Source organism: Microbacterium flavescens, assembly GCF_018588945.1.
Taxonomy (GTDB): domain Bacteria; phylum Actinomycetota; class Actinomycetes; order Actinomycetales; family Microbacteriaceae; genus Microbacterium; species Microbacterium flavescens.
In genome coordinates this window covers 336,850-793,892 of the sequence record NZ_JAFIWA010000001.1, presented here as the reverse complement: position 1 = coordinate 793,892, position 457,043 = coordinate 336,850, and the positions used below count along the sequence as shown (strand labels likewise).

Here is a 457,043-nt window from a genome sequence, read left to right as displayed (position 1 = left end):
TCATCCTGAGCCAGGATCAAACTCTCCATAAAAAATGTTTGCCACCACAACCCGGGAAAACGAGCCACGGCAGCGAGTTTGAACTGACCAAACGGATGTCATTACTGACTTCCATACGCCAACCCCCCAAAAAAGGGAGTTGGACTTGATCCAAAGGAATCTCACCCAACCGAAGCTGGGACGAGGTTATTTGGCATTTGACAAGTGCACGCTGTTGAGTTCTCAAGGATCGGACGCTCCCACCCACCAACCCACAAGGGCCAGCACAGCAGGGCAACTTCACAATCTTATCTCCTGTCGGCCCGCTGGTCAAATCTGCGCGACCGGATCCGAAGACCCGAACCGCGACGACCAGACCGCGCTTCCGAGGAAGACGATCCCTCCCGATGATCCGAGGATCACACCACTCGAGGAGTGGATTCTGGAGGGGGTTGTCCGCCGCTTGAGGGGGGTAAGGCTCTCGGCCTCTCCGCTTCCCTGTGGGGCGAACAACAAGAACATTACCTCGCGTCCGGAGCTTGGTCGAATCGAGCCCGCAGCCCGGGCGTGTCGCACGCGAGAGGGCGTTTCGACGTGTCGGAAGAATCCCAGATCCGACGGTTCAATCGGGCCGGACGGCGTCGGACGCGAGTCGGAGGTCACCAGCGAGTCCGGCCACCGCCACCGCGCGCTCCTCCGCCTCACGCAGCCTCACCACCGCCGACGGATGCACGGTCACCACCACGAGTCGGCCGTCGTGATCGAGCACGCGTCCCCGCTCCTCCCCGATCTTCACCGGGCGCTCCAGCACGGCTCGCGCGGCCGTGGCGCCGAGGCAGACGATCACGTCGGCATCGACGGCGCGCAGCTCGGCCTCGAGCCACGGCCGGCAGGCGGTGACGTGACCCACGTCGGGCTTCTTGTGGATGCGCCGCTTACCTCGCTCTTCGAACCGGAAGTGCTTCACCGCGTTGGTGACGTAGACCTGATCGCGCTCGATCCCCGCGGTGCGCAGCGCTTCGTCGAGCACCCTGCCGGCCGGCCCCACGAACGGCTCGCCCGTGCGGTCCTCCCTGTCGCCCGGCTGCTCGCCGACCAGCATGATGCGGGCCCGCTCACCGCCGTCACCGAACACGGCCTGCGTCGCCCGCTCCCAGAGCTCGCAGCCGCGGCATCCCTGCACCGCCTCGCGAAGCACCGGGAGGCCGCCCTTCTCGGGAACCCACTCCTCCGTGCCCGGTCTCCGCGCATCGCCCATGCCGCGACCGTAGGACGACCGGACGGATCCGCAGAGGCCCTGGCTACCGGCGTCGAGCGGGCGTAGGGTCCACTCGACGAGCGCGCACCAGCTGGATGCCGACGCACAGCAGCAGGGTCGCCGCTCCCCACGCCGCACAGGCCGGCGGGAGCACCCGATACGCGAGGTGGGCCACCGTGAAATCGCCGTCGAGGGGCCCGAAGGCCGCGAGACCCGCCAGCCAGGCGATGACCAGGACCACCGGCAGCGACAGCCACCAGGCCCACCGCGCGCCGCCCGGCAGTACGCGGGTGACCGGGGTCGCCGCATCCCGCTTCCACAGCCAGACCAAGGCCCACACGCCGATGATGGCGAGACCGACCACGCTCGACCCGTGCTGCAACCACTTGAAGCCCGCCAGCGGACCCCACTGCTCGGCGAGCGCGGGGAACGCTGCCACGCCCCAGCGGCCCTCGTGGGTGAAGAGGTCCCACAGGATGTGGCTCACGACTCCGACGAGCAGCGAGACGACCACAAGCACGACCGCTCGCGCGTCCACCGTCCATCGGCGTTCGTCGATGGACGAGCTCGCGGGCGTCACGCGGAACGTCTCCCGCGCGGCATCGAGCGCGCTGCGGTCCCATGACCCGGGCAGACGCGAGGCGAGCCAGTCCGGCGACAGTTCGCGCGCCGCGGGGCGCAGCACCGATCGCCACACCAGCAGGAGCAGAAGCGCCAGAAGGACCGTGGCCGGCAGCCATACGAGGTCGTGCGTCACTCCGTAGTGCAGCGGCAGCCCTCGCACGAAGAGCGGCAGGTCGGGAGTCATCGCGCCGATCGCGATCGCCGCCGGGATCAGCGGCGTGCGGATGAACGGCAGCGCGATGACCGCGTGACTCGGCGTGAACGGCATCCCGCGCGGGCGCTCAGCCGCTCACGAACACGCCGGCGAGCGTCTTCTTGCCGCGTCGCAGCACCGACACGCCGCCCGGCAGGGCACCCGTCACCACCGCGGTCTCGTCGACCTTCTCGCCGTCGAGCGAGACACCGCCCTGGGAGATCGCGCGCCGTCCCTCGGAGAGACTGCTGACCAGCCCCGTGTCGACGAGCGCCTGCAGCACGCCGGTCCCCGAGGCGACCGTGGCGTTCGGCAGCTCTTCGAGCGCCTCGCGCAGCGTTGCCGCCTCGAGCACGGTCAGATCGCCCTGGCCGAACAGCGCATCGGATGCCGCGATCACGGCGGCCGTGGCATCCGCTCCGTGCACGAAGGCCGTGACCTCGCGCGCAAGCCGGCGCTGGGCCTCGCGCCGGAAGGGCTCGGCCGCCACCAGGCGCTCGTACTCCTCGATCTCGTCGCGGGTGAGGAACGTGAAGATCTTGAGCCGCGAGATGACGTCGGCGTCGTCGGTGTTGAGCCAGAACTGGTACATCCGGTACGGGCTGCACATCGCGGGGTCGAGCCAGATGGCGTTGCCCTCGCTCTTGCCGAACTTGGTGCCGTCGCTGTTGGTGATCAGCGGCGTGCCGATCGCGTGAACCGAGACGCCCTCCACGCGATGGATGAGATCCGTTCCGCTCGTCAGGTTGCCCCACTGGTCGCTGCCGCCGGTCTGCAGCACGCAGCCGTACTGGCGGTACAGCTCGAGGTAGTCCATGCCCTGCAGGATCTGGTAGCTGAACTCGGTGTAGCTGATGCCGGCCTCGGAATTGAGGCGCGCGGCGACCGCGTCCTTCTTGATCATCGTGCCGACGCGGTAGTGCTTGCCGATCTCGCGCAGGAAGTCCAGCGCCGAGAGCGGCGCGGTCCAGTCGAGGTTGTTCACGATCCGCGCCGCGTTCTCGCCGTCGAAGCTCAGGAAGCGCTCGACCTGCGCCCGCAGGTAGCCCACCCACTCCTCGACGGTCTCGCGCTCGTTGAGCGTGCGCTCCGCGGTCGGCCGCGGGTCGCCGATGAGCCCCGTCGATCCGCCCACCAGGCCGAGCGGCTTGTGGCCGGCGAGCTGCAGACGGCGCATCGTCAGCAGCTGCACGAGGTTGCCGAGATGCAGACTCGGCGCGGTCGGGTCGAAGCCGCAGTAATACGTGATCGGGTCGCCCGCGAGAAGGGCGCGCAGCGCCTCCTGATCGGTGGACACATGCACGAGCCCGCGCCACACCAGTTCGTCCCAGACGTTCTCGAACGACGGGTCGTTGGCGGGGGCGGTCGTGCTCACAGAGCTGTTCGACACGCGTGCCAGGCTATCAGCGGGATGCCGCCGCCCTGCGCGCTCAGGCAGGCTCGTCGAGGCGCGCGAGCTGCTCCGGCGAGAGGGCGAGCCGCACGGCGTCCATCGCCGCGTCGAGCTGTTCGGGCTTGCTGCCCCCGAGCATGGGACGGATGCCGCGAGCGACGTGCCAGGCCAGCACCGTCTGCCCGCGAGAGGCGCCGAGCTCGGCCGCGACGGCGTCGAGAACCTCGAGCCGCGCGCGCGTGCCCGGGTGGTCGTAGATGTCGGGGATCGGCTTGGCCGGGTTGTCGTAGGCCCCCGAGAGCAGCGGCGTGTAGGCCCACACCTCGAGCCCGTGCGTGTCGGCGAAGTCGCGCTGCTCATCGCTCAGCACTCCGAACGCGTGATTGGTCGGATTCGTGCCGGGCCTCGGACGCAGGTACGTGCTGTTGTGCTGCAGCGCATCGATGGGCATGGCACCCAGGTGGCGCGCATGGGAACGAGCTCGCTCGACCCGCCAGGCGGGGTGATTGGATGCTCCGACCCGCGCGACGCGGCCGGCCCCGGTCAGCTCGGCGAGCGCCTCGACGGTCTCCTCGATCGGCGTGGTCCGGTCCTCCATGTGCAGCCAGAGCAGATCGACCGACTCCAGCCCGAGCCGGTCGAGGCTGCCCGCGAACGCCTCGCGCACGGCGCGCTGCGAGAGTCCCTCGCGACGTCGGGGGAAGGCATCCGCCCACAGCGGCTCGGCGCCGAGCTTGGTCGCGATCTTGACGCGCTCGCGCACTCCGGGACGAGCGGCGAACCACCGGCCGAGCACGCGCTCGCTCGCGCCGCCCTTCCCATCGTCCGACGCCCAGAAGCTGTAGCAGTCGGCGGTGTCGATCCAGACGCCGCCCCGCTCGACGAAGCGGTCGAGCAGGCCGAAGGAGGTCTCCTCATCCACGGCGGTGCCGAACATCATGGCACCGAGGACGAGGGCTGAGGTGGGGGATGTCGAAGCGGTCATGGATCCAGCGTGCAACCTGGAGTCCGCTCCAGGTCAAGCCCTATCCTCGGATCCATGACGACCTACACTCCGGCCCAGGCAGCGGAGCTGTCGGGCTTCTCGCTCGACACGCTCCGCTACTACGAACGGGAGGGCATCCTTCCGCCCGTCGCACGCACGGCCGGCGGCCACCGGGCATTCACCGACGCCGATCTCGGCACTCTCGGTTTCCTGAGATGCCTGCGCGAGACCGGAATGCCGATCGAGAAGCTCCGCCGCTACGGCGAACTCTGCCGTGACGAGACGACCCTGCCCGACCGCGTCGCGCTCCTCGAGGAGCACGCCGCCGCGGTGGAGCGAGAGCTCGACGCCCTGCTCGAGCAGCAGGCGAAGCTCGCCGCGAAGCTGTCGTGGTACCGCGGCGAACTGGTCGCCCGTCAGGCCGCGGCGACCTCGTAGAGCCCGATCGCGGCGAGGGTACAAGCTGAACCTCGTGTCGTTAAGCCTCTGGGCTTACATTCTTCAAGCTCAGGGGCTAAACTGAGCCAACTTGAGGTCTGAGACAAAAGGAGCGCCGATGTTCGTGGTGACCGCCGACCAGCGCGACAGCCAGCGGACCGCCGATCTCGTCCCTGCCGGGCTGCACGCCATCAACGCCGCCGCAGGGCCGAGCCTCGCACTCGCCCCCGAGCGGACCGCCGGCGACGAGATCCAGACCGCGATCGGCGACGCATCCGGCGCCCTGGAGATCGTCCTGCAGCTGACGCGGCTCGGGACGTGGAGTGTGGGGATCGGCGTCGGCCGCGTGGAGGAGCCCCTCCCCGCGAACGTCCGGGCCGCGCGCGGTCCGGCCTTCGTTCGCGCGCGCGACGCGGTCGAGCGCGCGAAGCGCACCTCGACGCGCATGGCGCTCACCGCCGGCGACGAGGGAGCGGACGCGGAGGCGCTGCTCCGACTCCTCATCGAGCTGCGCGACCGCCGCACCGACGAGGGCTGGGAGATCCACGATCTGCTCGCCGAAGGGCTGACCCAGCGCGACGCGGCGGGACGGCTCGGCATCACCGAGGGCGCCGTCAGCCTTCGTGCGCGCAATGCCGGCCTCAGGACCGAGGAAGCCGCCGTCCCCGCGCTCCAGCGACTCCTGGCACGGCTCGACGACGAGGTCAGCCGCTCACCCGCCTGAGATCATCGAGCACTGCTGCGAGCTCCGCGTCGGTGGACCCGGCTGAGGAGACCACCGTCTCCGCGTCGGCCATCAGACCCAGGAACGACGTCTCGCCGCCGGACGAGAGGGTCACGGTGGCCGCCGGCGACACCGCCCCGGCGGCGAACACGAGCCAGGCGTGCAGCAGCCCGGCGCGTGCCTGCGCACGCGCGTCGCCGTCGCGTGCGGCAAGGACGTCCACCACCTCAGCCGGAGTGGTCACCGGCTCGAGCTCAGAGAACACCGTCGACACCGCCTGGACGATGTCGAGATAGGCGGCGCTCACCGCCGGCACCCGAACCGACGGATCCAGCCCGGCGTACTCGCGGATCCACCACGTGGTGGGCCTCGCCGTCGGCGCCGATCCGGTCACGACGACCGCGGTCGAGGCATCCGTGATCCTTCCGTCATCGTCTGTCACCGCCACACGCACCGTCTCGACTCCCGGTGCAGCGAACGTGTGGTCGGCAGTGTCCTCCGCCTCGACGGGAAACGTGCCGAGGGGACTCAGCGACGGGTCAGCGGCCCCTTCGGCGGCGTGGAACGTGGTGCTCCGCCCGTTCGACCAGGCGAACGACAGATCGTCGCTCCCGGGATCGATGGCTTCGGCCGTCACGGTGACGGCGACGCCGGGGGCCGACACGACGTACTCCCCGCCCGGGAAGGCGACCGTCCCGCTCACGTCGAGCGTCACGGCGGGAGCGAGTCCCACGATCTCGAGCAGAACGGCGTGCGCGCCCACCCGGCCTTCGGCGTCGGTCACCGTCACCGTGACCGGGAACGAGCCGTCGTCGCCGTAGCCGTGATCGACACCGGCGGCCAGTTCAGCAACGGTGACGTGCTGAGCCGGAGTGCCGTCACCCCAGTCGATCTGCGCGGCGCGCACGTCGTCCGGATCCGAGACGATCGCGCGGACCCGGGCGATGCCGCCCTCGTCGGCCCGAGTCGCGACGACGTCGACCGACGGCGGCTCGCTGCGCACGACCTCGAGGGATGCGGCATCCCATCGGTCCTCGGCGTAGGGCAGCAGATGCGCGCCGTCCGGCAGCAACAGCGGCGGCGACTCCGCCGAGACCGGCGCCGTGCGCGGTGCGACCTGTGCGGCCTCGGATGCCGAGGCCGACGTCGCGAGCACGACCCACCCTCCCGCCACCACCACAGCCCAGCCGACCGCTGCCGCCACGAGCGCGCTCGAGCGCGTCCCCAGAATGCGTGACACGTCTTCCCCCAGTCCCCTGCGGCCCACCGCATGGCGGCAGACCCTCAGAACGGCGCGAACACGTGCTGCTCAGCGTCCCCACGACGCACAGCACGGCTCATCCCCTCGCCGTTCTCCCCTGCCGACACGGTACGCTGACGGCGCGGATATCGCCAGGGGCGCGTCCGACCCGCGTGTCAGACTGAGCGGCATGGTCGTCCCCCACGATGCGCTCCTCCCCCTGACGCTGTCGCTCTTCCTCTTCATCACGCTCAGTGCCGCGCTCATCCTCGTCGTGCTCAGCACCCGCCGGCCGCGCGAGATCCCGCTCTTGATCGCCGGCGGCCTGGTCGTGCTCTCGCTGCTGATCGTCGCCGTCACGCCGGTGGATGTCCCGCCGATGATCGCCGTCGTCATCGCGCTGCTCGGCACCGCGCTCGCAGCCGCCGGCGGCAGCCCCGTGACGCGGCGCGTGCTGGAGGTCGCGACGCACGGGCGCGTGCCCGAGGGCATCAACGGCGGGATCATGCTGCGGCCCGCCGCCGTGCCGGGCATCGTCGCCGAAGACGCTCCGGCCCGCGAGGTGCTCCGCGGGGGAACGACGATCGGCTATCTCGAGCGGCTCGGCGTCGCGCTCGCCATCGTCGTCGGCTTCCCCGAGGCGATCGCCGTGGTCGTGGCCGTGAAGGGCATCGGGCGCTTCTCCGAACTCGCCGCCGCCGAGGCTCGGGAGCGGTTCATCATCGGCACCCTCGCGAGCCTGCTGTGGGCATGCGTCGTGGGCGGCCTCGTGCGCCTCGCCATCGCCTGATCCCGGTCGGGAGGCCCTGCGCGGGGCCGTCGCCCTCAGATGCCGAGGGCGTGGGCCGCGGACTGGATGCGCTCGACGAGCTCCACACGCTGCTCGGCGACCCGCACGGGCGCCGTCCCTCCCGCGCCGGTGCGGCTGGCGACCGACCCCTCGACGGTGAGCACCTCGCGGACCTCCGGGGTGAGCAGCGGCGACACCTCGGCCAGCTGAGCATCGGTCACCTCGTGCAGCTCGATCCCGTGCTCCTCGCAGACGCGCACCAGGTGACCGGAGAGCTCGTGGGCGTCGCGGAACGGCACGCCGCGCTTCACGAGCCACTCCGCCACATCGGTGGCGAGCGAGAAGCCCTGCGGGGCGAGCTCGGCCATGCGGTCGGTGTGGAACCGGAGCGTCGCGATCATGCCGGCGAAGGCCGGCAGCAGCGTCTCGAGGGTGCGGACGGAGTCGAACACCGGCTCCTTGTCCTCCTGGAGATCGCGGTTGTACGCGAGCGGGAGGGCCTTGAGGGTGGCGAGCAGACCGGTCAGGTTGCCGATCAGGCGACCTGACTTGCCGCGGGCGAGCTCGGCGATGTCGGGATTCTTCTTCTGCGGCATGATGCTCGAACCCGTCGAGTAGCCGTCGTCGAGCGTGACGAAGCGGAACTCGCGCGTGTTCCAGAGAATGATCTCCTCCGCGAGCCGCGACACGTCGATGCCGATCATCGCTGTGATGAAGGCGAACTCGGCGACCACGTCGCGCGCGGCGGTGCCGTCGAGCGAGTTCTCCGCCGGACGCGCGAGACCGAGCTCGCGGGCGACCAGCTGCGGGTCGAGGCCGAGCGTCGAGCCGGCGAGCGCTCCGCCGCCGTACGGCGAGACCGACGCGCGGACGGACCAGTCCCCCAGGCGCTCCAGGTCGCGGACGAGCGGCCACGCGTGGGCCTGCAGGTGGTGGGCGAGAAGGACGGGCTGCGCGTGCTGGAGATGCGTGCGACCCGGCATGACGGCACCCGGATGCGCCTCCGCCTGCGACACCAGGGCGTCGACCAGTCGAAGGATGTCGCGCGCGATCGTCCGCGAATGATCGAGCAGGTACATGCGCACGAGCGTCGCGATCTGGTCGTTGCGGCTTCGCCCGGCGCGGAGTTTGCCGCCGAGCTCTGCACCGACCTCGCGGATCAGCGCCTGTTCGAGCGCGCCGTGGACATCCTCGTCGCTGTCGGCGGGACGCAGCGTGCCGTCGGTCACCGCGCGGGCGAGCGCGTCGAGCCCGTCGTGCATGGCGCGCTCCTCGTCGGCGGTCAGGTAGCCGGCTGCGGCGAGCGCTTTGGCGTGGGCGTGCGAGCCGGCGATGTCGTAGAGCGCGAGGTCCCAGTCGAAGTGGGTCGATCGACTCAGCTCAGCCAGTTCGGGCGACGGCCCCGTCGCGAATCGCGCGCCCCACAGTGCGCCCTCGTTGGTCCCGTCGCCCTTGGTATCGCTCACCGCTCCAGCCTACCGACGGGACGAGGCGCGAACCTGCGGCGGGTCCGCAACGAGCTTGGCCGACCGGTCGACAGCCCACTCCAGCGGACCGCGTCCGATCAGCAGCGCCCAGGCGGTGCAGAGGACAACGGTCCAGAGTGCGAGCGGCCAGAACGGCTCGAGGTTTCGGAAGCCGGCGAGGTCGCCCGGCGCGTCGAGCACGGCCGAGGCGATGAGCCACCACACCACGAGCTGACCGACGTAGGCGGTGAGGGGCATGGCGCCGACTGCGCGAAGCGGCAGCACCGCCCACATCAGGACCGTGCGGCACAGCAGCAGGCACGCGGCGATCACGGCGAGCGCGAATCCGCCCGACCCGATCACCTCCAGCAGCCCCGTCGAGTGCGGGCGGGCCGTCCACAGCGCACCGGCGAAGGAAGACCGCTCGGCGCCGGAATCCGCGCCGGTGGCGGCATCCGCTCCGTAGCCGACGATCGCGAGGGCGGCTCCGGCTCCCAGCATCCACAGCTGGACGGAGGTGCGCAGGATGCCGGCACGGGCGACGCCCAGTCCGGCGAGGAGGAATGCGATCCAGGTCGTGAACGGGTAGTGCCAGCCGATCGCGAGCGAGAGCGCGGCCCCCGACATCGTCTGCCACAGCGGGAGGTCGTCGAGCGCGACCTGCACGATCGGCATGGTTATGGCGAGGACGGCCGCCAGCGGCAGGAGTACCCGCGCGGTCAGCGGCAGCAGCGGGACGGCGAGGAAGAACAGCAGCGCGTACGCAGGCAGGATCACGTACACCGGCACGCCGGTGAGGACGAGCAGGATGCCGATCACCCAGATGAGCACCGCGCGGACCATGAGCCGCCGACGTGCGGTCTTCAGCTGCTCGCCGACCGGCGGCGTGCGCCCGCCCGTCGCGAGGCCGATCGACACACCGGCGAGCGTTGCGAACAGGATCGAGGAGCGTCCGTCGACCACCGCGACCCAGGTGGAGGCATCCGCCCACTCGAACCGGTCGTCGATCCACAGCAGGTGCGCGGCGAACATGCCGAGCACCGCCAGGCCGCGTGCGAGATCGACCCCGGCGACGCGCTGCCGGCCGTTGAGCCGGTCCCAGCGCGACGCGAGCCAGCCCGTCCGCAGGGCGGAGGGGCGTTTCGACTCGCTGCGCTCGCTCAACGACCGGGAGGTTCTCGGGTACCGGTCAGTCCTGGCGCAGCAGCCAGACCAGCAGAGCCTTCTGCGCGTGGAGCCGGTTCTCGGCCTCATCCCACACGACGCTCTGGGGTCCGTCGATCACCTCGGCGTCGACCTCGTACCCGCGGTCGGCGGGCAGGCAGTGGATGAAGATCGCGTCGTCCTTGGCCAGGGCCATGAGGTCCTGTGTCACCTTGTAGGCGCCGAGGTCGCGCAGGCGCGCGAGCTTCTCCTCCTCCTTGCCCATCGACACCCAGGTGTCGGTCACGACCACATCGGCGCCCGCCGCCGCCTCGTTCGCGTCGGTGTAGAGCGTGACTGAACCTCCGGTCTCGGCGGCACGGCGATCGGCGTCGGCGATCACGTCGTCGCGCGGCGCGTAGGTCTCGGGCGAGGCGACCCGCACGTGCATGCCCGCGGTGACCCCGGCGAGCACGTAGGAGTGGGCCATGTTCGACATGCCGTCGCCGAAGAACGCGAGCGTGAGGCCCTTCAGCTCGCCCTTGTGCTCCTTGATCGTCAGGAGGTCGGCGAGCAGCTGGCACGGGTGGAAGTCATCGCTCAGGGCGTTGATGACGGGCACTCGCGTGCCCTCCGCCATCTGCTCGAGCCCTGCCTGCGCGTACGTGCGCCACACGATCGCGGCGACCTGCCGCTCGAGCACGCGCGCGGTGTCGGCGGGCGTCTCCTTGCCGCCGAGCTGGCTGTTGGCGGTCGAGATGATGAGCGGCGAGCCGCCCAGGTCGGCGATGCCGACCGCGAAAGACACGCGCGTGCGCGTGGACGACTTGTCGAAGATGACCGCGACGGTCTGCGGCCCCTCGAGCGTCTTGAGCTTCCAGCGATCCTTCTTCAGGGCGAGCGCGAGATCGAGGATCTCGTCCTGCTCGGCCTGGGTCAGATCGTCGTCGCGCAGCAGGTGACGGGTCACGCTGGCACCTCCGTAGGGGTTTCGAGCAGCAGGGCGTCCTCGACGGTGCGCACCGATGCCGTGAACAGCTCGACGAACTCGTCGAGCTCGACGTCGCCGATCGTCAGGGCCGGCACGAGGCGGATGGTCTCGTCGTTGGGAGCGTTGATCACGAGACCGTGCTCCTGGGCGGCGGCCACGACGGCCTTGGCCACCGGGTGGGTCAGGGCCACGCCGAGCAGAAGGCCGCGACCGCGCACCCCGCCGATGAGCGCGGAGTCGATCCCGAGGATCGCGGCGCGCAGCTGCTCGCCGCGCTCGGCCGCGTTGGTCACGAGACCGGCGCGCTCGATCTCGCCGAGCACCGCGCCGGCGACGGCCGTGCCCAGCGCATTGCCGCCGAACGTCGAGCCGTGCGTGCCCGGGTAGAACAGCTCGCTGGCCGCGCCGAACGTGATGAGCGCGCCGATGGGGAACCCGCCGCCGATGCCCTTCGCGACGGTGATCGCGTCGGGGGTGATGCCCGCGTGCTGGAACGCGAACCACTTTCCCGTGCGGCCGGCGCCGGTCTGGATCTCGTCGACGATGAGCAGCGCCCCGTGGCGCGCGGTGATCTCCCGTGCGGCTTCGAGGAAGCCGTCGGGAAGGTCGATCACGCCGGCCTCGCCCTTGACGGGCTCGACGAAGAGCGCCGCGACGCGGTCGTCCATCGCGGCCTCGAGCGCCTCGACCGTCGAGTCGATGAACTCGACGCCCGGCGTCATGGGCAGGAACGGCTCCTGCATGTACGGCTTGCCGGTGAGCGCCAGCGTGCCCATGGTGCGCCCGTGGAAGGCATCCTTCAGGGCGAGGATTCGCGGCCGGTCGGCGCCGCCGTGCAGGCGCGCGAGCTTGAACGCGGCCTCGTTGGCCTCGGCGCCGGAGTTGCCGAAGTACACTCGGCCGGAGTCGCCGGTGCCGGCCAGCCGCTTCAGCTGCGCGGCGAGCGCGAGCTGGGGCGGCGTGGCGAAGTAGTTCGACACGTGCGCCAGCGTCGCAGCCTGCTGCGTGATCGCCTCGACGAAGGCCGGGTGGGCGTGGCCGAGCGAGTCCACGGCGATGCCGGCGAGGAAGTCGAGGTAGCGCTTGTCGTCGGCATCCCACAGGTACGAGCCCTCGCCTCGGACGAACAGCGCCATCCGCTCGCCGAAGCTCCGAACGAGGTCGCGCCCCGCGTCATCCTGCCACGTCATCCGAGGACCACCTCTGTTCCGATTCCCTTGCTGGTGAAGATCTCCACGAGCACCGAGTGCGGCACCCGTCCGTCGATGATCGCCGCGGTCTCGACGCCGCCCTCGACGGCTTCGAGGCAGGCTCGCATCTTCGGGATCATGCCCGACTCGAGCGAGGGCAGCATCGCCGTCAGCTCGGTCGAGGTCAGGTGCGACACGAGGGAGTCGCGGTTCGGCCAGTCGGCGTAGAGCCCGGGGACGTCGGTGAGGACGACGAGTTTCGCCGCACCGAGTGCGACGGCGAGAGCGGATGCCGCGGCATCCGCGTTCACGTTCAGCGAGTGTCCCGGGTGGTCCAGGTCGGGGGCGATGCTCGAGACCACGGGGATCCTCCCCGCGGCGAGCTGGTCCAGGACGGGCTGCGGATCCACCTCGACGACGTCGCCGACGCGGCCGAGGTCGTGCTCCACGCCCTCGATCACGACGCCGCGCCGACGGCCGCCGAAGAGCCCGGCGTCCTCGCCGCTGAGCCCGGCGGCGTGCGGGCCGTGCGCGTTGATCTTCGCGACGAGCTGCGGGTTGATCTGCCCCGTGAGCACCATGCGCACGACCGAGATGGCCTCGGTCGAGGTGACGCGGTACCCGCCCTTGAACTCGCTCGGGATCGCGAGGCGGTCGAGCATCGACGAGATCTGCGGGCCACCGCCGTGCACGACGACCGGCTTCACGCCGACGTAGCGCAGGTACGCGATGTCGGCGGCGAAGGCGTCCTGCAGCTCCTCGGACACCATGGCGTTGCCGCCGTACTTGATCACGACGATCTGGTCGCTGAAGCGCTGCAGCCACGGCAGCGACTCGATGAGCGTCGCGGCCTTGACGCTGGCCTCGTCGGGATCGGTGTCCTGGATCTGGGTCATGAGGAGTACGCGCTGTTCTCGTGGACGTATTCGTGCGTGAGGTCGTTGGTCAGGATCGTCGCGGTCTGGTCGCCGACGTTGAGGTCGATGACCAGATCGGTGGCGCGCGGTGTGAGGTCGACGGCCTCGCGCGGAGCGTCAGGGCCGCCCTTCGTGCACACCCGGACGCCGTTCATCCACACGTCGACGTCATACGGGTCGAAGGCCGCGGCGGTCGTGCCGATCGCGGCGAGCACGCGGCCCCAGTTCGGGTCGTTGCCGAAGATCGCGGCCTTGAAGAGGTTGTTGCGGGCGACGGCCCGGCCGACCTCCACGGCATCCTCCTCGGAAGCAGCTCCTCGCACCTCGATCGTGATGTCGTGGCTCGCACCCTCGGCGTCGCCCTGCAGCTGCTTCGCGAGATCGGCGCTCACCTCGGCCAGCGCCGCGGCGAACTCGTCCGGGTCGGGCGCGATGCCCGAGGCGCCGCTCACGAGGAGCGTGACCTGGTCGTTCGTCGACATGCAGCCGTCGGAGTCCAGTCGGTCGAACGTGCGGCCGGTCGCCGACCGCAGCGCGGCGTCGGCCTGGGCCGCGTCGAGCACGGCGTCGGTCGTGATCACCACGAGCATCGTCGCGAGGCCGGGCGCCAGCATCCCGGCTCCCTTCGCCATTCCGCCGAGCGACCACCCGTCGCGCGCGACGACGGATCGCTTGGGGCGCGAGTCGGTGGTCATGATGGCGAGGGATGCCGCCTCCCCGCCGTCGGCCGACAGCTCGGCGATGCCCTGCTCGGTGCCGGCGAGCACCTTCGCACGGAAGGCATCGTCGCCGGTGCCGATGAGCCCGGTCGAGCAGATCAGCACGTCGCCGGCGCTCACGCCGAGCAGTTCGGCGGCCTTCTCTGCGGTCTGGTGCGTGGTCTGGAAGCCGAACGCGCCGGTGAAGCAGTTGGCGCCGCCCGAGTTGAGGACGATCGCCTCGACGACGCCGTCCGTGATCGCCTGCTCCGACCACAGGATCGGGTTCGCCTTCGCCCGGTTCGACGTGAAGACGGCGGCGCCGACCTTGAGCGGCCCGCGGTTGACGACCACGGCGACGTCCGGCTTGCCGGTCGACTTGAGGCCGACCGCGACGCCCGCGGCCTCGAAACCTGCGGGTGCGGTGACGCTCACGGCATGATTCCCTTCTCGCCCCGTACGCCGAACCGAGCCCGTCGGCTCGCGATGGTCACGGGGCGACTCCGTTGATCGACAGCGCCGTCGACTCCTCGAGCCCGAGCGCGATGTTCATGGACTGCACGGCGGCTCCGGCCGTGCCCTTGACGAGGTTGTCGACCGCCGCGACGACCACCACGCGGTTCGCGGAGCGGTCGATCGCGAGCCCCATCAGCGCGGTGTTCGCGCCCGCCACGTCTGCCGTGCGAGGGAACTCCCCCGCGGGGAGGAGCTGCACGAACGTCTCATCGCCGTACGCGGACTCCCACGCGGCGCGGATCTCGGCATCCGTCGCGTCATTTGCGATCGGCGCCGTCGAGGTGGCGAGGATGCCCCGCGCCATGGGCACGATGACGGGCGTGAACGAGATGCGGACATCGTCGGCCGATGCCCCCGCCGCGGCGAGCGCCTGGCGGATCTCGGGGATGTGGCGGTGGGAGCCGCCGACGGCGTAGGGGTTCGCGCTGCCGAGGACCTCGCTGGCGAGGAGGTGGGGCTTGAGCGCCTTGCCGGCGCCCGACGGCCCGACCGCGAGCACCGTCACGATGTCGCCGGGGTCGATCACGCCGGCGGCGACGCCGGGCGCGAGGCTCAGCGAGACCGTCGACGCATTGCAGCCGGGGGCGGCGATGCGGGATGCCCCGACCAGCCGCTCGCGCTGCTTTCCGCCGCCCACCGGCAGCTCGGGAACGCCGTACGCCCACGGGTCGTGGAAGTCGCCGCCGTAGAAGGTGTCCCAATCGGCGGCCGATTCGAGCCGGTGGTCGGCACCCGCGTCGATCACGAGCGCGGTGCCGTCGAGGGCGTCGGTGTACTGCCCCGACTGGCCGTGCGGGAGGGCGAGGAACACGATGTCGTGCCCCGCGAGGATCTCGGGGGTCGTCTCGGAGAGCGTGAGGTGCGCGAGCGAGCGCAGGTGCGGCTGATGCTGGATGAGCGGCTGTCCCGCGTTGGAGTGCGCGGTCACGGTGCGGATCTCGACGTCGGGATGCGCGGCGAGGATCCGCAGGATCTCGCCGCCCGCATAGCCGGATGCGCCGGAGACGGCGACCGAATATGTCATGGATTCCACCTTAGAGTCTGGGTGAGCGGGCCGGAGACGGCGACGCCCGCTCGCAGACGTCCATGACGAGGACGGCGTGCGGGGTCGCCTAGAGTCGGCGCTCGCCCAGACGGCGTCGGCGCGCGGGAGCGGCGCTCGGAACGAGCGTCGTGGATCCCTGGGTCGCCGAAGGCATGCCGCGACGATATCCGCCGGGGCGCGGCATCCGCAAATCCGCCCTCGCCGCGTGAGACGACGTGGTCGCGACGAGACGGCGTCGTGCGTGCGCCGTTTCGTCGCAGATGCGACGTCTCGCCCCGCTACCGGAGGTCCGCCAGCAGCTCGAGCTCGTCCGAGCGCGACAGGCCGGAGCGGCGGTCGCGGGACAGGCCGCGCTCGCGCTCGTCGTCCAGGGTGCGTCGCAGAGTCTCGGCGAGGGGGCGGAGCCGGCCGCCGAGCAGCCGGTACGCCGCGTTGGAGCGCGTCCAGAACCCCGGCAGGTCGGCGGGCAGCCACAGCGGGAGCGAGCGCGGGCCCATCCAGTAGGCGACGTCGTGCTCCTCGAGCCAGGCGTCCGATGCGACGACGAGTCTCCCGGAGTGCCCGGCGACGCCCCGCGCGTCCGACAGCAGCCGCTCGAGCGGGACCGGATCCCCCACGGCGTTCGCGACGCCGGTCCAGCGCTCGGCGCCCACAGACTGCACGAACCCGGCCAGGTCGTCGACGTCGATCACCTGCGCGCCGCGGTCCGCGGCATCCGGGACCAGTACGTCCTCGCCCGCCGCGAGCGCGAAGCGCCCGACCCAGTAGCCGAAGCGGTCGGTCGGATCACCCGGGCCGACGATGAGCCCGGGGCGCACGATCGCCGCCCGGAACCCGAGGGCGGCGCGGACGGATGCCTCGGCCCGAGCCTTGGCGCGGCCGTAGTCCTCCTCCTCATCGGGGCCGGCGGGGGCGAGCAACTCGGCGGACTCGTCCGCGCCGGGCTCGCCGTTCTCGGCGTACACCGACACCGTGGAGATGTAGGTCCAGTGCTTCGCCCGCTCGGCCAGGGCGTCGAGCGCGGCCGCGACGTGGATCGGCTGGGACGAGATGTCGACGACCTCGTCCCACTCCCGCGAGGCCACGTCGTCGTACGCCCCCGGCTGGTCGCGGTCGGCGGTGACGAGCGCAGTTCCGTACGGCGCGGGACGACCGCCTCGGGCAAGACAGGTGACGGATGCCCCGGCATCAGCCCACTTCTCCGCGATCCGTCCGCTCAGCCAGCCCGTGCCGCCCAGCACCAGTACGTCCGTCATGCACCCACCCAATCAGACGCCGGGGCGCCGTGGATTCCTGCTCCGCCGTGAGCGGCGCCGGCCGGCGTCGGGGGCGCCTGCCAGGATGGCGGGATGCTCACCACCGTCGCCGTCTCGGGCTACCGATCGCTTCGCGACGTCGTGCTGCCGCTCGCCGCGCTGACGGTCATCACCGGGGCCAACGGCTCGGGCAAGTCCAATCTCTATCGGGCGCTGCGTCTGCTCGCCGCGACGGCGACCGGATCCCTGGTGGCCTCCGTTGCCCGCGAAGGCGGACTGCCGTCGCTGCTGTGGGCCGGTCCCGAGCACGGCGGCACCCAGGGCACGGTGCGCACGGGGCCGATCGCGGTCCGGCTGGGGTTCGCCTCGGACGAGCTCGGCTACCTCGTCGATCTCGGCATCCCGCAGGTCGATCAGCGCAGTCTTTTCGCCCGCGACCCCGAGCTCAAGCGCGAGCAGGTCTTCGCCGGGCCGATCGCGAAGCCGGCCACGCTGCTCATCGATCGCCTTCGCACGTCGACGCGCGTGCGCGACGGCGCGTGGACCACGCTGCGCCAGCAGCTCGCGCCGTTCGAGAGCATCGTCACCGACCTCGCCGACGGCGATACGGCACCCGAGCTGCTCTCTCTGCGGCGAACTCTCGGTGGCTGGAGGTTCTACGACCACTTCCGCGTCGACGTCGACGCCCCGGCACGCCAGCCGCAGGTCGGCACTCGCTCCCCGACCCTGGCGCACGGCGGCGAGAACCTCGCGGCCGTGTGGGCGACGATCCACGACGCCGGGCACGGGCGTGCCCTGGAAGCCGCGGTCGCGCGGGCGTTCCCGGGCGCGCGGGTTGGCGTCGAGGCGACCGACGGGCGGTTCCGACTCGTCATGCGCCAGCCCGGTCTGCTGCGGCCGCTCGAGGCCGGCGAGCTGTCCGACGGCACGCTGCGCTACCTGCTGCTGTGCGCCGCGCTGCTGCCGGCCAGACCCGCGCCGCTCATCGTGCTGAACGAGCCCGAGGCGAGCCTCCACCCCGATCTGCTCGAGCCGCTCGCCGAGCTCGTGGCCGAGGCATCCGCTCGCTCGCAGGTGCTCGTGGTGACGCACGCCGAACGGCTGTCGGCGCCGTTGGAGCGCGCCGGGGCGCTGACGCACCGCCTCGAGGCCCACCCCGACGGCACGCGCATCGCCGGGCAGGGCCTCCTCGACCGCCCCGCCTGGAACTGGGGCAACCGCTGACGCCGGCCCGCTGACGCCGGCCCGCCGGAGCCCGCGCTACTCGCGCAGGGTCGCGCCGAACCGCTCGGCCGCCGCCGCCACGCCCGCCATCTTCGCCTCGGTCGCCTCGGCGGCCGTCAGCGTGCGGTCGGGCGCGCGGAACCGCAGCGCGAACGTGAGGCTCTTCGCGGCCTCGGCCACGCCCGGCCCGCGGTAGTCGTCGACGAGTCGCAGCGACTCGAGCAGCTCGCCCGCACCCTCGGCGAGCGTCGCGCGCACCTCCGCTGCCGGCACCTCTGCGCCGACGACGAGCGAGACGTCCTGCGTGGCCGCCGGGTATCCCGACAGCGACGCGGCGACGACCTTCTCGCCCGCGAGCGAGAGCACGAGGTCGAGATCCAGCTCGGCCACGATCACGCGACCGGGCAGATCGGATGCCTCGGCCACGGCCGGCAGCAGCTCGCCGACGTAGCCGACCTCGGTGCCCGAGACCGACAGCACGCCGGTGCGACCCGGGTGCAGGGCTGCCCGCTGCCCCTGCGCGACGTCGATCACGACGCCCGCAGCGGCGGCGATGGTGCGGACCGCGTCGACCGCGTGGGCCAGCTCGGCAGTGACAGGCGCTACGCCCGGCTGCTTGGCGACGGCGCTCCCGGCCAAGAGCACGGCCACGTGGCGGTGCTGCGGCGGGATCGAGGCGTCGAGCTCGGCCAGGGTCGCGGCATCCGGTCGCACGGCCAGCGGCGGCACGTGCGCGGTGCCGTAGGCGACCCCGGGCTGAGGGAGGAAGACGACGCCCGTCTCGAACAGCGCGAGGTCGGTGAGACCACGCGCGACGTTGCGGTGCGCGACCTGCAGCAGGCCCGGCACGAGCGAACGGCGGAGGAACGGCGACTGCCCGTCGAGCGGGTTCGCCAGCTTGACGCTGGGGAGCTTCTCGCCCGACGCCGATCCGTGGAGGTCGTTGAGCTCATCGGTCGTGAAGCCGAAGGACGGCGTCTCGACGAGGCCGGCCGCGGCGAGCGCATTGGCGACCCGCCGGCGTCCCTGCTGAGCCGGGGTCAGCCCGCGGCCCGAGGGAGGCGTGGGGAGCACCGACGGGATGCGGTGGTAGCCCTCGATGCGGGCGACCTCCTCGGCGAGGGTCCACTTGTCGGTGAGGTCAGGACGCCACGACGGCGGGAAGACCACGAAGTCGCCCTCCCGCTCGTGCACGGAGCAGCCGATCAGCTCGAGCGAGCCGACCACCTCGTCACGGGTGTAGTCGACGCCGATGAGCCCCTCGACGAAGCCGAAGGGCAGCTCGATGCCCGGGAACTCGTACTCGGTCATCAGCGCACCGCCTTCGCGCGCGTCGGTGCCGCCGGCGTACTCGACCATGAGCTCGACGGCGCGCTGGGCGGCGACGAAGGGGATCAGCGGGTCGACCCCGCGCTCGAAGCGACGGGAAGCCTCCGACGGCAGCTTGTGCCGGCGCGCCGTGCGCGCGATCGACACGGTGTCGAACGTGGCCGCCTCGATGAGCACGTTGCGGGTGGCGCCCGACATCTCGGTCGCGCCACCGCCCATCACGCCGGCCAGGCCGATGGGGCCGGATTCGTCGGTGATGAGGAGGTCCTCGGGGTTGAGGTCTCGGACCTTGCCGTCGAGGGTCTGGAGCTTCTCGCCGGGCATCGCGCGGCGGACGGTGATGCCGCCTTGCAGCTTGTCGAGGTCGTACCCGTGCAGCGGCTGGCCGAGCTCGACCATGACGTAGTTGGTGATGTCGATCAGGATCCCGAGCGAGCGGATGCCGGCGAGCGAGAGCCGCGCCACCATCCAGGCCGGCGTCGGCTTGGTCGGGTCGACGTCGCGGACGATGCGGGTCACGAACTCGCTCGCACCGACGCGCCCGCGGATGGGCGCCTCGTCGGCGACGACCGAGGTGAAGGCATCCGTCGCATGTCCGACCTCGCCCCACGGGCGGTCGCCCGGATCGCGGAACGCCGCGCCGGTCGCGTGCGAGTACTCGCGGGCGACCCCGCGCACCGACAGCGCGTAGCCGCGGTCGGGCGTGACGTTGATGTCGACGGCGACGTCGTCGAGACCGAGCAGCTCGATCGCGTCGGTGCCGACGGGTGCGTCGATGCCGAGCTCGACGAGCCGGAGGATGCCGCTGTGCTCGTCGCCGAGGCCCAGTTCCTTCGCGGAGGCGATCATGCCGTCCGACACGTGGCCGTAGGTCTTGCGCGCCGCGATCGGGAACGGGCCGGGCAGGACCGCGCCGGGAAGGGTCACCACGACCTTGTCGCCGGCGAAGAAGTTGCGGGCGCCGCACACGATCCCGTGGACGGCGTCGCCGCCGTCGGCTGCGGTCTCGCCGTCGGGCGCGACGCGCACCTGGCACCAGCGGATGGTCTTGCCGTTGGACTGCGGCTCCTCGACGAACTCGAGCACCTCGCCCACGACGATCGGACCCTGCAGCTCGAACCGGTGCACGTCCTCCTCTTCGAAGCCGACGCGCACGAGCGCCTCGAGGACATCTTCGGGGGTCGCGTCCGCGGGGACCTCGACGTACTCACGCAACCACGAAAGCGGGACGCGCATCAGACCACCATTCCGAACTGCTCACTGAAGCGGACATCGCCCTCGGCCATGTCGCGCATGTCCTGCACGTCGCTGCGGAACATGAGCGTGCGCTCGATCCCCATGCCGAAGGCGAAGCCGGAGTACTCCTCCGGGTCGATCCCCGCCGCGCGCAGCACGTTGGGGTTGATCATGCCGCAGCCGCCCCACTCGATCCATCGGGCGCCGCCCTTGAAGGTCGGGTGCCACAGGTCGAGCTCGGCGGACGGCTCGGTGAAGGGGAAGAAGTTCGCGCGGAACCGCGTCTTCGCCTCGGCGCCGAAGAGCACCTTGGCGGCGTGGTCGAGCGTGCCCTTGAGGTGCGCCATCGTGATGCCCTTGTCGACGACGATGCCCTCGAACTGGGTGAAGACGGGAAGATGCGTGGCGTCGAACTCGTCGGTGCGGTACACCCGGCCCGGGCACAGCAGGTACAGCGGAAGGTCGCGCTCGAGCATCGACCGCACCTGGACCGGGCTCGTGTGCGTGCGCATGACGAGGTGCCGCTCGACCGGGTCGACGAAGAAGGTGTCCTGCATCTGGCGCGCGGGGTGGTCCTCATCGAAGTTCAGCGCGTCGAAGTTGAACCACTCGTGCTCGAGCTCGGGGCCTTCGGCGATCTCCCAGCCCATGCCGACGAAGATGTCGGAGATCTGCTCCTGCAGGAGGGAGATCGGATGCCGCGCCCCCACCCGCGCGCGCTGCGCCAGCGCGGTGATGTCCACGCGCTCGGCCTCGAGCCGGGCGGCCGTCTCGGCCTCGGCCAGCTCCTCCTCGCGTGTGGCGAAGGCCTGGTTCACGCGGCCGCGCGCCTGGCCGACGAGCTTGCCGAACTCGGCCTTCCTGTCGTTCGGCACGTTGCGCAGCTGCGCGTTGAGCCGTGCGAGCGGCGAGCCCTCGGCGGAGTGCACGGAGCGGGCGGCCTTCAGGGCGGCCGTGTCAGCGGCCGCGGCGATGGCGTCGAGCGCCGCCTGCACGGCGGACTCCACCGCCTCGGGCGTGATCTCGTGAGCGTCAGACACGAGAACCGAGTCTACCGAGAGCGGATGCCTCGCCCTGCCGCTCCCCTCGGCTCAGTCGCCGCCGGCTCGTCCGCCTCCGCGCTGGGTGATGATGAGCTCGGTGTCGGTGATCTCCTGGGTCGGCTGCTCCGCCTGGGCGATGTTCACGCCCGCGGACGACCGGCGCAGCCGCTTCTCTACGGTGTTCGCGACGAACGAGAGGATGAGGCACAGACCGATGTAGATCGCGCCGACGATCATCGTCGCCGGGATGATCGGCGAGCCGAGCTCTGACTGAGAGCCGATGAAGCGCGCGTAGAACAGCAGCTCGGGGTAGGTGATGATGAAGCCGAGCGCGGTGTCCTTCAGCGTCACGACCAGCTGGGCGATGATGACGGGCATCATCGCCCGGATCGCCTGTGGCAGGAGCACGAGCTGCATGACGCCGGCCTTGCGGAGGCCGATGGCATAGCCCGCTTCCTGCTGGCCTCGCGGGAGCGACTCCACGCCCGCACGGATGACTTCGGCGAGCACCGAGCCGTTGTAGGCGATGAGCGCGATCACGACGGCCCAGTACGGCGGCATCCGAACGCCGATGACGGGGAGCCCGTAGTACAGCAGGAACATGAAGACGAGGACGGGCACGGCGCGCAGGAACTCGACGACGGCGCCGACGGGAACGCGGATCCAGGCGTGGTCGGACATCCGGCCGATCGCGAGCGTGAAGCCGAGGATCAGCGCACCGACCGCCGCGACGGCGAACGCGGCGAGGGTGCGCAGCGTCGCGAGGCCGATCTGCATCCACACGTTCGTGTAGGTGAAGGCCTGCCACTTCTCGGCGGAGAACTGGCCGGTCGCGAACAGGCGCCAGAGGAAGAAGCCCAGGATCGCGGCGACCACGACGACCGTGATGACACCCAGGATGCGGTTGCGGGCGATCGCGCGGGGACCGGGGACGTCGTACAGGACCGAAGTCATCGGGCGACCCTCCACTTGTTCTCGAGCGCTCGCTGGGCCCAGGAGAGCAGCAGGACGAGCACGACGAAGATGATCATGACCCAGATGATCACGAGCATCTGGTTGGCGCCGCGCTCGCTCAGATAGTTCCGTGCGGCACCGAGGTTCACCACGCCGAAGCCGGCTGCGACGGTGGTGTTCTTGAGGAGGGCGATGAAGACGCTCATCATCGGCGGGATCACCGACCGGAACGCCTGCGGCATGACGACGAGGGTCATCACCTGACCGAACGTGAGTCCGACCGCGCGTGCCGCCTCGGCCTGCCCGACGGGGACGGTGTTGATGCCGGAGCGGATGGTCTCGGCGACGTACGTCGCCGTGTAGATGCCGAGCGCGCACACCGCCAGGGTGAGGGACACATCAGCGGTGAGGCGGAGTCCGAGCAGTGGCGGCAGGGCGAACGCGAACGCGAAGAACACCAGTGTGAGCGGCGTATTGCGGATCGTGTTCACGTAGAGCGACCCCATGCTCCTCGCCACCGGGATCGGCGAGACGCGCATCGCGCCGACGATGATCCCGAGGATGAGAGCCAGGAGTCCGCCCCCGAAGAACAGGATCAGCGTCCCGATCAGACCCTCGGCCCAGACATCCCAGTTGTCGGTGATGACGTTCAGCGGCCCGCTCCTCTCGTATCAGTTCGCGAGGTGGTGGCGACGCCGTGAGGCGCCGCCACCACCGGGTGTCACGAAGTCGCGTCGACCTCGGGCTGCGTGCCCGTGATGCCCGCGGGTGCGAGGTGCTCCTCGAAGAGCGCGGTCCACACGTCGCCGCCGTCGGTCAGCAGCGTGTTGATGTGCTCCACCATGACGGTGTCGCCCTTGGCCACGCCGATGCCGTAGCGCTCTTCGCTGAAGGGCTCACCGGCGATCTTCAGCTCATCGGGACGCTGCGCGACGTAGCCGGCGAGGATCGCCTCGTCGGTCGTGATGGCGTCGACCGAGCCGGCGAGCAGCTGCTCGACGCACTGCGAGTACGTGTCGTACTCGACGGTGTCGCCGGGGTTGAACTCGTCACGGATGCGCTGAAGCGGCGTGGACCCCGTCACCGAGCAGACGATCTTGCCCTCGAGGTCGTCCGGGCCGTTGATGTCCTCGTTGTCGGCTGCGACGAGCAGGCCCTGACCCGTGAGGAAGTACGGACCGGCGAAGTCGATCAGCTCCTTGCGGGTGTCGGTGATCGAGTAGGTGCCGACGTAGTAGTCGATGTCGCCGTTCACGAGCGCCTGCTCGCGGTTGGCCGACGGAATGGTGACGTACTCGATCTGGTCCTCGTCGAATCCGAGGGATGCCGCGACCCAGCGCGCGATGTCGACGTCGAAGCCGGTGCGCTCACCGGTGGTGGCGTCCTCGTAGCCGAGGCCGGGCTGGTCGTTCTTGACGCCGACGACGACGCCGCCGCGCTCGGACATCGCGTCGAATGTCGGGCTGCCTTCGAGGCTGACGTCCGTCGCGACCTCCCACAGAGCGGTGGTCTCTTCACCGCCGTCTCCGGGCTCGCTCGGATCCGCTCCCGGCGTGCCGCTGTTGCAGGCGGTGAGGGCGAGCAGGGCGATGGCCGAGATGCCGATGCCCGTCATGATCCGTGTCTTACGCATGTTTCCTCCTGGTTGCTGTGTGCGTACTGGTTCCGTATGTCCGACGTTTCGGGTCCGTGCGGAGTCTTCGTGCGCTGGTGGTGCTTCGGTTCCCTCCCTGAGGTGACGCGACCTCTCCCCGGATCAATGGGTCAGGAGCTTCGAGAGGAAGTCCTTGGCGCGGTCACTCTTCGGGTTCGTGAAGAACTCCTCCGGCGTCGCCTCCTCGACGATCTGGCCGTCGGCCATGAACACGACGCGGTCGGCCGCCTTGCGGGCGAAGCCCATCTCGTGCGTCACGACGATCATCGTCATGCCGTCCTGCGCGAGCCCCACCATGACGTCGAGGACCTCGTTGATCATCTCGGGGTCGAGAGCGCTCGTAGGCTCGTCGAAGAGCATGACCTTCGGCTGCATCGCGAGCGCACGGGCGATGGCGACGCGCTGCTGCTGACCGCCCGACAGCTGTGCGGGCAGCTTCGCCGACTGCTGGCCCACGCCGACGCGGTCGAGGAGCTGCCTGCCGAGCTTCTCGGCCTCCGCCTTCTTCATGCCCTTGACCTTGATCGGTCCGAGCGTGACGTTGTCGAGGATCGTCAGATGGGCGAACAGGTTGAAGGACTGGAACACCATGCCGACGTCGGCGCGCAGCGCGGCGAGCTCCTTCCCCTCTTTGGGGAGCTCCTTGCCGTCGATGGCGATCGTGCCGCTCGTGATCGTCTCGAGCCGGTTGATCGTGCGGCACAGGGTCGACTTGCCGGATCCTGACGGACCGATGACCACGACGACCTCGCCGCGGTTGACGGTCAGATCGATGTCCTTCAGCGCCTGGAACTCGCCGTAGTGCTTCTGGACATCGGTGATCTCGACCAAAGGGTCGCCGCGCCGGACGTTGATGTTCGACGTCTTCGGCGCACTCTCATCGGCGGTCGTCATAGCGCCACCCTAGAACCGGCGAGGACCCATCTGCCACCAGCGCGCCGCGTCTTTACCGTGTTGTAACAGCGCCGGACGATGGCGGGTCACCCGGCGGCGCGCTGCGCGAACGCCGTCTCGTAGAGGCACACGCTGGCGGCGGTGGCGAGATTCAGCGATTCCGCCGCACCGAAGATCGGCAGGCGCAGCGAGATGTCGGCGAGCGCGAGTGCGGTCTCGTCCAGGCCGCGAGCCTCATTGCCGAACAACCACGCGGTCGGCTCGGAGAGCAGCTCCCGCGATGCCAGGAAGTCGCCCCCGCCGACATCGGCGGCGATCACGCGGACGCCCGCGGCATGCGCGTGCTCCACCGCGGTGGCGAGATCGACGCCGACCGCGACCGGCAGATGGAACAGCGACCCGGTCGTGGCGCGCACGACCTTGGGGTTGTACGGGTCGACGGTGCGGCCGGTGAGCACGACGGCATCAGCGCCGGCGGCATCCGCCGCCCGGATGATCGTGCCGAGGTTGCCGGGGTCGCGCACCTCCTCGCAGATCGCGACGAGGCGCGGCGAGCCGGCGAAGACGTCGCGCACCGACGTGGGCGACTGACGGGCGACGGCCACGATCCCCTGCGGGGTCACCGTGTCGGCCATCGCATCGAGCACGTTCTCGGTGGTGAACACGACCTCGATGCCCGCTTCGCCTGCGGCGTCGCGCACGTCGGTGTGCCGCTCCATCGCCGTCGGCGTCGCGAAGATCTCGACCAGCGTGTCGGGCCGGTATGCCAGCGCCTCGCGGGCCGCCTGAGGACCCTCCAGCAGGAACAGTCCGGTCTCCTGGCGCGCGCTGCGCTTCGTCAGCTTCGCGACGGCGCGGACGCGCGGAGAGCGAGGGTTCTCGAGCACGGGATCAGTCTATGGTCGCGGCATCCGCTCGCCCTTCTCCCACCCCCACACATCGCGATACCGCATCCGTGCACCGAGACAGCGTCCCGTGCCCGCAGTCTCGGTGCACCGATGCCGTTTCGCGCGAACGGGTGGGGCCGGGGAGCGACGGCGGGCGAGGGGACGCGAAAGGGGCGCCCTCCGTGAGGAGGACGCCCCTTTCGTGAAACCGGATGCCGAGGGTCAGGCGCTCTTCGGAGCGTTGACGTTCTCGGGCAGCGCCTTCTTGGCCGTCTCGACGAGCGAGGCGAACACGGCGGGCTCGTTCACCGCGAGCTCGGCGAGCATGCGGCGGTCGACCTGCACGCCCGCGAGGCCGAGGCCCTGGATGAAGCGGTTGTACGTGATGCCGTTCTGGCGGCTCGCAGCGTTGATGCGCTGGATCCACAGACGACGGAAGTCGCCCTTGCGCTTGCGACGGTCGCGGTACGCGTAGACGAGCGAGTGGGTGACCTGCTCCTTCGCCTTGCGGTACAGGCGCGAACGCTGTCCGCGGTAACCGGAGGCGCGCTCGAGGATGACGCGACGCTTCTTGTGGGCGTTGACTGCCCGCTTGACTCTAGCCATTTCTTCTGTTTCCTATCGTGCGTCGGCGCTCAGAGGCCGAGGAGCTTCTTTGCGACCTTGGCGTCGCCCGGGGCCAGGACCTGCTCCTGGTTGAGGCGGCGCGTGCGGCGCGACGACTTGCCCTCGAGGTTGTGGCGCATGTTGGCCTGCTGCTTCATCAGCTTGCCGCTACCGGTGACCTTGAAGCGCTTCTTGGCACCCGAGTGGGTCTTCTGCTTCGGCATCTCTTCTTCCTTCGTTTCCATCCCGCGCAGCGGGAGTCGGTGTCCCGCGGTGCGGGAGTCTGTGGGGTCCTATTCGGCGGGGGCCGGCTCGGACGGAGCCTCGGTCTCGCCGTCGGCGCCGGGAGCGCCGCCGCGGGCGGACCGCGCGGCTTCCTTGTTGGCAGCGCGCTGGGCGTTCTGCTCGGTCTTGACCTCGGACTTGTTCTTGTGCGGGGCGACGACCATGACCATGTTGCGACCGTCGATGGTGGGGTTCGACTCCACCGTGCCGAACTCGGCGACGTCCTCGGCGAACTTGCGGAGGAGGCGCACACCCTGCTCGGGACGCGACTGCTCGCGGCCTCGGAACAGGATCATGGCCTTCACCTTGTCGCCCGCCTGGAGGAAGCCCTCGGCGCGCTTGAGCTTGGTCGTGTAGTCGTGGGCCTCGATCTTCAGACGGAACCGGACCTCTTTGAGGACGGTGTTGGCCTGATTGCGACGCGCTTCCTTGGCCTTCTGCGCAGCCTCGTACTTGAACTTGCCGTAGTCCATGATCTTGACCACGGGGGGCTTCGAGTTCGGGGCCACCTCGACGAGATCGAGGTCGGCCTCTTGGGCCAGGCGCAGCGCCACCTCGATGCGGACGACGCCGACCTGTTCACCCGCGGGTCCGACGAGGCGGACCTCGGGGACGCGGATGCGGTCGTTGGTGCGGGGATCGCTGATGCGGAGCTCCTTCGTGCGGGTGATGGCCACCGCGACACGGGATGCATCGCGGGCGGAAGATGAACGCATTCCACCCGCACGACGCTCGAGCGCCGGCTTCTGCACCCTGTTCCCGCTTGAGCGGCTACCCCGGCCGCAGTGCGGTCGGGGCGGAGTGCGTGACCCGGTAGCCTGGAACGGCAAGCGCGGGTGGGATGTGATCCTCTTTCGTTCCGGTGCAGAACGCACCGGAGCCCGCACAAGTTTAGCAGAGAGAAGCGCGTGACCACGATTCCGGCCTCCGACGACGACCGCCACTCCCGCTGGGAGGAGCAGGAGCGCGCCGCTTCGGCCGCGACCCGCGACATCGCCGACGTGCCGGCGGTCGAGGTGATCACCACGGCGGCGGTGCACCTCATGAGCGCCGCGGCCGTCAAAGTCGGCCTCGCCGACGACCCCGCGACGCAGACCGACCTCGACGAGGCACGCAAGCTCATCAACGCCCTGGCAGGCCTGATCACCGCCGGTGCGCCGGAGATCAGCGACATGCACGCCCGCTCGCTCCGCGACGGCCTGCGCTCGCTTCAGCTCGCCTTCCGCGAGGCCTCGACGATCCCCGACCCGATCGGCAAGGGCCCCGGGGAGAAGTGGACCGGCCCGGTCACCTGACGCGCGTCGCCCCTCACCCGCTGATTTCGAGCTCGGCCGCGCCGCGCGCCACCGCGTCGACGGTGCGACGCACCGCTTCCGCGTCCGTGCCCCTATTGCTCACCGCGAAGCGGACGATGGTGCGGTCCTGCCACGTCGACGACGAGGCCCACACCGTCCCTTCCGCGCGCAGCCACTCCCCCAGCGCGGCGGTCGCCGCGTCGTCGCGCGCGGCGAGGCACACCTGCGTGAAGACGACGTCGTTGAGCACCTCGAGCCCGTCGATCGCACGGAATCCCTCGGCGAGGCCGGTCGCGGCATCCGCCAGTCCGTCCACCAGCTCCACGACGCCTCGACGGCCGAGCGAGCGCAGCGCCGCCCACACCGGCACCCCGCGGGCGCGGCGTGAGAGCTCGGGAACCCGGTCGTAAGGGTCGGACACGCTCGCGACGGCGGGCAGGTAGGCCGCGTGGGCGCCGAGGGATGCCGTCATCGCCGCCTCGTCGCGCACGATGGCGACTCCGCAGTCGTACGGCACGTTGAGCGTCTTGTGGGCATCCGTCGCCCACGAGTCGGCGTCGGCCAGCCCGGCCGTCAGGCGCGCGAATCTCGGACTGGCGGCTGCCCACAGTCCGAACGCCCCGTCGACATGGACCCACGCCCCGGCGTCGCGCGCGACGGCGATCGCCGCCGTGAAGTCGTCGAACGCGCCCGAGTGCACGTCCCCCGCCTGGAGGGCCACGACCGTCGGCACGTCGTCCTCGGCGAGGGCGCGACGCAGGCCGTCGACGTCGATGCGGCCCTGCGCGTCGGCGCCGACCGTGCGTGGCGCCCCCATGCCGGCGATGCGCCCACCCAGTACGACCGACGTGTGCACCGCGCCGCCCGCCAGAAATCGCACCCGGGGTGCGGTCTGCACATCCGAGACCGGATCGAACCCGCGTGCTCGGAGCAGCGCGTCGCGGCCGGTCACCAAACACGACAGGTTGGCGCTCGTCGCGCCGGTGGCGAACCCCACGCCGCTGCCGCTCGGCAACCCGAGCAGGTCGAGCAGCCAGTCCGCCGCGACCTCCTCGACCGCCGCGGTGGCGGGCGTCGGCTGACGCGAGCCGGTGTTCTGGTCCCACGCCGAGACGAGCCAGTCCGCCGCGAGCGCGGCCGGGTACGCCCCGCCGATCACGAATCCGTAGAAGCGAGGCGATCCCATGGCCATGAGACCCGGAGCGGATGCCTCGACCAGCTCCTCGACCACCGAGACGGGATCCATCCCGTCGTCGGGCAGGTCCCTCCGCAACGAGGCGAGCACGCCGTCGACGTCGGCATCCGGCCGTACCGGGCGCTCCGCCACCGTGTCCAGCCAGCTCAGCGCGTGCCGCTGCGCCGCCTCGAGCGCCGCGCGGTACTCGTTCGTCGAACCGTCGTCATCCATGTCAGCCTCCGCGGAGCCGATCCTCGCGCCGCACGGCGGGCGCCGCAAGACCGGATCTCCTCCGACGCACAGGAGTGCCGCAGTCGGCCGCCCGATACGTCGTCAGGCGCGGACGAGCTTGACCGCGAGCGAGTCCACGAGGACGGCGATGCGGTCGTCGGCGGCCCACCGGGAGGCGAGTCGCGACAGCACGGCGTCGAGCTCGGACTGCTCGAGGCCGTGGATCAGCTCGAGGCGCACCACCAGCTCCGCCCCGCGCAGGCGCGCATCGGGGTCGCCCGGCTCCACCGACAGATCGAGGATGGCCAGCTCACCGCCGATGCTCTGCTGCAGCCCCGAAAAGACCTCCGGAGAGGCGAAGCTCGGCTCCCACGGCAATGCCTGCGCGATGGCCCACACCGCGGGTCGCCGGATCACGAACTCGGTCGGCGAGCCGGGGTCGATCACGATGAGGTCGGTGTCGTCGGCGGATGCCGCGGCCGCGGTCCTCGGACCGTCGGCGGGGACCGGGCGGGCCGAGGCATCCCACCGTCCCATCGTCTCGACCGATGTGAAGACCGGCAGCACCCGGCGGCCGTCGGGCGCGGCGACGGTGACGATGGAGAGCTCCTGCGTCTTGTCGACCGCGAGGCCGTGGGCGCCGATGCCCTCGTCGCCCTTCTCGGCCAGCAGCGGTATCAGCAGGCGCGCCGACCGGTACGCGTCGACGACCGCGGGCTGGCTGCCCGTGCCGTCGCGGAAGGCGAGCAGCGCAGCGAGGAGCGCCGGGTCGGCCGAGCCGTCGTCGGCGGAGTGGGGATTGGCGTGAAAGCTGCGCCCCTCCCACGGCACGCCGGCGGAGTCGGCGTGGTGGGCGTCGTGCGGGTCAGTGTCCGGCGACATCCAGCGCCTCGGCCAGCGTGAACGCGCCGGCGTACAGGGCCTTGCCGATGATGGATCCCTCGACGCCCAGCGGCACCAGCTCGCGCAGTGCCGCGATGTCGTCGAGGCTCGAGACGCCGCCCGACGCGACGATCGGCTTCGGCGTGCGCGTGGTCATCTCGCGCAGGAGGTCGACGTTGGGGCCCTGCAGCGTGCCGTCCTTCGTCACGTCGGTGACGACGTAGCGGCTGCAGCCGGCGGCCTCGAGGCGGTCGAGGACGGTCCACAGGTCGCCGCCCTCGCGCGTCCAGCCGCGGGCGGCGAGCGTCGTGCCCCGCACATCGAGCCCGACCGCGATGACGTCGCCGTAGCGGCCGATGACGTCGGCGGCCCACTCGGGGTTCTCCAGAGCAGCGGTGCCGAGGTTGATGCGCGCCGCGCCGCTCTCGAGCGCGGCCTCCAGCGTGCGGTCGTCGCGGATGCCGCCGGAGAGCTCGACCTGCACGCCCTTGACCTGCCGGATCACCTTGCGCATGATGCCGGCGTTGCTGCCGCGGCCGAATGCGGCGTCGAGGTCGACGAGGTGGATCCACTGGGCGCCCTGCCGGGCGAAGTCCAGCGCCGCGTCGACCGGGTCGCCGTAATTGGTCTCGGTACCCGCCTCCCCCTGGGTGAGGCGCACGGCCTTGCCGTCTGCGACGTCGACGGCGGGAAGCAGGATCAGCTCGGGCATAGAGGCGAAATCGTTCATGGCTCCTCGTGCGGGAAGGTCTCGGAAGGAGTTCGCTCCCGCAGACGGCACGGTTTCAGAGGGTAGCCCCGCCGAGCCCGTCGATCCAATTCGCGAGAAGCCGGATGCCGGCATCCCCCGACTTCTCGGGGTGGAACTGCGTCGCCGACAGCGGACCGTTCTCGACGGCGGCGAGGAAGGGGCGGCCGTAGGTGCACCACGTCAGAGTCGGCTCGGGGAACGGCGGCTGCACGTCGAGCAGCCACTTCTGCGCTCCGAAGGAGTGGACGAAGTAGAACCGCTCGTCCTCGATGCCGCGGAACAGGCGCGTGCCCTGACCGGCGTCGACGGTGTTCCAGCCCATGTGCGGGAGCACCGGCGCGTCGAGCTCCGTCACGGCGCCCGGCCACTCGCCGAGACCCTCGGTGTCGACGCCTCGCTCCACGCCGTGCTCGAAGAGAACCTGCATGCCGACGCAGATGCCGAGCACCGGCCGGCCGCCGGCCAGGCGGCGGCCGATGAGCTCGTCTCCGCGACTGGCCTTCAGCGCCTCCATGACCGCGTGATAGGCGCCGACGCCGGGGACCACCAGACCGTCGGCCTCGAGGATGAGGTCGCGGTCGGACGTGAGACGCGCGTCGGCGCCGGCAGCCGCCAGCGCCTTGACGGCCGAGTGGATGTTGCCCGATCCGTAGTCGAGGACCGCGACGAGAGGCTGCGAGCTCACAGAGCGCCCTTGGTGCTGGGGATGCCCTCGACGAGCGGGTCGACAGCCTTCGCCTGGCGGAAGGCGCGCGCGAAGGCCTTGTACTCCGCTTCGGCGATGTGGTGCGGATCGCGGCCCGAGATCACGCGCACGTGCACAGTGAGGGCGGCGTTGAACGCGATCGCCTCGAACGTGTGGCGCACGAGCGACCCGGTGAAGTGACCGCCGATGAGGTGGTGCTCGAACCCGGCGGGCTCACCGTCGTGCACGAGGTAGGGCCGACCGCTGATGTCGACGACCGCCTGGGCGAGCGCCTCGTCGAGCGGCACGAGCGCGTCGCCGTACCGGGAGATGCCCGACTTGTCGCCGAGCGCCTCGCGGATCGCCTGACCCAGCACGATCGAGATGTCTTCGACGGTGTGGTGCGCATCGATGTCGGTGTCGCCCGACGCGCGCACGGTGAGATCGGTGAGCGAGTGCTTCGCGAACGCCGTCAGCAGGTGGTCGAAGAACGGGACGGTCGTATCGATCCGGCTGCGGCCGGTGCCGTCGAGGTCGAGCTCGAGTTCGACGGTGGATTCGCTGGTCGAGCGTCGGAGGGACGCGGTACGCGGTGCGGCGCTCATGAGTTCGATTCTACCGAGGCCAGTGCTTCGAGGAACGCGGTGGTCTCGTCCTCGGTGCCCGCCGTGACGCGCAGGTGGTGCGGGATCCCGACGTCGCGGATCAGCACCCCGCGGTCGTAGAGCGCCTGCCAGGTGGCAGCCGGGTCGGCCACGTCGCCGAAGAGCACGAAGTTCGTCCACGACTCGTGCGGCGTGTAGCCGAGCGCCTCCACGGTCGCTCCGATGCGGTCGCGCTGGGCGACGATCTCGTCGACCATGCGCAGCATCGTGGGGGCGTGACGAAGAGCAGCGGATGCCGCGGCCTGCGTCAGCGCGCTCAGGTGGTACGGCAGCCGCACCAGCCGCAGGGCGTCGATCACCGCGGGGTCGGCGGCGAGATAGCCGACGCGCGCCCCGGCGAAGGCGAACGCCTTGCTCATCGTGCGCGAGACGACCAGCCGCTCCCTGCCCGGAAGGAGGGTCAGCGCCGATCGCTCGTCGCGCGGCGCGAACTCGAAGTACGCCTCGTCGACCACGACCACGCCGTCGGTCGCGTCGTAGACCGACTCGATGACGTCGAGACCGAGCGGGGTGCCGGTCGGGTTGTTCGGCGAGCAGAGGAACACGACGTCGGGCGAGGCATCCGCCACCTGCGCTGCCGCGTCAGCGGCATCGACGGCGTAATCGGGCGCGCGCGTGCCGGCGACCCACGTCGCTCCGGTGGCTCGCGTGAGCAGCGGATACATGGAGTACGTGGGAGCGAATCCGAACGTCGTGCGGCCCGGGCCGGCGAAAGCCTGCAGCACGTGCTGCAGCACCTCGTTCGAGCCGTTCGCCGCCCAGATCTGCTCGCGCGTCAGGCCGTGGCCGAGATAGTCGGCGAAGCCCTCACGGAGCGCCGTGAACTCACGATCGGGATAGCGGTTGACGTCGCGAAGCGCCAGCGCGATCGAGTCCATGATGTCGTCGGCCACGTCCTGCGGCACGGGATGGGTGTTCTCGTTGACGTTCAGCGCGACCGGCAACGGTGCCTGCGGAGCGCCGTACGGCGTCATTCCGCGGAGGTCGTCGCGCAGGGGAAGGTCTTCGAGGCGTGCACTCACCCCTCCCATGGTACGGGCGCGTCGCCGGGACCCGCCGTTGTGTGTCGACGCGCGACGCTGCGTGCGCCTCAGCGAGTCGAGTCGTACTCGGCCGGGATCGCCAGGCTCTGCCCGGCTTCGAGCGAGACCCCGTCGAGCGCATTGAGCCGCACGATCGCGTCGACGACGTCGCGCGGGTCGGCGGTCGGTGCGACCGACTCGGCGATGGACCACAGCGTGTCGCCGACGGAGACCGTGACGGTGGAGAAGGACTCGACGGGTGCCCCGGCGTCGCGGTTGGCGAGGGCGGTGCCGCCGGAGATCATCGCGACGCTGATCGCAATGATCGCGGGAACCGCGGCAAGCGTGGCGAGGACCCGACGACCGCGGACGGTGAGGCGCAGGCGGGTCGGACGCTGGGCGCCCGTGAACGGGCCGCTCGCGAAAGCCGGCGACGTGATGCCGATGGTGCTCATGGTGTGCTCCTCCTGCTGGGGGGAGATTCGCACCCGCCGCTCGGCCGGGAGCGGAGGATGCGAATCTCTGTACCGAAGTTATCTTCGACCGTTTATGATGTCAAGGGGCCGATCCGGCTTCGATTCCTCGAACGCGACACGCGGTCGCGGTGTTCCCTTCGAGCCTCGGATCCGGATACGGTTTCGATACGAGAACCCCACCACGGGCCTCCGACATTCGAAGACCGCTGCACTCCCGGAGCCCTCCGAGACAGCGAGACAGGAGCCGGACATGAGCGACGCCACCGGGCGCGAGAGGCCGCAGACGCGACGGCGCAAGAGCCTCAGCGACAAGCAGCTCGCCATTCTCGAGGTCATCCAGCGCTCGATCGCGCGCCACGGCTATCCGCCGAGCATGCGCGAGATCGGCGACGCGGTCGGGCTCAAGTCCCTGTCGAGCGTCACCCACCAGCTCAACCAGCTCGAGCTGAGCGGCTATCTGCGGCGCGACGCAGGCAAGACCCGCGCGATGGAGGTCCTCATCGACCTCCCCGGCGCCTCCACCGAGAATCCGGCCGACTCCGCGCCGTCGGTCGGAGATGCCGCCCTCGTGCCGCTCGTCGGGCGCATCGCCGCCGGCGTCCCGATCACGGCGGAGCAGCAGGTGGAGGAGATCTTCCCGCTCCCCCGTCAACTGGTCGGCAAGGGCGACCTGTTCATGCTCAAGGTCTCGGGTGAGTCGATGATCGACGCCGCCATCTGCGACGGCGACTGGGTCGTCGTGCGCTCACAGGCGACTGCCGACAACGGCGAGATCGTCGCCGCGATGCTCGACGGCGAGGCGACGGTGAAGACGTTCCGCCAGCGCGACGGGCACACGTGGCTCCTCCCCCGCAACTCCGCCTTCGAGCCCATCCTCGGCGACGAAGCCGTCGTGCTCGGAAAAGTCGTGGCGGTCCTCCGCGCCGTCTGATCACCCCCGGCGGGTGAAACTTCCGGCGAGAGCAGCCGGTGTCCGCCACAATGGCGGCATGAGCGACATCGACACGGCGGACGCACAGGCGCTCGAGGCACGCATCCGCGAACTCGAGCTGGAGAACGCCCGGCTCGCGGCCGACACCGCGTCGCCGGCCCCCGCCCGGTCGAGTGGGCGCTGGCGGGCCTGGGTCTCCGGGCTGTGCATCGTGATCGCGGCGATCCTGGTCCCCATCTCGATCGTGACCGCCTGGGCGCGCATCCAGCTCGTCGAGGAGGACGCCTTCGTCGGCACTCTCGCTCCGCTGGTCGATGACAGCGCCGTTCAGGCCATGGTCATCGACGAGGCGATGGAGGCGATCAGCGCGGAGGTGGACTTCCAGACCCTCACGGCGAACGTGTTCGACGGCATCGCCGACCTGGGGCTCCCGCCGCGCGCCGCGCAGGCCCTCGGTCTGCTGCAGGCGCCGGCCGCGAGCGGGCTCGAGAACCTGGTGAACGAGGCGGTCACGCGAGTGGTCGAATCGGATGCCTTCGCCGATGTCTGGGCGACGGCGACGCGGGCCGCCCACCGCGCTCTCACCACGGCGGCGACGTCTGACGGCGGCGGCCTCGTGGTGCGCACCGACGAGGGCGTCGGCATCCAGCTCGGCGCCGTCGTCGACACCGTCAAGGAGCGCCTCGTCGATCGCGGCGTGAGCGCGGCGCAGCTGATCCCCGAGATCGACCGGGTGGTCATCGTCGGAAAGGGCGACAACCTCGCCGCGGTGCGCACGGGCTACGCGCTGGCCACCACGCTCGGCTGGTGGCTGCCGGTCCTGACGCTCGTGCTGTTCGGACTCGGCATCGCTCTGGCGCGCCGGCGCAGCGTGGCGGTGCTCGGCACCGGCATCGCTATCGCGATCGGCGCCGGATCGCTGGCGGTCGCTCTGGCGATCGGAGACACGGCGATGGGCACGGTGGCGTCCGACCTCGGACTCTCGCCGTCGGGGCTGGGCGTGATCTACGACCAGCTGATCGGCGCCATGACGCAGACCGCGCTCGTGCTGTCCGTCCTCGGCGTCTTCATCGCGATCCTCGGCTGGGCCATGGGCCGCTCCGCCGCAGCCCAGGGCACGCGCAGTGCCGTGCGCAGCCTCAACTCGTCCGCCCGCCGTCAACTGGCGGCCCGCGGGCTCGACACCCGGGGATTCGGCGCGTGGCTGGCGCGCTCGCGCGTGCTCGTGCGCACGACCATCGCGGTGCTCGCGGTCGTCTGGCTGTTCGCCCTGCGGCCGCTGTCCTTCGGCGATGTGGTCCTCGTCATCGTCGTGGCCTTCATCGTCGCGTGGGTCCTCGAGCTGCTGCAGCGCCGCGATGAGGAGCGCCCCGTGGACGAGTCCGACGTCGTCCTCGAGTCCGACATCGTCGCGGTCGAGACCGCGGAGACGCCGGATGCCGCGGCCGGTGTGGCCGCGGCATCCGAGCGCTCCATCTCGAGCCCGAAGCGCTAGACCGCGGCGCCCACCTTGTCGCGGATCGTGCGCGTGGCCTCGATGATGTTGCGCAGCGACTCCACCGTCTCGTCGTAGCCCCGGGTCTTCAGGCCGCAGTCGGGGTTCACCCAGACCTGGCGCAGCGGCAGCTCGGTGGCGGCGCGCTCGAGCAGTTCCGCCACCTCGTCGACCGACGGCACGCGAGGCGAGTGGATGTCGTAGACGCCCGGCCCCACGCCGTGCGTGAAGCCCGATTCGGCGATGTCGCCGATGACCTCCCCGCGGCTGCGGGCGGCTTCGATCGAGGTCACGTCGGCGTCCAGCGCCGCGATGGCGTCGATGACGACGTCGAACTCCGAGTAGCAGAGGTGCGTGTGCACCTGCGTGGCCTCGGCGGCACCCGCGGTCGACAGCCGGAAGGCACCCACCGACCAGTCGAGGTAGGACGACTGGTCGGCCTTCTTCAGCGGCAGCAGCTCGCGCAGCGCGGGCTCGTCCACCTGGATCACGCCGATGCCGGCGGCCTCGAGGTCGGCGATCTCGTCGCGCAGGGCCAGGGCCACCTGGTTGGCCGTGTCGCCCAGCGGCTGGTCGTCGCGCACGAACGACCACGCGAGGATGGTCACCGGACCGGTCAGCATGCCCTTCATTGGCTTGTCGGTGAGCGACTGGGCGAACGTCGACCAGGCCACCGTGATCGGAGCAGGCCGCGACACGTCGCCCCACAGGATCGAGGGGCGCGTCGCTCGCGAGCCGTACGACTGCACCCAGCCGTTCTGGGTCACGTCGAATCCGTCGAGGTTCTCGGCGAAGTACTGCACCATGTCGTTGCGCTCGGCCTCGCCGTGCACGAGCACGTCGAGCCCGAGGTCCTCCTGCAGCGTGACCACCCGCGCGATCTCGTCGCGGAGGAACTGCTCGTACTCCTCGGTCGTGATCTCGCCCTTGCCGTGACGGGCGCGCGCGCGGCGGATGTCGCCGGTCTGCGGGAACGAGCCGATCGTGGTCGTGGGCAGGACGGGCAGCCCGAGCGCCGTCTCCTGCGCCGCGACGCGCGCCGCGTAGTCGCCGCGGTCGAAGTCCGCCGTCGTGAGTGCGGAGGCACGCTCCCGCACGGCGCCGTCGCGCACCCCTGGCGCGCTCCGGCGGTCGGCGAGGGCAGCGGATGCCGCGGCCACGTCGTCCTCGATGGCCGACGCGCCGTCGGCCAGTCCGCGCGCCAGCGTGACGACCTGCCCGGTCTTCTGGTCGGCGAAGGCGAGCCACGACACCAGGCGCGGGTCGAGAGCGGTCTCGTCCTGCACGTCGTGCGGCACGTGCTGCAGCGACGTCGACGTGCCGGCGGACACCCGCGCGGCTCCGAGCCCCCGGAGCGCCTCGAGCTTCGCCCACGCGCCGGCGAGGTCGCCCCGCCAGATGTTGCGACCGTCGATGACGCCTCCCACGAGCGTCTTGTCGGCCAGTCCGTCGACCGCCGAGGGCAGCGCACCGCGGGTCAGGTCGATGGCCAGCGCCTCGACGGGTGCGGCGGCGAGCGCCGTCCACGCGTCGGGCGAGAGCTGGGCGTAGCCCGCGGTCACGAGGATCGACGGGCGGTTCGACGCAGCTCCCAGCACCGCGTAGGCGCGCGAAGCCGCCTCAGCCAGGGCGGCGGCGCCCGCGGGCAGGCTCTCGCTCACGAGGGCGGGCTCGTCGAGCTGGACCCACTCGGCGCCGGCGGCGCGCAGCGACGCGAGGAGCTCGGCGTAGACGGGCAGCAGGTCGTCGAGCCGGCTCAGCGGGTCGAAGCCCTCGGCTGTATCGGTGGCCTTCGCGAGTGCCAGGAGGGTCACCGGACCGACGACGACGGGCCGGACGGTGAACCCGTCGGCCTTCGCCTCCGCGACCTGGCGGGCGAACCGGTCGCTCGACAGCGCGAACGAGGTCTCGGGACCGATCTCCGGAACGAGGTAGTGGTAGTTCGTGTCGAACCACTTCGTCATCTCGAGCGGTGCGTTCTCGCCTGCACCGCGCGCCGCGGTGAAGTATGCGCCTAGGCCGACGGTGCCGTCGGCGTCGCGCAGGTCGGCGAAGCGCTCGGGCAGAGCGCCGACCGCGACAGCGACGTCGAGCACCTGGTCGTAGTACGAGAACGACTCGGGGATCGACGAGTCGTCGCGGCCGAGCCCGAGCTCGGCGAGGCGCTCGCGCGTGGCGCGACGGAGCTCGACGGCGGTCTGCTCGAGCGTCGCCTCGTCGGTCTTGCCGGCCCAGTGCGACTCGATGGCGCGCTTGAGTTCGCGACGGCGGCCGATGCGCGGGTACCCGAGGATCGTGCCGCGGGGGAAGTCTTGGGTGGTGTCGGTCATCGTGCGGCTTCCTTCTCGAGGGGGTGGGTGAGGATGCCGGCGTCGCGGAGCACCGCGAGCACCGTTTCATGGCTGTTGTACGCGTAGAGGTGCACGCCGGGCGCGCCCCCGGCGACGACGTCGCGCGCGAGGCCTGCGGCGTACTCGGTGCCGAGTGCCCGCTGGCCCTCGGCCGTCGGCTCGACCTCGAGCGCGATGGCGAGTTCGGCGGGCAGCTCCTCGCCGCTGAGCTCGAGCACCCGACGCAGTCGCGAGGGCGACGTGATGGGCATGATGCCGGGGAGAATCGGGATCGTCACGCCAGCGTCGCGCGAGCGCTGGACGAAGGCGAGGTAGTCGTCGGCGTGGAAGAAAAGCTGCGTGATCGCGAGGGTGGCGCCGGCGGCCTGCTTCGCGAGGAGCGCATCGATGTGCTCGCGCGGATGCCGCGACCGCGGGTGCCCGTTCGGGAACGCGGCGACCGCGATGTCGACCTTGACGCGCGGCTCGACCTGCACCGCGCCGGGAACTCCCGGGATCTCCCGCTCCGTATAGGGAGCCCGCTCGGCCTGCACGCGGTCGATGAGCTGCACGAGCTGCGCCGAGCTCTCGAGGTCGCCGAGGAACGGCTGGTCCGCGCCCAGGCCTGCGGGCGGGTCGCCTCGGAGGGCGAGGAAGCTGGTGACACCGGCATCCAGGAATTCGCGGATCAGCGCGTGGGCGCCCGCGTACGTGCTGCCCACGCACGTCAGGTGCGCGAGCGGCGCGGTGTCGGTCTCCCGCAGGATGAACCGGAGCAGGTCCAGTGAGCGCCCGCCGGTGGATCCGCCGGCCCCGTAGGTGACCGAGATGAAGCGCGGACGCGCCGCCGCGAGCTGCCGGATCGTCTCGTGCAGGGCGAGGAACCCCGCGGAGGATCTGGGCGGGTACACCTCGAACGAGAACGGCACCGGGGGTGTGCTGAGGTCGATCGACATATCGTGCTTCTCGGTTCGGACGGACGGAGTGGCCGGGCGGCCGCGGACGCGCGCACACCCGGGGTGACCGGCGGCGCGGTGTCATCGCGGGCGGGTGCCGGGCTCGGCTGTCGCTCCCTGCCCGGCCCCTCGATCTCTCGTGGGGACCGTCCGAGTGGGACGACCGGGCGACGATGGCTCCAAGCTAGCCGAGCGTCCGACGCAAGCCCCTCCCTATGACCTTCTGTTTCGCCGTAGCGTGGATGCCGTGACCACCGAGCTCCCCTACGGATCCTGGCCATCCCCCCTGTCGGCGGAGGCGGTGTCGGCAGCGTCGCCCCGCATCGAGGGCGCCCGGTACGTCGGTGACGAGGTCTGGTGGGGCGAGTCGGTGCCCGAGGAGGCGGGACGTACGACGGTGCGCACGATGACGGCATCCGGCGACGTCTCCGACCTGATCGAGGCGCCCTGGAGCGCGCGATCGCGCGTGCACGAGTACGGCGGAGGCGCGTGGACCACGGTCGCCGGCGACGCTCTGGTCTTCGTCGAGAAGGCCGATCAGCGGGTGTGGAGGGTCGTACCGGGTGAGCGTGCGAAGCCCCTCACGCCCCTGGCCGGCGACGTGCGCTTCGGGGGGCTCACCTGGCAGGGCGGGCGCCTCCTCGCCGTGCGCGAGACCCACCGCGACGAAGCTCCTCCGCACCGCGACATCGTCGAGGTCCCGGTCGACGGCAGCGGGGCCGCGGATATGGCGCGACTGCCGTCCCTCGTCGAGGACAGCGACTTCTTCGCCCACCCCGCGCTCTCGCCCGACGGCGCGCATCTCGCCTGGATCTCCTGGGACCACCCCCATATGCCGTGGGACAGCGCCGAGCTTCGGGTCGGAAGGCTCGAGGACGGCGTCGTCGCCGAATGGGCGACCGTCGCGGGCGGCTCCACCGCGCCGCTCCAGCCCGTGTGGCTGAGCGACGACGAGATCCTCTACAGCGACGACCGGTCGGGCCGCTGGAATCTGTCGTGCCTGCGCCTGACCGCCGACCTGCACTGCGAGGACATCGCCGAGGCCGACGCCGACACCGGCGGGCCGCTGTGGGCGCTCGGCCAGCGCTGGTTCGCGGTGCTCGACGACGGTCGCATCGTCGCCGTCCGCACCCAGGGCTCGGACGAGCTCGTCGTCATCGGCAGCGACGGGTCCGTGCAGCCGCTCCCCGTCGACGCGGTCGCGGGCATGTCGATCGAAGACGTCCGCGGCACCAGGCTGCTCCTCAGCGGCTCCGGCCCTGCGGGAGCCGCCCTCTGGGACATCGACGTCGACCAGCCTGCCGCCGCGCGTCTGATCGCGGGCGGTCGCACGGCGTGGGGTGACGAATGGATGCCGCGTGCCCGCGCCGTCTCCTTCGACGGTCCTCGCGGACCCGTCCATGCGTTCGACTTCCCGCCGACCAACCCCGACGCCTCCGGCCCCGAGGACGAGCGGCCGCCCTACGTGGTCTTCGTCCACGGCGGGCCGACCGCGCACGTCGGGGGCGCGGCATCCGGCAAGATCGCCTACTTCACCAGCCGCGGCATCGGCGTCCTCGATGTGAACTACGGCGGTTCGAGCGGCTACGGGCGCGCGTACCGGGAGCGCCTCCTCGGGCAGTGGGGCGTCGTCGACGTCGACGACGTGATCGCCGCCGCGCAGGGTCATGCGGGCAGCGGCGCGGCAGACCCCGAGCGGCTCGCGATCGCGGGCGGGTCCGCGGGCGGTTGGACCGTGCTGTGCGCCCTGACGCTGTCGGACGCCTTCGCCGCGGGGATCAGCCGCTACGGCGTCGCCGACCTGCGACGACTGGCCGAAGACACGCACGACTTCGAGTCGCGCTACCTCGACAGCATGGTGGGGCCGTTGCCCGAGGCCGAGGCGCTCTACGCGGCCCGATCGCCCCTGTCACGCCTCGAACGGCTGCGCACACCGCTGCTCATCGAGCAGGGGCTCGACGACCAGGTGGTGCCGCCCTCGCAGTCCGAGGCGGTGCGCGACGCCCTGCGGGCGAACGGCGTCCCGCACGCCTATCTCGCGTTCGAGGGCGAGGGCCACGGGTTCCGCCGTGCCGAGACGGTCGTGCGGCAGCTGGAGGCGGAGGTCGCCTTCCTCGGCCAGGTGCTGGGCTTCGACCCGCCGGGGATCCCGGCGCTCGAGCTCGACTGACGCCGGGTCTCGTCTCGCTCCGCTGCCCGGGTCGTTGAGCGAGGAGCGAAGCGACGAGACGAAACGCGTCAGCGCACGAATGGCGCGAGCCGGGCGGCGAGGTGCTCGCCGACGCGCGCACGCACCGCCGTGCCGCCTTCCTCGTGCTCCTGAGCCAGGATGATGCCCTGCTCGTGGATCGCCGACACGAGGTCGCCGCGGTCGTACGGGACGAGCACGTCGATCTCGACGGCCGGAAGCGGCAGCGCCGCCTCGACCGCGGCGCGAAGCTCGTCGATCCCCTCGCCGGTGCGCGACGACGCGAACAGCGCCTTCGGCTCCAGCCCGCGCAGCAGCAGCCGTGCGTCGTCGTCGATGAGGTCGGCCTTGTTGAAGACGACGATCTCGGGGATGTCGCGTCCGCCCACGTCGCCGATGACATCGCGCACCGTCGCCAGCTGCGCCGCCGGGTCGGGGTGCGAGCCGTCCACCACGTGCACGATGACGTCGGACTCGCCGACCTCCTCCAGCGTCGAGCGGAACGCCTCGACCAGCTGGTGGGGCAGGTTGCGCACGAAGCCGACCGTGTCGGTGAGCGTGTAGACGCGTCCGTCTGCCGTCTCGGACCGACGGACGGTCGCATCCAGCGTCGCGAACAGGGCGTTCTCGACCAGCACGCCCGCACTGGTGAGGCGATTGAGCAGGCTGGACTTGCCGGCGTTGGTGTAGCCGGCGATCGCGACCGACGGGATGGTGTGGCGCTTGCGCTCGGCGCGCTTTGCCTCGCGTGCGGGCGCGAAGTCGCGGATCTGCCGGCGCAGCAGCGCCATCTTGGTCCGGATGCGGCGTCGATCGAGCTCGATCTTCGTCTCACCCGGTCCGCGCGAGCCCATGCCCGCGCCGCCCGCGCCCACCTGGCCACCGGCCTGACGGCTCATCGAGTCACCCCAGCCGCGCAGTCGCGGCAGCAGGTACTCGAGCTGGGCGAGCTCGACCTGAGCCTTGCCCTCTCGGCTCTTGGCGTGCTGGCTGAAGATGTCGAGGATCACGGTGGTGCGGTCGATGACCTTCACCTTCACGACGTCCTCGAGTGCGCGGCGCTGGCTGGGGGCGAGCTCGGTGTCGGCGATCACGGTGTCGGCGCCGACCGCCGCGACGATGTCGCGGAGCTCCTGCGCCTTGCCACGGCCGACGTAGGTCGCGGCGTCCGGATGCGGGCGCCGCTGCAGCACACCGTCGAGCACGACGGCTCCGGCGGTCTCGGCGAGCGCGGCGAGCTCGCGCAGCGAGTTCTCGGCGTCCTCCTGATGACCCTGCGGGTGCACGCCGACCAGCACGACGTTCTCGAGCCGCAGCTGCCGGTACTCGACCTCGGTGACGTCCTCGAGCTCCGTCGAGAGTCCCGGCACACGCCGCAGGGCGGCCCGCTCCTCGCGGTCCCACTGCTCGCCATCGGTGTCGGCGGTGCCGATCGTGGCCTCGTCCTGCAGCGCCTGAGCGGCGCCGAACACGCGCACCCCCGAGCGCGCTTCAGCGCGCGCCAGCACGCGATCCACCGGGTCCACCGGCGTCTCGTCCGTGCTCTGAGGTGTTGTCGTATCCGTCATGTGTTCCTTTCGGGGATGCCTGTCCCGGCGGTATCGGCCAGTCCGAGGCGTCCGTGAATTCTAGTCTTGTCCTCCGCTAGGCTCATCAGCCATGGGGAGCGACCACTACTTCAGTGCATCGCCCGCCAGTCCCGAGAACCTCCGCCGCGTCCGCGTCACGCTCGCCGGCCGCGATGTCGAGGTGACGACCGCGGGCGGGGTGTTCAGCCCCGATCATGTCGACTCGGGCACCGGCGTGCTGCTGTCGAACACTCCCCCGCCGCCACCCGGCGGGAATCTCCTCGACCTCGGATGCGGTTGGGGACCGATCGCCTTGAGCCTCGCGATGGAGTCTCCGCACGCGACCGTCTGGGCGGTGGATGTGAATGAACGAGCGCTGGACCTCGTCCGCCGCAACGCCGAAGCGCTGGGCCTCTCAAATGTCAACGCTGCGCTGCCCGACGATGTTCCCGACGACGTCGTCTTCCGCACGATCCGCTCCAATCCGCCCATCCGGGTCGGCAAGAACGAGCTGCACGGTCTGCTCGAGCGCTGGATCCCGCGGCTCGACGAGCGCGCCGACGCGTGGCTGGTCGTGCAGCGCAACCTCGGTTCCGACTCGCTGCAGCGCTGGCTCGCGGCCACCTTCGAACGCGGCTATACGGTGCACCGGGCCGCGACCGGCCGGGGGTTCCGCGTGATCAAGGTCCGCCGCCACGGCTCGCCGCCGAGCGAGCCGATCGACCTCCCCTGACGACGAGCTGCCGGAGCGAGGGTCGGGGTCAGGCGAGAGTGACCTCGCCGGAGTAGACGAGAGTGGCCGGGCCGGAGAGCAGAACGTGACGCTCGCCGTCGACCTCCGGCATCCGAACCCCCAGCGTTCCTCCGGGAACCTCGACGCTCCAGCGATCAGGGGCCGCAGGCCCCGCCCAGTGCCGCACCGCGAGGGCTGCGGCGGCCACGCCCGTCCCGCAGCTGAGCGTCTCGCCCACGCCGCGCTCGAAGACCCGCATGCGGATGGAGCCCACGCCGTCGCGCACGAGCGGATCGCTGGGCACGACGAACTCGACGTTCGCGCCGTGCGGCGGCTCGGGATGCAGCTGCGGCAGGACGCCGAGGTCGAGGCCCTCGAGCTCGCGGTGATCGGGAAGCGCGACGACGATGTGAGGGTTGCCCACGTCGATGCCGAGGCCCGGACGCGGTGCGCCGATCCCCCTCGCGCGGACGAGCACGTCGTCCTGCTCGATGCGCCACGGCCCGAGGTCGACCTCGAATCCGAGATCGCTGCGCGTGATCGTCTTCACTCCGGCGCGCGTGGCGATGCTCAGCGGCGCACCATCGAGCGATGCCCAGCCGACTTCGGCGAGGTAGCGGGCGAAGACGCGGATGCCGTTGCCGCACATCTCGGCGCGAGAGCCGTCGGCGTTGCGGTAATCCATGAACCACTCGACATCGTCGGACGCGGCGGCCGCACCCTCGGCGATCGCGTCAGCGCGCACGACGCGGAGGATGCCGTCGCCGCCGATGCCGAAGCGCCGGTCGCACAGCACGGCGACCTGGTCGTCGGAGAGGTCGAGCTCGCCGTCGCGGTCGGGGACGATCACGAAGTCGTTGCCGGTGCCGTGACCCTTGGTGAACGCGATCGTCTGCGGCATCGTCCCAGTCTATGGGCGGGGCGGGGCCGGCCCCGCCGCCGATCAGTCGACGATCAGGCGCTTGCCGGTCGCCCATACGTCGAACGGCTCGTACTCGAGCGCAGCGTAGAACTCGCGGGTCACGCCGTTGTCGGGCCGCACCATGAGCTGCACCTTGGGGCAGCCCATCGCGAGCAGCCGCTCCTCGGCCTCGGTGACGAGGCTGCGGGCGATGCCCTCGCCGCGGCGCTCCGGCGTGCTCGCGAGGTAGTACAGCCAGCCGCGGTGTCCGTCGTAACCGGCCATGACCGACCCCACGATCACGGAATCGTCTTCGGCGACGAGGAAGAGCTCGGGCTGCACGGTGAGCTTGCGGCGGATGTCGGCGTATGGATCGTTCCACGGCCGGGTGAGCCCGGCCGTCTGCCACAGCGACACGATCGCTTCGGTGTCCGCCGGCGTGAACTGTCGGATGTCGATGCTCATGGCGTCGAGTCTGCCAGGGTCGCGGCATCCGCTCCCGGCGCCACCCAGGTGACGTCTTTGTAGCGCTTGAACCACGACACCTGCCGACGGGCGTAGCGGCGGGTGAGCGCCTGCGTCTCGGCGATCGCCTCGGCCTCGGTCATCGTGCCGTACAGCTGAGCCAGGGCCTGTGCGTAGCCGATCGCCCGCCGTGCCGTGACCCCGCGCTCGAGGCCGGCCGCGCGCAGCGTCTCGACCTCCCCGAGAAGACCCTCGCGCCACATCGCCTCGACCCGGGCGTCCAGTCGCGCGACGAGCTCGTCGCGCGGCAGCGCCACGCCCACGACCCGCGTCTCGTAGCGCCACAGCACGGGCTCGTCGGGAAGCACTGCCCCGTGCGTGCGCTCCCCCAGCTCCAGCACCTCCAGCGCGCGCACGACACGGCGGCCGTTGCGCGGGTCGACGCGCTCCGCGGTGGCCGGGTCGAGCGCGCGCAGGCGTGCGAACAGCGCGCCCGGTCCATCGGCATCGAGTTCGGCCTCGAGGCGTGCACGGACCGCCGCATCGCGGGGCGGGAAGCGGAAGTCGAACAGCACGCTCGAGACGTACAGCCCCGAACCGCCGACCAGGATCGCGTCGGCGCCGCGCGCGTGGATCTGGTCGATCGTCGCGCGGGCGGTGGCCTGGTACCAGGCGACCGCGGCGTCGGCGGTGACGTCCAGCACATCGAAGAGATGGTGAGGGATGCCGCGGCGATCGGCCTCCGGCAGCTTCGCGGTGCCGATGTCCATGCCGCGGTACAGCTGCATCGCGTCGGCATTGACGATCTCGGCCCGTCCGCCGCGCTCGGCGATCGTCTCGGCGAGGTCGAGCGAGAGGGCGGTCTTGCCCGTTCCCGTGGCGCCGACGACCGCCCACAGCCGGGGCGAGCCGGCGTCCGCGGGGGTGGTCACACCCCGATGCGCAACGTCGGGAGGCCCAGGGACACGGCGCGCGGCGCTCCCGCCTCGCCCGCGGGGGCCGGCACGCCGCAGGACTCGGCCTGCGAGCGGTCCCAGGCGTCGCCCGACCGGGTGCGCCGGATGCGCAGCGGCGCGCCGCCGGGGCTGTCAGCCAGCAGGTGGAACGGCGCGGCGTGCGTCACGGCCACGGAGACGACATCGCCCGGACGCGGCAGGTCGGAGCCCGCCGGCACCTCGAAGTGCACGAGCCGGTTGTCCTCCGCGCGACCGGTGAGGCGATGGGTCGCCGCATCCTTCTTGCCCTCTCCCGTCGAGACCAGGACCTGGAGCTCCCGCCCGACCTGCTTCTGGTTCTCTTCGAGCGAGATGCGCTCCTGCAGCGCGATGAGGCGCTCGTACCGCTCCTGCACGACCGCCTTGGGCACCTGGTCGGGCATGGTGGCCGCGGGGGTGCCCTCGCGGATGGAGTACTGGAAGGTGAAGGCACTGGCGAAGCGCGCCTGCTCGACGACCCGCATCGTGTCTTCGAAGTCCTCGTCGGTCTCGCCCGGGAAGCCGACGATGATGTCGGTCGAGATCGCAGCGTTCGGAATCCGCGCGCGAACGCGATCGAGGATTCCGAGGAACTTCTCACTGCGGTACGAGCGACGCATCGCCTTGAGGATGCGGTCGCTGCCCGACTGCAGGGGCATGTGCAGCTGCGGCATGACGGCCGGCGTCTCGGCCATCGCGTCGATCACGTCGTCGGTGAAGGCGGCGGGGTGAGGGCTCGTGAAGCGTATGCGCTCGAGACCGGCGATCTCGCCCGCGGCACGAAGGAGCTTGCCGAACGCCTGCCGGTCGCCGAACTCGACGCCGTAGGAGTTGACGTTCTGACCGAGGAGGGTGACCTCCATCGCGCCGTCCTCGACGAGGAGGCGGATCTCGTTGAGGATGTCGCCGGGACGGCGGTCTTTCTCTTTGCCGCGCAGGCTCGGGACGATGCAGAACGTGCAGGTGTTGTTGCACCCGACGGAGATCGACACCCAGCCGCTGTAGATGCTGTCGCGCTTGGTGGGAAGCGTGGAGGGGAAGATCTCCAGCGCCTCGAGTATCTCGAGCTCCGCCTCGCCGTTGTGGCGTGCGCGCTCGAGCAGGCTGGGCAGGGAACCCATGTTGTGTGTGCCGAAAACGACGTCGACCCACGGCGCCTTCTCCTGGACGGTGTCTTTGTCCATCTGGGCGAGGCACCCGCCGACGGCGATCTGCATTCCCTCGTGCGCGTCCTTGCGCGACTTCAGGTGACCGAGCGTGCCGTAGAGCTTGCCCGCCGCGTTGTCGCGCACGGCGCACGTGTTGATGACGACCACGTCGGCCTCGGTGCCCGCCTCGGCGCGCATGTAGCCGGCGCTCTCGAGCGAGCCGGAGAGACGCTCGGAGTCGTGCACGTTCATCTGGCAGCCGAAGGTGCGCACCTCGTAGGTGCGGACCCGGCCGTCGGCGCCGCGCGCCGCGTCGGAGGGCGCGATGAGAGTCGGGAGCTGGGACGGCATGGTCATGATGGGAGCCATTCTACGAGCCGCTCGTGTGAGCACGCCGCGCGGTCGGCGCGGGGTCAGACGAAACGGACGCCGCCGCCCGAGCCGCCTGAGCCCTCGTCGAGTGCGGTGCGCGCGGCCGTCATCGCGAGCGACCCGCCGTAGCCACGGCGCGCAAGCTGGCCCGTGAGTCTGCGGAGTGCTGTGTCGCGGTCGAGACTCCGGAGCGATCGCGCCTTGGTGCGGGCGAACTCGAGCGCCCGCTCGAAGTCGTCGTCGGGCAGGTTCGCCAGGGCCGCGTCGGCGATGTCGCGAGGGATGCCCCGTTTGGCCAGCGTCTGCGCGATGGCCTGACGCCCCTGGCCCTTGCGGTCGGTGCCGGCGTGGATGAGCTGATCGGCCAGGGCGGCGTCGTCGAGGTAGCCGTATTCGTCCATCGAGGCGATGAGGTGATCGACCGCGGCCGCGTCCAGGGCGAACTCCCGGAGGAACCCTCGGGCCTCGGAGACCGAGACCGAGCGGGTCCGCAGTTTCTTGAGCAGCGCCTTCTCAGCGAGCTCGATGTCGGCGGCACGATCGCTGTCGGAGTCTTCGTCGAGCTGCGGCCGGTCGACGGCCCACGTCGGGTGCCACGTCTCCGGCTCTTCACTCGCCGGCTCGGCCGGCTTCTCGGCGGCTGAGCCGATGACCGAATGCTCGGGGAACGCCTCCCGCGCTTCCTCGGCCACCGGTCGCTCGGGCCGTGCGGGAGTCGGCCCGCCGAAGAGCGGGATCACGGGGGCGAGCGTGTCGCGCTCGCCCCCGTCAGGGTGTCCCATGGTCACGCCGGGCGGCGCGCAGCCAGGTCGTCGGCCGGAGCCTCGACCGCCTTGGGCTGACCGATGCCGAGCTTCGCCTTGATCTTCGACTCGATCTCGGCCGCCGTGTCGGCGTTCTTGATCAGGAAGTTGCGCGCGTTCTCCTTGCCCTGCCCGAGCTGCTCGCCGTCGTACGTGTACCAGGCGCCCGACTTCTTGACGATGCCGTGCTCGACACCGAAGTCGATGAGGCTTCCCTCGCGCGAGATGCCGACGCCGTAGAGGATGTCGAACTCCGCCTGCTTGAACGGCGGGGCCATCTTGTTCTTGACGACCTTGACGCGCGTGCGGTTGCCGACTGCGTCGGTGCCGTCCTTCAGCGTCTCGATGCGGCGGATGTCGAGGCGCACGGAGGCGTAGAACTTCAGCGCCTTTCCACCGGCGGTGGTCTCGGGCGAGCCGAAGAAGACGCCGATCTTCTCGCGCAGCTGGTTGATGAAGATCATCGTGGTGTTCGTCTGGTTGAGGCCACCGGTGAGCTTGCGGAGCGCCTGCGACATGAGGCGCGCCTGCAGACCGACGTGGGAATCGCCCATCTCGCCCTCGATCTCGGCCTTCGGCACGAGAGCGGCCACGGAGTCGATCACGACGAGGTCGATCGCACCCGAGCGCACGAGCATGTCGGCGATCTCGAGCGCCTGCTCACCCGTGTCGGGCTGCGACACGAGCAGCGAGTCGATGTCGACGCCGAGCTTCTGCGCGTAGTCGGGATCGAGCGCGTGCTCTGCGTCGATGAACGCGGCGATGCCGCCGGCGCGCTGCACGTTGGCGATGGCGTGGAGCGTGAGCGTCGTCTTACCCGACGACTCGGGGCCGTAGATCTCGATGATGCGGCCGCGTGGAAGACCGCCGATGCCGAGGGCGACGTCGAGTGCGATCGACCCGGTGGGGACGACCTCGACGGGTGCGCGCTCGTCACTGCCCAGTCGCATGACCGAGCCCTTTCCGAACTGCCGGTCGATCTGGGCGAGAGCCGATTCGAGGGCTTTCTCGCGGTCAACTGCTGAGGGCATGACGTGCTCTTTCTGCTCGCGTTCCGTCGCCTGTAGGCTGTCGCGATCCGACCCCGGTGGGACGGATGCTGCGACAAGGCGTGAGGTGTCGTTCGACGTTGATCACGCTAGGGGTGGGCTCCGACATTCGTCTTCGCTCCTCCTCCGTCGTGGACAGACACGCTGTCGACACCTGCTGTGCAGGAGCCTACGCCGCTATCGAACACTTCTTCGATGACACGCCGCGACGACACGCCGCGGATCAGCGTCGGCGAAGGAGTTAGCGGCGCTTCGGCTCGAGGCGCCCGACGCCGTAGCGGCGCTCCTCGGGCACGTCGGTCTCCTCGCACAGCGCGAGCCAGATCTCCCGCGGCGGGACGCCGTCGGCGAGAGCCTGCGCCGCCGTGCGCGATCCGACGCCCGAGAGCACCAGGTCGACGATCAGCGAACTGCCCTGAGCGCCGAACTCATCGCGCACGGCGCGCTCGAACTCACTGCGCCTCATACCGTTGCGGAATTCTCGGCAGCGCGCTCAGCGGAGCGACAGTTCGGCGTCGACGGCGGCGACGAGGTCGTCGGGCACGACGTCGGGGAAGGTCTGCAGGCCCTCGAGGACCGAGATGCGGTCGCCGACCTCGCGCATGATCGTCGAGATGGGGACATCGAGCGCCTCGGCGACCGAGGCGAGGATCTCGCTGGACGCTTCCTTCTGGCCGCGCTCGACCTCGCTCAGATAGCCCAGCGCGACGCTGGCGCGGCTCGCGACCTGACGGAGGGTGCGACCCTTCTGCTGGCGGAAATCACGAAGCACTTCGCCGATTTCTTGACGTACCAGGATCATTGTGGGCCCCCTCCTCACTTCTGATTCCTCGTGTCCGGGGTGGACAACAGTACAGCACCGGATGATGCCAATCTAATCCCGCGAACTGGGGAATGGGTGGGAATCACCGAATGTAACCGAGAAGAAACACGGTCTATTTCCTCCGTCATCCTCCGGTCGCGCGCAGCTCGCCGAGGGCCAGCTCGAGCGCGCGGCGGACCGACTCGGCACGGATCTCGGCGCGCGACCCCTCGAGTCGCAGCGCCGACACGGCTCCGCCGTCGGGCGTCTCGACGGCCACGAACACGGTGCCCACCGGATGACCGCCCTGCGGATCCGGCCCGGCGACACCGGTCGTGGCGACGCCGACGTCGGCCCCGAGAACGCGACGAGCGCCGGCAGCGAGCTGCTGTGCGACGGCCGCGTCGACCGGTCCTGCCTCGGAGAGAAGACCTTCGTCGACCCCCAGCGCGCTCGCCTTCAGATCGGTCGCGTACGCGACCACGCCGCCGCGAACGCGCAGGGAGGCGCCCGGCACGTCGATCAAGGCGGCGACGACCAGTCCCCCGGTGAGGGACTCCGCCGTGCCGATCGTCCAGCCTCGCAGGGCGAGCGCGTCGAGGACGTCGGCGGCGATCACGCCGACCCTCTGGCCTTGCGGGTGCCGCGGGCCTCGGTGATCACGTAGTCGATGCCGCTGGCGACCGTGAGCACGACGGCGATGGTCATCGTGACGCCGTTGACCCAGAAGATCCAGTCGCCCACGACGGTCCACAGCGGCAGGAGCGCCAGCGACAGGGCGATGCCCTGGGCGAGCGTCTTGAGCTTGCCCATCCAGGCGGCCGCGACGACGTGGTCGCTCGCCACCAGGAGACGGTGCACGGTGATGCCGACCTCGCGGACGAGCACGAGGACCGTGATCCACCAGGGCAGCTCGGCGAGGATCGACAGGCCGATGAAGGCGAACCCGGTCAGGACCTTGTCGGCGATGGGGTCCAGCAGCTTGCCGAGGTCGGTGACGATCTCGTACCTCCGTGCGAGGTAGCCGTCGATGCCGTCCGTTGCGATCGCGACGATGAAGAGGGCGGCGGCCCACCACCGCAGCGGACCGTCGGCGCCGCCGTCGGCCAGCAGCATCCACAGGAACACCGGTGCGCAGAGGATGCGCACGATCGTGATCGCGTTGGGGAGCTGCCTGGGGATCGCCATGGCCCGAGCCTAGCGCCGCGGATCGGCGTGGCCGGGCCGCGCGACGTGCGCGGAGGCCCCGGTCATTCGCGGCCCGTCAGGCCCCACGCATCCTCGTCGCCTTCGCCCTCGACCACCGGATAGCCGTCGAACTGCGCGTCCACGGCATCGGCCCCGTACGAGTCCGCCGGGGCCGCCGGAGCGGCGGCGGGGACATCCTGTCCGCGGAGCCGGGCCAGGACGGCGGGAAGCTGATCGGGCGTCACGAGCACGTCACGCGCCTTCGAGCCCTCCGAGGGGCCGACGATCTCGCGCGACTCGAGGAGGTCCATGAGGCGTCCGGCCTTGGCGAACCCGACGCGGAGCTTGCGCTGGAGCATCGAGGTCGACCCGAACTGCGTCGACACGATCTGCTCGGCCGCCGCGAGGAGGAGCTCGAGATCGTCTCCGATATCGGCGTCGATCTCCTTCTTCTCTACCGACGCCTGCACGTCGTTGCGGTACTCGGGACGGGCCTGCGCGGTGACGTGCTTGACGACCTTCTCGATCTCCTGCTCGCTCACCCACGCGCCCTGCACGCGCAGCGCCTTGGACGCGCCCATCGGCAGGAAGAGAGCGTCGCCCTGGCCGATCAGGCGATCGGCGCCCGGCTGGTCGAGGATGACGCGCGAGTCGGTCACGCTCGTCACCGCGAACGCGAGGCGCGACGGCACGTTGGCCTTGATGAGCCCGGTGACGACGTCGACCGACGGCCGCTGTGTCGCGAGGACGAGGTGGATGCCGCTGGCCCGCGCGAGCTGGGTGATGCGGACGATCGAGTCCTCGACGTCGCGCGGCGCCACCATCATGAGGTCGGCGAGCTCGTCGACCACGACCAGGAGGTAGGGGTACGGCTTCAGAACGCGCTCGCTTCCGGCGGGCAGCCGCACCTCTCCCGCGACGACGGCGCGGTTGAAGTCGTCGATGTGGCGGAAGCCGAACGACGCGAGGTCGTCGTACCGCATGTCCATCTCCTTCACGACCCACTGCAGCGCCTCGGCCGCCTTCTTCGGGTTCGTGATGATGGGCGTGATGAGATGCGGGACGCCGGCGTACGAGGTGAGCTCGACGCGCTTGGGGTCGATCAGCACCATGCGCACGTCAGCGGGCTTGGCGCGCATCAGCAGGCTCGTGATCATGGAGTTCACGAAGCTCGACTTGCCCGAACCGGTGGAGCCGGCGACCAGGAGGTGCGGCATCTTGGCGAGGTTCGCCACGACGTACCCGCCGCCGACGTCCTTGCCGACGCCGATCGTCATCGGGTGCGTCGACTGCTGCGCGTTCTGCGACCGCAGCACGTCGCCGAGCGTCACGATCTCGCGGTCGACGTTGGGGATCTCGACGCCGATCGCGCTCTTCCCCGGGATGGGCGCGAGGATGCGCACCTCGTTGGACGCGACGGCGTAGGCGATGTTGTTCGTGAGCGCGGTGATGCGCTCGACCTTGACGCCGGGGCCGAGGGAGATCTCGTACTGCGTGACGGTCGGGCCGCGCGAGAAGCCGGTGACGCGCGCGTCGACCGAGAACTGGTCGAGGACGCTGGTGATGGCCTTGACGGTGTCGTCGTTGGCCTGCGAGCGCGTCACGTGGGGCGTGCCCTGGGCCAGGGACGTCACCGAGGGCAGCCGATACGGAGCGGTCGGAACGGCGGGCGAGGCATCCGTGCCGATTCCCGACAGACCCGGCAGCACGCCGTCTTCCAGCGGATCCTCGCTGTCGTCGCGCAGGGACGTGCTCGACGACTTCGCCGCCGCGACGACGGACGGGTCGATCACCTCGGTGAGCGCCTCGGCCGGCACCGGAGGCACGGGCGGGACCGGCGGCTCGAGCACCTGGTCGAAGCCGCCCTGCACCGCGCCGGGAGTCAGGAGCGCCGTGAGGTCGTCGGACCCCAGCACGCCGTCGGGATCCTTCTCGCGCCCGGTCTTGTTGCGACGCCACCACGGGAGGGCGGGGTCGTCGTTCTCGTCGTCGGCCACGCCGGCCGCGGCATCCGCAGCGCTCCGCTCGGCGGGCGGCTCGGCGCCGAACATCCAGGCGTACAGCTCGCCGAGGCGACGGCCGATGCGGTTCGGCGGCGTCTTGGTGATGATGAGGACGCTGAGCACCGCAAGCAGCGACAGGGCGATGTAGGCACCCACGTCGGTGAGGACGAAGGCGAGCGGCTCGCCCACCATCCACCCGAAGAGACCGCCGGCCTCGCTGAGGGCGGGCAGCCCCTCCTTCGGCTGAGGACGGCCGCCGGCCACGTGGCAGAAGCCCGCGATCGTGACGACCAGCATGCCGAACCCGATGCCGACGCGGCCGTTGTCGTGCACCGAGGACGGATGCCGGAACATCCATCCCGCGAGGAACAGCAGCAGCACCGGGAGGACGAACGCCTCGCGACCGATGAGCAGACCGACGGTGTAGGCGCTGATCGTCGCGGCCACGTCGCTGCCGATGAAGAACCACTCGTTGACGGCGCCCGCGATCGCGAGGAGCACAAGCAGGAACGGGAAACCGTCGCGACGCTGCTCCTTCTCGAGGGTCTCGGGCCCGAACGCCCGGAACAGCCCGCCGGTGACGTGCGCCAGCCCGAGCCACGCCCGCACGATGACGGGTGGCCTGTCGGCGTCGCCGACATAGCGCTTGGGCGCCGGCTCGGGCTTCTTGGCGCGCGACGAGGACGACGCACGCGCAGGCGTGCGACCGTTCTTGGTCGGGGTGGTGCTCCTGGCCATCCCCCCACGGTAAGCCGCGCCACCGACTTTTCCGCGGAACCACGCGGCGGATCGAGCCGGTCGATCAGCGCAGGCGCTTGACCATGGTGTCGCGCCCGTGACCCGCCTCGACCACGGCGAAGCCCTCACTGCGGTACAGCGTCACCGCGAAATTGCCGCGCTCCACGCTCAGACTGATCCGGCCGAAGCCCTGCGTCCGCGCGTGCTCGCACAGCCGCTGCAGCAGCGCACGGCCGACGCCGTGCGCGCGCCAGATCGGACGCACGCCGATGATCAGCTCAGGCACGCCGGTGCCCACGTAGCCGAAGCCGGGATCGGCCCGGGGCAGCATCCGGTACCAGGCGGCGCCGATCGGCTCTCCGTTGGGGTCCTCCGCCACGAACCCGGCGTCACCGGGCTGCTTCCACCCCGAGACGTAGCGGCTGTGGTCGGAGCCGGTGATCAGCTGATGCTTCGGACGGCCCGCTCCCGGCCGCCAGTTCGCCGCCTCGACGACCATGTCGCCGAGGAACGCTCCGTCCGCCTGCGTGGCGGCGCGGACGCGGAAGGAGGCGGGTGGCATGCCGCGAGTTTAGCGACGGCGAGCGGATGCCTCGTCCCGCGCGTTCTGCGCGGGGACGAGGCATCCGCTCATCCGTCACGCCTCGATGACGAGCGGCACGATCATCGGCCGGCGACGCAGCGACTGGTTCACCCAGCGCCCGATCGTGCGGCGGACGACCTGCGACAGCGCGTGCGAGTCGCGCACGCCCGACCTGGCCGCCTCGGTGAGGGCGGCGGCGATCTTCGGCTTGACCGCGTCGAACACGGCGTCGTCCTCGGCGAATCCGCGCGCGTGGATCTCCGGTCCGGAGATGATCTTGCCCGTCGACGCGTCGACGACCACGATGACCGAGATGAAGCCTTCTTCGCCGAGGACGCGGCGATCCTTCAGGTCGGCGTCGGTGAGCTCGCCCACCGTCGACCCGTCGACGTAGACGAAGCCCAGGTCGAGCTGCCCGACGACCGACGCGTCGCCGTCCTTGAGGTCGATCACGGTGCCGTTCTCGCCCAGGATCGTGCGCTCCGCCTCGATCCCGGTGTCCTGCGCGAGGCGCGCGTTGGCCATGAGGTGGCGGTACTCGCCGTGGATGGGAAGCACGTTCTTCGGCTTGAGGATGTTGTAGCAGTACAGCAGCTCGCCCGCGGCCGCGTGTCCGGAGACGTGCACCTTGGCGTTGCCCTTGTGCACGACGTTCGCACCGAGCTTCGTCAGCCCGTCGATCACGCGGTAGACGGCGTTCTCATTGCCGGGGATGAGGCTCGAAGCGAGGATCACGGTGTCGCCGGGTCCGGGCTCGATCGCGTGGTCGAGGTTCGCCATGCGGCTGAGCACGGCCATGGGCTCGCCCTGGGATCCGGTCGACATGTAGACGATGCGGTCGTCGGGCAGATCGCGCGCCTTCTTGTAGTCGATCAGCACGTTCTCGGGCACGTTGAGATAGCCGAGATCCTCGGCGATCGTCATGTTGCGCAGCATGCTCCGACCGAGCAGCGCGACGCGGCGGCCGTGGGCGGTCGCGGCATCCAGCACCTGCTGCACGCGGTGGACGTGGCTCGAGAAGCTCGCGACGATGACCCTGCGCGGCGCCTTGCCGATGACCTGGTCGAGCACCGGCCCGATCGAGCGCTCCAGCGGAGTGAACCCGGGCACGTCGGCGTTCGTCGAGTCGACGAGGAACATGTCGACCCCCTCTTCGCCGAGGCGCGCGAAGGCGCGCAGGTCGGTCAGGCGGCCGTCGAGCGGAAGCTGGTCCATCTTGAAGTCGCCGGTCGCCAGCACCAGGCCGGCGGGAGTGCGGATGGCGACGGCCAGCGCGTCGGGGATCGAGTGGTTCACCGCGATGAACTCGAGGTCGAACGGCCCGAGGCTCTCGCGCTGGCCTTCGGTCACGGTCAGGCTGTAGGGCTTGATCCGGTGCTCCTTGAGCTTCGCCTCGGTGAGGGCGAGCGTCAGCCCCGAGCCCACGATCGGGATGTCGGACTTGAGCTTGAGGAGGTACGGCACGGCGCCGATGTGGTCTTCGTGCCCGTGCGTGAGCACGACGCCCACGATGTCGTCGAGCCTGCTCTTGATCGGCTCGAAGTCGGGCAGGATCAGGTCGACGCCGGGCTGATGCTCCTCGGGGAACAACACGCCGCAGTCGACGACGAGCAGCTTGCCGCCGTACTCGAACACGGTCATGTTGCGACCGACTTCGCCCAGACCCCCGAGCGGGGTGATCCGGAGCGTGCCCTGCTCGAGGGCGGGCGGGTCGTACGGGGTGGTGGGCATGGTCAGCCTCCTCAGGACGCCGCGGCGTCCCATCGCTTCTGACGCCGACGCCCGGGTACAGGCGGATCGACGCGCATGGTCATCTCGTGGTGCCCGACACCTTCGGCAGCGCGCCACCCGCGGCGGCGTTGCGGTCGGGCCGGAAGTTGGAGAAGTCGGCGCCGGCGACGTCGACGACGAGTGCGAGCTCGTCCTCGATCTTCGCCGCCTCCCACTCCTCGGGACCAACCAGGGGCAGCCGAACGCGCGGGCTGCCGATGCGGCCGAGGCCGTGCAGGATGTACTTCGCCGAGACCGTGCCCGGCACGTGCGTCATCACCGCGCGAACGAGCGGCTCCAGCCGCCGGTGCTCCGCGGTCGCGGCCGTGAGGTCGCCGGCGTTGACGGCATCGATGATCGCCCGGTAGGGCGCGGGCGCGATGTTCGCGGTCACGCCGATGAGGCCGGTCGCCCCGATCGCCAGGTGCGGCAGGATGTTGGCGTCGTCGCCGGAGAAGTACATCAGGTCGGTCTGGTTCAGCACGCGGCTGACCTCGCTGAAGTCTCCCTTGGCGTCCTTGATCGCGAGGATGTTGGGGTGCTTCGCGAGGCGCAGGATCGTCTCGTAGTTGATCGGGACTCCGGTGCGCCCGGGGATGTCGTAGAGGATCACCGGGAGGTCGGTCGCATCGGCGACGAGCCGGAAGTGCGTCAGGATGCCGGCCTGCGTCGGCTTGTTGTAGTACGGCGTCACGATCATGAGGCCGTCGGCGCCGGCCTTCTCGCTGGCCTTGTACAGCTCGATGGCGTGGGCCGTCTCGTTGGAGCCGCCGCCCGTGATGATCTTCGCGCGGCCGGAGGCGACATCCTTGCCGATCTCGACCAGCCGGATCTTCTCGGCGTCGGTGAGAGTCGACGTCTCGCCGGTGGTGCCGGTGACGACGATGCCGTCGGCCCCTGCGGTGATGACGTCGTCGATGTGCTTCTCGACCGCGGGCCAATCGACTTCGCCGTCGGCCGTCATGGGGGTGACGAGCGCGACGAGAACCTGTCCGAAAGGGTTGCCCGTGTGCGTCATGGACCCAGGTTATCGGGATGCCGCGCGCCGCGCCGCGCCGTCAGCGCCCGGTTGCGGCGGCCCGCGCCACCAGGCCGGCCGGCGCGAGGCGGCTCGCGGCGATGAGCAGCTTGTATTTCGCGACGGGACCGAGACGGCCTTGCCCCGAGCGGCGTCGCGCACCGATGCGGCGACGACCGTGCGCGCATCGAGCCACATCCAGTCGGGAACGCCTTCCTTCCCCGGCGGAAGCCCGGCCCGCTCGTGGAAGCTCGTGTGGGTGAACCCCGGGCAGACGGCCGTCATGGTGGCTGGCGCGCGTGATCATCGCCGTCGTCGCCATGCGCGACAGCCTAGGACGCCCGCTCGAGACGGAGGAATCGATAGCGGATGCCGCTGCCCGACGTGTGCCAGCCCTGTTCCGGGTCGGTCGACACCGGCTGCCAGCCGGAGCGCTCGGGGGCGAACGTGTCGCCGTCGACCTTCGCGTCGAGCTCGGTGACCTCGAGCCGGTCGGCCCGTTCGATGCTCTCGCGGAAGAGCTCGCCGCCGCCGATGATCCAGATCCACGGGGACGAGGCGTCCGTCACCGAGGCGAGAGCGGCGTCGAGCGACCCCGCGCGCTCCGCACCCTCGGCCGCCCAGCCCCCGTTGCGGGTGACGACGATGTTGCGGCGCCCCGGCAGCGGCCGGAACCGCTCCGGCAGGGACTCCCAGGTGCGGCGGCCCATCACGACCGGCGAACCCGACGTCACCGCCTTGAAATGCGCGAGGTCTTCGGGGACATGCCAGGGCATTCCGCCGTCGGCGCCGATGACGCCGCCCTCCGCCTCGGCCCAGACCAGGCCGATGCGTGCCGTCATACCGCGACCGCCCCGCGGATGGCCGGGTGGTGCTGGTAGTCCTCGATGACGAAGTCGTCGTAGGCGTAGTCGAAGATCGACTCGGGCTTCCGCGCGAAGCGGAAGGCGGGGTACGGGTACGGCTCGCGCGTGAGCTGCTCGCGCACCTGGTCGACGTGGTTGTCGTAGATGTGGCAGTCGCCGCCGGTCCAGACGAAGTCGCCCGGCTCGAGACCCGTCTGCTGCGCCACCATCAGCGTCAGCAGCGCATACGACGCGATGTTGAACGGGACCCCGAGGAACAGGTCGGCGCTGCGCTGGTAGAGCTGGCACGACAGCCGCCCGTCGGCGACGTAGAACTGGAACATCGCGTGGCAGGGCGCGAGCGCCATGTCGGGAATGTCGGCGGGGTTCCATGCCGACACGAGCAGCCGGCGCGAGTCGGGGTTCGCCCGGATCTGCTCGATCACCTGGGAGATCTGGTCGATGTGCGCGCCGTCGGGGGTGGGCCACGACCGCCACTGGACGCCGTACACGGGGCCGAGCTCGCCGTCGGCGTCGGCCCATTCGTCCCAGATCGTCACGCCGTTGTCCTGCAGCCACTTGACGTTGGACTCGCCGCGCAGGAACCACAGCAGCTCGTACGCGATCGACTTGAAGTGGACGCGCTTGGTCGTGATGAGGGGGAATCCCTGCGCCAGGTCGAACCGGATCTGGCGACCGAACGCGCTGGTCGTCCCCGTCCCCGTGCGATCGTCCTTGTGGGTGCCGTGCTCGAGCACATCGCGCAGGAGGTCCTCGTAGGGGGTGGGGATCGCCGTGGTCACGGCTGCCACGATACCGGCGCCCTCCCCCGCGCGGCTCTGTTACGCCGGGAGCGTCACATTCGAGGCATCCGGTTTCCGTTCAGGTGAATGGGAATACCCTGATCAGTTGTGAACCTCGTCACCGCCTTCGTGATCATCGCCGCGCTGCTCGCGCTGACGGTGGCCATCGGCGTCTTCCTGCGCTGGCGCCAGGCGCGTCCGCAGCGTCACATCCTCCACGAGGTGGTCGAGCCGCAGCGGCTCGGCGCCGACGGCCTGGGCGACGTGGCGACCCTGCTGCAGTTCAGCACCGAGCTGTGCGCGCGGTGCCCGGGAGTGCACCGCACGCTGTCGGCGATCGCCGAGGACCACGACGGGGTCCGCCACCTCGACGTCGACCTCACGCACCGGCCCGACATCGCCAAGCACTTCCACATCCTGCAGACCCCGACGACACTCGTGCTCGACCGCGACGGCATCATCCAGACCCGGTTCGGCGGCACGCCGAGCCGGGATGTGCTCGAACTCGAGCTGAACCGCCTCGCCGCGGAGGAGGCACATGTCTAACCGAGCGGATGCCTCGACCCCGCGCGGCATCGATCCCCGCGGTCCGCGCTTCGCGGCGGGGATCACCTCGGTCCTGTTGCTGATCGCGCTGTTCCTGAGCCTCACGGGACTCTCGGCGGCGTACGGCACCGCGCACTTCGGGTGGTTCGCGTACCAGCCTCTCGCGGCCGAGAGCTTCATCCCGCTCGGCTGGGCGGTCCCGTCTGCGACGCTCGCCGAGCGCATCGTCGACGCCGGCTTCCTCCTGCTCCTCGCGATCGCGCTCCTCTTCCTGTGGGGTGTCCTGTCGCCGCGCACCGCGCCGTGGGGCGTGCTGTACCGCACCTCGGTCGCGCCGCGTGTGGGTCCCCCGACCGAGCTCGAAGACCCGCGTCCCCCGCGCTTCGCGCAGGGCGTCGGCCTGTTCGTCGTCGGCCTCGGGCTCGTCCTGCACCTCGTCGGGGTTCCGATGGCCCTCCCGATCGCCGCCGCTCTCGCGTTCGTGGCGTCATTTCTCAACGCCGTCTTCGGGGTCTGCCTGGGCTGCATGATGTACCTGCTGCTGCAGCGGCTCGGCATCGTCGGCCGAGCGCGCCCCGCGTCGGCCTGACCCCCTCCCCTCGGCGACGGACCATCGCGCGGCGGCATCGCTCGCGGTTAGGCTGACCGCGAGGCGCTCGGTCCGCGGGCGCGTTGAGAGGGAGGTCCCCATGACCGTCACGAGCGAAGCCACCACCGCCTGGAAGGGCGGGCTGTTCGACGGAGCCGGCGAGGTCACATTCGTCTCTTCGGGCCTCGGCACCTTCGACGTGAACTGGAAGGCGCGCAGCGAGGGCTCGACCTCGATGACGACACCCGAGGAGCTCATCGCCGCCGCCCACTCGTCGTGCTTCAGCATGGCCTTCTCCCTCGCTCTGGCGGAGAACGGCACCCCGCCCGAGTCCATCGACACGACCGCGTCGGTGACCTTCAAGCCCGGCACCGGAATCACCGGCAGCCACCTCAACGTGAACGCCGTCGTCCCCGGCCTCGACCCCGAGGACTTCGAGCGCCTCGCGCAGGAGGCCAAGGTCGGCTGCCCGGTGTCGCAGGCGCTCGCGGGCGTGGAGATCACCATCGAGGCGACGCTTGCCTGACCCCCAGACACCGCGTCCCGGCACCCGCCGGGTCGTGGTGGCGGGGTCCACCGGGCTCATCGGATCCGCCCTGGTCGACAGCCTCCGCGCCGACGGCGTCGAGGTCACGCGACTGGTGCGGCGTCCGGCCGAAACCCCCGACGAGGTCGAGTGGCTCACGGACGCGTCGCCGCTCGACCCGGCCGTCCTCGACGGCGCGGACGCTGTCGTGGGACTGAACGGCGCGACCATCGGGCGGTTCCCGTGGACGGCGCGTTACAAGAACACGCTCCTCTGGTCGCGGGTGACGCCGACGCAGGCGATCGCCCGCGCAGTGCGCGAACTGGGGACGGATGCCCCGGCCTTCGTCTCCGCGTCCGCCGTCGGCTACTACGGCACGGCGCCGGGTCGCCGGCTCGATGAGCGGTCGCCCCGGGGGGAGACGTTCCTCGCCGACCTGTGCGGCGAATGGGAGACCGCCGCCCGCGCGGCGGGCGATTCGACGCGGGTCGCGATGCTGCGCACCGCTCCGATCGTGCACGCGGACGGCGTGCTCAAGCCCCTCCTCCTGCTCACGAAGCTGGGCGTCAGCGGTCCGATCGGCCGCGGCACGCAGGTCTGGCCGTGGATCTCGCTCGACGACGAGGTGCGCGCCATCCGTCATGTCATCGACTCCGACCTCGAGGGTCCGGTGAATCTCGCGGGACCGACGCGCGCGACGGCGAACGACCTCGGCTTCGCGCTGGCGGTGCGCATGAACCGTCCGTTCCTCCTGCGGGCGCCGGAGTGGGCCGTGAGGCTGGTGCTCGGCGGGGATGCCACCGAGGCCGTGCTCACGGCCGATCTCGATGTCGAGCCGGCCGTGCTCGAGGCATCCGGATTCTCGTTCCTGCACGCCACGGCCGAGGAAGCCGTCGCAGCGGCTGTCCCCGCGGCGGACTGACCGTCAGGCCCGGCGCTCTGCGCCTTCGAGCCGGATCGCCCGGCGCACCGCCTCGCGTGCGCGGCGCCGGTCGCCCGACGCGTCGTACGCCAGGCCGAGCCGGTACCAGGCCCGCCAATCCTCGGGGCTCTCCTCGACGGCGGCGCGGTACACCGGGAAGACGGCGTCGGCCTCCTCGCGGATCACGCGGCCGCTCGGACGCACGGCCACCTCTTCGGCGGGCAGCCCGCCCTCGGCTGACAGCCGCCGGCCGAGCTGCTCCGCGCGCACGCCGAACCACAGCTCGCGCCCGACGCCCCAGACCGCCAGAAGCGGGAGGACGACGAGCACCACGCCCATGATGACCCCGACGGTCTCGCCGCTCGTCAGCAGCAGCCACGCCCGCTGACCCACGAGCACGACGTACAGGGCCAGCAGCACCGCCATGACGGCGACGCCGACGCGTGCGCTCATGCGCCGGTCGTCCGTGCGACCTGGCCCGGCACGCCGCCCTCGTCGACCGGCGACGTCGCGCCTGACGACCCACCGGTCCGGCGGAGGCCGAGGTCGAGGAAGCTGTCGAGCCCCACCGTGACCCCCCGGGCGTCGCGCGCCGCGGCGAGGGCGAGACGGATGCCGGGACCGTACGCGAGCGCGGGCTCGACGGTGTCGTGCGCGACCGTGAGCGACTCCCCCGCGCCGGCCAGAATGGTCTCCTGCCGCGCGATGACGCCGGGGCGGCGCAGCGAGTGGATCGGGACGCTGGCGACCTGCTGGCCGCGGGCGCGCTGGTCGACGTGCGGCGACTCGACCGGGCCGACGCCGGAGCGGGCGGCGGCGATGAGCTCGGCCGTGCGCACCGCCGTGCCGCTCGGCGAGTCGATCTTGGTCTCGCGGTGCGCTTCGACGATCTCGATCGAGGGGAAGAACGGCGCAGCCGCGGCGGCCAGAGCCGACGCGATCACCGAGCCGAGCGAGAAGTTCGGGATGAAGACGACGCCCACGTCGGCCGCGTCGACCAGGGGGCGCACGAGGGCGATGCGCTCGGCCGACCACCCGGACGTGCCGACGAGCACGTTGATGCCGCGGTCGACGGCGGCGCGCACGACGTCGATCGAGACGGCCGGCGTCGACGCGTCGACGACGAGATCGGCGCCGTCCAGCTCGTCGAGCTGCGAGCGCGACGAGAGGGTGGCGTGCACCTCGTAGCCGTCTTCCTGCTCGACCACGTCGCGGATGATCCCGCCGAGCTTGCCGGTGCCGCCCACGATGGCCACGCGCGTCGTCATGCGTTCCATCCTAGGCGGGACGGATGCCGCGGCCCGGCCGGGGCGACGCCCCGTCACCGCGCTGAGGACCTGTCCTCGCCGCCTACGCTGGAAGGGTGGTGACCCTTCGCGAATCCCCCGTCGACGCCCCCGACGCCCACGAGCTCCTGGCCGAGTACTTCCGCGCACGCACGGTCGGGTTCGCCGAGCAGGACGTGTCCTACACGACGACCTTCCCGCAGCCCGCGGCCTTCGTGCCACCCGCCGGCGTGTTCGTGGTGCTGGAGGACGACGAGGGCAGGCCGGTCGGGTGCGGCGGCATCCGCCTCATCGCCGACGGCCCGCACGGAACGCGGTACGAGGTCAAGCACCTCTACCTCCGCCCCGAGACGCGTGGGCGCGGGTGGGGTCGCCTGCTCATCGAGGCACTCGAGTCGCGCGCCCGCGAACTGGGCGCGCGCGAGCTGGTGCTCGACACGCACCACTCGCTGGAGGCCGCCGGGGCCCTCTACGCCCGGACGGGCTTCACCGCGATCGAGCCGTACAACGACAACCCCAATGCGAGCCGCTGGTACAGCAAGCCGCTCGAGGATCAGACCGGGTAGACCTCGGGAAGGCCGGTGCGCAGCTCGACCGGCAGGTGCGCCATGTCGTTGTGCGAGAGCAGGGTCCACGGGCGGCCCTGCTTCTGCGCGATCACGGTCAGGCCGCAGTGGGCCTGATTGAGCGTCATCCAGCGCCAGTCCGGCGCCTGGAGCACCTCGCGCACGAACCAGGCGATGACGAAGTTGTGGGTGATGAGCAGCTCGTGCACCTCACCGCGCCTGCGGACGAGGTACTCGCTCACCGCGTCGGCCATCTGGGCGTGACCGGCTTCGATCTCGGCCTCGGTGACCGATCCGAAGAAGGGCTCGAAGGCCGTCGGCGTCTCCTCGGTCATGCCGGTGGGAACGCAGTCGAAGAGCAGGGCAGACGGCTCGGGCTGGAGCGACGGCATGCGCTCCTTCACGGCCTGGGCGGTCTGGCTGGCGCGCTCCAGCGGCGAGTGCCACACGGCGTCGAACGGCACGCCCGACAGGCGGTCTGCAAGCAGAGCGGCCTGGCGTCGGCCGCGCGGTGACAGGCGTCCGTCGACGAGACCGTGCTCGGCGTCCTGGTGCTCACCATGCCGCACGAGGTAGATGTAGTGCGTCACGCAGCTCACTCCGTCGGGGGTCGCGTGCCCCGACGGGACACGCCTTCCACCCTACGACACCGACCGGGGACCCCCGGGACGCGTGTCGCCGTGCTACTCGGAGGCGCGCGCGATGTCGGACAGCTGCGCGCGGCTCAGGCGCACTCCCACGCCCTGAACGAGCTCGTCGACATGCGCCGGAGCGTATGCGTTGACGATCGGGGCGGTCACGAGCTTCTGCGCGAGCAGCCACGCGACGGCCACCGCTGCGTCGGGAACGCCGAGGTCGGTGCCGACGGCGTCGAGCGCGCGGAGTGTGCGGCTGCCGCGCCGATTCAGGTTCGCGGCCAGCTGGGCACCCCGCACCGACAGCGCCCCGCGGAGGCGGGTGCGCTGGCGACCGGCGAGGAAGCCGTGCTCGAGGGCGTGCGACGGCGTGACCGCCATCCCCTGGGCCCCGGCGACCAGCCGGAGGTCGGCGTCGAACTCGTGGCGGCGGAGCACGTTGAACGGCACGTCGAGCACGGTGATGCGCGGGAACCCCGCGGACGCGAAGATGCGAGCCTCGACCAGCTGTGCGGCCGTGTAGCCGATCGCGCCGAGCGCACGAACCTTGCCGCTGTCGACCAGCCACTCCGCGGTCGCCAGGGTGTCTTCGAGCGCCGTGGCGGAGTCGGTCGTCGCGTCGAGGTAGAGCACGTCGATGCGATCGGTGCGCAGACGGGTGAGGGATGCCTCGACCGACCGCACCAGGTTCACCGATCCGAGCCCGGGGTTGTCGGCATGACCGCCGACACGCACCATGAGCGCGATGTCGTCGCGGAGGCCGCGAGAGTGCAGCCACTGGCCGATGATGTGCTCACTCCGTCCGGCGGCGAAGCTGTCGGACGTGTGCACCGCGTTGCCGCCGAGCTCGACGTAGGAGTCGAGGATGTCGTGACTGGACTCGAGGTCGACGTTCCAGCCGAACTCGGCACCGCCGAGGATCAGGGGGAAGACGTCGATGCCGCTCTCGCCGAGCGGCGTCCGCACGTTCTGGCCGACCGGTGGTCCTTGGACGGGAATGGGTGCAGACGGGTGCACGGCCGGCGTGACGGAGCGGACCATCTCGGGGCTCGACGAGGAGAGCGTCGAGTCAACGCCGAAGAAAGCCATGTGTCACCCCCTCACGTCGACTCCCACCGGAGTCTTCGTGATCGCCTGTTCCGCACCCCCCGGCGCGTTAACTATGAGGGTATGGCAGTCCGGACAATCCCCTGGCCGCTGACGCGTACTGTCGGTAAACATTACATAACGCTTTGGTCACGCAGCGGGGTTCACGAGCCCACTTGTCCCCCATTCGGCGGACAAATCCACTGCGAACACACCTCGGACGACGGATGCCCGCCCCTTCCGCAGAGGAAGGGACGGGCATCCGGACAATGCCGTCAGGCTCAGCCTTCGGCGGGATCCTCCGGACCCTCGCTCGCGGCGGCGCGGCTCTCCTGGTCGGCCGGCTCCTCGAGCACGGGCTCGAGGGACAGCTTTCCGCGGTCGTCGATCTTGGTGATCTTGACGAGCAGCTTCTGGCCGACGCCGAGGACGTCCTCGACGTTCTCCACGCGCTTGCCACCGGCGAGCTTGCGGACCTCACTGACGTGCAGGAGTCCGTCCTTGCCGGGCAGGAGCGAGACGAACGCACCGAACGTGGCGATCTTGACGACGGTTCCGAGGAACTGCTCGCCGACCTCCGGGTTGGTGGGGTTCGCGATCGCGTTCACCTGGGCGCGGGCGGCCTCGGCCGAGGGGCCGTCGGTCGCGCCGATGTAGACGGTGCCGTCCTCCTCGATGGAGATCTGCGCGCCGGTCTCGTCCTGGATCGCGTTGATCGTCTTGCCCTTGGGGCCGATGAGCTCGCCGATCTTGTCGACCGGGATCTGCACGCTGATGACGCGCGGGGCGGTCGGAGCCATCTCGTCGGGGCCGTCGATCGCGGCGTTGAGCACGCCGAGGATCGTGAGGCGAGCCTCGTGGGCCTGCTGCAGCGCGGCGGTCAGCACCGACGACGGGATGCCGTCGAGCTTCGTGTCGAGCTGGATGGCGGTGACGAACTCGCTCGTGCCGGCGACCTTGAAGTCCATGTCGCCGAGGGCGTCCTCGGCGCCGAGGATGTCGGTCAGCGCGGCGTAGCGCGTCTGGCCGTCGACCTCGTCGGACACGAGGCCCATCGCGATGCCCGCGACGGGCGCGCGCAGCGGCACGCCGGCGTTGAGCAGCGACAGGGTCGAGGCGCACACCGAGCCCATCGACGTCGAGCCGTTGGAGCCGAGAGCCTCGGACACCTGGCGGATCGCGTAGGGGAACTCTTCGCGGCTGGGGAGCACCGGCACGAGGGCGCGCTCGGCGAGGAAGCCGTGCCCGATCTCGCGACGCTTCGGGCTGCCGACACGGCCGGTCTCACCGGTCGAGTACGGCGGGAAGTTGTAGTGGTGCATGTAGCGCTTGTGCGTGACGGGCGACAGCGAGTCGATCTGCTGCTCCATCTTGAGCATGTTCAGCGTGGTGACGCCGAGAATCTGCGTCTCGCCGCGCTGGAAGATCGCGGAGCCGTGGACGCGCGGGATGACCTGCACCTCGGCGTCGAGCGGTCGGATGTCGGCGAGGCCGCGGCCGTCCATGCGGACGCCCTCGGCAAGGATCCGACCGCGCACGATCGTCTTCGTGACGGACTTGTACGCGGCAGAGAACTCGAGCGTCGCGGCTGCGGGCAGCTCGCCCGACTCGACGGCGGCGATGAGCTCGGCCTTGACGGCGTCCTTCAGCTCGTCGTCGGCGCCCTGGCGCTCCTGCTTGTCGGCGATCTGGTAGATCGGGACGAGCTTGTCGTACGCGCGGCCGGCGACGAAGTCGTAGGTCTCCTGGCTGTACGGCAGGAAGACCGGGAACTCCTTGACCTCCTTTGCGGAGGTGCGTGCCACCTCGCTCTGCGCGGCGACGAGCTGCTTGATGAACGGCTTCGAGGCCTCGAGGCCCTCGGCGACGACCTGCTCGTTCGGCTTGGTCGCGCCGCCCTTGATGAGGTTCCACGACCCCTCGGTCGCCTCGGCCTCGACCATCATGATCGCGACATCCTCGTTGCCGTCGGCGTCGGTGATGACGCGGCCGGCGACGATCAGGTCGAAGACGGCGTCCTCGAGCTGCGTGACGGTGGGGAACGCGATCCACTGGTCGGCGTTCTCGCCCTGACCCGGAATGAGCGCGAGGCGCACACCGGCGATCGGACCCGAGAACGGCAGACCCGAGATCTGCGTCGACAGCGAAGCCGCGTTGATCGCCAGCGCGTCGTAGAACTCGCCGGGCGCGATCGAGAGGACCGTCACGACGATCTGCACCTCGTTGCGCAGGCCGTCGACGAACGACGGGCGCAGCGGGCGGTCGATGAGGCGGCAGACGAGGATCGCCTCGGTGGAGGGGCGGCCCTCACGGCGGAAGAACGAACCGGGGATCTTGCCCGCGGCGTACGAGCGCTCTTCGACGTCGACGGTGAGCGGGAAGAAGTCGAAGCCTTCGCGCGGGTGCTTGCCGGCGCTGGTGGCCGAGAGGAGCATCGTCTCCTCGTCGAGGTACGCGGCGACGGCACCCTGTGCCTGCTGCGCGAGTCGTCCGGTCTCGAACCGGACCGTGCGGGTGCCGAAGCGTCCGTTGTCGAGGACGGCTTCTGCGGCGGTGATTTCTGGACCTTCCAAGAGGTCTCTCCTTCTTTGTTTAGCCTCGCGCGGCCGTGTGCCGGGCGAGGGTCAATCGAAGGAGCAGGAACAGGCAGATCTCGGCGCGCGGCAATGGCCGCGGATGTCGCCAGCACTGGCCACCAGTAGAAATCCACCCGGCGCGCGAGGCGACGAGGAGACCACCACAGGGGACCAGCTAGCTGCCGGCCTGCTCCGTGAGCTCATGTTGAATTGAGCGGATGCCCGTGGGCAACCTTTCCGATCCTACCAGTCACCTCGCGCCGCGCCGATTCGCGGGCGCACCGGGACGAATCGGCGATGACATCGTCGCCGGGCGTGCGTAGGGTGGGGGTCATGAGCACCGACGAGAAGCCGGCGGGCGCGGCATCCGATGAGATGAAGCGCAAGTTCAAGGAAGCACTCGACAAGAAGAACTCCCAGCACCGGGAGGGCGAACAGCACCTCGACGGAGACTCCGCCGTGCACGGCACCCACGGCGCCGTGACCAAGCGGGAGTTCCGCCGCAAGAGCGGCTGACCGAGGCTGCTGCCATGAGCGACTTCCGCGAGCGCATCCCCGACGACGAGCGCGACGTGCCGATCGACGACGACACGGAGTTCGAGCTGCCGCCCGCGACGCTCGATCCGATGGAGTCGGTCGAGGAGCAGGTGGACGAACTCGACCTCCAGGAGCGCGAGTCGGCCATCGAATCGGGCGAGCTCGACCCGGAAGAGTGAGCGACGACGCCGCTGCGCCGCAGGACGGCCTTCGCGACAAGGCCGACCGGGTTCGTGCGCAACGCCCCGACCGCGTGACGCGCCTGCGGCGCGAGGCCTGGGGCTTCGCCGTCGGATCCCTGTGCTTCCTCGCTGGTTCGCTGCCGTCCTACGCCGACTGGGCGGGTGCGGTATGGACGAATGTCACGTTCTTCGTGGGCTCGATCTTCTTCACGCTGGCCGCGCTGATCCAGCTGATCCTGAGCGGGCGCCGCCCGCCGCGGGGCGACACCGGTCGCGCCGACCGCGCCGACTGGTGGTCGGCGGCGATCCAGTTCGCCGGAACGCTGCTGTTCAACGTGTCGACCGTCGGCGCCCTCCTCGCGGCGATTGCCCGCCCCGACGCCGTCGGGGTCGGATGGCGACCCGACGCGTGGGGATCCCTGGCCTTCCTGGTCTCGAGCGCGCTCGCCGTGGCGGCGACGCGAGATCGCGGACTCCTGTGGGATAGGGATGCCCGCACCTGGCACGGCACCGGGCTGAACATGATCGGCTCGATCGCATTCGGCGTCTCGGCGGTGGCGGCCTACGTCGTGCCTTCCACCGGCGACCTGGTCAGCGAGCAGTGGACGAACCTCGGCACGGCGATCGGCGCCGTCTGCTTCTTCACCGCCGCGGTGCTCTCCCGCCGCACGATCGACGACAGTGGCACCGCACCGGTGCCGGCCCGCCGGCGTTAGGTTGCCGGAAGGGAGCAGGCTCGAGGGGCGCGCGGCACTCGCGTCGGCGGGGCACGCCAGGATGGAGCCGTGGCAGACGCGACCCCGGCCGGATACGACGACGGCTTCCTCGGCATCCCGCTCCCGCTTCCCGTACCGCTCGGCGACGAGGCGCTGCGCGAGCTGGCCTACCCGAGGTTCACGGTGCTGCTCGCCCCGGGGCGCCGTCTCGCCGCGGTGACCGCCGTCAACATCGACGGAGCGACCCTGCGCGACGTGCCCCGCACCGGCGAATGGCACCTGGATGCGCGCATCCCGCCTTCCGAGCAGACCGGCCCGGCGGTCTACGCGGACAACGACCTCGACCGCGGCCATCTCGTCCGGCGGCGCGATCCGGGCTGGGGCACGGCCGCCGAGGCGCGTGCGGCCACCGAGGCGACGTTCGCCTACACCAACGCAGCTCCGCAGGCGGACGCCTTCAACCAGTCGAAGGAGCTGTGGCTGGGGCTCGAAGACCATGTGCTCGCGTATGCGGATGCCGCGGCTCGGCGCCTGAGCGTGTTCACAGCGCCGGTGCTGGCGGGCGACGACCCCGAGTACCGGGGCGTGCAGATCCCTCGCCGGTTCTTCAAGGTCGCGGCCTGGGCGTCGCGCGGGGACACCGATCTCGACGAGCCGCGCCTCGAGGCTGCGGGCTTCGTACTCGACCAGTCCGAGCTGATCGACACCTCGCAGGGCGCCCTCGCCGTGTCGCGATTGGGCGGCTTCCGCACCTTCCAGGTGCCGATCCGCGACATCGAGCACCTGGCCGGCGTCGAGTTCGGTCCCCTCGTCGAGGCGGACGTCCTTCAGCCGGTCGCGCTGCACGGAGAGGGCGCGTGGCGCCCGCTCCGTGCCGCTGACGACATCGTGCTCGACTGACGCCTACTCGCCGGCAAGGCCGCCGAGGAGGTGGCCGAACGAGCGGCCCTCGCCGAGGTAGTTCGCCGGATCGAACGGATCCTCATTCTTGGCCGGCTCGCGGCGGGCGATGGCGTCGGCGAGTTCCCGCGCCCCGCGGTCGACGCGCTCGCCGAGCGGCGCGACCTGGTCGCCGGCGGCTCCCCAGTCGCTCGACGCGGCGAAGACGCCCGTGGACACGGGCTCGGCGTGGAGGTACGTGAAGAGCGGACGGATGGCGTAGTCGATCGCGAGCGAGTGCCGCGCCGTGCCGGCATTCGCACCGATGAGCACCGGCTTGCCCGTGAGCGCATCGGGGTCGAGCACGTCGATGAACGACTTGAACAGCCCCGAGTAGCTCGTCGAGAAGATCGGCGTCACGGCGATCACCGCGTCCGAGGAGACGACGGCGTTCACCATCGACTCCAGGGCGGGCGGCGCGAAGCCGGTCAGCAGGTTGTTGGTGATGTCGTGCGCGTAGTCGCGCAGTTCGAACACGTCCACCTCGGCCGTGATGTCGCGAGCGGCGAGCTCCTTCACGGTCGCAGCGGCCAGGCGGTCGGCCAGCAGCCGCGTCGACGAAGGGTTGGACAGCCCCGCCGACACGACGGCGATACGGCGCGCCGCGCGCGACGCGCCTGCTCCGGAACCAGCGGTCATGTCACGCCTCCTTCCGGCCGAGGCCGAATGCGGCGCCCGCAGGCGCCGGCGTGTCCTGGTACGGGCTCTCGCCCACGAGGTTGTCGCCCCGGTTTGCACCGGGAACCGCCTGCCGCGGCGCCTCGTCGCCGTACGCCGCCTTCACGAGGCCGGCGTGGGTCGGGGCATCCGGCACGTCCGCCGGACGGTTCTCCGCGAGCTCCTTGCGCAGCACGGGAACCACCTCGCCGCCGAGGATGTCGAGCTGCTCGAGCACCGTCTTCAGGGGCAGTCCGGCGTGGTCGAGCAGGAACAGCTGGCGCTGGTAGTCGCCGTAATAGTCGCGCATGGCGGCGTAACGGTCGATGACCTGCTGGGGCGACCCGACGGTGAGCGGCGTCATCTCGCTGAAGTCCTCGAGGGACGGACCGTGGCCGTAGACCGGGGCATTGTCGAAGTACGGCCGGAACTGTGACACGGCGTCCTGCGACTTCGCGGCCATGAAGACCTGGCCGCCGAGGCCGACGATCGCCTGCTCGGGAGTGCCGTGACCGTAGTGGGCGTAGCGCTGGCGGTACAGGGCGATGAGGCGCTGGTAGTGCTCCTTCGGCCAGAAGATGTTGTTCGCGAAGAAGCCGTCACCGTAGTAGGCGGCCTGCTCGGCGATCTCGGGCGTGCGGATCGAGCCATGCCACACGAACGGCGCAACGCCGTCCAGGGGGCGCGGCGTGGAGGTGAAGCCCTGCAGCGGGGTGCGGAACTGGCCCTCCCAGTCCACGACGTCCTCGCGCCACAGCCGGTGGAGCAGGTTGTAGTTCTCGATCGCGAGCGGCAGACCCTGGCGGATGTCCTTGCCGAACCACGGGTACACCGGGCCGGTGTTGCCCCGGCCGAGCATGAGATCCACGCGTCCGTCCGAAACGTGCTGCAGCATCGCGTAGTCCTCGGCGATCTTCACCGGGTCGTTGGTCGTGATGAGCGTCGTCGCCGTCGACAGGATGAGTCTCTCGGTCTGCGCGGCGATGTACGCGAGGGTCGTCGTCGGCGACGAGGACCAGAACGGCGGGTTGTGGTGCTCCCCCAGCGCGAAGACGTCCAGGCCCACCTCTTCGGCGTGCTTGGCCACCGTGATGGTGTTGCGGATCTTCTCCGCCTCGCTGGGCGTGCTGCCGTTCGTCGGGTCCTGGGTGATGTCGCTCACCGTGAAGATGCCGAACTGCATCTGGGGTGTGATGTCGTTCACGTCGCTCCTCGCGCTTTTCTATGCATGTGAATGTATCTCATGCAACGCGGCTGGCGTCAGGATATTCCGATCCGATGGGGGAAGGTCGATTCCCGCCGCTGGAACTCCAGGATCGCAGGATTTCTGACGACGCCGTCCGCGATCTCCGTCGCCCGGTGGATCGTCTCGTCCTGCGCCCACGCGTCAGGCCCCGCCATCACGACGGGGATGAACCCGAGCAGCGCTTCGCTGATCTCCCAGCTTGCCGAGTTCCACAGGTACGACGGGCTGTGATCCACGCCGTAGTAGTTGATGGTGTCGCCGACCGTGAACATCGGGTCGCGGAACGAGGTGGGCCGTGCCCATTCGAAGCCCATACCCTCGTCGCACGAGACGTCGACGATCAGGCTGCCGGGCCGGAAGGCGCCGAGGTCGCTCTCGCGGAGGTAGAGAAGCGGACGGTTGGGATCCTGCAGGGTGCAGTTCACCACGATGTCGCTCTCGGCGAGGAACGGCGCCAGGGGCACGCGGCCGTCGTCGGTGATGACCTCGCTGAGGTAGGGCTCGTCGTCGTGGTCGAACTGGATGATGTGCGCGGCGTGGATCGGCGCCGCCACCGACGCCGTCCGCCGGTTGGTCAGCACGCGCACCTCGTGGACGCCGTGCGCCCGCAGCGCGGTGACGGCGCCGCGCGCGGTCGCTCCGAAGCCGATGACGACCGCCGTGAGCCGCCGGCCGTAGTCGCCGGTCGAACCGCACAGCTGGAGGGCGTGCAGCACCGAGCAGTAGCCGGCGATCTCGTTGTTGAGGTGGAAGACGTGCAGACCGAACGCGCCGTCGCTGCCCCAGTGGTTCATCGCCTCGAACGCGATGACCGTCAGCCGCTTGTCGATGGCGAGCTGGGCCATCGCCTGGTCCTGGACGAGATGCGGCCACCCCCACAGCACCTGGCCGTCGCGGAGACCCCGCAGGTCGTCGAGCTGCGGCTTGGGCAAGAGGACCACGTCGGAGGTCTCCACGACCTCCTCGCGGGACGCGAACCGGCCTACGAACGGGCGCAGCGCCTCGTCGGACACGCCGAATCGCTCGCCGTACCCCGCTTCGACGATGACGCGGTCGCGCAGCTCGCTGGGGAGCCGCTCGAAGTGTGCGGGATGTATCGGGACGCGCCGCTCATCGGGCTTGCGCGAAGTGCCGATCACGCCGAGCGTGAGTCCAGCAGGGGTCATCATGGGCCTCATTCCGTGCGGAGGGCAGGAGAGTCCCCGGGCTCCCGACGCTACACCCCGATCGACGAGGACGAATCCCGCCGAGGCGCCGGCAGCGGTCGTCTGCGGTTCAGGCTTCTTCGAAGAGGGCGAGCATGTCGCGCACGAGCTGGTGCGGCGCGGTCTCGCACGGCGCGTGACCGGTCGGATAGACCGCCAGTCTGGCGCCGATGCGCTCCGCGTACGCAGCGTGCTGCTCCGTCGGCCACAGGTCCTGCTCTCCGACCGCGATGAGCTTCGGGATGCCGATGCCGGCCACCTCGTCGGCGATGTCGGGCATCGCCATCATGAGGCCCACGACGTCGTCGATCACGGCGCGGCCGGTCACCGACATCCGCTCCCGCACGAAGGAGATGCGCAGCGGCGGCGTGCGATTGAGGTTGTAGCGGATGCCCCACAGGATGAGGCCCGCCGCGCGTTGCGGCGGCATGTCGGAGATCGGCCCGATGTGCTTGACGCCGCGGAAGACCTGCCCCGTCGCGGGCGGGGCGGCCATGAGCGTGAGACTGGCGAACAGGTCGGGACGCTCGACGAGCGCGAGTTCGGCGAGGAGGCCCGCGAAGCTGTAGCCGAGCACATGGACCGGACCGCTGCCGTCTTCGAGCACGGCGATGAAATCGTCGAGGAACAGGCGGTAGTCGTAGCGGTCGCGCGGCGGATCGAGGTGCTGGGGGCCGGCGCCGGCCGATCCGTAGTGCCCCGCGAGGTCGTACGACTCGACGCGGAAGCCCGCGCCGGCGAAGAGCGGGAACAGCCGGACGAAGTCCTCCTTCGATCCGGCGACGCCCGAGACCAGCAGCACGCGAGGGCCGGCGGGGTCGCCGAGGCGCACGCGTGCCAGACCGCCGCTCGGCGCGGCGAACGTGTCGCGCTCGGTCCCGGCGGGGAACACCCGCCAGTCGATGTCGGGGACGGCGCGATCCCTGGCACGCGCCTCGTCGATGGTTGTCATCGCGCGGCAGACTACCGCTCCGGCGAGGATAGGGTGGCAACGCGCCATGACCGATCCAGCGAAAGACCCCGACGCGACGTCGACTGCTCCCCCGCTGACCGGGAGCGGCACCGCCGTGCGCGGGAAGCGCCGGGTCCCGTTCTGGGACAACGCCCGCTTCGCCTGCATCGTCCTCGTCGTGCTGGGCCACGCCGTGCAGCGGCTGACCTACGACTCCGACATCGCGCTCGGACTGTACCTGCTCGTTTACGCCTTCCACATGCCGGCGTTCGCGATCATCTCGGGGTACTTCTCGAAGTCCGATCCGCCGAACCGTCGCCAGATGGCCCGCGTGGTCACCGACATCCTGCTGCCCTACGTCATCTTCGAAGGGCTGTGGACGCTCACGAAGTGGCTCGTCGAAGGGCAGGCCAACCCGAACCTCACCCAGCCCTCGTGGACCCTGTGGTTCCTGCTCGCGCTCGGCATCTTCCGCCTGGTGCTGCCCTACCTCGCCCTGCTGCGCTGGCCACTGCTGTGGACGGTCGCGATCTCGATCGGCGCGGGGTATCTGCCCAACATCGACTCCACCTTCTCGCTCTCGCGCACGCTCGGCCTGCTGCCCTTCTTCACCCTCGGCTGGTGGCTGCGAGAGCACGACATCGTCGAGCGCTTCGGCGTCCTCGCTCGGCGCCGATGGGGAGCGACGATCGCGGCGGTCGGCGTGTTCGCCGTCGCGGGATGGACGGCCTGGTACTTCGTCGACGCATGGCGGGCGATGAATCTGCGCGAGTGGCTGTTCTACGACGACAACTATGCGGCGCTCGGCGGCACGGAGTGGTGGGCGGGAGGCGTGCGCCTCGCACTCATGGTCGTGGCGCTCGTGCTCAGCGCCGCCTTCTTCACGCTGCTTCCGCTCGGGACCCACTGGTGGACGCACTTCGGGCAGTACACGATGTACGTCTACCTGCTCCACTCCTTCGTGCTCTACCCGTTCCGCGAGTCCGGTGTGCTGCGCGACCTCGAGCCGACGTGGCTGTGGCTGCCGATCGTCATCGTCGCCTCGGTGCTCATCGCGCTCGGGCTGGCGACCAGGCCCGTCCGGCGCGTGTTCCGGCCACTCGTGGAGCCCCGGCCGACCTGGCTGTTCGCCGACCGGACCCTCGCCGGCCGAGAGGGTCGCCGCAGCGACCCGACCGGGTCGCGCCGCCCCCGTGAGCAGCCGAAGCAGCCGCGGCCCCGGGCCGATCCGCGACAGAACGGCTGACCGGGCCGCGGATGCCGGATGCGCGCAACGTCGGCCGTGCCGGGTACGGTCACGGGGTGAGCGACGACACGAGGCAGGATCTGCACGCCGAGGCGCTGACGGCGCTGCGCCGTCTGGTCGACCGTGAAGACGCAGCGTTCCACGACGGCCAGTTCGAGGCGATCGAGACGCTCGTGACCGGCCGGTCGCGGGCACTGGTCGTGCAGCGGACGGGGTGGGGCAAGTCGGCCGTCTACTTCGTCGCGACCCTGCTGCTGCGCCGCCGCGGAGCCGGGCCCACGATCCTCGTCTCCCCACTCCTGGCCCTCATGCGCGACCAGGTGTCGGCAGCCGAGCGCGCCGGGGTCCGCGCAGCGAGCATCAACTCCGCCAACCCGCTGGAGTGGGGCGACGTGCTGACGCGGCTCCACGCCGACGAGCTCGATGTGCTGCTGGTCAGTCCGGAGCGCCTGAACAACCCCCGGTTCCGCGATGAGCAGCTGCCGGCGCTCATGGCGCGGGTGGGACTGCTGGTGGTCGACGAGGCGCACTGCATCTCGGACTGGGGACACGACTTCCGCCCCGACTATCGGCGGCTCCGCGACCTCATCGCGGGGATGCCCGCAGGAGTGCCGGTGCTGGCCACCACCGCCACGGCCAATGCGCGCGTCGTGCACGACGTCGAGGAGCAGCTCGGCGCAGGCGGCGTGGGCGTGCTCACCATCCGCGGTCCGCTCGCGCGCTCGTCGCTTCGCCTGGGTGTGCTGAGACTGCCGGATGCCGCGGCCCGCCTCGCCTGGCTGCTCAGCCACCTCGGCGATCTGCCCGGAAGCGGGATCATCTACACCCTCACGGTGTCGGCCGCCGAGGACACCGCCCGGCTTCTGCGCGAGGCCGGTCACGAGGTGCGCGCCTACACCGGGCAGACGGATCCCGCCGAGCGCGAGGAGTCGGAGCGGCTGCTGAAGGAGAACAGCCTGAAGGCCCTGGTCGCCACGAGTGCGCTCGGCATGGGGTTCGACAAGCCCGACCTCGCCTTCGTGATCCATGTCGGCGCGCCTTCGACGCCGGTGGCGTACTACCAGCAGGTGGGTCGCGCCGGGCGCGCGACCGAGCGCGCCGACGTCCTGCTCCTCCCGGGGCCGGAAGACGCCGCGATCTGGCAGTACTTCGCGACGTCGTCGATGCCGGATGAGGAGAAGGCGAACGCCGTGCTCGACGAGCTCGCCCACGAGGGCGGCCCCCTCTCGACCGTCGCACTCGAAGCGCGCGTCGACATCCGCCGCAGCCGTCTCGAGCTGCTGCTCAAGGTGCTCGACGTCGACGGCGCCGTCCACCGGGTGCAGGGAGGCTGGATCTCCTCCGGCGTGCCGTGGACCTACGACGCCGAGCGCTACCGGCGCATCGCCGAAGCGCGCACACGCGAGCAGCAGGCGATGATCGAGTACGAGACGACCTCGGCCTGCCGGATGGAGTTCCTGCAACGGGCGCTGGACGACCCCGCCGCCGCCCCGTGCGGACGCTGCGACAACTGCACCTCGCCCTGGTACCCCACCGATGTCGACGCGGCCACCACCGCGACCGCGGGCGCGGCCATGGACCGCGCCGGCGTGCTGGTCGAGCCGCGGGCCCAGTGGCCGAGCGGCATGAGCAGGCTCGGCCTCGATCTGCGCGGCAACATCGCCCGCGATGAACGACTCGAGCCCGGCAGGGCGCTCGCACGGCTCACCGATCTCGGCTGGGGCGGGCCGCTGCGCGACCTCTTCGCCCCCGGGGCTCCCGATGGCGAAGTCTCTCCGGCGATGGCCGCCGCGTGCGTCCGCGTGCTCGCCGAGTGGGATTGGGAGGCCCGGCCGGCGGCCGTCGTCGGCATGCCGTCCCGCTCGCACCCGCGCCTCGTGGGCTCGCTCGCGCGCACCATCGCCGAGGTCGGCCGGCTGCCGCTCCTCGGGTCGCTCGAGCTCACCGGCTCGGGCCCGGGAGGCAGCGGCGGCAACAGCGCCTACCGCCTCGCCGGGGTGGCCGACAGCTTCTCGGTCGGTTCCTCGCTGAGGGCGGCGATCGCCTCTCTCGCGGGCTCGCCCATCCTGCTCGTCGACGACCTCGTCGACAGTCGATGGTCGCTGACGGTGGCGGGCCGACTCCTGCGCCGCGCGGGCGCGGGTCCGGTGCTGCCGTTCGTCCTCGCCGCCCGCGCCTAGCGCCAGGCCCGGATGCCCGACGCACGACGGTATCGGTCGGCGACCGCGAGCAGGTGCGGCACGAGTTCCTCCGGCGAGTCGACCGTGAAATCCATGCCGAGCATGCCGATGTAGGCGGCGATCGTCTCGAGGCTGTCGGCGCCCGTCACCAGCACCGACGTGTCGGCGTCGATGGCCTCCACCACGCCCACCGTGGGATTGATCCGTGCCACGACGCGCTCGGCGGGAGCCGCGATCCGCAGCCGCGCGTGCACCTTCCATCCCGCGGCCGCGATCGAGCGGAGCGCGAAGGCGGTGTAGTCCCCACCCGGGAGCGGGACCGGCGCGAACGACCGACGCGTCGGCATGCGCGGCTCGACCCAGTCGAGCCGGAAGGTGCCCCACTCCCCCGAGTCCGGATCTCGCGCGACGAGGTACCACCGCCGCTGCCAGCTGAGGAGCCGGTACGGCTCGACCCGGCGCGGCTCGTCGCGGTAGTCGACCCGCAGCCATTCTCGGTCGCGGATCGCCTGGGCCACCGCGCCGAGCGTGCGTGGATCCACCTCGGGATCGGGGGCGTCCGTCCCGACGTTCTCCGGACCTCGGTCGACCGTCGCGGCGACCGCGTCGACGGTGGGGCGCAGTCGCGGCGGCAGCACCTGGAGCAGCTTGCCCAGCGCCCGGGCCCCGGCGTCCTGGATGCCGGCCACGCCCGTCGCCACGCGAAGCCCGATGGCGACGGCGACCGCCTCGTCGTCGTCGAGCAGCAGCGGCGGCAGCTTGCCGCCCGCGCCGAGCCGGTAGGAGCCTGCCCTTCCCCGGCTGGCGTCGACGGGATACCCCAGCGAGCGAAGCCGCTCCACGTCATTGCGGATGGTGCGGACCGACACGTCCAGGCGCTCCGCGAGCTCGGGACCCGTCCAGTCGCGGCGGGTCTGGAGCAGCCCGAGAAGCGCGAGCATCCGTGCCGAAGTGTCTGCCACGAGAGAAGTTCCGAGACGTCGATTAACAGGAAGTAAACGTGCCTATATCGACCGTATCGTCGGAGACATGAACACCGCAACCGCCTCCTCCGAGATCCGCCCCTTCCGCGTCGAGGTCGCCCAGACCGATGTCGACGACCTGCTCGCCCGCCTTGCGCGCACCCCGCTGCCGCAGGCCGCACCCGTCGACGACTGGGAGTCCGGCACGCCGAACTCGTACCTGCGCGACGCCGTCTCTCGCTGGCGCGACGGATTCGACTGGCGGGCAGCCGAGGCGCGCATGAACGAGCACCCCCAGTTCACGACGGAGATCGACGGCCAGACGATCCACTTCGTCCACGTCCGGTCGCCTCACGAGGGCGCGACGCCGCTGCTGCTCGCCCACACCTACCCGGGCTCGTTCGTCGACTACCTCGACATGATCGGCCCGCTCGTCGACCCGGTGGCCCACGGCGGCCGCGCTGAGGACGCCTTCGACGTGGTGATCCCCGACGCGCCGGGGTTCGGCTTCAGCCAGCCGGTGACCGAGGCGGGCTGGACCACCGCGCGCGTGGCCGCGGCATACGACACCCTCATGCGGCGGCTGGGGTACGACTCCTACGGCATCCACGGCAGCGACAACGGCGCCATGGTCGCTCGCGAGCTCGGCCTCCAGAACCCGGAGGGGTTCCTCGGTCTGCACGTCCTGCAGCTGTTCTCCTTCCCGTCGGGCGACCCGGCCGAGTTCGAGAAGCTGGAGCCCCAGGACTACGCCGGACTCGAGCACATGCAGTGGTTCCAGTCCGTCGGCGGGTACAACACGATGAACGCCTCGCGTCCGCAGACGATCGCCGCCGGGCTCTCCGACTCGCCGGTGGGACTGCTCGCCTACTCCGAGCTGTTCAACTCGTTCGGCAATGGCACGAGCCTCGTTCCGCTGGACGCCATCCTCACTGAGGTCAGCGTCGCGTGGTTCGCCAACGCATCGGCGGGGATGAGCCGCGCGTACCGCGAGAACGTCCTCGCGGAGGCCGAGCCGCAGGTGAGCGATGCCCGGACCGGCGTCGCGGTCTTCGCCGACGACTTCCAGACGATCCGCGTCTTCGCGGAGCGCGACAACGCCAACATCGTGCACTGGAGCCGCTTCGAGAAGGGCGGCCACTTCGCGGCGCTCGAGGTGCCCGCAGTGCTCGCCGGCGACATCCGCGCATTCTTCGCCAGCGCGTAGGCACGCGTTCCGCCTCGCCCCGCTCGCTCCGCGACCCCGATGGCCGGTCGCAGAGCGAGCGGGGTAACGGTGTGCAACAAAGAAGCGGATGCCGCGGCATCCGCTTACTGTCGGCACATGAGCGACCTCAACCTGCCGATCCTCGACCTCTCGCAGCTCGACGAGGGGCCGGACGCGGCCGCCCGTTTCCGCGACGACCTGCGGGCCGCAACGCACGATGTCGGGTTCTTCTACCTGACCGGCACCGGCGTCACGCCCGAGCTCGAAGAGCGGCTGCACCGTGCGGCGCGCGACTTCTTCGCCCTGCCGGTGGCCGACAAGCTCGCAATCGAGAACGTCAGGAGCCCGCACTTCCGCGGCTACACGCGCGTCGGCGGCGAGCGCACGCAGGGCAAAGTGGACTGGCGCGAGCAGATCGACATCGGCCCGGAGCGCGAGACGGTCGCCGACCCGAGCGCGGCCGACTTCTTCCGCCTGGTCGGACCCAATCTCTGGCCCGACGCCCAGCCCGAGCTGCGCGACGTCGTGTCCGAGTGGCACGACCACCTGTCCGGCGTCGCGCGCAAGCTGCTGCGCGCGTGGGCACTGTCACTCGGCGCCCCCGAGAACTACTTCGACGAGCACTTCGGCGAGCCGTCCACGCTCATCAAGATCGTGCGCTACCCGGGCAAGGAGGACCCCCAGCCCCAGCAAGGCGTCGGCGCGCACAAGGACTCGGGCGTCCTCACCCTGCTGTGGGTGGAGCCGGGCAAGGGTGGTCTGCAGGTGCAGCGCGACGGCGAGTGGGTGGATGCTCCGCCCGTTCCCGGCGCGTTCGTGGTCAACATCGGCGAACTGCTCGAGTACGCGACCCAGGGCTACCTGGTGGCCACGAACCACCGGGTCATCTCGCCCCGGTACCCCGACGACCGCATCTCGGTGCCGTTCTTCTTCAACCCCGCCCTCGACAAGCGCCTTCCGCTCATCGACCTTCCGGCGGAGCTGGCGGCGGAGGCTCGCGGCGTGACCCAGGACCCGTCGAACCCGATCCACGCCCTCTACGGCGAGAACGCGCTGAAGTCGCGCCTGCGCGCGCACCCCGATGTCGCCCAGATCCACCACGCCGACCTCCTGGCAGCGCGGGCCGGCGCCACGACCTAGCGGCTGCCGCCGACGCAAAGGAGAAGGCCGCCCCACACCTGGGACGGCCTTCTCAAGAAGTTCTCTGCGCGATTGAACGCTGGGTTCGCGGTGCCTTAGCGGCGAAGTCCGAGACGCTCGATCAGCGAGCGGTAGCGCGCGATGTCGATGTCCTGGAGGTAGCCGAGCAGACGACGGCGCTGACCCACCATCAAGAACAGACCACGACGTGAGTGGTGGTCGTGCTTGTGCTCCTTGAGGTGCTCGGTGAGGTCCTTGATGCGCTGCGTCAGCATCGCGACCTGCACCTCGGGGGATCCGGTGTCACCGGGGTGCGTCGCGTACTCTTCGATGATCGCCTTCTTGGCGTCTGATTCGAGTGGCATAGATGGGATCCCCTTTCTGGTCATTGCGCGGCGCTCGACGCCTGATGCGCGAGCTCTCTTTATCCGCGGCCGATCAAACGGCAACCTCAAGAGTCTACCAGCCCCGCGGACCCGGAAGCGAACCGGCGTGCGTCGCTGAGCGTCGGCCGGGTTAGCCTCGAAGGATGCCCCGCCTGCGCCGCGACCACTTCATCGATCTGCGGCCCTTCACGGCGAGTCCGGCGTTCGCGCGCATGTGGATCGGCTCGACGCTCGCCGGCCTCGGCGGCCAGCTGACCATCGTGGCGATCATGCTCCACATGTACGAGCTGACCGGGTCCACCTTCGCGGTCGCCATGATCGCGGTGGCGGGGCTCGTGCCGATGGTCTTCGCGGGTCTGTACGGCGGCATGCTCGCCGACGCCTTCGACCGCAGGAGGGTCGCGCTCATCGCCGCGACCGTGACGTTCGCATCGACGGTCCTGCTGGCGGTCCTCGCCTGGGAGCAGCTCGAGACCGTGTGGTGGCTGTACGTCCTCAGCATCGTCAACTCGTCAGCGAACTCCATCGTCATGGCGACGCGGCAGGCGATCGTCCCACGGCTCCTGCCCCGCGAGCTGCTGCCCGCGGCATCCGCTCTCGGGGGCATCACGGTCGGGATCATGGTGATGGCGGGGCCCGCCCTCGCGGGCGTCATGGTCGCCCTCGTCGGGTACGCATGGACCTACACGCTCGACGTGGTGCTCATGCTGTCGCTGTTCCTGGGACTGTGGACCCTCCCCCGGCTCCTGCCCGAGGGCGAGGTGGTGCGCCCCGGCCTCGAGTCGCTGAAGGACGGCGCCCGGTTCCTCAAGCGCGCCGCCAACATCCGGCTGCAGTTCCTGCTCGACATCGTCGCCATGACCTTCGGTCAGCCGCTCGCGCTCTTCCCTGCCATCGGGGCGGTGCTCCTCGGCGGCGGGCCGATCACGACCGGCATCCTGACCGCCTCGATCGCGGCCGGCGCGTTCCTCTCGAGCCTGTTCTCCGGACCCGTCGGCCGGGTGCGGCACCACGGACTGGGCATCGAGCGAGCGATCCTCGTGTACGGCGGTGCGATCGCCGCTCTCGGCATGGTGCTCGGCGCCGCGGCCCTCGGCTGGTTCGCGCCCGCGACGGTGGACGAGGCATCCCCCAATCTCGTCCTCATCGTCGCCGCCTGCGCGACGCTCGCCGTCGCCGGTGCCGCCGACAACGTCAGCTCGATCTTCCGCAACACCATGGTCCAGGCCGCCGTGCCCGACGCGATCCGCGGACGACTCCAGGGCATCTTCATCGTGGTCGTCGCCGGCGGACCGCGCCTCGGCGCCCTCTACGCCGGCACCCTGGCCACCGTGACCGCACTGTGGTTCCCCCCGCTCCTGGGCGGATTCGTCATCATCGGCCTCGTCGCCTTCTTCGTGCGGCTCAGCCCGAGGTTCCGCGCGTACGACGCCGAGCAGCCGCAACCGTAGCCGGACCGCCGCTCATCGGCGGATTTCGGACGTCGCGCTCCCGTCCCCTCTCCGGGGTCGGATGCCGGGCGTAGAGTCACGCCGTGCCCACCGCCTCCCTCTCCACCGCGACCGCTCCTGCGGACGCCCCTGCCGCCGGCACGTCACAGTTGTCGATCGCCGTCCAGTTCACGCTCGCCGGCGTCGTGTGGGGCTCGAGCTTCCTGTTCATGAAGATCGCCCTCGGCGGCATCTCGCCCGCGCAGGTCGCGTGGTCGCGCCTCGTCCTCGGCGCACTCGCGCTCGGCCTGTTCGTGCTGCTCCGCCGCGAGGCGCTCCCCCGGCAGCTGAAGATCTGGGGGCACATGACCGTTCTGGCGGTCTCGTTCTGCGTCGTCCCGTTCCTCCTGTTCTCGTGGGCACAGCAGCACGTCACGTCCGGCCTCGCGAGCATCTACAACGCGACGACGCCGATCATGACCGCGATCATGGCGGGCCTGCTCTTCCGCGTGGAGAAGCTGAAGCGACTCCAGATGGCGGGCATCGCCCTCGGCATCCTGGGCGTCGTCGTCATCATCGGCCCGTGGCAGGGCCTTGACCTGTCGCAGAGCCTCGTCGCCCAGCTCGCCATCCTCGGAGCCACCGCCTGCTACGGCTTCAGCCTGGCGTACATGCGCAGGTTCGTCTCGAGCACGGGCATGAGCGCCCTCATGTTCTCGTTCCTCAACATCGGCATCGCGGCGGCGATCATGCTGGTGCTGACTCCGGTCCTCGTGCTCACGCCCGTCCAGCTCGACCCGTGGATCGTCGTGAGCGTGATCCTGCTGGGCTGCCTCGGCACGGGCGTCGCCTACATCTGGAACCAGAACACGGTCCGCGCCTGGGGACCCACCCGCGCCTCGACCGTGACCTACATCACCCCGCTCGTGGGCGTCGTGCTCGGCGCGATCATCCTCGGTGAGCGTCTCAGCTGGAACGAGCCGGTCGGGGCGCTCGTCGTCTTCCTCGGCATCCTCCTCGCCCAGAATCGCCTACGGCTGCGACGCAGGCGCCGAAACGACGAAGGGGCGGATGCCGCAGCATCCGCCCCTCCTTCATCGCGCTGATCCGCCGGCTTCACCGCCGGCGCAGGGTCAGTCCTGCTGGAGCGCGCCCTGCAGGTCGAGGGTGATCGTGATGTCCTTGCCGACGAGCACGCCGCCGGTCTCGAGCGCGGCGTTCCAGGTGAGGCCGAACTCCTCGCGGTTGACGACGGCCTTCGCGGTGGCGCCGGCCTTGTAGTTGCCCCACGGATCGACGCCGAAGCCGCCGAACTCGAAGTCGAACGTCACCGGCTTGGTGATGCCGCGGATCGTCAGGTCGCCGTCGACGAGGAAGTCGCCGTTCTCGACGCGAGCCCCGGTCGACCGGAACTCCATGGTCGGGTGGTTCTCCACGTCGAAGAAGTCAGCCGAGCGCAGGTGGTTGTCGCGCCCCTCGTCCTTGGTGTCGACCGACGTCACGTCGACGCTCGCCTCGACCTTCGCGTCGAGCGGGTTCTCCGGCGCCACGAGCGTGGCGCTCTTCATGCCGAACGTGCCGCGCACCTTCGAGATCATCATGTGGCGCACGCTGAACGTGACCTCGCTGTGCGCGGGGTCCAGCACCCAGGTGCCGGTCTTGTAGCCGGGGATGTCGATGGTCGTGGCGGTGTCGGTCATGGTGATCCTTCGTCTCGATGGGTCGCGGTCTGCGACGGGCATACGAGATGTAACGCCACGGCGGGCAGGATATATTCCCATGAATGGAAACGAGAGGGGCGGATGCCGCAGCATCCGCCCCTCTCGTGTGTATTCGAGCGGCTCAGCCGACCGAGATGAGGTCGATGATGAACACGAGGGTCTTGCCGCCGAGGAAGTGGCCGCCGGCCGGACCGTAGGCCAGGTGCGGCGGGATCACGAGCTCGCGGCGTCCGCCGGCCTTCATGCCCGGGATGCCGTCCTGCCAGCCCTGGATGAGGCCGCGGAGCGGGAACTGGATGCTCTCGCCGCGGTTCCACGACGAGTCGAACTCCTCGCCGGTCTCGTACTCGACACCGGCGTAGTGGACGGTGACGGTGTCGCCGGGCTTGGCCTCGGCCCCGTCGCCCACGATGATGTCGCGGATGACCAGCTCGGTGGGGGCGGGGCCCTCGGGGGCGTCGAACTCGGGCTTGGTGCGGTCGTCAGTCATTGCTCCATCCAACCGGAGGCCGTCGCCCGGGTCAACGCGAGCGGCCGACGGCGGCACCCGGAACAAGACTCAGCGCTCGGTGCCGCGGCGATGCCTGCGTGACTACCGAGCGCTGAGTTGGTCTGTCCCCAGGATGCCGGGGGCGCCGTCGGCATGTCAAGACCCCGCGGGGCTCGCCCGCCCTACGGCGCGAACAGAGCCGCGCGAGCGGCCGTCGCCCGCTGCAGGAGCATCCGCTCGTCTTGGGCGGCCTGGGGGTCGCGACCGCTGATGGCGCGCTGGCGTGCCGCGGCGAGCGCCGTGGCCTCTCCGATGAATCCCTTCATGAGAGCCGTGCGATCGCCGCGCAGGCTCGCCGCCCATGCCAGGCCGGCTTTGCGCCCAGCGCGCGTCGCGAGCATGTCGGCCTCCTGGACGGTGAACCACCCCGCATCCGCGTACTCGCCCAGGCGTCGACGGGTCAGGCGCGACTCCTCGCGACGCAGGGCGATGATCCCCAGGATGAAGCCGACGAAGAGCGGCACCTGCACCGTGAGGTAGAGCGCCCAGAAGTCCCCGAGCACGGCCGACCCGTTCCACAGCGCGTGGAGGACGGTCGCGCCGATCATCCCCACGATCCAGGGCCCGACGGCCTGTCGCGCGTCGGCGCAGCGCCGGGCGGCGAGCCCCAGCGCGAACCCGGTGACGCTGGTGAACATCACGTGCGCGAAGGGCGAGAGGATTCCTCGCATGAAGAACGTCACGGTCGTGTCGGCGGCGCCGCCCTCGATGAAGCTCACCGCGAAGTACTGGATGTTCTCCGTGAAAGCGAACCCCGCCCCGATGAGCGCGCCGTAGACGATCCCGTCGACGGGGCCGTCGAACACGCGCCGTGCCGTCACGAAGATGAGGTACACGCCGAGGCCCTTGCCGAACTCCTCGACGATCGGCGCCTGCACGATGGCCGAGAGCGCCTGGCCCGCCGGCGTCGACGCGGGCCCGAGCACCATGGACAGCACCAGGTCGACGCCGAGGGCGATGCCCACCGCCGCGATCGCTCCCCACGCGACGGCGAAGACGACGAGGCCGGTCGGCTCGGGCTCCCACCGATCCACGATCCGCACGGCCACCAGAACACCGGCGAGGGGGATGAGGGCGAGGATCATTCCGATGAGGGATGCCGCAGGCCCCAGCGCGCTGAGGAAGTATCCCACCAGCGCGACGAGGACCAGGACCAGCACGCCGCCGATCCAGACGGGCGCCGAGCGGCCGCGCCGGGGAGCCACCGGCAGGGCGGCCGGCGAGCTCGTCGCCGCCGGGATCAGCGCGGGCGCCGCGTGGCGGGGCTGGGCGAGGGCCGACGGGAACTCGGGCGGGGTCAATCCAGGTCGGCGGCGCGCAGCTCCGTCGTCGTACGTCATGCGCACAGCCTAGAGGCGCAGACCGCTTCCGAGAGCCGCGCCGCCGGGGCCGGTAAGTTGGAGGAATGCGTTTCGCCCATGTGTTCCCGCCTGGGTCGGACGACCCCCGGCTCGTGCTCGTGGACGGTGAGGACGCCGTGCTCGTCGAGGAGCTCTTCCACGGCGCGCCGCGCTACCTCGAGGAGCTGATCGCCGGTGGCGACGCGATGCTCGAACAGGTGCGGGACGCGGCCGGCGGGGGCACGAGGCATCCGCTCGTCGATCAGCGCTACGCGTCGGCGCTGCTCACTCCCCCGGTGATCCTCGCCATCGGCCTCAATTACGCCGCGCATTCGAGCGAGCTGGGGCTCAAGACCGATTCCAATCCGACCGTGTTCGTGCTCTGGCCGAATTCCTTGACCGGTCACGACGCCACCACCACCTGGCCGAGATCGCTGAGCGAGTCGATCGACTACGAGGCCGAGCTGGGCGTCATCATCGGCACGCCGGCGAAGAACGTCTCCCCCGACGACGCGCTCGATCACGTGTGGGGCTACACCGTCGTCAACGACATCACCGCGCGCGACATCCAGTACTCCGAGGCGCAGTGGTCGCGGTGCAAGTCGTTCGACGGCTTCACGCCCACCGGCCCCTTCGTCGTGACGGCCGACGAGGTCCCCGACCCGCAGGACCTCCACATCTGGACGGTGCTCGACGGCCGGACGATGCAGGACGCCTCGACGGGCCAGATGGTGCGCACGGTCGCGACCCTCATCTCGCACCTGTCCTCGTCGGTCACGCTCCTGCCCGGCACCCTGATCTCCACCGGCTCGCCGGGCGGCGCGGGCTATTCGCGCGACCCGCAGGTGTTCCTCCGCGACCGGTCGACGGTCACGGTGGGCATCGACGGCATCGGCGAGCTCACGACGCACTGCCGCATCCTCGGCTGACCGCCGCTGCATGACGAAGCCCCCTCCCGCGAGCGAGAGGGGGATTCGTCGTGAGCCGGGCTTACCGGTTGATGTTGGAGCAGTCGACCGGGAGGCCGCGCACCTCCACGGTGCCCTCGAACCCGACCGCCTGGCATGCCTGCACCGCTTCCGACGTGAACGTCAGCAGCGGGATGATGACGGCGAAGAAGAGGATCACGCCGATCACCATCAGCACCGCGCTGATGATGATGGCGGCCAGCGCCCAGCCGTTCTTGTGACCCGCCTTCTTGCTCTGAACGAGAGCGACGATGCCGAGGATGAGGGCGATCAGCTGCACGAAGAACGACAGGATGAACGCGACGATCCCCATGGTGCGACCCGGGATCGCTGGGGAGGCGGGCGCACCGTACGGCGCCGACGGTGCGGGCGCGTACTGCGGCTGCTGTCCGTAGGACGGCGGCTGCTGACCGTACGACGGCGGCTGTCCGTACGACGGCGCAGCCGGAGGAGTGGTGGGGTAGCCCGGGGGCGGCGGGGGCACGCTGCCGTCGCCCGGTGCGGGGCTCTGCGGATCGGTCATGTCATTCCTCTCGTGGGGGCTCGGGATGACCGTACCGGGCGGCACCCCTCCGGGCAATCGGCCGCGCGGTCGGCCGATCGCACGGCCGCGCGCGGTTGCGCGTGGCGGGGTCAGATCTGCGGGTCGTCGACGATCATCTCGGTCTTGTCGACGATCGGGATCGCCGCAGTGATCGTCTCGAGGCCGGAGAGCCGCGCGGGCGACAGCTGCTTCGAGACCTCTTCCCTCGACATCAACCCGGCCTCGACGACCAGGTCGGCCACGTTGCGGCCCGTCAGGAGCGCCGTCTTGGCGAGCGCGGCGGCGGCCGCGTACCCGATGAAGGGCGTCAGCGCGGTGATGACGCCGACGGATGCTCCGACCATCGCCCCGAGACGCTCACGGTTGGCGGTGATGCCTTCGACGCAGTTCACGCGCAGCGTGTGCATGCCACGGCGCATCCAGGTGATCGACTGGAAGATCGAGTGGGCGATGACCGGCTCGAACGCGTTGAGCTGCAGCTGACCGCCCTCGACGGCCATCGTGACCGTGAGGTCGGCGCCGGCCACGGCGAAGGCGATCTGGTTGACGACCTCGGGAATGACCGGGTTGACCTTGCCCGGCATGATGCTCGAGCCCGCCTGGCGTGCCGGCAGGTTGATCTCGCCGAACCCGGCCTGCGGGCCCGACGAAAGCAGGCGCAGGTCGTTGCAGATCTTCGAGAGCTTGATCGCGTTTCGCTTCAGTGACGACGAGAACGACATGAACGCGCCGGTGTCGCTCGTGGACTCGACGAGGTCGGTCGCGAGGTCGAGGTCGAGCCCGCTGATGTCGCGCAGATGCGCCAGCACGGAGTTGCCGTAGTCGGGGTGCGTCGTGATGCCCGTGCCGATGGCCGTGGCGCCCATGTTGATCTCGTAGAGCAGGTACGCGTTCTCCTTGAGACGGCTGTAGTCCTCGCCGAGCGTGGTCGCGAACCCGTGGAACTCCTGGCCGAGGGTCATCGGCACGGCATCCTGCAGCTGGGTGCGCCCCACCTTGAGCACGTCGTGGAACTCGACGGCCTTGTCGAGGAACGCCCGGCGCAGCAGGTCGAGCTCTTCCAGCAGCGTCAGCAGGTCGAGGCCGAGACCGACCTTGATCGCCGTCGGGTAGACGTCGTTCGTGGACTGGCTGCGATTGGTGTCGTCGATCGGCGAGAGGAAGGCGTAGTCGCCCTTCTCACGGCCGGCGAGCTCGAGCGCGATGTTGGTGATGACCTCGTTCGCGTTCATGTTCGTCGAGGTGCCCGCGCCGCCCTGGATGACGCCGACCACGAACTGGTCGTGGTACTGACCGTCGATCACGAGCTGTGCCGCGCGGTCGATGAGGTCGGCCTTCTCGGGCGCGAGCACGCCGATGTCGCGGTTGGCCCGGGCGGACGCCTGCTTCACCATCGCGAGCGCCTTGACGAGGTCGCGGTAGACCGAGATCGGCCGCTTCGAGATCGGGAAGTTGTCCAGCGCGCGGGCCGTGTGGATTCCCCAGTAGGCGTCGGCGGGGATCTCGAGGGATCCGAGGGAGTCGGTCTCGGTGCGGGTGCGCGTCATTGCGTCCAATGCCATGGGTGTGAGTCCTTGTGGGTTGGTCACGGCTGTGAAAGGGATGCCTTCACCCTACGCTCGACGCATATGCGGCGTGCGTGTACCCGGGGTACATCGGACGCCGAGTGGTGTACATCGCGTCTATCGCGCCCGGCTCAGGAGGGCTTGCGCGAGAATCCCTCGAGCCGCTCCTCGGGGGTGAGTCGCGACATCCGCTCCACCCACTCCGCCGAGAAGTAGTCGCCGGTCGGCGCCTCGACCACGGGGACGACCGCGTGCGTGATCGTGTCGTCGTACACGTGGACGAGATGGAAGGACTGGCCCGCGTCCATGCCGTTCACGTCGACGGCGGGCCGCGCGAGGTTCATCGTGTAGCACGTGGCCGCGGCGACGCTCACGGGGACGCCGGCGAACGTGCCGCTGGTGGAATAGTGCAGGTGGCCCGCCAGGATCGCCCGCACGTCGGTGCCGGCGATCACCTCGGCGAGGCGCCCTTGGTCGCGCAGCTCGAGGATGTCGAACAGCGGCACGTGCGACGGAAGCGGCGGGTGGTGGAGCGCGAGGATCGTGCCGAGCGGCGCGGGCGTCGCGAGCATCTCGCGCAGCCAGGTGAGCTGGGCGTCGTCGAGGTCGCCGTGATGCCACCCGGGCACGGTCGAGTCCAGCGCGATGAGGCGCAATCCGTCGAGGTCCCACACGCCGGTCACCGGCTCTTCGGTGGGCTCGAGGTCGAGCAGCGTGCGTCGCAGCGCGGGCCGCTCGTCATGGTTGCCCGCCACCCACACCACCGGCGCGCCCAGGCGCTCGGCCCAGGGCTCGACGGCCGCCCTCAGCGCCGCGTACGCCTCGGACTCGCCCAGGTCGGTCAGGTCGCCGGTGAAGACGATGGCATCGGGCCGGATGCCGGTGGCCTCGGCCGCTTCGAGCGTGCGCGCGAGATTCAGCCCGGTGTCGAACTGATCGGAGAGCGGGCGGCCTCCGGCGAGCAGGTGCGTGTCGCTGATGTGCAGGAGCGTCCGCCGCGCGGGCGGATACTGGCCGAACTGGACGGGTGCGGCAGGCATGCGGCCAAGCCTAGGGCTCGCCGGCGACGTGACCTCAGTGGTTGAAGAGGATCAGCAGCAGACCGCCGAGCACGGCGGCACCGGCGACGGCGAACGACAGGTAGGCGCCGACGAGGGCGACGCGCTTCTGGCCGTCCGTGAGCGGGCTCTTCCTGGCCGCTTTCGCCGCCGCCTTCTCGGCGCGACGCGCTTCCTTCTCGGTGATGACCGTGATGGCGTCGGTGAACTCCGCCGGCGCCACGACCGGCGCACGGCCCGCGCGGACGAGCAGGCGCAGTCCGAGGGCGTAGGAGCTCACGACGATCGTCGCGGCGAGGAAGGCCGCGACGAACACCTCGACGAATGCGATCCAGTCGATGGTCATGCGGGGCCCCCTCCCTTCGGTCCGCGCTCGGATCGCTCGGCCGCCTTGGCCTTCCTCGCGGCCTTCTTGGCGGCTGCATCCCTGGCCGCGGCTACGCGCGCCTCTTCCCGCGCGATCCTCCGCTGACGGCGCGTGGGCGGCGGGTTGCGCTTCACCTTGACCGCCTTGCCGGAGTCGGCGACCTCGCTCATGGCGTTGCCGGCGTTGACCTCGTCGCGCCGCGAGCGGATGAAGATGAGCAGGATGATCGCGACCGCGACCACCGCGTCGATGACGACGCCCCACACCGGCAGCCACACGACGAGGAGCGCGGCCAGCGCGCCGACGGCGCCCGCCGCGGGGAGCGTGAGGACCCAGCCGACCATGATCCGGCCGGCGGTGCGCCAGCGCACCTGCGAGCCGCGCCGGCCGAGACCGGAGCCGATGACCGAGCCCGAGGCGACCTGCGTGGTCGACAGCGCGAAGCCCAGCGCGCTGGAGGCGAGGATCGTCGCGGCGGTGGAGCTCTCGGCAGCGAATCCCTGGGCCGGCTTGACCTCGGTCAGCCCCTTGCCGAGCGTCCGGATGATGCGCCAGCCGCCCATGTAGGTGCCGAGGGCGATCGTGATCGCACAGGCAAAGATGACCCATGTCTGCGGCTCCGGGTTCGACGCCGACTGCAGTCCGGAGGTGATGAGCAGAAGGGTGATGATGCCCATCGTCTTCTGGGCGTCGTTCGTGCCGTGCGCCAGCGCGACGAGCGAGGACGTGAAGATCTGGCCGACGCGGAAGCCGTCGCGGCCGTCGGGCTTGCTGTCGTAGCGCCGGGTGATCGCGTACGCGAGCTTGGTCGCGGTGAACGCGATGATGCCTGCGGTGAGCGGCGCGATGAACGCCGGCAGGATGACCTTCGACATCACGACGCCGAAGTTGATGGCCACGACGCCGACGCCGACGATGGTCGCTCCGATCAGACCGCCGAACAGGGCGTGCGACGACGACGAGGGAAGTCCCAGCAGCCAGGTCAGCATGTTCCATGTGATCGCGCCGATGAGTCCGGCGAAGATGATCTCGGGGAAGATCGTCGCCGAGATCTCGGCTTCGTTGATCATGCCGCCCGAGATGGTCTGCGCCACCTCGGTCGACAGGAAGGCGCCCACGAGGTTGAGCACAGCCGCGAGCAGCACGGCGGTCTTGGGCTTCAGCGCGCCCGTCGCGATCGGCGTGGCCATCGCGTTCGCGGTGTCGTGGAACCCGTTGGTGAAGTCGAAGAAGAGCGCCAGTGCGATGACCAGCACGATGATGAGGGTTGCGGCTTCCACCGTTCGCTTTCCGAAGAGGGGTGTGGAGAGGAGTGCCGACGAGATCGGCGTGACGAACGAACAGTTCACCGTGGGTTCAGGTACCGGCAACCGGCCAGAAGAATCCTTACACCGCCCTCGCCTCCGGTCAACTTGACGGCCGTTGCTTCTCGCCGATACGCGGCCCGCCGGCGGGGGTTAGCGTTGATCCCGTGACCGTCCACGACACCTCTGCCGCAGCATCCGCCCCCATCGCCGACCCTCGCCCCGTCGTACGCAGCCATCACGGCGACGACGTCGAAGACCGCTACGAGTGGTTCCGGGCCAAGGAGGATGCCGCCGTGGTGGCGCATCTCGAGGCCGAGAACGCCTATACCGAGGCCCGGACCGCGCACCTCGGCGGGTTGCGCGAGCGCATCTTCGACGAGATCAAGAGCCGCACCCTCGAGACCGACCTCTCCGTGCCGACGCGGCGCGGCCAGTGGTGGTACTACGGGCGCACCGTCGAGGGGAGCCAGTACGGCATCCAGTGCCGTGCACCGCTCGCCTCCCCCGACGACTGGACGCCCCCCGAGCTCTCCCCCGACACCGAGGTCCCCGGCGAGCAGGTGCTCCTCGACAGCAACGTCGAGGCCGAAGGACACGAGTTCTTCTCACTCGGGAGCTTCGAGATCTCCAACGACGGCAACCTCATGCTCTACGGCGTCGACGTCGCCGGCGACGAGCGCTACACGGTGCGCGTGCGCGACCTGACGACGGGCGAGCAGCTCGCCGACGAGATCCCCGGCACGTTCGCCGGTGCGACGTTCTCGCCCGACGGCCGTTTCATCGTGTACTCCACGGTCGACGACGCGTGGCGTCCCGACACGGTGTGGCTGCACGAGCTGGGCACGCCGGTCGACAGTGACGTGAAGCTCTTCCACGAGCCCGACGAGCGCTATTGGATCGGCGCCGGCTTCACCCGCAGCGAGCGCTACCTGATGATCGAGATCGGCTCGTCCATCACATCCGAGGAGTGGCTGATCGACGCCGACGACCTGCGCGGTGAGCCGCGTGTGGTGTGGCCGCGCACCGAGGGGGTCGAGTACGAGAGCGCGCACGCCGTGATCGGCGGCGAGGACGTGCTGTTCATCCTCCACAACGACGACGCCCTGGACTTCGAGCTGGTGCGGGTCGCGGCATCCGCTCCCACCGGTGAGCGCACGGTGGTGATCCCCCACCAGCCGGGCCACCGGCTGCTGGGCGTCTCGACGTTCCGCGACTGGGGCGTGGTCGGCTACCGCCGCGGTGGACTCCCCCGGCTGGGGATGCTCGACTACGCGAGCGGAGCCGTCAGCGAGATCGAGTTCGACGAGCCGCTCTACGCGGTCGGCACGGCCGGCAACCCGGAGTGGGCGCCGCCGCTGCTGCGGCTCGGCTACGGCTCGTTCGTCACGCCCGGCACGGTCTTCGACTACGACGTGGCGACGGGCGAGCGGCTGCTGCGCAAGCGTCAGCCCGTGCTCGGCGGCTACGACCCCGACCACTACGCCCAGGCCCGGGTGTGGGCGACGTCGCAGGACGGCACGCAGATCCCGGTGTCGCTCGTGTGGAAGCGCGCGTTCGGCGAGGCCGGTGCCGCGCCGCGACCGATGCACCTCTACGGCTACGGCTCGTACGAGCACTCGATCGAGCCCGGCCTGTCGGTGCCGCGGCTCTCCGAGCTCGACCGCGGCGTGATCTTCGCCGTCGCCCACGTGCGCGGCGGGGGCGAGATGGGACGCCAGTGGTACGAGGACGGCAAGCTCCTCAGCAAGCGCAACACGTTCACGGACTTCGTGGACTGCGCCCGCTACCTGATCGACAACGGCTACACCACGCCCACGCAGCTCGTCGCCGAGGGCGGCTCGGCGGGCGGTCTGCTGATGGGCGCGGTCGCCAACCTCGCGCCCGAGCTGTTCGCCGGGATCCTCGCCGACGTCCCCTTCGTCGACGCGCTCACCACGATCCTCGACCCGTCGCTGCCGCTGACGGTGATCGAATGGGATGAGTGGGGCGACCCGCTGCACAACCCCGACGTGTACGCCTACATGAAGTCGTACTCGCCGTACGAGAACGTGCGGACGGATGCCTCGTACCCGAAGATCCTCGCCGTCACATCGCTGAACGACACGCGCGTGCTGTACGTCGAGCCGGCGAAGTGGGTCGCGCGCCTGCGCGAGGTGGGTGCCGACGCGCTCCTCAAGTGCGAGATGGTCGCCGGCCACGGCGGCGTCTCCGGACGCTACAACGCCTGGCGCGAGCGCGCGTTCGAGCTCGCCTGGCTCCTGGATGTGCTCGGCGTCGCAGACGCCTGAGGTTTTTCGGGCGAGCGGATGCCGCGGCATCCGCTCGCCCTTCCCTCCGTCGCACTTCCTGTGGCCTCGTTCGCCGTTCGCCCCGCAGGTCATGCGACCCACCCGACCGACATGTCACAGAACGGGCGGGCTCTGGCACGTGAGGGCGCGAGTTCTGCGACACACTCGGCTCCTCCACCGTGAGCCGGCGAGCGCGGCAGCTCCCACAATTGGGGAGCGCGGGTGTGCAGGCGCCGGCCGTCGGACTCACTTGGGGGCATGGCGCGCGCACGACCGCTCCCCGAACCGTTGACCAACCGGCCCTTCAGCGTCGCCGAGGCCCGGAACCACGGCCTGTCCCCCTCGCGGCTGCGAGCGAGCGACCTCGAGAAGCCGACGCGCGGCGTCCGCACCACGCGGACTCCGGCTGTCGCGACCCCCGACGACGAGACGCACACGCAGCGACTCAACCGCATCCGCGACGATCTTCTCGCCAGGGCCCGGCGCTTCGCCCCGGCGCTGACGCCCGATCAGTTCTTCAGCCACGAGACGGGGCTCGCGCTTCTTGGTGCGCCCCTGCCCTTCACCACCGCGTCGGAGCGGGCGGTCCATGTGTCCGCGCGGCGTCCCGCAGCGCAGCCTCGTCGGGCGGGCACGGTCGGCCACCGGCTGCAGGCACGCGAGTCGAGTCTCAGACTCGCAGATCGGCTCCCCGTCGAGCATCCGGCCCGCTTGTGGCGGCAGGCGGCGACGCTGTGGGCCCACGATGACCTGGTCGCCGCCGGAGACTTCCTCGTACATCCGCGGAATCGCCTTCTCACCGTCGACGATCTGCGCCGCGAGGTCGCCGAAGCCGGGGACGTCTCCGGCGGGCGGCTCGCACGGGCGATCGAGGACATCAGACCCGGTGCGGAGACCGCCGAAGAGACGGCCCTTCGGCTTGCGATCATTCGCGCCGGGCTCCCCGAACCCTTGCTGAACTGGAGCCTGTGCACGGACAACGGCCGCTTCGTGGCGCGGCTTGACCTCTCCTACCCGCGCTACCGGGTCGGTGTCGAGCACGATGGGCGGACCCACGCGTTCGACGAGGCCCAATTCAGGCGGGACTCCGACCGGTGGGACGAAATCCGTGCACAGGGATGGGAACTCGTGCGCATCTTGAGCCACCACCTTCGCCCCGACTCGGCGGTCGCTGTACGCCGGGTAGCCGACGCCCTCGTCAGCGCGGGATGGCGGCCGGGTCAGCCCTGAGTGAGGCGGCGCGTATGTCACACAAACCGCGGCCTTCGGCGCACGAACCCGCACCTTCTGGGACACAGGCGGAAATGCTGTCACACGTACTGCAGCTGCGGCGCCGCGGAGCCCCATGTACTGAGACACGGGAGGTGGCGGATGCCTCGGACCTGAGATCCGTGCGGGAGCGAGCGGGCCCGAGGATCAGCCGAACAGCGCAGCGGCCTCTTCGTAGCGGTACAGCGGGACGGTGTTGAGCTCGCCGAGGGCCTCGGCGAACGGCACGCGCACGATGTCGGTGCCGCGCATCGCGACCATCTGGCCCCACGCCCCGTCGACGACGGCGTCGGCCGCGTGAAGGCCGAGCCGCGTGGCGAGGACACGGTCGAAGCCTGAGGGCGAGCCGCCGCGCTGGATGTGGCCGAGCACGGTCGAGCGGGTCTCGATGCCGGTGATGCGCTCGATCTCGGGCGCGATGACCTCGCTGATCCCGCCGAGCCGCGGACGATTGAAGGCGTCGAGGCCCTTGTCGCTGTAGGCCTCGTCCATGCCCTTGAGGGTGAAGCCCTCCGACACGACGATCAGCGGCGCGCGGCCGCGGTCGTGGGCGCGCGACACGAGGGCGGCGATCTCATCGATCGACATCGGCATCTCGGGGATGCAGATCGCGTGGGCTCCGGCGGCGATGCCCGCGTGCAGGGCGATCCAGCCGACGTGGCGGCCCATGACCTCGGCGACCATGCAGCGCTGGTGCGAGTCGCCGGTGGTGCGCAGACGGTCCATCGCCTCAGTCGCGATGTTGACGGCCGTGTCGAAGCCGAAGGAGTAGTCCGTCGCGCGCAGGTCGTTGTCGATGGTCTTCGGCACGCCGAGCACGTTGATGCCGTCGTTCGCGAGGCGGTTGGCTGCAGCCAGCGTTCCCTCGCCGCCGATCGCGATGATGCCGTCGATGCGGTGGCCGTACATCGTCTTGGCGATGGTCTCCGCCCCGCCGCGCGGCCCTTCGTACGGGTTCGTGCGCGAGGTGCCGAGGATCGTGCCGCCGACCTTCGACAGTCCCTTCACCTCGTGACGCGTCAGCGGGAAGAAGTCGCCGTCGACGACACCTCGCCAGCCGTCGCGGATGCCGACGAACTCGAGGTCGTACGTCGTCGTGCCCTTGAGCACGACGCCGCGGATGACCGCGTTGAGTCCGGGGCAGTCGCCTCCGCTGGTCAGGATGCCGATCTTCATAGCTGTGGTCCTCGCTGTCGGGTGAAGAGGGTCGGCGACGCTGCCTCCCCCGAGATTAGTGCCGGATGCCGCGGCCTGCCACACGGCGGGCTCAGACGGCCGCGGGATCCCACCCACCATTCACGGCCGCGAACGAAAGGCGCCCGCCCCGCGAAGCGGGACGGGCGCCGAATCCTTGACCGAACGTCAGTCCGCGCCGAGCGCCTGGCGCGTCAGGTGCATGAGCGCCGACAGCTGCACGGAGTCGCTCGACTGCGGGTCGACGGCCTCGCCGTCGAGCGCGCGGGCGGCGAGACCCTGCTTCGAGTCGATGAGCTCGGCGATCTTCGTGTCGATCGTGTGCGCGGCGATGATGCGCCACGCCGTCACCGGCTCGTCCTGCCCGATGCGGTGCACGCGGTCGATCGCCTGGGTCTGCTCGGCGGCGGTCCAGGACAGCTCGGCCAGCACGACGTTCGACGACGCCTGCATGTTGACGCCCACGCCGGCCGCGGTGAGGGAGCACACGGCGATGCCGACGGCGGGGTCGCTGTTGAAGGCGTCGATCGCCTGCTGACGAGCGGTCGTCGTCTGGTCGCCGCGCAGCGAGACCGTCTTGAGCCCGGCCGCGGCGAAGTGCGCCTCGGCGGCGTCCATGACGTCGATGTGCTTGGCGAAGAAGACGACCTTGCCCACCGACCGCTGCAGCTGGGCGGCGTAGTCGGCCGCGAGCAGGGCTTTGGCCTGGCCGATCCTGCGCACCATCGTGAACACGTTCTCAGACCCCGTGCCGGCGGCCTTCGACTCCTCGAGCTCGTTCGAGGCGACCAGGCGCACGATGTCGGCGTCGATCTCGCCGGCAGCGAGTCCGCGGTCGCCGCGCGCGTCGATGATGCGGCGGTACCGTGCGGCCAGCCGCTCGCCGAGCTCGCGCTCGGCCTGGCGGATCGACCGGCCGTACTCGTCGTCGAGCTCGACGGGGAGGTCGGCGATGAGCTTGTCGGGCAGGTCGGCCGCGACATCTTTCTTCTTGCGCCTCACGATGCCCATCGAGATCACCGCGTTGCGGGCCTCGGGGTAGAAGGCCTTGTCGGCCGGGGTCAGACCGGTCTCGTCGAGCTTCTCCATCAGCTCCGGACCGGGCTTCTCACCGGACGTCCAGCCGAGGAATCGCCAGATCGCGTCGAAGTCCTCGACGTCGTTGATGAGCGGGGTTCCGGTGAGCGCGAGCATCAGCGGGTTGCGGACCTGCTCGCGGATGCGCGACGCGAGTGCGAGCACGTTCTGCGACCGCTGCGAGCTGAGGTTCTTGATGAAGTGCGCTTCGTCGACGACCATGCCCTTGAGGCCGAGGTCGCCGAGCCACGACAGGTGCCGGTCGAGGATCTCGTAGTTCACGATGAAGATGTCGGCGAACGCGTCGATGTTCTCGCCGTCACCGTGGATGACGGTCGCGCGCCGCTGCGGGGTCCAGCGCTCGACCTCGCGGGCCCAGTTCATCTTGACGACGTTGGGCACGACGGCGAGAAGCGGGTAGGCGCCGGCGACGGATGCTGCGAGCACCGACTCCGCCGTCTTTCCCAGGCCCGGCTCGTCGGCGAGCAGGAAGCTGCGGTGTCCGTGGCGAACCGCCTCGAGGAACCGCGACTGGTGCGGCATGACCTCGAGGTTCTTCGGCGAGAGGCGGTCGAACTCGGGGACGGGAGGCAGCTCCATCGTGGCGCTTCCGCCGCCGGCGCCGGTCTCGAACGCCTTGTACAGCGGGCCCATGAGCTCCCAGCCGTCCAGACGGCGCCGCGGGGTCTCTTTCGGCGCGCGCGCGGTCAGGTCGGGCGGCAGGAACGGATTCGCCTCGCGGCGGGCCTCGACCTGCGGCGGCACGACCTGGCGCTCGGCGAGCGCGGCGGGGACGACCGTGGCGGAGGCGGGTGCCACATCGGTGATGATGAGCTCGTCGGGCGGCAGCTCGGCGCCCGACTCGAGCAGCCAGTCACGGCGCATGCGGCGCGCGACCGGGGACGTGGCCTGGTCGACCTCGAGCAGCTGGATGAGCGAGGTGTCGCGTGCCGCCGTCTTGGCGAGGATCGTGGCCACGCCGTCGAGCCGCTTGAGCAGCTCGGACCGGGCGGCGTCGGTGACCTCGGTGTCCGCCTTCACGCGGGCGCGCTCTTCACGCACCAGGAACGCGATGACCTGGAACTTGACGCGGTTGGTGGGCCCGAGCTTGCCTCGCTGGGCCTTGGCCTCGACCTCGCGCACCTTGCGGGCGAGGATCGGGATGATGGGCGCCTCATCGTCGCGGCGGGCGGAAGAGGACTTCCGGCGACGCTGAGCCGACGTCTGGGCGGGTGCCGTGGGCGGCATGCTCCTCCTGAGCGTGAGTGCCGGGGATGCCGGCGATGATCGGTACGAGACCGAAGTTCTGCGGTGCTCCCGCGGGCGGCGCTAGCGCCGTCGCGAACGCGGGACGGGATGTGCTCGCCGGCGGCCACGGGCACTCGCTTCTGCGAGCTGTGGCGTCCCCAGCGGAATCCCTGCTCGCCAGTCTAGCGGAATCGGGGCCGTCAGCCCCAGAGCGTGTCGACGATGTCTTCCGTGTAGCCGTCGGGGACGTAGTTGATCCACGCGGTGGACACCCAGCCGCCGCCTCCGACGTAGTGCGTCTCGCCGCTCGTGTACTCCTCGTCGTCGAGCGTGACGCCCTTCTGCTCGAAGGAGCAGATCGTCCCCTCGCCGAGGGTCTGGCAGTCGAACCCGCCGGCGAGGAGCTGCTCGTCGATGAAGGCCGCCTGATCGGCGTCGACGGCGCTCACGTTGGTGGCCAGCCCGAACTCGCTCGGCATGCCCCACGAGCAGCGCAGGGTGGGCAGCCCGCTGTCCAGGACCTCGAGCAGGTCGACGTCCTGGGTCGACAGCATCGTGACGCCCGGGTCGTTGAGGGGAGGGTTCTCCTCCTCGAGCTGAGCGAGCATGGCCGGCGAGTAGATCTCCTCGCACGTCGCCGGCACGGCGAAGGCGTCGGCGGTGGGAGTGGGCGTCGGCGTCGCAGAAGCGGTCGGGGTCGCCGTGGCGGTCGCGGTCGGAGAGGCGCTCGAGGTGGGCTCGGCCGACGGTTCGGGGTCCGGCTCGGGCCGGCATCCCGCGATCGATGCCGCCACGGTGATGAGCGCGACGGCTCCGATCAGCATTCGGCTCGCCCGTCGGCGACGGTCGTACGGCATGACATTCCCCCGGGTCCTGAGTGGTGCACCTACGACCCTACGCCGGGACAAGCCGCCGCGTGGCGGCACGCGCCGCGCCCTACTCGACCTCCGCCACATACGAACGCGCACCGCCGCGCCGGGTCGCCTCGGATCCGGTCAGCGCTCCTCTGCCGAGGCGCTCTGCCACTCCGACAGCGTGTGCGGCTTGTCCGTCACGATGCCGTCGACGCCGAGGGCCGTGACGGCATCCCACTGCGCGTCCTTGTTCAGCGTGTACACGACGACCCGCGTTCCCTCTGCGTGCAGGGCGTCGACCACCTCGGGGCGGGCGAGGACCGCCTTGCGGTCGACGATGATCCCGCGGACACCGGCCTGCTGGGTCGCCGTCACGACGTCCTTCGGCAGATGCTTGAGGATGAGCAGGCGCGGGACGACGTCCGATGCGGCGGCCGACAGAGCGAGGCTGCGGGCGTCGAAGCTGGCGATCGCCACCCGGGCGGCGAGGTCCCGGCGCGTGACCTCGGCGAGCGCCGCGTCCATGGCCGCGGCATCCCACTCGCCCTTCAGCTCGATGATCGCGCGACCGCCGGACTCGTCGAGGAGATCGAGGAACTCCACGAGCGTCGGCACCCGGGTGCCGGCGTACTGCGGATCGAACCACGACCCCGCGTCGAGCGCACGCACCTCGGCGAGCGTGAGCGAATCGAGCCGGCCGGTGCCGTCGGTCGTGCGGTCGACTCTCGCGTCGTGCAGCAGCACCGGGTGCCCGTCGGAGGTCAGCGCGACGTCGACCTCGACGTAGCCGAATCCGCCGGCGAGCGCGGCGGCGACCGCGGGGAGCGTGTTCTCGGGCGCTGTCGCTCCCCCGCCGCGATGGCTCGCGATGAACGCGGCATCGCCGGGAGTGCGCGGATCACCCAGCAACTCGGTCGCGCTGACCCTCGCAGGAGTCGCGCCGACGAACGCGATCACCAGGCTCGCCATCGCGAGCACGCAGACGACGAACAGGGCGTGGATCCGGTCGCGTGGGCGATCGGAAGCCGCGGAGTAGGGCATCGGGCATGTCCTCCGGGTCGTGCACCACGTCTCCGTCGGCGTGGGTGCGACCACTCTACATGCGCCGTTACCTTTTCGTTACTTAGTTTCGCCTCGGGTTTTCCGCACGGCATCCCACAGCGCGTCCGCGACCTGACGCTTCGACCCGCGCGCCTCGGCGACGACCGCGCCGGCGGCATCGATCACCACCACCTCGTTGTCGTCCGCCTCGAATCCCCTCGACCAGCCGACGTGGTTCACGGCGAGCAGATCGGCGCCCTTCCGCGCGGCCTTGCGCCGCCCACGGTCGAGGAGGGTCTCGCCGTCTCCGGGCGTCTCGGCGGCGAAGCCGACCACCGTCTGGCCGTCCGGTCTCGCGCGGACCAGGCCGGCCAGGATGTCGTCGTTCTCGATCAGCCGGAGCGTGATGCCCGGCCCGTCGGCGGACTCCTTCGAGAGCTTCGCGTCGGACACTTCCGCCACCCGGTAGTCGGCCACCGCTGCGGCCATGACGATCACGTCGGCGTCGGCCGCGGCATCCGTCACCGCATCTTTCAGCTCCATCGCCGTGCCGGCGCGCGCGACTTGCACACGGGGATGAGCGGATGCCTCGGCCAGCACGCCGTCGTCGACATGGGCCGCGATGAGCACGACGTCGGCGCCGCGCTCCGCGGCCGCGAGGGCCACCGCGATGCCCTGCTTGCCGCTCGAGCGGTTGCCGATGAAGCGCACGGGATCGATGGGCTCGCGGGTTCCGCCCGCCGTCACGACGGCGCGCACGCCCTCGAGGTCGCGGGCCGGAGCGCCGGCGGCCGCGAGCGCCTCCTCGAAGATCTGCTCCGGCTCGGACATGCGTCCGGGCCCGCTGTCCCCTCCGGTGAGCTCGCCGTCGGCGGGGCCGACCATGATTACGCCCCGCGAGCGCAGCGTGGCGATGTTGGCTACCGTCGCGGGGTGGCGCCACATCTCGGTGTGCATCGCGGGCGCCACGACGACCGGTGCCGTCGTCGCGAGTAGGGTCGTTCCGAGGAGATCGTCCGCCAGTCCGGTGGCCATCTTCGCCAGGGTGTTCGCGGTGGCGGGCGCCACGATCACGAGATCGGCCGACTGACCGAGCGCGACGTGGCGGACGCGGGCCACGTCATCGTGGACGGAGGTCGTCACGGGGTGACGGCTGATCGCCTCCCACGTCGGCAGTCCGACGAAGCGCACGGCGTCGTCGGTCGGAACGACATGCACCTCATGACCCTCCTTCACCAGGAGGCGCACGAGGTGCACCGTCTTGTAGGCGGCGATCCCGCCCGTGACTCCGACGACGACGAACACCATCCGATCTTGGCACGACCCGCATCCCGCAGGCAGGAGGAGCCCGATGTGCACCGTGGTGATCCGCGTCCCGGCGTCGGCCGACGAGCCGACGCGCGTGCTCGCGATCCGCGATGAGGACCCCGAACGGCCGTGGAACGCGCTCGGACGCTGGTGGCCGGAGAACGAGGGCGTCGTCGGCGTGCGCGATGCGCGTGCCGGCGGGGCGTGGCTCGCGGCCGATCCCGATACTCGGCGGCTCGCCGTGCTGCTGAACAGAGCGGATGCCGTCACCCGGCCCGAGTCCGAACTGATCTCCCGCGGGGGCATCGTGCTCGACTCGGTGCTCGGGTCGTCTCCCGAGGGCGAGCCGCCCACGCACGGCTTCAACCTGGTCGAGGTGCGCGACGGCCGCTCCCGCGTCCTGACCTGGGACGGCGAGACCCTCCGAACGACGGACCTGGAGCCCGGCACGCACATGATCGCCCACGACGACGTCGACGACCCGCGCACGCCGCGCATCGCACGGTGGCTCGACGAGTTCCGGTCGGCGCCCCTGGGCGAGGACGAGCGATGGTGGGATGCCTGGGTCGGCGTCCTTCGCCGGTCGGCCGAACTGCCTCCCACCGACGACCGCGCCATCATCCGCGACAACCGGCCGCTCGGCTTCCCGACGCTCTCGCTGCTGGCGTGCGTGGCGTCCGTGTCCGCGACGGGACTCGAGGTCGCCTACGGCGAATTGGCCGAGCCCGGCCGGTGGGACGAGCTCGACCTCGCCTGACGCGCGCGACGCCGCAGTGCGGTCAGATCAGGCTCTTGGTGTGCCAGACCGTCTTCGTCTCGGTGAACGCGGCGATCCGCTCGAGGCTCGGGGACGCGGCATCCGGCCCCTGCTCGGGAGGCAGCACGCGCGTGAGCGTCTCGGCGGCCGCGATCTGCAGGTCGATCCAGTCGAGATCGCCGGCGCCGACCAGGTCGAGGCCGTGCACGTCGGGGTGCGACGCGAGCCACGGGGCGATCTCGGCCGGCGAGCCGGTGAGCACGTTGATGACTCCCCCGGGCACGTCGCTCGTCGCGAGCACCTCGGCGAGGCTGATCGCCGACAGCGGGAAGCGCTGCGAAGCGATGACGACGACCGAGTTGCCCGACACGAGCGCCGGCGCGATGGCCGACACCAGTCCGACGAGGGCGGTGTCCTGCGGGGCGACGACCGCGACGACACCCGTCGGCTCGGGCACCGAGATGTTGAAGTACGGGCCGGCGACCGGATTGCCGTTGCCGGCGACCTGGCCGAACTTGTCGCACCAGCCCGCGTACCAGACCCAGCGATCGATGGCCTCGTCGACCTCGGCGGCTGCGGCCGACGAGGAGATGCCCGTCTGCTGCACGATCTCGTCGACGAACTGCGCCTTGCGCCCCTCGAGGATCTCGGCGACGCGGTAGAGCACCTGGCCGCGGTTGTAGGCGGTCGCGCCCGCCCAGCCCTTCACGGCGCCGCGGGCGGCGGTCACGGCGTCGCGGGCGTCCTTGCGGGAGGCCAGCGCGGCGTTCGCGAGGAAGTCGCCCTTCGACGAGATCACCTCGTACGTGCGTCCGGACTCGCTGCGCGGGAACTTGCCGCCGATGTAGAGCTTGTACGTCTTCGGCACGGTCAGTCGCTTGCTCACGCCGCAGCCCCCTTCAGGTACGCGAGCAGGCCGTGCCTGCCGCCCTCTCGGCCGTAACCCGACTCCTTGTAGCCGCCGAACGGTGAGGACGGGTCGAAGCGGTTGAACGTGTTCGCCCAGATGACACCGGCGCGCAGGCGGTCGGCGACGGCGAGGATGCGCGAGCCCTTGTCGGTCCAGATGCCCGCCGAGAGACCGTACGGCGTGTTGTTGGCCTTCTCGATGGCCTCGGCCGGCGTGCGGAAGGTGAGCACCGAGAGCACCGGGCCGAAGATCTCGTCGCGAGCGATGCGGTGGCTGGCCTGCACGTTGGTGAAGATGGTCGGCGCGAACCAGAAGCCGTTGTCGGGGATGACGCAGTCGGCGCTCCAGCGCACGGCGCCCTCCTCCTCGCCGATGCGGCTGAGCTCGCGGATGCGATCGAGCTGCTCGCGCGAGTTGATGGCGCCGATGTCGGTGTTCTTGTCGAGCGGATCTCCGAGACGCAGAGTCGAGAGGCGCGACTTCAGCCGGTCGACGACCTCGTCGTGCACCGACTCCTGCACCAGCAGGCGGCTGCCCGCGCAGCACACGTGCCCCTGGTTGAAGAAGATGCCGTTGACGATGCCCTCGATCGCCTGATCGATGGGGGCATCCTCGAACACGATGTTCGCGGCCTTGCCGCCGAGTTCGAGCGTGAGCTTCTTGTCGGTGCCGGCGACCGCCTTGGCGATCTCCCGCCCGACCGGGGTGGAGCCGGTGAAGGCCACCTTGTTCACGTCGGGATGCCGCACCAGCGCCGCACCGGTCGCACCCGCGCCGGTCACGATGTTGACGACGCCCGGCGGCAGGTCGGCCTGCTGCAGGATCTCGGCGAAGATGAGCGCCGACAGCGGCGTGGTCTCAGCCGGCTTGATGACGACCGTGTTGCCCGCGGCGAGCGCCGGCGCGATCTTCCACGCGAGCATGAGCAGGGGGAAGTTCCACGGGATGACCTGACCGGCGACGCCGAGCGAGCGGGGATTCGCCCCGAGGCCCGCGTAGTCGAGCTTGTCGGCCCAGCCGGCGTAGTAGAAGAACCAGGCCGCCACGAGCGGCACGTCGACGTCGCGGCTCTCCTTGATGGGCTTGCCGTTGTCGAGGCTCTCCGCCACCGCGAGCTCACGCGCGCGCTCCTGGACGAGGCGGGCGATCCGGAACAGGTACTTGCCGCGGTCGCGGCCGCTCAGCTTCGACCACGTCTTGTCGTAGGCGCGGCGCGCCGCGGCGACCGCGGCGTCGACGTCCGCCTCGGTCGCCGTGGCGATCGTGGCGATGTGCTTCTCGTCGGCGGGCGAGATGGAGGCGAACGACTCGCCGTTCCCGGGGCGGAACTCGCCGCCGATGAACAGGCCGTACTCGTCGCGCAGATTCAGGATCGCGCGCGACTCCGGCGCGGGGGCGTATTCGAGGAAACTCATTGTCTTGTCCCGGTTCAGTCGATCGTCACGTAGTCGGTGCCGGAGTAGTGACCGGTCTTGAGCTTCTGACGCTGCAGCAGCACGTCGTTCAGCAGGCTGGATGCGCCGTAGCGGAAAAGGTGCGGCTGGAGCCACTCTTCGCCCACCGTCTCGGCGACGGTCACGAGGTACTTGATCGCATCCTTCGACGTGCGGATGCCGCCGGCGGGCTTCACGCCCACCTTCTCGCCGGTGGCACGGTGCCAGTCGCGCACGACCTCCAGCATGAGCAGCGTCACGGGCAGCGTCGCCGCAGGCTGCACCTTGCCCGTCGAGGTCTTGATGAAGTCGCCGCCCGCGAGGATCGACAGCCACGACGCGCGCTTGACGTTGTCGTAGGTGTTGAGCTCGCCCGTCTCGAGGATGACCTTGAGTGAGGCATAGGTGCCGTCCTCGCGGCGGCACGCCTCCTTCACGCGGGCGATCTGATCGAACACCAGGCCGTAGCGGCCGGAGAGGAACGCGCCACGGTCGATGACCATGTCGATCTCATCCGCCCCGGCGGCGACCGCGTCGGCCGTGTCGGCGAGCTTGATCTCCAACGACGACCGCCCGCTCGGGAACGCGGTGGCGACTGCCGCCACGCTCACGCCGCCCTCATCGGGGTCGCCGTGCGCGGCACCGAGCGCCTCGACGGCGTGCGGGACCATGTCTCCATAGACGCAGACGGCGGCGACGCGAGGGCACGTGGGGTCGGAGGCATCCGGATTCAGCGCCTTCGCGACGAGCGACCGCACCTTGCCCGGGGTGTCGGCGCCCTCGAGCGTCGTGAGATCGATCAGCTCGATGATCTTGTCGAGCGCCCAGGCCTTGGACGTGGTCTTGATGGAGCGGGTGCCGAGTCCGGCCGCGCGCTGCTCGAGGCCGACGGCGTCGACGCCGGGGAGGCCGTGGAGGTAGCGCCGCAACGTGGTGTCGTCGGGCTCCCCGCCGAGCAGCGCGACAGCCCGCTCGGGCAGTGTCTGCAGATCGGTCCGGCTCATGATGCTCCCTCTGTCGTGTGTGGGCGAGGGCGAGGCTGCCTCACCCGCTCGCGCGCGTCGCTGTCCGCTCATTCGCAGTCATCCTCGAGTGCCTCAGCAGGACGATCACGCCGATCCCGACGACCACCACGAATGCGATGGTCAGGCTCGTGAAGGCGAACCAGTTCTCGTCGAGGGCGAGCACGATCGCCGCCGCCATGACCGCGATCGCCGCAGCCACCAGCTTGGACGCGAACTTCAAGCCTACCCCGGGCGTCAGTCGCCCGGCCGGCGAGTCGCCCCTCGCGAGGATCAGGTCCGCGAAGGCGTCGAGCGTGGCGAGCAGGGATGCGGAGTACGCCACGGCGCACCCCAGCGCGCCCCACAGGTTGACGGGGTTGGCTGCGGCACCCGCAGCGGCGAGGATGTCGAGGGCTGGCACGCCTCGATCGTAGGCCCGCGCCCGCGGCGAGGTCTATGGCGGCGCCGCTCAGCTGAGAGCGCTGCGCACCTGCGCGACGTCGTCGGCCATCTGCCGCACCAGCGCCTCGATGCCGTCGAACGCGACCATGCCGCGGATCCTCGCGGTGAACTGGATCTCCACGCGGTGCCCGTAGAGGTCGAGGTCGGTCTCGTCGAGCACGTAGGCCTCGACCTGGCGCACGGGCACGTCGTCGAAGGTGGGATTGGTGCCGATGCTGATCGCCGCGGGATAGCGGATGCCTCGCCGCAGCCCGTCGGGAGAGCCTTCGTCGATCAGCCAGCCCGCGTAGACGCCGTCCGCCGGAACGAACCCCTCGCACTCCGATGACAGGTTGGCGGTGGGATAGCCCAGCTCCCGACCGCGCTTGAGGCCGTGCACGACCTCGCCCCACACCGACGGCATCCTGCCGAGCAGCTTCGCGGCCGTCTCGACGTCGCCCTGGGTCAGCAGCTCCCTGATCCAGGTCGACGACACACGTCGGCCCTCCTCGATGGCCCGGACGTCATCCACCACGTCGACGGTGAAGCCGAACTCGCGCCCCAGTTCGGCGAGCAGCGCAGGGTCGCCGGCTCCCCCGCGGCCGAAGCGGAAGTCCCTGCCGACGAGGACCGTGCGCACACCGAGCGCGCCGACGAGCACGTGCTCGACGAACTCGCGGGCGGGCAGGTCGGCGAGCTGCCGGTCGAAGCGCAGGAGAAGGGTCGCGTCGATTCCGGTCTCCGCCAGCAGCTGCAGCTTCTGATGGACGCCGATCAGGTTGTCGGGGCAGACCTCGGGTCGCAGGAGTGCCAGCGGATTGCGGTCGAAGGTGACGGCGACGACGCGTGCTCCGCCGGTCGCCGCATCGACACGGGCGCGGTCGATCACGGCGCGGTGCCCGGTGTGGACGCCGTCGAACTTGCCGATCGCGACGACCGAGGGTCCGAACCCTGCGGGCACCTCCGCCGGATCGTGGAAGACGATCATGCGCGGACCGTCGCGGGCTCGGAAGCGACGCCGCTGGCAACGGGCCGGTGGGTGATGAGCCACCAGAGGCCGAGGAACGGCAGCACGAGAGGCACGAAGACGTACCCCATGCCGAACCATGACCACACGGTCGGATGGGCGAACAGGTCGGGAAGCACGAAGGTGAGGGCGCCGACGACGAGAACCCCGACGAGTTCGAAGACGATCGCGATCCACGCGACGAGGTACCACGCGCGGGACCCGGCGAAGATGAGGGCCAGCGTCGCGACGATGTAGACCACCGCCGACAGGGCCGAAAGGGTGTACGCGAGGGGGGCCTCATCGAAACGCTGAACGATCTGGACGAACGATCGACCGGTGGCGGCGAGCGCCATGATCGCGTAGACGATGACGAGAACACGGCCGATTCCGGTCATGCGGCGGCGGGGACGGGCGGGGGGTGTCATGGCCTCTCAATCCTAGTTCCGCTGGAGAACCCGGTGAGTCTCGTTGGTCACATACGCCCCAACAGACACGTGAGTAGACAGACACACCGAGAAGTGACAATATTCACAGGACGGAACCCGAACCGCTTCTCCCGCCCGCACGCCGACCCGAAAACCACATCATGCGTTCGACCCGTACCTTCTTTCTGGCCGGCACCGTCGCCGTCACCCTGACCCTCGGCGGCTTCGCGCCGACAGCCGCGATGGCGGCACCCGCGGTGAGCGCGGCCACGCCCATTCCTGCTCCCGCGGCACCCGAGGCGACGCCGACTCCGGACGCCACTCTCACGCCGACGCCGGCGCCGACCGCTCCTGTGACGCCCGCGCCCGCCGTGTCGCCGACGGCCACGGAACCCGATCCCGTCGAAGCTGCGCCCACCGAGCCCGCCGCCCCGGCCGCGCCGGCCCCCGCCGAACCCGACCCCACGTCTACGGCGCCCCTCACCATGCCGAGCATCGCGGCGCAGCTGGCTGCGGCGGCGCCGACGCCCACCGCTGCGGCGGTCACCTTCCGCAACCCGCTGGCGGCGAAGACCTACACCGTCTCGTCGTACTTCGGCCCTCGGTGCATTCCCGTGCCGGGCGCCTCGACCTATCACTACGGTGTGGATCTCGCCGCGCGGTCGGGCGCCCCCATCTATGCCATCGCAGCGGGAACCGTGTCGGCCACCGTCAGCGGATCCTCGTCGCGTGCGGGCTACATCTCGATCCGCCACTCGATCTCCGGCGTGACCTACACCTCGATCTACATGCACATCTGGTCGGCCACGACCCACGTGAAGGTCGGCCAGAAGGTCACCGCCGGCCAGCGCATCAGCGAGGTCGGCAACAGCGGCGTGTCGTCGGGCGCCCACCTCCACCTCGAGCTCTGGCGCGCCGGCGCGACGAGTGCGACCGCCGAGAACGCCGCCACGTTCCTCAAGGCGCGCGGCGTCGACGTCTACGCCTCCGCCACCTCGGTGACCGCCAAGGCTGCGCCGGCCACATGCACGTATTACACGGTCGGCGATGCGAACTTCCGCACCGGACCGTCGACGGGGTACGCCGCGATCCGCCTGCTCCCCCGCGCGACCGCGATGGTCCACGTACCGGGGCTCATCACCTCCGGCTTCATCCCGGTGAAGGTCGGCACGCAGTCCGGGTGGGTCTCCGCCTCGCTCGTATCCCCCAACAAGCCGGCGCCCCTTCCTGCTGCCGTACCGGCGAAGACGTACACGGCGACGGCCGCGCTGGCGTTCAAGGCCACCGCGTCCGCGAGCGGTACGTCTCTCGGAGTGATCCCCCAAGGCGCCGCCGTCGGGAAGATCCTGGCCAGCTCCGGTTCCTGGGCCAAGGTCACGTACGACGGCAAGACCGGCTGGGTACAGCGCGCCTACCTCACCGACACGCCCGCCGCCCCCGCCACCCCACCGGCGACCACTCCCTACACGGCGACCGCGGCGCTCGCGTTCAAAGCCACCGCGTCCGCGAGCGGCACGTCCCTCGGAGTCATCCCGAAGGGTGCGGGCGTCGGCAAGATCCAGGCCACCTCCGGTTCCTGGGCCAAGGTCACGTACGACGGCAAGACCGGCTGGGTACAGCGCGCCTACCTCACCGACACGCCCGCGGCCCCCGCCACCCCACCGGCGACCACCCCCTACACGGCGACCGCGGCGCTCGCGTTCAAAGCCACCGCGTCCGCGAGCGGCACGTCCCTCGGAGTCATCCCCAAGGGTGCGGGCGTCGGCAAGATCCAGGCCACCTCGGGCTCCTGGGCCAAGGTCACGTACGACGGCAAGACCGGCTGGGTACAGCGCGCCTACCTCACCGACACGCCCGCGGCCCCGGTCACGCCCCCGGCAACTGCCCCCTACACGGCGACCGCCGCGCTGGCTTTCAAGGCCACTGCGTCCGCGAGCGGTACGTCCCTCGGAGTCATCCCAAAGGGTGCGGGCGTCGGCAAGATCCAGGCCACCTCGGGCTCCTGGGCCAAGGTCACCTACAACGGCAAGACCGGCTGGGTACAGCGCGCCTACCTCACCGACACGCCCGCGGCCCCCGCCACCCCACCGGCGACCACCCCCTACACGGCGACCGCGGCGCTCGCGTTCAAAGCCACCGCGTCCGCGAGCGGCACGTCCCTCGGAGTCATCCCCAAGGGTGCGGGCGTCGGCAAGATCCAGGCCACCTCGGGCTCCTGGGCGAAGGTCACGTACGACGGCAAGACCGGCTGGGTGCAGCGCGCCTACCTCGCCGACACCGCCGCAGCACCGGCAACCCCCACGGCCTACACGGCGACCGCGGCGCTCGCGTTCAAGGCCACCGCGTCCGCGAGCGGCACCTCCCTCGGCGTCATCCCCAAGGGTGCGGGCGTCGGCAAGATCCAGGCCACCTCGGGCTCCTGGGCCAAGGTCGCCTACAACGGCAAGACCGGCTGGGTGCAGCAGTCCTACCTCGCGCCGAAGTGACGCGGCTCAGGCGATCTGGATCGTCCAGATCGCGTGCATCCGCCAGACCATGACGGCTACGGCGAGCGCCGCGATCCCCATGATCACGGTGCTCCAGCGACTGCGCTCGAGCAGCGCCCACGCGACGCCCGCAATCGGCAGGAGCGCGGCCGAGACGAGGTAGACCCAGAACTCCAGCAGGCTGCCCGTCGGCGGGTTGCCCACCAGCGGAGCCACGATGGCCACCACGATCTGGGCGATGAGCAGGAGTTCGAGCAGGGCCAGCGCACCGACGGTGAAGTCGCTGGGCCGGCGACCGGCGAGCCCGGCGATGACGCAGAAGAGTCCGGCGATCACGGCGACCGCCAGCAGCACGATCGTGAACCACAGGATCATCGGGTTGCCTCCTCGGGCATGTTCATCGAGCTCTTGACGTCGTCGCCGCGCTTCTCGACGACGCCGACGAGTGCACCGCCGGGGTCGATCGCCGCCGCGGGCTGCGAGGCCAGACGTCCTGCCGCGCCCGGCAGTCGCTTGCCGTGGCGCAGATCCCGCGCCTCCTCGACGGTCACATCGAAGCGGCTGAGGACGGCGGTCGCCGCATCGCCGGGCGAGAGCAGCGGCGCGGCGTCGATCGCGTCCGCGGACGCCGCCCGCGCGACGTCGAACGGCCCGATCCGCGTGCGCCGGAGCGCCGTCAAGTGCCCTCCCACGCCGAGCGAGGCCCCCAGGTCGCGGGCGAGCGAGCGGATGTACGTCCCGCTCGAGCAGTCCACCACCACATCGAGGTCGACGGTGGCCCCGTCGCGTCGCTCGTCGAGGACGTCGAAGCGCGACACCGTCACGTCGCGCGCTCGCAGCTCGACCTGCTCCCCAGCACGGGCGAGGTCGTACGCGCGGCGGCCGTGCACCTTGATCGCGGAGTAGGTGCTCGGTACCTGGGAAATGCGCCCCGTCAGTGCGGCGATGCCGTCGACGAGGGCGGGCGACGCCAGGGACGAGGCATCCGCCACCGCCACCGTCACGCCCTCGGCGTCGTCTGTGTCGGTTGCGATGCCGAGGCGGATGGTCGCTTCATAGGTCTTGTCGAGCCCGACCATGAAGGTCAGCAGCCTCGTCGCGCCTTCGACGCCGAGCACCAGCAGACCGGTGGCCATGGGATCGAGGGTGCCGGCGTGACCGATCTTGCGTGTGCCGAGCGCACGCCGGGCGCGCGCGACGACGTCGTGGGAGGTCATCCCGCCGGGCTTGTCGACGAGGAGGATACCGGGGGCTGCCATCAGCAGAAGTCCTGGTAGACGCGGCGCGGGTGAGCGAGATCGCTGTTGTCCACGATGGCGGATGCCGCGACCTGGGGGCTCGCCTCGCGAAGGTAGAGCTCCTGCCCGAGCCGGTATCGGGCGTTCTGCGGGGCGGCGGGATCGGGATCGCTGCCGTCGCGGATCGCCATGCGCGCGCACGCGACCGACTCGGGTACGTCGAGCCAGACCGACCAGTGCCACAGGTTCTTCAGCTCGGGGCGGTGCAGGAAGATCCCGTCGACGACGAGAACCGCGTCGCGCGGGGCCGTGACCCACTGCGACTCGACGGCGGCGTCCCGCACGTGATCGAACGCTGCGAGCTGGAAGCCCGTCGCCCCCGATGTCTGGGCGCCGTCGAGGAACGGGTCGATCAGCACGCGCCGAAAGGTCGCGTAGTCGTACGAGTCGTAGTAGTAGCCCTCGGGGCTGCGCCGCCCGCGGGCGTAGCGCTCGGCGCGCGGCCGGTGGAAGCCGTCGATCCCCGCGCGGAAGACAGCGGAGCCCGCCTCGGCGAACACCTCGGCGAGTCCGTCGGCGAAGGTCGTCTTGCCGGCGCCGTCGATGCCGTCGACGGCCACGATCACGCGGCCGCCCGGGTAGTTGTGCTGCACCTCGTCACGCAGTTCGCGCCACAGCGTGGTGGCGGGCGTGACGGGCAGGCGCATGACTCCAGCCTAGGCTGAAGCGCATGCCTGAAATCGCGCCGCCGCTCATCGAGTGGTATCGCGCGAACGCCCGCGACCTCCCCTGGCGACGCCCCGGCTTCGGCGCCTGGGGCGTGCTCGTGAGCGAGTTCATGCTGCAGCAGACGCCCGTCGACCGGGTGATCCCGCATCTCGTGGCCTGGCTCGCGCGCTGGCCGTCTGCGGCCGACCTCGCGGACTCGCCGCCCGCCGATGCCGTGCGCCAGTGGGCCAATCTGGGCTACCCGCGCCGGGCCCTGTGGCTCCACCGTGCCGCTGTCGAGATCTGCGATCGACACGCGGGAGTGGTGCCGCACGACGTCGAGGCGCTCCTCGCGCTGACCGGCATCGGCGACTACACCGCTCGAGCGGTCGTCGTGTTCGCGTACGGGGAGCGGGCTCCCGTCGTCGACACGAACACCCGGCGAGTGCTCGCACGCGCCGTCGACGGCCGATCGCACCCCGGTCCGCCCGCCAAGCGCGACCTCGCGGCGATGGACGCGATCCTGCCGCCCGACGATGTGGAAGCCGCGGTCGTGAACGCCGCGGCGATGGAGCTCGGCGCCGTCGTCTGCACGGCCCGCGCACCGCGATGCGGATCCTGTCCGATCGCGCACCTGTGCGTCTGGCGCGCGGCGGGCTATCCCGACACCGGCGACGAGCGCCGGCGGCAGGCGCGGTACGAGGGCAGCGACCGCCAGGCGCGCGGCGCGGTGCTGAAAGTGCTCCGGGATGCTGCCACCCACGCGGTCGCGCTCACCGAGGTCGTGCCCGACTGGCCGGATGCGCGTCAGCGCGACCGGGCGATCGACTCGCTCATCGCCGACGGGCTGGCCGAGGCATCCGAGGGATTCCTCCGTCTGCCGTCGTGAAGATCAGCGCTGCTGGTCCTCGTCGTCCTCATCCGCATCGACCGAGTCGGATGCGTCGAGTGCGTCGTCCTCGTCGTCCGCGTCGTCCGCGTCGAACTCGCGCGGCTTGATGTACGGGTCGGCCTCGCCGGCGTACGACGCCGAGGAGGCGAGTCCTGCGACGGCCGCATCGCGCTCACGAGCCTCACGCAGGAGGTCGGCGATGTGGTCGGCGTTCTCGGGGATCGCGTCGGGGATGAACTCCAGCGACGGCGTCAGGCGCACGTTCAGGTGCTTGCCGACTTCGGACCGCAGCATGCCGGTCGCCGAGCGCAGCGCGGCGGCCGAGGCCTCACGCTCCTCGGCGCTTCCCAGGACAGTGAAGAACACCGACGCGTGCTGGAGGTCGCCCGTGACGCGCACATCGGTGATGGTGACGAAGCCGAGACGCGGGTCGCGCAGACCCTTCTCGAGCCTCTCGGCGAGGATCACGCGGATGCGGTCCCCGAGGCGTGCCTGACGTTCGCCGGCCATGTCGGTTCCTTTCGACAGGTGAGGGGCGCCGTGCGGCGCCCCTCACCGATTGCGATCAGCCGCGAGGCTTCTCGACCATCTCAGTGGTCTCGATCTCGTCGCCGATCTGGATGTCGTTGTACTTGCCGAGGCCGATACCGGCTTCGAAGTCCGTCCGCACCTCGGTGACGTCGTCCTTGAAGCGGCGCAGCGACTCGATCGCCAGGCCGTCGGCGATGACCACGCCGTCGCGGATGACGCGCGCCTTGGCGTTGCGCGTGATCGTGCCCGAGCGGACGATGACACCGGCGATGTTGCCGAACTTCGAGGAGCGGAACACCTCGCGGATCTCGGCCACACCCGACTGGATCTCTTCGTACTCCGGCTTGAGCAGGCCCTTGAGCGACTGCTCGACATCGTCGATCGCGTTGTAGATGACCGAGTAGAACCGGACGTCCACGCCCTCGCGGGAGGCGCGCTCGCGCGCCTTCGTGTCGGGGCGGACGTTGAAGCCGATGACGATCGCGTTGTCGATCGTCGCCAGGTTGATGTCGGACTCGGTGATCGCGCCGACGCCGCGGTGGATGATCCGCAGCTGCACCGAATCGTCGACCTCGATCTTGAGCAGCGACTCCTCGAGCGCCTCGACGGCACCGGAGACGTCACCCTTGATGATGAGGTTGAGCGACTCGACCTTGCCCTCTTCGAGTGCACGGGTGAAGTCCTCGAGCGAGATGCGCTTGCGGGCCTTGGCCAGCTGGGCGTTGCGCTCGGCGGCCTCGCGCTTCTCGGCGATCTGGCGGGCGGTGCGGTCTTCCTCGGTCACGATGAAGGTGTCACCGGCGCGGGGCACCGAGTTGAGACCCTGCACCTGGACCGGACGCGACGGGTACGCCTCGTCGACCGCGTCGCCGTTCTCGTCGATCATGGCGCGGACGCGGCCATAGGCCGTGCCTGCGACGATCGCGTCGCCGACGCGGAGCGTTCCGGACTGGATGAGCACCGTGGCGACGGACCCGCGGCCCTTGTCGAGCTTGGCCTCGATCGCGACACCGCGCGCATCCTTGTTCGGGTTGGCGGTGAGGTCGAGACCGGCGTCGGCGGTCAGCAGCACGGCATCGAGCAGTTCCTGGATGCCGGTGCCCTGGCGGGCCGAGACGTCGACGAACATCACGTCGCCGCCGTACTCCTCGGCGACCAGACCGTACTCGGTCAGCTGCTGGCGCACCTTGGCCGGGTTGGCGTCGGGCTTGTCGACCTTGTTCACCGCGACCACGATCGGCACGTTCGCCGCCTGGGCGTGGTTCAGCGCCTCCACCGTCTGCGGCATGATGCCGTCGTCGGCGGCGACCACGAGGATCGCGAGGTCGGTGACCTGCGCGCCTCGGGCACGCATGGCGGTGAACGCCTCGTGACCGGGGGTGTCGATGAACGTGATCGCCCGCTCGATCTCCTCGTGCTCGGTCCAGACCTGGTAGGCGCCGATGTGCTGCGTGATGCCGCCGGCCTCGCCCGCGACCACGTTGGTCTGGCGAATGGCGTCGAGCAGTCGGGTCTTACCGTGGTCGACGTGACCCATGACGGTCACGACGGGAGGCCGGATCTCGAGGTCGTCCTCGCTCTCCGCCTCCAGCTCGGCCTCGAGGTCGAGACCGAAGCCCTCGAGGAGCTCCTTGTCCTCGTCCTCGGGCGAGACCATCTGGATCTTGTAGCCGAGCTCCTCGCCGAGGACCTCGAAGGTCGCCTCGTCGAGCGATTCGGTGGCAGTCGCCATCTCACCCAGGTTGAACAGGATGGTGACGAGCGTGCCGGGCTGAACGGTGTAGCCGCGCAGCGCTTCGAGCTTGTCGGCGAAGTCGGCGATCGAGGCGCCTCGGCGCAGGCGGATGATCTCGCCGTTGCCCTTGGAGACGTTGACGCCGCCGACGACCGGCGCCGACCGCATCTCGAATTCCTGCCGCTTCGCGCGACGCGACTTGCGCTGCTTGGACTTGCCGCCGCCCTTGCCGAAGGCACCTGCCGTGCCGCCGCCGGGACCGCGGCCACGACCGCCGCCACCGCCGGGACGACCGGCGAAGCCACCACCGGGCGCGCCGCCACCGGGTGCGCCGGGGCGCTGGAATCCGCCGCCGGCACCGCCGGGACGACCGGGACCACCCGGACGCTGCTGGAACGGAGCACCGGGGCGACCGCCGCCGCCGGGACGACCGCCGCCACCCGGGCGCGGAGCGCCGGGACGCGGGGCGCCGGGGCGCGGTGCCTGCGGACGCGGGATGTTGCCGGGGTTCGGACGCTGGCCCATGCCCTGCGCAGACGCGAACGGGTTGTTGCCCGGGCGCGGGCCGGCGGGACGCTGGCCCATGCCCTGCGAGGAGGAGAAGGGGTTGTTGCCGGGGCGCGGGGCGCCGGCCCCACCGGGACGCGGGGCACCGGGCGCCGGAGCGCCGGGCTTCGCGGGAGCGGCGTCGGCCGCGGGCGCAGCGGGCGCCGGGGCTGCCGGAGCCTCGGACGCCGGCGCGGGCGCCGGAGTCTTGGCCGCCGGAGCGGGAGCGGGTGCCGGAGCGGCGGGTGCGCTGGCCGCCGGCGCTGCGGGCGCAGCGGGAGCCGCCGGGCGTGCCGGGCCGGGACGACCGGCGGGGCGCGCCGGAGCGGCCGGCTTCGCGTCAGCGGCGGGCTTGGCCGCGCCGTCCGCCTCGAGGGCGGCGCGCAGCTTGCGAGCCACGGGGGGTTCGATGGTGGACGAGGGGCTCTTCACGAACTCGCCGAGCTCCTTGAGCTTCGCAAGGGCAACCTTGCTGTCGACGCCGAGTTCGGAGGCGATCTCGTGCACGCGTGGTTTGGCGTTTGCCACAATTCTCCTGTCTGGGGTCCACCCAGACAGGGCAGACCGTTAGTCGCGGACGGGACTCATTTCGAGCCGTTCACTTTGATTCCATAGCCGTTCAGCCTTTTCGCTGTATGTGCTGTTCGATGGTCTGCGTGTCAAGCGGTCCTGACACACGCAATGCCCGCACGAACGCGCGGCGCCGGAGTGCGGCATCCACGCATTCGCTTGTCGGGTGCACCCACGCGCCTCGCCCCGGCATCACCGCACGCTCGTCTGGGACGAGGACGGAATCGATGGAGACCACCCTGAGGAGGGCGGACCGGGGAGCACGCATGCGGCAACCGACGCACGTTCGTACAGGCTCCATGTTACACCTCGGGGCTGGGAGCGCCGTCCGCGTCAGGCGTCTTCGAGGATCGAGTCGGGCTGGATGTCGATCTTGGCGCCGGTCAGCTTGGCGGCGAGGCGGGCGTTCTGGCCCTCCTTGCCGATCGCGAGCGACAGCTGGTAGTCGGGGACGAGCGCGCGCACGGCTTTGCTCGACGCGTCGAGGATGAAGCTCGACGTCACCTTCGCCGGCGACAGGGCGTTCGCGACGAACTTCGCGAGCTCGGGGTCGTAGTCGACGATGTCGATCTTCTCGCCGCCGAGTTCTTCGGTGACCGCACGGACCCGACGCCCGAGTTCGCCGATGCAGGCGCCCTTGGCGTTGATGGTCGGGTCGTTCGCCTTCACGGCGATCTTGCTGCGGTGGCCCGCCTCGCGCGCGAGCGAGACGATCTCGACGAGGCCGGCGGCGATCTCGGGCACCTCGAGGGCGAAGAGCTTGCGGACCAGCCCGGGGTGGGTGCGCGACACGGTGATCTGCGGACCCTTCGTGCCCTTGGACACCGAGGTCACGTAGACGCGCAGACGGGAGCCGTGGGCGTACTCCTCGCCTGCCACCTGCTCCTCGGGCGGCAGGATGGCCTCGACGGTGCCCAGGTCGACGTGCACCATGCGGGGGTTCGGACCCTGCTGCACGACGCCGGCGACGATGTCGCCCTCCTTGCCGCGGAACTCCCCCAGCACCGCGTCGTCGGCGATGTCGCGCAGGCGCTGCGAGATGACCTGCTTGGCCGCGAAGGCGGCGATGCGGCCGAAGTCCTCGGGAGTGCTCTCCTCTTCGCCGATGACCGCGCCCTCGTCGTCGAGCAGCGGCACGAAGACGGCGACGTGGCCGGTCTTGCGGTCGAGTTCGGCGCGCGCGCCCTCGGGCAGTTCGCCGGAGGGCGATGTGTGCTTGGCGTAGGCCGTCAGGATGGCCTGTTCGATGATCCGGACGAGTTCGTCAAAGGGGATCTCCTTCTCACGCTCGACGGTCCGCAGCAATCCGAGATCGATGTCCACTCTGGCCTCCGTATTCAGCTCTCACCGACGCATCCAGCCGCCGGAACCCTCTTACGTTACCGGATGCCGCGGCCCGCGACGCTGGGAGGAACGTGGGTTCATCTGCCGCAGTCGTCGACCGGGCCATCTCCACCCAGGAGCCGATCCTCGCTCCAGCGCACGAGCAGCGGATGGAACCGAGAGCTCGGCAGCAGTGTGGCGAGGTGATCGTATCCGCCGAACACGACCCACCGCGTCTGCACGCCGTCAGCGCAGAGCTGATCGACGAAGCGCTGCTGCAGCCGGGGCGGGATGACCTCGTCCGCATCGCCCCACGTGACCAGCACGGGTTCCTCCCACGGCCCCGTGGGAGCGTTGGCCGCCAGGCGCTCCCCCAGCGGGCCCGAGGTGAGGTCGCGCACGTACAGCGGACGGTCCTCGGCGATGCCGAGTCCGGTGGCGACCGACACGATCACGCCGGGCTCGGTGGGGCATCGCTGCGTCATCTCACGGACGATCGTGGCGCCGCCCGGGGTGACGTAGCGGGCCAGGTCGACATCCGGGTACGTGTCGGCGTACGGAACCAGCACCCACGAGATCAGGATCGTCAGCAGGACGTCCGCATCCGTTCCGTCGAGCTCCTCCGCGAGCGCGAGGGGCTCGGTGACCGGGGCGAGCAGCGCCGTCCCGCGGATGTCGATCGCAGGCGCGTAGGCGGAGGCGATCTGCGACATCCAGAGCGCAGCGTGACCGCCCTGAGAGTGGCCCCACGCCAGAGTGCGCGGTGAGAGCGCGACTCCGGGGAGCTGCCGGGCTGCGAGCGCCGCATCGAGCGAAGACCGCGCTTCACCGCGTCCGATGAGGTACGGGAACGTGCCGGGCGCCCCCTGACCGGAGTAGTCGGAGGCGACGATCACCCAGCCGCGCTCGATGGCCTCCTCCACCGCGGGGATCGACCACTTGGTCGCCGCCGCGTCGCGCAGACTGGGGGCGCATCCGCGTGCGACGCCGGTCGTGCCGTGGTTCCACACGACGACCGGGCGCGTTCCGGGGCGTCGTTCCTCCGGGATGATCACGAGGGCGCTGGCCACGGCCGGCGCTCCGACGGCATCGCGCGTCGTGTAGAGGATCCGCTTCACGTCGGCTCCGGGCGGATGCTGGCCGGCGAAGTCGTCCGTCCGGATGAGGCTTCCGTGCTCGAACGGGATCACCGGCGGAGGGTCGTAGAACGCGTCGACGACATGCGCGCCCTGTGAGATCCAGCCGCTCACCCACCACGCCGATGCGGCGACGCCGACGAGCGCGACAGCCAGCACGTACCTGCCGGCGGCCCGCAGCCGCGAGGTGCGCGGGGACTCGGCCGGTGCCGGGAGGGGACTGTGGGCGAACGCGTCGGCCCACCCCTCCGCGCCACCGCGTCCGGGGCCGAAGCCGTTCATGCCGCGGACGATGAGCGAGAGGCCGAACAGAGCGGTGCGCGCGCCGAACACCACGGCGACGACGAGCACCGTCACGTCGGGCCACGACAGGGCGAGCACGCCGAACACCAGTTGCGCGACCGACCACGCTCCCGCGAGCACCCGTCGACTCGTGCCGGTCCGGGATGCGGCGTCGAATGCCGAGGCGAGCCCGCCGAGGATCAGCATCAGGGCGACCACGTCGGGAAGGGCCGCCAGCGTCCGCCCCAGGCCGAGGAGGATCGCGCCTCCGAAGAGGATCCAGACGGCGCCGAAGACGCGGCGCCGGGTCGTGGCATCCGTCCCCTCCCGCAGGAACTCGCCGACACCCGACAGCACGGCGCTCAACCCGACGTACACCGTGAGCAGCACCAGCGAGGTGAGCGGGCGGGTCACGACCAGCAGGCCGAGCAGGAGGACGATCGCACCGACGCCGGTGGCCACCGCGGGGGGCGCGTCGGCGACCAACCCGGGAAGGCTGCTCACCCGGGACGCAAGCCTGCGCAGCGGGGGACGGATCACCGAGCCAATGCTAGGCGCTGGCGAGGCGTGGTGACGTGGGATGCCCGCCCCGCCATACTGTCGGCATGGACGCGATCAATGAGTGGTTGGTGGAGTGGGGCGACAACCTGTGGACGTGGATCGTCCTGCCCGTCGTCGTGCTGCTCGGCATCTACTTCACGGTGCGCTCGGGCGTGGTGCAGTTTCGCCTGATCCCCGAGATGTTCCGGACGCTCACCGACAAGACGCCGCGGTCCGAGGACGGGCGGCCGCAGTCGGTCAGCGCCTTCCAGGCGTTCACGATCTCGGCGGCGTCGCGTGTCGGCGTCGGCAACATCGCCGGTGTGGGCACCGCCATCGCCCTGGGCGGGCCCGGCGCCGTGTTCTGGATGTGGCTGATGGCCTTCATCGGCGGAGCGTCGAGCTTCATCGAGTCGTCCCTGGCCCAGCTGTTCAAGACGCGGGACAGCGACGGCTTCCGCGGCGGCCCCGCGTACTACATGGAGCGCGGGCTGAAGGCCCGCTGGCTCGGCATCTGGTTCGCCATCATCCTCATCATCTGCTTCCCGTTCGCGTTCAGCTCCCTGCAGGCGAACACCATCTCGGCGACCATCTCGGCGACGGTCGGCGACGACGCGCCCGGATGGCTGCCCTGGGTGATCGGGGCGGTCGTCGCTCTGCTCACCGGGCTCGTCGTCTTCGGCGGGGTGCGCCGCATCGCATCGGTCACCCAGTTCCTCGTGCCGATCATGGCGCTCATCTACCTCCTCCTCGGACTCGTGGTCGTCGCACTGCACCTCGACCGCCTGCCCGTCGTCTTCGCCGAGATCTTCACCCAGGCGTGGGGATTCAACGAGGTGGTCGGCGCGGCGTTCGGCTACATCATCCTCACCGGTGTCAAACGAGGGATGTTCTCGAACGAGGCCGGACTCGGGTCGGCGCCCAATGCCGGCGCGAGCGCGGCCGTGACGCACCCGGTCAAGCAGGGGCTCGTGCAGACCCTCGGCGTCTACTTCGACACGTTCCTCGTCTGCTCCATCACCGCGTTCATCATCCTGGTGTCCGTCCCGGACCTCGCGAATGCGGAACGGGGCATAGACCTGACCCAGAGCGCCCTCGTGTCCTCCCTCGGCGACTGGTCGAGCATCGCTCTCAGCGTGATCATCTTCCTGCTCGCGTTCTCGTCCATTCTCGGCAACTACTACTACGGCGAATCGAACATCGAGTTCATCAATCCGAACCGCACTCTGCTCACCGCGTACCGGGCGCTGGTGGTCGTCGCCGTGCTCGCCGGGTCTGTGGTGGGCGCCGACCTCGTGTGGAGCTTCGCGGACGGCGTCATGGGGTTGATGGCGTTGACGAACCTCGTCGCGATCGCTCTTCTGTCCGGAATCGCGTTCCGGCTGCTGAAGGACTACACCGATCAGCGACGTCAAGGACGTGACCCCGTCTTCACCCGAGACCGCCTGCCGGACGTCTCGGGCATCGAGGTCTGGGAGGACGAGCTCACCGTGACGGGGCCCATCGACATCTCGACACGGCGGCGGCAGGCCGACAAGCACCGAGATCACTTGCACGGTCAGGCCTGACGGCGCAAGCCCGGACACGGGCGAGCGGCGCACCCTAGGCTGTCCGCATGTCGGCCCCCACAGCGAAGGCCGCCGCGCGGAAAGCCGAGGCGAGCCCCGTCTTCGAAGTGTTCGCGCGCGCGGGCTACGTGGCCAACGGCATCGTCCACATCCTCCTCGGCATCATCGTGCTCGTGATCGCGTTCGGCGGCGATGCAGAGGGTGACCAGCCCGGGGCCCTGAAAGCCGTCGCGGTCGCACCCCTCGGATTCGTCCTGCTCTGGCTCATCGCGATCGCGCTGTGCGCGCTCGGCCTGTGGCACGCGGCCGAGGGCGTGCTCGCGCGCGACCTCTCGGGCGATGCCAAGGGCGCGGCCAAGAAATGGGGACGCCGCACCGCGGAGTGGGGCCAGGCCATCGTCTTCATCGGGCTCGGAGTGATCACCGCCGCGATCGCGCTGGGCGCCCGGCCCAACGGCGAGAAGACGGCCGAGGACGCGAGCCGCAGCCTGATCGACATCCCCGGCGGGCCCATCGTGCTCGCGCTCATCGGCGTGGGCTTCGCCGCCGGCGGCGTCTCGTTCGTCGCGATGGGAATCCTGCGCAGCTTCCACAACAGGATGCGCATCCCCGACGGCGCGGTCGGGCAAGGGATCACGACGCTCGGGGTCGTCGGCTTCATCGCGAAGGGCGTCTCCCTGGCGATCGTGGGCGTGCTGCTGCTCGCCGCCGCGCTCAGCACGGACGCCGAAGCCGCGGGCGGCATCGACGGTGCGGTGCAGGCCATGCTCGACGTCCCTTTCGGCCCCTACCTCGCCGGGATCGTCGGCGCAGGCTTCATCGCCTACGGCGTCTTCACGGTGGCCCGGGCGCGCTACGCGCGCATGTGAGCCGGGGCGAGGCATCCGCTCTGTCAATCCCCTGTCGCCCGTCGGGGCGCTCGGGAAGAGTCGACGCATGACGGAGACAACACAACCCACCGAAGTCACCGGTATGGAAGCCATCGCACGCGTGAAGGAGCTCGTCGAGGACATCGACTTCACGATGCTCACGACACAGGATGCCGCGGGCAACCTCGTCAGCCGTCCGATGAGCACGCGCCAGATGGACGACGCCGGCGACATCTGGTTCTTCACGCTCGACGACACCAAGAAGGTCGCCGAGGCGGAGGCCGACCCCGGGCATGACGTCGGCCTCTCGTACATCGACGCGAAGGACCACCGCTACGTGTCGGTCGCGGGACGCGCGGTCGTCCTGCATGACGAGGCGAAGATGAAGGAGCTCTACTCCCCCAGCCTCGACATCTGGTTCGAGGACGGGCTGGACACACCGGGCATCGCCCTGCTGCGGATAACTCCGAAGGAGTGCGAGTTCTGGGAGCCCCGGCACGGCAAGCTCGTGATGGCCGCCGGCATGCTCAAGGCGCTCGTTACGCGCGACATGCCCGACGACTCGATGGCGCACGGCCGGGTCAGCTGCTGACGACCCTCACCGCACGGATGTGGCCGGCACGGCTCAGGCGGCCCGGGCCGGCCCCTTCGGAGCGCTGTCCAGCGCATTGATCGCCCGGATCAGGCGGTGCAGCGATCCGACCTGGAACTGATCGAGCCGCAGGATGAGCCGCGGGAGCCCCGCTCTCGCCGCGTCGTCTGCCTCCTGCCGAAGGGCCGCGCTGCGCTCGATCCGCCCGGATGCCAGCAGCCATCCGAAGCGATCGTTGAGCTCGTCCAGCTCGAGGTCGGTAGGAGCCGACTTCAGCCGCAGCACGAGGCGGTCGCCCACCCAGCGCATCGAGTCGTAATTGCGCCAGAAGCCCGTGATCTCCTGTGCTGCCGAGTCCACCGAGTCGGTGATGAGGAGCCGGTCGAAGTCGTCGGGCGAGATGAGGCCCGAGCCGACGAGCTGCTCGTCGACGAACCGCTCCAGGCCGTGCCAGAACGTGCCGCCGGGCTTGTCGAGCAGCACGATCGGCGTCGGCTCGGCCTTGCCGGTCTGCTGGAGCGTCAGCAGTTCGAACAGCTCGTCGAGCGTGCCGAACCCGCCCGGGACGCACACGAAGCCGTGCGACTCCTTCACCAGCATCAGCTTCCGCGTGAAGAAGTACTTCATCGCCACGTTGCGGGAGTTTTCGGCGATGACGGCGTTCGGGCGCTCCTCGAACGGGAGGCGGATCGACACGCCCAGCGATCGCTGCGACCCCGCTCCCTCCGCCGCGGCCCGCATGATGCCCGGACCGGCACCGGTCACGACGAGCCAGCCGCTCTCGGCGAGCGCCTCCGCGACGCTGGCCGCGGCGCGGTAGACCGGGTCGTCCGGCCGCGTGCGCGCCGATCCGAAGATCGTGACCTTCGGCACGCCGGCGTAGGGCGCGAAGTGCTGGAACGCCGCCCGCATCTCGGTCAGCGCCGCCGTCGTGATCTTCAGGTCGAGCCGACCGGCGCGGTCGAGCCCCAGGCCGACACCCGTGACGAGGATCCGAGCGATGAGGTCGACGTTCTCGGTGATGCCCGCATCTGTGATCAGGGCACGGACATCGTCGGTCACCTCGGGGGGCACTGCAGCATTCTCAGGCATGCATCCAGCGTCGCATGCCGTGCCCCGACAGGAATGGGGCTTGCCTAGACCGTGCGCAGGCGCTCCACGACCTCCGCGAGGGAGACGGTCTCGCGGTCGCCGGTGCGGCGGTCCCACAGCTCGACCTGCCCGTCGGCGGCGCCACGGCCGACGACGATGATCTTCGGCACGCCGACGATCTCGGCGTCGCCGAACTTCACGCCCGGCGAGACCTTCACGCGGTCGTCGTAGAGAACATCGAGACCGGATGCCTCGAGCTCGGCCGACAGTTTCTCGGCGACCTCGAAGGCAACAGCGTCGCGACCGGCGGCCACGACGTGCACGTCGAACGGCGCGACCGATGCCGGCCACCGGAGGCCCTTCTCGTCGTGGTTCAGCTCGGCGAGGTTGGCCAGGATGCGGGTCACGCCGATGCCGTACGAGCCCATCGTGACCGTGACCAGCTTGCCGTTCTCGTCGAGGACCTTGAGGCCGAGCGTCTCGGCGAAGAAGCGTCCCAGCTGGAACACGTGGCCGATCTCCATTCCGCGCGCCAGTTCGACCGGACCTGAGCCGTCGGGCGCCGGGTCGCCGGCACGCACGTCGGCGACCTCGACGAACCCGTCGCCGGTGAAGTCACGGCCCGCGACGAGCGTGTGGACGTGCTTCTCGTCGATGTTGGCGCCGGTCACCCACGCCGTGCCGTCGACCACGCGCGGGTCGAGCAGGTAGCGGATGCCGGTCGCCGACTCCTCGCCGAGCAGCGCGCCGGTCTCGGACCAGGGGCCGATGTAGCCCTTGACGAGCAGCGGGTGCTTCTCGAAGTCTTCGGGAGTCGCCGCCTCGACCGCCGCGGGCGCGAACGCCACCTCGGCGCGCTTGTCGTCGACGTCACGGTCACCCGGGAGGCCCACGATCACCAGTTCCCGGGTGCCGTCGAGGTGCGTGAGGGCCAGCACGACGTTCTTCAGCGTGTGCGCCGCCGTCCACTCCGTCGCGTCGGCTGTGGCCGGGCCGGCGATGCCGGAAGCGGGCGCGTCGAGGTGGGCGTTGGCGTGGTCGACCAGCGTCTGGATCGTCGGGGTGTTCGGCGAGTCGAAGATCACCGGGGCGCCCAGTCCGTCGAACGGGATCGCGTCGGGAACGACGGTCGTGAACGCTTCGACGTTGGCGGCGTACCCTCCCGCCGAGCGCACGAAGGTGTCTTCGCCGACCGCCGTGGGGTGCAGGAACTCCTCGCTGCGCGCGCCGCCCATCAGGCCGTTGTCGGCGGCGACGATGACGTATTCGAGCCCGAGGCGGGTGAAGATGCGCTCGTACGCGTCGCGCTGGCGCTGGTACGAGGCATCCTGCCCGTCATCGGTGTAGTCGAACGAGTAGGCGTCCTTCATCGTGAACTCGCGGCCCCGCAGGAGGCCGGCGCGCGGACGCGCCTCGTCGCGGTACTTGTCCTGGATCTGGTAGATCGACAGGGGCAGGTCTTTGTACGACGAGTACAGGTCCTTCACCAGGAGGGTGAACATCTCCTCGTGCGTCGGCGCGAGGAGATAGTCGGCGCCGCGGCGGTCCTGCAGGCGGAAGATGCCGTCGCCGTACGACGTCCAGCGGCCGGACTGCTCGTAGGGCTCACGCGGGAGGAGCGCGGGGAAGTGCACCTCGTATGCACCGGCGTTCGCCATCTCGTCGCGGATGATCGCCTCGATCTTCGCCTTGACCTTCAGCCCCAGCGGCAGCCACGTGAAGATGCCGGGCGCCGCGCGCCGGATGTACCCGGCGCGGACGAGCAGGCGGTGGCTGGCGACCTCGGCGTCGGCCGGGTCCTCACGGAGCGTGCGGAGGAAGAAGTGCGAAAGACGTGTGACCACGAGCGACAAGTCTAGGGCGGTGGGATGCCGCGACCGGCGTCAGCCGCCATCGGGTCAGCCGGGACCTTGTCGGAGAATCGGAGATCTTCGGCGACACGCCGGCGCGGACGCCCTCGGCGCGGCGAGTTCGCGACAATCTCCGATTCTCCGCACGGCGAGCGAGCTCAGCCGAGCCGCCGCCGCCCGAAGTGCAGCACGGTGCGCACCACCAGACCGGCGATGAGCGCCCAGAAGGCGGCGCTCACGCCGAGGATCGCGACGCCCGACGCAGCCACGAGGAACGTCACCACTGCGGGCATCCGCTCGCCCGGATCGTCGATCGCCTGCTGCACGGCGTTTCCGAACGCCGCGAACAGCGCCAGTCCGGCGACGGCGGGAATCACCGCCTCCGGTGCGAGGAGCACCAGGGCGGCGAACGCCGCCGAGGCGCCGCCGAGCACGAGGCTCGCTGCGCCGGTCGAGACTCCGGCGACCCAGCGCCGCTTCGGGTCGGCGTCCGCCTCCGGACCAGCCGCGAGCGCAGCGCTGATCGCAGCGAGGTTGATCGCATGGCCGCCGACCGGGGCGCCGATCACCGTGCCGACGCCCGTGACCAGCATCGCCGACCGCCATGGCACTTCGTAGCCGAAGCTGCGCATGATGGCGACGCCGGGCACATTCTGCGAGGCCATCGTGACGATGTACAGCGGGATCGCGATGCTCACGAGCGCGCCGAGCGTGAAGGTCGGCACCGTCAGCTCGACCCGCGGCACCAGCAGGCCAGGGTCGACCGATGCCCCCTCCTGCGCGAGCGAGACGCCCACCACGACCGCGGCGGCCGTGAACGCGAGCGGCACGGCCCACCGTGGCGCGAGACGCGCGAAGACGAGCCACGTCAGCACGACCGGTACGACTCCCCAGGGGTTGACGACGATCCCGGTGATCGGCGCGAGGCACAGCGGGAGCAGCACACCGGCGAGCATCGCCTGGGCGATCGACGGCGGGATGCGGGCGATGAGGCGCCCGAGGTGCGGCCAGAGCCCCGTCAGCACGACGAGTGCGCCGACCACGATGAACGCGCCCACTGCGGCGGGCCAGCCGCCCTCGACGGCTCCGGTGGCCGCGAGCAGCGCGGCGCCGGGCGTCGACCAGGCCACGGTGATCGGCATCCGGTATCGCCACGCGAGCACGAGCGAGCCGAGTCCCATCGTCACGCATACGGCGAGCAAGCCGCTCGCCGCCTGCGCCGGACTGGCTCCGACGGCGCGCAAGCCGGTGAGAACGATCACGAAGGCGCTGCTGAAGCCGACGAGCGCCGTCACGATTCCAGCGGTGATGGGGCGCGACAGCGGGTCGGCGGGCTGCACGGCGCTCACTCCAGCGCCTCGGCGATCATGCGATGCCCCTGCTGCTCGAACTCCTCATCGCCCACCTGGAACGCCCACACCGCGGTCGCGACCGCCTCCCGCAGGCGCACGAGCCGCCAGTGCCGGGGAGTCCGCGGGTCGGCGCCGTACCCCTCGAAGAACGCGCGCTCCGCATCCGGGTTGGCACGCCACTCCCGGGCGGCCAGCCGCGCGAAGTCGGTCGCGGCCGCGCGGAGCGCGAATCGACCGAAGTCGATCACCCGCAGAGTGCCCTCGTCGACGAGCCAGTTGCGCGGCTGCCAGTCGCCGTGCGTCGGCACCGCGGGAGGAGGATCGACGGATGCCTCGGCCAACGCCGCGCGCAGCGTGACCACGGTTGCGGGATCGATGCGATGCGGTGCGTCGAGCCACTTCAGCGTCGACGCCCTCGCGGCTTCCTCGGCTTCGGCGCCGTCGACCGACGCCTGGTCATGGAACTGCCGGAGCAGCTCTCCCGCCTGCCGGTGCAGGGCGGGGTCGGTCGCCGCCGGCGTCGGCCCCGCGAGCACGCCGGGGAGGTGATCGACGACCAGGATGCGCCGGGCGGCGTCCGCGAAGCGCAGGCGCGCGGCCCGGCCTTCGGCGACCCAGACATCCGTCGCGCCGTCATGGGCCTGCAGCTCTCGCAGGATGTGGTGGTTGGCTGGGCCGCCGGCCTTGACCACGTACTCGCCGCCCTCGGTCCGGATCCGCAGCACGACCGTGTCGGTCTGGCCCCAGCTGAGGTCGTCCTCGATCGTGAAGCCGGGAAGCCACGTAGCCAGCACCGCGGTCTGATCCGGGGTGAGGGCGGGCACCGCCCGAGTCTAGCGGCGGCCCATCGTCGCCCCCGCCGCCCGCGCGAGGCAGCCCACGCATCGTCTGGACCGTAGCCTTGGACGGGTGACGACGATCCTCTTGACCGGTTTCGAGCCGTTCGGCGGCGACCCCGCGAACCCCTCCGGCGAGGCGGTCGGCATCGTCGCGGCGCGCTGGAGCGGGCCGGAGACGCTGATCACTGCTGTCCTGCCGGTGACCTTCGACGGCGCCGCAGCGCGACTCACCGAGCTCGTCGCGGAGCACTCGCCCGATGTCATCCTCGCAACCGGCCTCGCGGGCGACCGCGGCACGATCTCCGTCGAGCGCATCGCGGTCAATCTCCTCGATGCGCGTATCCCCGACAACGCCGGCGCGCAGCCCGTCGACGTGCCGAGCGTCGCAGGCGGCCCGGCCGCCTATTTCGCGACGCTGCCGGTCAAAGCCATCGCGCGCGACATCGCGGCAGCCGGCATCCCATCGGCCGTCTCGCATTCGGCAGGCACGTTCGTGTGCAACCACGTGTTCTTCACCGCGCTGCACGAGGCCGGCGTCCGCGGCGCGCGCGCCGGGTTCATCCATGTGCCGTGGGCTGCCGAGCACGGCGGATCAGCGGATGCCTCGTCCCTCCTGCTCGCCGACATCGCGAGCGCTCTGGAGATCGCGGTCCGCACGAGCCTGCGGGTGCACGAAGACCTCGCGGTGACCGCCGGCACGCTGTCCTGACGCGTGCCGGGGGCGTCAGGTCGTGACGACCTGAGCCGTGCCGAGCGGCGCGTCCGGACCCATCTCCGCGGCGATGCGGTTCGCCTCTTCGATGAGGGTCGCGACGATCTGCGCCTCGGGCACGGTCTTGATGACCTGGCCCTTCACGAAGATCTGCCCCTTGCCGTTGCCGGACGCGACGCCAAGATCGGCCTCGCGGGCTTCGCCGGGGCCGTTGACGACGCAGCCCATGACCGCCACGCGCAGCGGGACCGTCATGTCCTTCAAGCCCTCGGTCACGTTGTCGGCAAGGGTGTAGACGTCGACCTGTGCGCGGCCGCAGGAGGGGCAGGACACGATCTCGAGCTTGCGCTCGCGCAGGTTCAGCGACTGCAGGATCTGGTGGCCGACCTTGACCTCTTCGGCGGGCGGCGCGGAGAGCGACACGCGGATCGTGTCGCCGATGCCCTCCGACAGGAGGATGCCGAACGCGGTGGCGCTCTTGATCGTGCCCTGGAACGCCGGGCCGGCCTCGGTCACCCCGAGGTGCAGAGGCCAGTCGCCCCGCTCGGCGAGGAGGCGGTAGGCCTTGACCATCACGACGGGGTCGTTGTGCTTCACCGAGATCTTGAAGTCGTGGAAGTCGTGCTCCTCGAACAGCGACGCCTCCCAGACGGCGCTCTCGACGAGGGCCTCGGGCGTCGCTTTGCCGTACTTCGCGAGGATGCGCTTGTCGAGCGAGCCGGCGTTGACACCGATCCGCAGTGAGACCCCCGCGGCCTTCGCTGCGGCCGCGATCTGCCCGACGTTGCCGTCGAACTCGCGGATGTTGCCCGGGTTCACGCGCACCGCGCCGCAGCCGGCGTCGATGGCGGTGTAGATGTAGCGCGGCTGGAAGTGGATGTCGGCGATCACGGGGATCTGGCTCTTCATCGCGATGATCTTGAGCGCGTCGGCGTCGTCCTGGTGAGGCACGGCAACACGGACGATCTCGCAGCCGGAGGCGGTGAGCTCGGCGATCTGCTGCAGGGTGGCGTTGATGTTGGTGGTCTGCGTCGTCGTCATCGACTGGACGCTGACGGGGGCGTTGCCGCCGACGAGGACCTTGCCCACACTGATCTGCCGGGTCTTGCGGCGGGGGGCGAGGACTTCGGGGACCTTGGGCATCCCGAGATTCACTGCTGGCACGACCTCCAGCCTACGCGGGGTGGCCACGCGGGGGCTGGCCGTCGCCTGAGCGCTTGCCTGGACGCCGCCGTCCTGCTAGGCGGGTGTACCTTTCCCGCATGAGTCTGAGCCACCGCGTGCGGCGCATGACCGGACGCGACCCTCACGAGGCGCACCGCGCGGCGACGCCGTTGGAGCTGCTGTTCGACCTCACGTTCGTGGTCGCGTTCTCGCAGATCTCGTCGCAGGCGGCCCACTACCTGGAAGTGGACCACCTGGCCGCAGCTCTGATGGGCTTCGCCTTCGGAACCTTCGCGGTCACCTGGGCGTGGATCACCTACACCTGGCTCGCTTCCGCGTACGACACCGACGACGTCTTCTTCCGGGTGGCGACACTCGTCATCATGGTGGGTGTCCTCGTGGTCGCCCTCGGCGTGCCGGACGTCTTCTCATCGATCGAACACGGCGAGCACTTGGACAACAGCGTGATGGTCGCCGGCTACGTCATCATGCGCATCGCGACGGTGGCGCTCTGGCTGCGCGCTGCACGCCACGACGAAGCGCGCCGCAGGACATGCCTCGCGTACGCGATCAACATCTCCATCGCGCAGGTCGGGTGGATCGCGCTCATCTTCCTGACCCTGCCCGTGGGCATCACCCTCGTCTTCACCACGCTGCTCATGCTCCTCGAGCTGGCCGGCCCCTTGTTCGCCGAACTCCGCTTCGGCCGCACACCCTGGCACGCGCACCACATCGCGGAGCGCTACGGCCTCCTGGTGATCATCACGCTGGGTGAGGTGATCCTCGGCACGATCCTCGCGATCTCGGCGGTCGTCACCGTGCAGGGATGGAACCTCGAGACCGCACTGGTTGCCTTCGGCGGCACCGCGCTCGCCTTCAGCATGTGGTGGATGTACTTCGCGATCCCGTTCGGAAAGGTGCTCGGGCAACACCGCGAGCGCGCATTCGTGTGGGGCTATCTCCAGATCGCGCTGTTCGGCTCGCTGATCGGCGTGGGTGCCGGGCTCCACCTCGCCGCAACCGTGATCACCCACGATGCGCATGTCGACGCCACGTACGCGATCCTGACGATCGCGATCTCCGTGTTCGCGTTCGAGACGCTGCTCCTCGTCCTCTCCACCCTGTTGGTCAGGGCATTCAATGTGTTCCAGGTGTGGCTGCACGTCGGCGCGTTCGCCGTGCTCGTGGCGGGTGTCGCGGCGGTCGCCCTCGGAGCGTCCCTCGGGGTGGGCATCATCCTCGTCGCGGCGTCGCCCGCCATCGCGGTGGTCGGCCCCGAATCCGTGAGCAGGCGGCGTGCAGTCGGCGTCAGCCGGCACGCACCGCTGTGGTAGGTTCGGCGCATGTCCGCGACCCTCACCTGGTGGCTCACCGCATAGGCGGTGGGTTCGCGCGACCTCAGACCGCCCCTCAGGGCGGTCTTCTTTTTCGTAGGGCGACCGCCCCCACGACGAAAGACCGATCATGACCGGGCCCGCTCCCCTCTCCCTCCGTGAACTGGCTGCGCGAGGCATCCCGTTCGCGCTCATCGCCCGCGACGGCGCGACCGTCGAGGTCCTCACCGGCGAGGTGATCGACGTCGCCCTCCTCGCCGATATCCCGCTGCTCGACGCATCGGGCACGCCGCGTGAGGTGCTCGCCCTGGTGCCGTTCCGCCAGGTCACCGAGCGCGGCTTCGAATGCCATGACGACGGCGCGCCGCTGCGCTGCCTGGTGGTTTCGGAGCGCGGCGCGCTCCCTCGCGACGACGTGCTCGCGCAGCTGCCCGGCGAGACGGTGCCGCTCGAGGACGCCGGCTTCGACATCGCCGACGAGGCCTACGCCGACATCGTGCGCCGCGTGATCGCCGACGAGATCGGGCGCGGCGAGGGCGCGAACTTCGTCATCCGCCGCGACTTCACCGCCGCGGTCGGAGTGGAGCCCGCCACCGCGGCACTCACCTGGTTCCGCGCGCTGCTCGAGTACGAGCGTGGCGCGTACTGGACCTTCGCCGTCGTCACACCGGGCCACGTCGCGGTCGGCGCGAGCCCCGAGGCTCACGTGAGCGCGCAGGACGGCGTCGTGACGATGAATCCCATCTCGGGCACGTTCCGTCATCCCGCCGGCGGCGCCACCCCCGAGACGCTCAGCGAGTTCCTGGAGTCGACGAAGGAGACCGAGGAGCTCTTCATGGTCGTCGATGAGGAGCTCAAGATGATGAGCGCCGTCTGCTCGGATGGCGGCCGCATCACCGGTCCGCACCTGAAGGAGATGTCGCGCCTGACGCACACCGAGTACGTGCTGCGCGGGCGCAGCCGCCTCGACCCGCGCGACATCCTGCGCGAGACGATGTTCGCTCCGACCGTGACCGGCTCGCCGATGCAGAACGCGTGCACGGTCATCACTCGACACGAGCGCACTCCGCGCGGCTACTACTCCGGCGTGGCCGCCCTGTTCACGCCCCGCCCGACGGTGGCCGACGGCGAGCCGACCCACGATCTCGACGCCCCGATCCTGATCCGCACGGCCTACCTCGAAGGCGGGCGCCTGCGGGTTCCCGTCGGTGCAACGCTCGTGCGCCACTCCGACCCGTACGGAGAGGTCGGCGAGACCCACGGCAAGGCCGCCGGCGTGCTCGGCGCGATCGGCGCGATTCCGCGCGACCCCGCCCCGCTGCTCGCCGCTGAGGTTCCCGCCGCCGCATTGTCCGCCGCCATCGACGAGGACGCTCCGGCTGCCGAGCCGCGGCGGCTCGCCGACGACCCCGAGATCGCCGCCCTGCTGGGCTCGCGCAACGCGCGGCTCGCCGGCTTCTGGCTGAACCCTCAGGAGACCGGAGAGCCCGGACCGTTCGCGGGCCGGTCGGCGCTGGTCGTCGATGCCGAGGACCGCTTCACGACGATGCTCGCCCACCAGCTGCGCCACCTCGGCCTCGACGTGACCATCGTTCCCTGGAGCGACGTGACCGACGACCAGCTCGACGAGGCCGAGCTCGTCGTGTCGGGCCCCGGTCCGGGCGACCCGCGCGATCCCTCGAACCCGCGTCTGCGCCGCATGCGCGAGGTCGTCGCCCGCCGGCGGGAGGCACGGCGCCCGATCCTCGCGGTCTGCCTCAGCCATCAGATCCTGGCCGACTCCGTCGGCATCGACCTCGCCCCGCTCGCCGCGCCGCACCAGGGCCTCCAGAAGACCGTGGACGTGTTCGGGATGCCGGCATCGATCGGCTTCTACAACACGTTCACCGCGCGCGTGGCGGCCGGGGTGGCCGAGGTCGGCGAGACGGAAGTGGCCGCCGACCCGGCGACCGGCGACGTATACGCGCTCCGCGGACCCGGCTACGCGTCGGTGCAGGGTCACCTCGAGTCGATCCTGTCGCGCGACGGCATGACCACGCTCGAACGCCTCGTGTCGCACGCGCTGACGCCGCTCGCGCGGTGACGCGTTTCGTCTCGGTCGCTCCGCTCCCTCGCTCAACGACCCGGGACTCCGTCGGTCGTTGAGCGAGCGCAGCGAGACGAACGCGTCACGGCCACCCCGGGTCGTTGAGCGAGCGCAGCGAGACGAAACGCCACACCATTCCCCCGGGTCGTCGAGCGAGCGCAGCGAGACGAAACGCGTCACCCCTCGATGCGCGCCGCGAGCAGCCGCCTCTCGGCCTCGTTCGCGGTGTGCTCGAGTGCGCGCAGGTCTGCGGCGAGCGCGTCGTCGTCGCGACCCAGGTCGCGCAGGAGCGACGCGCGCACCGCGTGCCACAGGTGGGAGCGAGCCAGCGCGTCCTCGAGTGCGTCCACTTCGGCGAGCGCAGACTCCGGCCCGTCGATGCGCGCCAGGGCGACGGCGCGATTGAGCCGCACCACCGGTGTCGGGTCGTACGCGAGCAGCATGTCGTAGAGCGTGAGCACCTGGAGCCAGTCGGTCGCCGCGGCGCTCGAGGCATCCGCGTGGCACGCCGCGATCGCGGCATGCAGCTGCCAGCGCCCCGGCCGGCGCAGCCGTGCCGCGCGTTCGAGAGCCGCGCGGGCCTCGGCGAGCAGCCCGGCGTCCCACCGCGAGCGGTCCTGGTCGGCGAGCAGCACCAGCTCGCCGTCGACGGCGCGCGCGGACTCGCGGGCCCGGTGGAACAGCAGCAGGGCGAGCAGCCCCTGCGCCTCAGGCTCGCGCGGCAGCGCCTGCGCGATCACACGCGCGAGCCACACAGCGTCGTCGGCGAGATCGCGGTCGGCCGCGGCGTCCCTCCCCGCCACCAGATGGGCTTCGCTGTACATGACCGACACGATCGCCAGCACGATGTCGAGCCGCTCGGCCCGCTCCGGCCCTTCCGGGACGCGCAGCGGGATGCCCGCTGCGCCGATCTTGCGCTTGGCCCGCACGATGCGCTGACCCACCGCGGCGTCGGCGCTGAACGTCGCGCGAGCGATCTGCGCGGTGGTCAGGCCGCAGACCGCCCGCAGCGTCAGCGCGAGCTGCGCGTCGGGTGAGAGGGCAGGGTGGCAGCATCCGAACAGCAGCGGGAGGCGCTCGTCCGCTTCCGGCGGCTCGCCCGGCTCGGAATCGGGCCTGGACACGACCAGAGGCAGCTTGTCGCGGAGGCCCTTCTCGCGGCGCAGGCGGTCGAGCGCGTTGTGCCGCGCGGCCTGCGTGAGCCATGCCTCGGGCTTCGGCGGGATCCCGCGGACACGCCACGCCCGCAGCGCCTCCTCCACGGCCTCGGCGACAGCCTCCTCGGCGACGTCGAGACTGCCGAACGACCGGGTCAGGGTCGCGACGAGTCTGCCGGACTCCTCACGCACCACGCGCGCGAGCAGGAGATCGGATGCCGCGGCCCGGCCGTGCGCATCGCGCGGGGTCGCGGCATCCGATGTGCTCACTGCTCGAACTGGCTGTAGTCGACGACCATCGGGCGCACCTCGACCGCGACTCCCGGCAGATCGAGAGCGGGCCAGGTCTTGGCGATCGCGATGGCCGCATCGAGATCGTCGGCGTTGATCACGCTGAACCCGCCGACCACCTCCTTCGCCTCCGAGAAGGGGCCGTCGGCGACCACGGGCCCGTCACCGCCGTGCTTGACGGTCGTCGCCGTGTCGGGCGGCTGCAGCTCGGCTCCCGAGTCGTCGATGTGCTCGGCGTGCTCGCCGAACCACTCGTAGATGCGGTTGTAGACCTCCTGCGCCCGCTCGGGCGGAACCGCTCCGTCGAGCTCGGGAGTGCTGGTGAACATCAGGACGTACTTCACGGTCGTGGTCCTTTCGTCAGTGGAACCGTTTCATCCCCACAGCGAACGGACAAGACCGATTTCGACAGGTCCTGGAAAATCGTTACGGACCGAACAGCGAGACCGGGTTCACGATGTCGGTGAGGATCAGCACGGCACCCATCGCGATGAGCGCGACCACCACGACGAAGGTGACCGGCACGAGCCGGGTGGCATCGACGGGCTTCGGCGGCGGGCGGTGGAAGACCTTCGCCCAGATGCGCTTGATGCCCTCCCACAGGGCGACGGCGATGTGCCCGCCGTCGAGCGGCAGCAGCGGGATGAGGTTGAAGACGAACAGCGCGATGTTGACCGCGGCCAGGAGCTCGAGGAACCCGGCGACCCGGTTCAGCACCGGCGCATCCGCCGCGGCCACCTCGCCGGAGAGTCGACCGGCGCCGACGATGCTGAGGGGTCCGTTGGGGTCGCGCTCCTCCCCCGTGATGAGGGTGGCGCCGGCTTCCCACACCTTGACCGGCATCTGCCACACGATCCCGGCGACCGCCCCGACGCGGTCGAACGCCATCTGCGGCGCGATCCAGATCGGCTCGCGCAGATAGGCGACCTCCTGGCGGATCCCGGCGATGCCGATCCGCTCGGTCTGCGGCTCCCCGTCGTCGTCGAGAACCGGCCGGCCGCGCTCGTCGGTGACGGCCTGCTCGACCGGGGACGGGGTGAGCGTCAGGACGCGCTCCGTGCCGTCGCGCTCGACGGTGACGGCGATCGCCTGACCGGGCGACGCCTGGATCAGGGCAGCGGCCTCGGCGAAGGTCGAGATCGGCTCGTCGTCGATGGCCACGATGACGTCGCCGGGCTGCATCCCCGCCGCCGCGGCGGGCGCGCGCGGGTCGGAGACCTCGCACGTCGTGCGGTCGGAGCCGGGCGGGATGATGCACTCGCTGACGCTGGAGACCGTGGTGGTCGCCGACTGGATGCCGATGCCCGAGAGCAGGATGGCGAAGAGCACGATCGCGAAGAGCAGGTTCATGATCGGCCCGCCGAGCATGATCACGACGCGCTTCCACACCGGCAGCTTGTAGAAGACGCGGTCGTCGTCCTCGCTGAGGAGCGTCTCGTCGTTGGCCGCGCGCGCGTCCTGCACCATCGTGGCGAAGAACCCGCCACCCGCCCGGCCGGAACGGTGGCCGGATGCCGCCGCCGACAGCTCTTTCGGCGAGGGAGGGTACATGCCGGCCATCGAGATGTACCCGCCGAGCGGGATCGCCTTGACGCCGTACTCGGTCTCGCCGATGCGGCGCGACCACAGCGTCGGGCCGAAGCCGATCATGTACTGGCCGACGCGCACGCCGAACTTCTTGGCGGGCCACAGGTGGCCGAGTTCGTGGAGAGCGATCGACACGGCGAGGCCCACGACCATGAGGACGACGCCGATGACGAACGCGAGAGCTTCCACACCCACACGGTACCCGCGTCGGCCTTTGAGTTGGCCGTGACCGCACGCGCGCTCCCCTAGGCTCTGGGCAGGAGGATCCCGTGACCCCACGCCACGTTCGCGCCCTGCGAGGCGCCGCGGCCGCGTGGATCGCGACGATCATCGCGGCGACCTCCCACACCCTCGCCGGCGGAGGCGCCCCGTCGCCCGTGCTCGTCGGCGTGCTGGGCATCCTTGCGTCGCCCGCGGCGATCGCGCTGATCGGCCGCCGGCTCTCGGCGTGGCGCGTCGGTGCCGCCGTGGTGGCGAGCCAGGCGCTGTTCCACGTCGCGTTCGCGATGACCGCCGGCGTCGACCCGGCCGGGCTGCGCGGCCACGTCCACGACCTGCGGCTCGATGGCGGGGCTCCGTCGGGAGGGCTCCTGCCCGACGGCGCCATGCTGGCGGGCCACCTGGTCGCCGCTGCGGCGACGCTCCTCGTCCTCTACTTCGGTGAGCGGATGCTGCGTGCCCTGGGCCGCGGCATCCGCTCAGTGCTCCGTCGCGCCGACGCGCCTGTGGTCATCGCGGGGGTGCGTGCGCGCGCCGCTTTCAGCGGTGGAGTGCTGCACCACGCCGTCGGCATCGTCCTCTCCGACGTTTCGCGGCGGGGCCCGCCGTCTTCCGTCTTCGCGGCCCTCTGACCGCGGCATCCCACCGGTCCCGCACCCGACGCGCGAGGACCGATGTCTCCTGCACCCGCGCGAGGCGGCGATCGCACGCCCGCGCCCTCTGACGAAAGACGAACATGACCACCTCCCGCACCACTCCTTCCCCTATCCGCCCCGCACGTCGTGGCATGCGCCTCGCCCTCGGCGCGGCCGCCGGCCTCGCGCTCGCCGTCGCCGCGCCGCTCGCCGCCTCGGCGCACGTCCACGTCGATCCGGGCACAGCGTCCGCCGGCTCGACCGAGACGCTGACCTTCGCCTTCTCCCACGGATGCGACGGCTCCCCCACGACGGCGCTCGTCATCGACATCCCCGAGGGCGTCGGCAACGCGACGCCGATCGTGCAGGGCGGCTGGACCATCTCACGCGACTCGGGTGCTGACGGCATCCCGACCCAGGTCACCTTCACGAGCGACACCCCGGTGGAGGACGGCCTCAAGGCCACCGTGTCGATGGACGTGCTGTTCGATGAGTCGGCCGCCGACACGCAGCTGGCCTTCCCCGTGACGCAGATCTGCGCCGAGGGCGAGACCGCCTGGGCCGAGATCGCCGAGGAGGGACAGGACCCGCACGACCTGGAGTCCCCCGCGCCGGTCGTCGCGGTCGGTGAGGTCGGATCGGCGGACGACGCTCACGGGCACGCCGCGGCCGACGGCGGGAACGTAGGGGCGGACGGCGGGGATGCCGCGTCGACGGATGCCCGATCGACGGATGCCGGAGACGCCGCCTCGACGGACGCGGATCCCGTGGCTCGCTGGCTCGCGGCAGGCGGCCTCGTCGCCGGCCTTGCGGCGCTCGTGATCGTGCTCGTCCGCGGGCGCGTGGCGAAGGCCGACCGAGGCTGAGCCGACGGGGAGGGCGCCGGTCCGCCGGCGTCCTCCTCGGCCGGCTTCGGCTGTGGAGGGGCGTGGGTTCACGCCCTCCGGATGAGAGGATGGTTGCGCCATGCCGACCGACGCGCCTTCGAACCTTCCCCCCGTCCTCCGACCGGACGCGCCGCCCGTTCACACCCTCGACGAACTGGCCGCACGCTTCGGCGTCGAGGTGCGCGGCGAGACCGCCGGCGTGACGCTCACAGGCGTGACCCTCGCGACCGCCGACCTCCGCCCCGGCGACGTCTTCGTGGCGGTTCGCGGCGTCAACCGGCACGGCGCCGAGTTCGCCACCACCGCCGCGGGCAAGGGCGCCGTCGCCGTCGTCACCGACGCGGCCGGTGCCGATGCGGCCGCCGAGAGCGGGCTTCCCGTCGTGCTCGTCGACGACCCCCGGGGCTTCCTCGGCGACCTCTCGGCGTGGGTGTACGGCACCGGACGCGACGACCGCCTGCCGATCCTCTTCGGCACGACCGGCACGAACGGCAAGACGAGCGTCTCGCACATTCTCGAGGGCATCCTCGGACAGCTCGGTGCTGTCACGGGACTCTCCTCGACGGCCGAGCGCCACATCGCAGGACAGGTGATCGTGTCGCGGCTGACGACGCCCGAGGCCTACGAGATGCATGCGCTGCTGGCCCTCATGCGCGAGCGCGGCGTCGAGGCCGTCGCTGTCGAGGTCAGCGCGCAGGCCCTCAGCCGCCGCCGAGTGGACGGCATCGTCTTCGACGTCGCCGGTTTCACCAACCTCACCCACGACCACCTCGACGACTACGCCGACATGCGCGAGTACTTCGAGGCCAAGCTGCCGCTGTTCCTGCCCGACCGGTCTCGTCGCGCCGTGGTGTGCGTCGACTCCCAGCAGGGCGCCGAGGTCGTCGCGCGCAGCCAGGTGCCGACCGTCACGGTGGGAACGCCCGCGCTGGCATCGGATCCGGATGCCGCGGCCGACGCCGACTGGGTCGTCGAGATCCTCGACGAGCGCCCGGTGGGCACCGAGTTCCGCCTCACCGCACGCGACGGCCGCAGCCTCACGACGCTCGTCCCCGTGATCGGCCGGCACATGGCGGCCAACGCGGGCCTCGCGATCGTGATGATCCTCGAGGGCGGCTACGCGTGGGAGCGCATGGTCGACACCCTCGACGGCAGCCGCATCGAGGCCTACCTGCCCGGGCGCACCGAACTGGTCTCCGGCGAGACCGGTCCCGCGGTGTACGTCGACTTCGGCCACTCCCCCGACGCCTTCGAGAAGACGCTCGCCGCCGTCCGCAGGGTCACACCCGGCAGGGTCGTCATGCTGTTCGGCGCCGACGGCGACCGCGACGCGACCAAGCGTCACGACATGGGGCGGACCGCGGTCGAGGGCAGCGACATCCTCGTCGTCACCGACCACCACCCCCGGCACGAGAACCCCGACTCGATCCGCGCGACGCTGATCGAGGGCGCGCGTCGCGCGCAGCCCGACGGCGAGATCCTCGAGTTCTCGCCTCCCGAGCGCGCGATCCTCGAGGCCGTCGCCCTCGTCGGCGAGGGCGACGCGATCCTCTGGGCCGGACCCGGACACCAGGACTACCGCGACATCCGCGGCGTCCGCACGCCGTACTCCGCGCGCGAGCTCGCTCGTCGCGCCCTGCGCGATGCAGGGTGGCCCGTGCCCGAGCCGCACTGGCCGGTGCCCTACCCCGCGGACGAGACCCCGGCGTCCGACCCCGAGCGCCCGGCGTAGCCGGCGCGCTGACGCGTTTCGTCTCGCTTCGCTCGCTCAACGACCCGGCACGGGCGTGCTCTGCCTAACGACCGGGCGCGTCAAGCCCCCGTTGAGTGTCCAGGACGCGCCGTCGCGAGCGCAGCGCGCGCGGCGCGTCCTGGACGCTCAACGAGGAGTCAGTCGGCGGATGCCGCGGCGATGGCACGATCGGCGGCCTCGCGGGCCCACCGCTCGGCCTCAGCGAGCGACTCCCGCGTCAGCGCGTCCGGCGCCTCGTGCGCCTCGACGACCCGCTCGACGGTGTCGACGATGCCCGTGAATCCGAGGCGGCCCTCGTGGAACGCGTCCACCGCCTGCTCGTTGGCGGCGTTGAACACCGCGGGGAAGGTGCCGCCGGCCCGGCCGACGCGCTTCGCCAGGCGCACGGCGGGGAAGGCAGTCTCGTCGAGCGGCTCGAACGTCCACGACGCCGCGGCCGTCCAGTCCAGCGGGCGCCCCACGCCGGCGACCCGGTGCGGCCAGTCCAGGCCGAGCGAGATCGGCAGCCGCATATCGGGCGGCGACGCCTGCGCGATCGTGGACCCGTCGGAGAACTCCACCATCGAGTGCACGATCGACTGCGGGTGCACCACGACGTCGATGTCGGCGTAGGCCACGCCGAACAGCAGGTGCGCCTCGATCACCTCGAGGCCCTTGTTGACGAGCGTCGCCGAGTTGGTCGTGACGACCCGCCCCATGTCCCATGTCGGGTGGGCGAGTGCCTCCGCCGGGGTCACGCTCGCGAGCGACTCCCTGGTGCGGCCGCGGAACGGCCCACCCGAGGCGGTCAGGACCAGCCGCCGCACCTCGGACCGGTCGCCCGAGCGCAGCGCCTGCGCGATCGCGGAGTGCTCCGAGTCGACGGGCACGATCTGGCCAGGCTGCGCGATCGCCGTCACGAGGTCGCCGCCGACGATCAGCGACTCCTTGTTCGCGAGCGCCAGCGTGCGCCCGCGCTCGAGCGCCGCAAGGGTCGGGCCGAGGCCGACCGACCCGGTGATGCCGTTGAGCACCACGTCGGCCTCGACATCCCGAACCAGCTGCTCTGCCTCGACGGCGCCGAGCGCGATGCTCTCGACCCCGAACTCGTCGGCCTGCGCCTGCAGCGCCTCACGCTGAGACCCCGCCGACAGCCCCACGACTTCGAAGCGTCCGGGATTGGCCCGGATGACATCGAGTGCCTGGGTTCCGATCGAACCGGTCGAGCCGAGGACGAGGACGCGCCGCATCGGATCAGCCTAGCGACCGACTATTCGGCGGCGGCGTCCGCGTGCTGCGTGGACAGGATGTCGATCACGAAGACGAGCGTCTTGCCCGCGAGCTCGTGGTCGCTCTCCCCCGCCTCGCCGTACGCCTGGGCGGGCGGGATGACGACGAGCACCTGCGAGCCCACCGGCTGGCCGACGAGCGCCTCGACGAAGCCGGGGACGTAGGTGTTGCCGGGCAGCGAGATCGGCGCGCCCTTGCTCCACGAGTCGTCGAACGTCTCGCCCGTCTCCCAGTCGACGCCGTAGTACTGGAGGGTGGTCGTGTCGCCCTCCGCGACGACCTCGCCGTCACCCTCCTTGAGGACGGCGACCTCCAGCTCGGTCGGAGCGTCGGCATCGGGGATCGTCACCGACGGCGTGCCGTCTTCGGCGAGTTCCACCTCGGGCATGCCTTCGACGGGCTCCTGCGGCTCACCCCATGCGGCGGTCGGCGCGATTCCGAGGACATCGAGGACCCAGACCAGTGCGGGTGCCTGTTCGGTCGCAGGAACCGCCATGACGATCCGCGATCCGACGGTGGCGCAGCCGAAGAACTGGTCCGCGCCGGATCCGACGGTCACCGGAGCAGGCGGGATCTCGGAGTCGTAGCCGCTCGCCTCGAGGACCTCGCCGGTCGACGCGTCGAAGATCGTCGCAGCGTAGTTGACCAGCGAACCCTCTTCGATGGCGTCGCCGTCGCCCTCGACGATGACGGTGCGCTCTGCGCTGGCCACCTCGAGAGGACTTTCGAATTCGGCGGATGCCTCGGCCCCGACCTCACCCGAAACGGTGACGCTCTCCGACACGTCCCCGGACGGTGCGGCGACGGAGCACAGATCGGCTCCGGCTCCGGTGCCGGACGGCGTGGGGGTTGCATCGGGCGTGCCGCCGGCGCAGCCCGCGAGCAGAACCGCGGAGAGCGCGGCGACGGACAGGGCGGCGAGCGGGCGAATGCGCACGATGAAACCTCGAGTCGATAACAGGGGAACCCCCATCCTCCCGCATCTTTCCTCTGTCTGCGCTGGGAAGGCGCTATGCCGATACCGGAATGGAATGGGGAGTACCCTCGACGGGTGACTTCCGACCTGGTGCCCGAAGCGGACGAACCGTCCGCCGTCGCACCCGCGGAGGCGGATGCGACCCGCATGGGAGCGACGTACTTCCTCGGCCGATTCGTGCTCACTCCGCTGGCGCGGGTGGTCTACCGCCCCCACATCGAAGGCCGCGGCAACGTGCCCAAGAGCGGTCCGGTCATCTTCGCCAGCAACCACCTGTCCTTCCTCGACTCGATCGCCATCCCCGTCGCCGCGCCGAGGCCGGTGCACTTCCTCGCGAAGGCGAGCTATTTCGACGGGACCGGGGTCAAGGGCTGGGCCTCCCGCGAGTTCTTCACCGCGATCGGCGCCATTCCGGTGCAGCGCGGGGCCGGCCAGGCCGCACTCGACGCCCTCGATCAGCAGCGCGTGCTGCTCGAGCAGGGCAAGGCCGTCGCGCTGTATCCCGAGGGCACGCGCTCGCTCGACGGCCGCCTCTACAAGGGCCGCACCGGGGTGGCATTCCTCGCACTGCAGACCGGCGCTCCCGTGGTTCCCGTGGGCCTCGTCGGCACCGACGACGTCATGCCCGTCGGCGCGAAGCGCCCTTCACTGCAGCACCGCGTGACGGTGAAGTTCGGCGAGCCGCTCGACCTGGCCCACCACGGCCCCGCGACATCGGGCAAGGCGCGGCGTCTGGCGACCGACGACATCATGAGCGCCATCCACGCGCTGTCGGGCCAAGAGCTTGCGAACGCCTACAACGAGGCGCCCGCCCAGAACCCGATCGAGCGCATCAAGCAGGTCCTGCCCCACGAGCGCCGCTGACTCCGGCGACCTCGATCGTCGGCTCATGGCGCACCGGGAAGTTCACGGAGTTGGCGATGAAGCACCAGGCGTTGGCCTGAGCGTGCGCGGCGGTCGCGGCATCCACCATCGACTCCTCTGTCACCGTCACGCGCGGCCTCAGCACCACCTCGCGGAACGCGCCCCCGCCGCGACCGTCTTCCACCATGACTCCGGAGGCGTCGTCCTCATAGCCGACCACGACGACCCCCGCCTGAACGCACGCGTGCAGGTAGGACAGCAGGTGGCACTCGCTGAGCGACGCGAGGAGCAGATCCTCGGGGTTCCACCGCGACGGATCGCCCCGGAAGGGCTTGTCAGCGGATGCCAGGACCGTTGGCTTGCCGTCGATGTCGAGCGTGACGGCGCGGTCGTAGTCGCGGTAGCCCGACGTGCCGGTGCCCCGGTCTCCGGTCCACGTCGTCCGGACGGAGTATCGATGCTCTCCCCACATGTGCACAGTCTGTCATGCAGTGGCGACGGGCCACGGCGGTAGGCTGGCGGGGTGCCGCAGACCTTCGCCGCAGCCGACGCCGTCGAGCTGGCCGTCGTCGACCGCAGTGGCTTCGTCGAGTCCCGTCACGCCGGAATCGCGATCGTTCTCGCGCCCGACGGCACCATTCACACCAAGCTCGGCGACCCATCTGCGCTGATCCTCCCCCGCTCGAGTCTCAAGCCCCTCCAGGCGCTCGCGTGCCTGTCCGCCGGCGCTCCGCTCGAGGGCGAGCGCCTCGGCCTGGCCACGGCCAGCCACTCCGGCACCGACCGTCATGCGGCGGTCGCCCTCGACATCCTGCACGCCGCCGGCCTCGGCGAAGACGCACTGGAGTGTCCCCCCGCTTGGCCGGGCGACACGGCCACGCGCGACGAGCTGGTGCGCGAGCGCGCCGAGCCTTCGCGCATCCGCATGAACTGCTCGGGCAAGCACGCCGCCATGCTGCTGGCCTGTGTCACGAACGGCTGGGATCCCGCCGGCTACCTCTCTCCCGGGCATCCGCTCCAGCTCCACGTCCGCGAGGTCGTCGAACGGCTCCTCGGCGAGAAGACCGCCGCCACCGCGATCGACGGCTGCGGCGCCCCGGTGTATGCGACGACGCTGTTCGGCCTTGCGCGGGCGATCCACCGCATCGGCAACTCGTCACCCACCTCGCCTTTCGCGCTGCATCGCAGCGCCGGCACCCTCGTGCAGGCCGTCCGCGAGAACCCCTGGACGATCGACGGCCCCGGCCGCCCTGACACCGTCGTCAACGAGCAGCTCGGCGTCTTCGCCAAGGGCGGAGCCGAGGGCGTGATGGTCATGGTGGCTCCCGACGGCACGACCGTCGCCCTCAAGATGCTCGACGGCAGCGGCCGGGCGGCGACGGCGGTCGCGCTGCGGCTGCTCGAGCGCGCGGGCGCCCTGGCCGCGAGCGAGGTCGCGGCCACCATGCAGAAGCTTCCCCTGTCGGTCTCCGGCGGCGGGCAGGATGTCGGGGCGATCCGCCCCGCTTTCTAGAGGCGCTCCCACAAGGAGCCCGAGCGCTCCAATGGCGGAGCGGAAAGGATCACACGATGAGGATCAGCGTCCCCACCGAGGTGAAGAACAACGAGTACCGGGTCGCCCTGACGCCCGCCGGCGTGCACGACCTCGTCGCCGCAGGCCACGAGGTGTTCGTGCAGCGCGGCGCCGGCATGGGTTCGTCCATGCCCGACGAGGAGTACGCCGCGGCCGGGGCGACTCTGCTGGACGACGCGGCCGAGGTGTGGGCACGCGCCGAGCTGCTGCTGAAGGTCAAGGAGCCCATCGCGAGCGAGTACGCGTACTTCCGCGACGACCTCGTCCTCTTCACGTACCTTCACCTCGCCGCCGATCGACCGCTCACCGAGCGGCTGGTGGACGACCGCGTGACCGCGATCGCGTACGAGACGGTCCAGGTCGCCGGCGGCGGGCTGCCGCTGCTCGCCCCGATGAGCGAGGTCGCCGGACGCCTCGCGCCCACCGTGGGGGCCGCGACGCTCATGCGCTCCGCCGGTGGACTCGGCCTCCTCATGTCGGGCGTCCCGGGCACCCGCCCGGCGCGCGTCACCGTCATCGGCGGCGGTGTCGCCGGAGCGAACGCCGCCGTGATCGCCGTCGGCATGGGCGCCGACGTCACGGTGTTCGACACGAACGTCCAGCGCCTCCGGTACCTCGACGACCACTTCCAGGGCCGCATCAAGACGGCGGCATCCAACCCGTTCGATCTCGACAAGGCGGTCGTCGACTCCGACCTCGTCATCGGCTCGGTGCTCATCCCCGGGGCCAAGGCGCCGAAGCTCGTCACGAACGAGATGGTGTCGCGCATGCGGCCGGGCAGCGTGCTCGTCGACATCGCCGTCGACCAGGGTGGCTGCTTCGAGGACACGCGTCCCACCACGCACGCCGACCCGACCTTCCCAGTGCACGGAAGCGTCTTCTACTGCGTCGCGAACATGCCCGGTGCCGTGCCGAACACGTCGACTTCGGCCCTCACGAACGCGACGCTCCCCTACATCCGCCAGATCGCGCGCCGCGGCTGGCAGGAGGCGCTGCGGGCGGATGCCGCGCTCGCGGGCGGCCTGAACACCGTGGGCGGCCGCGTGGTCAATGCCGGTGTGGCAACGGCACACGGCCTCGAGCTCGCGCCCCTGGAGTCCGCGCTCGCCTGATTCGCCGACCGACCTCGTCGGCCGGCTCACCAGAGCTGGGCGACGAGGTCGGCGAAGAGCGCCTCGGCATCGGCGTCCACCCCGTGCCGGCGGAACCACGTGCAGACGTTGACGACGTCGCGGTGCAGGTAGTCGACGCCGCTGGGATTGGCGGCGAGATCGACCAGCTGAGGCAGGTCGATCACCATCACGCGACCGTCACGGACGAGCAGGTTGTACGCCGACAGGTCGCCGTGCGCGTGCCCGCTGCGCGCGAAGGCTCCGAGGATCGCGACGACCTGGGTGAAGGCATCCGCGTACTCGTCTGTCGTGAGCCGCGCCTGCGCGAGCCGCGGCGCCGCTGTGCGCCCGTGTCCGATGAACTCCATCAGCAGCTCGGTGCCGCTGAGCTGCACCGGGTACGGGACGGGGATGCCTGCCTCCCAGGCCGTGCGCAGCGCGGCGAACTCGCTCGATGCCCAGTGGGCGGCGGCCACGGACTTGCCGTACGAGGACTTTCCCGCGACGGCGCGCGCGTCGCGGGTGTTGCGGAGCCGACGGCCCTCCTCGTACTGATGCGAGCGCTGGAAGTCGGAGCGATCCGGGGTGCGGTAGCGCTTGGCTGCCAGCGCGGAGCCGTCCTGGCCCGGGACGGCCCGTTCGAGCAGGAAGACGTCGGCTTCCTTGCCGGTCTTGACGATGCCGAGCTCGGTGTCGAACGCCGCCGCCGATGTCTCGAGCCAGGCGGGATGCGGCAGAGGGCCGCGCTCGGTGGGCGATGATGCCGGCCAGGTGGACCAGCGCTGGCCCGCGCCGGGCTCGGCGTCGAGGAACTTCAGGGAATCGGCGGACGCGCCGAAGGGGTCGAAAGCCATGGGGCGATGCTCCGGAAGACGGAGACCGCCTGCGATGTCAGTCGGCGGTCTCGAAGGAAGGGAAGCGGACAGGGCGCGCTACAGGAACGGCCATCACGGAACTCCCTTCTCGTCGTGGATCGGTCGCCGTCATCCTAGGGGGACGATCCGGTGACTCTCCAGAGGCGTTACCGGATCGTCGCCGGAATCAGGCGAGTCCGCCGTCGATCGAGCGACTGTAGTCGGCCGGATCCTCGGGGACCAGCACCGGCGTGTCGCGGTTGAGGCTCTCCCCGCGGAAGAAGGGCTTCGACCGCGGGAAGAAGAACCACAGGAACATCAGCAGCACGCCGAACGCGAGCGCGCCGATGCCCATGACGAAGGTGCCCCCGATGCCCAGGAGCACCGTGTAGCCGTAGTCCACGTCGTACATGTCGATCGCCGACTGGACGAATGCGTACGTCAGCATGAGCGCGCCGAGGAGCGGGAAGAGGAACCGGTAGAAGAAGTTCCTCGCCGACGTGAAGAGCTCGCGACGGAAGTACCAGACGCACGCGTACCCGGTGATGGCGTAGTAGAACGCGATCGCGAGGCCGAGGGACAGGATCGAGTCCTGCAGGATGTTGTCGCTGATGAGCGTCATGCCGACGTAGTAGATGATGGCGACGATGCCCATCACGAGCGTCGAGAACGACGGGGTCTTGTAGCGCGGGTGCACGGTGGCGAACCGGCGCGGGAGAGCCTTGTACGCGGCCATCGACAGCGTCCCGCGGGCCGTCGGCAGGATCGTGGTCTGCGTCGACGAGATCGCCGAGATCATCACCGCGACGACGAGCACCCACCCCAGCGGGCCGAGCAGGCCGTCCTTGATCCCGAGGAAGAAGTCATCGGCATTCGCCTCGTTGCCCAGCCCGGTGCCCGTCTCTCCCAGGCCGGCGTACATCATCGCGGCGATCGTGACGCCGACGTACGTGAACAGCAGGATGACCGTCGTGAGCAGGGCCGCGCGGCCGGGGATGCGCTTGGGGTCCTTGGTCTCCTCGTTGAGCGCCAGGCACGTGTCCCAGCCCCAGTAGATGAAGAGCGCGAGCAGGATCGCCTCGACGAACCCACCCCATTCGGTGAAGGCGAGCGGGTTGAACCACGACCAGTCGAACGGCGTCGGGTCGGGCGCTGACCCGTCGAAGAACTGCCACAGGGCCGCGACGACGAAGATCGCCAGCGCCGCGTACTGGATCGCGAGGAGGACGTTCTGGATGCGCTCGCCGATCTCGACGCCCCGCCAGCTGACCCACGTCATCGCGGCGATGAACACGACGCCGGTCGCGGTGACGAGCGGCACGTTCTCGGAGAGGAGGGCGTCTTCGGACGAGCGGACCACGCCGTCGATCAGCGCCCAGAAGTAGATCCCGGCGATCTGGGCGAGGTTGGCGAGGACGACCATGCCGGCGACTGCAACCCCCCATCCGCCGAGCCAGCCGACCCATGGTCCGAAGGCCTTGGTGGCCCACGTGAAGGTCGTGCCGCAGTCGGGCACCGCGTTGTTGAGCTCGCGGTACGCGAAGGCGATGAAGAGCATGGGGATGAACGCGATGACGAAGGCGATCGGCGCCTGTGCGCCGACGGCGAGCACCACGAAGCCCAGCGTCGCGACCAGCGAGTAGACGGGGGCGGTCGAGGCGAGGCCGATGACCGTCGATCCCCAGAGTCCCAGTGTCCCCGTGGCGAGTCCCTTTCCTTCCGGTCGCCGGAGGTTGATCGGGGTCGTGGGCGCAGGCGGGGTTGTAGGCACACAGTGACGCTAGGGGGCGGCCGGTGGGGAAGCAAGGCCACTCGGGCGACGGTTCGGCCGGACCTGTGCCGACGGAAGGACGATGCGGACGGCGTCGGCTCCGGCGGAGATCAGCCACGCCCGTCCGCGACCCGGCTCGCAGTACGGCGGCAGGGCGCGCGCGCCCGTCAGGAGGCGGAACTCGGCGGCGCACGAGGTGTCGACGACGAGGTCGTGGTCGCCGCGCGCGTCGGCGAGCAGCCGCCAGTGCCGCTGCCAGTCATCGGGCTCACCCACGACCACGATCGGCCCATCCGCCGTCACGGCAGGGTCGGCGGTGAACGCGTCCACCGAGAGAGAGCGGATGCCTCGCCCCTCCCATTCCGCCAGGGCACCCCGCGCGGCCGGCGAGCGTCGCGTCGCGAAAGCGGTCAGCCGCGCGGTGGGGTACCACTCGGGAGGCGATTCCCGCGCAGCATCCTGGTGCCGCGGCGAGACCGCGACCTGCACGAGCATGCCGTTCAGCGTCCCACGGCCGGGTGGAGCCCCGGCATCGAACGCGGAGGGGTCGCCGCCCGCGGCGATGTGCTCGGTCCGCGTGGGGAAGGGCAGCAGCAGTCGCTTCGGGAAGAGATCGGCGATTCTCGCGACGGCTCCGGCGAGGCGGTGCGCACTCGCCACGACCAGGATGTCGTCCGACCCCGCGCGACGCAGGAGCGTCTCGACGTGCTCGTGCGCCGCCTGCGCGTAGTCGGGCGGGAGGCGCATGCCGACCGCGTCGAGGTCGTCGATGCACACCACGGTCCGCGGCGGAGGCGGGGCAGCGTCCAGCGCGACGATGGCATCCCACATCGCCTCCGGGTCCGGGGGGATCCGTACGACTGCCGCCGGCGCCTGGACGGCGGCGAGGGTCACGGCGTTCGTCGCACCCCCGCCGGGACCGCCGAGCACGAGCAGGCCGCGATCGCCGATCCGCAGGGTCGCCGCTCGCTGCCGCTGGAGATGGGGTTCGTCGGCGAGTCCGAGGATGATCGCGTCGCCGACCGGTGCCTGGGTGGTCAGTTCGGCGAGTGAGAGCCGTGCAGGGAGCCCAGGGAGCCACGGGCGTCGGGGCCGGCCTTCGCCGCCCTGCGCTGCCGCCGCCTCGATGTCGGTCGCGCCTGACAGGGCGATGCGCACCGGTCGGGGCCGCGCGTCGCTCGCCCTGCGAAGGAGGGCGTGGCCGCGTCCTTCCGGACCGCCCGGCAGGAGCGCGGCTTCGTCGGTGCCGATGAGGCTGCGGCTGTCGCCGGCATCCGTCACGCGCAGGCTGATGCGCAGCGGACAGTTCGCGAGGAGGCTGTCGCGGATGACGCCCGACGCCCGCTGGGTGCCGAGCACCAGGTGTATGCCGAGCGCGCGGCCGCGGGCTGCCACATCGGCGAACACCGCATGGAGCTCGGGATGATCGCCGAGCAGCGCCGCGAACTCATCGACGACCACCACGAGCCGCGGCAGCGCGACGCGCGGATCGAGGATGTCGCGGGCGCTCGCCGCAGCCAGCTCGCCTTCACGCCACCGCACCTCGGCCCGGAGGCTCTCGATCGCCCGGCGCGCGCCGGCTCCGTCGAGGTCGGTGATCACACCCGTCACGTGCGGCACCGCGGCGAGCGCGTCGAACGCGGTACCGCCCTTGAAGTCGGCGAGCAGGAACGTCACCTCGCTCGTCGTGCGTGTGCGGCACAGGGCGAGGATCCAGGTGATGAGAAGCTCGCTCTTGCCCGAGCCCGTGACACCGGCGACGACGGCGTGCGGTCCGTCCGTGACGAGATCGATCACGGCGGGCTCGCGCCCCTCCAGACCCACGACCGCGGCGAGCGTGCCCGGCCGGTGAGGCCCCGGGTGATCGAGGACGACGTCGGCCAGCGCCACCGGGCCGCTCTCGCGGCCGCGCATGCCGAGGACCCGCTCGGCCCGGTCGGCGAGCATTCCGGCGATCGTCGTCGCCTGCTCGACCGCGAGGGCTTCGACGCGTACAGCGACCGCTTCCCCTTCACGCTCGACCGTCGCCGACTCCGGACCCCGGACGGCGAGCACCGTGGCACACCGTGGCGGCAGCGGGTCGCCCGGCGCGCACCGCCCGATCACGATGTCGGCCTCGGCGGGCACCGTCGCCCCCCGGCCGACGACGGCGAGTCGCCGGGACGCGCCGACCGCTCGGTGCGGGAGCGCGTCGAGCCAGGCGAGGTCGTCGCTCAGCTGCCCGACGACCGCGAGTTCACCGGGCGGCAGCGCGAGGCACACCTGCAGGACGAGCGCCCGCTGCACCGCTGCCGCGATCACCTCCGCGCCGACCACGACCACACCGGTTGCCAGGGGCGCCGTCACGGGCGCGTGCGACAGCTGCGCCGATCGCGCCCGGAGGGAAGCGGCCGTCGGATCGCCCTCGCCTCCCGCGACCCGCACCGCGCTCGGGATCTCCCCCTCGCCGATCACGACGACGTCGTCGCGACCCGGAGAACGGCGCCAGACCTCGTCGGCGCGTCCGAGGAAGGACGCGACATCCGGATGCCTCGCCCACGCCCGCCGGCGCTCGTCGTCGTGGCGCTGGGTCACGGCCTGAGCGACCTCGGCGTGTACGCGGGCGGCATCGGCCCGGTGACGCCGTCGGTCCCTGCGAGCGCTGCGGGCCGCATCGGCCATCGTGGCCACCGCGATCAGCGGACCGAGCGCGGCGAGCCACAGCGAGAGCACCGATCCCGTCACCATCCACAGGCCGATCGCTCCGACGACCGGGACGATCGCGGCCACGATCGGAATCGGCGGTCGCGACGGCGGCTGCCATGCCGACGGCAGGGTGAGCTGCTCGGGATGCCGGTGGCCGGCCGGGAGCGGGTCGATGGCCGGCGCCCGAGCTGTCTCGGCGGGGCGGGTGGTGGCGAAGCGCACACCTCAGTACAGAGCGGGACGCGTCCGGGAGGGGCGCGCGTCGGTACGCCGGTGGACGGTGGGCGTCAGTCGTCGCCTGGGGAGGAATCGCCGCCGGCGCGATCGCCGGCCTCACGCGCCTCGTCGTCGGCCCCGGCCCCGGCAGCCGACCCGACATCCAGCACGATGATCGTGATGTTGTCGCGGCCGCCGTTCTCGAGTGCCGCGTCGAGCATCGCCATCGCCGCGTCGGCGGGATCGGGATTCTCGTCGAGGAAGTGACGGATGCCGTAGTCGGTGAGCTCCTTGGTGAGCCCGTCGGAGCAGATCACGAACCGGTCGCCCTCGGCGACGTCGAGGCGCACGTAGTCGGGGATGACGCCTTCGCTCGGGCCGACGGCGCGCGTGATGACGTTGCCGTACGGGTGGTTCTCGGCCTCTTCGGGGCTGAGCCGGCCGGAGGCGATGAGCTCCTGCACCACCGAGTGGTCGGTGGTGATCTGCACGATGGCACCGTCGCGCACGAGGTAGACGCGCGAGTCGCCGATGTTCAGCGTGACCCAATGCGCGGTCTCGCCGCTGGTGTCGAGGTAGAGCCCGGTCAGGGTGGTTCCGGTGCCGTCGTCGGTCGCCTCGGGATGGGAGGCGATGTCCTTCACCGCACGCGACAGCGCCTTCTCGATCGCCTTCGGCGTGACGTCTCCGGCGCCCGCCACGACCTTCAGCCGGTCGATCGTGCTGGCGCTGGCGATCTCGCCGCCGACGTGACCGCCCATGCCGTCGGCGACGACGAACAGGGGGTAGGACGCGAACATGGCGTCCTGATTCACCTCGCGCCGACGACCTGTATCGGTGACGGCGGCCCACGCCAGTTCGATGGTTCCGCCCGGAACAGCTACCGAATGCGACTGGGTGGATACTTCGGGCACGCCGTTGTCCTCCCGGTCGAGTTGGCGCGACCCGGCGTCCGGGCGCGTCTTCACATACTAGTGGGTTCCTCCCCCGCCTCCTGGGCGGCGGGGCCGGATGGCGCGCCGGATGCCGGTGCTCGAGCCCGGTCCGCGCCGCGGGCAGATACGACCGGCGTCAGACCTTCGCGCCGGGGTCCTCCGGCAACGGGAAGAGCCTGTCGACGAACGCCAGATCGCCGGCCGTCGGCGCCCACGCGGTCGCCGCCGCGGCGTTGGCGCGCACCTGGTCGGGACTCGTCGCGCCGGCGATGACGCTCGCGAGCACGGGCTTCGCGAGAAGCCACCCGAAGGTCGCCTCGAGCATCGTGATCCCGCGCTCGTCGCAGAACGCCTGGAACCGCTCGAGCTCGTCCCAGGGGGCGTCCGTCCACACGTGCCGGCGCTGCCGCATGATGCGGGAGTCCTGCGGCGCGTGGTCGCGCGAGAACTTGCCGGTGAGCAGGCCGTTGTGCAGCGGGAAGTACGGCAGGAAGCCGAGCCCGAACCGCTCGGCGGCGGGAAGCACCTCTCGCTCGGCGGCGCGCGCGAGCAGGCTGTAGTGGTTCTGGGCCGACACGAACGGGATGCCGGCGCGCTGCGCTGCGACGTAGTGCGCCTCGGCGATCTGCCAGCCCGAGAGGTTGGAGTGCCCGATGTAGCGCACCTTGCCCTCGCGCACGAGGTCGTCGAGCACGTCGAGCGTCTCCTCGATCGGCGTCTCGGGATCGGGCGTATGCAGCTGGTACAGGTCGATCCAGTCGGTCTGAAGACGGGTGAGGGATGCCTCGACCGCCCGCCGCACGTACGACCGCGAGGCCTTCGCGCCGATGATCGGGAAGCCCATGTCGCGCCCGGAGTGGCCGAACTTCGTCGCGAGGACGACGTGGTCGCGCCGGCCGCGGAGGGCCTCGCCCATGAGCGACTCGGACAGCCCGGGGTCCTTGCCGTACATGTCGGCGGTGTCGAGGAATGTGACGCCGGCGTCGATCGCGGCGTCGAGCACCTCCCGCGTGCCCTCGAGGGTCTCGGTGCGCGTGCCCGCGCGGCCGAAGTTGTTGCAGCCCAGGCCGACCGCAGAAACGAGGAGTCCGGAGGCGCCGACGCGGCGCGAGGGAACGGGGGAGGTCATCCCTCCACGTTAGCCCGCGCTCGCGCAGGCGGAACGCGACGACCCCCCGCCGGCGAGGGCGGAGGGTCGTCGATGCTGCTTACGGCCGAGGAGCGTCCGGGGAGGCGGGCGGCTCGGTCGATGCGGGCGGCTCCGTCGGGGGCGGGGGCTCGGTCGCGGCCGGCGGCGCGGCGGGCGCTTCCGGCGCCGTGGGGGGCGGCGTCACCGGCGGCTCCGCGGCAGCGGGCGGAGGCGTGTACGGTGCGGCCGGGGCGGCGGGCCCCGCCGGCGGCGCAGGCGGGGCGGAGTACCCCGCGGGCGGAGGCTGGTAGCCGGCGGGCGGAGGCTGGTACCCGGCCGGCGCGCCGTAGCTCCCCGGCGAAGTGGCCGCGTTGGGCGGGAATCCGCCCGCGGGCACCTGGTTCGGGATGCCCGACCACGTCGTGTTGTCGGCGAGGAAGTTGCCCGCCCACGGTGCGGCGGGGATGGCGGTGTTCCACCGCGACTTGTCGAAGGCGTTGATGCCGAGCCACACGATCGAGAGGAAGAAGTACAGGATGAGCCAGACGGCTTCCTTCTGCAGCTTCAGGCCGACACGCCAGGCGGCGAGCAGCGTGTAGATGAACGCGGCCAGGCCGAAGAGCGGGCCGATCACCGGAATCCAATAGAGGAAGCCGGCAGCACCCCACAGGATCAGCAGCCACCACGGGTTGAGGTCGCCGAGCTTGACGAAGATCAGTGAGTTGTAGACGGGGACCCATGCGCGCCACTTGCCCTGCACGCCGGCCTTCTCGAAGATCTTCATATAGAACCACGACGTGATCACGTAGGCCGCGACCGCGAGGATGAAGAGGAAGGGCAGCAGCACCAGCCACAGTGCGATCAGCCCTCCCACTCCGTAGTCGTCGTTGGACATGAACGTCCTCTCCGGAACGATCGTCGATGTGCGCGCACATCGAGCGGGGCGCCACGCCCCGCGGGACACATGCTAGCGATGCCCGAGCGGGCATGTCAGCAGAAACGTCGCGATTCGGGGGCTGACCCCCGGCGTCGCGCTCGATACCCTGACAGGACAAGCCAGCGGAAGGATCACCATGACCGACCCCACTCCCCCCGTCCCGCCCCTGCCCGAACAGCCGGCCGCCGAAGCCGCGCGGTCCGCGGGCGCGCCGGGCGAGGCATCCGCTCCCGCCTACGACCCGGCGACCGACCCCGACAACACCGGCGTGCCCACCTCGCTGCAGGACGACGCCGCAGCGGTCGGCCGCGGGTTCTTCGCGGCGCTCTTCGACATCAGCTTCCGCACCTTCATCACCCGCCGGCTCGCGAGCGTGTTCTATGTCGTCGGGCTCATCGCGATCGCGATCGGCTTCATCGTGTACCTGGTCAACGGGATCGTCGGCGGCGCGTCGCTGCTGTGGCTCAACGTCGGCGCGGGGGTCACGGCGATCATCGCGACGGTGATCATCGTGCCGCTCGTCGCCTTCATCGCGATCATCCTGCTGCGGTTCATCATCGAGGCCGTCGTCGCGCTCATCGCGATCGCCGAGAACACGGAGCGCACGGCGCAGCACACGCGGCGCTGACCACCACGCGACCCGGACGGCTCAGGCGAACAGCTCGAGCTCTCCGGGTGCTCCCGCACGCACGCGCAGGCCCGCGGCATCCGCCCACCTCAGAAGACCCGCCGGCGAGCTCACCCGCGGCCGGTCCTCGGCGAGGCGCCGCACGAGCGCTCCCTTGGCGTGCTTGTTGAAGTGGTTGAGCGCGCGCACGGCTCCCGCCTCTGCCTCGGCGACGACCCGGACGTAAAGAGAGGGCACGGAGGCCGGCACCGGGCCCAGCCCCACGTACGCCTCCGATCGGAGGTCGAGCACGAATCGCGGCTGCTCGGCGGCGAGAGCCGCAGTGACGGCGCTCGCCCAGACGTTCCGCAGACTCGCCAGGCCCGGCAGCGACGCCGACGCCCCGAGCCGGTACGACGGGATCGGGTCGAGGGCGCCGATCGGTCCGAACGGGGCCGAGTGCACGCGCACGTGCGCGCCCAGCCAGCGACGGGAGACGGCGGGGAGGGATGCCGCGTCCAGCGCGTCGAAGAGAACGCCGGTGTACCGGTCCACCGCGGGCATCGTCGGCGCCTCGCGCAGTGCGGCGTTGACAGCGACCTCGCCGAGCTGCGTGCGGCCGAGCTTGAGCACCCGCGCGGCCTCCGCCTCGTCGGCCGACAGCGCGACGAGCGCGTCGATGACGGCGGCGCGCTGCGGTGCGAGAGAGGGAAGGGCGAGGGATGCCGCGTCCAGCGGCCGTGCCCGCCCGCCTGTCCGCTTCGTCTCGGAGGGCGGAAGAAGGATCAGCATGAGGTTCCCCATCGGTGGGCGTGGTGAACGAGACGAAACGCCCCGAGTCCGCGGACGGACTGGGGCGTTTCGGTCTGAGGGGTCGTCAGGAGATGAGCGCCGCGTTGCCGGCGACGATCGTCAGGTTGTCGCCCTCCATGGAGAGGAAGCCGTCCTGCGCGTTGGCGACGATCTTGGTGCCCGAGGTCTGGGTGATGCGCACCTGGCCCTCGGCAAGGATCGCCAGCACCGGCTCGTGGCCCGACATGAAGCCGATCTCGCCCTCGACGGTCTTGGCGACGACGAGCGATGCCTCTCCCGACCAGACCTCCGCGTCGGCGGAGACGAGACTCACGTTGAGCGGCACTTCGACTCCCTTCGGTCGCTCAGCACAGGCATGATCAGCCGTTCTCCTTCTGGATGCGCGCCCAGTTCTCCTCGACGTCGGAGATGCCGCCGACGTTGAAGAACGCCTGCTCGGCCACGTGGTCGAAGTCGCCCTTCACGATCGCGTCGAACGACTCGATGGTCTCCTTGATCGGGACCGTGGAGCCCTCGACGCCGGTGAACTTCTTCGCCATGTAGGTGTTCTGCGAGAGGAACTGCTGGATGCGGCGTGCGCGCGACACGACGATCTTGTCTTCCTCGGAGAGCTCGTCGACACCGAGGATGGCGATGATCTCCTGCAGCTCCTTGTTCTTCTGGAGGATCTGCTTGACGGCGGTGGCCACGCGGTAGTGGTCGTCGCCGATGTAGCGCGGGTCGAGGATGCGGCTCGTCGACGTCAGCGGGTCGACGGCCGGGTACAGGCCCTTCGACGCGATCTCACGGGAGAGTTCGGTCGTCGCGTCGAGGTGAGCGAACGTCGTCGCCGGAGCCGGGTCGGTGTAGTCGTCGGCGGGGACGTAGATCGCCTGGAGCGACGTGATCGAGTGACCGCGCGTCGAGGTGATGCGCTCCTGGAGCACACCCATCTCGTCGGCCAGGTTGGGCTGGTAGCCCACCGCGGACGGCATGCGGCCGAGCAGCGTCGAGACCTCGGAGCCGGCCTGCGTGAAGCGGAAGATGTTGTCGATGAAGAGGAGCACGTCCTGCTTCTGGACATCGCGGAAGTACTCCGCCATCGTCAGCGCCGAGAGGGCCACGCGCAGACGCGTGCCCGGCGGCTCGTCCATCTGGCCGAACACGAGCGCCGTCTTGTCGAAGACGCCCGCCTCCTCCATCTCGTGGATGAGGTCGTTGCCCTCACGGGTGCGCTCGCCGACACCGGCGAACACCGACACACCACCGTGGTCCTGCGCGACGCGCTGGATCATCTCCTGGATGAGGACCGTCTTGCCGACGCCGGCGCCGCCGAAGAGGCCGATCTTTCCACCCAGCACGTAAGGCGTGAGCAGGTCGATGACCTTGATGCCGGTCTCGAACATCTGGGTCTTCGACTCGAGCTGGTCGAAGTTCGGCGCCTTGCGGTGGATCGGCCAGCGCTCGGTGATCTCGATGGTCTCGCCGGGCTCGGCGTTGAGGACCTCGCCGGTCACGTTGAAGACCTTGCCCTTGGTGACGTCGCCGACGGGCACGGTGATCTGCTCGCCGGTGTCGCGCACCTCCTGGCCGCGGACGACGCCGTCGGTGGGCTTGAGCGCGATGGCGCGGACCAGGTCATCGCCGAGGTGCTGGGCGACCTCGAGGGTGATCTCGTTCGACTCGCCCTCGATCACGATGGTGGTCTTGAGAGCGTTGTAGATGTCGGGGATCGAGTCGTGCGGGAACTCGATGTCGACGACGGGGCCGGTGACCCGCGCGACGCGGCCGACGACCGCGGTCTCGGACTTCTCTGCGGTGAGGCTCATGGCTTCTTCTCTTTCGTGTGGTCTATTTGCCCGACGCCAGGGCGTCGGCGCCGCCGACGATCTCGGCGATCTGCTGCGTGATCTCGGCCTGGCGTGCGTTGTTGCGCAGGCGGGTGTAGTCGGTGATGAGCTTGTCGGCGTTGTCGCTGGCCGACTTCATCGCCTTCTGCGTGGCGGCGTGCTTCGCGGCCGACGACTGCAGGAGGGCGTTGAAGACGCGGCTCTGGATGTACACCGGCAGGAGTGCGTCGAGCACCGTCTCGGCGTCCGGCTCGAACTCGTAGAGCGGGTACACCTGAGCGGATGCCGATTCCTCGGCCTCGACGACCTCCAGCGGAAGCAGGCGCACCGTCTCGGGCGTCTGCGTCATCATGCTGACGAAGCGGTTGTAGACGAGGTTGATCTCGTCGACGCCGCCGTCATCGCCGCCGCGGTCGTACGCGTCGAGCAGAGTCGCCGCGATCTCCTCGGCCGTGGTGAAGTGCGGGGTGTCGGTGTCGCCCGTCCACTCCGCAGCCGCCTCCATGCGACGGAACTGGAAGTAGCCGACGGCCTTGCGGCCGATCAGGTAGAACACCGGCTCCTTGCCCTGCTGCCGCAGCAGCTCGGCCAGCTCGAGACCCTCACGGAGGATCTGCGAGTTGAACGCGCCGGCGAGGCCGCGGTCGGAGGCGAAGATCACGACCGCCGAGCGGCGGATGACCTCGCGCTCCTGCGTGAGCGGATGCTCGACGTTCGAGTGCGTCGACACGGCGGAGACGGCTCGCGTCACGGCGCGCGCGAAGGGCGACGACGCGCGCACACGCGCCATCGCCTTCTGGATGCGCGAAGCCGCGATGAGCTCCATCGCCTTCGTGATCTTCTTGGTCGTCTGAGCAGTGCTGATCTTCTGCTTGTAGACCCGGAGTTGTGCGCCCATTGTCTTTGTCCGGTGTCGCCTTAGCGGCGGCCCTTGACGATCTTCTCCTGGTTCACGTCTTCGGCCTCGGCCGCCGCGACCTCTTCGTGGCCCGGCTTGGAGATCGTCTGGCCCTTGCCGGCCTGGAACTCGAGGATGAACTCGTCGGTCTTCTTGGTCAGCTCTGCGACGGTGTCGTCATCGAGGACGTTGGTGTCGCGGAGGGTGTCGAGGATCGTCGTGTTGCGACGCAGGTAGTCCAGCAGCTCGCGCTCGAACGCCAGCACGTCCTCGACCTCGACCGAGTCGAGCTTGCCGTTGGTGCCGGCCCAGATCGAGACGACCTGCTCCTCCACCGGGTAGGGCGAGTACTGCGGCTGCTTGAGCAGCTCGGTCAGACGCGCGCCACGGGCCAGCTGGCGGCGGGACGCGGCATCCAGGTCGCTCGCGAACATCGCGAACGCCTCGAGCGAGCGGTACTGGGCCAGCTCGAGCTTGAGCGTGCCGGAGACCTTCTTGATCGACTTGACCTGTGCGTCACCGCCGACTCGCGAGACCGAGATTCCGACGTCCACCGCGGGACGCTGGTTGGCGTTGAAGAGGTCGGACTGCAGGAAGATCTGGCCGTCGGTGATCGAGATCACGTTGGTCGGGATGTAGGCCGACACGTCGTTGGCCTTCGTCTCGATGATCGGGAGACCGGTCATCGAGCCCGCGCCCAGCTCGTCGGAGAGCTTCGCGCAGCGCTCGAGCAGACGCGAGTGCAGGTAGAAGACGTCACCGGGGTACGCCTCGCGGCCCGGCGGGCGGCGGAGGAGCAGCGACACGGCGCGGTAGGCCTCGGCCTGCTTCGTCAGGTCGTCGAAGATGATGAGGACGTGCTTGCCGTCGTACATCCAGTGCTGGCCGATGGCCGAGCCGGTGTACGGGGCCAGGTACTTGAAGCCGGCCGGGTCGGAGGCGGGGGCCGCGACGATGGTCGTGTACTCCATCGCACCGGCATCCTCGAGCGCGCCCTTGACGGCGGCGATCGTGGAGCCCTTCTGGCCGATGGCGACGTAGATGCAGCGGACCTGCTTGTTGACGTCGCCCGAGTCCCAGTTGGCCTTCTGGTTGATGATCGTGTCGATCGCGATGGCCGTCTTGCCGGTCTGGCGGTCGCCGATGATCAGCTGGCGCTGACCGCGGCCGACCGGGATCATCGCGTCGATGGCCTTGATGCCGGTCTGGAGCGGCTCGTGCACCGACTTGCGCTGCATGACGCCGGGCGCCTGCAGCTCGAGTGCGCGGCGACCCTCGATGTTCGCGATCTCACCCAGGCCGTCGATCGGGTTGCCGAGCGGGTCGACCACGCGGCCGAGGTAGCCCTCGCCGACGGGGACCGAGAGGACCTCGCCGGTGCGCGTGACGGAGTTTCCGGCCTCGATGCCCGAGAACTCACCCAGGACGACGACGCCGATCTCGTGCTCGTCGAGGTTCTGAGCGAGGCCGAGCGTGCCGTCCTCGAACGTCACAAGCTCGTTCGCCATCACGCCGGGGAGTCCCTCGACGTGGGCGATGCCGTCGGCGGCGTCGATGACGGTGCCGACCTCGGTCGCCGCTGCCCCGGTGGGCTCGTAGGCGGCGACGAAATCCTTCAGCGCGTCACGGATGACGTCGGGGCTGATTGACAGTTCTGCCATGGTCTTCCCTTTGTTCCAAGTTCTGTGTGTGGGGGCCGTGCCCCCGAAATCTCCGCCAGCGGCGGGAAGTCTGTGCTAGCCGGCCAGCCTCTGGCGGAGGTCCGCCAGCCGAGCCGACACGCTCGCGTCGATCACGTCGTCGGCGACCTGCACGCGCAGCCCGCCCACCACGGTCGGGTCGACCACGGTGTTGATCGACACCTGGGTGCCGTACCGCTGCGACAGCACGCCGGCGAGCCGGTCGGCCTGCGCGGCATTCAGGGGCGACGCGGCGAAGACCGTGGCGACCTTGCGGCCGCGCTGGTCGGCGACGATCCGGGTGGCCCGCGAGAGCACCTGACGGACGCGGCGCTCGCGCGGCTGCTGGACGAGGGATGCCGCGATCAGCGACGTCGCCCTGCTCGCGCGCCCCGCGAGGAGGGTGTCGACGAGCGCGCCCTTGGCCGAGGCATCCCCGAGTCGGCTGCCCAGGGCGAGCTCGAGCTCGGAGTTCTCTGCCACCGTGCGGGAGAACCGGAACAGCTCGTCCGCGACGTCGGTCGAGGGCTCGGCCCGCGCCGCGGCGCGGATGGCCAGCTCCTCGACGGCGTCGACGAGGTCGGACGCGGACGACCAGCGCTGCTCGACGGCGGTCGTCAGCAGCGACGCCGTCGTTGCCGAGACCGAGCCGCCGAACACGGCGGTGACGACCTGCCGTCGCGCTGCGACGGGCGCTGAGGAGTCGGCGAGCGCGCCGCTCAGCTGCGACGAGTCGCCCACGGCGCGCGCCGCGGCGAAGAGCTCGCCGGCCACGTCGAGGTCGACGCCCGACGCGGCGTCGAGCGCCTTCGTCGTCGCCGCCAGTGCCTGAGTGGTCGCGCTGCCCATTACTTCGACGCCTTCTCTGCCTCGGATGCCTCGAGCTCGGCCAGGAAGCGGTCGACGACGGCCTGAGCCTTCGCATCGTCGGACAGCGTCTCGCCGATCACGCCGCCGGCGAGGTCGAGGGCGAGCGTGCCCACCTCGCTGCGCAGCGAGACGAGCGCGGTCTGGCGCTCCGCCTCGATCTGTGAGTGCGCGGTCGCGGTCAGGCGCGCGGCCTCCGCAGCGGCGGAGTCCTTCGCCTCGGCGACGATCTTCTTGCCGTCCTCACGGGCGGCGTCGCGGATCTCACCGGCTTCCTTGCGTGCGTCGGCCAGCTGGGCGGTGTACTCCTCGAGTGCCGCCTCGGCCTTGCGCTGGGCCTCGTCGGCCTTCGCGATGTTGCCTTCGATCGCCGCCGAGCGCTCGTCGAGCAGCTTCTTCATCCGCGGAAGGGCGACCTTCCAGAAGACGACGAGGATGATGACGAAGCACACCGACGACCAGATGATGTCGTACCACGCGGGGATGAGCGGGTTGGGCGCAGCACCCTCTTCCGCGGCGTACGCGACAAGAGCGTTCAGCATCCTGTCTCCTTAGGTCGTGAGTTGGCGATCAGAAGCCGAAGATGAAGCCGGTGGCGATGCCGATGAAGGCGAGCGCCTCGGTGAAGGCGATACCGATCCACATCAGCACCTGCAGGCGGCCGGCGAGCTCGGGCTGGCGAGCCACGCCCTCGATCGTCTTGCCGACGACGATGCCCACGCCGATGGCCGGACCGATGGCCGCGAGGCCGTAACCGATCGTTGCCAGCGAACCGGTGACATCGACGTTCACAGCGGCGAGAACCGTAGTTGCGTCCACGGGGGTGTTTCCTTTCGGTTGTGGGCGGCCTTCCGGCCGTCCCGTATCAGTGCTCTTCGGCGACCGCGAGCTGGATGTAGACCGCGGTGAGAAGGGCGAAGACGTAGGCCTGGAGCACGGCCACCAGGATCTCGAACAGCGTGAAGATGAAGCCGAACGCGAGGCTGCCGGCGCCGAGGATCGACCACCAGCCGCCCATGTCGAGGATGAAGAACTGCGTGGCTGCGAAGAAGAGCACCAGCAGGAGGTGGCCGACCATCATGTTCATGAGGAGTCGGAGCGTGAGCGTGACGGGCCGGATGATGAAGGTCGAGATCAGCTCGATCGGCGTCACGATGATGTAGATCGGCCACGGCACGCCCGACGGGAAGAGCGAGTTCTTGAAGAAGTTCTTCGGGCTCTTCTTGATGCCGGCGTAGATGAAGGTGACGTAGCTCACGATCGCGAGCGTCAACGGCACGGCGATGATGCTCGTTCCGGCAATGTTCAGGAACGGGATGATGCCCGTGAGGTTCATGAACAGGATCATGAAGAACATCGTCGTGAGGATGGGAAGGAAGCGCTGGGCGTCCTTCTTGCCGAGCAGGTCTTCGCCGATGTTGACCCGGACGAAGTCCAGGCCCATCTCGACCACGCTCTGGAACCGGCCGGGCACGACACGCATGCGGCGCGTGCCGAGCCAGAAGATCAGCACGACGGCGATCGTCGCGAGGAACTGGATCAGGTGGATCCGGTGGATCGGAACCCCAGCCAGGCTGAAGAGGATCTCCGGGAAGAACTCTTCAATCGAAGGTCCGTGGAACTCCGGCGGAGCGTCCGCGGCAAAGGGGGCGATCAGGGTCGCAGCATGAGTAAACAGCGCTGGCTCCAGCTTCGGGGCACCGGTCGAGAACCGTTGCGACGATGGTCGGTGAGCGTCACTCCGCAAATGCTCGCTGGGCGAGCGGGCGGGCGCAGGAAGAGCCTATCAAACTTGCGGGGTGCCTGAATCCGCCGCCGGACCCCCGCGCTCCGCGTCCGGTGCGGCATCGCGTCGGTCGCCCGCGTCCGGATCGGTCGGCAGCGTGACATCGCTGACGTGAGGCACGCGCATGCGGAGCAGCACCACGACGTCGACGGCGAGCGAGGCGAGAACGCTCACGACCACCGCCAGGAAGAAGACCATCGGATCGATCCACGGCTGACCGCGCAGCACCAGGAGCAGCACGATGAACACGATGAACTTGAGGATCCAGCCGCCCAGCACGATGCCGAAGAAGAGCGGCACGTAGAGCGCATCGCCGTACCAGCGGTTCGCGATGAGGATGCTGGCGACGGTGATCCCGAGGAAGGCCGCCGCGACGAGAACTCCGACGAGCGCGCTCCACAGCCCGGTCGTGCCCGCGACGAGGAAGCCGATGAGCCCGCCGACGATGGCGAGCCCGCCGGTGACGATGCCGCCCCAGATCAGGACGGTGCGCAGAATGGGTGTGCTCGAGAGGGGGCTGGGGGTGGTCATACGGCGTCCTCCAGGACGGATTCGGGAGCCGGCACGCGCCGGCGCGAGGGCAGCAGGGTCAGCACGAGGCACGCGACGACCCCGACGAGTCCGAAGGCGAGGCCCAGGAGGTAGTCCCCCGGCCATCCCTCGGACGTGCCGATGTACATGAGCAGGACCGAGAGGCTCACGATCGCGGTCCAGGCGTAGAAGATGAGCACGGCGCCGAGGTCGGAGTGCCCCATGTCGAGCATGCGGTGGTGCAGGTGCTTGCGGTCGGGTGAGAAGGGCGACTTGCCCCTGCTCATGCGCCGGACGACGGCGAGCCCGAAGTCGAGCAGCGGCAGCAGCACGATCACGACGGGCAGCAGGATGGGGATGAACGCACCGAGCAGCTGCGAGCGGCCGAACTCGTCGTTGTCGCCCACCATGGCCGGGGTGATGCTGCCCGTGACGGCGATGGCCGAGCAGGCCATGAGCAGCCCCAGCATGAGCGCTCCGGAGTCGCCCATGAAGAGCTTCGCGGGCCGCCAGTTCAGCGGCAGGAAGCCGATGCACACGCCGATCAGCACGGCGGCGATGAACGAGGCCAGGTTGAAGTAGCTGCTCTGGCCGGTGTCGCGCACGAGCATGTAGGAGTACGCGAAGAACACGCCGTTCGCGATCAGGCACACGCCGGCGACGAGTCCGTCGAGGCCGTCGATGAAGTTGACGGCGTTCATGACGACGACGATCGAGAACACCGTGAGGGTGAAGCTCACCCAGCTCGAGCCGACGGCCTGCCCGCCGATCGGCAGCGAGTAGATCTGCAGATCGCCGAACCACGTGATGATGCCGGCGGCGAGGAACTGCGCGCCGAGCTTGATCATCCAGTCGAGGTCCCACAGGTCGTCGGCGACGCCCACGACCACGATGAGGAAGGTCGCCCCGAGGATGGCCCACACCTGTCCGGGCTCGTTCCACACGATCGCGAAGAACGGATGCTGCGACGACACGAGGAACGCGGCGACCACGCCCAGGAACATCGCGATCCCCCCGAGACGGGGAGTGGGCGTCTTGTGGACGTCGCGCTCGCGGATGCCGGGATACAGCTTGTACTTGTGTCCGAGTCGCCAGACCATCCACGACAGCGCGAACGTGACCGCCGCGGTGAAGAGGATGATGAAGACGTACTGCTTCACGGGCCGTCCGGCTCGTCGCGGTCGGGATCGGGCTCGAGCAGGTCGCCCAGCACCGAGCGCAGCTGCTCACGGCTGACCGCGCCCTCGCGGAGCACCCGCACGAGCGGCTCCGCCTCGCCGACCAGGCTCGTCGCGTCGATGATCGTGGACGAGATCCCGGTCGCGGACGGACCGTCGTCGAGGTACACGGCGACGCTGTCGCCCAGCATCCCCTCCGCGTCTTCGGCGGTGATGGCCGCCGCCTTTCCGGTCCGATTCGCGCTCGAGACCGCCAGCGGGCCGGTCTCCTCGAGGAGCTCGAGCGCGATGCGGTGCGCGGGCATGCGCACCGCGACCGTTCCGCGCGTCTCGCCGAGGTCCCACGAGAGCGACGGCTGAGCCGGCAGGACGATGGTCAGACCGCCCGGCCAGAACTCCTCGACGAGTCGCTCGATGGGCTCGGGCACCTCCGCGACGAGCGCGCGCAGCGTCGCGATCCCGGCGACCAGGACGGGCGGGGGCATCTGCCGGGTGCGTCCCTTGGCGCTGAGCAGTCGCTGCACCGCGTTCGCGCTGAACGCATCGGCGCCCACGCCGTACACGGTGTCGGTGGGGAGGACGACCAGTTCGCCGCGGCCGATGGCCTGGCGCGCCTGACGCATGCCGGAGAGGAGCTGCGCCTCATCGCGGCAATCGAAGATGGGGGACATGTCGCGCACAGTCTAATCGGGGGCGTCTGGGGATCCGCGGCGCGTCAGGGGCGGATCGCGGTGGTGGCGCGGTCCCGCATAGTGAGATCGGGATGAGTGGATGCCGCGCGCCAGCCGTCCTCTGCGAGGATCCCGCGGATCGCCTCTCCCTGCCACTCGCCGTGCTCGATGACGATCGTGCCGCCGGAATGCGCCAGCCGCAGCCCCACGCCGCTCAGGACCCGGACGACGTCGAGGCCGTCCTCGCCGCCGTAGAGAGCAGCGGGCGGGTCGAAGAACCGCACCTCCGGATCGCGCGGGATCGCGGCATCCGGAACATACGGAGGATTCGATGCGACGACCGAGACCGTTCCATCGAGGTCGGGGAACGCATGAGCGAGGTCGACGAAGGCGAGCCGGGCGTTGTCGGCGCCGACGCGCTCGAAGTTCTCCTTGGTCCACACGAACGCATCGACGGAGTTCTCGGCTGCGAACACCCGGGCGTGAGGGACCTCGGTGGCCATCGCGAGGGCGATCGCGCCGCTTCCGGTTCCGAGATCGACGGCGATGGGGGCGGGGGATGCCGCGGCCGCGAGCGCATCGATCGCCAGCTGCGCCACCATCTCGGTCTCGGGCCTCGGTACGAAGACGCCGGGGCCGACGCGCAGCTCGAGGTGGCGGAAGGGCGCGAGGCCGGTGATGTGCTGCAGCGGCTCGCGCATCGCGCGGCGCTCGATCAGGGTGTCCAGCTGCTGCGCAGTATCGGCGGGAACGCTGTCGCCGCGGACGGCTGCCGCCTGCACTCTCCCGCGGCCGGTCTGCAGCACGAACGCGGCGAGGAGCTCGGCGTCGACGTCGGGATCGGGCACGCCCGCGTCCGCGAGGCGCGCGGCGGCGCGTCGCAGCAGAACGGCGACGGTCAGGGGCGAGTCGGGTGAAGCCATGGGCCCGTCCAGCCTATGCCCGGCAGGGTACCGGGCCCGGGCCAGGGCCATGTCACAGAAGGACTCACGGCACGGACATCCCCCTAGGCTTGTGCCCACCCGCCAGACCACCGCTGAAAGGCCCGAAATGACCGGCATCCATTCCGACATCACCTCCGCCTTCGGGAACACTCCCCTCGTGCGGCTGAACCGCACCGCGGAGGGCCTCGGCGGCAACGTGATCGCCAAGCTCGAGTTCTACAACCCGGCCTCCAGCGTCAAGGACCGTCTCGGCATCGCCATCGTCGACGCAGCCGAGAAGTCGGGCCAGCTTCAGCCGGGCGGCACGATCGTCGAGGCGACGAGCGGCAACACCGGCATCGCCCTGGCCATGGTGGGTGCAGCCCGCGGCTATCGCGTCGTGCTGGCCATGCCCTCGTCGATGTCGGTCGAGCGCCGGCTGCTGCTCAAGGGCTACGGCGCGGAGCTCGTGCTCACCGACCCGGCCGGCGGTATGAAGGGCGCCGTCGCCAAGGCGGAGGAGCTCGTGGCCGACATCCCCGGCGCGGTGCTGGCCCGCCAGTTCGAGAACGAGGCGAACCCGCGGATCCACCGCGAGACGACCGCCGAGGAGATCCTCCGCGACACCGACGGCGCCGTCGACTACTTCGTCGCGGGCATCGGCACGGGAGGCACCATCACCGGCGTCGGCCAGGTGCTCAAGGAGCGCGTGCCCGGCGCGAAGGTCATCGCCGTGGAGCCGGCCGACTCGCCGCTGCTGACCAAGGGCACCCCCGGACCCCACAAGATCCAGGGCATCGGCCCGAACTTCGTTCCCGAGATCCTCGACCAGGACGTCATCGACGAGGTCATCGACGTCGAGTTCGCCGACGCGATCGAGACTGCGCGCACCGTCGGCACGAAGGACGGCATCCTCGTCGGCATCTCATCGGGTGCCGCGATCTGGGCCGCGCTGCAGATCGCCGCGCGCCCGGAAGCCGAGGGCAAGAACATCGTCGTCATCGTGCCGTCGTTCGGCGAGCGCTACCTGTCGACTGCGCTGTTCGAGAACCTGCGAGAGGATTGAGTCACACCGCTCCAGAAAGGCGCCTCGTGCCAGGGATCCACTCCGACATCACCACCGCTTTCGGCGAGACCCCGCTCGTGAGGCTCAACGCCCTCACCGAAGGTCTTCCGGGTGAGGTGCTCGCCAAGCTCGAGTTCTACAACCCGGGCTCGAGTGTCAAGGACCGACTCGGCTACGCGCTCGTCAATGCCGCCGAGGCCGCGGGCGAGCTGAAGCCGGGCGGCACGATCGTCGAGTCGACCAGTGGCAACACCGGCATCTCGCTGGCGCTGATCGGCGCCGCTCGCGGCTACAAGGTGGTCCTGACCATGCCCGCGTCGATGTCGAAGGAGCGGCGCACGCTCCTGAAGGCGTACGGCGCCGAGCTCGTGCTCACCGACCCGTACAAGGGCATGACCGAGGCGGTCCAGGCGGCCGAGCGCATCGTCGCCGAGACGCCCGGCGCCGTGCTGGCGCGGCAGTTCGAGCACGAGGCGAACGCCGAGATCCACCGGCGCACGACGGCCGAGGAGATCTGGCGCGACACCGAGGGCGTCGTCGACTACTTCGTCGCCGGCTCGGGCACGGGCGGCACGATCACCGGCGTGGGCCAGGTGCTCAAGCAGCGCAACCCCGACGTGAAGATCGTGGTGGTCGAGCCGAAGGACTCCCCCATGCTGTCGGAGGGCCGCGCCGGCGGTCACCGCATCCAGGGCATCGGGCCGAACTTCGTCCCCGATGTGCTCGACCGCTCCGTCATCGACGAGATCTTCGACGTGGAGTTCGACGACGCGATCCGCGTCGCGCGCGACCTGGCCGTCCGGGAGGGCATCCTCGGCGGCATGTCGGCGGGTGCGGCAGTGTGGGCTGCGCTCGAGATCGCCGCGCGTCCGGAGGCGGCGGGCAAGCGCATCGTGGTGATCATCCCCGACTCGGGCGAGCGCTATCTGTCTACCGCGTTGTACGAGCACCTGCGCGAGCCCGAGAAGAGCGCCTCGTGAGCCGCGGCGACGGGTTCTTCGCGCGCATCCGCGAAGACGTCACCGCTGCCCGGCTGCGTGACCCCGCTGCGCGGTCGGGCGTCGAGATCGCGCTCCTCTACCCCGGTCTCCACGCGATCTGGGCCCACCGTGTGTGGCACGCGCTGTGGCGGCGCCGGGTGCGCTTCGTGGCCCGCGCGGGGTCGCAGATCACGCGCTGGCTCACCGGCATCGAGATCCACCCCGGCGCCCAGATCGGCCGCCGCTTCTTCATCGACCACGGGATGGGCGTCGTCATCGGCGAGACCGCCGAGGTCGGCGACGACGTCATGCTGTACCACGGGGTGACGCTCGGCGGTCGTCAGCGCGAGGGCGGGAAGCGGCATCCCACGCTCGAAGACGGCGTCGCCGTCGGCGCCGGCGCGAAGATCCTCGGACCGATAAGGATCGGCGCGGGATCCGTCGTCGGCGCGAACGCCGTGGTGACGAAGGATGCCCCGGCCGACAGCGTGCTCGTCGGCGTGCCCGCGAAGCCGCGTCAGCGCCGCGACGGCGAGGACACGCGCTCGATCCTCACGACCCCGGAGTACCCCGAGTACCACATCTGATGCCGGAGGCGGCGCGTATCGTGATCTCGTGCGCGCCCCGTCACTCCCGGCGGTCGGCGACCTTCCGCTTGATGAAGAGCGGCGGCAGCAGCCACGAGGCCAGCGCCGTGACGAGCCACACGATCAGCGTGCCGATGATCCACGCGACGGGGCCGTTGATGCCGATGCCGGCCGCCGGGATCAGCACCGCGATGAGCAGCGCGACGAACGTCGAGAGCAGGCCGATGCCGCCGATCAGGGCGTTGGCGTGGCGTCGCGTGATCTTGAACAGCCACGGAGCGAGGATGCTCTGCAGCACGGCGAAGATGACGACGGCCAGGAGGATCCCCCACCAGTCGTTCCAGTGCAGCGTGAACCCAGGAAGGATCAGGTCGGCTGCGATGAGGCCGAGGAAGGCCGAGACGAGGAAGATCGCCGCGCGGATGACGAGGGTTAGCACGCGCCCACCGTACCGCCCCACCCCGCCCACCGTACCGCCCGACCCCGTCGCCCGACCGCCCTACCCCGCCGCGAGACCGCATCGGTGCACCGAAACCGCCGCCACTAGTCGCTGTCTCGGTGCACGGACGCAGTCTCGGCGACAGAGGGGGTGCGGGGGGCGTGCGGGGGCGTGCGGAGCGTGCGGAGCGTGCGGGCGGGCGTCAGGCGTCGGAGCCCAGGGCGGCGAGCCGGGCCTCTTCGTCGGCCTGGATCGCCGACTCGATGATCGGCTCGAGCGCGCCGTCCATGACCTGGTCGAGGTTGTACGCCTTGTAGCCGGTGCGGTGATCGGCGATGCGGTTCTCGGGGAAGTTGTACGTGCGGATGCGCTCGGACCTGTCCATGCCGCGGATCTGAGACCTACGGGCATCGGATGCCGCGGCCTCGAGCTCCTCCTGCTGCCTCGCGAGCAGTCGGGCCCGGAGCACGCGCATGCCGGCCTCGCGGTTCTGCAGCTGCGACTTCTCGTTCTGCATAGACACCACGATCCCGGTCGGCACGTGCGTGATGCGCACGGCGGAGTCGGTCGTGTTGACCGACTGCCCGCCCGGGCCGGAGGAGCGGAAGACGTCGATCTTCAGGTCGTTCGGGTCGATGTGGATCTCTTCGGGCTCGTCCACCTCGGGGAAGACGAGCACCCCCGTGGTCGACGTGTGGATGCGCCCCTGCGACTCGGTGGCCGGCACGCGCTGCACCCGGTGTACGCCGCCCTCGTACTTGAGGTGCGCCCACACGCCCTGCGCGGGATCGGTCGACGAGCCCTTGATCGCGACCTGGACGTCCTTGTAGCCGCCCAGATCTGACTCGTTGCGCTCGAGGAGCTCGGTCTTCCAGCCCTTCGACGCGGCGTACTGCAGGTACATGCGCAGCAGGTCGGCGGCGAACAGCGCCGACTCGGCGCCGCCCTCGCCCTGCTTGATCTCCATGATCACGTCACGGGCATCGTCGGGATCCCGCGGGATCAGCAGACGCCGCAGACGCTCCTCCGCCTCGGCGAACTTCGCCTCGAGCGAGGGAACCTCCTCGGCGAACGTCTCGTCCTCACGGGCGAGCTCGCGCGCCGCTTCGAGATCATCGGATGCCGCGACCCAGTCCTCGTTCGCCTTCACGATGCGAGACAGCTCGGCGTAGCGGCGGTTGACCCGCTTGGCGCGTGCCGCGTCGGCGTGCACGGCGGGGTCGGAGAGCTCCTCCTGAACCGCCTTGTGCTCTTCGATCAGCGCCTTGACGGAGTCGAACACGCCGTTCCCTTCGAGGCTCAGCGGATGCTGTTGTCGTCCGCGTGGCTGCGTCCGCCGTGACCGGTCGTCGGCGCCGGGATCGACTTCTGCATCTGCACGAGGAACTCGACGTTCGACTGCGTCTCCTTGAGCTTGCCGAGCACGACCTCGAGGGCCTGCTGGGGCTCGAGACCGGCCAGCGCGCGGCGGAGCTTCCAGGTGATCTTGACCTCGTCGGTGGACAGCAGCATCTCTTCGCGGCGGGTGCTCGACGCGTTGACGTCGACCGCGGGGAAGATCCGCTTGTCGGCGAGCTGGCGGTTCAGGCGCAGCTCGCTGTTGCCGGTGCCCTTGAACTCCTCGAAGATGACCTCGTCCATCTTGGAGCCGGTCTCGACGAGAGCCGTCGCGAGGATCGTGAGCGATCCGCCGTTCTCGATGTTGCGCGCAGCGCCGAAGAACCGCTTGGGGGGGTACAGCGCGGATGCGTCGACGCCACCGGTGAGCACGCGGCCCGAGGTGGGCGCCGAGATGTTGTACGCGCGGCCGAGGCGGGTGATCGAGTCGAGGAGCACGACGACGTCGCGCCCCAGCTCGACCAGTCGCTTGGCGCGCTCGATGGCGAGCTCGGCGACGGTGGTGTGGTCCTCGGCAGGACGGTCGAAGGTCGAGGCGATGACCTCGCCCTTCACCGTGCGCTGCATGTCGGTGACCTCTTCGGGGCGCTCGTCGACGAGCACGACCATGAGGTGGACCTCGGGGTTGTTCGTGGCGATCGCGTTGGCGATCTGCTGCAGCACGATCGTCTTGCCGGCCTTGGGCGGCGCGACGATCAGGCCGCGCTGGCCCTTGCCGATCGGAGCGACGAGGTCGATGATGCGCTGCGTCAGCTTCTCGGGAGCCGTCTCGAGACGCAGGCGCTCCTGCGGGTAGAGCGGCGTGAGCTTGCCGAACTCGACACGGGTGGCCGCGTCGTCGACCGACAGGCCGTTGATCGCGTCGACCTTGACCAGCGCGTTGTACTTCTGGCGGCTCGACTGCTCGCCCTCGCGGGGCTGCTTGATGGCGCCGACGACGGCGTCGCCCTTGCGCAGGTTGTACTTCTTCACCTGGCCGAGCGAGACGTAGACGTCGCTGGTGCCGGGCAGGTAGCCGGAGGTGCGCACGAAGGCGTAGTTGTCGAGGACGTCGAGGATGCCCGCGATCGGGATCAGGACGTCGTCCTCGCCGATCTCGGTCTCGAACTCGTCGCCGGTCTGCGCGGCACCGCGGCGCTTGTTGCGCTGGCGACCGCGACCGGTTCCCTGGTTCTGGTCGTCGTCGGCCTCGGGCGTCGCGGCGGGAGCGTTGTCCTTGCCGCCGTTCTGCTGCTGACCGCCCTGCTGCTGACCGTTCTGGCCCTTGTCGTTCTGGCCGCCCTTGTCGTTGCGGTTGCGATTGCGGCTGCGGCTGCGGCTCCGGCTGCGTGACGGGGTCTCGTCGCCGTTGTTCTCGCCGGTCTGCTCGGCAGAGTCGCCCTCGGCGGCGGGGGCGCTGCCTTCGGCGGGCTTCGCGTCGGCGGATGCCTCGGCCGGCGCATCCGCCTGGGCAGGCGCTTCAGCGGAGGGAGCGTCGGCGGCGGGCGCCTCGGCAGGCGACTCGGCGGGCGCCTCGGCGGGGGTCTCAGCCGGCGCGGCCTCAGCGGCGTCGGCTGCGGGCTCGGCCTGGGCCTGGGCCGGAGCCGCCTCGGCGGCGGGCTCGGGCGCGACGGCGTCGGCCGTCTTCGCGCGGCGCGGCGCACGCTTGCGCGGCGCCTTCACGGGCGGGGCAGCGGGCTCTTCGGCGGCGGGCGCCTCAGCTTCGGCGGCGGGCGCCTCCGCGACAGGCGCCTCGGCCGGAGCCTCAGCCTCTGCCGGTGCGGACTCGGCCGGAGCGTCGGCCGCGGCATCCGCTTCGGCCTCAGCCTCGGGCTCGGCAGCGACCTCGGTCGTCTCAGCCGCAGCGGCCTCGGTGGTGGTGGTGTCGACGTTCTCGACGGCCTCGGGCGCTTCCGCGCGCTCATCGGCCGTAGCGTCGGCGTGGATCTCGGAGATGGACTCCACGAGTTCTCCCTTGTCAAACGAATGGAAATGCACGTCCGCACGAGACTCGCTGCTCAGCAGGCGTCTGCCCGACCCTTCGACGAACTCAAGGACCTTCGACGGACTCGAGAACCGCGATGGCGCTCAGAGACCGTCAGCAGGATGTGGGGGGCCGTGCGGGTTTCGCAGAATGCGAACGGAGGCCAGATTCACGATTTACGTGGAACCCTCCGCGTACTCCCTCACTGTACCACCCTTGAAGTCGACGGCGAGCATGAGCGCGTCCCACGGGGTGTCGGACGCGGACGCTCCGAGGGCAGCGGCCTCGAGGCGTCGACCCGGTCCGTCGGCGAGCACGAGGACGCTCGGACCGGCGCCGGAGACCACCGCCGCGAACCCCTCGGCGCGCAATGTGCGCACCAGGCTGTCGGTGGCCGGCATGGCGCTCGCCCGGTAGTTCTGGTGCAGTTTGTCCTCGGTCGCCGCCTGCAGCAGCTCGGGGCTCTGCGTGAGCGCGGCGATCAGCAGAGCCGATCGCGACACGTTGAACACCGCGTCCTCCCGCGGGACCTGCAGCGGCTGCAGACTGCGAGCCACGGCGGTCGACATGGTGAACTCGGGCACGAACACGAGCGGCGAGACACCGCGGTGCACGAGGAGCTTCTTGTGCTGCGGACCCTGCTCGTCGACCCACGCGATCGTCAGGCCGCCGAAGAGGGCGGGAGCGACGTTGTCGGGGTGCCCTTCGAGCTCGGTGGCGATGCGCAGGAGCGCGTCGGGGCCGAACTCGATATCGCCTTCGAGCAGGCCCTTGGCCGCGAGGATGCCCGACACCACGGCGGCGCCGGACGAACCCAGCCCGCGACCGTGCGGGATCACGTTGTTCGCGTGCAGCCGGAGGCCCGGCATCCGCCTCCCCACCGCCTCGTAGACGTAGGCGATCGATCGCACCACCAGGTGGGAAGCGTCGCGCGGCACATCGGCGGCGCCCTGCCCTGTGACCTCGATCTCGAGCTGCCCCTCGGGCAGCGCGGTGACGTCGAGCTCGTCGTACACGCTCAGCGCCAGGCCGAGCGTGTCGAAGCCCGGTCCGAGGTTCGCGCTCGTCGCGGGCACCCGGACGAGCACGCGGCGCCCCGGAGCCGGGGCGACGGCTGCGCTCACGCGGTCGCCGCCGCGGGAGCGAGATTGAGCACGGATGCCACCTCCGACGTCGTGGCGTCGACGACGGTGGGCTCGACCTGGCTGCCGTCGGCGTTGCGCAGGGCCCACTGCGGGTCCTTCAGACCGTGACCGGTCACCGTGAGCACGACGCGGGAGCCGGGCGTGACGACCCCGGCCTCGACGCGGTCGAGGAGGCCGGCGACGCTGATCGCGGAGGCGGGCTCGACGAAGATGCCGACCTCGCCGGCCAGCAGCTTCTGTGCGGCGAGGATGCGCGTGTCGTCGATGGCCCCGAAGTAGCCGTCGGTCGCCTGCCGCGCCTCGAGGGCGAGCTCCCACGACGCCGGGTTGCCGATGCGGATCGCGCTCGCCACCGTCTCGGGGTGCTTGACGACCTCGCCCCGCACGAGCGGCGCCGAGCCCTCCGCCTGGAAGCCGAACATGCGCGGCACGCGCGTCGACACGCCGCCGTCGGCCTCCTCGCGGTACCCGCGGGTGTAGGCGGTGTAGTTGCCGGCGTTGCCGACCGGGATGAACTGGAAGTCCGGGGCGTCGCCGAGCTGCTCGACGACCTCGTACGCCGCGGTCTTCTGACCGTCGATGCGGTCGGGGTTGACCGAGTTGACCAGGTGCACCGGGTAGTTGTCGGCGAGCTCGCGGGCGATCTCGAGACAGTCGTCGAAGTTGCCGCGGATCTGGATGAGCTGGCCGTTGTGCGCGACGGCCTGGCTGAGCTTGCCCATCGCGATCTTGCCCTCGGGCACGAGGACGGCCGCCGTGATGCCGGCATGCGCCGCGTAGGCCGCCGCGGACGCCGACGTGTTGCCCGTCGAGGCGCAGATGACCGCCTTCGCGCCGTGCTCGATCGCCCGCGAGACCGCGACGGTCATGCCGCGGTCCTTGAACGACCCGGTCGGGTTCATGCCCTCGAACTTCACCCACACGTCGGCGCCGGTGCGGCGCGACAGCGAGGGGGCCGGCAGGAGCGGGGTGCCGCCCTCGCCGAGGGTGACGACGGTCGAGGCATCCGTGACGCCCAGACGATCCGCATACTCGCGCAGTACTCCGCGCCAGACGTGTGCCATGTCAGTCTCCTTCCACACGCAGGACCGAGACGACGCGCTCGACGACGCCGCTCGCGGCGAGACGGTCAACCGTCTCGCTGAGGTCCTGCTCCAAAGCCTTGTGCGTGCCGATCTCCAGACGCGCGGTGCGGGCATCCTCGCCCGCCACGGTCTGCTCGACGGTCGCGATCGACACGCGGCCGTCGCTGAGGATCCCGGCCACCGTGGCGAGGACGCCGGGCTGGTCGGCGACCTCGAGGGTGATCTGGTAGCGGGTGGTCACGCGCCCGACCGGGACGACCGGAAGGTTCGCGAGGGTGGACTCGCCCACGCCGACACCGCCGGCGATGTGGCGTCGCGCGGCCGACACGACGTCGCCGAGCACCGCCGAGGCGGTCTGGACCCCGCCGGCGCCGGCGCCGTAGAACATGAGGTTGCCCGCGGCCTCGGCCTGCACGAACACGGCGTTGTTCGCCCCGTGGACGCTCGCCAGCGGGTGGGTGCGATCGATCAGCGCCGGGTAGACGCGGACGGAGATCGACTCGCCGGTGCCCGAAGCACCGGGCCCGCCGCTCAGTCGCTCGCACACGGCGAGGAGCTTGATGACATAGCCGGCATGGCGCGCGGCATCCATCATCGACTTGTCGATCGACGTGATGCCCTCGCGATGGACCGCGTCGAGCGGGACAGTGGTGTGGAAGGCGAGGCTCGCGAGGATGGCCGCCTTCTGCGCGGCGTCGTAGCCCTCGACATCGGCGGTGGGGTCGGCCTCGGCGTACCCCAGACGCTGAGCGTCCGCGAGCACGTCGGCGAACTCGGCGCCCTCGGTGTCCATGCGGTCGAGGATGTAGTTCGTCGTGCCGTTGACGATACCCATGATGCGCTGCACGCGGTCGCCGGCGAGCGAGTCGCGCAGCGGGCGGATGATCGGGATCGCGCCGGCCGCGGCGGCCTCGTAGTACACCTCGGCGCCCACCTGGTCGGCGGCGTCGAAGATCTCGGGACCGTGCGTCGCCAGCAGGGCCTTGTTCGCCGTGACGACGTCGGCGCCGGAGTTGATGGCCTGGAGCAGGTGGGTGCGCGCCGGCTCGATGCCGCCCATGAGCTCGATGACGATGTCGGCGCCCACGATGAGCGATTCGGCGTCGGTCGTGAGCAGCTCGCGGGGCAGGTCGGTCTCGCGCGGAGCGTCGACATCGCGCACCGCGATGCCGATCAGCTCGAGACGTGCTCCGGCGCGGTCGGCGAGCTCGTCGGCGTGCTGACGGAGCAGTGCGGCGACCTGCGACCCGACGGCGCCGGCGCCCAGCAGCGCAACGCGAAGACGGCGGTAATCGGTCACTTCGACTCTGCGTTTCGTCTCGCCTGCGGCTCGCTCAACGAACGCCGCTCGCTCGATCCAGGCATGCGATTCTTCCCTTCCTCGGGCATCGGGGTGAGGCCGGCGTCGCGCGCGAGGAGGTCGTCGACCGACTCGCCGCGCACGATGACGCGCGCCTCTCCCCCGCGCAGCGCCACGACAGGCGGGCGGGGGACGTAGTTGTAGTTGCTCGCAAGCGAGAAGCAGTAGGCGCCGGTCGCCGGCACCGCCAGCAGATCGCCGGGCGAGACGTCGCCGGGCAGGTACTCCGCGTCGACGACGACGTCGCCCGACTCGCAGTGCTTGCCGACGACCCGCACCAGCACCGGTTCGGCCTCGCTCGTGCGGGATGCGATGCGCGCTGAGAAGTCCGCGCCGTACAGCGCCGGTCGCGGGTTGTCGCTCATTCCGCCGTCGACGCTCACGTACAGGCGGTCCGCGCCATCGACCTCGACCGGCTTGGTCGTGCCGACCTCGTACAGCGTCACGCCCGCGCGGCCCACGATCGCTCGGCCCGGCTCGAACGCGAGATTCGGCATCGGGATGCCGCGCACCTCGCACTGCCGCGCGACGGCCTCGGCGATGCCGACCGCCAGCTCTTCGATCGGGGTGGGGTCGTCGACCGACGTGTAGGCGATGCCGAAGCCGCCGCCCAGGTTCAGCACGGGCAGCTCGCCGCCGGCCAGCAGCTCGGCGTGCAGCTCGACGATGCGCGACGCGGACTCCTCGAACCCGGCGGTGCCGAAGATCTGCGAGCCGATGTGGCAGTGCAGGCCGACGAGATCGAGTCCGGGAAGCTCGCGGATGCGGGATGCCGCGGCCGAGGCATCCGTCAGCGTGAAACCGAACTTCTGGTCTTCGTGCGCCGTCGCCAGGAAATGGTGCGTCTCGGCGTGCACGCCGCTGTTCACACGCAGCAGCACCGACTGGCGGACGCCGCGGCGGTCGACGATCGCGGCGAGACGCTCGATCTCGATGAGGCTGTCGATCACGATCGAGCCGATGCCCGCCTCGACGGCGGCCTCGAGCTCGGCGACGCTCTTGTTGTTGCCGTGGAATCCGAGCCGGGCAGGATCGGCGCCGGCTGCCAGCGCGACGGCGAGCTCGCCCCCGGTGCAGACGTCGACGGCGAGGCCTTCCTCGGTGACCCAGCGGACGATCTCGGTGCTCAGGAACGCCTTGCCGGCGTAGTAGACGCGGGCCTGCACGCCGTGGAGCGCCGCCGCCGCGCGGAACGCGTCGAGGGTGCGTCGGGCGGTCGCGCGGACCTCGTCCTCGTCGAGCACCCACAGCGGGGTTCCGAAGCGCTCGCGCAGTGCCGTGGCGGAGACGCCGCCGATCCGCAGCACGCCCTCGTCGTCGCGATCCGAGGCCGTCGGCCACACGAGCGGGGCGAGGGCGTTGGCGTCACCCGGCGGGACCAGCCATGCCGGTGCCAGGGAGCGGGACTGCGAAGGGGCGGACACGGGGAGGACCAATCGGTTCGGGCTTCGACGCGGGACCGCCCGGGCGACCGGATCGGCGCGGAGTATCCAGCGGACACGCCGGGCGCGCAGTCGATCCGGCGGCCGCGTGCACCGGAGAGTTCACGCGCCGGACGGTCCTTGCAGTCTAGGGCACAGCCCATGCCGGGCCCGTGATGTGTGACGCCCCGCGAGGGGTCAGTCGCAGGTGCCGTTCGCCTGCAGCGACGGGTCGGTGACGATCGCTCCGTCGACGTCGGCGTCGGCGACGAGAACGTCTCCGTCGACCTGCACATCGGTGAGGGTGACGCCCGCAGGGATGTACTGGGCGAGGCATACCGTCCAGTCGCGCGTGACGAGTGCGGCAAGCCGGCCGAACTGATCAGAGAGCTGGGCGGCGTCGATCTGGGCACCCGCCACCTCGAACGCCGTCGGGGTGAGCACGATGTCGCCCTCCGCGACCGACGGCGTCAGCGACACCCCGACCGGGATGCCCGCACCGAACAGCTGAAGCTCGGTCGCGACATCGATGCCGGGGTCGGCGAGCTCGACGGTGTCGGCCGGGAAGCCTTCCACGGTGGCGAGCAGCGTCCGCAGCTGCGTCTCGTCGAGCGTCACAGTCGCCGTGGCGCCCCCGATGTCGGCGCCTCCGCGAATCGGCACGTCGGTCGCCGTCACGGTGACGTCGCCCTCGTACCCCCCGACCGGGACGTCCTCGGACGAGACGGTCAGCTCGTCGAGCGTCCCGCCGATGAGCTGCGGAATCAGCACACCGGGCACCGCCACGTCGATCGGGTGATCGGCGGGCAGCGACAGTCGCTCGCGGATCTCCTCCTCGACGGTCTGGTGCACGAGGTCGCGGGCGACCGCCTCCGCGACGAACCAGGCGACGACGGCCAGCACGACCACGATCGCCAGGGCGACGAGCCACGGCCAGACGCGGCGACGGCGACGGGGCGTCGACGGCTGCTCCCACTCCGGCAGCGGCTGGGTGGGGTTCGCGTCGGCGGCCGTCATCGCATCACATCCGCTCCGGCGCACCCACGCCGAGAAGGTGAAGTCCATTGCGCAGCACCTGGCCGGTGGCGTCGTTGAGCCACAGCCGCGTACGGTGAACCGCCTCAACGGGCTCGTCGCCCAGCGGGATCACGCGGCAGTTGTCGTACCAGCGGTGGTAAAGCCCGGCGAGCTCCTCGAGGTAGCGCGCGACTCGGTGCGGCTCGCGCAGTTCGGCGGCGAACGCCACGATGCGCGGGAACTCCTGCAGGGCGCCGAGCAGTGCGGACTCCGTCTCGTGCGACAGCAGCTCGGGAGCGAACTCCGAGCGATCGACGCCGGACGTCGCTGCGTTGCGCCCGACGTTGTGGGTGCGCGCGTGCGCGTACTGCACGTAGAAGACGGGGTTGTCGTTCGTGCGCTTCTGCAGGATGTCGAGGTCGACGTCGAGGTTCGAGTCGGCTGAGCTGCGCACCAGCGCGTAGCGGGCGGCGTCGACGCCGACGATCTCGACGAGGTCCTCGAGCGTGACGACGGTGCCGGCGCGCTTCGACATGCGCATCGGCTGCCCGTTCTTCACGAGGTTCACCAGCTGCCCGATGAGGATCTGCAGATTGACGCCCGGCTCGTCGCCGAACGCCGCGCACATCGCCATCATGCGCCGCACGTAGCCGTGGTGGTCGGCGCCGAGCATGATGATGCAGCGGTTGAAGCCGCGCTCCCGCTTGTCGAGGTAGTAGGCCAGGTCGCCTGAGATGTACGCGGGCGTCCCGTTCGAGCGGATGACGACACGATCGCGGTCGTCGCCGAAGGTCGTCGAGCGCAGCCAGACGGCGCCGTCCTCCTCGAAGATGTGGCCCTGTTCGCGCAGACGCTCCACGGCCCGCGTGACGGCGCCCGACTCGTGGAGGTCGTTCTCGTGGAAGTAGACGTCGAAGTCCACGCCGAAGTCGTGGAGGCTCTTCTTGATCTCCTCGAACATGAAGCCGACGCCGAGCGCGCGGAACGCCTCCTGCTTTGCTTCGGCGTCGAGGCTGTCGATGTCACCCTCGTACGCCAGCGCGACCCGGCGCGCGATGTCGCCGATGTAGGCGCCGCCGTAGCCGTCCTCCGGCGTGGGCTGTCCCTCGTGCGCGGCGACGAGGCTGCGCGCGAACCGGTCGATCTGCGCACCGTGGTCGTTGAAGTAGTACTCGCGGGTCACCTGCGCGCCTTGCGAGGAGAGGATGCGCGCGAGCGAGTCGCCCACGGCCGCCCAGCGCGTGCCCCCGAGGTGGATCGGCCCGGTCGGGTTCGCCGAGACGAACTCGAGGTTGATGATCTCGTCGGAGCGCGAGTCGTTGCTGCCGAATGCAGTGCCGGCGTCGACGATCGTCTTCGCGAGGGCACCGGCGGCCGCGGCATCCAGTCGGATGTTGATGAAGCCGGGTCCGGCGACCTCGACGCTCGCCACGCCGTCGACGGCTTCGAGGCCCGAGGCCACCTCGGCGGCGAACTCACGCGGGTTGGCACCGAGTGTCTTGGCGAGCTTGAGGGCGGCGTTGGACGCCCAGTCGCCGTGGTCACGGTTCTTCGGCCGCTCGAGCGGCAGGTCGGCAGCGGTCAGCCCTTCGGCCGCTCCGGGTCGTCGCGCCTCCGCCAGCGGGGCGATGACGGTGAGCAGGGCGGCGGAAAGGGCGTCGGGATTCATAACCGCACCAGTCTAGTTCGCGCGCTGCGCGCCCCTTCCCGCTACCCCCCGGTCGTTGAGCGAGCGAAGCGAGACGAAACGCCCCCGAGCCTGCGCAGAGCCTCACGCCAGCTGCACAAGCTCCAAGAAGTCATCCCCCGCCGGATCGGATGCCTCCACAGGCGTCTCCGTTCCGCCGGCCGCCGGAGCCCCGCCCTCAGCCCCCTCGACGTCGTCCGGCACGACCCATGCGTCGACACGCATGCGCTGGAGGCCGACGTAGCCGCCGTGATAGCTGAGGAAGGCGCAGTCCGCGGCATCCCGCCCCGTCGCGATGCGGACGAGCGAGCGACGGTTCGCGAGGCGCGTGCCGTCGATGACGTACCAGGCGCCGTCGAGATAGGCCTCGGCCACGGCATGGAAGTCCATGGGCTGCAGGCCGGGCGCAAAGCACGCGGCGTAGCGCGCGGGCATGTCCATCGCGCGCAGCAGCGCGATGACGACGTGCGCGTAGTCGCGGCACACGCCCTGCCCCGTCATGAGCGTCGTCACGGCGCTGTCGGTGCCGTGGCTCAGACCGGGGGTGTACGTCGTGCTCGTCGCGACGAAGTCGGACACGGCTGCGATGAGGTCGTGGCCCTGCAGCCCCTTGAACTGCCGTCGCGCCTGCTGGAACACCTCGTCGGACTGGCAGTAGCGGCTCGGGCGCAGGTAGGTGATCGCCTCCAGGTCGCTCGTGCGGCTCGTTGCGGCCTGCCCCTCGACGGTCGCTTCGTAGCGCACCTCGAGGCGCCCCGACTCCCCCATCAGCCGGTGCAGCCGGCTGCCGGACTGGTCGACGATCTCGGTCGGCGTGTACACGCGGTCGCCCTGAGTGAAGGTCAGCTGCTCGCTGATCAGGGGCACCGCCTGGGCCGCTGTGATCTGGAAGATGAGGTCGACGGACGACCCCAGATCGAGGTCCAGTTCGGCGGTCACGACGCGTTGCACCGAAGTATCCTCGCATGCCGGGAAGGGCGGTTCCTGCGCTTGTGCACAGCGGCCGAAGCCGCCCGCGCGGCGGCCCCGGATCGCTCAAGATTCACGCGTGCTTTCCCCACGATTCCGGACGGGGAATGGCGGGCACCGGATCGTGACGTACCCTCGGTGCATGCACGCGCCCGGACGCCTCCGCGCACGGCGTCCGTGGCTGCCGCTGGTCGGCGCCGCGCTCGCCGTCGCCGTCGTCTGCGCGCTCGGCATGTGGCGACCCTGGATCGTGCCGTCGGCACCGGTCGCGGTGGAGGCGGAGTCGGCTGCGGTCTCCAGCGCACCGCCAGCCCTCGCGCTGCCCGATCAGCCCCGCGTGCTCGTCTTCGGGGATTCGTGGGTCTACGGCTCGGCGGCGACCGTGCCGAGCCTCGGGTTCGCGTACCTCCTGGCCGACCACCTCGGCGGCGAGACGATCGTCGACGGCGTCCGCGGCAGCGGATACCTCAAGCCCGGGCTCGACGGCGGCTCGTACGGCGAGCGCGTCGCAGCCCTCGACCCGGCGGTCGATCCCGACCTGATCATCGTCGAGGGATCGATCAATGACCGTCGTCTGCCCGCGAAGGGGTACGGCGATGCGGTGAACGCCGTGTGGGACTCCTTGACGTCGCTGTACCCCGACGCGGCGATCGTCATTCTCGGACCCGCGCCGCAGGTGCTCCCGGTCGAGCCGGCGACGGCGCGCATCGACGACGACCTCGCCGCTCTCGCCGCAGAGCGCGGCTGGTGGTACGTCTCGCCCCTGGACGAGAACTGGATCACGCCGGAGAACTACCTCCAGATCATCGACACGGGCGAGATCGGCCGCGACCATCCGTCGACCGCCGGCCACGCCTACCTCGCGGAGCGCGTAGCGGCTGCGATCGCGGCCATGTCGGAGGCGACGGATGTCGTGGCCGACGCTCCGCTCGACGAGGACATCGTCGCTCCCTGACGGCACGGGGATGCCCTCGGCGGATGGTAACCTCGATCGGCACGCCTCCGTAGCTCAGGGGATAGAGCGTTGGTTTCCGGTACCAAAGGTCGCAGGTTCGATTCCTGTCGGGGGCACTCAGAAAATCCCAGGTCATCCTGGGATTTTCTTTTCCGCTGCGCCAAGTCACCGCGCACGTGACCGTGTCCAACGGCGTGCGCACACGGTCCGGTCCGCTGCGCACGATAGCGGTGGCCAGGCCGACCTGGGGCTTGCGCAGTAACGGCAGGCTCTCCCCCGCACGGGCTGCTGGGGTGTGTCGTCTTCAACGGTGGGGTGCTGCTGGCGGCGTGGTCCGTATTTGGGATCTCGGTCGCGCACTCCGTGTGGCCGAGACGATCGCGCCGCAAGCGCTGACGAATAGCTGGCCCCGCGTCAGACGCGACACATCCGGTGTCTCGCCATCGGCAGCCGTCCGTTGGAAGCAGACCCTACTGTGCGGCGGCTCCCGAAGCTCCCGCGAGCTCGTCGTCTTGGGATGAGAGGGCAGCTGAGGGCAGGTCTTTCGACACCTTCTCTTCCACTACGACCTCTTCAGGCTTGCGCAGCCTCGGAGGTGCGGCCGACCAGTCCTTGAGACGCTGGCCGACCAAGTCGTAGGAGACGAGAATCGCGTCCATCACTGAATCGATGAAGCCTGACCGCCCCGCCAATCGCGCGCCGCCCATCTTTCCGAGGTAGGTGACCGTGAACGACTTGATCTCCTTCGAGGGGTCAGCGACAAGTACGCCTGGGTCCTCACGCGCAGTTCGGAGGAGCTCTGCCGTGCCGCCTCGTTGACGTGCAGCGAAAGCTTCGACACGCAGCGTGTCGGGTGCGTCTTTCAGTTGGCGAAGCAGCCAGTTGACTCTCGTTGTTGGCCTACCCTCGGCAGGAGCACTTGTGGCGAAAGAGCAAGCTATCTGTGCCGCGCGAATATCGACGGTGACGGTCAGAGGCGACACGGCATTGGGAATCCGGATCGCGCCAGACATCTTGCCCTCGTTCACCAGCATGTCGGTCACGGCTGCGATCCGAAGTGCCGGGTTTGCGACCTCCGCCTTCGACAACACCTGCGTCACGTCGGCGCCGAGTCGCTGCCCGAGCTTGAGTGCGCCATACCGGAGGAGCGCATCGAACCGGCCTGCAACCTGCGCCGCATCCTTGTCGCTCTTGCGAAGCGTGCCGCTCGAGACCGCATCCCGAACGGGCACCCAGCTCGGCCCCATGTCCGTGAACTCGACGGCGCCCGATTTCGGGTGCTCGAGATAACGGATCAACTCACCCAAGATCCATGCCTGGTCCGGATCGGCGACTCCACGAAATTCCTTCTGCATCACCGCCGCGGTCAGCACTTCGGTCCACGACAAGTGGTGCATTGAGACGTACTTCGATTTGCGTTTGTCGACAACGGTCGGATGGACGCCTGCCGCGGGGGAAATCTCATTTGAGATCGTCAAGAGCGCATCGAAGCGGCGTTCTCGCGCGACATCGAGATAGTTTTCCAGCTGCTCCCGCTGCAACTCGTTGTTGCCAGTCTTGACCTCGACGAGGGCTGTCCAGACCTTGCTGCCCCGCTTCACGCGAATGAGACCGTCCGGAAAGACCTTTTTGTCACCCAGAACGAATGGCACCTCGATAAACGTCTCAATCGCGCCCGCAGGCGCACCCATTCGGCTTGTGAGGACGCGGCCATACTCCTTGACCGAACTCATTACCGCGAGCAGCGCGGAAGTTGCGCGCCGTTCCTGCTCTTCAGCACCGTTGATCCCCGATGTCGGGATCAGACGTGCAACGTTCCAGGGGTTTTCTTCTGCCACTTCAACTCCGTCATCGACACGACCTACCCGAACGCTAGCGCCATCGTCGCGAAGTCCCTGGCATTTCAGGCGGCAACGCCTTGGGAGACCCCGACCTCACGTGTTTGAGGAGCAATGTCTTCCGAGCATCACGTCCGGTACACGTCGAGTGCCGGGCCGGCGGGCCCCCGCCCGCCGACCCCTGTCACGCCATCACGAGATGCTGTGGAAGAAGTCGCGGATGTCGTTCGCGAGCAGCTGCGGCTCCTCCATCGCCGGGAAGTGGCCACCCTCAGCGTGGTCGGTCCAATGGCCGACCGCGTTCCACGGGTCCATCGTGCGGCGGATGAGCGGGTGCGTGTCGAACGCCACCCATGCTGACGGCACCTCCGGAGCGAATGCGAACTCGAGTTCGGTGTGCTCTCCCTCGTAGTAGAACTGCGCGCTCGATGCGCCGCTGCGCGTGAACCAGTAGAGGCTGATGTTGGCGAGCAGCTGATCGCGATCGACCACGGGCGCCCGGTGCCCACCGCCACCGCTCCTCACCTTGAACTTCTCGCCGATCCACGCGAGAAGACCGACGGGTGAATCGGTGAGGGCGGGGCCGATCGTGTCGGGTCGGTGGTTGTGCATCTCGAGGTAGCCACGCTCTGCCGCGCCCTCCCCCTGCAGCGCCGCGAGCTGGTCCAGCTCGTCGTCGGTCAGACCGTCGGGCGAGGGAAACCTGACGCCGACCAACCCGAGCACGGCGCGATCGACGCCGAGGTGCGCACCGATGACCCGTTGCGGGTAGACAGCCGCGAGGCGGCCCGCGATACCGGAACCGATGTCGGAGCCGTGCACCGCGAACCTTTCGTAGCCGAGCCGAGTCATGATCTCGGCATAGGCATCCGTCGTCTTCGCGAGTTCCCATCCGCTTGAGGAGAGCGGAGTAGAGAAGCCGAAGCCGGGCGGCGACGCGCCGACCAGATGAAACTCGTCGGTCAGCAGCGGGATCAGCCGCTGATACTCGACGAACGAGCCCGGCCAGCCGTGATTGAGCAGCAGCGGAGTGGCACCCGGGTTCCCCGATCGCACGTGCACGACGTGGAACGTCTGGCCGTCGACGATGGTTGTGACCTGCGCGTGCTCATTGAGCTGTGCCTCCTGCGCGCGCCAGTCGAATCCGTCGCGCCAGTATTCGGCGAGCTCCTGGAGGTACGGCAACGGGATGCCTCGGCTGAAGTCCGCACGGTCCCCTCGGTCCGGCGCGGGAATCGGCCAGCGGGTGCGGGCGAGTCGCCCGTGCAGGTCGTCGAGGTCGGACTGCGGGATGTCGATGCGGAACGGCGTCAGCGCGGTGGAGTTGTTCATACCAGCGACAATTCCAAGCAATGCGGAAGACGAGGTTCCGCAATGTCAGGAATGATCGAGAACATGCTGGAGACCTCGGCCCGTCTGCTCGAACTCCTGTCGCTGCTGCAGCTACGACGCGACTGGACGAGTTCCGAGCTGGCCGCCCGGCTCGAGGTGAGCACGCGAACGGTGCGTTCCGACATCGGAAAGCTGCGATCGCTCGGCTACCCCGTGGACGCTCGTCCCGGCACGGCAGGCGGATATCGGCTGGCCGCCGGCACGGCCATGCCGCCGCTGCTTCTGGATGATGACGAGGTCGTCGCCGTCGCCGTCGGACTGGGTGCGGTGGCGACCTGGAGGCTCGGTGTCGAGGAGACCTCGCTCACCGCGCTCGCGAAGCTCGAGCAGGTGATGCCCTCACACCTGCGGCGGCGCGTCGACGCGGTACGAGAGGCGACCAGCGTCGTTCCGGGGACCGAACCGCGACCAGACCTCTCGGTGCTCAGTGCGGTCGCCTCCGCCATCCGCGGCCATGAACGGCTCCGGTTCGGCTACACCACGCATCGTGGAAGCGAAGGCTCTCGCCACACGGAGCCGCAGCGGCTCGTGAGCTGGGGACCCGTCTGGTACCTGTTCGCGTGGGACCTCGACCGTGATGACTGGCGAGTGTTCCGAGTCGATCGCATGGTTCCGCACCCGCCGACGGGCGTGAGATTCCGCCCACGTGTGATCGCGGAAGACGATCTCGTCGAACACGTCGTCAGGCGTATCGTCCAGGCGAGTTGGAACTACCGCGCACGTGTGGTGGTCCACGCCGCGGCGTCGGAAGTCGCCGCCGCGCTTCGCCTGCCGGTCGAGGTAGAGGTGGTGGACGACTCCACGTCCCGCGTTGAGCTGGGTTCGGATGATCCCGACGCGCTCGCCCTGCGGTTGGCGCAGCTCGGCGCCGACATCGACGTCGTCGAGGGCGACGAGCTCAAGGATGCCTTCGAGCGCCTGGCCGCGAGGTTCAGTCGCGCAGCCGAGCACATCGGGCGGGGTCGCTGAAACCTCGACCCCTCACGCCTCGCACTGGTCAAGGTCGGTCTCGGCGAGCGGGTCGCCCTCCGGGATGATGTACGTCACCCACAGCACGACGTCGACGTCACCCTCATTGACGCCTTCGTGCACGTAGCCGGGGCCTTCGATGATGGCCTCGCCCTCCTCGTACGCACGAACGCCGCCCGGATGCGTGGGGGCGTAGTGCGTGAGCGTCCCGTGCTTCACGACGGCGATGAGCTGGCCATCGTGGCAGTGCTCACCGGTTCCCGCGCCGGGCGCGATCGTGATCTCCCGGAACGTCACGCCGACGCCGTCGGCGCCGGCGGCCACCGTGACGTCCACATCCTCTTCGGTCTCCCCCGTCGCAAGGTCGACGGCCTCCACGGGCGCCGGCGGCGTCGCAGAGCGCGTGGACTCGATCCCAGTGGTCGACACACCGACGCAGCCGGCCAGCGCGAGTGCTGCGAAGGCGATGACCAGAGCGGCTACGTTTCGCGGTGCTCGTGATGGTGACTTCATGACGCGGCCGCTCCGTCGTCGTACCAGCCTGCCTGCGTCGGTCACTGAGCCCTCATCTCGGGTCGGCCCTCCATGATCGGAGTGGGTCTCACGGTAGCGGCGATCGGCACTTCGGTCGGGCTTCCGCGCGGAGTACGCTCCCACCATGGCCGAGGAAGATCCGGTGACGACCAACCCGGCGCACTACCGCGTGATCCTGGAGAACGAGCTCGTCCGCGTGCTGGAGTACCGAGATGAGCCGGGCGAGACCACCACGCCGCATGTGCATCCGAACAGCGTGATGGTGACCCTGACCGATTTCCAGCGTCGGCTGACCACGGACGCCGGAGAGCGTGACGTCGAGATGTCCGCCGAGCAGGTGATGTGGCTGCCCGCACAGCGTCACGCGGGCGCGAACATCGGTCGCACCGCGACGCACACCATCTTCATCGAACTCAAAGGGGATGCCGCGGGCGACGTCGACGGCCGCGTTCTCGGCCCCAGCACCTGACCCCGGGATTCCGCTTCTGCGGCGTCCTCGCCGGGCATTGCGGCATGCTGGTCGGATGTTCGACGGCTTCGCGATCGAGGACGTGGCGGTCGCAGATGACAGCGTGGTGCACGTGCGCCACGGCGGCAGCGGACCGGCAGTCCTTCTGCTGCATGGCCACCCTCGAACAGGCTCGACGTGGCATGCCGTCGCGCCGCCGCTGGCCGAGGCGGGCTATTCGGTCGTCGTTCCCGACCTCCGCGGCTATGGAGCCTCGCGCGGGCCGGCGCCGACGCCAGACCACCGCGCGCACTCGAAGCGCGCCGTCGCCGGCGACATGACCCGCCTCATGACCCTGCTCGGCCACGAGCGTTTCACGGTCGTCGGCCACGACCGCGGAAGCTATGTCGGTCTGCGCCTGGCGCTCGATCACGCGCACCGCCTGGATCGCGCGGTGCTGATCGACTGCCTGCCGATCAGCGAACATCTCGCCCGAGCGGATGCCCGGTTCGCAACCGCATGGTGGCACTGGTTCTTCTTCGCACAGCCCGAGACTCCGGAACGGGTGATCAACGCAGATCCGGATGCCTGGTATCTCGGCGACCCCTCGGTGATGGGCGCGGAGAACCACGCCGAATGGCGCGCGGCGATGCGCAACCCCGACGTCGTGCGCGCCATGCTCGAGGACTATCGCGCCGGCCTCACGATCGACCGTGAAGACGAAGAGGAGGACCGGCGCCGCGGGCGCCGGATCACCGTGCCCCTGCTCGTGCTCTGGTCGCTCAGAGACGACCTCGAACAGCTCTACGGCGATCCGTTGGCGATCTGGCGCGACTGGGCCGACTCCGTCTCCGGCGCCGGCGTCGAGTCCGGCCACCACGTCGCCGAGGAGGCGCCCGCGGCTCTGCTCGATGCCCTGCTGCCGTTCCTACGAGAGGACCGGCGGGTGCGATGACGCGTCAGGGCAGCGCAGGATCACATCCCCGCGGCCTTGCGCGGCTTGATGAACTCCTGCGGCTCACGCTTGGCGCGCTTGGCCGCGCGCTTCTCCTTGATCGACAACTGTGCGACCTTCTTGACTCCGCGCGATTGCGGTGACTTCCCAGACATCGGAACTCGCTTCCCCTTCGTTCGGCTGGCGGGTGAACCCCCGACCATAGCCGCCTTCCACAGGAAGTCAATTCCGGGCACGACCCGACAGAAAAACCCCGCCGACTTGCCTTTTTTTTCTTCCGGGCTATGGTGAGGGCATGTCCATGGCCGTTCTTGCTCCCGCCCCGGTGCGTCCCTCCGACGCCACCGTGGTGACCCGTGCGATGGACATCGCCGGCGCCCGGCACGAGGTGCTGCCGCCGCGGATGCACGTGCAGGGAGCTGATGTGCTCTACCGCTCCTTCCGCCGCGCTCCGCCGCCCTGAATCCGTGTCCGATCACGGACTCTCCGGCTACCCAGCGCGTCGCATCTGCGGCGCTTTTTTTGTTCCCCGAGGAGGGAAGTCATGATCACCGAACGTTTCCGTCGTCCCCGATCCGCGAGCGAGGCGGACCGAGACACAATCTATGCACCGGGCCTCTCCCCGGCCCACGAGAGCGCACCCGTCACGTGGTCGCCCTCCGCTCTGAACGCACGGCTGGACGCGGAAGCGGCTCTCCGCGCCCTCCCTCGCCGCCCGTGGGGAATCTCCGCCGACGCGCGAGCGCAGATCAGCCGCGTCGTCGCCCAGGTCGAGCGACGTCACCTCAGCCTGCGTGCCGCGACCGCGGAGCTCCGCGACCTCGCAACCCGACTCCACCAGCACCGGCTGGTCGAGGCGGCGAACCGCGCCCCCCGCGCATGGGAACTGCTGCCGCGCTACGCACACAGCCGATAGCGGCTCCCGCGCCTCGCAGAGGCACCCGCCGGCCCGCACTTCACACCGAACAGGACACCTCATGATCACCGACACCTCCATCCAGCCCACCTCAGCACCGGACCTCGACATCGAGTCGATCCGCGTCACTCTGGAAACGGAGCTGACGCGACGCGAAGAGGTGCTTCGCGAGCTCGCTCCGCGCGCGATCCCCAGCGTCGATCCCGCCACCTACATGACCGCCCAAGCAACACGTCGGGTCGTGGACCAGATCCGCGCGTCGCTGGACCGCATCGCCGAGGGGACGTATGGGCGCTGCATCCGCTGCGGTGCCGCCATCGTCGCCGCGCGACTCGAAGTGCTGCCGTACGCCGAGACCTGCATCGATTGCCAGAACGATGTCGAGAGATCCTGATCTGCCCTATGCCGCGCACGCCCGCCCGCGGACCGACGGCCTCAGCCGCCTGGTGAAGTCGCTGGTCCAGGGCCATCATGAGCGCTCGAGTCGGTTCGCGGCGCAGCAGCGCACCGACGGCCTGACCGGGGCATCGGCGAGATGGCGAGCGTTCGGGTAGTTCCCGCTGTCAAGCCCATGACCTTGGGCGGTCCCCGCTCGATAGTGTGCGGCATCCGCTCATGAGAGGAATCGCGCGATGAACGATGGCATGACCGACGAGGAGAAGCGGCGCGATCAGCTGCTCGCCGCGCCCGATTCGACCGAGGAGGACGCCGCGCCGCGCATCGACGTGACGCAGCGCGACGGGGTCAGGCGCATCGACATCCGCGACGATGCCGCGGTCCGTCCAGGCAACCCCGAGGAGGAGCCGGTCGAGCCCGAGGCATGACGCCTCGGGCCGGTCAGCCCTCGACGAGCTCCTCGAGGAGCGCGACCGCGGCATCCACCGTCTGATCGAGCATCTCCTTCGGCGAGCCGTCGAACTCGAGGTACCGGTGGCCGGCGGCGTCCGCCGTCACCCAGCCCAGGTAGACGGTGCCGGGTGCGTGGCCGTCCTGCGGATCGGGGCCGCCGACGCCGGTGGTCGACACGGCGACATCGACGTCGAGCAGTCCCCGCACACCGCGCGCGATCTCCTCCGCGCACTGGGCGGAGCAGGTGTCGACACCGGGGGTCATCCCGAGGACGGTTTCCTTCACCTCGGTGCGATAGGCCACCACTCCCCCGGCGAACCAGGACTCGGCCTCCGGAGCCGCCCCGATCGTCGTCGCGAGCAGTCCGCAGGTCAGCGACTCCGCGACGCCGACCTGCAGCTCGCGGTCCTTTGCGACCTCGGCGATGCGCTCCGTGCGCTGGTCTGCCATGTCAGCTCCTCTCCACCTGGCGCGCCAGGTTCGCCAGATCGTCACCGATCAGCCGTTGCGTGGTCCACTCCTCCATCGGAACGGCGCCGATCGAACGGTAGAACGCGATCGACGGAGCGTTCCAGTCGAGCACCGTCCACTCCAGCCGCGAGTACCCGCGCTCGACGCACACCGCCGCCAGGGACGCGATGAGCGCCCTGCCGTATCCCCGGCCGCGCTCCGACTCGTCGACGTAGAGGTCTTCGAGCCAGATCCCGTGCCGGCCCGTCCATGTCGAGTACGTGACGAACCACATCGCGATGCCGACGATGGTTCCCTCGCGCTCCACGACGTGCGTGAACACACGCGGGTCGGGCCCGAAGAGGCTCGCAGTGAGCGCTTCGACGGTGTTGTCGACGGCATCCGGCTCCCGCTCGTACACCGCGAGTGCGTGGATCATCGCGAGGATGCCTGCCTCATCGCCCGGACGCGCGGCTCGCAGCACCGCGTCGTGGGGCAGCGTCACGGGAGTCACTCTGCGAGCCTAAACGGCGCGGACACGTCGCCGGTCGATGCCAGGCTAGGGAGATGGATGTCGAGACCGACGTGATCGTCGTGGGTGCGGGCCCCAGTGGACTCATGGCCGCAACCTGCCTCGCCCGGCTCGGCGTGCGTGTGGTGGTGATCGACGGCAAGTCCGGGCCGACGCGCGAGTCCCGCGCCCTGGGGCTGCAGGCGCGGTCCGTCGAACTGTACGACCAGCTCGGCCTCGCCGAGCGTGTGCTGTCGGAAGCCACGCGGGCGCCGTCCCTCCACCCCGGGTACGGCCGGACCGAGTTCGGCACCGTGCCGCTCGCGCTCCTGGGGCAGACCATCACCCCCTTCCCCGGCATCCAGATCCTCGAGCAGAGCCGCAACGAGCGGATCCTGCGCGACGCCTGCGAGGCGCTCGGCGCCACGATCCTGTGGCGACACGAGCTCGTATCGCTCGACGCCCATGAGGACGACGGCGCCGTGTCGGTGGTCGCTGACGGACCCGACGGATCCGTGACACTCCGCGCCGCCTGGCTGGTGGGGGCCGACGGCGCCTCGTCGGCGGTGCGCAGGGCACGCGGCATCCCGTTCGAAGGCACGACCAACCCGCTGTCCTTCTTCGTCACCGATGCGCTGGATGCGACGGGCCTCGCGGAGGAGGGCGTCAACGTCAGGGTCGAGGACGAGGGGTTCATGCTGGCGTTCCCGATGGGCGGGCCCGGACACCAGCGGCTCCTCGGCATCGCCGACGAGTCACCCGACGTGACAGACGAGGTCGCGGAAGAGGCAGCGAAGCGGATGCTCGCAGACCGCTTCGGCGTCGAGTACACCGAGACGTCGTGGTTCTCGCGCTATCGCACCCACCACCGGATCGCGGCGCGCTTCCGCGACGGTCGGGTGTTCCTCGTCGGCGACGCGGCCCACGTGCACTCTCCGGTCGGCGCGCAGGGGATGAACACCGGACTCCAGGACGCCCACAACCTGGCGTGCAAGCTCGCCCAGGTGGTCGCCGGTGACGCTTCCGAGGAGATCCTCGACGAGTACGAGCACGAACGCCGTCCGGTGGCGGAGCGTCTCGTGCGCACCACCGACGCGGTGTTCTCGCGGGTCACGTCACGCAGCCGCCTCGCGCGCTTCGTCCGCACGCGCCTGCTGCCCCTCGTCGGTCCGCTGGCCGTGCGGCTCATCCCCCGCGCCGCACGCGGCGAGCGCCTCTACGGCTACGTCTCCCAGACGCGCATCCGCTACCGGATGCCGGGTGCCCGCGAACGCGAGCACGTCCTCGGCCGCCGGCTGCCGTGGACCGGCGACAACTATGCGTCGCTGCGCGACTTCACATGGCAGCTGCACGGGTACGGCGTCGACCGGCCGGCAGTCGAGCGCATCGCTCGCAGCCTGGGCGTGCAGCCTGTCGCACACGCACGCGACCCGTTCGGGCGGCTCGCCGCCGACCGCGTCTACCTGGTGCGTCCCGACGGGTTCGTGGCGGGCGTCGCGGCGCCGGACGTCGCCGTCGCGGCCCTGCACGATGCTCTCGGCGCGATCACTCGCCAGACGACCTGACGCGATGGTGCTGGCGACGCCCGGGTGAATGAAGATCGCCCCGGGGCGGAGCCGGCGTCACTCGTGGCCGACGAGCTTGAGCCCGACGATGCAGCCGACGAGTCCGAGGATGAGCAGCGTCTTCACGATCGAGAACGCCTCGTCGCCGGTGATCATCGCGTAGGCGACGGTGAGGGATGCCCCGATCCCGACCCATACGGCATAGGCGGTGCCGGTGGAGATGTCGCGCATCGCCCACGCGAGCCCGCCCATGCTGAGCGCCAGGGACACGCCGAAGATGACGGTCGGCCAGAGCTTGGTGAAGCCCTCGCTCTTGCCGAGCGCAGTCGCCCAGACTGCCTCGAGGACGCCGGAAACGATGAGGATGACCCACGACATGGCTGTGCTCCTGGCCAGTCTTGTCGCTCACCGGGTACTGATCCGTCGTCCGGGGATCCGGTCGAGGATCCGCGAGCCAGCCTAGCGGCACGGCCTGAGCAGGGTCTGAGCACCACCCGGGGAGCGGCGCCTCAGACGAGGAAGAGCCAGTCCATCGCGCCGGGATTGTGCGCGTGCACCAGCACCGCGAAGACGACCGCATCGAAGAGCAGGTGCACCGTCACCACGTAGGCGAGCGACCGCGTCTTCATGAAGATGTAGCCCATGAGCAGCGCGAACGGGATGGTCAGCACGGGGCCCCATGCCCGGTAGCCCAGCTCCCACAGGAACGACACGAACACGACCATCTGCAGCACGTTCGCCTGCCAGAACGGGAAGTGCCGGCGCAGCAGCGCGAAGCACGTGCAGATGAAGAACAGCTCGTCCCAGATGCCCACCGCGCCGACGCCCACGAAGAGCCGCGCGATGAGGTCGGGGGTGTCGACGACCGGCCAGTTGAGGTAGACGCCCGAGGTGATGAAGTAGAACGGCAGGATCAGCCAGCCGAGCACCAGCACGGCGGCCAGCCAGGACCACTGGAACGCCGTCCACCGTCCGCCCCCGCGCCACGGGAACCGGATCGCGTAGTCCCGGTACACCCAGCGCGAGATCACGTACGGCACGGCGACCGCCCCGCCCAGCGCGAGACCGAACCGCACGAACGCGACGTTGTCGAGCTCGGCCTCGAGCGGGATCGCGCTGACGATCAGCATCCCGATCGCGATGAGAGAAAGATCGCGCAGGATGCTCGGGCACCGCGTGCCGGGCTCGGCGACGTCTTCGCTGCCGGTGCCGCGGGTCGCGGCATCCGCTCGCTCCATCACCAGCGCCACGGCGAGGCCGGCCGCCAGGAGCACCCACCCGACCCACGGGATGCGCAGCACGAAGAACGCCGGAGCGGCGAGGCACACCAGCAGCGCGGGCGCGAGGTGCCACGACCAGGCGGGAAGCGTGGCGACGGGGGCGGCGGCAGGAGACGCGGGCATCAGTGATCCAGGGGGTGGGCGATCTCGTCCTGCGGCATGCGCGCAGCGAAGATCGCGATGAGTGCGAACAGCAGCGGCAGGATGCCGGCCACGATGAAGATGGTCTGCAGCGACACGACTTCGGCCACCGGCCCGGCGAGCGCCATGGACAGAGGCATGAGCGCGAGCGACACGAAGAAGTCGAGGCTCGACACTCGGCCGAGCATATGCCGGGGAACCCGCCGCTGCAGGAGCGTGCCCCAGATGACGTTGCCGTAGCTGAACCCGAAGCCGATGATGAACATCGAGATGAGCATGAGCCAGTACTGGTTGGTGACGCCGACGACGATGAACGGCAGCGTGCTGACGCCCCACACGACGTTCATCACCGTCAGGTACCGTCGCGGCAGCTTCATCGACGAGACGACGATCGACCCGACGACGCCGCCGAATCCGTAGACGGCCAGCAGGAAGCCGAACCACCGCGGGTCGGTGCCGATGCGCTCGCGCAGCAGGAACGGCAGCAGCACCTCTTCGGGACCGACGAAGACCAGCACCCACCCCGTCGCGAAGAGCAGCGTCGCGAACAGCCACGGGGTTCGGACGGTGAAGACCACCGCCTCCTTGAGATCGTGGAAGACGGATGTCGCGCGCTCGGGCCCGTCGTGGGCGGCGGGCGGCTCGGCCCGAAGGAAGAGCAGTCCGACGAACGCGAGCCCGTAGGCGAGCGAGATGATGATCGCGGCATGGCTGGGGATCAGCGCGGCCAGCAGCATGCCCGCAGTGGCCGGACCCGCCGCCTGCTGCAGCGCCGGCCGGATCGCGCCCTCGAGCCCGTTGGCGGCCAGCAGCTGCCCCTGCGGCAGGATGCGCGGCAGGATCGCGCTGTACGCCGGGAAGAAGAACCCGGCGCCGGCGCCGAGCACGAACGCGACGATCGTCAGGTGCGGAATCGTGACCGTGCCGACGAAGCCTGCGACCACGATCGTCGTGATCGCGACGAAGTTCGTCAGCTCCACCACGCGCACGATCGTGCGGCGCGATACGCGGTCTGCCACGATGCCGCCCGGGATTGCGCACAGCAGCAGCCCTGTGGCGTTTGCCCCGGCGACGAGTGAGAGCCCGAGCGGCCCGCCGCCGGCGTCGATGACGGCGTAGACCATGACGACCGCCCACATGCCGGCGGCGAAGATCGACAGCACCACCGCGCCGAACAGCACCCGGAAGTCGCGGTGGCCGAGCGGACGCACCACCCGCCAGCGGTCGCCGGCCGCGGCATCCGGTCGCTGCATATCCGGGGCCGGCGGCTGCGCCGGCGGCTCGGACGGCTGGGTCACGGTCGCGGCCTTCGCCGATACGCCAGGTCGCGGATGTCGCGGCCGACCCGGGCGCCCTTCCGCTCGAACGCGGTGAGCACGCGCCCCTCGAAGCGCGGCGCCCACTCCCCCTCGAACGCAGGCTCGAAGTCCTCGGCGGCGGCGAGCACCGCGCGCATCTGGAGGGCATAGTCCTCCCAGTCGGTGGCGAGGCGCAGCGTGCCGCCGTCTTTCAGCGCGCGGGCGGCGAGCGCCGCGAACGAGGGTGTCACGAGGCGCCGCTTGGTGTGCTTCTTCTTGTGCCACGGGTCGGGGAAGAAGACCCAGAGCTCGGAGACGGATGCCTCGGGCAGCAGGTGCTCGAGCACCTCGGGCGCGTTCGCCTCGACGAGGCGGAGGTTGCGCGCACCCGCCTTGTCGGCGTCGAGCATGGTGCGGGCGAGCCCGGCGCGGAACACCTCGATCGCCAGGAAGTCGTCGGCGGGGCGGGATGCCGCGGCATGCACGATCGCGTGCCCTTGGCCGGATCCGATCTCGACGATCAGCGGGGCGTCACGGCCCCAGACCGCTTCGGGGTCGATGGCGGAGCCGGGACGGATGCTCGTGGCCGCCTCGTCGCGCGGCGACTCGACCACGTATGCCTCGGCGAGCTCGGCCCACGCGCGCTCCTGCGCGTCCGACATCCGGCCGCTGCGCCGGACGAACGAGACCGGGCGCTCGCGGAAGGTGCGGGGCGGGTCGTCGGCGGGGGGAACGGAGTCGGACACGCTCCCAGGCTACCGAGCGCGATGAGGCGTTTCGTCTCGCTTCGCTCGCTCAACGACCCGGGGTGGCAGCTGCTGGGTCGTTGAGCGAGGGAGCGCAGCGACCGAGACGAAACGCGTCAGGCGACGAGAGGCGTTTCGTCTCGCTCCGCTCGCTCAACGACCCGGGGTACGACTCACCGGGTCGTTGAGCGAGGGAGCGCAGCGACCGAGACGAAACGCCTCACGCGATGAGGCGTTTCGTCTCGCTTCGCTCGCTCAACGACCCGGCGGTACGGCAAGCGGGTCAGTCGAGGGTGACGAAGTCGATGAGCTCCTCGACCCGGCCGAGCAGCGCCGGCTCGAGGTCGCGGTAACTGTGCACGGCGCCGAGGATGCGCTGCCAGGCGCGCGCGATGTCGGCCTGGTCACGGGCGGGCCAGCCCAGCGCACGGCAGACGCCGACCTTGAACTCGATGCCGCGCGGCACCTCGGGCCACTTCTCGATGCCCATCGCCCGGGGGGTTACGCACTGCCAGACGTCGACCCACGGGTGCCCGACGATGCGGATGTGCTGTCCGTGCCGGCCCCGCTCGAGCGCCTGGGCGATGCGCGACTCCTTCGAGTTCGGCACGAGGTGGTCGACGAGCACGCCGTACCGACGGGTGGCCGACGGCGGCTCTTCGTCGAGCACCGCCTCGAGCAGATCGATGCCCTGCAGGTACTCGACCACGACGCCCTCGGCCCGCAGGTCGTCTCCCCACACCTTCTCGACGAGCTCGGCATCATGGCGGCCCTCGACGAAGATGCGGCTCGCCCGCGCGACGCGGGCACGTGAGTCCTCGGCCGCGAACGAGCCGGAGGCCGTGCGCTTCGGGCCGCTGTTCGCGGGCACCGCGGTCGGCGCCACGAGCACCACGTCGGCTCCGTCGACGAGGAACCCGGGCCCGAGCGGGAAGAGCCGCCGGCGCGAGTGACGGTCCTCGAGCTCGACCATGCCTGACGCCACACCGACGACGGCTCCGCAGAATCCGTCGTGGGCGATCTCCACGACGAGATCGCGGGATGCCTCGACCCGCGCCAGCTGCTTCGCCGAGCGCGTGCGCCACCCGTCGGCCAGCACGTCGGTGCCGTAGCGATCGTCCATGTGTCCTCCGGCGGGCCAGGTTACCGGCACGGGCGCCGCGGACCGGGGCAACCCGCGAGGATCGCGGGGCATTGCGTACGGGGTCCGCCCCGCGCCCTACGTTCTGGGCGAACACGCAGGCAGGGCGGGGCCGTGGGCTATCGTCGAATCCCCGCGGCTGAATAGACTCGCGGGGAGGCAGAACCCGAGTCCCAGAGGGGGGATCAATGCGACTGCGTTGGGCTGCAGCGCTCGCGACCGCTGCGGCGGTCGCGGTCATGGCGATCGGCGGCGGGGCGGCCCTCGCGACGCCCCCGGTCACGCTCGGCTCCAGCTCGGAGTACGTGCTCGACGAGTCGGGCGTGCTCTCGGCAAGCGAGGCGACTCAGGCGCAGGAACGCCTCGAGCAGCTGAAGGCCGACACCGGGCTCGACCTCTGGGTCGCCTACGTGGACGACTTCTCCGACCCGGCGGACGCGATGGGGTGGGCCTCCCAGACTGCCGGGGACAACAACCTCGGCGTCACGCAGTATCTGCTCGCCGTCGCGACGGAAGGTCGTGCCTACTACCTCTGGGGCGACTCGACCGGCCCGGTCAGCGACGAGCAGCTGGGCACGATCGAGCAGCAGCGGATCCAGCCCGCGCTCTCGCAGAACGACTGGCTCGGCGCCATCGATGCGGCGGCCGACGGCCTCACCGACGCCGCGGGCGGGGGGCGCGACGCCTCGGGCAGCGGCAGCTGGCTCACGTGGATTCTTGTTGCTGTCGCCGTAGCCGTGGGCATCCTTCTGCTCGTGACCTTCCTCAGACGCCGCAAGCGCGGAGCCGTTACCGGCGGGGGCGCGCCCGCGGTCGAGCAGGTGCCGCTCGACGAGCTCGAGAGGCGCGCGGCATCCGCTCTCGTCCAGACCGACGACGCGATCAAGACGAGCGCTCAGGAACTGGGCTTCGCCAAGGCGCAGTTCGGCGACGCCGCCACGGCCGAGTTCGAACAGGCGCTGGCCACGGCGAAGACCAACCTCGACGAGGCCTTCACCCTCAAGCAGCAGCTCGACGACGCCATCCCGGACTCCGAGCAGGACACCCGCGCGTGGAACGAGCGCATCATCGCCCTCTGCGAGGAGTCCAACTCGCTCCTCGACGACAAGGCGGCCGACTTCGACGAGCTGCGCAAGCTCGAGCAGAACGCCCCCGAGGCGCTCGCGCGCGTGCAGGACCAGAAGGCCGGGGCCGAGGCATCCCTCGACAGCGCCTCCGCCACCCTTCAGACGCTGCGCTCGACCTACGCGCCCGAGGCGCTCGCGACCATCGCCGACAACCCCGAGCAAGCGCGCCAGCGCCTCGCCTTCGCGGGCGAGCAGCTCGCCGCGGCGCAGGCGGCGATCGGCGCCGGCAAGGGCGGGGAGGCAGCCGTCGGGATCCGCGCGGCCGAGGAGGCCGTCGGGCAGGCGGTCCTGCTCGAGAACGCCATCGGCAAGCTCGCGGACGACCTGGCTGCCGGCGAGAGCAGCGCCTCCGCGCTGATCGCCGAGCTCGAGCAGGACGTCGTCGCGGCCGGTGCCCTGCCCGACCCCGATGGCCGCGTCGCCGCGACCATCGCCGCGACGACCCGGCAGATCGAGGCCGCCAAGGCCAATCTCGCGAGCTCCGCGAAGCGGCCGCTCATCACGCTGCAGAGCCTCGAGAACGCCAACCAGCAGATCGATGCGCTCGTGCAGGGCATCCGAGACGCCGAGGCGCAGGCGCAGCGCGCCCGGCAGATGGTCGGCCAGCTGATCATGCAGGCGCAGGCGCAGGTCTCCACGGCCGAGGACTACATCACCGCACGGCGCGGCGCCGTGGGCGCTCAGGCGCGCACGCGACTGGCCGAGGCAGGAGCGTCGCTCGTCCGCGCGCAGCAGCTGCAGGCGGGCGACCCCGAGCAGGCGATGCAGCACGCGCAGCGCGCGGACCAGCTCGCCGGGCAGGCGATCCAGCTGGCGCAGGGCGACGTCGGCTCGTTCGAGAGCGGCGGAGGCGGCCTCGGCGGCATGTTCGGCGGCGGCCAGCAGGGCGGCGGCGGCAACGTGCTCGGCGCCGTGCTGGGCGGCATCCTCATCAACTCCATGATGGGCGGCGGCGGCCGCTCGTCCGGCGGCAGCCTCGGCGGCGGAAGCCTCGGCGGCATGTTCGGCGGCGGAGGCGGCGGCGGCATCCGGCCCGGCAGCTTCGGCGGCGGAGGCACACGCGGCCGTCGGGGAGGTGGCCGATTCTGACCTCCGACCGCGCCCACCCGACGGCACCATCCCCCAGACCCCACCAGTCCCGATCAGTCCGATAGGAAGGAAATCCGATGGCGAAGCAGTCCATCTTCGGTCGAATCTCGACCCTCATGAAGGCGAACATCAACGCACTCCTCGACTCTGCCGAGGACCCACAGAAGATGCTCGACCAGCTCGTGCGCGACTACACGAACAGCATCGCCGACGCCGAGGCGGCCATCGCCGAGACGATCGGCAACCTGCGGCTGCTCGAGCGCGACCACCAGGAGGACGTGCAGGCCGCGGCCGAGTGGGGCAACAAGGCCCTCGCGGCCAGCCGCAAGGCCGACGAGCTGCGCGGAAGCGGCAACACCGCCGACGCCGACAAGTTCGACAACCTCGCGAAGATCGCGCTGCAGCGCCAGATCAGCGAGGAGAACGAGGCGAGGGCCGTCGAGCCGACGATCGCCTCGCAGAGCGAGGTCGTCGCCAAGCTCAAGGACGGCCTCAACGGCATGAAGCAGAAGCTTGAGCAGCTGAGGTCGAAGCGCTCCGAGCTGCTCGCGCGCGCCAAGACCGCCGAGGCCCAGAACAAGGTGCACGACGCCGTCAAGTCGATCGACGTGCTCGACCCGACGAGCGAGCTCGGCCGCTTCGAAGACAAGGTCCGCCGCCAGGAGGCCCTCGCCGCGGGCAAGCAGGAGCTCGCGGCATCCACTCTCGATGCGCAGTTCGAGAGCCTGGAGGACGTGGGCGAGCTCACCGAGGTCGAGGCTCGCCTCGCCGCCCTGAAGTCGGGGTCGACCCCGGCTCAGGCGGCGATCGACGCGCCCAGCGCTCCCTACACGCCGTAAGCCGGCCGTTCGAAGGGCGTCGCTCCCCGCGAGCGGCGCCCTTCGGCGTGTTCGCGGACGGCGTGCGCCCCGGCATGCGCACTCCGCACCGCCGTGCGAGAGGATGAGGGGATGACGCGCTACCTCGTGGTCCCGCAGTGGCAGGGAAGCCCCTCGTCCCGAGCGATGCAGCTCATCGACGGAGCCCACGCGATCGCGGGCGATCTGCCCCGCTCGGCGACCACGACGCTCGATGTCCCCATGGAGGCCGGCGACGCGCTGGGCACCGGCGTCCATCGACTGAGCAGCCTGCAGCGGGTGCGCGAACTGATCGCGGGAGCGCTCGACTCGTCCGACGATCCGGTGCTGACCGTGGGCGGGGACTGCGGCGTCGCCCTCGAGCCGATCGCGCATGCCGCGCGCCGCACGCCCGCGCTGGCGGTGGTGTGGATGGATGCCCATCCCGACCTCAATTCCCCCGACACGTCGCCGTCGGGCGCGTTCGCCGGAATGGTGCTGCGCGCCGTGCTCGGCGAAGGAGCGCCGGGTCTCGCGCTGACCGCCGGCACGGTGGCGCCGGATCGGGTCTTCGTCGTCGGCGCCCGCTCCTACGATGAAGCCGAGATCGAGGCGGTGAGCGCGCTCGGCGTGACGATCCTCGACGTCGCGGCGCTGCGCGATGCCGACGCGCTCGTCGCGGCCGTGCGTGCGAGCGGCGCAGAGGCTCTGTATATCCACGTCGACGTCGACGTGCTCGATCCGGCAGAGCTCGCCGGCAATGCGCATCCCGAGCCGTTCGGGCTGACCGTGTCGGAGCTCACCGCGGCGATCAGCGCCCTGCGCGCGGAGCTGCCCCTGACCGGTGCGTCGCTCGCGGGCTACTCCCCCGCGTCGGCGGCGTCGGCGACCGACGACCTGGGCGCGATCCTGCGGGTGGTCGGGGCGCTCGCGTGAGTCCGATCCCCGTTCCCCCGCGGGGATGGCGCGCACGAGCCGAGCTCGCCGTAAGACGCGGGCACCGGTTCGACCGGCTGATCCCGGGTTTCCTGCTCGACTCCCCCATCAGCCTCGTCGGGTACTGGTACGGCACAGCCGTGGGCTGGGTCTGGGGCTCGCTGTGGAGCACCGGCCGGGTCGAGCGGCGCGAGGGCCTGTGGGTGTTCCGGGGAATGCCCGGGTGGACCTTCGCCCGCGGAGGGGTGTGCGTCGGCGGGTGCTTCCTCACCGGCGACGGCCGGGTCACCGACCGGCTGCTGCGGCACGAGGCCGTCCACAAGGCGCAGTGGCGGCGGTACGGCTTCCTCATGCCGTTCCTCTACCTGTTCGCCGGGCGCGACCCGCTGCGCAACCGCTTCGAAGTCATGGCCGGTCTCGAGGACGGCAACTACGTGCCCCGCGGCGCGGAGTGACGCACGACGGGTCAGCGCGCGGTCGCGAGGCCGTACTGGGCAGGCGTGTGGATCGACGTCGGCGCGATGCCCATGCCGGTCAGGTGATCGACGATGTCGGCCGTGCCGAGATATCCGCCCAGGAGGTGGATGCGCGTCTCATCGTCCTCGGCGCACAGCATCTCGTCGGCCCATCCGTTCACCGCGCGGGCGATGGCCTCACCGGCAGCGCAGCCGCGGCTCGTTCCGGGCGCACCCGAGCGCTGCGAGCGGTCGAGCCAGGTCAGCACCATGCGACTCGGCACTGCGATGTCGGCCTGCCACGAGGCATCCGGGATCTCGACGAACACGCGACCCGTCGAGCAGATCGGAAGCGTCGCGAGAACGACCTGGAGCTCGGCGAGCGAGGACTCGTCGGCTGTGATCAGGTGCTGCACGCGCGTGTGCCGAGAAGAACGGCAGGCCGCGGCGCTGTGCTCGGTGGAGTGGCTCATGACAGCTCCACTATACCCGCAATGAAGGGTTGCCTAACCTCACCGAAATGATCCGTCACACCGCGCGCAGCAGCACCCGGCGCAGCTCGGCGATCTCGTCGTCGCCGAAGCCGTGCGCCCTCAAGTAGTCCGCCGGCGACCCGTAGCGCGCGGTGACGTCGTCGAGAAGCGCCTGCATCACCGGCGCCGGGGACCGCGTGGCGAGGTCTTCGAGATGCTTCGCCTCGGGATGCATCGACCGCAGCATCTGCAGGATCCGGCGATTGCGCCACTCGGGCAGCAGTCCCTCGGTGCGCGCGTAGTCGCGGACGACCGCGTCGAGATCGACCCCGGCGGCGGCGAGCGTGAGCGCGACGGTGACTCCGGTGCGGTCCTTCCCCACCGTGCAGTGCACGAGGACGGGCTGGTCGGTGACGATGCCGCGCACCACGTCGACGACTCCGGCCGAGGAGTCGTCGACCAGCTGCCGGTACATCTCGTCGAGGCTGATGTCATCGGCGAAGAACGACTCGACGGAGCCGAGGAACAGGGGCACCCGCTGCGTGACGATCTCGAGACCGTCGACGCGACTGGGCGCGTGGGCGACCTCGTCGTCGGCCCGCAGGTCGATGATGCGGCGCAGCCGGAGGGCGCCCAGAGCGGTCACACCGGGCTCGTCGAGCTGGGCCAGGTTGCCCGATCGGAAGAGGACGCCGTGACGCGTGACGGCTGCGCCGGCGGGGAGACCTCCGACATCGCGGAGATTGACCGCCCCCGAGACGATGGGATCGACGGGAACGGGGACGGCGGGGTCGACGGGGTCGACGGTGTCGTTCACCAGGCCGCGCCCGTCGCGGCGTCGCGGTCCTCTCCGACGAGGTCGTCACGGGGCGGCACGCTGTACCGACCGGCGATCGCGATGCGGTTGAAGGCGTTGATCGACACCAGGATCCAGCTCAGGGCAACGTACTCCTGCTCGCTCAGGATGTTGCCCACCCGGTCGTAGACATCGTCCGGGACGCCCTCCTCGTGGATGAACGCGAACGACTCGGCGAGCTCGAGCCCGGCCCGCTCCCGGTCGCTGAACACACCCGAGTCGCGCCATACGGGCAGCTGGGCCAGGTCGTCGGGCGTGATGCCCGCCGCCACAGCCCGCTCGACATGCACCCTCACGCAGTAGGCGCAGCCATTGAGCTGCGACGTGTGGATCTGGACGAGCTCCTTGAGCCGCACGTCGATGCCGCCCTCAGCCGCGATGGTGCCCACGGTCTTCGAGAACGCCGCGAGCGCCTGGTACGCCGGCGGCGCCGAACGGGAGAGATGGACACGCCGTTCTTCGGTCATGCGGCCAGCCTACCTACGGCGGAGGGCACCGATCCCGACTTGCAAGAGTGCCGTCATGCCGCGACGCTCCGCGGCCCGACGGCCGCGCCGTGCGGGAGAATGACCGCGTGAGCGACCCCATCGACGAGTTCTCCTTCCTTCCCGAGCAGGCCGCCGAGGCCGGCATCGAGGGTCCGACGCCCCAGGGCGAGCGACTGACCCTCGCCCTCCCGGACGGCCGCACGCTCAGCGCGCTGCGCTACCGGCTGGACGGCGATGACGCCCGTCCGGTGGTCACGTTCCTCCACGGCGCGGGTCTCAACGCGCACACATGGGACACGACGATCCTCGCCCTGGGGCTCCCCGCTCTCGCCATCGACCTCCCCGGCCACGGCGACTCGTCATGGCGTGACGATTTCGCGTACGTCGGGCGTGTGCTCGCTCCTGACATCGCCGCCGGAATGGATGCCTGGACCGACGGCCCGCAGGTGCTCGTCGGGCAGTCGCTCGGCGGTCTCACCGCGGCGGCGGTCGCGGCATCCCGCCCCGATCTCGTGAACCGGCTGGTCCTGATCGACATCACGCCCGGCGTCGATCCGAGCGCGGGCCCGACGCAGATCCGCGAGTTCTTCGCGGGCCCGACCGACTGGGCGACGCGTCATGAGCTCGTCGACCGCGCCCTCTCCTTCGGCCTGGGCGGCGGCACCCGGCGCAAAGCCGAGCGCGGCGTCTACTTCAATTCGCGGATCCGCTCCGACGGCCGGGTCGAGTGGAAGCACCACTTCGCCCACCGGGCCGCGGCAGCAGCCGCCGCGGGCTCCACGACGCCGGTTGCGGAGCCCGACGCGGTGTCCGCAGTGCTCGGCGAGGCCGGCTGGGAGGACCTCGCGACCGCGACCGCGCCGACCACGCTCGTGCGCGGCGAGCGCGGCTACGTCACCGGCGCAGACGCCGATGAGTTCGCGCGACGCCTGCCCGAGGCATCCGTCATCACGCTTCCCGCAGGGCACAACGTGCAGGAGGACGCCCCGCTCGAGCTCGGGGCGATGCTGCGCGGACTGGTCGGCGACGACTAACGCTTGTGTTGCGTTCGATGCAGCGGATTCCTCTCTGCACGAACCCGTTGCATAGGCTTGTCAATCGGCCCATCGGCTCGTCCCGACTCGACCGACGCCGGCCCCGCACTCGTGCGGATCTCCTCCGAAAGGACCTTCATGCTCCGTCGCACTGCGATCGCCGCGACTTCGCTCCTCGCCGCCGGCGCCCTCCTCCTCAGCGCCTGCTCGGCCGGCAGCTCGCCCACTCCGAGCCCGACGGGAGCACCCGACCCCGACGCCTCCGTCGCGATCCGCCTGGTGCTCGAGCCCGAGAACCTCGACATCCGCCAGACCGCCGGCGCTGCGCTCGACCAGATCCTGATCGACAACGTGTACGAGGGGCTCGTCGCCCGCACCCCCGAGCAGGACATCGTCCCCTCGCTCGCGAGCGACTGGACCGTCTCGCCCGACGGACTCACCTACACCTTCACGCTGCGCGAGGGGGTCACCTTCCACGACGGCCAGGCCCTCACCCCGCAGGACGTGGTGTGGACGCTGAACACCCGCAAGGGCACGCCGGAGTGGCGCGACTCCGCGCGGCTCGCGAAGGTGACCGCGGTCGACGCCGAGGGCCAGGACATCACGCTGACCCTGTCCGAGCCCGACTCCACCCTGCTGTGGAACCTGAGCGGCCGTGCCGGACTCGTCCTCAAGGAGGGCGACACCGTCGACTACAACACGGCCGCGAACGGCACCGGGCCGTTCCGCCTCGACGAGTGGCGGCAGGGCGCCAGCATCAGCTACACCCGCAACGACGAGTACTGGGGTGACACGGCACAGGTCGCCGAGGTCGTGTTCGACTACATCCCCGACAACCAGGCGGCGCTCAATGCGGCGCTCGCCGGCGAGGTCGACGTGGTGACCGGCTTCGACGCGAACCTGCAGGAGCAGATCGAGGCGAACGGCGACTTCGCCCTCGTGCTCGGCCAGTCCACCGACAAGGGAACCCTCGCGTTCAACCAGAAGCCGGGCAGCCCGCTCGCCGACAAGCGCGTGCGCCAGGCGATCCGGCAGGCGATCGACCATGACGCGTTCGTCGAGGCGCTGGCCTCGGGCGAGACGCAGTACGGGCCGATCCCGTCGCTCGACCCCGGCTACGAGGACCTCTCCGACGTCGCGCCGTACGACCCCGACGCCGCCCGCGCGCTCCTCGAGGATGCCGGCGCCGAAGACCTCGAGCTGACGCTGACCATCCCGAACTTCTACTCCACGACGATCCCGCAGATCCTGGTGTCGAACCTCAACGAGGTGGGCGTCACGCTCGAGGTCGACTCGGTCGACTTCTCTACGTGGCTCAACGACGTCTACATCAACCAGGACTACGACCTCAGCTTCGTGCTGCACACCGAGGCCCGCGACTTCGAGAACTGGGCGAACCCCGACTACTACTTCACGTACGACAACGCCGAGGTCCAGGACCTCTTCGCGCAGTCGCTCACCGCGACCGACGAGGACGAGGTGGCGGAGCTGCTCGCCGAGGCCGCGCGCATCGTGTCGGAGGACGCGGCGGCGGACTGGCTGTACACGGGCGCCTCGGTGGTCGCGGTCGGCACTAACATCACCGGTATGCCGTCGATCAACGTCAACGAGCGGCTCGACCTCGCCGAACTGGCCAAGAGCAACGGGTGATCCGATACACGCTGACGCGTCTGGCCCTGCTTCTGCTCGGCTTGCTCGTCGCCAGCGTGCTCATCTTCCTCTCGCTGCGGGTGCTGCCGGGTGACGTCGCCCAGCTGATCGCCGGCGTCAACAGCAGTCCCGGCCAGGTGGAGGCCATCCGCGAGCGCCTGGGTCTCGACCAGCCCCTGCCGGCGCAGTACATCGACTGGATCGGCGGCGTCTTCCGCGGTGACCTGGGCACCTCGCTGCTCACCGGCTCGGCGGTCGCCGTCGAGCTCGCCGAGAAGGCGCAGGTGACCGTGCCGCTCGGTGTCATGGCCCTCACCATCGCGGTCGTCGTCAGCGTCCCCCTCGGCGTGCTCTCGGCCATGCGCCGAGGTCGCCCCGACGGAACCGCGCTCAGCGTGGGCGCCCAGACCCTCGCCGCCGTGCCGGTGGTGTGGGCGGGCATGATGCTCGTGGTCGTCTTCGCGGTGTGGCTCGGCTGGCTGCCCGCCCAGGGCTTCCCGCGCGCAGGCTGGCAGGATCCGTGGGCCGCGTTCCGCGCGCTCATCCTGCCCGCGCTCACGATCGGCATCGTCGAGGGCGCCATGCTCATGCGCTTCGTCCGCAGCGCCACCCTGCAGGCGGTCGGACAGGACCACGTGCGCACCGGCGCGGCCAAGGGACTCACCCGCAACGCCGCCCTCATCCGCCACGGCCTCCCCGACGTCGGGCTCTCGGTGATCACGGTGCTCGGCCTGCAGGTCGCCGGCATCATCGTCGGGGCCGTCATCATCGAGCAGCTGTTCACCCTCCCCGGCATCGGACGGATGCTCGTCGCCGATGTGAGCGCCCGCGACCTTCCGAAGGTGCAGGGCGAGCTCCTCGTGCTCACCGGCTTCGTGCTGATAATCGGCTTCGTCGTCGACCTCGTCCACCGGGTCATCGACCCACGGCAGCGGGAGGCAGGATGACCGATCCTCTCCCCCGTACAGCGGGCACGGATGCCGCGGCCGACGCCCGGCCGTCGCGCTGGGCGTGGCTCGGCCGGCTGTGGCGCCTGTCGACCGGTCGCTTCGGGCTGATCGTGGTCATCGCCGTCGTCGCGACCGCCGTCGTGGCGCGGTTCTGGACGCCGTTCGACCCGCAGCAGGTCGACATCGCGGCGCGGTGGCTGCCGCCGGGCTGGCCGCACATCCTGGGCACCGACGCGACGGGACGCGACATCCTGAGCCTGCTCATGGCCGGTGCCCGCACGACGATCTTCGTGGCCGTCGGCGCGGGCGTCGTCGCGACGGTCGTGGGCATCGCGCTCGCCTCGCTGGGCGCGCTCACCGCGCGCTGGGTGCGCGAGTCGGTGGCGGTGTTCGTCGACATCCTGATCGCGTTCCCGGTGCTGATCATCGCGATGATGATCTCGGCGGTCTGGGGCGGTTCGCTGTGGGTCGTGATCTGGTCGGTCGGCATCGGCTTCGGCGTGAACATCGCGCGCGTAACCCGACCCGAGCTGCGCCGAGTGCTGCACAGCGACTTCGTGCTGGCCGGCCGCGCCTCGGGCCTCACCCCCGCCCAGAACCTGATGCGCCACCTGCTTCCCAACGTCGCTCCGGTGTTCATCGTGCAGCTCTCGTGGAGCATGGCCGTCGCTGTGCTCGCCGAGGCGGGCCTGTCGTACCTCGGCTTCGGCGCACCGGTGACGGAGCCGTCGTGGGGCCTGCTGCTGGCGGAGCTGCAGCAGTTCATCACGGTGCATCCGCTCTCCGTCGTCTGGCCGGGCCTCGCCATCACGCTCACCGTCCTCGGGCTGAACCTGCTCGGCGACGGCCTGCGCGAGGCGACCGACCCCACTCTCAGCCATGCTTCGGGCGCCGGGCGCGTGGCTCGCACCCACCTGCCGGAGGTCGTCGCATGAGCCTCGTGGTGCAGGGCCTCACGATCGAGATCGGCGGTCGGCGGGTCGTCGACGGTGTGAGCTTCGCCGTGCCCGACGGCGCGCGGGTCGGCCTCATCGGCGAGTCCGGCTCGGGCAAGTCGCTGACCGCCCTCGCGATCCTCGGGCTGCTGCCCGATGGCGCCACCGCCACCGGCAGCATCCGCTGGAACGGCCGCGAGCTCGTGGGGCTGCCCGACCGCGAGCTGGCCCGGCTGCGCGGCGACGAGATCGGCATCGTGTTCCAGGAGCCGCGGACCGCGCTCAATCCGATCCGCACGGTGGGCCGGCAGATCGCCGAGTCGATCCGGATCCACGAAAAGGCATCGAAACGGGATGCCGCGGCCCGGGCCGTGGCCGAGGCATCCCGCGTCGCCCTCCCCGAGCCCGAGAGCATCGTCTCGCGCTATCCGCACCAGCTGTCCGGCGGCCAGCGCCAGCGCGTCGCGATCGCGATGGCCCTCGCCTGCCGCCCGCGGCTGCTCATCGCGGACGAGCCGACGACCGCCCTCGACGTGACGATCCAGGCGGAGATCCTCGAGCTGCTGCTCTCGCTCGTCCGCGACGATGGGATGTCGCTCGTGTTCATCACCCACGATCTGGCGGTGCTGTCGCAGATCGCGACGCACGGCGTCGTACTCGAGGACGGCCGCGTCGTCGAGGACGCCCCGGTGTCGCAGCTGCTCACCGCCCCCGCCTCGCCCGTCACCCAGGGTCTGCTGCGAGACGCGACGGCGACGCTGTGGCGGCCCGACGGCACGTCCGCGGGAGGTGCGGGGTGAGCGAGTTCCTGGTGCGCGCCCGCGGGCTCACCCGCCGCTATCCGACGCCGAAGACGCGGCTCTTCGGCCCGCGCGTCTTCACGACCGGCCTGGAGGATGCCGACCTCGATGTGCGGGCCGGATCGGCGCTGGGGATCATCGGCGAGTCGGGGTCGGGCAAGTCCACGCTCGTGCGCCTGCTCCTCGCCCTCGACACCGCGACCGCGGGAACCGTCGAGTTCGACGGCCGCCCGGTCGAAGGCGGTGCCGGAGCGCGCTCGCTGCACTGGCTGCGGCGCCGCACCGGCATCGTGTTCCAGGATCCGTACGCATCGCTCGACCCGCGCATGAGCGTCGGCCGCATCATCGGCGAACCGCTGTGGGCGCTCGGCATCGAGGGCGACCGCCGCGCCCGCGTACGCGAAGTGCTCGAAGACGTCGGACTCGAGGCGGCGATGGCCCACCGCTTCCCGCACGAGTTCTCCGGCGGCCAGCGCCAGCGGATCGCGCTGGCACGCGCGATCGTGCATCGCCCCGAGCTTCTGGTGGGCGATGAGCCGCTTTCGGCGCTCGACGTCACGGTGCGCGCGCAGATCCTCGAGCTGCTGGGCGCACTGCGCGCCCGCGACGGGCTGACGCTGCTGCTCGTGTCGCATGACATCGGCGTGGTGCAGAGCCTGTGCGACGAGGTGGTCGTCATGAAGGACGGACGCATCGTCGAGGAGGGTCCGACCGAGAAGGTGCTGCTCCAGCCGCAGGTCGCCTACACCCGTCGCCTCCTCGCGTCCATCCCGGTGATCGATCCCGGCGCGGTCTGACCGGCGCCCGCGCCGCGCAGCCGACCCCGTTGCGCCGCGCGCTGAGACGGACCAGGCTCAAGTCGAGCCCACCACGTGACGAGCGGTCGCGCACGCGGTGCGGTCGCGCGACGGAGAGGACGACGATGTCTGCAAACAGGGCAGTGGCCTACAAGGGGCCCGGTGAAGTCGAGGTCATCGACACCGACTACCCGACCTTCGAGCTGAAGGACGGCCCGGGCGTCAATCCCGCGAACGTCGGCAGGAAGGTGCCGCACGGCGCGATCCTCAAGACCGTGAGCACCAACATCTGCGGCTCGGACCAGCACATGGTGCGCGGACGCACGACGGCGCCGGCAGGGCTGGTGCTCGGTCACGAGATCACCGGCGAGGTGGTCGAGGTCGGTCCCGACGTCGAGTTCGTCAAGGTGGGCGACATCGTGTCCGTGCCGTTCAACATCGCGTGCGGCCGCTGCCGCAACTGCAAGGAGGGCAAGACCGGCATCTGCCTCAACGTCAACCCCGACCGGCCGGGCAGCGCGTATGGGTACGTCGACATGGGCGGCTGGGTGGGCGGCCAGGCGGAGTACGTGCTCGTGCCGTACGCCGACTGGAATCTGCTGGTCTTCCCCGATCGCGACCAAGCGCTCGAGAAGATCCTCGATCTGACGATGCTTTCCGACATCTTCCCGACCGGCTTCCACGGTGCCTACACCGCCGGCGTGGGCCCGGGCTCGACCGTCTACATCGCCGGTGCCGGCCCCGTCGGCCTCGCCGCCGCCGTCGGCGCCCAGCTGCTCGGAGCCGCGGTGGTCATCGTGGGCGACCTCAACGAGGAGCGGCTGGCGCGGGCGCGGTCGTTCGGCTGCGAGACCGTGGACGTCTCGAAGGGCGACCCGAAGGAACAGATCGAGCAGATCCTGGGAGTGCCCGAAGTCGACAGCGGCGTCGATGCCGTCGGCTTCGAAGCGCGCGGACACGGAGCGGATGCCTCGCACGAGGCGCCGGCGACGGTGCTCAACTCCCTCATGGACCTGACCGCGGCGGGCGGCGCCCTCGGCATCCCGGGCCTCTACGTCACCGGAGACCCCGGCGGCATCGACGAGGCCGCGAAGGTCGGCTCGCTGTCGCTGCGGCTCGGGCTCGGCTGGGCGAAGTCGCTCTCGTTCACCACCGGCCAGTGCCCGGTCATGCGCTACAACCGGCAGCTCATGATGGCGATCCTGCACGACAAGGTCGCCATCGCCGACGCGGTGGGCGCCACGGCGATCGCGCTCGAGGACGCCCCGCAGGGGTACGCCGACTTCGACCAGGGCGCGGCCAAGAAGTACGTGCTGAACCCCAACGGGTACATCAAGACCGCCTGACAGGCCAACGAAAGGAACACCACCATGTCCGTCACCCTCGAAGACGCCCGCCGTGTCATCGCCGCCGCCGAGAAGCGCGCCGACGAGGTCGGCCAGCCGATGAACATCGCCGTCGTGGACGCGGGCGGCAACCTCGTCGCCCACGTCCGCCAGGACGGCGCCTGGATCGGCAGCGTCAACATCTCGATCAACAAGGCCTGGACGTCCAAGGCGTTCGACATCGAGACGAAGGCGCTCGGCGAGAACTCGCAGCCGAACCAGCAGTTCTACGGCATCCACGCCACGAATGGGGGCAAGGTGGCGATCTTCGCGGGCGGTGTGCCGCTCTCGCGCGACGGCGCTGTCGTGGGCGCCGTGGGCGTGAGCGGCGGTTCGGGCGAACAGGACCAGACCGTCGCGGAGGCCGGCGCGGCCGCCTTCTGACGCGAATCCCTCGCCGCGCGGACGCGCGGTGGCGGCATCCGTCCACCGTCGGGGGTCGCGGCTAGCCTCTGTCCATGGCCCACGCGATCGTTCCCCCGTATCTGCTCGCCCGCATCGCCGCCGTGCAGGAGCCCACGTGGGCCAAGGCTGCCGAGGCCGCGCGCTCCACGCTGGCGGCGCCGCGAGAGTATCGTCCGGTGCGCTCGAGGCTGCGCCTGTCGATCGAGGAGGGCGGAACCCTGGTCGCCGAGCGGACGCCCGCCCCCGACCGCGAGGTCTCCGACGCACAGCAGAAGGAGCAGCTCCCGGGCGTGCGGGTACGCGGCGAAGACGACCCCGCCACCGGCGACACCGCCGTCGACCAGGCGTTCGACGGGCTCGGTGCGACGTTCGACTTCCTCTGGGACGCCTTCTCGCGCGACGGCCTTGACGGCTCGGGCGGCGCGCTGCTGTCGACGGTGCACTACGGCCAGGACTACGACAACGCCTTCTGGAACGGCGAGCGCATGGTGTTCGGCGACGGTGACGGCGAGATCTTCTCGGGATTCACCGGCTCGCTCACCGTCATCGCGCACGAACTCGCGCACGGGGTGATCGAAGACGAGGGCGGGCTCGTGTACCAGGGCCAGTCTGGCGCGCTCAACGAGTCGGTCGCCGACGTCTTCGGCGCCCTCGCCGAGCAGCATCACCTCGGACAGACCGCCGATCAGGCGTCGTGGCTGATCGGCGAGGGCATCTTCACCGACGCCGTCGAAGGCACCGCTCTGCGCTCGCTCGCTGCGCCGGGCACGGCGTACGACGACGACGTGCTCGGACGAGACCCTCAACCCGCGCACATGCGCGACTTCATCGTGACGCGCGACGACAACGGCGGAGTGCACATCAACTCCGGCATCCCGAACCACGCCTTCTACCTCGTCGCCACCGCGCTGGGCGGCAATGCATGGGAACGCGCCGGTGTGATCTGGTACCGCACCATCACGGGGGCCCTCCCGTCGACGGCCGACTTCTCGACGTTCGCGCACGCCACCCTGGCCGCCGCCGCCGCGGAGTACGGTGAGGAGTCGGAGGAGGTCGCCGCCGTCCGGGCCGCCTGGACGAGCGTCGGCGTGATCGACGATGCCCGAGTCGCAGAGACCGCTGCCTGACGCCGCAGCCGACGCTGCCGCGCCGTCACCCTCACCGCGGCCGAACCCGTCCCCCGGCCCGTCGCCCGAGCCTCCGGCCGATGGCGGCGGAGGAGCAGCCCGGCCTGTCGACGATGACGGGATGCCGTCCTTCCCCGTCGTCTCCGTCACGGTGACCCGATCCGGCGGCTTCGCCGGAATGGCGCGCAGGTGGAAAGCGGAGGCAGGCGAGTCCGAAGCATCCCGGTGGCGGACGCTCATCGAGGAGTGCCCGTGGGACGCGGCGGCTGTCGTCCGCGTGGAGGCGGGCGCCGACCGGTTCCTGTGGACGCTCGACGCGCGCTGCGGCGAGCGCTCACGCGAGGCAGAGCTCGCCGAGTCCGACGTGCACGGGCCGTGGCGAGAGCTCATCGACGCGGTCAAAGAGGCGGCCGCACCGTCACCGCCGCGGCGCTGAGCCCGAGTACCGCGTCAGAGGCGCGTCGTATGGCGCCGCGCGCGCCAAACCAGCAGCGAACCGCCGAGCAGCGTTCCGGTTGCGAGCCACACAGCGATCCAGGGGACCGCGGCGCCCGTCGGCGGCAACGGCAGCACTGCTGTCACGGTGACATTCGCCGTGGCGGTCGCGTCGACGTCGCACGAAGCCAGGGTGCGCCCGAGCTGCCGCGCGTTGCCGGGACCGCACAGCAGTGTCCCACCCGCATCCACCGGAGTTCCGGTGACGACGACGGTGTTCACGGTGTCTTCATCGACGAAGACGGTGCAGGTGAACACCCAGGTCTCATCGGCGGCGTCCTCGAAGATGCTCCGCGGCGTGTCGAGCAGGCCGTCCTCGTCGAGGTCGCCCGACACGTACTCGACCGGACCGCACGTGTCGTCCTCGATCGTCTCGGCGACGCCGGCGAGCGGGACATCGCCGGTATTGCGCACGACGTAGCTGTAGGTGACGTCGCCGCCGGGCGTCACGAGCTGGGTCGGTGAGGCCGTCTTCTCGACCGTCAGCGCCGGGTGGAAGGGCTGCACGACCTGCGCCGCGACGTCGAACACGGGGATCTCGAGGCCGAAGGTCGTGCCGCCGATCCCCGTCACTCCCGCGACGTCGACGGTGCGCTCGTCGATCGCGCCCGAGCAGGTGTAGAGCCACACTTCCGCGGGATCACGGTCGAGCAGTCCATCGCCGTCATCGTCGCCGCTGACGTACGCGGGCTGCTGGCATGACGGATTGGACGGCTGAGTCACGTCGCTCAGCGCGATTTCGGCGAGCACATCGTCCGCCGCCACCGCGCTTCGACCGGCGTTGCTCACGCGGAAGGTGTAGTCCACGACGGTGCCGACGGGAACGAGGACCTCGCTGACGGACTTCTCCAGGCTGATGTCGGGATCGATGACGCGCACAGTGGCGGAGTCGGTCGCGGCGTACACGTTGCCAAGAGCGCCGAAGGCGCTGACGCTGGCCACGTTCACGTCCGCGGTCCCGCCTTCGGCCGGCGTTTCGACGATCCTCGAGCACCGGTAGGTCCATGTCTCCGGCTCGGTGAGAATCACGCCGTCCACCGAGTTCGCGCCGTCGATGAGCCCGTTCTCTCGTACATCGCCCCCGGTGTAGCTGATGTCCGTGCACTTGTCGTCGGTGACCGCGATGGGATCGAGTCCGACGTCCCCGGAGTTGGTGACCGCGAATGTGTACGTGACGGTGTCGCCCGGGCGCACCACCGCGGCCGATGCCGTCTTGGTCAGCGTGAGGGAGGGCTCGGTCACCAGGACCTGTGCCACGTCGGTCGTCGAGACCTGCGCGCCGACCGTCGCCGGGTCGGTCGGCAGGAAGGGCGTCGCGGTGACGCCCGCGGTGTTGGTGACGAGCGCGGACTCGGCGCCGGTCGGTGGAGGCGAGCCCTGCTCGCGGTCCAATGTCGTCGCGCACTCGTACACCCACGTCTCACCGATCGACATGATGGCGTCGCCGCCGTCATCGCCTTCGAGCAGAGTGACGGGAGCACACCTGTCGTCCCCGAGCGCCACCGCCGCCAGCGGCGTCTGGCCGGTGTTGCGGGCGGCGTAGAGGTAGACGGCGGGGCGGACGTCGGGTACGTCGGGTCCCTCGACCGGGTTCGCGTCGGGATCGAGGACGACACCTCGCACGGCGAGCTTTTGCAGATCGATGCTCGGAGTGATCACCTCGACGAGCGCTTGATCGGTGCGCACCAGTTCGTCCCCTGCCTCGACCCCTCCGATCACGGGCTGGGCGACGATCTCGGCCGTGTTCACGGTCGTCTCCAAGATCGGCATCGCGCAGCTGAACCGCCACGCTTCGCCGGCGTTCATGAGCCCGTCCGCGTTGACGTCGCCGACATTGAATCCGTCCGCGATCGTCTGAGTCACGTCCGGGCAGCTGTCGTCGGTGAGCCATCCGGCCGTGCCGGTGTCGTTGCGGAGGTCGACCGCCGGACTGACACTGGTGTTGGTTGCGACGTAGGAGTAGTTCACCGTGGTTCCCGGGAAGACGAGCTCCTGATCGACGCTCTTCACGAGGACGAGGTCCGGCGTGGTGACATCGACCGAAGCGTCGTCGACGGCTGACACCGGCGGGTTCGGGGCCGGGAAGGGTGCTCCCGTCGAGGGGTCCAGCGGGGTTCCGACGACCGTCGCGAGGTTGATGACCGACGCGGAAACGGCCGCCTGGCACGACCACGTCCACGCTTCGCCGACCGCCAGGATGTCATCACCATCGCCCGGGTCATCGGCGCCGCGGACCGGCGCCTCACACGGCGGCGTGTCGTCGACGAGGGTGATGCCGGTCAGGTCCGTCTCTCCGACGTTCTCCGCGCGGTACGTATACGTGACCGTCGACCCAGGAACGACCGTGACCTCGTCAGCGCCGTTCACCAGCTTCTCGAGGTCGATCTCCGGAATGTAGAGGTCGACGTCGTCGGTGGCCGTCGCGATCTGGAGACCGCCGGCCGGGTCGAGGCCCGTCACCGTCGCGGTGTTGATGAGGGTGTGGGCGCCCAGTGCCCCTCTCGAGACCGTCACCGCACGCTGGCACGTGAACAGCCATTCCTCTCCGGGGTCGAGGAGCGAGTTCTCGTCGACATCGCCGATGTTCGTGCCGGCGCCGGGCGCCAGCACCGCAGTGAGGTCGTCGCACTTGTCGTCGACGACCTGAACCTGCGCGAGCGGGGTGTTCCCCGGGTTCGTCGCGGCGTAGCTGGACGTGACGATGGCACCCGGGTTCAGGTCGCCGCGCACAGCCGTGGGCGAGTTGACCTTCTGCAGCGCGATCTCCGGCTGGTAGTCGAAGGAGTTGTAGACGGTGCACGTGCCGATCTCGGCGGAGATGCCGGTGAGTGAGAAGCTCGCTGAAGCGCCGACCGCATCGAGCTCTCCCTGTTCGACGCGGAGTCCTCCCTCGGCATCACGGAAGCTGCACCGGAAGTCGTTGTCAGGTCCGGGACGCCCCGGAGTGAAGCCAGGCTCCAACGCCTCCACCACCTCGGCGTCACTGAGCGCCCCATCCGGATCGGGCTCCCACTGGAATTGCGCAAAGCCGTCGGTGTTCGTCGTCACCGTCGATGACGCCCCGATGGCGCCGGCGGGCAGCACCCAGTCGAACGTTCCGGCCGAGACCGTGGGCGTGACGGTCATGTCCCATCCGGGCGCCGGCAGGTAGGACGCGTCGTCCGCAGACTGCGCGAGCTTGCGGATCGTCAGCGACGGCGAGCATAGATCGAGGACGAGCGACCGAACGGCATCAGCCAGCTCTTCGAAGTCACGGACCAGTGCGACATCGGTCGTCTCGACGTCGAAGTCGGCCATGTCATCGACGACCTCCGGCCCCGATACCTGGGTGAGCCGCTCGACACTGTCGGCGTTCTGCAGCGCCTCCCCTACTCCGAGCGCGAGTACGCGGGCGCCCGCCGACTTCACCTCGTTCGCGCTCGTCACAGCACGATCGAGGGTCTCCGCGCTGGAGGCCGCCGTGCGGTCGGTGCCGACCGCGACGTCGGGGGCGGGGAACGGGTCGCCGGCTTGGCCGAAGTCGTACGCGGTCGGATCCCCGTCGGTGATGAAGATGACGTAGTCGCCGGCGTCGGACGCCGTGTCGCTGAGCACCTGCTGCCAGTTGGTGTACTGATTGCTCGTGTTCGAGGTCGTGTAGCTTCCCTGCGATGTGATGCTGCCACCGTTGAACCGGTGGATCACCGCATTCGACGGACGCGGCGGGATCGGGTTGTAATATCCGGCCACCGCATTCGACAGCCCGCCGCCATCGGCAAGGCTCGCACTGTCGACGATCGTGCGCTCGGCGAGCTCCTCGGAGAACGTCGCGAACTGAAGCACGCGCGCCGACGAACCGGTGTCGCGGAAGGCATCGAGGAAGGCATCGGCCGCCGAACGGACGGAACCGACGGCGTTCGAGGACTGCACCGAGCCGGACGCGTCGAGAACGAGGGTCATGCCGAGCCCGCACTGGCGCGGAATTGAGGGGTTCTCGTCGGGCTCCGCGGCGGACGCGGGCGCCGCGACGCCCACAGCACACCCGATGATCAGTGCACAGGTCACCACCGCAACAGCCGTTCTCTTCATCGAGAACTCCTCGCCACTCCGAACGGGACTCACTCTGCCATAGCGGACGCGTTCGCCACAGAGGGTCTGGGAGTCGCCGCGCTCAGCGGGTGAAGAGGCCCTTCTTCTGCTTCTTCACCGGGGTCAGTTCCTTCTGCAGGTAGATCGTGCCGAGCCAGCGGCCGAACTTGAAGCCGACCCGGCCCATGCGACCCACCTCCACGAATCCGAGCTTCTCGTGCAGCGCGACCGATCCCTCGGCGCCCTTGTCGCTGATCACGGCCACCATCTGCCGGATGCCCTTCTCCTCGCATGCGGCGATGAGCGCGATCAGCAGCGCCTTGCCGAGTCCCTTGCCCGTCGCAGCCTGCCCGAGATAGATGGAGTTCTCGACGGAGTAGCGGTACGCGGACTTGCTCGACATCGGCTGCACGAGGGCATACCCGAGGATCTGCCCCGTGGGCGACTCGGCGACGAGGAACGGCAGGCCGAGCTTGCGGAGGTGGGCGAGCTTCTCGCGCCACTGCGCGATCGACCACTTCTTCTCGTCGAACGTCACGACCGAGTTCGTCACGTAGTAGTTGTAGATCTCGCGGATGTCGGGGATGTCGCGCTCGGCGACGGGCCGGATCTCGAACGAGAAGGGATGCTCCGGCTCGGGGCGACGACGCAGATGACGCGGCAGCCGGCGCCGGTCGCGATCGTATTCCTCCTCGAGCATTCCGACAGCCTACGCTCAGGCCGGCAGTGCCCAGTCGACCGCCCGACCCCCCTGCTCCTCGAGCAGGGCGTTCGCGCGAGAGAACGGGCGAGAGCCGAAAAACCCTCTGCTGGCGGAGAGCGGCGAGGGGTGCGCGGACTCGACGATCGGCGTCGAACCGAGCAGTGGGCGCAGGTTCGCGGCATCCCTCCCCCAGAGGATCGCGACGAGCGGACCGTCCCGCTCGACCAGCGTGCGGATGGCGTGCTCGGTGACCTTCTCCCAGCCCCAGCCGCGGTGGGATGCTGGCTGCCCCGGCGCGACGGTGAGCACGCGGTTGAGCAGCATGACGCCCTGGTCGCTCCACGCCGACAGGTCGCCGTGGGCGGCGCGCGGGATGCCGAGGTCGGCCTCGAGCTCCTGATAGATGTTCGACAAGCTGCGGGGAAGCGGGCGGACGTGCCGGTCGACGGCGAACGACAGCCCGATCGGATGCCCGGGGGTGGGGTACGGGTCCTGGCCGACGATCAGCACCCGCACGTCGGCCAGCGGGCGCTCGAAAGCCCGCAGCACGCGGTCCCCCGCGGGCAGGTAGGAGCGACCGGCGGTCACCTCGGCGCGCAGTCGCTCGCCGAGAGCCGAGATGTCGGGCGCGACCGGAGCGAGGGCGTCGGCCCACCCCGGATCAAGGAGTCCGGCGTCCGCGAGCTGGGGCAGTGTCATCGCCACGGAGCGCCTCCGCGCCGGGCCGGGAGAGTCGTCATCCACACCGTCCCAGAGTAGGCGCGCCGTGAGAGTAGTCTCGCCCTCGTGTCCCGAGCCTCCTCCGCCGCCGACCGTCTGCGCGGCTCCGCCCTCGGCATCACCGCAGGCCTCATCGGCTGGTTCGTCCTCGTCGAGGTCACCAGCGGGATCCTCCAGGGCTATTACGTGCCCCTGTTCAGCGACATCGTGGACCAGCTGGGCATCCACGACTCCGACGTGAACTGGTTCGAGGCCGCGCAGCTGCTGCTGTCGGCGCTCGTCGTGCCGGTGCTCGCCAAGCTCGGCGACATGTACGGGCACAAGCGGATCCTGCTGATCGCTGCGATCCTCACGGCCGGGGCCAGCTGGTGGCTGGCCTTCGCCGGCGACTTCTGGAGCTTCCTGATCGCGTGGGCGCTGCAGGGCTTCTACGTCGTATGGCTGCCCCTCGAGATCGCGCTCATCTTCGAGAGGGGCAGGCGGCAGAACCGAGGCGTCTCCATGACGCGCCGGGCGGCCGGGCTCCTGGTCGTCGGGCTCGAGGCCGGTGCGATCATCGGCGCGCTGGCGGCAGGGCGCATCTTCACGGCGACCGGCGATCTGACCCTCACGCTCACGGTGCCGGCGATCGCCGTGACGCTCGTCTGCCTGGTGATCTGGCTCGCGGTGCCCGAGTCCGAGCCCGTGCGCGGCCGACGCCTCGACACGTGGGGCTTCGTCATCCTCGCGCTCGGTCTGCTGCTGGTCACCAGCTCGCTCACCTTCCTGCGCCTCAACGGGGCCGGATCCGCGTTGGTCTGGCTGCTGCTGGCGCTCGGCGTGGTGGCGTTCGTGGTCTTCGTGCTGTTCGAGCAGCGGCAGTCCGACCCCGCCATCGACATCCGCGTGCTGCGCCGGCCCGAGATGTGGCCGGTGCAGGCGACGGCGTTCCTCGTCGGGATCAGCCTCCTGGGTGCCCAGGGGCCGCTGTCGACCTACGCCGGCACCGACTCGTCGCTGGGCTACGGCCTCGGGCTCGATGCCGAAGCGCGCTCGTACGTGATCGGGCTGTACCTCGTCTCGCTCATCGTCGGCGCGATGCTGTTCGCGGTGACCTCGCGCCGCGCGAATCCCCGCGCGATCCTCATCGTCGCGTCGGCGCTCGTCGGCATCGGCTACGCGCTGTTCATCCCCTTCCATGTCGAGCTGTGGCAGGTGCTCCTCAACCTCTCGATCGCCGGCATCGGCTCGGGCGCGCTCGTCGGCGCGCTCCCGGCCGCGGCAGCGGCGGCCGCGCCCCACGGTCAGACCGGCATCGCCTCGGCGCTCACGAACACGACCAAGACGATCGGCGGCACCTTCGCCTCCGCGATCTTCGGCGTGGTCCTGGCGGCGGGGGCGGGCGTCGTGGCGAGCGAGACCGCGGCGTCGCTCGGCGGCTATCTCGCCGTCTGGTCGATCTGTGCCGCGGGCGGATTCCTCGCTGCCGTGCTGCTCTTCTTCGTCCCCAAGGTCGCGTTCGCCGACACCCTTCCGGAGGAGGTCGAGGCCGTCGCCGGCGAGGCGCAGATCATCTGACGCCCGCGCGGCGTCAACGCGGCGTCAGCGCCGGACGGCGGTGGTCGTCATGACGACCTGGAAGCCGCCTTCGACGGGCACGGACTCGAGCGACACGGTCGCGGAAGCCAGCTCGGACAGGGACGAGACGTGCGTCCCGCCGCACGGGATCCGCACCTCCGCTGCGGGAAGCTCGCACACCCAGGTGCGGCGGTCGGCGAGCTGCGGGCCGTTTGACTCGATGCGCACCGCGCCGCCGGCGGAGATCCACTCCGCCAGCGTGGTGTTCACGCGCACAGCGAGGTCGGGCAGGTCGTCGAGGGCCGCCGGATCGAAGCCCTTCCGACGCAGCGACTTGCCGATGCGGTAGACGTCGCGCGACCCGTCCGCAAGGATCCGCGACTCCTGGATCGCCAGGGCGTCGAAAGCCGGAGCGCCGAGAGCATCGGCGGGCGCCTGCTTGCGCCACGCGTCGGCCAGGGCGGCGTCGAGCGCGAGGGAGGCGAGGTGGCAGGCGGTGTGCCCCGCCGAGAGGGCGGCGCGGTACGCGGCATCCGCTTCGATCTCCACCGTGTCGCCCTCGGCGATGCCGGCGCCGGCCACGATGTGCGCGACCACGAAGGTCCAGCCGTCGGTGCCGGTGCGCACGGGGACATCCGGACCGAGGACGAGCCCGTCGCCCTGGGTCGCACCCACGACAGCGTCGACGATCGGGAGCGTCGCCTCGCCGAAGCGCAGCGAACCGCGGTCGGCCGGCTGATCGGGCCACGCCGTGTCGGCGGGGTGGAATGCGGTCGTGTCGACCACGACGGCCGTGCGCCCGTCTCCGACGTCGGCGACGTGGACGACGGTGCCCGTGGAGGCTGTCGCGCCCGACGAATAGGTGATCGTCGTCCCGGTGGCCGGGATCACGCGAGGCCGCCCTCGCCGCGGGGGCGCAGCGGGCCGCGTGCGAGCAGGTGCTGCGCGGACTGGGCGACGGGGCGCATCGTGATGAGGTCGAGGTTGACGTGGCCGGGCGCATCGAGTGCGTACGCGATGACGTCTGCAACGTCACCGGCGGTGAGCGGGGCGACGACGCCCTCGTAGACGCGCTCCGCCGCCACCTTGTCGCCGCCGAGGCGGTTGGCGGTGAACTCCTCGGTGTACACCATGCCCGGGGCGACTTCGATGACCCGGATGGGTTCGCCGTTCAGCTCGAGCCGCAGCGCGTGGGCGAGCATCGCCTCGCCGGCCTTCGCGGCGTTGTACCCGGCACCGCCGGCGTAGGCGGTCTGCGCGGCCGTGGAGGTCACGAACAGCGTGTCGGCATACCCGTCATCGGCGGCCGCGCGCCGCAGCTGCGGGAGGAGCGCCGTGACCAGGCGCTGGGCCGACAGCACGTTGACGTCGAACATCCACTGCCAGTCCTCGACGAGACTGTCCTCGACCCGATCGGCGCCGCGGGCACCGCCGGCGATGTGCACGAGCGAGTGGAGAGGGCCGGAATCGGCCAGGAACTCCGCGAGCGCCTTGACGTCGGCGTCGGAGGTGAGGTCGGCGGCGAACGCCACCGCGCCGGTTTCGGCCTCGAGCTCTTCGAGGCGATCGGCTCGGCGGGCGACCGCGACGACATCCCAGCCCCGGGAGCGCAGCACTCGCGCCGTCGCCTCTCCGATACCCGAACTCGCTCCGGTCACCACCGCACGTCTGGTCGTCATGCCTCCACGGTACCCACTCCGCCGCACACCGTTCGCCCTCGACGCCGCCCGGAGATTACGTCACATTTCCCCCTCGTTGTTGACAAGGTGGTGCCCTCCGTACTGTCGATCGGGTCGGGGGACGTCACCCCCAGCCACCGAACCCGCAGGAGCAAGCCGTGTCCGCACCCGAGAACTGGCGTTTCGAGACCAAGCAGATCCATTCCGGTGCCGCACCGGATCCGGTCACCAAGGCCCGCGCCACCCCGATCTACCAGACGACGTCGTACGTCTTCGACAATGCCGACCACGCGGCCAACCTCTTCGCGCTGGCCGAGTTCGGCAACATCTACACGCGCATCCAGAACCCGACGCAGGCCGTCGTCGAGGAGCGCCTCGCCGCGCTCGAGGGCGGCACCGGTGCTCTCCTCGTCGCGAGCGGCCAGGCCGCCGAGACGTTCGCGGTGCTCAACATCGCGGAGGCCGGCGACCACATCGTCTCGTCCAGCTCGATCTACGGCGGCACGTACAACCTCTTCAAGTACACGCTGGCGAAGCTCGGCATCGAGACGACGTTCGTCGAGAACCAGGACGACCCCGAGGAGTGGCGCCGCGCCGTCCGCCCGAACACGAAGCTCTTCTTCGCCGAGACCATCGGAAACCCGAAGATCAACGTGCTCGACATCCGCACGGTCGCCGACGTCGCGCACGAGAACGGCATCCCGCTCATCGTCGACAACACGATCGCCACGCCGTACCTCATCAAGCCGTTCGAACACGGCGCCGACATCGTCATCCACTCCGCCACGAAGTTCCTCGGCGGCCACGGCACGGTCATCGGCGGGGTCATCGTCGACGGCGGCAGCTTCGAGTGGTCGAAGAACGTCGACAAGTTCCCGGGCCTCACCGTGCCCGACCCGTCGTACCACGGCGCGTCGTACACAGCCGCGGTCGGCGACGGGCTCGCGTACATCATCAAGGCCCGCGTGCAGCTGCTGCGCGACCTCGGTGCGGCGATCGCCCCCCAGAGCGCCTGGCTGCTGATCCAGGGCATCGAGACCCTGTCGCTGCGCATCGAGCGCCACGTGCAGAACGCGCAGGAGATCGCGGAGTGGCTCGAGAACCAGGACGACGTCGCGTCGGTCAACTACTCGGGCCTCCCGACCTCGCCGTGGTACGCCGCCGCCAACACCTACGCCCCCAAGGGCGTCGGCGCGGTGCTGTCGTTCGAACTCAAGGGCGGGGTCGAGGCGGGCCGCGAGTTCGTGAACTCGCTCTCCCTGTTCAGCCACCTCGCCAACATCGGCGACGTGCGCTCGCTCGTCATCCACCCTGCGTCCACGACGCACTCGCAGCTCACGCCCGAGCAGCAGCTCACCGCCGGTGTCACGCCCGGCCTGGTGCGCCTCTCGGTGGGTCTCGAGAACGTCGACGACCTCAAGGCCGACCTCGAGCAGGCCCTGGCGTCGGCACGCCGCGTGTCGGAGGCGGCGCGCGCCTGACCTCGGAACCAGATCAGCGGATGCCTCGGCCAACGTGGGCCGAGGCATCCGCTGTTCTTCTGCTCGGCCTCAGGCGGCGTCCCACCAGCGCAGCACGCGCAGTGCGCGGAGCGTGACCCAGCGGCTCGGGAACCCGTCGTGCTCGCCGTCCATCGCGAAGAGCATCGGGCCCTCGTGGTGGTTCTCGAACGGGAACAGGCCGTTGTCGAGCCGCTTCGCGCGGATCAGCTCGACGGCCTCGGCGCAGCGCTCGTCGCGCTCCGGCCGGGCGAGGCGGAAGTGGTCCAGCCCGCGGAGCACGTCGTAGAACCATCGCCCGGGAACCGACGTCATGGTCATGCGCGGGTCGGGAACGGTGCCGTCGGACTTGCGCCGGAAGAGCCGGCGCTCGAGGAGCCACTCCTCGCCGCGGAGCATGCTCTCCCGCAGCTCGTCGCTGTGACCGGCGTGCTCCCCCCACTGCCAGAGCCCCTCGATGGCGCAGATCGTGGAGTGGAAGGAGCTCGGCGCGGCGGTGTCTTCCTCCCAGCAGTTCCACCCGCCGTCGGCGTGCTGCGTGGCGAGAAGTGTCGCCGCGATCGGAGAGGCGTCGTCGCGCCGGAAGTACCCGCCGACGGTGAGCGCGATGCCGTTGATGCAGGGCTCGATCTCGCCCTCGAAGTAGGGTGCGCCGTTGTACTCCCAGCGGGCACCCTCAGCCGCCCGCTGCACAGCCGCGCGCACCGCGTCGGCACCGGGGTCGACGCCGTACTCGGCCAGCGACTGCAGGGAGAAGTGGGTCGCCGTCCAGGCGTCGTAGAACGGCCGCTCCTCGTCGACCCACCCGGGCCGATAGGTGCCGGCATCCCACCGCCCGTCTGCATCCTGCTCGGCGAGCATCCGGGCGCCCCAGCCTTCGGTCGCCACCCGGGCCCGCTCGGCTGCGACCTCGTCTGCGGGAGCATCGGTGAGGTCGCGCATCACCTGCCAGCGAATCGCCGGGTCGCCGCTCATGAGGTACTCGATGACGTCCATTCCACGCATGCTAGACCGGCCCGGTGACACCGTCACCCGAGCGCTCGTAGGGTGGGGCGGTGAGCACCGATCGGCGCGATGAGATCGCGGCCTTCTACGACGACTTCGGCCGTCGCTGGGCGCACGGCACCTCCCCTCTGTACGAGGACTGGGCGCTCGGCATCGCGCGCGACCCCGAGGTGCTCACGCGGCTCGCGGCGCTCCCCCGGCCGAAGCAGCAGCCGAACCTCATGTTCGCCGCCGCGCGATGGGAGGGCGCGGCGCTGAGCCCGTACCACGAGGTGCGCCCGTGGCTGCTGGAGCACTGGGACCGCATCGTGGGGACGGGCGCCGCCCGCACGGTGCAGACGAACGAGGCCAATCGCTGCGCGACCTGGCTGCCGCCGCTCTCGCGCATCGACGGGCCCGTCGCCCTGCTGGAGGTCGGGGCCGCCGCCGGGCTGTGCCTGTTCCCCGACCGGTACAGCGTCGATTACGCCACGCCCGCCGGCCGAGGGCGCATCGACCCGCCGGACGGGCCGAGCGACGTGGTGCTGGCCTGCACCGTCGACGACGAGGCATCCGTCCCCGCCCGCTATCCCGACGTGGTCTGGCGGCGCGGGATCGACCTCGACCCCATCGACGTCGGCGATGCCGATGCCGTCGACTGGCTCGCGAACCTCATCTGGCCCGGACCCGACCACGACGCCCGCGTCGCCCGCCTGCGTGCGGCCGCCGGGATCGCGGCATCCGATCCTCCCGAGATCGTGCGCGGCGACCTCCTGGAGCGGGTGACGGATGTCGCCTCCGCCGCTCCCCCGGGTGCCACCCTGGTCGTGTTCCACAGCGCGGTGCTGCTGTACCTCGACGCGGCGCAGCGCCGCCGGTTCGCCGACATCATGGGCGGGCTCGGCGACGCGATCGGCCGCCGGGTGGTGTGGCTGTCGAACGAGACGATGGGCACGCTCGAGGAGATCGACGCCCGGGTGCCGCAGCGAACGGCGACCGACCACCGCTTCGTGCAGACGTGGGACGCGCGGCCGATCGCCCTGGCCGGGCAGCACGGCGCGGTGTACGAGACGGCGCCGTTCCGGCGGTGAGGCGGAGCGAGTCCGTCGGGTGCGGGCGTTTCGTCTCGCTTCGCTCGCTCAACGACCGGATCCCGGTGCTCCCAGCCGGATGCGGGCGTTTCGTCTCGCTTCGCTCGCTCAACGACCGCCTCTCCGTAACACTCGGCCTACGGGCAGGGGCGAGCGGGAGAATAGACGGATGGACTGGCAGACCTCCGAAGACACCGTGCCCTCGGCACCGGTGACGGAGGCCGACGCCCGGCTGCTGCTCGGACGCCCGCCCGCCACCGGCGCCTGGCGCGACGGCGATCCGGTCGGCGAGCGCCACTTCGCGGCGTTCGGGTCCTTCCGCACGGAGGGGGGCCGCGAGCTCCCGGCCTACCGCCTCGCCTATGAGACCTGGGGCGAGCTCAACGCGACCCGTGACAACGCGGTGCTCGTGCTCCACGCGTTGACCGGCGACAGCCACGTGCGCGGTCCGGCCGGGGCGGGGCATCCCACCACCGGCTGGTGGGACGAGATCGTCGGCCCCGGCGCTCCGATCGACACCGACCGCTGGTTCGTCGTCGCGCCGAACATGCTCGGCGGCTGCCAGGGGTCGACGGGTCCGGCGAGCATTGGCCCGGACGGCTACGAGTGGGCGTCCCGGTTCCCGTACCTGACGATCCGCGACCAGGTCGCCGCGCAGGTGCGGCTGGCCGACGCCCTGGGGATCGACGTGTGGGCCGGGGTGATCGGCGGATCGATGGGCGGCATGCATGCGCTCGAGTGGGCGGTCGGGCTGCCCGACCGCGTGGAGCGCGTCGGCATCCTGTCGGCGCCGCCCGTCAACACCGCCGACCAGATCGCCCTCAACTCGGTCCAGCTCGAGGCGATCCGCATCGACCCCCGCTTCCAGGGCGGCGAGTACTACGACGCCGCCGACGGCGACGGCCCCAACCGCGGACTCGCCCTCGCGCGACGCATGGCCCTGCTCAACTACCGCTCGCCGACCGAGCTCAACCAGAGGTTCCAGCGCTCGTGGCAGTCGGGCGTCAGCCCGCTCGGCCACGGCGGCCGGTTCACCGTGGAGTCCTATCTCGACTTCCACGGCAACAAGTTCACGCGGCGCTTCGACGCCAACTCGTACATCACCCTCGTCGAGGCGATGAACTCGCACGACGTCGGTCGCGACCGCGGCGGCGTCGACGACGCCCTCGCGCGGGTCACCGCCACAACGCTCGTGCTCGGCATCGACAGCGACCGCCTCTTCCCGATCGACGGCCAGCACCGCATCGCGCGAGGCATCCGCCGCACCCTCGACGGCGACAGCTCGGTCGTGCTCGCGAGCGACTTCGGCCACGACGGCTTCCTCATCGAGACGCACGCCGTAGGCGCGCACGTCCGCCGGCTGCTCGAGGGCTGACCGCACCCGGCTGACGGCGTCGTTCAGTCGGCCCGCGTGTAACGCCAGGGAAGCTCGCCGATCTCCAGACGGTGACGAGCAGCGGATGCCTCGCCCCCTGTCTCCGCTTCGTACTCGGCGTCGCCGTGCCACAGCAGCAGCGGGCCTTCGGCGCCCCGGCGGGCGACGGTCTCGAAGCGCCGGATCCCGCCGAGTCGTGCGGCCGCCAGGACGGAGGGGACGTCGGGGTGGTCCGCCAGGTCGTGCAGAGTGACCCACGTCGGCGGGTACAGGGTCAGCTCCCCTCGCCCGACTCGGCGGCGATCGCCTCGTCGGCGGCGAGGCTGAGCTCGCCGGCCGGTGCCTCGGCGGTGAAGAACCAGGTGCGGATGCGCAGGGCGATGCCGGGTGGCGGGTCCCAGCACGAAAGGGTGACGAGAGCGTCGGCGTCGAGCACGAGCCCGCACTCCTCGAGGGTCTCGCGCACCCCGGCGCGACGGGCGGTGTCCTCCTCGGCCTCACCGTCGGCGGCGCGATCGGCCTCTTCCAGCTTGCCGCCGGGAAACACCCACGCTCCCGCGAACGATCCGCGGTCGGGGCGCTCGATGAGCAGCACCTCCAGGCCGCGGGGCGCGTCGCGCAGGATGACCACGGTGGCCGCGACGGGGATGCCGGGATCCGAGGCATCGTCCGGGCGGCGCGGCCGCGATTCGCCCACGACGTCGGCGAGGGCCCGCGCCGTACGGTCGGGAGTCGGCATCCCGGGCGGGTGGGGCGTGGGCTCAGGCATCCGTCATTCGCCCTGTTCGTCGATCGCCGCCTCGAGGCGCTCGATCTTGCCGTCGAGCTCGCCGCTGTAGCCGGGTCGGATGTCGGCCTTGAGCACGAGCGACACCCGCGAGCCGTAGGGCTGGACGGCTTCGGTTGCGCGCCGGACGACGTCGAACACCGCGTCCCACTCTCCCTCGATCTCGGTGAACATCGACGTCGTGCGATGCGGCAGGCCGCTGGCTCGGACGACGCGTACGGCCGCGGCGACGGCGTCGTGCACCGAGCCGTCGGCGTTGCCGGTGCCGCTGGGAGCGACGGAGAAGGCGACGAGCATGGAGAACCTCCGGGGTTGTCAGGGGGTGGTTGACGGAACAGGGGTGCGTGGGCGCACCCGGCGAGGCACGCGGGCCACTCGGACGACCGCCCACACGAGCAGCGCGACCAGGAGTACATTGCGGGCGGTGAGGATCCCGGCCGCGACGCCGTCGGCGAGGATCAGCCGGTCGTAGAGGACCGGGTAGACCAGCTGCGTCAGAAGGGCGGCGGCCAGACCCGTCACGGCGGGCGCCGCCCACCGCCGGCGGTCGATGACGAGGCCGATGACGAGGGGGGCGATGAGCCACGTGAGGAACTGCGGTGAGCCGACTTTGTTGAAGACGATGAACGCGAGCACCAGGGCCAGGCTCAGCGGGGGGAACAGCGCGGCGAAGCTCACTCCTCGCCAGGCTCTGGCCGCGCCCAGCGCGGCAATCGCGACAACGGCGAGCGCCAGCACCGGCGTCATGGCGGCGATCACGAGGTCGACGTTCGGTCCGGTCACCTGGAAGGTCAGGATCTCGGTGTCGTAATAGACGAAAGCGCCATCGACGCCGGCGACGGCCTGCCAGAGGAACCAGGCCGTGACCGGCGCTTCGAGTTGGAGCCCTCGGCCGGTCTGCCCCGCGACGAAGCCGAGCAGATGGGCTCCGCCCCCCGCTCCGATGACGGCGAGCACGGTGAGGACGGTCACGATGACCGCGCCGCCGAACACGACCAGCCGGCGCCGCACCGCGATCACGGCGGCGGCCAGGAGCGCGGCCGGCCACACCTTCATCCAGGTGCCGACCGCCAGCAGCATCGAGGCGAGGAGGGGACGCCCCACGAGCCACAGGCAGCCGGCGACCGCGAGGGACACGGTCACGCCGTCGAGGCGATACATGCCGACCGGGCCGAGCAGGAGGAGGAAGGCGAGCCAGAATGCCGCCGCATGCACGCGACCGGACGATCGGCCTCGGCCGACGAGAAGCGCGAACGCGAGGGCGTTCGCCGCCGTCACGAGCAGCGCCCACGCGATCTCATAGCCGGCGATCCACTCGAGGCCGAGCGCGACGACCATCGGAACGAGCGCGAGCTGCGGGTAGATCCACGACTCGGTGACGCCCACGATCGACGAGCCCTCGACGGCGTGACGGGCCCACGGCTCGTAGACGAGGGAGACGTCGCCCATCGGATTGTTCGGCAGCACGAAGCCGAGCACGGCCACGACGAGGTGGACCAGCACGAATGCGATCCACAGTTCGGCGCGCCTCGACACCGTGCCATCCTATTCAGCCGCGCGCCGCAGACTCCGACCGCCGCGTGGTCGACCGCACGCGGTTCATCCCGCGTCGAGCACCTCGGCGACCACCCGCGGCAGCGCCTCCGCCACGTCGAGCGCGGTGATCGGTCCGCCGCCCCGCTCCGCCGACGCCTGGCGTGCGGCGTGGCCGTGCAGCCACGCGCCGGCGGCCGCGAGCGCGGCCAGCGACGCGGCATCCGCTCGGCGCTCTCCTGCCACCGCGCCGGCCACAAGCGCCCCGATGACGCCGCCCAGCACGTCGCCGGTGCCCGCCGTCGCGAGCCAGGGCGTGCCCGCGGCCACGTCGAAGGCGGCTCCGTCGGGCGCGGCGACGATGGTCGCCGATCCCTTCAGCAGCACGACTGCCCCGGTCGCCTCCGCGGTCTCGACAGCCGACGCGACGCGGTCGTGCCCGGCGGGGGCGAGGCCGAGCGATGTCCGCAGTCGCGCGTGCTCGCGGTCGTGCGGGGTGAGGATGCGCGGAGCCGTGGCATCGGCGGCGAGGTCGAGGGCACCCGCGTCGACGATCACGGGGTCGGTGTCGTGCAGGATGGCGCGCAGCGCCTCGGTCTCGCCGGAAGCGCGGGACGCGGCATCCGTTCCCGAGCCGATCAGCCAGGCCTGCACCCGCCCGTCGGTCGCGACCGTCTCGGGTCGCCGCGCGAGGACGAGCGCGGTCGGACGCGCCGGACCGACGTACCGGACCATGCCGAGCCCCGTCCGCCACGCCGCCTCGACACCGAGGACGGCCGCGCCGGGGTACGCGTCGGATCCCGTGCGCACCCCCAGCACGCCTCGGGAATACTTGTCGTCGGCGGCCGTTGGCCTATGGAGGACGCGTGCCGTGTCCTCCATCGTCCATGACCGTGTCATGGCGCCACCCTACTCGCGGAGTCTTCCCCGGATGAGCATCCTCTTCACGCCCCTGTCGCTGCGCGACATCACCCTGCGCAACCGGCTGTGGGTCTCGCCGATGTGCCAGTACAGCGCCGTCGACGGCGTGCCGCAGGAGTGGCACCACACCCACCTCGCGCAGTTCGCGTCGGGCGGAGCGGGTCTCGTGATCGCCGAGGCCACCGCCGTGTCACCGGAGGGCCGGATCTCGCCCGAGGACACCGGCCTGTGGACCGACGAGCAGCGGGACGCCTGGCAAGCCATCGTCGCGGCCGTGCGCGCGCGTGGGGCCGTCGCCGGCGTGCAGCTGGCGCATGCGGGCCGCAAGGCCTCGACGTGGTCGCCGTTCTCCGGGCACCGCGGCTCGGTGCCGGTCGCCGAGGGCGGCTGGCAGACCGTCGCCCCCTCGACGATCGCCTTCGAGGGCTTCGCCGCGCCCGTCGCGCTCGACACCGCCGGGATCGACCGCGTCGTCGCCGACTTCGCCGCCGCCGCGGCGCGCGCCGTCGATGCCGGGTTCGAGGTGCTCGAGATCCATGCCGCGCACGGATACCTCCTGCACCAGTTCCTCTCGCCGCTGTCGAACGACCGGACCGACGAGTACGGCGGCTCGCTCGAGAACCGCGCGCGGCTCCTGCTGCGCGTGATCGATGCGGTGACGGATGCCGCGCCCGGCGTCGCCCTGCTCGTGCGCTTCTCCGCCACGGACTGGGCCGACGGCGGCTGGGACGCCGACCAGACCGCGACCGTCGCCCGCTGGGCGGCCGACCGCGGCGCCGACCTGTTCGACATCTCCAGCGGCGGGCTCGTCGCCCACCAGCGGATCACACCCGGACCCGGCTACCAGGTCGACCTCGCGGCGCACGTCGCCCGCGTGGCGGGGGTGCCGGTGAGCGCCGTCGGCATGATCGACGACGCCGCCCACGCGGAGCGGGTCGTCGCCGACGGCCGGGCCACGGCGGTCATGGCCGGGCGCGAGTGGCTGCGCGACCCGCACTACGGCCTGCGCGCCGCCGCCGAGCTGGGCGCCGACATCGACTACTGGCCGAAGCAGTACCTCCGCGCCCGCGTGTGACACCGCACTGTCGCCCCACCCCGTTGAGCGAGCGAGACGAAACGCACCCCAGCCACCGGTCGTTGAGCGAGCGAGCGCAGCGAGCGAGACGAAACGCGCCTCACGTCACCCGGACGCTCGGCGCGCTTCGTCTCGCTCCGCTCGCTCGACGACCCGACGGTACCCGGGTCAGCGCAGGCCGCGGCGGGTGGCGTCCTGCACCTCCCCGATGAGCTCCTCGATGATGTCCTCCAGGAAGAGCACCGCGGTCGTCTCGCCATCCGCGTTGCGCACCTGCGCCAGGTGCCGGCCGGCACGGCGCATGAGCGCCAGTGCGTCCTCGAGATCGGTGGTCTCGAGCACCGGCACCATGTGGTGGATGCGCTTCGCCGGGATCGCGCGCGCGACGTCGGTCGCGGCATCCGGCCCCTCAGCGGCCCGCAGGATGTCCTTGAGGTGCACGTAGCCCAGCGGCGCGCCGTCGTCGCCGACGATCACGTAGCGGGAGAAGCCGTGCTTGGCGACCGCCCGCTCGATCTCATCGGGCGTCGTCGTGTGCGGCAGCGTCACGAGGCCGGCGAGCGGCACAGCGATCTCGGCGGCCTTCTTGTCGGTGAACTCCACCGCGGCCGCGACCGTTCCGGAGGTGTCGTTCAGCACACCCTCCATGCGCGACTGGTTGACGATGGTGGCGACCTCCTCGAGCGTGAAGGTCGAGGCGGCCTCGTCCTTCGGCTCGACGCGGAACAGGCGCACGATGTGGTTCGCGATCCAGTTGAGCGTCACGATCACCGGGTGGAAGACCTTCGACACCCACACCAGCGGAGGCGCGAGCATGAGCACCGCGCGGTCGGGGATGGAGAACGCCAGATTCTTCGGCACCATCTCGCCGAACACGACGTGCAGGTACGAGACCAGCAGGAGGGCGATCACGAACGCGATCACATCGACGGTCCCCTCGGACCACCCTGTGAGAGCCAGCGGCTCGGCGAGCAGGTGATGGATCGCCGGCTCCGACACGTTCAGGATCAGCAGCGAGCAGATCGTGATGCCGAGCTGGCTCGTCGCGAGCATGAGCGTGGCGTGCTCCATCGCGTACAGCGCGGTCTTGGCCGACCGCGAGCCCCGCTCGGCGAGGGGCTCGATCTGCGATCGGCGCGCCGAGATGACGGCGAACTCCGCGCCGACGAAGAAGGCGTTCGCGATGAGCAGCACCACGAGCCATGCGAGTCCGGCCCAGTCGTTCATCGGAGATCACCTCCTTCCGCAGCGGCCTCGTCGTGCGGCATCGGCCGCGGGGTGAAGCGCACCCGGTCGACGCGTCGGCCGTCCATGCGCTGCACCTCGATCGTTCCGTCCTCGACCTCGATGGCGTCGCCCACGACGGGGATGCGCTCGAGCTCGCTCATGATGAATCCGCCGACGGTGTCGTAGACGTCGCCCTCGGGGATTCGGATGCCGGTGCGGTCGCGCACCTCGTCGGGCCGGAGCTCGCCGGGGAAGATGACCGAGTCCTGGGCGCGCACGATGCCGGCGCGACGCCGGTCGTGCTCGTCGAGCACCTCGCCGACGATCTCCTCGACGAGATCCTCCAGGGTCACGACGCCCGCCGTGCCCCCGTACTCGTCGACGACGACGGCCATCTGGTAGCCGCGGGCACGCAGCTCGGACACGAGCGCGTCGAGATGCACGGCTTCCGGGATCCGCAGCGGCTCGGTGGCCAGCGCGGCGGCGGGCACGTCGGTGCGGCGCTCGCGGGGAACGCTGACGGCCGCCTTGAGGTGCACGATGCCGGTGATGTCGTCCATCGAGTCGTCGTACACCGGGAACCGGCTGTGACCGGTGCGCCGAGCGAGCTGGATGACGTCCTCGGCGGAGTCGTCGGCGGCGAGGGCATGCACGCTGGGGCGCGGCGTCATGACGTCGGCGGCGCTCAGCCGGGCGAAGGTGAGGCTGCGGTCGAGCAGCGACGCGGTGTCCTCCTCGAGCACGCCGGCACTGGCGGACCGGCGCACGAGGCTCGAGAGCTCCTCCGCCGTGCGGGCGCCCGACAGCTCCTCCTTGGGCTCGATGCCGACCGAGCGCAACACGCCGTTGGCCGACCCGTTGAGCACGACGATCGCCGGGCGGAAGACCGTGGTGAACGCGACCTGGAACGGCATCACGAGCTTCGCCGTCTGCCGCGGAATCGCGAGCGCGAAGTTCTTGGGCACCAGCTCGCCGATGATCATCGAGAAGATGGTGGCGACCGAGACCGCGATGATCACGGCCAGCGGGCTGACGAGCCCCTCGGGCAGCCGCCAGGCCGTGAACACGGGGCGCAGCAGATTCGAGATCGCCGGCTCCATCGTGTAACCGGTGAGCAGCGTCGTCAGCGTGATGCCGAGCTGCGCGCTCGACAGGTGCGTCGAGGTGATCTTCAGCGCGTTGATCGTCATCGACAGCCGGGTCTCACCGGCCGCCTGGCGAGCTTCGAGGTCGGCGCGATCGAGGTTGACCAGCGCGAACTCGCTCGCGACGAACAACCCGGTCCCGACGGTGAGCAGGAGCCCCACGCCCAGCATGACGTAATCCATCACGCATCACCCCCGATCGAACGGGAGGAGGGTCGGTGGGGCGATCGTCTGCAACTAGGAGGGTCGTCCATTGTGCCGACAAGTCTACGACAGCGGATGCCGCGTCCCGCCGTGCCCTGTCAACCCCCTCTCCCGGCAGCCGCCGGACTCGCAGGATGGTCGCCCGGCGTCTTCGCCGGACTCCTACGACGAGCGGAGAGGCCATGACCGCCACCGACACGGATCGCAAGGACGACAAGAACGCCCCCGACCCCGAGCACCCCGACAAGCCGGACACGCCTCGCGAGATCGAGAAGCGCTCCTGGAAGTACGTCCTCACCAAGACGATCCGCGAGTTCGGCGCCGATGAGTGCACCGACATCGCGGCCGCCCTGACCTACTACGCCGTGCTGGCGCTCTTCCCCGCGCTCCTCGCGGTCTTCTCGATCCTCGGCGTCATGGGGCAGAGCGACCAAGCCGTCAACGCGATCATGGGAATCGTCGAGCAGGTGGCGCCGGATGCGGCCGAGACCGTCCGCGCTCCGCTCGAGGGCTTCGCCGACTCCCCTGCCGCCGGCTTCGCCCTGGTCACCGGAATCGTACTGGCCGTCTGGTCGGCCTCCGGGTACGTGAAGGCGTTCAGCCGCGGCATGAACCGCATCTACGAGATCCGCGAGGGCCGCCCGTTCTGGAAGCTGGTCCCCGCGCTGCTGTTCATCACGGTCATCGGCATCGTCCTGATCAGCCTCGCGCTCATCATCCTCGTGGTCTCGGGCCCCGTCGCCGATGCGATCGGCTCGGCGCTGGGGCTCAGCGAGGTGGTCGTCACCGTCTGGTCGTTCGCGAAGTGGATCGTGCTCGCGATCATCGTCGTCCTGATGGTGGCGATCCTCTACTACGCGAACCCCAACGCGAAGCAGCCCAAGTTCCGGTGGATGAGCCTGGGTGCCCTGCTCGCGATCATCCTGCTCGGCGTCGCGTCGCTGCTGTTCGGCATCTACGTCGCCAACTTCTCGAACTACGACCGCACGTACGGCTCGCTGGCCGGCGTGATCATCTTCCTGCTGTGGCTGTGGATCGCGAACATCGCCCTGCTGTTCGGCGCGGAGTTCGACGCCGAACTGGAACGAGGACGCCAGCTGCAGGCGGGCATCGAAGCCGAGGAGGACATCCAGCTGCCGCCGCGCGACACCCGCAAGAGCGACAAAGCGGCCGAGAAGGAGCGGGAGGACATCGAGGCCGGCCGCCGCATCCGCGCGGAGCACGAGGACGATGACACGGATGACGACGCACCCGAAGGACGCGACGCAAGCGCGCGTGCGCGGCCTACCAGCTGACGGGGAGCGCCTTGCCTTCGTCGTAGCCCGCGGCGGACTGCAGCCCGACGCGCGCGCGGTCGTGGAACTCGGCGACGGTCGAGGCGCCGGCGTAGGTGAACGACGAGCGCACCCCCGACGTGATCATGTCGAGCAGGTCCTCGAGCCCCGGGCGAAGGGGGTCGAGGTAGATCTTGGACGACGAGATTCCTTCGGCGAACAGCTCCTTGCGCGCGAGCTCGTAGGGATCGAGCCGGCCGAAGCGATCGTGCACCGCCTTGGTCGATGCCATGCCCCACGACTCCTTGTAGGTGCGGCCGGCCGCGTCGGTCTGCAGCTCGCCGGGCGCCTCGATGGTGCCCGCGAACCACGAGCCGATCATGACGGATGCCGCGCCCGCGGCCAGCGCCAGGGCGACGTCGCGCGGGTAGCGCACTCCTCCGTCCGCCCACACGTGCGCGCCCATGACGCGCGCGGCCTCGGCCGTCTCGAGCACGGCCGAGAACTGCGGGCGGCCCACGGCCGTCATCATGCGCGTCGTGCACATGGCGCCCGGTCCCACGCCCACCTTGACGATGTCGGCACCGGCCGCCACGAGGTCGTGCACACCTTCCGCGGTCACGACATTGCCGGCAGCGATGGGGATGCCGAGATCGAGGTCCGCCACGGAGCGCAGGGCACGCAGCATCCCCTCCTGGTGTCCGTGAGCGGTGTCGACCACGAGAACGTCGACGCCTGCGGCGGCGAGAGCCTGCGCCTTGGCCGCCACGTCGCCGTTGATCCCGACCGCGGCCGCGACGATGAGGCGTCCCGACGCGTCGACGGCGGGGCGGTACAGGGTCGACCGGAGCCCGCTGCGCCGCGAGAGGGTTCCGACCACGTGACCGTGGTCGACCACGCAGACCGTCTCGGCTCCGGCCGCGACGATCACGTCGAACGCATGCCGGGCGCTCTCGATGTCGACGGCGTCGACGGATGCGACGCGCCCGCGGGCGAGATCGCCGAGGCGTGCGTCGGGCAGCGCCGTGCCCAGCCGGAGGGCGGGCACGATGCCGAGCACGTCATCGATGTCGAGGTGGCCGGACGCGGCATCCGCCACCACGATGCCGTGGCCCTCGGTGGCCGGAAGCAGCCGCGCGGCGTCGGCGACCGTGGCGTGCGGCGGGAGGACGAGCGGGGTGTCCCACGGCACCGGCTGCGCCTTGACCCACCGGATCGCAGCGTCGAGCTCCTGCAGAGGCATGTCCTGCGGCAGCACACCGAGGCCGCCGCGCCGGGCGAGGGTGGCCGCGAGGCGGGCGCCCGTGACGGAGTTCATGTTCGCCGAGACGACCGGGACGGTCGCGGTGGTGCCGTCCCCGGGCGAGAGGTCGACGTCGAGCCGGCTGGTGATCGATGATCGCCGGGGAACGAGGAACACATCCGAATACGTCAGGTCGACGTCGGGCTGGTCGCCGTAGAACTCCATATCGGCCAAGAGTAGTGACAGTTCCTGTGCGGGAAATGATCTGCGTTCTTTCAGCCGGGCAGCGCTCGGGGCCGGGATCACCACCGCAGACTGGGCTACGCTTAACAGTCGTGCGGGAGGGCACTGTGCGGCTCCCGGATGCTTCCAGATCTTCATCGAAGAAAGCAGGCGATCCAGCGTGTCGAGCCAGGTGACGGGCCTCGGGGTCTCGAACGAAGGAGAGTTCGGAGCCAACGAATGGCTCGTCGACGAGCTGTACGAACAGTTCAAGATCGACAGGAACTCCGTGGACAAGGCATGGTGGCCCGTTCTCGAGGCCTACCATCCGGTCGACGAGGCGAGTGCCGCCGCGGCGCCGTCGGTGCCCACGCAGCCCGCCTCGGAGGGCGCGAACCCGCCGGCGACGGCTCCGGAAGCGAGCGAGCCCCGTCCGGTGACGGCGCCCATCCCCGTGATCGGCGCGCAGCCCGTCGCCCGCACCACAGCCCGGCCCGCTGCTCCGCAGCCGATCCCGGCACAGGCGCCGAAGTCGCAGCCCTCCGCAGCCGCCGAGAGCACGGAAGAGGACAAAGTCACCCCCCTGCGCGGCATGACCAAGACCCTCGCCGTCAACATGGACGAGTCGCTCACCGTCCCCACGGCGACGAGCGTCCGCACCGTGCCGGCGAAGCTCATGATCGACAACCGCATCGTGATCAACAACCACATGTCGCGCACCCGCGGCGGCAAGGTGAGCTTCACGCACCTCATCGGCTGGGCGATCATCCGGGCCCTCAAGGAGTTCCCGAGCCAGAACGTCTTCTACGCCGAGATCGACGGCAAGCCCTCGGTCGTGGCGCCGGCCCACATCAACCTCGGCATCGCGATCGACCTGCCCAAGCCCGACGGCACCCGCGCACTGCTCGTCCCCAGCATCAAGCGGGCAGACCAGCTGAGCTTCGGCGAGTACCTCACCACGTATGAAGACCTGGTGAGCCGTGCACGCAACAACAAGCTGACCGCCGCCGACTTCCAGGGCACGACGATCTCGCTCACCAACCCCGGCGGAATCGGCACGGTTCACTCGGTCCCGCGCCTGATGAAGGGGCAGGGATGCATCGTCGGCGCCGGCGCCCTCGAATACCCGGCTGAGTTCCAGGGCGCGAGCGACAAGACGCTCAACGAGATGGCGATCGGCAAGACGATCACGCTCACGAGCACCTACGACCACCGCGTCATCCAGGGCGCCGGCTCGGGCGAGTTCCTCAAGAAGGTGCACGAGCTGCTGATCGGGCAGCGCAACTTCTACGAGGACATCTTCGCGGCGCTGCGCATCCCCTACGCCCCCATCCGCTGGGCCGCCGACATCAACGTCGACCTCGCCGAGCGCGTCGACAAGCAGGCGCGCGTGCAGGAGCTCATCAACTCGTTCCGCGTCCGCGGCCACCTGATGGCCGACATCGACCCGCTCGAGTACGTGCAGCGCACGCACCCCGACCTCGAGATCGAACAGCACGGCCTGACCTTCTGGGACCTCGACCGCGAGTTCGTCACGGGCGGCTTCGGCGGCAAGCGCACCATGAAGCTGCGCGACATCCTCGGCGTGCTGCGCGACTCGTACTGCCGCACCATCGGCATCGAGTACATGCACATCCAGGACCCCGAGCAGCGCAAGTGGTTCCAGCAGAACGTGGAGCTGAAGTACCAGAAGCCGGGTCACGCCGAGCAGCTGCGCATCCTCGACAAGCTCAACCAGGCTGAGGCGTTCGAGACCTTCCTGCAGACGAAGTACGTCGGCCAGAAGCGATTCAGCCTCGAGGGCGGCGAGTCGCTCATCCCACTGCTCGACGAGATCCTCCAGGGAGCGGCTGAAGCGGGGCTCGACGGCGCCGCGATCGGCATGGCCCACCGAGGCCGCCTCAACGTGCTGACCAACATCGCCGGCAAGACCTACGGCCAGGTGTTCCGCGAGTTCGAGGGCTCCGTCGCGATCGGCTCGAAGAGCGGGTCCGGCGACGTCAAGTACCACCTCGGCACCGAGGGCACGTTCGTCGCCGACGGCGGCGAGCAGCTGCCGGTGTACCTCGCCGCGAACCCGTCGCACCTCGAGACCGTCGACGGCGTCCTCGAGGGCATCGTCCGCGCCAAGCAGGACCGCAAGCCCATCGGCTCGTTCTCGTGGCTGCCGATCCTCGTGCACGGAGATGCCGCGTTCGCCGGCCAGGGCGTCGTGTTCGAGACGCTCCAGATGTCGCAGCTGCGCGCCTACCGCACCGGCGGCACGGTGCACGTCGTCGTCAACAACCAGGTCGGCTTCACCACCACACCCTTCGACGCGCGCACGTCGGTGTACGCCACCGACGTGGCCAAGACGATCCAGGCCCCGATCTTCCACGTGAACGGCGACGACCCCGAGGCCGTGACGCGGGTGTCGCAGCTCGCGTTCGCCTACCGTGAGCGGTTCCACCGCGACGTCGTGATCGACCTCGTCTGCTACCGCCGCCGCGGTCACAACGAGGGCGACGATCCGTCGATGACGCAGCCCCTCATGACGAACCTCATCGAGGCGAAGCGCTCCGTGCGCCGCCTCTACACGGAGGCTCTCGTCGGTCGCGGCGACATCACGCAGGAGGAGTACGAGAAGGCCAAGCAGGATTTCCAGGGTCGCCTGGAGGTCGCGTTCGCCGAGACGCACGCCGCCGAGACCGGACCCTCTCCGATCGTAGATGCGGATGCCGAGCCCGAGGGCCCCGTGGCCGGCGAGCCCGACACCACCGGTGTCTCGCGCGAGGTCGTGAGCATGATCGGCGATGCCTTCGTCAACAAGCCCGAGGGCTTCACCGTCCACGCCAAGCTTCAGCAGCTGCTCGACAAGCGCCTCGACATGAGCCGCAACGGCTCGATCGACTGGGGCTTCGGCGAGCTCCTCGCGTTCGGATCGCTGCTGCTCGAGAAGACGAACGTCCGCCTCGCCGGCCAGGACGCCCGCCGCGGCACCTTCGTGCAGCGCCACTCGGTCCTCCACGATCGCGCGAACGGCCAGGAGTGGATCCCGCTCGCCAACCTGTCGGACGACCAGGGTCGCTTCTGGGTGTACGACACCCTGCTGAGCGAGTACGCGGCGATGGCCTTCGAGTACGGCTACTCCGTCGAGCGCGCCGACTCCCTCGTGCTGTGGGAGGCGCAGTTCGGCGACTTCGCCAACGGCGCCCAGTCGGTCATCGACGAGTTCATCTCGTCCGCCGACCAGAAGTGGGGACAGCAGTCCGCCGTCACCCTCCTGCTCCCCCACGGCTATGAGGGCCAAGGACCCGACCACTCGTCGGCCCGCATCGAGCGGTACCTGCAGATGTGCGCGCAGGAGAACATGACCGTCGCTCGTCCCTCCACGCCCGCCTCGTACTTCCATCTCCTGCGCCGCCAGGCGTACGCACGGCCGCGGCGTCCGCTCATCGTCTTCACGCCGAAGGCGATGCTGCGGCTGCGCGGCGCCACGAGCCCGGTGGAGGACTTCCTCACCGGTCGGTTCGAGCCCGTGCTCGACGACAACCGCGGCATCGACAAGTCGGCGGTGAAGCGCGTGCTGCTGCACTCCGGCAAGATCCACTGGGACCTGCGGGCCGAGCTCGACAAGAACCCGAATCCGGCGATCGCCCTCGTCCGCCTCGAGCAGTTCTACCCGACGCCCGTCGAAGCGCTCAACGCGGTCGTCGGCGAGTACCCGGACGCCGAGCTGGTGTGGGTGCAGGACGAGCCCGAGAACCAGGGCGCCTGGCCGTTCATCGCCCTCGAGGTGAGCAAGCACCTGCAGGGCCGCACCGTCCGTCGCGTGTCGCGTACGTCGGCGGCTTCCACTGCCACCGGCTCGCCGAAGGTGCACGCTGCCGAGCAGGCCGAGATCCTGAAGAAGGCGCTGACGCTCTAGCCAGTCGGCGCCGGCGACGTCAGCGGCCGACGTCAGAGCGGGTCGACACCGGCGCGCTCGAAGGCGGCGGCCGCGGCATCCGCCGATGCCATCCGATCCGACGCCACCAGGCCCAGCCGGGTGCGGCGGTCGAGCAGGTCGTCGACGTCGAGGGCGCCCTCGACCGCGATGCCCCAGTGCAGCTCCTGTGCGGTGACGCCGCATGCGGCCGCCGGTCCGCCGGGGAGCGACGCCGCGAACGGCGCCTCCGCGCCGTAGCGGCGGACGAGCCGGGCGGGAGAGGTGATCTCGCCCAGGCGGTCGCGCGGCCACGCGCCGACGAGGGGGATGTGCCGTGTCGATGACGCCGGAAGCTCTACGCGCGCGAACCGCCGGTCCGCCACGGCGTCGACCGCGTCCTCGGCCATGCGCCGGTACGTCGTGAGCTTGCCGCCGACGACGCTGAGCACACCCGACGGTCCTTCGAGGATGGCGTGCCGACGCGAGAGGTCGCTCGTGTCGGCGCCCTCCACCCCGGCATCGGACCCGCTGCTCGCCTCGGCCCCGGCGAGCAGCGGCCGGAGCCCGGCGAAGGTCGCGATGACGTCGTCGCGGTCGAGCGGGCGCGCGAGGACGGTGTTGACCGTGGTGAGCAGCATGTCGATCTCCGGCTCGGTCGCCTCTGGCTCGTCCGGCAGTGGTCCGTCGGCCGGAACGTCGGTCAGCCCGATGTAGGTGCGGCCGTGAGGCGCCGGGAGCGTGAAGACGAACCGGCTCGCCGACCCCGCGACCGGCACCGTGAGCGAGACGTCTGCGCCGCCGAGCCGCTCGGACGCGACGACGAGGTGGGTGCCGCGACTCGGACGCAGCCGCACGCTGGGGTCGAGCTCGCCCGCCCAGACGCCCGTCGCGCTCACGACGGCGCCGGCGCGAACGGCGATCTCGCTCCCACTCACCGCGTCACGCAGGACGGCTCGGTCGCCGACGGCCGAGATCGCCTCGACGCGGGTGAGGACGGATGCGCCGTACCCGGCGGCCGTCCGGGCGATCGCCACGACCAGCCGCGCGTCGTCGATGAGCTGCCCGTCCCATCCGCGCACGCCGCCCCGCAGGCCGTCCGGCCGGACGGCGGGTGCCCGGCGGAGGGTCTCCGCGGAGCCGATCATGCCCGGGGCGCCGAGCACCGCACCCGGGGTTCCGACGAACCGCCGCAGCCCGTCGCCCAGCCCATAGCCGGCGCCCACGAACGCCCCGCGCGGGAGGTGACCGGGCGCATACAGCGGGACGATCTGCGCGAGCGGGCGCGTGAGGTGAGGCGCGATGCGCGTCATCAGGAGGTGACGCTCCGACGCGCTCTCGTGAGCGATGCCGACCTGGCCGGAGGCGAGGTAGCGCAGCCCGCCGTGGATGAGCTTCGAGCTCCAGCGGCTCGTGCCGTGGGCGAGATCGCGCCGCTCGACGAGCACCGTGCGCAGGCCTCGGGACGCGGCATCCAATGCGATCCCGGCTCCGGTCGCTCCGCCTCCGATCACCAGCACGTCGACGACCGGGTCGGCAGCGAGCGCCTCGAGCTCGCGCGAACGCCGGGCGGCGCTCAGCGCCGACGGGAACGGCGTGCGGCCGACGATGCGGGCCATCAGACGGCCTTCGGGCCGAGGTAGCCGCGCAGTGCAGCGCCGAGCTCGGCTCGCCAGGCGTCGGCGGGCAGCCACTCTGCGACGAGCGGCGCCGACTGCACGGCGGACTGCGTGATCAGCAGCACCATCGCCGCGAGCCGTGCGGGATCGCCCTCGCGGACGGCGCCGGTCGCCTGGCCGGCGGCCAGCCGACGGGCGGTCTCGGCGTGGATGACGCGCTGGCTCGTACCGAGTCGATCGAGGATGTACCGCGCGAACAGCTCCGGGTCGGTGTCGCGCAGGCGGTCCACGAGGGGCATGCGCCGGATGCGATCGGCCGTCTCGACGAGCAGTCCTACGGTCCCCTCGAGGTCTGCGCCATCGGCGGCGTCCGCCGGAAGCGCAGCGACGAGCTCGCGAGTGACCAGAGCGGCGAAGATCGCCTGCGCGTCGGGCCAGTACCGGTAGAGCGTCTGCCGCGCGATGCCGCACCGCCGCGCGATGTCGGATGCGGTGGTGCGGCGGATGCCGTGCGCCAGCACCTCGGCGAGTGCGGCGTCGAGAATCGCCGTCTCGGTCTCGTGCGCAGCGTCGACCATGTGACAACCATACAGAATGTGTCATACTGTCGCGATGACCGCGATGGCGCACTCCGGCTCGTCCGCTCGTCCCCTGGCGGTCCCCGCACCGCGCCCGCGATCGACATGGGACGCCTGGGGCGATCAGTCCGCCCACCTTCCTCACGGGGCGAAGGCGATCATGGCGGCGCTGCTCCCGGGCAAGGCACACCCCGTCGCTCGCCGCGAGCGCCCTGCGCTGACGCCTTCGCGGCTGACGGAAGCCGACCTCGCCGCGCTGGCCCGCATCGTCGGCGACGCCCACGCCACGCAGGATGACGCCGTGCGCGCCCTGCACCTCGGAGGCAAGAGCACCCCGGATCTGCTGCGCCGCCGCCTCGACGAGCCGCAGGCGGCGCCCGACGCCGTCGTCTCCCCAGGCGATCACGCCGAGGTGGCCGCCCTGCTCGCGGAGTGCGCGCGCCTCGGCCTCGCGGTGGTGCCGTTCGGCGGCGGCACGTCCGTCGTCGGCGGGGTCGACCCCGTCGCCGGCTCCCACCGCGGCGTGGTCTCGCTCGACCTCGCGCGCACGGCGGCGCTCCTCGACCTCGACGAGACGTCGCTGCTCGCTGCTTTCGGCGCCGGCACCACCGGTCCCCAGGCCGAGGACCTCCTGCACGAGCGCGGCTTCACCCTCGGCCACTTCCCCCAGAGCTTCGCCTACGCCTCCCTCGGGGGGTACGCCGCGACACGCTCCAGCGGTCAGGCTTCGCGCGGCTACGGCCGGTTCGACGATCTGGTCCACGGACTGCGCGTCGCCACCCCCGTCGGCGACCTCCGCCTCGGCCGCGCACCGGCCAGCGCGGCCGGTCCCGACCTGCGGCAGCTCTTCCTCGGCTCGGAGGGCGCCCTCGGCGTGCTCACCGAGGTGACTGTGCGCATCCGCCCGGTCCCGGCGGTCACCGCCTACGGCGCCTGGAGCTTCCCCGACTTCGCCTCCGGAGCCGCTGCCTTCCGCGAGGCGACGCAGCGAGGCATCCGCCCCACCGTCCTGCGGCTGAGCGACGAGACCGAGACCCGTGTGAACGCGGCGATGGGCGGGCATGTCACACGTCTGCGCGGATGCCTCGCCGTCGCCACGTTCGAAGGCGCGAGCTCGGGCGAGGCTCAAGCTGTGCGTGCAGCGCTCGACGGGGTCTTCGCGGCGCACGGGGCGAAGTCGCGGGGCGAGGATCCTGCCCGCTCGTGGGAGCGCGGACGCTTCTCGGCGCCGGCGCTGCGCGACACGCTGATGGACTCGGGCGTCCTCGCCGAGACCCTCGAGACTGCGACAACCTGGGCGGCGCTGCCGTCGCTGAAGGCTGCCGTGACGGCCGCGCTCGTCGAATCGCTCACCGAGGCCGGCACCAAGCCGATCGTGCTGTGCCATATCTCGCACGTGTACCCGGCGGGCGCCTCGCTCTACTTCACCGTGGTCGCCGCGCTCACCGACGACCCGCTGGCACAGTGGTCGGGGGCGAAGGATGCCGCGTCCCGCGCGATCTCCGCGGAAGGAGCCACGATCACCCATCACCACGCGGTCGGCCGTGACCACCGCGACTACCTCGAGGCCGAGATCGGTCCGATCGGCGTCGAGATCCTGCGCGCGGTGAAGGCGGTCGTCGACCCTGCAGGGATCATGAATCCCGGCGCGCTGATCCCCGCTGCGGAGCCGGACCCCACGTGAAGGTCGCGCTCCTGGTGAACCCGACGGCGCGCGGCGGCGCGCACGCCGGCGCGGCCGCGGAGGCCGCCGAGCGTCTCCGTGCGCGGGGCGTCAAGACGGCGATCATCAGCGGCGGGAGCGCGGCCGAGTCGAGCGAGCTGCTGCGGGCGGCGGTCGCGCTCGGAACCGACGCGGTCGCGGTGGCCGGGGGCGACGGCACGGTGCACCTCGCGATCCAGGAGATCGCGGGCACCGGCATCCCACTCGGCATCGTGCCGTCCGGCACCGGCAACGACTTCGCCGCGATGCTCGGACTGCGCGAGCTCGACGTCACGGCGGCGGCGGACGCGATCGCCGCCGGCAGGACACGCACCGTCGACCTCGCACGGGTGACGCGGGCAGACGGGTCGGCGACCTACTTCGGCACGGTGCTGGCGAGCGGGTTCGATTCCCGGGTCAACGACCGGGCCAACGCGATGCGATGGCCGCGCGGAGGCTCGCGTTACAACATCGCGCTGCTGCTCGAGTTCGCGACGCTGGCGGGCATCCCGTACGAGGTCGATCTCGAGCTCGCCGACGGGACTCGGGAGCGCGTCGCGCGTGACCTGGTGATGGCGACCGTGGGGAACGGCCGCACCTACGGCGGCGGCATCCCGATCTGTCCTGACGCCGATCCGGCCGACGGCCTGCTCGACGTCGTGCTCGTGCGGCCGGCCGGTCGCCTGCGGCTTCTCCGGCTGCTTCCCCGCGTGTACGCGGGGACGCACGGCGGCATCCCGGAGGTGAGGATGCACCGTGTGCGGTCGGTGCGACTGTCGTCACCCGGGGTCACCGCGTATGCCGACGGCGACCCCATCGGGGCGCTGCCGCTCACGATCGACGTGGCCGCCCGCACGCTCACGGTCTTTGCGCCGGCGGGCTGACGCCTGTCGACAGCGTCAGCGCCCCGGGGTCAGTGCGTCGCCTGGAGGGCCCGCAGCTTAGCCAGCACCTGGTCGCGCAGCTCCTCCGGAGCGGTCTCCTTGCACGCACGCGCGACGACCTCGGTCAGCGTGGTGGCGACGAGCGCCTCGTCACGGCATCCTTGGCAGTTCTCGAGGTGCTCCGCGATATCGGTGTGCTGTGTCTTGCACACCTCGTTGCGGAGGTACTCCTCCAGGTCTCGCCGCGCCTTCTCGCAGCCGCAGTCCGTCATTTCGTGCTCCTTGTGGCGGCAGTGGAGATGCCGCGCTCATTGGCGTAGTCGGCCAGCAGTTCACGAAGCATTCGCCTGCCACGATGCAGGCGGCTCATGACCGTGCCGATGGGGGTCTTCATGATGTCGGCGATCTCCTGGTAGGCGAAGCCCTCGACGTCGGCGAGGTACACCGCCAGCCGGAAATCCTCCGGGATGGACTGCAGCGCGTCCTTGACCACCGAGGCGGGCATATGGTCGATCGCCTCCGCCTCAGCCGAGCGGGTGCTCGTGGCTGTGGTGGACTCGGCGCCGCCGAGCTGCCAGTCCTCGAGCTCGTCGATCGTGCCCTGGTAGGGCTCGCGCTGCTTCTTGCGGTACGTGTTGATGTACGTGTTCGTGAGGATGCGGTAGAGCCACGCCTTGAGGTTCGTGCCCTGCGTGAAGGTCTTCCACGAGGCGAACGCCTTGACGAAGGTCTCCTGCACGAGGTCGGCGGCGTCCGCCGGATTGCGCGTCATGCGCATCGCGGCGGCGTACAGCTGGTCCATGAAGGGCAGCGCCTGCTCTTCGAACTGCCCGCGCGTGTCCTGCACCTGCTCGATCGGCTCGCTCATCACGCGCCAGTCTACGGCGATGAGCCCCGCATCCGAGGGGTCCTGCACAGGCGCCTCCGTATCGAGGCGATCGAGGGTGGCGATCATCCGTCTCCGCTTCCATGACGTCGATCCCGGCCGTGGGGACGGGGTTCAGTAGGGTAGAACCCGATGACAGGCAGCGGCTATTCCCCTTCCACCGCGCCGGGTGGGCGCGGACGCTGGCGTGCGCCGGTGGCGGCGGGTCCGCTGCACGCCACAGTCACCGTCCCGGGGTCGAAATCCCTCACCAACCGGGAGCTGATCCTGGCCGCTCTGGCCGACGGTCCGAGCCGCCTCATGGCGCCGCTGCATTCCGATGATTCCGCCCGCATGATCGAGGCGCTCAAGGCGCTCGGAGTCGGCATCGCGCTCGAGCCGGGCGCCGGCCGATTCGGCGACGACATCATCGTCAGCCCGATCTGGCCCCTCCGCGGCGACACCGAGGTCGACTGCGGGCAGGCCGGGACGGTCATGCGGTTCGTGGCGGGCCTCGGCGGCTTCGCCCGCGGCGACGTCACCATCACCGCACACGAGAGCGCCCTGCACCGCCCGATGGGCGCCATGATCACCGCGCTGCGCGACGTCGGCGTCGACATCGACGACGGGGGCCGCTGGGCCCTCCCGTTCATCGTGCGCGGCCACGGCCACACGCGCGGCGGCGAGGTGACGATCGACGCGAGCGCGTCGAGCCAGTTCGTCTCCGGGCTGCTGCTCGCCGCTCCCCGGTTCGACGTCGGACTCCACCTCCACCACGCCGGGGCGCGCCTTCCGAGCATCCCTCACATCGACATGACCGTCGAAGCGCTCGCGCACCGCGGGGTCCACGTCGAACGGCCAGGTCAGGGCGAGTGGATCGTCCCCGCCGGGCCCCTGCGCGGCAAGGACGTCGCCATCGAGCCCGACCTCTCCAACGCCGCCCCGTTCCTTGCGGCGGCGATGGTGGTCGGCGGCTCCGTCTCCGTCACCGGCTGGCCGGCGCACTCCACGCAGCCCGGTGCGATGCTCACCGAGATCCTCGCGCTCATGGGCGCCCGCGTACAGCGCCGGGGCGGTGCGCTCACCGTCACGGCGGGTGCCGGCATCCAGGGTGTCGACCTCGACCTCTCGGCGGCGGGCGAGCTCACGCCGACGATCTTCGCCCTGGCCGCGTTCGCCGAGACCCCGTCGACGCTGCACGGCATCGGCCACATCCGCGGACACGAGACCGACCGCATCGCGGCACTCGTCGGCGAGCTGCGGGGCCTCGGGGGCGAGGCCGAAGAGCTGCCCGACGGCATCCGCATCGTGCCGCGTCCGCTCCACGGGGGCGCCTGGCACGCCCACCACGACCACCGCATGGCGACGACCGGCGCGCTGATCGGCCTCGCCGTGCCGGGCGTCGAGGTCGACGACATCGGCACGACGGCCAAGACCATGCCCGAGTTCCCCGAACTCTGGCAGGCGATGATCGACGACGACGGCAGCGCCGCCGGCCATCACGCGGAGACGATGCAGGCATCGTGAGCTGGCTCGACGATTCCGACGAGGACGACGAACCCGAGTTCGACGAGGCCGACGTGCGCGTCCGCCCGAACCCGAAGGCGAACCGGCCGCGCACGAAGCGTCGACCTGCCCACGCCGACGCCCGGATCGCGCGAGTGCTCGGCGTCGACCGCGGCCGCTACAGCGCGCTGGTCGACGAGGACGGCCCCGACGAGCACACGATCTCCGCCGTGCGGGCTCGCGAGCTGCGCAAGACCCCGATCGTCACGGGCGACCGCGCGCGGGTGGTCGGCGACACCACCGGTGATCAGGGCACGCTGTCGCGCATCGTCGGCATCGAGGAGCGCACGTCGCTGCTCCGCCGCAGCGCCGACGACACCGACCAGGTCGAGCGGGTCATCGTCGCCAACGCCGACCAGATGCTCGTCGTCGTCGCCGCTGCCGACCCCGAGCCCCGCGCGCGGCTCGTCGACCGCTACCTCGTTGCGGCGCTGGATGCCGGCATCCGTCCCCTGCTCGTCGTCACGAAGACCGACCTCGCCGACCCGTCCGAGTTCCTCGGGCACTTCGAGGGTCTCGACCTCGAGGTGTTCACGAGCGCGCTGGGCACCGACGACGACCCGGCGGCCGGAATGCCGCTGGATCGCATCGGGGCAGCGCTGATCGGCCATTCGACCGTGTTCGTGGGTCACTCCGGCGTCGGGAAGTCGACGCTCGTGAACGCGCTTGTGCCCGAGGCGCGGCGGGCGACCGGCCATGTGAACGAGGTGACCGGCCGCGGGCGCCATACGTCGAGCTCCACCGTCTCGTACCGCTACCGCGGCGACGGCGGCAGCGGCTGGGTCATCGACACACCGGGTGTGCGGTCGTTCGGCCTCGGCCACGTCGACCCGGCCAACATCCTTCGCGCGTTCACGGATCTGGCCGAGATCGCCGAGGAATGCCCGCGCGGCTGCACCCACCTCCCCGATGCGCCCGACTGCGCGATGGCCGAGGCGGTCGCCGAGGGGCGCCTGGGCCCGGGCGGCGATGCCCGCCTCGACTCGCTGCAGCGCCTGCTCGAGACGTTCGCCAAGCGCGACCCCAACACCCTGCGCGACGGAGCCTAGGCTGGAGGGGTGACCACGCGCCTCGAACCCGGCTCCCCCGCTCCCGACTTCACGCTCGTCGACCAGGACGACCGCCCGGTCTCCCTGGCGTCACTGCGCGGCGGGGGCGTCGTCCTCTTCTTCTACCCCGAGGCGATGACCCCGGGATGCACCACCGAGGCGTGCGACTTCCGCGACAGCCTCGCCCCGCTGCAGGCCGCCGGCTACACCGTGCTCGGCATCTCGCGCGACGAGCCCGAGAAGCTGCGGCGGTTCCGCGAGCGCGACGGCCTCACGTACGACCTGCTGAGCGACCCCGACCACGCGGTCCACGAGGCGTACGGCGCGTGGGGCGAGAAGCTCAACTACGGCAAGACGGTCACGGGCGTTCTGCGCTCGACGTTCGTCATCGACGCCGACGGACGCATCGAGCACGCGCTCTACAACGTCAAGGCGACCGGCCACGTGGCGCGCGTCCGCAAGCTCGTCGGACTCGACGCTGCGTAGGGCGAGCTCTTCCCGGCGGCTGTTCAGATCAGCGGATGCCGCCTCCGACGGCCGCCCGTCGGGCCTGGCTCACTCAGCGCTGGGCTCTGTCCGAGCGCGCTTCCCCGCCTCGCGCACGGCGAGGATGAGGAGCACGAGCACCACCACAGCGGGCGTGGCGATCAGCAGCGCGACGATCGGCTCGGCGTAGGAGCCCGTCGCCGCCCCCAGCGCGACGGCCAGGACCAGCAGCTGGGCGACGATCGCACCCGAGCGGCCCCACGACTGATCGCGCCAGATCCCGACGGCGAAGGCCAGGACGATCGCGGCGCCCACGGCCGACAGCACGATGAGCGCCAGCGCGCTCTCGATCGACGCGGTGTCGCCCGCGACGACGGCGACGATCTGCCACACGGTCAGCGCGACCAGGCCCAGCCCCCCCAGTGCGACGAGCACGGCGGCGGTGCGTCCCAGCGTGTTTGTTCGCATACCTAACGATTTCTCCAGTGACGGGCCCGCGGATTGTGCGAACTCTCTATGTCGCAAAGGGAATACTCAGCAAGCTGCACAGAATCCTGCCCCGGATCCCTTGATTCAGGTAAACCGCTATGGGACGATTGGTGAAGCCGTGTGCTCCCACAGCGAAGTGGGGCGGGCGATTGCTCGCACATCCCACAGGGTACCGGACCCGAATTCGGTGTCCTCATTTTCAAGACCCTCTCGTATCAAGGAGCACCATAATGGACTGGCGCGACAAGGCCGCCTGCCTGACCGTCGACCCCGAGCTGTTCTTCCCCGTGGGGAACACCGGACCGGCCGTCGATCAGATCGAGAAGGCCAAGTCGGTCTGTGCACGCTGCACCGTGACCGAGATCTGCCTCCAGTACGCCCTCGAGACCGGACAGGATTCCGGCGTCTGGGGCGGGCTCTCCGAAGACGAGCGCCGCGCCCTCAAGCGCCGCGCCGCCCGCGCCCGCCGCGCTTCCTGACCCGGGCCGGGTCCTGGCGGCGGGCCTGCAGCTGGCGTACACGCCGTGTCTCACAAACGGCGGGTCGCGGCATCCATCACCCACACCGAGTGCGACGCGGCGCTGCGCTGTGTCGCACAAACTGTGGGCGACGACCGCGCAAGCCGCCGCAAGTGAGACACGCTGGCGCCGAGCGCCGGGTCGCTCAGTCGCGCGAGCGCTCGATGTAGCGCAGCGGGATCTCGATCGTGACCTCGGTGCCGCTGCCCATGATGGTGTGCCAGTCGATCGTGCCGCCCAGCTCGCCCTGGATGAGCGTGCGGACGATCTGCGTGCCGAGGCCGCGACCCACCTGCCCCTCGGGCAGACCGGAGCCGGTGTCGCGCACGCGCACCTCGAGGTGCTCGTCGGTGCGCTCGGCGATGATCTCGACGTCGCCCTCCTGACCGGCGAGCCCGTGCTCGACGGCGTTCGTGACGAGCTCGGTCAGGGCGAGCGCGAGCGGCGTCGCGTATTCACTCGGCAGCGTGCCGAAGCGCCCCGTCGAGTGGGTTTTCGCGCGCGTGTTGGGGGCGGCTGCCACCTCGGCGACGAGCTTCAGCACGCGGTCGAACACCTCGTCGAAGTCGACGTTCTGCGCCAGCCCCTCGGACAGCGTGTCGTGCACCACGGCGATCGCCGACACGCGGCGCATGGCCTGCGTCAGCGCCTCGCGCGCCTCTTCGCTGTGGGAGCGGCGCGCCTGGATGCGCAGTAGCGATGCGACCGTCTGCAGGTTGTTCTTGACGCGGTGGTGGATCTCGCGGATCGTCGCATCCTTGGTGATGAGCTCCTGCTCCTGGTGGCGGATCTCGGTGACGTCGCGGCAGAGCACGATCGCGCCGATGCGCTTGCCGTGATCTCGGAGCGGGATCGTGCGCAGCGACACCGTGACGCCGCGCGCCTCGATGTCCGAGCGCCACGGCGCGCGGCCGGCCACCACGACGGGGAGTGACTCGTCGAACTGGCGCTTGCCGGGCAGGATGCGCGTCACGACCTCGACGAGCGACTCGCCCTCGAGCTCGTCGTCGAATCCGAGCCGGTTGAACGCCGAGAGCGCGTTGGGGCTCGCGAACGTCGTCATGCCGTCGACGTCCAGGCGCACGAGCCCGTCCGAGGCTCGGGGCGCTCCGCGGCGCGGCGAGGTCGGCGCGTTCATGTCGGGGAAGTCCCCCGTCGCCACCATTCCGAACAGCTCGTCGGCGCAGTCGTTGAACGTGATCTGCTGACGCGACGGCGTGCGCGCCTCGCCGAGGTTGGTGTGACGCGTCAGTACGCCGACCGTCTGCAGGCCCTCAGCCGCGCCCGACCGCACGACCGGGACGGCGCGCACACGCGTCGGGGTCTCCTCGAACCAGTCGGGTGAGGCGGAGTCGACGATGCGCCCGGTCGCGAAGGCGTCGCGCACCTGCGTCCGCCACTGCGGACGCACGCGGTCGCCGACGATGTCGCGGTAGAAGAGCGTGGCCGCGCCGCTGGGGCGGGTGTGCGCCACAGCGACGAAGGAGTCATCGGATGTCGGGACCCACAGCACGATGTCCGCGAAGGCCAGATCGGCGAGGAGCTGTCCGTCGCCGGCGAGACGATGGAGCCACTCGACGTCCTCCGCGCTCGAACGGCCCTGGGCGTACACGAGATCGCTGAGGGTCGACACGCTCCCAGCCTAGACGGCGCGCGCGAGACGCTCCGTCGACGGGACGCGACGACGCCGTGCCGGGCGCTCCGCGGCGGGAGGCGCGACGATAGCCTCGCCCACGAACCGGCGCAGCCCGAGCGTCATCGGAGACTTCGGCGAGACCTCGGCGATCGGCCGGGCGGCGAGCAGCGCCGCGTCGGCCGACCTCGGGTCCTGCGGCAGGAACCACACGTCCTCGATGCCGCCGAAGCGGTCCAGGGTGCGGCGGACCTGACCGCGGGCGTCGATGCCGAGGGCACCGGGACGCAGCCGGTTGGCCAGGACCGCGATCGGCGTCGCACCTATCGTGGCGCGCAGCTCGGAGTGCGCACGCAGGAAGCGCGACACCCCGACCGGGTCCGCACCGGCCACGGCCACGACCAGGTCGGCCGAGCGCAGTGCGCCCAGCGTCGCGGCGTTGCGACGGGGACCGTCGAGGTCGCTCATGATCTCCTCGTCACGCTCGAGCGACGAGGAGACGTCGACGACGGTGAAGTCGGCCCAGTCGCGGCAGACCGCGAGTGCGCCCTCGACGCGCCGCTCACTCAGCTCCGGCCAGCGGGACGGCCGGTTGATGCCGGTCAGCACGTCCACCCCCGACCGACCGAGGGGCGTGCTCACGCGGGACAGCTCCCGCGCGTCGAGTCCTCCGAGCTCCGCCTGACGACAGGCCGCCGCGAAGCCGGGGCCCTCGTCGGCCAGTCCGAGGGCGAGCGCGATCGACGGCGCGTGCGTATCGGCGTCGACGAGGCCGACGTGCCGGCCGCCGCGTGCCAGCTCCACGGCGAGCTCGATCGCCACGGTCGAGCGACCCGGTGCGCCCGCCGGACCCCACACGACGATCACCCGAGGAGCGGACGGCGCCGACGCCTCCGGAGCGGCCGCCGGCGCAGGCGTGGACGCCAGCACGTCGGCCAGGCGCCACGGCTCGACGTCGATACCGACCGCCCGCTCGAGCCCGAATGCCGCCGCCAGCCGCTCCGACGCCGGGTCGGCGCACAGCGGCACGATCCGCGTCGAGGCGCGGTCGCACAGCGCGACGACCGAGGCGGTCACGGTGTCGCGCGTGACCTCGAGCACCACCGCATCGGCGTCGGCGACAGCCCGCAGCACCCGCTCGCCCTCCGAGCCGGACGGGCCGTCACCGGCGACGAACGAGAGAGCGGATGCCTCGACCACCGCCACGATGTCGAGCCCTTCGCGGCGCAGGCCGTCGGCCAGCGCGTGCCCCACGTCGACTGCGACGACGACCTTCACGAGCCCGCGCCCGCCGTCGGAACGACCGAGAGCGCCGACTGGTCGGCCATGGCGGCCAGCGCGGCCGCGACATCCGCTCGCGGGATCACGAGCTCCACCGCCGAAGCGCCGCCTCCCATCATCGAGTCGTCGCGGACGACCGAGACGACCGTCGCGTCGGCGACCAGGATGCGTGGCTTGGCGTAGTCGCCTCCTTCCTCCAGCGGCGCCGCCCACACCTCGACCACGGAGCCGGTGTCGACCGATGACGGAACCTCGACGGCGCTGCGCACCACGACGTTGGTCGTGCGGGATCCCGTCGCATCGCCCACTGCGGCGGACGGGACGAGCTCGCCCTCGGCGATCGTGCGGGTGGCGACGACGTCGCCGTCGAGCTGACCGGGCGTCAGGTATGAGACGCCGAGCGACCCGAGGGCGACATCCACTTCACGCAGGTCGTCGGCCGTGATGGCCTCACCCGGGACGATCGTGCGGGCGGCCGCGAACGCGGGTGCGGTCTGTCTCGCAGCCGAGACGACGAACCACACGCCGGCGACGGAGGCGACGATCAGCAGCACGCCGAGGAGGAATCGGGCGTCTCCCCAGAAGGCTCGGCGAGGGGTGCGGGGGGCGTCGAGGGCGGTCATCCACCCATCGTCACCCAGGCCGCCGATCGGCCGATTTCTTTATCCACAGCCGCATGGCGCCCGAGCCCGCTGCTCCGGGGCGAGGCCATAATGGGGGCATGCCCGAAATCCCGACTTCGGACGTGCGTCTGCTCGCTCCCGCCCAGGTGGGAGAGGTACTCGGCGTGTCGGTCGACGAGGTCATGGCGCTCGTCCTTGACGGTCGCCTGCGAGGCATGCGAGTCGGCTCTCCCACGCGCTGGCGTGTGGAGGAGGCGAGCGTCGCCGCCTACCTCGACGACCAGGCCGAGGAGGCCCGCCGCACCGCGCTGTGGCAGCAGGCGCAGAACGCGAGCTTCCCCGAGCTGTGGGGCACGGGCTCCGTCCGCCACCCCGACTGACGGCCCGCACGCCTGGGCGGCGGGCGCCCGCACGCCTTGGCACCGGCGCGCCCGGTGCCACCCGGCCGCCCCGGGTCACAGAGCCGGGGCGCTCCCCTCGACCCGCACCCACGCGACCGCGGCGAACGGCACGATGCGATGTCCCGCGATCGCGTCGGCGCGTCGAGGCGTTCCGGGCTCGTGCAGTGCGAGGTCGAAGTGATCGGCGCCGGCTCGATCGATCGTGCCGGTCAGCGCTCTGCCCGAGGACAGATGGACGACCACGCCCGCGCGGCGGCGGACCAGGTCGCGCAGGACGAAGCCGAACGTCATCCGCTCGGCGAGTGCCGAGCGCGGTGCCGCCGGTCGCGCGCTGCGCAGCAGGTCGTGATGCGGCATCCCGATACCGACGATGGCCGCGAACGGCGCGACGACCGCACCCCCGCGCCCCTCAACCGGCCGCAGGGCGACCCAGTCTGCGCCGACGCCGGTCACGGTGGCGCGCTGCGCGGTGCCGTCGGACAGCTCGATCACGACGACCGCGGCCGCGGCATCCCTCCCCGTCAGCTCACCCAGCCGCTCGTGCAGCGCCACCCGCGACAGCCGCAGCCGCTCGGCCTCGGTGTCGAGCGCGGCGCGCTCCGCCTCCCACTCGGAGGCGAGCTGGTCTTCGAGGTCGTCGAAGAACCGGTCCCAGCGCACCCAGCGAGAGTAGGCCAAACATCACGAGTGGCTAACAAGTTATCCACAGCGGCCCTTCTCGGTTCTCGTTGTGAGTCGACCGTGTGTTCTACTGGCCGCAAGACATCCCCCCTGTCGAGATAGGCACCCATGGCAATGACGCCCGCGGGCTCAGCCCGCGTCTTCCGCGCGCCCGGCGGCGCCGTCGAGCTCTCCGAGTTCTTCGCGCCGCAACGGACGCCGTCCACCGCTCTCCCCGAGCCCGAACCGTTCCTCCGCAACATCACACGCGGTGTGCTCGAAGTGCTCGCGGGCGTGCGCGAAGTCGACCAGCTCGCACGCTGGCTCACCGAAGATCCGTATCGAAAGCTCGTCACGCGATCGAACCTCGCCGCCCGAGCCCGCAACGCGCGCGGCGTGCCTGCGAGGCGCCCGGTTCACGCGATCCTCTCGGTGCACCACTCGACGCCCGCCGACGGCGTCGTCGAGTCGGTCGTGATCGTGCAGGGCCCCGCGCGCACGCGCGCCGTGGCGCTGCGCCTCGAGGGCATGGACGGGCGCTGGCGCGCGACATCCCTCGCGCTGCTGTAGCGAGCCGGCTCGCCCCGCCCCCCAGACTGACGCCAGGGCCTGTCACAGCGTCGTGGCCGGCCCTGCCGTCAGCGCTCGGCGTCCTCGTCGATCAGGTCGAGGAGCGCCTTGAGAGCGTCGCGGATCTCATCGTGGTCGTACTGGCCGGCGCGGCTCTCGCCCGAGATCACGCCCGACCGATGCACCTTGCGGAAGTCGCCGAACGGGAACGAGTAGGCGCCCTTGGTCTCGCGATCCTCGCTCTTGTCGATGCCGAGGTGCCAGTGGGAGTACTCGGTCCACCCCTCCTTCTCGATGAAGGCGTTCTCCTCGTCCGCGGTCGGCGCCGCCTCCGACCATGCATCGCGCTCGTCGCGCACCACTTTGCCCTCGCGGACCAGTGCACGCGCGTGACGCAGGGCCGGCTGATTCAATTCGATGGCCATGGTGCGACGCTACGTCGGTGGCCGGGCGCAGCGGGAGGGGTTGACGGATGCCGCGGCATCCGCTCCCTCACTGCTTGTACGACGACAGGAAGTTGCCGAGACGCTCGATGGCTTCCGACAGCACGCGCGCCTCGGGCAGCGTGACGATGCGAAGGTGATCGGGGGTCGGCCAGTTGAAGCCCGTGCCCTGGACGAGCAGCACGTGCTCGGCCACGAGGAAGTCGTAGACGAGCTTGCCGTCGTCGCGGATGTCATACACCTCGGGATCGAGGCGCGGGAACGCGTACAGCGCGCCCTGCGGCCGCACGCAGGTGACGCCGGGGATCGCCTCGAGGCCTTCCCACGCCGCATCGCGCTGCTCGTGCAGCCGCCCCGTGGGGGCGATCAGCGCGTCGATCGACTGCACGCCCGACAGCGCCGCCTGCACCGCGTGCTGTGCGGGGACGTTCGGGCACAGCCGCGTCGACGCCAGCAGGGTGATCCCCTCGAGGAAGCCGGCGGCGTGCGACTTCGGCCCGGTGATCACGAGCCACCCGGAGCGGTATCCGGCGACACGGTAGGTCTTGGACAGGCCGTTGAACGTGAGCACCAGCAGGTCGGGCGCGACCGATGCCATCGGGATGTGCACGGCCTCGTCGAACAGGATGCGGTCGTAGATCTCGTCCGACAGCACGAGCAGCGAGTTCTCGCGCGCGATCTCGGCGATGCCCTCGAGCACCTCGCGCGAGTACACCGCGCCGGTCGGGTTGTTGGGGTTGATCACGACGATCGCCTTGGTGCGGGGCGTCACCTTCGCGCGGATGTCGTCGAGGTCGGGCTGCCAGCCGTTCTGCTCGTCGGCGAGATAGTGCACCGGAGTGCCGCCGCCCAGGCTCGTCATGGCCGTCCACAGCGGGTAGTCGGGCGCCGGGATGAGCACCTCGTCGCCCTCGTCGAGCAGCGCCTGCATCACCATCGTGATGAGCTCGGACACGCCGTTGCCGAGGTAGACGTCGTCGGGGCCGAAGGGCGGGAAGGTCGGGTCCTGCTCGTAGCGGTAGACGACGGCGCGGCGGGCGGACACGATGCCGCGGCTGTCGCTGTAGCCGTGCGCGTGCGGAACGGCCTCGAGCATGTCGCGCACGATCTGGAACGGTGCCTCGAAGCCGAACACCGCCGGGTTGCCCGTGTTGAGCTTGAGGATCGTATGGCCCTCGTCCTCCAGCCGGTCGGCCTCGACCAGTGCCTGCCCGCGGATCTCGTAGAGCACATCCTTGAGCTTGCTGGACTGGTCGAGCGGGCGGAGGGGACTCATCGGATCAGGATACCGGCGCCCGGCGAAGGCCAATCGACGCCGCGTGGCCGGTCACGTACGTGGCCCGCCGGCGCCCACCGTCGTGAACGAGAACAGGTGATCTGGCGTGGACAGGAGGATACGGGCGGGATCGTCCTGTGTCCGCCAGATCACCTGATCTGGGCAAGTGGAAAAGCGGGGAAGGAAGAGCGTGGGAAGGAAATGGAGAGAACCGGAAGAGAGAGCGGATGCCGCGGCCCGGCCGCGGCCCGACTCACTTCTTGTTCTGCTCGGCCGCGCGGCGCTGGGCGCGGTTCAGCGGGGCCTGCTGCGGCGCCTGTCCTCCGCCGTCGGTACGCTGTCCGAAGGCTCCGCGCTGCGGCTCGGCGGCGGGAGCGGCGGCCGGAGCCTGTGCGGCGGCCTGCGCGGCCGACGCGGCGGCAGCCGCCTGGCGGACGCGGTTCGTCGCCGCCTGCTGCACCTGACCGCGGTCGTTGCGCACCTCGACCTCGCCGGCGTCGTTCGCCGCCGAGTACTCCAGGCCCTGCGGAGCCGCGGGGATCGCGCCGAGGCCCTTGGCGTCGACCTCGGCCTCGCCCTCGCCCTGGCGCCGGACCTCGACCTCGAGGTTGTACAGGTAGCCGACCGACTCCTCCTTGATCTGCCCCATCATCGACTGGAACATCTGGTAGCCCTCGCGCTGGTACTCGATCAGCGGGTCGCGCTGAGCCATGGCGCGCAGGCCGATGCCGTCCTTGAGGTAGTCCATCTCATAGAGGTGGTCGCGCCAGCGGCGGTCGAGGACCTGCAGCACGACCCGGCGCTCGAGCTCGCGCGTGGCGGCCGTGCCGAGACTCTCCTCGCGCTTCGCGTACGCGATCCGCGCGTCGGAGAGGATCTCGCGCTTGAGCCCGTCGGCCGTGATGCCGCCCTTGCGGCCGGCCCCCTCGGCGACGACCTCATCGATCGTCACACTGACCGGGTAGAGCGTCTTGAGCTCGGTCCAGAGGGCGTCGAAGTCCCAGCTCTCGTTGTGGCCCGAGCCGGTGTGGTCGTCGATGACGGCGTTGATGGCGTCTTCGATGAAGTGCTGCACGCGGTCGGCGATGTCGTCGCCCTGGAGGATGTGGCGGCGGTCGGAGTAGATCGCCTCGCGCTGCCGGTTGAGGACGTCGTCGTACTTGAGGACGTTCTTGCGGATCTCGGCGTTGCGGGCCTCGACCTGGCTCTGCGCCGACTTGATGGCGCGGGAGACCATGCCGGACTCGATCGCCACGTCGTCGGGGAAGTTCGTGCGGGCGAGGATGGCCTCGGCTGCGCCCGACTGGAAGAGTCGCATGAGGTCGTCGGTCAGCGAGAGGTAGAAGCGGCTCTCACCCGGGTCACCCTGTCGGCCGGAGCGGCCGCGCAGCTGGTTGTCGATGCGACGCGACTCGTGGCGCTCGGTGCCGAGCACGTAGAGTCCGCCGGCCTCGACGACCTGGGTGCTCTCCTCGGCGACGCGCTCGCGCATCATGTCGTAAACAGCGTCCCACTCGGCCTCGTACTCGTCGGGCGTCTCGACCGGGTCGAGGCCCTTCGCCTTCATCTCCTGCACGGCGAGGAACTCGGCGTTGCCGCCGAGCATGATGTCGGTGCCTCGACCGGCCATGTTCGTTGCGACGGTGACGGCGCCCACACGGCCCGCGCGGGCGACGATCTCGGCCTCGCGTGCGTGGTTCTTCGCGTTGAGGACCTCGTGCTTGATGCCCTTCTTGGCGAGCAGGCGCGACAGGTACTCGCTCTTCTCGACGCTCACCGTGCCGACGAGCACCGGCTGGCCGACCGCGTTGCGCTGCGCGATGTCTTCGACCACCTGCGCGAACTTGGCCTGCTCGTTCTTGTAGACGAGGTCGGACTGGTCCTTGCGGATCATCGGCTTGTTCGTCGGGATCGGCACGACGCCGAGCTGGTACGTCGACATGAACTCGGCCGCCTCGGTCTCGGCGGTACCGGTCATGCCGGCGAGCTTGTCGTACAGGCGGAAGTAGTTCTGCAGCGTGACAGTGGCGAGCGTCTGGTTCTCGGCCTTGACCGGAACGGCCTCCTTGGCCTCGATCGCCTGGTGGATGCCCTCGTTGTACCGACGGCCGACCAGGATGCGGCCGGTGTGCTCGTCGACGATCATGACCTCGTCGTTCATCACGACGTAGTCGGTGTCGCGCTTGAACAGCGCGAGCGCCTTGATCGAGTTGTTGAGGAACGAGATGAGCGGCGTATTCGCCGACTCATAGAGGTTGTCGATGCCGAGGTAGTCCTCGACCTTCTCGATGCCGGGCTCGAGCACGCCGATGGTGCGCTTCTTCTCGTCGACCTCGTAGTCGACGCCGACCTCGAGGGTCTTCGCGATCTTGGCGAACTCGACGAACCACCGGTTGGCCTCGCCCGAGGACGGACCCGAGATGATGAGCGGCGTGCGCGCCTCGTCGATGAGGATCGAGTCGACCTCGTCGACGATCGCGTAGAAGTGGCCCCGCTGGACGAGGTCCTCCTTTCGCCACGCCATGTTGTCGCGCAGGTAGTCGAACCCGAACTCGTTGTTCGTGCCGTAGGTGATGTCGGCGTTGTACTGCTCGCGCCGGACCTCGGGCACCTGGCCCGCGACGATGATGCCCGTCGTCATTCCGAGCGCGCGATAGATGCGGCCCATGAGCTCTGCCTGGTACGACGCGAGGTAGTCGTTGACCGTGACGACGTGCACGCCCTTGCCGGCGATCGCGTTGAGGTAGACGGGGAACGCACCGGTGAGCGTCTTGCCCTCACCGGTCTTCATCTCGGCGATGTTGCCGAGGTGGAGCGCGGCGCCGCCCATGATCTGCACGTCGTACGCGCGCTGGCCCAGCGTGCGCTTCGCGGCCTCGCGGACGGCGGCGAACGCCTCGGGCATGAGCTGGTCGAGCGTCTCGCCGGCTTCGAAGCGGGCGCGGAGCTCGACGGTCTCGCCCCGCAGCTCCTCGTCGGTGAGGTGCGCGTAGTCCTCTTCGAGGGCGTTGACCGCCTTGACGACCTGCTGCAGCCGCCGGAGGATGCGACCCTCGCCGGCGCGAAGCAGTTTCTCGAGGGGGTTTGCCACGGAGTGTCTCCATCTGTCGGGTGGCGCGAACGGCGCCGGTGCCGCCGGGGCGCATGGCCCCAGACATACCTGCCTATGTTATCCACCCGTGACCTTGGTGTGCGCTGGGTGTGCACGGCGGCCGTCGAATCGATGCCCGGTATGCATATACTCGGCAACCAGATACGGGGTATGCACAATCGAACGGAGAACCATGTCGGTCCGGCAGAGCCTCTTGGCCATCCTCGACCAGGGGCCGTGCTACGGCTACCAGCTGCGCGCCGAGTTCGACCGCCGCACCGGCTCGACGTGGCCGCTCAACGTCGGCCAGATCTACAACACGCTGGACCGCCTCGAGCGCGACGGCCTCGTGGCGAAGGGCGAGATCGACGAGCACGGCCATGTGTACTGGCAGATCACGGATGCCGGAGCCGCCGTCGTCCGCCAGTGGCTGGGCGCCCCCGTCGCACGTTCGCAGGGAACGCGCGACGAGCTCGCGATCAAGCTCGCCGTCGCGGCCACCCTGCCGGGGGTCGACGTGGCGGAGATCATCCAGGCGCAGCGCCGCGCCTCCCTCGGCCAGCTCGAGTCGCTGAACCGCGCGGAGTACGCCGGCGCGAAGGCCGACGGCCCCGAGGAGCTCGCCTGGTCGCTCGTCGTCGACTCGATGGTCTGCGCGGCCGAGGCCGAACTGCGCTGGCTGGACCACACCGAGCAGCGCCTCGCCCGGCATCCCGATCATGGGATGGCGCTCGGCCTCTCCACCGAGCGACCCAAGCGCGGCCGTCCAGCGAGGGTCGAGGCATCCGTCGCCTGAGAAGTGAGACGAACCGCCCCCAGCCCGACACCTACAGGTGAACCCCGCTGGAGAGGACGTGTCATGACCCCCGCTGTGCCCGCGATCGACCCCGCCGCCATCCACCTGCCCCCGACGCAGCCGATAGACATCACCGAGCTCGCCGCGCAGTCGGTCCGCCCCCGCTGACCGGAGCCGCGGTCGCTCACGGGAAGGAAAGCGGATGCCGCGGCCGCGGCATCCTGTCGCCTCACAGGCGGCACGGACTACCCTGAAGCGTGACCGAAAGCGACTCCACGATCGTGGCCGAGGCTCCCGCAGAGCCCGCAGCGATGACGTTCTCCGATCTCGGATTGGGTGACGCAGTGCTCAAGGCGCTGCGCGATGTCGGCTACGAGACCCCCTCCGCCATCCAGGCGGCCACGATCCCTCCGCTCATCGCCGGGCGCGACGTGGTCGGGCTGGCGCAGACCGGAACCGGCAAGACGGCCGCCTTCGCGCTGCCCATCATCGACCGCCTCGACCTGTCGCAGAAGAAGCCGCAGGCGCTCGTGCTCGCCCCGACCCGCGAGCTGGCGCTGCAGGTCTGCGAGGCGTTCGAGAAGTACGCGTCGCACCTGAAGGGCGTGCACGTCCTTCCCGTCTACGGCGGTCAGGGCTACGGCGTGCAGCTGTCGGCGCTGCGTCGCGGCGTGCACATCGTCGTCGGAACGCCCGGCCGCATCATGGACCACCTCGACAAGGGCACCCTCGACCTGTCGGAGCTGACGTACCTGGTGCTCGACGAGGCCGACGAGATGCTCAAGATGGGCTTCGCCGAGGACGTCGAGACGATCCTCGCGGAGACCCCCGACACGAAGCAGGTCGCCCTCTTCTCGGCGACCATGCCGGCGACGATCCGCCGCATGTCGCAGCAGTACCTCCACGATCCCGAAGAGATCACGGTCAAGACCAAGACCACGACCTCGGCGACGATCACGCAGCGGTACCTCATCGTGTCGTTCCAGCAGAAGATGGACGCGCTCACGCGCATCCTCGAGGTCGAGAACTTCGACGGCATGATCGTCTTCGGCCGCACCAAGAGCGTCACCGAGGAGATCGCCGAGAAGCTGCGCGCCCGCGGGTATTCCGCCGCCGCAATCAACGGCGACGTCGCGCAGGTGCAGCGCGAGCGCACCGTCAATCAGCTCAAATCGGGCAAGCTCGACATCCTGGTGGCGACGGATGTCGCGGCCCGAGGCCTCGACGTCGAGCGCATCTCGCACGTGGTGAACTTCGACATCCCGACCGACACCGAGTCGTACGTGCACCGCATCGGCCGCACGGGCCGTGCCGGCCGCACCGGCGACGCGATCAGCTTCGTGACCCCGCGCGAGCGCGGGCTCGTGCGCGCCATCGAGCGCGCGACCCGCCAGGAGCTCACCGAGATGCAGCTGCCCAGCGTCGACGAGGTCAACGTCACGCGCCTCTCGCGCTTCGACGACCGCATCACCGCCGCGCTCGCCGAGTCCCAGCGCATCGACCGCTTCCGTGACATCGTCGCCCACTACGTGCGCAACCACGACGTGCCCGAGGTCGACGTCGCCGCCGCGCTCGCTGTCGTGGCACAGGGTGAGTCGCCGCTCCTCCTCGAGCCGGAGCCCGAGCGTCCCCGCTACGAGCCGCGCACCCGCGACGACCGCGCGAGCGGCGGTCGGTTCGACCGCGACGATCGCGGTGACCGGCCTGAGCGCCGCCAGCGCGCGCCGCGCGAGGGGATGGCGACGTACCGCATCGCCGTCGGCAAGCGTCACCGCGTCGAGCCGCGCCAGATCGTCGGCGCCCTCGCGAACGAGGGCGGCCTGCGCCGTGACGATTTCGGCGCGATCCAGATCCGCCCGGACTTCTCGCTCGTCGAGCTGCCCGCCGATCTGCCGCGCGGAACGCTGGAGCGACTGACCGACACGCGCATCTCGGGCCGGCTCATCGAGCTGCGGCTCGACACCGGCGGTCCCGGCCGACGCCGCGACGACGACGACCGCCCCGCACGCAAGCCCCGTCACCGCGACTGACGGCGGGTCCGCGCGTCGCGGCGGCGGCGGTCGGCAGCCGGCGTCCACAGGCGACCCCGACGCTCAGCCTGCTCCCCGTCACCGCCCATAGGATCGAAGGCATGGCCGGATTCTGGGGCAAACGCAAACGTGAGAACGAAGAGCTCGAGGCGCAGGACGCCGATCTGGCACGCCGCGCCCGCTCTGCACTCGTCTCGGCCGATGAGCGCATCCGGGTGACCACCGACGAACTCGCCTTCGCCGAAGCCGAGTTGGGCGCGGAACCCACCCGAGAGCTCCGCGACGCCCTCGAGTCGGTGCGCACCCATATGTCCGAGGCTTTCCACCTGCACCAGCTGAACCACGACGAGATCCCCGACACCCCGGAAGAGCTGCGCACCCGAAACGCGCGCATCGTCCAGCTGTGCGAGTGGGCCGAAGACCTGCTCGACGACCGCACTTCGGCGCTCGCGGCGCCGATCGAGCGGGCGCGCCGGGCTCCCGAGATCATCGCGGGAGTGCGAGCGGATGCCGAGCGCCTGCGTGCCCGGCTCCCCCAGGCGCGCGAGACGGTCCAGCGCCTGGCCGCGCGCTATTCGGCGGAGGCGCTCGCCCAGGTCGAGGCCAATCCCGCCGAGGCCGAGCAGCTGATCGGATTCGCCGAGCACAGCGCCGGGATCGCCGAGCGCCGCCGTGAGGCCGGTCAGCGCGAGCAGGCGAATCTCGCCCTCGAGGCCTGCACCGAAGCCGCGCGCCGAGCGGCGACACTCATCGACGCGGTCGAGACCTTCGAAGTGGAGGCCCTGCGTGCGGAGTCGACGCTGTCCGCGATCGTCGAAGACTCGCGCGACGACATCGTGGTCGCGCTCAGGGAGCCGCACAGCCCGGCCGTGAGCGCCGCGATCTCCAAGCTCCAGGACGCCCTGGCGTCGCTGCCGGCCGCCGGCGTCAACACCAACCCGTTCAGCCTGCTCTCGCGCCTGCGCGAGGCGAACGCCGGCCTCGACGAGGCCATCGCGAAGGCGCGCGAGCGCGCCGCGCGACCGATTCCCGCCTTCGAGCACGTGCGGCACTCGATCGACGACGGCGACCGGCAGCTCGCGGTCGCCCGCGACGTCATCGCCGGGCACCGCGGGTGGATCGGCGCCGACGCGCGCACACGCCTGGCCGAGGCCGAGCGCATCCGGATCGACCTCGACCGCTACCTCGGCATGTCGGCCTCCGCTGCGACCACCATCGACGAGGATCACCGCGAGCAGGCCATGGCGATGTCGCGCCGCGTGGCGTTCCTGGCAGGCGAGGCGCTGCAGCTCGCGCAGCGCGACATCGACGCCTCGCGCCCGCAGGGCGGTCCCGATCAATGGGGCGGTCCGCAGCAGCAGGGCTGGGGCGGCGGCCGCCGCGGCGGCGGCGACCTCATGGGCGGCATCCTCGGCGGTCTCGTGATCGGCAGCATCCTCGACGGCTTCATCGACTGACTCGTCGACGACAGGCGAATGCCCCGGCCTTCCGGCCGGGGCATTCGCTCGTTCAGCGCGCGGGAGCCCCTAGGAGGCGACCGCCTCGGGGGCGGCCTGCGTCGTGAGCGAGATCACGCCGTAGTCCCAGCCCTTGCGGCGGTACACCACGCTGGGGTGGTCGGTGCGGGCGTCGACGAACAGGAAGAAGTCGTGGCCGACCAGTTCCATCCGGTCGACCGCCTCCTCCACCGACATCCATTCCGGCTCGAACTCCTTCGTGCGGATGACGACGGGCGTGTAGCCCTCCTCCTCTTCATTGCCGGTGACGATCGGGATCTCGCCGGTCGCGACGGCGCGGAGCACGTCGGCCGATGCCGGCTGCACATCGATCCCCTGGATGGCGCCGCTGCCCTTGTCGAGTTTGGCGCCCCGCGGGTGGTTGCGGGCGTCCACGCGCTTGTCCTTCGCGCGTCGCAGCTGCTCGCACAGCTTGTCGACCGCGAGATCGAGCGCAGTGAACTTGTCACCGTCAGTGGCCTCGGCCCGGACGATCGGGCCCTTTCCGGTGAGCGTCAGTTCGACGGTGTCGTCCTCCACGCGTCCGTTGTGATACGCGCGGTGAGTGACCTTGACGTCCACGCGCTGAGCGCGCGGAGCGAGGTGTTCGATGCGGGCAGCCTTGTCTTCGACGACCGAGCGAAAGCGATCTGTCACTCCCACTCCCACGCCGACGATGCTGGTTTCCATCCCTGACCTCCTTGTTCCGGTCCTCCCGGCCAAGGGCGGACCATCAGTCGCCTTGTCTCCCCCACGCTAGCCCCGCGGGAGGCACCTGTCACCTGTGAGTTTGGAATGCGACCCACGCCTGCTCCTCGCCGCTGGCCCGGCGCGGCGTGGCAGCGATGGTCGCGGCCCCGATGACGTCGGCACCCGCCTCGCGGAGCGCACGGACGGCCTCCGCGAGGCTGACTCCGGTGGTGACGACGTCGTCGATCACGATGACCGCGAGGCCCGCGGCATCCCGCGACGACAGACTGTGCGCGACGTTCGCCCGGCGCTGATCGCGGTCGAGACCGCGCTGGTCGGCGGTGCGGCGGACCGGACGCAGCAGCCGCGTGAGGGGCAGACCCGCACGCCGCGCCACCAGGTCGGGCACCCGGTAGCCGCGGCGACGGAACGACGCACGGGAGGTCGGCATGGGCACGAGCACGGCGCCCGGGCCGGCGAGTTCCGCCACGGCGGCCGCGAGCGCGGGCGCGAGCGCTCTGGCCAGCGGCGTGCGGCCCTCCTCCTTGATCGCCCGCACGACCCGCGCCGTCACGCCCTCGAAGCGGAGTCCGCTGCACACCGCGATCGGGCCGCCGGCCGCGTCGACCCGGCGCGTGTCGGTCCGCGGCGTCAGCGCATCGCTGCACGCCTCGCACAGGTCGGCGTCGGGTGCACCGCACCCGGCGCACACCACGGGGAGGAGCAGCGCGAGCGCGTCGGCGAGCGCCGCGCTCACGACCGAGCGAGCGGGTCGGTGCGAGGTCATGCCCTCGAGTGTGGCGGGGCCGCCGGATGCCGCAGCCGCTGTGCCCGCGCGTCGGAGATCATCGCGCGCGGGAGCGCGGCTGGGGAGGAGACGCTACTCGGGCGCGCCCTGCTGGGTCGCGAGCAGGAGCACATCCGAGGCCGTCGGCTGCCATCCCGTTCCGCGCTTGACGTAGAGGGCTCCGTCGGTCGCGCGCAGGCGCGCGCTCGAGAGGGACGTGCCGCCCGCGATGGACGCCATCCCTGCGGATGCCGAGCTCGTCGAGCCCGTGCCGCCCACCACCTGCTCGAGGATCGAGGACCCCTCGGCATCGCCGGAGAGCACGCCCACCGACTCGTCGTCGAGCCAGGCGAGGCCTATGCCGCCCGACAGTTCGGCGAGCTGCACGGGATCGCCGAGGCGGATGGGCACCTGGTCGTCGGGGTCGCGCACGATCCCGGCCACCCACAGGGCGCTGCGGCCCCCCGCCGAGACGATCGCGGCGGCCCGGGTGCCGTCGCGCGACACCGCCATCGCCGTGATCGAGGTCGCTCCGGACCATGAGTCCGTGACGTCGACGGCCGTGCCGTCGGGCAGGAAGACGCGCAGCGCGGCGAGCTCGTCCCGCGGGACGCTCCAGATCATGCCGAACGGGTCGATCGACGGATCGACCAGCCCCGGCCGCGAGTCGAGGACCTCATATGTCTCGTCCTCACGGAATCGCATCACCTCGCCCGTCTCGAGACGCGCGGCGGCCGCCCGGCGATCGGGCGCGAGCTGCACCGCGACGGGGGCGAACTGCTCGACGAGGGGCGAGATGCCGGGCACGGGGTCGAGGGTGTCGCCCCCGGTGATGAACCCGAAGCCCTCGGCGGTGAGCACGAGGGGAGCTCCCGGCACGCGCGTGGAGCGGACGTCGATCGCCTCGACGTCGATCGGCACCGACTCCACGGTGAGCTCGACGTCGGTGACGTTCGTCGTGCGCAGGCTCGCGAGCAGCTGCGTGTACATGCGGTCGAGGGTCTCGGGATCCGCCGACAGCGCGGCCTCGTTGAGGTCGACCTCGGCGACGCTGCCTGTCACCGGCACCGAAGGGAGGACCTCGACGCTCTCGGGGAAGGCCGACGCGACGGACTCGGCGAGCCAAGCGCTCGGCGGACCGTCGACGAGCGCCTGTGCAACGCGTCCGGCCGAGTTGGTGGTGGGGAACCAGCGTGAATCGGGCACGAGGTACTGCCACGAGGGGTCGAAGTACATGACCGCGTACCGGTGGAACACCCGCGGGAAGACGTTCTCGTCGAGCACGACGCCGTCGGGGGCGAAGCTGATGCGCCACTCCCCGTCGACCTGCACGAGCTCGAATCCGAGCAGTCGCTCGCCGACGGCGGCTCGCTCATAGGTGCCGATGTCGTCGACCGTCGCGACGGCGCTGATCGCGACCTCGACGTTGCCCTCGGTGTTCTCGGTCGGGAAACGGTCCCCGAGGACGTCGACCGTCACGCCGGCCTCCGGGCGCCATTCGGCCGCGAAGTCCTCGGTCAGGAACTCGCGCGCGCGGTCCCAGTTCGCGCCGAGACCCGGGCCGGAGCCCGCGCGCATGAATCCCTCCACGATCTGCACCGGCGATGCGCCGGGCTGAGGGCTGTCCGGCAGGAGGAACGAGATCTCCTCGTCGTCGGGCGCGTCCGCCGTGCCGAGTCCGTAGTTGATCCGTCCGCTCGTCGGCAGCCCCGCACATGCGGTGAGCACCACGGCGAGCATGGCGATGAGCAGGATCGGGATGCTGCGGCGACGGGTCATGACGCACCACCCCGGGGCGCGGCATCCCGAGCATCCACGACGTCGGGCTGCGCGATCTGGATCGGCTGGGTGAGCCCCAGGTCGACCGCGCCGATCGAGTCGTCGCCCGGATCGAGCGGGATCGGCGAGGGGCCGACGAGCGGGCCACCGCTGCGGGGCAGCGTGAGGACGAAGTTCGTGCCGCGCCCGAGCTCCGACCACACGGCGAGCGCGCCGCCGTGCAGACGCGCGTCGCCGAGCGCGATCGAGAGGCCGAGCCCGGTGCCGCCGATCGTGCGCGTGCGCGAGGGGTCGGCCCGCCAGAACCGGTCGAACACGCGCTCGACCTCGTCGGGCTTCATGCCGAGGCCGTAGTCGCGCACCCCGATGGCGACGGCCTGCTGGTTGCTGTCGACGGTGACGACGATGGGCCGGCCCTCGCCGTGCTCGATCGCGTTGCCGAGCAGGTTGCGCACGACGCGTCGCACGCGGCGGGGATCCATGTCGACCGGCGAGTAACCGCCGGGCGCCACGAGGCGCACGTCGCTGCCATGCTGCTCGGCGAGCTGCTCCATCGAGGTGATCACGTCCTCCGCGAGGTGGGCGAGGCTCGTCGCCTCGAGTTCGAGCTGGACCGATCCGGCGTCGTAGCGGCTGATCTCGAGCAGGTCGGTCAGGAGCGTCTCGAACCGCTGCACCTGGTTGTTCAGCAGTTCGGCGGCTCGGGCGGTGGCGGGGTCGAAGTCCGCACGCTGGTCGTTGATCATGTCGGCGGCCAGACGGATGGTCGTCAGCGGCGTGCGCAGCTCGTGCGACACGTCGGAGACGAACCGCTGCTGGACGAGCGAGAGGTCGGCGAGCTCCTTGATCTGCGACTCGATGCTGTCCGCCATGGCGTTGAACGAGCGTCCGAGGGTCGCCAGCTCGTCCTCGCCGCGCACCGGCAGGCGCACGCCGAGCTCGCCGGCGGCGAGCTTGGCGCTGGTGTCGGCGGCCTCGCCGATCGGCGTCGTCACGGAGCGCAGCACGAACCAGGCGATGCCGCTGATCAGCAGCACCAGGCCGATGCCGACGATCCAGAGCGTGCCCTGGACGAACCCCAGCGTCTGCGGGGCGTTCTCGAGGTCGTACGCGAGGTACAGCTCGTACGGGGCCACCCCCGGAACCGTGAGCTGCTGGCCGACGACGATGCCGGGAACCGTGCTGCCGTCGTCGGTCGGCATCGCGAAGGACTGCCAGACCTGCCGGTCGGCGCTCGCGCGCACCGCCTCGCGCAGCGACTCGCTGATGGAGTCCTCGAAGCGCAGGTTGCTCGTGAAGTCCTGCGGCGCGGCGGGCGCCGGCGGGCCGATCCGGAACGCCGCGCGCATGTCGCTCGAGGACTGGGCCGCGAGGGTGCCCTGCGCGAGGATCATCACGTTCTGCAGCTGGACGCTGTCGCTCTGCGCCGTTGCGCTGTCGAGCGTGCGCTGGGCGGCCGTCGCGCCGCGCAGGGCGTCGTCGAGCACCTGGTCCTTGCGCGAGACGAAGAGGTCGTTCTGGATGGCGAGCGCCATCCAGACGCACGCCACGATGACGGCGAGGGCGGTCAGGCCGAACGTGACCAGCAGGGTCCGGAAGCGCAGTGAGCGACGCCACAGCGCGACGATGTTCCCGGGCCAGGCGCGCCAGTCGCGCCATCCCGCGAGCGGCGTCCGGGTGGCCGTCACCCCCGTGATCGGGGCCGTCATCGGCGCCTCAGACGACGGCGCCGGCGCGGTAGCCCACGCCGCGCACCGTGGTCACGATCTTCGGGTTGTCGGGATCGAGCTCGACCTTCGCGCGCAGACGCTGGACGTGGACGTTCACGAGGCGCGTGTCGGCCTTGTAGTGGTAGCCCCACACCTGCTCGAGGAGCATCTCGCGGGAGAACACCTGCTGCGGCTTCGAGGCGAGCGCGACGAGCAGCTCGAACTCGAGCGGAGTGAGGGCGATCGGGGTGTCACCGCGACGGACCTCGTGCGCGGCCACATCCACCGTCAGGTCGCCGATGCGGAGGTGGTCGTTGGCGGGCTGGCTCGCCGGGCGCAGCCGGGTCTTGATCCGCGCGACGAGCTCCTTCGGATTGAAGGGCTTGACGATGTAGTCGTCAGCGCCCGACTCGAGGCCCTTCACGACGTCGGCGGTGTCGGTGCGGGCGGTCAGCATGATGATCGGGACGCCGGACTCGGCGCGCACGCGGGTGCAGATCTCGATGCCGTCCATGCCCGGCAGCATGAGGTCCAGGAGGATCAGGTCGGGGCGCTCGGTGCGCCAGGCGTCGACCGCCTTCGCGCCGTCCGCGCAGAACGCCGTGTCGAACCCCTCGGTGCGCAGCACGATGCCGATCATCTCGGCGAGAGCGGTGTCGTCGTCGACCACCAGGATGCGTGAAGTCATCGCGCGGGTTCGTCCTTCTTCTTGGGCACGCGGGGCACGGCACGGACGGCGCCGTCCCCCTGCGCTCCCCACAGAGTAGTCGACCCCGCCTGAGGACAGGCCGAAGACCGGCCGTGACGCCGCCGAGCGTCCGACCGGGGGGCCGCGGGAGGCCCCAGCGGATATGACACGATAGGGGCAGCCAGCGAAGGCGCTCCGCCCGTGCGGAAGCTCGATCCAGAGGGGAAGACCGTGACCGCCTATCCGGCTTGGACACCGGCATCCCGACCGGGCATCATCCCGCTGCACCCACTGTCGTTCGGCACGATGCTCGGGCGCTCCTTCTCCGCGCTGCGCCAGAACCCACGGGTGCTCCTCGGCTTCGCGCTGATCGTGCAGACGCTCGCCTACCTCATCGTCACGGCGGCCATCGTGGCGGTGGCCTGGGCGTCGTTCACCCGTCTCGACACGCTGCAATACGGCACGGAGGAGTTCGACGCCGTGATGGCCGGGTCCGTCGCCATCACCCTGATCGCCGGCCTGGTCCTCGGGCTGGCTGCGGGCGCGATCGGCGTCATCGTCCAGGGCATCGTCGTGATCGAAGTGGCCCATGCGGCCGTGGCCGAGAAGCTGCGCCTCTCGGCGCTGTGGCGCCAGCTCAAGCCCGTGGTCTGGCGGCTCATCGGCTACACCCTGCTACTCACCCTCGCCGCTATCGTCGTCGTCGGTGCCGTGGTCGCCGCGATCGTCGGGATCGCCATCGCCGCGGGGCCCCTCGCGATCCTGTTCGCCGTGCTCGCCATCCTCGCCGCGATTCCGCTGACCCTGTGGCTGATGATCAAGCTGCTGCTCGCGCCGTCGGCGATCATCCTCGAGCACGCCACCATCGGCCAGGCGCTCGCGCGGTCGTGGCGGCTGACCAAGGGGCGCTTCTGGCCGGCGTTCGGCGTGATCATCCTGATCTCGCTCGTCTTCGGCTTCGTCGCCCAGATCGTCAGTATCCCGTTCAGCTTCCTCAGCACCGGGCTGACCACGGTCATCGCCCCCACCGGCGATCCCGAGCCGTCCGCGATCATCGCCATGATCGTCGCGCTCCTGCTCACCCAGGCGGTCACGCTCCTGCTGCAGTCGGTGGCCGTCGTCGTGCAGTCGACGGCGACCGCGATCATCTACATCGACTGCCGCATGAGACACGAGGGCCTCGACCTCGATCTGCTCGCCTACGTGGAGCGACGGGATGCCGGCGCCGCCGCGCTCCCCGACCCGTACCGCGAGCACATCGGGCGGGCGATTGCGCCCCGCGTCCTGCAGCCCGTGTACGCCGCGCCCGCCGGCTATCCCCCGGTCTACGGTCAGCCGCCCGCGGCGTACGGCGCGCCGCCGGCGTACGGCCAGCCCGCCGGCGCGTACGGTCAGCCGCCGCAGGCGCCGCTCCCGACACAGCCGCCCCTCGTGCCCCCGTACGCACGCCCGGCGGATGCCCAGCCCGCTCCGGCGCAGGCACAGCCCGCCCCGGCCGACGAGCCCCCCGCCCCTGCGCCGACCGCGTGGACCGCTCCGGGCGCTCCGGCCGACGGCGCCGACCGAGAGTCCCCGTGGGCTTGAGCGCCGTCGCGCTCGGCGCCGTGGCGACGTCCGTCGCGATGCGCCGCGCCGCCGACGCCGGCCCGGTGACTCCGGACGGTGAGGAGGCGCGGCGCTGGGCGGAGCAGGAGCTCTCCGACCCGGTCTACGACATCGCCGAGCCGACGCCGTTCGACCGCATCGCCCAGGCGGTCTCCGAGTTCTTCCAGCGACTCTTCTCCACCGAGCTGTCGGGCGAGTGGGGCTCGGCCGTGGCCGTCGTCGCGGCGATCGTGGTGATCGCCCTCATCGCGGTGGCCTTCGCGATCTGGGGCGTGCCACGCTCCTCTCGACGCGCCCGTGGGCAGTCCCCCACGCTCTTCGGCGAGGCGGAAGGACGCTCGGCCGCCGAGCTGCGGTCGGCCGCGGCATCCCACGCCCGGAACGCCGACTGGGACGCGGCGATCGTGCTGCACTTCCGCGCACTCGCCCGCGGGTGCTTCGAGCGCGGCGTCGTGGACACGCCCCCGGGAGCGACGGTCCACGCCTTCGCCCGCGCGGCCGCACGGGTGTTCCCCGACCTCGGCGACGAGCTCGAGCAGGCGGCGACCGCCTTCGACGCCGTCCGCTATCTGCGGCGTCCCGGTAGCGCCGACCTCTATCGCCAGGTCGCCGAGACCGACGCGGCGGTCGTCGCGGCGAGGCCGACGGTCCGGGCGGAGGTCTCCGCGTGAGCGCAGTGGCCGAGGCAGCCCCCGACGCGGCCGCGACGCCCGACTCTCCCCGCCGCGCGCGCCGGGTGACGACGTGGATCGTGATCGCCGTCGTCCTGCTGATCGTGGGCGGGATCGGCGCGGCGATCGCGGCCGCGGGCGAATGGAACGAGCGCGACGAACTGGATCCCGAGTCGGCCGGTCCCTCCGGGACCCGCGCGCTCGTCGAGGTCCTCCGCGACCGCGGCCTCGAGGTGCGGGTCGTGCGCGACCGGGGCGACGCGGCAGCCGCCCTGACCGGCCAAACCGCGACGCTCGTCCTCCCCGACACCCCCGCCCTGTCGGACGAGGGGCTGCAGAACCTCGCCGATCGCGCGGACGACCTCGTTCTCATCGACCCGCGCTCGCGCTCGCTCGACCTGCTCATCCCGGGTGCCGACACCGCCGGCTTCGCCGGTCTCGACAGGGTCGATCCCGACTGCGACCTTCCCGACGCGGTCCGCTCCGGCCCCGTCGAACCCGGGGTCGTCCTCGTGCCGAACGGTGCGGAGGAGACCAGCGCGCCCGACGTCTCGGCGTGCTACCCGGCCGGCGACGGCTACGGACTGCTCGTCGCCCCGCACGGCGACGGGCGTGCAGCCGCGGTCGACGGCACCGTCCTCTTCACCAACGACGCCCTCGCCGACGACGGCAACGCCGCCCTCGCGATCAACCTGATGGGGCGGCATCCGCTCGTCGTCTGGTACCAGCCTGGGCTCGGCGACACCGACCTGACCGACACGGATCCCTCGCTGGGCGAGCTGACCCCGCCGTGGGTGAGTCCGGTCATCGTGCTCCTGCTCGTGGCCGGGGTCGCGGCGGGGATCTGGCGCGGACGCCGCTTCGGTCCGCTCGTGGCCGAGCGCCTCCCGGTGACCGTGCGCGCGTCCGAGACCACCGAAGGCCGCGCGCGCCTCTACGCCCAGTCGCGCGACGCGCTGCACGCCGCCGACCAGCTGCGCATCGGCGCCCTCGGGCGGCTGGGCAAGGTCCTCGGACTCGGTCCGTCCGCCTCCGCACCCGAGATCGCCGACGCCGCGGCCGCGCGCGCCGGAATCGACTCCGGCGCCGCCCGGCGGATCCTCATCGACGATGTGCCCGCCACGGACGCCGAGCTCGTCGCCCTCAGCCTGCAGCTTCGCCACCTCGAGGACGCCGTGCACGCGGCCGTCCGCCCGGAAAGGAACCCTCGATGACCGACACTCCCCCGATCGACGCTGTCGCGTCCGACGACGCGGCGCTGCGCGAGGCCATGAACCGTGTGCGCCTGGAGGTGGGCAAGGCCGTGGTCGGGCAGGACGGAACAGTGACCGGCCTGCTCATCGCGGTCCTCGCGCGCGGCCACGTGCTGCTCGAGGGGGTTCCGGGCGTCGCCAAGACGCTGCTCGTGCGGGCGTTCTCCACGGCGCTGGGTCTCGACACCAAGCGCATCCAGTTCACGCCCGACCTCATGCCCGGCGACGTCTCGGGCTCCCTGATCTACGACGCCCGCTCCGGAGAGTTCGAGTTCCGGGAGGGCCCCGTCTTCACCAACGTGGTGCTCGCCGATGAGATCAACCGCACGCCCCCGAAGACCCAGGCCGCGCTGCTGGAGGCCATGGAGGAGCGTCAGGTCTCCGCCGACGGCGTGACACGGCCGCTGCCCGACCCCTTCCTCGTGGCGGCGACGCAGAACCCGATCGAGCACGAGGGCACGTACACGCTGCCCGAGGCGCAGCTCGACCGGTTCCTGCTGAAGCTCATCGTCGACGTGCCGGCCCGCGATGCCGAGCTCGCCGTGCTGCGTCGCCACGCGAGCGGATTCGATCCGCGCGACCTCGCCGCGGCGGGACTCGAGCGCGCTGCGACGGCGGACGAGATCCGCGCGGCACAGCGGGCCGCGGCATCCGTCACCGTCTCCGACGACGTGCTGGGCTACGTCGTCGACCTCGCGCAGGCGACCCGCCGCAGCCCGTCGGTGCAGCTGGGGGTGAGCCCGCGCGCCGCGACGGCGCTGCTGGCCGCGGCGAAGGCCTGGGCGTGGCTCGGCGGCTCCCCCGCCATCACGCCCGACCACGTCCAGACCATGCTGCTCCCGACGTGGCGTCACCGCATCCGCCTGCGTCCTGACGCGGAGCTCGAGGGCGTCTCTGTCGACGCGGTCCTCGGGTCGGTCGTGCAGCAGACGCGCGTTCCGATCTGAGTCGGATGATCCTGGACTAGCCGCATGTATCTCACCGGACGCACTCCCCTGCTGATCGCCCTGGGCGTCGTTCCCGTCGTGCTGCTCTCGCTGGCCGGCGTGGACGCGTGGCTCGCGGCCGCGGGCTGGGTGGTCCTGTGCGCGATCGTGGTGCTGGTCGACGCCGCCGCGGCGCCCGATCCGCGACAGGTCAGCATCGAGAGACGGATGCCGCGCCGCGTGCTGCTCGGAGAGCCCGCGGTCGCCGAGGTCGGGCTCCGCAACACCGGCTCGCGTACTCTGCATGGGCGATTCCGCGACGCGTGGCAGCCGACGGCAGGCGCGCCGGAAGCCCGCGTGCCGATGGTCATCCCGCCCGGCGAGCGGCGCATGTCGCCGATTCCGCTGCTCCCGCGGCGTCGCGGCGAGCTGGCGACCGCCTTCGTCGTCGTCCGCTCCGACGGCCCGCTGCGGCTCGCCGGCCGGCAGGCGAGGATCGACGCCCGCGGTGTCATCCGGGTGCTTCCGCCGTTCACCGCCCGCCGCCACCTGCCCTCGCGCCTCGCCCGCCTCCGCGAGCTCGACGGCAACACGAGCGTCCAGGTCCGGGGCCAGGGCACCGAGTTCGACAGCCTCCGCGAGTACGTCCGCGGCGACGACGTCCGCGCGATCGACTGGCGCGCCACGGCACGCTCGACCACGACGATGCTGCGCACGTGGCGCCCGGAGCGCGACCGTCACGTCGTGATCGTCGTGGACACCGGACGCACGTCCGCCGCCCGCGTCGGCGACGCCGTGCGCCTCGATGCCGCGATGGAGGCGGCGCTCCTCCTCGCGGCGCTGGCCAATCGCGCCGGCGATCACACGCACCTGCTGATGTTCGACCGCGTCATCCGCGCCCGCGTCACGCGCGTCGACGGCCCCGCGCTGCTGCCGGCGCTCGTCGACGCCATGGCGCCGGTGCAGCCGCAGCTGATCGACACCGACTGGGACGCGGCGTTCGCCCAGATCCGCGCCCTCACCTCGCGGCCCTCCCTGGTCGTGCTGCTCACCGCGCAGGACGCCGCCGATGCCGCCCGCGGCTTCCTCGGATCGCTCCCCGGGCTCACCGCCCGCGCCCACGTGCTCGTGGGCACCGTCACGCAGGAGACGCCGCCGCGCGAGGAGCGGCCGGACGCGGCATCCGTCTACCGCGAAGCGGCCGCGGAGAAGACGGCGCGGGATGCCGCGACCGTCGCGGCCGCGATCGGACGGGCGGGCGCCGAGGCGATCGCCGACGGCCCCGAGCTGCTTCCTCCCCGCATCGCCGACCGCTATCTCGCGCTCAAGGCCGCCGGACGCCTCTGATCCGGACGTTTTCGTCACCTACGGACACTCCGCCGTCGGTTCCTGGGAATCACCTGACAGTGGCGGTACCCTCGCGACGAGGAAAGGGGTCCGTCCATGCCTGACACCACCACCACGCTCAGCACGCCCAGCACCGCGAACAAACTCGTCGCGGAGGCTCTCGGAACGTTCCTGCTCGTCTTCGGCTCGATCGGCGCGGCCCTGTTCGCGTCCGACTTCGGCACCGGGTCGAACGGCTCATCGCTCGGCATCGGCTTCATCGGCGTCTCGCTGGCCTTCGGCCTGACGCTGCTCGCCGGCATCTACACCTGGGGACCGATCTCGGGCGGGCACTTCAACCCGGCCGTCACCTTCGGGCTCGCCGCCGCGGGACGCTTCCCGTGGAAGGACACCCCGGGCTATCTCATCGCGCAGATCGTCGGCGGCGCGCTGGCCACGACGCTCATCGTGCTCATCGGCATCTTCGGCCCCGCCGACTGGCTGACCACCGCGCAGGACGGCGGCTTCGCGAGCAACGGCTTCGGCGAGCACTCGCCCGGCGGCTTCGGCCTCGGTGCGGCGATCATCGCCGAGATCCTGTTCACCGCGGTCTTCCTGATGGTGATCCTCGGCGTGACGCACCCCCAGCGCGGAACCGCCGGGTTCGCGGGTCTGGCGATCGGCCTCACGCTCACCTTCATCCACCTGGCGTCGATCCCGATCGACAACACGTCGGTCAACCCGGCGCGCTCGATCGCCACGGCGATCTATGGCGGGCCGGCGGCCCTTGGCCAGCTGTGGGTGTTCATCGTGTTCCCGCTCGTCGGCGGCCTGCTCGCAGGATTCCTGCATCGCGCGCTGTTCGAGTCGAAGGGGTCCGTGCCGCCCGCCCCGGCGGAGGCGCGCGTCAAGTAACCCTCGCACCAACGCCGAAGCGGCTCGTCCCGGGAGGGACGGGCCGCTTCGTCGTGTGCGCCCGCCGGCGCCTTAGGCGGACTGCGGCCGGGTGCGACGCCTAAGGCCCCGGAGCCGCTGGAACCTGGGCACAGTGCCGATCCGCGGGGTGCTCCTTAGAGAGGAATGTCTGTGTCATCGAACCCCGCCGGACACCGGCCCCACCTCAGGAGCACATCATGAACACGACCTTCTACTTCGAGACGATGGCCCGCCAGCAGGAGCGCGAGGTCGCCGCCATGGCCGAGCTGCGTCGCCGGAGCGATGAGCGCGCCGCCGCAGACCGGAGCACCGCTCCCGCCACCGCCCGCCTCTTCGTCCGCGGCGCGCTGCGCCGGCTGCGGACCCGCCTGCAGACGGCCTGAGCTCCCTCGCCCTCCTCCCGCGGAAGGTCGACGTGCCACTATCGAGTATGGAATCCCCCGCGCGGACGAGCCTGGTCGGACGGGATGCCGAGATGCAGCGCCTCGCCGAGGCCTTCGCGCTGTCCGCCGGCGGTCAACGCGCCGTGGTCGTCAGCGGCGAAGCGGGGATCGGCAAGTCGCGGCTGGTCACGGACTTCCTGTCGACGATCGGCGACGCAGCCGTCGTGACCGTCGGCTCCTGCTACGAGTCACAGGACATCGCGCCCTTCGTCCCGATTCGCCAGATCCTGCGGCAGCTGCCCGCCGCGGTCGGCGCCGAGGAGTGGGATGCCGCGATCGCCCCGGTCGCCCGGACCCTCGCCGGCCTCCTGCCCGTCGGGCTCGGGGCCGGCCTCGAACCCGATCTCTCCCCCGCGCGAGTCCACGAGGCCGTCGACCTCGTCTTCGAGGAGCTGTCGGCGACGCGTCCTCTCGTCGTCGTCATCGAGGATCTGCATTGGGTCGACACCTCGACCCTCGGCCTGCTCGGTGCGATCCTCCGCTACCGCACGTCAGGACGTCGCTTCCTGATCCTGACCTACCGGACCGACGACGTGCCACGCGGGCATCCGCTGCGCGGGTTCCTTCACGACGTGGACCGCGGTCGCCTCGCCACTCGCATCGAGCTCACGCCGCTCCCCCGCGATGCCGTGGCGCAGATGGCCGTCGAAGGTCGCGGACGCATGGCCGAGGCCCGGGAGCTGGACCGCCTCATCGAGCGCAGCGACGGCATCCCCTTCTTCATCGAAGAGCTGCTCGGCCTCGCCGACGGTCAGCTGGCCGACTCGCTCCGCGACGTGGTGCTCGCACGGTACGACCGCATGAGCGAAGGCACCAAGCGCGTGCTGCGCGTCCTCGCCATCGGCGAGAGCATCGATCACCGCGTGCTCGCCGGCGTGGCCGACGAGCTGGGGATCCCCGGCGACGCTTTCGAGGACGCACTGCGCGAGGCGGCGTCCGGCGGGATCATCACGGTCGCCGACGAGGCCTACCGATTCCGCCATGCCCTGAGCCGCGAGGCCGTCGCCGACGAGATCCTCCCCGGCGAGAAGGACCGGCTGCACGCCGCGTATGCGAAGCGCCTCGACTTCGCGGCCGATCCTTCGGTGGCGAGCGAGGCCGCACGGCACTGGCTCGCCGCGCACGAGCCGGCTCTGGCCTTCGACGCCTACCTCGCGGCGCTGGACGACGCCCGCGCGACCTTCGGGTTCCGCGCGCAGTCGGCGATCCTGGAACGGCTCGTCGAGCTCTGGCCGCTCGTGCCGGACGCCGACGCGCGCAGCGGCCTGACGCGCGCACGCGCTGTCATCGCCGCCGCCGAGGCCGCCGATCGGGGCGGTCTCACGTCGCGCATCCGCCCGCTTCTCGACATCGCGGAGTCGCTCCTCGGCCCCGATGACGCACGCGGACGCGGGGAGCTCCTGCTGCTGACGCACTCGCAGGCCGTCTCGAGCGGGCGCGTCACCGAGACGATCGCCGCCGGACTCGAAGCCCTCGACCTGCTCGCGGCCTTCGAGGATGCGGCTGCGATCGCGGCGAGGGCGCGGGTCCACGGCAACCTCGGCGGTCTCCCGTCCGAGGCGTTCGCCGATGGCGCGGCGCACGCCGCGCGGGCGCGGGCCTTCGCCGCCCAGCTCGGCGACAGCGATCTCGAGGCCTATGTGCGCTCGTCGCTCGCCGTCGACGCGATCGAGGCGGGCGACGAGCGGGTCCCCCTCGACCTGCGCGACTTCGTGCGGTCGACTTCGTTCGTCTCGCCCGAAGCGGAGCTCCGTCTGACGCTCAACACCGTGGACGGGCTGCATCGCGTGGGTCGGTTCGCCGAGGCGGCCGAGCTCGGTCGCAACGGTGTCGCTCGAGCCGAGGAGCTGCAGCACGGACGCACCTGGGGAACTCTCATCAGCGGGAATCTCGCCGATTCGCTGGCCGCCGTCGGAGCGCTCGACGACGCCCGCCCGTTCGCAGAGCGCACGCTCGGTCTGGCACCGGCCCTCGACTTCGCCGCCTACGGACTGCGTCAGCTCGTCCGCCTCGAGGTGCTCGCCGACCGGCTCGACCACGCGGCCTCGCTGCTCGACGTGCATGCCGATCTCGTGCGCCACCCCGAGCTCAGCGAGGAGGAGACGCGCGGGCTCCGGATCGCCCGCGCCGAACTGGCGGTCGCACGCGGCGAGCAGGACGTCGCGTGGGACGAGCTGCGGCCTCTCTCCGACGACCTCTCGAACGACTTCCCCGCCTCCGAGGCGATGTACCCGCTGTTCGCGGCGTGCGAGATCGCCGCCGCACGGCGTGCTGCCGGCGCCCGCGTCGACGAGGCCGTCGGCCTCGCACACGAGGCGCTCGCGATCATGCCGCCGACTCCGCGCACGGCACGCTGGCGCGCCGTGACCGACGCGTACGCCGCGCCGACGGCCGATAACTGGTCGCGTGCGGTCGACGCCGCGGACCACGCCTCGGTGCATCGCTGGATGCTCGCACCGGTGATCCTGCACCATGCGGCAGCGCTCGCGGCCGACGGCGAGCGCGCACCCGCGCGAGCGGCCGCCGAGCGAGCACTGGGCGTCGCCCGGAGCATCGGAGCCGCGCGCGACGTCCGGCGCGCGCGCGAGCTGCAGGCACGCCTGACCGGCGGGGGCTCGCGGGGCGGCCTCCTCACCCCGCGTGAGCGCGACGTGCTGCTCCTGCTGCGCGAGGGCCTCACGAATCGGCAGATCGGCGCGCGGCTCTACATGAGCCCGAAGACCGCGAGCGTCCATGTGACCGCTCTGCTGCGCAAGCTCGAGGTGTCGTCGCGCACCGAGGCCGCCGTTCGCGCGGGGAGCCTCCTCGACGACCCCGCTGGCGAGTAGCGACCGCGCGGAACGCGGAAGCGGCCCGCCCCCGTGGGGGCGGGCCGCTTCGTCGCTCTGGCGGGAGGGTCAGACGAGGTCGAAGCGATCGAGCTCGGTGACCTTGCCCCAGGCCTTGGCGAAGTCGCGGACGAACTTCTCCTTCGCGTCGTCGGATGCGTAGACCTCCGCGACCGCGCGCAGCTCCGAGTTCGAGCTGAACAGCAGGTCGACGCGGGTGCCGATGCCGACGGGCTCGCCCGAGCCGTCCTTCGAGCCCGAGAAGGCGTGGGCGCCCGGGTCGAGCGGCTTCCACGTCGTACCGAGGTCGAGCAGGTTCACGAAGAAGTCGTTCGTGAGCACGCCCTTGCGGTCGGTGAAGACGCCGTAGTCGGATCCGTCCCAGTTCGCACCGAGGACGCGCAGGCCGCCGACGAGGACCGTCATCTCGGGGGCGCTCAGCGTGAGGAGGTTCGCCCGGTCGATCAGGTGGTGCTCCTCGGGCATGAACGCGCGGGGTCCGTAGTAGTTGCGGAACCCGTCGGTGATCGGCTCGAGGAACGTGAACGACTCGACGTCGGTCTGCTCCTGCGTGGCGTCGGTGCGGCCCGGGTGGAAGTCCACCTCGACCTCGACGCCGGCATCCTTCGCCGCCTTCTCGACCGCGGCGTTGCCCGCGAGCACGATGAGGTCGGCGACCGACACCTTCTTGCCGTCGGTGCGCCCGTCGTTGAAGGAGGCCTGGATCTCCTCGAGGCGGCCGAGGACGGTCTGCAGCTGGGCCGGCTTGTTGACCTCCCAGTCCTTCTGCGGCGCGAGGCGGATGCGGGCGCCGTTGACGCCGCCGCGCTTGTCGCTGCCGCGGAACGAGGATGCCGCGGCCCACGTGGTCTCGACGAGCTCCGACACCGTGAGGCCCGACTCGAGGATCTGCGCCTTCAGCGCCGCGGCGTCCGCCGCGTCGATCAGCTCGTGGTCGACGGCCGGAACGCGATCCTGCCAGAGCAGCTCCTCGGCGGGGACCTCGGCGCCGAGGTAGCGCTGGATCGGCCCCATGTCGCGGTGCGTCAGCTTGAACCAGGCACGGGCGAACGCGTCGGCGAAGGCCTCGGGGTCGTCCTTGAAGCGGCGCGAGATCTTGTCGTACGCAGGGTCGGTGCGCAGCGCGATGTCGCTCGTGAGCATGCGCGGCTCGCGACGTCCGTCCGAGTGGGCGAGGGGCACCATGTCGGCGCCGCCGCCGTTGATCGGACGCCACTGGTGGCCACCGCCCGGGCTGCGCATGAGCTCCCACTCGTACGCGTAAAGGATGTGGAAGAACTCGTTGTCCCAGCGCGTGGGGTGGTACGTCCACGTCACCTCGAGGCCGGAGGTGATCGTGTCGTCTCCGTGGCCGGTGCCGTAGTTGTTCTTCCAGCCCAGACCCTGCTGCTCGAGGCCGGCGGCCTCGGGGTTGTCCTCGATGTTCGTGTCGGGCGCCGCACCGTGGGTCTTGCCGAAGGTGTGGCCGCCGGCGATGAGCGCGACGGTCTCCTCGTCGTCCATCGCCATGCGACCGAAGGTCTCGCGGATGTCGCGCGCCGAGGCGAGCGGGTCGGGGTTGCCGTTGGGGCCCTCGGGGTTGACGTAGATGAGACCCATCTGCACAGCGGCGAGGGGGCGCTCGAGCTCGCGGTCGCCCGAGTAGCGCTCGTCGTCCAGCCACGTGGTCTCGGGGCCCCAGTACACGTCGGCGTCGGGCTCCCACACGTCGGCACGGCCGCCGGCGAAGCCGAAGGTCTTGAAGCCCATGGACTCGAGCGCGACGTTGCCGGCGAGGATGATCATGTCGGCCCACGACAGCGACTGGCCGTACTTCTTCTTGACGGGCCACAGCAGGCGCCGCGCCTTGTCGAGGTTCACGTTGTCGGGCCAGCTGTTCAGCGGAGCGAAGCGCTGCTGACCCGCACCGCCGCCGCCGCGGCCGTCGGTGATGCGGTAGGTTCCCGCGCTGTGCCACGCCATGCGGATCATGAGGGGGCCGTAGTTGCCGAAGTCGGCCGGCCACCAGTCCTGCGAGGTCGTGAGCGTCTCGGCGATGTCGGCCTTGACCGCTGCGAGGTCGAGGGACTCGAACGCGGCCTTGTAGTCGAAGCCCTCGCCGAGCGGGTTCGCGACCGCCGGGTTCTTCGCCAGGATCTTGAGGTTCAGCTGGTTCGGCCACCACACGCTGTTGGCGTTGCCGGAGGTCGGGTGCGGCTGCCCGCCGTGGATCACCGGGCAGCCCTCGGACTCGTTCGGGCGGGGGCGGGTCTCGCCGTCCTCGCGCTCGTCGACCGGGGTGTCGATCGGCGTGACGGCCTGATCGGCGTCGGTGGGGTTCGCGCCGATGGGCTCGGCGGCCTCATGGGTGGATTCCATGGGTTTCCTTCCTGGTTCAGATGGATGAAGAGATCAGCGGGATGCCGCGGCGCAGGCCGGGCAGACACCCCAGAACGTCACCTCGGCCACGCTCACGGCGTACCCGCGGGCGTCGGAGGGCGTGAGGCACGGTGCGGGACCGACTGCGCAGTCGACATCCTCGACGGCGCCGCACTCGGTGCAGACGAGGTGGTGGTGGTTGTCGTCCACGCGCAGCTCGAAGAGGCCCGGGCGCCCCGCCGGCTCGATGCGGCGCACGAGTCCGGCGTCGACGAAGTCGCTGAGGGCGTTGTAGACCGACTGCAGGCTCGTGTGGGGCACCGTCACCGCGACGAGCGCGAACAGCTCGTCGGCGCTCGCATGGGGGCGCTCCCGGAGGGCGTCGAGCACGGCACGGCGGGAGTCGGTCACCCGCAGTCCTGCGGAGCGGATCCGCTCCCCCGCGTCGTGCGCGGTGGAGGGGAGCGAGGTCATGACTCCACCCTATCGTCTTTTGATGCGTTCAAAAGACGAGCGAATGCCTCATCCCGCGACGAGCGTGGGGGTTCCCGCCTCGTACTCGGTGAGATCGCCGGTCTCGCCTCGGCGGAAGGCGCGTCCGCCGATGACGATCATGTAGACGACGAACAGGCCCAGGGCCACCGCGCCGATCCCGATCTTCACCGGCCACGGCCAGGGCTGCGCCGTCACGAAGCCCTCGATGAGGCCGGCGATCGCGAGCCACACCACGAGGCCGATCGCGATCGTCGCGAGCGAGCGACCCGCTGCCGCCAGCGCCTCGCCGCGCGTGCGGCGTCCGGGCGCGACCCACGCCCAGAAGATGCCGAGGCCCGCGGCTGCGGCGACGAACAGGCACGTCAGCTCGAGGAGGCCGTGGGGAAGGATGTACAGCAGGAAGACGTCGCCGCGGTCGAACGCGAGCATGACGGCGGCGGCCGTGCCGACGCTGACCGCGTTCGACACCAGCACCATGACGGGCCAGAAGCCCGTGACGCCGAAGATCACGCACTGCACGGCGAGCCAGGCGTTGTTGGTCCACACCGTGCCCGCGAACGTCGCCGGATGCTTCTCGCTGTAGTAGTCGGTGAACTCGCCCTCGGCATAGCGCTCGAGCTCCAGCCGGCTGCCGAGCGAGGCGACGAGCGCGGGGTCGCCCGAGACCCAGAAGGCGACGATCGTGCCGACGAGGACGAACGCCAGGGCGATCACCAGCGTCACCCACCGGACGCGGTAGAGGGCCGCCGGCAGCTGGAGCGCGAAGAAGCGAGGGATCTGCCGCAGCACGTTCTCCGGCGCACCGGTGAGGCGCAGGCGCGCCCGCGCCAGCATGGTCGAGATGTGATCGGCCTGGATGCTGCGCCCCGCCGACGTCTTCGCGTCGGCCAGATCGGCGGATGCCGCGCGGTAGCGGTCGACGAGCTCGTCGATCTCGGCCCCCGACAGCCGGCGAGCCCGGCTCAGCTCGTCCAGACGCGCCCATTCCGCCCGCCTCGCAGCGGTGAGGGCGTCGAGATCCATGTGCTTCACTGTACCCATGACCGACGTCCACCCGACGATCATCGACATCCACCAGGACGAGGTGCTCACGGGCGAAGCGGTCGCCCTGGACGTGCAGCCGATCGGGTACTTCCTCCGTGCCCTCGGCGTGCTGATCGACATGCTGATCGGCGTCGGACTGCTGCTGCTCTTCGTGCTCCTCATCAACTGGCTCGACGGCCTGGGCGCCCTCCCTCCCGACGTGGCGCCGATCCTGACCATCGCCATCATCGTGGTGGTCACCGTCGTCGTGCCGACCGCGGTCGAGACGACCTCGCGCGGCCGGAGTCTCGGCAAGCTCGCCGTCGGCGGCCGCATCGTTCGCAGCGACGGCGGCGCGGCCGGGTTCCGCCACGCGCTGATCCGCGCGCTCATCGGCGTCTTCGAGCTGTGGTTCACGTTCGGCGCCGTAGCCGCGCTCGTCGGCGCCTTCGCCCCGCGCTCCCAGCGCCTGGGGGATCTGATGGCCGGAACCTACTCGGAGCGCACCCGCACGCCGCGCCTGCCTGCGGCACCGGTGGACATCCCGCCTCCGCTCACGGCGTGGGCCGAGATGGCGGACGTGGCCCGGCTGCCGGAGCGCCTCGCGCGGCGGCTCGCGCAGTTCGCCCAGTCGGCGCGCAGCATGGAGCCGTCCGCGCGGGCGCGGGTGGCGGCATCCCTTGCCGCCGAGGCGGCCGAGTACGTGTCGCCTGTGCCGGCGGTCGAGCCCGAGACGCTCATCATCGGCATCGTCGCCCTCCGGCGCCGGCGCGAGCTGCGCGCCCTCGAGCTCGAGAGCGAGCGCGTGGCGGCCCTCACGGGCTCGACGCCCGACGCACCGCGGGGCTTCCCCGCGCGCTGAGGCGTCAGTACCGGTAGTGGTCGAGCTTGTACGGACCCTCGACCGGAACGCCGATGTACGCGGCCTGCTCGGGTGTGAGCGTGGTCAGCTCCACGCCGAGCGCGTCGAGGTGCAGCCGTGCCACCTTCTCGTCGAGGGTCTTGGGCAGGGTGTGGACGCCGATCGGGTACTCCTCCGGTCGCGAGTACAGCTCGAGCTGGGCCAGCACCTGGTTGGTGAACGACGCGCTCATCACGAAGGACGGATGCCCGGTGGCGTTGCCGAGGTTCATGAGGCGGCCCTCGCTCAGGACGAGGACACTGCGGCCGTTGGGCAGGCGCCACTCGTGCACCTGCGGCTTGATCTCGATGCGCTCGGCATCCGGGATCGCGGCGAGGCCCGCCATGTCGATCTCGTCGTCGAAGTGGCCGACGTTCGCGACGATCGCGAGATGCTTGAGCCCCAGGATGTGCTCGGGCGTGACCACACGCGTGTTTCCGGTGCCGGTGACCACGATGTCCACGTCACCCAGGACGGACTCGAGCCGGGCGACCTGGAAGCCGTCCATCGCCGCCTGCAGCGCGCAGATCGGATCCACCTCGCCGACGACCACGCGCGCGCCCTGACCCCGCAGCGCCTCCGCCGCGCCCTTGCCCACGTCGCCGTAGCCCGCGACGAAGGCGACCTTGCCGCCGATGAGCACGTCGGTCGCACGATTGAGCCCATCGGGCAGAGAGTGCCGGATGCCGTAGGTGTTGTCGAACTTGGACTTGGTCACCGAGTCGTTGACGTTGATGGCGGGGAAGAGCAGCCGCCCGGCGGCGGCGAGTTCGTACAGGCGGTGGACGCCGGTGGTGGTCTCCTCGGTCACGCCGATCAGGCCTCCGGCCATGCGCGTGAAGCGCTGCGGATCGGCCGCCAGGCTCGCCCGCAGGGTGTCGAGCACGATGCGATACTCCTCGGAGTCGCCGGCCGAGGCATCCGGAACAGCGCCCGCGCTCTCGAACTCGACGCCCTTGTGCACCAGCAGTGTCGCGTCGCCGCCGTCGTCGAGGATCAGGTTCGGTCCGTCGAAGCCCTCCGCGGTCCAGTCGAAGATGCGGTCCGCCAGACGCCAGTACTCCTGGAGGGTCTCGCCCTTCCAGGCGAACACCGGAACGCCCGCGGGGGCGTCGACGGTGCCGGCCGGGCCGACCACGACGGCCGCTGCCGCTTCGTCCTGGGTGGAGAAGATGTTGCAGCTCGCCCAGCGGACCTGGGCGCCGAGGGCCACCAGGGTCTCGATGAGAACAGCGGTCTGCACCGTCATGTGGAGCGAGCCGGCGATGCGGGCTCCGGCGAGCGGCTGCCGCGGACCGTATTCCTCGCGCAGGGCCATCAGGCCGGGCATCTCGTTCTCGGCGAGGCGCAGCTGGTGGCGGCCCGCTTCGGCCAGGGCGAGGTCGGCGACCTCGAAGTCGAGCGTGCGGACGGCGGCGGTGGCGGGCGACTCGGTCGTCATGCGCCCCATTGTCGCACCCGGTGCGCTGCCGGGCGCGGGCAGGCCGTCCTGAGTCGGCGACCTTGCCGGCGGACGGCGCGGGCGGTCTCAGCTCGGCTCCGCACGCCCCTCGGGCAGCTCCGACGCCAGATAGTCGGCGAGCGCGGCGCGGTGGTCGCGCGGCTCGAAGCCGGTGCCTCGGATGCGGGTGAGTGAGAGCACACTGTTGCGGGGCCTCGGTGCGGTCGGTGCCGTGGCCGTGGCCGCGTACTCCTGGGTGGAGACCGGCACAACACGCTGCGGGTCGCTCCCGGCCGCGGCGAAGACCTCGCGAGCCACCTCCGCCCAGGTCATCGGCTCGCCGGAGCCGGTGATGTTGTACACGCCGTACGGCGCGCCGGACTCGAGGAGATGAGCGACCGCGTGCGCCAGGTCGTCGGCGAAACTCAGACGTCCGCGCTGATCGTCGACCACCCGCGGCGAGGCGCCCTTCCTCGCCAGCGCGTGCATGGTGCGGAGGAAGTTCGGCCCGTCCCCGACGACCCACGACGTGCGGACGATGTAGTGGCGGGGCGCTGAGGCTGCCGCGATGTCGCCTGCGGCTTTGGTCTGACCGTAGACGCCGAGCGGATTCATCGGCTGCTCTTCGCCGTACTCGCCATCGAGATCTCCGTCGAACACGTAGTCGCTCGAGATGTGGACGAGCGTCAGCGCATGATCCGCGGCGACCCGGGCCAGGGCAGCCGCTCCCTCTGCGTTGACCCTCCAGGCGGCAACCCGGCCCTCAGCGGTCTCCGCGCGATCCACGGCGGTGAATGCGGCCGCGTTGATGATCGTCCTGTAGGCGCGCCACGGTCGCGCAGACGGCACGTCAGCGGTGAGATCGAGATCCTCGTGTGCCGCGTACTCGACGTGACCCCCGCCCAGCACCCGCCGGAGCGCGCGGCCCAGCTGTCCGTTCGCGCCGACCACCAGGATCTTCCGGGGCGCCACCGGCACGACGTCCGCCAGCCGTGGGTGGGCCTGGTCCTTCCCGGACAGCACAGCCCGGGACAGCGGGATCGGCCAGGGAATCCCGACGGTCTCATCCGCGACGTTGAGCAGCACGTACTCGGACTGCGCCGACCAGTGGTCGTTCACCAGGTAGGTATACGCCGTCGCGGGCTCCAGCGTCTGGTAGGCGTTTCCGACGCCGCGGGGTACGAAGACCGCGCGAGAGGCGTCGATCTCCGTCGTGAAGACGGTCCCGAAGGAAGGACCCTCCCGGAGGTCGACCCACGCGCCGAAGACGCGGCCCGCTGCCACCGAAACCCACTTGTCCCAGGGTTCGGCGTGGATCCCTCGGGTGGTGCCCACGTCGTCGTTGTACGAGATGTTCTGCTGCACGGGCGTGAAGTCGGGGACGCCCGCGGCGGTCATCTTCTCGCGCTGCCAGTTCTCCTTGAACCATCCCCGCCCGTCGCGGTGCACGGGCAGGCTCGCGACGAGGAGCCCCGGGATGGGAGTCGCATCGACGGTCAGAAGCTCGGCGCTCATGTCACTTCCCGACAGACCGGTAGAAGTCCTCGGTGGCGTCCTTCGATCCCGTCCACCAGTCTTCGTTCGAGCGATACCACTCGATCGTCGCCGCCAGCCCCGCCTCGAAGTCGCGATGCGCAGGCGCCCAGCCGAGCTCCTCGCGGAGCTTCGTCCAGTCGATGGCGTAGCGCAGATCATGGCCGGCACGATCTGTCACGAGGTCGTACGCGTCGCTCGGCTGATCCATCAGGCGCAGGATCGTCGCGAGCACCTCGACATTGCTGCGCTCGCCGTCCGCTCCGACCAGGTACGTCTCTCCTATGCGACCCCGCTCCAGGATCGCCAGCACCGCGGAGGAGTGATCCTCGACGTGGACCCAGTCCCGGACGTTGCGCCCCTGTCCGTACAGCTTCGGCCGGCTTCCGCGCAGGACGTTCGTGATCTGCCGAGGGATGAACTTCTCGATGTGCTGGCGGGGGCCGTAGTTGTTGGAGCAGTTCGAGATCGTCGCGCGGAGGCCGAACGAGCGCATCCAGGCCCGCACGAGCAGGTCGCTCGCGGCCTTCGTCGCACTGTAAGGCGAGGACGGGTTGTAGGGCGTCGTCTCGGTGAAACGGCCGGGATCGTCGAGCTCCAGGTCGCCGTACACCTCGTCCGTCGAGATGTGGTGGAAACGGCGATCGTGACGTCGCGCAGACTCGAGGAGTGTGTACGTGCCCACGATGTTGGTGTGGAGGAACGGGCGGGGCTCGGCGAGGGAGTTGTCGTTGTGTGACTCCGCGGCGAAATGCACGACCGCATCAGCACCGGCGACGAGCCCGTCGACGAGCTCGGCGTCGGAGATGTCGCCGCGCACGAAGGTGAGTCGATTCCCAGGCAGACCCGCCAGCGAGCGCAGATCTCCCGCATACGTGAGGGCATCGAGCACCGTGATGTCGACGTCGGTGTGCGCCACGAGGTGGTGCACGAAATTCGAGCCGATGAAGCCGGCGCCACCCGTGACGAGGACGCTCCTCACGGCCTGCCGTCCGCGAGGATCTTCAGAAGATACGAGCCGTACCCGGACTTGACGAGCTGCTCGGCGCGCGAGCGGAGGGCGTCGTCAGTGATGTACCCCAGCCGCCACGCCACCTCCTCGGGGACGCCGATGTTCAGCCCGGTGCGCCGTTGGACCGTCCGGACGTAGTCTCCGGCGTCGGTCATGTCATCGAAGGTGCCGGTGTCGAGCCAGGCGCTTCCGCGCGGAAGGACCTCCACGCGCAGAGCGTTGCGAGCGAGGTAGGAGAGGTTCACATCGGTGATCTCCAGTTCTCCTCGCGCGCTCGGCACCAGGTCGCGAGCGACGCGCACCACATCATTGTCGTAGAAGTAGAGCCCGGGCACCGCGTAGCTGCTCTTCGGCCGGCGGGGCTTCTCCTCGAGGGAGATGACCCGACCGGCTTCGTCGAACTCCACCACCCCGTACGCTTCGGGCCGGGCGACCCAGTAGGCGAAGATCGCCGCGCCGTCGATGTCGGAGAACCTCTGCAGCTGTGTGCCGAGGCCGGGACCGTGGAGAAGGTTGTCCCCCAGGACGAGGGCCACCGAGTCGTCGCCGATGAAATCAGCCCCGATGGTGAACGCCTGCGCGAGTCCCGCGGGAGTGGGCTGACCTGCGAAGGAGAACTCCACGCCGAACTGAGAGCCGTCGCCGAGGAGGCGGCGGAACTGCTCGAGATCGTGCGGAGTCGTGACGATGAGGATCTCCCGGATCCCCGCCAGCATGAGCGTCGACAGGGGGTAGTAGATCATCGGCTTGTCGTACACCGGAACGAGCTGCTTCGAGATCCCCAGCGTCACGGGATGCAGACGAGTGCCAGCTCCGCCGGCGAGAATGATCCCCTTCACGCGTGCATTGTGTCACGGCAGGAGTCGCCGACACACGCTTTCTGCGACTCAGACGCGCAGGGTCTCGTGCCGTACGACGACCCATCCCTTGGGCACCGACAGACGATCGGTGTGGATCGCGCACAGGTCGTGGGCATGGGGGTCGCCGCCGCCGCCGAGCGGCCCGAGGGCCGCCATCTGGTCGCCGTAGTCGTACGTCAGCGTCGTCACGGCCTCGCGGGCGCACCCGACCTTGGAGCAGAGTCTCTCGCGCATCGGCTCGACACTATCCAGCGGACGACGCGGCGGTGGGATGCCGCGCCCGGCGAACGCGGATCAGGCTGCGCACGCAGCGGCCGAGCCTAGGATGGTCGCATGGCGTGGCGGAGGACTCGAAGCACCCCGACCACCTCCCGTCGCGTGTCACGGCATGGCCGTCACGGACGCGAGGGGCGCAGTCCCGTGGTGCGGCCACCGCTCCCGCCGCTCGACACCCGCGTCGAGCGCTTCGACCTCGCCGTCGGCACGGCCGCCGAGTTCCTGCGGTCGGCGTGGCCGGAGCTGCGAGAGGTGAGCTTCGAGATCGCCGACATGCCCCAGGCTCCCGACGAGGACGGCATCCCCCGCTGGACGGTGCTCGCCGACGCCAAGCGGATCATCGTCTACCGGCTGCCCATCGAGCGCCTCAGCCACCTGCACCGCGACGACGAACTCCACCGCCGGATGATGGTCGAGAGCTGCGTCTTCCGGGCTGCGGCCGAGTACCTCGACCGCGATCCGTGGGATCTCGGCCCGGAGCGGTTCCGCTTCCTCTGATCGATCGCCGCTACGGGTAGACGACGATCTCGGGGGACGCGGCATCCGCCGGCCAGACCGGGATGCCCGCGAGCGCGCCATTGCCGGTGAGCGACAGCCCGGCACGGATCTCGCTCGTCCCGGGGTCGAGGACGTAGACGGTGCGCGTCGACAGCCGGGCGGTCATGCTGCCGTTCGCCGGCACGGAGAGATCGAGGCGGTACGAGCCGTCGGCCGACGACACCGATACCTCGGCGGGCTCCTCGCCGGGATTGACCAGCGTCAGCGCCGGCGGCGGGCCGGTCGGCACGGCGAAGAGACTCGGCACGCCGACGAGGGGCGACGGCGTGTACCACGCGAAGTCGTCGCCCTCGCCGAAGCCCGTGGTCTGCCACACCGCCGCCACGAGGGGGGCGTCGGCCGTCACCTGCACGGTGTACGTGCCGCGCGCCAGCCCGCCGAGGTCGACCTCGACCGGCTCTCCGGCGGCGAGCGACACGTCCTCGGGCTCGAGAGACGGCGCGTCACGTCCGGTCGCGGTGACCGCGATCCGTGCGGTCGCATCGGCGGACGGCGACAGCAGCCGCAGCACCGTGGCCGCGTCGGAGGCGCCTTCGGCACCCGGGTTGCGCGTCACGGCGATGCCGGTGATGGTCTGCTCCGCCTGGGGCTCGGCCACGGCGCCGACCTGCTCGACGCCACCGGGCGTCAGCGTGCGGGTGATGCTCGCCTGCAGCGACGCGTGGACGGCTGCGCCCGCCGCCGACACGCGTACGACCGGACTGGCCTCGCCGATCACGAGGCCCGCAAGCGGAACGACCCGCTGCTCGCCTGCCGGGACGACGAGGTCGGTACCACCGGGCGGGGTGGTCGGTCCTTCGGCGCCGAACACGGTGAGCTGCACCGTCGCCGGGACGACGCCGGGGTTGGCGAGGAGCACGAGGTCGGCGGCTCCGGTCTCGCCGGAGCCGCCCACGAGCCACGACTCCAGGAGGGGCGGACGGCACGCGGATGCCGCGTACCCGGCGAGGTCGTCATCGGAGGCCGTCGCGGAGCCGGCGGCCGCGACGTCGACGCGTTCGCGGCCCTCGGGCGGCGACGTGAAGACGGTGGGGCCTTCGCCGTCCGGAAGCCCCGTAACCTCGAGGATCTGCTCCTCCGGCGGCTCGGCGCCCTCGCTGGCGCCGCTCGTGAGGAGCTGGCTCTCAGCCAGCGAGATCGAGTCGACGGCGGCGAGGTCGCGGCCGACGGAGAGCAGGCCGCCGTCGCACGACGCGACCGACGCCGACGGTGCCGGCACGGCGGAGACGCTCAGCGGCTCGCGCGTCAGCGTGGGCCACGGCACGGAGACCGCGGTCACGACGGCGACCACAGCGACCGCCGAGACGGCCGTCCCGGCAAGCAGTCGTGTGCTGGTGGTCGCCCAGCGGAACACGCGGCGGTCGCTCATCGGCCCTCCTGCCAGTACGGTCCGACGACGCGCGGCGTGCGCCTCGCCTCGCGGCGCGAGGCGGCCGTGGGCAGGGCGAGAAGAAGGGCGGCGGCGATCACGGCGAGCTGAGCACCGCCCACGAGCCCGGCGGTGACGTGGACGGACGGCGCGACCGACGGACGGGGCGCGACCTCCGTCGTCACACGCCACAGCGTGCCCTTGGCGGTCTCGCCCACGGCGTCGAGCGAGCCCCGCTGGTCCAGCGAGGTGCTGACCGAGAGCCGCGTGGCGCGCGCGGCGTCGGACTCGGGCGGCAGCGCCGGAGCCAGCAGCACGAAGGCGACTCCGCGGTCGGCGAGCTGTGACACGGCGTTCTCCGCCGACGACGTCGCGAGGTCGGCGGCAAGCTCGGCGATGCCGGAGTCGTCGGTCGATCCCTCGGAGCGGGTGGAGAGCAGCGTCGTCTGTCCGCCGAGGGTCTCGCTGCCGCCCCAGACCACGCGCGCCGCGATGCCGGTGGCGTTCTGCGGCGTCAGCACGATCGTTCCGACATCGGGGTCATCGCGTCCTTCGGCGGCCACGTACGCCGGAAGGGTGCTGACGGGCCCGTTCGTGAGGAGCGCCGTGCCGCGCGCCAGCGCCGTGAGAGACGGAACCGCCAGCAGGGCGACGGCCGCGATGACGACGGCCGCGGCGAGGCTGCGCGCGAGCGCGAGTCGCGGCGCGATCCCCGCGTCCAGGGCGACCAGCGCCCCGCCGACCGCGCCGAGCCACGCCAGGCTCAGTCCGCACCCGGGCCAGAGCGGGATCGGGAGGGACTGCTCGAACGCCACCGAGACGGAGACCGCCGCGAACGCCGTTCCGAGCCCGACCGCGGTGAGACCGAGCAGGACGATGCCCGCGGCCCAGCGCTGCGTGAGCGGGGCGGCGAGGGCGAGCAGGGCGACCGGGGCCGCCAGGAGAGGCACCCACCAGGTCGGGAAGTCGGCCGGCACGAACGTCGTCCAGCCGGCCAGGTCGGCCGTCGGGACGCCCGCGGCCAGCAGCGCGCGACCGGCCGCGTCAGCGGCGACCTGCGGACCGGCCCAGGGCATCCCGGGGTCGGCGAGCAGTCCCCACGCCTCGCCGCGGCGCACCGCCGCCCACACGAGCGGCGCGAAGACCACGAGCGACGGCACGATCGTCCAGATCAGCCGGGCGACGCCGCGACCGCCCCGCAGGACGACCGCGAGCACGATCGACGCGATCCACACCACCGCGAAGGCCGGAGCGAGCGACGGTGCCACCGCCAACACGGCGGCGAGGAGGAGGGATGCCGCACCCGCACCGGCCCAGGAGCGATGCGCGACGGAACCGGCGACGAAGAGCCAGGGCAGGAGGAGGTGAGCGAGGACCGCGGTCGGGCGGCCCTGGGTGAGTGCGACCAGGAACGTGGGGGACAGTGCCCACAGCGCCCCGCCCGTCAGGCGCAGAACGGATCGGTCGGTGACGCGCGTCGACGCGAACCAGCCGCCGAAAGCCGCGAGCGGCAGGGCGAGCACCCACAGCACCACGAGCGCTCGCGAGGGCTCCCAGGGCGACAGCGAGCCGAGCACGGCGATGAGCGCCGCGAACGGGTCGGCGGGTCCGATCGTGTCCAGGCCGAGGGCGCGCTGGCCGAACGCCGCGTCCGCCCAGAGCTGGATCACCGTGGTCCGCAGCGGCTGGAGAGCCCCTCCGCCCAGCACGGGCCAGGCCAGCAGGGCGGGGAAGGCTGCGATCCCCGCGACGAGCGCCGCCAGCACCAGCCAGGCCCCGCCGCCGGAGAAGAAGCGCAGCTCGCCGCGCCGGTGCGCGGTCGCCGACCCGTCGTCCGTATCGTCGCCGAACCGCTGACGCAGCTCGGTGCTGGTCGTGCGCAGCGGCTGCAGCTGCGCCCACGAGGAGCGCCGGGCGGACGCGAGGCGGCGGCGGGAGCGGGCCACCGCCGCGGGCCGCACCATGACGAGCACCGCCGCGCCCCACTCGGGCAGGATGCTGCCCGGCTCCTTGCGGACCAGGTCGACGATGGTGCGCCAGAGCGCGAGGGGAAGGATCGAGAGCCAGAGGAACGGCACCGCTGCCACGTGCGCGTACGCCAGGCGGCGGTGCAGCTGCGCGACGCGCGCCGAGAACGTCGCCCGCCGGCGACGCTGCGGTGTCAGGGGCGAGGGCGTGCCCGCGACGCCGTCGCCGGCGGTCGCGACGATCGCGCTGGGGGCGAGGGTGACGCGGGCTCCGGCCAGATGGGCGCGGACGCCGAGGTCGAGCCCTTCGTCCCCTCCGGCGAGGGCGGGATCCAGACCGCCGAGCTCCCGCCACGCGTCGGCGCGGACGAGCAGGCCGCGCACGTCGGCGCCGAGCACATCCTCCCGCCCGTCGTGCTGGCCCTGATCGAGCTCGCCGTCGGCGAACCCGATCGCGCGGCCGAAGCGCGTCATGCCGACGCCGAGCGAGACGATCTCGGAGCGGTCGTCCCACCGGACGAGCTTCGGCGCGATGCACGCGACCGACGGTGCGAGCTCGAGCGCGCCGGCGAGGCGGGCCAGCGCATCGCGCTCGGGTGCGGTGTCCTGGGCGAGGAGCCAGACGGCGTCGCCGTCCAGCCGCGGCGAGACCAGGCCGATCGCGTTCGCGAACCCCGTCGAAGCGGGAGCGGTGACGATCGACTCCGCGTCGGAGGAGGCCGCCACCTCGGCGAGGATGTCGTCGCCCCCGCAGAGCACGATCGTGAGTACATCGACGGGACGCGTCTGATCGGCGAGTGCGGCGAGCGTCCGGCGCAGGTGGTACGCGGCGGGCGTGCGGCCGTCGGGGCGCACGACGAGGATGGCGTGGACTCGAGCGGGCATGACCTGGTCAGCCTAAGCGGCCGGGCGGAGGCGTCGGCGACGCACGCGCCGGGTCCGCGAGATCGAAGAAGCGACCGCGGGCTTCGGGCTCAGGCGCGGCGCTTGAGCTTGCGGCGCTCGCGCTCGCTGAGTCCGCCCCAGATGCCGAAGCGCTCGTCGTTCTGCAGCGCGTACTCGAGGCACTCCCCGCGGACGTCGCACGACGCGCAGACGCGCTTGGCGTCGCGGGTCGAGCCGCCTTTCTCGGGGAAGAAGGCCTCGGGATCGGTCTGCGAGCACAGCGCATCGGTCTGCCACGAGAGAGGATTTTCATCCTCCCCCTCGACCGGCCGGCGGACGCCCGGAACACCGAGCTGCACCGGATCGACGAACCAGTTTTCGGGAACGCCTGAACGGTATTGCGAAGCCGTCATCTCGTTCTCCCCCCGGGATATCCCCCTGCACGCGGTGTGCGTGTACGAGTAATTACACCCGTGTAGTTCTCCGAGGTCAAGTCGCAGATACTAAAGCCTCAAGTACCTCTTGAACTTTCGCGACGCGCCGACGGCGTGTCGCTCTGTGATAACGGTCGGATGAGAACTCTCCCATTCGGCCGATCATCCGGCGGCGGGGATCGTGCCCGGAGCGGCGAGGAAGAGCTCCCCCGACCCGGTGACACGCACCCACTGCTCGTCGGGCGTGACGAAGGCCGCTCCGCCGGGTGCGAGCGTGAGCACCGTGGTGCTGGTGCCGCCGGCGACCGTGACCTCGCCTGCGGTGACCAGGGCGATCGTCGGCCCGTCCACGGGGAGGCGGAGCTCGTCGTCCTCCGACGCCCGCACCCGGTCGAGCGCGAAGTCGGCGACCGGCACGTCGAAGCGCTGGACGCCGGGCGCCACGGAGCGCGCGCGCACGATGTGCGGCGCCGCCGGTCGCGGTTCGAGGACCGCGAGCAGCTCGCCGACGTCGATGTGCTTGGGCGTCAACCCGCCGCGCACGACGTTGTCGCTCGCCGCCATGAGCTCGACGCCCAGTCCGCTGAGGTAGGCGTGCAGGACACCGGCAGGTACGAACAGCCCTTCGCCGCGACGCAGGGTGATGAGGTTCATCAGGAGCGCGACGACGATCCCCCCGTCCCCGGCGAACTGCGCGTCCAGCGTGCGCACGAGGGCGAGCTCGGCGGCGAACTCCTCCGAGTCGGCCGCCGCCGCGGCATCGACGACGGCCCGGACGTCGGCCTTCGCCTCGTCGGTCAGCACCCATGCGAGCACGTCGGCGAGCGACGCATCCTGCCGCTCCAGCCGCTCGGCGAGCGGACGCGCTCCGTCGCCGAGGGCACGGACCAGCCGGCGCGTGGCGTCGAGGTCGCGCAGCCCGGCGAGCGCACGGAACTCCTCGCTCACCGCGACGATGAGCTCGGGCTTGTGGTTGGCGTCGCGGTAGGTGCGGTGGGGCGCGTCGCGCGGAATGCCGGCGGCCTCCTCCCGCGCGTACCCCTCCTCGGCCTGCGTCTTCGATGGATGGGCCTGGATCGACAGAGCGGATGCCGCGGCCAGCAGCTTCAGCAGATAGGGAAGCTGAGCGGGGGCTCCGGTGGCGGTCCCGTCCTCGGCCAGCCACACGTCCAGCGTCCGGCCGTCCTCCGTGACGGCCGGGTCGGCCGGATGGTCGCCGAACCACACCTCCGCCTCCGGGCGGCCGGACGGCGCTCGGCCTTCGAGGTCGGCGAGGAGGAGCGTCGATCCCCACGCGTAATCCCGCGGTTCGTTCGTCAGCGGCACGAGCATGGATCCAGCGTACGCGGCGCGTTCGCGACCACCCGCGCGCGGCGGGGAGGCGAGAGGCGTCGGGGGTAGCCTGTCATGCGATGGCCGTCCACTCGAAGCACCCGGCGTCGGCGCCGCCGGCTCCCCCGGTCCGTGAGAAGACGGGCCATCTGATGCTGCGCGGGTGGTGCATCTTCGTTCTGTTCATGGGACTCTCGGGCACCGCCTGGGTGCACGCGTTCGGCGAGCTCACGGCCGCCGTCATCACCATCGCGGGCGGCGTCCTGTCCGTGGTCCTGTGGTTCGTCATCCGGCCCCCGATGCACTGGCAGCGCCTCCCGTGGTTCGTGGTCGGCTTCGTCGTGTGGGCGACCGCCTCGCTCCTGTGGTCGGCATGGCTCCAGACCACCGCGCTGACGCTGCTGCTGCTGTGGATCACGACGATTCAGGCGCTCTTCGTCGGCAGCGTCCTCACCTGGCGCGAACTCGTGCGGGCCGCGGCATCCGCTCTCAAATGGGTGATGGCGCTCTCGCTCCTGTTCGAGCTGTGGGTGTCGCTCTTCGTGCAGGCGCCGATCCTGCCGGGCTTCGTCGTGGGGAAGGCCGACGACCCCATCGAGTACTGGTCACGCAACAACCTGTTCGACTGGGGCACGCGCATCCAGGGGATCATGGGCAACGCCAACCTCCTCGGACCGGTCGCGCTGCTCGCGATCATCGTCTTCGCGATCCGCATCGCCGCGCGCGCACCGCGCCGTGCGCTGCTGTGGGCGTGGATCGGCTTGTCCGCCTACCTCTTCTACCGCGCCTCCTCTGCGACGGCCTACGTCGCCGCCGCCGGCGTGGGGATCGTGCTCGTCACCGTCCTGCTCATGCGCCGCACGCGCCGGCCGGGCGAGCGGACGCGCTACTACATCGGCTACGCCGTCGTCGGGCTGGGCGGCCTCGCCGCGCTCTACTTCTTCCGCGGCGCGATCTTCAGCGCCCTGGGCCGCGATTCCGACCTCACCGGCCGCGAGTCGATCTGGGCGAAGGTGCTCGAGCGGGCGGACGAGCGGCCGTGGCTGGGCTGGGGCTACGCGACGCCGTGGGTGCCGTGGGATCCGGCGTTCGACGGCTGGATCATCGACCACGGCCAGACGGTGCTGCAGGCCCACAACATGTGGGTCGACATCCGGATGCAGCTGGGCATCGTGGGCGTGGTGCTGCTCGGACTGCTGTACCTGGCGTTCGTGTGGCGCTCGTGGTTCTTCGCGGTCGACCGGCCGCGGTGGGACCTCCGCGACGACCGGCCGTACTCGTCGCTCACCCTCCTGCCGACGCTCGTCGGGGCGATCGTGCTCGTGCAGGGCCTGGCGGAGTCCTCCCCGCTGCTGCTGTGGGGCTGGATGTTCGTGGTCATGCTCGGCTCGAAGATCAAGCAGTCACCCCATGTCGGCGAGGGTCCGGCCGAGCAGAGTGCGGCGATCGAACGCGGCGAACCCGAGAAGCAGGAGCCGTGACCGCCCCGCCGGCTCGCCCCGGCCACGCCGCTTGGCTCAGCGCGCTGCTGGGTTCGGCGTCGTTCGCACGCGCGTACACCCTGACGGTGCTGGGCGCCGTCTTCGCGTCGTTCGCGATCGAGCGGCTCGCCGGCCGCATCACCTACATCTCGATCATCGCGGGCCTGTGCGTCATCGGCGCGGCGGTGCTCATCGTGCGGCGTCAGGAGATCTCGCTCGTGCGGCTCGTGCCCACGACGCTCATCGCCGTGGTCGGGTGGGCGCTGCTGAGCGTGTTCTGGAGCACGGACGCCACGACGTCCTTCTGGAGCTGGGTCACCACGGCGGCGCTCGCCTTCCTGGCGATCGTCATCGGCCACGTACGCGACACCCTGCAGACCGCGCGGGCGCTCGGCGACGTCCTCCGCGCCCTGCTCGGGGTCTCTCTCGCCGTCGAGGTGCTCTCGGGGGTGCTCCTCGACATCCCGTTCCGGTTCCTCGGGGTCCAGGGCAACCTCGCAGCGCTCGGCCCCGTGCAGGGCATCTTCGGCACCCGCAACATGCTCGGGTTCGTCGCGGTCCTCGCCCTCATCACCTTCCTCATCGAATGGCGGACGCAGTCGGTGCGCCCCGGGGTGTCGATCGCGTCGGTGGTGCTCGGCGGCAGCCTCGCGGCGCTGAGCGACTCCCCCACCGTGCTGGTGCTCGCCCTCGGTGTGGGGCTGACGGTCGGCGCCCTCGCCTGGGTGAGGCACACCAAGCCCGAGCACCGCGAGGCCCTGCAGCTCGCTCTGGGGGCAGCCGTCGTCATCGGCGTCGTCGTCGGCTACTTCGCGCGCCACCCGATCATCGCGTGGCTGGGGGCCGGCACGGACTTCTCGATGCGCGTCGACCTGTGGAACGTCATGGTCGATCTGGTGCGGTCCCGCCCCGTGCAGGGCTGGGGCTGGTACGGCGCGTGGGCACCGAGCGAGCAGCCCTTCAGCTTCATCAACTACTTCCTCGAGTCGTCGCACGCCACCGGTCTGAACGCGTACTTCGACGTCCTCCTCCAGCTCGGCTGGCTGGGCCTGATCCTGTTCGTCGCGCTGGCGGCCACCGCGCTGGTGCGCTCCTGGCTGGCGGCCAGCGAGCGGCGCTCGGTGATCTACGCGTGGACGCCGCTCATCCTCGTGGCCCTGCTGATCGACTCGATGTTCGAAAGCTTCACGCTGGTGGGCATCGGGTGGCTGATGCTGGTGCTCTGCGCCGTGCGCGCCGGGCTGTCGCGGTCGTGGCGCGAGCGGATCGACGCCGCGTCCGACGCCGACGACCTGCCGCACGACGGCGAGCGTCTGTGACTCCGCGTCGGGCCTGCGCCGGCGTCGGCGGTGGTCCTCCGGGCCGGAAAGCGCCCGGGTCGGCAAGGTAAGCTTCACTCTCGGCCCGACGCCCCGCGCCAGCCTGTATACGGGAGCTCCACACGTGACCCACATCCTGCAGAACGTCGTCTTCCCGACGGATCGCGATCCCGACCTCCTGCCCCTCTATGTCGACCCCGAGACCTGGTCGGTCATCGACGAGGAGCCCGTCCGCGTTTCGAGTCGCGCGCACCTCGGGAACATCCTCGGCCGCAACTCGGCGCGGATCATCGCCGGGCGGCGAGTGTCGTTCGGCACCTACTTCAACGCGTTCCCCGCCGCGTACTGGCAGCACTGGACCACGGTCCGCAACGTGCGTCTGACGGTGCGCACGGTCGGACCCGCGACGATCCTCGTCTACCGCTCCAACGGCTCGGGCGTGCGCCAGCGCATCGAGACCCGTGAGGTCGACGGCGCCGCGGCCACGAGCTTCGACCTCGTCCTCGACCAGTACAGCGACGGCGGATTCATCTGGTTCGACATCGTCGCCGACGAGAAGAACGCCCTGTTCGAGGGCGCCGAGTGGACGACCGAGCAGGAGCCGGCGCGCACGGGCAAGGCATCCATCGGCATCACCACGTACAACAAGCCGGACTACTGCGTCTGGACGCTGACCAACCTGTCCGAGTCCGCCGATGTGCTCGAGCTCGTCGACCGGATCTTCATCATCGACCAGGGCGACCGCCGCGTCGACGCCCAAGAGGGATTCGCCGAGGTCGCCGAGGCGCTGGGAGAGACCCTCCAGATCGTCACGCAGCCGAACCTGGGCGGCTCCGGCGGGTTCGCGCGCGTCATGGCCGAGAGCCTGGCGCGGCCAGAGACCGACTTCGTCCAGCTCATGGACGACGACGTCCGCCTCGAGCCCGAGTCGGTGCGCCGGTCGATCGTCTTCGCCCGCTTCGCGACCGTGCCCACGATCGTGGGCGCGCACATGTTCGACCTCCTCGATCGCCCCAAGCTGCACGCGTGGGCGGAGGTCGTCGACGAGGAGCCGTTCATGTGGCGCGCGCTCTACCAGGACAAGCTGCCCCACGACTTCAGCGTGGCCAACCTGCGCCAGAGCCCGATGCTGCACATGCGCCTCGACGCCGACTACAACGGCTGGTGGATGTGCCTCATCCCGATCGCCGCGATCCGTGATGTCGGACTGCCCCTGCCGGCGTTCATCAAGTGGGACGACGCGGAGTTCTGCCTCCGCGCGCGCGACGCCGGCTACCCGACGGTGTCGATGCCGGGCGTCGCCCTGTGGCACGTCTCCTGGGTCGGCAAGGACGACTCCATCGACTGGCAGGCGTACTTCCACGCGCGCAACCGCATCGCGGCCGGGCTCCTCCACTCGGGCGCGCCCCGCGGCGGAACCCTGATCCGGCACAGCCGCCGGATGGACATGAAGCACCTGATGATGATGCAGTACTACCCGGTCGCCCTGCGGCACCGGGCGCTGCGCGACATTCTGTCGGGCCCGGAGCACATGCGCGCGAACCTCGCGACCGCCATGCCCGCGGCACGGGCGCTCGCGGCCGACTTCCCCGAGACGGTGGTCCACAAGGATGCAGGCGTGCCGCTGCGGGCGCGACGCGGTCGCATCGTCTTCAAGCGCCTGTCGGTGAACAACCTCGACAACCCCACCGGCCTGCGCCTGCGCTGGTTCACGCTCTCCACCCTCGTCTCGCACTGGTTCCACGCCCCGCGGCCCGCCAACATCGCCCAGCCGGAAGTCGAATTCGGCAAGGGCGACGCGTTCTGGTGGCGCATCCCGGTGTACGACAGCGCGCTCGTCAGCGCGGCGGACGGCTCGGGGAAGAACGTCTACACGCGCGACCGGCGCCAGTTCCGTCGCATGCTGACCGAGAGCTTCCGCCTTCACCGGCGACTGCGGCGCGAATGGCCGAAGCTCGCCGCGCGCTACCGTGCGGCCGCACCCGATCTCACCTCGCTCGCCGCGTGGGAGCGCACCTTCGAGGAGTCCCGTTGACCGAGCCGCTCGATTCGGCCCAGCCGTTCGACCCCGCGTCCGCCACGATCGCCATCGTCACGTTCAACCGATCAGGACTGCTGTCGCGCCTGCTTACCAGCATCGCGGCGATGGACCCTCAGCCTGGCCATGTGGTCGTGATCGACAACGCCTCCTCCGACGACACCGGCGAGGTGGTGGAGTCGTTCCGCGAGCGGCTCGGCACGACGCTCGTCTACCGCCGGATGGAGACGAACACCGGCGGGTCCGGCGGGTTCAGCGAGGGCATGCGCGTCGCGCACGACCTCGGGTCGGAGTGGATCTGGCTCATGGACGACGACGTCGAGGTCATCCCCGACGGCCTCGCGAAGATGGGCAAGTGGGCGCCCCGGTTCCAGAGCATCCAGGGCCGGCGCTTCGACTACGACGGCAGCGAGTTCTACTGGCAGTACCGCCTTTCGATCCCGTTCGGCATCCCGATCCCGTTCGCGCCCGCGGGCTTCGACGAGTCGGGCTACCGGGAGATGAATTCCGGATGCTTCGAGGGGATGTTCATCCACCGCGACATCGTCGAGCAGATCGGCCTGCCCGACCCGCGCTTCTTCATCTACTGGGACGACTCGGTCTACGGCTGGCTCGCATCGCGCCGCACCACCGCGGTCATCGTGAACGAGTTCGTGCTGCGCCGCACGCGCGAGATCAAGCAGTGGGACATGGGCGTGCGCCACCTCAACGCCTCCAGCGACGCCTACCGCTACTACATCATGCGCAATCGCGGGTACATGAAGCACTACTTCAAGGCCAACGGCGCCTACCGCCCGGTGCGCTTCTGGCTGGGCTCGGTCCTCACGTTCGCCAAGGAGCTCATCCGCCTGGTCTTCGTCGAGCGCAAGGTGCGCGGCACCAGCAACCTCTTCCGGGGCATCCGCGACGGCCGCCGGATCGCCCGCGACGCGTCGTGGACTCCGATGCCGCCGCTCGCCCGCGCGGACGGTCAGCCCGCGTTGTAGTCGGCGTTGTACCGGTCGAGCACGTCGGCGATCGGCCCGTCCATCGCCAGGCGCCCCTTGTCGAGGTAGAGGCCGCGCGTGCAGAACCTGCGCAGGTCGCGCTCGCTGTGGCTGACGAAGAACAGCGTGCGCCCGTCGGCGAGCAGCTCGTCGATGCGCCGGTAGCACTTCTCGCGGAACGCCTTGTCGCCGACGGCGAGCACCTCGTCGACGAGCAGGATGGGCTCTTCCAGCTGCGAGACGACCGCGAACGCGAGGCGCACCTTCATGCCGTTGGACAGGTGCTTGTACGGGGTGTCGACGAAGTCCTGAAGCTCGGCGAACTCGATGATGCCGTCGAACCGCCGGGAGACCTCGGCCCGCGGCATCCCGTGCAGTCCCGCCGTCAGCCGGACGTTCTCGCGCACCGTCAGATCGCCCACGAAGCCGCCGGTGATCTCGATGAGCGGCGCCACGCCGCCCTCGACGGCGACCGTGCCCTCGTCCTGGATGAGCACGCCCGCGACGAGCTTGAGCAGGGTGCTCTTGCCCTGGCCGTTGCGGCCCACCACGCCGATCGACTCCCCCGGCCGGACGTCGAAGCTCACGTCGCGCAGAGCCCAGAACTCGCCCGGCTTGGAGCGCCGCGAGGAATCGGCGAACAGGTCTTTGAGGCTGCGCCGCCCGCGCCGGTTGCGGCGGAAGCGCACCCCGAGATCCCTCACCTGGATGGCGAGACCGGATGCCGTCATCACAGCTCCTTCAGCATCGGACGCTCGAGCCGCCGGAAGACGAGCACGCCGAGGGCGAGGATGAGGAACGACATGACGGCGCCGATGCCGATCACCCAGGGATCCCATTCCTCGGGGAAGAATCCGACGCGGTAGAGGGCGAAGATCCCCGACAGCGGGTTGAACGCCGCGAGCGTCTCGAAGACGCCCGGGAGGTCGGAGACCCCGTAGATGACCGGAGACGCGTAGAACAGCGCGCGGAGGATCAGCTTCGTCGTGCGCTCGAGGTCGGTCCAGATCACGCAGAGCGGCGCGATCAGCAGACCCAGGCCCACGAGCAGCACCGTCTGCAGAAGGACGGCGACGGGGAACAGCAGCAGCCCCCAGTTCAGCTGCACGGGCGTGACGCCGAACGACGCGACGACGACGAACAGCACGAGCACCGGCAGCGAGCAGAGGAACTCGATGCCCTTGGAGAGCACGATGCGGATCACCCAGATCGAGCGGGGGATGGCCGTCGAGCGGACGAGCCGCGCGTCCTTGTTGAAGGCGCGTGTGAAGTCGCCCACCGACGCGTTGAACCACACCCACGGCAGCAGCGCCGTGATGAGGAACACGATGTACGGCTCTGCGCCGACGGTGCGCTGGAAGATCTGGGTGAAGACGAACCAGTAGATCGCGCTCATCACGAGCGGGTCGAGCACGGACCACAGATAGCCGAGCGCACTCGTGGAGTAGCGGACCTTCAGGTCACGGGCCGAGAGCAGCCACAGCGAGTGGAGGTACCGCCTCGGCGATCCGGGCGCGCCGACAGCTGCGGTGGTCACGATGCGAGTCTATGGCCGCCGCTCAGGCGAGCTGGTTGTTCCACATCGACAGCGCGGAGCCGATGGCCATGTGCATGTCGAGGTACTGGTACGTGCCGAGACGGCCGCCGAACAGGACGCCCTGCTCACCCTTCGCGAGCTCGCGGTAGGCGACCAGCCCGGCGCGGTCGTCGGGCGTGTTCACCGGGTAGTACGGCTCGTCCTCGCGCGTGGCGAAGCGGGAGAACTCCCGCATGATGACCGTCTTGTCGGCCGGGTAGCGGTCGGCGCGCTCGGGGTGGAAGTGCTTGAACTCGTGGATGCGGGTGTACGGGACGCCCGCGTCGGCGTAGTTCATGACCGACGTCCCCTGGAAGTCGCCCACTTCGAGCACCTCCTCCTCGAAGTCGAGGGTGCGCCACGACAGCGCGCCCTCGGCGTAGTCGAAGTAGCGGTCGACGGGCCCGGTGTAGACGATCGGCACCTGGCCGACGGTCGCCTTCCTGTTCAGCGGCTGGGACTCGTCGAAGAAGTCGGTGTCGAGCTGCACCTCGATGTTCGGGTGGTCGGCCATCCGCTCGAGCCAGGCGGTGTAGCCGTCTGTGGGCAGGCCCTCCCAGGTGTCGTTGAAGTAGCGGTTGTCGTACGTGTAGCGCACGGGCAGCCGGCTGATGATCTCGGCCGGGAGGTTCCTCGGGTCGGTCTGCCACTGCTTCGCCGTGTAGTCGCGGATGAACGCCTCGTAGAGCGGGCGCCCGATCAGGGCGATGCCCTTCTCCTCGAGGTTGGCGGCGTCCTTGGCGTCGAACTCGCCGGCGAGCTCGTGCACGAGCGCCCGCGCCTCGGTGGGCGAGTGCGCGGCCTGGAAGAACTGGTTGATGGTGCCGAGGTTGATCGGCAGGGGGTACACCACGCCCTGGTGGTTCGTGTAGACGCGGTGGACGTAGTCGGTGAACTTCGTGAAGCGGTTGACGTACTCCCAGACCCCCGGGTTGGAGGTGTGGAACAGGTGCGCGCCGTAGCGGTGCACCTCGATGCCGGTGGTCGGCTCGTCTTCGCTGTACGCGTTCCCGCCGATGTGGTGGCGGCGGTCGATCACCGTGACCTTGCGACCGGATGCCGCTGCCCTCTCGGCGATCGTGAGGCCGAAGAATCCGGAGCCGACGACGAGAAGATCCATGCGGTTGTGCGCGCTTTCGTGAGACGGATGCCGCAGACACGGCGACGCGGCGGGCAGAGAGCGCCGCCGCACGCCCCGATTCTACCCAGGGCGACCCGGCGAACCTGGGATTCCGCACGATCCCCGCGGTCGCACTGCCCACGACGAGTGACCCGCTGTCCCCCGAAGAGGGGACAGCGAATGGCCATCATGACGACGCACAGTCGGATACCGTGATTGCAAGCGTTTCCCGGGGCTCTCCCGGGATTCGCCACAGGCCCACGGTAGTGCGACGACCCCGACGTACGAAGGACGGCCCATGCGCGCGAAGATCACTGCGTTCCTCATCTCCCTTGCCCTGCTCGCCACCGCGGGCGTGGCGACGGCCCCACCGGCAGACGCTGCCACCGGCACCGCCTCGGCGGTGTTCGATCTCACGAACGCGCAGCGCACGAAGGCGGGCCTCAAGCCGCTGATCTCCGATGCCGCACTCGACAAGGCCGCCCAGGCGTGGGCGCAGCAGCTCGCGAAGACGTGCACCTTCACCCACAGCACGTCGGCGTGGCGTTCGAGCCGCACCTCCAGCGCCGGCTGGGCGGCCACCGGCGAGAACATCGCGGCGGGCTACACGACGGCGGCCAGCGTCGTCGCCGGCTGGATGGCCTCGGCCGGTCACAAGAAGAACATCCTCGACACCCGCTACACCGGCGTCGGCATCGGCTACGCCAAGGGGACCTGCTACTCGGCGTACTGGGTGCAGATCTTCGGCTGGAGCAAGACCGCCGCCGCGCCCGGAGCGGGCGACGCCAACGGCGACTTCCACGCCGACGTGGTCGCCCTGAAGTCCGACGGCACGGTGATCGTGAAGCGGGGAGACGGCAAGGGCAGGCTCTCGGCGGCGAGCACCGTCGGTGCCACCGGGTGGAACGCAGGAGAGAAGCTCGTCACGCTGGGCGACTTCAGCGGCGACGGCGTCAGCGACATCGGCCGCATCCGAGCCGACGGCGTCTTCGCGCTGTACCGGGGCACGGGCAGCGGCACCTACTCGGCCGCCACCAACATCGGATCGGGATGGCAGGGCATGAAGCGGGTCATCGGCGGACTCGACTTCGACGGCGATCGGCGCACCGACGTGCTCGCTGTGAACGCCGCCGGACAGCTCATGCTCTACCGCGGCAACGGGAAGGGCGCGTTCGCGGGCTCTCCGCGCAAGATCGGATCCAACTGGGCTTCGATGACCGCGGTGCTGTACGCCGGCGACTTCAACGGCGACCGCCACGGCGACCTGCTCGCACGCCGCGCGGACGGCTCGCTCTGGCTGTACCCCACGAACGGCTCCGGCTCCTTCGGCACGGCCAGGAAGGTCGGCACCGGCTGGCAGGGGATGACGGCCATCGTCGGCGCGGGCGACCTCGACGGATCGGGCACGCCCGACGTGGTCGCACGACGCTCCGACGGGTCGCTCGTGCTCTACCGCGGCAACGGCAAGGGCGGCTGGGGCACGGTGTCGTCCCTCGGCACCGGATGGGGCAAGTTCCCCGCGATCGGCTGACGCCGGCGCGCGGCCGGCGACGGACGGCTACGCCGCGGCGCCGACGACGATGCGGGGCGTTCCCGCCCAGGTCGCGGCATCCGTCGCATTGCGGCCGTCGACGATGAGGCGGATGCCCGGCAGGTCGGCCGGGGCGATCGCGCGGTAGTCGGCGTGGTCGGTCTGCAGGATCGCGAGGTCGACGTCGTCGCCCAGTGCGTAGGGCTCGAAGCCCAGCGCACGCAGCTCGTCGTCGGTGTAGAGCGGGTCGTGGACGCGCACGTCGGCGCCCCGGGCGGTCAGCGCCTCGACGGTCGGGAACACTCCCGAGAACGCCGTCTCCTTGACGCCGCCGCGGTAGGCGGCGCCGAGGACCACGGCACGGGTGCCCTCGAGGGATCCGAGGATGCCCGCCGCCTGGGCCACGAGGCGCTCGGGCATCGACGCGTTGAGCAGGCGCGCCGTCCGGACGATGTCGGCGTCGGGGTCGGTCGACAGATAGAGGCGGGGGTAGACGGGGATGCAGTGGCCGCCGACGGCGATGCCGGGACGGTGGATGTGACTGTACGGCTGCGAGTTGCAGGCCTCGATGACCTGATACACGTCGATGCCGTGCTCGGCGGCGAAGAGGCCGAACTGGTTGGCGAGCCCGATGTTGACGTCACGGTAGGTCGTCTCGGCGAGCTTGGCCATCTCGGCGGCCTCGGCGCTGCCGAGGTCCCACACCCCGTTGGCGCGCGGAAGGTCGTCGCGCTCGTCGAACTGGAGCACCGCCTCGTAGAACTCCCGGGCGCGCTGCGCGCCGGCTTCGGACAGACCGCCGACGAGCTTGGGGTACTTGCGGAGGTCGGCGAAGACGCGACCCGTGAGAACCCGCTCGGGCGAGAACACGAGGTGGAAATCCGTGCCCTCACGCAGGCCGGAGCCCTCTTCGAGCATCGGCTTCCACCGGCTCCGCGTCGTGCCGACGGGGAGCGTCGTCTCGTACGACACCAGGGTGCCGGGCGTCAGGTGCTCGGCGAGCGAGCGGGTCGCGGCATCCATCCACGCGAAATCCGGCTCCCACGTGGTGTCGTTGACGAACAGGGGGACGACCAGGACGACGGCGTCGGCTCCGGGGATGGCCTCGGCGTAGTCGGTGGTCGCGCGCAGGCGCCCGGCGGGAACGAGCTCGGACAGCTTCTCCTGCAGGTGCGCCTCGCCGGGGAAGGGCTCGACCCCGGCGTTGATGGTCTCGACCGCCTTCGCGTTGACGTCGACGCCGATGACGTCGTGACCGGAGTCGGCGAACTGGACGGCGAGGGGAAGGCCGATCTTTCCGAGGGCCACGACGGCGATGCGCATGGATTCCAGTCTAGGCGTGCGCCACCCGCGGACTCCGCCGTCGGCGCCCCGGTGGTACGGCCCCCGACACGGCGGATCCGCCGCGGGTTACCCTGATGTCGGAACGTGCGAGCCTTCGGCGCGTCCGACGAAGGGGCACAGCATCAAGAGGACCGCGCACCGCACCCGCACGGCGGCGACCTTCGTGCTCGCCAGCCTGCTGATCGGAACGATCGCCGCGCCCGCGGCGGCGGCGCCCGCGCGGTCTGCGACCGCCCCGGCCTCCCCCGTCACGATGGCAGCGCCCGCAGACACGTCCGCGACGGCGGTCGCCGCTGCGCAGGTGACGCGCCTCGCCGGCGCGAGCCGCTTCGAGACGAGCGTCATCGTGTCGCGGAAGTTCCCCCGCGACGTGCCCGTCGCGTTCGTCGCACTGGGCATGGACTTCGCCGACGCCCTCGCCGGGGTCCCGGCGGCGACGCACCTCGGCGGTCCGCTGCTCCTCACGCGCAAGGACGGCCTGCCGACCGTCGTCCGGGACGAGCTGCGGCGGCTGCGGCCGGGCAGGATCATCGTGCTGGGCGGCACGGGCGCCGTCTCGGATGGCGTGCTGCGCACGCTGCGCGGGATCGCACCGACCCAGCGCATCAGCGGGGCCGACCGCTACGCGACCTCGCAGGCCGTCATCGACTCGACCTTCCGCCGGTCGGAGCACATCGCGCTCGCCACCGGCCGCGGCTTCGCCGACGCGCTGAGCGCCGGCAGCGCCGTCGCGATGGCCGACGCGCCCCTTCTTCTGGTCGACGGCTCCCGGGCCGCACTCCCGTCCGCCACGGTGAAGGCGCTGACGGGGTGGGGCGTCAAGTCGATCGCCCTGGCCGGCGGGCACGGCGCGATCGACATCCGCATCGAGCAGCAGCTGCGGACGGCCGGGTTCGACGTGAGTCGCGTGGCCGGTGCGTCGCGGTTCGAGACGGCCGTCGCGGTGCAGAGGCACTACTTCGCCGACGCCCCTGCCGGCGTCACGTTCCTCGCGACCGGGATGGACTTCCCCGACGCGCTGTCCGCCGGAGCCCTCGCCGGGCGGCTGCAGGCACCCCTGCTGCTGACTCGTCCGGACTGCGTGCCCGGCGCCGCGCACGAGGTCCTCGCCTCGGCGACCGGCACGCGGTTCGTGGTCGGCGGGACCGGCGTGGTGTCGAACGCCGCCGCTGCGAACAAGGCGTGCGCGCAGACCACGCAGCCGCAGCCCGACTTCGAGACGACGGGCTGGTCGTTCCGGGCCGACGCGGCGATCCCGTACTCCGACCGGTACCCGGTCAACGTGCTCGACCCGGCGTATCAGCTCGACTCGACCGGACTCCGGATCTACCTGCGACGCGACAACAACCAGCGCGCCGACCATCCGGTGGCCTACGCGCAGTACGGCATCAGCGCGCTCAGGATGTACCAGGCGACGGGCGAGCAGGTCTGGATGGACCGGGCCATCCGGCATGCCGAGAGGCTCTCGCAGATCCGCACCGAGCGCGACGGCGCCTGGTGGTTCCCTTACCTCTTCCCCTGGACGTACTACCAGCGGACCATGACGGTGCCGTGGTGGTCGGGGATGGCGCAGGGGCAGGCGCTGTCGCTGTTCGTGCGGCTGTACGAGGAGACGGCCGACCCTCGCTGGATGACGGCCGCCGACAAGACCTGGCAGAGCTTCCTGCAGCCACGCTCCGCGGCCGAGCCGTGGTCGACCATGGTCGACGGCGGCTCGCTGTTCTTCGAGGAGTACGCAGGCAACCAGCCGCCGCTCCTCGTGCTGAACGGACAGATCTTCGCGATCTTCGGCGTCTACGACTACTGGCGGCTCACGGGGGATCCTGTAGCCGAGGAGTACGCCGACGGCGCCGCCACGACCGTCCTGTCGATCATGCCGATCGTGCGCAAGCCCGGACAGGTGTCGTACTACTGCGTCCAGCGCCCTTACTGCCAGAGTCCGCTCTGGCAGAACTCGGCCTATCACGGCATCCACTCGTGGCAGCTGGATACCCTGTCGCGCCTGACCGGGGACCCGGAGTTCGGTGAGTGGGCAGAGCTGCTCCGCGCCGACTGGCAGGCGCCGATGCTCCGCAGGACCGCTCCCGGCGAGATCCTCGGCTGGGAGGACGGTCCGCCCCAGTAGGCGGCCGCGGCGCCGGCGACTCCCGTTCGCGGGTGCCACCGGCGGGCGCGCGTCAGCGGTGCGAGAGCAGGGTCTCGATGACCCGAGTGGCGGCGTGTCCGTCGCCGTACGGTGCGTCGTCGGTGTCGGCCGGGCGCGGTCGCGACACCCCCGCGGCGATCTCCTCGGTGGTCTGGGCGAGGACGTTCCAGCCCAGGTCGACCGTCTCGACCCATTCCGTCTCGGTGCGCACGGTCGTGCAGGGCACCCGCAGGAGGAACGCCTCCTTCTGGAGGCCGCCCGAGTCGGTGACGACGCCCGCGCTGGACAGCGCCGCGGAGATCAGGTCGGGGTACGCGAGCGGCGCGTGCGAGATCAGCGACCCCTGCGTGAGCTCGATCCCCGATGCCGCCGCCTTCGCCACGACGCGAGGGTGCGCCAGGAGGATGACGGGCCGGTCGAGCCCGGCGAGGCCGTCGACCACCTGGGCCAGGCGCTCCGGGCTGTCGGTGTTCTCTGCGCGGTGGATCGTCGCGACGTAGTAGCCGCCCTCGTCCAGGCCGAGCTCGGCGCGCAGCCGAGACGGGGTCGCACCCACCTGGTCGCGCACCTCGAACAGCACGTCGGTCATGACGTCGCCGACCAGCACCGTGCGCTCCCCCAGCCCCTCGGACGCGAGGTGCGACACGGCGACCTCCGTGGGGGCGAGCAGGAGATCGGCGGCGTGGTCGGTGAGGACCCGGTTGTGCTCCTCGGGCATCCGGCGGTTGAAGCTGCGCAGGCCGGCCTCGAGGTGGGCGACGGGCAGATGCATCTTGACTGCGCTGAGCGCCGCCGCGACGGTGGAGTTGGTGTCGCCGTAGACGAGCACCCAGTCCGGCTGCTGCGCGTCGAACACGCCGTCGAGGGCGGAGAGCATCGAGCCGGTCTGCACGCCGTGCGATCCGCTCCCCACGCCCAGATGCACGTCCGGCGCCGCGATGCCGAGATCGCTGAAGAAGACGTCGGAGAGCATCGGGTCGTAGTGCTGCCCTGTGTGGACGATGACGTGCTCGACGCCGGCCGCGGCAGCGGCCTTGGCGATCGGAGCGAGCTTGACGAACTGGGGGCGCGCGCCCACGACGCTGACGATCTTCACGAGGCACCAGTCTAGGCGGCAGCCTCAGAACACCCGACGGACGAAGGGGATGCGCCGGGCGGTCAGCGACACGGCGAACGACACTGTCACGACGGCCAGCCACAGCAGCACGGCGGCGACGATCGACGACGTCGCCGCACGGGCGAAGTCGGGCAGCAGCATCCGGACGGCGATCAGGATCGCGAAGTGCACGAGGAACACGCCGAACGAGGCATCCGACAGCGTCCGCCACACCTTGCCCGCCATGGGGCCGACCCTCCCCGAGAACAGCCGCTGCGCCAGCAGGAAGATCGCGATCGTCGCGCCCGCCGTGACCACGCTGGTGTAGGTCACCGGAAGGAGGGCGCGGACGGCGGGAAAGGCGGGGCTGACCCCGTACTCCCAGATGCCGAAGGCGAGGAGCGCGGCGGCGGCCAGCGCCAGGAGGAGCGCCTGACCTCGTCTCACCACGATTCCGGCGAACGCCGCGCCGGCGACGAAGTACCCGACATAGGGAAGCCACTGCGTGAGCGCGCTGAGGTGGATGGGACGCGGAGAGCCGGCCGCCCCGAGAACCGACGGGCGCGACGGCATACAGCCCGACGATCAGCCACAGGAAGTACAGGTGGGTGTAGGTCGTCCCGTCGGCGATCAGTCCGGCGGCGGCTCCGAGGCTCAGATCCTGCCCGCTCATCCACATGCGCACGACGACGATGTAGAACAGCTGCCAGAAGACGAAGGCGGGACCGAGCCGCAGCAGCCGCGTGCGGTAGAAGGCGGCCGGTCCCTCCCCCTGCATGCGCGTCGTGAACAGCAGCGCGCCGCTGACCATGACGAAGGCGGGGACGACCCAGATGAATCCGATGTCGATGGCCACCGCCACCCACCACGTTCCGCTGCCCCGGATGGCCTCGTTCTCGACGGTGGCGGCGAAGACGTGGATGGCCACGACACCGGCGACAGCCACGACGCGCAGGATGTCCAGGGCCGGCAGCCGGCCGGCGGGGGCAGATGTCACCCTCGGACACTAGCCGACGGGCCGATGGGCCGATGTCGAATTGATACGCTCGCGAGGTGCGCATCCTCATCATCACGCCGTGGTTCCCCACGGCGGAGGCTCCGCAGCAGGGTCTGTTCGTGTACCGGGAGGCTGTGGCGCTCGCCCGGTCGCACGACGTGCGAGTGCTCCATCTGGACTGGACCGGCCCCGCCGAGGCCGGGTCGCCCGCCGGCGGCGGCTTCCCGCTCGCGCGCGTCCGGCTGCGGCGCTCGAGGCCACTGGACTATCTCCGCGCCCGGCGCGCGGTCCGTCGCGCGGCCGCCGACGCGGATGTCGTGCACACGCACGCCCTCACGCTGCTGATCCCCTGGGCGGCCGGGCGCGTCACCCGCCGGCCGTGGGTGCACTCGGAGCACTGGTCGGGCCTGACCTCGCCCGAGACGCTGTCCGCGGCGGAGCGGGTCGTCGCGGCCGTCCTGCGTCCGGCGCTCGCGCGGCCGGACGTCGTGGTCACCGAGAGCAGCCGGCTCACGACCGCCGTCGCGCGGGCCCGCTCCGGGCCGATCGAACTCGTCCCCTGCGTCGTCCCGGAGGTGGCGGTGCGGGAGCTGCCCTCCGCTCCCCCGCTCCGACTCATCGGGATCGGCGGCCTCATCCCGCGCAAGGGCCCGCTGCTCGCGGTGAGCGCGCTGGGCGAGCTGCGCGCGCGCGGAACCGACGCCGAGCTCGTCTGGGTCGGTGACGGACCTGAGCGCGCCCCCATGATCGCCGCCGCCGAGGCTCTCAGCATCGCCGGCAGCCTGCGTCTCACGGGCATCCTCGACCCGGTCGCCGTCGGGCGCGAGCTCGACGCCGCCCACCTCCTGCTGCTGCCGACGCAGGGCGACAACTTCTGCGTCGTCGCGGCGGAGGCCCTCATGCACGGGCGGCCCGTCGTGTCGGGCGCGCAGACGGGCGCCGTCGACTACGCCCTGCCGCCGGTGAGCCGGTTCGTGGCCGACCAGTCGGGTCCCGCGTATGCGGATGCCGTGCTCGACCTCCTGCGGACGACCGACGGTCTCTCCGCCGACGACATCGCGGCCACCGTCGCCGACAGGTTCTCGGAGGAGACGGTGGTCGGGGCCCTCGAACGCGTGTACGCGACGGCGGTGGCCGCGTGACCCGCGACGTCGACGTCGTCATCGCCGTCCACGATCCCTCCCGGCCCGTCGACCGGGCCGTGCGGTCCGCCTTGAGCGCCGGGGCGCCGGGAGCGACGGGTGTCATCGTCGTGGCGCACAACACGCCGATCGATGCCATCGTCGACCGGCTCGGACCGCTCGCCGCGCACCCCGACGTGACGGTGCTCCCCCTTGCCGACGGCATCCGCAGTCCTGCCGGACCGTTCAATGCGGGACTGGATGCCGCGCAGGCGCGCTACACGTCCGTTCTGGGCTCCGACGACGAACTCGCTCGGGGATCCATCACCTCCTGGCTGGAGACCGCGAGGCGGACGGGAGCGGATGCCGTCATCGCGCGACTCCGGATCGCCGGCGGCGGACCCGTCCCGACGCCCCCCACGCGCGTGTTCCGCGGCCGTCTCCTCGACCCGGTGGCCGACCGCGTGAGCTATCGCTCGGCACCTCTCGGGCTCGTCTCGACAGCGAGGTTCGGCGATCTCCGCTTCGCGCACGGGCTGGCCGTCGGCGAAGACGTGCCGTACGTGACGCGCCTGTGGTTCTCGGGGGCGCGCATCGCCTACGACCGCCGCGGGCCGGCGTACGTCATCCACACGGACTCCGCGGACCGCACCACGGTGGCGTCGCGGCCGATCGCGGAGGAGCTCGCCTACGTCCCCGCCGTGCTGGACGCCCCCTGGTTCGATGCCCTCCCGCCCGCCGCCCGCTCGGCGATCGCCGTCAAGTTCCTCCGCATCCACGTCTTCGGAGCCGTCGGCAATCGCGCCGACCCGGCGCTGTGGGCGCCCGGCGAGCGAGTCGCTCTGCTGGACGCGACCCGGCGGATCCTCGCGGCGGGCGACGGGATCGAGCGCGTGCTGTCGCGGCGCGACCGGGATCTGCTCGACGCCGTGCTCGACGAGACGGTCAGCGCCGAGGTGCTCGTCTCCGCCGCGCTGCTCCGGCGCAGCCACGCCCATCCACGCTCGCTGCTGCCCCGTGACCTGCGGTACAGCCTGCACCGTGAGGCCCCGCTGCGCATGGCCGGGGCATCCGCGCTGCAGCTGATCTGATCAGCGTCCGGCGATCGCGTCCACGGCGCGCTTCCAGATCTGCACCTGCGCCTCGCTCGAGAGCTCTCGCGCGTGCTGCTGCGAGGCCCGCTTGTAGGCGGCCACGGACGTCTCGTCGAGCCCGTCGACGAGACGGGTCAGGGACTCGGCGGTGAAGTCGTCGGTGACGGTTCCCACGCCGTAGCGCGTCACGTAGTCGGCCATCTCCGGCGAGGGCCCGACGACGACGCCGAGCCGCGCCTGCACGTAGTCGAAGATCTTGTTCGGGAGCGCCCACCGGTTGTTGAAGTTCACCGGGGGGAGGATGTGGACCCCGACGTCGTAGCGGGCGAGGGTGCCCGCGAGCTCGGCGTAGGGGACGGGGTCGTGCAGGATCACCCGGCCGCCGGACGCGGCGGCCGCGGCGCGGAGCTCTTCGAGGTAGGCGACGTCGTTCGGCGTGAGATAGAGGTCGAGGGTCGCCCCCGAACGCGACGCGAGCACGCCGTCGATCAGCGTTCCGAGATGCCGATTGCGCAGCGCAGCTCCCGAGTGGACGAGGCGTCGGGGCTCGTGGACCTCCGAGGGCTCGAGCTCGCGGTACGGAGCGGCGTTGGTCACGACCTCCGGGCGGAAGCCGAACACGCGCTCGTACTCCCTCGCCAGCCCGCCGCTCACCGTGGTCCACGACGCCGCCCGCGCGACGAACCGACGGCACATCCACTCGATGAACGGCCGGACGAACAGGCGGAAGCGCAGCATCTCCTCGTGCTGCCGCGGCGAGTACTCGTGAAGGTCGGCATGGACCCCGCGGGCCGGCTCCAGCGCAAGCGCCAGGCCCACCGCGTCGACGTCGTCGGCCAGCACGACGTCGAACCGGCGCCCGGCGAGGTCTCGGCGCGCCGAGGCGATCGCCGCGTTCCCCCAGTACGCCCGCTGCCATCGCCGGAGCACGACGTCGCGCCGCGAGTACCGCCAGATGGCGAACTCGTCGGGCACGGGCACGTGCTCCGAGACGCCGGCCGGCGCCGGGCCGTAGCCGCAGGTGGTGACGTCGTAGTCGCGCGCGAACAGGTCGATCTGCTTGAGCACCCGCGCGTCGGAGGCGATCGGCGAGAACGAGAGGATGAGCAGCTTCGGCTTCATGGTCGCGGCACCTTCGCTGTCGGGGGCGGAATCGTCGGCGGGCGCGCTCATGCCGGCAGGAGTCCTCGAATGAGGTCGGCGGCGTGCGCGGCGGTGCGGCGGACGTCATACCGCTCCGCCCACACGCGGCGCGGGTCGTAGGCGCCGTCTTCCGCCTCGAGCACGGTGCGCAGAGCGCGGCCGATCTCGCCGGGCAGTGGATCGGCGCTCACCAGCTCGCCCGAACCGAGGTCCGTTCCGACGATCTCGGGCGTCCCGCCCACCGCCGTCGCGACGACCGGGATCCCGAACGCGGCGGCCTCCATGATGCTCACCGGCACGCCCTCGCTCGAACTCGCGTTGACGAACACGTCGACGCGCTCCTCCCGGTAGAACCGGGTCACCTCGTCGTTCGGGGTCTGGCCCCGCAGCTCCACGGTGAGTCCCGGCGGCGCCGCCTCGGCCTGCTGCCGCAGCGCGTCCTCGTCCGGTCCGGAGCCGAAGTGCACCCAGCGGACGTGCGCATCGGTCGTGGCGGCCAGCTCGCTGACGGCCGCGAGGATGAGGTCCACCCGCTTGACCTCCGATACGGCCGAGCACGAGACGACGACCCGCTCAGGTCCGCGCGGCGGGCGTGTGAGCACGTCGGGTCCGGCCACCCCCAGCCGGCTGAGCACCGTCTTGCCGTCCAGCTCGGGGTCGCGATAGGTCTCGGCCAGATACTCCTGGCCGTCGCGGGAGATGACGAGCACGCGGTCGGCGCGCGCGAACAGGTGCCGGCGGAAGGGCAGGTAGCCCTCCGGCGAGCGGTCCTCGTAGAGGTCGTACCGGTGCAGCCGCACCGCCCGCGCGCGCACTCCGCGGAGCCACGCGAGACCGAGCCCGCCGCCCATGCCCCAGAACGCGTACGCGACGGACTGCGGATCGCCGGCGATCGCCTCGCGCACGGCTGCCCGATGCGCCTGGGTGATCCCTACCCGTGCGCCCATCAGGAAGAGGCGGACGTGACCGCGCAGGCGCCCGGCGCGGGCTTCTCTCGCCGCCGCCGCGATCGTCGCTCCGAGGTAGCGGGGACGAAGCGGCGTCCAGATGCGGTCCTCCGGCGCCGGGCGGAAGAGGTTGCCGCCGAGCACCACGTTGGACGGCATGTCGACCATCGCGGCGGATGTGTCGCGCGCGTGGCAGAACACGATGACGTCGTCGAAGCGCTCGGCGAGCGCCGGGATCTCCTTCTGCACGAACACCGAGTCACCCGATCCGTACGGGTAGTCGTTCGTGAAGAGCAGCAGTCGCGTCATCGCCGCCGGGTCATCAGCTCGCCGATGATCCGCTCCCACACGTCGACCTGCCGCTCACCCGCCAGCTGCTCGGCGTTCTCGTGAGCCCGGCGCTTGAAACCGGTCACCGCTTCGACGTCCAGTCGATCGATCGCCGCCGTCGTCGCCTCCCGGGTGAAGTCGTCCGCGACGACGCCGATGTCGTAATGGTCGACGTAGTACTCCATCTCCTGGGACGGGCCGATGACGACTCCCAGGCGGGCCTGCACGTAGTCGAACAGCTTGTTCGGCAGCGCCAGCTTGTTGTTGAAGTTGATCGGGGGGAGGACGTGGATGCCCACGTCATAGGCGTTGAGCGTGTCGGCCAGTTCGGCGTACGGCACCGGGTCATGGACCGTCACCCGCGATGAGCGCCCCGCGTACTCCTTGAGCTCCTCGAGATAGGGCGGGTCGTTGGCCGTCAGGTAGAAGTCCAGCGTGACGTCCACCGCGGCGGCGTCGACGGCCTCCGCCATGACGTGGAGCTGCCGGTTCCGCAGGCAGGCACCGCTGTGGACGAGCCGGATGGGCTCGCCCACCGGCTGGGGCTCGAGCTGCTGCAGAGGCGCGGCGTTGGTGACCAGCTCCGCCCGGAATCCGAAGTTCTTCTCGTACTCGTCGACGATCCCGCGGCTGACGGTCGTCCAGGCGTTCGCCTTCGTCACGTAGCGCCTGACCACCCACTCGAACCACGGCGTGATGCGCTGGAACCACAGCTGATGGTCGTCGTGCAGCCGCGGGCTGTACTCGTGCAGATCTGCCAGCACGCCGCGACGGGGGCGGAGCTTGACGGCCACGGGGACGGCCTCGACGTCGTTCGCGATCGCGACGTCGAAGCGCCGCCCGCGCAGGTGCTCACGCGACCACTTCACCGCCGACAGCCGCCAGTACGCCTTGCGGTAGTGCTTGAGCGTGATCAGCTTGCCGTCGAGGTCGTTGTACCGCTGGTCGTCGGGCATGCTGATGTGCTCGACGACCCCCTCCGGCGCGGGGCCGTAGCCGCAGGTGGTCACGTCGAAGTCCTGGGTGAAGCGGCTGACCTGCTTGAGCACCCGCGCGTCTCTCGCGATGGGCGAGTACGACAGGATCAGCATCGTCGGGCGTGACGTCATGGGCGAGGGGCCTTTCGCTCGCGTTTGAGCACATACAGTACGTACCGGCGCAGCATCGTCTCACGGCCGAAGCTGCGCAGCGGGTTGCGGGTGAGCCAGCGCTCCCGCCGACCGGCGCGCGCGGCACGGGCCGCGTCGGCGGTGACGCGGGCGATGGTCGGCTCGGCGAGCAGTCCGTCGAGGATGCCGCGGTCCTGCAGGTTGAACGGCTCGAGCACGCGCGGCGCGAGGGCGACCAGACGCTGGAGCAGGGACGCGAGGAATCGCACCTCGTCGTCGTCGCGCCACTGCGCGGCATCCGGCCGCGACCGCGCGTTGCCGATGACGCTGATCCGGACGAGCTTGATGGCGAGCGCCCGGCGGTGCGCGGGCGCGAGCTGTGCGGGGAGGCCGTCGTCGAGCAGCCGCACGACCGCCGCCAGGCCCTCCTCCATGCTCATGGGTGCGAGCGTCGTCCGCTCGCGCGCGTCCACGCCGATGACGTAGCACGGCGCGTCTCCGAGGAAGTCGACGCGGTCGGACTGCGAGAACAGTCGGATGCCGAACTCGAAGTCCTCTCCGACGCGAACGCCCTCCGTCATCGCGAGTCCTCGGGCGCGCATCGTCGCGGTGCGGATGAGGCCGAGGGGCGCGGTCCGGTAGAACAGCCGGTCCTTGGCGGCGTCGAGCCGCCGCCGGCGGCCGACGCGGGTGAGCGGGTTCGGCATGATGGGCTGCCCGTCGATCCGGATGCGCGCGATCGCGGCATCCGGCCTCTCCTTCTCCGCGTAGGCGACCCACTGCGCCATCGCACCCGGCTCGAGGAAGTCGTCCGACCCCATCACCGCGCAGTACTCCGACTCGACCAGCGCGAGGCCGTGATTGAAGGGCCCCGCAGCGCTGCGGACGCCGTCGGAGAAGCCGACCACACGCCAGTCTCCGTCGATGGCCGACAGCTTGCGCTCGAGGAGCTCCGGCGCGAGGCCGTGGGCGACGACCGTCGCGCGGACCCGATCGCGCACCGCCGGATCCTGGAACAGCGACCGGACGGCTCTCTCGAGCGGACGGGTCTCGTCATGGCACGCGATGACCACGTCGACGAACGCAGCGGTCATGCCAGTCCCGCGAGCTGCGCCTGCTCGGCGAAGTTGGGGACAGCGGCGACGAGCTCGTCGAACGTTCCGCGGGCGGCGATCGTGCCGTCCTGGAGGAAGCAGATCACGTCGCTGTCGCGGATGGTCGACAGGCGGTGGGCGACCGAGACGATCGTCACCTCGCCCTTGAGCCCGCGGATGGCGGCGGTGACGAGCGACTCCGTCTTGTTGTCGAGGGCGCTCGTGGCCTCGTCGAGCACGAGGATCAGCGGATCGCTGTACAGCGCGCGGGCGATCCCGAGGCGCTGACGCTGACCGCCGGAGAGTGCGAGGCCGCGCTCGCCGATGCGTCCGCGCATCCCGCCCTCGCGAGCGGCGATGGTGTCCCACAGCTGAGCGCGCGTGAGGGCCTCCTGCACCTTGTCGAAGTCGATCTCGTCGTCCTCCCACGCGAGCGCGACGTTCTGTGCGATCGTGCCGTCGAACAGCGCGACGTCCTGGGGCACGTAGCCCACGCGAGAGCGCCAGGCGGCGAGCACGTCGGTGAGGTCCTGGTCGTCCAGCCGGATGGTGCCCTTCTGGGGGACGAGCAGACCGAGGAGCACGTCGACGAGGGTGGATTTGCCGGCGCCGGAGGTGCCCACGAGCGCGAGCGAGCTGCCGATCGGGATGTCGAGGTCGATGTCGTGGATCGCGGGGGTGTCCTCGTGCCCGGGGTAGCCGAACGAGACGTCCTTGAGCCGGAGGGCCTGGGGCGATCCGACGATGGGGTCGTGGCCGAGCTTCTCGGCCGCGTCGATGTGGATCTGCGATGCCTTGATGTCGAAGATGACGCCCTGCACGTGGGGAACGTTCGCGGTCGTGGTCGTGACGATCGACTGGAATCCCGTCAGCGACGGGATGAGGCGGAAGCCTGCGACGGCGAACAGCGCGACCGAGGCGATGGCTGCCTCCATGCCGGCGGTGGCATATCCGATGCCGCCGACGAGGAGGAACCCTCCGACGAGGGCCGCGTTGAGCACGAACACGGGGACCGAGCCGAGGAAGTTCATGTTCGCCCGCGCACGGGTGCTGAACGACCGGTTGTACTGCACGACGTCGGCCACCTCGGCCGTCTTGTTGCGGAGGGTGATCTCCTTGAGCGCCTGCACCATCTCGGTCATGAGCGACGACACCTTGAGGGAGAAGTCGCGCGACACCCGGCCGGCCTGGACCGACTTGCCCGACACCACCCAGTAGAGGATCGCCATGATGCCGCCGAGGTAGGCGACCGTGATGAAGGCGGTGAGCGGCTGCGCGATCAGCAGGACGACGACGATGAGCACGAAGCTCACGACCAGTGCGGGCAGCTGGATGATCGGGAGGAGGAATCCGCTCGTGGCGTTGGCGATGCCCACATCGGCGATGCGCACGATCTGCGCGGTGTTGCGGGCGAGCCGATGCGTCCACGGCGCCTTGATGTAGGAGTCGAACAGCCGCCTGCCGATCTCGAGCTCGAACGAGGCGAATCGCCGCGTCGCGAACCACTGCTGGAGCAGCGCCAGCCCCGACTTGATCAGGATGAGCAGGGCGACCGTGCCGAACACCCAGACGAAGGCGTCCTGACCGACGCGGCCGATGAGCGGGAGGTTGATCGCGGTGCCGGAGATCATCGGGGCGAGGCTCAGGGCGAGCAGCATGATGGCGCCGATGTCGAGCACGGCGAGGAGGCACGACACCACGATGTAGCGACGGAGATACGCCTTCGCGTCGGCGGGCAGCCAGACGAGCAGCTCACGGAAGGTCTTCGCGACGAGCTTCACGGGCGTTCACCCGCGGACCTGCGTGTTTTCGGCATCCGGCCATTCTCCCACGCCGGATCCTGAGCGCTTTCGGTGGACAGGCCGAGGAAGCCGCCGAGGACGCGAGCCGACTGCTCCCCGCCGTGGACGGCAGCGACGAACGACGGACCGCGGGCGGCGAACGCGGCGGACCCGCCGCGGTCGGCGATGACGCCGCGCAGCGTGGCGGCCAGGGATTCCGCGCGCGTCTCGAGGATCGGGAGCTCGAGACCCGTGCGGTCTCGCACCTCCGCGCGCGTGCTCTCACTCACGTGGCTGATCACGAGCCGGCCGGCCGCCATGGCCTCGCAGGCGGCGACGCCGTAGATGCCCAGCGAGAACTGGTCGAGGACGATGTCGGCTGCGCCGTAGTGCGCAGGCATGTCGGCGGCGGGGATGCCGCGCAGCTCGCGGTACTCGAGCAGGCCGTCTGCGTCGAGCCCGCGCAGCGTCTCGCCGATGAGGTCGCTGCCTTTGAGACCGGCGTTGCTCGGCGCGTGGACGACGACCGGCCGCTCCCGCTTGAGCGGCGGATCGCTTGTCGCCCGCCCCCACAGCTCGACGTCGACGACCACGGGAAGCCAGGTCGCCTGCGGCACGTGCTCGAGCAGATCGGGCGTCGAGACGAGCACGGGTGCACCCGTTCGAGCGATGAGCTCGTGATTGCGGGCGGCGATCTCCTCCAGCCGCGCGGTGTCGGCGTACCGCCCGTCGCGGAACGGCGAGTCACGCTCGCGCTCCGCGTGGACGCTCGGTGTGCGGATGTCGCTGCCGTGGAACAGCAGGGCCACGGCGATACCCCGTGACTGCAGGTCGGCGATCTGATCAGCCGGTGAGCCCTCCCCGCCGAGGATCTGCCGCCCGCTCTCGACGATGACGTGGGTGAACCGCCGCTCGACGGCGCGACGCTGCGCTCGCTGCCACCGCGTGTTGGTGCGGAAGAGAGCGGTGGGGACCCGATGGTCGGCGGGGTAGCCGAACACGTCGCCCGGGTCGCGGTAGGCGAAGTTCGCCGCCGCGACGCCGCTGGACCGTTCCGCGGCACGGGCCCACGCGTAGGCCTGGCCGGCGGAGTTGACGGGTGCGATCAGGAGACGGCGCTCCGCCGATCCGACGCGCGTCGTTCCCACGGCCCGCGCCTCCCGGACGTCGCGGAGGGCGTGGTGCACCCGCGTGCCCAGCGCCGAGCCCGCGACGGCCGCGCGCAGGCGGCCGATCACGCGCGCTCCCTGCGCAGCGGCGGCGTCACGGTACGACCGAACCGCCCGACCCGGCCGAGGCGAGCGCGGCCTCGACGACGGCGAGCGTGCGCAGCCCCTGCTCCATCGTGACGACGTCGCTCGGGAGGCCGAGCACCGCGTCGCGGAACGCCTCGTGCTCGACGCGCAGCGGCTCGCGCTTCGCGAACGCGTATCGGGTGACGTCGCCCTCCGACACACCGCGGAAGCTCGAGACGGACTCCCACTCGAGCGGGATCGTGCCGTTGGCGTAGAACGTGAGATCACCCGTGGCCGTATCGGCGACGAAGGCGCCCTTCTCCCCCGTCACGATCGTCATGCGCTCCTTCATGGGGCTGAGCCAGTTGACGAGGTGGTTCACGATCACGCCGGAGGCGAGGCGACCGGTGATGGCGATCATGTCCTCGTGATCGCGCCCGCTCTTGAACGTCGTCTGCGCGAAGACGTTGACGTACTCGCTCTGCGCGACCCACGCCGTCAGGTCGACGTCGTGAGAGGCGAGGTCCTTCGCGACGCCGACGTCGGCGATGCGGGAGGGGAACGGCCCCTGACGGCGCGTGGCGATCTGGTAGACGTTGCCCAGGTCGCCGGCTTCGAGCCGCCGGCGGAGCTGCTGCAGGGCGGGGTTGAACCGCTCGATGTGGCCGACCGCGCCGACCAGCCCTGCGGACGCGAAGGCTTCGACCATGCGCCGCCCGGCGGGGACGGTCTCGGCGATCGGCTTCTCCACGAGGGTGTGGACGCCCGCAGCGGCGAGCTTCAGGGCGGCATCCTCGTGGAACCTCGTGGGCACCGCCACGACGGCGATGTCGATGCCCGCCCCAATGAGCGCTTCGATGTCGGGCAGCACCGGCAGCTCGCCGGCGACGCCGTGGGGGTCGCCGCCGGGATCGGCGATCGCGACCAGGTCGACGCCGTCGATCTCGCGCAGCACGCGGGCGTGATGGCGCCCCATCATCCCGACGCCGAGCAGCCCGGCACGCAGGGCGGCGGCCATCAGGCGCCCGCTCCCGCCACCGTGTTCACGGCCTCGACGATGCGCTCGAGGTCGCCCTGCGAGAGCGAGGGGTGCACCGGGAGGGAGACGACCTCGCGTGCCGCGGTCTCGGTCGCGGGGAGGTCGACCCCCGGGGCGAAGTGCGCGAGCGACGGCAGACGGTGGTTGGGGATCGGGTAGTACACCCCGCTGCCGATGTTGTGCTCGGCCTTGAGCGCGGCGACGAACCCGTCCCGGTCGTCTGCGACGCGGACCGTGTACTGGTGGTAGACGTGCACCGCCCCGTCGAGCACCGGCGGCACGACGACACCGCTCAGGTTCGCGTCGAGGAACGCCGCGTTGGCCTGACGGGTCGCGGTCCAGGCATCCACCTTCGTGAGCTGGACACGGCCGATCGCGGCGTGGATGTCGGTCATGCGGGCGTTGAACCCGATGACCTCGTTCTCGTACTGACGCTCCATGCCCTGGTTGCGCAGCAGCCGTGCGGCGCGGGCGATCTCGTCCGTCGCCGCCGAGATCATGCCGCCCTCACCGCTGGTCATGTTCTTCGTCGGATAGAGCGAGAACATGCCGAACGCGCCGAAGGTGCCGACGAGCCGCCCGTCGAGCGACGCGCCGTGCGCCTGCGCCGCGTCTTCATAGAGAGCGATGTCGTGTCGTCGGGCGATCGCCTCGAGCTCGCGCATGCGCGCCGGGTGACCGTAGAGGTGGACGGGCATGATGCCCTTGGTCTTGGAGGTGATGGATGCCTCGACCGCGGCCGGATCGAGCGTGAACGTCTCAGGCTCGATGTCGGCGAAGACCGGGGTCGCCCCGGTGAGGGCGACGGAGTTGCCCGTCGCCGCGAAGGTGAACGACGGCACGATGACCTCGTCGCCCGCGCCGACGCCGGCGGCCAGGAGGCCGAGGTGCAGGCCCGCCGTGCCCGAGTTCACGGCGACCACGGGACGGCCCTGCACGAAGTGCGCGGAGAACTCGTGCTCGAACGCGGCGACCTCCGGACCCTGGGCGACCATGCCGCTGCGCAGGACGCGGTCGACCGCTTCCCGCTCTTCGTCGCCGATGATGGGCTTGGCGGGCGGGATGAACTCGCTCACGCGTCCTCCTCTGTCAGGAGTCCGTCGGACTCGATGTATCGGGCGCCCGTCTCCGGGCAGATCCAGGGACCGTCGGGCTCGGCTCGCGTCAGCGGAACCCCCGCCTTGCCGACCCAGCCGAGACGCCGGGCGGGGACCCCGGCGACCAGCGCGAACGGCGGAACGTCTTTCACGACGACGGCACCGGCCGCGACGGTGGCCCAGGCGCCGATGGTGACAGGAGCCACGCAGGTGGCCCGTGCCCCGATCGACGCACCGGTCTCGATCGTGACCCCGACGGGCTCCCAGTCGTGCGCGCTCTTGAGGGAGCCGTCCGGATTGATGGCCCGCGGGTACGTGTCGTTGGTCAGCACGACGGCAGGTCCGATGAAGACCCCGTCGCCGAGTCGCGCCGGCTCGTAGACGAGGGCGTAGTTCTGCACCTTGCAGTTGTCGCCCATCACCACGCCGGTGCCGACGTAGGCGCCGCGCCCGACGATGCAGCCGCGGCCGAGCACGGCCTTCTCGCGGACCTGCGCGAGATGCCAGATGGAGGACCCGTCGCCGATGGTGGCCTCGGGCGAGACGTCGGCCGATTCGACGATGCGCACGGCGGAAGAGTGTGTCACGATTCGGGGCTCCCTGCACCGGGCGTGGGGGCTGCCGGCGGTGCGCAACGATTGTATCCGGCCGTCATCGCGGCCCCGTCTGCACACCGAGCACGGCGTCGGCCGCACGCTCGCCGACGGCGGCCAGCGACACATGGTCGCGGGCCCACGCGGCACGGTCCGCGCGGCGGCTCTCCGTCTCGCCCGAGGTCGCCGCCACGAGCAGCCGTCGCATCCCCGCGGCGACCGCGTCCGGCGAGAACTCCACCGCCTCGCCGAGACCGGCGTCGACGACCAGCGCCCCGCCGACGGGTGCACCGGAGAAGAGCACGGGCGTTCCACAAGCCGCGGCGGCGTAGGTCTTGGTCGGCCGGGCGAAGTCGTAGCCGATCCCGGGCGCGATGCTCACGAGGGCTGCCGCGGCGCCGCGGATCCACGAGGCGGAGTCGGCGGGGCTGACCACTCCCCCGAACTCCACCCTCCCGGGCACGAGCTCCTCCGCCAAGGAGCGCAGGGCGCCTTCGACCGCTCCCTGTCCGAAGAACCGCAGCCGCACGTCGGGGTGCTCGTCGGCGATGAGGGCGAATGCCCGGACGAAGACGTCGGGGCGCTGCCATTCCGACATCGTGCCGGTGTACACGAAATAGCGGTCGCGGGCAGCGGGCGTCACCTGGGGTGAGAACACGTCCGTGTCGATCCCGTTCCCGACGAGCGCGACGCGCCGGCGGTCGGCGCCGAGCGCGACGAGACGCTCGGTGACCTCGTCCGAGATGGACAGGATGCCGGCGGCCCGGCGCAGGGCGGCGCGCTCCATCCACCGCATGAGGGCGATCACCGGTCGGGGGGCGCCCATCGCGATGACGCCGTCGGTCCAGACGTCGGCGGCGTAGTACACGAAGCGGCGGCGTCGGAGGAAGGCGGCGATCGCCACCACCAGCCCGGTCGTCGGAGGGGACTCGGCGACGGCCACGTTCCAGCGGCGGAAGAGGAGCCTCAGCAGCAGGGGCGCGTCGAAGCTCGCGTACTGGATGTATCCCCGCACGTTGCCTCCGCGGTCGCGCAGGACCGGCCACCGGGAGACGGCGACGCCTGACGGGTCGGGCGTCGCCGGCGCGTGCGGCGGCGGAATGGTCGTCACGACGGTGACCGCGGCGCCGCCGGCGGCGAGTCCGCGTGCCAGCGCACCCAGCCGGAAGGCGCCGGCGCTGACCTCGGGCGTGAACAGGCGTGACGCGATGACGACCGTCGGGCGGTCGTCGCGGCGCGTGCTCATCGCGCTCGGCCCTCGCCGTCGTCTTCAGCCGCCGGCTGCGCGTCCTCGAGTTCGGCGATGCGCTGCTCGTGGAACGCGCTCTTCTCGGCGAGGGTCCGGATCTTGTCCTCGATGCGCGTCAGCTCGGCGCCGTACTGCAGGCTGACGAGGAACAGGAGGCCGATCGCGATGAAGAAGACGAGGTTGGTCGGGACGGCGATGCCCAGCAGGTCGGCGGCCCAGGTCAGGGTCTGCGGGAAGATCGCGACCACGAGGGCGATGACGCCGCCGACGAGCCACCAGACGGCGTGACGCTCGCGGAGCGTCGCTCGTCGCATCAGCTCGACGATCGCTACGAGGGCCAGCACCGCGGCGGCGATGCCGAACGCATAGGTCATGGGGTTCATTCGGGGCCCTCCGGAGGGACGGCGACGCGGGGTCGGAGGAGAGCGAGCAGGAAGGCGACGCCCGCGCGCAGGAGATACACCGTCGCCCGCAGCGGCTGGTGGGAGGGCACACCGGCCTGACGCGGGCGCATCTCGACCGGAAGCTGGGTGATCCGAAGACCGGCGCGGGCGCCGATCACCAGCGCCTCGACGGTGTCGCCCAGGTACTCGGCGGGGTAGGTCTCGGCGAACAGTCGCACCGCCGCTGGCCCGCTGGCCTTGAAGCCGCTCGTGACGTCATCGAGGCGACGGCCCGCCACTCCGCTCACCGCCGACGCGAGGACGCGCATCGCCCAGCGCCGGGGTCCGCGCACGCCGTAGTCGCCGACGCCCGCGAAACGGGCGCCGATGACGACGTCGGCCGTCTCCAGGCCGGCCACCAGCTCCTCGATGTAGCGCGGGTCGTGCTGGCCGTCGGCATCGACCTGCACCACGATGCCGTGATCGTGATCGCGGGCGTAGCGGAAGCCCGCACGCATCGCGCCGCCGACGCCGAGGTTGAACGGCAGGCTCAGCACGGTCGCTCCGGCCGCTCGGGCCACAGCCGCCGTGTCGTCGGTGGAGCCGTCATCGACGACCAGGCAGACGGCGTCGGGAACCGACGCGCGGATGCTGCGCACGACCGCGCCCACGGCATCCTGCTCGTTGAGCGCCGGGACGACGATCAAGAGCGGGTGCGCGCGGCCGGGCATATCACGCCATCCTAATCGGGCGCGCGCGTCCGTCACGGTGCGCAAGCGGTGATCCGCCACAACGACGCGTCCCCCTGCTCATCGACGAGCTCGAATCCGCGCTTCCCCTCGAACCCCGTCATCCCGGGCAGCTCGTAGCGGCCGGGGCTGTCCTCGCCCAGACCGAAGTCGAGCACGTAGGTCGGCGAGCCGTACGCGGCGAGCGCCTCGCATACGGCCGGATCGCTCCCGGCCTGGCGCAGGCTCTGCTCGATCATCCGCCATGGGTCGGTCCGCGGCGCGGCCCAGGTGCGGGGGAACACGTCGGCGGCGCTGAGCATGTAGGCGAAGCCCATCCCGGTGGAGGGGTTGCCGATCACGCGCTCACCCGGGGGAACGTGCTCGTCGAGACGCTCGAGGAGCACGCGCTCGTCCGGCGACAGGTATTCGTCCGTGGCGTAGCGCGACTCGGTGTCGATCTCGCGGTCGGTGACGCCGCGCAGCTGCAGCATCGGCGCGGCGATGAGGAGGATCACGCCCAGCGCCGCGACGGCGACGATGGCCCATGCCGCCCCGAACCGCGCGGCGGTCTCGCCGCGACGCGCGGAGATGGCCTGCGCGGCCCAGGTGGCGATCACAGCGAGGCCGATCGCGGCGAGCGGCACGACCACGACCGCCCCCGCGGCCGCGATGCGGTACGGGTCGGCGTACCAGGCGCCGAGCAGCCAGCGGCGCAGGAAAGGGTTGCCGATGCCGGCCGAGACGACGTAGAGCGAGCCCGACACGACCCAGGCGGTCGCGAGCCACCGCAGCGGAGGACGCCGCACCGACACGACGAGTCCGACGAGCATCAGGATGCTGACGCCGGCCATCACCGGGAGCAGCACCTGGCCGTTCAGCACGACGTCGAGGACCGCCTCGAGCTTGCCGCGGAACGGCGGCCAGTGCGAACCCGAGGTGCTCCGCGTGAGCAGGATCCACACCGTGACGAAGACCGCCCACGCGCCGCCGACCGCGACGAGGAGCAGCATCCGTCGCCGACCGCTGCTCGCCACCGCGGTCGAGATCGCCCACCACGAGAACCACGTGATGACGAGGATGCCCCACGTCAGCAGGACCGCCGGCTGCGAGAGTGCGAGCGCCCCCGCCGCCGCGACGACGAGGACCGCGAGGAGAGCCGCCGTCCGCGCCGTGCCGCGCACCGGCCCGCGGCCGGCGAACCAGCGCGGGGCGTCGATGATCAGCGCCGCCGCGGCGGGGACCAGCGCAAGTGCGAGCGCGTAGGAGTACAGCACCCCCCACTGGAACATGAGCATCGGGAACACCGGGAGGGAGGCCGACAGCGACGCCGCCAGTGCACCGGTCGCCGACGGCGCGCCCGTGATGGAGCGGGCGAACCAGGCGATGCCCAGGGTCCAGACGCCTGCCGCGATCACCAGCGAGACCATGTTGGCGGCCACCGGGATCGAGGCGCCGGTGATGAGGACGACCGTCGAGGCGATTCCGTGCCACGCCGCCGGATAGAAGCCGCTGCCGCCCACGACGCCGCTGATGTGGAGCGACGACGCCGATCCCGTCTCGAGGACGTAGCGGACGGCGTTCAGGTGGAACACCGCGTCGTTCGTCATCGAGATGGCCGCGGGGTCGTGCAGATAGATGAGGAAGCGCGCGGCCGTCAGGAGAGCACCGACGACCAGACCTCCTGCGAGAAGGCGGGTCCAGCGGACGTCGCGCGGCGGCCTGGGCACTCGAGGTCCGAGCAGGAGGCCGGCCAGCCAGGCGAGCACGACCACCGCCGCCGTGCCGCCGAGGATCGACCCCAGCGACCAGGGGATGCGGACCAGACCGTACACGAAGGCGAGTCCGGCGATCAGGGCGACGCTCAGGACGGGCGCGAGCGCCCAGAGGGCGAGGCCCCGCAGCCGCAGCCCGGCGCCCATGGCGAATCCGGGCCCGAACAGGACGGCCACGGCGGCGATCAGCGCAGGGACGGCGGCGAGCCAGTCGCCGGTCACGACGCCACCAGGCGGACGGCCCCCTCGATCGGACCGTCGTAGACGACCTCTCCCTTGTTCAGCACGACGCCGCGCACGCACAGCTCGCGCACCATGTCGAGATCGTGGCTCACGATGAGGAGGGTCTTGCGGGCGGCGATGAGCTCTTCGAACTTCAGCCGGCACTTCTCGCGGAACGGCGCGTCGCCGACGGACAGGATCTCGTCCACGAGCAGCACGTCGACCGCGACGTGGATCGCGACCGAGAACGCGAGGCGCATGAACATGCCCGATGAGTAGTGCTTGACCTCCTGGTCGATGAACTCCTCGATCTCGCTGAACGCGACGATCTCGTCGTACCGCGCCTCGATCTCGCTCCGGGTCATGCCGAGGATCGCCGCGTTGAGGAAGACGTTCTCACGCCCCGACAGCTCGGGATGGAATCCGGCACCCACCTCGATGAGGCCCGCCACGCGGCCGCGCGTGAGCACTTCGCCGCCGTCCGGGGCCATCACGCCCGAGATCAGCTTGAGCAGCGTCGACTTGCCCGAGCCGTTCAGGCCGAGGATCGCGACCGACTCGCCCTCGTCGACGACGATGTCGACGCCCTTGAGGGCTTCGAAGTCGCTCGTGAGGGTGCGGCGGCGGATCCACGCCACGACGGTGTCCTTCAGCGACAGCGCGTGATTGATCGTGAAGCGCTTGCGGACGCCGTCGACGATGATGCTGGGGCGGCGAGGGGCGGCGGTGGGCTGGCTCATAGGTCTTGCGCGAACCTTCCCTCGAGGCGGCGGAACACGGCCTGTCCGATGACGATCGTCACGATCGTGATGAGGAACGTCCACAGCGTGTTGATCCCCAGCATGGGGGGCAACGGCAGCGCCGGGTCGGACGCGGTGATCGGGTACCAGAACGCGAAGTGGAAGAGCTCCACCGCCTGAGTGATCGGGTTCAGCATGTAGAGCTGGAACAGCCACGGCGGCAGCACGTCGGCGACCATGGTCCAGAAGTACAGGACCGGCGATGCCCAGGTGGCGAGCAGCAGCAGGAGCTCGACGATATTCTCGGCGTCGCGGAAGCGCACGTTCATGGCTCCGAACAGCAGGCCCAGCCCGAGCGCGAAGAGCATGATGAGCAGCATCCCCGCAAGGATGGCCAGGATGCTGAGCACCGAGATCTGCACGATCCAGCCGAAGAACAGGCACACGATGAGCAGCAGGACCACCTGCGGCAGGAAGTGCACGAACGCGACGATCACGGCGGACACCGCGAAGAGCTGACGCGGCAGGTACACCTTGCGCACGAGGGCGGCGTTGTTGACGATCGACGTCGTCGCGTTCTTGAACCCCTCGCTGAAGAGGTTGATGACGACGATCCCCGAGAACAGGTAGATCGCGTAGTTGGGGATGCCCCTGTTGAGCTGGAGGAAGACGCCCAGCACGACGAAGAAGACGACGAACTGCGCGGCCGGCCGAACGTAGGACCAGGTCCAGCCGAGCACCGAGTTGCGGTACCTCGTCGTCACACCCGTGCGCACGAGGAGGCGCAGCAGGTAGTGCCACCGGAAGACGTCGAGGAGACCGCTGCTGCGCCCGGGCACGTCGAACTGCGCGCGGGGGACAGCGTCGAAGAGGCGGGGGTTGTTGCTCACGGTTCTGCTTCGTCAATGGGCAAGGGCGACCCGCCCTCGGGGCAAACCACTTCAGTCTAGGTCACCCCCGACGCGTCACCCTGGGCGTCGGCCGTCAGCAGCGGAGCATCCGCGCGGTGTGGGTGGACAGCGCGCCGACACCGCCCACCAGCGTGAGCGCCGTGACGCCGCGCTCCTTGGCGTAGTCGGCGGCCGTCGCCGAGACGCACGCCTGCGCGCTGATGAGCAGCGGCGCGCCGCTGCTCGCGGCCAGCACCGATCCGGTCAGCGCGTCGGGGAAGTCGAAGCCGGTCGCCAGGAAGGCGCGGGGCGTCGACGCTCCGAACGACGCGGAGTTCAGCGTCTTGTTCGTCGCGAAGCGATCGGCGCCGCCGTACCGGCTCACGGTGATGCCCAGCGCCCGCATCTGCGTCGCGACATTGCTCGACACGGCTCCCTGCCCGCCGACGATGACCGCCGACCGCGTGGCGAGCGACTTGAGGGTGGCCAGCTGCTCGGGGCCGAAGGTGCCCGTCACACCGTCCACCAGCAGCACCGGCGCACTGCGGGTGCCGGCCACGGCGGCGGCGCCCAGCGCGTCGGCGAACGTCCGGCCGGTGGCGACGTACACCGCGGGGGCGGTCCCGAACCGGGCTGCAAGCAGGCGCGACGTCTCGTACCGGTCGATCCCCGCCACCCGCTCGATGGCGGTGGACGCTCCGACGAAGCGGGCGACACGCGTCTCAGTGCCGGCATCCAGGGCACCCTCGCCGCCGATCAGCACGACGCGGGAGGGCTGGAGGCGCCGCAGCTCGGCCGCCACGGCGTCGGGCAGCGCGTTGACGGGCGCGAGGAGGAGCGCGGCATCGTCACGAGCCGCCAGTGCCGCCGCGGACAGTGCGTCGGCGTAGTCGGCTCCGGTGGCGAGGTACACGGTGGCGACGGTCCCGGGGTGGGCGCGCGTGGACACAGCCACGGCGGTCTCGTACCGTGTGTCGCCCTGGAGCCGGTCGACGGCGAAGCCTCGCGCGGCGACGGTGCCCGACGTCTTCGTGACGGTCTCGTACGCCGTCCGCTTCGCGACGACCCGCACCGAGAGCGCACTGCCCGCGAGCTCGTTCGTCACCTTCAGGGTCGCCCCGGTCGCCCCGGCGATCGCCTGGCCGCCCTTGAGCCACTGGTAGCTGAGCGAGCTGGGCGCCGGTGACCACGAGCCGGGCTTCGCGGTCAGGACCTGCCCGGCCAGGGCCGTTCCCGCGACGGTCGGCGTCGGAGCCGAGGCGAAGGACGAGTACTGCGTGGAGCCGAACCAGTCGGTGAAGAAGTTGTAGAAGTTGCGGTTGCCGTATGAGGAGCAGCGGTCGCCCTCGTTGTACCCGGCCCGCAGCGCCGCCGCATTCGGCCGGTACGGCGTGTAGTAGTACAGGTTGGCGGTCGCCTGGTTCTGGATGAGCACGGGCGACGTGCCGCAGCTCCTGTCGGGGTGATAGAGGATGTTCCAGGTCTTCCCCGGGGCGTACCACGTGAAGAACTGCGAGGTGCCGGGCGGGTTCGCGTAGCGCTTGAGCTGCCACGCACCGCCGTACACCTGGTTGAAGAATCCGTAGTACCGGGTGTCGCACGCAGCAGTGTCGGGGCAGCCCTGCCCCATCGCGGCCCGGTAGTTGTACGCGCTGGGTCCGTTCGACAGCACCAGCCCCTGCTCCTTCTGGAGCATGACGATCAGCACCTGCGGGTTGATGCCGCATGCCTGAGCCACCCGGTAGATGATGCGCGAGGCGCGCTCGCGCACGCCGCCCGAGTACGCGCCGCACATCGCGTCGGCCGGGATGGTGCGGGACGTGTCGTAGTAGTCCTTCAGGCACGTGTACCCGGCACGGCACGCCGGGCCCTTCGACTGGAGGAACGTCTGGATCTGCGCCTCGGTCATGGCCGACCGGTTGAAGAAGACGTTGTCGCCGATGATGTTCCCCGGCTGGAACTTGGTGAGATCGGCGGTGAGCACCCCGCCCGATCCGACCGCCGGTGCCGCGGCGACCGACGCCTCCACCTGCCCGGACGGAGCCGCGGATGCCGGCGGCGACACCAGTCCGACCACGAGGGCTGCGATCGCCAGTCCGATGCCTGCCAGTCTCTTCAGGCGCACGCGTGCACCCGTCTCTTCAGCCCCCGCCATGCGACCAGTGTGACGGATGTGACGGATGAGTACAACACGAAGACTGTGATCCGCGCTTCGACACGCGTCTCCCAGCCTCTGCGCGGGCGACTCGCGTCAGAGTTCGGCGTGCAGGTGCCACACCTTGTCGGCGGCCTCCCGCCAGGAGAAGCTCCGGCCGCGGTCGCCTGCCAGGACCGCGAGGCGATCTGCCGCTGCCGTCGAGGCGAGCGACCGGCTGAGGGCGTCGGCCAGACCGTCGGCCAGGGCCGCGGCATCCGGAGCCGACACCAGCTCGCCGCCGTCGAAGATCACCTCGCGATGCACGTCGGAGTCGGCGGCGAGGAGCGGGATGCCGAGGGTGAGGGCGTCAACGACCCGCCACGGGAACGCGGCGCGTCGCGACGGCGCCACGAACGCGAGCGCGGCTCCGAAGACGGCGGCGCGGTCGGCGGCATCCAGCGCACCGCGCACGTGCAGGCGCCGCTCGGGCAGCCCCGCCGCGGCGGCGAGCTCGGCGACGGCCGGTTCGTGCCCCTCCTCCACGTCGATGACCACCACCGGCAGATCGACCCCAGACGCGGCGATTGCGGCGAAGCCGACCTCGAGGCCGTCGGAGGACGCCGGGCCGCCGCTCAGGAGGACGAACCCCTCGGGCAGATCGATCGAGCGCCGGCGGCCGACCTCGTCGGTGGGAACCGCGAAGCCGAGCGGGGACGCACCGCTGACGACGCGCAGGCGATCACCGAGCGGCGCGAGCTCCGCGAGTCGCTGTGCGATCGCGTGTGTGGGGGCGACGACCGCATCGGCGAACCGGACGGCGCGCTTGAGCATGGCGCGGTGCCACGCCGCGGCCGACCGCGTGAGCTCGCCGGGTGACTCCCACGGGCGCAGGTCCCAGACGGTCACGACGGTCTGGTCGTGGTCGTGGACGCGGTCGTGGCGCACGAGCGGGGCGAGGAGCGTCGGCGAATGGATCATGCCGCCGCCGATTCCGGTGCCCACGCCGAGCTGGAGCGCGGCGGCGAGCTCGCGCCGGGGCAGCGCGGTGCGGCGCACGCTCGCGACCCCGGGTAGGTCGATGTCGGCTCCCCCGGCCGGCGCGATCGCCTCGACCTCGCACCCGGCGGGCGCACCTGCGATCAGGGCGCGAGTGAGATCGCGGGATGCCTCGACCAGCGGGGGCTCCGTCGGGACGACCAGCTGATCGACCATGACTCGCAGCGTGGCGACCACCGTCAGGCCTCCGGGCTGGGGCTCGGGGGGTGGAGCGTGGTGCGCACCAGCTCCTGGATGTAGGCGTAGTCCGGATCGTGCTCGTCGATGCCGCCCTCCGGCGTCAGCTCGATCGTCTGGACCGGCAGCTCCTTCGCCTTGAGTGCGAGCTCCGCCAGGAACGGGAGCAGCGACTGCGGCAGGTCGGTCTGGACGACGTCGGCGCCGGCGGCCGCGACGTCCTGGAAGCGGGTGAGCACCGTCTGCGGGGTGAACTGCGCGAGCATCGCCTGCTGCAGAATGCGCTGACGCTCCATCCGGTCGAAGTCGTTCGTCGTGTACCGGGACCGGGCGTACCACTGAGCAGTGTCGCCGTTCATGTGCTGGGGCCCGGCCTCGATCCACCCGATGGCCCACTCGTCGACGGGCTGCCCGTTGTACGCCGGTCCGCCACCCTTCGGCAGGCGCTTCTCGACGTCGATCTCGACGCCGCCGAGCGAGTCGACGAGGGCAGCGAACCCGTGCATGTCGATGAACACGTAGTACGGGATCTCGACGCCCAGAATGCCCTCCGCCGCGTCCTTCGTCGCTTCGATGGCCGGTGCCGAGCCGTTGTCGACGGCGTCGGGGTAGAGGGAGCTGCCGTCCTGACAGACCTCGACCTCCGTGCGGAGCTGGTTGATCCCGCTCCCCCATCCGCAGTCGGGGTCGGAGTGACCCTCGTGCCCGTTCGGGTAGCGGTCCTGCATCGGACCCTCCGCGAACGGGAAGCCGGGCATGTCGCGAGGGATGCCGGTGATCGTCGTCGCGCCCGTCTCGGCGTTGACCGACACCACCGAGATGCTGTCGAAGCGCATGGAGTCGCGGCCCGCGCCGCTGTCGGCGCCGAGAAGGAGGATGTTGTAGTAGCCGTCGGAGGGCTCCACCGCCGGGCCGCTCGCGCCGAAGATGGCGCCGAGGGTGTCGCGCGCGGTTCCGGCGGCGCTCGCCGCGTACGCGGCGGTGCCGCTGGCGACCACGAGCAGCGCGATCGCCACCGCCGCGATGCCGAAGCGCGCGACGCGACCGGTCCGGACCAGCCGGACCAGCCGGAGGGTGTCGACCGTGAGAACGATCCACAGCACGGCATAGGCGACCAGCAGAACCTGCAGCGCGATCAGGGCGAACCAGTTGGTGACGACCGTCAGGAAGACCGGCTGCCACAGGAGCGCGCACAGCACCGCGAGCACCGCAGCCAGCCACAGGGCGAGCGTCGCGCCGAGCCCGATGCGCGCGAGGCGCCGATTGCCGGCGAGCGCCTGGGCCGATCCGGGCAGGACGAAGTTGAGCAGGACGAGCCACCATCCGCGTCGCGTCATCATGGCGCGCGAGGACGGGTCGGGGTAGCGCAGCGGCCGCTCCTCGACGACCTGCGGCACGCGCTGCGCCGCCGAGAGGCGCGGCGGACTCGCGACGGTCACAGGTTCTCCTTGAGCCGCCGGTTCTTCTCGTCGACCTGCGCTTCCAGCGTGCGGGCGTAGTCCTCGACCTGCGCGGCGAGCGCGGAGTCCGAGGCCGCGAGGATGCGCACGGCGAGCAGCCCGGCGTTCTTCGCGCCGTTGATCGAGACGGTGGCGACAGGGATCCCCGCGGGCATCTGCACGATGCTCAGCAGCGAGTCCAGGCCGTCGAGGGTCGCCAGCTGCACGGGAACGCCGATGACGGGGAGCGCCGTGACGGAGGCGAGCATGCCCGGGAGGTGCGCCGCACCGCCGGCTCCGGCGATGATGGCCTTCATCCCGCGGCCGCGCGCCTCGCGCCCGTACCGCATGAGCTTGTCGGGCGTGCGATGCGCCGAGACGACCTCGACCTCGTGCGGGACGCCGAAGTCGGTGAGCAGCTGCGAGGCATCGCTCATCACCCGCCAGTCCGAGTCGGATCCCATGACGACGCCGACCATGGGCGCGTCGGAAGAGTGCAGCGGGCGAGTCACCCGACAAGGCTAGGGGGCGCGCCTGGAAGAAACCCGCAACGCCGCGGCCCGCCTCGCGATCGCGCTCAGTCCTGGAAGAAGGATGCCGCGGCCCGCGCCCGGTATGCGACATCGTCGAGATCGTCGCCGCTCACGTTGACGTGCCCGACCTTGCGTCCGGGCCGGGGCGCCTTGCCGTACGTGTGCACCTTGGCTTCGGGCTGGTCTGCCATCGCAGCCGCGAACCGCGCGTCGAGGGGGGCTTCCGCCGGACCGCCCAGCACGTTGATCATGACCGACCACGGCGCGGTCGGATCGGTGCTGCCGAGCGGCAGATCGAGGACCGAACGCAGGTGCTGCTCGAACTGGCTGGTGACAGCGCCGTCCTGCGTCCAGTGACCGCTGTTGTGCGGCCGCATGGCGAGCTCGTTGACGAGCAGCCGCTCGTCGGTCGTCTCGAAGAGCTCGACCGCCAGCATCCCGGTGACGTTCAGCCCTTCCGCGATGGCCACGCCGATCTCGGCGGCGACGGAGGGCAGGCGCTCCGTGCCGTGCGGAGCCGGGGCGAGCACTTCAGCGCAGACGCCGTCGCGCTGCACGGTCTCGACGACCGGATAGACGGCGATCTCGCCGGAGGGCCGTCGCGCCACCTGCTGGGCGAGCTCGCGCGAGAAATCGACGAGCTCCTCGACCAGGAGGGCTCCTCCCCTCGCGTCCTCGGCCAGAGCGGCGAACCAGTCGTCGGCCTCGGTCGCCGCGCCGACCACGCGGACTCCCTTGCCGTCGTAGCCGCCCCGTGGCGTCTTCACGACGGCGCGGCCGCCGTGGGCGTCCAGGAAGGCCTGAAGCTCCTCGGCGCCCGTCACCGCGGCCCAGTCCGGCTGCGGCATTCCGAGCTCCGTCATCCTCGCCCGCATGACGAGCTTGTCCTGCGCGACGGCGAGCGTCTCGGGGCCGGGGTGGACCGCGATGCCCGCGTCGACGAGCGCCGTCAGCACGTCCTGCGGGACGTGTTCGTGGTCGAAGGTGACGACGTCGACGTCCCGAGCGAACGCGAGCACCGTCTCCGTGTCGCGATAGTCGCCGACGGCTGTGGCGGCGAGCGATGCCGACATCCCGGCCTCCTCGGCGAGCACGCGAAGCTCGATGCCCAGTTCGACCGCCGGTGCGATCATCATCCGGGCGAGCTGCCCGCCTCCCACGACTCCGACTCGCAACGCCATGCCGCCACCTCTCTCCTGCGAACACCATCATCCCGCACCGGCGGGGACCTCAAGAGCCGTCAGCGACTGGCGGGCAGCGGGGGCTGCGGCGGGAGGGGCGGCTGGGCGTCGCGGTGGGCGAGGATCTGGTTGACCTCGACCTGGTCGACCAGCGCCTCGTGGACGAGCTCCACACTCGGGATGTTCGCGAGCCTGAGTGCGGGATCGACGCCGTTGGACAGCGTCAGGGTGCCGGCACCCCACATCCGCTGGAGGAGACCCCTCCGAACCTGGATGGTGTACCCGCGCACGTGGTCGAGCTGCCGATGACGGACGGCGAGGACTCCCGAGCGTTCGAGCACACGTCGCGTGGTGATCGTGTAGATGTGCGCCCACCAGCGGAGGAACGGCAGCAGGACGAGGAGCAGCACCGCCGCGGCCGCCGCCGTCAGCAGCATCCAGTCCTCGAACGGCGCAGGCAGATTGCCGTAGAAGAATCCGGTGGCGCCGGCGACGGCGATGAGCACGATCGCCGACCACGTCAGCCGCCGCGCATGGCCGCGGAACCGCGCCACCCGCAGCTCTGGCGTGGGTGCGCCCGGCGCCGGCGTCAGCGGCCTGCCGCCGTAGCTGATCGGCTGCGTCATGCTCCCATTGTGCGTGTCACGGACGACACCGCGCTCGCGCACCGCCGTTCGGCGTCATGCGGGCGCGTCAGCGGACGTGGACCACGTCGCCGGCCGAGACCGCGCTCTCGAACTCCGAGTTCTGCACCACGATGAGCCTGCCCTCGTCGTCGATCCGCTCCGCGCGTCCTCGGAGCACCTCGCCATCGGGCAGCGACACAGCGACGTCGCTGCCGATCGTGGAGCACAGCGCCTCGACCTCGGCCAGCACGCCGGCCGTCGCCGCATTGCCGCGCGCACCCACGAGCGCATCGAGCTGCTCGGCCAGCGCGGTGAGGTAGTCGGCGATGAGGGCGTCCTCGTCGGCCACCAGCCCGAGCGCCTCGAAGGACGTCGCGGTCTCGACGGGCAGGTCGGCCTTCGGCATGCGGGTGTTGATCCCCGAACCGATCACGACGGTGTCGGGATGCCCCGGCACGACCTCGGCGAGGATGCCGCAGAGCTTGTACCCGTCCAGCAGCACGTCGTTGGGCCACTTGAGCCGCGGGGTGTGGCCAGAGCCCCGCACCTGCCCGGCGACCGCGCGCGTCATCGCCGCCCCGGCGACCAGGGGGATCCAGCCCCGGGAGGCGGGTGGGATGGCGCCGATCCTCACCACGACCGAGAGGGCCAGCGCCGTCCCCGGAGGTGTGGTCCACGTACGATCCAGCCGGCCGCGCCCCGCGCGCTGGTCGGTCGTCAGCAGCAGCGACAGATGCGGCCACTCGTCCGGCGCGTCGACGACGTGACGGATGACGTCCGCATTCGTGGAGTCGGTGGTCTCGACGATCTGGACACGGGGAGATGCGGCCGCCGCGAGCGGATAGCCTTCGGATGCGATCGGCATGCCGATCACGCTACCGGCGGCTCACCGATTGCGCAGTCCGGTGTAGTACACCCACAGCTTCCGCGAGCCGTACTGCACCTGGTACCAGACCCGCTGCGCGTCATGCACCTGCAGCTGCACGCCGACGGGCAGCGTCGTGACTGCGGGGCCGCCCGGCGAGGCGCTCAGCACCGATCGCGTGCGGGTGACCATCTGCTTCACCGGATAGCTCGCGGCGGCGCCGAAGCCACCGTGGAAGTGCGTGTACACGGTGCGCGACAGGGCGCGCAGCGCGGCCTGCGGCGGACCGTTGTCGCCGATGATCGAGATCGCGTAGGAGTAGCGCGTCCCGTTGACGATCGCGGTGTCGCCCTGCAGGAGGCCGGACGCGATCCACAGCGCTCCCGGCTTGCTCGCCTGATGGGCGGCGGACGGAATGCCGGAGGCGATGCGGGACCGCCAGATCTGCGTCCGCATGATGTTGATGATCGTGTCGCTGTACTTCTTCGACAGGATCGTGCCCTTCGCCAGCCGCTCCATCAGCCACGCGAGATCGTTGGACGTGGACCGGTTGCCGGCGTACAGCACGCTGGTGCCGCGCGGGACGCTGCCGTAGTACGTGTTCGTGAAGCCCGCTCCGCGGATCATCGCGTTGATCTGCGAGATGCCGATCCAGTGGACGATGTCGGTGTGGCAGTAGTTGTCGGACACGTGGATCATGATCTGGATGCACGTGCCCAGGGCCACACCCGACGGCAGCATCGTCGACGTGGTCGCCTTGCCCTGCTCGATGCGCTTGTAGGCCGCCCAGGCGGCGAAGATCTTCAACATGCTCGCGGGCTCGCGCCGGGTTCCGCCGCTGACGTGCGTCACCTCGCCGAGGCCGTCGAGCTGGCGGACCGTGACGGAGAACGTGCCCGGATACTGGGCCATCGTCGAGCGGATCGCCGCGTTCAGCTGCGACTGGCGTGACGCCTTGACCGCCGAGCAGGCGTCGTTCGCCAGCACCGGCGCCTCGAGCCAGTAGACCCCGCCGACGCCCGTGACGGACAGCCCCAGCCCGTCGAGGTGCTGCGACACCACGTCGGGGACGCACTTTTCGATCGCGTAGTACAGCGGCTGTCGGGTCACGGCGGCGAGAGCCGTCGCGACGGCGACATCGGCGTCGGTCGCGGAGTTGGCGACGATGGCCCGCGCGGCAGGGACGGTGCGCTCCTTGGCCATCAGCACGGTCTGCGTGTAGCGGTCAGCACCCGCGCGCCGCGACACGTCGAACCCGGCGCTCGCGAGAGCCGACGCGTACTGGGTCGACACCGTTCCGAGGCCACCCACGACGATGACCGTCTGCGCGCCCGCGTTGCGCAGGGCGGCGATGGTCGCGCTGTCGGGGCGCGCCGTTCCGTTGACGATCAGGGCTCCGCGGTCGGTGGCGGCCGCGGTGGCGGAGGCCAGCGGCACGTCGACGAGATTGGCGCCGCCGGCGAGGTAGACGGTCTCGAACGTCTGCCCGCGCCCGTCGAGCGCCAGCCGAGACGTCTCATAGCGGTCGGCCCCGCCGAAGCGGCGCACGTCGGGCGTGATGTTGTCGAGCTGACCGAGCACGTCGTTGGTGACGACCGCGGGCCCGCCGACCACGATGATCGACGTCGGCTGCAGCCGACGCAGCTCGGTCGAGATCGACATCGGCACGCTGCCGGAGTTCACGTACAGCAGCGGTGCCGCGAGCGACGCCGCCATGCTGGCCGCGATCGCGCCGTCGACCGCAGCCGACCCGGCGACGACGAGCACGGTGTCGGCTCCGCCCGGGAACGCGGCCTGCGACGCTGCGATGCTCGTCTGGAACCGGTCCCCTCCCGCGAGGCGCGACGCCGTCGGGATTGTGGGAGCGGCGACGGCGAGCGGCGCGACCGCACCACCCTCGTCTTCGGCGTCCGGAGCGGCCCCGCCGTCGGGGTTCGACTCGGCATCGGGCGCCGTGCCCTCGACCGGCACAGCCGGGGTGGGTGCCGGCGTCGCGGCGGGGGTCGGCGCCGGGGTGGACGTCGGCGTCGGATCGGGCTCGGCCGTGGGCTCGGGCGAAGGAGCAGGCTCCGCCGTGGGCTCGGGGGAAGGGGCGACGGGCGCCTCGACCGCGTCGTCGGGGGTGCCGGCAGGGGTCGGCTCCGGCGTTGCCGTCGGGTCGGCGGCGGCCACGTGAGCGGCGTCGTCGGAAGCCCCGGGAGAGGCCGCTGCAGCACCGGAATCGGCGAGGGGCGGAACCATCAGGACGACAGCCGTGATCACCGCGATCGCGCGAAGCGACCGCATCCCGAATTTCCGTGAACCACCTGACACCGTGCTCCGACGATACCTGCGGGTGCGCCGGAAGCCATGAGGGCGACATGAGATTTCGTGTCGTGTCGGCGAAGGGCGCGGCATCCGGGACTCTCCTTTCGACAGCGATGGCGGCGACCCCTTGTGCATACCCTCCAACCGCTCCGCGGAGGGCGCCGATAGGGTGGAATCCGTGACCGATCAGCCCGACCTCTTCACGACCGCCGGCAAGATCGCCGACCTCCGCGCGCGCTACCAGGAAGCGGTCCTCGATGCCGAGGCCGTCGCCCAGGAGAAGCAGCACGCCAAGGGCAAGGGCACGGCCCGCGAGCGCATCGAGCTCCTCGTCGACCCCGGGAGCTTCGTCGAACTCGACGAGTACGTGCGCCACCGCACCACCGCGTTCGGCATGGACAAGTCGCGTCCGTACGGAGACTCGGTCGTCACCGGCGTCGGCACGATCCACGGGCGCACCGTCGCGGTGTACTCGCAGGACTTCTCCACCTTCGGCGGCTCGCTCGGCGAGGTCGCCGGCGAGAAGATCATCAAGGTCATGGAGTTCGCGCTGCGCTCCGGCATCCCGATCGTCGGAATCCTCGACTCGGGTGGCGCCCGCATCCAGGAGGGCGTCGTCGCCCTCGGCAAGTACGGCGAGATCTTCCGATTGAACACGCAGGCCTCCGGCGTGATCCCGCAGATCTCGATCATCATGGGCCCGGCCGCCGGCGGCGCGGTCTACTCCCCCGCGCTCACCGACTTCGTCGTCATGGTCGACAAGACCAGCCAGATGTTCGTCACGGGCCCCGACGTCATCAAGACCGTCACCGGCGAGGACGTGGGGATGGAGGAGCTGGGCGGCGCGCACACGCACAACACGCGCTCCGGCGTCGCGCACTACCTCGCCGAGGACGAGGACGACGCGATCGACTACGTGCGCACGATGCTCGGCTTCCTGCCCGACAACAACATGTCGGAGCTGCCGGTCTACGAGTCGGGCTTCGAATTCGAGACGACGGATGCCGACCGCGCGCTGAACGCGATCATCCCCGACTCGCCGAACCAGCCGTACGACATCCACCAGGTCATCCGGGGCATCGTCGACGCCGAGGACTTCCTCGAGGTGCAGCCGCTGTTCGCGCCGAACATCGTCATCGGCTTCGGCCGCATCGAGGGGCGCTCGGTCGGCATCATCGCCAACCAGCCGTCGCAGATGGCGGGAACGCTCAACATCGAGGCCGGCGAGAAGGCGAGCCGCTTCGTGCGGTTCTGCGACGCCTTCTCCATCCCCATCGTGACACTCGTCGACGTGCCCGGGTACCTCCCCGGCACCGACCAGGAGTGGACCGGCGTGATCCGCCGTGGTGCGAAGCTGCTCTACGCGTACGCCGAGGCGACCGTGCCGCTGGTGACCGTCATCCTCCGCAAGGCGTACGGCGGCGCGTACATCGTCATGGGCTCGAAGCAGCTGGGCGCCGACATCAACCTCGCGTGGCCGACGGCCGAGATCGCGGTGATGGGCGGCCAAGGCGCCGTGAACATCCTCTACCGCGGCGAGATCAAGCGCGCGGAGGCGGCGGGCGAAGACGTCGCCGCCGTGCGCACCCGGCTCGCCAACGAGTACACCTACAACGTCGCCTCGCCGTTCCTCGCCGCAGAGCGCGGCGAGCTCGACGGCATCATCGAGCCTGCCCAGACGCGCGTGTCGATCGCGAAGGCGCTGCGCGCCCTGCGCGGCAAGCGGGCCAGCCTGCCGCCCAAGAAGCACGGGAACATCCCGCTGTGAGCCCGGCCGACGAGAGCGCCGAGAGCGTCACGATCGACATCCTCCGAGGCTCGGCCACGGAGGAGGAGCTCGCCGCGCTCATCGCCGTCGTCGGCGAGGCCTACGCCACCGAGGCGGCCGAGGCCGTCGCGCCCGACGACACGTCCCGCTCGGCCTGGTCGCTGACGCAGCGCAACCTGCGCGCTCCTCTCCGGTCGGAGCTCGGCTGGGGCCGATTCTCCGGCTGAGCTCGCTCAGACGGAGAATCCGGTTGTCGAGTGCCGCCGCAGGCGGTTTATCGAGACACTCCGGCTGAGCACGCTCAGCCGAGAGTCCGGCTGTGTCCCCCGAAATACCTACAGACGGGGCGCTTGCCCCCCGGAGATACTTGTATCGCTGGAACGCTTCTGCGTTCGGCTGACTCGCTCTCCGCTCTGCGGCAGATCCGAGTTCGGCCACGCGGACTGTTTTCGGGTAACAGTCCGCCAGGCGAGGGGCGGGCGGCTTCGCCGCCCCTCGCCTCCTTCGATTCCGCTCCCCGTCTCGGTACCCCTCCCCCATCGAGACGGGGAGCAGTGTTTTACCGGCCGGCCGGGCCCCCGCGGAGCTAGGCGGCGCCGGGGTGCGGGATCTCGCGCCAGAGATCGACGCCGTCCTCCTCGGACGGTCCGCCGACGGAGGGCGAGCGCCCGACGACCGTGACGGCCACGCGCGCATCCGGCGACGTGCGGATGTACAGCCGGTCGGAGCTCGCCGAGCGCAGCGCCTCCGCGAGCTGGGCGCGGATGATCGCGAGGGTCGCCTCGTCGAGTCCTTCGAGGCCGCCCTCATCGAGCACGGTCACGTTCGCGCCGCGACGCCGCGCTCGCTCCAGCTCGCCGCGCACCTCGTCGTCGAGAAGGCGCGGGCCGCGCATCTCGTCGCGCAGGCGCCCCTCGGCCAGACGCGCCTCGAGCCGATCGTCGTCGGTCAGGCGTCCTCCGGTGGCGACGGTGCGGGTGAGGACGGGCCCGGCCACGGCGAGCGCCTGCTGGACCTGCACACGGCGCTCGCGCTGACGGCCGACCTGCGACGCCTGCCACGCCGAGGCGGCTCGCTGGAGCTGGGCGAGCCTCGAGGTGTCGCGCGCCGCGCGGTCGAGCGAACGGACGAGGAGCTGCGCGCACGTCACCCACACGATCGAGCCGACGAGGCCCAGGGCGAGCGCCGCTGCGGGGCCCATCCAGACCATCGAGCTGACCGCCAGGATGACGATTCCCGCCCAGGCGGTCCACGGCCGGCGCCGCACCATGACGATCGTCATGAGCGCGCCGATGCCGCCGAGGTACCAGGTCGCGAACCCCGACGTGACGGATTCGGGTCCGACGGCGAAGGAGATGGCGTTCGGAACGATGACCGCGGCGGCCAGCGCGAGGATCTGCGCCGGCACGGGGAGCCGGCCCCGCGTGCGGTGCGCGTCGCCGATGTGCTCGGCCTGCGCCGAGGTGGAGGGCGCGGGATCCCAGAAGATGCAGAGCCACGTCGTCGCGAGGTACATGCCGAGCGTCGCGACGACGATCAGCGGGTAGGGCACCGGCTCTGTCCACCACAGCCCGCGCGCGGCGAGGTAGGCGGTGAAGGCGACGGCGAGCGCGATCAGGACGTTCTTGACGCTGATCATTCCGGCCCCTCCGCCCACTCCAGGCGAACGACCGTGCCGTGACGGCCCGAGTCGATGTCGGCGGACCCGCCGACAGCGGCGACCCTCGCGAAGATCGAGGCGCGGATGCCGAGGCGGTCGTCGGGAACCTCGTCGAGGTCGAATCCCTCGCCCGAGTCGCGCACCTCCACGTGGACGGTGGTCCCGGATGCCTCGACCGACGCCGTCAGCCCGACTCCGCCCGCGTGCTGCAGCGCGTTCGCGATGGCCTGCGTCGCCGCGAGGACGAGTGCGCGTGCCACCCGACCGGGGACGTGCGGGCCGTCGTGGGCGATCGCGCGGTCGACCAGCAGGTCGGCACCGAGCTCGTGCGCGGCGGCGTCGATGTCGTCGGCGATCGAGTGCGCGTCGCGCGGCTCGTCCGGCCCTTCGTGGGCGTCCTGCTCGGTGTTGGCGAGGCGCGTGAGCGCCTCGCGCGCCATGGCGACGGCCAGCGTCTGCGCACGTGGCGTGTCGGCCCGCTCCGCCGCGATGAGCGCAGCGAGGACGCTGTCGTGCATGAGGGCGGCCACGGCGATGCGCTCCTGCTCGGCGGCGTCGGCGGCTGCCGCCTGCGCGTACGACGCGACGGCGCGGGCACGCGTCTCGTCGACGTTCGCGGCGACCGAGCGGAAGACCCAGCCGAGCGTGAGGATGACCCCGCCCAGGATCAGCGCGAACGAGACGTCGAGTCCGTTGGCGAACCAGAACTCGCTCGCGAAGCCACCCTGGATGAGACGCACGAGGCCGAACAGGAGCGGCGCGAGGACGGTCCAGACGATCTGCAGCGGGAACGGGAAGGCGAGCACGGCCGCGAGCGTGGCGATGTTGACGAGGTACCAGATCCACGGCTGAGGCGTCGCCGGCGGGGTGCTTCCCGCGGTCGCGATCGGCCAGGCGAGGAGCGCGAGCACGTAGACGAACGCGAAGACGCCCGCCGCGATGCGGACGCCCCGGCCGATGAAGCAGGCGATGATCATGACGGCCAGGGGCGCGAACACGACGATCACCAGGGGCTGATGCCAGCCGGGCCGCTCGTCGGACGGACCGAGCGCGCTCAGCAGGGCCTGCAGGCCGAGCACAAGCGAGCCGAAGCCGCCGACGATGGAGATGATGCGCTCGACACGCGTCCTCGTGAAGGACCCGATGCCCGCGGTGGCCTCCCGCGAATGCGGGATGTGCCCCCAGGCGCTGTCGAGGACCGCCGGTGCGTCAACCGCCACGCGCGATGTCCTCCTGGTCGGCGGGTTCGACGATGCCGTCCTCCATCGCCCGGCGGAGGAGGTCGACCTTGGTCGGCGCGGGGCGGCCCACCTCGACGTACTTGACGCGCACGCGGGTGATGTTCTCCTTGGCGGTGGAGTAGGCGACGCCGAGCCTGTCGGCCACGACCTTCAGCGGCAGTCCTGCCGCATAGAGCCGCAGGACTTCGCGCTCACGAGCCGACAGCTGCGCGTCGGCGAACTCGCGGTCGCCTTCGACGGCGCTCGCCCATTCGACGTTGTTGAGGGGCTCGCCGCGGGCGACCGTCTGCACGGCGGCGATCACGTCGTCGATCCTGGACGACTTGCTCACCACGCCGGCGGCGCCCGCAGCGAGCGCTTCGCGGACTGCCGCGGGCCGGTCAGCGACGCTGTGGATGATCACACTCGACCCGTCGAGGACCAGGCGACGGACGTTCTCGGTCACCGTGGTGCCGTCGCCGAGCGTGAGGTCGAGCACGACAACGTCGGCCGGCGCGGCCGCCGAGAAGGCACGCCACTTGATGTAGTCCGTGACGGTGCTGCCCGAGAAGACGACGTCTTTCGTGCCGGCGCGTGCACACGCGGCCTCGAGTCCGAGTCTGACGGACTCGTGGTCGTCGATGAGCGCAACCCGGGTCATGTCGCCAGCCTAACGCCGACCGGCGACCCGCGTGAGAGCGGTTACCGCCTCGACGTGATGCGAGTGCGGGAAGAGGTCGAGCGCCTGCGCGCCGGTGGTCTCGTAGCCCGCGTCGCGGAAGGTCGCGAGGTCGCGCGCGAGTGCGACCGGGTCGCACGCGACGTACACGACGGCCGCGGGCGACAGCGCGGCGACCGACTCCACGACCGCCCGTCCGGCGCCCGCCCGAGGCGGGTCGAGGAGCACCACGCCGTGTGAGAGCCGGTCGCGTTCGGCCGTGGACGCCTCCGCGGCCAGCCGGGCGAGCCAGCGGTCGACGCGTGCGGTCTCGGCGCGTGCGCCGACCCACTCCGCGAGGTTGTCGCCGGCGTGCTCGGTCGCCCGCGGGTCGGACTCGACGCTCGTGACCCGCGTGGCGGGACCGCCGACGTCGCCCAGGGTGGCTGCGAAGAGACCCACGCCGCCGTACAGATCCAGGTGCCAGGCATCGGCATCCCATCCCACCTCCGGGCCGAGCCCCCGCAGCGTCCGCTCCACCGTCGACGCGAGAGTGGATGCCGCGAGGCGGTGCACCTGCCAGAACCCGCCCGCGTCCACGCGGAACTCACGCGACCCGACACGCTCGACGACGACCTCCGGCGGGGTGCTGCGTCCGGCACCGCCCGAGCCTCCGGAGCCGCGACCACGCCCGCGCCGCGGCCGTCCGCGCGCGATCTCGGGTCGCGGCAGCACGCGCACGCGGCCGTCCGCGGGCTGGACGAGGTCGATGCGTCCCGCCTCGCCCGACCTCAGGCCGAGCGCGGCCCGCTCGACGTCGGGCGTGGCGAGCGGCAGGCTCTCCACCGGGATCACGCGGTGACTGCGCGCGGCGTACGGTCCGACGCGGCCCTCGTCGTCGACGTGGAGGCTCACCCGCGTGCGCCACCCGGTCCCGTCGTCGGTCTCGGCGCCGGCTCCGGCGCTGCCCGCCGGTGCGATGGAGACGTCGGGCTCCGGCATCCGACCGAATCGCTGCAGCGCGTCGCGCAGAACCCGCAGCTTCAGCTCGCGCTGGTGCTCGAGCGCGATGTGCCCGAAGTCGGCGCCGCCGGCGCGGCTCTCGGGTGCGACGGCGATGTCGGCCTCGCGCCAGACGTGCGGCCGGCGGTGGGGCGAGGCATCCCGCACCTCCAACGCCTCGGCGCGCCAGAACGAGCTCTTGCTCGCGTCGGTCACGCGCGCGACGACGCGTTCGCCGGGCAGGACGTCGGGGACGAAGACCACGCGCCCCTCGTGCCGGGCGACGAAGACGCCGCCGTGGGCGACGTCTCCGATCTCGAGTTCGAGGATCGGCCCTGCGTCGCCTGTCGAATCGCTCACGAGGGAGAGCCTACGGTGGACCCATGCGCGTGTGCCTCGCCTCGACCTCGCCCGCCCGCCTGATGCTCCTGCAGCAGTTCGGCATCCGTCCGCTCACGGTCGCGCCCGAGGTCGACGAGGAGGCGGTCGTCGCCGCGGTCGAGGCGTCCGAGGGGCGCGTCCTGGCACCCGACGAGCACGTCCTGCTGCTCGCGCGTCGCAAGGCGGCCGACGTCGCCGCGCGTCTGGTAGACGACATCCCCGGCTTCGACGGAATCGTCATCGGCGGCGATTCCATGTTCGAGCTGGACGGCGAGGTGCTCGGCAAGCCGCTCACCGCCGAGAACGCCGTCGCCCGGTGGCACGCCATGCGCGGGCGCACCGGTGCGCTCCACTCCGGTCACGCCGTGGTGCGCGTCGCCCCCGGCGAGGCTGCGCACGAGGTGCACGCGGTGGCCGAGGCATCCGTCACCTTCGCGGATGACGTGACGGATGCCGAGATCGAGGCGTACGTCGCATCGGGCGAGCCGCTCCACGTCGCCGGCGCCTTCACGGTCGACAGCCTCGGCGGCGCGTTCATCACCCGCGTCGAAGGCGACCCCTCCACGGTGGTCGGCATGTCGGTGTCGACCCTGCGGCGGCTCGTGCGCGAACTCGGCGTCGACTGGCCGCGGCTGTGGTCGACGACCGACCCGTCGCTCGAGCACACCGACCTCGGCGAGCACTCCGAGGGCTGAGAGCGGTTGTGGGACGAGTCCCATGTTTCCACCCGGTTCTTGTGCGAACCAGTCAAATCCCGGCCACGGGCCGTGGGTAGGCTGGCACGCATGCCCCAGATCGCCAAGGTTCTCGTTGCCAACCGCGGCGAGATCGCCGTCCGCGTCATCCGCGCCGCCCGTGACGCCGGAAAGGCCTCGGTGGCCGTCTACGCCGAGCAGGACCGCGACGCCCTGCACGCCCGCCTCGCCGACGAGGCCTACGCCCTCGACGGGACGACCGGCGCCGAGACGTACCTGTCGATCGAGAAGATCCTGTCCGTCGCCCGCCGCTCCGGCGCCGACGCCGTGCACCCCGGCTACGGCTTCCTCGCCGAGAACGCCGAGTTCGCCCGCGCCGTCATCGGCGCCGGCCTGATCTGGATCGGCCCGAGCCCCGAGGCCATCGAGTCGCTCGGCGACAAGGTCACCGCCCGCGCCGTGGCCGAGAAGGTCGGCGCGCCGCTGGCTCCCGGCACCCCCGGCCCCGTGGCCGGCGCCGACGAGGTCGTCGCGTTCGCCGAGCAGGTCGGCCTGCCTATCGCCATCAAGGCGGCGTACGGCGGCGGCGGCCGCGGCCTCAAGGTCGCCCGCACGATGGACGAGGTGCCCGAGCTGTTCGAGTCCGCGACGCGCGAGGCGATCACGGCCTTCGGTCGCGGCGAGTGCTTCGTCGAGAAGTATCTCGACAAGCCGCGTCACGTCGAGACGCAGTGCCTCGCGGATGCCGCGGGCAACGTCGTGGTCATCTCGACGCGCGACTGCTCCCTGCAGCGCCGGCACCAGAAGCTCGTCGAAGAGGCGCCCGCGCCCTTCCTCACCGACGAGCAGAACACGACCCTCTACGCGTCGTCGAAGGCCATCCTCAAGGAGGTCGGCTACGTCGGCGCGGGCACGTGCGAGTTCCTCATCGGGGCCGACGGCACCATCTCCTTCCTCGAGGTGAACACCCGCCTGCAGGTGGAGCACCCCGTGTCGGAGGAGGTCACCGGCATCGACCTCGTGCGCGAGCAGTTCCGCCTCGCCGAGGGCGAGGAGCTCGGGTACGACGACCCGACGCCCGAGGGCCACTCGATCGAGTTCCGCATCAACGGCGAAGACCCCGGCCGCGGATTCCTCCCGCAGCCCGGCCCGATCCACGTCTTCAAGACCTTCGGGGGTCCGGGCATCCGCCTCGACTCCGGCGTCACCGCCGGCGACACCGTCTCGGGCGCGTTCGACTCGCTCCTCGCGAAGATCATCGTCACCGGACGCGACCGCGCTGCGGCGCTCGAGCGCTCACGCCGCGCGCTCGACGAGTTCGAGGTGGCGGGCATGCCGACCGTGCTGCCTTTCCATCGCAAGGTCGTGCGCGACCCCGCCTTCACGGCCGAGGACGGCCGCTTCGGCGTCTTCACGCGCTGGATCGAGACCGAGTTCGTCAACGACATCCCCGCGTGGGACGGTGAGCTCGAGGCGCCCAAGCCCAGCGAGCACCGCCACACCGTCGTCGTCGAGGTCGCCGGGAAGCGACTCGAAGTGAGCCTGCCCGACCGCGTGGTCGCGGCCCCGGGCGTCGCCGGCCGACCCGCCGCCGTGCCGCCGTCGCGCCGCTCGCACGCGCCGACCGTCGTGGCCGGGGCATCCGGAGACGGCGTCAAGGCGCCCATGCAGGCGACGATCGTCAAGGTCGCCGTCGAGGACGGCCAGCAGGTCGTCAAGGGCGACCTCGTCGTGGTGCTCGAGGCCATGAAGATGGAGCAGCCGATCCAGGCGCACAAGGACGGCACGGTCGGCGCGATCAACGCCGACGCCGGCACCACCGTCGCCGCAGGGCACCAGCTGCTCACCATCTCCTGACGGGTCGCGCGGACGCCGATCCGGAGAGGAGAGCGGATGCCGCGGCATCCGCTCTCTCGGATTCAGCCGCCGTAGACCTTGTGGTCGACGACGTGCATCGCGCGGGCGGCGTCGGTGATGCTGCCCGACAGGGACGGGTACACCGCGAAGACGCGGGACACCTGGTCGACCGTGAGGCGGCGCTCGACGGCGATGGCGATCGGGTAGATCAGCTCGGACGCGCGCGGCCCGACGATCACACCCCCGACCACGGTGCCGCTTCCCGCGCGGGCGATGAGCTTCACGAAGCCGTCCCTGATTCCCATCATCTTGGCGCGTGGGTTGGCGGCCAGCGGCAGCTTGTGCACGACGGCGTCGATGAGGCCGTCGGCGATGTCCTTCTCCTGCCAGCCGATCGTCGCGATCTCGGGCGCGGTGAAGATGTTCGAGGTGATGCGGCGGCGTTCGAGCGGTATCACCACGTCGCCGAGCGCGTGGAAGATCGCGGTGCGGCCCTGCATAGATGCGACGGAGGCGAGCGGCACGAAGGTCGTGCAGTCACCGGCGGCGTAGATGTTCGGCACCGACGTGCGCGCGACCCGGTTCACCTGGATGTTGCCCGACTCGGTCATCTGCACGCCCGCCTGCTCCAGGCCGATGCCCGCGGTGTTGGGGATCGATCCGACCGCGACGAGGCAGTGGCTGCCTTCGACGGTGCGGCCGTCGCTGAGGGTCACCAGCACGCTCTCGCCGAGGTTCTCGACCTTGTCGGCTCGCGACTTCGACAGCAGTGTCATGCCGCCGCGCTTGAACACGCGCTCGAGCACGGCTGCGGCATCCGAATCCTCACCCGGAAGCACCTGGTCGCGGCTCGACACGAGCGTGACCTTGGCGCCGAGGTTCATGTAGGCGCCGGCGAACTCGGCGCCCGTGACGCCCGAGCCGACCACGATGAGGTGCTCGGGGATGGCCTTCATGTCGTAGAGCTGCGTCCACGTCAGAATGCGCTGGCCGTCGGGCCTCGCGGTCGGCAGCTCGCGCGGCGACGAGCCGGTCGAGACGAGGAGCGTGTCGGCCTCGATGCGGTCGAAGTCGGTGCCGCCGGGTCCTGTCGAGACCACGACGGCGTTCTCGCCCTCGAGCCGCCCGTGGCCGGAGATGATGCGCACGCCCGCCTCGGCGAGTGAGGCGCGCATGTCGTCGGACTGCTGCCGCGCGAGCGACAGGAGCCGCTTGTTGACGGCGGCGAGGTTGATGGCGATCTCGGGCTTGAGCGGCTTGCCGTCCGCGCCCTTCGCGAACACCTGCACGCCGAGGTCGCCCGCTCCGGCGATCGCGACGGCCGCGTCGGCGGTGGCGATGAGCGTCTTCGACGGCACGACGTCGGTGATGACCGCCGAGCCGCCGATGCCGGCCCGTTCGACCACGGTCACCTCGGCTCCGAGCTGGGCGGCGGCCAGCGCCGCTTCGTAGCCGCCGGGGCCGCCGCCGATGATGGCGACGCTCTGAGTGCGCTCGAAGCTCAAGGACATGACGTCCATTCTCCCCTGCCGGGTGCCCTCGCCACGACATCCGCTCCCGTCCGCGCTGCTGGCTCTCACCGCCGCAGGTTCCTAGAGTGGTGGGCATGTCTGACACCATCGGCAATCCCCTCGACGACCCCTCGGCCGACCCGTTCGAGATCGCTGCGGCCGCAGCGGCCGACATCGCCCGCCTCACGGGCGTCGAGCGCCACGACATCGCCCTCACCCTCGGCAGCGGCTGGGGCAAGGCGGCGGACCTCATCGGCGAGACCACCGTGACCATCCCCGCGACCGAGGTGACCGGATTCTCCAGCCCGGCGCTGGAGGGTCATGTCGGCACCCTCCGCAGCATCCTCACGCCGAAGGGCCGCCGCGTGCTGGTCATCGGCGCCCGCACGCACTATTACGAGGGGCACGGCGTGCGCCGCGTGGTGCACAGCGTGCGCACCGTCGCCGCGACCGGTGCGCGCACGATGGTGCTCACCAACGGAGCCGGCGGGATCAAGCACACCTGGTCGCCCGGTCAGCCGGTGCTGATCAGCGACCACATCAACCTGTCCGGCGACTCGCCGCTCGAAGGTGCCACCTTCATCGATCTCACCGATCTCTACTCGATCCGGCTCCGCGACCTCGCACGCACGATCGATCCCTCGCTCGACGAGGGCGTGTATTGCCAGTTCCGCGGGCCGCAGTACGAGACGCCGGCCGAGGTGCGGATGGCGAAGACCATCGGCGGCCACATCGTCGGCATGTCCACCGCGCTCGAGGCGATCGCCGCCCGGCAGGCGGGCCTCGAGATCCTGGGCTTCTCACTCATCACGAACATGGCCGCCGGCATCCAGACCACTCCGCTCAGCCACCAGGAGGTCATCGAGGCCGGCCGCGACGCCGAGCCCGTGATCTCGTCGCTCCTCGCGCGAGTGGTCGGCGCGCTGTGAGCGACGCCGAGGTCCCGGCGGCCGCGCCCGACCGGCAGGAGCCCGCACCGCCGACCGTGCCGGCCGGCGCGGCCGACGAGGCATCCGTCCTCGATCGTGCCCGCACGTGGCTCGCGCAGGACCCCGACGGCGAGACGCGCGCCGAGCTGCGCGCGCTCATCGCCGCCGCCGAATCGGGCGACCAGGCGGCCTCCGCCGACCTGGAGGACCGCTTCGCGACACGCCTCGCGTTCGGCACCGCGGGTCTGCGGGGCGAGCTCGGCGCCGGCAGCAACCGCATGAACCGCGTGCTCGTGGCGCAGGCGGCCGCGGGCCTGGCGGCATACGTCCGCGAGAAGTCTGCGGGCGATGCGGCCCCCGTGGTCGTCGTCGGCTACGACGGACGCCGCAACTCGCACGTGTTCGCCCAGGACTCCGCAGAGATCTTCGCCGGAGCGGGCCTGCGAGCGATCCTGCTGCCCCGCCTGCTCCCCACGCCCGTGCTGGCCTACGCGGTGCGGCACCTGGGCGCCGCCGCCGGGGTGATGGTCACTGCCAGCCACAACCCGCCCGACGACAACGGCTACAAGGTGTACCTCGGCGGCGCCGACGACGGATCCCAGATCGTCGCGCCCGCCGACGCCGAGATCGCCGAGCACATCGAGCGCGTGGCCGAGCAGGGCGACATCTCGACGCTGCCGCGCTCGCTGGGCTACGAGATCGCCCCCGAATCGATCGTCGAGGACTACGTCGCCGCGACCGCGGCCGTCGCGCCCGCACCCGAAGGAGCCGCGGGCCTCGCCTGGGTCTACACCGCGATGCACGGCGTCGGATGGGAGACCTTCGCGCGCATCCTCGACGCTGCCGGCTATCCCGCGCCCGAGCCGGTGACGGCCCAGCTCGAGCCCGACGGCGCCTTCCCCACGGTGGCGTTCCCGAACCCCGAGGAGCCCGGGGCGATGGACCTCGCCTTCGAGCGCGCCCGCGAGGTGGGCGCCGAGCTCGTGATCGCGAACGATCCCGACGCCGACCGGCTCGCCGTCGCCCTTCCCGACCCGTCGTCCGACGGCGGGTGGCGCCGGCTCACGGGCAATCAGATCGGCCTCCTGCTGGGGTGGCGCGCCGCGCGGCTCGCGGCAGAGACCGGGACGGCCGACGGCGCGTCGCTGGCGTGCTCGCTGGTGTCGTCGCCCGGGCTCGAGGTGGTCGCCCGGCACTACGGCCTCGACTTCCACGCGACCCTGACCGGGTTCAAGTGGATCTCGCGGGCCCCCGGGATGGTCTACGGATTCGAGGAGGCCCTCGGATATCTCGTCAATCCCGAGACCGTGCGCGACAAGGACGGCATCTCGGCGGCCGTGGCGATGCTCGGGATGGTGTCGGAGGCCCGCGGCCGCGGGGCCTCGCTGGCCGATCTCCTCGCCGAGTTCGACGACACGTTCGGCGCCTTCGCCAGCGACCAGGTCTCGGTGCGGGTCGACGACGTGTCGACCATCGCGCGCATCATGGCGGGGCTGCGGGCGCAGCATCCGGCCGCGATCGGCGACGTCGCCGTCGAGCGAGTGGACGACCTGCTCGAGGGGGTCGACGACTTCCCGCCGGGCGACGTGCTGCGGCTGTGGCTCGTCGACGGATCGCGCGTGATCGTGCGCCCGAGCGGGACCGAGCCCAAGCTCAAGCTGTACCTCGATGTGCGCGGAGACTCGCCGGCCGATGCCGCCGAGCGGATCGCCGGGCTGACGGCCGGGGCGAAGCGACTGCTGGACGACCTCGGCGCCTGACCCATCTCGAGGGCTCGTGTCCGAGCCCCGTGCTAGAGTCCGTTCGCGATATATCGTGATTGCGCTCTCCTGCGGAGCGGGCGCACGATGTACCGGGGGATTCGCGTCGAGACGAGGAGCAGACGATGGCCGGCGCGCAGGACGAGCACGAAGCGGATGCCACGGCCGAGGCATCCGATCCCCCTCACTGGCTCCGCAAGGTCGTCCTCTTCCTGAGCGGCCAGACGATCAGCCTGCTGGGCTCGATGCTCGTGCAGTACGCGGTGTTCTGGTACCTCACCATCGAGTACCGCTCGGGCGTCTACATGATGCTCGCGGCGCTGTTCGGGTTCCTGCCGCAGGCGGTCGTGTCGATCTTCGGCGGTGTATGGGCCGACCGTCACAACCGCAAGTACCTGATCATGGGCGCGGATGCGGCGATCGCCCTGTCGACCCTGGCGCTCGCGCTGATCATGATGACCGGCTTCGACGCGGTCTGGCTCCTGTTCGCGGTCATGGCGGTGCGGTCGGCCGGCGCGGGCATCCAGATGCCGGCTGTGGCCGCGCTCATCCCGCAGATCACGCCGACGCGCAACCTCATCCGGGTGAACGGCATCAACGGATCCATCCAGTCCGGGATGGCCCTGCTGGCGCCCGCGGCCGCCGGCGCGATCTACGCGTGGTCGTCGGCCGCGACCGGCGGAACGGCCGCCTCGCTCGTCCCCATCTTCTTCATCGACGTCGTCACCGCGGTGATCGGCATCGGCATCCTCGCGTTCATCCCGGTGGGCACCGTGCGGCGGGCGTCCGACGTGCAGACGGGCTACTTCGCCGACCTCGCCGACGGCGTGCGCTACATCGTGCACCACGCCTTCGTGCGGTGGCTGCTCATCGTGTTCGCCATCATCTTCGTGCTCACGGTGGCACCGTCGAACCTCACGCCCCTCATGCTCGTGCGCTCGTTCCCCGCGGGCACCGAGCAGGACGTCGTGAACCTCGCGGTGCTCGAGATCGCGTTCAGCGTCGGCATGATGCTCGGCGGCATCCTCGTCGCGTCCTTCTTCGCCAAGCGCAGCCGGATCGGCCTGATCGTCGTCTCGTCGCTGGTGTTCGGCGTGCTGTCGATCGGGCTCGGGCTCGCCCCGAACGTGTGGATCTTCTTCGGCTTCATGTTCCTCGTCGGCCTCGCCGTGCCGTTCTTCTCGACACCGTCGATGACGCTGCTGCAGGAGACCGTGGAGCCCGAGCGCCAGGGGCGCGTGTTCGGTTTCGTCGGCATCGTCATGGCCGTGGCCATGCCGCTGGGCATGGTCGTGTTCGGGCCGCTCGCCGACGTCATGCCGATCGAGGTCCTGCTCGTGGCGGCGGGCATCCTCACGTTCGTCGTGATCGGGCTCGCGGTCTGGCTCCCGGCCGGACAGCGGGCGATCACGGCGGCGCGCACGGCGTCGCAGGTCGCCGGCGGCGACCCCACGGTCGCAGCGGCGACGGTCGAAGAGGCGATGCACAGCAAGGAGCCGTGAGCCGCGGCATCCCGCCCCGCGTCCTAGGCTCGGAGGATGCTCCTCACGCAGCCGACCACGCTCGAGAACGCCTACGTCCGACTCGAGCCGCTCAGCCTCGATCACGTCGCCGACCTCGCCGAGGCAGCGGTCGGACTCGAGCACGCCTGGTACACCTCCGTCCCGCAGGGCGACGACGTCGCAGCCGACGTGGCACGCCGGCTCGCGTGGCAGGACGAGGGCCACATGACGGCTTGGGCCGTGCGTCGCCTCGACACCGGCCGCGTGGTCGGCGAGACGACGTTCTGCAACATCGACCAGGCCAACCGGCACGTCGAGATCGGCCACACCTGGATCGGGGTCGACGCGCAGCGCACGTTCGTCAACTCCGCGTCGAAGCTGCTGCTGCTCGGCCACGCGTTCGAGGCGTGCGAGGCGATCGCGGTCGAGTTCCGCACGCACTGGCACAACCGCCAGTCGCGCGCGGCGATCGCCCGGCTCGGCGCGAAGCAGGACGGCGTGCTGCGCAACCACCGCCTCGGCCCCGACGGGACGCTCCGCGACACCGTGGTCTTCTCGATCCTGCCCGCCGAGTGGCCGGCGGTGCGCCTCGGGCTGGAGGAGCGCCTCCGCCGCGCGTGACGCCGTAGTCCCGGCATCCGATGTTCACACCCTTCGGGTTTGGGGCGCGTTGCCGCCGTCGGGGCGCGCAATGTGCGCCCCAATGAACGAGATGCGCCCCAAACCCCGCGTGAGTCCCGACCGGGGACCGCTCCCCCACCGGCCGCAGCTCAGCCGCGTTTTCCACAGGTCATCCGCGCCGTGGCTGTCCGCGGCGCCGTGGGCGGAAACTCCGAGTGTGGGTAATCTCGCTCTCCTCCGAAGCAGCGACCTGGACGAGCGCGGGATGACGCCGCGGCGTATCCGCGCTGAACTCGCTTCCGGCGCGCTAGTGCGCCTGCGGCCTGGCGTCTATGCCTCGGGCTCGAAGTGGAAGGCTTCGACTCCCGGTCAGCAAGTCATCGCCCGCGCCCGAGCGCTGGCGCTGATCTCCACGACGCCCCCGCTGTTCTCGCACGAGACCGCGGCCGCACTCCAGGGGCTGCCGCTCTACAAGCCCGACCGGAGCAGAGTGCATGTCATCGCCCCGATCGGCCGGCCGGGAAGAGCGACGGGCGTGATTCGCCATCGCGGTGACGTCCCGGCCGACGAACTCGAGGAAATCGACGGGATGCTGTGCACCGGCCTCGAACGCACCGCCGCCGACTGCGCGCGAACGCAATCATTCGAGGCATCGGTGACGATCGCCGACGCGGCCCTCCGACGGGTCGCGTTCACCGGCGCTGCCTCGTACGACCTCGCGGCCGCGGAGAGGTTCAGAGCGGCAGCACTCACCATCGCGCAGCGTTCGGCGCATGGGCAGACCCGCGCACAGCGCACACTGCGTTTCGCCGACGGCCGCGCACAGCTCCCCGGGGAGAGCCTCAGCCGCGTCCGTCTCCATGAACTGGGCTTCCGAGAGATCCGGCTTCAAGTGCGGGTCCCGGGTCCCGGCGGTCGAAACTTCTACGTCGACTTCGGGATCGAGGAAGCACAGGCTTTCGGAGAGTTCGATGGCGCAATGAAGTACGTAGACGGACGATTGACCGACGGAAGAACCGCGTCACAGGTCGTCGACGACGAGAAGCAGCGTGAGGACTGGATACGTGGCACGACCCAGCGTCGGCTCGTCCGGTGGGGCTGGCCGCATATCGCCGACGCCGAGGGGCTCGGGCGACGCCTCACGGCTTTCGGGATCGACCCGCCGGCGTGAGCGCAGCGGGTCTCGGGCGCAGATCGTCCGTTGGGGCGCCGAATCTGCGCCCCAACGGACAGAACGCGCCCCGCACCCGGACGAACGAACGACGAGCGGATGCCGCGGCCGCGGTCAGCCGTCGATGACGGCGACCAGCTCGTCGAGGAACCCGCCGAAGTCGGAGGACCGCCGGACGATCCGCTGAACGCTGTCGCGCTCGGAGAAGACCTCGACGAACTGCTCGAACACCGTCTGGAACGCCTCGCGGTCGGTCTCGGAGAACGCCACCAGCGCCACGACCTGCACGCGCCCCTCGCCCCACGGGATCGACGGGTCGGCGATGCCGATGGCGATCGAGGTGCGGGTCGCTGTCATCCCGAGCGCGTGGGGCACGGCGAGCGCGTCGGTGAACGCCGTCGACGACATGCGCTCGCGCTCGATGGTGCGCTCGACGTAGTCCTCGTCGATGACGCCCTGCGCGATGAGGGTGTCGCCGAGGCGACGGATGACCGCCTCCTCGCCCGCGAACGCCGGCTCCGGTCCGCGCGACGCCGTCGTTCCCACGGCGTCCAGCCCCGGAACGAAGGCCGTGGGTGCGAAGTACCGCTCGAGCTCGGTGCGGAGCCGCGCGAGGCGCCGACTGCGGCGGATCCGGCCTGCGGCCGCCTGAACGCGCTCGATGTCGGCGTCGGTGAGGAACGGCTGGATCTTGACGATCCGCTCCCCCGGCACGGCCGGGTCGATCGTCGTGAGCACGAGGTCGGTGTCGATCGACGCCCAGTCGGGATCGACCCGCGTCTCGACCCCGACGACCTCGATCGCCTGGCCGAGCGAGCGGTCGACGCTCGACCGCAGCAGCTCGTGCAGGTCGTAGTAGCCGGGGCACACGATCGTCGCCGTGAGCAGCTGATCGGCGCGGCGGCTGCGTTCGAGGCGGCCGCCGACGTGCATCGCGATGTACGCGATCTCGTCGTCGGGGAGCGGAATGCCGAGCCGCTCCTGCAGGCGGCTGGCGATGAACACGGCGACCTCGAAGATCATCGGGTACGTCGACTTGAGCGAACGGGTGAGCGGATTGCGAGACCATGCCTGCTCCCGCGCCCGGTGCTGCAGATTCTGCACGTGGAGCGCGAGCCGCAGGATGAAGTCCTCGTAGGCGATGTCCACGAGGAACTCGGCCGATGCCGTGCCGACGACGTCGCGCACCGCCGCCTCGACCTCGGGGTCGAGGCGGGACCGGGCGTGGTCGGCCGGAGCTTCGGCGCCCGGAGCCACCACGCGCGTGAGGACGAGCGTCGCCAGGTGCTGGAGGTCGCCCGTGCCGAGCTCGACGCCGAGGTGCTTCTCCGCGAGCCTGCCGAGCAGCGCCGCGACCTCCTGCTGCGTCGGGCTGCCGCCGGCCGCGGTCCCCTCGAGGGCGCGCTCCTGCGACACCCGGTCGGCCGCGATCGCGATGTGCATCACGACGTCGGCGATGCCGAACTCGTTGACGAAGTAGCCGAGCGCGCCGAGCTCGGCGACGAGGTCGGCCTTGAACGGGCCGAAGGCGGCCGCTCCGACGGAGTCCTCGCCCAGCGTGCGGCGGAGGGCCACGATGTCGAAGGATCCGGCATCCATCTCGTCGTGGGCCAGTCTGCTGAGCAGGCGCCGCTGCGCCATCTCGGTGCCGCGCAGACGCGCGCGCGACGCCGAGCGCTCGAGGGTCAGCTCGGTGCCGCCGAGCAGCCCGCGCACGCGCGCGAGGTCGGCGTCGAGCGTCGCCGGGCTGACGTGCAGCCGGTCGGCGAACTCGAACGTATCGACGCCGTCGGGGTCGTCGAGGAGGGCGCGCACGAGCGTGTGCAGGCGATCGCGCGGGGTTCCGGCATCCGTCCCCGTCGTTCGCTGCGCAGCAGCCGCCTCGGGTCCGGGGCGATAGCCGAGCGGTCCTGACTCGATCGCCGAACCGGGGGCGACACGCGCATTCACCGCGGTGACGTACGAGCGGATGCTGCGGGGCGTGACCCCCAGCGCATCGGCCAGCGTGGCGGCCGTCGCCCAGTCGCCGTCGCGCAGCAGCAGGCCGAGCAGCCTGTCCTGTCGCGCTCGCGTCACGGCGGTCCTTCCCTCGATGGCGGGGCCTCAGCCGCCCGGTTCCGCCTCGGCGGCCGGGTGGTGCCAGTCAACCACGCGCGGCGCGGACGGGACCGGATCGTGCCCTCGATCCGGCCGCCGGTTTCCGCCCCACCGGAAGAAGCCCTGGTTGTCCGCTCTCAGGGAACTCACAAGAATGGCCGTATGGAGGCGGGTCGATGAGGATCCTGGTGGTCTGCGGAGCGGGTGCGTCGAGCACCTTCGTCGCCCAGCGCGTGCGCCACGCAGCCCACGACGCAGGGTTCCCCTACTCCGCCTTCGCCGGCACCGAGCAGTCGCTTCCGATCGACCTCGATGCCGCGGACGTCGTCCTCGTCGGTCCGCATCTCGCGCATGCGCTGGAGCGCATCGAGCGGGATGCCGCGGCCAGAGGAACGACAGTGGTGCTGCTGCCGTCCGACATCTTCACCGACAAGGACGGCTCACGGACGCTCGCACTCATCCGAGACGCGGTCGGGGCCTCCGGGGGGCCGGCCCCGACCGCGGGCACACCCGGCCGGGCCGCATCCGCGGACTCGATCCCCACCAGCGACTGACGACAGAGAGGTCACACCATGGCATCCATCTCACGGACCGTCCGGATCGGCTCCGCGCACGGCCTGCACGCCCGGCCGGCGAAGCTCTTCGCGCAGGCGGCGAAGGAGGCCGGAATCCCGATCACCGTCGCGAAGGACTCCGGCACGCCGGTCAACGCGGCGAGCATCCTCGGCGTGATCGCGCTCGGCGTCGAGCAGGGCGACTACGTCACGCTGACGGCCGACGGAGACGGTGCCGAGGCGGCGCTGGACAACCTCGCCGAACTCCTCACGACCGACCACGACGCGGCGTAGACCATGACCGAACTACGGGGAGTGGGCATCGGTCTGGGCGTCGCGCAGGGGCCGGTGGCACGCATGGCCGAGCCGCTGCCGGCACCGAGCGACGCGCCGAGCACCATCGCGGCCGACGAGGAGAAGGCCCGGGTGACCGAGGCGGTCGGCGCGGTGGCACGCGAGCTCGAGCAGCGCGGCGCGCAGGCCGGCGGTGCCGCGCAGGACGTGCTCGAGGCGCAGGCCATGATGGCGGAGGACCCGAGCCTCGCCGACGAGGTCGCGTCGCGCATCGATCAGGGCAAGACGGCGGAGTTCGCCGTCTTCGACGCCTTCGCCTCGTTCCGCGAGCAGCTCACGGCGCTCGGCGGCTACCTCGGCGAGCGCGCCGCCGACCTCGACGACGTCGCCCAGAGGGTGATTGCGCGGCTGCGCGGCGAACCGGCTCCGGGCGTGCCCGATCCGGGGCATCCGTTCGTGCTCGTCGCGAAGGATCTCGCCCCCGCCGACACCGCGATGCTGGATCTCGACAAGGTGCTCGCGCTCGTCACGACCGAGGGCGGACCGACTTCGCACACCGCGATCCTGGCCCGCGAGAAGTCGATCGTCGCCATCGTCGGCGCGGTCGACGCGAAGAGCCTGCGCGACGGCGAGACGGTGATCGTGGATGCCGCGGCCGGCGTCGTCACGACAGCGCCGACCTCCGACGAGCTCGAGCGCGCCCAGCGCCGCGCGGAGGATCGGGCGTCGGCGTCGTCGGCGCCGATCACCGACGGGGCGCTCGCCGACGGCACGCCGATCCCGCTGCTGGCCAACCTCGGCAAGCCGGAGGCCGCCCTCGATGCGGTCGCGCTCGGCGCCGAGGGGGTCGGGCTCTTCCGCACCGAGTTCCTGTTCCTCAGCTCGGCCCAGGCTCCCACCGTGGAGCAGCAGCGCGAGGCGTACACGAAGCTCCTCTCGGCGTTCCCGGGCAAGAAGGTTGTCGTGCGGGTGCTCGACGCCGGCGCCGACAAGCCGCTCGCGTTCCTCAACGACGCTCACGAGGAGAACCCCGCGCTCGGCCTCCGCGGCATCCGCGCCCTGCGCGCGAGTGAGGACATCCTGCGCGAGCAGCTGACGGCGCTGGCAGACGCGGATGCCGCGACCCGCCGCACGCCGGAGGGCGCGGCCGACCTGTGGGTCATGGCGCCGATGGTGGCCACCGTCGAGGAGGCGGTGTACTTCACCGACCTCGCCCGCGACTACGGCATCAAGACCGCGGGCGTGATGGTCGAGGTCCCCTCCTCGGCGCTGCTCGCCGACCGGATCCTGGAGCACAGCGACTTCGCGTCGATCGGCACGAACGACCTCACGCAGTACACGATGGCCGCCGACCGGATGCTCGGATCGGTGGCGGGCCTGCAGGACCCGTGGCACCCCGCCGTCCTGAGGCTCATCCGCGAGGTGGGCGACGCCGGGCGCGTCCACGGCAAGCCCGTCGGCATCTGCGGCGAGGCCGCCGCCGACCCGCTCCTGGCGGTCGTGCTCGTCGGCCTCGGCGCGACGAGCCTGTCGATGGCGCCCACCGCGCTCGCCGACGTGCGCGCCACCCTGCTCCAGCACTCCCTCGACGATGCGCGCGTCATCGCCGAGGCCGCCCTCGCCGCGAACGATGCGGCATCCGCCCGAACCGCGGCTCAGGAAGCCGCGACCCGATCGAAGGAGACATCGCAATGACAACGACGTCAGCGCCCGCAACGGGCATGAACAAGGCGAGGGTGGGGGTGCAGCGGTTCGGCACCTTCCTCTCCGGCATGATCATGCCCAACATCGCGGCGTTCATCGCCTGGGGCTTCATCACGATGCTCTTCATCCCCGCCGGATTCTTCGGCGTGGACAGCCCCTTCGGCTGGCACTGGTACCCCGTCTCCGAGATCATCGGCGGCGGCGGCGACCAGGCGATCATCGGCTGGCAGGGCTCCATGGTGGCCCTCGCCGAGGCCGACGGCGCGACCTTCTGGGCATATGTGGGCCTGGTCGGCCCGATGGTCACCTATCTCCTGCCGCTCCTCATCGCGAACACCGCGGGCCGCATGGTCTACGGCGAGCGCGGCGGCGTGGTCGCGAGCATCGCGACGGTCGGCGTCATCGTCGGCACGAACATCCCGATGTTCCTCGGCGCGATGATCATGGGTCCGCTCGCGGCGCTCATCACGAAGTGGATGGACCGCATCTGGGACGGGAAGATCAAGCCCGGCTTCGAGATGCTGGTCAACAACTTCTCCGCAGGCATCCTGGGCATGATCCTCGCGATCGTCGGCTTCTTCGCCTTCGGCCCGGTGATGCTCGGCATCAGCGCGGTCCTCGGCGGAGCGGTCGGCTGGCTCGTCGACATGAGCCTGCTGCCCCTGGTGTCGATCATCGTCGAGCCCGCGAAGGTGCTGTTCCTCAACAACGCCATCAACCACGGAGTCTTCACGCCGCTCGGCATCGAGCAGGCGGCCGAGACCGGCAAGTCGATCCTCTTCCTCATCGAGGCGAACCCCGGACCGGGCCTCGGCCTGCTGCTGGCCTTCACCTTCTTCGGGGTCGGCGCGGCGAAGGCCTCGGCACCCGGCGCGATCATCATCCAGTTCTTCGGCGGCATCCACGAGATCTACTTCCCGTACGCGCTGAGCAAGCCGATGACGATCCTCGCCCTCATCGCGGGCGGCGCGACCGGCGTCACGACCAACATGATCCTGGGCGGCGGTCTCGCGTTCCCGGCGGCTCCCGGCAGCATCATCGCGGTCACCGCCGCAGCCATCGGCCCCGGCGTCGGCAACCTGCTCGTGGTCTACCTCTCGGTGATCCTGGCGGCGACCGTGACGTTCCTCGTCGCCGGCGTCATCCTGCGGGCATCGCGCAAGCGGGACCTGCTCGCCGAAGCCGACTCGTTCGGTGCGGCGATCAGCCAGACCGAGGCCAACAAGGGCAAGTCGTCGGCGGCGATGGACGCGCTGCGCGCCTCGGACGGCAAGGACAAGGCCGCGCTCCGTGACGCGGAGGAGGCCGTCGACAAGCTGGAGACCGAGGCCGAGACGGCCGGCGTCGCCGATGGCGGCGTCCTGACCACCAAGCGGGTGCGCAACATCGTGTTCGCGTGCGACGCGGGCATGGGGTCGTCCGCGATGGGCGCCAGCGTGCTGCGCAACAAGATCAAGAAGGCGGGCATCGAGGACGTCACGGTGGTCAACAAGGCCATCGCGAACCTGGATGCCTCCGCCGACCTGGTCATCACCCAGAATCAGCTGACGGACAGGGCGCGCAAGCAGACGCCCACATCCGTTCACGTCTCGGTGGACAACTTCATGAACTCGCCTAAGTACGACGAGGTCGTGGACCTCGTGCGCGACCAGCACCAGGATGGTGCGTAGGCGCTGAAGACGGCTGCGGAGCCGGGCGGCGTGAGGCCCCCGGCTCCGTGGTCTCGGTTGAGATCATCCGGACCCACGACGAAAGGCGACGAAGACATGGCACGTGACGTACTGAGCATCGGGCAGGTGCGCATCCACAGCGGCAGCGCGACGCGGGAGGATGCGATGAAGGAGGCCGCCGACATCCTCGAATCCGCGGGGGCTGTCACGAGCGCCTACTTCGACGCGATGCAGCAGCGCGAGCAGACGGTGTCGACGTACATGGGCAACGAGCTGGCCATCCCGCACGGCACGAACGAGACCAAGCACACGATCCTCGATTCGGCCCTGTCGGTCGTCCGCTACGACGGCGGCGTCGACTGGGATGGCGAACCGGTCACCTTCGTCGTGGGGATCGCCGGCAAGGGCGACGAGCACCTCGAGATCCTCTCGCAGATCGCCATCCTCTTCTCCGACGAGGACGAGGTCCAGAGGCTCAAGGACGCCCAGTCGCCCGAGGAGCTGTTCGCACTGGTCTCCGCCGCGGGCGTGTGATGAAAGCCGTCCACTTCGGCGCCGGCAACATCGGGCGCGGGTTCGTGGGACTCCTGCTGCACGAGGGCGGGTACGACCTCGTCTTCTCGGATGTCGCGGCCCCGCTCGTCGACGCGATCAACGCGGTCGACTCCTACACCGTCCACGAGGTCGGCGAGGGCGGGCGCGACACGGTGGTCACCGGCTTCCGGGCGATCAACAGCGCCGAGCACCCCGACGAGGTGATCGACGAGATCGCGTCCGCGAACGTCGTCACGACCGCCGTCGGGCCGACGATCCTGAAGTTCGTCGCCCCGCACATCGTCGCCGGCCTGGCGCTGCGCGACCCCTCCTCCCCGCCGCTGCAGATCATGGCGTGCGAGAACGCGATCAATGCCACCGACGTGCTGCGCGACCTCATGAAGGACTCCGCGGGGGACGCGTGGGAAGCGCTGACCGCGCGCGCCGTGTTCGCCAACACCGCCGTCGACCGCATCGTGCCGGCTCAGCCGGAGGGCGCCGGCGTCGACGTCACCGTCGAGCCGTTCTACGAGTGGGCCATCGAGCGTCCGCCCTTCGGCGACGAGCCGCCCGTCATCCCGGGCGCGCACTTCGTCGACGACCTCGCGCCGTACATCGAGCGCAAGCTCTTCACGGTGAACACGGGGCACGCCACCACGGCGTACTTCGGGGCGCAGGCCGGCATCGACACGATCGCGGCGGCCCTCGCCGACGAGGCCATCGCGGCACGGGTCGCGGCCGCGCTCGAGGAGACCTCCGCGCTGCTGGAGGCCAAGCACGGGCTGGATGCCGCCGACCTGGCGAGCTACCGCGCGACCATCCTCGGGCGCTTCCGCAACGCGGCGCTGCCCGACACGGTGTGGCGCGTCGGCCGTCAGCCGCTGCGCAAGCTCTCGAGACACGAGCGGTTCGTCGGGCCTGCGGCCGAGGCGGCCGAGCGCGGCCTGTCGGTCGAGGCCCTCGTGGCCGCGGTCGGCGCGCTGCTCGCCTTCGACGACGCCGAGGACCCGCAGTCGGTGGATCTGCAGCGGATGCTGCGCGAGCAGGACGCCGCGACGTTCACCGAGACGACGACCGGCCTCGAGCCGCAGCATCCGCTCTTCGCGAAGATCGCGGCCGTCGTGGAGGCGCGGCAGGCGGCGCTCGGCGTCTGAGGCGCGCTTCGTCTCGTTCGCTGGCGCTCGCTCAGCGACCGGTTGCGACCTCCAGCGCCACGTAGACTTTCGGCACGTGACGCTCGTCCTCGCCTGCCTCGCCGCCTTCGTCGCGGCCGTCATCCAGCGCATCACCGGGCTCGGGTTCGTCCTCGTGCTCGTCGGCCCGATCGTGCTGCTCTACGGACCCCTCGAGGGCGTGACGATCGGCGTCCTCCTCGCGCTCGTCGCGTCGCTGACGGCCATCCCGCTCGTGTGGAAGCACATCGAGTGGCGTCGCGCGTGGTGGCTGATCTGGCCGGGCCTGATCGCCGCCCCGTTCGCCGCACTCCTCGTGCGCGTCCTGCCGGAGCCCGCGCTGCTCCTGCTGATCGCCGCCATGGCGTACTTCGCCCTGCTCGCCGGAAGGATGCCCGCGCTGTCCGCCTCGCTGACCGGACGGACCGGCGCGGTCGTGGCGGGCTCCGCCGCCGGCTTCATGCACGTCGCCAGCGGGCTGTCCGGCCCCCCGCTCGCCGCGTACGCCGTCGGCGACGGCTGGCCCCAGCGGCGCTTCGCTGCCAGCGTCCAGGTCATCTTCGCCGCGTTCAGCGTCGTCTCCGTCGCGCTCCGCGGGCTTCCGGCGTCCCCCGTCCCCGACGTGTGGATGCTGGTCGCCGCCACGGCGGGAGGCATCGCGATCGGCACGATCCTGAGCCGACACGTCGCGCCGAGCATCGCCCGGACCGCCATGCTCGCGATCGCGTGGGCCGGTGCGACGGTGGTGCTCGTGCGCGGCATCCTGGCACTCTTGTCGTGACGGCATCGCCCCTCGCTCGATCTGATTTCGGTTAATGCCGAGTCACGTTTAGTGTTTCTTCCGCTGGGGTCGGCGTCGTCACGCCGCCACAATGACGTGTGGGAGACGAATGAGCGAGCTTCGCTATGCCATCATCGGCGCGGGTCCTTCGGGGCTCTCCGCCGCGCGTGCCCTCCAGAAGGCGGGCATCGAGTTCGACGGGTACGAGGCGTCGCGCGGCGTCGGCGGGCTGTGGGACATCGAGAATCCGCGCTCGACCATGTACGAGTCGGCGCACCTCATCTCGTCGCGCACGACGACGGAGTTCGCCGAGTTCCCGATGGACACCGACGCGGACTACCCGAGCCACCGCACGCTGATCCGGTACTTCCGCGACTTCGCCGACCGGTTCGGGCTCACCGAGCGCTTCCGCTTCGGGACCAGGGTCACGTCGCTCTCGCGCAGCGATGACGGGGGCTGGATGCTGCGCGCAGACTCCCCCGCCGGTCCGGTCGACGAGCGCTATGACGGCATCGTCCTCGCCAACGGCACCCTCGCCGAGCCGAACGTGCCGACGTTCCGCGGCGAGTTCACGGGCGAGCTCCTCCACACCAGCGCCTACAAGGCCGCGAGCCAGCTGACCGGCAAACGGGTGCTCATCATCGGAGCCGGCAACTCCGGCTGCGACATCGCCGTCGACGCCGTCCACCACGCGGCATCCGTCGACATGAGCGTCCGCCGCGGCTACTACTTCGTTCCGCGCTACCTCTTCGGCAAGCCGAGCGACACACTCAACCAGGGCCGGCCGCTTCCCGCGCGCATCAAGCAGTTCGTCGACAAGCGCGTGCTGCAGGCGTTCACGGGCGACCCGGTGCGGTTCGGCTTCCCCAAGCCGAACTACCGGCTCTACGAATCGCACCCGATCGTCAACACGCTGATCCTCAACCACCTCGGGCAGGGCGATCTGCGCGTGCGTCCCGACATCGACCGCTTCGACGGCCGCACCGTGTACTTCCGCGACGGCTCGAGCGGCGAGTACGACCTCGTCCTCCTCGCGACCGGCTACACGCTGGACTACCCCTTCGTCGACCGCGACGCCCTGCACTGGACGGGCTGGTCGCCGAAGCTCTTCCTCAACGTCTTCCCGCCCTCGTTCAACGGGCTGTACGTGATGGGCATGATCGAGGCGTCGGGCATCGGCTGGCAGGGCCGCTACGAGCAGGCCGAGCTCATCGCCGAGTACCTCGCGGCGCTCGAGCGCGATCCGGCCCGCGCCGCCGAGTTCCGGCGCCGCGCCACGAGCGAGCCGTGGCCCGACCTCACCGGCGGCTACAAGTACCTCGGGCTGGAGCGCATGTCGTACTACGTGAACAAGGACGCCTACCGCCGCGCGGTGCGCGCGGCCACGACCGCGCTCCGCGGCGATGCCGGTGATGCGGCGCCGGGGCGCGGCATCCGCTCCTCTCTCCGCCGTTCGAAGAAGGTGCCCGCATGAATCCCGACGACATCGTCCTGAACTTCAACCCCGGGACGCTCGTCATCCTGAACGTGGTGCTCGGCCTGATCATGTTCGGCATCGCGCTCGACACGACGGTCGACGACTTCAAGATCGTCGCCCGCAAGCCGAAGCCGTTCGTGATCGCGATCCTCGCGCAGCTCATCGTGCTGCCGGCGGTCACGTTCGGGCTGACGCTGATCCTGCCGGTCACGCCTTCGATGGCGCTCGGCATGATCCTGGTGGCGTGCTGTCCGCCCGGCAACATCTCGCAGGTGCTCACGCACCGCTCGGGAGGCAACGTCGCGCTGTCGGTCTCGATGACGGCGGTGTCGAATGTCGTCTACATCTTCGCGCTGCCGCTGAGCGTGGCGTTCTGGGGCTCACTGCACCCCACCGCGTCAACCCTGCTGGAGGCCGTCGAGCTCAACGCCTGGGCGATGCTGCTCGACATCTTCCTCATCATCGGGCTGCCGTTCGCGGCGGGGCTGCTCATCCGCAACCGGTTCGCCAGGTTCGCCGGACGCGTGCAGCCGTTCGTGAAGTGGTTCTCGCTGCTGGCGCTGGTCGGCTTCATCGTCGCCGCCCTCGCCGGCAACTGGGCGTACTTCGTCGCGTTCCTCGGCATCATCGTGGTCGTCGTGACGATCCACGATGCGGTCGCGCTCGCGATCGGCTACAGCACGGCCGTCGTCGGCGGACTGGGCACGCGCGAGCGCAAGGCGATGACGTTCGAGGTCGGCATCCGCAACGCCGGACTCGGCCTCGGGCTCGTCTTCGCGTTCTTCGGCGGACTCGGCGGCATGGCCATCGTGGCCGGCTGGTGGGGCATCTGGGACATCATCGCGGGCCTGATCGTGGCGGCGCTCTGGGCGCGGCACACGAGGAAGCGCACCGGCTCGGCGAGGGGCGACGCCACCCGTCACGCGGTGGACGAGCCGACGGATGCCGCGGCCCCAGACACCGCCGCAGGACCGGCGTCGTGAGCGCCCGCGTCCTGGTCACGGGCGGCGCGGGCTTCCTCGGATCCCACGTCGCCGCCGCCCTCGTCGCGCACCCGGAGGTCGAACTCGTCGTCGCCGGCGACGTGCGCCGGCCGGAGCATCCGCTCGAGGGCGTCGTCTACGACGACTGCGACGTCACCCGCGCGTCCGGCCTCGTGCCCCTGCTCGAACGGCACGGGATCGACGTCGTCGTGCACCTGGCCGCGATCGTGAACCCCGGTCGCGACCACGACCTCGAGTACCGCGTCGACGTCGAGGGTTCCCAGCACATCCTCGATGCGTGCGTCGCGGCCGGTGTGCGGCGCATCGTCGTATCTTCGTCGGGCGCGGCGTACGGCTACCACCCCGACAATCCGGAGTGGCTGCGCGAGTCCGACGCGATCCGCGGCAACGAGGAGTTCCCGTACGCGAAGCACAAGCGCCTGGTCGAGGAGATGCTCGCGGAGCGACGACGGACCGATCCCGCGCTCGAGCAGGTCGTCTTCCGCATCGGGACGATCCTCGGCCCGACGGTGCAGAACCAGATCACGGCGCTGTGGGACGGCCGGCGCATCCTCGCCGTTCGCGGCTCGGAGTCGCCCTTCGTGTTCGTGTGGGTCGACGACGTCGCCGCCGCGATGGCGCGCGCTGCCACCGACGGCCCCGCCGGCATCTACAACGTCGCCGGAGACGGAAAGCTCACCGTGCACGAGATCGCCCGGCGCCTCGGCAAGCCGCTGCTGACCGTGCCGGCGAGCGTCCTCGGCTTCGCCCTGCGCGTGGGACGGATGCTGCGCCTCACCGTCCACGGACCCGAGCAGGTCGGCTTCCTGCGCTACCGCCCGGTGCTCGCCAACGATGCGCTCAAGCGCGACTTCGGCTTCACTCCGTCCAAGACCTCGGCCGAGGCGTTCGAGGCCTACCTCGAGACCCACCCCGGAGTCGCGCGCCGCTGAGATGCCCTGCGGGGCCTCGGGGGCTGCTCATGCCCCGTCTCACAACATGCGCCCTACGGGCGGTCGAACCCGCGCGAAGGGCGACGCCCCCGGGCCTCGTGTCTCATAAGCTGCGACTTCTTAGCGGCCATGCCGCGTGAACTGAGACACACCCGAGGTTCGTGTGACAGAACCGGCGAGCACGAGGGGCGCCGGCCGCGGCATCGGCTCTCCGCCCCGACCCGCGCCGTCTGCTTCATTCCACTCGCCCAAAACAGGTGTTCTGGCGGCGACAGGACGTTCCAGCACCAATCGTCCTGCGTTCGCCAGAGCGCCTGTTCCGGGCGAATGGGTGGGCGCGGAGCCCGTCGGCGGGACTACTCGCCGAAGCCCTCGGCGATGAGCTCGATGAGCTCCTCCCGCTCCTCCACCGGCAGGAACGCACCCGCGGCGGCGTTGAGCTGGAACGACTCGAGGTCGTCGAGGCCGTAGTCGAAGGTCTCGACCAGCAGCGCGAGCTCGCGCGTGAGCGACGTGCGGCTCATCGTGCGGTTGTCGACGTTCACGGTCACCGAGAATCCGAGCTGGTAGAGCAGGTCGAACGGGTGGTCCTCCATCGTCGTGCCCCACGCGGCGATCGCGCCGGTCTGCAGGTTCGACGAGGGCGACAGCTCGAGGGTGATCTCGCGATCGCGCACCCAGCGGGCGAGGTCGCCGAACTGCACGAGCACCTCTTCGCCGGCGCGCGAGACGACCTCGAGGTCTTCGGCGATCCGCACCCCGTGGCCGAGCCGGAGCGCACGCCCGTCGATCAGCGCCGAGCGGATCGAGTCGAGCCCGGCCGCCTCACCGGCGTGCACCGTCGACGGGAAGAACTGCGAGGCCAGGTAGTCGAACGCCTCGCGGTGGTTCGCGGCGGGAAAACCATCCTCGGGTCCGGCGATGTCGAAGCCGACCGCACCGCGCGAGCGCCAGTCGACGGCGAGCTTCGCGATCTCGAGCGACCGGTCGGTGTGGCGCATCGCGGTGATGAGCTGACCGACTCGGATGTCGCGACCCGACCGCTCCGCGGCATCCTCGCCCTCTTCGATCCCCTCCTGTACGGCCGAGACGACCTCGTCGAGCGACAGCCCGCGCGACAGGTGCTGCTCGGGCGCCCAGCGCACTTCGCCGTAGATCACACCGTCGGCCGCGAGGTCCTCGACGAACTCACGCGCGACGCGGGTGAGCCCCTCTCGGGTCTGCATGACGGCCGTCGTGAGATCGAAGGTCTTGAGGTACTCGACCAGGGATCCGGAGTCGCTCTTCTCGGCGAACCAGTCGGCGAGGTCGTCGGGATCGGACTCGGGCACGTCGATCCCGATGGCGTCGGCCAGTTCGATGATCGTCGCGGGGCGGACGCCGCCGTCGAGGTGGTCATGCAGCGAGACCTTGGGCAGCTCCCGGATCGAAGCTCCGTCGATGACGGCATCTCCGTGCTGGTCGATGGGCATGTGTGTCTCCTCGGGAGTCGGGACTGGGGATGAGCGCAGGGGACGGATGCCTCGGCTCAGGCGCTGACGCGCTCGAGCACGAGCGGGGTCGAGGCCGGGGCTTCGGCGCCTACCTGCCACGCGCCGTCGAGCGCGTCGAGCGCGCGCTCGAACCGGGTGTCATCGTGGCCGAGGAGGGTGAACAGCGGCTGACCGGCGGTGACGGCGTCGCCGGGCTTGACGTGCAGGTCGATGCCCGCGGCGTGCATGACCGGATCCTCGGCGCGTGCCCTGCCGGCACCCAGTCGCCAGGCGGCGATGCCGAACGGGAGTGCCTCCATGCCGGTGACGAACCCGTCCTCGGTCGCAGTGACGGTGTGCGTCTCGCGCGGCGCGGGAAGCGCGGCATCCGGATCGCCGTCCTGCGCACGGATCATCTCGCGCCAGACGTCCATCGCGCGTCCGTCCTTCAGCGCCGCCTCGACGTCGGCGTCGGGCTGGCCGGCGAGTGCGAGCATCTCGCGGGCGAGCGCCACGGTCAACTCGACGACGTCGGCCGGGCCGCCGCCGGCGAGCACCTCCACCGACTCGCGCACCTCGTTCGCGTTGCCGATCGCGAGGCCGAGCGGGGTGTTCATGTCGGTGAGGAGCGCCGTCGTGGCCACGCCTGAATCGGTGCCCAAGGCCACCATGGTTCGGGCCAGCTCACGCGCCTTGTCGACGTCGCGCATGAAGGCGCCCGACCCGAACTTGACGTCGAGCACGAGCGAATCGGTGCCCTCGGCGATCTTCTTCGACATGATGCTCGAGGCGATCAGCGGGATCGCCTCGACCGTGCCCGTCACGTCGCGGAGGGCGTACAGCTTCTTGTCGGCCGGAGCCAGCCCCGATCCGGCAGCGCAGATGACCGCGCCGACGTCGCGCAGCTGGGCGAACAGCTCGTCGTTGGACAGCGCCGCGGTCCAGCCGGGAATCGACTCGAGCTTGTCGAGCGTGCCGCCGGTGTGCCCGAGGCCGCGCCCTGAGAGCTGCGGCACGGCGACGCCGAAGGCCGCCACGAGCGGCGCGAGCGGCAGGGTGATCTTGTCGCCGACCCCGCCGGTCGAGTGCTTGTCGACGGTGGGCTTGCCCAGCCCGGCGAAGCTCATGCGCTCGCCCGAGGCGATCATCGCGTCGGTCATCACGCGGATCTCGTCGCGCGTCATGCCGTTGAGGAGCACCGCCATCGCGAACGAGGCCATCTGCGAGTCGGCGACGTAGCCGCGCGTGTAGGCGTCGACCATCCAGCGCAGCGCATCTTCGGGTACGGCGCCGCCGTCGCGCTTCGCGCGGATCACGTCGACGGCGTCGAACGGCTCGACCCCGGTCATCGGGCGGCTTCCTCGAGGTCGCGTGGTCCGAACGCGTCGGGCAGCACCTCGTCGATCGTGCGGATGCCCGACACCGTCTCGAGCAGCATCCCGGGAATCGCGAATTCGTACAGCAGCTGGCGGCAGCGCCCGCACGGCATGATCGTGTGGCCGTCGCCGTTCACGCACACGAAGGCGACGAGGTTGCCGCCGCCCGACATCGCCAGCTCGCTGACGAGACCGCACTCGGCGCACAGGGTCACCCCGTACGAGGCGTTCTCCACGTTGCAGCCCGTCACGATGCGCCCGTCGGTCACCAGCGCCGCGGCGCCCACCTTGTAGCGCGAGTACGGCGCGTACGCGCGCGTCATGGCATCGGTCGCGGCCGCCCGCAGCTCATCCCAGTCGATGTCGGTCACGGACGGCCTTTCTCTACAGCGGTATCAAGGGGATCGGATGCCTGCACCGTCGGTCAGCCCTTGATGTAGGGCTTGCCCGCCGCGGCGGGTCCGCGTATCTGCCCGGCGAATCCGGCCACGGCGATGATGGTCACCAGGTACGGCAGCATCAGCATGAACTCGCTCGGAATCGGCGTCTTGAGCACCGTCAGGAGGTTCTGCAGGTTCGTCGCGAATCCGAACAGGAGGGCCGCAAGGGTCGCCCGGATGGGATCCCATCGGCCGAAGATGACCGCTGCCAGGGCGATGAAGCCGAGTCCGGCGGTCATCTCCTTGGTGAACTGGCCGACCGAGACGAGCGTGAAGAACGCACCGCCGATGCCGGCGATCGCGCCCGCGAGCGAGACGTTCCAGAACCGGCTCGTGTTCACCTTGATGCCCACCGTGTCGGCCGCCTGCGGGTGCTCGCCCACGGCGCGGAGGCGCAGGCCCCACCGGGTGCGGTAGAGGCCCCACGCCACGACCCCGACCGTGACGTACATGAGGTAGACGATGAACGTCTGGTTGAACAGCACGGGTCCGATGATCGGGATGTCGCCGAGGAGCGGGATCTCGAGACGGGTGAACCGGACCGGACGGTTGAGCGTCGCCTCATTCGGAACCAGCAGTGCGCCGTAGAGGAACCCGGTGAGGCCCGTGACGAGCACGTTGAGCACCACACCGACGATGACCTGGTCGACCAGGTACTTGATCGAGAAGGCGGCGAGCACGAACGCCACCAGCACACCTCCGACCATCGCACCGAGGAGGCCGATGAACGGGTTGCCGGTGATGCTCGAGATCAGCGCCGCGCTGAACGCGCCGAGCAGGAACTGACCCTCGATCGCGACGTTGATCACGCCGACCCGCTCGCCGATGACGCCGCCGAGTGCGCCGAAGATCAGCGGGACCGACAGCGACACCGCGCCGAAAAGCAGGCCGGTGACGGGGACGAGACCGCCGGCGGCCGCCCAGGTGAGGAAGGCGAAGATCGCCAGGACGCCGTAGGCGATCGGCAGCCACACCCCCGTGCGCCGGTAGGACCAGGCATTCCACACTGCCCAGAGCGTGAGCAGCGCGAGGACGACCAGGACGCCCCAGCTGGTGGCGGCCGTCGGCACGCTGACGTTCGGGAGCTCCAGCGACGACGACCGGTCGCCCAGGCGGAAGGTGCTGACGCCGTCGCGCGGGACGAGGAGGAAGAGCAGGAACAGCAGGACCGTGGTGATAGTGAGGCTGATGGCCATCTTCCAGTGGCGCACCTTGACGGTCGCGAGCTGGATCGTGCCGTCGGCAGCGGTGGAGGGAGCGAACGTGGTCACGCGGCCACCGCCTTCTTCGCGGCCTTGGCTCGCGCCTTGGCGGCTTTCTCGGCGTCGCTCTTCGGCAGGAAGAAGATCGCACGCACCAACGGCGGAGCCGCGATGAAGAGCACGATGAGCGACTGCACGACGAGCACGATGTCGACGGGGATGCCCTGAGAAGCCTGCATCGTGAACGAGCCCGCCTTCAGGGCGCCGAACAGGATGCCGGCGGCGAAGACGCCCCAGGCCCGGCTGCGGCCGAGCAGCGCGACGGTGATGGCGTCGAAGCCGATGCCGGCGTCGATGAAGCCGTCGAAGCCGCTGACCACCGAGCCCTGGATCTGGTTCATGGCGGCCAGACCCGCGAGGCCTCCGGCGAAGAGCATCGCGTAGATGTACATGCGCTGCACCGAGATGCCGGCTGCGCGCGCCGCGTGCGGGTTCTCACCGACGGCGCGGAGGCGGAAGCCGAGGCTCGAGCGCTCGACGAGCCACCACACGAACACGGTGGCGGCGATCACGATGATGAAGCCCCAGTCGAGCAGTGGAAAACGCGGCCCGAAGAGGTCGGGGAACTGCGCGCTGGCCGGTGTCGGATCCGAGATCGGCTGGTCCTCGGCGGCGCGCTGCAGCAGTCCGGGAGTACGGACCATCCACGCCACGAGGTAGAACGCCACGTAGTTGAGCATGATCGTGAGGATGACTTCGTGCGCACCCGTGCGGGCCTTCAGCACGCCCACGATGCCGCCCCAGATCGCTCCACCCGCGATGCCCGCCGCGAGGGTGAGCGGCAGGTGGATGAACATCGGCAGGTCGAGGTTGAAGGTCACGAGCGCGGCCACCGCGGCGGCGATGAGCATCTGGCCGCGACCGCCGATGTTGAACAGGCCGACGCGGAACGCGAGCGCCACGCCCAAGCCGGCGGCGATCAGCGGGGCGGCGAAGCCGAGCGTGTTGGTGAGCGGGCGGATCTGCGTCAGGAAGTCCGCAGCGCGCGGGTTGAACACCGCACCTCGGAACAGCGCCTCGTAGCCGCCGTACACCGAGTTCCAGATCGCGATGAGGGTGTCGCCGGGGCGGGCGAAGAAGTAGGCGGATGTCGCGCGCACCTCCTCGTCGGTGAGGGCCATGAGGATGCCGCCGACGACCATGGCCGCGACGATGGCGAGGACGGTGGTCACCCAGTTGCTGCGCAGCAGCTCCTTGATGAACACGTTCTGCCGCGGCGGAGGCGGAACCTCCCCCTCGGCTGTGCCGGGTGTCGTGGGCGCTGCGGGGGAAACAGGCGTCGTTGCGACGACCGGGTTGCCCGTGAGAGGCCCGGACACCGGTGGCAGCTGCTCGGGCGGAATCCCGCCGGTGGAGTCGGGCGTGCCCGGCGTCATTCCCTTGCCGTCGTCGTTCACGCGGCCACCCCGTCTCCCGGCGTCTCGCCGGCCATCATCAGTCCCAGAACATCGCGCGGGGTGTCGCCCGGCACGATCCCGACGATCGCGCCGCGGTACATCACGGCGATGCGATCGGCGAGGGCGGCGACCTCGTCGAGCTCGGTCGAGACCACGAGCACCGGGACTCCGGAGTCGCGCGTCTCGACGATCCGGGTGTGGATGAACTCGATGGAGCCGACGTCCACCCCGCGGGTCGGCTGAGCAGCCACCAGGAGCTTCAGGTCGCGGCTCATCTCGCGCGCGATCACCACCTTCTGCTGATTGCCGCCCGAAAGAGTCCCGGCCGGGACGTCAGGCCCCTGCGTGCGGATGTCGTACTCGGCGATGCGAGCCTTCGCGAACTCGTGGAGCACGCCCCGGAGGACGGTGCCGCCCCGCACGAACTCCGAGTCGCCGGACCGATCGAGGATGAGGTTCTCGGCGACCGTGAACCCGCCGACGAGGCCGTCCTCGGTGCGGTCCTCGGGCACGAATCCGACGCCTTCGTCGAGGATGCTGCGCACGCTCTTGCCGACGAGCTCGACGCCGTCGAGCGTGATCGAGCCGGAGACACGGTCCGCCAGGCCGACGATGGCCTCGACGAGCTCGGTCTGGCCGTTGCCCTGCACGCCGGCGAGTGCGACGACCTCGCCGGGCTTGACGTCGAAGCTCACGTTGTCGACGACGACGGCGCCGGTCGGCGTGAGCACACGAAGGTCGTTCACGGTGAGACCGCCGCCCTCCGCGACCTTCGGCGGGTCCTTCTGCACGGTCAGCTCGACGGCGCGCCCCACCATGAGCGAAGCCAGCTCGGCGTTGGTGGCGGTCGGGGCTGACTCGCCCACGACCTTGCCGAGACGGATCACCGTGATGCGGTCGGCGACGGCGCGGACCTCGCGGAGCTTGTGGGTGATGAAGACGATGGACGTGCCCTCGTCGCGCAGCTGGCGCATGATGGCCATGAGCTCGTCGGTCTCCTGGGGGGTGAGCACCGCGGTCGGCTCGTCGAACACGAGCACCTTGGCGTCACGCGAGAGCGCCTTGATGATCTCGACGCGCTGCTGGACGCCGACCGGGAGATCGCCGACGATCGCGTCGGGGTCGACCTGGAAGCCGAAGCGCTGCGCGACGTCGCGCACGTGCTGACGGGCCTTGGCCAGGTCGAGCGTACCGAGGCCCTTGGTGTCCTCATGGCCGAGCATGACGTTCTCGGCGACGGTGAAGACCGGGATCAGCATGAAGTGCTGATGGACCATGCCGATGCCGGCGGCCATGGCGTCGCCCGGGCCGCGGAAGTGCTGGACGACGTCGTCGAGGAGGATCTCCCCCTCGTCGGCCTGGTACAGGCCGTAGAGAACGTTCATCAGCGTCGATTTGCCTGCGCCGTTCTCGCCCAGGAGGGCATGGATCTCCCCGGGCTGAACAACCAGATCGATGTGGTCGTTCGCGACGAGAGAGCCGAACCGCTTCGTGATCCCACGGAGCTCGAGCTTCATATGTGCACCTTATCCACTGTCTCCGTCGGGCTGGAAGGACCGCGGCCGGGTGGACGGATCCACCCGGCCGCGGTCAGCAGTCGATCGACTACGCCGAGATCACTGCTGGGGCGAGCTGGGCGAGGTCACCTCGAGCTCACCCGAGATGATCTGCTCCTGCAGTGCGGCGAGCTCGTCGGTCAGGCCCTCGGGCAGCTCCGACTCGAACGCGCCGAAGCCGGAGAGTCCCACGCCTTCGTTCTCGAGCGTGCCGACGTACGGCGTGACGTCGAAGTCGCCGGTGGCAGCCTGGAGCGTGGCATCCTGAACGGCCACGTCGATGCGCTTCATGATCGAGAAGAGCACGAGCTCGGCGACCGACGGGTCGACGACGGCCAGGTCGGAGTCGACGCCGATCAGCAGCGAGTCGGAGCCCGCGTCGGTGATCGCCGCAGCGGCGCTCTGGTAGATCGGTCCGCCGACGGGCAGGACGACATCGACACCCTGGTCGAGGATGCCCTGCGCGGTCTGCTTGGCGGTGTCGTTCGCGGCGAAGCCACCCGTGAACGAGCCCTCCTGGGCCTCGACGTCCCAGCCGAAGGTCTCGACCGCGCCGCCCATGTCCTCGTTGTACTTGGCGACGCCGTCGACGAAGCCGTCCATGAAGATCGTCACGGGCGGGATCTGGATGCCGCCGAAGGTGCCGACCTTGTTGACGCCCTGCTCGGACGACCATGCCGCGGCGGCGTAGCCGCCGAGGTATGCGGCCTGGACCGTGTCGAAGAGGAGGGGCTTGATGTTCGGCGCGTCGGACTCGCCGTTGAAGTCGGCGTCAGCCGAGTCGTCGATGATGGCGTAGTCGACATCGGGGTTCGCCGTCGCCGACGCGATCGTGTCGGCCGAGAGCTTGAAGCCCACGGCGACGATGAACGTGCAGCCCTCGGCCACGAGGTTCTCGAGGTTCGGGGCGTAGTCGTTCGCCGAGGCCGACTCGACCTCGATGAGCTCGACGCCGAGCTCCTCGGCGGCCGACTCCATTCCCGTGAGGGCGGACTGGTTGAACGACTTGTCGTTGAAGCCGCCGTCATCGGAGACGAGGCAGGGCAGGAAGCCTTCGACGGCGACCGGGCCTTCCGACTCAGAGTTCGTCGGGGTCGCCTCCGGGGCGGAGCCACAGCCCGAAAGGGCGACGAGAAGGCCCGCGGCGGCGACGACGCCAGCGAGCTTCTTGGTGCGTGAGATGGTCAACTCAGCCTCCACTTGTATCGCCCCGCGTCCTTCACGGGGACTGCACAAAGTTACCTACTGTGACGCGATGCTTGCAGTCACGGCGGGGGGTCGGTGCCGAAAGGTTACAAAGACGCAATCTGGCGAGACGAGGACGTCACCGCCGCGGGATTCAGAGAACGTCGCCCCGGCCGTTGAGCTTGAGGGCGTCGACGACGCCCTTCACGCGCTGCGCGTGCTCGCTCGTGGTGACCAGCAGAGCGTCGTCGGTGTCGACCACCACGATGTCGCGCACGCCGATGAGGCTGATGACGCGCGAGGTCTGACTCACGACGATGCCGCTCGCGGCGTCGGCGAGGACCCGGGCGTTCTCGCCGAGGATCGCGAGGTCGTTCTTGCGCCCGTGGGAGTTGAGCTTGGCGAGGCTGGCGAAGTCGCCCACGTCGTCCCAGTCGAAGTGTCCGGGGATGACCGCGAGGCGGCCGCGTGCGGCGGCGGGCTCGGCGACGGCGTAGTCGATCGCGATCTTCTTGAGCTCCGGCCAGACCCGGTCGACGACGGGGCCGCGGAGCTCGCGGTCGTCCCACACTTCGGCCAGCTCCATCAGGCCGGCGTGCAGGGCCGGCTCGTTCGCTGCGATCTCGCCGAGCAGCACGTCCGCGCGGCTGATGAACATGCCGGCGTTCCACAGGTACGAACGGTCGGCGAAGTACTCCTTCGCGGTGTCGAGGTCGGGCTTCTCGACGAAGCTGTCGACCAGGGCCGCCTCGGGGGCGCCCTCGACGACCAGCTCGGATCCCTTGCGGATGTAGCCGAATCCGACCGAGGGCTCGGACGGCTGGATCCCGATCGTGCAGATGTACCCCGCGCGCGCCGTCGCGACGGCCTGACGGACCGCCCAATCGAAGAGGTGCGGCACGCGGATCACGTGGTCCGCGGCGAACGATCCGATGATGACGTCGGGCTCACGCTGGGAGAGGATCGCCGCTGCCAGTCCGATCGCTGCCGTGGAGTCGCGCGGCTCGGACTCGAGGAAGACGTTGAGGTCGGCGATGCCCGGCAACTCCGCCTCGACCGCCGCGCGGTGGGCGCGTCCGGTGACGACGGCGATGCGGTCGGGTCCGGCGAGCGGCTCGAGGCGGTCCCACGTGTCGCGCAGCAGCGTCTGACCGGAACCGGTGAGGTCGTGGAGGAACTTCGGGGCGTCGGCGCGCGAGAGGGGCCACAGTCTGCTGCCGATGCCCCCGGCGGGGATCACGGCGTAGAAGTCCTCAATGGGTTCAGGCATGTCGACCAGAGTATCCGCGACGGCCGAGAGCGCCTGAAAGAACCCTGGTTCTTCACCCCCGCGAAGAACCCCTCCGGAAGACGGGGGGTAAGGCGGGCCTTCGTCGCCGCCGTGCGAAATGCGGGAATAGGATGGATGAAGCGCCCGAGTGACGCCGATGGCCCGAGTCTCCAGTACCGGGCCACCCAGGGGCATCGTTTCCCGCCCCGCCATGTTCGATCCAGGGAGGACGGCCGTGTCTGCACCAGCACGCGTCACACCGTCGGTATCCGAGACCACATCCCGAGTCCCCCGCGGCACTCTGTACCGCGGGAACGAAGGAATGTGGTCGTGGGTGCTGCACCGCATCACCGGCATCGCGATCTTCTTCTTCCTGCTGGTCCACGTGCTCGACACGGCGCTGATCCGCGTCTCGCCCGAGGCGTACGACGCGGTGATCGGCACCTACAAGAACCCGGTCATGGGCATCGGCGAGGTCGCCCTCGTCGGCGCGGTCGCGTACCACGCGTACAACGGTCTGCGCATCATCCTGGTCGACATGTGGTCGTGGGCGACCCGGCACCAGCGCCAGCTGTGGTGGGGCGTGCTCGGCCTGTGGGCCGTCACGATGCTCGGCTTCGCGCCGCGCCACCTGATCAACGTCTTCGCCGAGATCGGAGGAGGACACTGATGGCCACCATCGCCGAGCCCCGCGCCCCGCGCGTCGCCGTCCGCCGCAAGGGACCGAACCTCGAGAAGTGGGGCTGGATCTACATGCGCGCCTCGGGCGTGCTGCTGATCGTCCTGATCTTCGGCCACCTCTTCATCAATCTGCTGACGGGCGACGGCATCCACCAGATCGACTTCGCCTTCGTCGCCGGCAAGTTCGCCACGCCGTTCTGGCAGTGGTGGGACGTGCTGATGCTCTGGCTCGCGCTGATCCACGGCGCCAACGGCATGCGCACCATCGTCAACGACTACGTCGGCCACGAGACCACCCGCAAGGTGCTGGTCTGGGCGCTGTGGCTGTCCGCGGGCTTCCTCATCGTCCTCGGCACGCTGGTCGTCTTCACGTTCGATCCCTGCATCGGCGTGACCTCCGACAGCTCGCTGTGGGAGATGTGCCAGAGCGTGGCGAACTGACGAGACCGACAGAGACCGAAAGCACTCCTACGTGACAACTCAGACCACGGACAGCTACGTCAAGGACGGCGTCCACTACCACCAGTTCGACATCGTCATCGTGGGCGCCGGCGGCGCCGGCATGCGGGCCGCGATCGAGGCCGGGCCGGGCGCACGGACGGCGGTCATCTCGAAGCTGTACCCCACGCGCTCGCACACCGGGGCGGCGCAGGGCGGCATGGCCGCGGCGCTGGCCAACGTCGAAGAGGACTCGTGGGAGTGGCACACGTTCGACACCGTCAAGGGCGGCGACTACCTCGTCGACCAGGACGCCGCCGAGATCCTCGCCAAGGAGGCGATCGACGCGGTCATCGACCTCGAGAACATGGGACTGCCGTTCAACCGCACCCCCGAGGGCAAGATCGACCAGCGTCGCTTCGGCGGCCACACCGCCGACCACGGCAAGACCCCCGTGCGCCGTGCGTGCTACGCCGCCGACCGCACCGGCCACATGATCCTTCAGACGCTGTTCCAGAACTGCGTCAAGCTCGGCATCAACTTCTTCAACGAGTTCTACGTCCTCGACCTGATCACGGTGAAGGATGCTGCGGGCAAGACCGAGATCGCAGGCGTCGTCGCCTACGAGCTGGCTACCGGCGACCTGCACGTCTTCCATTCGAAGGCCGTGATCTTCGCCACCGGCGGCTTCGGCAAGATCTTCAAGACGACCTCCAACGCCCACACGCTCACCGGCGACGGCGTCGGGATCATCTGGCGCAAGGGCCTGCCGCTCGAGGACATGGAGTTCTTCCAGTTCCACCCGACAGGGCTCGCCGGACTCGGCATCCTGCTCACCGAAGGCGCCCGCGGTGAGGGCGCCATCCTGCGCAACGCCTCGGGCGAGCGCTTCATGGAGCGCTACGCGCCCACGATCAAGGACCTCGCCCCGCGCGACATCGTCAGCCGCTGCATGGTGCAGGAGGTCGCCGAGGGCCGCGGCGCCGGCCCCCACCGCGACTACGTGCTGCTGGACTGCACGCACCTCGGCGCCGAGGTGCTCGAGACGAAGCTTCCCGACATCACCGAGTTCGCGCGCACGTACCTGGGCGTCGACCCCGTGGTCGAGCCGGTGCCCGTCATGCCCACCGCGCATTACGCGATGGGCGGCATCCCGACCAACAACGACGCGCAGGTGCTGAGCGACAACACGACGGTCGTCCCCGGCCTGTATGCCGCCGGCGAGTGCGCGTGCGTTTCGGTGCACGGCTCGAACCGCCTCGGAACCAACTCGCTGCTCGACATCAACGTCTTCGGCAAGCGCGCCGGCCGCAATGCGGTCGAGTACGTCAAGACCGCCGACTTCGTCGCCCTCCCGGACGACCCCGCCGCCGAGGTGCGCGGTCTCATCGAGGGGCTGCGCAGCAACCAGGGCACCGAGCGCATCGCCGTCCTGCGCAAGAAGCTGCAGGACGAGATGGACCGCAAGGCCCAGGTGTTCCGCACCGAGGAGTCCCTCGGCGAGGTGCTCGACGTCATCGAGGAGCTGCGCGAGCGGTTCAAGAACATCCACGTCGACGACAAGGGCAAGCGGTACAACACCGACCTGCTCGAGGCCGTCGAGCTCGGGTTCCTCCTCGACATCGCCGAGGTCGTCGTCGTCACCGCGCGCAACCGCAAGGAGAGCCGCGGCGGTCACATGCGCGACGACTTCCCGAAGCGCGACGACGAGAACTACATGCAGCACACGATGGCGTACCTGTCGGGCGACGCCGGCTCCTCGCACTCCGAGGACCACATCCGCCTGGACTGGAAGCCGGTCGTGATCACCCGCTACCAGCCGATGGAGAGGAAGTACTGATGTCGACCTCGGCCACTGACGTCATCGAGCGCACCGACGCCGATTCGCAGGAGACGGCGCAGGATGCCGCAGCCGGCGACACCGGAATCCAGTCGTTCCTCGTCACCTTCATCATCCGTCGCTTCGATCCCGAGGTCGACGAGGAGCCGCGCTGGGTCGACTACGACGTCGAGCTCTACTCGACCGACCGCGTCCTCGACGCGCTGCACAAGATCAAGTGGGAGGTCGACGGCTCGCTGACCTTCCGGCGGTCGTGCGCGCACGGCATCTGCGGCTCGGACGCGATGCGCATCAACGGTCGCAACCGCCTGGCCTGCAAGACGCTGATCAAGGATCTCGACATCTCGCAGCCGATCTACGTCGAGGCGATCAAGGGCCTGCCGCTCGAGAAGGACCTCGTCGTCGACATGGAGCCGTTCTTCGCCTCCTACCGCGAGGTGCAGCCGTTCCTGATCGCCAGCTCGAAGCCCGAGCCGGGCAAGGAGCGCGTCCAGTCGATCGTCGACCGAGAGGTCTTCGACGACACGACCAAGTGCATCCTGTGCGCCGCGTGCACGTCGTCCTGCCCGGTCTTCTGGACCGACGGCCAGTACTTCGGCCCGGCCGCGATCGTCAACGCGCACCGGTTCATCTTCGACTCGCGCGACGATGCCGGCGACGTCCGCCTCGACATCCTCAACGACAAGGAGGGCGTGTGGCGTTGCCGCACGACCTTCAACTGCACCGAGGCCTGCCCGCGCGGCATCGAGGTCACGAAGGCGATCGCCGAAGTCAAGCAGGCGGTTCTGCGCGGACGCCCCTAGGCTTCCCTGTGTGACAGAGGCCCTGCGCGACGACGCGCCGACCGTTCCGCTCGACCCTTCGCTCCGCCGCGCCCGAGGCGCGGTGACGGCCGCCTACGTGGCGCAGGGTCTGGGCTACGCCGTGATCGTGACGTCTCTGCCCGCGCTCCAGCTGCGGCAGGGCATCAGGGATGCCGCGATCGTGTCGATCCTGGTGCTCGGCGTCGTCGTGGCGGCCGCGCTCGGCTCAGTGCTCGCGAACGCGGTCGCCGTGCGGTGGGGCAGCCGGACGGCGCTCGCGCTCGGCCTGATCATCCAGGCGGTCGCGCTCCCGGTGATCGCCTTCCCGACGCCGTTCGCCGTCTTCGCCGCCGCGTTCGGGGTGTTCGGCGTCGGCCTGGGCTGCGTCGACGCGGCCGCCGCCATGCAGGGCGTCGCGGTGCAGCGGGCTTACGGCCGGCATCTGCTCGGCTCGTTCTTCGCCGCGGCGACGGCGGCGGCCATCGTCGGAGCGCTCCTGGTTTCCGCCGTGGCGCTGACCGCGACGGCGGCCGGCATCGCCCTGATGTGCGCGGCCGTCATCGCAGCGAGCGTCGCCGTGATCGGCATCCGATTCTTCGCCCGTGAAGTGCCTGTCGACGAGGCGCTGCCGCCCGGCGAGCGGGCGAAGCTGCCGCGCGCCGGAATCTGGATCTTCGGACTGGTCGTCCTGGCGGTGTTCGTCGCGGACTCGGCGGTGAGCACCTGGAGCACGCAGTACCTGCAGCTCGACCTCGAGACGCTCGCCTGGATCGCTCCCCTCGGCTACGCCGCGTACCAGGCCGTGGTGCTGCTCACGCGGCTCTTCACCGACCGGCTGATCCCCGCCATCGGCCGGCCGCGGCTCGTGGCGATCGCGGCTGTGACGTCGGCCGTCGGCTGCGCCGTCGTGGCGCTCCTGCCGTTCCCGGCCGCGGCGATCATCGGCTTCGCCCTGGCAGGTGCCAGCGCCGGTGTGCTGATCCCGGTGACCTTCGGCGCCGCGGGCGAGCTCTCACCGGAGCACAGTGACCAGGTCATCGCCCGCGTCAATCTGTTCAACTACGCCGGCGCGATCCTCGGGGCGGTCGTGATCGGCCTCCTGGCGGACGTGACGGGGTATGGACCCGCGTTCCTGATCCCCGCCGTCGCCCTCGCCGCGATCCTGTTCGCCGTGCCGCGGTTCCGCGCGTCGTCGCCCGCACCGGTCGGCGTTTCGCCGGAAGCCGGCGCCGCGGGCGCCGGCCGCAGTCGATAGCCTGACAACGTGACGCAGACGCCCTCGCCGGACGCCCGCGCGACGGCGGACGCCGCCCAGCGCGAGGAGGAGTCGCTGCGCGATCGGTGGGAGGCGACCGAGGTCAGCCTCCGGCAACGGTTCGACGTGCCCATCAGCCGGGCGACGCGGCTCACCGAAGCCACGCTGGCGTGGTTTCCGGTGCGGGTGTGGCGCAACTTCCTCATCGAGAACGGCTTCCTCCTGTCGGCCGGGGTCAGCTACGTGGCCCTGTTCGCCTGCTTCGCGGCGATCTACCTGGCGTTCGCGATCACTGGTCTGTGGCTCGGCGGCAGCACCGAAGCCGTCGACGGTCTCATCAATCTGATCAACAGCTATATCCCCGACCTGATCTCACCCGACAGCGCTTTCGCCACGCCCGAGGCCGTTCAGGCCATCGCGTCGCAGAACGCGGGAGTGCTCGGGTGGACCGGTGTGATCGCGCTCGGCGCACTCATCTGGACCGCCATCGACTGGGTGACCTACACGCGCCGCGCGGTGCGCGAGCTCTTCGGGATCCCGCCCGACCGGCGCAGCTACTTCCTCCTGAAGGCCCGCGACCTCCTCGCCGCGCTGGTGTTCGGCGCCACCCTGATCTTCGGCGCCGCGCTCAGCACCATCGGGACCTATGCGATCGAGTGGGTGTTCTCGCTCTTCGGCTGGAAGCTGCTGAGCGGCTTCACCGAGGTGACCGCCAAGGCGGGTTCTCTGTTCATCGGGTTCGCCGTGACCTCTGCGGCCCTCGTGGGGCTGTTCCGTTTCCTCACCGGCACGAAGCTGCCGTGGCGCCGCATCTGGCCGGGCGCGATCATCGGCGGCATCGGCCTCTCGCTGCTGCAGCTCGGCGCGGGCCTGCTGCTGAGCTACACGCCCGCGAACCCGCTCCTTGCCGGATTCGCCTTCTTCGTCGGGATGCTGCTGTGGTTCCGGCTCATGGGGATCGTGATGCTCGTCGCGGCATCGTGGGTGGCCGTGGCCGCGCGCGATCGCGACCTCGCCCTCCTTCCGCAGACCGAGGCCGAGCGGCTGGCCGCCGAGCACGCCGCGCTGCTCGTCGCGGCGCGGGTGCGGCTGCGCACGGCGAAGGATGCCCGCGCGCAGGCCGCGTGGTACCGGCGCCCGTTCGCCGACCGGGCGGTGCGCGAAGCGGAGGACGAGCTGCGGCAGGTCGAGGCATCCGCTCCTCCCCCGCCGCAGCATGCGCTCAAGCCGCTCGCGCCCGCCAAGGCGAAGAGCGGACGCAAGCCGGCGACGCGATCGTCCGAAGCGGCCGGGCCCGCGGGCGGCGAGAAGCGCGACCTGACCTGATCGAGGCCCGCGCGAGTGTGCGGGCGGCGGGCGCTGTCCGCGGTCGCGATTAGGCTGGCGGGCGTGCCCCGCCGAGTCCGCATCGCCTCCGTCAACGTCAACGGCATCCGTGCCGCGACCCGCAAGGGCATGATCGAGTGGCTCGACGCCGCCGACGTCGACGTGCTCGCCCTGCAGGAGGTGCGCGCGACGCTCGAAGAGCTGCGCGGCGTTCTTCCCGGGTGGGAGATCGTCAACGACGAGGCCTTGGCGAAGGGCCGGGCGGGCGTCGCGGTGGCCACCCGCATGCCTGCGGTCGACGTGCGCCGCGTGCTGGGTCCGGAGCCGCTCGACTCTGCCGGTCGATGGATCGAGGCCGACTTCGACATCGACGGCGAGCGCCTCACGGTCGTGAGCGCCTACGTCCACACCGGCGAGGCCGACACCCCTCGGCAGGACGCGAAGTGGGCGTTCCTCGATGCGATGGAGAAGCGGATGCCGCAGCTCGAGCAGGCGACTCCGTTCGCGCTCGTCATGGGCGACCTCAACGTCGGCCACCGCGAGCTCGACATCCGCAACTGGAGGGGGAACATCAAGAAGGCCGGGTTCCTCCCCCGCGAGCGCGCGTACTTCGACCGGTTCCTCGGCCCCGCCGGCGAGCAGGTCACCGCCGTGGACGGCTCCACCGGCACCGGCCTCGGCTGGGTGGACGTCGGTCGGGTCTCGCACGGCGACGTCGACGGGCCCTACACCTGGTGGTCGATGCGCGGTCGTGCCTTCGACAACGACAGCGGCTGGCGCATCGACTACCACCTCGGGACGCCGGCTCTCGCGGCGCGCGCGACCAACTACCAGGTGGTGCGGGCGCCCTCCTGGGACACGCGGTGGAGCGACCACTCCCCCGTCGTCGCGGACTACGCCATCGGCGCCTGACGCGCTGGGGCGAGGCATCCGCTCGGCTTTCTTCCGCGCCGCAGGCGGCGCCCGGACGGAGGCCGCTCGTGCGGCGGCCCTAGGATTGGGTGGTGAGCAAACCCCGTCTGTACTCCGGCATGCAGCCCTCCGCCGACTCCCTCCAGATCGGCAACTACATCGGGGCTCTCATGCAGTGGCGCGACCTGCAGGAGGCCTACGACGCGTTCTTCTCCGTCGTCGACCTGCACGCGATCACCGTCGCCCAAGACCCGGAGCACCTGCGGGAGAAGACCCGGCGCACCGCTGCGCAGTACATCGCGGCCGGCATCGAGCCGTCGAAGTCCACGCTGTACGTGCAGTCGCACGTCCGGGCGCATGCCGAGCTGGCATGGATCCTCTCGACGATCACAGGCTTCGGCGAGGCGGGTCGCATGACCCAGTTCAAGGACAAGTCGCAGCGCTACGGAGCCGACGCGACCTCGGTCGGCCTCTTCACGTACCCGGTGCTCATGGCAGCCGACATCCTGCTGTACCAGACCGACATCGTGCCCGTCGGCGACGACCAGAAGCAGCACGTCGAGCTGACGCGCGACCTGGCGGAGCGGTTCAACAGCCGCTTCGGCGAGACGTTCACGGTTCCGATGCCGGTGATCCAGAGGGACACCGCGCGCATCTACGACCTGCAGAACCCGACCGCGAAGATGTCGAAGTCGGCCGAGTCCGACGCCGGCGTGCTGTGGCTGCTTGATGACCCGGCGAAGAGCGCCAAGAAGGTCATGCGCGCCGTCACCGACAGCGAGGGCTCGGTGCGCTACGACCGCGAGGCCAAGCCCGGAGTCTCGAACCTGCTGGTGATCTACGCGGCGCTCACCGGCCGCCAGATCCCGGCGCTCGAGGACGAGTACGCGGGCCGCGGCTACGGCGACTTCAAGAAGGGCCTCGCCGAGGTCGTGGTGGAGGAGTTCGGGCCGGTGCGCCAGCGCGCGCTCGAGCTGCTGGACGACCCCGCCGAGCTCGACCGCGTGCTGGCGGCGAATGCGGCCAAGGCCGACGAGGTCGCCAACCGCACGCTGGGCGATGTCTACGACAAGGTCGGGCTGCTCCGCCGGGCCTGACCCCGCCGGTTTCGGGCCGCGCGGCGCAGCCGTGTGCCATAACTCCGCCTCGCGCGTGCCCGCCGTACCGATCTCAGGACCGGTCCGCCGACTCGGGCCGATTGAGGCCCGGAAGGGCGGCTGCCGCAGCGGCGATCCTGAGTACGGTACAGATGGGTTGCCTGAGGCAGCCTTCGGGAGGGGCCACCTCGCGGGCGCCGGACGCCTGAGCCACCGCTCCTCTCCGCCCGCCGTACCGATCTCAGGACCGCTCCGCCGACTGGGGCCGATTGAGGCCCGGAAGGGCGGCTGCCGCAGCGGCGATCCTGAGTACGGTACAGATGGGTTGCCTCAGGCAGCCCTCGGAGGGCAGGGTGGTCTGACCCCCGGGCCCGGGCCGGCGCCGCGCGGTCAGACCGCGCGGCGCGAGGAGATCAGTCCGCGCAGAGCGGCAAAGACGTCGTCCGGCCGGTACATGATCATGGCGGCCGTGACTCGCAGCGTGCAGTAGCCCAGAGCGGCGAGCGCGACATCGCGCTCGCGGTCCTTCACCTGAGTCTTCCAGTCCTGATGGAACTCCCTGCTGTCGCACTCGACGACCAGCCATCCGTCAAGGAGCAGATCCACTCGTCCGATGTCATCGAACTCGACCTGGAGCCTCACATCGCACCCGAGCACGCGCGCCATCAGGCGAACCAGAGTCTCCGGTCCGGACTCGGCGCGAGCGTCGACGAGCGCCCGCAAGGCGTGGAACCGCGCGGGAAGCGCCGCGAACACCGTGTTCAGGTCGTCGATGCCGATCAATCGACGGTGGAGTGCGCTGTCGAGTGTGGCGATCGCGGCGCGGGGTGTCTGGCAGGTCACAGCATGAACGAGAGCGTCCACGACGCTCACCGCGCAGCGCGACCCGGGATCCTGGATCAGGTCGGACCAATGCAGTCGCACCTTGCGTGACTGAGGCGGCTTGAGCCGTTTCCGGCGATTCCCAGGCGCTCTCAATCTGCCGGCCGTTGCCGGCACGTGCACGTGAAGGCGCCGGTTCTCCAGAACGAACACACCGAGCGTTGCCAGCAGCGAGAGGCACGTGAGCCGCCCGCCGACGCGAACGGCCCGGACGAGACTGTCGTGCGTATCGCCAGCCAGGTACCGATCGCGGCGGGCGTGGATGAGGTCGCCCGACCGGACCTGCGCCTGGATTGAGCGACGGGTGTGCCCGGCATGGAGGAGATCGGCGCGGGTGAAGAACTCGGCGGACACATCGACGATGCTCGCCGACGCACGGCAGCCCCGAGCCGCCGCGAAGACTGATCGGGGAAGGACGCCGGACTCGGCCGCAATGGGGAGGAGCCGTACCGGTTGCAGGACCGCGCGACCTCCCCGCCGCTTCCCTCCCCGAATTTCCGCCGGACCCCGATCATCCGTCCGGTGCGGTCCTGAGTTGGGTACGCGCACGCGCGACGAACGCGGCTGACCCGCCGCAGGCCGGAAACGGCCGGCCCCGCCCGAATCAGGCGGCGTTACGGCACAGCCTCGACCCGGCCGCCCGGTACCCTGAGCCGATGGAACCGGTGACCCTGCGCACGTCGAGGCTCGAACTGTCGCTGCCGACCGCTGCCGACGTCGACGCCATCTTCGAGGCCTGCCAGGACGCGGGCATCCAGCGCTACACCCCCGTGCCGGTCCCTTACGAGCGCTCGCACGCCGAGGGGTTCGTCGCACAGGTGCCGAAGGACTGGGAGGCCGGGAAGAACCTGACGTGGGCGATCCGCGAGCAGGAGGCACTCGTCGGCACGATCGGCATGTACCGCGTCGACGGCATGGGCAACGGCGAGATCGGCTTCTGGATGGCGCCGTGGGCCCGCGGCGGCGGCCGCCTCGCCGAGGCGTCGAACGCCGTGATCGACTGGGGCTTCGACGCCGGCGGACTCGATCTGACCCGCATCGAATGGCGCGCGGTGGTCGGCAACGTCGCGTCTGCGAAAGTCGCCCGTGCGCTCGGCTTCCAGTACGAGGGGACGCTCCGCAAGGCGCTCGCGAACGCCAAGTACCGCGACGACGGCTGGATCGCCGCCCTGCTGAGGACGGATGAGCGGATGCCGCAGCCCTGGGCCGTCCTCGAGGACTGAGGCCCGAGCCCCCGAACCTCCCGCCCCGCCGTCGGCGCTCCGTGGCAGGATTGCCCCATGCCCGAGATGCCCGAGGTGCAGGGTCTCGTGGAGTTCCTCCACGGACGCCTGACAGGACTCGAGGTCACGCGCGTCTCGGTCGCGAACATCGCCGCCCTCAAGACGTACGACCCTCCGGTCGACGCCCTGAAGGGCGCCCGCATCGCGGGGGTCGCGCGTCACGGCAAGTTCGTCGACATCGCCACGACGGGCACGGATGCCGCACCCCACCTCGTCTTCCACCTGGCCAAAGCCGGCTGGCTGCGCTTCTACGACCAGCTCCCGACGACGGTCATCCGCCCCGGCAAGACGCCCATCGCCCTGCGCGTCGCACTCTCCGACGGCTCCGGATTCGACCTCACCGAGGCCGGCACCAAGAAGTCCCTGGCCGTCTACGTCGTCCGCGACCCGGCCGACGTGCCCGGAATCGCGCGCCTGGGGCCCGACCCGCTCGACCCCGCGTTCACGCGCGACACCCTGGCCGGGCTGCTCGCCGGCCGTCGCACCCAGATCAAGGGCGTGCTGCGCGACCAGGCCACGATCGCGGGCGTCGGCAATGCGTACTCCGACGAGATCCTGCACGCGGCGAAGATGTCGCCGTATGCCCTGGCCTCCAGCCTCGACGACGCCGAGATCGACCGGGTGTTCGCCGCGATGACCGACACGCTCACCGAGGCGGTGGCCGCGGCATCCGGCAAGCCTCCTGCCGAGCTGAAAGACGCCAAACGGCGCGGCATGAGGGTGCACGGACGCCGCGGCGAGACGTGCCCGGTCTGTGGAGACGAGGTGCGCAGCGTCTTCTTCGCCGACAACTCGCTCGAGTACTGCCCGACGTGTCAGACGGGCGGCAAGATCCTCGCGGATCGGCGCCTGTCGCGCCTGCTCAAGTGATCAGCCGTCGGCCGCGTCCATGAGGGCGCGGGCGTCGTCGTCGACCCAATCGAGCGACTTCGACACCGCCTTCTTCCACAGTCGGCAGCGGCGCTCGCGCTCGTCCTGCGCCATGCGCGGCTCGAACCGCACGTCCTCCTGCCAGTGCGCCCGCAGCTCGTCGCGGCTCCTCCAGACACCGGTCGCGAGGCCCGCGGCGTAGGCGGCTCCGAGCGCCGTGGTCTCGACGACCTTCGGCCGCACGACCGGAACGCCGAGGATGTCGGCCTGGAATTGCATGAGGGCGTCGTTGCGCGTCATCCCGCCGTCCACGCGCAGCTCGTCGAGCTCGCGCCCGGTGTCGGCGACGACCGCCTCGATCACGTCCCGCGTCTGGAATGCGGTGGCCTCGAGCGCGGCGCGTGCGATGTGCCCCTTGTTGACGAAGCGGGTCATGCCCACCAGCGCGGCGCGGGCGTCGGGGCGCCAGTACGGCGCGTACAGACCGGAGAACGCGGGCACGAAGTACGCGCCGCCGTTGTCATCGACGGTCGCGGCGAGCGACTCGACGTCTTCCGAGCGCTGGATGATGCCCAGGTTGTCGCGCAGCCACTGCACCAGCGATCCGGTGACGGCGATCGAGCCCTCGAGCGCGTAGCGCGCCGGCTCGTCGCCGCAGCGGTACGCGACGGTCGTGATCAGCCCGCTGTCCGAGCGCACGATCTCGGTGCCGGTGTTCACCAGCAGGAAGTTGCCGGTGCCGTACGTATTCTTCGATTCGCCGGCGTCGAACGCGGCCTGGCCGAAGGTGGCCGCCTGCTGGTCGCCGAGGATTCCGGCGATCGGCGTGCCGTGGAGCACATCCGGCAGCTGCGAGGTGCCGACGACCTCGGACGAGGAGCGGATCTCGGGCATCATCGACCGCGGGATGCCCCACACCGCGAGCAGCTCGTCCGACCAGTCCAGCGTGCGCAGGTCCATGAGCAGGGTGCGTGAGGCGTTGGTGACGTCGGTGACGTGGATGCCGCCGCGGGCGCCGCCCGTCAGATTCCAGATGACCCAGGTGTCGGGCGTGCCGAACACGAGGTGACCCGCCTCCGCGGCCTGGCGCGCGCCGGGCACACGGTCGAGGATCCACGCGACCTTCGACGCGGAGAAGTACGTGGCGAGCGGCAGTCCCGTCGTCTCGGCGAAGCGGTAGGTGCCGTCGCCCGACCCGTCTTGCGAGCCGGCGAGCTCGTCGACGCGGGGCTGGGTTCGGGTGTCCTGCCACACCAGGGCGTTGTGCACCGGCCGCCCGGTGCGGCGGTCCCAGACGATCGCCGTCTCGCGTTGGTTGGTCACGCCGACGGCGGCGATGTCGGATGCCGCCACCGCGGCCCGGGTGAGGCACGACGCCACCACCCACTCGGTGTTCGTCCAGATCTCGACGGGGTCGTGCTCGACCCATCCGGCACGCGGGAAGATCTGCTCGTGCTCGCGCTGGGCGACCGAGACGACGGCGCCCGCCGAGTCGAACACGATCGCCCGCGTCGAGGTCGTGCCCTGATCGATCGCCAGAACGTGATCGGCCAACACCGGCTCCTTCCTCGCGGGCGACATCGCCCGCATGCGTCACGGGGGCCCGCTCGGCGCCCGGCTGCGGTCAGGCTATCGCGAGGTGGCGGATGCCTCGGCCCACGACGGGTCGGCGGCGTGCACCATCGCGACCCCGCGCTCGACCTCGGACGCGGTGCGCCCGGCATCCCAGCCGAGCACCGGCGCGACGAGAGCGGCGATCTCCGTGACGGCGGCTTCCGACGCACCGCCCACGAAGGCGATGCTCGTCCGGCGCATCAGCAGATCGTCGAGATGGACCACGTCCTCGCTCAGCGCGAGGTGCCGCACCTCGGCGCTGCTGTAGCCGGGGAGATGCACCAGCGGAGCGTCGTCGGGATCCTCCGCGATCGCGGCGACGAGGTCTGTCGCGACGGTGCCGTACCGATCGAGCAGGGTCGCGACGCGGGCGGCCGGCAGACCGTCGGCGTGCCCCGCGATCCACTGCTGCCGGGCCCGCTCGGTCGTCGGGAAGCCGTTCCCGCCGCCGATGGCGACGCCCTTCGTGGACCGCCGGCGCGGACGAGCGAGGAGCGCCAGGGCGCGGTCGGCGAGGTGCTCGGCCGACGCCCGGAACGTGGTCCATTTGCCGCCGACGAGGCTCAGCACGGTGGCATCCCCTCCCACGAGCGGAGCCGCCTCGATGCGGTAGTCGCGCGAGACGAACCCCGGGGCGAGATCGCCGTGCCCGGGAAGCGGGCGCACGCCCGAGAACCGGTACACGATCTGCGATCGGTCGACGCCGATGCCGGGCAGCACCTGCCCGATGAGGTCGATGAAGTAGTCGACCTCCTCCTCGGTGCAGACGATCGGGTCGCCCATGCGGTGCTCGAGGTCGGTGGTGCCGACGAGCACGCGGCCCTTGAGCGGGTAGATGAGCACGATGCGGCCGTCGGCGTTCTCGAAGAACAGCTCCCGGCCCCCGGTGGCCGCCAGCAGTTCGGGGTGGTCGAGCACGATGTGCGAGCCCTTGGTCCCGCCCATGTAGTGGGTGGGGTCGCCGAGGGCGAGGTTGGTGAGATCGGTCCACGGACCCGATGCGTTGATGACGACGGATGCCGCGAACCCCAGCTCTTCGCCCGAGACCATGTCACGCAGCACGACGCGGCCGCCCTCGGCGCCCACCGCTGCGGTGTAGTTCGCTGCGCGAGCCTGGTCGCCGCCGGCCCGGCGGCCGTCGCGGAGCACGTCGATCGCGAGCCGCTCGGGGTCGTGGAGCGAGGCGTCCCAGTAGGTCGCGGTGTACTTCACGTCGGGGTTGAGGGCCGGCAGTTCCTGCAGCGACCGCTTGCGGCCCCGGAACGCGTGGCGCGGCACGCGGCCGCCGCCGCGAGAGAAGGAGTCGTAGATCACGAGCCCGATCTTGATGAGGGCGGCGCCCCGCTCGGTGTGCTTGCCTCCGCCGTGACGCAGGAAGCGCAGCGGCGCGCTGAGCACGCCGGAGAACGTCGAGAAGATCGGGATGGTGGTCTGCAGCGGACGCACGTAGTGGGGAGCGATGCGCAGCAGCGCGTTGCGCTCGGTGACGGCCTCGTGCACGAGCCGGAACTCGCCGTTCTCGAGGTAGCGGATGCCACCGTGGATCATGTGGGATGACGCCGCCGATGCTCCGCTGATGAAGTCGTCGCGCTCCACCAGTGCGACGTCGACCCCCTGCATCGCGAGATCGCGGAAGGTGGCGAGCCCATTGATCCCGCCGCCCACGATCAGGACATCGGCGTACGGACGCTCCGCCAGTTCATCGAATCCCGGTGCAGTGCGTGAGCCCATCGTCATCCCCCGTCGTGCTCGTGGTCTGCTGTCCCTCCATGATGTCACCGATGGACGTCCTTGCAGGCCGCATGCACACATGTGCAACGATGGGCGGGTGGACGAGCCCCTGGACGCGCGGTCGGTGCAGCGCGCGCTCACGGCCGCGCACCTCTACTACGTGCAGGACCGCACGATGGAGGCGATCGCGCGCGAGCTCGGAACGTCGCGTTCGACCGTCTCGCGGCTGCTCGCCCAGGCCCGGGCGACGGGCATCGTCGACATCCGCATCCGCTCGCCGTTCGCGGCTCCGCAGCTGCTCGAGGAGCACCTCGCCGAGCGCTTCGGTGTGACGGCCCAGGTCGTCCCCGTTCCCGACGACGCGAACGAGGTCGAGCGCCTGGAGCGGGTCTCGGTCGCCGCGGCGCACCTGCTGGGCGACCTCATCCGCGAGGACATGACCGTCGGCGTCGCGTGGGGATCGACCACCGCCGCGATCAGCCGGCGCCTCGCCCCCCAGCAGGTGCACGGCACGACCTTCGTCCAGCTGAACGGCTCGGGCAACACCCACACCACCGGTCTGCTCTACGCGAGCGAGATCCTGAGCCGCTTCGCCGCCGCGTACGGCGGCAGTGCTCAGCAGTTCCCGGTCCCCGCGTTCTTCGACGACCCGCGCACGAAGAGCGCGATGTGGCGCGAGCGCAGCACGCGGCGCATCCTCGCGATGCAGGCGGCCATGGACCTCGTCGTGTTCAGCACCGGCTCCGCCGACTCCCGCGTGCCCAGTCACGTCTACTCGGGCGGATATCTCGAGGCGCAGGAGCTCGCATCGCTCGAGACCGAAGGTGTGGTCGGCGACGTGGCCACGGTCTTCTTCCGCGCAGACGGCTCGAGCGACGGCATCCCTCTCAACGAGCGCGCGACCGGGCCGCGCTTCGACGTGCTGCGTGCGGTGCCGCGGCGGCTGTGCGTCGTATCGGGCGTCTCGAAGCTCGCGAGCCTCCGGGGCGCGCTCGCCGCCGGCCTGGTGACCGACCTCGTGGTCGATGAGGCGGTCGCGCGGGCGCTCGCCGACTGAGCGACTGTTTCATGCGGACACATGGAATGAACTCGCGTCGGGGACGTTGAGTAGACTCGAGAGCATCAACGTGCTCCGGGGTCGGTGAGAATCCGAACCGGCGGTGACAGTCCGCGAGCCAAGGCACCAGCATCCGAACAGATGCCGCCACGGCTGATCCGGTGGAAATCCGGAACCGACGGTGATGCGACAGGTGACTGTCGCTAGTCCGGATGGGAGGCAGCACGGGCGACGCCATGCGCGTTGCCGGTCTCCCGTGCCCCGGATCATCGCGACCGGACACACGGAGGACACGGATGACGGCGACACCGGCTGAGCGCGACGCGATGCGTCGGGCGCTCGACCTCGCCCGTCGCGGCCCGCGCGGGATCAACCCGCAGGTCGGGGCCCTGATCATCTCCGCCGACGGCGACGTCCTCGCGGAAGGCTGGCACCGCGGAGCGGGCACTCCGCACGCGGAAGTGGACGCGCTCTCCCGCCTCTCCCCAGGCGACGCCGACGGGGCGACCGCGATCGTCACGCTCGAGCCCTGCAACCACACCGGGCGCACGGGCCCGTGCGCCGTGGCGCTGATCGCCGCCGGCGTGTCCCGCGTGGTCTACGCCATCGACGACCCCAACGACGTCTCCTCGGGCGGTGCCGATCGCGTGCGCGACGCCGGCGTGGCCGTCGAGTCGGGCGTGCTGGCCGACGAGGCACGCGAGCTCCTCGACTCCTGGCTGACGGTCCAGCGGCTCGGCCGCCCGCACGTGACGGTCAAGTGGGCGCAGAGCCTCGACGGCCGTGCCGCGGCACCCGACGGCACGAGTCAGTGGATCACCGGACCCGCCGCGCGCGCCGACGTGCACCAGCGCCGCGCCGCAGCCGACGCAATCGTCGTCGGCACGGGCACGCTCCTCGCCGACGACCCCGCCCTCACGGCGCGCGCCGACGACGGATCCCTCCTCGATCATCAGCCGATCCCGGTCGTCCTGGGCGAGCGGCCGGTGCCCGACGACGCAGCCGTGCTGAGGCATCCGCACCCCTTCCTGCAGTACCCGGGCGACCTCGACGCCGCCCTGTCCGACCTGCGCCGCCGCGGCGTGCACCGGGTCTTCGTCGAGGGCGGTCCCGCCGTCGCGGCGTCCTTCGTGCGCGCCGGACTCGCCGATGAGCTCCTGGTGTACATCGCGCCGGCGCTGATCGGCGGCGACATGCTCGCGCTGCGCGACGTCGGCGTCACGACCATCGGCGAAGCGCGACGCCTCACGGTGCGCGACGTCGAGAAGCTCGGCGATGACCTGCTGGTCGTCGCCGCCCCCGCCACAGAAGGAGTCAGCTGATGTTCACCGGAATCGTCGAGGAGATCGGCGAAGTCACCGCGATCGAGCCGTCCGGCGACGGCGTGCGCGTCACCGTGCGAGCTCCGAAGGCGGTGTCGGATGCCGCGCACGGCGACTCCATCTCCGTCAGCGGCGTGTGCCTCACGGTCGTCGGCCAGGGAGCGGACTGGTTCACCGCCGACGTCATGCGCCAGACGCTCGACATGTCGACGCTGCAGGGCGTGGCGGCGGGGCGTCCCGTCAACCTGGAGCGCGCAACCGTCGCCCACGGGCGGCTCGGCGGGCACATCGTGCAGGGTCACATCGACGGCACCGGCGAGGTGCTCGAGGTGCGGCCCGGCGCGCAGTGGCGCGTCCTGCGGATCGCGCTCCCGGCCGACCTCGCGCCGCTCGTCGTCGACAAGGGTTCGATCGCCGTCGACGGCGTCTCGCTCACCGTGAGCGCGGTCAGCCCGGCGGTGCCTGCCGACGGCGTCCACTGGTTCGAGGTCTCGCTCATCCCCGAGACGCTCGAGGCGACGACCCTCGGCAGCCGGGTCCCCGGCGACCGCGTCAACCTCGAGACCGACATCCTCGCGCGCCACGTGCAGCGCCTTCACGCCTTCGCTTCAGCGGCTCCGGCCGCACCCGCAGTCCCCGACTACCCCGCGGCCGCCGCCGCACCCACGGAAGGAGGCTCGAAATGAGCCTTTCCACCATTCCCGAGGCGCTGGACGCGATCCGCGCCGGCAAGCCGGTCATCGTCGCCGACGATGAGAACCGCGAGAACGAGGGCGACGTCGTCCTCTCCGCGGAGCTTGCGACGCCCGAGTGGCTGGCGTGGACCGTCCGCTGGTCCAGCGGCTTCATCTGCGCGCCGATGCCCGCCGAGTGGGCTGACCGCCTCGACCTGCCGCCGATGGTCGAGATCAACCAGGACGCCCGCTCCACGGCCTACACCGTGAGCGTCGACGCCGCCGATCGCGTGTCGACCGGCATCAGCGCGTCCGACCGCGCCCACACGCTGAACGTGCTCGCCAACCCCGAGTCGGTGCCGACCAGCGTCATCCGTCCCGGCCACATCCTGCCGCTGCGCGCCGTCGAGGGCGGCGTGCGCGAGCGCGGCGGTCACACCGAAGCGGCAGTGGAGCTCATGCGTCTCGCCGGCGTGCAGCCGGTGGGCGCGATCGCCGAGGTCGTGGCCGAGGACGGCTCGATGATGCGACTGCCCGGGCTCCAGGAGCTCGGCGCCCGCGACGGCGTCCCGGTCATCACGATCGAGCAGCTCATCGCCTACCTGAACGAGCACGAGCCGCTCGATCCCGACGCCCAGGTGCACGCCGCGCATAAGCGGCGCGTGAGCCTGCGGGCCGAGGCTCTCGTGCCCACCTCGCACGGCGAGTTCCGGTTCCTGGCCTACAAGGACCGCGTGACGGGCACAGACCACCTCGCGGTGGTGTCGGGCGAGCTCGGCGAGTCGCCGCTCGTCCGCGTGCACTCCGAGTGCCTCACGGGTGAGGCCTTCGGCTCGCTCAAGTGCGAGTGCGGCCCCCAGCTGGATGCCGCGCTCGACGCCATCGAGCAGGACGGCGGCGTCGTCGTCTACATGCGCGGACACGAGGGGCGCGGCATCGGGCTCATCAACAAGCTGCGCGCCTACTCGCTGCAGGAGCGCGGACTCGACACCGTCGACGCCAACCTCGCGCTCGGCCTGCCGGCCGATGCACGCGACTACGCAGCGGCCGCCGGGATCCTCGCCGACCTGGGCGTCGACAAGGTCCGCCTGCTCACCAACAACGCCGACAAGGTGAACCAGCTGCGCGAGTTCGGCCTCGACATCGTCGAGCAGGTTCCGCTCCTGGTCGGTGTGGGTCCGAACAACCACCAGTACCTCGCCACCAAGCGCGACCGCATGGGTCACCTGATCGACGAGGAAGACCTCGCCGACGCGCTCGCGCAGATGCACGAAGGAGCAGAGCGATGAGCGGCAAGGGCGCTCCCCAGGCCACCGGTCAGCTCGACGCCTCCGGTCTCGACGTCGTCGTGATCGCGGGCACGTGGCACGACGTGATCACCGACGGCCTCATCGCCGGCGCCGAGCGCGCCCTCGAGGCCGCCGGTGCGACCTGGCGACTCGTGCGCGTCCCCGGTTCGTTCGAGCTGCCCGTCGCGGCCAAGGCCGCCCTCGATGCGGGCGCCGACGCGGTGGTCGCTCTCGGCGTGATCATCCGCGGCGGCACGCCGCACTTCGAGTTCGTGTCGTCGGCTGCGACCGACGGGCTGACCCGCGTCGCGCTCGACACCGGAAAGCCGGTGGGCTTCGGCGTGCTCACGCTCGACGACGAGGCGCAGGGCATCGCCCGTGCCGGATTCGCGGACTCCGAGGAGGACAAGGGCCACGAGGCAGCCGACGCGGCCATCCGCACCGCCCTCGTCCTGCGCGAGCTGCGCGCCGGCTGACCCCGACCGCGCCCGGTGAGGCGCGCCTTGCTGGCGGCCGCGACGCGACGGGCATACCGTGACGTCCATGGAGTTCCTTCGCCACCTCGTCCTGCTGTTCCACCTCGTCGGGTTCGCGATCCTCTTCGGAGCGTGGGCCGTCGAGCTCGTCAACGGCCACCGGGGCATCACCCGCCTGATGCACTGGGGACTCGCCATCGCCGGCGTCGCCGGGCTCATCCTCGCCGCCCCGTGGGGCATCGACTACGAGCTCAACTACGTCAAGATCGGCGTGAAGCTCGTGATCCTGCTGATCATCGGCGCTCTGCTCGGCATCGGCGCCGGCCGCGAGCGCAAGAGCGGGTCCGTTCCCGCGGCCGTGTTCTGGTCGATCGGAGTGCTCACGCTCACCAACGCCGCCCTCGGAGTCCTCTGGCGCTGAGCCAGGACTGGGAAAAGCGGATGCCGCGGCCGGGGCCGCGGCATCCGCTTTCCCGCTTCGGGGTTAGGGTTGATCCTCGTAGCCGGGGGAACAGCCTCGGCTCACGGTGACCCAGTGCAGAGCCGCCTGACGCGTCACCCCGCGTCGCGCGGCTGCCCACCACCCGTCCCACGAGGATCCCCGCTTCGCGTTTCACAGGTATTGAATGTCTTCCCCCACTGCATCAGCCCCCACCCCCGCGATCACTCCCGCCAATCCTCGCTCGCGCGTCATCACCGCGAGCCTGATCGGCACCACGATCGAGTTCTACGACTTCTACGTCTACGCCACCGCCGCGGTGCTCGTCTTCCCGATCCTCTTCTTCCCCACCGGGAACGAGACCACCGCGCTCCTCGCCTCGTTCGGCGTCTTCGGCGCGGCCATGGTCGCCCGCCCGCTGGGCGCGGTCGTCTTCGGGCACTTCGGCGACAAGTTCGGTCGCAAGGCGACCCTCGTGGCCTCGCTGCTCACGATGGGCATCGCGACCTTCCTCATCGGCTTCCTGCCCACGTTCAACGACATCGGCCTGTGGGCGGCGCTCCTGCTGCTGATCCTCCGCCTCGCGCAGGGCTTCGCCCTCGGCGGCGAGTGGTCGGGGGCGGCGCTGGTGGCCACCGAGAACGCGCCCGCGGGCAAGCGCGCCTGGTACGGGACGTTCCCGCAGCTCGGTGCACCGCTCGGGTTCATCATCGCCAACACGATCTTCCTGCTGATCAACTTCGCGCTCCCCCACCCCGAGGGCACCGCGCAGCGCTCCGAGGCCTTCCTCGCGTGGGGCTGGCGCGTGCCGTTCCTGTTCTCCGCGGTGATGGTGATCGTCGGCCTCTGGGTGCGGCTGCGCCTGGTGGAGTCCGAGACCTTCGTCCGGGCCGAGAAGAAGGGCGCGATCCGCAAGTTCCCGCTGGGCGAGACCGTGCGCCGGCACTGGTGGCAGCTGATCCTCGGCACGTTCATCATGCTGGCGACCTACGTGCTCTTCTACCTGATGACGAGCTTCACGCTGTCGTACGGCACGAAGGCGCAGACCGAGGCCGCGCGCGCCGCGGCGGAGTCGGCGGGTACCCCGTTCGACGCGGCGACGTACGTGCCCGGTCTCGGGTTCGGCTACACCGACTTCGTCATCATGCAGATCATCGGCGTGGTGTTCTTCGGCATCTTCACGCTGCTGTCCGGCCCGGTGGCCGACACGATCGGGCGCCGCAAGCTCCTGCTGTGGGTCACGGCGGCCATCGGCGTCTTCGGCCTGACCTTCAACGTCTTCCTGCTGCCGCAGCTGGATCCGATGTTCACCGGCGCGCTCGTGCAGGCGTTCCTCATCTTCGGCTTCATGCTCATGGGCGCCACCTTCGGGCCGATGGGCGCGATCCTGCCCGAGCTGTTCCCCACGAACGTCCGCTACACCGGGTCGGCGATCTCGTACAACGTGTCGTCGATCCTCGGGGCGGCCCTGGCGCCGATCATCGCGGTCGCGCTGTGGGCGGCGACGGGCGGCGAGCCGTGGCTCGTCGGCGTGTACCTCACCGCCTCGAGCGTGCTGACGATCATCGCCCTCGCGCTCTCCAAGGAGACGAAGGACGTCAGCTACGACGACAACCTGGGTCTCGGCGAGACCGGGTCACTGTAGGAGCCATTCTCCGACCACGATTCGAGCCGGAGAGCGGATGCCGCGGGCCTGCGCCTGCGGCATCCGCTCTCTTGTCTGAGACGACGGCGGCGGCCGCGACACTCTGAAGGCATGGCGACCCTTCGCCGAGTCACCGAGCGCAGACGGCGCGCGTCTTCCACCGCCGTCGGCGCACTGCTGCTCGCGCTGATGCTGTCGGCGTGCGCGGCGGCCGGTCCGCCCGACAGCGCTGCGGACGCCCCCACCCCGCAGCCGGTGTCCACACGAGTCCCGTCGAACGAGTGCGGCGAGGGCGGCGTCTACGAGTGGGACGGCTCACCCGGGCCGGCCACCCGCGCCGGCGCGATCCAGGACATGCTCGAGTGGTACGAGAAGGCTCTGGCATCCGAGCCCATGCAGCCGAGCCACACCGATCGGGAGTCCGCGCGCATCGCGATCCGCACTCTCCGCGCGGGGCTCGAGGCGCTGCCGGATGCGGAGGCGACCGTGGACGCGGACGATTATCTGGTTGTCGAGCCGATCGCGGACGACGGCGCTTCGCTCGGCAGCATTCACATCGACCCGCAGCGAAGCGGAGGCTACCGGGTCGGCATGTTCGGGGCCGTGGGCTTCGATACCGATGGGCCGGAGTGCATCCCGGCGCCGGTCATCTCGGCGAGGTGCAGCGTCGAGGAGACCTACCCGCCGGGCGCGCTTCCGTCGGCCGCGACCCGCGAGGGAGCGATCCGCGTGCTGATCAACACGTTCGAGACCTCCGCGGGCGATCCGCTGCAAGCCGCAACGGCCGCGCGTGGGCTCGCCGCGCTGCTCGAAATGCTGCCCCGCGTGGTGAACCCACCGGCCGACGCTGCACCCGTCGAGTTCTCCGCCTTCCACGACAACCGCTACGAGCTCGCCTGGATCGACCTCGCTCCGCACCCGGACGGAGGATTGCAGGCGCGGGCGTTCCGGGCGACCGCGTTCACGACCGACCCGCAGTGCGGGGCGTGATCCCTGTCAGTCGAGGAACAGCGCGCGCAGGCGCTTGGTCGTGAAGACCAGGCCGATGGCGATCATGACGACGTAGTAGAGCACGTGCCACCACATCTCGGGCGTGAGGACGCCCGTGGTGAGACCGCGCACGAGCTCGACGCCGTGCCACAGCGGGAACGCCATGATGATCTGCTGGACCCACTCGGGGTAGACCGAGATGGGGTACAGCGTCGCCGAGAACAGGAACATCGGCAGAAGGACGAAGTTGATCCAGTCCATGTGCTGGAACGTCTTCATGTAGCTCGTGACGGCCATGCCGAGGCTGGCGAAGCCGAAGGCGACGAGGAGCACGGCGGGGATCGCGAGGATCGCGGTCGGCGCGAGGTTCAGCCCGAGGATCTGCATGATGATCATGAACCCTGTGGCGTAGAGCAGGCCGCGCAGGAGAGCGTAGAGGATCTCGCCCAGGGCCACATCGAGCGGGCCGAGCGACGTCGCGAGCATCCCCTCGTAGAGCTTGCCGTAGTTGAGCTTGAAGAACACGTTCCAGGTCGAGTCGTAGATCGCGCCGTTCATCGCGGAGACGGCGAGCAGCGCCGGAGCGATGAAGGCAGCGTACGAGACCTCGACGCCACTGGAGGTCTGCACGTCGCCGATGATCGAGCCGAGCCCGATGCCCATCGACGCCAGGTAGAACACCGGCTCGAAGAAGCCGGAGAGCACGATGATCCAGCTCGAGGAGCGCGCCGCGATGAGCCCGCGCTGCACGACAGACTGCGGGTTGCCCGCCCAGAGGGCGCGTACGCCGCCCACTCGGATCGGCGCATCGGTGACGGTCGCGGCGCTCACTTGGCCAGCCTCCGTTCGAACAGACGCCGGCCGACGATCAGGCCGCCGATCGCCAGGACCAGCAGGTACACCACGTGCACGACGATCAGGATCGGCGGAGAGGGCTGGCCGTACGTCACGACCCGGCCCAGTTCGGTCGCGTGCCACAGCGGAGAGACCCAGCCAATCCATTCCAGCCAGTCGGGAAGGGCGCTGAGCGGGTAGAACGTGCCCGAGAACAGGAACATCGGCATGAAGATGAAGCGCTGCACGAGGGCGAACTGCCCCTTGTCGTCTTCGATCGAGGCGGCGTATGCCAGGAGGGGAATGCCGAACGACAGACCCGCCAGGAGCCCGATGAAGATCGACAGCCACGCGGTGCCCGGCCGGGTGGCGTCGGGCTGCAGCCACGCGAAGAACAGCACGATGAACATGAAGTACAGCACGACCGTCACGCCCATGCGCGCCGCTGCGCCGGCGACCACGCCGTTCGCGATCTGGCTCGACGACAGCGGCGATGCGTTGAAGCCGTAGAAGTAGCGGCGCCACTTGAATCCCGCCATCACCGGGTAGGTGAACTCCTCGGACGCCACCGCGATGGCGGACGTCATGAGCAGGGCCGGTGCGACGAACACCAGGTACGGCACCTGCTCGCCGGCGACCTCGATCGGCGCGTCGATCAGCGCCGCGAGCCCGACCGCGAGCCCGAGGAGATACAGCACGGGCTGCCCGAGCGCGCCGATGATGATGGTCCAGCCGTAGGCGCGCATCGCGCGCACCATGTGCTCGGTGACATACAGCGTGCCGAGGCCGCGCGGCTTGCGGCCCCATTCCATCGCCTCGGCGCGCAGCTCGTCGAGGTCGGCGTCGGTCGTGACGGATGCCTCGGGCCGAGGCATCCGCTCCCCTCCTGCGCCCGGTGAAGCGACGCCGCTCATTCGATCAGCGACCTTCCGGTGAGCCGCAGGAAGACGTCTTCGAGGCTCGAGCGGCGCACCAGGCTGGTCACCGGGTGCAGCCCGCGCCCCGTGACCTGCTCGAGCGCCGCCTCGCCGTCGGCCGCGTACACGAGCACGCGGTCGGGCAGCACCTCGACGCGGTCGCCGATGCCCTGCAGCTGCGGTGCGACCTGCTCGTTGCGGTCGGAGCCGAAGCGCACCTCGAGAACCTCGCGGCTCGAGTGGTCGCGGATGAGCGATGCCGGGGTGCCCTCAGCCATGATGCGACCCTTGTCGACCACGATGAGTCGGTCGCAGAGCTGCTCGGCCTCGTCCATGTAGTGCGTGGTCAGCACGAGGGTCGTGCCGCGCTCCTTGAGGCGGAACAGGCGGTCCCACAGCACGTGGCGCGCCTGCGGGTCGAGACCGGTCGTCGGCTCGTCGAGCAGCAGGATGCGCGGGTCGTTGATGAGACCGCGGGCGATCGTGAGCCGTCGCTTCATGCCGCCCGACAGCTGGTCGACCTTGCTCTTGGCCTTGTCTTCGAGCGCGGCGAAGGCGAGCAGCTCGTCGGCCTTCTGCGCGCACACCTTGCCGGGGAGGCCGAAGTACCGGCCGTAGATGTAGAGGTTCTCGCGCGCGTTGAGCTCGCCGTCGAGGTTGTCCTGCTGCGGAACGACGCCGAGGCGCGAGCGGATCTCGGGCCCGTAGCGATCGGGGTCGAGCCCGAGGATCGAGAGGTCGCCGGAGGTGCGCGTGGAGACGGCGCCGATCATCTTCATGGTCGTGGACTTGCCGGCGCCGTTGGGCCCGAGGAGCCCGAACGACTCCCCCGGGGCCACTTCGAACGACAGGCCGTCGACGGCCAGGAAGTCGGGCTTTCCTTTGACCTTGTAGGCCTTGACGAGGTTCTTCGCGTCGATCACGGGGGCAGGCACCGGACAACCCTAACCCCGCGCGGGGACACGCAGAGGGGACGTGTCAACCCTTGTTGACACTCGTTGAACGCGTCAACTATTGTTGACGTGGGATGCCGCCACCGAGGCATCCCGCACCGAAGGAGTACCGTGAGCGGCGACGACCTGCGCACCCTCATCGGCTCGGCCCCCGAGCGCGAGCCCATCGCCGAGCTGCACCGGCTCGCCGACGTGCGCCGCGAGCTGGCCCGCGCCGAGGAGGTGCAGGTGCGCAAGGCGCGCAACCTCGGTTACTCCTGGCAGGCGATCGCCGGGGCCCTCGGCGTGACCAGACAGGCCGTGCACAAGAAGTACGGTCGAAGGTAAGCCCCCGCACGAACGAGGTACATCCATGCCCTCCACCACTCTCGACGAGTCACGCGCCGACCTCGACTCCGGTCGCCGGTCCCGCTCCCGGCGACCGAAGGCCGAGGGCCCGCGCGCCACGTTCGGGCAGCTGCTCCCCTTCCTCTTCGAGCACAAGACCACGCTGATCGTCGTGTCCGTGCTCAGCGTGCTGAGCGCCGTGACGATGCTCGTGCAGCCGCTTCTCGTCGGCCAGGTCATCGACCGCGTGCAGAAGCAGCTCGACCTCGGGATGCTGCTTTGGGCGCTCGTGGCGCTGGTCGTGATCTCGTCGCTCATCTCGGGCTGGCAGCACTACCTGCTCCAGCGCACCGGGACCGCCGTGGTCTACTCGAGCCGCCGCAAGCTGATCGCCCGTATCTTCCATCTGCCGATCAGCGAGTTCGACGCCCGTCGCACGGGCGATCTGGTCTCGCGCGTCGGCAGCGACACGACGCTCCTCTACTCCGCGCTGACACAGGGTCTCGCCGACGCCATCGGCAACGCCCTCCTCTTCGCCGGAGCGCTCATCGCGATGGCGATCATCGATCCGATGCTCCTCGGCATCATCGTGGTGGTGATCGGCGTCTCGGTGGCGGGCGTGGTCGCTTTGAGCGGCCGCATCCGGACCGCGTCGACCGAGCAGCAGGAGAAGGTCGGCGAGCTCGCCTCCGGAGTCGAGCGCGGGGTCGGATCCATCCGCACGGTGCGGGCATCGGGGGCGACGGAGCGCGAAGTCGACGCCGTGACCGAGCGCGCGACCGACGCCTATGTGGTCGGCGTGCGGATCGCGAAGGTGTCGGCACTCGTCGTGCCCATCGCCGGCATCGCGCTGCAGGTCTCGCTGCTCGTCGTCATCGGCCTGGGCGGCTTCCGCGTGGCGACCGGCGCGATCGACATCGCGAGCCTCGTCACCTTCATCATGTTCCTCTTCATGCTGATCGCACCGCTCGGCTCGTTCTTCGGCGCCATCACGTCCGTCAACCAGGCGCTCGGTGCCCTCGGGCGCATCCAGGAGGTTCTCGACCTCCCGACCGAGTCGCAGCGCGACGCCGAGATCGCCTCCGACGTTCGAGTCGCGCACGTGGTCGCCTCGGAGGCCGAGACCCGGCAAAGTGCGCGACTCGAAACCATCGCGACTCCCGCGATCGAATTCCGCGACGTGCGCTTCCGCTACCCCGAAGCGGTCGTGGCCGCGCGTCGCAAGGCCGAGAGCGAGGCGATCGCCGTGCTCGAGAGCGCGCACGTCGACGCACGGGCGATCGTGCGGGACGAGGCATCCCTCGACGGGGTGGACGAATCGGATGCCGCAGCCGAAGTGCTTCGCGGAGTCTCGTTCTCGGTACCGCGCGGCGCCCGCGTGGCGCTCGTCGGACCCTCCGGCGCCGGCAAGAGCACGACCCTTGCCCTCATCGAGCGCTTCTACGACCCGACCGGCGGGGCGATCCTGCTGGACGGGACCGACGTGCGCGCGCTCGACCGCGAAGACCTGCGTGCCCGGCTCGGGTATGTCGAGCAGGATGCCCCGACCCTCGCCGGCACGATCGGCGACAATCTCCGCCTCGCCTCGCCCGAGGCGACGGAAGAGGAGTGCGACGCGGTGCTGCGCGCCGTGAACCTCGGCGAGGTGCTCGACCGCAACCCGCTGGGCCTGGACGCCCCGGTCGGCGAGAGCGGCGTGATGCTCTCGGGCGGCGAGCGCCAGCGCCTCGCGATCGCGCGCGCCCTGCTGGCCGCGCCGCCGATCCTGCTGCTGGACGAGTCGACGTCGTCGCTCGACGGCCTCAACGAGCAGCGCATGCGCGAGGCCATCGACGCCGTGGCCGCCGGGCGCACGCTCATCGTCATCGCCCACCGGCTGTCGACGGTCGTCGACAGCGACCACATCGTCGTGCTGGAGCACGGCCGGGTGGTCGGCCAGGGCACGCACTCGGAGCTCGTGCAGTCGACGCCGCTGTACCGCGACCTCGCGAAGCACCAGCTCCTGGTCTGACCTTCCCCACCTCGGTTGAGCGTCCAGGAAACGCCGTCGCCCGCGGCCAACCCGCGGCGTGTCGTGGACACTCAACGAAGTTCCGCTGCCGCCGGTCGCCGAGCGGGCACCCCGCGCCCCTCGGTTGAGCGTCCAGGAAACGCCGTCCCCCGCGGCCGCCGCGCGGCGCGTCGTGGACACTCAACGAGGTCGCGCGCAGCGCGGGTCGTTGAGCGAGCGCAGCGAGACGAAACGCGCCGGGAAGACGGATGCCCCGGCCCGCCGCACAGCGCGGGACCGGGGCATCCTCCAAGACCGCTCAGGCGCGTTGCAGGCGGTACCGCAGCGCGGCGAGCTCGGCCCACAGCGCCGCCGGAACACGGCCGTCGAACGTGCGGTAGAACTCCTCGGTCAGGTCGGCCTCGCGAAGCCACGAGGCCGGGTCGATGGCGAACAGCTCGTCGAGGTCGGCCTGCGGCACGTCGATGCCGTCGAGGTCGAGGTCCTCGTTGCGGGGCAGGCGGCCGATCGGGCTGTCGACGGCTCCGACCTCGTTGTCGAGGCGGCGGATGATCCAGTCGATGACCCGCGAGTTGTCGCCGAAGCCCGGCCACAGGAACCGTCCGTCCGAGCTCTTGCGGAACCAGTTCACCTGGAACACCCGCGGAGCGCGGTCGAAGCGCAGCTTCTGCCCCACCTTGAGCCAGTGGGCGAAGTAGTCCGCCATGTTGTAGCCGCAGAACGGCAGCATCGCGAACGGGTCGCGGCGCAGCTCGCCGACGGTGCCCTCCGCGGCGGCGGTGCGCTCGGACGAGATGTTCGAGCCCATGAACACGCCGTGCGTCCAGTCCGTGGCCTCGACGACGAGCGGCACGTTCGTGGCCCGGCGTCCGCCGAAGAGGATCGCGTCGAGGGGAACGCCTTCCGGGGCATCCCAGTCGGAGGCGATCTGCGGGCACTGGGCGGCACTCACCGTGAAGCGTGAGTTCGGGTGTGCCGCAGGACGGCCGGATGCCGGGGTCCAGGGGTTGCCCTCCCAGTCGGTGAGCTCTGCCGGCGGCTCGTCGGTGAGGCCCTCCCACCACACGTCGCCATCCGGTCGGAGGGCGACGTTGGTGAAGATGGTGTTGCCCCACAGCGTCTCGACCGCGGTGACGTTGGTCGACTGCCCGGTCCCGGGTGCGACGCCGAAGAATCCGGCCTCGGGGTTGATGGCCCAGAGGCGGCCGTCCTCGCCGGGACGCAGCCACGCGATGTCGTCGCCGAGCGTCTCGACGCGCCAACCGGGGATGGTCGGGCGGAGCATCGCGAGGTTCGTCTTGCCGCACGCCGACGGGAAGGCGGCCGCGAGGTGGTACGCCCGGCCCGCCGGGTCGATGACGCGGATGAGCAGCATGTGCTCGGCCAGCCAGCCCTCGTTGCGGCCGATCACCGAGGCGATGCGCAGGGCGAAGCACTTCTTCGCCAGGATGGCGTTGCCGCCGTAGCCGGAGCCGAACGACCACACCTCGAGCGTGTCGGGGAAGTGGACGATGTACTTCTCGTCGTTGCACGGCCACGGCACGTCTTCCTCGCCCGGCTGGAGCGGGGCGCCGACGGAGTGCACCGTCTTCACCCACGGTGCACCGCCGGCGATCTCACGCAGCACCTCGGTGCCGACGCGGGTCATGATCCCGATCGACGCGACGGCGTAGGCGCTGTCGGTGATCTGCACGCCGATGTGCGAGAGCGGTCCGCCGACGGGGCCCATGGAGAACGGCACGACGTACATCGTGCGGCCGCGCATCGAGCCGTCGAAGAGCGGAGTGATGGTCGCGCGGATCTCGTCGGGTGCCGCCCAGTTGTTCGTGGGGCCGGCATCCTCTTCACGCTCGGAGGCGATGAACGTCCGCGCCTCGGTGCGCGCGACGTCGCTGGGGTGCGAACGCGCGAGGTACGAGCCGGGCCGCCATTCGGGGTTGAGCTTGATCAGCTTGCCCTCGTCGACCATCTCGCGCAGGAGCGCGTCGTTCTCGGCCCGGGTGCCGTCGACCCAGTGGACGCGGTCGGGCTTGGTCAGCGCGGTGATCTCGTCGACCCACGCGACCAGCCCAGCCAGTCCGGCGCCCTGGATCGCGGGCAGCTCGCCGTGCGCGCGGCTCACGGCAGGTCGTGCCGGGGTCGAGCCTTCGTGCCGGGTGAAGATGTCGGCAAGGGCCATGGTGTCGCTCCTCTGCGATTCGACGTTCAGATGTGAGGTCTTCCTCCACTTTCGTTGCATTACGTGACGTCTTCCAGCCACTAGCGCCGTCAAGAGTTGCAATTCTTTCGTTATGCTCAAGGAATGCCACCGACCGCTCTCGAACTCTCGACCCTGGGCCACCGCATCCGTCATCAGCGCATCTCGCATGGGTACACGCTCGATGAACTGGGTGAGCGCGTCGGCGTCGCGGGCAGTCAGCTGAGCCTGATCGAGAACGGGAAGCGCGAGCCCAAGCTGTCCCTGCTGCAGGCGATCGCCTCGGCGACCGGGGTGGACGTCGGCGACCTGCTGTCATCCGAGCCGCCGAACCGGCGAGCTGCGCTGCAGATCGAGCTCGAGCGCGCGCAGGCGAGCTCGGTGTTCCGCCAGCTCGGCATCGCACCGGTCAAAGTCACCAAGGGCATGTCCGACGAGACCCTCGAGTCGATCCTCGGCCTCCATCGCGAGCTGCAGCGCCGCGAACGCGAGGCCATCGCCACGCCCGAGGAGGCGCGCCGCGCGAACACCGAGCTGCGCCTGGAGATGCGCGCGGTCGACAACTACCTCCCCGACATCGAGAAGCTCGCCGAGAAGCAGCTGAAGGCCGCCGGGCACACGTCGGGCGCCCTCACGCACCGCACCGTCAGCATCATGGCGCAGAAGCTCGGGTTCGAGCTGATCTACGTGAACGACCTCCCGCACTCCGCGCGCTCGGTCACCGACCTCGAGAACGGCCGCATCTACCTGCCGCCCGCGTCGATCCCCGGCGGGCACGGCCTGCGTTCGATGGCGCTGCAGGCGATGGCACACCGACTCCTCGGCCACAAGCGGCCCACCGACTACGCCGACTTCCTGAAGCAGCGCCTCGAGATCAACTACTACGCCGCGTGCTGCCTCATGCCCGAGACGGCGTCCGTCACGTTTCTCCAGCAGGCCAAGAAGGACCGCAACCTGGCGGTCGAGGACTTCCGGGACGCGTTCGGCGTGACCCACGAGGCGGCGGGAATGCGCCTGACCAACCTGGCGACCCAGCATCTCGGCATCCGACTCCACTTCCTCCGCGTCGACGGATCGGGCGCGATCACCCGCGTGTACGAGAACGACGATCTGCCTCTCCCGATGGACGTCACCGGCGCCGTCGACGGCCAGATCGCGTGCCGGAAGTTCTCGGCGCGGTCGGCGTTCTCGGAGCAGAACCGCACGACCGAGCACTACCAGTACACCGACACCCCGGCCGGGACTTTCTGGTGCTCGACCCAGACGGGGACGACCTCCGAGGGCGAGTTCTCGATCACGGTCGGGGTGCCCTTCGACGACGCCCGGTGGTTCCGCGGGCGCGAGACGCAGAAGCGCGCCACCTCGACCTGCCCCGACGAGTCGTGCTGCCGCCGGCCGGCCGCCGACGTCGCGGAGCGCTGGGCGGGCAAGTCCTGGCCGAGCGCCCGCGTGCACATGCAGATGTTCTCCCCGCTCCCCCGCGGAACGTTCCCGGGCGTCGACGACAACGAGGTCTACGCCTTCCTCGAGCGCCACGCGTAGGCCGCCCGTCGGTCGCGAGGGGCGGGTCGCGTCGGCGGATGTCGCGCGGGCGGCGTAGCCTCGAGAGGTGACCCCGGAACTCGCCGCCCGCATCGTCGCGGACTCCCGCGATCGGGTGGCGTGGGTGCGCGCACGGTCGCGCGGGATCACGGCGACGGACGTCGCGAGCCTGACCTCCGAGCGGGCCATCACGCGGGCGGCCGACGCCAAGCTGATGGGGTCCGGGTTCTCCGGCAACGCCTACACCGCCCACGGGCGCGCGCGCGAGCCGGAGATCGCCGCGTGGGTCGCGGCGACGCACGGCATTCAGCCGTCCTCCGCGCTGTTCCATGCCGTGGTCGAGAAGCGCCACCTCGCGACACCCGACGGCATCGCCGTCGACTCGGGCGGGCGCGTCACGCTCTGCGAGATCAAGACGACGAACAAGTCGTGGCGCAGCATCCCGCGCTCGTATCTTCGCCAGGTGTGGTGGCAGCAGCACGTGCTCGGCGCCGAACGCACCCTGGTCGCCTGGGAGCAGCACGACGCCTTCGTGCCCGTCGGCGACGAGCCGCGGTGCGCCTGGGTCGACCGCGACGAGGCCGAGATCGCGAAGCTCGTCAAGCTCGCCACCGCTCTCATCGACGAGCTCTATCACCGCACGACCAAGGGCCGTATGACGACGGAGGAGCGGATGCCTCAGCCCGCCGCACCGCGTCAGCCCTTCCGCGCGCTCGCCCTCGCAGACTGAGCGCGAGTCCCGCCTACCGATTGCGCGACCCGGGCGCAAGGCCTTCGGCGTCGATCTCGGCTTGTTCGACAATGGCGCGATGACATCCCACTCCACGCCGGACGTCGACATCACCCCGTGGGGCATCGGGTGGACCGGATGGGAGGAGGCGGGCCTCGCCCACCGGGAGTCGCTTCTCGCGCTCTCCAACGGGCACATCGGATGGCGGGGATCCCTCGACGAGGGCGACCCGTGCGGGGCGGCCGGCAGCTTCGTGAACGGAGTCTTCGAGGAGCATCCGATGCCGTACGCCGAAGACGGCTACGGCTATCCGGAGCATGGGCAGACCCTGATCAGCGTGCCCGACGGCAAGATCATCCGGCTGCTCGTCGACGATGAGGCCCTCGACATCCGCACGGGTCGACTGCACGAGCACGAGCAGTTCCTCGACTTCCAGACCGGGATCCTCTCCCGACGCATGCGGTGGACCTCACCCGCCGGGCGCACAGTGGAGATCACCTCGGAGCGTCTGGTGTCCTTCACCCGACGCTCGGTCGCCGCCGTCCGCTATGAGGTCACTGCCGTCGACGGGCCCGCCGAGCTGACGCTGCTGTCCGAGATCGTCGCGAACGTGCCGACGCCCGAGGTCCACCCTGATCCACGCGTCATGAGCGCGCTCGAGCGACCGCTGGAGGGGGTCACCCATGTCGTCGACGGTTCGACGGCGACCCTGATCCATCGCACGCGCCGGAGCGGCGTCGCGATGGCCGTCACCATGGATCATCGGGTCACCTCGACCGCGCCGTGGGAGTCATCGACGGATGCCTCGCCCGACCTGGCGCGTGCGACGGTGCGCACACGACTGGAGCCGGGAGACAGCATCCGGCTGCTCAAGTTCGTCGGACATGAGGCGGCGGATGCCGTGGCGGAGTCCGCGCTGCGCGACCGCGCGGAGGCGGCGGTCGCGACGGCGGTCGAGGTTGGCTGGGAGGGGCTGGCGCGCGAGCAGCGGGAGTACCTCGATGAGTTCTGGGCGTGTGCCGACGTCCGCATCGAGGGCTCCGCGCGGCTCCAGCAGGCGGCGCGCTTCTCGCTCTTCGAGGTGCTGCAGTCCGCCGCCCGCGCCGACCGGCGTCCCATCCCGGGCAAGGGCCTCACCGGGTCCGGGTACGAAGGCCATGCGTTCTGGGATGCCGAGGCCTTCGTGCTGCCGGTGCTGACCTACACCGTCCCCGCCGCCGCACGCGAGGCGCTGCGGTGGCGCCACGCGACTCTGGGGCATGCGCGCGATCGGGCGGTGCAGCTGCACCTGGCCGGAGCCGCCTTCCCGTGGCGGACGATCGACGGGCGGGAGTGCTCCGGGTACTGGCCGGCCGGAACCGTCGCGTTCCACATCAACGCCGACATCGCCGATGCCGTGGTCCGCTATGTGCGGGCCACGGGCGATGGCGACTTCGAACGCGAGGCGGGTGCCGAGCTCCTCATCGAGACCGCCCGCCTCTGGATCGCGCTCGGCAGGTGGGACGAGCGGGCTGTCTTCCACATCGACGGCGTGACCGGTCCGGACGAGTACACCGCCCTGGTCAACGACAACGTCTTCACGAACCTGATGGCGCAGAAGAACCTGCGGGCCGCGGTGGACGTCGCGCAGCGGCATCCCGACGAGGCTCGCACCCTCGGTGTCGGCGCGGAGGAGATGGCGGGCTGGGCCACGGCTGCGTCGAGCATCCACATCCCGGTGGATGTGAGGAGACGCGTGCACCAGCAGTCGGCCGGCTTCACCGATCTCCAGCGGTGGGATTTCGACGGCACATCGCCCGACCAGTATCCGCTCGCCGATCACTTCCCGTATTTCGATCTCTACCGCAAGCAGGTGGTGAAGCAGGCGGACCTCGTGCTCGCGCTCCAGTTCGCGCCCGAGGCGTTCACCCCCGAGGAGACCGAGCGGGCGTTCGCCTACTACGAGCCGCTCACCGTCCGGGACTCGTCGCTCTCGGCATCCTCGCAAGCCGTCGTCGCCGCGCGGATCGGCCATCTGCCCCTCGCGATGGCGTATCTCGACGAGGCCGCGAGGCTCGATCTCGACGACCTGCACGCGAACACGGACGACGGGCTTCACATCGCTGCGGTCGCCGGCGTGTGGAGTGCGCTGGTCTGCGGATTCGGCGGCATGCGCGAGGGCGCCGAGGGGCTGTCGTTCGCACCGCGCCTCTCGCCGCCGATGACGGCGCTGTCGTTCGGCGTCCGCGTGACCGGCCGGACTCTCCGCGTCGATGTCGAGCCGGATGCCGCGACGTATCGGCTGAGCGAGGGGCCGGCGCTGTCCATCCGGCACTTCGGCGAGACGGTCGTCGTCGATCCGGGCGTCGCGTGCCGGCGAGCGATTCCCGCCGCGTCCGATCCGGGGCCCGCCCCGTCGCCGCCGCCTGGGCGTGAGCCGGGAAGTCGCCTGCCCAACGAATGAGGGCGACCCTTCGGGAATAGTTGACTCAGATCAACGATTATAGATATAGTTGACATTCTTCAACTGTTGACCTCAGTCAATCATCCGCGTCATCGTCGCCGCACCCTCACTCCACTCCTGACGAAAGACACTCATGGCCTCTTCCCCTATCGCGACCGATCCGGACGCCGCGGCCGCCGACAAGCGTCAGCACCGCCGTGTGCTGCAGGCGCTCACGGGCCTGCTGCTCGGCATGTTCGTCTCGATGCTCGCCTCGACGGTCGTCTCCACGTCGCTGCCGGTCATCGTCCACGACCTCGGCGGGGACCAGGCGGCATTCACGTGGGTCATCACGGCGACCCTCCTCACCACGGCGATCTCGACTCCGGTCTGGGGCAAGCTCGCCGACCTCTTCAATCGCAAGCTGCTGATCCAGATCGCGATCGTGATCTTCGTCCTGGCGACCGCCGCCGCGGGCTTCTCGCAGGATCCCGGCACGCTCATCGCCTTCCGTGCGGTCCAGGGCATCGGCGCAGGCGGCCTGGCCGCGCTCAGCCAGATCATCATGGCCGACATCATCAGCCCGCGTGAGCGCGGTCGGTACATGGGCCTTTTCGGCGCCGTGATGGCGGTCGCCACCGTCGGCGGTCCTCTCCTCGGCGGCTTCATCACCGACACCATCGACTGGCGCTGGAACTTCTTCATCGCTTTGCCGTTCGCCGCTGCCGCGCTGATCATGCTTCAGCGCACGCTGCACCTGCCGGTGCGTCCGAAGACGAAGGCGCGCATCGACTACGTCGGCATCGTGCTGCTCTCGACGGCCGCCTCGCTGCTGCTCATCTGGATCACCAACGCCGGCAAGGACTACGACTGGTGGAGCACCGAGACCATCCTCATGGTCGGCGGCGCACTGCTGGCCACCGTCGCGTTCATCATCGTCGAGCTGCGCTCGAAGGAGCCGCTCGTCCCGCTCACGCTGTTCCGCGACCGAACCTTCACGCTCGCCGTCGTCGCGTCGATCTCGATCGGCATCGCGATGTTCGGCACGTCGGTGTTCCTCAGCCAGTACATGCAGCTGGCGCGCGGGGCCACCCCGACCGAGGCTGGCCTCATGACGATCCCGATGATCGCGGGTCTGCTGATCGCCTCCATCGTCATCGGAGGCCTCGTGACCCGTCACGGCCACTGGAAGCCGTACCTCATCGTCGGCGGCGTCCTGCTGATCGCCGGATCGTTCATGCTGTCGACGATCCACTACGACACCGACTTCGTGCTCGTCTCGCTGTACATGTTCCTGCTCGGCGCGGGCGTCGGCATGACCATGCAGAACCTGGTGCTCATCGTGCAGAACACCGCGAAGCCGAGTGAGATCGGCGTCGCGAGCTCGGGAGTCACGTTCTTCCGCAGTCTCGGCGGCACCATCGGCGTCTCGGTGATGGGCGCGGCACTGGCCACCTCGGCGACCGACCTGTTCAGCTCGCGCAAGGACGACATCGGCGCGGCCCTCGCAAAGCTCGGCGAGAAGGGCGCGGCCATCGGCGAGCAGCTCCAGTCGGGCACCATCCCGCAGGTGTCCGCACTGCCGGAGTCGATCCGCGTGATCGTCGAGGACATCTACGCCCAGGCCATCGCCCACTCGTTCCTGATCGCCGTGCCGCTGGCCGTGATCAGCCTCATCGCGATCATCTTCCTGCCCAACAAGCCCCTCAACCGCATGACGACGAGCGAGCGCGTGGCCGCGAGCGAGGCCGACCTCGCGACGGTCTCGACCGCCGAGGGCATGTCGAGGCTGCAGGCGACCGCGTCGGAGGAGGGAGCGGATGCCTCGACCCGCGGCTCCGCCGAATCCACCCCGGCACCTGCGGACGAGGCATCCGCTCACCACCGCTAATGTCGATCACGATGGCCGCCGAAGACACCCGAGAGGCGCGCACCGAAGCGGTGCGCGCCCTCGAGGCGGAGTTCGGCGAACTGATCAACCGGTTCCGGCGCATCATCTCCGAGAACGCCGGTCGTGTGAGTCCCGGCATGCTGCCGGGCGCGTACAAGGTGTTCACGACGATCGTCCGGCGAGAGTCGATCACCCTGTCGGCCCTCGCCGAGAGCCTCATGGCCGACAAGGGACAGATCAGCCGCACGGTGCGCGAGCTCGAGCAGCTGGGGCTCATCGAGCGCACGCCCGACCCCGACGACGGACGCTCGAGCCTGCTGTCGCCGACGCCCGAGGGGCTGACGCGCCTCGCCGCGGCCCGCGCCCCGCAGGAGCGGACACTGGTCGACTCGCTCGAGGAGTGGGACATCGACGACATCCGCAATCTCTCGCGCCTGCTGCACGCGCTGACCGCCGGCGAATCGCCCGAGGCCGGCTCGTCCTGACCCCGCCGGCCGGCGGCTTCTCTGCGCGGTAGCACCCGCGTAACACGGGCGAGACAATCTCGCGGTTGACTGGCGTGACGCGGCCGCGAGTGCTGCCGACGACGATGTGCGCGGAAGGGGGCGTCCGATGAGATTCCGGCCGCTGCGATCAGCCTCAGCCTCCGACGTCGGGCGGGTGGCCGTGGCCCCGCCGCCCGACGTCATGAACGCGGTCGTCTTCGACGCACCAGGAGACGCCGACACGCTGCGCACCGCGCGGATGCCCGTGCCGTCGCCCGTCATCAGCGAGCTGCTCGTGCGCGTGGTGGCGGCGGGCGTCAACCCCATCGACGCGAAGACACGTGCCGGCGCCGGAGTCTCAGCGCAGATCCCCTCCTTCCCCTCGACCATCGGCTTCGACTTCAGCGGCATCGTGGTCAAGAGCCCGTACGAAGCCCACCCGCTCCCCCCAGGCACCCCCGTCTTCGGGATGACCGCGTTCCCGCGCTCCGGTGGGACCTACGCCGAGTACGCCGTGGTTCCGTCCCTCTCGGTGGCGCGCAAGCCTGCCTCGCTGTCGCATGTCGAGGCGGCGGGGGTTCCCCTGGCCGCCCTCACCGCATGGGGACTCGTCGTCGAGACGGCGCGTGCGCACGAGGGCCAGCGCATCCTGATCCACGCCGGCAGCGGCGGCGTCGGGCACTTCGCCGTCCAGTTCGCCGCGTACTTCGGCGCGCACGTGACGGCGACCGCTTCGGGCCGCAACGCCGCGTGGCTGCGCGAGCTGGGCGCGGCCGTGGTCATCGACCACACCACGACCCGGTTCGAGGAGGTCGTCGGCGACGTCGACGTCGTGATCGACCTCATCGGCAACGTGCACGCGAGCACCGGCGACCGATCCCTGCAGGTGCTGCGTCCCGGCGGGCTGTACGTCGTGGTGCCGACCGGGTCCTGGCCCGAATACGCCGAAGCGGCCGACGCCGCCGGCGTGCGGGCGACGAGCTACAAGGTCATCCCCGACGGAGGCTCGCTCTCGACGATCGCGCGTCTGCTCGACTCCGGCGCCGTGCAGGTGTACATCGACCGGGTCTTCGCGCTCGACGAGGCCGCCGCCGCGCACCGCATGCTCGAAGAGGGCCACACCCGCGGCAAGATCGTCCTGCGCGTCAGCGACGACTGACCCGCACCCCGCCTGGCGGCTCGGCGGCTCGACGCCCTCCCCCTCTCGGTTGAGTGTCCAGGACACGCCGCGTCGCGCCGCCCGCCCGCGGCATGTCCTGGACGGTCAACCCCAGGTGCGGGCGGGGAGGGGAGGGGCGGGGAGGGGCGGTCAGGGCGCAGGCCGCAGGACGCGCCGGCCCTCGGCCACGATCTCGTCGGCGATGGCGTCGAGGAGCGGCGAGCGCAGGTTCCACTGCTGCCAGTGCAGCGGCACGTCGACGGGGCTGCCGCCGAGCTGCACCAGCTCGCCGCTCTCGAGCGGCTCTCGCGACTGGAAGGTCGGCAGCAGCGCCCAGCCGAGCCCGAGCCGCACCGACGTGGCGAAGTCGTTCGATGCCGGCACATAGTGGCGCGGCGGCAGCGACGGATCGACGCCCTCCGACGCCAGCCAGTCGTTCTGCAGATCGTCGCGGCGATCGAAGTCGACGACGGGCGCGGACTCGAGCGCGTCGCGACGGTCTCCGCCCAGCCAGCGCTCGACGAAGCCGGGCGTCGCCACCGCCTCGTATCGCATGGCACCCAGGCCGCTGACGCGGCATCCCGCCACCGGCGTCGCCCTCGAGGTGACGGCTCCCATGACGGTACCCGACTCCAGCAGCGCGGCAGTGAAGTCCTGATCGTCGCGATGAAGCTCGAAGACGACCGGATGCCGCTGCGACAGGCGCGCGAGCGGTTCGAGGAACCACGTGGCCAGCGAGTCGGCATTGACCGCCAGCGGCACGGACGTGCGAGCGCCGGCATGCGGGTCGGCGCCGAGCTCGGCGAGCGTGTCGTGCTCGAGCAGCGCCGCCTGGCGGGCCAGCCGGACGATCGCGGCACCCGCCTCGGTCGCACGAGCCGGCTTGGATCGCACCAGGACGACGCGGCCGAGTTGCTCCTCGAGCGTCTTGATGCGCTGGCTCACGGCCGACGGCGTGATGTGCAGGCGGCGGGCCGCCGCATCCAAGGTCCCTTCGTCCACCACGGCGGCGACGGTCTCGGTGAGTTCGAACGGGATTCTCATCAACAGTCAGGCTAATGCACCTGAATAATGATGAGCTGGACTGAATCAACACCTCGGCTTAGCGTCGAAGCGTGCTCACTTCAGTTCTCGCCGGCTTCGGCCTCGGCCTCTCCCTCATCGTCGCGATCGGCGCGCAGAATCTCTTCGTGCTGCGCCAGGGGCTGCGGCGCGAGCACGTCTTCGTCGTCGCGGCGATCTGCGCGGCATCCGATGCTCTCCTCATCGCACTCGGGGTGTCGGGCGTCGGCCTCGTGCTGGGCGCCGTGCCCTGGCTCGTCGACGTCGTGCGCTGGGCCGGCGCGGCGTTCCTCGTCTGCTACGGACTGCTGGCTGCCCGGCGTGCGTGGCGGGGTTCGGATCAGGGACTGGATGCATCGGCTGACGCCGGCCCGATCGCACACGGCGCCCACCGCGGCGCCGGCACCGCCACTCGCACCCGGCTGATGCCGGTGGTGCTCACGTGCCTGGCGCTGACGTGGCTCAACCCTCACGTTTACCTCGACACGGTCTTCCTGCTCGGCACCGTCGCCAGCACGCACGGCGACCAGCGCTGGCTGTTCGCCGCAGGAGCCATGTCGGCCAGCGTGGTCTGGTTCTTCGGCCTCGCGTTCGGCGCGCGCTACCTCGGGCGGTGGCTCTCGACGCCACGCGCGTGGCGCATCCTCGACGCGGTGATCGCGGTCGTCATGATCGGCCTCGGAGTGAGCCTGGTCCTCCCCCACTGAGCCGGTGGCGGTCGTCAGCGCTCGATCTGCTCGCGCCGCGCGGTGACGAGTGCCCGCACGACCTCGTCGGGGAGCGGATGCTCGGGCTGGAACCGGATCGTGCCCTTGTCGAGCCCGATGCCGGGGTGATCGGCGAGCGCATCGGCGACGGAGCCCACAGCCTCGGGACTGAACGGGTAGACCCCGATGTGCTTCTTCGCCCGCATCACCGAGATCAACGGCTTGCCACGGTAGACGAGCGCCGGCATCCCATAGCCGAGGCCCTGCTCCGCCTCGGGCACCACCTCGCGCGCAAGGCCGTAGACGTGGGCGACGGCGTCGCGGTCGGCGGGATCGAGCTGGGCGAGCAGGTCGTCGACGGTTCCCATGCAGGCATCTTGTCATCGACGGGTCGCGATGGGCACCCCGAGCACGGCACGATGGGAGGCATGAAGCGCGTTCACGTGGTCGTGCGCGGCGAGGTGCAGGGCGTCGGGTATCGCTACACGCTGCGCATGGTCGCCCGCGAGGCGGGCGTCGCCGGATGGGTGCGCAACCGCAGGGACGGCTCCGTCGAGGCCGAGATCGAGGGATCCGACGACAGCATCGACGAGGTGCTCGCGTGGATGGCCGAAGGCCCGCCCGGGTCGCGGGTCACGGAAGCGACGGTGACGGATGCCGCGCCCTCCGGCGATGCGACCTTCGAGGTCCGCCCGACCGCCTGACCCGCGAGGACGTCAGTCGTCGAAGGGGCGGAGGATGCGGTCGATGAACCGGCGCGTGCGCTCGTGCTGCGGGTTCGTGAAGAGGTCCTTGGGGGCGCCGCGCTCCAGGATCACGCCGTCGTCGAAGAAGAGCACCTCGTCGGCGACCTGCCGGGCGAAGGCGAGCTCGTGGGTCACGATCGCCATGGTCCACCCCTCCTCGGCCAGCTCCTTCAGCACGAGCAGGACCTCGCCGACCAGCTCGGAGTCGAGGGCGCTCGTCGGCTCGTCGAAGAGGAGCAGCGACGGTTGAAGCGCGAGGGCCCGGACGATCCCGACCCGCTGCTGCTGGCCCCCCGAGAGCTGGAACGGATAGGCGTCGCGCTTGTCGGTCAGACCGACGCGGTCGAGCAGCGCCTCGGCCCGGGCGATCGCCTCGGCCTTCGGCACCTTGTGGGCGTGCACCGGCCCTTCGATGACGTTCTGCAGCACGGTGCGGTGAGGGAACAGGTTGTGGTGCTGGAACACCATCGCCGACCGATCGCGCAGGGCGATGCGGGCGGCCTTGGACACCGGCTGAGCGAAGTCGACGCGGGGGCCGTCGGCGAACTCGAGCCTGCCGCTGTCGGGGGTCTCGAGCCCGTTCAGCGAGCGCAGCACCGTGGTCTTGCCCGACCCGCTGGGGCCGATGAGGACGACGACCTCGCCGCGCCGCACCTCGAAGTCGACGCCGTGGAGCACGGTGTTCGCTCCGAAGCTCTTCGTGAGGCCGCTGACCTGAAGCAAGGGCTGGTCGTCGGCCGGCGCGGGCGGCGCGAGGGCGTCGCCGGGGACGTCAGTGGGCGACATAACGGTCGAGCCTCCTCTCCAGCGCGTTCTGACCTGCCGACAGCACGAGGCAGAACATCCAGTAGATGAGGGCGGCCTCGAGGTAGATGATCATGAACTCGTACGTGAACGCGGCGATCTGCTGGGCGCGGCGGAAGAGCTCGGTGACCAGGATGAGCGACGCCAGCGACGTGTCCTTGACGAGCGAGATGAACGTGTTCGAGAGCGGGGGCACCGAGACGCGCGTCGCCTGCGGCAGCACGATGCGCGCGAGCGTCTGCGTCTGCGAGAACCCCACGGTGTGCCCCGCCTCCCACTGGCCCTTCGGCACCGACAGGATCGCCGCGCGGATGATCTCAGCGGCGTACCCGCCGACGTTGAGCGAGAACGCGATGATCGCCGCGGGCCACGGATCGATGACCAGCCCGATGGAGGGCAGTCCGTAGAAGATCACGAAGAGCTGGACGAGCAGCGGCGTGCCTCGGATCACGGAGATGTAGAACCGGGCGATGCCCGACAGAACGGGATTCGACGAGAGCCGCAGCAGCGCGATTCCGAGCGCGATCACGAGTCCGAGGGCGAACGACATCACCGCGAGCGGGATCGTCGCCGTCAGCCCCGCCCACACGAGGGGCCAGAACGAGTCGACGATCAGCGTCCAGGTGTCGCCGCCGGTGTCGCTGACGCCGGCCGGTGCGAACAGCAGCGCACCCGCCGGCTGAGACCAGGCGTCATGCATCGGTGGTCCTTCCCACAGGGCGGCGGCGCATGCCGCCGCCCGCCCACGCTATGGCGGGCTCGTCGGAAGTTCTACTCCGTGACGTCCGTGCCGAAGTACTTGTCGCTGATCTCGGCGAGGACCCCTTCTTCCCGCAGCTCGGCGAGCGCCTCATCCACGGCCGTGACCAGCGACTCCTTGTCCTGCGTGAAGGCCAGAGCGCTGAGTCCGGGGTCATCGGTCTCGGCGGCGATCTTCAGGCCGGTCGGGCCATTGGTCTGCTCGTAGTCGAGGAAGGTGAGGTTGTCGTTGATGGTCGCGTCGACGCGGCCCTGCTGGAGCAGCGCGACAGCCTGAGCCCAGCCCTCGACGGCCTCGACGGTGGCGCCGCTGGCCTGGGCGAGCTCGTACCAGTTGCTCGTCAGAGACTGCGCGGTGGTCTTGCCCGCCAGGTCGTCGAAGCTCGTGATCGAGTCGTCGTCCTCGGGCACGACGATGACGCCGGGCGAGACGGTGTACGGCTCGCTGAACAGGTACTTCTCCTCGCGCTCCGGGTTGATCGAGACCTGGTTCGCGATCACGTCGAACCGTCCGGCGTCGAGCCCGGCGAAGATGGCGTCCCACTGCGTCTCCTCGAAGCGGACCTCCAGGCCCAGCTTGTCGGCGACCGCTTCGGCGATCTCGACGTCGAAGCCGACGAGGGCGCCGGTCTCATCGTGGAAGCTGAAGGGCCGGTAGGTCCCCTCGGTCGCGACGGTGAGCGTGCCCTCGGAGACGAGGCCGAAGTCGTCGCCTCCGGCGGAACCGGCGGGCTCGGGAGCGGCGGAGCTGCACGCCGTGAGGGCGAGAGCGGTGGTGGCGGCGAGGACGAGTGCGGTGATGGCGCGACGTGACATGGTGCGTTCCTGATGGGTGGGTGCGAGGGACGAACCGGCGGGTTGGCCGGGGTCCCGAGAAGGACTCACCAGTACAACACGGTGTGCCCCCAGGAATTTCATCGCGTTACGCCGTATTGCCTCCGGGCCGCGTGGGCAGGCCGGCGACGAGATCGTCGAAGACGTCGGCGGCAGCATCCCGTGTCGCGAGCCCCGCTGCCTGCCCTGCCCACAGCGAGACGAGATCGCCGTCGCCCTTCCTGCCCGCCTCGGCGCGGAAGACCCCGGTGAGCCAGTTCTGCGCCGGGAAGGGCAGGATCACGCCGCTCGTCTCGATCTCCCGGGTGGCGCGATTCTGGATGCCGCGTGCCAGCCTTCCGCTCATCGCCCGCGTCAGCACGGTGTCGGTGTCGGCAGCGGTTGCGATCGCACGCCGGTGCGCGTCGGTCGCCGCCGACTCACCGGTGCGCAGGAATGCGGTGCCGACCTGGGCACCGGCGGCGCCCAGCGCGAAAGCGGCGGCTACGCCCCGCCGGTCGGCGATGCCGCCCGCGGCGATGACGGGTATGCGCACGGCGTCGACGACCTGCGGTACGAGCGCGAACGTCCCGATCAGCGACCGCTCGGCGGGCTCCAGGAACGAGATGCGGTGGCCGCCCGCCTCCGCTCCGCTCGCCACGACGGCGTCCACTCCGGCCCCCTCGAGGGCGACGGCTTCGGCAACCGTCGTCGCGGTGCCGATGACGCGGATGCCGCGGCTGTGCGCGGTCTCGACCAGGCGCGGGTCGGGCGCGCCGAAGACGAGGCTGAGCACGGCGGGCGCGGCATCCATGATCGCCTCCAGCTGCTCGGCCGGATCCGGCAGGAATCGCGCCGGAACGTCGGGAAGTGCGACGCCGACGGCGTCGAAGAGCGGTGCCAGCGCCTGGAGCGCAGGCTCGAGGTCGACGTCGGCCGGCGTCACCTCGTCACCGGTCGGCAGCCAGATGTTGACCGCGAAGGGCCGCGCCGTCGCGGCGCGCAGCGCGCCGATCGTGTCGTGGATGCGCTCGGCCGAGTAGCCGTACAGGCCGTAGGAGCCGAGTCCTCCGCGGTCGCTCACGGCCGCGGTGAGCTCGACCGACGACAGACCGCCGAACGGGCCGAGGACGATGGGGACGTCGATCCCGAGGAGGTGCGCGAGGGATGCAGCCATGCCCCTACGCTACGCATCGGTCGACCGTCCGGCACCGATGAGTCGCCGAGCGGCTCGCACCGCCTGCTTTCGGGATGCAGCCGACCGGCGCTGGCGGACGCACAGCGCCAGCATGATCGCGCAGGAGATCACGTAGAACGTGTGGAGCGCCCAGATCGGCCCGAAGGGCAGCGTGAACACGTAGAGCGAGTACACCGCATTGGCGGCGTTGATCATGATCATGCTCGGCAGGCTGTACGACGAGACGTCCCGGGTGCGCAGCGCCTTGCGCAGCATCGGCAGGTTGCTGATCGCGAAGACCATCGTCGCGATCATGCCTGCCATGACGGGGACGTCCATGGCCCCAACGTTAGGAGCGGCATCCGGCCGGGCGCGTCGAGCGATTCGCCCATTTCTGGGCAGGGCTGCGATGGGCAGAACTATGCAGACGGGACGACCGCCGCATGTGCAGACAGCGGGATCCTCGACCGAGCTGCGGCTCAGATCAGGCCGTTCTCATAGGCGTAGGCGGTGGCAGCGGCACGCGAGGAGAGGCCCAGCTTGGCGAAGATGTTGCTGAGGTGGCGGGCGACCGTCTTCTCGCTGAGCGACAGGCGACCCGCTATGCCGCGGTTGTTGAGCCCGGTCGAAACGAGCCGCAGCACCTCGGCCTCACGTGGGGTGAGGGGGCCGGCGGCCTTCCCGCCCGCCGACGCCGTCAGCTCGGCCAGAGCAGCACGGGCGCCGATGCGGAGCAGCCCCGCGCGCGCCGCCTCCCGCTCGTCTGCGGCGACCGCCGCGTCGCCGAGTTCCGCGTGGATCCGTCCGAGCAGGGTCCGGCACCGCGCCTCCTCGTGCGGCGCCCCTACCGCGGCCCACCCCGACCGCGCCGACTCGGCTCGTGCGAGTGCGCGACCGTGGTCGCCCTCGGCGAGGAGGACGCGAGCCTCAGCGGTCGCTGCGAAGGCGGAGAGCAGGGCGGTCGGGTTCGAGCCGGAAACGCCCACCAGTTCGTCGACCGCGCGTCGGGCGGCGACGATGTCGTCGGCTGCGATCTCGGCCTCCACGACGGCGGGCAGCAGGGAAGGACGCCGCGCTCGGTCTGCGCCTCCGAGGCTCCGGCGGAGCATGGTCTGCGCACCCGAAGCGTCACCCATGGCGAGGCGAAGGAGTGCGAGGCCCGGCTGCGGCTCCCATCCCGTGGTGCCCGCGCGGTCGTAGTGGTCCTCCGCCGCCCGGAACTCCCCGCGCAGTCGATGCAGCTCGGCGAGCTGATAGTTGGCGACGAACCTCGCTGTGAAGTCGCCCGCCCGGAGGCTCTCCTCCGCGAGCGTGGCAGACGACGACGCCGCCGCCCAGTCGCCGTGCAGCAGCAGAAGCTGCGCGCTGTACGCGTGAGCCTGCCCGGTGTACGCCAGGAGCTCCGGCTGCTCGCGGCACCACTGCGCGAAGGCGGAGGTCCACTGCTCAGCGCGCGTGAGGTCGAACGCCTGATGCCAGAGGTCGAGGACGATGCGGTAGGTCAGGCATATCGTCACCGGTGAGACGTCCTCGGCAGAGACCGTCTCCATCGCCTGGTCCAGCGAGGCGAATCCCTCGGCGATCCTTCCGCTTGTCGTGAGGCAGATCCCGCGACCCAGCGCGGCGTGCGCCGCCAGCTCGCGATCGTCGTTGCGCTCGGCCGTTGCGGCGATCCCCTCGAAGCGGTGCAGGGCTTCCTCGAGGTCGCCGACGAACATCGCAGCAAGCGCGGCCGGCACGAGCGCCACCAGCCCGCCCACGGGCGTCGACTCCCCCAGCCCCTCGACGAGTCTGAGGCCGCGCGCGACCCACCCGGCGCTCAGCGCCGTCTCGCCCACCTCGAGCGCTTCGATCGCGATCCATCCCGCCGTGCGCGCCGCACCGACGGCGTCGTCGGCGGACAGATGCGCCTCGTGAGCCGCCCGCAACCACGTGAACGCCGCATCGGTCTGCCCGCGCAGGTACGACGCCATGGACAGCAGCTCGAGATCGGGCGCGCTCAGCTCGGACCCGATCGGACCGAGCATCTCGCAGACCGCGCGCCAGCGCTGCTCGACCGCCGCGATCCGGCCGAGCTCGACAGCTTCAGCCACGGCCATCACGTCCTCCGCCCGAGCCGGCGCGTCCGTGGGCTGGACCCCGCCGCCTCGTCTGGACGGTAGACCCCGACAGCCCCGCCCGCAAGGCACGGACCAGCAGCACAGAATCGGAGATCGTGCCCGACACGCCGGGGCGCGGTATCCCGAACCGGCGTGTTCCGCACCATCTCCGCCGTTACCGTCGCCAGGCGAAGCGAAACGGGGCCCCACCCGAAGGTGGAGCCCCGTACGTTCCGATCCGAGGATCAGATGGAGTTGACGTCCAGCGGGATGCCGGGGCCGAACGTGGTCGACACGGCGCCCTTCTGGATGTAGCGACCCTTCGAGCTCGAGGGCTTCAGGCGCACGATCTCTTCGAGCGCGGCCTGGATGTTCTCGTCGAGCTGCTCGGCCGAGAACGAAGCCTTGCCGACGACGAAGTGCACGTTGGCGTGCTTGTCGACGCGGAACTCGATCTTGCCGCCCTTGATCTCCTCGACGGCCTTGGCCGGGTTGGGGGTCACGGTGCCGGTCTTGGGGTTCGGCATGAGGCCACGGGGACCCAGCACCTTACCCAGTCGACCGACCTGGCCCATGAGCTCGGGCGTCGAGACGGCCGCGTCGAACGCGGTCCAGCCGGCGGCGACCTTCTCGATGAGCTCGGCGCCGCCGACCTCGTCGGCACCCGCGGCGATCGCGGCCTCAGCGGCCGGACCCGTCGCGAACACGATGACGCGGGCGGTCTTGCCGGTGCCGTGCGGGAGGATGACGGTGCCGCGCACCATCTGGTCCGCCTTGCGCGGGTCGACAGCGAGCTTGAGCGCGACCTCGACGGTCGAGTCGAACTTCGCCGAACCGGTCTGCTTCGCGAGCGCGACAGCCTCGGTGGGGGTGTAGAACTTGTCCGCCTCGATCTTGGCGGCTGCGGCCCGGAAGGCCTTGGACTTGGTTGCCATGATTCCTCTTACCCCTCAGTCCTCGACCGTGATGCCCATGGAACGGGCGGTGCCGGCGATGATCTTCGAGGCAGCCTCGATGTCGTTCGCGTTCAGGTCGGGCTGCTTCGTCTCAGCGATCTGGCGCACCTGCTCCTTGGTGAGCTTGGCCACCTTGGTCGTGTGCGGGGTCGACGAGCCCTTCTGCACGCCGGCGGCCTTCTTGATGAGCTCGGCGGCCGGCGGGGTCTTCAGGATGAACGTGAAGCTGCGGTCCTCGTAGACGGTGATCTCCACGGGGATGACGTTGCCGCGCTGCGACTCCGTCGCGGCGTTGTACGCCTTGCAGAACTCCATGATGTTGACGCCATGCTGACCGAGCGCGGGCCCGATCGGCGGCGCCGGGTTGGCTGCACCGGCGTTGATCTGAAGCTTGATCAGGCCGGTCACCTTCTTCTTCGGTGCCATTCTTGTTTTCCTTTCATCGAACCGGATGCTCGCGCATCCGCTTCTCCCGCACGCTCGGCATCTCCGAACAGCGGTTCCCCCGGGGTCGAGCCCCGGGAAGTCCTAGAGTTTCGTGACCTGGTCGAAGCTGAGCTCGACGGGGGTCTCGCGCTCGAAGAGCGAGACGAGGACCGTGAGCTTGCCGCTCTCGGGCTTGATCTCGCTGATCGTGCCGGGAAGACCCGCGAACGAGCCCTCCTTGATGGTGATCGTCTCGCCCACCTCGAAGTCGATCTCGGCCGGGATGACGCGCGCCGCGGCAGCGGCGCCCTTCTTCGCGGCGCCGGCCTTCGTGGGGGCCGTCTCCTTGATCTCGACGAGGCTCTTCAGCATGTTGAAGGCCTCCTCGAAGCGGAGGGGGGTCGGGTTGTGGGCGTTGCCGACGAAGCCGGTCACACCGGGCGTGTGGCGCACGACCGACCAGGTGTCTTCGTTGAGGTCCATGCGCACGAGCACGTAGCCGGGGATGCGCACGCGCGTGACCATCTTGCGCTGGCCGTTCTTGATCTCGACGACGTCCTCCATCGGGACCTCGACCTGGTAGATGTCGTCCTCGACCTCGAGCGTCGACTTGCGCTGCTCGATGTTGGCCTTCACCTTGCGCTCGAAGCCCGCGTAGGAGTGGATGACGTACCACTTGCCGGGAAGCGACCGCAGCTCGGTGCGGAACGCCTCGTACGGGTCTTCCTCCTCGTCGGAGTCCTCGTCGCCCTCGGCTTCGCCAGAGGCGTCGGCTTCGCCAGAGGCGTCGGAGCCTTCCGCGTCGGCGGAGGACTCGTCCTCGTCGCCGTTCACGTCGGGACCGTCGTAAGGGGTGACCTCCTCAGCGGCCTCGGCCTCGAGCTCGGCGACCTCCTCGGCGATCGAGTCGTTGATGACCTCGGCCGCAGCCTCGGTCTCCGCGGCCTCGTCCAGGTTCAGGGCGTCGTTCACGATGGCGTCTGCCTCCGGGTCGTCGATGTCGATGTCGTCCAGGTCGCCGTCGTCGACGGCAGCGTCGTCCACGATGTGGATCGCGACGTGCTCGGCGGGGGTGTTGGCCGCGTCCTCCTGTGCGAGGACGTTGCCCTCCTGGGCTTCGTCGTCCTCGGAGGACTGCTCGGCCGCCGTCGCCCAGTCGGCGTCGTCGAAGAATCTTTCAGACACTGCGTTCTCTTCCGTTCCTTCTGCGGTGGGTTGAATCCCCATCCGCGGGACCCCTCAGCTTGTTCGGGGCCTTCAGGCGGCTCAGGATGCGCCCGGCACTCCGAAGACGTACGCCGTGATCCACACGAACAGCACGTCGAGACCGTAGACGATCGCCATCATGATGACGACGAACCCGAGCACGACCGCCGTGTACTTCAGCAGCTCCTGGCGCGTCGGAGTGACGACCTTGCGGAGCTCGGCGAAGACCTGACGGATGAACATGGCGATCCGCGCGAAGACGTTGGGCTTCTTCTCGCGGGGTGCGCCGCCCGCGGGGACGACCTCGCCCGTCGGCTCGTCCTGAACCATCGATGCCACCTGATTACCTTCCGTGCGCCGGCGTGGGCCGGCTCACTGTGTAGTCAACCGCCGACTTTGTCTTGTCGACGTTGCGCTGACGCGCAGGGCGGACAGGAATCGAACCTGCAACCTGCGGTTTTGGAGACCGCTGCTCTGCCAATTGAGCTACCGCCCTAGAAGTCCGGAGACCTCGTTTGCCCGCGTTCTCCCCCGACACCTGAGCGAAAGGGAGCCGCACCGACGACGGGCACGGCGAAAGAATGCAGACTTCAACTGCACGCTCCAGTGTACGGCATGGTCAAGAGCCCCGCGAATCGTCAGTACTGCTGCACGCCGTAGCGGTCGGGTTCCGGCGAACGCTCGAACGCACGCCCCGAGAGCGACGTGGGCTCGACGCGGACGTAGGTGTACTTGAGCGTCGGGATCCACGGGCGCAGCCCCAGCCCGTCGGCGCGCTGCACCTCCTCGGACGAGTCGAGCGCGTGCGCCCGGCCGCGCACGATGACGCTCCAGGCATCGGTGTCGGTGTGGTCGTCGACCTCGAACAGCACCTCGTCGTTCACGGTCAGCTCGAACAGCTTGCTGCCCTGCGCGGTGCGGAAAAGCAGGGTCTCGTCGTCGACGATGTAGTTCACGGGGAAGATGTCGAGCACGTCGCCGACGTGGGTCACGAGCCTGCCGAGCTCCTGCGTCCGCAGACGCGCCCAGCACTGCTCTTCGGTGAGCGCGACGACGGGGTCCGGTGTGTCAGCCATGACACCATCCTCTCGCGCACAACCCCTGGCCGACACCCCCGGCGCCGGGTCTAACATGCGCTCATGACCCTCTCGCAGGCGGTGCTCGACGAGCTGTGGGACTTCAGCGACCCGGTCGGATCGGAGACGCGCCTCCGCACTGCCGCGGAGGCCGAGACGGATGCCTCGACCCGCGCGGAGCTCGCCACGCAGGTGGCCCGCGCGCTGGGCCTTCAGGAGCGCTTCTCCGAGGCCGAGGCGATCCTCAGCACGACCCCCGTCACGTCTCCCGAAGCGGCCGTGCGGGTAGCACTCGAGCGCGGACGGCTGCGCAGCACCGCCGGGGATCCCGGCGCTGCGATCGGGCTGTTCGAACTCGCCGCGGATGCCGCAGCCGCCGCCGATCTCACCTTCCTGCGGGTTGACGCGCTGCACATGCTGGCGATCGCCGACGTGAATCACGCCGCTGAGTGGACGGCGCGGGCGCTCGACGTGCTCGAGGGCACGACCGATCCCCGCACGCTGCGGTGGACGGTGTCGCTGCACAACAACGCCGGGTGGTCGCATCTCGACGCCGGGCGGGTCGGCGACGCCGTGGCGGAGTTCGAGAAGGCCCGGGATGCCGCGACCCGCTGGGGCACGCCGCAGCAGGTGCAGTGGGCCGAGGAGGCGCTGGCCGAGGCCCGCGCCGCCGCCGGCTGAGCGAGCGGAGCGAGACGAAACGCGATCCCGGTGGTGCCGGGCACAGAGGTGCGGGTCGTTGAGCGAGCGAAGCGAGACGAAACGCTCCTCGCACGGGAACGCGTTTCGTCTCGTCGCTTCGCTCCTCGCTCAACGACCCGCAGGTACCGGTCGTTGAGCGAGCGAAGCGAGACGAAACGCGTCTCCCTACGGAGAGCTCCGAGTGCGGGCACTCCACCCGCGGACCGCATCGAGCCCCCCGTCGATGAACGCCTCGCGCTTCGCATGGCTCCACCCCTGGATGCGCTTCTCCCACCCGAACGCGTCCGCGACCGACGAGAACTCACCACTCCATACGAGCGTGACCGGCAGCCGGCGTCGGGTGTAGGCGCTGCCCATGCCCCCGTTGTGCTGGTCAATCCGACGGCCCAGGTCGAGCGTGCTGCCGACGTAGAACGTGCCGTCCGCGCACCGGACGATGTAGGTGAACGCCATCGTCGGACCGTACCGGCGCGCACCGACACCCGACGCGTTTCGTCTCGTCGCTTCGCTCCTCGCTCAACGACCCGGAGGTGCGGGTCGTTGAGCGAGCGAAGCGAGACGAAACGCGCGACGGGCGCGGGAGGCGTCAGGCTCCGATGCGGATGAGCTTCTTGTTCACGAACTCGTCCGCCGCCAGCAGGCCCATCTCGCGCGACGTGCCGGAGCGCTTCACGCCGCCGAAGGGCAGGCCGGGCTCGTCCGCGAGGACGACGTTGACGTAGACCATGCCGGCGTCGATCTTGTCGGCGACGCGGGCGGCCTGGTCCTCGTCCGTGGTGAAGACGTACGAGCCGAGACCGAAGCTCGTGTCGTTCGCGATCTTCACCGCCTCGTCCTCGTCCGCGACCTTGTAGACGATGCCGACCGGCCCGAAGAACTCCTCGCCGTACGCGTCCATGTCGGGGGTGACGTCGGTGAGGACCGTGCCCGGGTAGAACGCGCCGTCGCGGGAGCCGCCGGCGACCAGGGTCGCACCCTGGGCGACCGCCTTGTCGACCTGCTCGGCCAGGCGCTCGGCCGCGGTGAGCGAGGAAAGCGGACCGAGGACGGTGTCTTCGGCGAACGGGTCGCCGACCTTCGCCTCGGTCATCTTCGCCGTGAACTTCTCGAGGAACTCGTCGTAGAGCCCGTCGACGACGATGAACCGCTTGGCGGCGTTGCACGACTGGCCCGTGTTGTCGAGGCGCGCATCGACGGCCGCCTGGACGGCGCCTTCGAGATCGTCGGTCGAGAGCAGGATGAACGGGTCGGATCCGCCCAGTTCGAGCGCGACCTTCTTGAGGTTGCGGCCCGCGACCTCCGCGACCGCCGCGCCTGCGCGCTCCGATCCCGTGACCGAGACGCCCTGCACGCGGCGATCGGCGATGATCGTGGCTGCCTGCTCGTTGGACGCGTAGACGTTGGTGTACACGCCGTCGCCGAGTCCGGCATCCGCGTACATCTTCTCGATCGCGGCGGCGGACTCGGGGCACTGACCGGCGTGCTTCAGGATGATCGTGTTGCCGATCACGATGTTCGGCGCAGCGAACCGGGCGACCTGGTAGTAGGGGAAGTTCCACGGCATGATGCCGAGGAGCGGCCCGAGCGCCGAACGGCGGATGACCGCGGTGCCCTCGCCGTCGATGTCGATCGGCTGGTCGCCCGTGATCTTGTCGACGTGGTCGGCGTAGTACTCGGTGATGTCGGCGGCGAAGTCGACCTCGCCGAGGGCGGCCTCCAGCGGCTTGCCCATCTCGCGCACGATGATCGCGGCGAGCTCGTCGCGGCGCTCGCGGTGCAGCTCGGCGACCTTGCGGATGCGTGCGGCGCGTTCGGCCACGGGTGTGGTCCGCCACGTGCGGAACGCGGCATCCGCTCCGGCGATGACCGCCTCGAGGGCGTCGTCGGTGATCGTCGGGTAGGTGGCCAGGGTCTCGCCCGTGGCGGGGTTGACGACGGCGTACTCACTCATGGTGTTCTCTCCGATCGGGTGGGTGGTCACAGTCTGCCGCTCAGCGGCGCTTACGTCGAAGGCTTTCCGGCGCATCCATTCCGAGTGTCTGACCGCGGAAGAATGCCGGACGTTTGATCGCTTGCCAGACCATGATGACCACACCGGCGAGGATGATCGTGACACCGAGGATGAACACCAGGCCGACACCGGCCACGTTCGATCCACTGCCGTAGTCGGGGTCCATGCTGTCGACGAGCGTGATGACGAACAGCACGGCCAGGATGACGCCGCCGACGAGCGGGAACAGGAAAGTGAAGAAGAACAGGCGGATGCTGTCGAACCACTGCTTGCGGAAGTACCAGACGCAGGCGAACGCGGTCAGACCGTAGTAGAAGCAGATCATCATGCCGAGCGCGGTGATGGTGTCCCACAGCACGTTCTCACTGAGGAACCGCATCACGGCGTAGAACACCGACGCCACCACGGCCGACACGATCGTCGCGTAGCCCGGCGTGAAGAACCGCGGGCTCACCCGGGCGAAGCTGTCGGGCAGTGCCTTGTAGTGCCCCATCGCGAGGAGCGTCCGCGCGGGACCGACGGCCGTCGACTGCAGGGACGCGGCCGAGCTGGTCAGCACGGCCAGGGACACCAGGAAGGCGAGGGGCCCGAGCACCGGGTCGGAGAGGTAGAAGAAGACGTTCCCCTGGATCTCCTCGTTGCCGAGGCCGAGTTCGCCCGTGCCGACACCCGCGAAGGCGAGAAGCGAGATCGAGATGAGCAGGTAGAGGCCGGCGACGATCAGCACCGTGACGGTGGCGGCACGACCCGGGGTCTTCTCGGGGTTCTTCGTCTCCTCGTTCATCGTGAGGACGACGTCCCAGCCCCAGAAGATGAAGATCGAGAGGGACAGACCGGCGACGACCGCGCCGAAGTCGCCGACGGCGAACGGGTTGAACCACGAGAGCTCGACCGGGCTGGCATCGAACGCCGTGCCGTTGGCCACGTGCACGAGCGCTGCCACCGAGAAGAGCAGCAGCACGAGCACCTGGAAGCCGACCAGGAAGTACTGCAGCTTCTGGGTCGTCTGCAGGTCGCGGTACGAGACGACCGTCGCACCGGCCATGAAGAGCAGGCAGACCGCGACGTTGATGAAGGGGTTGAAGGCGAGCTCCGCGATCGTGCCCGGGCTGCCCGCCATCTGGTCGATGAGCAGGAACAGGAACTCGACGGCGATGCCCGCGAGGTTCGAGAGCACGATCACGGTGGCCGCGACGAGTCCCCAGCCGGTCATCCAGCCGATCCACGGCCCGAACGCGCGCACACCCCACGTGAACGACGTGCCGGAGTCGGGCATGAGGCGGTTGAGCTCGCGGTAGCCGAGCGCGACGAGCAGCATCGGCAGGAAGCCCACGATGATGATCGCCGGCACCTGGAAGCCGACCTCCGAAACCGTGGGGCCCAGCGAGGCGGTGAGCGTGTAGGCGGGTGCGATGGTCGAGATGCCGATGACGACGGCGCCGACCATGCCGACCGTGCCGGCGCTCAGGCCCTTCTTCGACAGCGTGCCGGTGACCGGCTCGCCGCTCACGGTCTCGGTTCCGCGGGTGTCGGTCATGACCTCTCGCCCTTCTTCTTGCGCGTGCGGGGCACGACGATCATGGGAACGGGCAGCTCGTGCAGCATCTTCGCCGCGGTCGACCCGAGGAACAGTCGGCGGGGCCGCGCGAGTCGGCTCGAGCCGACCACCGCGATCTCTCCGGGCTCCCAGCTGAGATGCGCGACGGCGTCCTCGACGCTGTCTCCGAGTCCGACCACGGCCTCGGCGTCGATCCCCTTCGGCAGGGCGCGGCGGACGTGGACGAAGACCTCGTCGGCGTGCGACGCGGCCGACTCGTTGCCGGCGATGCCCGCGGGCAGGTCGATGGCGACCAGCGAGACGACACGCAGCTCCGCCCCGGTGGACGACGCCAGCGCCACGCTCTCCTCGAGCAGCAGATCAGCGCCGGGACGCAGTCCGATCGCGGCGGTGATGCGCGTGATCCCGCTGAGAGGGTCGATGCGGCGCGCACCCTCGGGTGCGAGCACCACCGGCACGTCGGCCGAGTGCAGCAGCTCGCTGGCGACCGTCCCGAGGCGGTGGCGGCCCCGCCGGCCGCCGTTGGCGGCGCCGACGACGATGTGCGATGCCCCGACGTCGTGGGCGGTGTCGACGAGCCCGGCGGCGAAGGACTCGCCGAAGCGGACGTGGGTGCGCAGGCGCACCGATTCGGGCACGGTGGCCGCGGCATCCTTCAGCCACGTCTCGGCCTGCTCACGGAGGTACCGGTCGTAGCCGGCGTCGGGCGGCGTGATCACGCTGCGCTCCTCGCCGGGGAGGACGACGACGACATGGAGGGAGGAATCGGATGCCAGGGCCAGGCGTGCACCGAGAGCCAGGGCGTCTGCCCCGGCGTCGGTCGCGGTGTATCCCACGACGATGCGCGAGCTCATGCGCGTGTCTCCTCGACGATGTTCGCGGCGACCAGGCGACCCATGCGGATCGCGCCGTCGACGTGCTGATATCCGGCGCCTGCCATGTCGCTGCAGGCGAAGTGGATGGGTCCGACGGGCGTGCGCAGGTCGGCGCCGTAGCGGGCGAGGCCGCCGAGGTCGAAGCTCGCGGCGTACGCGCCCCGCGTCCACTCCTCGGCACCCCAGTCGCTCTCGAAGTAGACGGTCGGGTTCAGCGCCTCGGGGCCGTAGTAGTGCGACAGCGACTCGAGGATGCGGGCCTTCCGCTCCTCCGCCGAGACGCGGAAGAGGTCGTCGGCGTTGCGGTCGGAGACGAACCCGACGAGCGTGCCGCGCTCGTCGCCGTGATTGGTGTTGTCGTAGGCCTCGTGCGCGATCTCGTACGGGCTGAACGCGGTGCCGGAGAGGCCCTGCTCGCGCCAGAACGGGCGGTCGTATACGGCGTGCACCTTGATCACGAAGCCCATCGAGAGGTGCTGGTGCATCTGCTGCTTCAGCCTGGGGAGCGGCGGGTCGAACTCGATCCACGGGTAGAGGATCGGGGCGTGCGCGAGGATCACGAACCGCGCGCGCACGGTGACGCCGCCGTCCGTGACGATCGTGACGCCGTCGCCGTCGGTGTGCACCTCGATGACCGGCTGGCCGAGCACGACGTCGTCGCCGAGGCGCTCCGCGAGCAGGAGCGGCACCTGCTGCAGCCCGCCGACGACGCGCTCGTCGAGGATGTAGTCGGCGTCCACGAGGTTCGAGAAGCTCCCGGCGCTCGCGGCCATCAGCAGCGCCTGCAGCGCCGAGAAGGCGTATGCGGGCTTGGTCAGCATCGCGCCGGCGATGAAGAGAGCGATGTTGTCGCGTGCCTCCTGGTCGTCGGTCTGCTGCTCGAGCCACGCTTCGAACGAGACGCGGTCGAGGGCCTCGGCGTCGGGGTGCTCCCACGGACGGTCGGGGTCGATCTCGGCGACCATCGCATCGAGCTTCTCGATCAGCTCGACCATGACCTTCTCGGTCGCGGGCGGCACGGGGAAGATCTCGCCCGTGAACCGGGTGAGGTCACCGTCCCGGTCGACGTACACCGAGTCGCCCTCGCGGTAGCGGCTGTACGTCTCGAGCCCGAGCTCGGCGATCGTCTCCTTCAGCGCCTCCTGGTCGGGCGAGACCCACTGGCCGCCGATCTCGAGCATCGCGCCGTCGACCACGTCGGTCCACAGCCGCCCGCCCACGCGGTCGCGCGCCTCCAGCACGACGACGGAGAGTCCCGCCTTCTTGAGCTCGTTAGCCGCGGTCAGGCCGGCGGCGCCGGCGCCGACGATGACGACGTCGCGCGTGATCTCGGTCATGGGGACTCCTTCGTCAGTGCGCGCGTACTCGCGCGACTTCACTTCGTTCGGTGAGGCAGGCTTCGCCTGGCTTCCGGTCATCGATCCGGGAAGCGAGACGGAGCGCCTCAGTGGGCCGCGAGCGCGGCGGCGACCACGTCGAGGCCCTCGTTGAGCAGATCGTCGGTGGTGGACAGCGGCGGCAGGAAGCGGATCACGTTCCCGTACGTGCCGCACGTCAGCACGATCACGCCCTCGGCGATGCACGCCTTCGCGACGGCGGCGGTGAGCGCGGCATCCGGCTCGCCCGTCTCGGCGTCGACGAACTCGGCGGCGATCATCGCACCGTGACCGCGCACGTCGCCGACGCGGGCGTCGGAAGCCTGCAGCGCCTCGAGCCTGCCCTTCAGGAGAACTCCGATCTCACGGGCGCGCTCGACCATGCCCTCGTTCTCGAAGACGTCGATCGCGGCGAGCGCGGCAGCGCAGGCCACCGGGTTGCCCCCGTAGGTGCCGCCGAGGCCGCCCGCGTGCGAGGCGTCCATGATCTCGGCCCGGCCGGTCACGGCCGCCAAGGGCATGCCCCCCGCGATGCCCTTGGCGGTCGTGATCAAGTCGGGAACGATGCCGAAGACATCGCTCGCGAACATCTCGCCGGTCCGTGCGAAGCCGGTCTGGATCTCGTCGGCGATGAACACCACGCCGTTGGCGCGGCACCACTCGACCAGTGCCGGCAGGAAGCCGTCCGCGGGGACGATGAAGCCGCCCTCGCCCTGGATCGGCTCGATGATGACGGCAGCCAGGTTGTCGGCGCCGACCTGCTTCTCGATGACCGAGATGGCCTTCTTCGCGGCATCCGCTCCACTCAGTCCGTCGCGGTACGGGTACGACAGCGGGGCGCGGTAGACCTCGGAGGCGAATGGACCGAAGCCGCTCTTGTAGGGCATCGACTTGGCGGTGAGCGCCATGGTGAGGTTGGTGCGGCCGTGGTACCCGTGGTCGAAGGCGACGACCGCCTGCTTCCCGGTGAATTTGCGGGCGATCTTGACCGCGTTCTCGACGGCCTCGGCGCCGGAGTTGAACAGGGCGCTCTTCTTGCCGTGATCGCCGGGGGTGACGCGGTTGAGCGCCTCCGCGACGCCGACGTACGACTCGTAGGGCGCGACCATGAAGCACGTGTGGGTGAACTGCGCGACCTGCTCCTGGACGGCGGCGACGACCTTGGGATGCGCGTTGCCGATCGACGTGACCGCGATGCCCGAGCCGAGATCGATGAGCGAGTTGCCGTCGGCGTCGACGATCACCCCGCCACCGGCCGCCACGGCGTGGACCGGTGCGGTGTGGCCGACGCCGGCGGCGACAGCGGACGCCTTGCGGTCGAGGAGCTCCTGCGAGCGCGGACCCGGGATGGCGGTGACCAGGCGCCGCTCCTGCGGCAGGGACGGACCGCCCAGAGGCATGGTGGCAACGGTGATCATGGACGCGAGCGTAGGCGCTGGCTTCGCGCGCCCGCACCTTCCTCGCTGTACATTCTCCCTAGCCCGCTGTACAGGTGGTACACCCCGGAGGACCATGAACGCTCCCGCCGACACCCCGACGCTGCGCGCCCTCCTCACGCGCGGCGACCTGCACCTGTCGCTCGCCGTCGACGACCGCCTCGATCCCGGGGCTCTCGACCGTGCCGTGCGGTGGGTGCACAGCTCCGACCTGTCGGACCCGACCCCGTTCCTCTCGGAGGGCCTCGTGCTGCTCACGACGGGCACTCAGTTCACCCAGGCGGGCGACGACGTCGGTCTGTACCGCGCCTACGTGCACCGGCTCGCCGCCCGCGGCGTGGTCGGGCTCGGATTCGGCACCGAGGTGGTGCAGGAAGGTCTGCCGCCGGCACTCGCGGAAGCGTGTCGCGACGAGGGCATGCCGCTGTTCGAGGTCCCGTACCGCACACCGTTCATCGCCGTGGCGCGCGCGAACGCCGAGGCCATCGCCGCGCAGGCGTATGCCCGCCGCAGCTGGGCGCTCGCGGCGCAGCGGGCGATCGCGCTCGCCGCGCTGCGCCCGGACGGCCTGGGCGCGACCGTCGCCGAACTCGCGAAGCAGCTCGACACGTGGGTGGGGATGTTCGACGCCGCCGGCGAGCTGTCGCGCGAGCATCCATTCGACGCGCTCGACGCCGCGACCGCGGCCGGGCTGAGGCACGAGGTCACCGGAGTGCTCAACCGCGGGGCGCGCGCCGGGTCGTCCTTGCGCATCGGTGAGACGCCGTTCACGCTGCAGACGCTGGGCCGCGGCGGACATCTGCGGGGAGTGATCGCCATCGCGGCCGGCGACCTCGACCAGGAGGGGCGCGGCGTGGTGACCTCGGTCATCGCGATGGCGGGTCTCGCCCTGGAACAGCAGCAGGGCCTCGGCCGTGCCCGCGGGGCGCTGCGCGCGGGTCTCCTGCACACCCTTCTCACCGACGACCCGGGGCTGGCGCGCCGCATCGCGCGAGAGGTGTGGGGACCGCTGCCGGCCGCGCCGATCCAGGTGGCGGTGACGGATGCCTCGGCCTCGCGCGTCGACGCGATCGCCGAGGTGCTCGAGCTCCGAGTCGACGAGCGGCGCGGATCGCTCTTCTTCGGCCGAGGCGACGATGGACTGGTGCTCGTCGTGCCGGCCGGCGAGCACGGCCCGGTCGTCGAACTCGCGGAGCGGTTCGGCGTGCGGATCGGGATGTCGGATCCCGCCGGCTACGACGGCTTCGCGGCTGCGGTCGGTCAGGCGCGTGTCGCGCGCGACCGCGGCGTGGGCCCGGTCACGATGTTCGCCGACGTCGCCCGCTCGGGCGTGCTCTCGGCGCTGACCGACGAGGCCCGCGCTCTCGCACGCGCCGAGCTCGCCCCCCTCGCCGCCCATGACGCCGGCGAGGGCACGCGCCTCGTGGAGACGCTGCACACCTGGCTCGACAACGACTGCTCGCACGAGGCATCCGCTCGCTCTCTCGGCGTGCACCGGCACACCGTGCGCACGCGTCTGGCCCTGGCCGAGCGGGTGCTCGGTCGCGATCTGTCGTCGTTCGCGACCCGCGCCGAGCTGTGGGCGGCCCTCCGCGCCCTCGACACCCCGGGTCGCTGAGCGAGCGAAGCGAGACGAAACGCCCCTCCCACCGGAAACGCGTTTCGTCTCGGTCGCTGCGCTCCCTCGCTCAACGACCCGAGACGAAACACCCACCCCGGGTCGTTGAGCGAGCGAAGCGAGACGAAACGCGGTGCCCCGCCGAGGTCCCAGGTCCGGACGGATCGGCCGGGCGCCACCTCCCGCCGCCGCGGAAGGATGGACGCATGGCGGATGCACGCGTGCCCAACGGAGACGTCTCGTGGTGGTGGCGGCAGCTCGGCGGCACGCCCACGCCGCGCCCGGCGCTGGACGGCGACCTCGACGTCGACGTGGCGATCGTCGGCGGCGGCTACACCGGCCTGTGGACCGCGTACTACCTCAAGACCCTCCAGCCCGATCTGCGGGTGGCGGTGCTCGAGCAGCGGTTCGCCGGGTTCGGCGCCTCCGGCCGCAACGGCGGCTGGCTGACGAACACGGTCACCGGCGGGCGCGACCGGTATGCGGCATCCCACGGCCGCGACGCGGCGATCGCCCAGCAGCGCGCCCTCAACGAGACGGTCGACGAGGTCATCGCCGTCGCCGGCCGCGAGGGCATCGACGCCGACATCGTCAAGGGCGGCGAGTTCGGCGTGGCCCGCACGCCGTCGCAGCTCGCGCGGCTCCGCGCGGCGGTGGCGGACGAGCAGGCGTGGCCGCACACCGACGTGGAGGAGCTGGATGCCTCGGCCGCGGCATCCCGAATCGCGATCGACGGCGCCCTCGGGGCCGCCTGGCATCCGCACTGCGCGCGCGTGCACCCGGCCAAACTCGTCGCCGGGCTCGCCGCCGCGGTCGAGCGTGCGGGCGCGACGATCTACGAACAGACGCACGTGACGGAGATCGCCCCGGGCAGGGCCGTGACCGAGCGGGGCACGGTTCGCGCGACGCACGTGCTGCGAGCCACGGAGGGATTCACCGCCGACCTGCGCGGCGAGCACCGCACGTGGCTGCCGATGAACTCGTCGATGATCGTGACCGAGCCGCTTCCCGCGGCGACCTGGGCCTCGATCGGCTGGGACGGGCGCGAGACCCTCGGCGACTTCGCCCACGTGTACATGTACGCGCAGCGCACCGCCGATGGCCGCATCGCCTTCGGCGGCCGGGGCGTGCCGTACCGCTACGCCTCGCACGTCGACACGGACGGCTCGACGCAGGAGCGCACGATCGCGTCGCTGACGGCGCTGCTGCGGGAGTTCTTCCCGGATGCCTCGGACGTGCCGATCGCTCACGCCTGGGCGGGCGTGCTCGGCGTGCCGCGCGACTGGGCCGCCACCGTCGGCCATGACCCGGCGACCGGCCTGGGCTGGGCGGGCGGCTACGTCGGCACCGGCGTCACCGCGACGAACCTCGCCGGCCGGACGCTGGCCGACCTCGTGCTCAGGCGCGACACCGACCTGGTCCGGCTGCCCTGGGTCGGCCACCGCGCGAAGAAGTGGGAGCCGGAGCCCCTGCGCTGGCTCGCCGTCAACGCGATCTACGCCGCCTATCGGACGGCGGACCGGCTCGAGGCGTCCGGATCAGGCGAAGGCACGGCCTGGCCGGCGCACGTCGCCGACTTCGTGGCCGGCCGCCACTGACGCGCACCAGGCGCTGTCCCGTTGGCACCACACCCCCACCACCCTTGCCGACTAGCACGTCGACAGGGGTGGCGCCAGGTCATTGGCGGGCGCGCCGGGGAGCGGCATCCTGCCGTCGATGAGGTGATTCTCATCCGCCAATACCTTTCATGTGTCAGGTTTTAGGCGTACAGTCGGGGACCGCGACGCCCCGCGTCGCGATCACAGCCGAGGCAGGGCCGCCACGGAGGCGGCGACGACCGATGGAGGCGTCAGACCGATGAACAGATCATTCACACGCAGAAGCTCTCGCTGGGCCGCTGCAGGTGCGGTTGCTCTCGTGGGAGCGCTCGTGCTCGCCGGCTGCGGACGCAGCGACGGTCCCACCGGCGGAGGCGGAGAGGGCGGTGGCGGCGAAGCCATCGATGACTCCCCCGCCGAGGGCACCGTCGAGGTATGGGCCATGGGCAACGAGGGCGAAGTGCTCGATGAGCTCGCCGCCCAGTTCGAGGAGGAGAACCCCGACGTCCAGATCGAGGTGACCGCCGTGCCGTGGGAGAGCGCGCACGACCGCATCGCCACCGCGATCGCCGGCGGCGAGACGCCGGACGTCACGATGCTCGGCACGACCTGGGTGGGCGAGTTCGCCGCCACCGGGGCGTTCGAGCCCACTCCCGAGGACCTCGTCGACGAGTCGTCGTTCTTCGAGGGCTCGTGGGAGACCGCCGTCGTCGACGAGGTCGCGTACGGCGTGCCGTGGTACGTCGACACCCGCGTGCTCTACTACCGCACCGACCTCGCCGAGCAGGCCGGCCTCGAGCCGCCCGAGACGTGGGAGGAGTACTCCGCCTTCACGCAGGGCCTCCAGGAGGCCGGAGCCGAGTGGGGCGTATCGCTTCCTCCCGGCGGGTTCGACTCATGGCAGTACGTGACCCCTCTCGCCTGGCAGCAGGGCGGCGACATCCTCAACGAGGACGGCACGGAGTTCACCTTCGACACCCCCGAGTGGGAGGAGGCGTTCGCCTTCTACACGAGCTTCTTCACGGAGGGCATCGCCGAGCCGCGGCGCCTCGAGGGCGGCGAGATCGAGCAGGCGTTCATCAACGGCGAGGTCGGCGCGTTCTACAGCGGGCCGTTCCACGTCGGACTGCTCCTCGACCAGGGCGGCGAGGACTTCGCCGACAAGTTCGGGGTGGCCATGGTGCCGGGCGCCGACAGCCGCACGAGCTTCACCGGCGGTGGCAACCTCGCCGTATTCGAGGACACCGAGAACCGCGACGCGTCGTGGAAGTTCGTGCGCTGGCTGAGCCAGCCCGAGACGCAGCTCTCGTGGTACGAGATCTCGACCGACCTGCCCAGCGTGCAGGAGGCGTGGGACGACCCGACCTTCAGCGACGACCCCTACCTGAGCGTCTTCGGCGAGCAGCTGCAGGACTCCAAGGCGCCGCCGGCGATCGCCACGTGGGCGCAGGTGTCGGCCGTGATCGACCAGGAGCTGGAGAAGGCGACGCGCGGCGACACGACGCCGGCCGACGCCATCGCCACGATCCAGCAGCAGGCGTCCTCGATCGGCACGGGTCAGTAAGCGACCTCCGATGACCTCCATCGCCTCCGCGGCTCCGCCGCGGCGCCCCGCACCCCGTGCGAAGGCGTCGCGGCGGGAACGCCGCATGACGCGCACCGCGTGGCTGTTCGCCGCGCCGTTCGTCATCCTCTTCGTGGTGTTCATGGCCGGGCCGATCGTCGGCTCGCTCCTCATGAGCTTCACCGACATGACGACCCGCGACCTGCAGACGCCGTTCCAAGTGAACTTCGTCGGGTTCGACAACTACATCCGGCTATTCCAGGATCCGCGGTTCATCCACTCCCTCGTCAACACGTTCACGTTCGTGATCGTGGCGGTCCCCCTCACCATCGCCCTCGCACTGGCGGTCGCGCTCGCGCTCGACAAGGGCATCCGCCGGATCCGCACCGTGTACCGCGTCGGGTACTACGCCCCCGTGGTCACGAGCATCGTCGCCATCGCGATCGTGTGGCGGTTCATCCTGCAGCCGGACGGCCTGCTCAACGGGTTCCTGGGCCTCTTCGGCATCCAGGGTCCGGACTGGCTGCAGTCCACGGCGCTGGCGCTGCCGTCGCTCATCGCGATGGCGGTCTGGCGCAACATCGGCACGCTCATGGTGATCTTCCTCGCCGCGCTGCAGGGCGTGCCGCGGGAGCATCACGAGGCCGCGATGGTCGACGGCGCCAACGCGTGGCAGCGCTTCTGGAACATCACGATTCCGGCCATGCGCCCGGCGATCCTCTTCGCCGCCGTCATCACGGGCATCGGGTTCCTGCAGTTCTTCGAGGAGCCGTACGTGATGACGCAGGGCGGGCCGCTCGATGCCACCCTGTCGACCGCGATGTACACGTACGACCAGTTCGGCTTCGGCAACTACGCCTACGCGTCCGCCGCGAGCTACGTGCTGTTCCTGGCGATCGTCGTGCTGTCGCTCATCCAGTTCCGGTTCCTCGGAAGGAGGGACTGACATGACCATCACGCCTCCCCCGCGCGCCGCGGACGAGCCGGGCGGGATCCCCGAGCGCCTCGGGCCCGTGCTCGCGTCGTCGTCGGTCACCGACACCGACGTCGTCGAGCCCGAGTCCCACCCGGCTGGCCGCCGCCGGCGCGGCGAGCCCACCCGCTGGTGGCTCTACATCGTGCTCACGGTCGGCTTGATCGTGATGATCATGCCGTTCGTCTGGATGATCCTGGGCTCGTTCAAGACGGACGCCGAGATCCGCCGGAACCCGACGGGCTTCCTGCCGCAGCAGCCGACCCTCGAGAACTACGAGACGCTGTTCGGCCGGCTGGACTTCACGACCTTCTTCATCAACAGCATCGTCGTGGCCGTCTTCGTGACCCTCGGCAACATCGTGTTCTGCTCGATGATCGGCTACGCGCTGGCGAAGCTGCAGTTCCGCGGCAAGAAGCTGCTGTTCGTGCTCGTCATCGGCACGCTCATGGTGCCCGGCGTCGTGACGTTCGTCCCGCTGTTCGTGCTCGTCGCGAACCTGGGCCTCGTCAACTCGTATCCGGGCCTCATCCTGCCGTTCCTCATCTCGCCGCTCGGCGTGTTCCTGATGCGGCAGTTCATGCTGAGCCTCCCCGACGAGCTGATCGAGGCCGCGCGCATCGACGGCGCGAGCGAGTGGCGGATCTTCCTGCGCGTCATCATGCCGATGTGCGGTCCGGCGATCGCGACGCTGACGATCCTCACGTTCCTCGCGAGCTGGAACAACTTCCTGTGGCCGCTGGTGGTCGCCACGACGGAGGACATGTACACCCTGCCCGTCGCCCTCGCCCTCTATTCGGTCAGTCAGAACGCGGCCCGCTACGGGCTCATGATGGCGGGCGCGGTCGTCGTCGTGGTGCCGATGCTGACCCTGTTCGTCTTCCTGCAGCGCTACTTCGTGCAGGGCATCGCGCTCACCGGCATCAAATGACGTGGAGCGGATGCCGCGGCATCCGCTCCTCCGACAGAAAGGACCATCAGACGATGGACTTCCCCGAAGGCTTCCTGTGGGGCGCGTCGACCGCGGCGCACCAGATCGAGGGCGGCAACGTCAACTCGGACTGGTGGCAGCGCGAGTGGGGGCACCTTGCCGGCGCTCCGGTCGAGACCCCGTCCGGTGACGCGGCCGACAGCTACCACCGCTACGGCGAGGACATGGCGCTGCTCGCCGACGCCGGGCTCGACACGTACCGCTTCAGCATCGAGTGGGCGCGCATCGAGCCCGAGGCCGGCTTCGTCTCGCGGGCCGCGATCGACCACTACCGCCGGATGGTGGCGACGGCGCGCGCGCTCGATCTGCAGCCGATGATCACCCTGCATCACTTCACGAATCCGGTGTGGTTCGCGCGTGAGGGAGGGTGGCACTCGGATGCCGCGGCCGACCGCTTCGCCCGGTACGTCGAGGCCGCCCTGCCGGTGCTGGAGGACGTCGACCTCGTCTGCACGATCAACGAGCCGAACATGGTGTCGGTGCTCGCCGATCCGGAGGTCGGATTCCCGTCGATCGGGCTCCCGCCGGGCGTGCCCGAAGTCACCGATCGACTGGTCGACGCGCACAAGCGCGCGGTCGAGCTCGTCCGTGGCGCGGGCGGTCGGGCGGGGTGGTCGGTGGCGACCCAGGCGTACCAGGCGGTGGAGGGCGGCGAGGCCGTGGCGGCCGAGTACGGCGCCTCGCGTGAGGACGTCTTCCTCGACGCTGCCGACGGCGACGACTGGGTCGGCGTGCAGGCGTACACGCGCACCAAGATCGGCCCCGACGGGCCGCTTCCGATCCCCGACGACGCCGAGCGCACGCTCACCGGGTGGGAGTACTACCCGCCGGCGGTGGGTGACGGCATCCGCAACGCGTGGGCGCGCGCGGGCGTGCCGGTCTACATCACCGAGAACGGCATGGCGACCGCCGACGACCCGCGGCGGATCGACTACACGCGCGGTGCGCTCGAGGCCGTGCACGCGTGCATCGCCGAGGGGGTGGACGTGCGGGGATACCTTCACTGGAGCCTGCTCGACAACTACGAGTGGGGCAGCTACCGGCCGACCTTCGGGCTCATCGCATGGGACCGCGAGACGTTCGAGCGGCGGCCCAAGCCGAGCCTCGCGTGGCTGGGAGAGGTCGCCCGCGCGAACGCCCTGCGGTAGGGGGGCGCGTTTCGTCTCGGTCGCTCCGCACCCCGGCCCCGGTCGTTGAGCGAGCGCAGCGAGACGAAACGCGTGCACCCCGGCCCCCGGTCGTTGAGCGAGCGAAGCGAGACGAAACGCGTCGCTCAGCGGCCGGACGGCGGGAGCAGGTAGCCGCGCACGAACTCTGCGAACAGGGCGTTCATGTCGACGGTATCGTCGAGCAGCCACTGCTGCTGGATGCCGTCCATCACCGCGCTGATCAGCCGGGCGGCGAGCGCCGGGTCGATGTCGTCCCGCACCTCGCCGTCCGCCTGCGCGGCCACGAGGATCGGCGTCGCACCGTCGGCGCCCTCGCGGTACCGGCGCGCGAACTCCTCGTGGGCCGGGTGCTCGGAGTCGGTCGCCTCGGCCGACACCGTCGCGTAGAGCGACGTGAGACCGCGCGACTCCTGGTTGTAGGCGACGACCTTCGTCGCCTGCTCGATCAGCGTGTGCTCGGCGGGATCGCCGGCGGCGGCGCGGATCTTCTCGTCGCGCTGGCGGAGCACCTCTGTGAAGAGCTCCTCCTTGTTGGCGAAGTGGTGCATGAGGCCGGTCGGGGTGAGGCCGACGCGCTTGGCGATCTCGCGAAGCGATCCGCTGTGGTAGCCGCTGCGCCCGAAGACGACGAGCGCCTCGTCGACGATCGCCTGACGCCGTGCCTGGCCCTTCGCGTAGCTGCCTCGGCGTGCGCGCGCACCGCGGGCCGGGGCATCCGATTCAGATGTCCCGGCCGCGGTCTCGGCGGCTTCGCTGCTCACTCGCGCGCTTTCTCCTCCGAGCTGAAGACCTGCGCCTTCATGGCCGGACGCAGTCGCTTCTCCATCTCTTTGTCGACGAAGTACCGCTTCAGGGTATCGCCGGTCAGCTCGTTGCCGATCGCGGCCATGATCATCGACTGGTCGAGCGACAGGTAGCGCTCGGCGACCGTGCCGCTGCCGACGGCCACCGCGTCGTAGAAGCCCCCGGGACCATACGCGCCGAGATCGGCTTCGAGGTGCGCGAGGTTCTCGAGCACTCCGGCGCGGTCGTACGGCAGGCCGAGGAAGCTCGCGTGCGGCGTTACGACCCCGTCGCCGAACTCCGGATCCGGGTTGGTGCCTTCGGTGCAGCCGGGTCGGTCGATGTCGACGTCGGTCTTCTCGGCGTCGGACATGTAGCCGTCGGAGCGCATGCCCGCGAGATCGACGCCGTACTCGGCGTAGCCCCCGAACGGGTTGCTGGCCGGCGAGAAGCCCCACGCGCCGTAGCCGGCGTCCTCGAGGCCGTGGTGCTTCTGCACCGCGACGGTGATCGGATGGTTCACGCGCCAGGACCGGGGTCCCCACTTCGTCTCGGGAACGAGCAGGTCGGGCATCAGCGCCTCGAACATGCTGCCGCCCCAGCTCGGCACGAAGCTCATGCCGGCGTACGTGTACACGCCCTCCCAGACCTCGAAGCCCTGGTAGGTGCGGTAGGTGCCGGTCGGCAGCTGCTCCTGCCACGCCCAATCGCAGCCGGGAGGCATCGTGCGATGCGTGCCGTAGAGCGCGGTCGGCGGGATCTGGCCGTTCGCGATGCCGAGGTACGTCGCGATGCGGCTCTCGCTCACCGTGGTGTCGTAGTGGTGGCACGTGTAGAAGGCCGTCTCGCCCGAGCCGTTGTACATCGGCGCCTCGACGCTGCAGTCCGGAGGCGGCGCCTCCCAGAATCCGCCGCGGTTCGTCCCCGCGGGCAGGCCGGGCGCGCCCTCGGGGTTGAAGAACGCCGAGAAGTCCATGGAGTCGTACAGCGCGTCGGCCTCGTCCGAGAGGCTCGGCTCGGCCTCGCGGACGATGCGGAGGGATGCCGCGAGCCAGCCGTTGTCGACGGTGCTGAGGAACGGGTGCACGGCGTCGCCGGAGTCCGGCCACGTCGTGAGCTTCACGCCGGTGGCGGGGTCGTACCAGTTGTAGAACATGCCGCTCGCGTCGTTGCGCTCGAGGCCGACCAGGGTGTCGAGGGTCGTCGCCATGCGGTCGCGGGCCTCGCCCTTCGAGATGATCCCGAGGTCGCGCGCCGTGACGGTCGACCACAGGTAGCCGCCGATGTTCGTCGGCGACGTGTACGCGCCCGCGGTCGCCAGGTCTCCGGTGATGTTGTCCGACGGCAGGCCCGTCGTCTCGTCGGTCATCGCATCGAGCGACGCCCAGGTGTCTTCCGCGTACCGCTGCAGGGTCTCGTTGCCGGGCCTGCCGTGACCGGGCCCGCCGGTCGCTGCCGCCGGGGCGGCGAAGGCGACTCCGGCGGCGATCAGCCCTGCCACGGTCGCCGTGCTCAGCCATCGCTTCATCGCGCTCTCCTCATCGAAAGCGGCTCCGTCGGGCGGAGCCGTCGGTTCGGAAAACCTAACACTCGACAGGTATTGGCGGAACCCCGGCATCCGCTCTCTCACCCGCTTCTCACCCGAAGGGGACGGCGGGTCAGCGGGGGGCGTGGGCCTCGAGGAACTCGTAGACGTCGGTCGTGTCGACGCCCGGGAACGCCCCGGTCGGCAGAGTCGCGAGCAGCGTCCGCGGCGTGCGGACATTGGGCCACGAGTTGTCGCGCCACGTCGCCTCGAGCTCCGCGGGCGCGCGCCGGCAGCAGGCTTCCACCGAGTGCGTCGAGACACCGCGGTTCGGGGTGTCCCGACCGAGAAACCACTTCGTGTCGTCGAACCGCACCCCGACGCTCACCGAGTGCGCGCCCTCGCTGGACTGCTCGACGCGGGCCGTGCACCAGTACGTGCCGTTTCCGGTGTCGGTGTACTGGTAGTACGGGTTGAAATGGTCGTCGACGTCGAAGACGGCGCGCGAGGTCCACTTGCGGCAGCACATCTGACCCTCGATCGAGCCGAGGCGGTCGGTCGGGAAGTTGACGTCGTCGTTCTCGTACGCCTTGGTGATGGTCCCCGACTCGTGGACCTTGAGGAAGTGCACCGGGATGCCCAGGTGCACGGTCGCCAGGTTCGTGAAGCGGTGCGCGGCCGTCTCGTACGAGACCGAGTAGGCGTCTCGGAGGTCTTCGATCGAGATCGCGCGGTCTTTCTTGGCCTCCTGAAGGAACGGCACGACGTGCTGCTCGGGGATGAGCAGAGCGCCCGTGAGGTAGTTCGTCTCGACGCGCTGACGCAGGAACTCGGCGTACGACGTGGGCTCGCGGTGGCCGAGGATGCGGCTCGACAGCGCCTGCAGCACCGCGGTGCGCGGATCGCCCTTGGCGGTCAGCCTGCTCGAGAGGTAGAGCCGGCCGTTCTTGATGTCGGCGACGCTGCGCGTGGTCTGAGGCAGGTCGGGGACGTAATGCAGCGTGAAGCCGAGGTGCGCGGCGATGTCGGACGCGGTGCGCTGCGTGAGCGGGCCGCCCGGGTGGTCGACCGCCTCGAGGACCGCACGCGCGTGCCCTTCGAGTTCCACGAAGTAGTTGTTCTGGGTGCGCATGAGGCGACGCAGCGCCAGGTTCGCCCGCCGCGCCTCCTCGGGTGTCGCCGCCCGCTCGTCGCGCAGTCTCTCGATCTCGGACTGGAGGGCCAGCATCGCTTTGAGCGCTTCGTCGGGGATCGTCTTGCCGATGCGGAAGGGTGGGATGCCGAGCGCCTGGAACGTCTGGCCGCGCATCGCCCGCTCGAGGGAGATCTCGAGGGTCGCGCGCTCATCGAGCGGCTCGGACTCGAGGATCGCGTCGAGCGATGAGCCGAGCGCGCGGGCGATCGCCTGCAGCAGGGTGAGCTTGGGCTCGCGCCGGCCGTTCTCGATCATCGACAGCTGGCTCGGCGCCCGGTCGACGGCGGCGGCGAGCTCTTCGAGCGTCATGCCGCGGTCGGTGCGCAGCTGCCGGATGCGGCGGCCGATCGTGAGGGAGTCCACCTCCCCATCGTCGGCGACTTCTGCGATCGGATCGCGGGTGAACGAGGTCGTCATGGCCCGATTCTGTCACGAAAGCAGAAATACGGCGAAAGTTCACACCTGGTTTCGTAGGTTGCGGGGGCGAACTTCACTGCAGAGTGGTGTCACGAACTTCGACGGCAGATCCAGAACGCGGATCGCGGGATGCCTCGACCCGGCGCACACGCTGGGGCGCAGCATCCCTCCATCACCTTCACGCTCGTTCACAGGAAGACAGGGACATGACACCTGCAACCGCCACCCCGATGCGTACGCGCACCGGCCCCATCCCCACCCAGCTCCACGATCCGTCGATCGAGGTCGCCGGCCGCCTGCTCCCCCGGTACGACGAGATCCTCACCCCCGAGGCCCTCGTGTTCCTCACCGAGTTGCACCACCGCTTCGGCTCCCGCCGTCACGACCGGCTGGCCGACCGCATGCGCCGCCGCTTCCAGGTCGGCAACGGGCACGACCCGCAGTTCCGCGACGACACGCGTCACATCCGCGAGGACGCCGACTGGCGCGTCGCCGGCGCAGGTCCCGGACTCGAGGACCGCCGCGTCGAGATCACGGGTCCGACCGATCCCAAGATGACGATCAACGCTCTGAACTCCGGCGCCAAGGTCTGGCTCGCCGATCAGGAGGACGCGACGAGCCCCACATGGAAGAACGTCGTCGAGGGTCAGCTGAGCCTGCGCGACGCGATCCGCGGTGAGCTGGAGTTCACGAGCCCGGAGGGGAAGCGCTACGAGGTCACCGCGACGGAGACGCCGACCATCGTCATGCGTCCGCGCGGGTGGCACCTGCCCGAGCAGCACATCCGCTTCACCGACCGCACCGGGCGCACGATGGCCGCCTCGGGCTCGCTGGTGGACTTCGGTCTGTACTTCTTCCACAACGCGCAGCAGCTGATCGCGAACGGCCGCGGCCCGTACTTCTACATCGCCAAGCTCGAGTCGAGCGAAGAGGCGAAGCTGTGGGACGACGTGTTCACGTTCAGCGAGCAGTACGTCGGCATTCCGCATGGAACGATCCGCGCGACGGTGCTGATCGAGACGCTGCCCGCGGCCTTCGAGATGGAGGAGATCCTCTTCGAACTGCGCGACCACTGCGCGGGCCTCAACGCCGGCCGCTGGGACTACATCTTCTCGATCATCAAGAACTACCGCGGACGGGGCGCCCGCTTCGTGCTGCCCGACCGCAGCGAGGTCACCATGACGGTGCCCTTCATGCGGGCCTACACCGAGCTGCTCGTGCAGACCTGCCACAAGCGCGGAGCCTTCGCCATCGGCGGCATGAGCGCCTTCATCCCCAACCGGCGCGACCCCGAGGTGACGGCGACGGCGTTCGAGAAGGTCGCCGCCGACAAGAAGCGCGAGGCCGGCGACGGCTTCGACGGCACGTGGGTGGCCCACCCCGACCTGATCCCCGTCGCGCGGGCCGAGTTCGACGCGGTGCTGGGCGAGCGTCCGAATCAGCTCGACCGGCAGCGCCCCGAGGTGCAGGTCGCGGCCGCCGACCTGATCGACGTGCACATCGGTCGCCCGGTCACCACGGCGGGCGTGTACGGCAACGTGTCGGTCGCCATCCGCTACATCGAGGCCTGGCTGCGGGGGCTCGGGGCCGTCGCGATCGACAACCTGATGGAGGATGCCGCCACCGCCGAGATCTCGCGGTCGCAGGTGTGGCAGTGGATCCACCAGGACCGAGTCACCGACGACGGCACCGCGATCACGCGCGAGTACGTCGAGGGTCTCATCGCGCGAGTGCTCGGCGAGGTCGAGCGGCACGACGGCGACCGGTTCGACGACGCGGCGGATGTGTTCCGCGAGGTCGCCCTCGGGGCCGACTTCCCGGCGTTCCTCACGCTGCCGGCGTACTCGCGCCACCTCGTCGAGACGACTGACCCCTCCTGATCCGGCTCCCATCAGCCGACCCACACGACCGCAAGGGAAACGAAGATGACCACTTACCACGACGACATCGAGGCAGTCGCAGCCCTCAAGGAGCAGCACGGCTCCGGCTGGGATGCGATCAACCCCGAGCACGTCGCCCGGATGCGGGCGCAGAACCGGTTCCGGACCGGGCTCGAGATCGCCCAGTACACGGCCGACATCATGCGCCGCGACATGGCCGAGTACGACGCCGACTCGTCGGTGTACACGCAGTCGCTCGGCGTCTGGCACGGCTTCATCGGACAGCAGAAGCTCATCTCGATCAAGAAGCACCTCAAGAGCACGAACAAGCGCTACCTGTACCTGTCGGGCTGGATGGTCGCCGCACTCCGCTCGGAGTTCGGCCCGCTCCCCGACCAGTCGATGCATGAGAAGACGTCGGTGCCGGCGCTCATCGAGGAGCTGTACACCTTCCTCCGTCAGGCCGACGCGCGTGAGCTCGATCTGCTCTTCACGCAGCTGGACGACGCGCGCCGCGCCGGCGACGAGACCGCCGTCGAGTTCATCCAGTCGCAGATCGACAGCTACGAGACCCACGTGGTGCCGATCATCGCCGACATCGACGCCGGCTTCGGCAACCCCGAGGCCACGTACCTGCTCGCCAAGAAGATGATCGAGGCGGGCGCCTGCGCCATCCAGATCGAGAACCAGGTCTCGGACGAGAAGCAGTGCGGGCACCAGGACGGCAAGGTCACCGTTCCGCACGAGGACTTCCTCGCCAAGATCAACGCGGTGCGGTACGCGTTCCTCGAGCTGGGCATCGACAACGGCATCATCGTCGCCCGCACCGACTCGCTCGGCGCGGGGCTCACCCAGAAGCTGGCGGTCTCGAGCCGGCCCGGCGATCTCGGCGACCAGTACAACGCGTTCCTCGACGTCGAGGAGATCTCGGAGTCCGAACTCAGCGACGGCGATGTGGTCATCCGCCGCGAGGGCAGGCTGCTGCGGCCGAAGCGCCTCGCCAGCAACCTGTACCAGTTCCGCCCGGGCACCGGCGAGAAGCGCGTGGTGCTCGACTGCATCACGTCGCTGCGCAACGGCGCCGACCTCCTGTGGATCGAGACCGAGAAGCCGCACGTCGAGCAGATCGCCGGCATGGTCGACGCCATCCGCAAGGAGATCCCGAACGCCAAGCTGGTCTACAACAACAGCCCGTCGTTCAACTGGACGCTCAGCTTCCGCCAGCAGGCGTACGACGCGCTCGTCGAGCAGGGAGCGGATGTCTCGGCCTACGACCGCGCCGACCTCATGAGCGTCGAGTACGACGACTCCGAGCTGGCACGACTGGCCGACGAGCGGATCCGCACGTTCCAGCGCGACGGCTCCGCGCGCGCCGGTATCTTCCACCACCTCATCACGCTGCCGACGTACCACACGGCCGCACTCTCGACCGACAGCCTGGCCAAGGGCTACTTCGGCGAAGAGGGCATGCTCGCGTACGTGAAGGGCGTCCAGCGTCGCGAGATCCGCGAGGGCATCGCCACGGTGAAGCACCAGAACATGGCGGGAAGCGACATCGGCGACAACCACAAGGAGTACTTCGCCGGCGACGCGGCCCTGAAGGCGGGCGGTCAGCACAACACGATGAACCAGTTCAACTGATTCAGGACGACGGATGCCGCGGGTCGATGGACCCGCGGCATTCGTCGTTCGCGTTTCGTCTCGCTTCGCTCGCTCAACGACCCGGGGGGCGGGGTCGCCATCCGGGTCGTTGAGCGAGGAGCGAAGCGACGAGACGAAACGCGTCGGCCGCAGGGCGGGCGTTGCCGTCCGGGGGGCGCGTTTCGTCTCGCTTCGCTCGCTCAACGACCCGCGGGCGGCAGCGCATCAGCGGAGGAGACCCCGCTCCATGGCGAGGGTGACGGCCCGCGTGCGGTCGGCGACGCCGAGCTTGTCGAAGACCTTCAGCAGGTGCGTCTTGACCGTCGACTCGCCGATCCCCAGGGCGACGGCGACCTGTTTGTTGCTGTGGCCCGTCGCCACGAGCCGCAGGACGTCGAGCTCCCGCGCCGTGAGCGCCACCGCATCGGGGTCGGGTCGCCGCATGCGCTCCACCAGGCGGACCGCGACCTGGGGCGAGAGCGCCGACTGCCCGGCCGCTACCGAGCGGATGCCCGCGACGATCTCGGCCTGCGGCGCGGCCTTCAGAAGGTAGCCCGAGGCGCCGGCTTCGATCGCGGCGAGGATCTGGTCGTCCGACTCGTAGGTCGTGAGGATCAGCACGCGGGGCGCCGGCGTGCCGGCTTCCCCTCCGACGATGCGTGCGGTGGCCGTGACGCCGTCGACCCGCGGCATCCGCAGGTCCATGAGCACGACGTCGGGCGACGTCGCCCGCGCGAGCACGACGGCCTCATCGCCGTCGGATGCTTCGGCCACGACCTCGAACCCGGGCTCGTCCGACAGGAGCCCCGCCAGCCCGGCCCGCACGACGGGGTGGTCGTCGGCGATGAGGAGGCGGATCACGGCGTCACCTCGCTGCGGGACTGCTCGACCGGCCCCTCCCGGACGTCGAGCGGAAGCCGCACGCGGACGGTGGTGCCGGCGCCCGGCGAGGAGTCCACTTCGAACGTGCCGCCCGCGAGCGCGACGCGGTCGCCCATCCCGTCGATGCCGAAGCCCGCCCCGGTCGCCGCCGGATCGAAACCGCGCCCGTCATCGGAGATCTCCAGCGTCGCGCTGCCGCCGTCTGCGCGCACCGCCACGGTGACGTTCTCCGCGTGCGCGTGCCGGGCGACGTTCGACAGCCCCTCCTGCACGCAGCGGAGCAGGACCACCTGGCGGTCGCGGTCCAGCCCCTCGGCCGTCGTGTCGATCCGCACCTCGATCGCGGCACCGGTCTGGGCACGGAAGCGCTCCGCGAGCCGCTCGATCGACCCGCCGAGGGCTGTCTCGTCGGGCACGGCGGCGGTGCGGGCCACGAGGGCGCGCGCCTCGGCGAGTGCATCCCGGGCCACCTGCTCGACTGTCGCGAGCGTCGCGGCCGCGGCATCCGCTGTTCCCTCCCGCGACTGCCGCCCCGCGCGCTCCGCGAGGATCACGAGCCCCGCCAGACTCTGAGCGAGCGTGTCGTGGATGTCGCGCGCCAGGCGCTCCCGCTCCTCGGCGGCGCCGTGCTCATGGCTCAGGGCCCGCACCTCGGCCTGCGCCGCCGTCAGCTCATCGAGCAGTCGTGCCCGTTCCTCGCCGTATTCGGCGATGCCCGAGATCCAGAGGCCGAACGCGGTGGCGAACGCGAACGAGAAGCCGGCGGTCGTCAAGCCGGCCACGAACGCGCCGACGCTGAAGCCCCCGCCGGAGGTGTAGCCGATCATCACCGCGAGGGCGATCACGGCCGACCCGATGACCCCACGACGGCGCGTGTCGCCGAGCACCCACGCCAGCGGGTACGCGAGCACCTGCAGGGTCGCGAGGAATTCGGTCGCCGCAGTCCCGACCGCCAGGATGACGGCCGTGGTCGTCAAGAACGTCGTGAACCGGATCGTCGACGGGGCCCCGATCGCCGGTCGCGCGATCAGGAAGTACGCCAGGGCGAACGCCGCGATCGCCGCAAAGGCGATCGCGCGCTCGGCCGCGCCTCCGGGTCCGAGGCCGAATGCGATGGCCATCGCGATCGACGCCGATCCGGCGACGACCGCGATGTCCCACCAGCGCTTCTGCAGCATCGACCCTCCCGTCCTCCCGTGAGGCTACGCGCTGCGGCGGATCCACCGGAAGGTGACGAGCGACAGGATCAGCCCCAGGACGAGCCAGATCCCCAGCGCCGCGGCCACCCCGGCCAGGTTCCACTCACCGCCCTGCTCCAGCGCCGCATACTCCTCGGGGAGGAACACGGCGCGCATCCCCTGCGCCATCCACTTGAGCGGGAACAGCGACGCGACGTTCTGCAGCCACTCCGGCAGCTGCCAGAACATGAGGTAGACGCCGGAGATGAACTGCAGGACGAGTCCGACCGGAATCACGACCGCCGTCGCGCTCTTCGCCGTGCGCGGCAAGGACGACAGGGCGATCCCGAGCAGCGCCGACGTGGCGATGCCGAACACGAACACCCACGCGAACGTGAGCCACTGCGACGGCTCGGTGGGCAGCGGCACGCCGAGGGCGATCCCTGCCACCGCGAGCAGCAGCGCCGCCTGAAGGACGCCTGTGACCAGCACCTGGGCGATCTTTCCGAGGAAGTAGCTCACCGGCGACAGGGGCGACCCGCCGAGACGCTTGAGGGTGCCGTCCGCCCGCTCCAGGGCGATGTCGATCGCGAGGTTCTGGAAGCCCGACAGCAGGAGCCCGGCCGCCATCATCCCCGGCAGGTAGAGCTGCGCCATGGGCAGCGCCGGCACACCGGGCGCCATCTGCACATCTCCGTCGGCGCCGAAGGCGACGCTG

The 457,043-nt window shown here is 70.6% G+C and carries 419 protein-coding genes, 2 tRNA genes, 1 pseudogene and 2 riboswitches (1 of these 424 running past the window's edge); of the genes and pseudogenes, 162 read left to right on the top strand and 260 right to left on the bottom strand.

All coding sequences use genetic code 11. From position 1 onward, the window contains the following. Positions 1–601: 601 nt before the first annotated feature. From JX005_RS03700 to JX005_RS03685, 4 genes are read right to left on the bottom strand one after another with little or no spacing between them, the layout of a single operon-like run. Positions 602–1,237, bottom strand: a complete 636-nt coding sequence (locus JX005_RS03700) for a UdgX family uracil-DNA binding protein (RefSeq protein WP_214466023.1) — start codon at positions 1,235–1,237, stop codon at positions 602–604. Between the two features lie 43 nt (positions 1,238–1,280). After that, on the bottom strand, positions 1,281–2,129 hold the full coding sequence (locus tag JX005_RS03695; protein WP_214466022.1) for a DUF4184 family protein: 849 nt from the start codon (positions 2,127–2,129) through the stop codon (positions 1,281–1,283). Between the two features lie 13 nt (positions 2,130–2,142). Further along, positions 2,143–3,444: a tyrosine--tRNA ligase gene (tyrS, locus tag JX005_RS03690; RefSeq protein WP_307858484.1), complete on the bottom strand. Its 1,302-nt coding sequence runs from the start codon at positions 3,442–3,444 to the stop codon at positions 2,143–2,145. Between the two features lie 40 nt (positions 3,445–3,484). Beyond that, positions 3,485–4,432, bottom strand: coding sequence for an aldo/keto reductase (locus tag JX005_RS03685; protein ID WP_214466021.1), 948 nt, complete (start codon positions 4,430–4,432; stop codon positions 3,485–3,487). A 54-nt stretch (positions 4,433–4,486) separates the two neighbouring features. Between JX005_RS03685 and JX005_RS03680 the strand changes: the two genes are divergently transcribed. Beyond that, positions 4,487–4,870, top strand: a complete 384-nt coding sequence (locus tag JX005_RS03680; RefSeq protein WP_214466020.1) for a MerR family transcriptional regulator — start codon at positions 4,487–4,489, stop codon at positions 4,868–4,870. A gap of 118 nt (positions 4,871–4,988) precedes the next feature. Beyond that, complete coding sequence (locus tag JX005_RS03675) at positions 4,989–5,594, top strand: DNA-binding protein (RefSeq protein ID WP_214466019.1); 606 nt, start codon at positions 4,989–4,991, stop codon at positions 5,592–5,594. Here JX005_RS03675 and JX005_RS03670 read toward each other — a convergent pair. Further along, a complete protein-coding gene (locus JX005_RS03670) occupies positions 5,575–6,834 on the bottom strand; it encodes a PKD domain-containing protein (protein WP_214466018.1) in 1,260 nt (419 codons plus the stop codon). The two genes, JX005_RS03675 and JX005_RS03670, sit on opposite strands and share 20 nt — an antisense overlap. 190 nt (positions 6,835–7,024) lie before the next feature. Between JX005_RS03670 and JX005_RS03665 the strand changes: the two genes are divergently transcribed. Beyond that, positions 7,025–7,624 carry a hypothetical protein gene (locus JX005_RS03665; protein WP_214466017.1) on the top strand — a complete coding sequence of 200 codons (600 nt, stop codon included), beginning with the start codon at positions 7,025–7,027 and terminating at the stop codon, positions 7,622–7,624. Between the two features lie 35 nt (positions 7,625–7,659). On the opposite strand, the gene argH is transcribed toward JX005_RS03665, so the two are convergent. The 8 genes from argH to JX005_RS03625 all read right to left on the bottom strand — a co-directional run bounded on the left by argH (position 7,660) and on the right by JX005_RS03625 (position 16,846). Beyond that, complete coding sequence (argH, locus tag JX005_RS03660) at positions 7,660–9,090, bottom strand: argininosuccinate lyase (RefSeq protein ID WP_214466016.1); 1,431 nt, start codon at positions 9,088–9,090, stop codon at positions 7,660–7,662. A gap of 9 nt (positions 9,091–9,099) precedes the next feature. Continuing rightward, positions 9,100–10,254: a heparan-alpha-glucosaminide N-acetyltransferase domain-containing protein gene (locus JX005_RS03655; protein WP_246533418.1), complete on the bottom strand. Its 1,155-nt coding sequence runs from the start codon at positions 10,252–10,254 to the stop codon at positions 9,100–9,102. A gap of 25 nt (positions 10,255–10,279) precedes the next feature. Beyond that, positions 10,280–11,203: an ornithine carbamoyltransferase gene (gene argF / locus JX005_RS03650; RefSeq protein ID WP_214466014.1), complete on the bottom strand. Its 924-nt coding sequence runs from the start codon at positions 11,201–11,203 to the stop codon at positions 10,280–10,282. After that, the gene (locus JX005_RS03645; protein ID WP_214466013.1) at positions 11,200–12,414 is read right to left on the bottom strand and encodes an acetylornithine transaminase; all 1,215 of its coding nucleotides are present in this window, start codon (positions 12,412–12,414) and stop codon (positions 11,200–11,202) included. The genes argF and JX005_RS03645 overlap by 4 nt, the downstream gene beginning before the upstream one ends. Further along, positions 12,411–13,310 carry an acetylglutamate kinase gene (argB, locus tag JX005_RS03640; protein WP_214466012.1) on the bottom strand — a complete coding sequence of 300 codons (900 nt, stop codon included), beginning with the start codon at positions 13,308–13,310 and terminating at the stop codon, positions 12,411–12,413. The genes JX005_RS03645 and argB overlap by 4 nt, the downstream gene beginning before the upstream one ends. Then, the gene (gene argJ, locus JX005_RS03635; protein ID WP_214466011.1) at positions 13,307–14,464 is read right to left on the bottom strand and encodes a bifunctional glutamate N-acetyltransferase/amino-acid acetyltransferase ArgJ; all 1,158 of its coding nucleotides are present in this window, start codon (positions 14,462–14,464) and stop codon (positions 13,307–13,309) included. The genes argB and argJ overlap by 4 nt, the downstream gene beginning before the upstream one ends. A 55-nt stretch (positions 14,465–14,519) precedes the next feature. Further along, positions 14,520–15,569, bottom strand: coding sequence for an N-acetyl-gamma-glutamyl-phosphate reductase (gene argC, locus JX005_RS03630; RefSeq protein ID WP_214466010.1), 1,050 nt, complete (start codon positions 15,567–15,569; stop codon positions 14,520–14,522). A 299-nt stretch (positions 15,570–15,868) separates the two neighbouring features. After that, positions 15,869–16,846, bottom strand: a complete 978-nt coding sequence (locus JX005_RS03625) for an NAD-dependent epimerase/dehydratase family protein (protein WP_214466009.1) — start codon at positions 16,844–16,846, stop codon at positions 15,869–15,871. 93 nt (positions 16,847–16,939) lie between these two features. Between JX005_RS03625 and JX005_RS03620 the strand changes: the two genes are divergently transcribed. Beyond that, the gene (locus JX005_RS03620; protein WP_214466008.1) at positions 16,940–18,070 is read left to right on the top strand and encodes an AAA family ATPase; all 1,131 of its coding nucleotides are present in this window, start codon (positions 16,940–16,942) and stop codon (positions 18,068–18,070) included. A gap of 36 nt (positions 18,071–18,106) precedes the next feature. Here JX005_RS03620 and pheT read toward each other — a convergent pair whose 3' ends face one another. From pheT to infC, 10 genes are all read right to left on the bottom strand, one after another. Further along, positions 18,107–20,635: a phenylalanine--tRNA ligase subunit beta gene (gene pheT / locus JX005_RS03615; RefSeq protein WP_214466007.1), complete on the bottom strand. Its 2,529-nt coding sequence runs from the start codon at positions 20,633–20,635 to the stop codon at positions 18,107–18,109. Further along, positions 20,635–21,675 (bottom strand): phenylalanine--tRNA ligase subunit alpha, encoded by a 1,041-nt coding sequence (pheS, locus tag JX005_RS03610; protein ID WP_214466006.1) that lies wholly within the window; start codon positions 21,673–21,675, stop codon positions 20,635–20,637. The genes pheT and pheS overlap by 1 nt, the downstream gene beginning before the upstream one ends. 51 nt (positions 21,676–21,726) lie before the next feature. Beyond that, a complete protein-coding gene (locus JX005_RS03605; protein WP_214466005.1) occupies positions 21,727–22,632 on the bottom strand; it encodes an amino acid ABC transporter permease in 906 nt (301 codons plus the stop codon). Next, the gene (locus JX005_RS03600) at positions 22,629–23,285 is read right to left on the bottom strand and encodes an amino acid ABC transporter permease (protein WP_214466084.1); all 657 of its coding nucleotides are present in this window, start codon (positions 23,283–23,285) and stop codon (positions 22,629–22,631) included. The genes JX005_RS03605 and JX005_RS03600 overlap by 4 nt, the downstream gene beginning before the upstream one ends. A gap of 68 nt (positions 23,286–23,353) precedes the next feature. Continuing rightward, positions 23,354–24,265 (bottom strand): glutamate ABC transporter substrate-binding protein, encoded by a 912-nt coding sequence (locus JX005_RS03595; RefSeq protein ID WP_214466004.1) that lies wholly within the window; start codon positions 24,263–24,265, stop codon positions 23,354–23,356. 123 nt (positions 24,266–24,388) lie between these two features. Further along, the gene (locus tag JX005_RS03590) at positions 24,389–25,180 is read right to left on the bottom strand and encodes an amino acid ABC transporter ATP-binding protein (protein ID WP_372447314.1); all 792 of its coding nucleotides are present in this window, start codon (positions 25,178–25,180) and stop codon (positions 24,389–24,391) included. Between the two features lie 86 nt (positions 25,181–25,266). Next, positions 25,267–26,067, bottom strand: coding sequence for a TrmH family RNA methyltransferase (locus tag JX005_RS03585; protein WP_214466003.1), 801 nt, complete (start codon positions 26,065–26,067; stop codon positions 25,267–25,269). A 222-nt stretch (positions 26,068–26,289) separates the two neighbouring features. After that, complete coding sequence (rplT, locus tag JX005_RS03580) at positions 26,290–26,673, bottom strand: 50S ribosomal protein L20 (protein ID WP_214466002.1); 384 nt, start codon at positions 26,671–26,673, stop codon at positions 26,290–26,292. Between the two features lie 29 nt (positions 26,674–26,702). Further along, on the bottom strand, positions 26,703–26,897 hold the full coding sequence (rpmI, locus tag JX005_RS03575; RefSeq protein ID WP_191718014.1) for a 50S ribosomal protein L35: 195 nt from the start codon (positions 26,895–26,897) through the stop codon (positions 26,703–26,705). A gap of 69 nt (positions 26,898–26,966) precedes the next feature. Next, a complete protein-coding gene (infC, locus tag JX005_RS03570; protein WP_214466001.1) occupies positions 26,967–27,674 on the bottom strand; it encodes a translation initiation factor IF-3 in 708 nt (235 codons plus the stop codon). Positions 27,675–27,866: 192 nt separating this feature from the next. Here infC and JX005_RS03565 point away from each other — a divergent pair, with 192 nt between their 5' ends. After that, entirely contained in the window at positions 27,867–28,253 is a 387-nt protein-coding gene (locus JX005_RS03565; RefSeq protein WP_214466000.1) for a DUF1844 domain-containing protein, read from the top strand. Positions 28,254–28,266: 13 nt separating this feature from the next. Here JX005_RS03565 and JX005_RS03560 read toward each other — a convergent pair whose 3' ends face one another. The 7 genes from JX005_RS03560 to JX005_RS03530 form a co-directional block, all read right to left on the bottom strand. Further along, a complete protein-coding gene (locus JX005_RS03560) occupies positions 28,267–29,661 on the bottom strand; it encodes a pyridoxal phosphate-dependent decarboxylase family protein (RefSeq protein ID WP_214465999.1) in 1,395 nt (464 codons plus the stop codon). 102 nt (positions 29,662–29,763) lie between these two features. Continuing rightward, positions 29,764–30,543: an SseB family protein gene (locus JX005_RS03555; protein ID WP_214465998.1), complete on the bottom strand. Its 780-nt coding sequence runs from the start codon at positions 30,541–30,543 to the stop codon at positions 29,764–29,766. Continuing rightward, the gene (gene priA, locus JX005_RS03550; protein WP_214465997.1) at positions 30,527–31,273 is read right to left on the bottom strand and encodes a bifunctional 1-(5-phosphoribosyl)-5-((5-phosphoribosylamino)methylideneamino)imidazole-4-carboxamide isomerase/phosphoribosylanthranilate isomerase PriA; all 747 of its coding nucleotides are present in this window, start codon (positions 31,271–31,273) and stop codon (positions 30,527–30,529) included. Before priA ends, JX005_RS03555 begins: the two co-directional genes overlap by 17 nt. Before the next feature lie 55 nt (positions 31,274–31,328). Further along, on the bottom strand, positions 31,329–31,979 hold the full coding sequence (gene hisH / locus JX005_RS03545) for an imidazole glycerol phosphate synthase subunit HisH (RefSeq protein WP_214465996.1): 651 nt from the start codon (positions 31,977–31,979) through the stop codon (positions 31,329–31,331). Next, positions 31,976–32,584 carry an imidazoleglycerol-phosphate dehydratase HisB gene (gene hisB / locus JX005_RS03540; RefSeq protein WP_214465995.1) on the bottom strand — a complete coding sequence of 203 codons (609 nt, stop codon included), beginning with the start codon at positions 32,582–32,584 and terminating at the stop codon, positions 31,976–31,978. Before hisB ends, hisH begins: the two co-directional genes overlap by 4 nt. After that, positions 32,581–33,666 carry a histidinol-phosphate transaminase gene (locus tag JX005_RS03535; RefSeq protein ID WP_372447313.1) on the bottom strand — a complete coding sequence of 362 codons (1,086 nt, stop codon included), beginning with the start codon at positions 33,664–33,666 and terminating at the stop codon, positions 32,581–32,583. The genes hisB and JX005_RS03535 overlap by 4 nt, the downstream gene beginning before the upstream one ends. Positions 33,667–33,734: 68 nt before the next feature. Continuing rightward, positions 33,735–34,121, bottom strand: a complete 387-nt coding sequence (locus JX005_RS03530) for a LysM peptidoglycan-binding domain-containing protein (RefSeq protein ID WP_214465993.1) — start codon at positions 34,119–34,121, stop codon at positions 33,735–33,737. A gap of 271 nt (positions 34,122–34,392) precedes the next feature. On the opposite strand from JX005_RS03530, the gene lexA reads away from it, so the two are divergent. Continuing rightward, positions 34,393–35,073, top strand: coding sequence for a transcriptional repressor LexA (lexA, locus tag JX005_RS03525; RefSeq protein WP_214465992.1), 681 nt, complete (start codon positions 34,393–34,395; stop codon positions 35,071–35,073). Positions 35,074–35,131: 58 nt separating this feature from the next. Beyond that, positions 35,132–36,568: a hypothetical protein gene (locus tag JX005_RS03520; protein ID WP_214465991.1), complete on the top strand. Its 1,437-nt coding sequence runs from the start codon at positions 35,132–35,134 to the stop codon at positions 36,566–36,568. On the opposite strand, the gene metE is transcribed toward JX005_RS03520, so the two are convergent. Both metE and JX005_RS03510 read right to left on the bottom strand, forming a co-directional pair. Continuing rightward, positions 36,565–38,898: a 5-methyltetrahydropteroyltriglutamate--homocysteine S-methyltransferase gene (gene metE, locus JX005_RS03515; RefSeq protein WP_214465990.1), complete on the bottom strand. Its 2,334-nt coding sequence runs from the start codon at positions 38,896–38,898 to the stop codon at positions 36,565–36,567. The two genes, JX005_RS03520 and metE, sit on opposite strands and share 4 nt — an antisense overlap. Next, entirely contained in the window at positions 38,895–39,854 is a 960-nt protein-coding gene (locus JX005_RS03510; protein ID WP_214465989.1) for a methylenetetrahydrofolate reductase, read from the bottom strand. Before JX005_RS03510 ends, metE begins: the two co-directional genes overlap by 4 nt. A gap of 247 nt (positions 39,855–40,101) precedes the next feature. Between JX005_RS03510 and JX005_RS03505 the strand changes: the two genes are divergently transcribed. Beyond that, on the top strand, positions 40,102–42,024 hold the full coding sequence (locus tag JX005_RS03505) for a S9 family peptidase (RefSeq protein ID WP_214465988.1): 1,923 nt from the start codon (positions 40,102–40,104) through the stop codon (positions 42,022–42,024). Between the two features lie 68 nt (positions 42,025–42,092). On the opposite strand, the gene hflX is transcribed toward JX005_RS03505, so the two are convergent. Continuing rightward, the gene (gene hflX / locus JX005_RS03500; RefSeq protein WP_214465987.1) at positions 42,093–43,610 is read right to left on the bottom strand and encodes a GTPase HflX; all 1,518 of its coding nucleotides are present in this window, start codon (positions 43,608–43,610) and stop codon (positions 42,093–42,095) included. A 91-nt stretch (positions 43,611–43,701) separates the two neighbouring features. Between hflX and JX005_RS03495 the strand changes: the two genes are divergently transcribed. Then, a complete protein-coding gene (locus JX005_RS03495) occupies positions 43,702–44,343 on the top strand; it encodes a class I SAM-dependent methyltransferase (protein WP_214465986.1) in 642 nt (213 codons plus the stop codon). A 28-nt stretch (positions 44,344–44,371) separates the two neighbouring features. Here the strand turns inward: JX005_RS03495 and dapF are convergent, their stop codons facing one another. The 16 genes from dapF to JX005_RS03415 form a co-directional block, all read right to left on the bottom strand. Beyond that, positions 44,372–45,244: a diaminopimelate epimerase gene (gene dapF, locus JX005_RS03490; RefSeq protein WP_214465985.1), complete on the bottom strand. Its 873-nt coding sequence runs from the start codon at positions 45,242–45,244 to the stop codon at positions 44,372–44,374. 42 nt (positions 45,245–45,286) lie between these two features. Beyond that, the gene (locus tag JX005_RS03485) at positions 45,287–45,709 is read right to left on the bottom strand and encodes a GNAT family acetyltransferase (protein ID WP_214465984.1); all 423 of its coding nucleotides are present in this window, start codon (positions 45,707–45,709) and stop codon (positions 45,287–45,289) included. Further along, positions 45,706–46,641 (bottom strand): tRNA (adenosine(37)-N6)-dimethylallyltransferase MiaA, encoded by a 936-nt coding sequence (gene miaA / locus JX005_RS03480; RefSeq protein WP_214465983.1) that lies wholly within the window; start codon positions 46,639–46,641, stop codon positions 45,706–45,708. Before miaA ends, JX005_RS03485 begins: the two co-directional genes overlap by 4 nt. After that, positions 46,638–48,188, bottom strand: a complete 1,551-nt coding sequence (gene miaB / locus JX005_RS03475; protein WP_214465982.1) for a tRNA (N6-isopentenyl adenosine(37)-C2)-methylthiotransferase MiaB — start codon at positions 48,186–48,188, stop codon at positions 46,638–46,640. Before miaB ends, miaA begins: the two co-directional genes overlap by 4 nt. Positions 48,189–48,244: 56 nt before the next feature. After that, positions 48,245–48,985: a regulatory protein RecX gene (locus JX005_RS03470; protein WP_214466082.1), complete on the bottom strand. Its 741-nt coding sequence runs from the start codon at positions 48,983–48,985 to the stop codon at positions 48,245–48,247. 2 nt (positions 48,986–48,987) lie between these two features. After that, positions 48,988–50,037: a recombinase RecA gene (gene recA, locus JX005_RS03465; RefSeq protein WP_191763067.1), complete on the bottom strand. Its 1,050-nt coding sequence runs from the start codon at positions 50,035–50,037 to the stop codon at positions 48,988–48,990. Between the two features lie 259 nt (positions 50,038–50,296). Next, positions 50,297–50,521 (bottom strand): DUF3046 domain-containing protein, encoded by a 225-nt coding sequence (locus JX005_RS03460; RefSeq protein ID WP_214465981.1) that lies wholly within the window; start codon positions 50,519–50,521, stop codon positions 50,297–50,299. Between the two features lie 27 nt (positions 50,522–50,548). Then, positions 50,549–50,857, bottom strand: a complete 309-nt coding sequence (locus tag JX005_RS03455; RefSeq protein WP_191763071.1) for a helix-turn-helix domain-containing protein — start codon at positions 50,855–50,857, stop codon at positions 50,549–50,551. 145 nt (positions 50,858–51,002) lie between these two features. After that, positions 51,003–51,476 carry a CinA family protein gene (locus tag JX005_RS03450; RefSeq protein WP_214465980.1) on the bottom strand — a complete coding sequence of 158 codons (474 nt, stop codon included), beginning with the start codon at positions 51,474–51,476 and terminating at the stop codon, positions 51,003–51,005. Then, positions 51,473–52,045, bottom strand: a complete 573-nt coding sequence (gene pgsA, locus JX005_RS03445) for a CDP-diacylglycerol--glycerol-3-phosphate 3-phosphatidyltransferase (RefSeq protein ID WP_214465979.1) — start codon at positions 52,043–52,045, stop codon at positions 51,473–51,475. The genes JX005_RS03450 and pgsA overlap by 4 nt, the downstream gene beginning before the upstream one ends. A gap of 62 nt (positions 52,046–52,107) precedes the next feature. Then, positions 52,108–54,786, bottom strand: a complete 2,679-nt coding sequence (locus JX005_RS03440; protein WP_214465978.1) for a DNA translocase FtsK — start codon at positions 54,784–54,786, stop codon at positions 52,108–52,110. A gap of 64 nt (positions 54,787–54,850) precedes the next feature. Continuing rightward, positions 54,851–55,348, bottom strand: coding sequence for a GNAT family N-acetyltransferase (locus JX005_RS03435; RefSeq protein ID WP_214465977.1), 498 nt, complete (start codon positions 55,346–55,348; stop codon positions 54,851–54,853). 75 nt (positions 55,349–55,423) lie between these two features. Continuing rightward, complete coding sequence (locus JX005_RS03430) at positions 55,424–57,100, bottom strand: ribonuclease J (RefSeq protein WP_214465976.1); 1,677 nt, start codon at positions 57,098–57,100, stop codon at positions 55,424–55,426. Between the two features lie 79 nt (positions 57,101–57,179). Then, positions 57,180–58,157, bottom strand: a complete 978-nt coding sequence (gene dapA, locus JX005_RS03425; protein WP_214465975.1) for a 4-hydroxy-tetrahydrodipicolinate synthase — start codon at positions 58,155–58,157, stop codon at positions 57,180–57,182. 332 nt (positions 58,158–58,489) lie between these two features. Then, a complete protein-coding gene (locus JX005_RS03420; RefSeq protein ID WP_214465974.1) occupies positions 58,490–58,999 on the bottom strand; it encodes a dihydrofolate reductase in 510 nt (169 codons plus the stop codon). After that, positions 58,996–59,805 carry a thymidylate synthase gene (locus JX005_RS03415; protein ID WP_214465973.1) on the bottom strand — a complete coding sequence of 270 codons (810 nt, stop codon included), beginning with the start codon at positions 59,803–59,805 and terminating at the stop codon, positions 58,996–58,998. The genes JX005_RS03420 and JX005_RS03415 overlap by 4 nt, the downstream gene beginning before the upstream one ends. A 108-nt stretch (positions 59,806–59,913) precedes the next feature. Between JX005_RS03415 and JX005_RS03410 the strand changes: the two genes are divergently transcribed. The 4 genes from JX005_RS03410 to JX005_RS03395 all read left to right on the top strand — a co-directional run bounded on the left by JX005_RS03410 (position 59,914) and on the right by JX005_RS03395 (position 62,388). Beyond that, on the top strand, positions 59,914–60,351 hold the full coding sequence (locus JX005_RS03410) for a TlpA family protein disulfide reductase (RefSeq protein ID WP_214465972.1): 438 nt from the start codon (positions 59,914–59,916) through the stop codon (positions 60,349–60,351). Beyond that, on the top strand, positions 60,344–60,940 hold the full coding sequence (locus tag JX005_RS03405; RefSeq protein WP_214465971.1) for a DUF4395 domain-containing protein: 597 nt from the start codon (positions 60,344–60,346) through the stop codon (positions 60,938–60,940). Before JX005_RS03410 ends, JX005_RS03405 begins: the two co-directional genes overlap by 8 nt. A 100-nt stretch (positions 60,941–61,040) precedes the next feature. Further along, complete coding sequence (locus JX005_RS03400) at positions 61,041–61,466, top strand: OsmC family peroxiredoxin (RefSeq protein ID WP_214465970.1); 426 nt, start codon at positions 61,041–61,043, stop codon at positions 61,464–61,466. Beyond that, positions 61,459–62,388, top strand: coding sequence for a TIGR01777 family oxidoreductase (locus tag JX005_RS03395; RefSeq protein ID WP_214465969.1), 930 nt, complete (start codon positions 61,459–61,461; stop codon positions 62,386–62,388). The genes JX005_RS03400 and JX005_RS03395 overlap by 8 nt, the downstream gene beginning before the upstream one ends. 3 nt (positions 62,389–62,391) lie before the next feature. Here JX005_RS03395 and JX005_RS03390 read toward each other — a convergent pair whose 3' ends face one another. Both JX005_RS03390 and JX005_RS03385 read right to left on the bottom strand, forming a co-directional pair. Beyond that, complete coding sequence (locus JX005_RS03390; protein WP_214465968.1) at positions 62,392–62,841, bottom strand: tetratricopeptide repeat protein; 450 nt, start codon at positions 62,839–62,841, stop codon at positions 62,392–62,394. Next, on the bottom strand, positions 62,838–63,656 hold the full coding sequence (locus JX005_RS03385) for a 4-hydroxy-tetrahydrodipicolinate reductase (protein ID WP_214465967.1): 819 nt from the start codon (positions 63,654–63,656) through the stop codon (positions 62,838–62,840). The genes JX005_RS03390 and JX005_RS03385 overlap by 4 nt, the downstream gene beginning before the upstream one ends. 95 nt (positions 63,657–63,751) lie before the next feature. On the opposite strand from JX005_RS03385, the gene JX005_RS03380 reads away from it, so the two are divergent. Beyond that, complete coding sequence (locus JX005_RS03380; RefSeq protein WP_214465966.1) at positions 63,752–64,240, top strand: GNAT family N-acetyltransferase; 489 nt, start codon at positions 63,752–63,754, stop codon at positions 64,238–64,240. Here JX005_RS03380 and JX005_RS03375 read toward each other — a convergent pair. The 3 genes from JX005_RS03375 to JX005_RS03365 all read right to left on the bottom strand — a co-directional run bounded on the left by JX005_RS03375 (position 64,228) and on the right by JX005_RS03365 (position 68,534). Next, positions 64,228–64,830: a histidine phosphatase family protein gene (locus tag JX005_RS03375; protein ID WP_214465965.1), complete on the bottom strand. Its 603-nt coding sequence runs from the start codon at positions 64,828–64,830 to the stop codon at positions 64,228–64,230. The two genes, JX005_RS03380 and JX005_RS03375, sit on opposite strands and share 13 nt — an antisense overlap. A gap of 93 nt (positions 64,831–64,923) precedes the next feature. Then, entirely contained in the window at positions 64,924–65,964 is a 1,041-nt protein-coding gene (locus JX005_RS03370; RefSeq protein ID WP_214465964.1) for an aldo/keto reductase, read from the bottom strand. Between the two features lie 278 nt (positions 65,965–66,242). After that, positions 66,243–68,534 (bottom strand): polyribonucleotide nucleotidyltransferase, encoded by a 2,292-nt coding sequence (locus tag JX005_RS03365; RefSeq protein WP_214465963.1) that lies wholly within the window; start codon positions 68,532–68,534, stop codon positions 66,243–66,245. 336 nt (positions 68,535–68,870) lie between these two features. Here JX005_RS03365 and JX005_RS03360 point away from each other — a divergent pair, with 336 nt between their 5' ends. The 4 genes from JX005_RS03360 to JX005_RS03345 all read left to right on the top strand — a co-directional run bounded on the left by JX005_RS03360 (position 68,871) and on the right by JX005_RS03345 (position 70,872). Next, entirely contained in the window at positions 68,871–69,053 is a 183-nt protein-coding gene (locus JX005_RS03360) for a DUF5302 domain-containing protein (RefSeq protein WP_191763112.1), read from the top strand. A gap of 14 nt (positions 69,054–69,067) precedes the next feature. Then, on the top strand, positions 69,068–69,253 hold the full coding sequence (locus tag JX005_RS03355) for a hypothetical protein (RefSeq protein WP_214465962.1): 186 nt from the start codon (positions 69,068–69,070) through the stop codon (positions 69,251–69,253). Further along, positions 69,250–69,972: a YrhK family protein gene (locus JX005_RS03350; protein WP_307858483.1), complete on the top strand. Its 723-nt coding sequence runs from the start codon at positions 69,250–69,252 to the stop codon at positions 69,970–69,972. The genes JX005_RS03355 and JX005_RS03350 overlap by 4 nt, the downstream gene beginning before the upstream one ends. Before the next feature lie 69 nt (positions 69,973–70,041). Further along, the gene (locus tag JX005_RS03345; RefSeq protein WP_214465961.1) at positions 70,042–70,872 is read left to right on the top strand and encodes a DNA/RNA non-specific endonuclease; all 831 of its coding nucleotides are present in this window, start codon (positions 70,042–70,044) and stop codon (positions 70,870–70,872) included. 3 nt (positions 70,873–70,875) lie between these two features. Here the strand turns inward: JX005_RS03345 and JX005_RS03340 are convergent, their stop codons facing one another. From JX005_RS03340 to JX005_RS03325, 4 genes are all read right to left on the bottom strand, one after another. Further along, positions 70,876–71,550, bottom strand: a complete 675-nt coding sequence (locus JX005_RS03340; protein WP_214465960.1) for an FMN reductase — start codon at positions 71,548–71,550, stop codon at positions 70,876–70,878. A 1-nt stretch (position 71,551) separates the two neighbouring features. Then, complete coding sequence (locus JX005_RS03335) at positions 71,552–72,751, bottom strand: LLM class flavin-dependent oxidoreductase (RefSeq protein ID WP_214466080.1); 1,200 nt, start codon at positions 72,749–72,751, stop codon at positions 71,552–71,554. Positions 72,752–72,828: 77 nt separating this feature from the next. Then, entirely contained in the window at positions 72,829–73,983 is a 1,155-nt protein-coding gene (locus JX005_RS03330; RefSeq protein ID WP_214465959.1) for a N(5)-(carboxyethyl)ornithine synthase, read from the bottom strand. Between the two features lie 106 nt (positions 73,984–74,089). Further along, complete coding sequence (locus JX005_RS03325) at positions 74,090–74,971, bottom strand: alpha/beta fold hydrolase (protein WP_214465958.1); 882 nt, start codon at positions 74,969–74,971, stop codon at positions 74,090–74,092. Between the two features lie 46 nt (positions 74,972–75,017). On the opposite strand from JX005_RS03325, the gene JX005_RS03320 reads away from it, so the two are divergent. Together JX005_RS03320 and JX005_RS03315 are read left to right on the top strand one after the other, a co-directional pair. Next, entirely contained in the window at positions 75,018–76,217 is a 1,200-nt protein-coding gene (locus tag JX005_RS03320) for an acyltransferase family protein (RefSeq protein WP_214465957.1), read from the top strand. Positions 76,218–76,228: 11 nt separating this feature from the next. Then, positions 76,229–78,397 carry a RecQ family ATP-dependent DNA helicase gene (locus JX005_RS03315; protein WP_214465956.1) on the top strand — a complete coding sequence of 723 codons (2,169 nt, stop codon included), beginning with the start codon at positions 76,229–76,231 and terminating at the stop codon, positions 78,395–78,397. Here JX005_RS03315 and JX005_RS03310 read toward each other — a convergent pair. After that, positions 78,394–79,359: a helix-turn-helix transcriptional regulator gene (locus JX005_RS03310; RefSeq protein ID WP_307858482.1), complete on the bottom strand. Its 966-nt coding sequence runs from the start codon at positions 79,357–79,359 to the stop codon at positions 78,394–78,396. The genes JX005_RS03315 and JX005_RS03310 overlap by 4 nt on opposite strands. Before the next feature lie 67 nt (positions 79,360–79,426). On the opposite strand from JX005_RS03310, the gene JX005_RS03305 reads away from it, so the two are divergent. Both JX005_RS03305 and JX005_RS03300 read left to right on the top strand, forming a co-directional pair. Next, positions 79,427–80,566, top strand: coding sequence for an epoxide hydrolase family protein (locus JX005_RS03305; RefSeq protein WP_214465955.1), 1,140 nt, complete (start codon positions 79,427–79,429; stop codon positions 80,564–80,566). 117 nt (positions 80,567–80,683) lie between these two features. After that, on the top strand, positions 80,684–81,706 hold the full coding sequence (locus tag JX005_RS03300) for an isopenicillin N synthase family dioxygenase (protein ID WP_214465954.1): 1,023 nt from the start codon (positions 80,684–80,686) through the stop codon (positions 81,704–81,706). Positions 81,707–81,801: 95 nt separating this feature from the next. Here JX005_RS03300 and rpsO read toward each other — a convergent pair whose 3' ends face one another. After that, positions 81,802–82,071: a 30S ribosomal protein S15 gene (gene rpsO / locus JX005_RS03295; RefSeq protein WP_019180606.1), complete on the bottom strand. Its 270-nt coding sequence runs from the start codon at positions 82,069–82,071 to the stop codon at positions 81,802–81,804. A 164-nt stretch (positions 82,072–82,235) separates the two neighbouring features. Here rpsO and JX005_RS03290 point away from each other — a divergent pair, with 164 nt between their 5' ends. Beyond that, complete coding sequence (locus tag JX005_RS03290) at positions 82,236–83,543, top strand: MFS transporter (RefSeq protein ID WP_214465953.1); 1,308 nt, start codon at positions 82,236–82,238, stop codon at positions 83,541–83,543. Between the two features lie 83 nt (positions 83,544–83,626). Then, positions 83,627–84,628 carry a DMT family transporter gene (locus JX005_RS03285; RefSeq protein ID WP_372447312.1) on the top strand — a complete coding sequence of 334 codons (1,002 nt, stop codon included), beginning with the start codon at positions 83,627–83,629 and terminating at the stop codon, positions 84,626–84,628. Between the two features lie 27 nt (positions 84,629–84,655). On the opposite strand, the gene JX005_RS03280 is transcribed toward JX005_RS03285, so the two are convergent. From JX005_RS03280 to JX005_RS03270, 3 genes are all read right to left on the bottom strand, one after another. Further along, positions 84,656–85,222, bottom strand: coding sequence for a YceI family protein (locus JX005_RS03280; RefSeq protein ID WP_214465952.1), 567 nt, complete (start codon positions 85,220–85,222; stop codon positions 84,656–84,658). A gap of 142 nt (positions 85,223–85,364) precedes the next feature. After that, a complete protein-coding gene (locus JX005_RS03275) occupies positions 85,365–85,733 on the bottom strand; it encodes an FKBP-type peptidyl-prolyl cis-trans isomerase (protein ID WP_214465951.1) in 369 nt (122 codons plus the stop codon). Between the two features lie 182 nt (positions 85,734–85,915). Next, the gene (locus JX005_RS03270) at positions 85,916–87,133 is read right to left on the bottom strand and encodes a PrsW family intramembrane metalloprotease (protein WP_214465950.1); all 1,218 of its coding nucleotides are present in this window, start codon (positions 87,131–87,133) and stop codon (positions 85,916–85,918) included. 65 nt (positions 87,134–87,198) lie between these two features. Here JX005_RS03270 and JX005_RS03265 point away from each other — a divergent pair, with 65 nt between their 5' ends. Then, positions 87,199–88,062 carry a fumarylacetoacetate hydrolase family protein gene (locus JX005_RS03265; RefSeq protein ID WP_214465949.1) on the top strand — a complete coding sequence of 288 codons (864 nt, stop codon included), beginning with the start codon at positions 87,199–87,201 and terminating at the stop codon, positions 88,060–88,062. A gap of 61 nt (positions 88,063–88,123) precedes the next feature. Here the strand turns inward: JX005_RS03265 and JX005_RS03260 are convergent, their stop codons facing one another. From JX005_RS03260 to JX005_RS03240, 5 genes are all read right to left on the bottom strand, one after another. Further along, positions 88,124–88,624 carry a DUF4190 domain-containing protein gene (locus JX005_RS03260; RefSeq protein WP_214465948.1) on the bottom strand — a complete coding sequence of 167 codons (501 nt, stop codon included), beginning with the start codon at positions 88,622–88,624 and terminating at the stop codon, positions 88,124–88,126. A gap of 110 nt (positions 88,625–88,734) precedes the next feature. Further along, positions 88,735–90,207, bottom strand: a complete 1,473-nt coding sequence (locus JX005_RS03255; protein ID WP_214465947.1) for an aspartate ammonia-lyase — start codon at positions 90,205–90,207, stop codon at positions 88,735–88,737. Positions 90,208–90,341: 134 nt separating this feature from the next. Then, positions 90,342–91,250, bottom strand: a complete 909-nt coding sequence (locus tag JX005_RS03250; protein WP_214465946.1) for a phosphodiesterase — start codon at positions 91,248–91,250, stop codon at positions 90,342–90,344. A 34-nt stretch (positions 91,251–91,284) separates the two neighbouring features. Then, positions 91,285–91,614, bottom strand: coding sequence for a peptidase (locus tag JX005_RS03245; protein ID WP_214465945.1), 330 nt, complete (start codon positions 91,612–91,614; stop codon positions 91,285–91,287). Next, positions 91,611–92,915, bottom strand: a complete 1,305-nt coding sequence (locus tag JX005_RS03240; RefSeq protein ID WP_214465944.1) for an inorganic phosphate transporter — start codon at positions 92,913–92,915, stop codon at positions 91,611–91,613. The genes JX005_RS03245 and JX005_RS03240 overlap by 4 nt, the downstream gene beginning before the upstream one ends. Positions 92,916–93,106: 191 nt before the next feature. On the opposite strand from JX005_RS03240, the gene JX005_RS03235 reads away from it, so the two are divergent. Both JX005_RS03235 and JX005_RS03230 read left to right on the top strand, forming a co-directional pair. After that, a complete protein-coding gene (locus JX005_RS03235; RefSeq protein WP_214465943.1) occupies positions 93,107–95,230 on the top strand; it encodes a S9 family peptidase in 2,124 nt (707 codons plus the stop codon). Between the two features lie 258 nt (positions 95,231–95,488). Then, the gene (locus tag JX005_RS03230) at positions 95,489–96,460 is read left to right on the top strand and encodes a putative endonuclease domain-containing protein (protein WP_214465942.1); all 972 of its coding nucleotides are present in this window, start codon (positions 95,489–95,491) and stop codon (positions 96,458–96,460) included. A gap of 186 nt (positions 96,461–96,646) precedes the next feature. On the opposite strand, the gene JX005_RS03225 is transcribed toward JX005_RS03230, so the two are convergent. The 5 genes from JX005_RS03225 to coaBC form a co-directional block, all read right to left on the bottom strand. Further along, on the bottom strand, positions 96,647–97,675 hold the full coding sequence (locus JX005_RS03225) for an ATP-dependent 6-phosphofructokinase (protein ID WP_214465941.1): 1,029 nt from the start codon (positions 97,673–97,675) through the stop codon (positions 96,647–96,649). 186 nt (positions 97,676–97,861) lie between these two features. Beyond that, positions 97,862–100,018, bottom strand: coding sequence for a DEAD/DEAH box helicase (locus JX005_RS03220; protein ID WP_214465940.1), 2,157 nt, complete (start codon positions 100,016–100,018; stop codon positions 97,862–97,864). A gap of 200 nt (positions 100,019–100,218) precedes the next feature. After that, positions 100,219–100,842 carry a hypothetical protein gene (locus JX005_RS03215; RefSeq protein WP_246533417.1) on the bottom strand — a complete coding sequence of 208 codons (624 nt, stop codon included), beginning with the start codon at positions 100,840–100,842 and terminating at the stop codon, positions 100,219–100,221. 171 nt (positions 100,843–101,013) lie between these two features. Further along, positions 101,014–101,913 carry a glycerophosphodiester phosphodiesterase gene (locus JX005_RS03210; RefSeq protein WP_214465938.1) on the bottom strand — a complete coding sequence of 300 codons (900 nt, stop codon included), beginning with the start codon at positions 101,911–101,913 and terminating at the stop codon, positions 101,014–101,016. A gap of 78 nt (positions 101,914–101,991) precedes the next feature. Further along, positions 101,992–103,218: a bifunctional phosphopantothenoylcysteine decarboxylase/phosphopantothenate--cysteine ligase CoaBC gene (gene coaBC, locus JX005_RS03205; RefSeq protein ID WP_214466077.1), complete on the bottom strand. Its 1,227-nt coding sequence runs from the start codon at positions 103,216–103,218 to the stop codon at positions 101,992–101,994. Between the two features lie 46 nt (positions 103,219–103,264). On the opposite strand from coaBC, the gene JX005_RS03200 reads away from it, so the two are divergent. Then, the gene (locus JX005_RS03200; protein WP_214465937.1) at positions 103,265–103,978 is read left to right on the top strand and encodes an NRDE family protein; all 714 of its coding nucleotides are present in this window, start codon (positions 103,265–103,267) and stop codon (positions 103,976–103,978) included. Between the two features lie 22 nt (positions 103,979–104,000). Here JX005_RS03200 and JX005_RS03195 read toward each other — a convergent pair whose 3' ends face one another. Genes JX005_RS03195 through JX005_RS03170 form a run of 6 tightly spaced genes read right to left on the bottom strand, consistent with a single transcriptional unit; the run spans position 104,001 to position 109,200 of the window. Next, positions 104,001–104,864, bottom strand: coding sequence for an aldehyde dehydrogenase family protein (locus JX005_RS03195; protein WP_214465936.1), 864 nt, complete (start codon positions 104,862–104,864; stop codon positions 104,001–104,003). Further along, entirely contained in the window at positions 104,861–106,303 is a 1,443-nt protein-coding gene (locus JX005_RS03190) for an aldehyde dehydrogenase family protein (protein WP_214465935.1), read from the bottom strand. The genes JX005_RS03195 and JX005_RS03190 overlap by 4 nt, the downstream gene beginning before the upstream one ends. Positions 106,304–106,317: 14 nt before the next feature. Next, positions 106,318–107,325: a deoxyribose-phosphate aldolase gene (gene deoC / locus JX005_RS03185; protein WP_214465934.1), complete on the bottom strand. Its 1,008-nt coding sequence runs from the start codon at positions 107,323–107,325 to the stop codon at positions 106,318–106,320. A gap of 40 nt (positions 107,326–107,365) precedes the next feature. Continuing rightward, on the bottom strand, positions 107,366–107,746 hold the full coding sequence (locus tag JX005_RS03180; RefSeq protein WP_214465933.1) for a hypothetical protein: 381 nt from the start codon (positions 107,744–107,746) through the stop codon (positions 107,366–107,368). A 48-nt stretch (positions 107,747–107,794) separates the two neighbouring features. After that, complete coding sequence (locus tag JX005_RS03175) at positions 107,795–108,754, bottom strand: bifunctional riboflavin kinase/FAD synthetase (RefSeq protein ID WP_214465932.1); 960 nt, start codon at positions 108,752–108,754, stop codon at positions 107,795–107,797. Continuing rightward, the gene (locus JX005_RS03170) at positions 108,751–109,200 is read right to left on the bottom strand and encodes a hypothetical protein (RefSeq protein WP_246533415.1); all 450 of its coding nucleotides are present in this window, start codon (positions 109,198–109,200) and stop codon (positions 108,751–108,753) included. The genes JX005_RS03175 and JX005_RS03170 overlap by 4 nt, the downstream gene beginning before the upstream one ends. A gap of 161 nt (positions 109,201–109,361) precedes the next feature. On the opposite strand from JX005_RS03170, the gene JX005_RS03165 reads away from it, so the two are divergent. Further along, entirely contained in the window at positions 109,362–111,686 is a 2,325-nt protein-coding gene (locus tag JX005_RS03165) for an SH3 domain-containing protein (protein ID WP_214465931.1), read from the top strand. Positions 111,687–111,692: 6 nt separating this feature from the next. On the opposite strand, the gene JX005_RS03160 is transcribed toward JX005_RS03165, so the two are convergent. Genes JX005_RS03160 through JX005_RS03150 form a run of 3 tightly spaced genes read right to left on the bottom strand, consistent with a single transcriptional unit; the run spans position 111,693 to position 113,631 of the window. Further along, a complete protein-coding gene (locus JX005_RS03160) occupies positions 111,693–112,061 on the bottom strand; it encodes a hypothetical protein (RefSeq protein WP_214465930.1) in 369 nt (122 codons plus the stop codon). Continuing rightward, positions 112,058–112,945: a tRNA pseudouridine(55) synthase TruB gene (gene truB, locus JX005_RS03155; protein WP_214465929.1), complete on the bottom strand. Its 888-nt coding sequence runs from the start codon at positions 112,943–112,945 to the stop codon at positions 112,058–112,060. Before truB ends, JX005_RS03160 begins: the two co-directional genes overlap by 4 nt. After that, complete coding sequence (locus JX005_RS03150) at positions 112,945–113,631, bottom strand: nucleoside/nucleotide kinase family protein (protein WP_214465928.1); 687 nt, start codon at positions 113,629–113,631, stop codon at positions 112,945–112,947. The genes truB and JX005_RS03150 overlap by 1 nt, the downstream gene beginning before the upstream one ends. Positions 113,632–113,654: 23 nt before the next feature. Here JX005_RS03150 and JX005_RS03145 point away from each other — a divergent pair, with 23 nt between their 5' ends. Next, positions 113,655–114,521: an iron-sulfur binding domain-containing protein gene (locus JX005_RS03145; protein ID WP_214465927.1), complete on the top strand. Its 867-nt coding sequence runs from the start codon at positions 113,655–113,657 to the stop codon at positions 114,519–114,521. Positions 114,522–114,524: 3 nt separating this feature from the next. On the opposite strand, the gene rbfA is transcribed toward JX005_RS03145, so the two are convergent. The 5 genes from rbfA to JX005_RS03120 form a co-directional block, all read right to left on the bottom strand. Next, a complete protein-coding gene (gene rbfA, locus JX005_RS03140) occupies positions 114,525–115,034 on the bottom strand; it encodes a 30S ribosome-binding factor RbfA (RefSeq protein WP_214465926.1) in 510 nt (169 codons plus the stop codon). A gap of 55 nt (positions 115,035–115,089) precedes the next feature. Next, positions 115,090–117,843, bottom strand: a complete 2,754-nt coding sequence (gene infB, locus JX005_RS03135) for a translation initiation factor IF-2 (protein ID WP_214466075.1) — start codon at positions 117,841–117,843, stop codon at positions 115,090–115,092. A gap of 112 nt (positions 117,844–117,955) precedes the next feature. Next, positions 117,956–118,207: a YlxR family protein gene (locus tag JX005_RS03130; RefSeq protein ID WP_214465925.1), complete on the bottom strand. Its 252-nt coding sequence runs from the start codon at positions 118,205–118,207 to the stop codon at positions 117,956–117,958. 32 nt (positions 118,208–118,239) lie between these two features. Beyond that, positions 118,240–119,229, bottom strand: coding sequence for a transcription termination factor NusA (gene nusA, locus JX005_RS03125; protein ID WP_214465924.1), 990 nt, complete (start codon positions 119,227–119,229; stop codon positions 118,240–118,242). Between the two features lie 98 nt (positions 119,230–119,327). Continuing rightward, positions 119,328–121,187: a lipase family protein gene (locus JX005_RS03120; protein WP_214465923.1), complete on the bottom strand. Its 1,860-nt coding sequence runs from the start codon at positions 121,185–121,187 to the stop codon at positions 119,328–119,330. A 65-nt stretch (positions 121,188–121,252) separates the two neighbouring features. Here JX005_RS03120 and JX005_RS03115 point away from each other — a divergent pair, with 65 nt between their 5' ends. The 3 genes from JX005_RS03115 to JX005_RS03105 all read left to right on the top strand — a co-directional run bounded on the left by JX005_RS03115 (position 121,253) and on the right by JX005_RS03105 (position 124,216). Further along, complete coding sequence (locus JX005_RS03115; RefSeq protein ID WP_214465922.1) at positions 121,253–122,755, top strand: alanine/glycine:cation symporter family protein; 1,503 nt, start codon at positions 121,253–121,255, stop codon at positions 122,753–122,755. Positions 122,756–122,802: 47 nt separating this feature from the next. After that, positions 122,803–123,624, top strand: coding sequence for a DUF1206 domain-containing protein (locus tag JX005_RS03110; protein ID WP_214465921.1), 822 nt, complete (start codon positions 122,803–122,805; stop codon positions 123,622–123,624). 67 nt (positions 123,625–123,691) lie between these two features. Continuing rightward, positions 123,692–124,216 carry a pyridoxamine 5'-phosphate oxidase family protein gene (locus tag JX005_RS03105; RefSeq protein WP_214465920.1) on the top strand — a complete coding sequence of 175 codons (525 nt, stop codon included), beginning with the start codon at positions 123,692–123,694 and terminating at the stop codon, positions 124,214–124,216. Positions 124,217–124,249: 33 nt separating this feature from the next. Here the strand turns inward: JX005_RS03105 and JX005_RS03100 are convergent, their stop codons facing one another. The 4 genes from JX005_RS03100 to JX005_RS03085 form a co-directional block, all read right to left on the bottom strand. Further along, positions 124,250–125,308: an LOG family protein gene (locus JX005_RS03100; protein WP_214465919.1), complete on the bottom strand. Its 1,059-nt coding sequence runs from the start codon at positions 125,306–125,308 to the stop codon at positions 124,250–124,252. A gap of 44 nt (positions 125,309–125,352) precedes the next feature. Further along, positions 125,353–127,152 (bottom strand): proline--tRNA ligase, encoded by a 1,800-nt coding sequence (locus JX005_RS03095; protein ID WP_214465918.1) that lies wholly within the window; start codon positions 127,150–127,152, stop codon positions 125,353–125,355. A 164-nt stretch (positions 127,153–127,316) separates the two neighbouring features. Then, positions 127,317–128,498, bottom strand: coding sequence for a benzoate/H(+) symporter BenE family transporter (locus tag JX005_RS03090; protein ID WP_214466074.1), 1,182 nt, complete (start codon positions 128,496–128,498; stop codon positions 127,317–127,319). A 5-nt stretch (positions 128,499–128,503) separates the two neighbouring features. Beyond that, on the bottom strand, positions 128,504–129,334 hold the full coding sequence (locus JX005_RS03085; protein WP_214465917.1) for a phosphotransferase: 831 nt from the start codon (positions 129,332–129,334) through the stop codon (positions 128,504–128,506). 85 nt (positions 129,335–129,419) lie between these two features. Between JX005_RS03085 and pcp the strand changes: the two genes are divergently transcribed. Next, positions 129,420–130,058 (top strand): pyroglutamyl-peptidase I, encoded by a 639-nt coding sequence (pcp, locus tag JX005_RS03080; protein ID WP_214465916.1) that lies wholly within the window; start codon positions 129,420–129,422, stop codon positions 130,056–130,058. Positions 130,059–130,073: 15 nt separating this feature from the next. On the opposite strand, the gene ispG is transcribed toward pcp, so the two are convergent. Next, positions 130,074–131,225 (bottom strand): flavodoxin-dependent (E)-4-hydroxy-3-methylbut-2-enyl-diphosphate synthase, encoded by a 1,152-nt coding sequence (gene ispG, locus JX005_RS03075; RefSeq protein ID WP_214465915.1) that lies wholly within the window; start codon positions 131,223–131,225, stop codon positions 130,074–130,076. Positions 131,226–131,323: 98 nt separating this feature from the next. Between ispG and JX005_RS03070 the strand changes: the two genes are divergently transcribed. Together JX005_RS03070 and JX005_RS03065 are read left to right on the top strand one after the other, a co-directional pair. Beyond that, positions 131,324–132,559 (top strand): low temperature requirement protein A, encoded by a 1,236-nt coding sequence (locus JX005_RS03070; protein ID WP_214465914.1) that lies wholly within the window; start codon positions 131,324–131,326, stop codon positions 132,557–132,559. 130 nt (positions 132,560–132,689) lie between these two features. Next, positions 132,690–134,642, top strand: a complete 1,953-nt coding sequence (locus JX005_RS03065; RefSeq protein WP_214465913.1) for an anthranilate synthase family protein — start codon at positions 132,690–132,692, stop codon at positions 134,640–134,642. Between the two features lie 179 nt (positions 134,643–134,821). Here JX005_RS03065 and JX005_RS03060 read toward each other — a convergent pair whose 3' ends face one another. The 3 genes from JX005_RS03060 to JX005_RS03050 all read right to left on the bottom strand — a co-directional run bounded on the left by JX005_RS03060 (position 134,822) and on the right by JX005_RS03050 (position 137,869). Next, positions 134,822–136,072, bottom strand: coding sequence for an RNA polymerase sigma factor (locus JX005_RS03060; RefSeq protein WP_214465912.1), 1,251 nt, complete (start codon positions 136,070–136,072; stop codon positions 134,822–134,824). Further along, complete coding sequence (locus JX005_RS03055; protein WP_214465911.1) at positions 136,069–136,437, bottom strand: YciI family protein; 369 nt, start codon at positions 136,435–136,437, stop codon at positions 136,069–136,071. The genes JX005_RS03060 and JX005_RS03055 overlap by 4 nt, the downstream gene beginning before the upstream one ends. Before the next feature lie 82 nt (positions 136,438–136,519). Next, positions 136,520–137,869 carry a M50 family metallopeptidase gene (locus tag JX005_RS03050; protein WP_214465910.1) on the bottom strand — a complete coding sequence of 450 codons (1,350 nt, stop codon included), beginning with the start codon at positions 137,867–137,869 and terminating at the stop codon, positions 136,520–136,522. Between the two features lie 80 nt (positions 137,870–137,949). On the opposite strand from JX005_RS03050, the gene JX005_RS03045 reads away from it, so the two are divergent. The 3 genes from JX005_RS03045 to JX005_RS03035 all read left to right on the top strand — a co-directional run bounded on the left by JX005_RS03045 (position 137,950) and on the right by JX005_RS03035 (position 141,153). Next, the gene (locus JX005_RS03045) at positions 137,950–138,531 is read left to right on the top strand and encodes a hypothetical protein (RefSeq protein ID WP_214465909.1); all 582 of its coding nucleotides are present in this window, start codon (positions 137,950–137,952) and stop codon (positions 138,529–138,531) included. Positions 138,532–138,635: 104 nt separating this feature from the next. After that, positions 138,636–139,400: a DUF1775 domain-containing protein gene (locus JX005_RS03040; RefSeq protein ID WP_214465908.1), complete on the top strand. Its 765-nt coding sequence runs from the start codon at positions 138,636–138,638 to the stop codon at positions 139,398–139,400. Positions 139,401–139,500: 100 nt separating this feature from the next. Next, positions 139,501–141,153: a Mur ligase family protein gene (locus tag JX005_RS03035; RefSeq protein WP_214465907.1), complete on the top strand. Its 1,653-nt coding sequence runs from the start codon at positions 139,501–139,503 to the stop codon at positions 141,151–141,153. 158 nt (positions 141,154–141,311) lie between these two features. Here JX005_RS03035 and dxr read toward each other — a convergent pair whose 3' ends face one another. Next, on the bottom strand, positions 141,312–142,403 hold the full coding sequence (dxr, locus tag JX005_RS03030; RefSeq protein ID WP_214465906.1) for a 1-deoxy-D-xylulose-5-phosphate reductoisomerase: 1,092 nt from the start codon (positions 142,401–142,403) through the stop codon (positions 141,312–141,314). Between the two features lie 20 nt (positions 142,404–142,423). After that, positions 142,424–143,380 (bottom strand): FKBP-type peptidyl-prolyl cis-trans isomerase, encoded by a 957-nt coding sequence (locus JX005_RS03025; RefSeq protein ID WP_214465905.1) that lies wholly within the window; start codon positions 143,378–143,380, stop codon positions 142,424–142,426. Positions 143,381–143,566: 186 nt separating this feature from the next. Here JX005_RS03025 and JX005_RS03020 point away from each other — a divergent pair, with 186 nt between their 5' ends. After that, positions 143,567–144,283: a lysophospholipid acyltransferase family protein gene (locus tag JX005_RS03020; protein ID WP_246533518.1), complete on the top strand. Its 717-nt coding sequence runs from the start codon at positions 143,567–143,569 to the stop codon at positions 144,281–144,283. Here the strand turns inward: JX005_RS03020 and JX005_RS03015 are convergent. Then, positions 144,252–144,755 (bottom strand): OsmC family protein, encoded by a 504-nt coding sequence (locus tag JX005_RS03015; protein ID WP_214465903.1) that lies wholly within the window; start codon positions 144,753–144,755, stop codon positions 144,252–144,254. The two genes, JX005_RS03020 and JX005_RS03015, sit on opposite strands and share 32 nt — an antisense overlap. A gap of 51 nt (positions 144,756–144,806) precedes the next feature. Here JX005_RS03015 and JX005_RS03010 point away from each other — a divergent pair, with 51 nt between their 5' ends. Next, positions 144,807–145,796, top strand: a complete 990-nt coding sequence (locus JX005_RS03010) for an asparaginase (RefSeq protein ID WP_214465902.1) — start codon at positions 144,807–144,809, stop codon at positions 145,794–145,796. A 56-nt stretch (positions 145,797–145,852) separates the two neighbouring features. Then, entirely contained in the window at positions 145,853–146,968 is a 1,116-nt protein-coding gene (gene ald, locus JX005_RS03005) for an alanine dehydrogenase (protein WP_214465901.1), read from the top strand. A gap of 26 nt (positions 146,969–146,994) precedes the next feature. Here the strand turns inward: ald and JX005_RS03000 are convergent, their stop codons facing one another. The 6 genes from JX005_RS03000 to JX005_RS02975 form a co-directional block, all read right to left on the bottom strand. Continuing rightward, complete coding sequence (locus tag JX005_RS03000; RefSeq protein ID WP_214465900.1) at positions 146,995–147,822, bottom strand: serine protein kinase RIO; 828 nt, start codon at positions 147,820–147,822, stop codon at positions 146,995–146,997. A 187-nt stretch (positions 147,823–148,009) separates the two neighbouring features. Beyond that, a complete protein-coding gene (locus JX005_RS02995; RefSeq protein ID WP_307858481.1) occupies positions 148,010–149,593 on the bottom strand; it encodes an APC family permease in 1,584 nt (527 codons plus the stop codon). 9 nt (positions 149,594–149,602) lie between these two features. Then, positions 149,603–152,500, bottom strand: a complete 2,898-nt coding sequence (locus JX005_RS02990; protein ID WP_214465899.1) for an FtsK/SpoIIIE domain-containing protein — start codon at positions 152,498–152,500, stop codon at positions 149,603–149,605. Positions 152,501–152,565: 65 nt separating this feature from the next. Next, a complete protein-coding gene (locus JX005_RS02985; RefSeq protein WP_214465898.1) occupies positions 152,566–153,408 on the bottom strand; it encodes a PP2C family protein-serine/threonine phosphatase in 843 nt (280 codons plus the stop codon). Between the two features lie 157 nt (positions 153,409–153,565). Beyond that, positions 153,566–154,558: an aldo/keto reductase gene (locus JX005_RS02980; protein ID WP_214465897.1), complete on the bottom strand. Its 993-nt coding sequence runs from the start codon at positions 154,556–154,558 to the stop codon at positions 153,566–153,568. Between the two features lie 79 nt (positions 154,559–154,637). After that, on the bottom strand, positions 154,638–155,453 hold the full coding sequence (locus JX005_RS02975; protein WP_214465896.1) for a DUF5684 domain-containing protein: 816 nt from the start codon (positions 155,451–155,453) through the stop codon (positions 154,638–154,640). Between the two features lie 178 nt (positions 155,454–155,631). Between JX005_RS02975 and JX005_RS02970 the strand changes: the two genes are divergently transcribed. Next, on the top strand, positions 155,632–156,123 hold the full coding sequence (locus JX005_RS02970; RefSeq protein WP_214465895.1) for a DUF4282 domain-containing protein: 492 nt from the start codon (positions 155,632–155,634) through the stop codon (positions 156,121–156,123). A gap of 21 nt (positions 156,124–156,144) precedes the next feature. On the opposite strand, the gene JX005_RS02965 is transcribed toward JX005_RS02970, so the two are convergent. From JX005_RS02965 to prmC, 13 genes are all read right to left on the bottom strand, one after another. Continuing rightward, positions 156,145–156,894, bottom strand: a complete 750-nt coding sequence (locus JX005_RS02965) for a YaaA family protein (protein WP_214465894.1) — start codon at positions 156,892–156,894, stop codon at positions 156,145–156,147. Positions 156,895–156,979: 85 nt separating this feature from the next. Continuing rightward, a complete protein-coding gene (locus tag JX005_RS02960; protein ID WP_214465893.1) occupies positions 156,980–157,240 on the bottom strand; it encodes a F0F1 ATP synthase subunit epsilon in 261 nt (86 codons plus the stop codon). A gap of 34 nt (positions 157,241–157,274) precedes the next feature. Next, positions 157,275–158,723: a F0F1 ATP synthase subunit beta gene (gene atpD, locus JX005_RS02955; protein WP_214465892.1), complete on the bottom strand. Its 1,449-nt coding sequence runs from the start codon at positions 158,721–158,723 to the stop codon at positions 157,275–157,277. Between the two features lie 22 nt (positions 158,724–158,745). Further along, the gene (locus JX005_RS02950) at positions 158,746–159,642 is read right to left on the bottom strand and encodes a F0F1 ATP synthase subunit gamma (RefSeq protein WP_214465891.1); all 897 of its coding nucleotides are present in this window, start codon (positions 159,640–159,642) and stop codon (positions 158,746–158,748) included. A 20-nt stretch (positions 159,643–159,662) separates the two neighbouring features. After that, the gene (atpA, locus tag JX005_RS02945) at positions 159,663–161,303 is read right to left on the bottom strand and encodes a F0F1 ATP synthase subunit alpha (protein WP_214465890.1); all 1,641 of its coding nucleotides are present in this window, start codon (positions 161,301–161,303) and stop codon (positions 159,663–159,665) included. Positions 161,304–161,378: 75 nt separating this feature from the next. Continuing rightward, a complete protein-coding gene (locus JX005_RS02940; RefSeq protein ID WP_214465889.1) occupies positions 161,379–162,170 on the bottom strand; it encodes a F0F1 ATP synthase subunit delta in 792 nt (263 codons plus the stop codon). Beyond that, positions 162,170–162,730, bottom strand: a complete 561-nt coding sequence (locus JX005_RS02935; RefSeq protein ID WP_214465888.1) for a F0F1 ATP synthase subunit B — start codon at positions 162,728–162,730, stop codon at positions 162,170–162,172. Before JX005_RS02935 ends, JX005_RS02940 begins: the two co-directional genes overlap by 1 nt. 28 nt (positions 162,731–162,758) lie before the next feature. Next, a complete protein-coding gene (gene atpE / locus JX005_RS02930; RefSeq protein ID WP_307858480.1) occupies positions 162,759–163,007 on the bottom strand; it encodes an ATP synthase F0 subunit C in 249 nt (82 codons plus the stop codon). A gap of 46 nt (positions 163,008–163,053) precedes the next feature. Further along, complete coding sequence (gene atpB / locus JX005_RS02925) at positions 163,054–163,845, bottom strand: F0F1 ATP synthase subunit A (protein WP_246533513.1); 792 nt, start codon at positions 163,843–163,845, stop codon at positions 163,054–163,056. A 129-nt stretch (positions 163,846–163,974) separates the two neighbouring features. Continuing rightward, a complete protein-coding gene (locus JX005_RS02920) occupies positions 163,975–164,505 on the bottom strand; it encodes a Cg1360 family ATP-synthase-associated protein (RefSeq protein ID WP_214465887.1) in 531 nt (176 codons plus the stop codon). Continuing rightward, positions 164,502–165,665 carry an MraY family glycosyltransferase gene (locus tag JX005_RS02915; protein ID WP_214465886.1) on the bottom strand — a complete coding sequence of 388 codons (1,164 nt, stop codon included), beginning with the start codon at positions 165,663–165,665 and terminating at the stop codon, positions 164,502–164,504. Before JX005_RS02915 ends, JX005_RS02920 begins: the two co-directional genes overlap by 4 nt. Then, positions 165,662–166,354, bottom strand: coding sequence for an L-threonylcarbamoyladenylate synthase (locus JX005_RS02910; RefSeq protein ID WP_214465885.1), 693 nt, complete (start codon positions 166,352–166,354; stop codon positions 165,662–165,664). Before JX005_RS02910 ends, JX005_RS02915 begins: the two co-directional genes overlap by 4 nt. Before the next feature lie 44 nt (positions 166,355–166,398). Further along, positions 166,399–167,277 carry a peptide chain release factor N(5)-glutamine methyltransferase gene (gene prmC / locus JX005_RS02905; protein ID WP_214465884.1) on the bottom strand — a complete coding sequence of 293 codons (879 nt, stop codon included), beginning with the start codon at positions 167,275–167,277 and terminating at the stop codon, positions 166,399–166,401. Between the two features lie 127 nt (positions 167,278–167,404). Between prmC and cysK (JX005_RS02900) the strand changes: the two genes are divergently transcribed. The 3 genes from cysK (JX005_RS02900) to epsC are packed head-to-tail and all read left to right on the top strand — an operon-like array spanning position 167,405 to position 169,910. Next, entirely contained in the window at positions 167,405–168,343 is a 939-nt protein-coding gene (cysK, locus tag JX005_RS02900; protein WP_214465883.1) for a cysteine synthase A, read from the top strand. Positions 168,344–168,369: 26 nt separating this feature from the next. Beyond that, on the top strand, positions 168,370–169,323 hold the full coding sequence (gene cysK / locus JX005_RS02895; RefSeq protein WP_214465882.1) for a cysteine synthase A: 954 nt from the start codon (positions 168,370–168,372) through the stop codon (positions 169,321–169,323). Further along, complete coding sequence (epsC, locus tag JX005_RS02890; protein WP_214465881.1) at positions 169,320–169,910, top strand: serine O-acetyltransferase EpsC; 591 nt, start codon at positions 169,320–169,322, stop codon at positions 169,908–169,910. The genes cysK (JX005_RS02895) and epsC overlap by 4 nt, the downstream gene beginning before the upstream one ends. 40 nt (positions 169,911–169,950) lie before the next feature. Here epsC and JX005_RS02885 read toward each other — a convergent pair whose 3' ends face one another. The 10 genes from JX005_RS02885 to JX005_RS02840 form a co-directional block, all read right to left on the bottom strand. Next, positions 169,951–170,349, bottom strand: coding sequence for a phage holin family protein (locus JX005_RS02885; protein WP_214465880.1), 399 nt, complete (start codon positions 170,347–170,349; stop codon positions 169,951–169,953). 202 nt (positions 170,350–170,551) lie between these two features. Further along, positions 170,552–171,631, bottom strand: coding sequence for a peptide chain release factor 1 (gene prfA, locus JX005_RS02880; protein ID WP_214465879.1), 1,080 nt, complete (start codon positions 171,629–171,631; stop codon positions 170,552–170,554). A gap of 17 nt (positions 171,632–171,648) precedes the next feature. Beyond that, the gene (rho, locus tag JX005_RS02875; RefSeq protein ID WP_214465878.1) at positions 171,649–173,691 is read right to left on the bottom strand and encodes a transcription termination factor Rho; all 2,043 of its coding nucleotides are present in this window, start codon (positions 173,689–173,691) and stop codon (positions 171,649–171,651) included. 195 nt (positions 173,692–173,886) lie between these two features. Continuing rightward, complete coding sequence (gene thrB / locus JX005_RS02870; protein ID WP_214465877.1) at positions 173,887–174,834, bottom strand: homoserine kinase; 948 nt, start codon at positions 174,832–174,834, stop codon at positions 173,887–173,889. Next, entirely contained in the window at positions 174,831–175,919 is a 1,089-nt protein-coding gene (gene thrC / locus JX005_RS02865) for a threonine synthase (protein ID WP_214465876.1), read from the bottom strand. Before thrC ends, thrB begins: the two co-directional genes overlap by 4 nt. Position 175,920: 1 nt before the next feature. Continuing rightward, entirely contained in the window at positions 175,921–177,240 is a 1,320-nt protein-coding gene (locus tag JX005_RS02860; protein WP_214465875.1) for a homoserine dehydrogenase, read from the bottom strand. Further along, positions 177,237–178,724, bottom strand: coding sequence for a diaminopimelate decarboxylase (gene lysA, locus JX005_RS02855; protein ID WP_214465874.1), 1,488 nt, complete (start codon positions 178,722–178,724; stop codon positions 177,237–177,239). Before lysA ends, JX005_RS02860 begins: the two co-directional genes overlap by 4 nt. A gap of 195 nt (positions 178,725–178,919) precedes the next feature. Further along, positions 178,920–179,738: an LmeA family phospholipid-binding protein gene (locus JX005_RS02850; protein WP_214465873.1), complete on the bottom strand. Its 819-nt coding sequence runs from the start codon at positions 179,736–179,738 to the stop codon at positions 178,920–178,922. Between the two features lie 4 nt (positions 179,739–179,742). Beyond that, a complete protein-coding gene (gene argS, locus JX005_RS02845; protein WP_214465872.1) occupies positions 179,743–181,407 on the bottom strand; it encodes an arginine--tRNA ligase in 1,665 nt (554 codons plus the stop codon). Positions 181,408–181,509: 102 nt separating this feature from the next. After that, the gene (locus JX005_RS02840) at positions 181,510–182,376 is read right to left on the bottom strand and encodes a transglutaminase-like domain-containing protein (protein ID WP_214465871.1); all 867 of its coding nucleotides are present in this window, start codon (positions 182,374–182,376) and stop codon (positions 181,510–181,512) included. Between the two features lie 160 nt (positions 182,377–182,536). On the opposite strand from JX005_RS02840, the gene JX005_RS02835 reads away from it, so the two are divergent. Both JX005_RS02835 and JX005_RS02830 read left to right on the top strand, forming a co-directional pair. Beyond that, a complete protein-coding gene (locus tag JX005_RS02835; protein ID WP_214465870.1) occupies positions 182,537–183,349 on the top strand; it encodes an SGNH/GDSL hydrolase family protein in 813 nt (270 codons plus the stop codon). Positions 183,350–183,392: 43 nt separating this feature from the next. Further along, positions 183,393–183,465 (top strand) — tRNA-Arg (locus JX005_RS02830). Between the two features lie 354 nt (positions 183,466–183,819). On the opposite strand, the gene JX005_RS02825 is transcribed toward JX005_RS02830, so the two are convergent. Then, positions 183,820–185,187, bottom strand: coding sequence for a hypothetical protein (locus JX005_RS02825; protein ID WP_214465869.1), 1,368 nt, complete (start codon positions 185,185–185,187; stop codon positions 183,820–183,822). Positions 185,188–185,379: 192 nt separating this feature from the next. After that, entirely contained in the window at positions 185,380–186,519 is a 1,140-nt protein-coding gene (locus JX005_RS02820; RefSeq protein WP_214465868.1) for an epoxide hydrolase family protein, read from the bottom strand. Between the two features lie 63 nt (positions 186,520–186,582). On the opposite strand from JX005_RS02820, the gene JX005_RS02815 reads away from it, so the two are divergent. Continuing rightward, entirely contained in the window at positions 186,583–187,548 is a 966-nt protein-coding gene (locus tag JX005_RS02815) for a helix-turn-helix transcriptional regulator (protein WP_214465867.1), read from the top strand. Positions 187,549–187,560: 12 nt separating this feature from the next. Here JX005_RS02815 and JX005_RS02810 read toward each other — a convergent pair whose 3' ends face one another. Beyond that, positions 187,561–188,061, bottom strand: a complete 501-nt coding sequence (locus JX005_RS02810; protein WP_214465866.1) for a cupin domain-containing protein — start codon at positions 188,059–188,061, stop codon at positions 187,561–187,563. Between the two features lie 145 nt (positions 188,062–188,206). Between JX005_RS02810 and JX005_RS02805 the strand changes: the two genes are divergently transcribed. After that, positions 188,207–188,551: a cupin domain-containing protein gene (locus JX005_RS02805; RefSeq protein ID WP_214465865.1), complete on the top strand. Its 345-nt coding sequence runs from the start codon at positions 188,207–188,209 to the stop codon at positions 188,549–188,551. Between the two features lie 55 nt (positions 188,552–188,606). Continuing rightward, entirely contained in the window at positions 188,607–189,485 is an 879-nt protein-coding gene (locus tag JX005_RS02800; RefSeq protein ID WP_214465864.1) for an alpha/beta hydrolase, read from the top strand. Positions 189,486–189,505: 20 nt separating this feature from the next. On the opposite strand, the gene JX005_RS16220 is transcribed toward JX005_RS02800, so the two are convergent. After that, positions 189,506–189,640: a hypothetical protein gene (locus JX005_RS16220; protein WP_281421994.1), complete on the bottom strand. Its 135-nt coding sequence runs from the start codon at positions 189,638–189,640 to the stop codon at positions 189,506–189,508. Positions 189,641–189,780: 140 nt separating this feature from the next. Here JX005_RS16220 and JX005_RS02795 point away from each other — a divergent pair, with 140 nt between their 5' ends. The 4 genes from JX005_RS02795 to JX005_RS02780 all read left to right on the top strand — a co-directional run bounded on the left by JX005_RS02795 (position 189,781) and on the right by JX005_RS02780 (position 191,225). Then, entirely contained in the window at positions 189,781–189,948 is a 168-nt protein-coding gene (locus tag JX005_RS02795; protein ID WP_214465863.1) for a hypothetical protein, read from the top strand. An 81-nt stretch (positions 189,949–190,029) separates the two neighbouring features. Further along, positions 190,030–190,401 carry a hypothetical protein gene (locus tag JX005_RS02790; RefSeq protein WP_214465862.1) on the top strand — a complete coding sequence of 124 codons (372 nt, stop codon included), beginning with the start codon at positions 190,030–190,032 and terminating at the stop codon, positions 190,399–190,401. A 61-nt stretch (positions 190,402–190,462) separates the two neighbouring features. Further along, on the top strand, positions 190,463–190,795 hold the full coding sequence (locus JX005_RS02785; protein ID WP_214465861.1) for a TraR/DksA family transcriptional regulator: 333 nt from the start codon (positions 190,463–190,465) through the stop codon (positions 190,793–190,795). Positions 190,796–191,033: 238 nt separating this feature from the next. Further along, positions 191,034–191,225: a hypothetical protein gene (locus JX005_RS02780; RefSeq protein WP_214465860.1), complete on the top strand. Its 192-nt coding sequence runs from the start codon at positions 191,034–191,036 to the stop codon at positions 191,223–191,225. 13 nt (positions 191,226–191,238) lie between these two features. On the opposite strand, the gene JX005_RS02775 is transcribed toward JX005_RS02780, so the two are convergent. Continuing rightward, positions 191,239–191,700, bottom strand: a complete 462-nt coding sequence (locus JX005_RS02775; protein WP_214465859.1) for a CinA family protein — start codon at positions 191,698–191,700, stop codon at positions 191,239–191,241. 1 nt (position 191,701) lies between these two features. Further along, a complete protein-coding gene (locus JX005_RS02770; RefSeq protein WP_214466070.1) occupies positions 191,702–192,184 on the bottom strand; it encodes a GNAT family N-acetyltransferase in 483 nt (160 codons plus the stop codon). A gap of 83 nt (positions 192,185–192,267) precedes the next feature. On the opposite strand from JX005_RS02770, the gene JX005_RS02765 reads away from it, so the two are divergent. Next, positions 192,268–193,776 (top strand): FAD-dependent monooxygenase, encoded by a 1,509-nt coding sequence (locus JX005_RS02765; protein ID WP_214465858.1) that lies wholly within the window; start codon positions 192,268–192,270, stop codon positions 193,774–193,776. A 57-nt stretch (positions 193,777–193,833) separates the two neighbouring features. Here JX005_RS02765 and JX005_RS02760 read toward each other — a convergent pair whose 3' ends face one another. The 5 genes from JX005_RS02760 to JX005_RS02740 form a co-directional block, all read right to left on the bottom strand. Further along, positions 193,834–194,154, bottom strand: coding sequence for a DMT family transporter (locus JX005_RS02760; protein ID WP_214465857.1), 321 nt, complete (start codon positions 194,152–194,154; stop codon positions 193,834–193,836). Positions 194,155–194,163: 9 nt separating this feature from the next. Beyond that, positions 194,164–194,229, bottom strand: a riboswitch (guanidine-III (ykkC-III) riboswitch). 56 nt (positions 194,230–194,285) lie between these two features. After that, the gene (locus tag JX005_RS02755) at positions 194,286–195,179 is read right to left on the bottom strand and encodes a CPBP family intramembrane glutamic endopeptidase (protein ID WP_214465856.1); all 894 of its coding nucleotides are present in this window, start codon (positions 195,177–195,179) and stop codon (positions 194,286–194,288) included. Next, a complete protein-coding gene (locus tag JX005_RS02750) occupies positions 195,179–196,495 on the bottom strand; it encodes an MFS transporter (RefSeq protein ID WP_372447311.1) in 1,317 nt (438 codons plus the stop codon). Before JX005_RS02750 ends, JX005_RS02755 begins: the two co-directional genes overlap by 1 nt. After that, positions 196,492–197,157: a tRNA (guanosine(46)-N7)-methyltransferase TrmB gene (trmB, locus tag JX005_RS02745; protein ID WP_214466068.1), complete on the bottom strand. Its 666-nt coding sequence runs from the start codon at positions 197,155–197,157 to the stop codon at positions 196,492–196,494. Before trmB ends, JX005_RS02750 begins: the two co-directional genes overlap by 4 nt. A gap of 367 nt (positions 197,158–197,524) precedes the next feature. After that, complete coding sequence (locus tag JX005_RS02740; protein WP_214465855.1) at positions 197,525–198,364, bottom strand: DUF3097 domain-containing protein; 840 nt, start codon at positions 198,362–198,364, stop codon at positions 197,525–197,527. Between the two features lie 206 nt (positions 198,365–198,570). Here JX005_RS02740 and JX005_RS16215 point away from each other — a divergent pair, with 206 nt between their 5' ends. The 4 genes from JX005_RS16215 to JX005_RS02720 all read left to right on the top strand — a co-directional run bounded on the left by JX005_RS16215 (position 198,571) and on the right by JX005_RS02720 (position 202,825). After that, positions 198,571–200,598, top strand: a complete 2,028-nt coding sequence (locus JX005_RS16215) for a TPM domain-containing protein (protein ID WP_214465854.1) — start codon at positions 198,571–198,573, stop codon at positions 200,596–200,598. 77 nt (positions 200,599–200,675) lie between these two features. Then, entirely contained in the window at positions 200,676–201,437 is a 762-nt protein-coding gene (locus JX005_RS02730; protein ID WP_214465853.1) for a PspA/IM30 family protein, read from the top strand. 111 nt (positions 201,438–201,548) lie between these two features. Further along, positions 201,549–202,370: an arginase family protein gene (locus tag JX005_RS02725; RefSeq protein WP_214465852.1), complete on the top strand. Its 822-nt coding sequence runs from the start codon at positions 201,549–201,551 to the stop codon at positions 202,368–202,370. After that, the gene (locus JX005_RS02720; protein WP_214465851.1) at positions 202,367–202,825 is read left to right on the top strand and encodes a Fe-S oxidoreductase; all 459 of its coding nucleotides are present in this window, start codon (positions 202,367–202,369) and stop codon (positions 202,823–202,825) included. The genes JX005_RS02725 and JX005_RS02720 overlap by 4 nt, the downstream gene beginning before the upstream one ends. 11 nt (positions 202,826–202,836) lie before the next feature. Here the strand turns inward: JX005_RS02720 and JX005_RS02715 are convergent, their stop codons facing one another. The 3 genes from JX005_RS02715 to JX005_RS02705 are packed head-to-tail and all read right to left on the bottom strand — an operon-like array spanning position 202,837 to position 204,621. Beyond that, positions 202,837–203,298, bottom strand: coding sequence for an SIP domain-containing protein (locus tag JX005_RS02715; protein WP_214465850.1), 462 nt, complete (start codon positions 203,296–203,298; stop codon positions 202,837–202,839). A 55-nt stretch (positions 203,299–203,353) separates the two neighbouring features. After that, positions 203,354–204,115, bottom strand: a complete 762-nt coding sequence (locus JX005_RS02710) for a tyrosine-protein phosphatase (RefSeq protein ID WP_214465849.1) — start codon at positions 204,113–204,115, stop codon at positions 203,354–203,356. After that, on the bottom strand, positions 204,112–204,621 hold the full coding sequence (locus tag JX005_RS02705) for a carboxymuconolactone decarboxylase family protein (RefSeq protein ID WP_214465848.1): 510 nt from the start codon (positions 204,619–204,621) through the stop codon (positions 204,112–204,114). The genes JX005_RS02710 and JX005_RS02705 overlap by 4 nt, the downstream gene beginning before the upstream one ends. A gap of 107 nt (positions 204,622–204,728) precedes the next feature. Between JX005_RS02705 and JX005_RS02700 the strand changes: the two genes are divergently transcribed. The 10 genes from JX005_RS02700 (at position 204,729) to JX005_RS02655 (ending at position 214,161) form a co-directional block, all read left to right on the top strand. Beyond that, positions 204,729–205,676: an alpha/beta fold hydrolase gene (locus JX005_RS02700; RefSeq protein ID WP_214465847.1), complete on the top strand. Its 948-nt coding sequence runs from the start codon at positions 204,729–204,731 to the stop codon at positions 205,674–205,676. 138 nt (positions 205,677–205,814) lie between these two features. Further along, positions 205,815–207,326: an ABC transporter substrate-binding protein gene (locus JX005_RS02695; protein WP_214465846.1), complete on the top strand. Its 1,512-nt coding sequence runs from the start codon at positions 205,815–205,817 to the stop codon at positions 207,324–207,326. Beyond that, positions 207,323–208,273, top strand: a complete 951-nt coding sequence (locus JX005_RS02690) for an ABC transporter permease (protein WP_214465845.1) — start codon at positions 207,323–207,325, stop codon at positions 208,271–208,273. Before JX005_RS02695 ends, JX005_RS02690 begins: the two co-directional genes overlap by 4 nt. Beyond that, positions 208,270–209,211, top strand: coding sequence for an ABC transporter permease (locus JX005_RS02685; RefSeq protein WP_214465844.1), 942 nt, complete (start codon positions 208,270–208,272; stop codon positions 209,209–209,211). Before JX005_RS02690 ends, JX005_RS02685 begins: the two co-directional genes overlap by 4 nt. Beyond that, complete coding sequence (locus JX005_RS02680; RefSeq protein WP_214465843.1) at positions 209,208–210,011, top strand: ATP-binding cassette domain-containing protein; 804 nt, start codon at positions 209,208–209,210, stop codon at positions 210,009–210,011. Before JX005_RS02685 ends, JX005_RS02680 begins: the two co-directional genes overlap by 4 nt. Further along, positions 210,008–210,808, top strand: coding sequence for an ATP-binding cassette domain-containing protein (locus JX005_RS02675; protein ID WP_214465842.1), 801 nt, complete (start codon positions 210,008–210,010; stop codon positions 210,806–210,808). The genes JX005_RS02680 and JX005_RS02675 overlap by 4 nt, the downstream gene beginning before the upstream one ends. 125 nt (positions 210,809–210,933) lie before the next feature. Further along, entirely contained in the window at positions 210,934–212,154 is a 1,221-nt protein-coding gene (gene fdhA, locus JX005_RS02670; RefSeq protein ID WP_214465841.1) for a formaldehyde dehydrogenase, glutathione-independent, read from the top strand. Positions 212,155–212,178: 24 nt separating this feature from the next. After that, positions 212,179–212,577, top strand: a complete 399-nt coding sequence (locus JX005_RS02665) for a GlcG/HbpS family heme-binding protein (protein ID WP_214465840.1) — start codon at positions 212,179–212,181, stop codon at positions 212,575–212,577. 74 nt (positions 212,578–212,651) lie between these two features. Then, positions 212,652–213,725 (top strand): M4 family metallopeptidase, encoded by a 1,074-nt coding sequence (locus tag JX005_RS02660; protein WP_214465839.1) that lies wholly within the window; start codon positions 212,652–212,654, stop codon positions 213,723–213,725. Positions 213,726–213,846: 121 nt separating this feature from the next. Next, a complete protein-coding gene (locus JX005_RS02655; RefSeq protein ID WP_246533410.1) occupies positions 213,847–214,161 on the top strand; it encodes a protealysin inhibitor emfourin in 315 nt (104 codons plus the stop codon). Between the two features lie 14 nt (positions 214,162–214,175). Here JX005_RS02655 and JX005_RS02650 read toward each other — a convergent pair whose 3' ends face one another. The 3 genes from JX005_RS02650 to JX005_RS02640 form a co-directional block, all read right to left on the bottom strand. After that, a complete protein-coding gene (locus JX005_RS02650; protein ID WP_214465838.1) occupies positions 214,176–218,288 on the bottom strand; it encodes a CLIPPER-2 domain-containing protein in 4,113 nt (1,370 codons plus the stop codon). Positions 218,289–218,370: 82 nt separating this feature from the next. Further along, entirely contained in the window at positions 218,371–218,988 is a 618-nt protein-coding gene (locus JX005_RS02645) for a GNAT family N-acetyltransferase (RefSeq protein WP_214465837.1), read from the bottom strand. 15 nt (positions 218,989–219,003) lie between these two features. Next, on the bottom strand, positions 219,004–219,696 hold the full coding sequence (locus JX005_RS02640) for a uracil-DNA glycosylase (protein WP_214465836.1): 693 nt from the start codon (positions 219,694–219,696) through the stop codon (positions 219,004–219,006). An 81-nt stretch (positions 219,697–219,777) separates the two neighbouring features. Between JX005_RS02640 and JX005_RS02635 the strand changes: the two genes are divergently transcribed. Next, complete coding sequence (locus tag JX005_RS02635; protein WP_307858479.1) at positions 219,778–221,268, top strand: MFS transporter; 1,491 nt, start codon at positions 219,778–219,780, stop codon at positions 221,266–221,268. Between the two features lie 24 nt (positions 221,269–221,292). Here the strand turns inward: JX005_RS02635 and JX005_RS02630 are convergent, their stop codons facing one another. Then, on the bottom strand, positions 221,293–222,159 hold the full coding sequence (locus tag JX005_RS02630; RefSeq protein ID WP_214465835.1) for an alanyl-tRNA editing protein: 867 nt from the start codon (positions 222,157–222,159) through the stop codon (positions 221,293–221,295). After that, entirely contained in the window at positions 222,156–222,947 is a 792-nt protein-coding gene (locus JX005_RS02625) for an SDR family oxidoreductase (RefSeq protein WP_214465834.1), read from the bottom strand. Before JX005_RS02625 ends, JX005_RS02630 begins: the two co-directional genes overlap by 4 nt. A 158-nt stretch (positions 222,948–223,105) precedes the next feature. Between JX005_RS02625 and JX005_RS02620 the strand changes: the two genes are divergently transcribed. Next, positions 223,106–224,428 (top strand): bifunctional o-acetylhomoserine/o-acetylserine sulfhydrylase, encoded by a 1,323-nt coding sequence (locus JX005_RS02620; RefSeq protein WP_214465833.1) that lies wholly within the window; start codon positions 223,106–223,108, stop codon positions 224,426–224,428. A 69-nt stretch (positions 224,429–224,497) separates the two neighbouring features. Here the strand turns inward: JX005_RS02620 and JX005_RS02615 are convergent, their stop codons facing one another. Next, complete coding sequence (locus JX005_RS02615) at positions 224,498–225,442, bottom strand: hypothetical protein (protein ID WP_214465832.1); 945 nt, start codon at positions 225,440–225,442, stop codon at positions 224,498–224,500. Between the two features lie 59 nt (positions 225,443–225,501). On the opposite strand from JX005_RS02615, the gene JX005_RS02610 reads away from it, so the two are divergent. Beyond that, complete coding sequence (locus JX005_RS02610) at positions 225,502–226,521, top strand: DUF2332 domain-containing protein (RefSeq protein WP_214465831.1); 1,020 nt, start codon at positions 225,502–225,504, stop codon at positions 226,519–226,521. A gap of 169 nt (positions 226,522–226,690) precedes the next feature. Next, positions 226,691–227,896 carry a homoserine O-acetyltransferase MetX gene (metX, locus tag JX005_RS02605; protein WP_214465830.1) on the top strand — a complete coding sequence of 402 codons (1,206 nt, stop codon included), beginning with the start codon at positions 226,691–226,693 and terminating at the stop codon, positions 227,894–227,896. Between the two features lie 274 nt (positions 227,897–228,170). On the opposite strand, the gene JX005_RS02600 is transcribed toward metX, so the two are convergent. From JX005_RS02600 to JX005_RS02585, 4 genes are all read right to left on the bottom strand, one after another. Further along, complete coding sequence (locus tag JX005_RS02600) at positions 228,171–228,665, bottom strand: NUDIX domain-containing protein (protein WP_246533408.1); 495 nt, start codon at positions 228,663–228,665, stop codon at positions 228,171–228,173. 3 nt (positions 228,666–228,668) lie between these two features. Further along, positions 228,669–228,980 carry a thiamine-binding protein gene (locus JX005_RS02595; protein ID WP_214465829.1) on the bottom strand — a complete coding sequence of 104 codons (312 nt, stop codon included), beginning with the start codon at positions 228,978–228,980 and terminating at the stop codon, positions 228,669–228,671. Between the two features lie 18 nt (positions 228,981–228,998). Then, positions 228,999–230,219, bottom strand: a complete 1,221-nt coding sequence (locus JX005_RS02590) for a glycosyltransferase 87 family protein (RefSeq protein WP_214465828.1) — start codon at positions 230,217–230,219, stop codon at positions 228,999–229,001. A 63-nt stretch (positions 230,220–230,282) separates the two neighbouring features. After that, a complete protein-coding gene (locus tag JX005_RS02585; protein ID WP_214465827.1) occupies positions 230,283–231,116 on the bottom strand; it encodes an ADP-dependent NAD(P)H-hydrate dehydratase in 834 nt (277 codons plus the stop codon). 31 nt (positions 231,117–231,147) lie between these two features. On the opposite strand from JX005_RS02585, the gene JX005_RS02580 reads away from it, so the two are divergent. Beyond that, positions 231,148–232,212 (top strand): NADH:flavin oxidoreductase/NADH oxidase, encoded by a 1,065-nt coding sequence (locus JX005_RS02580; RefSeq protein ID WP_214465826.1) that lies wholly within the window; start codon positions 231,148–231,150, stop codon positions 232,210–232,212. A 168-nt stretch (positions 232,213–232,380) separates the two neighbouring features. On the opposite strand, the gene JX005_RS02575 is transcribed toward JX005_RS02580, so the two are convergent. Both JX005_RS02575 and JX005_RS02570 read right to left on the bottom strand, forming a co-directional pair. Further along, positions 232,381–233,439: a hemolysin family protein gene (locus tag JX005_RS02575; RefSeq protein WP_214465825.1), complete on the bottom strand. Its 1,059-nt coding sequence runs from the start codon at positions 233,437–233,439 to the stop codon at positions 232,381–232,383. Further along, on the bottom strand, positions 233,436–234,767 hold the full coding sequence (locus JX005_RS02570) for a hemolysin family protein (protein WP_214465824.1): 1,332 nt from the start codon (positions 234,765–234,767) through the stop codon (positions 233,436–233,438). The genes JX005_RS02575 and JX005_RS02570 overlap by 4 nt, the downstream gene beginning before the upstream one ends. Positions 234,768–234,970: 203 nt before the next feature. On the opposite strand from JX005_RS02570, the gene JX005_RS02565 reads away from it, so the two are divergent. After that, entirely contained in the window at positions 234,971–236,083 is a 1,113-nt protein-coding gene (locus tag JX005_RS02565; protein WP_214465823.1) for a YihY/virulence factor BrkB family protein, read from the top strand. On the opposite strand, the gene guaB1 is transcribed toward JX005_RS02565, so the two are convergent. Further along, positions 236,073–237,530, bottom strand: a complete 1,458-nt coding sequence (gene guaB1 / locus JX005_RS02560) for a GMP reductase (RefSeq protein ID WP_214465822.1) — start codon at positions 237,528–237,530, stop codon at positions 236,073–236,075. The genes JX005_RS02565 and guaB1 overlap by 11 nt on opposite strands. Positions 237,531–237,708: 178 nt before the next feature. On the opposite strand from guaB1, the gene JX005_RS02555 reads away from it, so the two are divergent. Continuing rightward, complete coding sequence (locus tag JX005_RS02555) at positions 237,709–241,434, top strand: multifunctional oxoglutarate decarboxylase/oxoglutarate dehydrogenase thiamine pyrophosphate-binding subunit/dihydrolipoyllysine-residue succinyltransferase subunit (protein ID WP_214465821.1); 3,726 nt, start codon at positions 237,709–237,711, stop codon at positions 241,432–241,434. A 32-nt stretch (positions 241,435–241,466) separates the two neighbouring features. On the opposite strand, the gene JX005_RS02550 is transcribed toward JX005_RS02555, so the two are convergent. Continuing rightward, entirely contained in the window at positions 241,467–243,050 is a 1,584-nt protein-coding gene (locus JX005_RS02550) for a glycerol-3-phosphate dehydrogenase/oxidase (RefSeq protein ID WP_246533407.1), read from the bottom strand. After that, positions 243,050–243,628: a TetR/AcrR family transcriptional regulator gene (locus JX005_RS02545; protein ID WP_214465820.1), complete on the bottom strand. Its 579-nt coding sequence runs from the start codon at positions 243,626–243,628 to the stop codon at positions 243,050–243,052. Before JX005_RS02545 ends, JX005_RS02550 begins: the two co-directional genes overlap by 1 nt. A 34-nt stretch (positions 243,629–243,662) precedes the next feature. On the opposite strand from JX005_RS02545, the gene JX005_RS02540 reads away from it, so the two are divergent. Both JX005_RS02540 and JX005_RS02535 read left to right on the top strand, forming a co-directional pair. Next, a complete protein-coding gene (locus tag JX005_RS02540) occupies positions 243,663–245,312 on the top strand; it encodes an FAD-binding oxidoreductase (protein WP_214465819.1) in 1,650 nt (549 codons plus the stop codon). Next, positions 245,309–246,214, top strand: coding sequence for a diacylglycerol kinase (locus JX005_RS02535; RefSeq protein ID WP_214465818.1), 906 nt, complete (start codon positions 245,309–245,311; stop codon positions 246,212–246,214). Before JX005_RS02540 ends, JX005_RS02535 begins: the two co-directional genes overlap by 4 nt. Positions 246,215–246,243: 29 nt before the next feature. Here the strand turns inward: JX005_RS02535 and JX005_RS02530 are convergent, their stop codons facing one another. Further along, positions 246,244–246,486: a zf-HC2 domain-containing protein gene (locus JX005_RS02530; RefSeq protein WP_214465817.1), complete on the bottom strand. Its 243-nt coding sequence runs from the start codon at positions 246,484–246,486 to the stop codon at positions 246,244–246,246. Continuing rightward, positions 246,483–247,169 carry a sigma-70 family RNA polymerase sigma factor gene (locus tag JX005_RS02525; RefSeq protein WP_372447310.1) on the bottom strand — a complete coding sequence of 229 codons (687 nt, stop codon included), beginning with the start codon at positions 247,167–247,169 and terminating at the stop codon, positions 246,483–246,485. The genes JX005_RS02530 and JX005_RS02525 overlap by 4 nt, the downstream gene beginning before the upstream one ends. 63 nt (positions 247,170–247,232) lie before the next feature. Here JX005_RS02525 and aroA point away from each other — a divergent pair, with 63 nt between their 5' ends. The 3 genes from aroA to bcp are packed head-to-tail and all read left to right on the top strand — an operon-like array spanning position 247,233 to position 250,180. Further along, positions 247,233–248,606 (top strand): 3-phosphoshikimate 1-carboxyvinyltransferase, encoded by a 1,374-nt coding sequence (gene aroA, locus JX005_RS02520; protein ID WP_214465816.1) that lies wholly within the window; start codon positions 247,233–247,235, stop codon positions 248,604–248,606. Continuing rightward, positions 248,603–249,694, top strand: coding sequence for a ribosome small subunit-dependent GTPase A (gene rsgA / locus JX005_RS02515; protein ID WP_214465815.1), 1,092 nt, complete (start codon positions 248,603–248,605; stop codon positions 249,692–249,694). Before aroA ends, rsgA begins: the two co-directional genes overlap by 4 nt. 9 nt (positions 249,695–249,703) lie before the next feature. Beyond that, a complete protein-coding gene (gene bcp, locus JX005_RS02510; RefSeq protein ID WP_214465814.1) occupies positions 249,704–250,180 on the top strand; it encodes a thioredoxin-dependent thiol peroxidase in 477 nt (158 codons plus the stop codon). A 69-nt stretch (positions 250,181–250,249) separates the two neighbouring features. Here bcp and JX005_RS02505 read toward each other — a convergent pair whose 3' ends face one another. Beyond that, positions 250,250–250,648, bottom strand: a complete 399-nt coding sequence (locus JX005_RS02505; protein ID WP_214465813.1) for a histidine kinase — start codon at positions 250,646–250,648, stop codon at positions 250,250–250,252. Between the two features lie 251 nt (positions 250,649–250,899). Here JX005_RS02505 and JX005_RS02500 point away from each other — a divergent pair, with 251 nt between their 5' ends. Beyond that, positions 250,900–251,148, top strand: coding sequence for a WhiB family transcriptional regulator (locus tag JX005_RS02500; protein WP_018171995.1), 249 nt, complete (start codon positions 250,900–250,902; stop codon positions 251,146–251,148). A gap of 184 nt (positions 251,149–251,332) precedes the next feature. Here the strand turns inward: JX005_RS02500 and JX005_RS02495 are convergent, their stop codons facing one another. From JX005_RS02495 to JX005_RS02485, 3 genes are read right to left on the bottom strand one after another with little or no spacing between them, the layout of a single operon-like run. Beyond that, positions 251,333–252,820 (bottom strand): sensor histidine kinase, encoded by a 1,488-nt coding sequence (locus tag JX005_RS02495; protein WP_214465812.1) that lies wholly within the window; start codon positions 252,818–252,820, stop codon positions 251,333–251,335. Between the two features lie 9 nt (positions 252,821–252,829). Further along, positions 252,830–254,098 (bottom strand): CpaE/TadZ family protein, encoded by a 1,269-nt coding sequence (locus JX005_RS02490; protein ID WP_214465811.1) that lies wholly within the window; start codon positions 254,096–254,098, stop codon positions 252,830–252,832. After that, positions 254,095–254,724 carry an SAF domain-containing protein gene (locus JX005_RS02485; RefSeq protein WP_214465810.1) on the bottom strand — a complete coding sequence of 210 codons (630 nt, stop codon included), beginning with the start codon at positions 254,722–254,724 and terminating at the stop codon, positions 254,095–254,097. The genes JX005_RS02490 and JX005_RS02485 overlap by 4 nt, the downstream gene beginning before the upstream one ends. 98 nt (positions 254,725–254,822) lie before the next feature. Between JX005_RS02485 and JX005_RS02480 the strand changes: the two genes are divergently transcribed. Beyond that, entirely contained in the window at positions 254,823–255,104 is a 282-nt protein-coding gene (locus JX005_RS02480) for a helix-turn-helix domain-containing protein (protein ID WP_214465809.1), read from the top strand. A gap of 75 nt (positions 255,105–255,179) precedes the next feature. Here JX005_RS02480 and JX005_RS02475 read toward each other — a convergent pair whose 3' ends face one another. Continuing rightward, complete coding sequence (locus JX005_RS02475; protein ID WP_214465808.1) at positions 255,180–255,785, bottom strand: hypothetical protein; 606 nt, start codon at positions 255,783–255,785, stop codon at positions 255,180–255,182. 135 nt (positions 255,786–255,920) lie between these two features. Here JX005_RS02475 and JX005_RS02470 point away from each other — a divergent pair, with 135 nt between their 5' ends. Next, positions 255,921–256,355, top strand: a complete 435-nt coding sequence (locus tag JX005_RS02470; RefSeq protein ID WP_372447317.1) for an Rv3235 family protein — start codon at positions 255,921–255,923, stop codon at positions 256,353–256,355. A 68-nt stretch (positions 256,356–256,423) separates the two neighbouring features. Here JX005_RS02470 and JX005_RS02465 read toward each other — a convergent pair whose 3' ends face one another. From JX005_RS02465 to secA, 3 genes are all read right to left on the bottom strand, one after another. Next, on the bottom strand, positions 256,424–256,780 hold the full coding sequence (locus JX005_RS02465) for a hypothetical protein (protein WP_214465806.1): 357 nt from the start codon (positions 256,778–256,780) through the stop codon (positions 256,424–256,426). A 67-nt stretch (positions 256,781–256,847) separates the two neighbouring features. Continuing rightward, positions 256,848–258,074: a pyridoxal phosphate-dependent aminotransferase gene (locus tag JX005_RS02460; protein WP_214465805.1), complete on the bottom strand. Its 1,227-nt coding sequence runs from the start codon at positions 258,072–258,074 to the stop codon at positions 256,848–256,850. Between the two features lie 253 nt (positions 258,075–258,327). After that, positions 258,328–261,165 carry a preprotein translocase subunit SecA gene (gene secA / locus JX005_RS02455; protein WP_214465804.1) on the bottom strand — a complete coding sequence of 946 codons (2,838 nt, stop codon included), beginning with the start codon at positions 261,163–261,165 and terminating at the stop codon, positions 258,328–258,330. Between the two features lie 193 nt (positions 261,166–261,358). On the opposite strand from secA, the gene JX005_RS02450 reads away from it, so the two are divergent. The 3 genes from JX005_RS02450 (at position 261,359) to JX005_RS02440 (ending at position 265,448) form a co-directional block, all read left to right on the top strand. Continuing rightward, complete coding sequence (locus JX005_RS02450) at positions 261,359–261,961, top strand: PadR family transcriptional regulator (protein WP_214465803.1); 603 nt, start codon at positions 261,359–261,361, stop codon at positions 261,959–261,961. Between the two features lie 311 nt (positions 261,962–262,272). After that, positions 262,273–263,991: a DEAD/DEAH box helicase gene (locus JX005_RS02445; RefSeq protein ID WP_214466063.1), complete on the top strand. Its 1,719-nt coding sequence runs from the start codon at positions 262,273–262,275 to the stop codon at positions 263,989–263,991. Positions 263,992–264,092: 101 nt separating this feature from the next. Further along, positions 264,093–265,448 carry a hypothetical protein gene (locus JX005_RS02440; protein ID WP_214465802.1) on the top strand — a complete coding sequence of 452 codons (1,356 nt, stop codon included), beginning with the start codon at positions 264,093–264,095 and terminating at the stop codon, positions 265,446–265,448. 69 nt (positions 265,449–265,517) lie between these two features. Here JX005_RS02440 and hpf read toward each other — a convergent pair whose 3' ends face one another. From hpf to mtrA, 5 genes are all read right to left on the bottom strand, one after another. Then, the gene (gene hpf, locus JX005_RS02435; RefSeq protein WP_214465801.1) at positions 265,518–266,177 is read right to left on the bottom strand and encodes a ribosome hibernation-promoting factor, HPF/YfiA family; all 660 of its coding nucleotides are present in this window, start codon (positions 266,175–266,177) and stop codon (positions 265,518–265,520) included. Between the two features lie 88 nt (positions 266,178–266,265). Next, a complete protein-coding gene (locus JX005_RS02430) occupies positions 266,266–266,964 on the bottom strand; it encodes a ComF family protein (RefSeq protein WP_214465800.1) in 699 nt (232 codons plus the stop codon). Positions 266,965–267,057: 93 nt separating this feature from the next. Further along, on the bottom strand, positions 267,058–268,743 hold the full coding sequence (locus tag JX005_RS02425; protein WP_214465799.1) for an LpqB family beta-propeller domain-containing protein: 1,686 nt from the start codon (positions 268,741–268,743) through the stop codon (positions 267,058–267,060). After that, positions 268,740–270,452 carry an MtrAB system histidine kinase MtrB gene (mtrB, locus tag JX005_RS02420; RefSeq protein ID WP_214465798.1) on the bottom strand — a complete coding sequence of 571 codons (1,713 nt, stop codon included), beginning with the start codon at positions 270,450–270,452 and terminating at the stop codon, positions 268,740–268,742. Before mtrB ends, JX005_RS02425 begins: the two co-directional genes overlap by 4 nt. A 7-nt stretch (positions 270,453–270,459) precedes the next feature. Next, complete coding sequence (mtrA, locus tag JX005_RS02415; protein WP_214465797.1) at positions 270,460–271,140, bottom strand: MtrAB system response regulator MtrA; 681 nt, start codon at positions 271,138–271,140, stop codon at positions 270,460–270,462. Between the two features lie 231 nt (positions 271,141–271,371). On the opposite strand from mtrA, the gene JX005_RS02410 reads away from it, so the two are divergent. From JX005_RS02410 to JX005_RS02375, 8 genes are all read left to right on the top strand, one after another. Further along, a complete protein-coding gene (locus JX005_RS02410; RefSeq protein WP_214465796.1) occupies positions 271,372–272,724 on the top strand; it encodes a DUF7847 domain-containing protein in 1,353 nt (450 codons plus the stop codon). After that, entirely contained in the window at positions 272,715–273,416 is a 702-nt protein-coding gene (locus JX005_RS02405; protein ID WP_214465795.1) for a DUF4129 domain-containing protein, read from the top strand. Before JX005_RS02410 ends, JX005_RS02405 begins: the two co-directional genes overlap by 10 nt. Continuing rightward, entirely contained in the window at positions 273,413–274,630 is a 1,218-nt protein-coding gene (locus JX005_RS02400; RefSeq protein ID WP_307858478.1) for a DUF4350 domain-containing protein, read from the top strand. The genes JX005_RS02405 and JX005_RS02400 overlap by 4 nt, the downstream gene beginning before the upstream one ends. Beyond that, positions 274,627–275,616 carry an AAA family ATPase gene (locus JX005_RS02395; protein ID WP_214465794.1) on the top strand — a complete coding sequence of 330 codons (990 nt, stop codon included), beginning with the start codon at positions 274,627–274,629 and terminating at the stop codon, positions 275,614–275,616. The genes JX005_RS02400 and JX005_RS02395 overlap by 4 nt, the downstream gene beginning before the upstream one ends. Positions 275,617–275,640: 24 nt before the next feature. Continuing rightward, positions 275,641–276,942 carry a DUF58 domain-containing protein gene (locus JX005_RS02390; protein WP_214465793.1) on the top strand — a complete coding sequence of 434 codons (1,302 nt, stop codon included), beginning with the start codon at positions 275,641–275,643 and terminating at the stop codon, positions 276,940–276,942. A gap of 96 nt (positions 276,943–277,038) precedes the next feature. Next, positions 277,039–277,836 (top strand): aquaporin Z, encoded by a 798-nt coding sequence (aqpZ, locus tag JX005_RS02385; protein ID WP_214465792.1) that lies wholly within the window; start codon positions 277,039–277,041, stop codon positions 277,834–277,836. Positions 277,837–278,054: 218 nt separating this feature from the next. Further along, positions 278,055–278,240 carry a hypothetical protein gene (locus JX005_RS02380; RefSeq protein ID WP_214465791.1) on the top strand — a complete coding sequence of 62 codons (186 nt, stop codon included), beginning with the start codon at positions 278,055–278,057 and terminating at the stop codon, positions 278,238–278,240. Between the two features lie 47 nt (positions 278,241–278,287). After that, positions 278,288–281,128 (top strand): helix-turn-helix transcriptional regulator, encoded by a 2,841-nt coding sequence (locus tag JX005_RS02375; protein WP_214465790.1) that lies wholly within the window; start codon positions 278,288–278,290, stop codon positions 281,126–281,128. A 69-nt stretch (positions 281,129–281,197) separates the two neighbouring features. Here JX005_RS02375 and katG read toward each other — a convergent pair whose 3' ends face one another. The 3 genes from katG to JX005_RS02360 are packed head-to-tail and all read right to left on the bottom strand — an operon-like array spanning position 281,198 to position 285,025. Continuing rightward, on the bottom strand, positions 281,198–283,507 hold the full coding sequence (gene katG, locus JX005_RS02370; protein WP_214465789.1) for a catalase/peroxidase HPI: 2,310 nt from the start codon (positions 283,505–283,507) through the stop codon (positions 281,198–281,200). 33 nt (positions 283,508–283,540) lie between these two features. Further along, on the bottom strand, positions 283,541–283,981 hold the full coding sequence (locus JX005_RS02365; protein WP_214465788.1) for a Fur family transcriptional regulator: 441 nt from the start codon (positions 283,979–283,981) through the stop codon (positions 283,541–283,543). Between the two features lie 48 nt (positions 283,982–284,029). After that, positions 284,030–285,025, bottom strand: a complete 996-nt coding sequence (locus JX005_RS02360; RefSeq protein WP_214465787.1) for a stage II sporulation protein M — start codon at positions 285,023–285,025, stop codon at positions 284,030–284,032. A 16-nt stretch (positions 285,026–285,041) separates the two neighbouring features. Here JX005_RS02360 and JX005_RS02355 point away from each other — a divergent pair, with 16 nt between their 5' ends. Continuing rightward, positions 285,042–285,887, top strand: a complete 846-nt coding sequence (locus JX005_RS02355; protein WP_214465786.1) for an RDD family protein — start codon at positions 285,042–285,044, stop codon at positions 285,885–285,887. Positions 285,888–285,891: 4 nt separating this feature from the next. On the opposite strand, the gene ahcY is transcribed toward JX005_RS02355, so the two are convergent. From ahcY to JX005_RS02330, 5 genes are all read right to left on the bottom strand, one after another. Further along, on the bottom strand, positions 285,892–287,367 hold the full coding sequence (gene ahcY / locus JX005_RS02350) for an adenosylhomocysteinase (RefSeq protein ID WP_214465785.1): 1,476 nt from the start codon (positions 287,365–287,367) through the stop codon (positions 285,892–285,894). A gap of 87 nt (positions 287,368–287,454) precedes the next feature. Then, complete coding sequence (gene rfbD, locus JX005_RS02345) at positions 287,455–288,882, bottom strand: dTDP-4-dehydrorhamnose reductase (RefSeq protein WP_214465784.1); 1,428 nt, start codon at positions 288,880–288,882, stop codon at positions 287,455–287,457. 1 nt (position 288,883) lies between these two features. Beyond that, positions 288,884–289,882, bottom strand: a complete 999-nt coding sequence (rfbB, locus tag JX005_RS02340) for a dTDP-glucose 4,6-dehydratase (protein ID WP_214465783.1) — start codon at positions 289,880–289,882, stop codon at positions 288,884–288,886. Next, a complete protein-coding gene (rfbA, locus tag JX005_RS02335; RefSeq protein WP_214465782.1) occupies positions 289,879–290,751 on the bottom strand; it encodes a glucose-1-phosphate thymidylyltransferase RfbA in 873 nt (290 codons plus the stop codon). The genes rfbB and rfbA overlap by 4 nt, the downstream gene beginning before the upstream one ends. Positions 290,752–290,799: 48 nt before the next feature. Continuing rightward, on the bottom strand, positions 290,800–291,006 hold the full coding sequence (locus JX005_RS02330; RefSeq protein ID WP_214465781.1) for a DUF3499 family protein: 207 nt from the start codon (positions 291,004–291,006) through the stop codon (positions 290,800–290,802). A gap of 186 nt (positions 291,007–291,192) precedes the next feature. On the opposite strand from JX005_RS02330, the gene JX005_RS02325 reads away from it, so the two are divergent. Beyond that, on the top strand, positions 291,193–291,546 hold the full coding sequence (locus JX005_RS02325; protein ID WP_372447309.1) for a metallopeptidase family protein: 354 nt from the start codon (positions 291,193–291,195) through the stop codon (positions 291,544–291,546). A 10-nt stretch (positions 291,547–291,556) separates the two neighbouring features. Here JX005_RS02325 and JX005_RS02320 read toward each other — a convergent pair whose 3' ends face one another. The 4 genes from JX005_RS02320 to manA all read right to left on the bottom strand — a co-directional run bounded on the left by JX005_RS02320 (position 291,557) and on the right by manA (position 297,593). Further along, positions 291,557–292,975 (bottom strand): DUF5719 family protein, encoded by a 1,419-nt coding sequence (locus JX005_RS02320; RefSeq protein WP_214465779.1) that lies wholly within the window; start codon positions 292,973–292,975, stop codon positions 291,557–291,559. Continuing rightward, positions 292,972–295,827 carry a glycosyltransferase gene (locus JX005_RS02315; RefSeq protein ID WP_214465778.1) on the bottom strand — a complete coding sequence of 952 codons (2,856 nt, stop codon included), beginning with the start codon at positions 295,825–295,827 and terminating at the stop codon, positions 292,972–292,974. Before JX005_RS02315 ends, JX005_RS02320 begins: the two co-directional genes overlap by 4 nt. 89 nt (positions 295,828–295,916) lie before the next feature. Next, positions 295,917–296,240, bottom strand: coding sequence for a WhiB family transcriptional regulator (locus JX005_RS16210; protein WP_214465777.1), 324 nt, complete (start codon positions 296,238–296,240; stop codon positions 295,917–295,919). A gap of 183 nt (positions 296,241–296,423) precedes the next feature. Further along, positions 296,424–297,593, bottom strand: a complete 1,170-nt coding sequence (manA, locus tag JX005_RS02305) for a mannose-6-phosphate isomerase, class I (protein WP_214465776.1) — start codon at positions 297,591–297,593, stop codon at positions 296,424–296,426. A gap of 80 nt (positions 297,594–297,673) precedes the next feature. Between manA and JX005_RS02300 the strand changes: the two genes are divergently transcribed. The 4 genes from JX005_RS02300 (at position 297,674) to JX005_RS02285 (ending at position 303,417) form a co-directional block, all read left to right on the top strand. Continuing rightward, positions 297,674–299,074 (top strand): O-antigen ligase family protein, encoded by a 1,401-nt coding sequence (locus JX005_RS02300; RefSeq protein ID WP_214465775.1) that lies wholly within the window; start codon positions 297,674–297,676, stop codon positions 299,072–299,074. Next, the gene (locus JX005_RS02295) at positions 299,071–300,393 is read left to right on the top strand and encodes an O-antigen ligase family protein (RefSeq protein ID WP_214465774.1); all 1,323 of its coding nucleotides are present in this window, start codon (positions 299,071–299,073) and stop codon (positions 300,391–300,393) included. Before JX005_RS02300 ends, JX005_RS02295 begins: the two co-directional genes overlap by 4 nt. A 124-nt stretch (positions 300,394–300,517) precedes the next feature. Further along, on the top strand, positions 300,518–302,428 hold the full coding sequence (locus JX005_RS02290; RefSeq protein ID WP_214465773.1) for a glycosyltransferase: 1,911 nt from the start codon (positions 300,518–300,520) through the stop codon (positions 302,426–302,428). Beyond that, a complete protein-coding gene (locus JX005_RS02285) occupies positions 302,425–303,417 on the top strand; it encodes a glycosyltransferase family 2 protein (protein ID WP_246533406.1) in 993 nt (330 codons plus the stop codon). Before JX005_RS02290 ends, JX005_RS02285 begins: the two co-directional genes overlap by 4 nt. Here the strand turns inward: JX005_RS02285 and JX005_RS02280 are convergent. Genes JX005_RS02280 through glf form a run of 3 tightly spaced genes read right to left on the bottom strand, consistent with a single transcriptional unit; the run spans position 303,402 to position 306,113 of the window. After that, a complete protein-coding gene (locus JX005_RS02280) occupies positions 303,402–304,148 on the bottom strand; it encodes an ABC transporter ATP-binding protein (protein WP_214465771.1) in 747 nt (248 codons plus the stop codon). The genes JX005_RS02285 and JX005_RS02280 overlap by 16 nt on opposite strands. Then, a complete protein-coding gene (locus JX005_RS02275) occupies positions 304,148–304,954 on the bottom strand; it encodes an ABC transporter permease (RefSeq protein WP_214465770.1) in 807 nt (268 codons plus the stop codon). The genes JX005_RS02280 and JX005_RS02275 overlap by 1 nt, the downstream gene beginning before the upstream one ends. A gap of 22 nt (positions 304,955–304,976) precedes the next feature. After that, positions 304,977–306,113, bottom strand: coding sequence for a UDP-galactopyranose mutase (gene glf, locus JX005_RS02270; RefSeq protein ID WP_214466061.1), 1,137 nt, complete (start codon positions 306,111–306,113; stop codon positions 304,977–304,979). A 298-nt stretch (positions 306,114–306,411) separates the two neighbouring features. On the opposite strand from glf, the gene JX005_RS02265 reads away from it, so the two are divergent. After that, on the top strand, positions 306,412–307,644 hold the full coding sequence (locus JX005_RS02265; RefSeq protein ID WP_214465769.1) for an FG-GAP-like repeat-containing protein: 1,233 nt from the start codon (positions 306,412–306,414) through the stop codon (positions 307,642–307,644). Positions 307,645–307,671: 27 nt separating this feature from the next. Here JX005_RS02265 and JX005_RS02260 read toward each other — a convergent pair whose 3' ends face one another. Beyond that, complete coding sequence (locus JX005_RS02260; protein ID WP_214465768.1) at positions 307,672–308,967, bottom strand: nucleotide sugar dehydrogenase; 1,296 nt, start codon at positions 308,965–308,967, stop codon at positions 307,672–307,674. A 184-nt stretch (positions 308,968–309,151) separates the two neighbouring features. Here JX005_RS02260 and JX005_RS02255 point away from each other — a divergent pair, with 184 nt between their 5' ends. Continuing rightward, a complete protein-coding gene (locus tag JX005_RS02255; protein ID WP_214465767.1) occupies positions 309,152–311,113 on the top strand; it encodes a cell wall-binding repeat-containing protein in 1,962 nt (653 codons plus the stop codon). Positions 311,114–311,165: 52 nt separating this feature from the next. Here JX005_RS02255 and wecB read toward each other — a convergent pair whose 3' ends face one another. The 3 genes and pseudogenes from wecB to JX005_RS16455 all read right to left on the bottom strand — a co-directional run. Next, complete coding sequence (gene wecB, locus JX005_RS02250; protein ID WP_214465766.1) at positions 311,166–312,230, bottom strand: non-hydrolyzing UDP-N-acetylglucosamine 2-epimerase; 1,065 nt, start codon at positions 312,228–312,230, stop codon at positions 311,166–311,168. Between the two features lie 24 nt (positions 312,231–312,254). Continuing rightward, positions 312,255–312,803 carry an acyltransferase family protein gene (locus JX005_RS02245; RefSeq protein ID WP_214465765.1) on the bottom strand — a complete coding sequence of 183 codons (549 nt, stop codon included), beginning with the start codon at positions 312,801–312,803 and terminating at the stop codon, positions 312,255–312,257. 43 nt (positions 312,804–312,846) lie between these two features. After that, positions 312,847–313,158: pseudogene (locus tag JX005_RS16455) on the bottom strand (acyltransferase family protein); the annotation flags it as partial. A gap of 125 nt (positions 313,159–313,283) precedes the next feature. Between JX005_RS16455 and JX005_RS02235 the strand changes: the two are divergent. Together JX005_RS02235 and JX005_RS02230 are read left to right on the top strand one after the other, a co-directional pair. Next, entirely contained in the window at positions 313,284–314,369 is a 1,086-nt protein-coding gene (locus tag JX005_RS02235) for a glycosyltransferase (protein WP_214465764.1), read from the top strand. After that, on the top strand, positions 314,366–315,439 hold the full coding sequence (locus JX005_RS02230) for a glycosyltransferase (protein WP_214465763.1): 1,074 nt from the start codon (positions 314,366–314,368) through the stop codon (positions 315,437–315,439). The genes JX005_RS02235 and JX005_RS02230 overlap by 4 nt, the downstream gene beginning before the upstream one ends. Here the strand turns inward: JX005_RS02230 and JX005_RS02225 are convergent, their stop codons facing one another. From JX005_RS02225 to JX005_RS02115, 23 genes are all read right to left on the bottom strand, one after another. After that, complete coding sequence (locus JX005_RS02225) at positions 315,440–316,615, bottom strand: glycosyltransferase family protein (RefSeq protein WP_246533404.1); 1,176 nt, start codon at positions 316,613–316,615, stop codon at positions 315,440–315,442. Further along, positions 316,612–317,841: a glycosyltransferase gene (locus tag JX005_RS02220; RefSeq protein ID WP_214465762.1), complete on the bottom strand. Its 1,230-nt coding sequence runs from the start codon at positions 317,839–317,841 to the stop codon at positions 316,612–316,614. Before JX005_RS02220 ends, JX005_RS02225 begins: the two co-directional genes overlap by 4 nt. Next, positions 317,838–318,971: a glycosyltransferase gene (locus JX005_RS02215; protein WP_214465761.1), complete on the bottom strand. Its 1,134-nt coding sequence runs from the start codon at positions 318,969–318,971 to the stop codon at positions 317,838–317,840. The genes JX005_RS02220 and JX005_RS02215 overlap by 4 nt, the downstream gene beginning before the upstream one ends. Then, positions 318,968–320,065: a glycosyltransferase gene (locus JX005_RS02210; RefSeq protein ID WP_214465760.1), complete on the bottom strand. Its 1,098-nt coding sequence runs from the start codon at positions 320,063–320,065 to the stop codon at positions 318,968–318,970. The genes JX005_RS02215 and JX005_RS02210 overlap by 4 nt, the downstream gene beginning before the upstream one ends. After that, positions 320,062–321,846 carry an ABC transporter ATP-binding protein gene (locus JX005_RS02205; protein ID WP_214465759.1) on the bottom strand — a complete coding sequence of 595 codons (1,785 nt, stop codon included), beginning with the start codon at positions 321,844–321,846 and terminating at the stop codon, positions 320,062–320,064. The genes JX005_RS02210 and JX005_RS02205 overlap by 4 nt, the downstream gene beginning before the upstream one ends. Continuing rightward, positions 321,843–323,084 carry a glycosyltransferase family protein gene (locus tag JX005_RS02200; protein WP_214465758.1) on the bottom strand — a complete coding sequence of 414 codons (1,242 nt, stop codon included), beginning with the start codon at positions 323,082–323,084 and terminating at the stop codon, positions 321,843–321,845. The genes JX005_RS02205 and JX005_RS02200 overlap by 4 nt, the downstream gene beginning before the upstream one ends. 25 nt (positions 323,085–323,109) lie before the next feature. After that, the gene (locus tag JX005_RS02195) at positions 323,110–324,099 is read right to left on the bottom strand and encodes a Gfo/Idh/MocA family protein (protein ID WP_214465757.1); all 990 of its coding nucleotides are present in this window, start codon (positions 324,097–324,099) and stop codon (positions 323,110–323,112) included. Continuing rightward, the gene (locus JX005_RS02190; RefSeq protein WP_214465756.1) at positions 324,099–325,196 is read right to left on the bottom strand and encodes a DegT/DnrJ/EryC1/StrS family aminotransferase; all 1,098 of its coding nucleotides are present in this window, start codon (positions 325,194–325,196) and stop codon (positions 324,099–324,101) included. Before JX005_RS02190 ends, JX005_RS02195 begins: the two co-directional genes overlap by 1 nt. Beyond that, a complete protein-coding gene (locus JX005_RS02185) occupies positions 325,193–325,804 on the bottom strand; it encodes an acyltransferase (RefSeq protein WP_307858477.1) in 612 nt (203 codons plus the stop codon). Before JX005_RS02185 ends, JX005_RS02190 begins: the two co-directional genes overlap by 4 nt. Positions 325,805–325,868: 64 nt before the next feature. Beyond that, a complete protein-coding gene (locus tag JX005_RS02180; RefSeq protein ID WP_214465754.1) occupies positions 325,869–327,056 on the bottom strand; it encodes a glycosyltransferase family 4 protein in 1,188 nt (395 codons plus the stop codon). After that, entirely contained in the window at positions 327,053–327,433 is a 381-nt protein-coding gene (locus JX005_RS02175) for a DUF2304 domain-containing protein (RefSeq protein ID WP_246533403.1), read from the bottom strand. The genes JX005_RS02180 and JX005_RS02175 overlap by 4 nt, the downstream gene beginning before the upstream one ends. A 5-nt stretch (positions 327,434–327,438) precedes the next feature. Beyond that, the gene (locus JX005_RS02170; protein WP_214465752.1) at positions 327,439–328,173 is read right to left on the bottom strand and encodes a glycosyltransferase family 2 protein; all 735 of its coding nucleotides are present in this window, start codon (positions 328,171–328,173) and stop codon (positions 327,439–327,441) included. Positions 328,174–328,205: 32 nt separating this feature from the next. Then, the gene (locus JX005_RS02165) at positions 328,206–330,167 is read right to left on the bottom strand and encodes a DUF6541 family protein (protein WP_214465751.1); all 1,962 of its coding nucleotides are present in this window, start codon (positions 330,165–330,167) and stop codon (positions 328,206–328,208) included. Continuing rightward, entirely contained in the window at positions 330,164–330,907 is a 744-nt protein-coding gene (locus JX005_RS02160) for an ABC transporter ATP-binding protein (RefSeq protein ID WP_214465750.1), read from the bottom strand. Before JX005_RS02160 ends, JX005_RS02165 begins: the two co-directional genes overlap by 4 nt. Continuing rightward, entirely contained in the window at positions 330,904–331,797 is an 894-nt protein-coding gene (locus tag JX005_RS02155; protein WP_214465749.1) for an ABC transporter permease, read from the bottom strand. The genes JX005_RS02160 and JX005_RS02155 overlap by 4 nt, the downstream gene beginning before the upstream one ends. A gap of 94 nt (positions 331,798–331,891) precedes the next feature. Beyond that, on the bottom strand, positions 331,892–333,952 hold the full coding sequence (locus tag JX005_RS02150) for a cell wall-binding repeat-containing protein (RefSeq protein ID WP_214465748.1): 2,061 nt from the start codon (positions 333,950–333,952) through the stop codon (positions 331,892–331,894). 96 nt (positions 333,953–334,048) lie between these two features. Further along, the gene (locus JX005_RS02145) at positions 334,049–335,167 is read right to left on the bottom strand and encodes a glycosyltransferase (protein WP_214465747.1); all 1,119 of its coding nucleotides are present in this window, start codon (positions 335,165–335,167) and stop codon (positions 334,049–334,051) included. Positions 335,168–335,169: 2 nt separating this feature from the next. Further along, positions 335,170–336,606 (bottom strand): LCP family protein, encoded by a 1,437-nt coding sequence (locus tag JX005_RS02140; protein ID WP_214465746.1) that lies wholly within the window; start codon positions 336,604–336,606, stop codon positions 335,170–335,172. Then, the gene (gene purE / locus JX005_RS02135; RefSeq protein WP_214466059.1) at positions 336,603–337,070 is read right to left on the bottom strand and encodes a 5-(carboxyamino)imidazole ribonucleotide mutase; all 468 of its coding nucleotides are present in this window, start codon (positions 337,068–337,070) and stop codon (positions 336,603–336,605) included. The genes JX005_RS02140 and purE overlap by 4 nt, the downstream gene beginning before the upstream one ends. A 113-nt stretch (positions 337,071–337,183) precedes the next feature. Next, entirely contained in the window at positions 337,184–338,320 is a 1,137-nt protein-coding gene (locus JX005_RS02130; protein ID WP_214465745.1) for a 5-(carboxyamino)imidazole ribonucleotide synthase, read from the bottom strand. Positions 338,321–338,379: 59 nt separating this feature from the next. Then, the gene (locus JX005_RS02125; RefSeq protein ID WP_214465744.1) at positions 338,380–338,946 is read right to left on the bottom strand and encodes a PH domain-containing protein; all 567 of its coding nucleotides are present in this window, start codon (positions 338,944–338,946) and stop codon (positions 338,380–338,382) included. Positions 338,947–339,013: 67 nt separating this feature from the next. Beyond that, positions 339,014–339,811: a biotin--[acetyl-CoA-carboxylase] ligase gene (locus JX005_RS02120; RefSeq protein WP_214465743.1), complete on the bottom strand. Its 798-nt coding sequence runs from the start codon at positions 339,809–339,811 to the stop codon at positions 339,014–339,016. A 21-nt stretch (positions 339,812–339,832) separates the two neighbouring features. Next, entirely contained in the window at positions 339,833–342,097 is a 2,265-nt protein-coding gene (locus tag JX005_RS02115) for a serine hydrolase (protein WP_214465742.1), read from the bottom strand. A 199-nt stretch (positions 342,098–342,296) separates the two neighbouring features. On the opposite strand from JX005_RS02115, the gene JX005_RS02110 reads away from it, so the two are divergent. After that, on the top strand, positions 342,297–343,886 hold the full coding sequence (locus JX005_RS02110) for an acyl-CoA carboxylase subunit beta (RefSeq protein WP_372447308.1): 1,590 nt from the start codon (positions 342,297–342,299) through the stop codon (positions 343,884–343,886). Further along, positions 343,883–344,113: an acyl-CoA carboxylase subunit epsilon gene (locus JX005_RS15975; RefSeq protein ID WP_214465740.1), complete on the top strand. Its 231-nt coding sequence runs from the start codon at positions 343,883–343,885 to the stop codon at positions 344,111–344,113. The genes JX005_RS02110 and JX005_RS15975 overlap by 4 nt, the downstream gene beginning before the upstream one ends. A 359-nt stretch (positions 344,114–344,472) precedes the next feature. Here JX005_RS15975 and JX005_RS02100 read toward each other — a convergent pair whose 3' ends face one another. Genes JX005_RS02100 through JX005_RS02085 form a run of 4 tightly spaced genes read right to left on the bottom strand, consistent with a single transcriptional unit; the run spans position 344,473 to position 348,786 of the window. Continuing rightward, the gene (locus JX005_RS02100) at positions 344,473–345,525 is read right to left on the bottom strand and encodes a DUF8320 family protein (protein WP_214465739.1); all 1,053 of its coding nucleotides are present in this window, start codon (positions 345,523–345,525) and stop codon (positions 344,473–344,475) included. Next, complete coding sequence (locus JX005_RS02095) at positions 345,522–346,766, bottom strand: sensor histidine kinase (protein ID WP_214465738.1); 1,245 nt, start codon at positions 346,764–346,766, stop codon at positions 345,522–345,524. Before JX005_RS02095 ends, JX005_RS02100 begins: the two co-directional genes overlap by 4 nt. Continuing rightward, the gene (locus JX005_RS02090; RefSeq protein WP_214465737.1) at positions 346,756–347,427 is read right to left on the bottom strand and encodes a response regulator transcription factor; all 672 of its coding nucleotides are present in this window, start codon (positions 347,425–347,427) and stop codon (positions 346,756–346,758) included. The genes JX005_RS02095 and JX005_RS02090 overlap by 11 nt, the downstream gene beginning before the upstream one ends. 9 nt (positions 347,428–347,436) lie before the next feature. Continuing rightward, on the bottom strand, positions 347,437–348,786 hold the full coding sequence (locus JX005_RS02085) for a class I SAM-dependent RNA methyltransferase (RefSeq protein WP_214465736.1): 1,350 nt from the start codon (positions 348,784–348,786) through the stop codon (positions 347,437–347,439). Between the two features lie 23 nt (positions 348,787–348,809). On the opposite strand from JX005_RS02085, the gene JX005_RS02080 reads away from it, so the two are divergent. After that, the gene (locus JX005_RS02080) at positions 348,810–349,502 is read left to right on the top strand and encodes a Maf family protein (protein ID WP_214465735.1); all 693 of its coding nucleotides are present in this window, start codon (positions 348,810–348,812) and stop codon (positions 349,500–349,502) included. Between the two features lie 90 nt (positions 349,503–349,592). Continuing rightward, complete coding sequence (locus JX005_RS02075; protein WP_214465734.1) at positions 349,593–351,359, top strand: acetyl/propionyl/methylcrotonyl-CoA carboxylase subunit alpha; 1,767 nt, start codon at positions 349,593–349,595, stop codon at positions 351,357–351,359. Positions 351,360–351,421: 62 nt separating this feature from the next. Here the strand turns inward: JX005_RS02075 and JX005_RS02070 are convergent, their stop codons facing one another. After that, positions 351,422–352,870: an NAD(P)H-quinone dehydrogenase gene (locus JX005_RS02070; protein WP_372447307.1), complete on the bottom strand. Its 1,449-nt coding sequence runs from the start codon at positions 352,868–352,870 to the stop codon at positions 351,422–351,424. 95 nt (positions 352,871–352,965) lie between these two features. Here JX005_RS02070 and JX005_RS02065 point away from each other — a divergent pair, with 95 nt between their 5' ends. From JX005_RS02065 to JX005_RS02045, 5 genes are all read left to right on the top strand, one after another. Beyond that, positions 352,966–353,799: a purine-nucleoside phosphorylase gene (locus tag JX005_RS02065; RefSeq protein WP_214465732.1), complete on the top strand. Its 834-nt coding sequence runs from the start codon at positions 352,966–352,968 to the stop codon at positions 353,797–353,799. Between the two features lie 56 nt (positions 353,800–353,855). Further along, positions 353,856–355,559, top strand: coding sequence for a phospho-sugar mutase (locus JX005_RS02060; RefSeq protein ID WP_307858486.1), 1,704 nt, complete (start codon positions 353,856–353,858; stop codon positions 355,557–355,559). 125 nt (positions 355,560–355,684) lie between these two features. Next, positions 355,685–357,061, top strand: coding sequence for an MFS transporter (locus JX005_RS02055; protein ID WP_214465730.1), 1,377 nt, complete (start codon positions 355,685–355,687; stop codon positions 357,059–357,061). 36 nt (positions 357,062–357,097) lie between these two features. After that, entirely contained in the window at positions 357,098–357,682 is a 585-nt protein-coding gene (locus JX005_RS02050; RefSeq protein WP_214465729.1) for a GNAT family N-acetyltransferase, read from the top strand. Between the two features lie 82 nt (positions 357,683–357,764). Further along, a complete protein-coding gene (locus JX005_RS02045) occupies positions 357,765–358,853 on the top strand; it encodes a type IV toxin-antitoxin system AbiEi family antitoxin domain-containing protein (RefSeq protein WP_214465728.1) in 1,089 nt (362 codons plus the stop codon). 114 nt (positions 358,854–358,967) lie between these two features. On the opposite strand, the gene JX005_RS02040 is transcribed toward JX005_RS02045, so the two are convergent. Continuing rightward, complete coding sequence (locus JX005_RS02040; protein WP_214465727.1) at positions 358,968–360,929, bottom strand: BglG family transcription antiterminator; 1,962 nt, start codon at positions 360,927–360,929, stop codon at positions 358,968–358,970. A 197-nt stretch (positions 360,930–361,126) separates the two neighbouring features. On the opposite strand from JX005_RS02040, the gene JX005_RS02035 reads away from it, so the two are divergent. The 10 genes from JX005_RS02035 (at position 361,127) to JX005_RS01995 (ending at position 371,072) form a co-directional block, all read left to right on the top strand. After that, positions 361,127–361,504, top strand: a complete 378-nt coding sequence (locus tag JX005_RS02035; RefSeq protein WP_214465726.1) for a PTS sugar transporter subunit IIB — start codon at positions 361,127–361,129, stop codon at positions 361,502–361,504. A gap of 18 nt (positions 361,505–361,522) precedes the next feature. Beyond that, positions 361,523–361,798: an HPr family phosphocarrier protein gene (locus JX005_RS02030; RefSeq protein ID WP_214465725.1), complete on the top strand. Its 276-nt coding sequence runs from the start codon at positions 361,523–361,525 to the stop codon at positions 361,796–361,798. 3 nt (positions 361,799–361,801) lie between these two features. Next, positions 361,802–363,493 carry a phosphoenolpyruvate--protein phosphotransferase gene (gene ptsP, locus JX005_RS02025; protein WP_214465724.1) on the top strand — a complete coding sequence of 564 codons (1,692 nt, stop codon included), beginning with the start codon at positions 361,802–361,804 and terminating at the stop codon, positions 363,491–363,493. Continuing rightward, a complete protein-coding gene (locus tag JX005_RS02020) occupies positions 363,490–365,172 on the top strand; it encodes a PTS mannitol transporter subunit IIBC (protein WP_246533400.1) in 1,683 nt (560 codons plus the stop codon). Before ptsP ends, JX005_RS02020 begins: the two co-directional genes overlap by 4 nt. Positions 365,173–365,268: 96 nt before the next feature. Then, positions 365,269–365,706: a PTS mannitol transporter subunit IIA gene (locus JX005_RS15970; protein ID WP_246533399.1), complete on the top strand. Its 438-nt coding sequence runs from the start codon at positions 365,269–365,271 to the stop codon at positions 365,704–365,706. After that, complete coding sequence (locus JX005_RS02015; RefSeq protein ID WP_214465723.1) at positions 365,706–366,860, top strand: mannitol-1-phosphate 5-dehydrogenase; 1,155 nt, start codon at positions 365,706–365,708, stop codon at positions 366,858–366,860. Before JX005_RS15970 ends, JX005_RS02015 begins: the two co-directional genes overlap by 1 nt. A 76-nt stretch (positions 366,861–366,936) precedes the next feature. Then, positions 366,937–367,659, top strand: a complete 723-nt coding sequence (locus tag JX005_RS02010; protein WP_214465722.1) for a sulfite exporter TauE/SafE family protein — start codon at positions 366,937–366,939, stop codon at positions 367,657–367,659. Positions 367,660–367,768: 109 nt separating this feature from the next. Further along, a complete protein-coding gene (locus tag JX005_RS02005; protein ID WP_214465721.1) occupies positions 367,769–369,133 on the top strand; it encodes a flavin-containing monooxygenase in 1,365 nt (454 codons plus the stop codon). Continuing rightward, a complete protein-coding gene (locus JX005_RS02000; RefSeq protein WP_214465720.1) occupies positions 369,130–370,119 on the top strand; it encodes a bile acid:sodium symporter family protein in 990 nt (329 codons plus the stop codon). The genes JX005_RS02005 and JX005_RS02000 overlap by 4 nt, the downstream gene beginning before the upstream one ends. After that, positions 370,116–371,072 (top strand): SDR family oxidoreductase, encoded by a 957-nt coding sequence (locus JX005_RS01995; protein ID WP_214465719.1) that lies wholly within the window; start codon positions 370,116–370,118, stop codon positions 371,070–371,072. The genes JX005_RS02000 and JX005_RS01995 overlap by 4 nt, the downstream gene beginning before the upstream one ends. Positions 371,073–371,428: 356 nt before the next feature. On the opposite strand, the gene JX005_RS01990 is transcribed toward JX005_RS01995, so the two are convergent. From JX005_RS01990 to JX005_RS01955, 8 genes are all read right to left on the bottom strand, one after another. Further along, the gene (locus JX005_RS01990) at positions 371,429–372,544 is read right to left on the bottom strand and encodes an adenosine deaminase (RefSeq protein ID WP_214465718.1); all 1,116 of its coding nucleotides are present in this window, start codon (positions 372,542–372,544) and stop codon (positions 371,429–371,431) included. 56 nt (positions 372,545–372,600) lie between these two features. Next, complete coding sequence (locus tag JX005_RS01985) at positions 372,601–373,893, bottom strand: thymidine phosphorylase (RefSeq protein ID WP_214465717.1); 1,293 nt, start codon at positions 373,891–373,893, stop codon at positions 372,601–372,603. Continuing rightward, positions 373,890–374,291, bottom strand: coding sequence for a cytidine deaminase (locus JX005_RS01980; protein ID WP_214465716.1), 402 nt, complete (start codon positions 374,289–374,291; stop codon positions 373,890–373,892). The genes JX005_RS01985 and JX005_RS01980 overlap by 4 nt, the downstream gene beginning before the upstream one ends. Before the next feature lie 53 nt (positions 374,292–374,344). Continuing rightward, positions 374,345–375,631, bottom strand: coding sequence for an ABC transporter permease (locus tag JX005_RS01975; protein WP_307858476.1), 1,287 nt, complete (start codon positions 375,629–375,631; stop codon positions 374,345–374,347). Continuing rightward, positions 375,628–376,998 (bottom strand): ABC transporter permease, encoded by a 1,371-nt coding sequence (locus JX005_RS01970; RefSeq protein ID WP_214466057.1) that lies wholly within the window; start codon positions 376,996–376,998, stop codon positions 375,628–375,630. Before JX005_RS01970 ends, JX005_RS01975 begins: the two co-directional genes overlap by 4 nt. A 17-nt stretch (positions 376,999–377,015) precedes the next feature. Beyond that, complete coding sequence (locus JX005_RS01965) at positions 377,016–378,536, bottom strand: ABC transporter ATP-binding protein (RefSeq protein ID WP_214465715.1); 1,521 nt, start codon at positions 378,534–378,536, stop codon at positions 377,016–377,018. 99 nt (positions 378,537–378,635) lie between these two features. Beyond that, complete coding sequence (locus JX005_RS01960; RefSeq protein WP_214465714.1) at positions 378,636–379,763, bottom strand: BMP family lipoprotein; 1,128 nt, start codon at positions 379,761–379,763, stop codon at positions 378,636–378,638. 151 nt (positions 379,764–379,914) lie between these two features. Next, positions 379,915–381,030: a mannose-1-phosphate guanylyltransferase gene (locus JX005_RS01955; protein ID WP_214465713.1), complete on the bottom strand. Its 1,116-nt coding sequence runs from the start codon at positions 381,028–381,030 to the stop codon at positions 379,915–379,917. Between the two features lie 235 nt (positions 381,031–381,265). On the opposite strand from JX005_RS01955, the gene sdhC reads away from it, so the two are divergent. From sdhC to trpS, 8 genes are all read left to right on the top strand, one after another. Next, entirely contained in the window at positions 381,266–381,700 is a 435-nt protein-coding gene (gene sdhC, locus JX005_RS01950; RefSeq protein ID WP_214465712.1) for a succinate dehydrogenase, cytochrome b556 subunit, read from the top strand. Continuing rightward, a complete protein-coding gene (locus JX005_RS01945) occupies positions 381,700–382,152 on the top strand; it encodes a succinate dehydrogenase hydrophobic membrane anchor subunit (RefSeq protein ID WP_214465711.1) in 453 nt (150 codons plus the stop codon). Before sdhC ends, JX005_RS01945 begins: the two co-directional genes overlap by 1 nt. A gap of 31 nt (positions 382,153–382,183) precedes the next feature. Continuing rightward, complete coding sequence (sdhA, locus tag JX005_RS01940; RefSeq protein WP_214465710.1) at positions 382,184–383,989, top strand: succinate dehydrogenase flavoprotein subunit; 1,806 nt, start codon at positions 382,184–382,186, stop codon at positions 383,987–383,989. Further along, positions 383,989–384,792 carry a succinate dehydrogenase iron-sulfur subunit gene (locus JX005_RS01935; RefSeq protein ID WP_214465709.1) on the top strand — a complete coding sequence of 268 codons (804 nt, stop codon included), beginning with the start codon at positions 383,989–383,991 and terminating at the stop codon, positions 384,790–384,792. Before sdhA ends, JX005_RS01935 begins: the two co-directional genes overlap by 1 nt. Before the next feature lie 10 nt (positions 384,793–384,802). Further along, positions 384,803–386,047, top strand: a complete 1,245-nt coding sequence (locus JX005_RS01930; protein WP_214465708.1) for an MFS transporter — start codon at positions 384,803–384,805, stop codon at positions 386,045–386,047. Positions 386,048–386,056: 9 nt separating this feature from the next. Then, on the top strand, positions 386,057–387,373 hold the full coding sequence (locus JX005_RS01925; protein ID WP_214465707.1) for a YihY/virulence factor BrkB family protein: 1,317 nt from the start codon (positions 386,057–386,059) through the stop codon (positions 387,371–387,373). Positions 387,374–387,436: 63 nt separating this feature from the next. Then, positions 387,437–388,285: an exodeoxyribonuclease III gene (locus tag JX005_RS01920; RefSeq protein ID WP_214465706.1), complete on the top strand. Its 849-nt coding sequence runs from the start codon at positions 387,437–387,439 to the stop codon at positions 388,283–388,285. Positions 388,286–388,377: 92 nt separating this feature from the next. Continuing rightward, positions 388,378–389,382 carry a tryptophan--tRNA ligase gene (gene trpS, locus JX005_RS01915; RefSeq protein ID WP_372447306.1) on the top strand — a complete coding sequence of 335 codons (1,005 nt, stop codon included), beginning with the start codon at positions 388,378–388,380 and terminating at the stop codon, positions 389,380–389,382. 390 nt (positions 389,383–389,772) lie between these two features. Here trpS and JX005_RS01910 read toward each other — a convergent pair whose 3' ends face one another. Continuing rightward, complete coding sequence (locus JX005_RS01910; RefSeq protein ID WP_246533397.1) at positions 389,773–390,618, bottom strand: endonuclease domain-containing protein; 846 nt, start codon at positions 390,616–390,618, stop codon at positions 389,773–389,775. Between the two features lie 302 nt (positions 390,619–390,920). Here JX005_RS01910 and JX005_RS01905 point away from each other — a divergent pair, with 302 nt between their 5' ends. Next, entirely contained in the window at positions 390,921–391,487 is a 567-nt protein-coding gene (locus JX005_RS01905; RefSeq protein WP_214465704.1) for a GNAT family N-acetyltransferase, read from the top strand. Between the two features lie 57 nt (positions 391,488–391,544). After that, the gene (locus JX005_RS01900) at positions 391,545–392,417 is read left to right on the top strand and encodes an Fpg/Nei family DNA glycosylase (protein WP_214465703.1); all 873 of its coding nucleotides are present in this window, start codon (positions 391,545–391,547) and stop codon (positions 392,415–392,417) included. Here JX005_RS01900 and glpK read toward each other — a convergent pair whose 3' ends face one another. Continuing rightward, the gene (glpK, locus tag JX005_RS01895; protein ID WP_214465702.1) at positions 392,418–393,971 is read right to left on the bottom strand and encodes a glycerol kinase GlpK; all 1,554 of its coding nucleotides are present in this window, start codon (positions 393,969–393,971) and stop codon (positions 392,418–392,420) included. Between the two features lie 75 nt (positions 393,972–394,046). Further along, positions 394,047–395,768, bottom strand: a complete 1,722-nt coding sequence (locus JX005_RS01890; protein ID WP_372447305.1) for a glycerol-3-phosphate dehydrogenase/oxidase — start codon at positions 395,766–395,768, stop codon at positions 394,047–394,049. A gap of 73 nt (positions 395,769–395,841) precedes the next feature. On the opposite strand from JX005_RS01890, the gene JX005_RS01885 reads away from it, so the two are divergent. The 8 genes from JX005_RS01885 to JX005_RS01850 all read left to right on the top strand — a co-directional run bounded on the left by JX005_RS01885 (position 395,842) and on the right by JX005_RS01850 (position 403,654). Then, on the top strand, positions 395,842–396,819 hold the full coding sequence (locus JX005_RS01885; RefSeq protein ID WP_214465700.1) for a sugar-binding transcriptional regulator: 978 nt from the start codon (positions 395,842–395,844) through the stop codon (positions 396,817–396,819). 67 nt (positions 396,820–396,886) lie between these two features. Beyond that, a riboswitch (FMN riboswitch) is annotated at positions 396,887–397,048 on the top strand. 67 nt (positions 397,049–397,115) lie between these two features. Continuing rightward, positions 397,116–398,141, top strand: a complete 1,026-nt coding sequence (gene ribD, locus JX005_RS01880) for a bifunctional diaminohydroxyphosphoribosylaminopyrimidine deaminase/5-amino-6-(5-phosphoribosylamino)uracil reductase RibD (protein WP_214465699.1) — start codon at positions 397,116–397,118, stop codon at positions 398,139–398,141. After that, positions 398,141–398,827: a riboflavin synthase gene (locus tag JX005_RS01875; protein WP_214465698.1), complete on the top strand. Its 687-nt coding sequence runs from the start codon at positions 398,141–398,143 to the stop codon at positions 398,825–398,827. Before ribD ends, JX005_RS01875 begins: the two co-directional genes overlap by 1 nt. Next, a complete protein-coding gene (ribA, locus tag JX005_RS01870; RefSeq protein ID WP_214465697.1) occupies positions 398,824–400,104 on the top strand; it encodes a GTP cyclohydrolase II in 1,281 nt (426 codons plus the stop codon). The genes JX005_RS01875 and ribA overlap by 4 nt, the downstream gene beginning before the upstream one ends. Then, on the top strand, positions 400,101–400,580 hold the full coding sequence (gene ribH / locus JX005_RS01865) for a 6,7-dimethyl-8-ribityllumazine synthase (protein WP_214465696.1): 480 nt from the start codon (positions 400,101–400,103) through the stop codon (positions 400,578–400,580). Before ribA ends, ribH begins: the two co-directional genes overlap by 4 nt. 67 nt (positions 400,581–400,647) lie before the next feature. After that, positions 400,648–401,001 carry a Fe-S protein gene (locus tag JX005_RS01860; protein WP_214465695.1) on the top strand — a complete coding sequence of 118 codons (354 nt, stop codon included), beginning with the start codon at positions 400,648–400,650 and terminating at the stop codon, positions 400,999–401,001. 205 nt (positions 401,002–401,206) lie between these two features. Then, complete coding sequence (locus JX005_RS01855; protein WP_214465694.1) at positions 401,207–402,664, top strand: MFS transporter; 1,458 nt, start codon at positions 401,207–401,209, stop codon at positions 402,662–402,664. A gap of 111 nt (positions 402,665–402,775) precedes the next feature. Next, entirely contained in the window at positions 402,776–403,654 is an 879-nt protein-coding gene (locus JX005_RS01850; RefSeq protein ID WP_214465693.1) for a hypothetical protein, read from the top strand. A gap of 6 nt (positions 403,655–403,660) precedes the next feature. On the opposite strand, the gene JX005_RS01845 is transcribed toward JX005_RS01850, so the two are convergent. From JX005_RS01845 to JX005_RS01835, 3 genes are read right to left on the bottom strand one after another with little or no spacing between them, the layout of a single operon-like run. After that, the gene (locus JX005_RS01845) at positions 403,661–404,485 is read right to left on the bottom strand and encodes an ABC transporter permease (protein ID WP_214465692.1); all 825 of its coding nucleotides are present in this window, start codon (positions 404,483–404,485) and stop codon (positions 403,661–403,663) included. Beyond that, on the bottom strand, positions 404,482–405,363 hold the full coding sequence (locus JX005_RS01840; RefSeq protein ID WP_214465691.1) for an ABC transporter permease: 882 nt from the start codon (positions 405,361–405,363) through the stop codon (positions 404,482–404,484). Before JX005_RS01840 ends, JX005_RS01845 begins: the two co-directional genes overlap by 4 nt. Before the next feature lie 35 nt (positions 405,364–405,398). Continuing rightward, complete coding sequence (locus tag JX005_RS01835; protein WP_214465690.1) at positions 405,399–406,340, bottom strand: ABC transporter ATP-binding protein; 942 nt, start codon at positions 406,338–406,340, stop codon at positions 405,399–405,401. A 129-nt stretch (positions 406,341–406,469) separates the two neighbouring features. On the opposite strand from JX005_RS01835, the gene JX005_RS01830 reads away from it, so the two are divergent. Both JX005_RS01830 and JX005_RS01825 read left to right on the top strand, forming a co-directional pair. Then, complete coding sequence (locus JX005_RS01830) at positions 406,470–406,685, top strand: AsnC family protein (RefSeq protein WP_307858474.1); 216 nt, start codon at positions 406,470–406,472, stop codon at positions 406,683–406,685. 25 nt (positions 406,686–406,710) lie between these two features. Beyond that, positions 406,711–408,696, top strand: coding sequence for an ABC transporter ATP-binding protein (locus JX005_RS01825; protein ID WP_214465689.1), 1,986 nt, complete (start codon positions 406,711–406,713; stop codon positions 408,694–408,696). 298 nt (positions 408,697–408,994) lie between these two features. On the opposite strand, the gene JX005_RS01820 is transcribed toward JX005_RS01825, so the two are convergent. After that, entirely contained in the window at positions 408,995–410,875 is a 1,881-nt protein-coding gene (locus JX005_RS01820) for a phosphoenolpyruvate carboxykinase (GTP) (protein WP_214465688.1), read from the bottom strand. Between the two features lie 123 nt (positions 410,876–410,998). Between JX005_RS01820 and JX005_RS01815 the strand changes: the two genes are divergently transcribed. The 6 genes from JX005_RS01815 to JX005_RS01790 all read left to right on the top strand — a co-directional run bounded on the left by JX005_RS01815 (position 410,999) and on the right by JX005_RS01790 (position 419,122). Then, positions 410,999–412,435 carry an XRE family transcriptional regulator gene (locus JX005_RS01815; protein WP_214465687.1) on the top strand — a complete coding sequence of 479 codons (1,437 nt, stop codon included), beginning with the start codon at positions 410,999–411,001 and terminating at the stop codon, positions 412,433–412,435. Between the two features lie 67 nt (positions 412,436–412,502). Beyond that, entirely contained in the window at positions 412,503–413,165 is a 663-nt protein-coding gene (locus JX005_RS01810; RefSeq protein ID WP_214465686.1) for a YqaJ viral recombinase family protein, read from the top strand. Positions 413,166–413,244: 79 nt separating this feature from the next. After that, a complete protein-coding gene (locus JX005_RS01805) occupies positions 413,245–415,608 on the top strand; it encodes a glycoside hydrolase family 65 protein (RefSeq protein ID WP_214465685.1) in 2,364 nt (787 codons plus the stop codon). 133 nt (positions 415,609–415,741) lie between these two features. After that, complete coding sequence (locus JX005_RS01800) at positions 415,742–417,478, top strand: MDR family MFS transporter (RefSeq protein WP_214465684.1); 1,737 nt, start codon at positions 415,742–415,744, stop codon at positions 417,476–417,478. An 11-nt stretch (positions 417,479–417,489) separates the two neighbouring features. Continuing rightward, positions 417,490–417,963 carry a MarR family winged helix-turn-helix transcriptional regulator gene (locus tag JX005_RS01795; RefSeq protein WP_246533396.1) on the top strand — a complete coding sequence of 158 codons (474 nt, stop codon included), beginning with the start codon at positions 417,490–417,492 and terminating at the stop codon, positions 417,961–417,963. 127 nt (positions 417,964–418,090) lie between these two features. After that, the gene (locus tag JX005_RS01790; protein WP_214465682.1) at positions 418,091–419,122 is read left to right on the top strand and encodes an NADP-dependent oxidoreductase; all 1,032 of its coding nucleotides are present in this window, start codon (positions 418,091–418,093) and stop codon (positions 419,120–419,122) included. Between the two features lie 150 nt (positions 419,123–419,272). On the opposite strand, the gene JX005_RS01785 is transcribed toward JX005_RS01790, so the two are convergent. Next, positions 419,273–420,166 (bottom strand): LysR family transcriptional regulator ArgP, encoded by an 894-nt coding sequence (locus JX005_RS01785; protein WP_214465681.1) that lies wholly within the window; start codon positions 420,164–420,166, stop codon positions 419,273–419,275. Positions 420,167–420,237: 71 nt separating this feature from the next. On the opposite strand from JX005_RS01785, the gene lysE reads away from it, so the two are divergent. Then, entirely contained in the window at positions 420,238–420,891 is a 654-nt protein-coding gene (lysE, locus tag JX005_RS01780; RefSeq protein ID WP_214465680.1) for an L-lysine exporter, read from the top strand. Between the two features lie 14 nt (positions 420,892–420,905). Here the strand turns inward: lysE and JX005_RS01775 are convergent, their stop codons facing one another. Beyond that, complete coding sequence (locus JX005_RS01775) at positions 420,906–421,259, bottom strand: iron chaperone (protein ID WP_214465679.1); 354 nt, start codon at positions 421,257–421,259, stop codon at positions 420,906–420,908. A 60-nt stretch (positions 421,260–421,319) separates the two neighbouring features. On the opposite strand from JX005_RS01775, the gene JX005_RS01770 reads away from it, so the two are divergent. Next, positions 421,320–421,595 carry an acylphosphatase gene (locus tag JX005_RS01770; RefSeq protein ID WP_214465678.1) on the top strand — a complete coding sequence of 92 codons (276 nt, stop codon included), beginning with the start codon at positions 421,320–421,322 and terminating at the stop codon, positions 421,593–421,595. A gap of 12 nt (positions 421,596–421,607) precedes the next feature. Here the strand turns inward: JX005_RS01770 and JX005_RS01765 are convergent, their stop codons facing one another. The 12 genes from JX005_RS01765 to JX005_RS01710 form a co-directional block, all read right to left on the bottom strand. Next, the gene (locus JX005_RS01765; protein WP_281421992.1) at positions 421,608–422,423 is read right to left on the bottom strand and encodes an amino acid ABC transporter ATP-binding protein; all 816 of its coding nucleotides are present in this window, start codon (positions 422,421–422,423) and stop codon (positions 421,608–421,610) included. Next, complete coding sequence (locus tag JX005_RS01760; RefSeq protein ID WP_214465677.1) at positions 422,410–423,141, bottom strand: amino acid ABC transporter permease; 732 nt, start codon at positions 423,139–423,141, stop codon at positions 422,410–422,412. The genes JX005_RS01765 and JX005_RS01760 overlap by 14 nt, the downstream gene beginning before the upstream one ends. Positions 423,142–423,212: 71 nt before the next feature. Further along, positions 423,213–424,016 (bottom strand): amino acid ABC transporter substrate-binding protein, encoded by an 804-nt coding sequence (locus tag JX005_RS01755; RefSeq protein WP_214465676.1) that lies wholly within the window; start codon positions 424,014–424,016, stop codon positions 423,213–423,215. Between the two features lie 106 nt (positions 424,017–424,122). After that, a complete protein-coding gene (locus tag JX005_RS01750; RefSeq protein WP_214465675.1) occupies positions 424,123–425,190 on the bottom strand; it encodes an NAD(P)H-dependent flavin oxidoreductase in 1,068 nt (355 codons plus the stop codon). Positions 425,191–425,199: 9 nt separating this feature from the next. After that, on the bottom strand, positions 425,200–425,529 hold the full coding sequence (locus JX005_RS01745; protein WP_214465674.1) for a hypothetical protein: 330 nt from the start codon (positions 425,527–425,529) through the stop codon (positions 425,200–425,202). Between the two features lie 140 nt (positions 425,530–425,669). Further along, positions 425,670–427,283 carry a LuxR C-terminal-related transcriptional regulator gene (locus JX005_RS16345; RefSeq protein ID WP_214465673.1) on the bottom strand — a complete coding sequence of 538 codons (1,614 nt, stop codon included), beginning with the start codon at positions 427,281–427,283 and terminating at the stop codon, positions 425,670–425,672. A 251-nt stretch (positions 427,284–427,534) separates the two neighbouring features. Continuing rightward, positions 427,535–428,224, bottom strand: a complete 690-nt coding sequence (rplA, locus tag JX005_RS01735; protein WP_214465672.1) for a 50S ribosomal protein L1 — start codon at positions 428,222–428,224, stop codon at positions 427,535–427,537. A gap of 15 nt (positions 428,225–428,239) precedes the next feature. Next, the gene (rplK, locus tag JX005_RS01730; RefSeq protein WP_055959966.1) at positions 428,240–428,671 is read right to left on the bottom strand and encodes a 50S ribosomal protein L11; all 432 of its coding nucleotides are present in this window, start codon (positions 428,669–428,671) and stop codon (positions 428,240–428,242) included. Positions 428,672–428,773: 102 nt separating this feature from the next. After that, entirely contained in the window at positions 428,774–429,856 is a 1,083-nt protein-coding gene (gene nusG / locus JX005_RS01725; RefSeq protein WP_214465671.1) for a transcription termination/antitermination protein NusG, read from the bottom strand. Positions 429,857–429,937: 81 nt separating this feature from the next. Then, complete coding sequence (gene secE, locus JX005_RS01720; protein WP_214466053.1) at positions 429,938–430,207, bottom strand: preprotein translocase subunit SecE; 270 nt, start codon at positions 430,205–430,207, stop codon at positions 429,938–429,940. Positions 430,208–430,300: 93 nt separating this feature from the next. Further along, positions 430,301–430,373: transfer RNA gene (locus JX005_RS01715), tRNA-Trp, on the bottom strand. A 142-nt stretch (positions 430,374–430,515) separates the two neighbouring features. After that, a complete protein-coding gene (locus JX005_RS01710) occupies positions 430,516–430,953 on the bottom strand; it encodes a pyridoxamine 5'-phosphate oxidase family protein (RefSeq protein WP_214465670.1) in 438 nt (145 codons plus the stop codon). Between the two features lie 63 nt (positions 430,954–431,016). Here JX005_RS01710 and JX005_RS01705 point away from each other — a divergent pair, with 63 nt between their 5' ends. Then, on the top strand, positions 431,017–431,634 hold the full coding sequence (locus JX005_RS01705) for a hypothetical protein (protein WP_214465669.1): 618 nt from the start codon (positions 431,017–431,019) through the stop codon (positions 431,632–431,634). A gap of 186 nt (positions 431,635–431,820) precedes the next feature. On the opposite strand, the gene JX005_RS01700 is transcribed toward JX005_RS01705, so the two are convergent. The 6 genes from JX005_RS01700 to gabT all read right to left on the bottom strand — a co-directional run bounded on the left by JX005_RS01700 (position 431,821) and on the right by gabT (position 438,893). Then, positions 431,821–432,108, bottom strand: coding sequence for a GIY-YIG nuclease family protein (locus JX005_RS01700; RefSeq protein WP_214465668.1), 288 nt, complete (start codon positions 432,106–432,108; stop codon positions 431,821–431,823). Between the two features lie 133 nt (positions 432,109–432,241). Next, entirely contained in the window at positions 432,242–433,606 is a 1,365-nt protein-coding gene (locus JX005_RS01695; protein ID WP_214465667.1) for an NAD-dependent succinate-semialdehyde dehydrogenase, read from the bottom strand. 40 nt (positions 433,607–433,646) lie between these two features. After that, a complete protein-coding gene (locus JX005_RS01690; RefSeq protein ID WP_214465666.1) occupies positions 433,647–435,203 on the bottom strand; it encodes an APC family permease in 1,557 nt (518 codons plus the stop codon). Further along, positions 435,200–436,078 carry a universal stress protein gene (locus JX005_RS01685; protein WP_214465665.1) on the bottom strand — a complete coding sequence of 293 codons (879 nt, stop codon included), beginning with the start codon at positions 436,076–436,078 and terminating at the stop codon, positions 435,200–435,202. Before JX005_RS01685 ends, JX005_RS01690 begins: the two co-directional genes overlap by 4 nt. Continuing rightward, entirely contained in the window at positions 436,075–437,436 is a 1,362-nt protein-coding gene (locus JX005_RS01680) for a flavin monoamine oxidase family protein (protein ID WP_214465664.1), read from the bottom strand. Before JX005_RS01680 ends, JX005_RS01685 begins: the two co-directional genes overlap by 4 nt. A 107-nt stretch (positions 437,437–437,543) precedes the next feature. Beyond that, complete coding sequence (gene gabT, locus JX005_RS01675; protein WP_214465663.1) at positions 437,544–438,893, bottom strand: 4-aminobutyrate--2-oxoglutarate transaminase; 1,350 nt, start codon at positions 438,891–438,893, stop codon at positions 437,544–437,546. Positions 438,894–438,987: 94 nt separating this feature from the next. Here gabT and JX005_RS01670 point away from each other — a divergent pair, with 94 nt between their 5' ends. The 6 genes from JX005_RS01670 to JX005_RS01645 all read left to right on the top strand — a co-directional run bounded on the left by JX005_RS01670 (position 438,988) and on the right by JX005_RS01645 (position 446,803). Beyond that, on the top strand, positions 438,988–440,529 hold the full coding sequence (locus JX005_RS01670; protein ID WP_214465662.1) for a PucR family transcriptional regulator: 1,542 nt from the start codon (positions 438,988–438,990) through the stop codon (positions 440,527–440,529). A 206-nt stretch (positions 440,530–440,735) separates the two neighbouring features. Beyond that, positions 440,736–442,127 (top strand): NAD(P)/FAD-dependent oxidoreductase, encoded by a 1,392-nt coding sequence (locus JX005_RS01665; RefSeq protein ID WP_214465661.1) that lies wholly within the window; start codon positions 440,736–440,738, stop codon positions 442,125–442,127. A gap of 319 nt (positions 442,128–442,446) precedes the next feature. Then, the gene (locus JX005_RS01660; protein WP_307858473.1) at positions 442,447–443,691 is read left to right on the top strand and encodes a sugar ABC transporter substrate-binding protein; all 1,245 of its coding nucleotides are present in this window, start codon (positions 442,447–442,449) and stop codon (positions 443,689–443,691) included. Positions 443,692–443,701: 10 nt separating this feature from the next. Then, on the top strand, positions 443,702–444,637 hold the full coding sequence (locus JX005_RS01655; RefSeq protein ID WP_214465659.1) for a carbohydrate ABC transporter permease: 936 nt from the start codon (positions 443,702–443,704) through the stop codon (positions 444,635–444,637). A gap of 1 nt (position 444,638) precedes the next feature. Further along, positions 444,639–445,595: a carbohydrate ABC transporter permease gene (locus tag JX005_RS01650; protein WP_214465658.1), complete on the top strand. Its 957-nt coding sequence runs from the start codon at positions 444,639–444,641 to the stop codon at positions 445,593–445,595. A 53-nt stretch (positions 445,596–445,648) separates the two neighbouring features. Beyond that, positions 445,649–446,803 carry a glycoside hydrolase family 1 protein gene (locus tag JX005_RS01645; protein WP_214465657.1) on the top strand — a complete coding sequence of 385 codons (1,155 nt, stop codon included), beginning with the start codon at positions 445,649–445,651 and terminating at the stop codon, positions 446,801–446,803. Positions 446,804–446,928: 125 nt separating this feature from the next. Here the strand turns inward: JX005_RS01645 and JX005_RS01640 are convergent, their stop codons facing one another. From JX005_RS01640 to JX005_RS01630, 3 genes are all read right to left on the bottom strand, one after another. Further along, a complete protein-coding gene (locus tag JX005_RS01640; RefSeq protein WP_214465656.1) occupies positions 446,929–447,585 on the bottom strand; it encodes a TetR/AcrR family transcriptional regulator in 657 nt (218 codons plus the stop codon). Continuing rightward, the gene (locus JX005_RS01635; protein ID WP_214465655.1) at positions 447,582–449,135 is read right to left on the bottom strand and encodes a glucoamylase family protein; all 1,554 of its coding nucleotides are present in this window, start codon (positions 449,133–449,135) and stop codon (positions 447,582–447,584) included. Before JX005_RS01635 ends, JX005_RS01640 begins: the two co-directional genes overlap by 4 nt. A 130-nt stretch (positions 449,136–449,265) precedes the next feature. Beyond that, positions 449,266–450,744 (bottom strand): XRE family transcriptional regulator, encoded by a 1,479-nt coding sequence (locus JX005_RS01630; protein WP_214465654.1) that lies wholly within the window; start codon positions 450,742–450,744, stop codon positions 449,266–449,268. A gap of 230 nt (positions 450,745–450,974) precedes the next feature. On the opposite strand from JX005_RS01630, the gene aceB reads away from it, so the two are divergent. Continuing rightward, a complete protein-coding gene (gene aceB / locus JX005_RS01625) occupies positions 450,975–452,624 on the top strand; it encodes a malate synthase A (RefSeq protein ID WP_214466052.1) in 1,650 nt (549 codons plus the stop codon). A 45-nt stretch (positions 452,625–452,669) separates the two neighbouring features. Next, positions 452,670–454,265 (top strand): isocitrate lyase, encoded by a 1,596-nt coding sequence (locus JX005_RS01620; RefSeq protein WP_214465653.1) that lies wholly within the window; start codon positions 452,670–452,672, stop codon positions 454,263–454,265. Between the two features lie 225 nt (positions 454,266–454,490). Here the strand turns inward: JX005_RS01620 and JX005_RS01615 are convergent, their stop codons facing one another. The 3 genes in view from JX005_RS01615 to JX005_RS01605 are tightly spaced (at most 24 nt apart) and all read right to left on the bottom strand, a layout consistent with a single transcriptional unit that may run on beyond the window. Then, the gene (locus tag JX005_RS01615; RefSeq protein WP_214465652.1) at positions 454,491–455,126 is read right to left on the bottom strand and encodes a response regulator; all 636 of its coding nucleotides are present in this window, start codon (positions 455,124–455,126) and stop codon (positions 454,491–454,493) included. Then, entirely contained in the window at positions 455,123–456,325 is a 1,203-nt protein-coding gene (locus JX005_RS01610; RefSeq protein WP_214465651.1) for a sensor histidine kinase, read from the bottom strand. The genes JX005_RS01615 and JX005_RS01610 overlap by 4 nt, the downstream gene beginning before the upstream one ends. A gap of 24 nt (positions 456,326–456,349) precedes the next feature. Continuing rightward, positions 456,350–457,043 carry the 3' portion of an ABC transporter permease gene (locus JX005_RS01605; protein ID WP_214465650.1) on the bottom strand. Its footprint extends 170 nt past the window's final position, so 694 of the gene's 864 nt are visible here — the last part of the coding sequence; its start codon lies beyond the right edge, outside the window; its stop codon occupies positions 456,350–456,352.

What these genes read in the sequence shown, in the direction of transcription:
- JX005_RS03220 (WP_214465940.1), bottom strand. Translation starts at nt 100,018, where the DNA reads ATGCCGCCCACGGCACCCGCCCAGACGTCGGCTCAGCGTCGCCGGAAG.
- JX005_RS02425 (WP_214465799.1), bottom strand. Translation starts at nt 268,743, where the DNA reads ATGACCCGTCGCCGCAGCATCCCGATCCTGCTCATCGCCATGCTCGCC.
- JX005_RS01650 (WP_214465658.1), top strand. Translation starts at nt 444,639, where the DNA reads ATGACCATCACGCCTCCCCCGCGCGCCGCGGACGAGCCGGGCGGGATC.
- JX005_RS03560 (WP_214465999.1), bottom strand. Translation starts at nt 29,661, where the DNA reads ATGGATGACGACGGTTCGACGAACGAGTACCGCGCGGCGCTCGAGGCG.
- dxr (WP_214465906.1), bottom strand. Translation starts at nt 142,403, where the DNA reads ATGCGGCGCGTCCTCGTCCTCGGCTCGACCGGTTCGATCGGAACCCAG.
- JX005_RS16220 (WP_281421994.1), bottom strand. Translation starts at nt 189,640, where the DNA reads ATGTCTGGGAAGTCACCGCAATCGCGCGGAGTCAAGAAGGTCGCACAG.
- JX005_RS02075 (WP_214465734.1), top strand. Translation starts at nt 349,593, where the DNA reads ATGCCCCAGATCGCCAAGGTTCTCGTTGCCAACCGCGGCGAGATCGCC.
- JX005_RS03015 (WP_214465903.1), bottom strand. Translation starts at nt 144,755, where the DNA reads ATGTGGGGAGAGCATCGATACTCCGTCCGGACGACGTGGACCGGAGAC.
- JX005_RS03100 (WP_214465919.1), bottom strand. Translation starts at nt 125,308, where the DNA reads ATGCCTGAGAATGCTGCAGTGCCCCCCGAGGTGACCGACGATGTCCGT.
- JX005_RS03405 (WP_214465971.1), top strand. Translation starts at nt 60,344, where the DNA reads ATGTCTAACCGAGCGGATGCCTCGACCCCGCGCGGCATCGATCCCCGC.
- JX005_RS03000 (WP_214465900.1), bottom strand. Translation starts at nt 147,822, where the DNA reads ATGGCTTTCGACCCCTTCGGCGCGTCCGCCGATTCCCTGAAGTTCCTC.
- JX005_RS02595 (WP_214465829.1), bottom strand. Translation starts at nt 228,980, where the DNA reads ATGCTCGTCGCCTTCTCCGTCGCTCCCAGCGGCACCGGCAACGCCGAC.
- JX005_RS01665 (WP_214465661.1), top strand. Translation starts at nt 440,736, where the DNA reads ATGGCGGATGCACGCGTGCCCAACGGAGACGTCTCGTGGTGGTGGCGG.
- JX005_RS16210 (WP_214465777.1), bottom strand. Translation starts at nt 296,240, where the DNA reads ATGACGGCTTCGCAATACCGTTCAGGCGTTCCCGAAAACTGGTTCGTC.
- JX005_RS02360 (WP_214465787.1), bottom strand. Translation starts at nt 285,025, where the DNA reads ATGGATCTCGACGCCCTCACCGCTGCGAGGCGGGCGGAATGGGCGCGT.
- JX005_RS01955 (WP_214465713.1), bottom strand. Translation starts at nt 381,030, where the DNA reads ATGCCTGAACCCATTGAGGACTTCTACGCCGTGATCCCCGCCGGGGGC.
- JX005_RS03520 (WP_214465991.1), top strand. Translation starts at nt 35,132, where the DNA reads ATGAGCGACATCGACACGGCGGACGCACAGGCGCTCGAGGCACGCATC.
- JX005_RS03700 (WP_214466023.1), bottom strand. Translation starts at nt 1,237, where the DNA reads ATGGGCGATGCGCGGAGACCGGGCACGGAGGAGTGGGTTCCCGAGAAG.
- JX005_RS03320 (WP_214465957.1), top strand. Translation starts at nt 75,018, where the DNA reads ATGACCGATCCAGCGAAAGACCCCGACGCGACGTCGACTGCTCCCCCG.
- miaB (WP_214465982.1), bottom strand. Translation starts at nt 48,188, where the DNA reads ATGACCATGCCGTCCCAGCTCCCGACTCTCATCGCGCCCTCCGACGCG.
- thrC (WP_214465876.1), bottom strand. Translation starts at nt 175,919, where the DNA reads ATGGCACACGTCTGGCGCGGAGTACTGCGCGAGTATGCGGATCGTCTG.
- JX005_RS01790 (WP_214465682.1), top strand. Translation starts at nt 418,091, where the DNA reads ATGAGATTCCGGCCGCTGCGATCAGCCTCAGCCTCCGACGTCGGGCGG.
- JX005_RS03275 (WP_214465951.1), bottom strand. Translation starts at nt 85,733, where the DNA reads ATGACTGACGACCGCACCAAGCCCGAGTTCGACGCCCCCGAGGGCCCC.
- prmC (WP_214465884.1), bottom strand. Translation starts at nt 167,277, where the DNA reads ATGGCTTCACCCGACTCGCCCCTGACCGTCGCCGTTCTGCTGCGACGC.
- hisB (WP_214465995.1), bottom strand. Translation starts at nt 32,584, where the DNA reads ATGAGCGCCGCACCGCGTACCGCGTCCCTCCGACGCTCGACCAGCGAA.
- JX005_RS02740 (WP_214465855.1), bottom strand. Translation starts at nt 198,364, where the DNA reads ATGGACGATCGCTACGGCACCGACGTGCTGGCCGACGGGTGGCGCACG.
- JX005_RS02430 (WP_214465800.1), bottom strand. Translation starts at nt 266,964, where the DNA reads ATGACCTCGCACCGACCCGCTCGCTCGGTCGTGAGCGCGGCGCTCGCC.
- JX005_RS02715 (WP_214465850.1), bottom strand. Translation starts at nt 203,298, where the DNA reads ATGAGCCACTCCACCGAGCACAGCGCCGCGGCCTGCCGTTCTTCTCGG.
- JX005_RS03200 (WP_214465937.1), top strand. Translation starts at nt 103,265, where the DNA reads ATGTGCACCGTGGTGATCCGCGTCCCGGCGTCGGCCGACGAGCCGACG.
- JX005_RS01890 (WP_372447305.1), bottom strand. Translation starts at nt 395,768, where the DNA reads ATGACGATGGGCTCACGCACTGCACCGGGATTCGATGAACTGGCGGAG.
- JX005_RS02835 (WP_214465870.1), top strand. Translation starts at nt 182,537, where the DNA reads ATGCACGCGCCCGGACGCCTCCGCGCACGGCGTCCGTGGCTGCCGCTG.
- JX005_RS01860 (WP_214465695.1), top strand. Translation starts at nt 400,648, where the DNA reads ATGGAGTTCCTTCGCCACCTCGTCCTGCTGTTCCACCTCGTCGGGTTC.
- JX005_RS01815 (WP_214465687.1), top strand. Translation starts at nt 410,999, where the DNA reads ATGCCACCGACCGCTCTCGAACTCTCGACCCTGGGCCACCGCATCCGT.
- JX005_RS03280 (WP_214465952.1), bottom strand. Translation starts at nt 85,222, where the DNA reads ATGACCGACACCGCCACGACCATCGACATCCCCGGCTACAAGACCGGC.
- JX005_RS02225 (WP_246533404.1), bottom strand. Translation starts at nt 316,615, where the DNA reads ATGAGCGCGCCCGCCGACGATTCCGCCCCCGACAGCGAAGGTGCCGCG.
- JX005_RS01945 (WP_214465711.1), top strand. Translation starts at nt 381,700, where the DNA reads ATGGCCACCATCGCCGAGCCCCGCGCCCCGCGCGTCGCCGTCCGCCGC.
- JX005_RS02260 (WP_214465768.1), bottom strand. Translation starts at nt 308,967, where the DNA reads ATGCGCATCGCCGTCGTGGCCCTCGGAAAGATCGGCCTTCCCCTCGCC.
- JX005_RS03230 (WP_214465942.1), top strand. Translation starts at nt 95,489, where the DNA reads ATGGCGCGCGCACGACCGCTCCCCGAACCGTTGACCAACCGGCCCTTC.
- cysK (WP_214465883.1), top strand. Translation starts at nt 167,405, where the DNA reads ATGACCGGCATCCATTCCGACATCACCTCCGCCTTCGGGAACACTCCC.
- JX005_RS02565 (WP_214465823.1), top strand. Translation starts at nt 234,971, where the DNA reads ATGACCGCCACCGACACGGATCGCAAGGACGACAAGAACGCCCCCGAC.
- JX005_RS02170 (WP_214465752.1), bottom strand. Translation starts at nt 328,173, where the DNA reads ATGCCCGGCCGCGCGCACCCGCTCTTGATCGTCGTCCCGGCGCTCAAC.
- argS (WP_214465872.1), bottom strand. Translation starts at nt 181,407, where the DNA reads ATGAATCCCGACGCCCTTTCCGCCGCCCTGCTCACCGTCATCGCCCCG.
- JX005_RS03620 (WP_214466008.1), top strand. Translation starts at nt 16,940, where the DNA reads ATGCTCACCACCGTCGCCGTCTCGGGCTACCGATCGCTTCGCGACGTC.
- JX005_RS03225 (WP_214465941.1), bottom strand. Translation starts at nt 97,675, where the DNA reads ATGAAGATCGGCATCCTGACCAGCGGAGGCGACTGCCCCGGACTCAAC.
- pgsA (WP_214465979.1), bottom strand. Translation starts at nt 52,045, where the DNA reads ATGGCGATCCCCAGGCAGCTCCCCAACGCGATCACGATCGTGCGCATC.
- JX005_RS02705 (WP_214465848.1), bottom strand. Translation starts at nt 204,621, where the DNA reads ATGACCGAAGAACGGCGTGTCCATCTCTCCCGTTCGGCGCCGCCGGCG.
- JX005_RS03115 (WP_214465922.1), top strand. Translation starts at nt 121,253, where the DNA reads ATGGACGCGATCAATGAGTGGTTGGTGGAGTGGGGCGACAACCTGTGG.
- JX005_RS02035 (WP_214465726.1), top strand. Translation starts at nt 361,127, where the DNA reads ATGAGGATCCTGGTGGTCTGCGGAGCGGGTGCGTCGAGCACCTTCGTC.
- JX005_RS02950 (WP_214465891.1), bottom strand. Translation starts at nt 159,642, where the DNA reads ATGGGCGCACAACTCCGGGTCTACAAGCAGAAGATCAGCACTGCTCAG.
- JX005_RS02655 (WP_246533410.1), top strand. Translation starts at nt 213,847, where the DNA reads ATGCCGTCCTTCCCCGTCGTCTCCGTCACGGTGACCCGATCCGGCGGC.
- JX005_RS02265 (WP_214465769.1), top strand. Translation starts at nt 306,412, where the DNA reads ATGCGCGCGAAGATCACTGCGTTCCTCATCTCCCTTGCCCTGCTCGCC.
- JX005_RS02120 (WP_214465743.1), bottom strand. Translation starts at nt 339,811, where the DNA reads ATGCCGATCGCATCCGAAGGCTATCCGCTCGCGGCGGCCGCATCTCCC.
- JX005_RS02580 (WP_214465826.1), top strand. Translation starts at nt 231,148, where the DNA reads ATGAGCATCCTCTTCACGCCCCTGTCGCTGCGCGACATCACCCTGCGC.
- JX005_RS02090 (WP_214465737.1), bottom strand. Translation starts at nt 347,427, where the DNA reads ATGACCCGGGTTGCGCTCATCGACGACCACGAGTCCGTCAGACTCGGA.
- JX005_RS03065 (WP_214465913.1), top strand. Translation starts at nt 132,690, where the DNA reads ATGACCGGGCCCGCTCCCCTCTCCCTCCGTGAACTGGCTGCGCGAGGC.
- mtrA (WP_214465797.1), bottom strand. Translation starts at nt 271,140, where the DNA reads ATGACTTCACGCATCCTGGTGGTCGACGACGACACCGCTCTCGCCGAG.
- JX005_RS02355 (WP_214465786.1), top strand. Translation starts at nt 285,042, where the DNA reads ATGACCGACGTCCACCCGACGATCATCGACATCCACCAGGACGAGGTG.
- JX005_RS03110 (WP_214465921.1), top strand. Translation starts at nt 122,803, where the DNA reads ATGTCGGCCCCCACAGCGAAGGCCGCCGCGCGGAAAGCCGAGGCGAGC.
- JX005_RS01755 (WP_214465676.1), bottom strand. Translation starts at nt 424,016, where the DNA reads ATGTCACGTCGCGCCATCACCGCACTCGTCCTCGCCGCCACCACCGCT.
- JX005_RS02215 (WP_214465761.1), bottom strand. Translation starts at nt 318,971, where the DNA reads ATGACGTCACGCCCGACGATGCTGATCCTGTCGTACTCGCCCATCGCG.
- atpA (WP_214465890.1), bottom strand. Translation starts at nt 161,303, where the DNA reads ATGGCAGAACTGTCAATCAGCCCCGACGTCATCCGTGACGCGCTGAAG.
- JX005_RS02485 (WP_214465810.1), bottom strand. Translation starts at nt 254,724, where the DNA reads ATGACCGCCCTCGACGCCCCCCGCACCCCTCGCCGAGCCTTCTGGGGA.
- JX005_RS02180 (WP_214465754.1), bottom strand. Translation starts at nt 327,056, where the DNA reads ATGAGCACGCGCCGCGACGACCGCCCGACGGTCGTCATCGCGTCACGC.
- JX005_RS02330 (WP_214465781.1), bottom strand. Translation starts at nt 291,006, where the DNA reads ATGCGCGAGAGACTCTGCTCCAAGGTCGGGTGCGCCCGCGAGGCCGTG.
- JX005_RS02815 (WP_214465867.1), top strand. Translation starts at nt 186,583, where the DNA reads ATGCTGGAGACCTCGGCCCGTCTGCTCGAACTCCTGTCGCTGCTGCAG.
- JX005_RS02175 (WP_246533403.1), bottom strand. Translation starts at nt 327,433, where the DNA reads ATGACCTATGCGTTCGGCATCGCCGCCGCGGTGCTGGCCCTCGTAGCG.
- JX005_RS01840 (WP_214465691.1), bottom strand. Translation starts at nt 405,363, where the DNA reads ATGCCTCGGCCCGAGGCATCCGTCACGACCGACGCCGACCTCGACGAG.
- JX005_RS01800 (WP_214465684.1), top strand. Translation starts at nt 415,742, where the DNA reads ATGGCCTCTTCCCCTATCGCGACCGATCCGGACGCCGCGGCCGCCGAC.
- JX005_RS02600 (WP_246533408.1), bottom strand. Translation starts at nt 228,665, where the DNA reads ATGCCTGAGCCCACGCCCCACCCGCCCGGGATGCCGACTCCCGACCGT.
- JX005_RS02465 (WP_214465806.1), bottom strand. Translation starts at nt 256,780, where the DNA reads ATGGCCATCGAATTGAATCAGCCGGCCCTGCGTCACGCGCGTGCACTG.
- JX005_RS02150 (WP_214465748.1), bottom strand. Translation starts at nt 333,952, where the DNA reads ATGGCGGGGGCTGAAGAGACGGGTGCACGCGTGCGCCTGAAGAGACTG.
- JX005_RS02315 (WP_214465778.1), bottom strand. Translation starts at nt 295,827, where the DNA reads ATGCCCGCTCGAGTCCACGCCATCCTCGTCGTGCGCCCCGACGGCCGC.
- ribD (WP_214465699.1), top strand. Translation starts at nt 397,116, where the DNA reads ATGACGGCGACACCGGCTGAGCGCGACGCGATGCGTCGGGCGCTCGAC.
- aqpZ (WP_214465792.1), top strand. Translation starts at nt 277,039, where the DNA reads ATGCCTGACACCACCACCACGCTCAGCACGCCCAGCACCGCGAACAAA.
- deoC (WP_214465934.1), bottom strand. Translation starts at nt 107,325, where the DNA reads ATGAGCCGGACCGATCTGCAGACACTGCCCGAGCGGGCTGTCGCGCTG.
- JX005_RS02055 (WP_214465730.1), top strand. Translation starts at nt 355,685, where the DNA reads ATGGCCGGCGCGCAGGACGAGCACGAAGCGGATGCCACGGCCGAGGCA.
- JX005_RS02820 (WP_214465868.1), bottom strand. Translation starts at nt 186,519, where the DNA reads ATGAACAACTCCACCGCGCTGACGCCGTTCCGCATCGACATCCCGCAG.
- JX005_RS03165 (WP_214465931.1), top strand. Translation starts at nt 109,362, where the DNA reads ATGCGTTCGACCCGTACCTTCTTTCTGGCCGGCACCGTCGCCGTCACC.
- JX005_RS02780 (WP_214465860.1), top strand. Translation starts at nt 191,034, where the DNA reads ATGAACGATGGCATGACCGACGAGGAGAAGCGGCGCGATCAGCTGCTC.
- JX005_RS02785 (WP_214465861.1), top strand. Translation starts at nt 190,463, where the DNA reads ATGATCACCGACACCTCCATCCAGCCCACCTCAGCACCGGACCTCGAC.
- JX005_RS02965 (WP_214465894.1), bottom strand. Translation starts at nt 156,894, where the DNA reads ATGCTGATCCTTCTTCCGCCCTCCGAGACGAAGCGGACAGGCGGGCGG.
- fdhA (WP_214465841.1), top strand. Translation starts at nt 210,934, where the DNA reads ATGTCTGCAAACAGGGCAGTGGCCTACAAGGGGCCCGGTGAAGTCGAG.
- JX005_RS03260 (WP_214465948.1), bottom strand. Translation starts at nt 88,624, where the DNA reads ATGACCGATCCGCAGAGCCCCGCACCGGGCGACGGCAGCGTGCCCCCG.
- JX005_RS03385 (WP_214465967.1), bottom strand. Translation starts at nt 63,656, where the DNA reads ATGACGACGCGCGTGGCCATCGTGGGCGGCACCGGCAAGCTCGGCGGG.
- JX005_RS02755 (WP_214465856.1), bottom strand. Translation starts at nt 195,179, where the DNA reads ATGCCCGCGTCTCCTGCCGCCGCCCCCGTCGCCACGCTTCCCGCCTGG.
- rbfA (WP_214465926.1), bottom strand. Translation starts at nt 115,034, where the DNA reads ATGGCCGGCGAACGTCAGGCACGCCTCGGGGACCGCATCCGCGTGATC.
- JX005_RS01670 (WP_214465662.1), top strand. Translation starts at nt 438,988, where the DNA reads ATGAACGCTCCCGCCGACACCCCGACGCTGCGCGCCCTCCTCACGCGC.
- JX005_RS01905 (WP_214465704.1), top strand. Translation starts at nt 390,921, where the DNA reads ATGGAACCGGTGACCCTGCGCACGTCGAGGCTCGAACTGTCGCTGCCG.
- JX005_RS03040 (WP_214465908.1), top strand. Translation starts at nt 138,636, where the DNA reads ATGACCACCTCCCGCACCACTCCTTCCCCTATCCGCCCCGCACGTCGT.
- JX005_RS02940 (WP_214465889.1), bottom strand. Translation starts at nt 162,170, where the DNA reads ATGGGCAGCGCGACCACTCAGGCACTGGCGGCGACGACGAAGGCGCTC.
- purE (WP_214466059.1), bottom strand. Translation starts at nt 337,070, where the DNA reads ATGGGATCCGACTCGGACTGGCGGGTGATGAGCGATGCCTCGCAGCTG.
- JX005_RS03370 (WP_214465964.1), bottom strand. Translation starts at nt 65,964, where the DNA reads ATGGCTTTCTTCGGCGTTGACTCGACGCTCTCCTCGTCGAGCCCCGAG.
- JX005_RS02500 (WP_018171995.1), top strand. Translation starts at nt 250,900, where the DNA reads ATGGACTGGCGCGACAAGGCCGCCTGCCTGACCGTCGACCCCGAGCTG.
- JX005_RS03390 (WP_214465968.1), bottom strand. Translation starts at nt 62,841, where the DNA reads ATGAGCGCACGCGTCGGCGTCGCCGTCATGGCGGTGCTGCTGGCCCTG.
- JX005_RS03340 (WP_214465960.1), bottom strand. Translation starts at nt 71,550, where the DNA reads ATGACCGCTGGTTCCGGAGCAGGCGCGTCGCGCGCGGCGCGCCGTATC.
- JX005_RS02650 (WP_214465838.1), bottom strand. Translation starts at nt 218,288, where the DNA reads ATGAAGAGAACGGCTGTTGCGGTGGTGACCTGTGCACTGATCATCGGG.
- JX005_RS02850 (WP_214465873.1), bottom strand. Translation starts at nt 179,738, where the DNA reads ATGACGGCCGCCGACGCGAACCCCACCCAGCCGCTGCCGGAGTGGGAG.
- JX005_RS03435 (WP_214465977.1), bottom strand. Translation starts at nt 55,348, where the DNA reads ATGCCACCCGCCTCCTTCCGCGTCCGCGCCGCCACGCAGGCGGACGGA.
- JX005_RS01635 (WP_214465655.1), bottom strand. Translation starts at nt 449,135, where the DNA reads ATGAAGCGATGGCTGAGCACGGCGACCGTGGCAGGGCTGATCGCCGCC.
- JX005_RS01690 (WP_214465666.1), bottom strand. Translation starts at nt 435,203, where the DNA reads ATGACCGACACCCGCGGAACCGAGACCGTGAGCGGCGAGCCGGTCACC.
- JX005_RS02460 (WP_214465805.1), bottom strand. Translation starts at nt 258,074, where the DNA reads ATGAGTCCCCTCCGCCCGCTCGACCAGTCCAGCAAGCTCAAGGATGTG.
- JX005_RS02380 (WP_214465791.1), top strand. Translation starts at nt 278,055, where the DNA reads ATGAACACGACCTTCTACTTCGAGACGATGGCCCGCCAGCAGGAGCGC.
- JX005_RS03325 (WP_214465958.1), bottom strand. Translation starts at nt 74,971, where the DNA reads ATGACAACCATCGACGAGGCGCGTGCCAGGGATCGCGCCGTCCCCGAC.
- JX005_RS01770 (WP_214465678.1), top strand. Translation starts at nt 421,320, where the DNA reads ATGAAGCGCGTTCACGTGGTCGTGCGCGGCGAGGTGCAGGGCGTCGGG.
- JX005_RS03215 (WP_246533417.1), bottom strand. Translation starts at nt 100,842, where the DNA reads ATGCTGATCGGAGCCGTCGCGCTCATCACCGTGGCGGCATCGATCGCG.
- JX005_RS03685 (WP_214466021.1), bottom strand. Translation starts at nt 4,432, where the DNA reads ATGACCGCTTCGACATCCCCCACCTCAGCCCTCGTCCTCGGTGCCATG.
- ahcY (WP_214465785.1), bottom strand. Translation starts at nt 287,367, where the DNA reads ATGACGACCGAGTCGCCCGCCACCGCCGCCGTCCGCACGCTCGACTTC.
- JX005_RS03485 (WP_214465984.1), bottom strand. Translation starts at nt 45,709, where the DNA reads ATGAGCATCGACATCCGACAGTTCACGCCGGCGGACACCGAAGCGATC.
- JX005_RS02665 (WP_214465840.1), top strand. Translation starts at nt 212,179, where the DNA reads ATGTCCGTCACCCTCGAAGACGCCCGCCGTGTCATCGCCGCCGCCGAG.
- JX005_RS03315 (WP_214465956.1), top strand. Translation starts at nt 76,229, where the DNA reads ATGCCGGATGCGCGCAACGTCGGCCGTGCCGGGTACGGTCACGGGGTG.
- manA (WP_214465776.1), bottom strand. Translation starts at nt 297,593, where the DNA reads ATGCTCGTGCCGCTGACGAACGAACCGCGGGATTACGCGTGGGGATCG.
- JX005_RS01705 (WP_214465669.1), top strand. Translation starts at nt 431,017, where the DNA reads ATGACCCTCTCGCAGGCGGTGCTCGACGAGCTGTGGGACTTCAGCGAC.
- JX005_RS01885 (WP_214465700.1), top strand. Translation starts at nt 395,842, where the DNA reads ATGTGCAACGATGGGCGGGTGGACGAGCCCCTGGACGCGCGGTCGGTG.
- metX (WP_214465830.1), top strand. Translation starts at nt 226,691, where the DNA reads ATGGACTGGCAGACCTCCGAAGACACCGTGCCCTCGGCACCGGTGACG.
- secE (WP_214466053.1), bottom strand. Translation starts at nt 430,207, where the DNA reads ATGGTTCAGGACGAGCCGACGGGCGAGGTCGTCCCCGCGGGCGGCGCA.
- rplT (WP_214466002.1), bottom strand. Translation starts at nt 26,673, where the DNA reads ATGGCTAGAGTCAAGCGGGCAGTCAACGCCCACAAGAAGCGTCGCGTC.
- JX005_RS02800 (WP_214465864.1), top strand. Translation starts at nt 188,607, where the DNA reads ATGTTCGACGGCTTCGCGATCGAGGACGTGGCGGTCGCAGATGACAGC.
- JX005_RS02975 (WP_214465896.1), bottom strand. Translation starts at nt 155,453, where the DNA reads ATGTCCAACGACGACTACGGAGTGGGAGGGCTGATCGCACTGTGGCTG.
- JX005_RS01745 (WP_214465674.1), bottom strand. Translation starts at nt 425,529, where the DNA reads ATGGACGTCCCCGTCATGGCAGGCATGATCGCGACGATGGTCTTCGCG.
- infC (WP_214466001.1), bottom strand. Translation starts at nt 27,674, where the DNA reads ATGCGTTCATCTTCCGCCCGCGATGCATCCCGTGTCGCGGTGGCCATC.
- JX005_RS03020 (WP_246533518.1), top strand. Translation starts at nt 143,567, where the DNA reads ATGGGAGCGACGTACTTCCTCGGCCGATTCGTGCTCACTCCGCTGGCG.
- JX005_RS03335 (WP_214466080.1), bottom strand. Translation starts at nt 72,751, where the DNA reads ATGCAGTTCGGCATCTTCACGGTGAGCGACATCACCCAGGACCCGACG.
- JX005_RS01700 (WP_214465668.1), bottom strand. Translation starts at nt 432,108, where the DNA reads ATGGCGTTCACCTACATCGTCCGGTGCGCGGACGGCACGTTCTACGTC.
- argC (WP_214466010.1), bottom strand. Translation starts at nt 15,569, where the DNA reads ATGACATATTCGGTCGCCGTCTCCGGCGCATCCGGCTATGCGGGCGGC.
- hpf (WP_214465801.1), bottom strand. Translation starts at nt 266,177, where the DNA reads ATGGAAACCAGCATCGTCGGCGTGGGAGTGGGAGTGACAGATCGCTTT.
- JX005_RS03530 (WP_214465993.1), bottom strand. Translation starts at nt 34,121, where the DNA reads ATGAGCACCATCGGCATCACGTCGCCGGCTTTCGCGAGCGGCCCGTTC.
- JX005_RS02765 (WP_214465858.1), top strand. Translation starts at nt 192,268, where the DNA reads ATGGATGTCGAGACCGACGTGATCGTCGTGGGTGCGGGCCCCAGTGGA.
- JX005_RS01875 (WP_214465698.1), top strand. Translation starts at nt 398,141, where the DNA reads ATGTTCACCGGAATCGTCGAGGAGATCGGCGAAGTCACCGCGATCGAG.
- JX005_RS02130 (WP_214465745.1), bottom strand. Translation starts at nt 338,320, where the DNA reads ATGGCGTTGCGAGTCGGAGTCGTGGGAGGCGGGCAGCTCGCCCGGATG.
- JX005_RS02760 (WP_214465857.1), bottom strand. Translation starts at nt 194,154, where the DNA reads ATGTCGTGGGTCATCCTCATCGTTTCCGGCGTCCTCGAGGCAGTCTGG.
- JX005_RS01760 (WP_214465677.1), bottom strand. Translation starts at nt 423,141, where the DNA reads ATGCATGACGCCTGGTCTCAGCCGGCGGGTGCGCTGCTGTTCGCACCG.
- JX005_RS03265 (WP_214465949.1), top strand. Translation starts at nt 87,199, where the DNA reads ATGCGTTTCGCCCATGTGTTCCCGCCTGGGTCGGACGACCCCCGGCTC.
- JX005_RS01990 (WP_214465718.1), bottom strand. Translation starts at nt 372,544, where the DNA reads ATGCCCATCGACCAGCACGGAGATGCCGTCATCGACGGAGCTTCGATC.
- JX005_RS02320 (WP_214465779.1), bottom strand. Translation starts at nt 292,975, where the DNA reads ATGAGCGACCGCCGCGTGTTCCGCTGGGCGACCACCAGCACACGACTG.
- JX005_RS02935 (WP_214465888.1), bottom strand. Translation starts at nt 162,730, where the DNA reads ATGCTGAACGCTCTTGTCGCGTACGCCGCGGAAGAGGGTGCTGCGCCC.
- JX005_RS02280 (WP_214465771.1), bottom strand. Translation starts at nt 304,148, where the DNA reads ATGACGGCATCCGGTCTCGCCATCCAGGTGAGGGATCTCGGGGTGCGC.
- trmB (WP_214466068.1), bottom strand. Translation starts at nt 197,157, where the DNA reads ATGTCGGACGCGCAGGAGCGCGCGTGGGCCGAGCTCGCCGAGGCATAC.
- ptsP (WP_214465724.1), top strand. Translation starts at nt 361,802, where the DNA reads ATGACCGAACTACGGGGAGTGGGCATCGGTCTGGGCGTCGCGCAGGGG.
- JX005_RS02790 (WP_214465862.1), top strand. Translation starts at nt 190,030, where the DNA reads ATGATCACCGAACGTTTCCGTCGTCCCCGATCCGCGAGCGAGGCGGAC.
- JX005_RS02980 (WP_214465897.1), bottom strand. Translation starts at nt 154,558, where the DNA reads ATGACCTCCCCCGTTCCCTCGCGCCGCGTCGGCGCCTCCGGACTCCTC.
- JX005_RS03145 (WP_214465927.1), top strand. Translation starts at nt 113,655, where the DNA reads ATGCCTGAAATCGCGCCGCCGCTCATCGAGTGGTATCGCGCGAACGCC.
- JX005_RS03495 (WP_214465986.1), top strand. Translation starts at nt 43,702, where the DNA reads ATGGGGAGCGACCACTACTTCAGTGCATCGCCCGCCAGTCCCGAGAAC.
- JX005_RS02050 (WP_214465729.1), top strand. Translation starts at nt 357,098, where the DNA reads ATGCTCCTCACGCAGCCGACCACGCTCGAGAACGCCTACGTCCGACTC.
- rpsO (WP_019180606.1), bottom strand. Translation starts at nt 82,071, where the DNA reads ATGCCACTCGAATCAGACGCCAAGAAGGCGATCATCGAAGAGTACGCG.
- JX005_RS03170 (WP_246533415.1), bottom strand. Translation starts at nt 109,200, where the DNA reads ATGACACCCCCCGCCCGTCCCCGCCGCCGCATGACCGGAATCGGCCGT.
- priA (WP_214465997.1), bottom strand. Translation starts at nt 31,273, where the DNA reads ATGAACGATTTCGCCTCTATGCCCGAGCTGATCCTGCTTCCCGCCGTC.
- JX005_RS03680 (WP_214466020.1), top strand. Translation starts at nt 4,487, where the DNA reads ATGACGACCTACACTCCGGCCCAGGCAGCGGAGCTGTCGGGCTTCTCG.
- JX005_RS02115 (WP_214465742.1), bottom strand. Translation starts at nt 342,097, where the DNA reads ATGCGGTCGCTTCGCGCGATCGCGGTGATCACGGCTGTCGTCCTGATG.
- JX005_RS02125 (WP_214465744.1), bottom strand. Translation starts at nt 338,946, where the DNA reads ATGACGCAGCCGATCAGCTACGGCGGCAGGCCGCTGACGCCGGCGCCG.
- JX005_RS01965 (WP_214465715.1), bottom strand. Translation starts at nt 378,536, where the DNA reads ATGAAGCTCGAGCTCCGTGGGATCACGAAGCGGTTCGGCTCTCTCGTC.
- JX005_RS02550 (WP_246533407.1), bottom strand. Translation starts at nt 243,050, where the DNA reads ATGGCCCGCATCGTCGGCCGCACGCCGTTCCCGTCGGCGCTGAGCGCC.
- JX005_RS03460 (WP_214465981.1), bottom strand. Translation starts at nt 50,521, where the DNA reads ATGAGGCGCAGTGAGTTCGAGCGCGCCGTGCGCGATGAGTTCGGCGCT.
- JX005_RS03430 (WP_214465976.1), bottom strand. Translation starts at nt 57,100, where the DNA reads ATGCCCACCACCCCGTACGACCCGCCCGCCCTCGAGCAGGGCACGCTC.
- JX005_RS01695 (WP_214465667.1), bottom strand. Translation starts at nt 433,606, where the DNA reads ATGAGTGAGTACGCCGTCGTCAACCCCGCCACGGGCGAGACCCTGGCC.
- JX005_RS03665 (WP_214466017.1), top strand. Translation starts at nt 7,025, where the DNA reads ATGGTCGTCCCCCACGATGCGCTCCTCCCCCTGACGCTGTCGCTCTTC.
- JX005_RS03605 (WP_214466005.1), bottom strand. Translation starts at nt 22,632, where the DNA reads ATGACTTCGGTCCTGTACGACGTCCCCGGTCCCCGCGCGATCGCCCGC.
- JX005_RS02695 (WP_214465846.1), top strand. Translation starts at nt 205,815, where the DNA reads ATGCTCCGTCGCACTGCGATCGCCGCGACTTCGCTCCTCGCCGCCGGC.
- JX005_RS02685 (WP_214465844.1), top strand. Translation starts at nt 208,270, where the DNA reads ATGACCGATCCTCTCCCCCGTACAGCGGGCACGGATGCCGCGGCCGAC.
- JX005_RS02680 (WP_214465843.1), top strand. Translation starts at nt 209,208, where the DNA reads ATGAGCCTCGTGGTGCAGGGCCTCACGATCGAGATCGGCGGTCGGCGG.
- recA (WP_191763067.1), bottom strand. Translation starts at nt 50,037, where the DNA reads ATGCCCTCAGCAGTTGACCGCGAGAAAGCCCTCGAATCGGCTCTCGCC.
- rplA (WP_214465672.1), bottom strand. Translation starts at nt 428,224, where the DNA reads ATGGCAACCAAGTCCAAGGCCTTCCGGGCCGCAGCCGCCAAGATCGAG.
- JX005_RS03625 (WP_214466009.1), bottom strand. Translation starts at nt 16,846, where the DNA reads ATGACGGACGTACTGGTGCTGGGCGGCACGGGCTGGCTGAGCGGACGG.
- JX005_RS02100 (WP_214465739.1), bottom strand. Translation starts at nt 345,525, where the DNA reads ATGATCAGCGTCAAGAACGTCCTGATCGCGCTCGCCGTCGCCTTCACC.
- JX005_RS03440 (WP_214465978.1), bottom strand. Translation starts at nt 54,786, where the DNA reads ATGGCCAGGAGCACCACCCCGACCAAGAACGGTCGCACGCCTGCGCGT.
- JX005_RS01680 (WP_214465664.1), bottom strand. Translation starts at nt 437,436, where the DNA reads ATGACCGAGATCACGCGCGACGTCGTCATCGTCGGCGCCGGCGCCGCC.
- JX005_RS01805 (WP_214465685.1), top strand. Translation starts at nt 413,245, where the DNA reads ATGACATCCCACTCCACGCCGGACGTCGACATCACCCCGTGGGGCATC.
- JX005_RS03160 (WP_214465930.1), bottom strand. Translation starts at nt 112,061, where the DNA reads ATGATCCTGTGGTTCACGATCGTGCTGCTGGCGGTCGCCGTGATCGCC.
- JX005_RS03455 (WP_191763071.1), bottom strand. Translation starts at nt 50,857, where the DNA reads ATGATCCTGGTACGTCAAGAAATCGGCGAAGTGCTTCGTGATTTCCGC.
- JX005_RS02000 (WP_214465720.1), top strand. Translation starts at nt 369,130, where the DNA reads ATGAATCCCGACGACATCGTCCTGAACTTCAACCCCGGGACGCTCGTC.
- JX005_RS02030 (WP_214465725.1), top strand. Translation starts at nt 361,523, where the DNA reads ATGGCATCCATCTCACGGACCGTCCGGATCGGCTCCGCGCACGGCCTG.
- JX005_RS02805 (WP_214465865.1), top strand. Translation starts at nt 188,207, where the DNA reads ATGGCCGAGGAAGATCCGGTGACGACCAACCCGGCGCACTACCGCGTG.
- JX005_RS02300 (WP_214465775.1), top strand. Translation starts at nt 297,674, where the DNA reads ATGGCCGTCCACTCGAAGCACCCGGCGTCGGCGCCGCCGGCTCCCCCG.
- JX005_RS02450 (WP_214465803.1), top strand. Translation starts at nt 261,359, where the DNA reads ATGTCGGTCCGGCAGAGCCTCTTGGCCATCCTCGACCAGGGGCCGTGC.
- JX005_RS03245 (WP_214465945.1), bottom strand. Translation starts at nt 91,614, where the DNA reads ATGACCATCGACTGGATCGCATTCGTCGAGGTGTTCGTCGCGGCCTTC.
- JX005_RS01795 (WP_246533396.1), top strand. Translation starts at nt 417,490, where the DNA reads ATGGCCGCCGAAGACACCCGAGAGGCGCGCACCGAAGCGGTGCGCGCC.
- JX005_RS03360 (WP_191763112.1), top strand. Translation starts at nt 68,871, where the DNA reads ATGAGCACCGACGAGAAGCCGGCGGGCGCGGCATCCGATGAGATGAAG.
- atpD (WP_214465892.1), bottom strand. Translation starts at nt 158,723, where the DNA reads ATGAGCCTCACCGCAGAGAAGTCCGAGACCGCGGTCGTCGGCCGCGTC.
- JX005_RS01775 (WP_214465679.1), bottom strand. Translation starts at nt 421,259, where the DNA reads ATGGGAACCGTCGACGACCTGCTCGCCCAGCTCGATCCCGCCGACCGC.
- hflX (WP_214465987.1), bottom strand. Translation starts at nt 43,610, where the DNA reads ATGACGGATACGACAACACCTCAGAGCACGGACGAGACGCCGGTGGAC.
- JX005_RS03675 (WP_214466019.1), top strand. Translation starts at nt 4,989, where the DNA reads ATGTTCGTGGTGACCGCCGACCAGCGCGACAGCCAGCGGACCGCCGAT.
- JX005_RS03190 (WP_214465935.1), bottom strand. Translation starts at nt 106,303, where the DNA reads ATGAGTTTCCTCGAATACGCCCCCGCGCCGGAGTCGCGCGCGATCCTG.
- rfbD (WP_214465784.1), bottom strand. Translation starts at nt 288,882, where the DNA reads ATGAGCGCCGAGCTTCTGACCGTCGATGCGACTCCCATCCCGGGGCTC.
- JX005_RS02480 (WP_214465809.1), top strand. Translation starts at nt 254,823, where the DNA reads ATGCCCGAAATCCCGACTTCGGACGTGCGTCTGCTCGCTCCCGCCCAG.
- JX005_RS02645 (WP_214465837.1), bottom strand. Translation starts at nt 218,988, where the DNA reads ATGCTCGAGGAGGAATACGATCGCGACCGGCGCCGGCTGCCGCGTCAT.
- JX005_RS01655 (WP_214465659.1), top strand. Translation starts at nt 443,702, where the DNA reads ATGACCTCCATCGCCTCCGCGGCTCCGCCGCGGCGCCCCGCACCCCGT.
- JX005_RS02160 (WP_214465750.1), bottom strand. Translation starts at nt 330,907, where the DNA reads ATGAGCCAGCCCACCGCCGCCCCTCGCCGCCCCAGCATCATCGTCGAC.
- JX005_RS02045 (WP_214465728.1), top strand. Translation starts at nt 357,765, where the DNA reads ATGAACGAGATGCGCCCCAAACCCCGCGTGAGTCCCGACCGGGGACCG.
- JX005_RS03595 (WP_214466004.1), bottom strand. Translation starts at nt 24,265, where the DNA reads ATGCGTAAGACACGGATCATGACGGGCATCGGCATCTCGGCCATCGCC.
- JX005_RS01620 (WP_214465653.1), top strand. Translation starts at nt 452,670, where the DNA reads ATGACCACTTACCACGACGACATCGAGGCAGTCGCAGCCCTCAAGGAG.
- aceB (WP_214466052.1), top strand. Translation starts at nt 450,975, where the DNA reads ATGCGTACGCGCACCGGCCCCATCCCCACCCAGCTCCACGATCCGTCG.
- lexA (WP_214465992.1), top strand. Translation starts at nt 34,393, where the DNA reads ATGAGCGACGCCACCGGGCGCGAGAGGCCGCAGACGCGACGGCGCAAG.
- JX005_RS02445 (WP_214466063.1), top strand. Translation starts at nt 262,273, where the DNA reads ATGACGTTCTCCGATCTCGGATTGGGTGACGCAGTGCTCAAGGCGCTG.
- JX005_RS01820 (WP_214465688.1), bottom strand. Translation starts at nt 410,875, where the DNA reads ATGGCCCTTGCCGACATCTTCACCCGGCACGAAGGCTCGACCCCGGCA.
- gabT (WP_214465663.1), bottom strand. Translation starts at nt 438,893, where the DNA reads ATGATCACCGTTGCCACCATGCCTCTGGGCGGTCCGTCCCTGCCGCAG.
- JX005_RS02365 (WP_214465788.1), bottom strand. Translation starts at nt 283,981, where the DNA reads ATGACCTCGCTCCCCTCCACCGCGCACGACGCGGGGGAGCGGATCCGC.
- JX005_RS15970 (WP_246533399.1), top strand. Translation starts at nt 365,269, where the DNA reads ATGGCACGTGACGTACTGAGCATCGGGCAGGTGCGCATCCACAGCGGC.
- glf (WP_214466061.1), bottom strand. Translation starts at nt 306,113, where the DNA reads ATGGATCTTCTCGTCGTCGGCTCCGGATTCTTCGGCCTCACGATCGCC.
- JX005_RS03255 (WP_214465947.1), bottom strand. Translation starts at nt 90,207, where the DNA reads ATGGCATTGGACGCAATGACGCGCACCCGCACCGAGACCGACTCCCTC.
- JX005_RS01985 (WP_214465717.1), bottom strand. Translation starts at nt 373,893, where the DNA reads ATGACCGGGGTCGAGCCGTTCGACGCCGTCGACGTGATCCGCGCGAAG.
- JX005_RS03645 (WP_214466013.1), bottom strand. Translation starts at nt 12,414, where the DNA reads ATGACGTGGCAGGATGACGCGGGGCGCGACCTCGTTCGGAGCTTCGGC.
- metE (WP_214465990.1), bottom strand. Translation starts at nt 38,898, where the DNA reads ATGACCGACACCACCCAAGACTTCCCCCGCGGCACGATCCTCGGGTAC.
- JX005_RS03150 (WP_214465928.1), bottom strand. Translation starts at nt 113,631, where the DNA reads ATGCGCCTGCCCGTCACGCCCGCCACCACGCTGTGGCGCGAACTGCGT.
- JX005_RS02195 (WP_214465757.1), bottom strand. Translation starts at nt 324,099, where the DNA reads ATGGCCGCCGCCCTGCGTGCCGGGCTGCTCGGCGTCGGGATGATGGGG.
- JX005_RS03330 (WP_214465959.1), bottom strand. Translation starts at nt 73,983, where the DNA reads ATGATGACCCCTGCTGGACTCACGCTCGGCGTGATCGGCACTTCGCGC.
- JX005_RS01850 (WP_214465693.1), top strand. Translation starts at nt 402,776, where the DNA reads ATGGCGACCCTTCGCCGAGTCACCGAGCGCAGACGGCGCGCGTCTTCC.
- JX005_RS02390 (WP_214465793.1), top strand. Translation starts at nt 275,641, where the DNA reads ATGTATCTCACCGGACGCACTCCCCTGCTGATCGCCCTGGGCGTCGTT.
- JX005_RS02545 (WP_214465820.1), bottom strand. Translation starts at nt 243,628, where the DNA reads ATGGTCGACGCTGCGCACGAGACCGAGACGGCGATTCTCGACGCCGCA.
- JX005_RS02660 (WP_214465839.1), top strand. Translation starts at nt 212,652, where the DNA reads ATGGCCCACGCGATCGTTCCCCCGTATCTGCTCGCCCGCATCGCCGCC.
- JX005_RS03130 (WP_214465925.1), bottom strand. Translation starts at nt 118,207, where the DNA reads ATGGAGCCTGTACGAACGTGCGTCGGTTGCCGCATGCGTGCTCCCCGG.
- JX005_RS02015 (WP_214465723.1), top strand. Translation starts at nt 365,706, where the DNA reads ATGAAAGCCGTCCACTTCGGCGCCGGCAACATCGGGCGCGGGTTCGTG.
- JX005_RS02020 (WP_246533400.1), top strand. Translation starts at nt 363,490, where the DNA reads ATGACAACGACGTCAGCGCCCGCAACGGGCATGAACAAGGCGAGGGTG.
- JX005_RS03210 (WP_214465938.1), bottom strand. Translation starts at nt 101,913, where the DNA reads ATGCCCTACTCCGCGGCTTCCGATCGCCCACGCGACCGGATCCACGCC.
- JX005_RS02585 (WP_214465827.1), bottom strand. Translation starts at nt 231,116, where the DNA reads ATGACACGGTCATGGACGATGGAGGACACGGCACGCGTCCTCCATAGG.
- JX005_RS02005 (WP_214465721.1), top strand. Translation starts at nt 367,769, where the DNA reads ATGAGCGAGCTTCGCTATGCCATCATCGGCGCGGGTCCTTCGGGGCTC.
- JX005_RS02795 (WP_214465863.1), top strand. Translation starts at nt 189,781, where the DNA reads ATGTCCATGGCCGTTCTTGCTCCCGCCCCGGTGCGTCCCTCCGACGCC.
- JX005_RS01970 (WP_214466057.1), bottom strand. Translation starts at nt 376,998, where the DNA reads ATGACGCCGGGCACGCCCGACTCCACCGGCGGGATTCCGCCCGAGCAG.
- JX005_RS02065 (WP_214465732.1), top strand. Translation starts at nt 352,966, where the DNA reads ATGTCTGACACCATCGGCAATCCCCTCGACGACCCCTCGGCCGACCCG.
- dapF (WP_214465985.1), bottom strand. Translation starts at nt 45,244, where the DNA reads ATGCCGCAGACGATCGCGTTCACCAAGGGTCACGGCACCGGCAACGAC.
- JX005_RS02525 (WP_372447310.1), bottom strand. Translation starts at nt 247,169, where the DNA reads ATGATCGCCACCCTCGATCGCCTCGATACGGAGGCGCCTGTGCAGGAC.
- JX005_RS01710 (WP_214465670.1), bottom strand. Translation starts at nt 430,953, where the DNA reads ATGGCTGACACACCGGACCCCGTCGTCGCGCTCACCGAAGAGCAGTGC.
- truB (WP_214465929.1), bottom strand. Translation starts at nt 112,945, where the DNA reads ATGGCAGCCCCCGGTATCCTCCTCGTCGACAAGCCCGGCGGGATGACC.
- JX005_RS01900 (WP_214465703.1), top strand. Translation starts at nt 391,545, where the DNA reads ATGCCCGAGATGCCCGAGGTGCAGGGTCTCGTGGAGTTCCTCCACGGA.
- JX005_RS02730 (WP_214465853.1), top strand. Translation starts at nt 200,676, where the DNA reads ATGGCGAAGCAGTCCATCTTCGGTCGAATCTCGACCCTCATGAAGGCG.
- JX005_RS02070 (WP_372447307.1), bottom strand. Translation starts at nt 352,870, where the DNA reads ATGTCCTTGAGCTTCGAGCGCACTCAGAGCGTCGCCATCATCGGCGGC.
- JX005_RS02530 (WP_214465817.1), bottom strand. Translation starts at nt 246,486, where the DNA reads ATGACGGACTGCGGCTGCGAGAAGGCGCGGCGAGACCTGGAGGAGTAC.
- JX005_RS03290 (WP_214465953.1), top strand. Translation starts at nt 82,236, where the DNA reads ATGCCCCGCCTGCGCCGCGACCACTTCATCGATCTGCGGCCCTTCACG.
- JX005_RS03400 (WP_214465970.1), top strand. Translation starts at nt 61,041, where the DNA reads ATGACCGTCACGAGCGAAGCCACCACCGCCTGGAAGGGCGGGCTGTTC.
- JX005_RS03105 (WP_214465920.1), top strand. Translation starts at nt 123,692, where the DNA reads ATGACGGAGACAACACAACCCACCGAAGTCACCGGTATGGAAGCCATC.
- JX005_RS03510 (WP_214465989.1), bottom strand. Translation starts at nt 39,854, where the DNA reads ATGTCGATCGACCTCAGCACACCCCCGGTGCCGTTCTCGTTCGAGGTG.
- JX005_RS02220 (WP_214465762.1), bottom strand. Translation starts at nt 317,841, where the DNA reads ATGACGCGACTGCTGCTCTTCACGAACGACTACCCGTACGGATCGGGT.
- JX005_RS01645 (WP_214465657.1), top strand. Translation starts at nt 445,649, where the DNA reads ATGGACTTCCCCGAAGGCTTCCTGTGGGGCGCGTCGACCGCGGCGCAC.
- JX005_RS01825 (WP_214465689.1), top strand. Translation starts at nt 406,711, where the DNA reads ATGCCCTCCACCACTCTCGACGAGTCACGCGCCGACCTCGACTCCGGT.
- JX005_RS01785 (WP_214465681.1), bottom strand. Translation starts at nt 420,166, where the DNA reads ATGAGAATCCCGTTCGAACTCACCGAGACCGTCGCCGCCGTGGTGGAC.
- JX005_RS02810 (WP_214465866.1), bottom strand. Translation starts at nt 188,061, where the DNA reads ATGAAGTCACCATCACGAGCACCGCGAAACGTAGCCGCTCTGGTCATC.
- JX005_RS02505 (WP_214465813.1), bottom strand. Translation starts at nt 250,648, where the DNA reads ATGCGAACAAACACGCTGGGACGCACCGCCGCCGTGCTCGTCGCACTG.
- katG (WP_214465789.1), bottom strand. Translation starts at nt 283,507, where the DNA reads ATGGAATCCACCCATGAGGCCGCCGAGCCCATCGGCGCGAACCCCACC.
- JX005_RS02920 (WP_214465887.1), bottom strand. Translation starts at nt 164,505, where the DNA reads ATGACCACCCCCAGCCCCCTCTCGAGCACACCCATTCTGCGCACCGTC.
- JX005_RS03070 (WP_214465914.1), top strand. Translation starts at nt 131,324, where the DNA reads ATGAGTCTGAGCCACCGCGTGCGGCGCATGACCGGACGCGACCCTCAC.
- JX005_RS03355 (WP_214465962.1), top strand. Translation starts at nt 69,068, where the DNA reads ATGAGCGACTTCCGCGAGCGCATCCCCGACGACGAGCGCGACGTGCCG.
- JX005_RS02395 (WP_214465794.1), top strand. Translation starts at nt 274,627, where the DNA reads ATGACCGACACTCCCCCGATCGACGCTGTCGCGTCCGACGACGCGGCG.
- JX005_RS01685 (WP_214465665.1), bottom strand. Translation starts at nt 436,078, where the DNA reads ATGAGCTCGCGCATCGTCGTGGGATACACCGCGACCGACGCCGGGGCA.
- JX005_RS01630 (WP_214465654.1), bottom strand. Translation starts at nt 450,744, where the DNA reads ATGACGACCTCGTTCACCCGCGATCCGATCGCAGAAGTCGCCGACGAT.
- JX005_RS03695 (WP_214466022.1), bottom strand. Translation starts at nt 2,129, where the DNA reads ATGCCGTTCACGCCGAGTCACGCGGTCATCGCGCTGCCGTTCATCCGC.
- JX005_RS02625 (WP_214465834.1), bottom strand. Translation starts at nt 222,947, where the DNA reads ATGACGACCAGACGTGCGGTGGTGACCGGAGCGAGTTCGGGTATCGGA.
- mtrB (WP_214465798.1), bottom strand. Translation starts at nt 270,452, where the DNA reads ATGACGGCCCCGATCACGGGGGTGACGGCCACCCGGACGCCGCTCGCG.
- JX005_RS03250 (WP_214465946.1), bottom strand. Translation starts at nt 91,250, where the DNA reads ATGCCTGCCGCACCCGTCCAGTTCGGCCAGTATCCGCCCGCGCGGCGG.
- JX005_RS02080 (WP_214465735.1), top strand. Translation starts at nt 348,810, where the DNA reads ATGCGCGTGTGCCTCGCCTCGACCTCGCCCGCCCGCCTGATGCTCCTG.
- JX005_RS01855 (WP_214465694.1), top strand. Translation starts at nt 401,207, where the DNA reads ATGTCTTCCCCCACTGCATCAGCCCCCACCCCCGCGATCACTCCCGCC.
- dapA (WP_214465975.1), bottom strand. Translation starts at nt 58,157, where the DNA reads ATGACGCACACGGGCAACCCTTTCGGACAGGTTCTCGTCGCGCTCGTC.
- JX005_RS03305 (WP_214465955.1), top strand. Translation starts at nt 79,427, where the DNA reads ATGAACACCGCAACCGCCTCCTCCGAGATCCGCCCCTTCCGCGTCGAG.
- JX005_RS01750 (WP_214465675.1), bottom strand. Translation starts at nt 425,190, where the DNA reads ATGGCTGCATCCCTCGCGCACCTCCTCGGGATCGACGTCCCCATCGTC.
- pheT (WP_214466007.1), bottom strand. Translation starts at nt 20,635, where the DNA reads ATGCGCGTCCCGCTTTCGTGGTTGCGTGAGTACGTCGAGGTCCCCGCG.
- ald (WP_214465901.1), top strand. Translation starts at nt 145,853, where the DNA reads ATGAGGATCAGCGTCCCCACCGAGGTGAAGAACAACGAGTACCGGGTC.
- JX005_RS02540 (WP_214465819.1), top strand. Translation starts at nt 243,663, where the DNA reads ATGACCGCGATGGCGCACTCCGGCTCGTCCGCTCGTCCCCTGGCGGTC.
- JX005_RS03420 (WP_214465974.1), bottom strand. Translation starts at nt 58,999, where the DNA reads ATGACGGCACGCATCGGCCTGGTCTGGGCCGAGGCGGAGGGCGGCGTC.
- JX005_RS03175 (WP_214465932.1), bottom strand. Translation starts at nt 108,754, where the DNA reads ATGATCGTCTTCCACGATCCGGCGGAGGTGCCCGCAGGGTTCGGACCC.
- JX005_RS02210 (WP_214465760.1), bottom strand. Translation starts at nt 320,065, where the DNA reads ATGACCGCTGCGTTCGTCGACGTGGTCATCGCGTGCCATGACGAGACC.
- JX005_RS02245 (WP_214465765.1), bottom strand. Translation starts at nt 312,803, where the DNA reads ATGCCGTCGCGCCCGTCGGTTCTCGGGGCGGCCGGCTCTCCGCGTCCC.
- JX005_RS03035 (WP_214465907.1), top strand. Translation starts at nt 139,501, where the DNA reads ATGCCGACCGACGCGCCTTCGAACCTTCCCCCCGTCCTCCGACCGGAC.
- JX005_RS02910 (WP_214465885.1), bottom strand. Translation starts at nt 166,354, where the DNA reads ATGTCCCCCATCTTCGATTGCCGCGATGAGGCGCAGCTCCTCTCCGGC.
- JX005_RS01610 (WP_214465651.1), bottom strand. Translation starts at nt 456,325, where the DNA reads ATGCTGCAGAAGCGCTGGTGGGACATCGCGGTCGTCGCCGGATCGGCG.
- JX005_RS02470 (WP_372447317.1), top strand. Translation starts at nt 255,921, where the DNA reads ATGACGCCCGCGGGCTCAGCCCGCGTCTTCCGCGCGCCCGGCGGCGCC.
- JX005_RS03555 (WP_214465998.1), bottom strand. Translation starts at nt 30,543, where the DNA reads ATGTCGCCGGACACTGACCCGCACGACGCCCACCACGCCGACTCCGCC.
- JX005_RS02375 (WP_214465790.1), top strand. Translation starts at nt 278,288, where the DNA reads ATGGAATCCCCCGCGCGGACGAGCCTGGTCGGACGGGATGCCGAGATG.
- JX005_RS02575 (WP_214465825.1), bottom strand. Translation starts at nt 233,439, where the DNA reads ATGAACGACTGGGCCGGACTCGCATGGCTCGTGGTGCTGCTCATCGCG.
- argB (WP_214466012.1), bottom strand. Translation starts at nt 13,310, where the DNA reads ATGACCCAGATCCAGGACACCGATCCCGACGAGGCCAGCGTCAAGGCC.
- JX005_RS02570 (WP_214465824.1), bottom strand. Translation starts at nt 234,767, where the DNA reads ATGGATTACGTCATGCTGGGCGTGGGGCTCCTGCTCACCGTCGGGACC.
- JX005_RS01765 (WP_281421992.1), bottom strand. Translation starts at nt 422,423, where the DNA reads ATGTCGCCCACTGACGTCCCCGGCGACGCCCTCGCGCCGCCCGCGCCG.
- aroA (WP_214465816.1), top strand. Translation starts at nt 247,233, where the DNA reads ATGACAGGCAGCGGCTATTCCCCTTCCACCGCGCCGGGTGGGCGCGGA.
- guaB1 (WP_214465822.1), bottom strand. Translation starts at nt 237,530, where the DNA reads ATGGAGTTCTACGGCGACCAGCCCGACGTCGACCTGACGTATTCGGAT.
- JX005_RS16215 (WP_214465854.1), top strand. Translation starts at nt 198,571, where the DNA reads ATGCGACTGCGTTGGGCTGCAGCGCTCGCGACCGCTGCGGCGGTCGCG.
- JX005_RS02970 (WP_214465895.1), top strand. Translation starts at nt 155,632, where the DNA reads ATGACCGACCCCACTCCCCCCGTCCCGCCCCTGCCCGAACAGCCGGCC.
- rpmI (WP_191718014.1), bottom strand. Translation starts at nt 26,897, where the DNA reads ATGCCGAAGCAGAAGACCCACTCGGGTGCCAAGAAGCGCTTCAAGGTC.
- JX005_RS02615 (WP_214465832.1), bottom strand. Translation starts at nt 225,442, where the DNA reads ATGGACGTCATCGAGTACCTCATGAGCGGCGACCCGGCGATTCGCTGG.
- JX005_RS03470 (WP_214466082.1), bottom strand. Translation starts at nt 48,985, where the DNA reads ATGGGACACCCTGACGGGGGCGAGCGCGACACGCTCGCCCCCGTGATC.
- JX005_RS03300 (WP_214465954.1), top strand. Translation starts at nt 80,684, where the DNA reads ATGAGCGACCTCAACCTGCCGATCCTCGACCTCTCGCAGCTCGACGAG.
- rplK (WP_055959966.1), bottom strand. Translation starts at nt 428,671, where the DNA reads ATGGCACCGAAGAAGAAGGTGACCGGCCTGATCAAGCTTCAGATCAAC.
- JX005_RS03590 (WP_372447314.1), bottom strand. Translation starts at nt 25,180, where the DNA reads ATGACGACCGCCGATGAGAGTGCGCCGAAGACGTCGAACATCAACGTC.
- ribH (WP_214465696.1), top strand. Translation starts at nt 400,101, where the DNA reads ATGAGCGGCAAGGGCGCTCCCCAGGCCACCGGTCAGCTCGACGCCTCC.
- ribA (WP_214465697.1), top strand. Translation starts at nt 398,824, where the DNA reads ATGAGCCTTTCCACCATTCCCGAGGCGCTGGACGCGATCCGCGCCGGC.
- JX005_RS02440 (WP_214465802.1), top strand. Translation starts at nt 264,093, where the DNA reads ATGGCCGGATTCTGGGGCAAACGCAAACGTGAGAACGAAGAGCTCGAG.
- JX005_RS01935 (WP_214465709.1), top strand. Translation starts at nt 383,989, where the DNA reads ATGTCGACCTCGGCCACTGACGTCATCGAGCGCACCGACGCCGATTCG.
- JX005_RS02725 (WP_214465852.1), top strand. Translation starts at nt 201,549, where the DNA reads ATGACGCGCTACCTCGTGGTCCCGCAGTGGCAGGGAAGCCCCTCGTCC.
- JX005_RS02775 (WP_214465859.1), bottom strand. Translation starts at nt 191,700, where the DNA reads ATGGCAGACCAGCGCACGGAGCGCATCGCCGAGGTCGCAAAGGACCGC.
- JX005_RS03270 (WP_214465950.1), bottom strand. Translation starts at nt 87,133, where the DNA reads ATGACGTACGACGACGGAGCTGCGCGCCGCCGACCTGGATTGACCCCG.